Source organism: Polaromonas sp. P5_D5 (assembly GCF_054049435.1).
In genome coordinates this window covers 667,468-1,121,810 of the sequence record NZ_JBFUMJ010000001.1, presented here as the reverse complement: position 1 = coordinate 1,121,810, position 454,343 = coordinate 667,468, and the positions used below count along the sequence as shown (strand labels likewise).

Sequence of the window (454,343 nt, the reverse complement as noted above, 5' to 3'; positions counted from 1 at the left end):
ATGGTGACCAGCGGGCCGCCCGAGTTGCCGGGGTTGGCGGCGGCGTCGAACTGGATCAGGTTGCTCATCATCTGCTTGCCTTCGGGCGAGCGGAAGTTGCGCTTGAGGCCGGAGATCACGCCCTGCGAGGCCGAGGGACCTATGCCGAAGGGGTAGCCCACGGCCATGACCTGGTCGCCCGGTGCCAGGTCGGCGGTGGAGCGCATGGTGGCGGCAATCAGGTCGTCGGGAATCTTGTGGGCCTGCAGCACGGCCAGGTCGTTCTCGGGCTGTACGCCGGTGATGCTGGCGGTGGATTCGAGGCCGTCCGCGAACGTGACCTTGATGGTGGTGGCGCCCTGCACCACGTGCAGGTTGGTCAGGATGATGCCCTTGTCGACGATGACCACGCCGGTGCCCACGCTGCGCTCGCCGTCTTCCTTGCCGTCCTTGTCTTTACCCAGCCCCACGATGCGCACGACAGAGGGGATGATGGTGTCGTAAGCCCGGGTGCCGGGGGAGGGCAGGACTGTGGTCTCCAGCGTTTTGAGGACGGCCGCGTTGATGTCTTCCTGCGTCAGCTTGCGGGCCGCGGGCCGCAGCGGGGAGGCAAAACTGATGGCCAGCAGCAGGGCCAGCAGGCCGACGACCGACCAGAGCAGGTAAAGCTGGTTTTGGGCAAGCCGTTTGGCCAGGCGGGAGGCGCGGGGGAAACGGGAAGGTGCGGGGGCTGGAATGGCGCCGTCTGGGCCGGCAGCCTGCTCGGGCGGCTGCACCTGGGCATCACCCGCGCCCTGCGCCGGACGGTTTGAACTGCTGTAAAGGGCTGGCCTGCGCATCCGTTCACCTGTGAGGTCAATGTCAAAACCGGGCTGATACCACCGGGCGTGAAAACCTGCTTCAGGCCCCGTATTTACAGTTGCACCGTATCACGATTTGTGCATCCGTGCACGTGATTTGGGTATAGGCGTAGGGGGCTTTGTAAAGCGCCTATTACTGCGCAGTCTGGGCTCGATTCGAGCCCGATTTTGGGGCGGCCTGGACTGCTTCAGGCGCCGGGGCTGTCGGCGGGCTTGCGCAGCAGGGTCAGCGCCAGGGCCGCCGAGGCCAGCATCAGGAACAGGCTGACGGCATTGAGCACCGGCGTGGCGCCCTCGCGCATGCGTCCGTACATCATGACGGTCAGCGGTGCGTCCGAGCCGACCAGCATCAGCGTGGTGTTGAAGTTCTCGAAGGACATCAAAAACGAGATCGCTGCAGCGCCGATGAGCGCGGGTTTCAGGTAAGGCAGGGTGATGGTGGCGAAGACCGCGGCGCGGGAGGCGCCCAGGTTGTATGCCGCCTCTTCGAGGGTGATGTCAAAACGTTTCAGGCGGGCCGAAATGATGAGCGTGGCGATGGACACGATGTAGGAAAACTGGCCCAGCACCACCAGCGGCAGCCCCGGCCGCAGGAAATCCAGCTCCAGCCCCCACCAGTCGTCGGCAAACTGGGCCAGGCGGCTGGCAAACGCCAGGATAGAAATACCCAGGATGACGCCGGGAATGACCAGCGGCGCCAGCATCAGCATCGACAGCACCTGTTTGCCCGGAAAGCGGCTGCGTTCAATCAAAAAGGCGTTGGTCGTGCCCACCAGCACCGCCAGCAGCGTGACCCAGCCGGCCACCACCACGCTGGTCCAGAGGCTGGCGAGCATGGGGCGATCAGCAAAAAGCCCCATACGCCCCGTCTTGCTGCCAAAAAACCAGTCGAGCGTGAAGCCGCGCCAGGGCGGTGCCGGGTAGGGAGCGTCGTTGAAGGCAAACACCGCGACCACGACCAGCGGCAGGAACAGGAAGGCGAAGAAGGCCAGCCCATACACCACCGTGCCTGTGCGCAGCCAGGCGGGCCGGGGCAGGGAGGCGATCATCTAACACTCTCCCCAAGTCCTCGCCAGTGACGGCGCGGAACCGGCTTTGCCGGGCCGCAGCGGTCGCCCCCTGCTAGGGGGGAGGGAGCTACACGCAGTGAGGTCCAACGGGGGGGCGTCATGTCTTCCTCATTACTTCACCAAATTTTTGGCCGGTCAACTTGAGCCCTAGCCAGACGATGGCAGTGGACAAACCCAGCAGCAAAAATCCAAACGCCGCGCCTTGCTCCCAATTAAAGCGCGTGATGAACTGGGTGTAGATCTGCTCGGTAAACCAGAGCGAGTTCTTGCCTCCCAACAGCGTGGGTGTGAGGTAGTTGCCTAAGGTCAGCATGAAGACCACGATGCAGCCGGCGAGGATGCCGGGCGCGGCATGCGGAATGACGATTTGTCGCAGGATGGAAGGGCCGTTGCCGCCCAGGTCATAGGCGGCTTCTATCAGCGTGTCATCCAGACTTTCAAGCGCACTGATCAGCGGCACCACCATGAAGAGCATGGAGGTATAGACCAGGCCGACCAGGATGGTGGCGTCGCGGTAGAGCAGCTCTACAGGTGCATCAGTGAGGCCCAGCTGCACCAGCACGGCGGGCAGCACGCCCGATTCGCGCAGCAGAATCATCCAACCCAGGGTGCGCACGGTTTCGCTGACCCAGAAGGGGATCAGGCACATCACCAGCAGCAGCGACTTGGCGCGGCCGCGCACCAGTTTGGCAATCGTCCAGGCGATGGGAAACGCCAGCAGCAAGGTGATCAGCGTGGCCAGGATGGACATGACGGCGGTGCGCACAAAGGTGTGCCAATACAGCGGTTCGTCGATAAAGGTGCGGTACTGCGCGATGCTGGGCGCGTATTGCCGCGGTGCGATGCGTTCGCGCAGCGACAGGATGGCCAGGTCGATGTGCGGCAGAACGATCAGGCCCACCAGCCAGATCAGCGCCGGCGCCAGCAACAACAGCAGGATAAGTTTGGCCTGCGCCGATGCGGGTCCGGCATTTGCTGCGGGCATGGCGGCTGCGGCTTGCATGATCTGCAGGCGCTAGGCGCCGGTTGTCCCAAAACAGGTGGCTTGCGCGGGGTCGAAGCTGAAGGCCACCGTTTCACCGACACGCAAGTCGGCAAAGCGCCCGGTCTGCGGTAGCGCGATACGAAATTCCGTACGGCTGGTGGTTTCGCGCAGCAATACGGCCGAATTGGCGCCGTCGAAGAGCAGGCTCTCAACCTGGCCCGCGTAGGCTGTGTGGTCAGCGGGCAGCTCCGCGGCGTCGCGGGCCAGACTGATCGCCTCGGGCCGTACAAACGCCTGCACGGACTGGTCGGTCAGGATTTTGCCGACAGCGCGGGCCCGCATGGCAAGGCCCTGGCCGGTCGTCAGCGCCACCACGTTGCCGGCTTCCGTGCCGGCGGCGGCACTGCCCTGCAGCTTGTTGTTGGCGCCCACAAAGCCCGCGACGAAAGGCGTTTGCGGCTGGTAGTACAGCTCTTGCGGTGTACCCACCTGCTCAAAACTGCCGGCATTCATGACTGCGACATGGTCGGACAGCACCAATGCCTCGGACTGGTCGTGCGTGATGTAAACAAAGGTGGTGCCGAAGGCCGCCTGCAGCTGCTTGAGCTCGACTTTCATGTGCTCGCGCAGCTTTAAATCCAGCGCGCCCAGCGGTTCGTCGAGCAGCAGCAGTGTGGGTTCGAGCACCAGGCTGCGCGCAATCGCCACGCGCTGCCGCTGCCCGCCTGACAGTTGATCGACGCGCTTGTCCTGCATGCCGGGCAGGCTCACGCGTTCAAGCATGGCGCCGACCTTGCTGGCAATGTCGGCGCGCGACAAGCCGCGCCGCGCCAGGCCGTAGCCGACGTTTTCGCCGACCGACATCATGGGGAACAGCGCCAGGTGCTGGAACACCATGTTGACGGGCCGCTGGTTGGGTGGCACGCCGTTCATGGGTTTGCCGCCGATGTGGATCTGGCCCGCATCGGGCGACAGAAAGCCGGCGATCATGCGCAGCAGCGTCGTCTTTCCGCAGCCCGACGGGCCGAGAATGGAAAAGAAGCTGCCGCGCTCCACGGTAAAGGACAAGTCCTTGACCGCGGGCTGGCCGGCGTAGGTTTTACCGACGTGTTCGGCTTGAAGGTCTGCGTGCACCGGTGATAGGCCGGTTGCCGGTTATTGGGCTGCTTTCACGCGGTCTAATACGCGGCCTTCGATGTCCTCGATGCCGGCAGGCACTGCGGGATACCACTTCACGTTTTTCAACGCGGCTTCAGGGAAGCTGGCGGCGAACTGGGCTTTCAGCTTGGGATCGGCCAGCTGGTCGGCTCCCTTGGAGGCGGTGAAGTTGCCGGCAGAGCCTGCCACTTTTGCGGCAATCTCGGGGCGCATGTTGAAGTTGATCCAGGCGTAGGCGGCGGCATCGTTGCGGCCTTTGGCCGGGATGGCGAAGGTGTCGATCCAGCCGAGTGCGCCCGACTTCGGTGCGATGTATTGGATTTCAGGTTTTTCGGCATTGAGCTTCCAGCCGCCGGTGTCCCACATCATGGCGCCCACCACTTCACCGGCGCGCATGCCGTTGAGCAGCTGATCCTTGTTGTCCCAGTAGAACTTGATGTTGCTCTTGCAGGCAATCATGGTCTTGCCGACTTCGTCCATCAGCGCGCCGTAGGCTTTCGGGTCCTTGTAGAGCGCAAACGGGTCTTTGCCGGAAGCAAAGGCGAAGGCCAGCAGCGTGGGGCGCTTCAGGCGCACGGCGGTTTTGCCCTTGACATCTGCCTTGCACAGGTCGGGGTAGTCGGTCATCTTGGCCAGCTTGGTATTGACGACGAGGCCGTCGGTGCCCCAGATGTGCGGCAGGCCATAAACCTTGCCGTCCAGCGTGGTGTTTTTCTTGGTGGCTTCCAGCATGGACGGGATGAACAGATCGGATTTGATCTTGCTGAGGTCCATGGGCTTGTAAATGCCGAACTCCTGCTGCGGGCCGGTGATGCGGTCCTGCGAGGGCTGGGCCAGGTCAAAGCCGGCGCCGCCGGTGGCGCGCAGCTTGGAAATCATTTCTTCGTTATTGGACAGCGTGAGCTCAACGTCGATCCCGGTCTCCTTTTTGAACTGCGCCACGACATCGGCCGGCACATAGTCGGCCCAGGTAATCAGCCGCAACTTCTGGTCTTGTGCCCAGGCGGGGCTGGCCATACTTGAAACAACGAGGCCGGCTCCGAGAATGTGGCTCATCAGACGGGATAATTTCATGTTGGCTTTTCCTTGGGTTATCAGTCGACGGTGGTTGACAGAGGTTGACGAAAAGAGATCGGGGGGCAAAAAAAACGGTAACGAATTGCGCGTGCATTTCCTCAAAAAAAGCATAGCGTGTCCCGATTTCATTTCTGTGTCAACATCTTCCGCAAGCAAGGCCTGCGCCAGGCCGTTCCTTTTTTTGTACCTTTTCTTTTCATATCCCGGGTGCCCTGCCGCATTGACTGAATGACTTTCTGGGTAGACACACACTGCCATCTTGACGCCGGTGAACTGTCCGTCGATGTCGCTGAAGTTCGTGCGCGGGCAGCCGCTGCAGGCGTTGCACACTGCGTGCTGCCGGCGGTGGGCGTGTTCAATTTCGAGGCAGTCCGTGTGCTGGCACACCGTTTTTCCGACAGCTATGCGCTGGGCATCCATCCGCTGTGTGTGCCCCAGGCGCAAGACGCCGACCTGCAGGCGCTGGATAACGAGCTTGCGTTGAGGCGGTCTGATCCGCGATTGGTCGCGGTGGGTGAAATCGGCCTTGATTATTTTGTGCCTGCCCTGACGCAAAGCCCGATGCGTGAACGCCAGGAGCACTTCTACCGCGAGCAACTCAAGCTGGCGCGCAAGCACGGCCTGCCGGTCATCCTGCACGTGCGGCGATCGGCTGACAAGTTGCTCAAGCACCTGCGCGACCTGGCGCCCGAGAGCGGGTGGCACGGCATCGGCCATGCGTTCAACGGCAGCGAGCAACAGGCGGCGGAATTCATCAAGCTGGGCCTGAAGCTGGGCTTTGGCGGCGCCGTCACGTTTGAGCCTGCCTTGCAACTCAGGCGCCTGGCGGCAGAACTGCCCCTGGAGGCGCTGGTGATGGAAACGGATTCGCCTGACATTCCGCCCCACTGGATCTACAAAACCGCGGCGGAGCGCGAAGCGGGCCAGGCCCAGGGCCGCAATGAGCCGGGCGAGTTGCCGCGCATTGCGAAGCAGGTGGCGGATTTGCGGGGAATTCCGCTGGAGTCGCTGGCGGCCGCAACGACCGCCAACGCATTGCGGGCGCTGCCGAAACTGAGAGCCCTTCTGGCGTGAAAAAGGGCACCGAGGACACCGCTAAACCTGTGCTGGCAGGTCTGGCGCCGCTGGTTTCTCCCGGCACTCGGCTGCTGGTACTGGGGAGCTTTCCGGGCGCCGCCTCACTGGCTGCGCAGCAGTATTACGGCCACCCGCAAAACCATTTCTGGAAGATTTTGCAAGCCATTTGGCCCGATGGTCCAATGGGAACGGGCGCGAGCAGCTATCAAATTCGTAGCGAATGGCTTTTGTCAAAAGGGCTTGGCCTGTGGGACGTGTACGCTGCCTGTGAACGCGAGGGCAGCCTGGACAGCAATATCCGCAATGCGGTGGTGAACGACCTGGCGGGTCTCAAGGGCCTGTGTCCCAGGCTGGAAGCCATTGCGCATAACGGTGGTGAAAGCTTCAAGCATTCATTGGTTGTGAAGGCTGCCCTGAGCGCCGCCGGGCAGCCCCAAGGCGCGAGCACCCCCTCGGGGGGCAGCGAGGACACGTCAGTGCCGAGCGTGGGGGTCCAGTTCTACAAGCTGCCTTCCACCAGCCCGGCGAATGCTTCCTGGAGTTTTGAGCGCAAACTCGCTGCCTGGCGTGAAGTATTTGAAAAGCATGGACTGGTTTGATGTCAAAAAAAGAAACAGTGAAAACGACGGCCGAACTACCCGAAGTCAATTTCTCCGACTACGGTGAGGTGCGCTTTTTGCATCTGGGCACCGAATGGGTGCAGGGCTCCATGCTGCGCGATGCACCGTATGACATCGAACTGGAGTACGTGCAGCGCATGATGGCGGGGCTGCTGTTCACCGACGCGGCGGCTGTGTCTAAAAAGCACGCGATGCAGCTGGGCTTGGGTTCTGCCGCGCTGACCAAGTTTTGCTATAAAAAGCTGCGCATGAAAACCACGGCGATTGAAATCAATCCGCAGGTGATCACGGCCTGCCGGCTCTGGTTCAAGCTGCCGCGGGACGACCTGAGGCTGCATGTCATTGAAGCCGATGCGGCGCTGGAAATCAAAAACCCTGTGCACCAGGGAATGGTGGACTTCCTGCATGTCGACCTGTATGACCATGAAGCGGCGGCGCCGGTGCTGGACAGCGCGGATTTTTATGAAGACTGCCGCGGGCTTCTGGCGGAAGACGGCGTGATGACGGTGAATCTTTTTGGCCGTGATTCAAGTTACGTGCAGTCGCTGACAAAAATTGCGGAAGCGTTCGGGCCCGAGGCGGTCTGGGCGTTTCGGCCGACGCGCGAAGGCAACACTGTGGTGCTGGCCCAACGCGACCCGACGCGTCCCGAGCGGGCCGACCTGCTGCAGCAGGCCGGTGTCATCGAGTCGTGCTGGAAGCTGCCTGCCAAAAAATGGCTGCGGCTCTTTGCGCCGGCGGCGTGATGATGATGCCGCGCGGATGGTAAAGACCCAGGTGGATGGGGTACAGTGCGACCCATGAGCGCCGTGACGCACCCCAAACACCCCAAAGACCTGCACGTGAAAAAGCCTCCTGCCGGGCCGCTGGGCTGGCGCATGCTGGTTGAGTGGCTCAGCGAAGACGGCGTCATCAGCGCCGCCGAAGCCCAGCGCACGATTGCACGCTGCTCCCAGGTGCAAAGCGCGCAGCCGCCGTTAACCCGGCTTGCCAGTGTCGGCATGACACGCCTGGCCGACGGCAAACCCCTGGACATGGAAACGATCACGCAATGGCTGGCCGGACGGGCCGGCCTTGCCTACCTGCGGATTGACCCGCTCAAGGTGGACGTGGGCAAGGTGGCGGACACCATGTCGGCCATGTATGCCGAGCGGCACAAGGTACTGCCGGTGCAGGTGACCCCCAGCGAGGTGGTGATTGCCACTTCGGAGCCTTTCGTGACTGATTGGGTGCAGGAGGTCGAACGTCAGGCCAAGCGCAGCGTACGCCTTGTGGTTGCCAGCCCCCTCGAAATCACCAAGTTCACCGCCGAATTTTTTGCACTGGCCAAATCCGTCAAGGCGGCGATCAAGGCCGGCGGTGGGGCGACGTCGGCGAGCTTTGAACAACTGGTTGAGCTGAACAAAAGCAACAAGCAGCTGGACGCCAACGACCAGGGCGTGGTGCAGGTGGTGGATTGGCTCTGGCAGTACGCCTTTGACCAGCGCGCCAGCGACATCCACCTGGAGCCGCGGCGCGAGCAGGGCGTGATCCGCTTTCGCATCGACGGCGTGCTGCATCCGGTCTATCAACTGCCCATGGGCGTGCACAACGCCATGACCGCCCGCATCAAGCTGCTGGGCCGCATGGATGTGGTGGAAAAGCGCCGACCACAGGATGGCCGCATCAAGACCCGCAACCCGCGCGGCGACGAAGTTGAGATGCGCCTGTCCACTTTGCCCACAGCCTTCGGCGAAAAAATGGTGATGCGGATTTTTGACCCGGACACCACGGTCAAGGACCTGGATGCACTGGGTTTTTCGCAGCACGACGCCGAACGATGGGAGCAACTGGTCAAGCGGCCCTATGGCATTGTCCTGGTCACCGGGCCTACCGGCTCCGGCAAGACCACCACGCTTTATTCCACGCTCAAGCGGCTTGCGACTGAAGAAGTCAACGTCAGCACGATTGAGGACCCGATCGAAATGATCGAGGCCTCCTTTAACCAGACACAAGTCCAGCCGCATCTGGATTTCGACTTTCCCGAAGGGCTGCGCGCGCTGATGCGGCAGGATCCGGACATCATCATGGTGGGCGAAATCCGCGACCTGCAGACGGCCGAGATGGCCGTGCAAGCCGCGCTGACTGGCCACCTGGTTTTCAGCACACTGCATACCAATGACGCCCCGTCGGCGGTGTCCCGCCTGATGGAACTCGGGGTTCCTTCTTACCTGATCAACGCCACCTTGCTGGGTGTGCTGGCCCAGCGGCTGGTACGCACCTTGTGCAGCAATTGCCGCCAGCCTGACGAGGCCGCCTCACGCGAAACGCTCGCCGACCTGGTCAAACCCTGGCAAATCAGCGGCGGCTACCGGCCGTACAAGCCGGTGGGCTGTGTGGATTGCCGGATGACCGGGTTCCGTGGGCGCATGGGGCTTTATGAGCTGCTGACCGTCACGGAAGGCTTCAAGGAAAAGGTCTCGAAAGAACCCAATATCGATGCGCTGCGCCGCCAGGCGGTCAGCGAAGGTATGCGCCCGCTTCGGTTGGCCGGCGCGCTGAAAGTGGCAGAGGGGCTGACAACCATCGAGGAAATTTTGGCCTCCACCCCGTCTTTGGACTGAGTCCTTGCAGCCTTTTACAGCGGCCGGCCCGTTGTAAGCAAGAGGTAAGCCAAAAGATTACGAAAGGTAAGTGAAAGCCACATGGCGGGGGCCGGGTGATTGAATGCACAATCCACCGATTCTTTCTTTTATATGTATTGAGGAGACAGCCGTGAATATCAAGAGTCAGAAAGACTTTTTCTCCGGCCTCATGTTCATGGGGGTCGGTGTGGCGTTCGCATGGGGGGCAACCACCTACAACGTGGGTGAAGGTGCCCGTATGGGTCCGGGTTACTTCCCTCTCATGCTGGGTATTTTGATGGCTGTTCTGGGAGGTGCTATTACCTTCAAGGCGCTGGTGGTGGAAACCGTAGGCGGCGACAAGATCGGCAAGTGGGCCTGGAAGCCCCTCATTTTCATCATTCTGGCCAATCTGGTATTTGGCATTTTGCTGGCCGGTTTGCCGAGCATCAAGATTCCCGCCATGGGCATGATCGTGGCGATTTATGCGCTGACCTTCATTTCCAGCATGGCCGAAGAGGGCTGGAAGGTCAAAAACACCTTCATTCTTGCGACGGTGCTGGCCATCGGCAGTTACCTGGCTTTCGTCGTCCTGCTCAAGTTGCAGTTCCCGGTCTGGCCATTCTTTATCGGCTAAGGAGAATAAAAAATGGAATTGCTAAATCATTTGTCGATAGGTTTTGGCGTGGCATTCACGCCGATCAATTTGTTGTACTGCCTGATCGGCTGTATTTTGGGTACCTTGATTGGTGTTCTGCCGGGTATCGGCCCTGTGGCTACGATTGCCATGCTGCTGCCGGCCACCTACGCGCTGCCTCCCGTGTCGGCGTTGATCATGCTGGCCGGTATTTATTACGGCGCCCAGTACGGCGGCTCCACCACCGCCATTCTGGTGAATCTGCCAGGGGAGTCGTCTTCAGTGGTGACCTGTATTGACGGGTACCAGATGGCGAGAAAAGGCCGGGCCGGGCCCGCGCTTGCCGCGGCAGGCCTGGGATCTTTCTTTGCCGGTTGCGTAGGCACTTTGATCCTGGCCGCGTTTGCACCGCCGCTGACCGAACTGGCCTTCAAGTTCGGCCCCGCCGAATACTTCGCACTGATGGTGCTGGGTCTGATCGGCGCCGTGGTGCTGGCTTCCGGCTCGCTGCTCAAGGCGATTGCCATGATCGTGCTGGGCCTGCTGCTGGGTCTGGTCGGAACCGACGTGAATTCCGGTGTTGCCCGCTTCAGCTTTGACATTCCCGAACTGACTGACGGCATTGGTTTCGTGACCATCGCCATGGGTGTATTCGGCTACGGCGAGATCATCAGCAATCTGGCGCAGCCGGAGCATGAGCGTGAGGTTTTCACCGCCAAGGTCTCGGGACTCTTCCCCACCAAAGAAGACTTCAAGAACATGGCGCCTGCCGTGCTGCGGGGTACTTTCCTGGGTTCGGCACTGGGGATTCTCCCCGGCGGTGGCGCCTTGCTTGCCGCATTTGCGGGTTACGCCCTTGAGAAGAAAATCAAGATGCGGCCTGGTGAAGTGCCTTTCGGTCAGGGCAACATCCGCGGCGTCGCAGCACCTGAGTCGGCCAACAATGCCGGCGCGCAGACCTCCTTCATTCCGCTGCTGACGCTGGGCATTCCGCCCAACGCCGTAATGGCTTTGATGGTGGGCGCCATGACGATTCACAACATTCAGCCCGGCCCGCAGGTCATGACCAGCAACCCTGAACTGTTCTGGGGCCTGATCGCTTCGATGTGGATCGGCAACGCGATGCTCGTGATCCTGAATCTGCCGCTGATCGGGATGTGGATCAAGCTGCTGACTGTGCCTTACCGCTACCTGTTCCCGGCCATCGTGCTTTTCTGCGCGATTGGCGTGTATTCCACCAACAACAACACCTTCGACATCTGGATGGTGGGCATCTTCGGTGTGATCGGCTACATGTTCGTCAAGCTCGGCTGCGAACCCGCTCCCTTGCTGCTGGGCTTCATCCTGGGCCCCATGATGGAAGAGAACCTGCGCCGGGCCCTGCTGCTTTCACGTGGCGACTGGAGCGTGTTTGTGACGCGTCCACTGTCGGCCGGACTGCTGGGAGCCGCCGTGCTGCTGCTGGCCATCGTGCTGCTGCCAAGCATCAAAAACAAACGGGAAGAAGCTTTCGTTGAAGCTGACTGATCAACGGGAAGCACATACAAAAAAGGCACCTTCGGGTGCCTTTTGTTTTGCCTGTTTGCGACATAGTCGGCGCTCAAAATCGTTGCACAATGGCCAGATGAAACGTAGACATATTATTTCCCTGGCTGCGGCTTCCGCCGTGACTCTCGTGGGCCCCGCCATGGCCCAGAACTATCCGTCCAAACCCATTCGCATGATCGTGCCGTTTCCGGCAGGCGGCGCGACGGACATCCTGGCACGGGCCCTGTCGCAAAAGCTGGGCGAGAAAATCGGCCAGACGGTTGTGGTCGAAAACCGGCCGGGCGCCGGCGGCACGATAGGCGCCGATGCTGCGTCCAAATCGCCTGCTGACGGCTACACGCTGCTGCTGGCGACTTCAAGCACCCACAGCATCGGGCCGGCCGTCAACCCCCGGATTCCCTACAACGCGGAAACAGACTTCACGCCGATTGCCTATGTGGCAAGTTCCCCTAATGTGGTGCTGGTGCCTAACACGTCGCCGGCAAAGACCATGGGCGAATTTATCGATCATGCACGCAAGAACCCCGGGCGTTTGAACTACGCGTCCAGCGGCAACGGCACCATCATCCACTTGATGAGCGAATACTTCAAGGCGCAATCGGGGACCTTCATCCTGCACATCCCTTACCGCGGTACGGCACTGGCCATGCCGGACCTGATCAGCGGCAAGATCGACGTGCTGTTCGACTCCTTTGTCACCGGCATGCCGCATGTGAAAGATGGAAAGCTGCGGGCCCTTGCGGTCACCAGCCTCAAACGCACGGCGCTCGCTCCCGATCTGCCGGCGGTGGCGGAAACCCTGCCGGGCTTTGAGTCGGTCACCTGGTTCGGGGTTTACGGCCCCAAAGGCATGGCGCCAGACCTGGCAGGCAAGGTCAACCAGGCGGTGAACGCAGCCCTGGCCGATTCCGATGTGAAAGACCGCTTTGCCAGACTGGGCGCCGAACCCGCGGGTGGCACCCCGCAGGCCTTTGCGGCCATGGTGAAGACGGACACGGCCAGGTGGAAGAAAATCATTGTCGAGCGGAAAATCAGCGCCGATTGATGCCTTTCACCGCATCGCGCCGCCTGGTCGTGACGATGCCGGTCAGTTTGACTTCCCGCCTGCGGTTGCACACCATGACCGCCGGCATCCATTCTTCCTTGCCTTGCCTTCCACAGGTGACCCATGAATTTCAACTACAGCAACCCCTACACCTCCACCCGCCTGCCGCTGTTTGCCCGCAACGTTGTTTCGACTTCGCACCCGTTGGGCGCGCAGGCCGGTTTGCGCATGATGCTCAAGGGCGGCAATGCGGTAGATGCCGCGATCGCTGCTGCCGCCGCCATGACCATTGTCGAACCTGTCAGCAACGGCCTGGGCAGCGATGCTTTTTGCATCCTCTGGGACGGCAAGGAACTGCATGGACTGAATGCATCGGGCCGCGCGCCGCAAAGCTGGACGCCGGATTACTTCAAGCGCAAATACGGCAGCGATGCGCAGACGCCGCCCAAACGCGGTATGGATTCCGTGAGCGTACCGGGTGCGGTGGCCGGCTGGGTGGCCTTGAGCGAGCGTTTCGGCAAGCTTCCCTTCGCCGACCTGATGGAGCCTGCAATTGAAATCGCCGAGCGCGGCTATTTGTTGCCGCCCGTGGTGCAGCAGAAGTGGGCGGCCGCTACGGGGGAGTTGAAATCGCTGCCGGGCTTTGCCCAATCTTTCCTTCCCTGGGGCCGGGCGCCGAATGTCGGTGAACTGTTCCAGTTCAAGGCCGCAGCCAAAGCGTTGCGTGCTATTGCGCAAACCAAGGGCACGGCGTATTACGGCGGCGCCATTGCCCAGGCCATCGAAAAATTCTCCGCACAAAACGGCGGCAGCATCACCGCCAAAGATTTTGAAAGCTACCAGCCGGAATGGGTCAAGCCCATCGGCAAGGAGTACCGGGGCTATACCCTGCACGAAATTCCGCCCAACGGGCAGGGCATTGCGGCGCTGATTGCGCTGGGCATCCTTGATAAGTTCGATGTAGCCGGGCTCCCGGTGGATGGCGTGGATTCCCAGCATCTGCAGATCGAAGCCATGAAGCTGGCGTTTGCCGATATTTACCGGTACGTGGCCGAGCCTTCGTCAATGGAGGTGACGGCCGAGCAAATGCTCGATGACGCGTATCTGGCATCCCGTGCCAAACTCATTGACATGAAAAAGGCACAGGACTTTGGCGCGGGAAATCCCGTCAAGGGCGGAACGATCTACCTGACGGCAGCCGATGAAGACGGCATGATGGTGAGCTTCATCCAGAGCAACTACATGGGTTTTGGTTCAGGCTGCGTCGAGCCCGAGTTCGGCATCAGCCTGCAAAACCGCGGCCACGCCTTCAGCCTGCTGCCGGGCGCCAACCAGGTCGCACCGGGCAAGCGGCCTTTCCACACCATTATTCCGGCCTTCCTCAGCAAGGATGGCAAACCCGTGATGAGCTATGGCGTGATGGGCGCGAACATGCAGCCGCAGGGCCACATGCAGACACTGGTGCGCATGCTGGACTACGGCCAGAGCCCACAGGTGGCTTGCGATGCGCCGCGCTGGCGCTACAACGCCGGCCTTGAGATCAATGTGGAGGCCACGATGGACCCGAGTACCGTGCAGGGCCTTGCCGACCGCGGCCACCGCATGGAAGTCATCAACGACTCCTACCAGGACTTTGGCGCCGGCCAGTTCATCTGGCGTGCCGGCAACCCCAAGGTCGAAGGCTATGTGGCGGCCAGCGATCCACGCCGCGACGGCCAGGCTGTGGGCTTTTAAGAAACGACCTTGAGCGATAAATCTGATAAAAACAGGCCGACAGCCCAAGCAGGACGAGCGCAAGCAGCTACTAAAAGCATAGCGCCTGGTTTGCTGCTGGCCACTTTCGGTGCCATCGCGTTCAGCGGCAAGGCCATCATTGTCAAGTTGGCCTATCGCTACGGCGTCGACGCCGTCACGCTGATCATGTACCGCATGCTGTTTGCGCTGCCCATCTTTGCGGTGATGGCGTGGTGGGCCAGCCGGGGCAAGGCGCCGCTGACGCGCAAGGACTGGCTGGGCGTGCTGTGGCTGGGCTTCACGGGTTACTACCTCGCCAGTTTCCTGGACTTCGCCGGCCTGGCGTTCATCAGTGCGTCACTGGAACGACTCATCCTCTATCTCAATCCCACGCTGGTGTTGCTGCTGGGCCTGGTGTTGTACAAGCGCCGAGTTGGCGCGCTGCAAATCATCGGCATGGCCATCAGCTACTGCGGCGTGGTGCTGGTGTTCGGCCACGAGATCACGCTGCAGGGCGCGGACGCTGCCTGGGGTGCGCTGCTGGTGTTCCTGAGCGCGGTGAGCTACGCGCTTTATCTGGTTTACAGCGGTGAGATGGTCAGGCGGCTCGGCTCATTGCGCCTGGTGGGGCTGGCTACCACCGTGGCCTGCCTGTTGTGCTTGTTGCAGTTTGTGTTGCTGCGGCCCCTGAGCGCGGCAGTCGTGGCGCCCGAGGTGATCTGGCTGTCGTTGCTCAATGCCACGCTGTGTACGGCGGTACCGGTGCTGATGGTGATGATGGCCATCGAACGCATCGGCGCCGGCATGGCCGCGCAGACCGGCATGGTGGGCCCGATGTCCACCATCCTCATGGGTGTGCTGATTCTGGGTGAGCCGTTCACGGTCTGGGTGGCGGCGGGGACGGTGCTGGTGATTGCAGGGATCTTCGTTTTCACGAGAGGCAGATAGTGGCCCTCACGGTCGCTCACTTCGTGTGGCCTACGGCCTTTCTCCCTGCCCCTTTCATTACAGAAGGGGCCGCCCGCCTGCGGTCTGGCAAAGCCAGTCCCGCGGCTTATGCTGGGTTAAGGATTCCCGCGCGCACCGAAGCTGCTTAGGCATCAGATCGGCCTCTAGCCCAGGTACTACGTGCGCAAGCTGCTATTAATTTAATAGCGCGTGGTGTCAGGGGCGCTGCTACTTCTTTGCGGGTGTACGCGTCGACGCAGGCGCTTGCGCTGTAGGCCTGCGGTTCGCACCGCTGATGCGCTGCGCCACCGTGACGGATGGCTGTCCTGCATACGCGTCCAGCCGGGTACCCATGGCCTGCTCAAGCTGGTTCAGTCGCGTCTGGGCGGGCGGATGCGTGCTCAGGGACAGCGCAAACAATGCGTCATCCGGCGCAGCGCTGCGCAGTTGCTGCAGCACAGCCACCAGGCCGTAGGGATCGAACCCAGCGCGCGCGGCGAGAGCCACGCCGGTACGGTCGGCGTCAAACTCGTCCTGCTGGTCCAGGCCCTTGGTGTACATGTTCTTGCCCAGCGCCAGCAACTGCGACGACACCAGGCCGCCCAGGTCGTTCTTCAGCTGAGAGCTGATCACCTGCGTCAGAAGGCCGGCGCGTGCCGCCTTGTTCATGGCAATCAAGTGGTGCTTGGCTGTGACATGGGTGATTTCATGGGCCAGGATACCGGCCAATTCGCTTTCGTCCGCCACGCGGTCCATCAGGCCCTTGGTGACGAAGACATAACCGCCTGGCGTGGCAAATGCGTTGAACCCGGGGTCGTCGAGGATGGCGAAGGTCCAGGGCAGGTCGGGCCGCGATGACTGCAGGCTGATCCAGCGGCCCAGCTGGTTGATATAGCGCTGCGCAGCCACGTCAGGGTAGAGCGGTTTGCTGCCCAGTAGCACGGCGGCCAGTTGCTGGCCGATCTGGATTTCACGTGGTTCGTCAATCTGATCCAGCGACTGTGACAACAGCTGGAACAGGTCACCACCCTGGGCTGCCTGCTGTCCGCCCGGTGTAAGGCTGGCGCCCAGCAACGCGCCGGCCAGGCCGGCCGCAGAGTTGGGTTGCGCGGGGGCGGGCTGCGCCGGCTGGTTCGGGCGTATCAGTGACTGGAACAGGCCGCCTAGCGCCTTGCCCGCATCCTGGGCATGAGCGCCCAGAGGGAGCAAGCTGGCCAGCAGGGTCAATGCAAAAACCGCATGGCGTGCGGGAGTTGCCAGTGTTTGGAGGGTGTGAAGATTCATTGCGGTGCCTCTTGTCTTGTTTTTAGCCGCCGTATTGTTCGGTTCTGGTGCTGGGTGCGGCAGCCGGCGGTGTGGGTGTGGGCAGGGGATCGACCTGCCGGACGTTCAGCGAGGCACCGCCCGCGAACTGCCTGGCTTGCGCAGCGTTCGCACGGTTGGCGTCGGCTTGCGCCACGGCCGCCAGGTTGGGAACGGCATTGGCAAGGTCTTCCGCACCCAGGCCGCGAATGCCGACGGTGGATGTGGCCACTGCGCCGCCCGGCGCCTGTGCGCTGCCCTTGTTGAAAAAGCTCGACAGGCTGCGCAGTGCACCGGTGCCGGCACCGGCCTGCGAGCTGGGGGCCGTGATGTCAAACATGTGCACCCAGCCGCTGGTGCCGTCGGCCATGCGGACCTTGATCCACGCGCCGTTGCGCTCGCCCAGCCGGGTCACCGAGGTTTGAACCGGCAGCGGGGCCAGGCTGCGGGCCGATTCGCCCGGACCTTCGCGCAGTTGGGCTGCGCGCTTGATCAGTACGGCCTCGCCTTGCGGCTGGGCCTGTGTCGCCGCACTGAAAACCAGCAGCGATGTGAGCAGGGGAGCGATAACCATTCCCGCCTGCATTTTGTATTTACTCAGTATCATGAGCCGCTCTCCCCCGTGGTTGTAATGAGGAATTATTATGGATTTGGGTATTGCAGGCAAATGGGCGCTGGTCTGCGGCGCCAGCAAGGGTTTGGGTCTGGGTTGCGCCGAGGCGCTGGTGCGCGAAGGCGTGCATGTGCTGATCGTGGCGCGCGGCGAGGAAACGCTGAAGGTCGCGGCTGAAAAACTGAAGACGGATAAGGGCAAACCCGCAGGCGCCAGCGTCCAGTATGTCGCCGCCGACATCACCACACCCGAAGGCCGCGCCGCGGTGTTCGCGCTGCGCAAGGACTTCGACATCGTGGTGACCAATGCCGGCGGCCCGCCGCCCGGTGACTTCCGCGACTGGGACCGTGACGCCTGGCTCAAGGCGGTGGACGCCAATATGCTGACTCCCATCGAACTCATCAAGGCCACGGTCGACGGCATGGCGGCGCGCGGTTTCGGGCGCATCGTCAACATCACCTCCAGCTCAGTCAAGTCGCCTATCGACATCCTGGGTCTGTCCAACGGCGCGCGCAGCGGCCTGACCGGCTTTGTGGCCGGCGTGGCACGCACCAAACTCGCGGCGCAAGGCGTGACCATCAACAACCTGCTGCCGGGCGCTTTCGACACCGACCGCCTGCGCGGCACCATGAGCGGCGCTGCGCAAAAAACCGGCCAGCCCCTGGAAGCCATCATGGATGCGCGCCGCAAGAACATCCCGGCCCAGCGCTTCGGCACGCCCGAAGAATTCGGCGCCATCTGCGCCTTCCTGTGCAGCACGCATGCCGCCTACATGACGGGGCAAAACGTGCTGGCTGACGGCGGGGCTTATCCGGGCACTTATTGAGCACCAGGCGCTTCCCTTGAGCCTGGACTACCTCCAATTCGATTACGCCGAGAGCAGCGACGGCACGGGCACGCTGGAAGCCATGGCCTCCACATGGCCGGAGCAGGTGCTGGCCGTCCATGCTGAAGCCGTCCAGGTATTGGCATGGGCCCACGCGGAATTCCCCGGGCGGCGCGGCCCGCTCGAGGAGGGTTTTGACTGGGATTACGACCTGCACGGCATGCAGGAGCTGACGGCGCCCGAGGCCTTGCACTATGACGAGGTTTCGCGACGGTTGGAGGTGGAAGCCGGCCCGCCCGGCAAGCCGCGGCATACGCTCACCCTGTCCCTCAGTGGGACAGTGGAGTTTTGCGATGCCTTCAGGCGGAACTTCGGCCTGGACTTGGATTGAATGCCCCAGCGCTCAAGTTAGCGTTAACGTTCAGGCAATCATTCAAGCGCAGGTTCGACAGCCTCCACTGCAGTAGCGCTAACCCGCTGCATCAGCCCGTGTTGCAGGCTGAACAGCTGGAGCTGCTCGGCATAAGGCATGAGCATTCTCTCTTCCGTCGCGATGCCCACTCCCAGCAGGCCGGCCATCTTCTCCTTGCTCACCTGGCCGTGCGCCAGCAGTTCGTCCACGATGCTCAGTAGCAAGGCCGAATCGGTTTTGAGAATCTCCTGTGCGCGCGCGTACGCCTGCGCGAGCAGGGCCTCGATCTCGGCGTTGGTCGGCTCAACATCGGTGTTGAGGTTGTCGTCCATGTCGTGGGTCACGTCGGTGTGGCTCAGCCGGTTGCCGAAACCGAAGTGGCGCACAAAGCGCGCGGCCAGGGCGGTGGCGTTCTTGAAGTCGCTCTCGCTGCCCGTGGTGCAGGCGTCTTCGCCAAACACCAGCGCCTCGGCGGCGCGGCCGGCCAGGCCCACGCAGAGGCGGTCCAGGCAGCTTTGACGTGATTCGGCCTTCATGCGCACATAGCTGTTGTAGCCGCCCTCGAAAGACGCCACGTTGATCTTGACTTCCTGCGGCGCATGGCCGAACAGGCGGCCGTAGGCCAGGCCGTGGCCTGCTTCGTGCACGGCCAGCAAGGCCCGAAAGTCGGGGCTGGCGCGCTGCTTGAGCTGGTTGAGGTCCAGCGGCACTGGGTACGCGATGCTCCCGCCCCCGCACTCGCCATGACTGACGTGCAGGGATTGCGTGGCGGCGTCCAGCCTCACGTGCAGCGTGGTGTCCGCCGGCACATCATGCTCAAACGCCCACAGCACGGCGTTCACCAGCGGCGCACTCAGGATGGCGTGAATCGACGAGAACAGCGGGCGTGTGCCCTGGGCCGGGAAGACCGCATTGGCATAAATTCCTGGTACACCGATTCATGCAGATCAAAAAACAGCCCTGCACTCGCCTGCATTTCACCAACGTATCTGGCACAGGTGCTGCGGATCAGCCGCTCATACGTGGCCTGGCTCAGCGAGGGGTAGATCACATGGTTGTTCCCCAGCCGGGCGATCTGCTCGGGCTTGAAGCGCTCTCCCAGTGCCTTCTTGACGTCAATGACCGACAGTTTTTTCGTCAGTGCATGAAAGATGTCGGCATCGGTGTCGCAGTCTTCCACGCGTTTGGCGGTTCCCTCATACATTTCGTCGAGGTTGCCCGAAACGATGATGAGCAAGCGGCTGTAATCCGTTTCCCACGAGTCGGTCGATGCCCTGAACGCCAGCATGCGCTCCTGCAGTTGCTGGGGTGTCCAGGTCATCACCTCCTGTAGTGGTTCCTTGAGCTTGAGGCTTTGCTTGAATTCCTGAGCCTGGTAGGGCGAGAGGGCGAACTTCAGCTTTTTGGCCTGGACGCCGTCCTTGGCAGGCTTTTCATCAGCCTGTTCCTCGCGTTCGTGGTCATACAGCGAGAAAGCCAGAGACGATTCCAGCTCCTGCAGAAAAGACAGCGACGGCGGCAGGCGCCCGTCGGACAGCAGCTGCCACACGTCCTGGTAGCGTTTGACGGCGACCTCATCGCCCTTTTCGTTGATGGTGCGAAAGCGCTGGAATTCATCCAGCACCAGAATGCCTGGCTCGCTCTCGGCAACGGCGGACTCCGCCAGCATGCCGCTGATGGAGTCGGCGCTACGCCAGCTGCTGCCGTTGCTGAAGCCGTCCATCTGCACTTCGACAAAGCGGTCGTAGAAACCCAGCTTCTGCGCCAGGCGGCGCGTGAGCTGGGTTTTGCCGGTGCCGGTCAGGCCCCACAGGCACACGATCACCGGGCGGCGAATGATGTGCGGCAGCACATACCAGGCGCGGATCGACTCGATCACCCGGTCGATGATGTCGTCAATACCGAACAGCTCGGTCTTCAGCTCGGTGGCGACGAGGGCCAGGTGGGCACTGCGTTCGCGCATGAGCTCGGGCGGCACGCGGGCTGCGGCCACCGTCTCGGTTGTCATATCGTTCTTCATGTCAGTCAGTCAAATTTTTGAGGGCTTTTTGCAAAGCCACGGTTTCAGCCCGGCGATGGGCGCCGTTGCTGCGAATATGTTTGCCCGCACCCGACGTGATGGCACGCTGGACGAGGGCCCGCACCACGGGATTGCGCGGTGTGGGTGACGGCAAGGTCAAGGCCAGCGGCTGCTTCATGCGCCGCAAATGCTTGACCTTGCCTGCGGCAAAGTCACGGGAAAAAGTTTTGGCACTCATGTGCACGCTCCGAAAAAGCAAAACCCCGGCGAAAAATCAGCCTGGGGTTTGCGGAGCGCGCTTCACACGTGAAGGCACAGCACCGACTGCCCGCAGGGCTGGGTATGGTTGACACCACATCCAGCCGGGGGCAGTGGAGGGTGCGTCAGGTGTGAGTGAACAAAGTCATGGTCTTGAGGGCTTCAAGGTGTTTACTGCGCAAGGTTATTCGTTGCACAGTGGCTTAAAGCAAGGAACGGATTCTGAAGAGCCCACGCGGGCTTGGCAAGTTTTATGCAGCGATTTCTCACAATGTGTTGTGAAAATCAAACCGCTGCTGCGCTAATTGCTGCGCGCTTCAGCGCCGCGACGACACCACGATGCCGCCCACGATCAGCATAAAAGCCAGCGCGTGGTAGAGGTGCGGCAACTCACCGAGAAAGGCCGCCGACAGCAATGCAGCGAACAGCGGCGTGAGGTTGGAAAAGAAGCCCGCAATCGCCGGCCCGACACGCTGCACGCCCATGCCCCAGCAACGATAGGCAATCACCGCGGGTCCCACGGCCACGTACAGCAGGGCTGCGGCCAGCGGCCAGCCCCATTGGATGTGCGCGTCGGTCAACGCCCATTCGCCGGCGGCAAACGCACCCGACCAGGCCAGTCCGAACACGATTTGCGCGAGCAGGAAGGCCGCCCAGTCGCGGCGGATTTCCGCCGGCTCTTTGGGTTGCGACAGCAGCCAGCTGTAAAACGCCCAGGCCAGCGTGGCCAGCAGCACGTACAGGTCGCCGGGCACCAGCTGCACCTGCATGAGCAATTCCCGTTGGCCACGCGACAGCACCACCAGCACGCCGGCAATCGACAGCACGGCACCTGTGGTCTGTCGCTTCGACACAGTCTGGCCAAAAAACAGCGCCCCCACGACCAGCATCCAGATCGGCACGCTTGACGCCACCAGCGTCACGTTGAGCGGTGTGGAGGTTTTCAGTGCCAGATACTGCAAGGCGTTGTAGCAACCCACACCCAGCAGGCCCAGCACCGCGAAACGTTTCCAGTGAGGCCACAGGCTGCTGCCCGGTTTGAGCAGGCGCCAGGCCAGCGGCAACAGGATCACGAAGGCCAGGGCCCAGCGCAGGAAGTTGAGCGTCATGGGCGGCACAAGGCCGGTGACGAGGCGGCCGACGACGGCGTTACCGGCCCAGAGCAAGGGAGGGACCACCAGCAGCGTGGCGGTGGCGGGCGTGAGGCGTTGGGTCATGACGGGGACTTTATCAAGCACGACCGTTTTCCTCTCGCCGCGCGGGGTTCAACCCTCGGCGCCTGCGGCCCATTTCGATTCATGGCACCATGACGGCCACCCCTTTTCTTTCTCCATCTGCAACCTTTGCAAGGAAATCCATGGCCTCCATCACCTCCAAAGCCGTACGAATCAACCAGCACGGCGGACCTGAAGAACTCGCACTGGTAGACGTGACGGTAGGCGACCCCGGCCCGGGCGAAATACGCATCCGTCACAAGGCCGTTGGCTTGAACTACATCGACGTGTACCAACGCAGCGGTGTCTACCCGCTTGCCATGCCGCTTCAGCTGGGCATGGAAGCTTCCGGCATCGTCGAGGCTGTTGGTGAGGGCGTGGCTCACCTGAAAGCGGGTGACCGCGCGGCCTATGCCAGCCAGCCGCCCGGCAGCTACTGTGAAGTGCGCGTGATGCCGGCCAAGTGCGTGTGCAAGCTGCCCGATGCGATCTCGTTTGAAACCGGCGCGGCCATGATGCTTAAGGGGCTGACCACGCAGTACCTGCTGCGGCGCACGCAGCCACAGGGCGGCTTGCACGCCGGCGACCATGTGCTGTTTCACGCGGCCGCCGGCGGCGTGGGCCTGATCGCTTGCCAGTGGGCCAGGGCCATGGGCCTGCAACTCATAGGCACCGCCGGCTCTGATGAGAAATGCGCGCTGGCGTTGTCGCAGGGCGCGGCCTTTGCCATCAATTACACCCAGGAAGATTTCGTGGCCCGTGTCAAGGAAATCACCGGCGGCAGGGGCGTGAAGGCGGTGTACGACTCGGTTGGCAAGGACACCTTCCTCAAGTCACTGGACTGCCTGCGTCCCTTTGGCCTGCTGGCCAACTTTGGCAATGCCTCGGGCAAGACGCCGCCGCTGGACATCGGCCTGCTGGCAGCCAAGGGCTCGCTTTACGTTTCACGGCCGACGCTCTTTACCCACATTGCGACGCGTGAGACCACACAGGAAATGGCGGATGAATTGTTCGCCATGGTCATCAGCGGCAAAGTCCATATCCCCATAGACCAGCGTTTTGCCCTGGCCGACGTGGCCGAGGCGCACCGTGCGCTTGAAGCCCGCAAGACCACGGGCTGCACCATCCTGACGCTGTAACCACCGGCCCTGGGGCGGTAAACCTGTGTAAAGCCACGGGCGGCATTCAACGCAAGGCGTGGCGGATGCGTTACAAGGGGCGAGGGCCTGCTAACAGACCCCAGGAGAACACGATGCCCACAGCGATCACCCAGGCCGGCATGCTCGCGGCCTTCCTGGCTTGCCTCGCCGCCCCGGCGGCGCAGGCGCAGGCCGATGCCGTGCCGCCGCCGGCCAAGCTTGCCGCCACATGGCGCGCCGCTTCGCGCCTGGGGTATGCACCCACGCCGGCCTCGACGCAGGCCGCCGCGGCCTCGCCGCGCGCCTGGGCGCTGCAGCAACTGGATGCGGCCTATGCCGCAAGCCTGCGCCCTCCCACCCTTCCTGCCGAAATCGCCGGCATCAACGCACCGCTCAATGACATCGCGCGCAGCTTCCAGGCCGAGCGCGAGATGCGCCGGGCTGCGCGCGAAACGCCCAAGCCCGGCATGGCCGCCGCGGCCGATACAGGCGGGGAAAAATTCAGCCGCGAGATGGCCCAGGGCGCGGCCGCCTGGCGGCTGATGTCCTGCAGCGATCCGGCGCTGGAAAATCCGCTGCTGGCCCGCATGACCGAGTTCTGGTTCAACCACCTCAATGTGTTCGTCGGCAAGGGACCGGTGCGCCCCTTTGTCGGCCACTACGAGATCAATGTGATTCGCGCCAACGCCCTGGGCCGTTTTGAAGACTTGCTGCTGGCCAGCGCCAGGCATCCGGCCATGCTGTTCTACCTGGACCAGGTGCAGAGCAACAGCCGCGGCCTCAATGAAAACTACGCGCGTGAGTTGATGGAGTTGCACACCCTGGGCGTGAACAGCGGTTACACGCAAAAAGACGTGCACGAACTGGCCCGCATCCTCACCGGCTGGACGGTGAACCTCAAGGACGGCGAGGGTTTTCGTTTTGCCGAGCGCCTGCACGACAAGGAGGGCAAGGTGCTGCTGGGCCGTACGTTCGGCAGTGAGGGCGTTGCGGAAGGCGAGGAAGCCATTCGCTTCCTGGCACGCCGGCCCGAGACGGCACGGCGTGTGTCCATCCGGCTGGCCAGTTTTTTTGTGGCCGACAAACCCTCGCCCGCGCTGGTCAACCGGTTGGCGACTGCCTTCACGGCTACCCAGGGCGACATCCGCGCGGTGATGCGCACCCTGATCGAATCACCGGAATTCTGGGCGCAAGACAACCAGTTGTTTAAAACCCCGCTGGACTTTGCCTGTTCGGCGCTCACTGCGGCCGGGGGTGTCAAGGAGCGCCGCGATATCGTGCAAACCCTGGGCTTCCTGGCGCAGGCCGGCCAGCCCATGCATGGCTGGCAAACGCCCGACGGCTACAAAACCGATGCCGGTACCTGGCTTGCGCCCGAGGCTTTGACGCGCCGCGCCGATTACGCCATGGGCCTGGCCCAGCGCACAGCTGAGCCGTCTTACCTCAACGCCTTTTTCAGCATTGCGACGCGCGAGCGCATTGCGCAGGAACCCGCGCAGATGCGCACCGGCCTGATGCTCGCCAGCCCTGACTTCATGCGCAAATAATTCCATGTCCAAATCAAACGTGCACTTTGTCGGCCCGCCTTGCCGTGCTGTAGCACTGTCTGCGGCGGGCCTTCGCGTTCACGCTTGATCTGGACATGGAATATGCCGCAACAAGGACTCCTATGAACCCCAATTTTTCTTCATCGGCGAATCTGCTGCAACGCCGCCAGCTGGTGGGCCTGGGCGCGTTGTCCGCCTTGTCGCTGGCAGCGCCCGGCGTGTGGGCGCAAGCCTTGCCCGCAAGCCGATCAGGCCTGGACGGCGGGCGCCTGATCGTCGTCTTCCTGCGCGGCGCGTATGACGGTCTGTCGGCCTTTGTGCCCTACGCAGACAAGGACTACTACGCTTTGCGCCCCAACATCGCGATTGCGGCGCCCGACGGCACGACGCAAACCGCCTTGAAGCTCGACAGGACTTTTGCCCTGCATCCCGCGCTGGCTCCACTGCTGCCGCTGTGGCAGCAAGGCGTTCTGGGCTTTGTGCCCGCGGCCGGCCTGCCTGCGCCCAACCGTTCGCATTTCGATGCACAGTACCAGATGGAGATCGCGCAGGGCGGCAAGACCAGCAGCGCGCCCGGGTGGCTCAACACCACAGCGGGCCTGGGCAAAGCCGCTGCACCGGGCGCCACCGCTCTCGGCGTGGGCGAGGCCAATCCGGCCATTCTGGGCGGGCAGGCGGCCGTCAGGTTGATCCCTCGCGGCCAGTCGGCAGAGCGCACCGGCGTGCTGGCCAACGACAGAACCCGCCAGGCGCTGATGGACCTGTATGCCGGTGACGACAAGATCAGCGAAGCCTTCCGCCAGGGTGCGGGTAGCCGCATGCAGAGCGCGCAGGAGCTCACGGAACAGAAAAACGCCAGGGCCGAAAAAATGGCGGAAGACAGTAAACGCATGGCAGACAAGCGCCTGGACCGCGACGGCACGCCCGGCAATCCGCAGGCCCTGAATGCGCAAATGCAGGCGGCCAGCAACGGCGCGGCCGACCCGGTGGGCCTGCAACTCGATGCGCAGCACCTGGGCACGCTGATGCGCAACGACCGAAAGTTGCGCATCGGCTTTTTGTCGGCCGGCGGTTGGGACACCCATGCCAACCAGGGCGCTGCCACCGGCCAGCTGGCCAACAACCTCGGCAACCTGGCGCGCGGCATCGCGCAGCTGCGCCAGGATTTTTCCGAACCCGGCGATGTTGTCGTGGTGATGAGCGAATTCGGCCGCACCAGCGCCGAAAACGGCACACGCGGCACCGACCACGGCTTCGGCAATGCCATGTGGCTCATGGGCAACCGCGTCGCCGGAGGGCGCTGGCATGGCCAATGGACGGGCCTGGCCCAGCTCAACGAAGGACGCGACTTGCCGGCGCATCACGATTACCGCGCGGTGCTGGCTCAGGTGCTGCGGGGGACTTTTGCATTTGGCGATGCGCAGCTGGCTGATGTGTTGCCGGGAGCCAGGTGGGACAAGCGCCTGGACGGTTTGTTCGTCAAAGCCTAGCTTCGCAGGTTTGCGCCCGAATTCAAGGGTTTTAGCCGTTTTATCCAATAGGGGTAAGCGCGAGCAGCTATTAAATTAATAGCAAATAAATTTCCGGAGCTGATGCTTCCCGCCTGGCCGGCAGGTTTGCAATGTCCGGTTGGTGTGGGCGAAGTAAACTGCGCAGCAGAATCCGGGATGGCCCGCTGCCCCGGTCTTTTCGCATATCAATGGCCTGCCAGCACGGGCCCCAAGGACGCATGACGATGCCGCCTGCTTTTGATGCCCAATGGCTGCAAGCCCTGCGCGCCGGAGCGATCCAGCCGCCGCTGCGCCCACGCGTGCCGCTGTGGGCCGGTGAATCGGTGATCGGATCGGTAGAACCCGGCTTCTTCCACAAGCTGGCCCTGCACGCCACGACCGATGGCGGCCATCCGCTGCTCAAGGAAGAGCGCCCCTCAACCTTGGGCTGGCGCGTGATGGGTGACGTCACGACCAGTCTGAACAAAATCGCGGTGGCGCTGCATGAAGCGGGCCTCGCCGGTGCCTGGCGCGACGAGCAGCTCGCGGTGCCCGACCAGTTCGGCCACCGCAAGGGCACGGTGGAGCGCGCGGCTGTGCGGCCGCTGGGCATCACCACGCTGGCGGTGCACCTGGTGGGGCAGTCACCTGACGGGCGCTTCTGGGTGCAGCAGCGTGCTTTCAACAAATCGAATGATCCGGGCCTGTGGGACACGCTGATGGGCGGCATGGTGTCGGCGGCCGATACGGTGGAAACCGCGCTCGTGCGCGAGACCTGGGAAGAGGCCGGCCTGCACACGGCCGCGCTGCAGGCTATGCGCTACGGCGGGCGCCTGGCGGCGCGGCGGCCGGCCACCGACGGCAACGGCGCGGGTTATGTGGTGGAGGACATCGACTGGTATGTCTGCACCGTACCCGAGGGCATGGTGCCCGACAACCAGGACGGCGAGGTCGAGCAGTTTCGCTTGATGGAGGCCGGGGACTTGCTCGAGGCCATGCAGCGCGGCGAATTCACGGCCGAAGCGACGCTGATTCTTTCAGACGCCATGGGCCTTACTTAGGCCTGGTCGGTCAGTGCCGGCTGGCGCAAGCGATTGGGGGCCAGTGCGCCGGCCGAATCCAGGATCGGGTAGGCGATCGAGCAGATGTGCGAGTTGATGCGCTTGAGTTCGCTGATGAGGTCAATGTGCAGCGAGCTGGTTTCCAGGCTCTGCACCGTATTGGCCGACAGGCGGCCCAGGTGGGTCGTGGCATATGCCCGCTCCAGGTCGCGGAAACGGGCTTTTTCTTCCAGCAGCTTTTGCGCGTCGCGCACCGTGCCATTGAGGAACACGCTCATGCCCAGTCGCAGGTTGGCCACCAGGCGCTCGTGCAGTTCGACGATTTCAGCCATCCCGGCGTCCGAGAAGTTGCGGCCCGGCTTGATTTTTTTGTCTTCAATGTCGATCAGCACACGCTCGATGATGTCGCCGATCTGCTCCATGTTGATGGTGAAGCTGATGATGTCGGTCCAGCGGCGGCTTTCTTCCTCGGCCAGCGCTTCGCGTGAAATCTTGGTGAGGTAGTACTTGATCGACGAATACAGCTCGTCGACGGCATCGTCCATCTTGCGCAGGTCTTCGGCCAGCTTGAGGTCGTTCTTCTGGATGACCGCCAGCACGCCCAGCAGCATGGTTTCCACCACGTCGGCCTGGTGCAGCGCTTCACGGGCCGCGCAGGAGATGGCCAGCGACGGCGTGGCCAGTGCGGAAGGGTCGAGATGATGGGGGCGGCCGCCGGCCTTGTTTTTGTCGGGCTTGGGCAGCAGCTTTTCCACCCAGCGCGCGATCACCTGCGTCCAGCCAATGAATATGGCACCCACCACCATGTTGAAGGTGAGATGGAACAGCACCACCACGGTGGCGGCTTCGCCAAGGTAGGGGCGCACGTGGCGCAGCCACAGGCCGATGAAGGGCGCTGCGACGATGATGCCCAGCAGCTTGAAGAACAGGTTGCCCAGCGGAACCTGCCGCACTTCAACGGCCGAGCGCAGTGTGGTGAGCACCGCCAGCAGCCCGCTGCCGAGGTTGGCGCCCAAGACCAGGCCCAGCGCCACGTCAATGGGGATGACGGCCGAGGCGGCCAGCGTGGCCGTGAGCAGCACAATTGCCAGGCTGGAGTACGACACCACGGCCAGGAAGGCGCCCGCGGTAATTTCGAGCAGCAGGTCGCTGCTGAGGGAGCCCAGCAGGGCTTTCACGGCCGGTGCCTGGGTCAGAACTTCAGTGGAGGCCGTGACCAGCCGCAAGGCCAGCAGCATGAGGCCCAGGCCGATCAGCACCCGGCCAAAGCGGCCGACATTGGTGTCCTGCCGCGAGATGAACAGCACGACGCCGACAAAGATAAAGAGCGGCGACAGCCAGGACAGGTCAAAAGAGAACACCACGGCCATCAGGCTGGTGCCGATGTCCGCGCCCAGCATGACGGCCAGCGCCAGCGGCAGGGTGACCAGGCCTTGCCCGACAAATGACGAAACGATAAGGGAGGTGGCGGTGCTGGACTGCACCAGGGCCGTCACCCCGATGCCCGAGACGGCCGCAGCCAGCCGGTTGCTGATGCTGACTGCGAGCACGTGGCGCAGATTGGCACCGAACACCCGCAGGATGCCGGTACGAACGAGATGGGTGCCCCACACGAGCAGCGCAATGGCTGCCAAAAGATTCAACAAATGCTTCATAAGGTCGGAACCACTATACCCTTGAACCGGATGGCTGCAAGCGGTTCGACTCCGGTTTATCGGGTACGCCGAACCCGGAGCAGCTCATCCAGGAGGAGGCAAACCGCGCCAACGGTGATGGCGGCATCGGCGATATTGAACGAAGGAAAATACCAGCCGTGCCAGTGGAACTGCAGGAAATCCACCACATAGCCATGCAGGGTGCGGTCAACGACATTGCCGACAGCGCCGCCCAGGACGCAGGCCAGCGCGAAGGAAAACAGCTTTTGCCCGGCATGCGAGCGCAGCATCCACACAATAAAGAGCGCCGCGGCAACCCCGATGGCGGTGAAGAACCAGCGCTGCCAGCCAGAGGCTTCGGCCAGGAAAGAAAACGCCGCACCGGTGTTGTGCACGCGCACGACGTTGAAGAAGCTCGTCACATAGGTGGAGTCGCCCAGGCGGTAGTAGCCCAGGATCAATACCTTGGTGAACTGGTCCGCGATCAGGATCAGCAGTGCCAGGCCCAGCCAGGGGAGCATGCTGCCCTCTGATTTGATGAAGGTCATCTTGGCCATCAGGCGAACTTCCTGTCTTCACCGGCACCATACAGGTTGCTGGTGCAACGGCCGCAAATGGTCGGGTGGGCGGGGTCGTGTCCCACGTCACTCCGGTAGTGCCAGCAGCGCTCGCATTTGATGTCAGAACTGGCTGAAACCCGCGTTGATACTGCGCTAGCAGCTATTAAATCAATAGCGGATGTGATGAAGACAAATTTGAGATCTTCACCGAGCGAGGCCAGCAGTGCATGGTCTTCGGCGGCCACTCCCAGCGCGACATTGGCCTGCAGCGAAGAGCCTACCTTGCCGTCGGTGCGCAGGGCTTCGATGTCCTTGTTGACCGTGTCGCGGATTTCGCGGATGCGTGACCACTTGGCCAGCAGCGCTGCGTCGGGCGCGGGGAACTCGGCATAGGTTTCCATGAAGATGGACTCGGACTGCCCGAACACCTTCCACGCTTCTTCGGCTGTGAAGCTCAGGAAGGGCGCCATCCAGCGCAGCATGGCGTGCGTGATCTGCCAGAGCGCAGTTTGCGCACTGCGGCGGGCCAGCGATTTGGGGCCGGTCGTATACAGCCGGTCTTTCAGGATGTCGAGGTAGAAGGAGCCCAGGTCTTCGCTGCAATAGATCTGCAGCTTGGAGACCACCGGGTGGAATTCATACACCTCGTAATGCGCCAGGATGTCGGCCTGCAGTTGCGATGCACGGCTGAGCGCGTAGCGGTCGATTTCCAGCATCTGCTCAAATGGCACGGCGTCTTTGGCCGGGTCGAAGTCGCTCACGTTGGCCATCAAGAAGCGCAGCGTGTTGCGGATGCGGCGGTAGGCGTCCACCACGCGGGCCAGGATCTTGTCGTCGATGCCCAGGTCGCCCGAATAGTCGGTCGAGGCGCACCAGAGGCGGATGATCTCGGCGCCCAGCTTGTCGCTCACCTCTTGCGGTACCACGACATTGCCTTCGCTCTTGCTCATCTTGCGGCCCTTGCCGTCGACGGTGAAGCCGTGCGTGAGCAGGCCCTTGTAGGGCGCATGGTCGTACATCGCGCAGGCGGTGAGCAGTGACGAATGGAACCAGCCGCGGTGCTGGTCGTGGCCTTCCAGGTACAGGTCGGCCGGCCAGGTTGATTGCGCGGCGTGGCTGTGACGCAGCACGTGGTCGTGCGTGGTACCCGAGTCAAACCAGACGTCGAGGATGTCGGTGCTCTTGATGTAATCCGGCGCATCGGCGCCGATGATGGACTCGGCCGTGGCCTTGCTCCAGGCCTCGATGCCGCCGGCCTCCACCATGGCGGCTGCCTGGTCCATGACTTCCATGGTGCGCGGGTGCAGCTCGCCGGTGGCGGTGTGGATGAAAAAAGGCAGGGGCACGCCCCAGTTGCGCTGGCGGCTGATGCACCAGTCGGGCCGGCCAGCGATCATGTCGCGCAGGCGGACTTTGCCGTTTTCCGGGTAGAAGCTGGTTTCTTCGATGGCGGCCAGGGCCAGTTTGCGCAGCGTTTGCGGCGCTTTGTCTTTGGTGAAAACGCCTTCGCCCTCGTCCATGCGCACAAACCACTGGGCAGCCGCGCGGTAGATCACCGGCGTCTTGTGGCGCCAGCAGTGCGGGTAGCTGTGCAGGATGTCTTGCGTGGCAAAGAGTCGTTCGTGCTCACGCAGCTTGTCGATGACCAGCGGTGCCGCCTTCCAGATATTGAGCCCGCCGAACATCGGCAGTTCGTCGACATAGCGGCCGTTGCCCTGCACCGGGTTGAGGATGTCGTCGTAGGCGATACCGTTGGCCACGCAAGAGTTAAAGTCTTCCACCCCATAGGCGGGCGAGGAGTGCACGATACCGGTGCCGTCGTCGGCGGTGGCGTAGTCGGCCAGGAAGACCGGGCTGAAGCGCCGGTAGCCTGCATCGACGTCATAAAAGGGATGCTGGAATTTCAGCAGCGCCAGGTTTTTGCCCAGCGTGGTGGCCAGCACGGTGCCAGTGAGCTGGTAGCGCTCAAGGCATTTCTCGACCAGCACGGAGGCCAGCAGCAGGATGCCGCGCTCGGTGTCGACCAGTGCGTATTCGAGCTCGGGGTTCAGGTTGAGTGCCTGGTTCGCCGGGATGGTCCAGGCGGTGGTCGTCCAGATCACGGCGAAGGCGTCTTTGGCCAGGCTCTTGAGGCCGAATGCGGCTGCGAGCTTTTCGGGTTCGGCACACTTGAAGCCGACATCCAGCGTCTGCGATTTCTTGTCGGCGTACTCGATCTCAAATTCGGCCAGCGACGAGCCGCAATCAAAGCACCAGTACACCGGCTTCAGGCCGCGGTAGACAAAGCCGCGCTCCATGATGCGTTTGAGCGCGCGGATTTCATTGGCCTCGTTGGCGAAGTCCATCGTGCGGTAGGGGTTGTCCCATTCGCCGAGAACGCCCAGGCGCTTGAAGTCGGCCCTCTGGCCCTCGATCTGCTCGGTGGCGAAGGCTCGGCTCTTGGCCTGCACTTCGTCCCTTGGAAGATTGCGTCCGTGCAGTTTTTCGATGGCATTTTCGATGGGCAGGCCGTGGCAGTCCCAGCCCGGCACGTAGATCGCGTCCAGGCCCTTGAGCTGGCGCGCCTTGACGATCATGTCTTTCAGGACCTTGTTGACGGCGTGGCCGATATGGATCTTGCCGTTGGCATAGGGTGGGCCGTCGTGCAGCACGAACCTGGGCTTGCCGGCGCGCACGTCGCGCAGCTTCTTGTAGATGCCTTTTTCGTCCCATTCCTTGACCCAGCCTGCTTCGCGCTTGGGCAGGTCGCCGCGCATCGGGAAGGGTGTGTCGGGCAGGTTCAGGGTGCTGCGGTAATCGGTTTTGGTCTCGGACATGGGATGCTTTTGGAATGCTGTTGTTAGGGCGGCCTGAAAAGGCGGGCCGCCGGAAATACGGTGGGGAAGTAAGCCGCTCGCCAGTGGAAGGCAAAGCGAGGGCCAGAGGCGACGAGATCGTCTAAATTCGGTCGCGCGTGGTCTGGCGGCTGGTTTCCGTGTGCATCGAAGCCGAAAACGACTTGGGCGGCTGGGCAAAAAACGCCCGCGCTTCGTCACAGTCTTTGGCAATGCCTGTTTTCAGGCTGTCCAGGCTGTCGTATTTCAGTTCGTCGTGCAGTTTGTGCAGCAGTTCCACACGGATGATTTTACCGTATGCCCCCTCGGAGCCCAGGCTGGTCGGCCATTCGAGGCAGTGGGTCTCCAGGAGCACGCGCCCGCCGTTGATGTCTGCAGGGTCCAGCGAGGGCCGGATCCCCAGGTTGGCTACGCCGGGAATGGGCTGGTCGGCCAGGCCGTAGACCTGCACCGCAAAAATCCCGCTGGCCGCCGGTTTCCAGTGGGAAAACCGCAAATTGAGGGTGCGAAAACCGAGGTCACGGCCCAGCTTGCGGCCATGCACCACATGGCCGGAGATGCTGTAAGGTCGCCCCAGCAGGCTGGCCACACGGGTCATCTGGCCCCGCGCCAGCGCCTCGCGCACGGCCGAACTGGAGACCCGGGTGTTGCTGACCTCGTAGCTGTTCATGCGGGCTACGTCAAAGCCCAGGCGCTCGCCGGCGGCGTCCAGCATGGCGTAGTCGCCCACCCGTTTGGCGCCAAAGCGGAAGTCGTCGCCCACCAGTACGTACTTCACGCCCAGGCCTTTGAGCAACACATCTTCAATAAACGATTCGGCCGGCTGGGATGCGAGTGCTGCGTTGAAGGGCAGCACAACGCATTGGTCGATCCCGCAGCGGGCCAGTTCAGTGAGCTTGTCGCGCAGGGTGGCAATACGCGCGGGGGCGAGCTCGGGCTTACGGGCCACACCGGCAAAGTAGTCGCGTGGATGCGGCTCGAAGCTCATGACGCAGCTGGGGACCCCGCGGTGCTGTGCCTCATTTTTCAGCAGCGCCAGCATGGCCTGGTGGCCGCGGTGCACACCATCGAAATTGCCGATGGTCAGGGCGCATTGCGCCGCCAGCTGGGGATGGTGGTAGCCGCGGAAAATTTTCATGGGGCAATTATCGTTTTTATAGCGCTGGAGGCCGTCTCAACGGGGCTTCAAAGTGGTTTATGGGGGATTTGAACCTGTTTGTCATGATTTCACTGTATATTGATACACAGTCAGCCGAACGCCGTGTTTCCATGCGTCATCCACCATGATGGAGGTTCGTTTTGAAGGTCTTGAAGCTCTCAGCCCAGGGATTGCCGCAATCCTGGATCAGCCTTGAACAAGCCGTGTTGCATTACGCGGCCGACGAGGTGCGCTGGGAGATGGGCGCGCGGGTTGTCACCTTCCATGGCGGCCACAACGCCATCACGGGTGAGCAGTCCATCATCACCGTCAACAGCATCATCGGCACCAAGGGCGTTCCCAACATCAACCCGTTTGACCTGAAGCCGGGCCTGACCAACGGCAAGCTGTTTGCCCGCGACCGCAATGTGTGCGCCTACTGCGGCGGACATTTTCATGAAGAAGACCTGACGCGCGAGCACATCATTCCGTTTGCCCAAAAAGGCATTGATACCTGGATGAACGTGGTGACCGCCTGCCGCGCCTGCAACCACCGCAAAAGCAGCCGCACGCCTGAGCAGGCCCACATGCCGCTGCTTTACACGCCTTATGTGCCCAGCCTCTGGGAAGACTTCATCCTGCGCAACCGCCGCATCCTGGCGGACCAGATGGAGTTTTTGATGGCGCATATTCCCAAGACCTCACGCTTGCACGCCTGACGCGTCCTGACGCGGTCACGTGCGAGGTCCAGTGTCACCGCGGAACCGGCTTCGCCGGGCCGCCAGTGGCGCCCCCTTGAGGGGGAGGCGGCCGCAGGCCGCTTCGGGGGGGAGCGCTACTTTTAGGCAAATACGCCAGCCGTCTCCTGCATGCGGCTCGATACTTCGCCGAGTTGATGCAGCGTGTCGCCAAACGTCATTTCCAGCTGCGTCAGTTTCTTGAAGTAATGGCTCACGATGTATTCGTCCGTCACGCCGATGCCGCCATGCAACTGCACCGCCTGCTGGCCCACAAAGCGCATCGACACGCCCAATTGGTACTTTGCGCGCGCCAGCGCACGGGCGCGTTCATCGGCCGGCGCATTGAGCTTGAGTGAGGCGTAGTAACTCATCGAGCGCGCCAGCTCCAGCTGCATCTTCATGTCGGCCACGCGGTGGCGCAATGCCTGAAAGCTGCTGATGGCCACGCCGAACTGCTTGCGGGTGTTCATGTATTCGACGGTGATGGCCAGGGTCTTGTCCATCACGCCCACGGCTTCGGCGCAGGTTGCAGCGATGCCGATGTCGATGCCGTGGGCCAGGGCCGTGAGGCCGTCCAGGGTGATCAAAGTGGCGGGGGCGTTTTTCAGTGTCACTTCGGCAGCGCGGCCGCCGTCCTGCGTACCGTAGCCTGTGGCTGTCACGCCGGCTGCCGCACGCTCAACGAGGAACAGCGCCAGCTTGCCCCTGGCCATGGCGGGAACGATGAAGGCGTCGGCTTTATCACCGGCCGGCACTATGCTTTTGATAGCTGTTAGCGCCCATCCATCGCCGGCTGCAGCCGCATTTGCCTCGCATTTTTTGAAGTCGTAGCGCGCGGCGCGTTCCTGGTAGGCCAGTACCACCAGGCTTTCACCTGCGGCGATTTTCGGCAGCCATGCCGCCTTGACAGCTTCGGGGGCGTAGTTCGACAGTACACCGCCGGCAATCAATGTCTGCGCCAGAGGCTCCAGCACAATACCGCGCCCGAGCTCTTCCATCACCACCATGCCCTCGACGGGGCCCATGCCCAGGCCGCCGTCGTCTTCGGGTATGTAGAGACCGGTCAGGCCCAGCTCGGCGATCTGTCCATAGGCCTCGCGCGAGAAACCGCCCGCCTTGGCGATGCCGCGGCGGCGCTCAAAGTCGTAGCCCTTGTCGACCCATTTGCGCACGGCGTCGCGCAGCTGTTCCTGGTCGTCGGTGAAATCGAAATCCATGATGTGTTCCTTTGAATCAGATTTAGCCGAGAACGACTTGCGAGACGATATTGCGTTGCACTTCGTTGGAGCCGCCGTAAATCGTGGTTTTGCGCATGTTGAAGTAAGTGGACGCCAGCGGCGCGTCGCCCGGCAGGCCGCCGGGGAAGTCGCCCTGCCAGCCGGCTTCCATGGCTTCTTCGATGAAGGGCAGGCTGAAGGGGCCGGCGGCCAGCATCATCAGCTCGCTGTAGCGCTGCTGAATTTCGCTGCCGCGGATTTTCAGCAGGCCGGCGATGTCCAGCGAGTTCTTGCCCGACTTTTCGGCCGACAGAACACGCAGCACCAGCATTTCCAGCGCCACCACGTCGACCTCTAGTTTGGCGATCTCGTCGCGAAAGCGGAGGTCGTCGTAGACGCCTTCGGCCTTGGCGATGCGTTTGAGGCGTTCCAGCTCGCGTTTGGCGCGGTTGACGTCGGCGATGTTGGTGCGTTCGTGGCTGAGCAGGTGCTTGGCGTAAGTCCAGCCCTTGTTTTCTTCACCGATCAGGTTGTTGGCCGGCACCTCGACGTTGTCGAACCAGACTTCATTGACCTCGGCCTCGCCGTCCAGCAGCACGATGGGGCGCACTGTCACGCCGGGCGACTTCATGTCGATCAGCAAAAACGAAATGCCGGTTTGTGGCTTGCCTTCAGTGCTGGTGCGCACCAGGCAGAAGATCCATTCGCCGTACTGGCCCAATGTGGTCCAGGTCTTCTGGCCATTGACGATGTATTTGTCGCCCTGGCGCTCGGCCCGGCATTTGACGGATGCGAGATCCGAGCCGGAGCCCGGCTCGCTGTAGCCCTGGCTCCACCACACTTCGCCGCTGGCGATGCCGGGCAGGAAACGTTTTTGCTGCTCGGGGCTGCCAAATGCCATGATGACGGGCGCCACCATCACAGGGCCAAAAGGCACCACGCGCGGCGCGCCGGCCAGTGCGCACTCTTCTTCAAACAAGTGCTTTTGCACGGCGTTCCAGCCCGGGCCGCCGAATTCCTTGGGCCAGCCGTGGCCCAGCCAGCCTTTCTTGCCGAGGATTTTGGCCCAGCGCTGCATGTCGTCACGCGACAGGCGCAGGGCGTTGTGTACCTTGTGCGAGATGTCCTTGGGCAGGTTGGTGTGAACCCAGGCGCGTATCTCTTCGCGAAAGGCCTGTTCTTCAGGAGTGAAAGCTAAATCCATGGTGAATGTCTCCAGGCCGGTTGGCAGGTATGTCTACGGTCGATTTTCTATTTTTAGCACGGTCGTTCGCAATTTTATGTCTCAGTTGGGACATTCGTGCCGTTGCGGGCGGCGGGCTCCTGTGAACTGCTATCTGCCGCGTTCTAAACTAGAGGGCTATGGCAACTGCGCAGAAAAACATCGTTATCCTGATTTCGGGCGGCGGCTCCAACATGGCGGTTATCGCCCGCACCGCTGAAAAAGAAGCCTGGCGCAGCCGGTGGGGTGTGCAGGTGGCCGCAGTCATCAGCAACAAGGCAAGCGCCGGCGGCCTGGAGTTGGCCAGGGGCATGGGCATTGCCACGGCCGTGGTCCCGCATACCGCGTATGCGTCACGCGAGGCGTTTGATGCCGAGCTGATGGCGCAAATCGACAGGCATGCGCCGGCACTGGTCGTGCTGGCCGGCTTCATGCGCATCCTCACGCCGGGATTTGTTGCGCACTATGCCGGGCGGCTCATCAACATTCATCCTTCGCTGCTGCCGGCTTTTCCCGGTCTGCACACGCATCAGCGCGCCATCGATGCCGGCTGCACGGTGGCAGGCGCCACGGTGCACCAGGTGACCGCCGAGCTCGACCATGGCGAGACACTGGCGCAAGCCGTGGTGCCGGTCTTGCCGGGAGATACGGCCGAGGCGCTGGCCGCGCGCGTGCTCACGCAGGAGCACCTGATCTATCCGAAGGCGGTGCGTGCCTTCTTCGAACGCGCCGCCTGAACTGTGATCTGCGGCCGCTGCCAGCGGTCGCTGCTTACCCATTGTTGTCAGTGATGCGCCCTGCAAGGTGTTGATCCCTCATCTGTTTTGAATCCACCGGAGCACTCGCTCCGTATTCATCACAGCCGCTTGAATCCTCGTGATTCCGGCTGAGGTTCAATTTCGTGATTCAACACCTTCCAAAGGATTCCACATGCAGACAAAACACAAACTCGCTTCCATCGGCGTGGCCCTGGCACTGTCGTTCGCGGCGGTTCCCTCCTTCGCCCAGGTCATGGTGGGCGGTGCGCCCATGCTGGCCAGCAAGGACATCATCGACAACGCAGTCAATTCCAAAGACCACACCACGCTGGTCGCCGCCGTCAAGGCTGCGGGCCTGGTCGATACGCTCAAAGGCCCGGGTCCGTTCACCGTGTTTGCGCCCACCAACGCGGCTTTCGCCGCGTTGCCCGCCGGTACGGTCGACACCCTGCTCAAGCCCGAGAACAAGGGAATGCTCACCGGCATCCTGACCTACCACGTCGTGCCCGGCAAGTGGGATGCTGCAGCCATCAGCAAGATGATTGCCGACGGCAAGGGCATGGCCTCGATCAAGACGGTGGCCGGTGGCACGCTGGTGGCCAAGGCGGCCGGCGGCAAGGTCACGGTGACCGACGAGAAGGGCGGCGTTGCGACCGTCACCATTGCTGACGTGTATCAATCCAACGGCGTGATCCACGTGGTCGACAAGGTGCTGCTACCCAAGTAAGCCGGCGCTTCTTTCCCGAGCCCGCGCGCGGCTTGCTGCGCGCGGGTTTTCGCGCGTCGGCCTACTTCTGGTTCAGCATGTGCAGCGCTGCTTTGACGATGCTTTGCGCGTCGACGCTGAAAAATTCACGCAGCGCGGCGCGTGTGTCGCTGCGGCCAAAGCCGTCGGTGCCCAGGGTCAGGTAGCGCCTGCCTTCGGGCACAAAGGCGCGAATGCTTTCCGGTACAGCGCGCACATAGTCGGTGGCGGCCACGATGGGGCCGGTGCTGCCTTGTAACTGCTGTGCGATGAAGGGCGCAGTCACAGCGCCGTCATTGATCGCCTCTTGCTGGCAAGCTGCACCATCACGCGCCAGCTCACTCCAGCTGGTCACGCTGAAGACCGTGGCCTCAATACCCTGCGTGGCCAGCTGCTGCGCAGCCTTGATCACCTCGGTCAGGATCGCTCCCGAGCCCAATAAAACGACTTTTTGAGCCTTTTTTGAAGATGTTTCAGGGCTATGGGGCAATAAGGATGTGCGCGACCAGCTATTGAATTGATAGCATCCGCGAATGATGTCTGCCTCGGAACCGGCTTGCAGATCAGGCTGGGCATAGTTCTCGTTCATCAGCGTGACGTAGTAGAAGACGTCTTTTTGTTCGACCATCATCTCCTGCATGCCGTGGTCCAGGATCACGGCCAGCTCGCCCGCGAAAGCCGGGTCATAGGCCTTGCAGTTGGGAATGGTCGCGGCGATCAGGTGGCTGGTGCCGTCCTGGTGCTGCAGGCCTTCGCCGCCCAGCGTGGTGCGGCCCGAAGTTGCGCCCAGCAGGAAGCCGCGGGCGCGCTGGTCGGCGGCGGCCCAGATCTGGTCGCCCACGCGCTGAAAGCCGAACATCGAGTAATAGATATAAAAGGGCAGCATCGCCAGGCCGTGCACGCTGTAGCTGGTGGCAGCGGCGGTCCAGCTGGCCATGGCGCCGGCTTCGCTGATGCCTTCTTCCAGGATCTGGCCGTCGAGCGCCTCGCGGTAACTCAGCACCGAGCCGATGTCTTCCGGCGCATAACGCTGGCCCACGCTGGAGTAAATGCCCACCTGCTTGAACAGGTTGGCCATGCCGAAGGTGCGCGCCTCGTCGGCCACGATGGGCACGATCTTCGGGCCCAGCGCCGCGTCTTTCAGCAAGCCGCCCAGCATGCGCACAAAGGCCATGGTGGTGCTCATCTCCTTGCCGTCGGCGGCCAGCGCGAACTGCGCGTAAGTGGGCAGGGCTGGGATGTTCACGATGTCGGCCGCCGTTTCACGCCGCGGCAAATAGCCACCCAGTGCTGCGCGTTTGGCGTGCATGTATTGCATCTCGGCACTGTCTGCCGCGGGCTTGTAGAAGGCCAGGTTTTTGGCTTGCTCGTCAGACAGTGGCAAATTGAAGCGGTTGCGAAATTCGATCAGCTCTTCGCCGTCGAATTTTTTCTGCGAATGCGTGGTCATCTTGCCCTGGCCGGCGCTTCCCATGCCGTAGCCCTTTTTGGTGTGCGCCAGGATCACCGTGGGCTGCCCCTGGTGGCTGGCCGCCGCGGCGTAAGCGGCATGGATCTTCACCAGGTCGTGGCCGCCGCGTTTGAGGCGGTCGATCTGCTCGTCCGTCATGCCTTGGGCCAGGCGTGTGAGTTCGGCGTTCTGGCCGAAGAAGTTGTCGCGGTTAAAGCGCCCGTCTTTGGCGGCAAAGGTCTGCATCTGGCCGTCCACCGTCTGCGCAAAAGTTTTGGCCAATGCGTCCGTCAGGTCGCGCGCAAAGAGGCCGTCCCAGTCGCTGCCCCAGACCAGCTTGATGACGTTCCACCCGGCGCCGGCAAAGAGCTTTTCGAGCTCGTCGATGATGCGGCCGTTGCCGCGCACTGGGCCGTCGAGCCGTTGCAGGTTGCAGTTGACGACCCAGACCATGTTGTCCAGCCCTTCGCGCGCGGCCAGGGTCAGCGCGCTCATGGATTCGGGCTCGTCCATCTCGCCGTCGCCGAACACGCCCCAGACTTTGCGGCCCGTGCAATCGAGCAGACGGCGGTGCGTGAGGTAACGCATGAAGCGCGCGTGGTAGATCGAGCTGATGGGGCCTATGCCCATGGAGCCCGTGGGGAACTGCCAGAAGTCCGGCATCAAATAAGGGTGCGGGTAGCTGCACAGGCCTTGCGCGCCCTGGCTGGGGGCGGTCAACTCCTGGCGGTAAAAGCCCAGGTCTTTCTCATCCAGGCGGCCTTCAAGGTAAGCGCGCGCATAAACGCCCGGTGCGCTGTGCGGCTGGAAGAACACCAGGTCGCCGCGGTGCTGGTTAACACCGTCAATTTGGCCCACGCCTTCGCGCGCGCGAAAGAAATGGTTGAAGCCGGTTTCAAACAGGTCGGCTGCGCTGGCGTAACTCGCGATGTGGCCGCCGAGCTCGGCCGAGCCGCCGGTCTCGGCCTGGTTGGCGCGCACGACCATCGCCAGCGCATTCCAGCGCATCAGCGAGGCCAGGCGCTCTTCCATCGCCAGGTCGCCGGGGAACACGGGCTGCTCGTCTACGCCAATGGTGTTGACGTAAGGCGTGGCCAGTTCGGGCTGCCAGCCGATGCGCTGCTTGCGCGCGACGCGGCTCAGCTCGTGCAGCATTTCGCGTGCGCGGGCCGGGCCCTGCGTAAGGGCAAGGGCTTCAAACGCCTCGCGCCATTCGGCGGTTTCCTGCGGGTCAGGGTCAGCGGAAGGATCGGTGTAAGAAGCGGCCTGCATCAGTAAATGGTGGGGTATGGAATCGTTCATGGCAGCGATTACTTTACGCAGAATCACCCGGAAGGTGTTGCTTCAATATCGGGACGTGACACAATTTAAAAGCATAAAATGCTGTAAATAACGAAATTTGAAGACGATGCAGCTCGATAACCTTGATTTGAAGATTCTGGATGAGTTGCAGCGGGATGGCTCGTTGACCAACGTGGAACTGGCGCGCCGCGTGCATCTGAGCCCTTCACCGTGCCTGGCGCGCGTCAAGGCGCTGGAGGCCGGCGGCGTGATCGACCGCTATGTGGCCATTGCCAACGCGGCGGCGCTGGGTTTGGGTCTGAATGTGTTCATCTCCATCAGTCTGCGCACGCAAAGCAAGGAGTCGCTGGCCGACTTTGAACGGCGCATCGCCGAGCACGACGACGTGATGGAGTGCTATTTGATGTCGGGCGACAGCGACTACCTGATTCGTGTGGCTGTGGCCGATATCGGTGCGCTGGAGAAGTTCATCCTGGAGCAACTGTCGCCGATTCCGGGCATCGAGAAGATACGCTCGAGCTTTGCGCTCAAGCAGGTCAGGTACAAGACGGCGCTGCCCTTGCCTGTGGCCAGGGCGCCTGAATCTGCCACCAGGGTGTCAGCGGCCCGGGGCTGAAGCCTGTTCGCTGGCCAGGGCCGGGTGTGAAATTTCAATTTCGTTGATCTTGGCCAGCAGGTCTTCCCGACGGCTCACGTCTTCTCCTGCGGCACTCACGGTATCGCTCGGTGAATCGACAAACTGCACATAGCGCTTTGTTCCGGAGGCCATCTGGTGCAGGCGGGATTTGAGCCTTTCAACGACTTCCTGAGCGCTTGTCTGGGCGGTGGGCGTGTCATGCCAGAGGGCGACGTGCAGGTTAAAGGCATTGGCCTCGCCCAGCTTTTCCGATGCGCGTATGCAGTCGGCCAGGATCTTGGTTGAAACTTCGGACAGGGTGGTGCGATTGACCGGGCCTTCGATCAGCATCATGAAGTCGTTTTCGCCATGGCGAACCACGGTGTCCACGTCGCGTGCTGCCCCGCGCAGGATTTCGCCGATGCGGGAAAGTGCGGCGCCGCGCTTCTGGTCGCTTGCCGCGTCATGGCTCGGGGCCTGGTCGAGCCAGCGCAACATCAATACGCCGAAGGCGGACTTCTGCCGCCGGGCGCGCAGCAGCATGGGCGGCAGCCTGTCGTCGATGATCCGCGGCAACATCAGCCCGCTGGCCGGGTCGTATGTCGCCAGCGCGGCGCTGCGGTGGTTGGCAAACAGTGCGGCCCGGCTGCGCCATGCCAGCACGAGGAAAACCCAGAGCAGGCCGATCATTGCCGACAGGACACCGGCTGCCTGTGCCGCTTCAACATTCCAGACCCAGCCCGCGTTGTAGGAAAGCCGGGCCAGCGCGGCCAGCCCGATGGGCGCGGCGCCCAGCAGGATGAGGAGGTTCCAGGTCTGTCCCCGCAAAGACATCCACAAGAGGCTTCCCATGATGGCCAGGGTGGAAAACGCCAGCCACAGGTTGCGAAGATCTCGCGGCACGAGGTTCTGGCTGGCAGCCATCAGGCAGGCCATGAACAGGCTGCCCGCCGCCACGATAAGCAGCAGGCGGTGTATGCGCGGGTAGCCGCTCTTGGCATAACTGGCCTGGGTGCAAAACCATGCACCGGCGGCCATGCTCACCGAGGACAGCACCCAGCCCATGACCTGGTTCAGGTGTGCGCTGTGCGGCCAGATGCGCCAGCCGCCATAGCCGATCAGCACCAGCTGCGTGAACATGAGCGTGACCACGACGGCGCCGAACCACAAAAATACCTTGTTGTGCGCCATGACGAACGCGGCCAGGCACAGAAAGGCCAGCAGGCTGAACATTCCCCACATCAATCCGATCACCACGCCAACCCGGGACGCGCCGTCGATGTACTCAATGGGCGACAGCAGCATGGGCCGCGCCGTGATGGCCCTGCGGTGCTCAAAGCGCAGGTAGTAGGTCTGCATGCCGTCGCCGCGCGTTTGCAGCTCAAAACTTGGCACACGGGTGCGCAGCGCCCACGCGGCCGGGGCAATCGCTTCGCCCGCGGACTGGACCAGCCAGCCGCCTTGCGGGTTGCGCGAAAAAAGGCTCGCCTTGAAGATCGCCTGGCCCGGCATCCGGATGTACCAGGTCTGCAGGGCTTCGGTGGCCGGCAGTGAAAAACTGGCCCAGACGTCTTGCGTGTTCGAGGTGGGAAGGATGGAGTCGTCTGTATAGGGCTGAAAGTTCCACGGCCCGGTTGCGGCATCGCCAGCCGTCAAGGCATCAGGTGACTCGATGGAATCCTTGGGCACCGCGACCCATTGCAGCGGCTGGGCCAGCGTGATTGTGGGACTGTCTTCGTACAGGCGGTCAAAGACCTGTGCATGGGCTGCGCCGCAAAATGCGCAGAGCAACATCAGGAAAAAACCACGCAGGCTTGCCGTTCGATACATCTGCATAGCTTATTGCAAAAAAAGGGCCTGCCCGCAAGGCCGTGGCCCTGCCGTGCAAACGCCCGATGCGGACCTGGAGGCGCTATGTGTAATCAGCGCGTCACATGCGTTGGCCACCATCCGCTTTTCATCAACAGTGGATTGCCCATGCCTTCTTCCCGTTTTGCCGCCAACCGGCGCCCCGCATTCAAATCTGTCTTCAAAGCCATCTTTCCTGCGCTGGCAGCCGTTGCGCTGGCTGCGCCGCTGCAAGCCCAGACCGCCTTTCCGGCCACGCTGGCCGGCCATGTGGTGGTACCTGCCCAATCATTTATTGCCGCGCCCAAAGATGCACCGCAGGACCTGCAGGTCAGCGGCAAGTTCACCAATGGCAAGCGCACGGAAGCGCTGGGCACGGTAGAAGGCCTGTCTGCCGGCAGGCCTACGGGTGTGGGTGTGCCTTTCAAGGGCCAGCCCTTGCAGGGCCATTCAGGTATCAAAAAAATGCCCGATGGCAGCTTCTGGATCCTGACCGACAACGGCTTTGGCTCCAAAGCCAATTCGCCGGATGCCATGCTGTACCTGAACCGCTACAAGGTTGATTTCAAGGCTGGTGCCATGAAGCGGCTGGAAACGATTTTCCTGCACGATCCCGACAAAAAAGTGCCGTTTCGCATCGTCCATGAAGGCACGAAGCAGCGCTACCTCACGGGCAGCGACTTTGACACCGAAAGCTTCCAGTTCGCCGGTGGCGCCTTGTGGATTGGCGACGAGTTCGGCCCTTTCCTGATCAAGGCCGACATGAAGGGCAAAGTGCTGGCGGTGTTTGACACGCTGGTTGACGGCAAGGCCGTGCGTTCGCCCGACCATCCGGCCGTGACAACTCCCGGCGTGCCGGGCGGCGCGGTGGATTTCCAGGTTCGCCGCTCCAAGGGTTTTGAAGGCATGGCAGCTTCGAAAGACGGCAGCAAGCTGTATGCGCTGCTCGAGGGCGCGCTGTATGACGCCGCCATCAAAGGCAATGAAAACGTGGGCGGCAAGGACTACCTGCGCGTGCTGGAGTTTGACGTGAAGAGCGAATCCTGGACGGGCCGCCACTGGAAATACATGCTGGAGAGCAACAGCCACGCGATCGGCGACTTCAACATGATCGACGGCACGACCGGGTTGATCATTGAGCGCGACAACGGCGAAGGCACGGCCGACAAGGCTTGCCCGGAAGGCCAGAAGCGCGCCGACTGCTTCCACGACATTGCGAAGTTCAAGCGTGTCTACAAGGTGGAGCTGAGCGACGCCAATGCCGGCGGTGCGTTGCGCAAGATCGGCTACATCGATTTGATGGCCATTGCCGACCCGGCGAAGCTGGCGCGCAAGCCCCTGAACAACGGCGTGCTGACCTTCCCGTTCTTCACGATTGAAAACGTGGACGTGGTGGATGCCACACACATCGTGGTGGGCAACGACAACAACCTGCCGTTCTCCAGCAGCCGCGAACCCAACAAGGCGGACGACAACGAACTGATCTTGCTGGAAGTGGGCGATTTCCTCAAGGCCCAATAGGCCGGGGCTTCAGGATACGCGCGCAAGGTGCTATAGATTTTATAGCTGCTTGCGCAAGTCCTGATTGGCCTGCAGGCCAAAAGTTCTTACATTTTTGACTGGAAAACCAGCCCGGCGTGCTCGCGCAGTGCATGGAACTTGATCTTGGGCCACTGCTGCTCCACGGCACGCAGGGTGGCGCTGTGATCCACCAGCAAGGTGGGCGCATCGACCGCATCCAGCGCCACGCGGTGGGCGTTGGCGTCCATGAATTTCTTGAGCTCGTTCGGGTCCTCGGACGTCACCCAGCGGGCCAGGTTGAAGTTGCTGCCCATGATGCGGGCCTTGACGCCGTATTCGTGCTCGAGGCGGTGAGCCACCACTTCAAACTGCAGCTGGCCGACAGCGCCCAGCAGCAGCAATGAGCCGGCAATCGGGCGGAACACCTGGATCGCGCCTTCTTCACCCAGCTGCGTGAGGCCGGCACGCAGCTGCTTGCTGCGCAGCGGGTCGGCTACCTCGACGGCGCGGAACATTTCAGGCGCAAAGAAGGGCAGGCCGGTGAACTGCAGCGCTTCGCCTTCGGTCAGCGTGTCGCCCAGCTGCAGCACGCCATGGTTGGGAATACCGATGATGTCGCCGGCGAAGGCGGTGTCGAGCAGCTCGCGGCGCTGGCTCATGAAGCTCACCACGGTGTTGGGCCGCAGCTCTTTGCCGCTGCGCACCACCTTCAGGCGCATGCCTCGGGTGAATTCGCCGCTGGCCACGCGCAAAAACGCGATGCGGTCGCGGTGGGCCGGGTCCATGTTGGCCTGGATCTTGAAGACCACGCCGGAGAATTTTTTCTCTTCGGGGTGCACCACGCGCTGGATGGCTTCGCGCTCCGCGGGTGCGGGTGCCAGGTCGACCAGCGCGTCCAGCACTTCCTGCACCCCGAAGTTGTTGATGGCCGAGCCGAAGAACATGGGCGTCTGTTTGCCGGCAAGGAATTCGGCGCGGTTGAATTCAGGCGTGGCACCGGCCACCAGCTCGATTTCACCTTGTGCCTGTGCGTATTCGGCGCCAAAACGCTTGGCGGCTTCGGCGTTGTCCAGGCCGGCCAGGATTTCATCGTCGCCGCCGGCTTTTTCTTCGCCGGGGCTGAAGACGCGCATGCGGTCTTCGCGCCTGTCGTAGACACCATGGAAAAGTTTGCCCATGCCGACCGGCCAGGTGAAGGGAATGACCGTCATGCCGAGTTCGCGCTCGATCTCGTCCATCACGCTCATCGGATCCTGCACCTCCCGGTCCATCTTGTTGACGAAGGTCAGGATGGGCGTGTTGCGCGCGCGGCAGACCTGCAGCAGGCGGCGGGTTTGCGGCTCAACGCCGTTGGCCGCGTCGATCACCATCAGCGCGGCGTCCACGGCGGTCAACACACGGTAGGTGTCTTCGGAGAAGTCCTGGTGGCCCGGTGTGTCGAGCAGGTTGATGACGCAGTCGCGGTATTCCATCTGCATGACCGAGCTCGCGACCGAGATGCCGCGCTGCTTTTCGATCTCCATCCAGTCGGAGGTGGCGTGGCGCGCAGCCTTGCGGGCTTTGACGCTGCCGGCGATCTGGATTGCACCCGAGAACAGCAACAGCTTTTCGGTCAGCGTGGTTTTACCCGCGTCGGGGTGGGAGATGATGGCAAACGTGCGGCGGCGCTTGACCTGTTTTTCGATTTCAGTGGAAGCTTGGGTTTCGGACATAACCCATGATTATCGGTGAGATGGCCCCCACGCTCCGCCGCTACGTGCCTTCGGCGTTCGCTGCCCCTTTCCTATGAGACAGGGGCTGGCCTTGCTTGGGGCGGCCCGGCGCGGCGGCCGCCGTTTCTTTTATTGGGGATGCGGTGCTTAACCAGGTTGCCGGGCAAATCGCGGTTGTTTCACCCCGTCGATCACGACCTCTTCATTGAACATGCCAGCAGGCCGCACCCATAGCCCTTTTTCGCCGTAGAGCGCGCGGTACAGAGTCATGGGCTCCAGGCTTTCGCTGTGGCGCACGGTGCCGACTACCTCATACAGCATGCCTTTGTAGTGGCGGTACAGACCGGGCGGGGTTTCTATCAGGGGAGGCAATGCGTGTGCGGTGGCTTCTGGCATGAGGGATCAGGGTTTAAAAATATTGCGCGGTGGCTCGGTGGGACAATGGAGGCTATGCATCCTAAAGCCTTACTCGACAGTTGTTCCGAGCTTCTCAAGCAGGTCCTCAAATTTGATCATCCCGCCGACATGGTGGTGTCGCGCTATTTCCGCGACTATCGCCTCGGCCCGCGTGAACGCGCCACCGTGGCGGAAACGATTTACGGTGTTCTGCGCAAGAAAAATCTTTATACCTATCTGGCCCAGCATGGCAGCGGCGCGCCGGAGCGGCGTCTTGCGATTCTTGGTTTCGCAGCGGACCGCGACTTTCTTATGGGTGCGCTGACCGACCAGGAAAAAGACTGGCTGGCGCGTTGCGACCAGGTCAAACCATCGGACCTGATGGAGCTGCATCGCCACAACCTCCCGCAGTGGCTGGTTGATCCGTTGAAAGAGCAGCTGGGCGACGATTTCTGGCCGCTGGTCGAGAGCCTGAACGCACCGGCCGGACTTGATTTGCGCGTCAACACGCTCAAGGAAAAACGGGCTGAAGTCCAGAAGGAGCTTGCGAAAGCAGCTATCAAAACCGTAGCAACACCGTATTCGCCCTGGGGCCTGCGCATTGCCGACGGCAAGCCCCAGCTGGGCAAACTGGATGCCTTTACGCGTGGCGCCATTGAAGTGCAGGATGAAGGCTCGCAGCTGCTGGCCCTGCTGGTCGATGCCAAGCGCGGTGAGATGGTGGTCGACTTCTGTGCCGGGGCAGGTGGCAAGACCTTGGCCCTGGGGGCTTCCATGCGCAATACCGGGCGCCTTTATGCGTTTGATACGTCGGGGCACCGGCTGGATGCGCTCAAGCCGCGGCTGGCGCGCAGCGGCCTTTCCAATGTTCATCCGGTGGCCATTGCCCATGAGCGTGACGACCGGATCAAGCGTCTGGCTGGCAAGATAGACCGGGTCCTGGTGGACTCCCCGTGCTCGGGCTTGGGCACCCTGCGGCGCAATCCTGACCTCAAATGGCGGCAGACGCCCAAGGCGATTGAAGAGCTCAGGGCCAAGCAAACTGCCATTTTGCAGAGCGCTGCGCGGCTTCTAAAGCCCGGCGGACGCCTGGTTTACGCGACCTGCAGCGTTTTGCGTGAAGAAAACGAAGCCATCGCTGAAGCCTTCAGTGAGGCGAATAAAGAGTTCAACGTCCTTGAAACAGGGCCCTTGTTGACTCATCTGGGGGTGGAACACGCGGAAAAGCTCTGCCGCGGACCCTACCTTCGGCTCTGGCCTTACCTGCATCAGACGGACGGGTTTTTCGCAGCTGTATGGCAAAAGTCGTGATATTTTTGGCGACAAAAGACGACAGATAGGCCGAAGTTACATATTCATTCGTGATTTTTCGCACTGTTTTGACCTTGGATCCTGTGCTGAAAGTGACTTGGTATTTGTGGGGGATCGCCTTACAATAAGTGGTTATTTTTTGCAGCGCCTGGAGACACATCTGGATGGGCGACTGCTTCAGATTGTTTAAAGGATTTTTATGATCTTGTTTGATGCGGCCCTCGACTGGCTTGCCAATGGGTTGCTTGCCGCCAGCTGGTGGCAAATCGTGTTGTACACGCTGGTGACCACCCATATCACCATTGCCAGCGTCACCATCTACTTGCACCGTCACCAGGCGCACCGCGCCATGGACCTGCACGCGATTCCTTCGCATTTTTTCCGCCTCTGGCTCTGGCTGGGTACGGGCCAGGTCACCAAGGAGTGGGTGTCCATTCACCGCAAGCACCACGCCAAGTGCGAAACATCTGAAGATCCGCACAGCCCGCAGGCTTACGGCATCAAGAAGGTTTTCTGGGAAGGCGCCGAGTTGTACCGCGCCGAAAGCAAAAACAAGGAAACCATGGCCAAGTTCGGCCACGGCACGCCCAATGACTGGATTGAGCGCAACGTCTACACCCGCTATAGCTGGCAGGGCGTGGGCCTGATGATGATCATCGACCTGGCGCTCTTCGGTGCTGCAGGCCTGGCTGTCTGGGCCGTGCAAATGGCCTGGATCCCCGTGACCGCAGCCGGCATCATCAACGGCATTGGCCACTATTGGGGCTATCGCAATTTTGAGGCGCCTGATGCCAGCACCAACATTTCGCCCTGGGGCATCATGATTGGCGGCGAAGAGCTGCACAACAACCATCACACCTACCCGACATCGGCCAAGTTCTCGGTCAAGCCCTACGAATTCGACATCGGCTGGGTGTATATCCGTGCCATGGAAAAAGTAGGCCTGGCCTCCGTCAAGAAGGTCCCGCCCAAGCTCCAGCTGGGTTCCATCCAGCCTGTGGCAGATGAAAAAACCCTGGAAGCCCTGATCGCCCATCGCTACGAAGTCATGGCGGGTTTCGCGCGCGAACTGCGCCGCGCCGGCAGGGCCGAACTCGAAGTGCTGAAGGCCAAGAAAGCCGACGTGTCCGTGTTGCGCGCAGCCAATCGCTGGCTGCACCGCGATGACGACAAGGTGCCGGCCGCCGCCAAACCCCAGCTGGCGCAGGCCCGCGCCGAACACCCCGTGCTTGACAAGATGGTCACCATGCGGGAAGAACTGCGCCAGATGTGGCTGACCACTTCCGCTTCCCGTGAGCAGCTGGCTGCGGACCTGCAGGCCTGGTGCCACCGTGCTGAGGAAAGCGGTATCGCCGCCTTGCGCGAATTCTCGATGAAGCTGCGGGCTGCCCGCACCTGACCTGACGCTACATATCCGACCTGGTCACCCGGTCGAAACTTCAAGGCCGCTTCCGGAGAAATCCAGGAGCGGTTTTTTATTGTTCGGCGCAAGGTACGAGTTCCATGATCGAGCGCCCCAAGATTTGGTAATGGTAGGGTCGCTACCAGCGCACTGATCAGGGCGTTCGAGATTCGTCATCTTCTGCACACAGAAGAGCCTTCTCACGTGAATTGCGCTGAACCTGACACACTCTCGAGGTGAAAGCGCTGTCCCCACATTCGACAGCTGGTGGTCGCGCCCACTGACGAGCCAAACGCTGCCAACGGCAGGTCGTAGTGCTTGAGGTTCTTCCTCCAGGAAACCGGCTGTTTGCCAATACTCGAGGCAAGAATCGCGGAAACAGCGGCGCACCCTTGATGCAGATTCACACACCCGCAACTCAAAACGGGCTATTGGGTCGATGCAGCGTAATTGATCGTCTGGCGGTCGACTTCACACCTACTTCATACAGTTCATCAAGACCTCACAGGCGCGTATCAGACTGCACCTATCGAAAGCCGAGTGCATCAACCTGGTGTTTTCATTTCGAAGAAAGGTCGGTCTGTGAGTTCAATCCGTAGCGTCGCTGCTCTTCCGCCATACACACGAATTTTCGGTCCGGTAACGACAAGAAAGACTGTCCGACTTTTAAAACTGTATCTGCTGCTCGTTGCGGGCGGCTCGACTTTGCTGCTTTTCGGGCATCAGGATGGCTTGCAGATTTTCGGCTTGGGGTTGATGGTGCCGGGCGGCGGATTTCTGGCGCACGCCGATATCTGCACAGGCCGTGGCATAGGTCATATAGCCGCCTGGCTGTGCTCGGTTGGTGCCTTGGCGTTTGCGCTGTTGGTCTGGTTTGGCACGGGCAATGTGTTGCTGCCTCCGCTTGTTTGGCTCGGTTCGGCGTTTTGGGCCGCGAGCATGAGCCATGGTGCAATTCAGCCAGGTGTGGTTCTTAATGTGTACTGCGTGCTCGCGCTGTCTGCTGCGGCGGGCTGCCTGTCGATGCTGGCCTGGTTTATGTTTTCAGGCCGGCAAAGGCGCATCGATAACGACTACTTGATCCGACAAACGGCTCGATTGGACACGATCTTCACAGCCCAATCATCAAGGCAAAAACCGGAAATGTCTTTGGCGCATCTGCATCGTGTGAGGTTCGCACTCGATCGGGCTCTGCAACCTTTCGATGAATTTTCGGGATTCGAGCAACGCGATCAATTTCAGACGGCGGCGCTTCGGTATCAAGTCAACTTTCTGGCTTATGGCATTGCCTTGACGCAGGCACGCTTCACGCCTGCGTTAGGCGGGTACATGAGCGACGCGCAAAGCAGGCTGCTGAACAAGCAGACGCAGCATCGCGCATGGGCCTACTGGTCGCTGGAAAATCTATGGGGAAACTTCCGATGGAACCCCGACCCTGCTGCCCGTGAAAACATCATGTACACGGGCTTCGTGGCGCTGCAGATGGCCTTGTTCCAGGCCAGCACAGGAAGTCAGGAATTTTCGAAAAAAGGTGCCTTTACGCTGGCGCACCCGAACGGAAAACGCTACGAACACAGTTTTGAGTCATTGCTGTCCAGGTTGGAGAAAGAATACGAACGTTCACCCTTCTATTTGATGGCCTGCGAGCCCAACTGGGTCTATCCCCTGTGCAACACAATGGGAGCCGCGGCATTGCGTGCCCACGATGCGCAGTACGGTCAGATGAAATGGGCCGGTCACGCGCCAGAGTTTCGCCGGCATCTGGACGCGGAGTTTCTGGATGGCATGGGTCGCTACGTGCCATGCCGTTCTACGTACACGGGATTGGCCTTGCCCGCCATTGGTGGCGCAATGCCCCTGGCGATGCCCTGCTACTTTTTGAATGCGCTGGAACCTGACCTGGCGCGTCGCCAATGGCTGTTGTTGAGACGTCAGATGTTCGATAGTCATGAGCGACTTCGACGCAGTGAATTCTGGCCCATCGATACGGGAAACTATGGTTTCTCAAGAGGGAGTGCTTACGCAGCGACGGCCTTGGCGGCGGCAGAGTTGGGCGATGAGTGTGTGTATCAAAACTGCATGGATGCCCTGGAGTACGAGTGTCCAACTACTCTCAGTCACGGGGTCGCCCACAGGAATAAGGCCTCGGTATGGGCGCATGGTGTCGAGCTGATGGCGCACTCGGGAGGGCGCGACAGCTTTCGAAACCTGATCAGTAACCCGCTTCCATCAAAAGGTCCCAGATTGGAACCCCTGTCCTATCCCGATGTGCTGGTTGCAGCTGCGCACTCCGATGCTGTAAGCAGCTCTTTGCAAGCGGTGCTGTACGGCGGAGCCGGTGATGGCATTAAGAGCTTGGGCGTGTCGGGCTTGCGTCCGTTGGCACCTTATCGGGTCACAGGCGCATGCCTGACGCAGGTTCTGGCTGATGGCATGGGAAATGTGTGCTTGCAGATTCCGCTTGCTGGGCGCACCTGTGTGACGCTAGAGCCGGCCGGCGCGCTGTGATGGGTTGCTGTATTTTGATGGCCACGGTATGGGGCTGCTTGTATGGGTTGCAGGTTATGCAGGTGTGCACCGTTCGACGTTCATGTGTTGCCCAGGCTTGGCGCTTGGTAAACAGGAAGGATGGGAAATGAAAGAAGTCCCTCATGCCCGCGCGGCGCAACGATTCACTCTGGTCGCACGCCTCAAGAGCTTTGGTTATGCCTTCGAGGGGATTGCCTTGATGCTTAAAACACAGCACAACGCGTGGCTGCATCTCATCGCCACAATACTAGTGACGGGGCTGGCCGGTTGGTGCCGAGTGGACGCCGGCGATTGGCGCTGGCTGATTGGTGCGATGACCATGGTTTGGATGGCAGAGGCCATGAACACTGCGGTGGAGTCGCTCTGCGATGTTGTGTCGCCACAATATTCATTGGCAGTCAAATGCGCAAAGGATCTTGCCGCCGGCGGCGTGTTAATTGCGGCTTGCGCAGCAGCGGCAACCGGCGTCATAACCTTCTGGCCCTATTTGGAAAATAGTCTATAAAGTTCCGTCGATGACTCTGCTCTTGGAGTTAGCCTGAGTTGGTTGCGGATTTGGCTTGCCAGATGATTGCGTTGTGGCGCTGTGCGTGATGCGCCGCCTTGGTGGTAAGACTTAAACCACAGCTAGGCTTATGTGGACCAGATTTCGACAGGATTCAAACAAGCCGCGTAGCAACCTGCTTATTTGGTGGGAGTTTTGTTTTCTAAATCCCAAAAAATAAAGGACACCGAGGTGTCCTTTATCTGGATGTGCCGACCGAGCGGGTAGTTTTTAACTAGGCACGGACTCGTAACTATTTATTTCAGCTTGATTTCTTTGTATTCCACGTGCTTGCGTGCCTTGGGATCAAATTTCATGATCAGCATCTTGTCGGGCGTGGTTTTCTTGTTTTTGGTGGTCGTGTAGAAATGACCCGTGCCGGCAGTCGATTCCAGCTTGATTTTTTCGCGTGCGCCTTTAGCCATGATGCTTCTCCTTAGACTTCACCGCGGGCACGAAGGTCCACCAGGACTGCATCGATGCCTTTTTTGTCGATCAAGCGCAGACCGGCGCTGGTGATGCGCAGGCGCACCCAGCGGTTTTCGCTTTCGACCCAGAAGCGGCGGTACTGCAGATTAGGCATGAACCGGCGCTTGGTTTTGTTGTTTGCGTGAGAAACATTGTTTCCCACCATCGGGCCTTTGCCCGTTACCTGACAGACGCGTGCCATGAGCACTCTCCGTAAAAAATTAGAAATCGGATGCTGGCAAAGGGTAAATCTGCACGAGACAGACCTGCAAATGCTCAGCTAAGCCATAGATTATAGCCTGAAAACTGATTTGGTCCAATTCTGCCGATTGAGAGCCTCGGCAGGGTGGCAAAAGAGCTGGAAAAAAGAGACAAAAAGAGGAAGTCAGCGCTTCCTCTGGTTTTCAGGAGCCTTGTTCCAGGAAGCGCTGGGCATCCAGCGCCGCCATGCAGCCTGTTCCGGCGCTGGTAATTGCCTGGCGGTAAATATGGTCCTGCACATCGCCGGCAGCGAAGACGCCCGGAACGCTGGTCATGGTGGCAAAGCCCTGCAGGCCGGTTTTGGTGATGATGTAGCCGTCTTTCATTTCCAGCTGCCCTGCAAAGATGTCTGTGTTCGGCTGGTGGCCGATCGCGATAAAACAGCCTTTGAGGGTGATGTCCTGCGAGGCATCGCTGTTTGTGCTCTTCAGACGGACGCCGGTCACCCCTGAAGCGTCACCGAGCACCTGCTCCAGCGTGTGGTGCAGTTTGAGCTCGATCTTGCCCGCGGCCACTTTTTCGTGCAGTTTGTCGATCAGGATGGCTTCGGCCTTGAATTTGTCGCGGCGGTGTACCAGCGTGACTTTGCTGGCGATGTTGGATAAATACAGTGCCTCTTCGACGGCGGTGTTGCCGCCACCCACCACGCAGACCTCTTCCCCGCGGTAGAAGAAGCCGTCACAGGTGGCGCAGCCGGAAACGCCGCGGCCCATGAATGCCGTCTCCGACTCCAGGCCCAGGTATTTGGCGGAGGCACCGGTGGCGATGATCAGCGAGTCGCAGGTGTAAGTCCCACTGTCGCCCGTCAGGGTAAAGGGGCGTTTGCTGAAGTCGACCTTGTTGATGTGGTCAAAAATAATCTCGGTCTTGAAGCGCTCGGCGTGCTCCAGGAAGCGCTGCATCAGGTCGGGCCCCTGCACGCCATGCACGTCGGCGGGCCAGTTGTCGACCTCGGTGGTGGTCATGAGCTGGCCGCCTTGCGCAATGCCGGTGATCAATACCGGGTTGAGATTGGCGCGCGCTGCGTAGACGGCTGCGGTGTAACCCGCAGGCCCTGAACCGAGGATGAGGACTCTGGAATGTTTCATGATGAAAAACTGATTGGGAAAGTGTAAGAACTCATGTAGAGTCATGCCGCATAAGTGCAGCGTCAAGTAAAAACAGCTGCTGGTACTTTTCAGGCATTTGATTTCTTATGAGATTGCGTGCCATTGTAAGAACTCACGCGACTAGCCGTCGGATGTGAGGTTGGGAGATATCTGCTATGACGACGATGGTGTCTAACCTGGAATTGATTCGCCGGGTCCCTCTTTTTTCCGTGTTGACTGCCAGCCAGGCTGCATCGGTCGCCGATACCGTGGTCAAGCGCCGGTTCAAGCGCGGCGAGCCTATCGTGGAACAGGGTAAAAAATCCAACGCCCTTTCCATCATCCTGACCGGCCGCGCACGCGTCATCACCACGGATTCCCGTGGCCGCGAGGTCATTCTGGCCACCATGCACCCCGGCGACTATGTGGGTGAAATGAGCCTGATCGACAACGAACCTCACTCCGCCACGGTGCGCGCCGAGATCCAGACCGATGCCCTGATCCTGGGCCGCCTGGAGTTTGCGCGTTGCCTTCCGGAAAACAGCTCCATGGCCTATGCCGTGCTGAAGGGGCTGGTCCAGCGACTGCGCCATGCAGACCGCCAGATCGAATCGCTGGCCCTGATGGATGTGTATGGCCGTGTGGCCAGGGCGTTGCTCGAATTCGCCAATGAAGACGGCAGCGGAAATGCCGTGATCCGCGACAAGGTTTCAAGGCAGGATCTGGCCAAGATGGTCGGCGCTTCGCGCGAAATGGTCAGCCGGGTGATGAAGGATCTTGAAGAGCGCGGATTCATCGAAACCCGCGACGATGGCTCGCTTTTGGTGAAAGAGCGTCTTCATACGCTGGGATAGGGCCCTGGCAGACCCCTGCCGTACGGTTTGGCGTCTCTGGCGCCCCTCAAAGCCCTTAGCCAACTGCGGTAAGCTTGGTACTGCAACCCGGGAATATCGAAACATGAAAGCGCGTCTTCGTACCCATGGCGGCGTTGCAAGCCTTGCGAAGGCATATAGCCTTCGCTGCGGCTCGCGCCTTGCTCTGGGCACGAATCCATCCCTTTCATTTTGTCTCGCTACTTCCGGCTTGCAGTACTAGCCGGGCCATGACTTACTCACTCGATACCCTGAACTCCAGAAATTCCCCAGCCGCGGGCGCGCCCAGCGGCATCAAACGCTTTGCCCATGAAGTCAGCCTGATTCTGGGTCTGCTCGGCCTGATTTTCTGGCTCGCGGCATTGCTCAGCTATTCATCGCAAGACGCTGCCTGGTCAACATCCGGTACCGCGGACGTCCTGGGCGGCGCCCAAGCTGCGGCCCGCAATTGGGGTGGCCGCCTGGGCGCATGGCTGGCAGATGCGAGCTATTTCCTGCTGGGCTTTTCCGTCTGGTGGGCATTGGCGGCAGGCGCACAGGTCTGGCTGTCTTCATTGGCGCGCTGGCTTCGCGGCGAACCCCTTGCTGCCGATTCATCCCACTCCGCCGGCCGGATCCGGTTCTGGCTGAGCCTGCTCCTGCTTTTACTGGCCAGCGCGGCGCTGGAATGGTCCCGGCTGTATCGTTTTGAGTTCAGGTTGCCCGGCCACGCTGGCGGCGTGCTGGGTTACCTGGCTGGAACGCAGGGTGAGAAATGGCTGGGCTTTGCTGGTTCGGGCCTGGTTTTCATTGCGCTCGGCGTGATTGCCGTGTCCGCCGTGTTCGGCTTTTCCTGGGCGCATGTGGCCCTGCGTGTCGGCGCCTGGATTGACAACCTGATTGATTCCCGGCGCGAAAAGCGCGAAATCGCCGAAGACCTCGCCTTCGGCAAGCTGGCTGCGCGCGAGCGCGAAGAGACCTTGATAGACGAGCGCATCGAGATTGAAGAGCACCACCCGGTGCCGGTCCTGATCGAGCCCGTGCTTGTGGACATTCCCAAAAGCGAGCGCGTGGCAAAAGAACGGCAAAAGCCGCTCTTCAGTGAAATGCCCGACTCCAAGCTCCCGCAGGTTGATCTGCTGGACGGTGCGCTGACGCGCCAGGAAACCGTGGCGCCCGAGACGCTGGAAATGACCTCGCGCCTGATCGAGAAAAAGCTGAAAGATTTCGGCGTCGAGGTGCGTGTCGTGGCCGCCGCTCCCGGCCCCGTCATCACACGTTATGAGATCGAACCCGCCACGGGCGTGAAGGGTTCGCAGGTTGTCAACCTGGCCAAGGATCTGGCGCGCGCCCTCAGCCTCGTTTCCATTCGCGTGATCGAAACCATTCCCGGCAAAAACTACATGGCGCTGGAGCTGCCCAACGCCAAGCGCCAGTCCATCAAGCTCAGTGAAATTCTGGGATCGCAGGTCTACAACGAAGCCAAGTCCATGCTCACGATCGGTCTGGGCAAGGACATCAGCGGCGCTGCGGTGGTGGCTGATCTTGCCAAGATGCCGCATTGCCTGGTGGCCGGTACCACCGGCTCGGGCAAGTCGGTCGGCATCAACGCCATGATCCTGAGCTTGCTCTACAAGGCCGATGCACGTGACGTGCGGCTGCTGCTGATCGACCCCAAGATGCTGGAGATGAGTGTCTATGAAGGCATTCCGCATTTACTGGCGCCGGTGGTCACCGACATGCGCCAGGCCGCCCACGGCCTGAACTGGTGTGTGGCCGAAATGGAAAAGCGCTACAAGCTCATGAGCAAGCTGGGCGTGCGCAACCTGGCCGGTTACAACGCCAAGCTCGACGAGGCCAAGGCCAAGGGCGAATTCATCTACAACCCCTTCAGCCTCACGCCCGAGCAACCCGAGCCGCTGGAGCGCCTGCCCTACATCGTGGTGGTGATCGACGAGCTGGCCGACCTGATGATGGTGGTCGGCAAGAAGATTGAGGAACTGATTGCCCGCCTGGCGCAAAAAGCCCGGGCCGCTGGCATCCACCTGGTGCTGGCTACCCAGAGGCCAAGCGTGGATGTGATTACCGGCCTGATCAAGGCCAATATCCCGACCCGCCTGTCTTTCCAGGTCAGCAGCAAGATCGACAGCCGGACCATCCTTGACCAGATGGGCGCTGAGGCATTGTTAGGAATGGGTGACATGCTTTACATGCCGAGTGGTACAGGCTTTCCAATTCGGGTGCATGGTGCGTTTGTGAGCGATGATGAAGTACACCGCGTGGTGGCCTACCTCAAGCTGCAGGGCGAACCCAATTACATCGATGGCGTTCTGGAAGGCGGCACGGTCGATGGCGAGGACGGCGACCTGCTGGGTGATGGCGGCAGTGGCGGCAACGGCGGCGGTGAAAAAGACCCGATGTACGACCAGGCCGTGGAAGTCGTGCTGAAAAACCGCAAAGCCAGCATTTCACTGGTGCAGCGTCATCTCAAGATCGGCTACAACCGCGCGGCGCGGCTGGTCGAAGACATGGAAAAAGCCGGGCTGGTCAGCGCCATGAGCGGCAGCGGCCAGCGCGAAATCCTGGTGCCCTCACGGGCGGAGTGACGATCATGAAGAAATATTTTGCTACTATTTTGATAGCTGCTTGCGCCCATTCCGTATGGGCCGACGGCCTGGAAAGCCTCGAAACTTTCGTGAAGACCGTCAGCAGCGGCCGCGCCGAGTTCACCCAAGTGGTGACTGCGCCCGGCAAGGACGGCCAGGCTGCACGCAGCAAGACGTCGAACGGTACGTTTGAGTTTTCACGGCCCAACCGTTTCCGCTTTGTCTATAAAAAACCTTTTGAGCAAACCATCGTGGCCGACGGCCAGACCCTGTGGCTCTATGACGCAGACCTGAACCAGGTCACCTCGCGCAAGCTCGCCCAGGTACTCAACGGAACCCCGGCCGCCGTGATCGCCGCTGCTGCTGACCTCAAGGGCCTGCAAGCCGATTTCAACCTGGCTTCCTTGCCTGACAGAGATGGTTTGCAGTGGATACAGGCCAAACCCAAAACCAAAGACGGCCAGTTGCAGAGCATTAGCGTCGGTTTTAAACCGACCGGGAAGGGCAGCGAACTCGCCATGCTGGAAATCCTTGACAGCTTCGGCCAGAAGTCAGTGATGACCTTCAGTCAGTTCGAGATTAACCCTGCACTTGGCCCTGCGAGCTTCCAGTTCAAGACGCCGGCTGGGGCGGACCTGATTCGCCAGTAACCGCCTGCGGTGGTTTTCCCATGCCGGTTTCAATTCCCGGATTCATGGCGGTCATCAAACCCGGTTTTCTGGCTTTCTCACTGACAGTTTGATTCTGTATTCCGAGAGGATGTTGTTTTTTTCGCGCGCCATGATTTCCAGCTCTTCGCCTGAAAGCTTCCCGTCCGAAAACATCTGGCTATAAGGATCGGCGATCACTACTTCCACATCAGTGGTCACAAAATCTACCCCCAGATAATGGGCAAAGGGTGAGTTGGGGAAGCCCTTCAATTTCCACTCGTCATTGTTTTTTTTATCGAACAGTGCAAACAGGGCGGGGGTGATGATTCGCACGTGCGTAGGATCGCTAATGAAATTGTCGTGCCTGGGATGGGGTACGTTAACTTCAATGACAGCACTGTTTTTGCATACGCGATAGAGTTCTTTCATGATGCCCAGAAAAACACTGGATTGCTGGCCCATGTGCTCAAGAGAATGATTAAAAATGACGGCATCGACTGAACTGTCGTCCCACATCCACGGAGTGACTTCTACGTTAAAAACTACATCCGGGTTGCATTCCTGAAATGCGTCCACGTTGACATATCCGGCAAACTTGTTGTGACCGCAACCAATATTGAGTTTCATAAGGATTTACCGCAGTTTTTGATGAATTGATGAGCCAGTAGTGATTATCGGTGTGCGCAACCGCAAGCTGTTTGCGGCCCCCAGGCAGCGCTGACCAGACACTAAAGAACCCCTTGCGCTAACTAGATGCCGCACATGTATCCCTTATGCCAACGAAGAGCCAACCTCTAGCAGAACGCTTGCGCCCCCAGTCGCTGGGCGAGGTCATCGGCCAGCAGCACCTGCTGGGCGAAAGCATGCCGCTGCGCATCGCATTTGAATCAGGCCAGCCGCACAGCTGCATCCTCTGGGGACCGCCCGGCGTCGGCAAGACCACCATCGCGCGGCTCATGGCGAGCAGTTTTGATGCTCACTTCATCACCATCTCCGCCGTGCTGGGCGGCGTCAAGGACATCCGGGAGGCAGTCGAGCAGGCGTCTGTCTGGCAGGGGCAGGGTGGCAAGCGCACGATTGTGTTCGTCGATGAGGTGCACCGCTTCAACAAAAGCCAGCAGGACGCTTTTTTGCCGCATGTGGAAAGCGGCCTTTTCACCTTCATCGGTGCCACCACCGAAAACCCTTCGTTCGAGGTGAATTCGGCCTTGCTTTCACGCGCCGTGGTGTATGTGTTGCAGCCGCTGGAGGAGGCAGATCTCAAGCAAATAGTGGCCAAGGTGCTTGCTGAGCATGCGCTACCAGCTATCGAAACAATAGCAAATGAAGCCGTTGACAGGCTGGTTGCCTATGCCGACGGCGACGCCCGCCGCCTCTTGAACACGCTCGAGTCCCTCAGCGTGGCGGCCAAGGCCGAAAAAGTGACCGACGTCGGCGACGTCTGGCTGCTCAAGGTACTGGGCGAGCGGATGCGGCGCTACGACAAGGGCGGCGAACAGTTCTACGACACCATCTCGGCGCTGCACAAGTCGGTGCGCGGTTCCGACCCCGATGCCGCGCTCTACTGGTTCATGCGCATGCTCGACGGCGGCGCCGAACCGCGCTACATGGCGCGCCGGCTGGTGCGCATGGCCAGCGAAGACATCGGGCTGGCCGACCCGCGTGCCTTGCGCATGGCGCTGGATGCTGCGGAAGTCTACGAACGCCTCGGCTCCCCTGAGGGCGAGCTGGCGCTGGCCCAGTGCGTCATCTATCTGGCGGTCGCGCCCAAGTCCAATGCGGTCTACAAGGCCTTCAACGAAGCCAAGGCTTTCATCAGCAAGGACGGCACCCGCCCGGTGCCCCTGCATTTGCGCAATGCACCAACAAAGCTCATGAAACAGCTCGATTACGGCAAAAACTACCGTTACGCCCATGACGAGGAAGACGGCTTTGCCGCGGGTGAGAATTATTTTCCGGAAGGCATGTCACCTCCAGGTTTCTATCGCCCCGTCAACAGAGGACTGGAGATACGCATAGCGGATAAGTTAAATGAGTTGAAAATTAAGAACAATAAGAAAAACTGATAAAAAACAAAAGCCGCTGATAAAGGTGAATTCGACCCGAAAATTTCACTTTCTCAAGGGTAAACCCCGCGAAAACCGCACCGCTGGCTCGATTCTCGCTAGAGACGCTTGGCTACAATTTGCGGATTAGCTCGCCAACTTCACCAGCCATCCGGCTTTGATAGGCGGGCTTTTTGTTAACTCAAGCCAGTCACCGGCGATCCCGGTGGATGGTGGCCGCCAGGCGGAGTTGGCGATTTCATCAAACGGACGGAGAGTGAGTTATGGAAATATTGCTACAGCAGATCATCAATGGTCTGGTGCTGGGCAGCATGTATGCCTTGATCGCCTTGGGCTACACCATGGTGTACGGCATCATTAACCTGATTAACTTCGCACACGGCGAAGTGCTGATGGTGGGGGCTTTGACCAGCTGGACCATCATTGGTCTGATGCAGGATTCCATGCCGGGCACGCCGGGCTGGATTATTTTGCTGATTTCGCTGTTGATCGCCTTTGTGGTGTGCGGCGCCCTCAATTTCGCGATTGAGAAAATCGCCTACCGGCCCTTGCGAAACTCCCCCAAACTGGCCCCGCTGATCACCGCCATCGGCATGTCGCTATTGCTGCAGACCCTGGCCATGATCATCTGGAAGCCCAACTACAAGCCCTATCCCACGCTGTTGCCTTCCGAGCCCTTCCAGGTCGGCGGTGCTGTCATCACCGTGACCCAGCTCTTCATCCTGGGCGCAACCGTTGTCTCCCTTTCCGTACTGATGTGGCTGGTGCATTACACCAAGCTGGGCCGCGCCATGCGTGCCACCGCTGAAAATCCCCGCGTCGCGGCGCTCATGGGCGTGCGCCCCGACACCGTCATCTCGGCCACCTTCATCATCGGCGCCATCCTCGCCGCGCTGGCCGGCGTCATGTACGCCTCCAACTACGGCACGGTGCAGCACACCATGGGCTTCCTGCCCGGCCTGAAGGCCTTCACGGCGGCTGTGTTCGGCGGCATCGGCAACCTGGGCGGCGCGGTGCTTGGCGGCATTTTGCTGGGCCTGATCGAATCCATCGGCGCCGGCTACATCGGCCCGCTAACGGGCGGCGTGCTGGGCAGCCAGTACTCCGACATCTTTGCTTTCATCGTGCTGATTTTTGTGCTCACGCTGCGGCCTTCGGGCTTGCTGGGTGAGCGTGTAGCGGACCGGGCGTGACGCCGCGTCCATCCGGTACACAAGGAGAACAATCATGAATTCTGTCAAATCGAAAAAACTCATTACCTTCCTGATCGTCGCGGCGGCACTGCTGGTGCTGCCCCTGATCCTGCAGCAGGGCGGCAACGCCTGGGTGCGCATTGTCGACATGGCGCTGCTGTATGTGCTGCTGGCCCTGGGCCTGAACATCGTGGTCGGCTACGCCGGCCTGCTGGACCTGGGGTATGTCGCGTTCTTCGCGGTCGGCGCCTACCTGTTCGCGCTGCTCGGCTCGCCGCACCTGGCCGACGCCTTTCCCTGGATTGCGGCGCAGTTTCCGAACGGGCTGCATTTGCCGATCTGGGCGATCATCCCGGCCGCAGCGGCCCTCGCCGGATTCTTCGGCGTGGTGCTGGGCGCCCCGACCCTCAAGCTGCGCGGCGATTACCTCGCCATCGTCACGCTGGGTTTCGGTGAAATCATCCGCGTGTTCCTGAACAACCTGGACCGCCCCATCAACCTCACCAACGGTCCCAAGGGCATCAACCAGATCGACTCGATGAAGTTCTTCGGGTTCGATCTGGGCAAGCCGCATGAGTTTTTCGGCTTTGAGGTCAACTCGGTGTCGATGTATTACTACCTCTTCCTGGTGCTGGTGATCGTCTCGGTTGTGGTTTGCCACCGCCTGGAAAATTCCCGCATCGGCCGCGCCTGGATGGCGATCCGTGAAGACGAAATCGCCGCCAAGGCCATGGGCATCAACACTCGCAACCTGAAGCTGCTGGCCTTCGGCATGGGCGCCACTTTCGGCGGCGTGTCGGGTTCCATGTTTGCCGCCTTCCAGGGTTTTGTGTCTCCCGAATCCTTCAGCCTGATGGAGTCGGTCATGATCGTCGCCATGGTGGTGCTGGGCGGCATCGGCCATTTGCCCGGCGTCATTCTGGGTGCCTTGCTGCTGGCCGCGCTGCCAGAAGTGCTGCGCCATGTGGCCGGCCCGCTGCAAGCCATGACCGACGGCCGGCTTGACTCCGCCATCCTGCGCCAGCTGCTGATCGCGCTGGCCATGATCAGCGTCATGCTGATGCGTCCGCGCGGCCTGTGGCCCGCTTCCGAGCACGGCAAGTCGCTGAACAAGCCCGTCGGCCCGGACCCTATCCAGTCAATCAACCCCTAAGGAGAATGGACATGAGCGAAACCATTCTTAAAGTCTCGGGTGTCTCCAAGCGCTTCGGCGGTTTGCAGGCTCTTTCCGATGTCGGCATCCATATCGAGCGTGGCCAGGTGTATGGCCTGATCGGCCCCAACGGCGCCGGTAAAACCACCTTCTTCAATGTGTTGACGGGCCTTTACACACCCGACAGCGGCACCTTCGAGCTCGCCGGCAAGCCCTACAAGCCGACGGCGGTGCACGAAGTGGCCAAGGCCGGCATTGCCCGGACCTTCCAGAACATCCGCCTGTTTGCCGACATGACCGCCCTCGAAAACGTCATGGTCGGCCGTCATATCCGTACCAATTCGGGCCTGATCGGCGCCGTGCTGCGCACTCCTGGTTTCAAGCACGAAGAAGCCGCCATTGCCAAGCGCTCGCAGGAGTTGCTCGACTATGTCGGCATCGGCAAATACGCCGACTTCAAGGCCCGCACCCTGAGCTACGGTGACCAGCGCCGCCTGGAAATTGCCCGGGCCCTGGCCACCGACCCGCAGCTGATCGCGCTCGACGAGCCGGCCGCCGGCATGAACGCGACCGAAAAAGTGCAGCTGCGCGAGCTGATCGACCGCATCCGCAAGGACAACCGCACCATCCTGCTGATCGAACACGACGTGAAGCTGGTCATGGGCCTGTGCGACCGCGTCACCGTGCTCGATTACGGCAAGCAGATTGCCGAAGGCGCGCCCGCGGACGTACAAAAAGACGAAAAAGTGATCACCGCCTATCTGGGCACAGGTCATTGAAGGAAAGCAAGAACATGGCAAACACACTCCTTAAAGTGACCGGCCTGAAGGTCGCTTACGGCGGCATCCAGGCGGTCAAGGGCGTTGACTTCGAAGTCAACGACGGCGAACTGGTCACCCTGATTGGCTCCAACGGGGCCGGCAAGACCACCACCATGAAAGCCATCACCGGCACGCTGCCGATGCTGGGCGGCGACATTGAATATCTGGGCAAGAGTATCAAGGGCCGCGGCGCCTGGGACCTGGTGAAAGAGGGCCTGGCCATGGTGCCGGAAGGCCGCGGCGTCTTCACCCGCATGACCATCACCGAAAACCTGCAGATGGGCGCCTACATCCGTAGCGACAAGGCGGGCATCGCCGAAGACATGGAAAAGATGTTTGTGCTGTTTCCCCGTCTGCGTGAACGCAAGGACCAGCTGGCCGGCACCATGTCGGGCGGTGAACAGCAGATGCTGGCCATGGGCCGCGCATTGATGAGCCGCCCCAAGGTGCTGCTGCTGGACGAGCCCTCCATGGGCCTTTCGCCCATCATGGTCGACAAGATCTTCGAAGTGGTCAAGGACGTTTCAGCCCGCGGCGTGACGGTGCTGCTGGTCGAGCAGAACGCCAGCCGCGCACTTGGCATTGCCAACCGTGGCTACGTCATGGAGTCGGGCAACGTCACCATGAACGGCGACGCGAAAGCGCTGCTGAACGATCCGCGCGTCAGGGCCGCTTACCTCGGCGAATAAGTGAGCGCCCGCGCGCCGGCAGGCGCCGCGGGACGCACGTTATCCCGTAAATCTGACCAACCGGCGCAGGGCATAAATGCCTTGCGGCGCCAAATATTTGCGCATAAAGTTCGAAGAGTGCGCACCACGCGCACTCTTGTTGAACCTTGGGGAAGCCAAAATGAACCAGTATGTTGTCCGCACTGCTGTCGTGATGTTCGCCTTCCTGGCCTCATCCTTTTTCACCGGCGCTTCGGCCCAGTCACTGCGCTGCAAGGGCGACCTGGCGCAGATCGGCAATTCCAAAGGCACGATCCTGCAAAAATGCGGCGAACCTGTCATGAAGGACACTTTTTGCAAAGCCACGCCTGACACCGTGTCCAGCGCGACCGTTGTGACACCAAATACCGCAGGTTCCACCACCAGCACCACCACCAACGTAACGGTCAACACCTGCCAGCAGGTCGAAGAGTGGACTTACAACCCAGGTTACGGGCAGTTCATGACCATGCTGCTGTTTGAGGGCGGTTCCCTGAAGAGCATTCGCTATGGGGATCGCGTGACCAGGTGAGCCCCCACGGTGGTGATGGAGCCCCCACGGTCGCTCACTGCGTGTAGCTCCCTGCCCCCCGAGGGGGCCGCCCGCCCTACGGCCCGGCAAAGCCGGTTCCGGGGCTCGTGCTGGGTTTAAGAATTCTTTGGGCACTATCGGCGGAGGTATTCACCAGTGGGTGCCGCGGAACCGGCTTTGCCGGGCCGCAGGCACCGTCCCCTGCAAGGGGAAAAGGGCTACACGCAGTGAGCCCGATAGGGGTGTGCCAATTTTTCGGCTTCGCCGGCCCCAGGCGCCGCCCCCTGAGGGGGGAACAGGCTACACGCAGTGAGCCTGGAAGGGGGTGGACCTATTTCAATCCACTTTGGCGCCTGAGGCCTTCACCACTTTTTCATACTTCGCCATTTCGCTTTTCATGAAGGCGCCGAACTGCTCGGGTGTGTTGCCCACAGGTTCGGCCATCAGTGTGGCAAAGCGGGTTTTGGCTTCGGGTGAATTCAGCGCGGCGACGAATGCCTGGTTGAGTTTGGTGATCACGTCTTTCGGTGTGCCTGCGGGCGCCACCAGTCCCCACCAGGTGTCGATCTCAAAACCCTTGAGCGTCTCGGCCACGGCAGGCACATCGGGCAGCATGGCGCTGCGTTTGGCTGTAGTGACCGCCAGCGCCTTGAGCTTGCCGGCCTTGATGTTGGCGGATGCCGTGGCCAGGTTGTCAAAGTTGTAGTCCACCTGGCCGCTCAGCAGCGCCAGTTGCGCCGGGTTGCCGCCGTTGTAGGGGATGTGCAGCGCGAAGATGCCGGCCTGTGCCTTGAACATTTCGCCGGCAAGGTGCCCGGCGCTGCCGTTGCCGCCGCTGGCGTAATTGAGCTTGGCCGGGTTGGCCTTGGCGTATTTGATCAGGTCGCCCAGCGAGTTGATGTTCAGGCGCCGAGCAGAATCGGCGTTGATCACCAGCACATTGGGCACGCGCACCAGCTGTGTGATGGGCGCGAAGTCGGTCGCCGCGTTGTACGGCATCCTGCTGTAAAGCCAGGGGTTGATGGCGTGGGTGGCAACGGCGGAAATGCCGATCGTCATGCCGTCGGGTTGCGCCTTGGCGATGGCGTCGACACCGATGTTGCCGCCGCCGCCGGGTTTGTTCTCAATGATGACCGGGCCCAGCGTGTCCTTGACGCGTTCGGCCATCAGGCGGGCCGTCACGTCGATCGGGCCACCGGGTGCATACGGCACGATGATGCGCATGACCTTGGGCTGGGCGTGCGCCAGAGGGGCTGACAGTGCCATGCCGGCAATGAAAAGGGCACCCAGGCATTTGCCGGGCAGGGAAGTGAGGAGGGAAACGGGTCGAATGTTCATGCTTCGTATTGTTGCAAATAATCGGGTCTCGCCGGCTTGCAGCGAATCCGGCTTTTCATGAGCCGGGGTGCATCCCCACAAAAAAGCCCCGGCTGACGAATCAGCCGGGGCGTTTCTTTTTCTTCTTCTTGTTTGTCGGGTGCGTGCGCCGTTCAGGTTTCGGCGGGTACGGTAGCCTGGGCTTTTTCTTTTTCGGTCACAAAGGAGTCGGCATAAAACTCGTCGTCCGGCAGGCCCGCAGCCGTGTAGGCGGCCTGGGCCGAATCCACGACGATGGGCGCGCCGCAGGCATACACCTGATGACCGGAAAGGTCGGAAAAATCATCCAGCACGGCCTGGTGGACAAAGCCGGTCCGGCCGGTCCAGTTGTCCTCGGGCAGGGCATTGGAAATCACCGGCACGTAGCGCAAATTCGGCATTTCCGCGGTCCTGGCCTTGACCCAGTCGTCCATGTACAAATCGGCCGGGCGGCGGCCGCCCCAGTACAGCACGGCCGGGCGCGTGATGCCCTTGTGTTGCAGATGCTCGATCAGCGCCTTGATGGGCGCAAAGCCCGTGCCCGATGCCAGCAGCACCATGGGTTTGTCGCTGTCTTCGCGCAGGTAAAAGCTGCCGAAAGGACCCTCGATGCGCAGGATTTCCTTTTCTTTCATGGGGCCGAACACGTGCTCGGTGAACTTGCCGCCCGGCATGTGGCGGATGTGCAGCTCCACACCCGGGTTGTCGGCCTGGGTGTGCGGCGCATTGCCCATCGAATACGCGCGGCGGTCGCCGTCGCGCAGCAGGAACTCCACATACTGGCCGGCGTGGTACTTGAACACATCGCTGGCCGGCAATTGCAGGCGCACCACCATCACGTCGTGCGAGGCCTTGGTCAGGCTGTTGATGCGCACCGGCATTTTCTTGACCGGGAAAGCGCTTTCATCCGTGACGTGGCGTGATTCGAGCACGACGTCGCTCGTCGCCCTGGCGCTGCAGGTCAGGATGAAGCCGTTCGCCTCTTCCTCGGGTGACATGGCCTTGACCTGGTGCGCGCCGTGAAGGACGCTGCCTTCCAGTTTTTTGGACTTGCAGGAGCCGCAGGCGCCGTCCTTGCAGCCGTAGGGCAGGCCGATGCCCTGGCGAATGGCGGCCGCCAGCAGCGGTTCATCCGCCTCGGCGATGAATGTCCGGCCACTGGGTTGCACAGTCACGTTAAAGCTCATATTCGGTATCCTTGCGGTATCTGTTCTCGACCTGGCTGGCTTTTTCCAGCAACCCCCAATTTTGCCCTCAAACCTGAACCCCCTAGGCGCGCTGCCTTTTCGTTTCCGCCGCGAGCGGGTTTTGATCGTCGGTTGCGGCGATGTGGGCCAACGCGTGGCCCGCCTGCTGCCACGCAATGTCCGGCTCATGGCCCTGACCTCATCGCCGGAGCGCTTGCCGGCTTTGCGCGCACAGCGCATCACGCCGCTACAGGGCAACCTGGACGACGCTGCCTCCCTGCGGCGACTGGCGGGGGTGGCTACGCGGGTGGTGCACCTGGCGCCGCCGCCCGGCGACCAGCCCGATTGGCGTACCGACCCACGGACGCTGGCGCTACTGCGCGCGCTGCGCCTGCGCAGCCTGCCGCAGTCGCTGGTGTATGGCTCCACCAGCGGGGTGTATGGCGACTGCGGCGGCGAATGGGTGCGCGAAACGCGGCCATTGAAGCCCCACACACCGCGTGCCCAGCGGCGTGTACATGCTGAGGCGCATCTGCGGCTTTTCGGCCGGGCCACCGGCACCCGTGTGCACCTGCTGCGCATCCCGGGTATCTATGCGCCCGACCGCGAAGGCGGTACGCCGCGTGGCAGGTTGCTCAAGGGCACACCTGTACTGCGTGCCGAAGACGACGTCTACACCAACCATATCCACGCCGACGACCTGGCCCGTGCCTGCCTGGCGGCGCTGTGGCGCGGCAAGCCCCAGCGCGCCAGCAACGCCAGTGACGACACGCAGTTGAAGATGGGCGACTATTTCGACCTGGCGGCGGACCTCTACGGCCTGCCGCGGCCGCCGCGCCTGGCACGGGGCACGGCACAGGAAGAGTTGCCGCTGATGCTGCTGAGCTTCATGAGCGAGTCGCGCCGGCTGGACAACACCCGCCTGAAGCAGGAGCTGCGGCTTCGTTTGCACTACCCGACAGTAGCAATTGGCCTGTGCGATCGGTGAGCACGCCAGCCGCGCGGCGCAACGCAATAAATGCCATTGACCGCCTGAAATGAACGGGTTGCCACCATGGCAGCCCGTTTTCTCATTTTGGGTGTCTTTTTTTGGCAACGGCATTGCGGTCGAATGTTACAACCAAAGCGGTAACAAATTGAAACTAACGTGGTCGACCTGGAGCACGTTTCTATTAACCGCAAAAAGAACTTTTTTTAACCCGATGTGCCGGGTTTCCTTTGTGAATACCATCACTTCGAGTGCCTCTGTCTTGCAACCGGCTGACGCAAGGGGACTCGCGGGATGTGAAAAATGCACAAAAAAAGTTCGAAAAATGCGCGTACGGCAGCGCAATTTGTAACAAATATCGGTCAACACGCACCCACCGCGGCGCCGCCGTTTTTTGATGCACTGGGACGGATGGCCGATAGCGCCGCGGGCAGATGGACCCTGCGCAAGCCCGTAACGGCCGTTTTGCTGCTGGGAGCAGCAACAGCGCAGGCCGGCCCGGTAGACGGTCAAGTCACTTCGGGCGCAGCCAGCATCTCGCAGAGCGGCTCCGCCACCACCATCAATCAATCCAGCCAGAACGCTTCGCTGACCTGGAAGAGCTTTAACGTAGGCGCGCAGGAAAGCGTCAACTTCGTGCAGCCTTCGGCCAGCGCGATCGCGGTCAACCGCATCCTGGACACCCACGGCAGCCAGATCCTGGGCCAGCTCAATGCCAACGGGCAGGTTTTCCTGATCAATCCCAACGGCATCCTGTTTGGCGCCGGTGCTCAGGTCAATGTGGGCGGGCTGGTGGCGTCCACGCTGGATGTCAAGGATGCGGACCTGAGCAACGGAAAGCGCAGCTTCAGCGGCGCAGGCGCAGGCAGTGTGGTCAACCAGGGCCGCATCAATGCTGCCACGGGCGGCTACGTTGCCCTGGTCGGCAATACCGTGCGCAACCAGGGCACCATCAACGCCCCGCAGGGCAGCGTGGCGCTGGCGGCAGGCAGCGCGGCTACTTTGACCTTCCAGGGCAACCAGCTGCTCAAGATCGAGGTGGACCAGAGCGTTCTCAACAGCCTGGCCGAGAACGGCGGATTGATTCTGGCTGACGGCGGGCAGGCGCTGATGAGCGCCGGTGCCAAGGATTCCCTGCTGGCCAGCGCAGTCAACAACACCGGGGTGATCCAGGCGCGCACCGTGGAAAACCGCAGCGGCACCATCATCCTGCTGGGCGGCATGGCCGCCGGCACCGCCAACATTGCGGGCACGCTGGACGCTTCGGCGCCCAACGGCGGCAACGGCGGCTTTGTGGAAACCTCGGGCGCGCAGGTGAACATTGCCGACGGCGCCCGGATCACCACGGCGGCCCCCGCGGGCCAAAGCGGCACCTGGCTGATCGACCCGGTGGATTTCACCATCGCCGCTGCGGGCGGGAACATCACGGGTGCGGCCCTGAGTGCCAACCTGGGTTCAGGCAACGTCGTCATCCAGAGCAGCAGCGGGAACACGGGCACAGCGGGCGACGTCAACGTCAACGACGTGGTGAGCTGGAGCATCAACCAGCTGACGCTCAACGCGCAGAACAACATCAACATCAACGCCAACCTCAATGCCTCCGGTACGGGCAAGCTGGCGCTGGAATACGGCCAGGGCAATACCAATGGCATCACCAACTCCTACAACGTCAACAACGGCGCGAAGATCAATTTGCCGGCAGGCAACAATTTCAGCACCAAGCAAGGCAGCAACGGTACCCCCGTCGCCTATACGGTGATCACTGACCTGGGTACCGCAACCAGCACCAGCGGCACAGATTTACAGGGCATGAGCGGCAATCTCAACGGTCGCTACGCACTGGGCGCTGACATCGACGCCTCGCCAACCAGCGCTTGGAACGGCGGCAGTGGATTCGAACCGCTGGGCAACAACCTGGCGCAATTCAGTGGCATCCTGGACGGTTTGGGCCACACCATTTCCGGCCTCACTATCAACCGGCCCACCGCCACCTACGTCGGTCTGCTCGGCTATGTAGGCGCTTCGGGGCGAATCAACAATTTGGGCTTGGCCGGCGGTAGCGTCACGGGCCAAACCAAAGTCGGCGCGTTGGCCGGGTGGAGCAATGGCAATATCACTAACAGCTACGCCAGCACCTCAGTGACCGGCTCCGGATCCGAGGCTGGTGGGCTGGTGGGGACCAGCCAGGGCGTAATCCGCAACAGCCACGCCAGCGGCGCGGTGATCGGCTCGTTCATTGTTGGCGGGCTGGTTGGCTGGAACCAGGGCCTTATCAGCGACAGCTATGCCACCGGCTCTGTCGGCGCATCGAGTTCGCGGGTTGGCGGGCTGGTGGGCGACATGCTCAACGGCGGAAGCGTCAGCAATAGCTACGCCAGCGGCAACGTCACCAGCACCGGCCAGGATGTCGGCGGGCTCGTGGGGTATTGGGACAGCAATGGCACCGCCAATGTTGTGATCAGCAATAGTTATGCGAGTGGCACGGTGTCCGGCACCACGAATGTCGGCGGCCTGGTGGGCTATAAATTTGATGCTGGCGGCACGATCAATAGCAGCTACGCGACGGGGGCCGTGAGCGGCACCAGCAATCTGGGTGGGCTGGTCGGCTTGTGGGACGCCGGAACGGCGATCAACAACAGTTTCTGGGACACCGTCACAACCGGGCGGGCCACAAGCTCGGGCGGCGGCATGGGCATGACCACGGCCCAGATGCAGCAGCAGGCCAATTTCAGCTCGGCCACGGCTGCCAACGGCAACGTCAACCCGAACTGGGATTTCACCAGCGTCTGGCGTATTTATGAGGGAAATAGCCGTCCCCTGCTCAAGGCACTCATGAAGGCCACCACGGTCACCGTCGCCAACACCAGCAAGACCTATGACAGGCTGTCCTGGAATGGTGGAACCAGCGTCAGTTGCTCCAACGTGGCCTGCGGCAGCTTGTCGGGCAGCATCGGTTTCGGCGGGACCGCCCAGGGCGCGGTCAATGCCGGAAGCTATACGGTGACAGCGTCCGGCCTGTATTCCAACCAGCAGGGCTACGACATCAGTTACGCCAATGGCACGCTGACAGTCAATCCCGCCAGTTTGGCTGTCACCGGCGTGAGCGCAAACAACAAGGTGTATGACGCCGGCACCACCGCCACCCTCAACGGCACGGCCAGCGTAACAGCCATCGCCGGCGACACGGTGAGCATCGCCGGCGCCGGCAGCGGTGCTTTCGCCGACAAGAACGTGGGCAACGGCAAAGCCGTGACGGTCACCGGCTACACGCTGGGCGGCGCAGATGCCGGCAACTATGTCATCGTGCAGCCCACGGGCCTGACCGCGAACATCACGCCGGCCAGCCTTGCCGTTGGCGGTGTGACGATCCAGAACAAGGTGTACAACGCCAGCGACGCCGCCACCATCAACGGCACGGCCAGCGTTGCAGCTTTCGCCGGTGATACGGTGAACGTGGCCGGCACAGGCATCGGCCGGTTTGCCGACAAGAACGTGGGCAACGGCAAGGTGGTTACCGTGACCGGCTACACGCTGGGCGGCGCCGACGCCGGCAACTACACCGTGGTGCAACCCACAGGTTTCACGGCCAACATCACGCCGGCCAACCTGGCGGTTACGGGCGTGGGAGCCAACAACAAGGTTTATGACACAACGACCACCGCGACGCTCAACGGAACAGCGGCTGTCACAGCCTTGGGCGGCGATACCGTGACGTTGGGCGGCACCGGCAGCGGCAATTTCGCAAACAAGAACGTTGGCAACGGCAAGGTGGTTACCGTGACCGGCTACACGCTGGGCGGCGCCGATGCCGGCAATTACACCGTGGTGCAGCCCACAAGTGTCACGGCTAACATCACGCCGGCAAGCCTGGCTGTCACGGGTGTGGGGGCCAACAACAAGGTCTACGACACAACGACCACCGCGACGCTGAGCGGAACAGCGGCGGTGACAGCTCTGGGTGGCGATACCGTGACGGTGGGCGGCACCGGCAGCGGCAATTTCAACAACAAGAACGTGGGCAACGGCAAGGTCGTGACCGTGACCGGCTACACGCTGGGCGGCGCCGATGCGAGCAACTACACCGTGGTTCAACCCACGGCGGTGACCGCCAACATCACGCCCGCCAGCCTGGCCGTCACAGGTGTAGGCGCAAACAACAAGGTTTACGACACAACGACCACAGCGACGCTGAGCGGGACGGCAGCGGTGACGGCTTTGGGTGGCGATACCGTGACCGTGGGCGGTACCGGCAATGGCGCCTTCGCCAACAAGAATGTGGGCAATGGCAAGGCGGTGACTGTGACCGGCTACACGCTGGGCGGTGCCGACGCCGGCAACTACACCGTGGTGCAACCCACGAGCTTGACCGCCAATATCACACCGGCCAGCTTGACTGTCACGGGTGTAGGCGCAAACAACAAGGTCTACGACACAACGACCACAGCGACGCTGAGCGGGACAGCAGCGGTGACGGCTTTGGGTGGCGATACCGTGACGGTGGGCGGTACCGGCAGCGGCACCTTCGCCAACAAGAATGTGGGCAATGGCAAGGTGGTGACTGTGACCGGCTACACACTGGGCGGAGCAGACGCTGGTAACTACACCGTGGTGCAGCCCACGGCGGTGACCGCCAACATCACACCGGCCAGCCTGGCGGTGACGGGTGTGAGTGCAAACAACAAGGTCTATGACACCACCACTACGGCCACGCTGAGCGGAACAGCCGCCATTACGGCCCTGGGTGGCGATACTGTGACGGTGGGTGGCACCGGCAGCGGCAATTTCGTCAACAAGAATGTTGGCAATGGCAAGACCGTCACCGTGACCGGCTACACACTGGGCGGCGCTGATGCCGGCAACTACACCGTGGTTCAACCCACCGGCGTCACAGCCAACATCACGCCGGCCAGCCTGGCTGTCACGGGTGTAGGCGCAAACAACAAGGTCTACGACACCACCACCACCGCCACACTCAATGGCACGGCGGCCGTCGCGGCCCTGAGCGGTGACGTGGTGACGGTTGGCGGTGGCAGCGGCACCTTTGCCAACAAGAATGTGGGCAATGGCAAGGCGGTGACTGTGGCCGGCTACACACTGGGCGGTGCTGACGCCGGCAACTACACCGTGGTGCAACCCACGGGATTGACCGCGAACATCACGCCGGCTGGCCTGGCTGTTACCGGCGTAGGCGCGAACAACAAGGTCTACGACACGACCACCACGGCGACACTCAACGGAATGGCAGCCGTTACGGCCTTGGGCGGTGACGTCGTGGCCGTGGCCGGCACGGGCAGCGGCAGCTTCGCCAACAAGAATGTTGGCAACGGCAAGGCCGTGACTGTCACCGGCTATACGCTGAGCGGTGCGGACGCCGGCAACTACACCGTGGTGCAACCCACGGCGGTGACCGCGAGCATCACGCCAGCCAGCCTGGCTGTTACCGGCTTAGGCGCCAACAACAAGGTCTACGACGCAACGACCACCGCGACTCTCAACGGAACGGCGGCTGTTACGGCCCTGGGGGGTGATGTCGTGACGGTTGGCGGTGGAAGTGGTGCTTTTGCCGACAAGAATGTGGGCAATGGCAAGGCGGTGACTGTGACCGGCTACACGCTGGGCGGTGCGGACGCCGGTAATTACACCGTGGTGCAACCCACCAGCTTGACCGCCAACATCACCCCCGCCAGCCTCACGGTCACAGGTGTGAATGCCAACAACAAGGTGTACGACACCACAACTGCAGCCACGCTCAGCGGAACAGCTGCGGTGACGGCCTTGGGTGGTGACGCGGTGACGGTAGGCGGCGCCGGCAGCGCCAGCTTCGCCAACAAAAACGTAGGCAATGGCAAGGCCGTAACCGTCACCGGCTACACGCTGGGCGGTGCCGACGCCGGCAATTACACCGTGGTGCAACCCACCAGCTTGACCGCCAACATCACACCGGCCAGCTTGACTGTCAGCGGTGTGAGCGCAAACAACAAGGTCTACGACACCACCACTACGGCCACGCTGAGCGGAACAGCAGCGGTGACGGCTTTGGGTGGCGATACCGTGACCGTGGGCGGTACCGGCAGCGGAAATTTCGCCAACAAGAACGTAGGTAACGGCAAGGCCGTCACCGTCACCGGCTACACACTGGGCGGAGCCGATGCCGGCAACTACACCGTGGTGCAGCCAACAGGTGTCACGGCCAACATCACGCCGGCCAGCCTGGCCATTACGGGTGTAGGCGCGAACAACAAGGTCTACGACACCACCACCACCGCCACGCTCAATGGCACCGCAAACGTCGCCGCCCTGGGCGGCGATGTGGTGACGGTTGGCGGTGGCAGCGGCACCTTCGCCGACAAGAATGTGGGCAACGGCAAGGCTGTGACGGTCAGCGGCTACACACTGGGTGGAGCCGATGCCGGCAACTACACCGTGGTGCAGCCCACCGGTGTCACGGCCAATATCACACCGGCCAACCTGGCGGTCACAGGCGTGGGGGCCAACAACAAGGTGTATGACACCACCACGACGGCGACGCTGAGCGGAACGGCAGCGGTGACGGCTTTGGGTGGCGATACCGTGACCGTGGGCGGTACCGGCAATGGCGCCTTCGCCAACAAGAATGTGGGCAATGGCAAGGCGGTGACTGTGACCGGCTACACGCTGGGCGGTGCCGACGCCGGCAACTACACCGTGGTGCAACCCACCAGTGTCACGGCAAACATCACACCAGCCAGCTTGGCGGTGACGGGTGTGAGCGCAAACAACAAGGTCTACGACACCACCACTACGGCCACGCTGAGCGGAACAGCAGCGGTGACGGCTTTGGGCGGCGATACCGTGACGGTGGGCGGCACCGGCAGCGGCACCTTTGCCAACAAAAACGTGGGTAACGGAAAGGTCGTCACTGTCACCGGCTATGCGCTGGGCGGTGCCGATGCCGGCAACTACACCGTGGTGCAGCCCACAGCTGTCACGGCCAACATCACGCCAGCCAGCCTGGCAGTCACAGGTGTGGGCGCCAACAACAAGGTGTATGACACGACGACCACAGCGACGCTCAACGGAACGGCGGCTGTCACAGCTCTGGGCGGCGATACCGTGACGGTGGGCGGCACCGGCAGCGGCAATTTCAATAACAAAAACGTTGGCAATGGTAAAGCTGTGACGGTTACCGGCTACACACTGGGCGGTGCCGACGCAAGCAACTACATCGTGGTGCAGCCTACGGCAGTGACTGCCAACATCACGCCGGCCAGCGTGGCCGTCACGGGCGTGGGGGCAAACAGCAAGGTGTATGACGCGGGTACTGCCGCCACCCTCAATGGCACAGCCGCTGTGGCTGCTTTGGGTGGTGACGTGGTGAGTGTGAGTGGCGGCAGCGGCACTTTTACTGACAAGAATGTGGGCAACAGCAAGGTCGTGACCGTGACCGGCTACACCCTGGGCGGAGCCGACGCCGGCAACTACACCGTGGTGCAACCCACCGGCCTCGCAGCCAACATCACACCAGCCAGCCTGGCTGTCACAGGCGTCGGGGCAAACAACAAGGTCTACGACACCACCACCAACGTCACGCTTAACGGAACGGCGGGGGTCACGGCCCTGGGCGGTGATGTGGTGACTGTGGGTGGTACCGGCAGTGGCGCCTTCGCAAACAAAAATGTGGGCAACGGCAAGGTCGTGACGGTGACCGGCTATACGCTGGGCGGAGCCGACGCCGGGAACTACACCGTGGTGCAACCTACAGGTGTCACGGCAAACATCACACCGGCCAGCCTGGCTGTCACCGGTGTGAATGCGCAGAACAAGGTTTTTGACGGTACGACTGCGGCCACCTTGGGTGGTACCGCCGCCGTGGCGGCCCTGGTCGGTGACGTGGTTAGCGTCAGTGGCGGCAGCGGGGCTTTTGCCAACGCGAATGTGGGTAACGCAAAGCCCGTGACCGTGACCGGCTATACCCTGGGCGGGGTTGACGCGGCCAACTACACGGTGGTGCAACCGACCGGGCTGACGGCATCCATCACTCCCTTGCCTGTCACAGCTGTGCCCGCACGGGCGGGAACGCTTGGGCGGGGGGGCGCCGATGATGGTGCCGACGCCGCCATGCAACAGGCCGTGGATGGGACACGCTCCAAATCCGGCCTGATCGAGGTATCTCCCATCCTTCGGGTAACTCGCAGCGCAAGCGCGGATGCCTCCGGTGGAGACGAACTGGTGGTTTCCGGTGGGGCCGTCGAGGTGCTGCAGGATGTGGTTGCCACAGTAAGAAAAGATCCGCGCCTGCATATCGTTGACGGCGGCGTGCAGCTGCAAAACGGTGTGCTGGCCGCTCAAAAATAAATACGGCCACCCCACAAAAGTTTCCCCATGAAATGCAACGTATCCGGTAAGCACGCTGTGCTGCTGTTGGCAGCCGCGCCCCTGTTCGCGGTCCAGGCGGCTGATCCGCTGCCGGTTGATATCGGCACCATCCTCCAGCAGGTCCAGCCGTCCCAGCAAGCCGTCCCATCGCCCCGCGGAGAAAGGCCGCCTCTCAGCAATGAGGGGAATGTCCCGCCGCCACCTGCACGTCCCGCCGTGACGGTGGATGTCAAATCGATCAACATCATCGGCAACACCCTGTTTGAGACAGCCACGCTGCATGCACTGGTGGCCGATGCTGAAGGCAAAAGCCTGACGCTTGACCAGCTCGACGAAATGGCGGGGCGCATAGGCCAGTATTACCACAGCAGGGGCCAGACCTTTGCCCGGGCCGTGGTGCCTGCGCAGGTGATCCAGTCGGGCGTTGTTCGCTTTCTGGTGATCGAGGCGCGCTACGGCAAGGTCGGCGTCAACAACCAGACGCGCGTGAACGACCTGCTGCTGCAGGCGACGGTAGCGCCGCTGCAAAACGGGCAGCCAGTCGACCAGGCCCTGCTGGACAAGTCCCTGCTGTTGCTGTCGGACATACCCGGCGTGGTGGTGCAGGCAACCTTAAGACCCGGCGACGGGATGGGCACCTCCGATCTGAGTATCGATACCACGCCCGGCCCGGCGGTTTCAGGAAGCCTGGTTGTGGATGGCTACGGCAACAGCTATACAGGAAGAGCCCGCTTGGGCGGTACGGTGTACGTCAACAACCCCTTGAAGCATGGCGATGTCCTGAGCCTGAGCGGCCTGAGTTCCGGGAAGGGGCTGAGCTACGGACGGGTGGGCTACGAATCATTGTTGAACGGCCAGGGTACCCGCGCAGGAGCCGCCTATTCCTTGCTGGACTACAAAATTGGCGGGTCTCTTGAGATACTTGGCGCACACGGTTCCGCCGAGACCGGCAGCCTCTGGGGCAAGCATCCGCTGGTGCGAAGCCAGACGGTCAACCTCTATGGACAGATTCAGTACGACACGGTGCAGTTGCGCGAGCGTGTAGACGTGGCAGGAATAAAAACAGACCGGCATCTCGACTCCTGGACGTCGAGCCTGACCGGGGACTGGCGGGACACCTTGCTGTCCGGCGGCATCAATACCTGGAGCCTGGGATGGACCCGGGGCAGGGTGGTTTTTGACGCTGCCGAGGCGCAGCTGGACGATGCGGCCAGCGCTAGGACGCAGGGCTGGTTTTCAAAGGCCAATCTGGGCTTCTCCCGCTTGCAGCGCCTGGGGCAAAACAGCACGCTGCATTTTTCATGGGCGGGCCAGTGGGCCAACACCAACCTCGATTCGTCGCAAAAAATGTCCGTGGGCGGGCCCTATTCGGTGCGTGCCTACGATGTGGGTGCGCTGTCGGGTGATACGGGTTACCGCACAAGCGTCGAGCTGCGCTACGACCTGGGGCAGGTTGTCGGCGGCAAGCTCCAGGCGGTGGCGTTCTGGGACGGTGCCTACCTGAAAGTCAATCAACGACCCTGGGTGGCAGGTGCGAACAGTGCAACGCTCAGCGGAGCGGGGGTCGGCCTTGACTGGACGGGGCTCAACCAGTGGCGGGCTCGCGCCTATCTGGCCTCGCCCCTGGGGCAGACACCCGAGCTGGTCAGGACGACAGATTCAACGCGGATGTGGACCGAGGTCGCCTACCGTTTTTGAAGGCTCCGCTGCTTGTGCCCATTCCTGGCTTGTGGTGCCGGGCTGTCAATTCGCGTAGCCCTGTAGTGCTATTAAATAAATAGCTGCTTGCGCTTTCCCTGTCTGGGCTACAGCCTATTTTGTTGTAAAAATCAGATACCGGCGGGCTTCTTGAGCGTCAGCATCCTGTCCTGGGCCTTGAGCACAATGGTTTTGACTTCTGCACCCTGCAGCACCGTCAGCCTGACTTCCGCGTCGGGTGCGGGCCGGTCCCACAGCTTTTTATAAAAAGCTTCGAGCGTGGCCACCTTGGCGTCGTCCACTGCCAGCACCACATTGCCCGCCTCCAGCCCGGCCAGGTCCGCAGGACTCTCCTTGCTGACCCGCAGGATCTGTATGCGCCCGCCCTGGTCATTGGAGGTGATGCCAAGCCACGGCCTGCGGCTTTTCGTGCTGGCGCCTGAACGCTGCAGCTCCGCGAGGATGGGACGCAGCAAATCCACCGGCACAAACATATTGCCCGGCAGGCGGCGGTTTTCACCTGTGGCATCGGACACGAGCAGCGAGCCTATGCCCATCAACTCACCTTTCTGGTTGAAGAGCGGGGCGCCACTGTGGTTGCCACCACTGGCCATGATGGGTGGGCTGGTGAACAGCGCCGATTCGATGTGGTATTCCCAGTTGCCGGAGAACGCGCGCCGGCTGACCAGCCGGGTCATGCTCACGTCGCCGTCCTCATCGGCCTGCGGGCCGGTGACGGCCATCAGAGGTTCGCCCGGCTGCAGGTCTTTGCTATTGCCCAGGGCCGCTACGCCCACGCCACGCAGCGGCAGCAAAGGGCGCAACAGCCCAAACCCGGTTGCCAGGTCGTAGGCGACGGCGCGCGCCGGCAACGTGCGGTTGTCCTGCGTCACGATCTCAATGTATTCGGCCTCCAGCATCAGGTAGCCGATGGTGAGGATGAGCCCGTCCTGGTTGATTTGCACACCCGAGCCGGCACGGCGCAAGCCCAGCGTTTCGGCCGAGCGCGCATCTTCCATCGCCGTGACCTTGACACCGACCACTGCTGTCGTAGCGCGAGTTAGCGCATCCATCATGGCCTGTGCCGCCGGGGGCTGCACAGTGGCTGCGTGCGCGGTCGCCAACCACGGCATGCCGGGCACTAACGCAGACATGAATGCGCTTGAAAGGAGGATGCAGAGCCACTGACGCAAGGTGTACATGACGGACTCCTGAACGGCAGAAATTTCTGCACGGAGTTCAAGAATGCACGTTAATAAATGGCGTGACAAGCGGCAGGGTCAAAAGAATCAGGAAGGGAAAGTAACAAGCATTCAGCCCAGTAATTACTCAATACTCAACCAATCCGGCGCTAATGCACCAGTTCAGAGCGTTCGCAATTCTTTGGGAATCAACGGCCCTGAAAAGAGATGAAAAAGGAGATGAAAAAGGAGATGAAAAAATTTAGCCCAATAAGTTTTGCAACGCAAAGTTCAAAAGTATCTCTATTTCCAGTGGTTTGGAAATGACTAAGCAATTAGTACCCAAACCGGCGTTGAAAATAACGTAACTGCCGCTGCAAGTTCTGCGTATTGCGATACAGTTTGGAACAAATAACAGGGAGGGGGCCCGTGCGGGCGCCTTGAGACATGTCACATAACATAGCCGACTGGGGAAGACTCGCCCCAAGCACATACGTGATCGCACCTGTGCCGCCGCAGCAATTCTTTTGCTGTGGCAGGAGTCCCAAGTGACAACCGCAACCACAGCAGCCTCGCCCACACTGTCAGCGGCGCCGGGGGCTGAAGAGCCAGCACCACCCATCAACGCGCTCGCTGCACTGTGCCTGGTGGCGCGCTTTCACCAGGTTGCCGCAGACCCCCATACCCTTGCCCATCAACTCGGCGTTTCCCCGAGTGACGATATTGATGCCAGCATATTGCTGCGTGCGGCCAAACACCTTGGGCTTAAAGCCAAGCTCTCTAAATCCAAACCCGACCGCTTGAAGCTGGTCCCGCTGCCGGCCCTCGCTTTCCTGAAGCCCGCAGACGACGCAGCAAGCAGCACCAGTGCCGGTAGCAAGCAAGTCCGCACTGTCATCCTGGCGCAGTGCGACGGCCAGCGTGTGCTGTTTCAGGACCCGGCCACACCGTCGAACAGGCCCACGATTGAATCAGTGGAAGTCTTCGCAAGCCAGTGGACGGGTGAGCTGATCCTCATCACCAGCCATGCCGCGCTGGCGGGTGAACTCGCCAAGTTCGACTTCTCCTGGTTTGTGCCCAGCCTCGTCAAATATCGCAAGCTGCTGGGCGAAGTGCTGCTTATTTCCTTCATGCTGCAGCTGTTCGCGCTCGTCAGCCCGCTTTTCTTTCAGGTCGTGATGGACAAGGTGCTGGTGCACCGGGGCCTCACCACGCTGGATGTGTTGGTCATCGGCCTCGTGGTGGTGGTGCTGTTTGAAAGCATCCTCAACGGTTTGCGTGCCTACGTGTTCAGCCACACTACCAGCCGCATTGACGTGGAGCTGGGCGCGCGACTTTTCCGCCACCTGGTGCAATTGCCGCTGGCGTACTTCCAGGCCCGGCGTGTCGGTGACTCGGTGGCGCGTGTGCGCGAGTTGGAGAACATCCGCAGCTTCCTCACCGGCAACGCGCTCACCGTGGTGCTCGACGTTCTCTTCTCGGTCATCTTCATCGCCGTGATGCTGTTCTACAGCGTGCCGCTGACCTTGATCGTCATGGTCAGCCTGCCGCTGTACTTTGGCCTGAGCCTGGCCGTGGTACCCATCCTGCGCCAGCGGCTGGACGTGAAATTTGCGCGCGGCGCAGAGAACCAGTCCATGCTGGTCGAAACCATCACCGGCATCCAGACCGTCAAGGCCAGCGCACTCGAGCCCAGCTTCGGCAAGCGCTGGGACAATCAGCTCGCCGCGTATGTCAGCGCCAGCTTCAAGACACAAAACCTCGCCACCTGGGCGCATGAAGGCATCAACCTGATCGGCAAGCTCGTGAACGCGGCCACGCTGTGGTACGGCGCGCACCTGGTGATGAACAACGAACTCACCGTTGGCCAGTTTGTGGCCTTCAACATGTTTGCCCAGCGCGTGGCCCAGCCCATCATGCGCATGGCCCAGCTATGGACGGACTTTCAGCAAACCGGCATCTCCGTCGCGCGCCTGGGCGACATCCTGAACACCCGCACCGAAGTGCCGCCCACCAGCGCCGCGCAGCTGCCGCCCATCAAGGGCCGCATCACGCTCGACGGCGTGGTGTTCCGCTACCGGCCCGAAGCGCCACCGGTGCTGCACGGCATCAGCCTCGATGTGAAACCCGGCGAGATCATCGGCATCGTCGGCCGTTCGGGCTCCGGCAAAAGCACGCTGACCAAGCTGGTGCAGCGCCTCTATTCCCCCGAAGGAGGCCGCCTGCTGGTCGATGGCATAGACATCAGCCTGATCGACGCCGCGCAGTTGCGCCGGCAGGTCGGTGTGGTGCTGCAAGAGAATTTGCTGTTCAACCGCAGCGTGCGCGAGAACATCGCCATCACCGACCCGGCTGCGCCGATTGAAGCCGTGGTGCGTGTGGCGCAACTGGCCGGCGCGCATGAGTTCATCAGCGAGCTGCCCGAAGGCTACGACACGCATGTGGGCGAGCAGGGCAGCTCCCTCAGCGGCGGGCAGCGCCAGCGCATCGCGATTGCGCGAGCGCTGTTTACCAACCCGCGCATCCTGATTTTTGACGAAGCCACCAGCGCGCTCGACTACGAAAGCGAAGCCATCATCCAGCGCAACATGGCCCACATCTGTAAAGGCCGCACCGTGCTCATCATTGCCCACCGCCTGAGCGCCGTGCGCCACGCGCACCGCATTATCGTGATGGACAAGGGCAAGATTGTTGAAGCAGGTCCGCACGACGCACTGATCCAGAAACCGCAAGGCCTGTATGCGCACCTGTGGCGCATGCAGGACGGCAAACAACCGATGGAAGGGGCGTCGGCATGAGCACCGGTCCTGAAGATCAAAAACCGGTAGCCGTGGGTTCCGCACCGGCCGAAGCAGCTGCCCCGGCTGACAGCCGAGAGAAGCATCAGATGAAGCAACCTGCGCCTGACGTGGAAGACATAACCGCCAAAGGTGAAGCACCGGCCGAAGTTCCCCAGGAAGCCGCCGTACCCGCCAAGCCTCGCCACCCCGCTATCGAACTGCTGACACGTTATCGCGCCATCTTTGGTGCTGCCTGGGCGCATCGCGACGAGCTCGCCGGCCCGCGCCGCTTGAGCGACGAGGCAGCTTTCTTGCCCGCCGCACTCAGCCTGCAAGACACGCCGGTGCACCCAGCGCCGCGCCGCCTGGCTTACCTCATCATGGGGCTGTTTGTCATAGCGCTGGTCTGGTCCATCTTCGGCAAGATCGACATCGTGGCCGTGGCGCCTGGGCGCGTGGTGGTGAGCGAGCGTACCAAGCTGATCCAGCCTCTGGAGCGCAGCGTGGTCAAGGCGGTGCTGGTCAAAGACGGCGACCACGTGGTGGCCGGTCAGCCGCTGGTGGAGCTGGACCCAACCGCCGCCAGCGCCGACAAGACCACGGCGCATGATCAGCAAAAATCAGCATTGTCGGAAGTGCTGCGCGCCCGCGCCATCCAGCAGGCGCTACAAAATCTGCAGCAGCTTTCGCCCGCCAGTATTGGGTTGCCGGCCAAATACATGCCCGAATTTCCCAAAGAATGGTCTGCAGCCGAGACTGCCGCCGCGCAGGCACAGCTGCAAGGCGAGTGGGGCGACGTGACGGCCAAGCTGGCCAAACTGTCAGCAGAAATCGGCCGCCGCCAAGCCGAGATCGTCACCGCGCGGGCCGTCGTTTCCAAACTCGAAACCACCGTGCCCATGGCCCAGGCGCGCGAGACAGACTTTAAAAAGCTGGTAGACCAGGGCTATATCTCCGGCCACGCCACACAAGACAAAACCCGCGAACGCGTAGAGCTGGAGCGAGACCTCGCCACCCAACGCGCCAACCTGCTGCAAACCCAGGCCACCTTGCGCGAAAGCGAAAACAGCCGCGCCGCCTACCTGGCCGAAGTGCGCCGCACGCTGTATGAGCGCGAAGCCCAGGCCGACCTCAAACGCCAGCAAGCCACGCAAGAACAAGCCAAGGCCACCCAACGCGAAAACCTCACTACGCTGAAAGCGCCCGTCGCCGGCGTAGTGCAGCAACTCGCCATCCACACCACAGGCGGCGTTGTCACCGAAGCACAGGCGCTGATGATCATCGTGCCAGAGGGCGCGCAGGTCACGGCAGAAGTCACCCTGGAAAACAAGGACATCGGCTTCGTCAACGTAGGCAACGGCGCCGAGATCAAGCTCGAAACCTTTCCCTACACCCGCTACGGCACCGTGCAAGCAAGCGTAGACCGCGTCACAGCCGACGCCGTCAACGACGAAAAGCGCGGCGCAATTTTCCCCGTCACGCTGGCCCTAAAAACCAAGCAGATCGACATAGACGGAAAGATGATTCAGCTCGTCCCCGGCATGAACCTGACCGCAGAGATCAAGACCGGTCAGCGGCGGGTGATTGAGTATTTGCTGAGCCCGATTCAGAGGGCGGGTAGTGAGAGTTTGAGGGAGCGATGACGAAGCTCTTACTGCGAAAGTCGAAATCTTTTTATGAAAATTTAAAAGAGGCTACCTTGCGTAAACTGAAATTTGAGGTGTTGAATTCCGTCGAAATCTGACCCATTTAGCGCAGTAATTTCCATCCAAAACTGACCCACGTAGGCACTACCCTGCTTGTTTTAAAAGCAGGGGGAAATTAGGAGTGATGGACGTGGCGACATTGAATGTCATCAGGCGTTGGGCATTGCGGGATCAGATGTCCATTCGCGAGATCTCAAGGCGTACAGGCCTGGCTCGCAACACAATAAAGAAGCGCCTGCGATCGGAAGAGAGCGAGCCCAAGTATCCAAGGCGGGCCAGCGCCAGCAAGCGCTATCACTACGCCGAGAAGCTGGCCACCTGGCTAGTCATCGAGGCAACAAAATCGCGGAAACAGCGGCGCACTTTGAGGCAGATCCACACAGACTCAGCCCAAAAAGGAGAAAACCAAGAACTTATCCACATCGTGAGCACCTTCTGCTCACAAAGAGTGTGGGTCAATATTCGATGGAAAACTCGGGTCAGACTTCACTGCAATTCAACAACGTCGGAAGGTCTGAATCGCGAATTTGCCCCAACGACCGGCGCGTGCTGGTCTTCAAATTCTGGCGGCTGGCGGCTGGCGGCTGGCGGCTGGCGGCTGGCGTCGGCTTAGTCGTCGTATTCACCAGTGCCGGGTGCCGGGTGCATTTGTGTTCGCAGCGGCGACAAAAGAAAAAGCCGGATCGGTTTGAAACCGTCCGGCTTTTCGGGATGTGGTGCCCGGGGCCGGAATCGAACCGGCACGCCTTGCGGCGGGGGATTTTGAGTCCCCTGCGTCTACCAATTTCACCACCCGGGCCGCGAGGAGCGAAGCCTCAAATTATGGCACAGTGTGGCCATGAACTATCCAACCATTGAAGACGCGATTGGCAAAACGCCTCTGGTCGCGCTGCAACGCATTTACGCCGCCGAAAACGCCGCCCGCGGCAATGTCATCCTGGGAAAGCTCGAAGGCAACAACCCGGCCGGTTCCGTGAAAGACCGCCCGGCGCTGTCGATGATCAAGCGCGCGGAAGAGCGCGGCGACATCAAACCCGGCGATACATTGATTGAAGCCACTTCCGGGAACACGGGCATTGCACTGGCCATGGCCGCGGCGATCAAGGGCTACAAGATGGTACTGATCATGCCGGAGGACCTGAGCATCGAACGCGCCCAGACCATGAAGGCTTTTGGCGCCGAATTGATCCTGACGCCCAAAAGCGCCGGTATCGAATATTCCCGCGACCTGGCCGACCAGATGCAAAAAGAGGGCAAAGGCCGGGTGCTGGACCAGTTCGCCAACCCGGACAATCCGCGCATCCATTACGAGACCACCGGCCCTGAAATATGGACAGATACGTCAGGCAAGGTGACACATTTTGTCAGTGCGATGGGCACAACCGGCACGATTACCGGCGTTTCCCGCTATCTGAAAGAGAAAAACCCGGCGATCAAGGTCATCGGCGCCCAGCCCAGCGAAGGGTCCCGCATTCCCGGCATCCGCAAATGGCCACAAGAGTATTTGCCCAAGATTTACGACCCCCGCCAGGTCGATGAACTGGTGCTGGTGAGCCAGGCTGACGCTGAAGACATGTGCCGCCGCCTGGCGCGCGAGGAAGGCATTTTTGCCGGCATCTCGGCGGCAGGGGCGCTCTGGGTCGCGCAGGAAATCGCCAAAACCGTGAAAGACGCTGTGATCGTCTTTGTCGTGTGTGACCGCGGCGACCGTTACCTGTCTACCGGCGTATTTCCGGCTTGAGCCATTTTTTGAGGCCAAAAATTGGCTTTGGCCCATATGTGACTTGCGCAAGCAGCTATTAAAACGATAGCGAATTGCGCTCCTCAACCCCTCTTATCCTTTCCTTCTCCTCCTTTCTTGACCATGATCCACGAATTCAGGTTTTGCCCCAACTGCGCGACGCCGCTGGCCATGGTGTCGCAGATGGAAGACGGCGGCGAGAAGGCGCGCCTGCGTTGCCCAGCCTGTGGCTATACCCACTGGAACAACCCCACGCCCGTGCTGGCCGCAGTGATCGAATACAACGGCCAGGTTTTGCTGGCCCGCAATGCCGCCTGGCCCGGCAAAATGTACGCGCTGATCACCGGCTTTATGGAGGCCGGGGAAACGCCCCAAGGCGGCATAGCACGCGAAATCAAGGAAGAAACCAGCCTGGACACCACCTCGCTTGATTTGATTGGCGTCTATGACTTCCAGCGCATGAACCAGATCATCATTGCCTACCACGCCGTCTGCACGGGGGATGTCAGCCTGTCGCCAGAACTGGTGGACTACCGGCTCTACGACCTGGACAAGCTCAAATGCTGGCCTGCGGGCACGGGCTACGCGCTGGCTGACTGGCTGCGTACGCGCGGCCATGAACCTGAGTTTGTGGATTGGGCTACCGTGCTGAGCAAAGTGGAACCGGACGGCGACGGCAAGGCCGGGTAAAACCGGGCGAAGAGGCTTTGCGCTTTGCTTAAAATCGCGGCAACCCAAGGATTTTCATGAACATCGACAAAGAACTCGACACCCGCGGCCTCAATTGCCCGCTGCCCATCCTGAAGGCCAAAAAAGCGCTGACGGAAATGCTCAGCGGCCAGCTGCTTCGAGTTGTATCAACCGACGCCGGCTCTACGCGTGATTTCCAGGCATTTGCCAAACAAACCGGCAACGAACTGGTCGAGCAGCAGGTTGCCGGTAGTGACTTTATTCACGTTTTAAAGCGTCGCTGATTCTGTAACAGGTGGTTATCAGGCCACTTGTTTGCGGCGTTCCCGGCCCGACCAGCCAATTTGCAGGTTGTCCAGGTAATTCCGGAAATACACACCCACTTCTGGGTGCTCCAGAGCCAACTCTACGGTCGCTTCCAGGAAGCCTTCCTTGCTTCCGCAGTCATAACGTTTGCCCTCGTACTGGAAGGCATACACGCTCTCCTGGCCCAGCAGGCTCGAAATCCCGTCGGTGAGCTGCAACTCGCCGCCCACGCCGGATGTCTGCTTGCGGATGTGCCCAAAAATCGCGGGCGTCAGGATGTAGCGGCCGGCCACGCCCATGCGTGAAGGTGCCACCTCAGGCGCCGGCTTTTCGACAATCCTTTTGACTTTCATCAGGCCGGTGCTGGCGCCTTCCGTGGCGACGATGCCGTAACGGCGGGTTTGATCGAGAGGGACCTCCTGCACCGCCAGGATGGATTGCTGGACCTCTGCGAATTGCGCCGCCATCTGGGCCAGCACGGGCTGGCCGCCTTTCGGGCCGACCATCAGGTCGTCGGCCAGCAACACGGCAAAAGCCTCCTGGCCCACCAGGTGCTCGGCACACAGCACGGCATGGCCGAGGCCCAGCGAACGGGGCTGGCGCACATAGGAAAAATTCATGTCGTCCGGCTGGACAGAGCGCACCAGTGATAGCAGTGCGTGCTTTTGGGCTACTTCAAGTTCGTTCTCTAGTTCATAAGCAGTATCGAAGTGATCTTCGATGGCCCGTTTATTGCGTCCAGTAACAAAAATCATGTGTCGGATGCCTGCGGCGTAGGCTTCTTCCACTGCGTATTGGATCAACGGCTTGTCGACCACAGGGAGCATTTCCTTGGGTTGGGCCTTGGTGGCTGGCAGAAAACGGGTACCGAGACCAGCAACCGGGAAGACAGCTTTATTTAATGTAAATTTTTGCATCGACTTTGACCGAATAAAAGCCTAAAGTGTTGCGTTGTTGGTACAGCGCGTGGGTCGGACAAATGCCCGAATCTGCGTGGGCACAGCACGCGATCGAGAGTTTGCAGGAAAAAGGATTGACTGAGTGGACATCTTACTTCTTGATGCGTTAGTGCCCGAAGCAATGGCCTGGCTTGAAACCCGGCATGGCGTCGCCTACCATCCAGAGCTTGCCGACGATCTGACATCGCTGCGCAAGATCGCGTACAAAACCAAAGGCATTGTTTTTCCGCGCCAGACTGTGGTCACGCGCGAGTTCCTCGATTTCCTGCCCAGGCTCAAGGCCATCGGGCGCCTGCACGTGGGAACCGACAACACCGATCTGGAGGCCTGCAAGGAGCGCGACATCAAGGTCGTGCATGCCAGCAGCGCCAACGTCCGCTCCAACGCAGAATACCTTTTGAGCAGCCTGTTGTTGCTGTACCGTCGCGGCCTTGTCTCGGCTTTGATGGGACGCCGCCATCCCACGACGCAAATGGGGCGCGAGCTTCATGGCAGCACCGTGGGCATTCTGGGCCTGGCCCCAACGGCGCACACGCTGGCCGGCATGCTGAGCGGGCTGGGCGTCCGGCTTGTCGGCTACGACCCTGCGGTTCATCACACTGCGCCCATTTGGGAGCGCCTTCGCATACAGCCTGTTTCCTTGCCAGAGCTGGTCAGCCAGTCTGATGCCGTGTCTGTGCAGATGCTGTATGCCACCCGGTTCCGGGGTTTCGTGAACGACAAACTCCTGGCGGGCTGCAAGCGCAACCAGTTGTGGGTCGGCATCAGCCGCAGCGAATTGTTTGATGAGGGCGCATTGGCCGCTGCGCTGTGCGACGGCCGCATTGAAGCCTGCATCCTGGACGGCGCCGAAGCAAGTTTCCTGGGTGACACCTCACCGCTCAAAGGGCTGAAGAACCTGTTTGTCACGCCGCGCCTGGGCTCCCACACACGCGAGGCACGCCTGCGCTCGAGCTGGTATGTAGCCCACCGTATGCATGAAGCTCTGGGCACGCAGCACAGCGGCATGGACCAGTTGACCAGCACCCCCATGGGTCTGGAGTCGCCGGGCAGTGTCCCGCCGTCGCAGTGGTCTGAACCCGAATTCATGACCAGATAGATCTTGGCCCCCACGTTCGCTCGCTTCGCGTAGCTCTCTGCCCCCCGAGGGGGTGCTGCGCCTGCGGTCTGGCAAAGCCAGTCCCGCGGCCCCTGCTGGTGAAGAGGCATCTATCTTTGACCGTTGCAGTTGACTGGTCTTGGCGTATACGCAGCCCGCGGGTCTTACCAGGGCTCGCTTCGCATCCCGATCAATAAAGAAAGCCCCGCATTGCGGGGCTTTTTTCTGGCGGTGGGCTGTCGCTTATTTCAGGCGTGCCAGTTGCTCGCGAATCTTGGCCAGGGCCGCCTGGTTATCGGCCAGGCGTTTGCGTTCCTGCTCCAGCACGGCCGGGGGCACCTTGTTGACAAAGGCTTCATTGGCGAGCTTGGTTTCGGACTTGGTGATTTCTCCTGCCAGGCGGGTTTCTTCCTTTTGCAGGCGAACCTTTTCCGCCGCCAGATCGACTTCCATATAAAGGCACAGGCGCGCTTCGCCGACGATGGCCACAGGTGCAGACTGCGCCGCAGCGGCCCAACTGGCTTCGTCGTCGAACACTTTCACTTCGCTCAGCTTGGCCAGTGCCTTGAGTACCGGGGCGACGCCCTGCATGAAGGCGGTGTCGCCCAGCACATAAAGCGGCATGCGGGTAGCCGGAGACACCTTCATTTCGCCGCGCAGGTTGCGGCAGGCATCCACGAGCGTCTTGAGTTTGGTGACATGCGCTTCCGCTACCACGTCAATTTTCTCGGGCTGGCTTTGCGGATAAGGCGCGACGCCGATGAACTTGCCCGTTTTGCCGGCGACGGGAGCCACTGTCTGCCACAGCTCTTCCGTGATGAACGGAATCACCGGATGCGCCAGGCGCAGGATGGCTTCGAGTGTGCGGATCAGTGTGCGGCGTGTGGCGCGCTTTTGCGCATCGGTGCCGGTCTGTATCTGCACCTTGGCGATCTCGAGGTACCAGTCGCAGAACTCGTCCCAGACAAACTGGTAGATGCTGCCGGCAACGTTGTCGAGGCGGTAGTCGGCAAAGCCTTTGGCCACGTCGGCTTCCACGCGCTGCATGGTCGATGAAATCCAGCGGTCGGCCTGCGAGAAGCTCAGGTAGTTGTGGAACTCTCCGCCGGGCGCGCATTGCTCTTTGGTGTGCTCCTCGAGCCCGCAGTCCTGGCCTTCGCAGTTCATCAGCGTGAAGCGCGTTGCGTTCCAGAGCTTGTTGCAGAAGTTGCGATAACCCTCGCAGCGTTTGCTGTCGAAGTTGATGCTGCGTCCCAGGCTGGCAAGCGAGGCGAAGGTAAAACGCAGCGCATCGGCGCCGTAGCCCGGAATGCCGGCGGGGAATTCCTTTTCGGTGTTCTTGCGCACCTGCGGCGCCGTCTCGGGCTTGCGCAGGCCTTGCGAGCGTTTTTCGAGCAGGGGCGCGAGCTCGATGCCGTCGATCAAATCGACCGGGTCCAGCACATTGCCTTCGGACTTGCTCATCTTCTTGCCCTGCGCGTCTTTCACCAGGCCGTGGATGTACACGTGTTTGAACGGCACCTGACCGGTGAAGTGCGTGGTCATCATGATCATCCGGGCGACCCAGAAGAAGATGATGTCGTAGCCGGTGACCAGCACGCTTGATGGCAGAAAGAGATCGAGCTCTTTCGTCTTCTCAGGCCAGCCCAATGAAGAAAAAGGAACGAGCGCCGATGAGTACCAGGTGTCGAGTACATCTTCATCGCGCGTGAGTTTTTTACCGGGCGCCTGGGCCTGTGCTGCTGCCTCGTTTTCAGCGACGTAAACCTTGCCGTCTTCGTCGTACCAGGCCGGGATCTGGTGGCCCCACCAGAGCTGGCGCGAGATGCACCAGTCCTGGATGTTGTTCATCCACTGGTTGTAGGTGTTGACCCATTGCTCAGGCACGAACTTCACGTCGCCGCTGGCCACCGCATCGCGCGCCTTTTGCGAAATGGATTTTCCGGTCGGGTCCTGTTCACTCACCTTGCTGAGCGCCACAAACCACTGGTCGGTCAGCATGGGTTCGACCACTGCGCCGGTGCGCGCGCACACCGGCACCATGTTTTTGTGCGGCACGGCTTTTTCGAGGAAGCCTTGGGCTTCCAGGTCTTTCAGCACGGCCTTGCGGCAGTCATAGCGGTCCAGGCCCTGGTATTGCGCCGGGCCGTTCTCGTTGATCTTCGCGTCCAGCGTGAAGATGGTGATCAGCGGCAGGTTGTGGCGCAGGGCGACCTGGTAGTCGTTGAAGTCGTGCGCGCCGGTGATCTTCACCACGCCGCTGCCAAATTCGGGGTCGACATAGTCATCGGTGATCACCGGAATCTTACGGTCGCACAGCGGCAGGTCGACCATCTTGCCGACCAGGTGTTTGTAGCGTTCGTCATCCGGGTGCACAGCCAGCGCGCCGTCGGCCAGCATGGTTTCGGGCCGTGTGGTGGCTATGTGCATGCCGCGCAGCGGCGAGCCGTCAGCGGCTTTCTGCGGGCCGTCGCTGAAGGGGTACTCGATGTGCCACATGAAACTGTCGCGCTCTTCGTTTTCGACTTCCAGGTCGGACACGGCGGACTTGAGGATCGGGTCCCAGTTCACCAGGCGCTTGCCGCGGTAGATCAGGCCTTGCTTGTAAAGCTGCACAAAGGTCGAGGTCACCACCGTCGACATCTTCGGATCCATGGTGAAGTACTCGTGCTTCCAGGCCACCGAGTCGCCCATGCGGCGCATCTGGCGCGTAATGGTGGTGCCGGACTCTTCCTTCCACTCCCACACTTTCGCGACGAAATTTTTGCGGCCCAGGTCGTGGCGGCTTTGGCCTTCAGCCTGCAGCTTGCGTTCCACCACGATCTGCGTGGCGATGCCGGCGTGGTCGGTGCCGGGCACCCACAGCGTGTTGTGGCCGCGCATGCGGTGGTAACGCGTGAGCGAATCCATGATGGTCTGGTTGAAGGCATGGCCCATGTGCAGCGTGCCCGTCACGTTGGGCGGTGGCAGCTGGATGGAAAAAGAAGGCTTGGCAGCGTCCAGCGTGGGCTCGTACTGGCCGCTTTGCTCCCATTCGGGGCCCCAGCGGCTTTCAATGGCGGCCGGCTCGAAGGACTTGGCCAGGCCGTCCAGCCCCGGTGTGGCGACTTTCACGGCCTCAGGGGCTGTGTTGGCGGTATCGGCAAGGGTGGGGGCGGCAGCGTTGGTCATGGGGCAATGAAAAACGGCATCGAAGGGATGCCGCCTTGGGTTGGGTGAAACTCCGCTGATTTTATTCGACTGGGGCTGGCCGTTGCGCTTGCCGGCCGTTGGCCTTGTAGCGCTCAGGCCTGGCGGGCCGCGGCCACGCAAGCCCGCAGTACCGCGGTGTCGCCCAGCTGGTTGGCCATCAGCAGGATCAGCCGGGCGTTGAGCAGCTCGGATTCCTCCCGGGAGAGGCCCTGGTGGGCGTCCAGCAGGCATTCGTAAAACGCATCGGCGTCCTGAAAATGCAGGCGGGTGATCAGGGGGGTGTCTGGCTTCATGATGCATCCCTTGTTTCGTGGCCGGCGCCCGCACCCATGGCGCTTGCGATGGCGTGGACCACCGAGGCATCCGTACTTTCACCCGTTGCGGCGACGTGTCCGTCGGGCCGCAGCAGCGCCCAGGCATGGCCAAAAACATGGCAGGTCGCCTGCAGATGGCCTTCGCGGTCGATCACATGCTCCCTTGCGGCGGCTTTCTCGCCGGGCCCCAGCACTTGCACGCAGCGCACGTCCGCTTCCCTGGAAAGCGCCGCCAGCCGCGCCAGCCCGGCGCCGGATACATCGCCAAACACCAGCAGCAGCAGGCGCCCATGAGCCCACGTCAACAAGTCCAGCAGCTCGCCTGAGCTGCCATCGGCCCAGGAGAAGCCCGCGTTCTGCGTGGCCCGCCCGCCCGCAGGCCCGCAGACGCCGGACCGCGTGTAGTGATTGGGCGTCGACATGCGCCCGGTGTTCACCAGCTGCCGGGCAAACAGGTGTTCACGCGCCAGCCCCAATGCCGCCGTGCGAAACAGCCGCTCCGCGCCGTCGGCCGGCCGCAAAAAGCGCGCGGTGCGGTTGGTTACCAGCACGTTGTGCTTCGCCGCCTCATGCCTTTCATGGTGATAGCTGTCGAGCAATGCGGGTGCGGCGCGGCCTTGCAGCACAGCGGCCAGCTTCCACGCCAGGTTGTCGGCGTCCTGCACGCCCGAGTTGCCGCCGCGTGCGCCGAAGGGGCTCATCACATGGGCTGCGTCACCGGCAAAGAACACGCGGCCATGGCGCAGGTTGTCGAGGCATTCGCTGCGGTAGGCATAGGGGCCGACCCAGACGATCTCGTAGTCGGCATCGTCCAGCGCCTGACCGGCCTGGCTTTTGAACTGCGCCTTCAGGCGTGCGCGCACCACCTCTTCGCGGCTGACTTCTTCGGGGTTGGCGTGCGGCGGCATCTGGTAGTCGATGCGCCAGACGCCGTCGGCCATCAGGTGCTGCCATACGGCGCGCCCTTCGTTAAAAGGCGCTTCGATCCAGGTGTGGCGCTCCACCGGTGGCGGGTTTTTAAAGCGCACGTCGGCAATGCACCAGCGGTCGTCGCCTTTTTGCGCTGTGACTGCCGCGCCGCACCAGGCGCGAAACGGGCTGCGCGATCCGCTGCAGTCGATGACATGGTCGGCCTCCAGGGAATACGAACCGGCGGGCGTTTCAAGCTGCAGCGTCGCGAAGTCGTCGTTCTGTTCGAAGGCCGTGACGCGGTGGCTCCAGCGGAGATCAATGAGGCGGTCCTCAGGCTCGGGTCGGTAGAGCTGCTCCACCAGGAAGCCCTCGACATAAAACTGCTGGATATTGATAAAGGGCGGTTGCCGGCTCAGTGAATGCGTTTGCTGCTGGCGCAGGTCAAATGAATACACCTCGTCGGCGCCCGCAAAGGTGCGGCCCACGCTCCATTGCACGCCTTTGGCGGCGATGCGCTCGTAAGTGCCCAGTCGCTTGAAGATTTCCAGGGTTTTCTGGGCATAACAAATGCCGCGCGATGACGCGCCCTTCACGCCCACGGTGTTGTCTTCGTCCACCAATATGGCTTTGACGCCGTAGTGCGCCAGCGCGCAAGCCAGGGTCAGGCCGGTGATGCCGCCGCCCACGATGACGATGGGGTGCCGTTTGACCTCGCCTGTTTGCAGCTCGGGCGGTTCCACAAACGGGTATTCGGGCAGGGTGTAGCCCGTGCCTTGGGCAAATTCATAGCCGTTGGTGAACGCGGTCGCCAGTGTGGCCGCAGCGGCGCTGCCTTTTGTGCTTGTCTCCGGCATGGATTGTTCCTGCGGTTTTTACGTGTTTCAAGCGTTTTAGCCATACTGGACGAGCGCGAGCAGCTATCAAAAAAATAGCAACTGCGGGACGCCGGCATGCACTTTTCCGGGAGACCCGGTGCGGTGGGTGGCTCTGACCGTATTGTTTACCTATCCGTAATAAATTTACCATAACGTAATTCAAACGATGAATTTGCTGCCGTACGTCGCTGGCTATGGTTGTCCTTTCCTATAGTTGTCTCTTATTTAATTTGTTAAATTTATTGATGGTATTAATTTGATAGTTTTTATCAATGCCATGCATTGATTCCGGCAATTAGACGAATCCCTCCAACAGGTCTATGGTGTTTAGGGCCTGTTGAAGCTATTTATGCAAATGCGAGTGGGGTGAGAAAGCCGCCAATCAAGGCGCGTGACGACGCCCAGACTTTTGTCTGGGCTAGGAGCGCAACGCCGAGTGGCGGCTTTTCTCACCCCACTCCCTCCGGGTTGCGATCAAAAAGGCCTTGCGCGGCGTTGCAAAACCTTGACGGGGCGTACCCCGCCTGCGTTTTGCGCCTTGCTCAAAGCCTTTTTGACTCGCAACGCATCTTGCATAAATAGCTTTAACAGGCCTTAGTCTTCGGTCCTGCGCCAGAAGTCGGGCGTGGGTTTGAAGCATTGACGATTTGTTCGTTCATCAACCCACGAAGGAGATTTCCATGGCTGCTCTAAAAGGCTCCAGGACGGAAGAGAACCTGAAAGCCGCATTTGCCGGCGAATCACAGGCCAACCGCCGCTACCTGTATTTCGCGAACAAGGCCGACGTTGAAGGCCAGCCCGATGTCGCGGCACTGTTCCGCTCCACTGCGGAAGGTGAAACCGGCCACGCCCACGGCCACCTCGAATGGCTGGAGCAGTGCGGCGACCCCGCGACCGGACTGCCGTTTGGCGCCACGCGCGACAACCTCAAGTCCGCTGTGGCCGGCGAAACCCACGAGTACACCGACATGTACCCCGGCATGGCCAAAACTGCACGCGACGAAGGCCATGATGAAGTGGCCGACTGGTTTGAAACCCTGGCCAAGGCGGAACGCTCACACGCCAACCGCTACAGCAAAGCGCTGGCCGAACTGGTCGATTGACTGGACAAGCGTGTCCCTCGCTACGCCGCAAGGCGTGGCGGGTTTTGGAAAAGATTCCGCACGAGAGTCTTTTCTCAAACCCCACCTGAGATTCAAAAGAAGAGGCAAGCATGGCCACAGAAGGCAACCTCCAGGCGCCCACGCGCCACGCGATCGACTGGAAAAACCCGGACTTCTACAACGAGGACGCGGCCCTCCACGAGATGGAGCGCATCTTCGACATCTGCCATGGGTGCCGCCGCTGCGTCAGCCTCTGCGGCGCCTTCCCCACGCTGTTTGACCTGGTCGACGAAAGCAAGACCGGCGAGGTTGATGGTGTGGACAAGAAGGACTACATGAAAGTGGTCGACCAGTGCTACATGTGCGACCTCTGCTACATGACCAAGTGCCCCTATGTGCCGCCGCACGAGTTCAACCTCGACTTTCCCCACACCATGCTGCGCGCCAAAGCCATCAAGTTCAAGAAGGGCGAAGTGGGTGCCGGTGAAAAGTTTTTGTCCTCCACTGACGTGCACGGCCAGTTCGCCGGCATTCCCATCGTGGTCCAGGTGGCCAACGCGGTTAACAAAACCAAACCGGCCCGCGCCGTGATGGAAAAAGTGCTGGGCGTCGACAAAAACGCCTGGCTGCCCGACCTGGCCACGAAAAAATTCCGCTCAGGCGCACTCGAGTCGCCGCCCCACGCGGTGAAAGACGGCGCCAAGACGCCCGGCAAGGTCGTGATTTATTCCACCTGCTACATCAACTACAACGAGCCCGGTATAGGCCACGACCTGCTCAAAGTGCTGGACCACAACGAAGTGCCCTACGTGCTGGTCGAAAAAGAGAAATGCTGTGGCATGCCCAAGCTGGAGCTGGGCGATCTGGCCTCGGTGAACACCAGCAAGGAGGCCAACATCCCGGTGCTGGTGAAGTACGCCAAAGAGGGCTACGCCATCCTGAGCGCCGTACCCAGCTGCACGCTGATGTTCAAGCAGGAGCTGCCGCTGATGTACCCCGACGACGCCGATGTGCAGCTCGTCAAGGAGAATATGTGGGATCCGTTTGAATACCTGATGGCCCGCAAGCGCGACGGCCTGCTCAAGACGGAGTTCAGCACGCCGCTGGGCAAGATCAGCTACCAGATCCCCTGCCATGGCCGGGTGCAGAACATCGGCAAGAAAACCGAGGAAATGCTCAGGATGGTGCCGGGTACCAGTGTGCACACGCATGAGCGCTGCTCGGGCCATGCCGGCACCTTCGGCGTCAAAGTGCCGTACCACCAGCAGGCCATGAAGATCGGCAAACCGCTCTTCAAAGCCATGGCCAGCCACAAAGACGGCGGCCTGCCTGACGTCATCAGCAGCGACTGCCCGCTGGGTGGCCACCACATCGCCCAGGGCTTTGATGTGAACAGCCTGGGTGCGCCGCCGCAAAAGCACCCGCTCACGCTGATACGCACGGCCTACGGCCTGAAATGAGATCACACCATGAAGACCACCGGAAAGATCACCCGCGAATCCCTCATGACGCTGGAGGCCTACAGCAAATACCGCAAGGAGAACAAGCCGGCCATCATCGCCCACCGCAAGCTGCGCAGCGTGCGCCTGGGTGAGCACATCAACCTGCAGTTTGAAAGCGAAACCAGCATCCGCTACCAGATCCAGGAGATGCTGCGCGTCGAGAAAATCTTCGAGGACGAGGGGATTGAGCAGGAGATCGAAGCCTATGCCCCACTGATGCCCGACGGCAGTAACTGGAAGGGCACGCTGATGCTCGAGTACCCCGACGTCAACGAGCGCAAGCGCGAACTGGCCCGCCTCATCGGTGTGGAAGACCGCATGTTCGTCGAGGTCGAAGGCCATGCGCGCGTTTACGCGATTGCTGACGAGGACATGGACCGCGAAAATGACGAGAAGACCTCGGCTGTGCACTTTGTGCGCTTTGAGCTGAACCCGGCCATGTGCGCGGCCGTCAAGGCAGGCGCAAGCGTGAAACTGGGCTGCGACCACACGCATTACCCGGCGCATACAACGATTGCAGCGGAAACGCTCGCCTCTTTGGCCAGCGATCTGCAGTAGTTGAAGGCTCATGGCTGTGGCGCCACCCTCCTGTCGTAAAGTGGGGGTTTCGCCTTACTTGCCTTACCCCTACGACTCAAAGCATGCTGTTTCTCATCTCGCCGGCCAAATCCCTGGACTACGACACGCCGCCGCACGTCGCGACCCACACCCAACCCCTCTTCACCCGCCAGTCGGCCCAGTTGATTGACGTGCTCAGAACCCGAACCCCGCAGCAGATCAGCGAACTGATGAAGCTGTCAGATTCGCTCGCAGGCCTGAATGTCGCGCGCTACCAGGCCTGGTCGCCGAAATTCACCGCGAAGAATTCCAAACAGGCCGCGCTGGCGTTTGACGGCGATGTGTATGGCGGCCTCGATGCAAAAACGCTAGGTGACGCACAACTGGCCTGGGCGCAGGACCATGTCTGCATCCTGAGCGGCCTTTACGGCGTGCTGCGCCCGCTGGACCGCATGCAGCCCTACCGGCTTGAAATGGGCACGCCGCTGGCCACGCCCCAAGGCAAAAATCTCTACCAGTTCTGGGGTTCGCAAATCTCCGCCTATCTGAACGAGCGCGCGGCCGCCCACACCACACCGGTCATCGTCAACCTCGCCAGCGAGGAATACTTCAAGGCCGTGGACCGCAAGGCGCTCAAGGCGCGCGTGGTGAGCTGCGTGTTTGAGGAATACAAGGCCGGCAAGTACAAGGTCATCAGTTTTTTTGCCAAGCGCGCCCGTGGTCTCATGGTGCGCCATGCGATTGAAAAGAAGCTGTCTACCGTCAAGAAGCTCGAGAGCTTTGACGTCGAAGGCTACCGCTTTGATCCCAAAGTGTCCGAACCCGACCGGCTGGTGTTCCGCCGCAAACAGGCCGCCTGAGCAGCCCAGCCCCGCATGAGCACGCCCGCCCGCACCGACCAGCAGCTCACGCCGGAAGTGCTGGCGTGGATGACGGCGCAGGCAAACCTCGGCCATTCCAGGGACGAGATTTTTAACGCCATGCTGGCAGCTGGCTGGAACCGCGACGCTGCCACGCGGGCGGTGCGCCTGACGCCCGAAGATCTCGCCGCAGTGGTTGTGCCTGCGCTGGCTTTGCCGGTCACCAACAACATGGTCGATGCCGGCGACAAATGGGTGGAAATACTTTTTTTCGCCCAGGTGCCCAATGTCATCGTGCTGGGCAACCTGCTGGGCCCGAGTGAATGCGAGGCGCTGATGGAGGCCGCCCGCCCGCGTCTGGTGCGTTCGCTGACGGTGGATACCAAGACCGGCGGCGAAGAACTCAACCCTGACCGTACCAGCGAGGGCATGTTTTTCAGGCGCGCTGAAAACGCCGTGGTGCGCCAGGTGGAGGCACGTATTGCCAGAATCTTCGGCTGGCCGCAGGAAAACGGCGAAGGGCTGCAGGTGCTTCACTACGGGCCCGGCACCGAATACAAGCCGCACTACGACTACTTTGACCCGACCGAACCCGGCACGCCCGCCATACTGCAGCGTGGCGGCCAGCGCGTGGCGACGCTCATCATGTACCTGCATGAGCCCGAGGAAGGCGGCGCCACGGTGTTCCCGGATATCGAGGTGCGGGTGGCGCCGCGGCGCGGCAATGCGGTGTTTTTCAGTTACCCGCAGGCACTGCCTTCCAGCCTCACGCTGCATGGCGGCGAGCCGGTTACCGCCGGCGAGAAATGGATTGCCACCAAGTGGCTACGAGAAAGAGAATTCGTGTAACACCCCCGTCCAGGCTCACTGTGTGTAGCCCGTTCCCCCCTCAAGGGGGCGAAAATTTGCTCACCCCTGTTGAGGCTCACTTCGTGTAGCCTCCTCTCCCCTTGCAGGAGACGGCGCCTGCGGCCTGGCAAAGCCAGTTCCGCGGAGAAATAGTTTCACCCCCGTCCAGGCTCACTTCGTGTAGCCCGTTCCCCCTTAAGGGGCGGTGCCAGCGGCCTGGCAAAGCCAGTTCCGCGGCCCCTGCTTGCGGGTGAGCCTGCGTGACGCATGGGGGACGAGGTGATTGACGCGATTCGGGGAGTGCAGACCATAATCAGTTATGAAAATACGCGCCAACAACATCGATATCGAGATTGAAGACACCCACCCAGGTGACGCAACCGGCCGGCCGGTGGTGCTGCTCATCATGGGGCTGGGCATGCAGCTGATTGCCTGGCCGCCGGCCATGGTGCAGGCGATCGCTGATGCGGGCTTTCGTGTGGTGCGCTTTGACAACCGCGACATCGGCCTTTCGCAGCACTTCGACCACCTCGGCTCGCCCAGCCTTTTGTGGGAGGGGCTCAAGTTCCGCATGGGCTGGCGCATCCGGCCGCCCTACAGCATTGAAGACATGGCCGCCGACACCGTGGGCGTGCTGGATGCGCTGCAAATCGGCAAGGCACATGTGGTGGGTGTGAGCATGGGCGGCATGATCGCGCAGCGCGTTGCGGTGTTGGCTCCATCGCGCCTGCTCAGCCTGACCAGCATCATGAGCTCCAGCGGTGCGCGCGGCCTGCCGGAAGCCAGCCCGGCGGTGGCCCGTGTGCTGCTCAGCCGGCCTGCCGGCAGGGGTGTGCAGGCCGCCATCGACCATACGGTGAAGCTGCTCAAGGCCATCGGCAGCCCGGGCTTTCCCATGGACGATGCCGAGATACGCGAAAAAGTCGCTGCGGCGGCGCAGCGCAGCTTCCATCCGCAGGGCGTTCTGCGCCAGATGGTGGCCGTTGCCGCTGACGGTGCGCGCGCCTCGGTACTTGCCAGGGTGACGGCGCCGACGCTGGTGGTGCACGGCCAGGCAGACCGGCTGGTGCCCATGGCCTGCGGGCAGGACACGGCCAGGCGCATTCCCGGTGCCCGTTTTGAAAGCATTGAAGGCATGGGACACGATTTGCCGCCGGGTGTTGTTGACCGTTTGTTGGCGCTGCTGATCCCCCACTTCAAAGCGGCAAGCTGATACAGCCCCATAGCCAGGGGCTTTGTGCGGGGCGCTTTCAGCCTGGCAGCGGTTAGCGGCGAAAATGGGTGCATGAACACCCCTGAACAATCCCAGCTCGGCAAATCGTCGGCCTATATCGACCAGTACGACGCTTCGCTGCTGTTCCCGATTCCGCGCGAAGGCAAGCGTGCCGAGATCGGCGTCACCGGAACGCCGCCGTTTTTCGGCGCAGACATGTGGACGGCGTTTGAGCTGAGCTGGCTCAATATGCGCGGCAAGCCGCAGGTGGCGCTGGCGCACATCACCGTGCCTTGCGAGTCACCCAACATCGTCGAAAGCAAGTCCTTCAAGCTTTACCTCAACAGCTTCAACAACACGCGTTTTGCCGATGCGCGCGATGTGCGCGAACGCATTCGCGCCGACCTGAACGGTGCTGTCGGCATGGGGGTGGGCATCAAGACGCTGGGCCCCGAGCTGTTCGACCGCGAACCCGTGCATGAACTCGACGGCCTGAACCTGGACCGGCTCGACGTGGAGTGCATTCATTTCACGCCCACCCCCGAGCTGTTGTTTGCCGAGTTCGACGAACCGCCGGTGGAAGAGACGCTGACCAGCAACCTGCTCAAGAGCAATTGCCTGGTCACCGGCCAGCCCGACTGGGGCAGCGTACAGATTCGCTATGCCGGCCCGCAGATCAACCAGGAAGGCCTGCTGCAGTACCTGGTGAGCTTTCGCAACCACAACGAGTTCCACGAACAATGTGTGGAGCGCATCTTCATGGACATCTGGACGCGCTGCAAACCCATGAAGCTCTCGGTGTACGCGCGCTACACGCGCCGCGGCGGGCTGGACATCAATCCGTTTCGCACCAGCCATCCGCAGGCGCTGCCGCCTGCCATTCGCACAGCCCGCCAATAATTGCCAATGCAGCTTGCTATTGAATTAATAGCTGCTTGCGCTCGTCATGTATGGGCTAGAGCCCGAATTCATTGAAATTCTTGATCGGTGAAAGCCCGGGAAAGCTCGCCGCGCGCTTTTCCTTCATGGCGGTAACCGCCTCACGGACATGCGCGTTGCTCCAGATCGCGCCCTGCAGCCAGCCCATCTGCCTGAGCGCGTCGTCCACCGAATGGTCGCGCGTGTAGTGGATGGCCTGCTTGGTGCCCCAGATGGCCACCGGCGGCTTGGTGGCAATCTCGCCGGCGCACTGCATGGCAGCCGCCAGCATCGCCTCGGCTGAGTCAAAAACCTCGTTGACCAGCCCGTAGCCCAACGCTTTTGCGGCCGGCAGCCGGCGCCCGGTATAGGCCAGTTCCTTGACGACCGCCAGCGGCACCAGCTTGGGCAGGCGCTGCAGGGTGCCCACGTCGGCCACCATGCCAATGTTGATTTCCTGGATGCAGAAGAATGCGTCGGCCGTGGCGTAGCGCAGGCAGCAGGCCGTCACCATGTCGACCGCCCCTCCTATGCAGCCGCCCTGGATGGCCGCAATCACCGGAACGCGCAGCGTCTCCAGCTTGGTGAAGGTGGCCTGCATGTCGCCCAGCATGTCAAAGATGGCGGCGCGGCCCTCGGGGCTCTGGTCGTCCATGGCGATGTCGCTGCCAAAGGTTTCCAGTGCCATGCCGGCGCTGAAGTGCTTGCCGGTGCTGGAGATCACCAGCACGCGCGTCTCGCCAGCCTTGTGGATGTGCGTGAGCGCCGCATCCAGCTCGCGCCAGAAGGTCGGGTGCATGGTGTTCATCGCCTCGGGGCGGTTCAGCACCAGGTGGGCGACGTGGCCGGTGGTGTTGAGGGTGAAGCAGGTGAGGGCAGGTGGGGAGGAGGCGTTCATGCCCACACTCTAAGTCAGGCGACCAGGTCCAGCCAGTCACACCTGAGACGCCGCGCAATGTGCGCCCGTGCCCGTACATAGACATACAGCCGCGGCGCCAGTGTGCCCAGCACGCACAGCGGGTAGGCCCAGGCCGCCTCAAAGGTAAAGGCCGGCAGCCAGCCCATCCAGCCCATCACCCACGCCGTCAGCACTATCTCCCAGAGCTGGCATTCAAGCGGGTGCGCCGCTCGCTGCGCCTCGCGCCAGTCCTTGACGCGCTGCAACTGCGCCAGCGTGATGGGATGCCAGTACGGCGACCGGGCAGGTAGTGATGCCTTGGACGGGTCAGAGGGATCAGACATAAAGCCTCCGTGCGGAAGCTTCAATGTAAGTTTCGTGAAAGGTTCTGTCAATGACCCGAAAGGCCTGAAAGACGCCAAAAAAGCGTCGAAAGATTTCTGGATACGGCCGGCTAAATCCGGCGGCGGCGCGGCACCACGCTCAGCTGCAGCGTGAGCTTGCCGGGCGAGGCGGTCACGGTGTAGTTCTGAGGCGGGATATCGATCAGCTGGTCGGCATGCCAGACCTTGATCTGCGCAGCGCCTTCGGGCAACTGCTCGACCTGCGCTACGCCGTCGGCGCCTGTCAGCACGGCCCAGGGCGATTCGCTCACATAGACATGGCCGCGCATGGAGCCGTGAATGTGGCAGCCCAGCAGCACGGCGCCGGCCTTGTTGAAAGTGGCATCAGCGGTTTTGGCGGGTTTGCCTTCGGGCTTGCCGTCGAGCCGGAGCTCGAACCCCTCGCCCGGCGTTGCGTTGAACTGCGCCGCGCCGGCGGCCGAGCCGCGCACATGGTGTTCCCACGGATCATTGTTGACGAACTGGGCCTTGGCGCCCAGCGCCACCACGCTGACGGCCGGCACAAAACGCATCTTTTCCTGGTGGATCGTCACTTGGGCGGGCAAAGGGCTTTGGGGCGCCCCGGTTTTGGCGGAAGGCACCACGACGACTACGGCGTCCGGCGCCGGCTTGCCTTCCTTGTCGAGCACTTGAATGGAAATGTTTCCGGCTGCAGACCATATAGGTAGTGCGCAAGCAGCTATGAAAAACAGAGCAGTTGGCAGCATCCGGAAGGCAGGGCGTGTTAGCTTGGGCATGGGATTTCTTTCGGCTTAAGCTTCGCGGGGAGTCAGCAATGCCAGCACAGCCGCCACCGCGAACAGCGCCAGGACATCACCCCAGAGGTGCCCCATGTTGTGGTGGCCCTGAAACGACTGCACTGCCATCACCCCGCCGTGTGCAATGCTGGACCAGACGGTAAACCAGATGAGGCTGCGGTGCAAGAGAGGGTTACGGGCGGCAAGCATGAGGAAGATCCCCAGCGTTGCGTAAAGGGCGAGGATCATCTCCAGGTAGTACGAACGACCTTCCGCATGCCACGACCAGCCTGAAGGCCAGATGATGGTGAGCGGCCACAAGCCGAAAGTGAACGTCACCCCTATCAGCACCAGGGCAATGCGCAGGTATTTGATGCGATCAGCGTCAGTCATTGTTTTCTTTCGGATCATCAGAGGTCGCGCACTCAGAGACCCGCTCTTTGTGCGCCGGGAGGTGAGTGGCAACAGGAGACCATTGCAGCGCATACCGCGCCGCAATGGTGGCGGTTCAAGGGCGGCTTACTTGGCGGCCGGCTTGTACTCGGCCACGGCCTTGGCCAGGTCGCGGGTTTCCTCACAGGTGGCGCAAATTGCCTGCAGCTTGGCCAGCTGCGCGTCGGCCTGGGCTTTCTGGTTGGTCTTCAGGTAGGCAATGCCCGAGTATTCCAGCGCACCCTTGTGCTTGGGGTCCAGCGCCAGCGCCTTGCCATAGGCGGCAAAGGCATCGTCGTACTTGCCCATCCAGCGGTTGGAATAGCCGAGGTAGTTGTAGGCGTCGGCATTTTTCGGGTCCTTGGCCACCACCTTGTTAAAGCTGCTCACGGCCTCCGACCAGTTCTTGGCGCTGATGGCTTTTTTACCCGCCGCGAAGTCGTCGACCTGGGCGTTTTTGGCTGGTGTGGTTTCGATGTCGGCAGCCATGGCTGCACCGGCCAGGGCCAGGGCGATGACGGGCAATGCGACCAAGTTGCGGATGGAAAAAGTGTTCATGTCGGGCTCCTTGAGATATCAGTTGATTGAAACGCGCTGCAAACCAGCACCTTATACAAACGGTGTAACAGGGAAAACGGATGCAGGGCGAGTTGTAATTTATTTGTAAACACAACGGCGGCTGCGCTTGATCGATGGCAGGCTCGCTGATTTCTCATCTGATGGGGAAAGCTGGGCAGCCGCGGGATCACTGGCAGGGCGCTGAAGTCAGCATTTTTACCGCGGTCAAAAAGTCGCCCGGTTTGACCCAGCTCACGTTCCAGTCGCCGGATACAGGGACTTGACGCTTGTGAGCGATGACCATGCGGTGCTTTGGTACCACGAGGATGTATTGCCCATGGACGCCCCAGGCCATGTAAGCGCCACTTAGTGGCGAATCGGCCGGCTCTTCCAGCGTCCACCAAAGGTAGCTGTAGCCAAAGTGACGGCTGGCCGTGCGCGCCGGATGCATTTGCGCGGCCGCGGTGACGGGTGTGGTGATTCGAGTGGCCCATTCTGGAGGAATGAGTTGCTGGCCGCGCCAATTGCCGTGTTGGAGCATCAAGTAGCCCAGCCGCGCCATGTCTCTGGTTGACAAGAAAAAATGATAGGCGGCGTGCCGGGACTTTGTAAGGTCCCCGGTGCGCTGGTGACGAGCGAGGTCGAAGTCTTCAAGCTGCAGCGGCGTCGCAAGATCGTCCGCGAATGTGCGGTAGATGCTGCGATTTGTCAGCGCCTCGAAGACTGTGCCCGCAGCGTTGAAATCCCAGTTGTTGTACAGAAAATAAGTGCCGGGCACTTGTGAGCCGCGCGGTGGCGCCGATGCCAGGTCATCGCCTGTGTTGGCCGCCGGGTGATAGACGCCAGAGCGCGCTGTCAGAAGGTGGCGCAACTTTGCCTGGCGCTCCAGAGGCAATAGACCACCCAGGTCGTCAATGTCGAGGTCGGCCAGTGTTTTCTCTAGATCGATCGTGCCATCTGCGACATATTTCCCATACAGCATCGCCAGCACACTTTTGCGAGCCGAAAACACGATGCTGACGGTATCGACGGGGCCATAGCTGAACAACACCCGGCCGTCCTGCACTGCCAGAACTGCGGTGGAATCAAGGGTTCGCAAGTAGTCGCGTGCAGCATCCAGGCGCTCATGACACGCGGGGCTTAGTGAAGTGGGGGAAATGGGTTCCCACGCCTTCGCCGGAAAGACGGGCGCAGGGGCTGCCGGCGTTGTTGCCCATCCGGCTGCCGGCATCGAAACCAGCAAGGCCGTGACGGAGGCAAGAAAAAAATGCTTCATTCTTGGTCAAATCTTTGCGCAAGGTTGTATCAATCGCCAAACCAAAGAGCCTTCTGGTGCCAGGCGAGATGTTTCTCGCGGGCACGGCAAACTCAGTCGTGCATGACCCGCGCTGTCCCTGACACCTTGATCGAGGCACCGGGAGCGGGTGGAATTTCCGCGCGCAGGCACGAGCGCATGCCCATGTCTTCACCCTGCACGATATCGATGGCGCCGCCGTGCGGCCACTTCAGGTCGCGCAGGTAGCCTGCAAAAGCGGCTGTGGCTGCACCTGTGGCGGGGTCTTCATACACGCCGCCCGAAGCAAACGGATTCCGGGTGTGAAAAAGCCGAGGCGTTTGTGCATGGGCCAGAAGGATCGTCACCAGCCCCGCCTTGTTCATCAGCTCGCGGCCCGTGTCCAGGTCATATTGCATGGCCGCCAGTTTGTCGCGGCTCTTCAGAACCAGTACCAGATGGTCTGCGCCGCCGTGGGCGAGCGCGGGGGCAATGCGCGGGTCCAGGTCATCCGGTGTGTAGCCGAACAGCGCCAGGGTGGCCAGCACCAGCGGCTGTGGGGCAGCCTGGCTGCGCGTGGGCGGCGATTGCAGCGCGGCGGTGATCGTCTCCCCGTTGCGCCGGCCTTCAACCGTGATGCTGGCCTGGTTCAGGGTCAGCGCAAACACGCCATCGCCATGCTGAAGGGCCAGTGCTGCGCCCAGGGCTATCGTTGCATGGCCGCAGAAGGGTACTTCTGATTCCGGCGAGAAATAGCGCACCCGCCAGCCGGCGCCGCTTGCAACGGCAAAAACCGTTTCCGAGAAGCCAAGCTCCGCAGCGATCCGCTGCATCTCACGGTCATCCGGAAATTGGCCGGCGATCATCACGCCGGCGGGGTTGCCGCCGGTGTTTCCGTCAGAAAAGGCTGCAATCTTCAAGACACTCATCGTTTTCCTTGTGAAATGGAAGGCGGGCTGCTTGCCTGTCCGGCGCAATTCATATTGCGCGCTGCCACCGGAGGCCGAAAGGCAATACTCGCGGGCCGAACAAAAAATGCAGCACCCTGCGCATGTTGCCGCTGGTGGATCTGGACGAAGCATGCAACAGCAGCGGGCGCATGGCCATCGCGCTGCCTTGCCCGGCCGTGCAGGTGAACCCGGCTTGGGCCTGGCGGGCTGCTGCAGCGTCCTTCGCCTGCATGCGGCCGTACAGGTGTGACCCCGGAACCACCCGCAGTGGACCGTCCCCCGGGCCGCAGGCATCGATGTGCAAACGCACCGCCACCAACTGCTCCAGCAGCTCGGCGGGCGGCTGGACATAAAGAATGCCTTCCTTCCTGGACCAGCCACTCAGGCTTGCGTGCTCTACGTGATCTGCCACGGGAATGCTCAGGTCCTGGTGCACCGGAACCAGCCAGTTGCGCGACGCCGACTTCTCGAAGTAGGTGCATTGCACAGCCGCAAAACCGGCCGGAACCAGGGGGGCCATTGACACGTGCCGGCGCACTCTTGCTGCGAGCGCCTGGCACCAGGCCTCCGATAGCAGGCAACGTGTTCCCGCCGAGTTGGCGGAAATCCCGGCAAGGCGCGAAGCGGCCGATTCACATTGGGCGGCAGTCAGCACCTGCGGAACAAGTGCGAAGCCCTGAGTGGTGAATGCGGCGTGGTCCATCCCGGCTTGTTTTGCAAAGAGGTGTTGAATGCTCACAGCATCGACTGAAACAGTGAAAGGTACTGGGGATGCTGCGAGACCGTGTTGTGGGAGGTTCCGGGCAGCATCTTCAGTACTGCTGTGCCATTCTTGAAGTGCGCATGCAACTGGTCGGTGCTGGCTTTCGGAATGACTTCATCGTATTCGGCCGAAATCAGCAGCGTGGGCACGGTGACTTTGGCCGCGTACTTCCAGGACTCGAACTTGTCGACAAGAAGCCAGGGGATGGGAAACCAGGGAAAGCGCTGCGCTGCCAGTTCCTGGATGCTGTTGTAGGGCGTCACCAGAATCAGGCGCGAGGCCGGCCTCTGGCTGGCCACCCGGATCGCAACGCCTGAGCCCAGACTCCTGCCAACCACGGTGACGTCCGAATGTGTCCGGCTGACATGGTCGAACAAGGTCAGGGCGTCGCTTTGAAGCGCCGCCTCGGTGGGGCTTCCGGTGCTTCCGCCGTAACCGCGGTAGTGAAGCAGGTAGAGGGCATGGCCTGGAAATGCTTCCGAGAAAGACGGCAAATTCGGCGAAACGTCTTCGGCATTGCCGCCGAAGTAAATGATGGCCTTGGGTCCTGCCGTTTGCCGGGCGGTGACCACGAGCGCGGCGTCGGGTGTCTGGAGGTGGAGCGTCGTGGCCGGACTGCCCCATGACCTCGGCTGCGGGAAATAGATCAGCGAGCGTTGAAACGCAAACAGCGCCGCGCAGATGCCCAGGTAAGCGAGCACCATGACCACCAGAAAAATAGTCACTGTGCGGCGCACCACGAAACTCGGCGTCTTCCCCCGCAGCGCGCCCCGCCAATCAGGATGATCCGGTCCAAAAGGCCACGAACAAGGTTCATCGGATGCGTCGCATTAAGTGAGTGCCTGAATAACTCAGTTCAACCGCATGTCTGCACTGAGTTGTTTGACCAGCTCTGCACTCGTTTCCACATACTTCAAAAATGGCACTTCATCCTTGTTGATGGTCTTGCGCGCCATCATGTCGGTCAGGCGCGCGTCCAGGCTTTGCCAGTGAATTTGGCGATTGCCCACGAGATACACCGGAACCCTGGTCAGCTGCCTGCTTTTGATGATCTCGATGATCTGGAATATTTCCCATTCGGTGCCGGTCCCTCCTGGTGCAATCACGATGGCGGCCGAGTGCTTGATCATCGCCAGCTCGCGGATGGAGACGCTGGAAAAAATCAGGCCATGGGTCACATAGGCATTCAAGGCCTGCTTGGGGTCACCACCATAGGGTTTCAGCGTGTCGTTGGCCGTCGAGCGGTCGTAGTAGGTGGTGTACCCGACGCTGGGGCCTCCCGCCTCTTTTGCGCCGCGGTTGCCGGCTTCCATCAGGCCCGGGCCCGCACCCGTCATTATCGGATACTGCTTGCCATAACGCGTGGTCCATGCGTGAGCAAAATTCCGGATGTCTGCGTAGATGGCATCGTTTGCCGCCCTGATGGTGTCGTTGCAGTTCTCACCGCGCGCGTCGCAGGCGGCATTTTTCTCGCGGATACGGGAGCTGCCATAGATGGAGACAAAGCCCCGCGGAAAATGCATGGCCTTCAGGGCGTCAGAGCAGTAGGTGTCCTGAGCCATCAGTTTCACGGGGACGATGTTTTCAACGCCCGCATAGGGGCCGATGTAATCGGCGTTCGGGACATCTGCTTTCGCTACTGCGCACTCCAGCCGTAGCTCCGTGGGCTTGATCGCAGACGTTGCTGTGGTTGGCGGTGGTGTTGCACACCCGAGGAGGGTGGCGGTGACCACACCGAGGGATAGAAACAAATTGAGGCTGGCGTTCATGCTGGTTCTCCTTTTTACGGTACCTACCCGGATTGAGGCCCCGGATGCCGCCACGCTCACCACAGCTTGGCGCAATTGCCGCTGAACACCACGGTTCCGCTCGGGCTGGCGGGTGTGGCGCTGGTTTCCAGTGTCACCACCAGCTTGCTGACCTTGGACAGCAGCTTTTCCGACGTATCGGGCAGCATGGAAACCGCCGATCCGCTCGTGGGCACGGTGCCCAGCGAGAACGCCGGGCCATTGGCCGGCACGGCCCACAGCACCAGTGTTCCGGTGGCCGGCGGTGTGATCGGGCCTATGACCTTGACCGTCATGGTCTTGCCGTGGCGCAGCGAACTGGCCAGCAGCTTGCCGTTGCCCTGGGCGTCGGTGAGCAGGCCCACATAGCTTTGCGGCAGCCTTTCGCCCGAGCGCATCGCGATCTGGTCGCTGGACATGAACAGGGTGGGCATGGCGATAAAGAAAACGCTGGCCGCGATCACCCCGGCGGCCAGGCCGCCGAAGCCGAAACCGGCAGGTTTGAGCCAGCCCAGCCAGGACGGTTTTGTTTGCGGCGCCCGTTGCGGCCCTGCGGGTCGTGTGCGTGCTGCGATGGCAGCCCACACCCTGGGAGACGGTTTGTGCGCCGGTACCGACATGGCGAGTTGACCCAGCCGGGCTTCCCATTGTGTGACGCGCACGCGCACATCGGCACGGTCGCGCTGCAGGCGCTCAAAGCGGCGGCGCGCGCCATCTTGCAGCGTACCCAGCACATAGGCCGATGCGAGGTGTTCGAGCAATTCGGGGCTGGAATATCTCATGACGCCACCACCCCTTGCGCCGCCAGGCAGCCCTTGAGTTTTTCGAGCCCGCGCCGTATCCAGGCTTTCACCGAACCCAGCGGCGCGCCCATTTGCGCGGCCACTTCGGTATGCGACAGGCCCTGGTAATACGCCAGCGCCAGGCTTTGGCGGTGGCTGCCTTCCAGTGCATTCATGCAGCCTTCGATGTGCAGGGCCTCTGTGGCCTGCTCCAGCAGCTGCATGGCGCTGGGGGTGGGTGTGGCGGTGGTTTCGGTGTCTTCCTCATCCACATCACCGGAGTCGGGCAACTCGCTTTCCTTGCGGCGCGTGCGGGAGCGCAGGGCGTCCAGCGCCTTGTTGCGGACGATGGCGATCAGCCACGTCATGGGTTGAATGGTTTGCCCGTCTACCTCACTGCGGTAGCCGGCAGCGTTTTTCCAGATGCTCACGTAAGCCTCTTGCAGCACATCTTCGGCCGCGTGTCCTTGTCCCAATATACGTACGGCAACGCCAAACAGATGCGTGTGGGTGCGTTCATAGACCTGCGCAAAGCAGGCGTGGTCGCCTTGCCCTGCGCCGGCGATCAGCGCCTGCAGGCTACGGGTGTCCGTGTCGGGGGCCAGTTTCATGCGGCTGAGTATAGGGAGTTACGCCCAAGCGGCAAATCTTCCCCGGGCATGGCATTTTTTTCAGAAAAAGCTGCATCCAATCGACGCTTGCTGTCGTTTGTCCCTGGTAGGCCGGGCGCCGCGCCGGCCCACGCCCCCTTCCGCCATGTGGTTGTTGGGACTTTTTTACTTTCTTTTAACCCGGAGACCTGTCAATATTTGCAGGACTCCTCTCAGGAGATCGCCATGACACCGATAGCAACCGCCACCCAACCCAGGCTTCACGCAGGCCTTGCCGCTGCCGCGTTGTGTACTGGACTGCTGCTAAGCGCCTGCGCCGGTGGCCCGGCCGCACCAATGGATGTCAAGCCGGTGCCCGCCGCGCTCAAGCCGGCCGACGGCGAACGCATGGCCTTCACCTGGCATGCGGTGGGCTCGCAGATTTATGAGTGCCGCTCCGGCGACAAGGGCTGGGCCTGGGTGTTTGTTGCGCCAGAGGCAGACCTCTTCAACCAGAAAGACGAAAAAGTCGGCACGCATGGCGCCGGCCCGAACTGGACCGCGCTGGACGGCAGCAAAACCGTGGGCACGGTCAAAGCGCGCGCCGACGGCGAGCGTCCTGCCGACATCCCGCTGCTGCTGCTGACGGCCAAATCCGCCGGCATGCCCGGCAAGATGGCCACCGTTACCAGCGTGCAGCGCCTGAACACCGAGGGCGGCAATGCGCCGGCCAAAGGCTGCACCACACCGGCCGATGCGGGCAAACGCGTCAAGGAAGGCTATACCGCCGACTACGTGTTTTTCACCGCCCAAAAAGCCTGACCCACAAAGCCAGAGGAAGCGAGGCCTGACATGTCCGTGCTCAAGAACCTTTTCAGCGCCAGCAAGAGTCCCAAGCACGATGCCACGGGGCCTGAGACGGGTCCGGTCAAGATGAACCTTGACGAGCGCATGGCGTTTCGGCGCGAGATGCTGTTCGAGGCCATCAAGGTCACGATGCAGGCCCACGGAATTTTGTCGGCCAGCTACAAATTCCGCGTGGTGCGTAACGACAAGCGAGGCCACCAGTACATGGTGCTGGTGGACCTTTCCACCGACTTCCTGGACAACCGGGAAGGTGGGCCCGCCCGGCTGGTCGAGGTGGGTGCGGCTATCGCCAAAAATGCCGCTGCGCGTTACAACCTGCTGGTCAGCGGCGTGTACTGGCAGATCAATGAGCAGATTCAGGCCTTCGCGCCCAGCCGGCCCGTCTCCTTGCCCGCGAGCCCGGATGCGGCCAGCCCACCGCCACCGGTACAACGCCGGGAGCGAGCCACGGCGGAAGAACTCGCGGCCTTTGAAGCCGCCTGGGAGAAGGGGCGGGCGCTGCATATCGGCGACCGGGTCTATTCGTCCGACCTGTCGCCGCTGGAGCCTGATTCCCAGAAGGACGACAGCCGGCGCTAACAACCTCGGGGCCGGCCGTTCAAGACCTGCGCCGCCGCGGCACCACGGTAAGCTGCATAACGCTTTTGGCCGGGGAGGCGCTCACCGTGACCTGCTGCGGCGCAATGTCCACCAGCTGGTCGGGGTGCCAGACTTTCAGCTGCGCGGCGCCCTCAGGCAGGTCCTCAAAGCTCGCAATGCCTTCCGGACTGGTTTTGGTTGCCCAGGGGGATTCACTGGCGTAGATATAGCCGCGCATCGAGCCGTGGATAAAACAGCCCAGCAAGGTGGCCCCGACAACGCCGGCCCTGTCCAGCGTCACTTCACTGGACTTGCCCGGTTTTCCGTCGGGCTTGCCTTCCAGCCGCAGCTCGAAGCCGGCATTCGTCGCGTTGAACTGGCCCATGCCGGCAGGTGAGCTGCGCACGTGGTGGTCCCAGGGGTCGTTGTTCACAAATTGAATTTTTGCCCCCACGGGAACCACCGTCACTGCGGGAACGAACTGCATCTTTTCCTGGTGAATGGTGGCCTGCGCAGCCGGCGGCGTTCTGGGCTGGGCGCTTTTGTTGGCGGGTGCCACCACGACCACGGCATCCGGCACCGGTTTGCCGTCTTTGTCGAGCACCGACACCGTGAGGCTGGCCGCATGAGCCCCTGCGCCGAAAGCGAAGAGCGCGGCGATCGCTGTGAGCTGGATTATTTGTTTCATGGTTTGGCTGCCGTCTCGGTGGGCGTGATGATGTCGCGGTTCATGGGAGCCAGCAGCGCCAGCATTTCATTCTGTTTGCGAAAAGGGATGCCCCTGGCATCCATGCTTTGCTGCAGCACCTCCACCAGGGCGTGGAAGTCCGACTTCTTGATATCAAGGTTGGCATGCGCGCTTTTCATGTCTGCGCCCTTGTAGGCACAAGGGCCGCCGCTCAGGGCGCAGAGCTGGTCGACCAGCTGCTCTTTCACGCGCTGCTGGTTCGACGGCTTGAAATGCGGCCCGGTGCGCGGGTCGGCCAGCAGGCGAACCATGAAGTCGTCCATCAGCGCCACCAGGCCGGCTTTTTCACCGAAGGCCTTGTAGAGCTGGTCGTCTTTGGGCGCCGTCTGGGCAAATGCTGCGCCGGCCGTTAACAGGCTTGCCGCGAGGGCAAAAGAAACAAAAGGGTTTTTCATGGGGCGGTTCCTTGAAGGGGGTTGTTCGTCGGGCTTAAAAAGCGACCTGGGCCGAGAGGTAGTAGCCGGTCTGCTTTCGGCTGCCGGTGGTGGCGGGCACGATCACGCCCAGGTCCACATACGCCAGCGTGAGCGAAAGGTTTTTGGTGGGTGCCCAGGCAATAAAGATGTCTTTCCAGTCTTCAGAGCGCAGGCCATTGCCCAGGCCGGCCGCGCGACCGGCGCCCTCGAGTTTGTTGCGCATGAAGCGGTATTCGGCGCCGATGGCGATGTTTTTGCTGAGCAGGTAAGCCACCGAGAATTCCGGCTGCAGCGTGTACTTGTCTTCGTTGCCGCCCAACGTGGCGCCGTAGCCCAGCAGGCCGTTCTGGTTGGCCTTGGTTGCGCGCAGCGTGCCGTTGAGCAGCAGGCTCTGGCCCAGGAAGAGTTTTGTGGCGCTGACATACACATCGACGCCGTGGCGTTTGGCGCCCAGTGCATTGAGTGTGGGGTCCAGCCCCGTGGAGCCCAGCGTCTTGTACTGCACGCCCACCGCCACCTGCGGCATCAGCGTGTCGCTGTCCAGGACGGCGTCGCCCAGCACGCGCACCTTGGCGCCGACGATGGTTTGCTTCAGGTGCAGCCCCGGCAGGCCCAGCGCCACGCCGGTACCGCGGGTGTTGAAGTCCTGCTGTGCAATCGACAGCTCGTAGCGGTCATGGATGCCGACTGCCGCGCCGTACACATTCAGGCCGTAGTCGGTGGTGCCGGCGTGGGTGACATAGGCAGAACCGCCAATCTCGCCTGCCGTGGCGTTGCTGCCGATGACGGCCCAGGGCGTGAGGCCGCCGCCGGCCGCGCCTTCAATGGTGCTGACACCGCCGGTCAGGAGGAGTTTGCCGGTGTCGGCGTGGGCGCCGGCGCAAAGCAGGGTGAGCAGGCTGGCAATCAGGGGGGGTGATACGGAGTGGCGCATGGTGATCCTGTGGGTGGAAAGGAAAAAGCCGGTTGCCGGCGTCAATGGAAGTGAACCTGTGTGGAATACGGCAAACCGGATTCACTGGATTCAATGAAACGAAAAAAAGATGCGAAATGAAGCTGGGTCGCTCTTCGAAAGGCTGAATCCGCGGGCCGGCCGTCAACGTATTCAGAACAGCTTGCGGGATGGCCTGGCAGATTGCATGGCTTTCCCACCCATCAAAAACCAGTTTCAGGAGTGCTGAATGCCTGCTTGTTCCCTGTTCATGCGCAATGCGCGTCATCTTTTTAGTACCGTGGCGGCACTGACGCTCTTTGGCGTGAGCGGTGCCCCGCTATGGGCCCAAACGGCGCCCGAACGCGAATGGGTCACACCGCCACCCGGCAATGTGGCGCGCGGCATGGCCCTGTACCAGGCTCGCTGCACGGCCTGCCATGCGGTCGACAGCAACAAGATCGGGCCCGCGCACCGCGGTGTGATGGGCCGCCGCGTGGGCAGCCTGCCTGGGTACAAATATTCAGACGAATTGGCCCGGTCTCGGCTGCGCTGGACGCCGCAAACCCTCAACGCCTGGCTGGAAGACCCTGAGCAACTGGTGGCCGGCCAGCGCATGGGCTTTCAGGTGGAAAGCGCGGCGGAGCGCGCCGACCTGATTGCCTACCTGGCCACGCTCAAATAAAAAGATTGCTATCAATTCAGGAGCAGGTTGCGCTCGTCCTGATTGCCCGAAAGGCCTTTTTCTTCATAAATTCTGCCTTTCATGGCCGATGGAGGAAAACGCCAGCCCGCCTGATGCCGCAGCAATGAGGCCCTGTGGGGACTGCTACCATCGCAGCCATGAAACGACGCGACTTTCTGGCCACCACCACGCTGGCTTTCACCGGAGGATTTGCCATGGCTGATTTGCCCAAAGTCCAGTCACTGGATGAAGCGTTGCGCTGGCTGGACAAGGTTGACCAGGCCGCCAGCGTCAAAACCACCGGCCAATGGCCCCTGGTGTCGGTGCTGGAGCACATGGCGCAAAGCGTGGAAATGAGCCTGGACGGCTTTCCGCTGCCGAAAAGTGCGGTGTTCCAGAACACGGCGGGCGCCGCGGCTTTTGCCTTCTTCAAATGGCGCGGGCAAATGAGCCACAGCCTGAGCGAGCCCATCCCGGGCGCTGCGGCGCTCAGCCGTGAAGGCGACTGGCGGCCCGCCTCGGCGCGGCTGCGCGCGGCCATTGCCCGCTTCGCCGGGCACCAGGGCGCGCTCAAGCCGCACTTTGCCTACGGCGCACTCAGCAAGGCTGATTTTTCACTTGCCCACACCTTCCATATCGCCAACCACCAGGATGAGATCGTGCTGGTGGCGCGCTAGAAGAACTGGTTAAAAAGCTGGTTAGAAAAGCTGGTCGGTTGCTATCGATTCAGGAGCTGCTTGCGCATGAACTGATTGGGCTGCAGGCACTTTTTGTTCATAAATTCCTTCTTCGCCGGGCTTGGCCAGCGTGGAAGCGCGAACACCCAGCAGGCGCAGTTTTTTGTCCAGCGGCACCCGCTTGAGGCACAGGCCCGCCAACTGGCGGATGGTTTTGCCATCTGCGGTGTAAGTGTCTGAAGTCTGGTCGCGTGTCGCGATCTTGAAGTCGTCATAGCGCAGCTTGATGCCTATGGTTTTGGCGACGTAACCCTTGCGCTGCAGGTCGTCACCCAGCCGTTCGCACAGGTCGGTGAAGATGGCGCCCAGCGCGGCCTTGTCGCGCACCGCATGCAGGTCGCGGTCAAAGGTGGTTTCGCGGCTCATGCTCACCGGCTCGCTCTCGGTCACCACCGGTCGGTCGTCGCGGCCCCAGGCAGCCTCGTGCATCCAGGCGCCGGTGGCCTTGCCGAAGTTGTCGATCAGCCATTGCGGGTCTTGTGTGGCCAGCTCGCCGATGGTGTGGATGTGCAGCCTCGCCAGTTTTTCACCGGACTTCGGGCCGATGCCGTTGATCTTGCGTACGTGCAATGGCCAGATTTTTTCCTGCAGGTCCGCTTCGTAAATGATGGAAATGCCGTTGGGCTTGTTGAACTCGCTCGCCATCTTGGCCAGCAGCTTGTTGGGCGCCACGCCGACAGAGCAGGTCAGGCCGGTCTTTTCAAAAATCGCTTTCTGGATGAGCCGGGCCAGCACGCGCCCGCCTTCACGCTGGCCGCCGGGCACGTCGGTGAAGTCGATGTAGACCTCGTCCACGCCGCGGTCCTGCATGAGCGGCGCGATGTCGGTGATGGTGCTTTTGAAGAGCTGCGAGTATTTGCGGATTTCCGAAAAATCCACCGGCAGCACGATGGCCTGCGGGCATAGCTTGGCGGCCTTCATCATGCCCATGGCCGAGCCCACGCCGAACTGCCGTGCCGCATAGGTGGCGGTGGTGATAACGCCGCGGCCCACATAGTCCTTCAGCAGCGGAAAACTTTCCACCGGAATGAAGCGCAAGGCCCGCTCGCCCTGCGCCGCCCGCAGCTCCTCGTCAACCTTGCGCCAGCCACCGCCTATGACCACCGGCAGGCCCTTCAACTGCGGGTAGCGCAGCAACTCGACGGAGGCAAAAAATGCGTCCATGTCGAGGTGGGCAATGCGGCGGATTTTGGCTGGGGATGTAACGGGTGAATGGGCCACCTCGCAAGCATAGCGCGCAGGCAAGGGTTGTGGCGGAGGGCCTGCGCCCGGCAGGGTAGGCCAGAGCTTACGGCGCTTCTTCCCCGTTCCTTACGCGGACACAAATTGCCCTGATAAATACTCGGATCCACGCCAGACGGGTGGCCACGCGGGGTGGCATGCCCATTTGCTTATTTTTGCCATCCGCCCGTTGGCTGTTTTTTCCAAGGAGGCCGTTGCCATGACCGAGGACCAGAAAAATAGCCGTGCAACCATCATTCCCACGCTGCGTTACCGGGACGGTGCCGCAGCGGTCAAATGGCTGTGCCGCGCTTTCGGCTTTCAGGAGCACCTGGTGGTGCCCGACAAGGACGGCGCCATTGCACATGCCCAACTGGTTTACGGCAATGGAATGATCATGCTGGGCTCCGCCACCAACAACGATTTCCACGAGCTCGTCAAGTCACCGTCAGAGTCCGGCTGTGTCGGGTCGCAAAGCGCTTACATCCAGGTCCAGGACGTGGATGCGCACTACAGGCAAGCCGTTGCTGCGAGGGCCGTCATCGTGATCGACATCAAGGATGAAGACTATGGAGGACGAGGCTACTCCTGCCGGGACCCGGAGGGCCATATCTGGAATTTCGGAAGCTACGATCCCTGGGCAGTCTGACTAGGCGGCGCCCGGCATCATGCCCAGAGAAGGCAAGTGATCGCGCTCTGGCATCATGGCCGCACTGCACATCCCTTGAAAGTGAATGCCATGCCCTCCCACGCCACCGGAACCTTTGAAGTCAAGCTCCTGCCCCAGTCACTTGCGAACGCGGAGGCCGGGCCCTTGATGGGCCGTCTGTCCATCAACAAGACCTTCAGCGGCGACCTGCAGGGCACTAGCGTAGGCGAGATGCTAAGCGCTGGCACCGCCGTCAAAGGCTCAGCAGGCTACGTCGCAATGGAGCACGTGACGGGCACGCTGCACGGGAAAAGCGGCAGCTTTGTATTGCAGCACAGCGGCACCATGAACCGCGGTGCACCGCAGTTGACTGTCAGCGTGGTGCCGGATTCAGGCACCGATGAGCTGACGGGCCTGAGCGGCGCGCTCACCATTCAGATTGCCGACGGCAAGCATTCGTATGCGATGGACTATGAGATTTCGCCTCAGGCTTGAGATCGCGGAATAGTCATGGCCGACGAGTGACCCTGCACTGGCTGGTGGCCCGTCCACGGATTTCCGGCCCTCACCTCAGGTCATGGGCACTGGCTGCATAGGCCAGCTGATAGCGGCCTGCCAGTGCGCCGGACAGAGCACCGTGGCGCTCGATCTCTTTCCCGCGCGACTCCTGCTGCAGCGCTTCCAGTGCCGACGCTTCGTAGGCTATGGCGACCACGATCCAGTCGGCCACCGCATCTTTGCCCCCGCGAATCTGCTGCTCTTTCGTGCTTGCGGCCTGCGGCGTCTCCGTGCGCAGCACGTGAAATGCGACGCCGCCTGGCTGGCTGACGAATGACGCCCCAAGCTCCGAGAGGTGGTCCAGCAGTTCTGCATGCCGGCCTTCGGCGGGCGAGAGGCGCAAGGTCAATGCATGACGGGCGATGCCGCCCCCGGCGCTGTGAAGCAGCCGGCACTGGCTTCGGACCATGCCCTGGTGGTGCGGCATCATCTTCGTGGACCAGGGTGTTGGGTTGTTCAGGCGTTCCAGGTAGTCGGTCGACGTGAGGGTCTCGTAGTCCTCCAGTTCATACAGGACGAAGAAGCCTTCTGCGTTGTCAATGCTGGACCAGCGTGAACCCCGCAGAAAACCCTTGATGCCCATGCGCTCGGGAAAGTGCTCATGGGAATGCCAGTGTTCGAACTCCTCGCGGTGTTCTGCTGCCATGTTCCACCACATCGCGACGGCGGCTTGTCCCAGGAAGGCCATGGTGTTTACCGCCTCAGGCTCAATAAGTGCCTGGCACAAAGATGCTGGTGTCCACCGACTTGATGTCGGTGCGCCCACAGAAGGCCATGGTCAGGTCCAGCTCCTTGTGGATGATCTGCAGCGCCTTGGTTACGCCTTCTTCGCCCATGGCGCCCAGGCCGTAGAGGAAGGCGCGGCCGATGTAGGTGCCCTTGGCACCCAGGGCGGTGGCTTTCAGCACATCCTGGCCGGAGCGGATGCCGCCGTCCATGTGGACCTCGATCTGGTTGCCCACTGCCGCGACGATCTCGGGCAGGCAGGAAATGGAAGACATGGCGCCATCGAGCTGGCGGCCGCCGTGGTTGGAGACCACCAGCGCATCGGCGCCCGAATTGACGGCGAGCTTGGCGTCTTCAACGTCCTGGATGCCTTTGAGGATCAATTTGCCGCCCCAGCGCTTTTTGATCCACTCCACGTCGCCCCAGTTGAGGGCCGGGTCGAACTGTTTGGCCGTCCACTCAGAGAGCGAGCCCATGTTCTCGACACCCTTGACGTGGCCCACGATATTGCCGAAGCCGTGGCGCTTGGTACCCAGCATACCCAGCCCCCAGCGCGGCTTGGTCATCAGGTTGAGGATGGTGGAGAGCGTCGGCTTGGGCGGAGCGCTCAGGCCGTTCTTCAAGTCTTTGTGGCGCTGGCCGAGGATCTGCAAATCGAGCGTGAGCACCAGTGCCGAGCAGTTGGCTGCCTTGGCGCGGTCGATCAGGCTTTCAATGAAGGCGCGGTCCTTCATCACGTAGAGCTGGAACCAGAAGGGGTGGCGGTCTGTGCCGGCGGCCACGTCTTCGATGGAGCAGATGCTCATGGTCGACAGTGTGAACGGGATGCCGAATTTTTTGGCCGCGCGGGCGCCCAGGATTTCGCCATCGGCGTGCTGCATGCCCGTGAGGCCCGTGGGCGCGATAGCGACCGGCATGGCTACCGGCTGGCCGATCATGGTGGTGGCTGTGCTGCGGTTTTCCATGTTGACGGCCACGCGCTGGCGCAGCTTGATCTTCTGGAAATCGCTTTCGTTGGCGCGGTAGGTGCTTTCCGTCCAAGAGCCCGAGTCGGCGTAGTCGTAAAACATGCGGGGTACCCGCTTTTTGGCCAGGACGCGCAGGTCTTCGATGTTGGTGATCACGGGCATGGGGTCTCCAGACGACAGTTTTTTTGGGGAAGCTGCCGCCATGGTAGCGCCCGTGTTTGCGTTCTTGCGTGAATTCTGGTCCCGAGGCTTTGAAATTATTGATAAGCCACTGTCCCGCATAATCTGCGCCGGTGCGCCCCTGGGGCGCTACCTCAACAAAAAGCGGCGACCAGGGCCTGTTCGCCAATACCAGGGAATTACCTATGCAACGCACTCTCTTCACACTGATTCCAGTCCTGACGCTCGCACTGCTGGCCGGATGTACCCGCATTGAAACCGGCGAGGTGGGCTTGCGCATCAACTTTGACAAAACCACAGACCCGACCGAGCGCCTGCCGGGCTCCTTTAACCAGACGCTGATCGGCGATATCCTGACCTTCAAGATTCAGGACGTGGCGGTGGCCGTGGACAACATGACCCCGCTGGCGTCTGACAACTCAACCGTCAAGGACTTTGACATGACCGTTGTCTACAACGTCAACCCGACGGCGGTGTCCGAGTTATGGACCACCAAAAACAGGACGTTTCACGGTTTGTCTGAAAAAGGCAACGACATCTTGCTGATGCAGAACTATGTGGCGATGAGCGCGCGCAACGCGGCTTACAAGGTGGCGCGCGAATATGAGTCGCTCAAGATGGCCGACAACCGGCCGGCGATTGAGCAGAAAATCCGCGAAAACGTCATCAAGACGCTGACCGAGGAAAAGCTGGCGGACAAGATCACGGTTTCCCAGATCCAGGTGCGTGCCATTACCCCTGCCGATGTGATTGTTCAGAGTGCCAACGAATTGGTGCGGGCGCAAAACGAGCTGAAAACCAAGGAGGTCGAAGTGCAGACCGCCAAAAAGGAGGCTGAGCGCATTGCCGCGCTGAACGCCAATGCGGGGGCGATTGGCTACATGAACGCCATGGCCAACCTCAAGATCGCCGAGGGCGTGGCCGCGGGCAAGGTGCATACCATTGTGGTGCCCTATGACTTCAAGGGCATCGTGAACGCGAAGTGAGCCTGGGCCGGACGCGCATCCGGCGTTGGCAGGGCTGAAATTATTTCCACATCCCAGCCGCTGCCGGTGCCTCTTACCAGCTGCCGGACGACCCGCCACCGCTGCTGGAGCCGCCCGACGAACTCCGGCTGCTGGAACTGGAGCTCGAACTGCTGCCCGACGAGCTGCTGCCATCCCGGTCATCGCGCCCACTGCTGCTGCCGGTACCCCCCGTGAAGAAGCCGAACAGCATCGCCAGCCCGAATGCCATGCCTGTCGGCATCCAGGATTCCCAGTCAGTTAGAAGCAGGTCTGGCGGGTTTTGAAACGCCACATACCCCACAACGCAGGCCACCAGGGCGCTGCGCACGCCAAACTCCACCAGGCTGCGTTTGTAGGCCGCGCGCATACCCATGGCGATCAGGCCGAGCAGCAAGCAGCCTATACCGCCCCCCAGGGCGTAGAGCAGGCCCACGCCGAACCGCTCGGAGCCCACCACGAAGGCAATACCGACCATGACGCCGATCGCCAGCCCGATACCGGCGGCAATCCTGCGCACCGTGCGGGAGCGGCCGCAGCCGAAGCCCAGCGCAAACGCCAAAGGCATCGGGAAGGTGAGCAGGATGGCTCCGATGGCGACATTCTTCAGGACAACTACCGCCACCGCCGGGGCGGCCGCGATGATACCGATCGTCACAGGCCACTTCCAGGTGCGATGCGCCCGGACTACGCCCACGGCGAAACCCCACAGCAGTGCGGCAAGAAAGGCCCAGCCAAAGCGCGTGATGCCACCGCGGCTCGCCTCCGGGGGCTCAATCTCGCCTCGCAGCAGCGCGCCGATGTGGCCGACGGCCGCTTCCAGTCCGCCGCCGTAGTCGTTGCGCTTAAAGCGCGGCTTCATGTCCTGGTCGATGATGCGACCCGCCAGCACGTCGGGCACGGTGCCCTCAAGGCCCTGGCCCACCTCGATGCGCATGCGCCTGTCCTCCAGTGCCACCAGAATCAGGATGCCGTCGTCGCGCTGGGTATCGCCGAGTTTCCACTTCTCGAACACGCGCGTGGCGTATTCCTCGATGGAGTCTTCGCCCGTGGTTGGCAGCATGAACACGACCACCGCCGCCCGCGTGTCTGCTTCGATTGCCAGGATCTGTTCGTTCAGGGCCGCGACCTGGGCTGTGTTCAGCGTGCCGGTGGTGTCGAGCACGCGCGCGCTGTAAGGCGGAACCTGCACCCGTACGGCATCGGCGGGCGTGGCTATCTGCGCAGCATCGCTCGGTGTGGGTGCCTGTGCGGCATCGGACGGCACGTCTGTCTGTCCGGCACGCGCCGGTGCTGCCATGGCATCACCCGCCGCCAGCATGCACAGCGCCACCCACAGAACAACCAGCGTTCTATAGAGAAAACGCCGGGTTTCAGCCGCTGAAGGAAATAGCGGGGCGCGTTGAAGGTGAAGCATGGAAGGTTTGGGGTAGAGCATGGCCGGTACAGCGTTGTCGAATGCCGGCGACGGAAAGATCAACGTGCCGCAGCCGCGCCGCCACGCACGCTGGCTTCGCGCACACCGGCACCGCGAACTTCGAGCCTGATCTCGTCGGCCACTTTGCCGCCGGCATCGACCAGCTGCACCACATGCCGGCCCGGCCAGGGCATCCACTGCGCCTGGGCCCCGCGCGCAAACTCCTTGCCGTCCATCAGCCAGCGCGTGCCGCGGCCTTCGGCGCTGAAGCTGACGCGCTGGTGTTTGGGCGGAATGTCCGGGTCTAGCGCAATGATGGTGCCGGAGGCAGGGGCGGTGATGCGGGGCGGGGCATCGGGCTCAGCAACCGCTTTTTTGATGCCATTTCTGGCTGTGGCCCTTTCAGGTCGGGCGCCACCAGCTCCTGAATTCATAGCAAAAACGGTTTGCTCCGTGCCTTTCAGGAACCATTCGCTGCGGGATGCTTCCAGCGGCGTGCCGCCCTGGTTGCCAAACCGGGTCTGGCTTTGCACGAGGCCGGCGGGCGGCAGCGGCGCGCGGCTGGGTTCTGTTTTGTGCAGGTAATTCATCACCGCGGCCCAGATGGGGGCGGCGCCTGTGGTGCCGCTCACGTCCCACATGGGCGCGCCGCTGGCATTGCCCACCCACACGCCCACGGTGTAGCGCTGCGAAAAGCCCATGGCCCAGTTGTCGCGCATGTCCTTGCTGGTGCCGGTTTTCACGGCGCTCCAGAAACGGGTGGCGAGGATGCTGTCGGTGCCGAAAGTGCGGGCGCGCGCCATTGGGTCGGCCATGATGTCGGTGGCGATGAAGGCTGCGCGGGCGTCCAGCGCAGGCTTGAACTGGGGCTTGGGGTTCCGCTGCAGCGCAGTGGGGCTGTAGCGCCCGCCATTGGCCAGCGTGCGGTAGGCGTTGGTGAGGGACAGCAAAGAGACCTCGCTGCTGCCCAGCGCCAGGCTGTAGCCGTAGTAGTCGCCGGATTCCTTGAGCGGCAGGCCGACGGCCTTCAGTTGTTTGTGAAAAGCGTCGGGCGACACCATCACCAGTGTGCGCACGGCCGGCACGTTCAGCGAAGCACCGAGTGCGGTGCGCGCCGACACCAGGCCCTTGAACTGCCGGTCGTAGTTTTGCGGAATGTAAAGCCCTCCCGCGGTCTGGATCTGCGAAGAGGAATCTTCGAGCAACGAAGCCGCGGTGATGCGGCGCTCGGCAATGGCCTCAGCATACAAAAATGGTTTGAGCGTGGAGCCCGGCTGGCGCAGCGCCATCACGCCGTCGACTTCGGCCGCGCCGCTCAGTTCGCCCGACGAACCTACCCAGGCCAGCACCTCGCCGGTGGCGTTGTCCAGCACGACAATGGCGCCGTCTTCGACATGGCGGCCGCGCAGCTCGCGCAGCTGCTGGGTCAGGGTCTGCACGGCAAAGCGCTGCAGCGGAGCGCGCGCGGTGGAAACCAGCGTGCGGGGCACGCCCGTACGCCCAGGGGTATCGGCCTGGGCCGCGAGCAGCCGGCGCGCCAGGTGCGGCGCCACGCCTTCGCTGGGGTCAAACGCCTTGCGCTGCAGCGCGGCAGTGGCAAGCAGGTCCAGACCCTCGCAGTCGGCCTTGGCCGGCGCTTGCATGGTTTTCAGCACGCCGCAAGCTCGCTGCGAGACCTGCGCGGCCTTGGCGTTGGGCGCACGCACCAGCGCGGCGGCGATCGCGGCCTCGCGCTCATCCAGCCCATGCGCAGCCTTGCCAAACAGTGTGCGGCTCAGCGCGTCGATGCCGACAAGTTCGCCGCGAAAAGGCACAAGATTCAGGTACGCCTCCAGGATCTGGTCCTTGCGCCAGCGTGCCTCCAGCACCTGGGCCGACACGGTCTGCCCCACCTTTTGCGCCATGCTGCGGCCACCCGCACCGGCGCGCCAGTCCTCGTCGAGCAGTCCTGCCAGCTGCATGCTGAGGGTGGAAGCACCGCGGGTTTTGGTGTTCCACAGATTGCCCCAGGCCGCCGCAGAGACCGCCCGCCAGTCCACACCGCTGTGCTCGTAAAAACGCTTGTCCTCACTCAGAATCAGTGCCGTGCGCAAGGCAGGCGAGACATCGGGCAGCGCCACCCACTGGCCGCGCCGCACGGCGCTGTCGATGCGCAGCCGCTGGATGAGCTCGCCGCCGCGGTCCAGAACCAGCATGTCGGAGGGCCTGTAGTCGCGTTTGACTTCGTCGAAGGTGGCGACGGCCCAGGCGGCGTCCATCATGGCCGCAGCCAGTAGCAATGCTGTCGCAAGCTTGCGTGTCATGTGCTTCATGCCGGCAGCCCGATCTTGGTCGCCGCATTGAAGAGCTGGAAAAATGGCGCCTGCCAGGGTCCTTCGGACTCCACCGCCGTTTGCACCAGCACGGTTTGTGTCACGCGGTCCACCAGCACGCGCTGGCCGTGGTGGCCGTTCATCATCATCCAGCTGCCGTCGGGCTTGGGGTGCCAGAAGAAATACTTGTAGCCGGAAAGGCGCATGGCGGTGCCGTGCCGGCCCTGCGCATCAGCTGCCGACCATGAGGAGCATTCGTCAATCCACTTCTTGCTGACGACCTGGCGGCCTTCCATGACGCCGTCCTGTGCGATCAGTTGCGCAAGCCGTGCCCAGTCGCGCAGACGCGCGCCAAAGCCTATGCAGTTGAACTCCTTGCCCTTGCCGTCGCACAGCCAGCTGGCGCCGCCCTCGGCGCCCAGCGGTTGCCACAGGGCTTCTTCGCAAAAGGCCGCCAGCGGTTTTCCGGTGACCTGACGGATAACCATGCCGATGGTCAGCGGGCACAGTTCGTTGTAGTTGTAGCGTGTGCCGGGCGGCTCCTGCACGGCGTTCCAGCCGCGCACCACGGCTTCCAGGTCAGTATTTCCGCCGGTGAATGCACGCGGGTAGATGGTGGGGTTGTCGCGGTCATGCAGGATGGCCGCGCCGCTGGACATATTGGCCAGGTGGCGCAGGGCAATGCCGCCGTGCAGCGTTCCCTTCAGTTCGTCAACGTACATCTGCGGCGTGTCGTCCATGGAGCGGACCAGACCGCGGTCCAGGCAGATGCCCAGCAGCAGCGACGTCACACTTTTGGCCATGGACCAGCTCGTCATGCGCATGTCGGGCTTGCGGTCGAACTGGTAGGACTCCAGCAGCACCGTGCCCTTGCGCGCGATGAGCAGGCCCGTCACGGGCCAGGCCTTGAGGTAGTCTGCCGCCGATTCCGCAATGGGTACGAATGCCTTGAGGCTTTCGGCCGATGCCGCCTTCAGCGTGGAAGCCTGCGCGGGCGCGGCGATGGGTCGCGCCCGGAACATGGTTTCGTAGCCGCCGGAATAGTTGCCAATGCGGTAGTCCTTGTCGGTCCAACTGCGGTTGCCGCCCCAGCCGGTCGGGTAGCCGAAGCGCTGCCAGTCGGCGGCGGCCGCGGCCGCAACGCGCGGCAGGGCAATGCCCGCAGCCAGTGCGACGGCCAGGGAACGCCGCTGGATCATTTTGCGGCTTCCACCTTCACCCGTGCATTCGGCGACTCGCCAAACATCTCGGGCGCATACATGGCCTCGACCCGGCTAGGCGGTAGCGCGAAGTCGCCGACGTTGTTCAGGCGCACGGTGTATTCCATCTTCACCACGCCCTTGGGCAGGTATTCGTAGTAACTGCGGAAGGCCTCAAAACTGCGCTCTTCAAACGCCGGCCAGCCTGCGCCGGTTTTCTTTTCGCCGCTGGTGGCGATTTCGGAGTCACGGCCCAGACCGCCGCCGAGGATCGTTGCGCCGCCCGGCACCGGGTCGCTGATGACGACCCAGGTCATGTCGGCGCTGGCGTTGACTTCCAGCGTGATGCGGATCACGTCGCCGCGCGTGTAGATGCCTTTGACGGCCTGCTCTACCGGGGTGATCGTTTTCTTGATCTGGTAGCCGGCGTTGAAAGGCGCCTTCAGCTGGATGGCCGCGATGGACTGCAACGTGAGCCACGGTTTGCCTGGGCCTTGATGCGTTACGGTCAACGTGTCCTTCGCTGCGCTGCCCCAAGGCAGGAACATGCTGTTGTTGCGCAGGTTGCCGGGCGAAGCCGGTGCGCCGAAGAAGGTGGTCTGGTTGGGTGCGCCGGCTGCGTCGGTGGTCTTGACGCGGTCAACCTTGGCCCAGTCAACGCTCGCCACGCTGGCGGCGGCCGCTGCCAGTGTGGCCTTGGTCACACCGGCCACGGGTGTGGCTTCAAACTTGGCCGAGAACTTGTCGAGCGCCAGGCCGCCCCACAGGTTGGCCGTGGTGGTGTGCCAGGCGCCCTTTTGCTGACGGGCGATAAAGCCGTTGGCCAGGCGGCCCATGTCATCTTTCCAGGCCGGGTCGTCCATCACGGCCAGCATCAGGCGCGCGGTGTTGACTTCACCGTTGGTCATCAGCCACCACCAGTAGTCGTCCTTTTCGGTGCTGAAGATCAGCTTGGTGCCCTGGAACGACAGGCGCGAACGCAGCACCTGATTGGCTTCGGCGATGCGCTGCTCACGCTGCGGCACATCGGCCACGCGTTTCAGGATGTTGAGCCAGTCGATCACAGCGTGCGTAGGCCACTGGTTGGGCGCAATCGTGATGCTGCCCAGCATGCGGCCCTGCGCCTTGCCGTAGCGCGAGAGCGCTTCCAGCGCGGCCAGCTTGCGCACGTCGAGGTCTTTGCGCGGGCTCCAGAACTCGCGCTGGATACGGCCTTCCACAAACGCGATCAGGCCGCGCTCCATGGGGGCGCGCGCATCGTCGGGCAGGGCAAACGCCGGGTTGATGCCGGAGGCTTCGTGCGTGGCGGCCAGCAGGTAGGCCGTCAGTGCATCGCTGCCGCGATTCGCTTCACCGTCGCGCGGCGGGAAGTAGTTGGCCAGGCCATCGCTGTCCAGGTAGCTGGGCAGTTGTGCCAGCACGGTCTGCCACAGCTTGCTGTCGCGCAGCCCCACCGATTTGCTGGTTTTTTGCTCGAGGCAGATGAAAGGGTACATCGCGAAATAGTCGCGCACACCGTCCATGCCTTCTGCGAGTTTCGGCTGCAGCGACATCTTCAGGCCGCCGCGGCCGGGCAGGGCGTCGGCCGGTGGGTTCACGTCCAGCGTGAAGTTGCCGTCGACCTGCACCAGTGTGGCTTGCTGCACCGTCAGCGGCACGGCCGGGATGATGCGCTGGCGTGCCTTGAGGCCGTCGCGTGCGCCGGAAATCGTGTCTTTGGCTTCGATCTCCCACAGGATGGCTTCAGCACGGGTGAATGCGAGCTGCGCCGGTGCGGTGACCATCCAGGCCACTTCGCGCGCTTCGCCGGCGGGGATGTCCACCGTCTGCGGTTTCAGGTCAAGCAGCGTGGCGCGCGGGCTCACTTCCACCTTCATGGCTACTTTGGTGGTGTTGCGCAGCGTCAGTTGCGCGCGGAACTGGTCGTCCTCGCGCACCAGCGGCGGCAGGCCGCTGATGATTTGCAGGTCCTGTGTGGCCTTGATGTTGGTCTGGCCCGTGCCGAAGAGGCCGGTGCCTGCGTCAGCCACCGCCACAATCTTGAAGGTGGTCAGCGCGTCGTTGAGCGGCACCATCACCACGGCCTGGCCGTTGGCGTCCAGTTGCACCTTCGGGTTCCACAGCAGCAGGGTGTCGAGCAGTTCGCGCGTGTTGCTTCGCCCGCCGCCGCCGCCGGCTGCCACAGCCTTGCGCCCGAAATGCCTGCGCCCGATGATTTCCATCTGCGCGGTCGAGGTTTCCACGCCCCAGGCGCGGCGCTGCAACATTGCGTCCAGCAAGTTCCAGCTGCTATTGGGCATCAGCTCCAGCAGGGCCTGGTCCACCGCGGCCAGCGCCACTTCGGCATTGGCGGCCGGCTGGCCGTTGGGCAGCCTGGCGGTAATGGTTACCTTGGCCTGGCTGCGCACGGCGTAGCTTTCCTTGTCGGTTTTCACGCTGACGTCAAGCTGGTGCGCCTTGGTGCCTACACGTATTTCAGCCACGCCCAGGCGGAAGGCTGGCTTGCTCAAATCGACCAGCGCGGTAGGCGCGACGTATTCGCGGCCTTCGTACCAGAAGGATGTCCACCACTCACGCGGCGCCTTGTAGCCCCAGGTGAAAAAGCTGTACCAGGGCACTTCGCGCAGCCGGCCGCGCAGGGCCAGCACGCTCACGTACACATTGGGGCCCCAGCCTTCCTTGATCTGAAGGTTCACCGTCGGGTCCTGGCCGTTGAGCTGTACCACCTGGGTTTCGACGATGCCTTCACGCTCAACGGCGACCAGTGCCGTGGCAAACCGGAAGGGCATGCGCACCTGGAACTTGGCGGTCTCGCCGGGCTGGTAGCTTTTCTTCTCGGGCAGCACGTCCATGCGGTCGTGGTCTTCGCCGCCAAACCAGAGTTCGCCCTGGCGGGTGACATACACGTTGCTGGCGGCCTGGATGGTGTTGCCGTCCTTGTCCTTGGCCGTCACGATGAGTTCGACCTCGCCGGGTTCGCCGAGCTTGGTCTCGCACAGCAGCAATCCGCGCGAGTCGCTCTTGCCGCTGCAGACACTGCCGAGGTCCTTGACTTCGGTCTTGTTGTCGTAGGTGTAGAAGCCGCCCACCATGCGCTTGCGGCTGGTGGTGGTGATCCGCGCCACGGCCTTCACCTCGAGCGATACGCCAGGGGCGATCTTGCCGGTCAGGTCAAGCGCCAGCGCCTGGAACTTGATCTTCTGGCTGGAAGAAACCCAGCCTTCTGTCTTGATGCCCGCCACCACGGCCGCAGGCCAGACGGTGGAAGTGCTGCGAATGGTCTGCACTTCGCCGTTCGGGTCGGCATAGGTGGCTTCCATCAGCAGCTCCTGCGGCTGCCTGCGCTCGGGGATGTCGTTGATGGTGAGCTTGCCGGCGCCATTGCGGTCCAGCGTCAGCGGCAGTTTGTCGGCAATCACACGCTGGTCCTGCGACGAGGTGCTTTCCTCTTCGCCCTGGTTGCCGGCGGTGCCGCGGCCGGTGCTTGGCGGCGAGAAATTGAACTCGTCGAAATCGCTGTAGCTCAGGGACTTGCCGCGCACCAGCGCCGACACCCGTACGGGCAGGGCCACGGCGCCACCGCCCGCCACGTAATTGATCTGCACGTCGGTTGGCACGGACTTCACATTGACGAGTGGCTTTTTATCGGAAGGATTGATGCGGCCTTCAAGCACCGGCAAACGGAACTCTTCCACACGGAACTGCCCGCTGGAAAAACTGCGCTCGCGGCTGCCACGTTCGCCCCGGAGTTGCACCTCATACACGCCCAGCTTGGCAGCAGGCGGGATGGCAAAAGTGTTTTCGGCGCTTTGCCCGCCCGTGGCGGTCTTGCGCCAGGTGATGGGCTGGGTGTATTGCTGGCCGCTGCCGACATGGGTCACGACCAGCGTGGCCGGCGCGCCCTCGGGCAGGCCAAAACCCTTGCTGGTTTCAGTGCGCAGCAGGTGTTTCATCGACACCGTTTCGCCGGCGCGGAACAGCGTGCGGTCAAAGACCGTGTGTGCCCGTTCGTTGGGCAGGGGGTCGCGGCTGGTCGGCACGTTGAAGCGCCAGGGTTCAATGCCCTTGTGCCAGTCGCTCCAGGTGAAGGCCAGGTCTTCAACACCGCTGACCGTGCTGCGCGCGCTGACAAAGTAGGCATTGGCAGAGTTGTCACCCGAGCAGCGTGGCGGCTCGGAAGACAGGCCGCTGAAATTGGCGATGCCCTGTGCGTTGGTGACAGCCTTGGCGATCTCGGCGCCGTTGCAGCCCGAGACGCGCACGGTGGCGCCTGCCACCGGCGCGCCCTTGTCGAGCGTGGTGACCCAGGCCAGCGAGTTTTCGCGGCCCAGCTTGAAGTGCACGCCCAGGTTGGTCACCAGGGCGGAAGTGCGCACATACATGGTCCGGCTGTTACCGTAGCGTTCGTCGAGCAGCGAGCTGCCCAATTTTTGCGAAGCGATCTCTACCACGTGAAAACCGGGTGCCAGCGGTATGCCGACCACCTCAAACGGGCGTGGGTCGGTGCCTGCGGCGGGCTTGGGCAGGTCCAGTGTCTTCACGCCGGCCTGGCCGGCCAGCAGCGACACCATGCGCGATTGCACGTAGTCCCGGTCGCGTGACTCCAGCGGTTTGGGAAGGGGCCCCTTGATGTCGGCAGCAGCCGTCTTGCGCGAAACCTGGTAGTCGTCGTAACGCTGCACCTTACGGAACCACGCGATGATCTCGGCGTCGGTGCGGGGCTGGAGGTCACTGACCTTTCCGGCCGGTGCCGTGCCGGGCGTGAGCCCTTTCACGGGCAGCAGGGCTTCGACATTGCGCAACGTGACGGGCAGCAGGGCCGGGTCGCCCGGTTTGGTGTTGGGTTCGGCAAAGCGTTCGACGATGCCGAAGGGAGAGGCGGCGAACTTGGCCAGTGGCGGCATGGAGCCGGTAGCCACCTTGAGAGGGAAGCTGTCGGCATTGCGCAGCGTACGGCCGGAAGCGTCCTTGAAACCCTTGGGCAGCTCCAGCATGAACTGCGCCTGTTCGGGAAACAGCGGCTTGAAGGTGATGTTGCTGACCAGGCTGTCGCCGTCGCTGTTGCCTTCCTCGAAGGCGGGCTTGAACGTGTCCTTGTCGCCCTTCAGGCGAATGGCCTCGGCCAGCTTGCGCGGCACGGGGGTATTGAAGTTCAGGGTCATGGGCCGCATCGGCAGGCAGGCCGACTGGGCGTTTTCGCGTTCGCAGGTGAAGCTGGCCGCAAACGGCTCGCGTACCTGGAAGTTGTAGCGTTTCTCGACTGAATTGGGAATGCCGCTGGGTGTGCTGACGCCTTTGCCGTACACCAGTTGCACCTTGGCGGCCGACGTCAGGCGCCGGTTGCAGGTCAGGGTGGCGTAGCGCAGCGGCTCCTGGGCAGCGGCCTTTTCCAGGCCCAGCGACTTGAGCAGTTCGTTGCGCTCGTTACCGTCGATGAGCTTGACAGGAACACGTTCACCCAGGCCTTCCACGTTGCACCAGACGTTTTCGCGAATGCTGGCCAGTGTGGCGGCGCCGTTGAACTGCAGCACGAAGTACTGTTCTTCGTCGATGCGCTCATAGGTGCCGGGGCGAAGGTTCTGGATGAAGGGGCCGCCGGTGTTGAATTTATAGGAAGTGTTGCCGCCCACGGGCTGGCTCTTGGGAGACTTGAAGGTGCTGACCACCTGTACCGAACAGCTCACGCCGGGTGGCAGGTCGTTTTCAAATTCGAAAGCCCATTCGCGTTCATTGATCCAGCGGCCGGAGCCCTTGGTGGCCTGCGCGTCGCTGCAACTCAGCGACAGCGGGGCAGGTGCCTTGGGGTCGCCGAAATTGACGGCGCCTTCGTCAAATTTGGCGACGATTTGCCTGACACGCGCGACTTCGCCCTGCGGCGAAAGACTGGTGATTTGCAGGGCATGGGCATGCAGCGAAACAGCCGCGATCAGTGCCAAAGCGGCTTTTTTCATTATTGGGCTCACGTTTTCCTCTCCTTCGGGAGGCCAAGCGTAGCCGATTTGGATGTAACAAAATGTCCCGTGAAATGGGCAAAAACCGCCTAAAAAAAGCGGGCCTGAAGCCCGCTGGGGTGATTTTTCAGAGGGCCTTTCAGCGAAAAGCGGAAGGCCCCTGCGTCAGGACGCTCAGCTGAAGTTCACCGGCACAAAAATTTTGCTGTCGCCCCGCTGTATCAGAAGCGCCACGGATTTCTCCGCTTTGGCCACGGTGGCACCTATTTGGTCGATTTTTTGCACTATTGCCTGTGGATTCATCTACTCATCCGCGCGAACCCCGCTTGAAAAGACGGTTAGGACTTCTGGTCAGGTGATGAAAGATTTTGTGGCGGCCAAACGAGCAACGCCATTTGCTTCTGCGTTCAATTCTTTCGAAAAACCCGCTGTCTAGTCTGAGCGGTCGCGGTTGGCTGCTCATGTTCAGTTGTTGTGACGCAGGTGAATTTTCACCATCGCGTGTGGTTACCTCTGCCCGGTCCGCGCTAAAGCTGTTTGATTAAAACGTTTGCTGGACTTCCTCTGCGTTAACTAATGAAAACGACTTGTGGTGGTCAGACGACGAGTGCGATTTGATTTGGTTTGCCGGATCCGTTCAACATAAACTGGCAGCGGCTATCAATAAATAACGAACAGTGCAGGGAGCGTATGACTCAGGGAAAAGCAGTTGCGGTGGAAGAGACGCCAGGGAACGCACAAAAAATCAATAGAGCAAGTTGTATTGCCGCTGTCTCTGCCGCCAGTGTGTCTTCTCGCGCTGCAGCCATTGGGTTACTTCCCCGACGCTCACTCGCCCGTTTTCATAGAGGGCCCCGCTACTTCACCAGTCCGGCTTTTCGGCTTGGGTGATGGCTTTCACTTCCGTAGCCAAACTCGAAACCACAGCGCCCATGACTCAGGCGCGTGAGACAAACTTTAAAAAGCTGGTGGACCAGGGCTACATCTCCGGCCACACCATACAAGACAAAGCCCGAGAACGCGTCGAACTGGAGCGCGATCTGGTCACCCAGCGCGAAAATCTCACCACCCTGAAAGCGCCCGTCGCCGCCGTAGTGCAGCAGCTCGCCATTCACACCACAGGCGGCGTCACCGAAGCGCAGGCGCTGATGATCATCGTGCCCGAGGGCGTGCAAGTCACAGCCGAAGTCACGCTGGAGAACAGGGACATCGGCTTCGTCAGCGCAGGCAACGGCGCCGAGATCAAGCTCGAAACCTTTCCCTATACACGTTACGACACGGTGCAAGCCGGCGTAGACCGTGTCACGGCCGACGCCATAACGATGAAAAGCGCGGCGCAATTTTTCCGTGACGCTGGCCCTAAAGACCAAGCAAATCGACGTACACGGAAAGATGATCCAGCTGACGCCTGGGATGAACCAGATCGCAGAAATCGAAACCGGGCAGCGGCACGTAATTGAGTATTTGCTAGGTCCGATTCAGCGGGCGGGAAAGGTCTTGAGGGAAAGATGAGCGCTTGACGCGTTCATATGTGTGTGCAGATAGCTGGGTATATAGCTTTTGGTGACTAAATAACTGCGTTTAAAAAGGGATGATTATGGGAATCAAAATTGACAATGCTGGAACCGTAAGTGCTAATTTCGGTGGGATTTCGGTCTCGGGGAATCAATCTACCGGGCAAACGAACATTAGCGCAGGAGGCCAGTCTTATTCATATAACTTTAATACGCACACGGCCTCTGGAAGCGCCTTGGGCATTACGTTCACGGAAGACGGTGATGGTGCGATCGACATATCGTATACAAGAGGGCCGTTCACGATTGGCCAGCATATTGATGCTCAGGGGAACAGTTCTTTCTATGTGCAAGCCAAGGCGAACAACGGCATAGTCGATGCGTCGCAAAGAATCACGGTAACGGCCGATCCCGCAGGGGGCTTAAATTACGATTGGACCCAGTCCGTTAAGGTGGGCGGACAGGAAACTGATGGATCATCCGGTAGCGGTCATGTGTCTGTTGATGATATTGCTGGCAGATTTGGGGGCGGCATCGGGCAAGCGGCTGAGGCTATACGAGACAGGCAACGTCAAATTGACGGAATTCTGGACGACATTGACCCACCCACAAACAAGAAGTTCGTGGAGGCCCGTAAATTTGTCGTTAGCCGTGACCCTCTAGTCCTGGACCTGGACGGCGACGGTCTGGAGCTGGCAGGCGCCAGTGGAGCTACCCTCTTTGACCACAATGCCGACGGCATCAAGACAGGCACTGGTTGGGCCAGGCCCGATGACGGCTTCCTGGTGCGGGACCTCAACGGCAACGGCACCATAGATACCGGCCGGGAACTCTTTGGTGTAGACACCATTAAGAGCAACAGCACACTGGCTACTGACGGCTTCGATGCCTTGGGTGATCTGGACGCCAACGGCGACGGTTTCATCACCAATGCAGATGCCGCATATGGTGATCTCAAGATATGGCAAGACGCTAATCAGGACGGCATTACCCAGAGCGGCGAGCTCAAGACGCTGACCGAGCTCAACATCACCAGCATTGGCGTCAACGGAAGCGGCACGGGCCCACAAGCGGGGCAGGTCATCAACAACAACACCGTAGCTTTGAGCGCCACGTTTACTCAGAACGGCCAGACGCATACCGTCGGCGCGATCGACCTCGAAACCAACAACTTCTTCACTGAGTTCCCGCCTGAAGTGGTGGATGAGGCGGGCAACCCTGTCCCCATTAGCGAGCAGGCCCGGGCGTTGCCGCAGATGGATGGCTCAGGCATGGTACGCAACATGCGAGCCGCAGCAAGTATTGACAGTGATTTTGCAGATGCATTACAAACCTTCGCTGCCGCCACCACGCGAAGTGATCAACGTAACCAGCTGGATGGACTGGTCCTCAAGTGGGCGAAAACCTCCGATTATTTTGGTCAAACGCCTGCTGGTTTTAACGTCAACATTACTTACAACCTTCCTGCCGGGATGACGGAAATTGAATATATGAAGATGATTCATATACTCGAAGCCTTTAACGGCAGCCGGTTCTATGGCGATGAAAACGGTGGCCCGCGCCCTGCGGGTTTTACCGTGCGTCTGGAGACAGACCCATACGACGGGCGGGCGGTTTATCACTACATCATCAGTCCGCCTGCACAGCAGATTGCGTTGTTACAGGAAGCCTATGAAGCGCTCAAGAACAGTGTTTATGACACGCTTGTGCTGCAAACTCGCCTCAAACCCTATACGGATGCCATCGAATTGGTGATTAGTGAGGCGGGTATCACATTCGACTTCACTGCGGTTTCTACGGCGTTTGAGTCTAGGTTCAATGCCGATGCGCCGAATGCGGTATTCGACTTGCTGGACATGCAAAAGTATGCGGGTGACCAGATGCGAGGCATGGGATGGTCTGTCTATAGCACCCTTGACAGCCTTATCCGGTCTGGAAGTCCGTCATCGGCTTTGCAGGCAGCTTTGGATGCAGAGCATATTGAATTGGTCGCCGCCGGTGTTCAAGCTGGGGCGGTAAGCAATGCCACCGGCGCGATTTTGCTGGGTAACTCGCTCGACAACTCGTTGACCGGGAGCGCAGGTGATGATTACCTGTATGGGGGCGCGGGCAACGACACACTCACAGCCGCAGGCGGCACCAACGTGCTGGACGGTGGCGACGGCGACGACATACTCACCGGCGGCTATGGCGGGCACGACACGCTGCTGGGCGGCGCCGGTAACGACATCATGACAGTGCTGGGCAGTTACAGCAGCGACAACGTGTTCGAAGGCGGTACCGGCAACGACACCATGACCGGCAGCTACTGGACAGATACCTATCGATTCAACCTGGGCGATGGGCAAGACACGATCATCGAGACGCAGACGAACAACAACATTACCGACAAGCTGGTCTTCGGAGGTGGCATTGCGGTCAGTGACATCAGTGCACTGCGCTCGGGCAACGACCTCGTGTTCAGCCACGTAAATGGGGTCGACAAGGTCACGGCCAAAGACTGGTTTGTCAGCGCAGGCAACCAGCTCGAGTCGATCGAGTTTGCCGATGGCACCGTGTGGACGGGCGCAGCCGTGACGGCAGCGGCGCTGATCGTCACCGGCACGGCCGGTGACGACGTCATGACCGGCACGGTCATGAACGACACCCTGCGCGGTATGGGTGGCAACGACAACATCACGGGCGGGGCTGGCAACAACGTGCTGGACGGCGGTGATGGCGACGACGTGCTCAGCGGCGGCTACGGCGCCAGCGACATGCTGCTGGGCGGCGCCGGCAACGACACCATGACAGTGTTCGGCGGCTACAGCAGCGACAACGTGTTCGAGGGCGGCACCGGCAACGACACGATGACCGGCAGTTACTGGAACGACACCTACAAGTTCAATCTGGGTGACGGACAGGACACCATCATCGAGACGCAGACGAACAACAATGTCACCGACAAGCTGGTCTTCGGCAGCGGTATCGCCGCCAGCGATATCAGTGCATTGCGATCAGGCAACGACCTGGTGTTCAGCCATGTGAATGGGGTCGATAAAGTCACCGCAAAAGACTGGTTTGCCAGTGTAGCGAGCCAGCTCGAGCGCATCGAGTTTGCCGACGGTACGGTGTGGACAGGCGCGGCCGTGACCGCATCGGCGCTGATCGTCACCGGCACCGCCGGGGACGACGTCATGACCGGCACGGTCATGGATGACACCCTGCGCGGCATGGGTGGCAACGACAACATCACTGCAGGAGGCGGCACCAACGTTCTTGATGGTGGCGACGGTAACGACGTACTCACGGGTGGCTACGGCGGGCACGACACCTTGCTGGGCGGAGCCGGCAACGACATCATGACGGTGTTGGGCAGCTACAGCAGCGACAACGTGTTCGAGGGTGGTACCGGCAACGACACAATGACCGGCAGTTACTGGAATGACACCTACAAGTTCAACCTGGGTGACGGACAGGACACCATCATCGAGCTGGCCAGCAACAACAACGTGACCGACAAGCTGGTGTTCGGCCCAGACATAGCCGTTGTCGATATCACTGCAGTGCGATCTGGTAATGATCTGGTGCTCGGTCATTCCAATGGCCTGGACAAAATTACAGTCAAGGATTGGTATGTCGCAGACGGCAGCCAGCTCGAACGAATCGAGTTTGCAGACGGCACGGTGTGGACGGGAGCCGCTGTAACGGCTGCGACCATGGAAATATTTGGCACCAGCGGTAACGATGTTCTCAGCGGCAATAGCGCTTACACAGAATTTCTGTATGGCGTGGGTGGCAACGATACCTTATATGGTGGCAGCAATGACACGCTTTATGGCGGTGATGGCAACGATGCTTTGTATGGTGGAGGCAATAACGAAACGTTTGACGGCGGGGATGGCAATGACACCTTGACCGGCTACTGGGGGGGCAGCAACGCGACCTTCATCGGTGGCGCCGGCAACGACGTGATCACCGGGTCTTACTACAACAACAAGTACATCTTCAACCTGGGCGATGGCCAGGACACTGTCAGCAATTACGACGGTGTCCACAGTGGCTATACCGACACATTGATCTTTGGTGCGGGCATTGATCCGGCCAACGTGACGGCCACGCGTTCCGGTATTGACATGGTGTTCAAGGTTACAGGCAGTACCGATCAGATCACAGTGCAGAACTGGTTCTATGACACAGCAGGCGGATTCCAGATCGAGCAGATCAAGTTTGCCGATGGCACGATCTGGAGCGCTCCAGCCTTGACCACTGCCGCGCTGGAGGTGTTTGGCACCAGCGGTAACGACGTTATCAGCGGCTCCGGGGTGTATGTGGATATTCTGCACGGCGCTGGCGGCAACGACACTCTGTATGGTGATACCAACGACACGCTCGATGGCGGGGATGGCAATGACAGCCTCAATGGCTTCTGGGCAGGAAGTGACGTGACCTTCATCGGCGGCGCCGGCAACGACGTGATCACCGGGTCTTACTACAACAACAAGTACATCTTCAACCTGGGCGATGGCCAGGACACTGTCAGTAATGACGATGGTGTTCACAGTGGCTATACCGACACACTGACCTTTGGTGCGGGCGTTGGCGCTGACCAGATCTGGCTGCGCCAGGTGGCCAACAACCTTGAAGTGGGCGTCATCGGCACCACTGATACCGTCACGCTGAATAACTGGTACCTCGGTAGCCAATACCATGTGGAGCAGTTCAAGACTGGCGACGGAAAGGTGTTGTTGGACAGCCAGGTGCAAAACCTGGTGGACGCCATGGCGGCCTTTGCACCACCGGCTGCGGGGGAAACCTCTTTGCCTGCCTCTTATCAGGCCAGCTTGCAGCCTGTCATTGCGGCGAATTGGCAATAGTGTTCATCGGCTAAACCTGCCTGCAGCCCCTGGATGCCCGACCCAGGGGCCGCGTGCTTCAACTACCCGAAATTCACCGGCACAAAAATTTTGCTGTCGCCCCGCTGTATCAGAAGCGCCACGGATTTCTCTGCTTTGGCCACGGTGGCGCGCACCTGGTCGATATTTTTCACCGGAACGCCGTTGATGGACAGCAATACATCACCGGCCTGCACTCCGGCCAGTGCCGCCGGGCCGCTGGCCTGCTGCACCACCAGGCCGTTGTCCACGCCGGCTTCCTGCTTTTCATCGGGCTGCAGCGGACGCAGCGCCAGGCCCAGCTTGCCCTGGTTGGGCGTGTCTTTTTTGGCGGCGGCCTGGGCCGTCTTTTCGTCGGCATTGGCCAGCCTGGCAGTGACCACCTTGGCGGCTCCCTGCCGCCAGATGTCCAGCTGGATGCTGTCGCCGGGCGCTGCCAGGCCGATCAGCGCGGGCAGGTCGCCCGAGGAGACGATGGGCTGGCCGTTCACGCCGCGGATCACGTCACCCGACTGCAGCCCGGCCTTGTCTGCCGGGCCGCCCTTTTCCACACTCGAAACCAGCGCGCCTTCGGGCTTGTCCAGCTTGAAGGAATCGGCAAAGGACTGGTTGACCTCTTGCACCGCTACCCCCAGGCGAGCATGTTCAACCTTGCCGGTCGCCACGATCTGGTTCTTGATCCGGACAGCCACGTCGACCGGGATGGCGAACGACACGCCCTGGTAGCCGCCGCTGCGGGTATAGATCTGCGAGTTAATGCCCACGACTTCGCCGCGTGCGTTGAACAGCGGGCCACCCGAGTTGCCCGGGTTGACCGCCACGTCGGTCTGGATGAAAGGCACGGCGCTGTCGTCAGGCAGCGAACGGCCCTTGGCGCTGACCACGCCGGCGGTCACGGTGTTTTCAAACCCGAAGGGCGAGCCGATGGCCAGCACCCATTCGCCGACCTTGAGCTCGCTGATCTTGCCGAGCGTCACCACGGGCAGGTTTTTGGCGTCAATGCGCAGCACCGCCACGTCGGTCTTGGGGTCGGCGCCCAGTACCTTGGCGCGGTACTCGCGCCGGTCGGTCAGCTTGACGGTGACCTCTTTTGCATCGCGCACCACGTGGGCGTTGGTCAGGATGATGCCGTCAGGGCTGACGATGAAGCCCGAACCCTGGCCGCGTGTGGGCATTTCCTGCTGCTGGCCGCCGCGGCCGCCACGGGCGCCCGGGCCCTGCTGGAAGCGTTTGAAGAATTCGAAGAACGGATCACCGGAGGGCGTGTCGTCGTCATCGCCGTCGTCCTGTGCCATCGGGGAGTCGTTTCGTACTTTGGTGGTGCCGGTCACGCTGATGTTGACGACCGCCGGGCCGTAGCGTTCGGTGATCTGCGAGAAGTCGGGCAGGGCCATGGGCACCGAGGTTGGGGTGCCGGCGGTAATGGCCGGAGGGACGGCCGCCGTGGCGGCAGGGTGCACGGCGTTGAGTGCACTAACGCCGGCGCCGCCTATGGCACCTGCAGCCAGAAGTGCAGCGACAAGCCGGGTATTTTTCAATGCTTCAGATTTCATGGATGGGCTTCCTTGCGTTGAGGGCACACACCGGTGCCGATGCGTACAACTATGGGGTGGCAGCCTTAGGCGGGGCTTAAATTTGCGCGACGCAGGAAGGGCAGCGCTGCGGGCGTGAATTTTGACAAAAAGTGGCTGTAGCCCGCAATAGAACTGCGCGAGCAGCTATAAAAATGGTAGCAAATGATGGCTGCTAGCCGGTGGTTTCATCCGCCGAAAAGCGGACTTCAACCCGCAGCCCGCCCAGGGACTCCGATGTGCCGAGCTGTAGCGTCGCGCCGTGCCGCTCGGCAATCACCTTGACGATGGCCAATCCGAGGCCGCTGCCGGTTTCGGGAGATATCGCTGATCCAGACGACCCACCCGCCGTGTCCGTGACGCTGGCGGCGCGAAAGAAGCGGTCAAACACGCGGTGACGGTCTTCCGCGGCGATGCCCGGGCCGCTGTCTTCCACGGTCAGCGTCGGCTGGCCGTCCTGCAGGTCCAGCGACACATCGACCCGGCCCGCCACCGGCGTGTACTTGACGGCGTTGTCCAGCAGGTTGCGCAGCAGGATGCGCAGGGCCTCGCCTTGGCCTTTCACCTGCACAGGCTGCAGCGGCTCGCTGCCGGCCAGGCCCAGGTCAATTTGCCTGTGGCCCGCATGGGGCAACACATCGGCCACGGCCAGCTTCACCACATCGCGCAGGTCCACCAGGGCGGCAGAGGCAGGTGCCTGGCCTGAATCGGCTTCGGCTTGTGCCGTGCCAGCGGTTTCCTCGCGGGCCAGCACCAGCAGCTGCTCGGCCAGCCGTATCGCCCGGTCGATGCCCTGGTTCAACCGGCCGATGGCGGCCTCCCGCACGGCAGGCTCTTCGTCGTTTCGGCGAAGGGCCTGCGCCTGCAGCTTGAGCGCCGTCAGCGGCGAGCGCAGCTCGTGTGCTGCATCAGCCACAAAATGCCGCTGCGCCTCGAAAGCGCCGCGCACCCGGCCAAACAGCAGGTTCAGCTCTTCAACCAGCGGCCGCACTTCGTCAGGCAAACCGTCGTCGGCCAGCGGCGACAAATCGTCGGCCGGGCGCCCGGCCACCTGCCGCCGTGCATGCTCGATGGGCGCCAGCGATCGGCTGATGACCCACCACACGGCCAGCATCAGCAGCGGTGTGAGATAGGCAAAGGGCAGCACGGCGCGCACGGCCAGCGTGCGGGCGCGCGCCGAGCGGGCGTCCAGGTCCTGCGCAATCTGCACGGTTTGCAGCGCTGTCTGCAAGGTGTAGACGCGGTACCGGTTGCCGTGCGCTTCGACGTCTGAAAAGCCGAGCACTGCGCGCGGCGGAAGCGCCGAGCGGGTGGAACGGAAAATCTGTGTGCCGTCCTGGCCCCAGATCTGCACATACACCTCGAAGCGGTCGTCCTCATCGGCTTCGTCCAGAGGAATGTTGAGTGGAATGCCGCTGCGCAGGGAGCGCGCCATTTGCTGCAAATGGTCGTCGAACATCGCGTCGGCCTGCTGCAAGGCGCCGCGGTAGGCCGTGGCCGCCTGCAGCAGGGCCGCCAGAAAAATTGCCGCCAATATGAACCAGAGTAGGCGCCTCCTCAAAGAATGCGTTGCCGATTTTTTCACAGCTTCGATCATTGCTTGGGCACCAGATAGCCCAGGCCGCGCACGGTCTGGATCACGTCGTTCCCAAGTTTTTTACGGACGCCGTGGATGTAGACCTCGACGGCGTTGCTGCTGATGTCGTCTTTCCAGCTGAAGAGCTTTTCCTCAAGCTGCGCGCGTGACAGCACCACGCCCGGGCGTGCCAGCAAGGGTTCGAGCACCGCCCATTCGCGTGCCGAGAGCGACACCGGCTGGCCATTGAGGCTGGCTTCGCGCGTGGCGGGGTTCAGGCTCACGCCCTTGTGTTCAAACGCCGGTTCGGCCCGGCCCGCACTGCGCCGTATCAGCGCGCGAATGCGTGCCAGCAGTTCGTCGGTGTCATAGGGTTTGACGACGTAGTCGTCGGCGCCGGCATCCAGCCCGGCGATGCGGTCGCCGACCGCATCGCGCGCCGTGGCCACCATCACCGGGGTGGTGTTGCGGCGAGCCCGCAAAGCGCGCAGCACTTCCAGGCCGTCACGCTTGGGCAGGCCGAGGTCCAGCAGCACCAGGTCGTACTGTTCGCTGTTCAGGGCCTCGTCGGCCATGCGGCCGTCACGCACCCAGTCGACGGCATAGTGCTCACCGCGCAGCACCTGCAGCACGGTCTCGCCGATCATGGCGTCGTCTTCAACGAGCAGTAATCGCATTGGAAGATGTACGGTTTTGGAGAAATTGCCGGGGAGCCCGCAAGCTGGTGGGCCATTGGGGGCCATTGGCCGGATTATCCGGCCAATGCCTGGCCAAGGCTTATGTCAGCCTTAAACGAAAAGGCAAAGCCGCCATACCGCGGCGAGGAGCGCAAGTGCCCCCCGGGGTCATGCCATACTCCGGCAGCCGTGACTGCCCTGGCAGGCGCCTTGTTCAACATGACGTTTACACCATGCCCTTTGTCAGCCTGATGTGTCCCCAATGCGCCGCGCCGCTGCCGCGTGCGGCTTATTGGCGCACGGTCACCTGCAGCTACTGCGGGGCCACCGTCAGCCGCGGCGCAGAAACCATCCGTGCCGCCTCGTTTCACGAAGCCTGGCTGCGGGTGCACCAGGCGGTCGATCTCCCGGCGCGCATGGTGTCCGTCGGCGAACGGCAATATGGGCTGCTGGCCGGCCTGGGCGGCGGCGAGTCGTCGCAGGTCTTTCTCGCGCAGCGCGTGCATCCTTTCGGCGAGCGCGTGACGCTCAAGCTGGCGCGCACCGACGGCGCAACCGCCGTGCTGCAGCAAGAGGCGGAGACCGTCAGGCAATTGCAGGGGCTTAAAACAGCAGGCTCGGCTTACTTCAGCCAGCGCCTGCCGCAGCTCGTTGCTTCAGGCACCGCGCGGGACGGCACGTCGCCCGAGCGGCATGCGCTGGCGCTCAGGCATCCCACGGGATTCTGGGGCAGCCTTGCCGACGTCATGCGTGGGCATCCAACGGGCGTGGACGCCCGCCATGCCGTCTGGATGTGGCGGCGTGTGCTGGAGGTACTGGCCTATCTTCATGACAACAGCTGGCAGCATGGCGACCTGTGCCCGGAGCATTTGCTCGTGCACCCGCGCAACCATGGCGTCCAGATGATTGGCTGGGCGCGGGCGCGGCATGGCGGGCATGGGGCGGTGCAGGACCTGATGCAGCTGGCGTGGAGCATACGCATGCTGTTGAGCGGCCAGGCCGGCAGCGGCGAGCATCCGCCGTCTCTGCCCGCAACCACCCCTGCGCCGCTGGCCGCGCTATTGCTGGCTGGCAGCGAAGATGCCCGTTGGTGCGCACAGCATGGCGCGCGCGGGTTGCTGGCGCAACTGGGCCAGGCGGCCGAGCAGTCTTTTGGCGTGTCGCGTTTTGTCGTTTTTCACCCGACTGCAGCGTCCGCCCTGCACTGAATCAGAATTACTGAATTACCAAAAGAGGAGCCGACTTCATGGGACACGGAAATTATTCATACGCTGCACATGCGGCCATGGTGGCCAACCGATCTGCCAGCCCACACACCGAGGTCTTTACCCAACGGGCCTGCCACGCGCTGATGGACCCGCGCGGGCTCAAGGTCCGGGAGTCGCGCGACAGTGCCGACCACCCGGCGTCGCTGGCCGTCGTGTTCGCACTGGACGTTACCGGCTCGATGGGAGACATCCCCCGCATCCTGGCGCAGCAGGAGCTGCCGACGTTCATGAAGCTGCTGGGCGATTGCAACATCCCCGATCCGCAGCTGATGTTCATGGCCATCGGTGACGCCACATCTGACCGGGCGCCGCTGCAGGTGGGTCAGTTTGAATCCACCGCCGAGTTGATGGACCAATGGCTGACCTGGAGCTATCTGGAGGGAGGCGGTGGCGGCTCGGGCAGTGAAAGCTACGAGCTGGCTTTCTACACCGTTGCCCAGCACACCGACCTGGACTGCTGGGCCAAGCGAAAAAAGCGCGGCTACCTGTTCATGACCGGTGACGAGCTTCCCTATCCGGCCGTGTCACGGCACCAGGTGGAGGCCCTTTTCTCTGAAAAACTGGATGAAGACATCCCGATCGAGGAAGTCATTGCGGCAGCCGCCGAAAACTACCACCTTTTTTTCCTGATCCCCGACCTGGAGCGCCGGCGCAACTGCGAAAAGCGCTGGCGCGAGTTGCTCGGAGAAAACGTCATCTGTATGGAGTCTCCCGAAGACGCATGCGCAGTCGCGGCGGCCATCGTCGGGCTGACGGAGCGTGCCTTGCCGGATTTGGGCGCCGTGGCGCGCGTCCTCAAGGCCAGCGGCGCCACGCCCGAGCGCACGGGCTCGGTCTTGCGTTGCCTGGATGCCTATGCTGCTCACCTGGATCCGTCCTGCATTCGTCACCTGCATGCGCAGGCGACCGGCGCGGCGCCGGTCAGGTCGGGCTGGTGGCGGCGCCTTTTCGGTTGAGCGGGCGGGTGTGCTGAACGGCCGTGGCGCGGCCCCGTCCCGGCTGGTGTCGCTGCTTGGCCTTGGCTTTGGCGACTGCGGCAAGGGGCTGTTCACCGATTTCCTGTGCCGCCAATGGCAGGCCGGGGCGGTAGTGCGTTTTAACGGCGGCGCGCAGGCGGGCCACAACGTGGTCCTGCCCGACGGCCGGCACCATACCTTTTCCCAGTTTTGCGCGGGCACCCTGGTGCCGGGCGTGTTGAGCGTCCTGGCCAGCCCGGTCGTGGTGCACCCGACGGCCTTGCTGGTCGAGCATGCCGCGTTGCAGGCACTCGGAATTCCGGACGCGCTCGCGCGTTTGCGCATCGACGCGCGCTGTCGCATCAACACACCGTTTCACCAGGCGGCCGGCCGGCTGCGCGAATTACGGCGCGGCGCGGCCAGCCACGGAACCTGCGGGGTGGGCGTGGGGGAAACCGTGCGCCACGCGCTGGCGCATCCGGGCGAAGTGCTGTGCTATGGCGACTTGCTGGCGCCAGCCCGCGCGCACGACAAGCTCGAAGCCATCCGGCGGCGCCTGCTGGCCGGGTTTGACGCGTCGGCCGGCTCGGCTACGCAGCCAGCCGCGTGGCAGCAAGAGCAAGGTCTGCTGAGAGATGCCAGTGTGTCCGCCCGATGGCTCGCCTCCGTGGCAGAACTGGCCCGGCAATGCAAACCCACGCAGAGCCCGGAGATCGCCCGGGAACTCCAGGGATGCGGCACCGTGCTCTTTGAAGGCGCACAAGGTGTTCTGCTGGATGAATGGCATGGCTTTCATCCGCATACGACCTGGAGCAGCATCCATCCCGCCTCGGTAGAGTCGGTGGTCGCCGATTTGGGGCTGACCGGCCCCATCATGCACCTGGGCATCTTGCGAAGCTATCTCACAAGGCACGGCAACGGACCCCTGCCCACGTTTGATGCTGCGCTCGATGTGCTGGTGGAGCCCCACAACACGGGTGACGGCTGGCAAGGGCGTTTTCGCAGGGGGCACGCCGATGCGGTGCTGCTGCGTTATGCGCTGGAGATCACTGGAAAGCTCGATGGCCTGCTATTGAGTCACCTGGACGTATTTGACGCCGGCTTGCCTGGCGGGGGCGTGAACCTGTGCACCGCGTACGAAGCGGCGCCCGAGGCTGGCGACGCCCTGTTATGCCAAAGAATCGCTCATGGGGAAGGCCGTGAACGTGGCAGCGGGCTGGTTGAGCGTCTGCTGCCCGGCAACGGGCATGACCTGCAGCACCAGTCGAGGCTGACAGCTTTGCTGGCGAGAGCGCAGCCGGTGTATGAAGGCCAGCCGCTGCGCTCGGCGTCGGCATTGGTGGCGCGTTTTCAGGCGCTCGCTGCCTGCCCGGTTCTGTACGGCGGCTTTGGGCCGAGCTTCAGCGCGGTTCGCGCCATGACCGGCACCTAGCGCGTCCAGGGGTCAGGAGAGCGAGGCCAGCCGCGCCCGGTGCCGCGTGATCTGGGCCTTGACTTGTGCCGGCGCAGTGCCACCCAGGATGTTGCGGGCGTTCAACGAGCCGCGCAGGCTCAAGCAGTCGTAGACGTCTTTTTCGATGTTGGGGTTGAATTCCTGCAGCACAGCCAGCGGCAACTCGGACAGGTCCACCGCATGGGTGGTGGCGGCTTTGACGGCGTGGGCCACGGTTTCGTGGGCATCGCGGAAGGGCAGGCCTTTTTTCACCAGATAGTCGGCCAGGTCGGTGGCGGTGGCGTAGCCGCGCAGCGCGGCCTTTTCCATGGCTTCGGGCTTGACGGTGATGCCGGCCACCATCTCGGCAAAGATGCGCAGCGTGTCCTTGAGCGTGTCGACGGTGTCGAACAGCGGCTCCTTGTCTTCCTGGTTGTCCTTGTTGTAGGCCAGGGGCTGGCCCTTCATCAGGGTGATCAGGCCCATCAGGTGGCCGACCACGCGGCCGGTCTTGCCGCGCGCCAGTTCGGGCACGTCGGGGTTTTTCTTCTGCGGCATGATGGACGAGCCGGTGGTGAAGCGGTCGGGAATGTGGATGAAGCCGAAGTTCTGGCTCATCCACAAGATCAGCTCTTCGCTCATGCGGCTGATGTGCACCATGGCGAGCGACGCGGCCGCCGTGAACTCAATTGCGAAGTCACGGTCGCTCACGGCGTCCAGGCTGTTCTGGCATACCTGCGGTTGGCCGCTTTCGTCGACCATGCCCAGCGTTTTGGCCACGCGTTCGCGGTCCAGCGGGTAACTGGTGCCGGCCAGCGCTGCAGCACCCAGCGGCAGGCGGTTCACGCGCTTCCTGATCTCCAGCATGCGCTCGGCGTCGCGGCTGAACATTTCCACATAGGCCAGCATATGGTGGCCAAAACTCACCGGCTGGGCCACCTGCAGGTGGGTGAAGCCGGGCAGGATGACTTCGACATTTTTCTCGGCGATGTCAACCAGCGCTTTTTGCAGGTCGGTCAGCAGCCCGCCGATCAGGTCGATCTCACTGCGCAGCCAGAGGCGCACATCGGTGGCGACCTGGTCGTTGCGGCTGCGGCCGGTGTGCAGGCGCTTGCCGGCGTCGCCCACAAGCTGGGTCAGGCGCGCTTCGATGTTGAAGTGCACGTCTTCGAGATCCAGCTTCCACTCAAAAGCGCCGGAGTCGATTTCGGACGTGATTTGCGTCATGCCTTTCTGGATGTCGGCGTAGTCGGCGGCGGGAATGATCTTTTGCGCTGCCAGCATTTCGGCGTGAGCGAGTGAACCGGCAATGTCGGCTTGCCACAGGCGCTTGTCAAAAAACACGCTGGACGTGTAACGCTTCACCAGGTCGCTCATGGGTTCGGAAAAAAGGGCGGACCAGGCTTGGGACTTTTTGTCGAATTGATTCACGTCGGGCTTTCTTTGAGGCAGTCACTGGCCGGTCTGTGGGGTAAAGCACGCCATTTCGGGCAGTTGCGCAGCCGGCCGGGCCTAAATAGTGTTTAACCCATGGCCGAATCGCCTTGGGCAGTGCAATACTCTTCCCAATGATTTTATCTGGGTGCCGGGCCCCGTGGGAAACCCCTGCCGTGCGCTGCCCCAGCCGATCCGTTTTTCCACGATACCGAAGTGCCGCCGACGTCCATGAAGCCTGTGCCCGATCAGAAGAATTTCAGCGAATCCACGTTGCTGGGCAGCTTTATTCCGGGCGATGAGGAAGCGGCGCCGCGCACTTCCAACCGCACCAGCATGTTTGATGCTTGCCACGTGGGTGTGGTTTTGCGTGCCGTGCTCTTTGTAGAGGCGGTGACCGGCGTGTGTGTGATGTTCGCTGCGCGCGAACCCCTGGACTGGCTGCTGAGCTTTTCGCTGCTCACCGGCGGTGTGCTGCCCGCCACCCTGGCCTGGCTGATTGCGGTGTGTGCGCTGAAGGGGCAGTTGAACCGGCTGGAGCCTTCGCACCAGTGGGCGGCGGGTATTGCACTGGGTGTTGTGTCGGGGCTGTACGGCTGTGGCTTGCTGGCCCTGCTGGGCCTGCTCCAGCCGGTGCCCTGGTGGGCCAGTGCGGCGGCGGGTGCCTTGCTGTCCGCCATGATGCTGGCGGGGCTGTTCTGGCGGGCCAAGGCGCGTACGCCGGCAGCCACGGCGGCACGCCTTGCCGAACTGCAATCGCGCATTCGCCCCCATTTCCTTTTCAATACCCTGAACAGCGCCATTGCGCTGGTGCGTGCCGAGCCCGCCAAGGCCGAGGCGGTGCTGGAAGACCTGAGTGAGCTTTTTCGCCATGCACTGGCCGATCCGGCCGAATCCGTGACGCTCGGCCAGGAGATCGCGCTGGCGCAGCGTTACCTCGCCATTGAGCAGATCCGCTTTGGTGAGCGGCTGCAGGTGCAGTGGAGCCTGGACACCGAAGCGGACCAGGCCAAGCTGCCGCCGCTGCTGTTGCAGCCGCTGGTAGAAAACGCCGTCAGGCATGGCGTGGAACCCAGCGCCAGCGGCGCGCAGCTGAAAATATCCACCCTCCGGCGAGGCAGCACGGTGGTGATCAAGGTGACCAATTCAACCCCCGCAGGCGCCGGTGAGCGCGGCCACGGGTTGGCGCTGGCCAATGTGCGCGAACGCCTTGCGCTGCTGCATGATGTCGAGGCGAAATTCAAGACCGTGTTCAAGGACGGCATATTTCAGGTTCGACTGGAGATTCCCGCATGACGCTCAAGGTATTGGTAGTTGACGATGAAGCCCTGGCGCGTTCGCGCCTGCGCACCCTGCTGGGCGATTGCACCGCCCCGGCCGCAGTGGCAGCAGCTGAAGCCGCCGATGCTGTTCAGGCCATGAAGGCCTTGCAGCGTGAGTCATTCGATGCGGTGCTGCTTGACATCCGCATGCCCGGCGTTGACGGTATCGCGCTGGCACGCAGCATTGCTTCACTTGCACAGCCACCCGCCCTGGTGTTTGTCACGGCCCATTCCGAACATGCCGTACAGGCCTTTGAACTGGAGGCCGTCGACTACCTCACGAAGCCGGTGCGCCTGGAACGCCTGCAGCAAGCGTTGCAGAAGGTAGAGCGTTTGGGCCAGGCTGCCCGAACGTCCACGGCGGATGTGGCGGAAGAAACGCTCATCATCCAGGACCGCGGCCGCACCGAGCGTGTGCCACTGGCCGAGGTGCTGTATTTCAAAGCCGAACTCAAATACATCACTGTGCGTACCGCGACCCGCAGCTACATACTCGATGGTTCCCTGAGCGAGCTGGAAGAGCGCCACGCGACCCGTTTCATGCGCATTCACCGCAACGCACTGATTGCGCGCCGGGCCGTGCGCGCGCTGGAAAAACATTTTGATCCAGAAGAGGGCGAGGGCTGGGCGGTACGGCTCAATGGTATTGATGAACTGCTGGCGGTGTCCAGGCGCCAGCTCAGCGCCGTTCGGGAAGCAATCGCGGCCTGATTACATTTCTCTTGCTGCTTCTTCCAATCCAACATCCTGTCTATGCATACACGTGCCGATTTCATCCAGCGGCACGTCAGCCGCTTCAGCAATGAGCCTGCCGTAGAGCGCCAGCTCGTACGCGACTTCTTCGGTGGCATGACTGGCTTTTATGTTGATATAGGGGCTAACGATCCGGTGCTGGATTCGCAATCGCAGCATCTGGAACAGATGGGTTGGACGGGCCTCCTCGTGGAACCTGACCCGGACTGTTGTGAGCTGCTGCGCAGGAGTCGAACCGGCGTGGTCATTGAAATGGCTTGTTCCAGCGCTGAAAACGCAGGAAGGTACCTGGATTTGAATCGGGCCGGACCCCATTCAACGCTCGAAGCGAGGCCTATTGCCATGGGCGCCGTGGTCCGTTCAACGGTACAGGTACGGTGCGAGACGCTGGATGCCATCCTGGAAGGAAATGCTGTGCCAGAGGGGTTTGATTTCCTGTCGATCGACATCGAGGGGCACGAACTGGTTGCGTTGTCCGGTTTCAACTTTGCACGCTGGCAGCCCCGCCTGGTGCTGATTGAGGATCACGTGACCCATCATAAAAAACACGACCTGATGCGCGGTAACGGCTACCAGCTGATCCTTCGAACCGGCTTGAACAGCTGGTACGTTCCGGCGAAAGCGTCCTACACATTTTCCTGGCCGGCTCGGTTTGAATACCTGCGTAAGTACTACCTGGGGCTTCCATTGCGCAAATTTCGTTACGCACGCCCCGGCACAAAAACGGATACGGGAGACATATGACCGAAGAACCCGCAGAGCGTGTCGTACGCGCGGCGCCTCCAGTGGTGCCGGGCGATCCTGAACAGCTGCATGTTCGGGTTCCGGTCGATATCCGCAGCATGTCGCTCGTGGTACTGGCGGGTCTCGCCTGCCTGTTTGTACTGCACTGGGCCAAGGCCGTCTTTATTCCGGTGATGCTGGGTGTGCTGTTCAGCTATGCTTTTTCACCGGTGGTCAACTGGTTTGAAACGAAACGCGTTCCACGCTGGCTGAGCGCTGCCGTGGTGTTGCTGACGATTGTGGGCAGCATCGGCACCACGGCGTATTCGCTCAGCGACGAAGCGGCGCAGCTGCTGGAAGCGCTGCCGGCTGCGGCACAGAAATTCCGCCAGGCCGTGAAGGTGCGCACCAACCAGTCTGACAGCGCCCTGGAAACCGTACAGAAAGCCGCCGCACAGCTTGAACAGGCCGCGCAGGAAAGCGCCGCGACCAGCAGTACGCGTGGGGCGATGCGTGTCGTGGTTGAGCCTGCCCGTTTCAACATCAAGAATTATCTCTGGTCAGGCACCATCGGGCTGATTGCACTGATCGGCCAGGCGACCGTGGTGGTTTTTTTCACCTACTTCCTGATGCTTTCGGGCGACAGCTTCCGGCGCAAGCTGATCAAGCTTGCGGGCTCCAGCATCAGCAGCAAAAAAATCACGCTGCAGGCTCTCAATGAGATCACCGACCAGATCCAGCGCTACCTGCAGGTGCAGCTCCTGACCAGTGCGCTGGTCGGGGTGCTGACCTGGCTGGCGCTCTGGGCGCTGCGGCTGGAAAACCCCGCTGTGTGGGGCGTTGCCGCTGCCGTGCTGAACCTGATTCCTTACGTAGGCTCTCTGGTCACGGCGGCGACGTCGGCCCTGGTGGCCTTTATGCAGTTTGGCTCGCTCAACATGGCGCTGGCCGTGGGGGGGGCCTCGTTGGCCATTCATACCGTGGTGGGCAACCTGTTGACGCCGTGGCTTACCAGTCGCGCCAGCCGCATGAGTCCAGTGGCGGTGTTCGTCGGCTTGCTGGCCTGGGGCTGGCTCTGGGGGGTGTGGGGCCTGTTGCTCGGCATTCCCATTCTGATGATTGTCAAGTCGATTTGCGACCGCATCGATGACCTGAAGCCGATTGGTGAGTTTCTCGGCAGTTGATGTGGCCCCCACGGTCGCTCACTTCGTGTAGCTCCCTGCCCCCCGAGGGGGCCGCCCGCCTGTGGCCCGGCAAAGCCGGTTCCACGGCTCATGCTGGTATGAGAGACTGGCCGTACGATCCTGATTTAGTTAATGAAATGAAAGAGGTAACGCGATGATGGAACTGTTGACGGATCCGCAAATGTGGATTGCTTTTGCCACGCTCACTGCGCTGGAGCTGGTGCTGGGCATTGACAACATTATTTTCATCTCCATCCTGGTCGACAAGCTGCCCAAGGACAAACAGGAGCTGGCAAGGCGCCTGGGCCTTTTTATGGCGATGTTCATGCGCATTGGCTTGCTGTTTGTGCTGTCGTGGATCATCGGGCTGGTGGACCCGCTCTTCACCATCCTGAAAGAGGAAATTTCGGGGCGCGACCTGATCCTGATTGCCGGGGGCCTGTTCCTGATCTGGAAGAGCACCGGTGAAATCCACCAGTCGATGGAGGGCGAAGAAGGTCATGCCTCCAGCGGGGTCAAGGCCACGTTTGCGGCTGTGATCGTGCAGATCATGATTGTGGACATGGTGTTCTCGCTGGATTCCATCATCACCGCCGTCGGCATGGTGGACAGTCTGCCGGTCATGATTGCCGCGGTCATCGCATCGGTGGGCTTGATGATGCTGTTCGCTCCGGCCATCGGCCGCTTTGTGTCCGACCATCCCACCATCAAGATGCTGGCGCTGTCTTTCCTTGTCGTCGTGGGTGTGGTGCTGATCGCTGAGGGCCTCGACCACCATGTGCCCAAGGGCTATGTGTACTTTGCCATGGCGTTTTCTGTGGCGGTGGAAATGCTCAACATCCGCATGCGCAAGAAAAAGAGCAAGCCGGTACACCTGAGAAATGCCTATGCCAATGGGGATAAGGGCGACAAGGCTGATGGCGCTGACGGCCGTAAGACCTGACGCTGAGCTGTGCCCGTGACGCGCCTGCGCTGCGCCGCGTGCCTTCGCCCGCAGGGTGGCTGCATCTGCAGGTGGGTTACCCCCACAGCGCATGAAACCGGGGTGCTGATCCTTCAGCATCCGCTGGAGGTTGACCACGCCAAAAACAGCGCTCGCCTGCTGCACCTGAGTCTGCCGTGCAGCCGGATGCTGACGGGCGAGTGTTTTGATGAAGCTGGTTTGCGTGATGCGCTGCAAGGACCGGAGTATGTGGTGCTGCTGTATCCGCAGACGCCGGATGATGCAGCGCCCGTCCTGGATCCCATACAACTCAACGACGCGGCACGTGTGCTGCTTGTCGTACTGGACGGCACCTGGCGCAAGAGCCGAAGGATGCTGCACCGGAGCCCGTTGCTGCAGCAATTGCCGCGCCTGTCGCTGGAAGATGTACCGGCTTCCGGCTACCGGATCCGCAAGGCCCACAAGCCGGGGCAACTCTCAACGCTGGAGGCTACCTGCGCAGCGCTGGCGCAACTGGAAGGCCATGCTGAAAAATACCACCCGCTGCTCAAGGCGTTTGACGGTTTTGTGGCGCAGCAGTTGGCGTTTGTTCCGAAGTAGTTCGACTTGATCCCGGTATTTTGGTCAGTCGCCCAGGTCAATCAGACCGGCCAGCGGCACTCCGCTGGGGGCCTCATAGTCCGCAATCACGGCCGCGCGCCCTGTATGCGCTGAAATGTCTTGAAGCCGTCCTTTGACGAAGGCAATCGAGGGTGCATCCAGCGCGGCAAAGGGCTCATCCAGCAACAACACCGCCGCACCCGACACAAACGCCGCTGTCAGCCAGACCTTGCGCTTCGACCCGGTGGACAGCATGAAAAGCTGCTTGCCCATGTGCGGCTCAAGCCCGAGGCCGTCGACCAGCGGCGCTACCAGAGCCGCATCAAAACCCGGGTACCGGCTGCGAACATCTTCGAAATACTGCGCCGGCGTGAGTTGATCAAACGTGTCGGCGCGCGGCTCCATCCAGAAGAGCTGCCGGCGGTAAGCGTCGGGCTTGTCTTTGAGCGAGATGCCATTGAGCGTCAACTTTCCCTCATCGGCAGGCAAGGCCCCCGCCAGTAATCGAAGCAGGGTGCTCTTGCCGCGCCCGTCGCCGCCTTGCACCAGCGTGACGCCTGGCGGGATTTCGCCGGACCAGTTGGCAAGGATTTCAACCTGTGGGTTGGGGTAGCGAAACCACAGGTTTTCGATGGTGAGCATGGCTGGCGGGGTCAAGGTTTTACATCCAGGGGATAAGGCAACGCAGAGACGGGAAGTTCTGCACTACAAGGGCGTACAGGCCAACGCTGGCCAGGCATACCAGACCCGTCATGGACCAGATGCGGGCCTTGCGCCCCAACGTTTGCGCGCGAGGGTCTTCAATTTTTTTGTATTCACCGTGAAGAATGAGAAACCATTGCACGCCCGCCTGGCTGTGTTCCCCGTTTTCCGGCATGAGCCATTTGCTTCGCAGGGCCAGCTCTTTCCATCGTGTGGGGTGGTGTTCCTCGATGTAGTCCTCAAATCGGCATTGATCGCCATAGCCGAAGACGCCACACGCGAACATGCCGACAAAGAGCCATATGACAATGGTTTCAACGGGAGAGCACATGGGGTAAGGATCTGATTCTGAGGCTATCGAGGCACATTTAAATGATCAGGCTAGTGGCAATGTTAATCTGCGTTTTTTTGAGACATCTCTTAGCCCAATTTGCAGGACATCACCATGTCAGATCGCACAGTTCCAAGCTTGTACGAATGGGTAGGCGGCCTCGACGCCTTGACCCGATTGACCACGCGTTTCTATGAGCATGTGAAGAAGGACGTCTTGCTGGGGCCTGTGTTCGCGCACATGGACGACAGCCACCCGGCCCATGTCGCCGCATTTCTGGGCGAAGTCCTGGGTGGACCCGCGACCTATTCGGAGCAGCATGGCGGCCATCCGCACATGATCCGGCAGCACCTGAACCGGCATCTGCTGCAGGAGCAGCGGCGCCGCTGGGTGGCCTTGCTGCTTGAAACGGCGGATGAACTGGGCATGCCCGACGACCCGGAATTCAGGTCGGCGCTGGTGGGATACCTTGAGTGGGGTTCGCGACTGGCCGTGATCAATTCGCAGCCGGGTGCCACGGTGGACGCTGATGCGCCCATGCCGCGATGGGGCTGGGGTGAGGTCAAGGGGCCTTACATTGGCTAGCTGCTTTATTTGACGAGGAGATTGCAGAGATGAGCTTCGGAAAAACCACCCCCATCCTTCGCATCTTCGATGAAGCCAAGGCCCGGGAGTTTTACATCGATTTCCTCGGTTTCAAGGTCGATTGGGAGCATCGCTTTGAGCCCGGCATGCCGCTCTATCTGCAAATATCCAAAGGCGGCTGCGTGCTGCATTTGTCGGAGCACCACGGCGACTGCAGCCCGGGCGCCGCGATGCGGATTGAAACGGACGAGCTTGACGCGTTTCACCAGCAGCTTTTGGCGAAGAACTACAAACACGCCCGTCCCGGAATTGAAGACACAGCGTGGGAGAGCCGGGACATGTCGATCAGGGACCCTTTTGGCAACCGGCTGACATTTACCAATGCCATCAGCACCTGACCGCACTTTACAAACCGGATGAATCTCACGCCGGCGCGCTCTAAAACCCCAAATCTTGACTGCCGTCAAGAACGCCGTGTCAGGTGGAGCCCCGCTCTTGATTTTCGTCAAGAATACTTCGTTGCTACAGGTTCACCATGAGTGCTGCTGAAGGAGACACCCATGACCTCGACCCACTCGCCCCCTCTTCCAGGCCTCGCCTCACGCTGCTACCGGCTGACGCCGGGAGGCCGCGCCTGCGTGAACACGGTCAATACCAAAGCGCAGGCCACAGGCTCGTTGTCACGCTACCTGCACGATGTACTGGAGATGTGCGGCGCGGGCGTGTGGTTTGAGCAGTTGCAGCAGTTCATGCCGCCCCGATCGCTTGACGAATCCTTGCGCTCATTGCTGGCGCTGGGCCTGATTGAAACCGTGGATGCGGGCGAAGTGCCCGTGTACCTGCTCCCTGCGAGGCATCGCACGCCGTCGATGTTCGGCGACCTGACGAACGCCTGAGGCGCCTGGAGTCAAAGAAGGGGCGTTTATAAGCAAAAAAGGCTTCCAGCCCTTACCTGAAAAGCGCAGGTAGCTATTAAATCAATAGCGACCCGAAATTCAGCTTGCTTCAGCCTGCACCAGCAACGCCGCTTGCGCCGGCAGCTCGGCCAGCATCACCACTTGTCCCGGCGTGATTACCAGGTCGGGCTTGAAGCGGTCTTCTGCGGCAAGCCCTGCGCGTTGCCACCGAAGCTTCACCACGCGCTCCTGCAGGCGCAGCGTGATCTCAAACGAGGGCCAGTGCCCCGGTACACGGGGCGACAGCGACAGCGCACCTTGCTGCACCTTGAGGCCCAGAATGTTTTCCAGCGCCGCGCGGTGCAGCCACGCAGCCGAGCCGGTGTACCAGCTCCAGCCGCCGCGGCCTACATAGGGCGCCGCGCCATAGATGTCACCCGCCATCACGTAGGGCTCCAGCTCATAGGCGGGGCCGCGAACGGGGTGCTCGCTGCGGTGGGCCGGGCTCAGTGCCTTGAAGCTTTCCCAGGCGGCTTCGGTATCGCCGGTGATGGCTTGCGCCATCATGGCCCAGACGGCAGCATGCGAGTACTGGCCACCGTTTTCACGCACCCCCGGCGGGTAGGCCTGGATGTAGCCCGGGTTGTTGTCCGACTTTTCCAGCGGTGGCGCCAGCAGGCGCAGCAGGCCCGCTTCGTTGTCCACCAGCTGTTCATTCATGGCCTGCATGGCCGGGCCGATGAAGGCCTCGGTGGAAGCGCCGGAAAGCACCGACCAGGCTTGGGCAATCAGGTCGATGCGGCATTCGTCATTGGTGGAGGAGCCGAGCGGTGCGCCGTTGTCGAAGAACGCCCGGCGGAACCAGGCACCGTCCCAGCCCGCGTCGTGCAGGGCGGCAACCCAGCCGGAACGGGCCTGGCGCCAGCGCTGCGCACGGCCGTCGTCGCCGCGCGATGCGGCCAGGGGCAGAAAGTCATTGACCACGCGGCATAAAAACCAGCCCAGCCAGACAGACTCGCCGTGGCCTTCGTGGCCCACGCGGTTCATGCCGTCGTTCCAGTCACCCGTACCCATGAGCGGAAGGCCGTGTGCCCCGATGGCCAGGCTGCGGTCCAGGGTACGGGCGCAGTGTTCGAACACCGTGGCGGTTTGCCCGCTGGTTTGCGGCGCGTAATACGCGTCTTCCGCACCTTCGGGAATCGACGGCCCGTCGATGAAGGCAACCTCTTCATCCAGGATGCTGGTGTCGCCTGTGACCTGGACATACCAGGCGCAGGCATAGGGCAGCCACAGCAAATCGTCCGAAAAATGGGTGCGCACGCCCTCACCGCCGGGCGCGTGCCACCAGTGCTGGACATCCCCCTCGGGGAATTGGCGCGAGGCGTTCAGCATGATTTGCGTACGCAGGCGGCCCGGTTCAATGACGGCGAAGGCCATGGCGTCCTGCAACTGGTCCCGAAAGCCGAATGCGCCGCCGGCCTGGTAGAAACCGGCCTTGGACCACAGGCGCGATGCCAGGGTCTGGTAGAGCAGCCAGCGGTTGACCAGGGCGTCAAACAGCGGATCGGGCGTGTGCACCTGCACTTTGCCCAGTAACCCGGACCAATAAGCCTTGACCTGTTCAAGCGCCTGCGCCGCATCTTTGCCTTGCCAGCTGCGGGCCAGTTGCAGGGCTTGCGTGGCGTCGGCGGCATGGCCGAGCAGGAAGGTGAATGCAAGAGTCTGGCCGGGAAGCAGGGAGAACTCGCCTGCCAGCGCGGCGCAGGGGTCCGCGCCGCCGGCGGCATTCTGGCCCAGGGCGGAAGGAAGCACCAGCCGGCCCGTTGCGTCGAAAAATTCGCTTCGGTCGCAGGTCCACTCGGGTGTGCCGGGCAAACCGGTCAGCGACAGGAACGCCGTGCTGCCGCCGAAGCCCGCCCGGCTTTCACGCTGCTGCGCAAACACGGCTGTCAGCAGGCTGTCTTTGTCTTTCCACGCATGTATGGTGCGGCGTTCGTGGCGTGCAGCACCCATCTGCCATTCGACCATGGCCAGGGCGCGCAGCTTGCGCGTGGCGCTGCCCTGGTTATGAAGCGTGACCTGCACCAGTTTGACCGGATCAGTTTGAGCAACAAAAAAAGTGGTTTCCGCATGAAGCGCACCGTGCTGGCATTCGAATACGGTGTAGCCCTGGCCGTGACGCACACGGCAGGCAGGCGCCGGGCCGTGTTGTGCCGACGGGCTTAATGCCAGCACTTGCTGCGTGTCCACGTCCTGCAGCAGATAGTGCTCGAAGGTGGGATCCGCCACCGGATCGTTGGACCAGGGCGTGACCTGGTGCAGCCGGCTGTTTACCGCCCATGTGTAGCCGGCACCGGTCTCAGACACCTGAAAGCCGAAAGAGGGATTCGCGATCACGTTGATCCATGGTCGGGGCGGGCGGTGCAGGCTGTCAACGTCAAACCGGAACTCGCCGGTGTCGGCATCGAACTGTCCCTGGGGCATCTGCAGTGCACCAGCTTGTCCGGTGGCACCGGCAGAACCGGAGGAGGGCGCCGGCAGCGGACGCGTGGCGGAGCCCGCACGGCGCTGGGCGTTGGCCGTGCTGCGTAGCGCTGCGGCCTGTTGTTCAAGCGGCCTGCCGTCTGCCACCAGAATGACGCGTGCCAACCCCGTCAGCGCGGCTTTTTCCGAGGGCACGATTTCCTGGTCGCGCAGCAGGTAAAAGCCACCGGCGTCGCTGCGCGGAAAGCTGTTTTCCGTTTGTTGCAGTGTGCGGTCGCGCAGCGCCAGGATGTCGCGTTGCAAGGGCATCAGGTAGGAGTTGACTTCGCTGTTGAGGATGACCACGTCGGTACCCAGCCCGCAGAAACTCCACCAGGGTTGGGCCCGCAGCAATGAATGCACCAGTGCCATCCCGTTGCTGGAGTGGATGAGCACCAGTACGATGGGTTTGTCTCCCGAGATGCCGAAACGCCAGAGCTGGCGCTGGTCCAGCAGGCCGCGTTCCGCCATTGGCCGCGCGCAGCTGTACATCAGCGCCGTGTTCAGGTCCTGCAGCGCTGCATTTTCCTCAGGGTCGACCCCCAGGTCGCGCAGCCGCACCTGGGCCAGCGTGGCGGCCATGCGGGTAGCGCGCTCCACGTGCATGGGCTGCAGGTATTTGTCGATGCGTGCTGCGAGTTCGTCGCTGCTGGACGCGGCGGCTGTGGCAAAGCTGAGCCGGGCCACGCCGCCTGCCGGAATCCGGATGCGAAGGCGCAGGCCCGCAACCGGGTCCAGTCCGTTGATGGGTGAGCCGTCCTGGCCGTGCGCCTCGGTCCGCAATGCCGGCTGGCCCGGCTCCCGGTTACGGCCCAGAAAGGCGCGCCTGTCCGAGATGAAATCGATGGCGCGGACGTTGGCCTCTGAATTGGCGAGGAAATGTGCGACCGCCATGACAGGATCGCCCTGCAGCCGGGGTTTGCGCGACAGCAGCAGGGCGCGCCATTCGGGATGCCAGCGTGTCTGGACAAACAGGTTCGAAAATGCCGGATGGGCCTCGTCGGCGCGCGGGTCGGTCAACACCGCTTCAAAACATGAAATCACGTCGAGCGTCATCTCCGTGGCCGACAGGTTGCGCAGCGTCACGTTGCGCATTTCAGTGTCGTCCTCGGGACTGACCAGCACGCTGGTGCTTGCCTCCAGCTGATCGGAGCTCACGTCAAATTGCACGCGGTCCGGCAGGTAGGTGGCCTTGTATTGCCAGCCGGGATGCGGCGCCGGATGTTGCGTCAGGGACCAGGCCTGCTCCTGGCCGGACGGACGCAGGTAGATGAAGGTACCGCAGGCATCGCGCAGCAGGTCGTCGCGCCAGCGGGTGATGTTGTAGGTCTTGCCTGCGGTGCGCCAGCGGCTGACACCGGCCCCATTGGCGCGCAGGGCGACGCTGTAGCGCCCGTTGGACAGCAGCTGTGTAGGTTGCCAGCCGGGCATGGCCGGGTCGATCTCACGTGAATGGTACAGCCGGGCTTCGGCCAGCTCCGCGGGTTCGGGCAATGCGCGCGGGTCTGCGCTTTCGATGATCTGGCGCGGTGTCTTTTCATGCAGCAGCGATTCGAACGCCTGCACCAGCGGGGTCGAAGCGAACCAGCGGCGCGGTGCTTCGTTGCACAGCACATTGCACAGTGCCACCAGCGACATGCCCTGGTGGTGCGCCATGTAGGTGTTGACCAGGCTCATCGCCTGGGCGCCTGGTTGCCTGGCGACGGTGAAATCCAGCGCATCGGCAAAGCCGTATTCGCCGCGCGCACCCCATTGCTCAAGCTGGCGCAGGTTCGCCACCGCTTCTTGCGGCGTGAACTGGGACGCCATGATGCTGGCATAGGGCGCCACAACGCGGTCGGCAGGCGGGGTCCGCCGAAGGGCCAGTCGCGGCACGCCAAACGGCGAATACTGGTAGGCCAGCGTATGGTCTTGCCCAAAGTAGGCCGACTCCGAAACGCCCCATGGCAGGCCCTGTGCCTGGCCCCAGGCCTGCTGCTCCTTGACGGCCGCAAGGCCGGACACATGCAACAGGCCTTCGTCGGGCTCGCTCATGACCAGCGAAGGCATCAGGTATTCAAACATCGAGCCCGACCAGGACTTCAGGCCGGGCGTTACGCCCACCGTCAGGAAGGCGCGGCCCAACGCCAGCCAGTGGCGCCGCGGCACATCACCTTTGGCAATCGCCAGGAAGCTGGTCAGGCGCGCCTCCGAGGCGATCAGGTCGTAATAGCTGGCGTCAAGTGCCTGCTCGTGCACACGCAGCCCGATATGAAACAGGTGGCGCTTGGGGCTGTAAAGGCCGCCGAAATCCATCGCCATACAAAGCTTTTCACAGCGGGCTCCCAATTCCAGGAGTTCGGCGGATTCGCCTGGCGATGTTTCCTGGTGCGCCGCCAGCTGGCGAACACACTGCGCGACGGCCAGCAGGTGGCCCGCCAGGTTACCGCTGTCTACGGTGGAAACATAGGCCGGAGGCAGCACTTGCAGCGACCGGGTTTCATACCAGTTGAGCAGGTGGCCCTGGTGCTTGGGCAGTGCTTCGACCGTCCCCAGCGTGGCGCCCAGCCGCGCGATCAGCTCGGTGGTGGATATCCAGTTGAACTCGCGCGCACAGGCTGCAGCCATCAGGTACAGGCCGATGTTGGTCGGCGAGGTGCGGTGTGCGATCGTCGGTTCCGGTTCCATCTGCAGGTTGTCCGGCGGCAGGTGGTGGTCTTCGGGGCCGACGCAGCGTTCAAAGAAGCGCCAGGTCTGGGCCGCCAGCTTCATGAGGTAGGCGCGGTCTGCGGCGCTGAGTGACAGATATGGCGCGCGAACAGCCGGCTTGCTGCCCCACCAGGCCACTGCGGGCGCCAGCGCCCACAGCAGGAAAAGCACCGGGCCGATCAGGGGATGCGGCCCCCAGCATGCGGCCGTGCCCAGCGCGAGGCATAACGCGGACACCGGGGCATGATTGCGGACAAAAGCGCCCAGCGTGTACTGGGCGGAAGCCTGCGACTGGGCGGCGGTGGTCCACTGCAGCAGATGGCGGCGGCTGATGGCCATGCGCCAGAGGGCCCGTGTGATGGCGTCGAACGACAGGGCAGCCAGGGCGGGCAGCTGGCTCAATTGCCAAAGCGCCTGCGCCATGCTGCGCGCCACATCGCGCATGCCGACGTCAAAGAAGTGCCCCCAGGCGATGCCTCGCCGTGTGGGAACCAGCCCTGCCAGCGCACCCATCAAGGGGCCGGCCAGGAATGCCAGAACAGTGAAAACCAGTGCCGTCGTCACAGGCAGCGCCCCCGTGAATATTGTCCAGGCCACAAGCGCGAAGCAGGCCGGGGCGATCATCGAGCGGCGCAGGTTGTCCGCCATGCGCCACAGGCCCAGGGCATCAATGCCGTAGCGCTTCGCATGCAGCATCAGCGGCAGCAATTGCCAGTCGCCGCGCGTCCAGCGGTGCACGCGTGATGCGGCCACGCCCGCGTGATGTGGGTGGTCTTCCATCAGCACGACGTCGCCTGCGTAGCCGCAGCGGGCGATGCTGCCTTCCAGCAGGTCGTGGCTCAGGATGGCGCCCTCGGGCATGCGGCTGTCCAGCACGGCATGCACGGCCTCGACATGCAGCAGGCCCTTGCCGATGAAGTTGCCCATGCCGAACACGTCCTGGTACAGGTCGGAGGTACCGTTGCTGTAAGGGTCCAGGCCGCGCTGGCCTGCAAACATCGCATGGAAGGGGGAACGCTCGTGGTGGGCCGACAGGGGCATGGCCACGCGGGGCTGCAGGATGCCGTAGCCGGCGGTCACGCGCCGCGTCTCGCGGTCGACGTGCGGCGTGTTCAGCGGGTGCGCAGCGATGGCCACCAGTTCGCGCAGGGAGCCCGCCGGCAGGCTGGTGTCGCTGTCGAGCGTCAGCACGTAGCGTATGCCCGGCGCCAGCCGCATGTTGACGTCCACAGGGACAAACGGCGATGACGAGTGTCCGGCCAGTTGCCGCAACAGCATTTCAAGCTTGCCACGCTTGCGTTCCGCCCCGATCCAGCGGCGCTCTGTCGCGGACCAGCTGCGCGGGCGGTGCAGCAGTAAAAATCTTGCCGGTGAGTCGGAGCTCGCCGGCGGGCAGGCTGCGTTGAGTGCGCGCAGTTTGACGAGGACGTCCTCAAGCAGCTCTGCGTCGCCGGCCAGGCTCTCGGCGTCGGCGTCGGCCCAGTCTGTCAGCAGGGCAAACTGCGCATGGGTTTCGCGGCTGGCCAGCCAGTGCAGCTGCAGGCGGTGCACCAGTTCGCTGTTGGCGCAAGCTGAAGAAAGCATCGAAGGTATCACCACCAGCACGCGGTGTTCAGCCGGGATGCCCGTGCTGAAATCGAGACGGGCCAGGGGCTGTATGCGTGTGGATTCGGCGATCAGCCGGTGGATCAGCGCAGCGACCACTTCCGACGCGGGCCAGGCCATCAGCACCAAGGCTACCCACGCCGTCCAGGGTAGCGTGGCGAGCGGGTGTGCGGCCCAACTGAGCAATGCAGCGGTTCCGGCAATCCATGCGGCCGCGTAGAGCGGCAGGCGCCAGGCGCGTGGTGTTTCGGGGGCCGGCAATGGTTTGTGCGGCGCTGCGGCGGGCTGCAATGCTGCTTCCAGCAGGGGGCGGCCCGGCCCTATCAGGTAGTAGCCGGCGGTGTGTGCCGCCAGGGAGTTGTTGGGCTGGTGCGCTGCGGCCAGCACCGCTTCGGCGACGGCGCGCTCGGATTTACCGGTTTGCTGCGCCAGTCGCTCCATGGCGCGCGTGATCTGTTGGCGCGTCATCTCGCTTTCGCGGGAAAAGCTCGGCAGCCGGCGCAAGACCTGCAGGGAATGGCTGACCGGCTCGATCAGCTCCACCCACTCCACCTGGCCTATGAGCCGCAGGGTGGTGATGATGTTGCTGACGGTCAGGTTGGCGGCGACCTGGGTGGTTTGCCCTTCGCCGATCATGCCCAGGGCATCGCCGCAATGCTTTTCGGTCCAGCGGACGAGGGGTGGCGCCGTAGGCGAGTCCGGCTCTTCACGTTCGGCGGGCATGCGCTGCCAGAGCTGCGTGAGATAGCTGCGTTCAAGGCCATGGGCCTGCATGAGGGCGTACAGCTCGTCGAGCTCCTGCAGGCTCAGTACGCCGGCCTTGTCCCAGGTGGCATGCGCCACTTCGCGGGCCACCTTGTTCCAGGCGATGCGGTCGGCCATGCGGCGCAGGTTTTCCAGCAGGACCACACGCAGCGTGGTCGGCAAGGCCCAGAGTTCGCCGAGATTGAGTTCACTGACCTCCTGGTAGGCATGCAGGAAGGCCGTGAAAAGCTCCGGGTCCAGCACGCTGTCGGTGTGCGCTACATAGGCCCATGCAATACCGTACACCCGGGGAAGGCCCTCCAGCGGCTTGCTCGCCAGTTTGGGCAAATCCGCGTAGTAGCGGTGGGGGACGCCATCCTGGATCTGTTGCAATTGGGCTTCGACAAGGTGGAAGTTGTCGAGCAGCCATTCGGCGGCCGGCGTTACGTAGTGGCCTGTCAGCGAAGTCAGGGCGATGTAGTCGTAAGCAAGGCGGATCGCGGCGATGTTTTCCTGCACGCGCGGGAAAAAAGGCGGACCGTGATCAGGGCTGCCGGCAGGCCTGATGGGTTGGGCTGCGGCCAGGCTGCGGCCGTGTTCTTCAAAGCGCTGCGCACCGAAAAGTTCAGCGCGGATGGGCTGCTCTGCGCCGCCCTGGCGGGAGGCGAGCAGTTGCCGGGCGTAGGCGCTTAGGGTGTCCAGCCGCTCGATGACAGCGGGGGTCACGCGCTCAGGCTACGGCTAACAGGCCAAGAAAAATAGCCAGTATGGCCGCGACTGTGATGATGCGCGGTGAGGCCAGGGAGTGCGCGGACTGAAGCCCGGACTGGAGCGTAAAAAACCGGCTGCGCGAATGCGCGCACTGATCCATGTGTGACGCCAGATCGGCGGCGTCGGTGGAAACAAAATCGTTTTGAATGGCGGACGGTGAGTCGGCCATGATCTCCAGGGTAGTCATGATTTTGCGCTCCGGGGGTAGCTGGTTTGGGCAACGCGTGGCGAAATACCCGCATTGCTCCGTGTCTGACACCATGCTACGCACCGGCCCCTCGCGGGGCCATCAGAAGACGCTGGAGTTTGTCTAGGACAAGGCCTACAGTATGCGCCCCTGGTAATACCCCCACAGCGGGGAATCTCTCACGCGCAGCATGGCTGCCCGTTGTTCACGGCCATTCAACCTGTGTTGCGCAGGCCCGCGGCAATCCCGTTGATGGAAATGTGAATGCCGGTTTGCACCCGCTGGTCGGCCTGGCCGGCGCGGTAGCGCCGCACCAGCTCCACCTGGAGGTGGTGCAGGGGGTCGATGTACGGAAAACGGTGGCGGATGGAGCGCTGCAGGGCGGCGTTGCCCGCCAGCCGCTGCTTTTCCCCGGTGATCAGCGTCAGCGCCTCGGCCGTGCGGTGCCATTCGGACTCAATCGCACTGAAGATTTTTTTGCGCAGGCGCGCATCGCCCACCAGCTCCGAATAACGTGAGGCCAACGCCAGGTCGCTCTTGGCCAGCACCATGTCCATGTTGCTGAGCAGGGTGCGGAAAAACGGCCACTGCTTGTACATTTTTTGCAGCAATGCCAACGCTTCCCTGCGGCTGGCGGGCGTACCGCCCTGCTGGAGGAATTGCTCGATGGCCGAGCCGAAGCCATACCAGCCGGGCAGGGTCAGGCGGCACTGGCCCCAGCTGAAACCCCAGGGAATCGCACGCAGGTCTTCAATTTTCTGCGAAGCTTTGCGTGACGCCGGGCGGGAGCCGATGTTGAGTTCCGCAATCTCGCGGATCGGCGTGGAGCCAAAAAAGTATTCGGTGAACCCCGGGGTTTCATAAACCAGGTTGCGGTAGGCGGCCATGCTGGCCTGTGACAACTCGGCGGCGGCTTGCAAAAAGGCCTTGGTAGCGGGCTTGGTCGGCTGCAGCAGTGTGGCCTCCAGCGTGGCTGCCACCAGTGTTTCCAGGTTGCGCCGGCCGATTTCCGGATTGGCGTATTTGGAGCCGATCACTTCTCCTTGCTCGGTCAAACGGATCTGGCCGCGCACCGTGCCGGGCGGCTGCGCCAGGATGGCCTGGTAGCTCGGACCGCCGCCGCGGCCGACCGTGCCGCCGCGGCCATGGAACATGCGCAACTGGATGTTGTGCGAATTGGCCAGCTCGTCGAACAGCTCGACCAGCGCGATCTCGGCGCGGTACAACTCCCAGTTGCTGGTGAAGATGCCGCCATCCTTGTTGCTGTCCGAGTAGCCGAGCATGATGTCCTGCTCGGCACCGCTGCGCTTGACCAGCTGGGCGATGCCGGGCAGGGCGTAGAACTCGCGCATGATGGGCGCGGCATTGCGCAGGTCTTCGATGGTTTCAAACAGCGGCACGACGATGAGGTCGTTGGTGGCATGGCTGTCGAGCGTGGCGTGCATGAGGCCGACTTCTTTTTGCAGCAGCAGAACCTCGAGCAGATCGCTCACGGTCTCGGTATGGCTGATGATGTAGTGGCGGATCGCTTCCTTGCCGAAGCGGGCGCGCGCGGTGCGGGCCGCCTCAAAAATCGCCAGTTCACCGCGGGCGTGGGCTGAATAAGCGGTGCCGACCACGCGCAGCGGCCGTGCATCGTTGAGCAGGCCCATCAGCAGTGCGCGTTTGGCCGCTTCGTCCAGCTTGCCGTAATTCGCCTCGATGCGTGCAACGGCCAGCAGCTCGGCCACCACTTCTTCGTGCTTGTCGGAACTCTGGCGCAGGTCGACCGTGGCCAGGTGAAAACCAAACACTTCGACCGCGCGGATCAGCGGGTGCAGGCGCTGGGCGATCAGCGCTTCACCGTGATGGGCCTTGAGGGATCCTTCGATGGTGCGCAGGTCGGCCAGGAAGTCTTCCGACTTGAGGTAGGCGTTTTGCGGTGCCACGGCATGGCGCGCGGCATCGCCGCCGGTCAGGTCCTTGAGTGTGGCGGCCAGGCGTGCGTAGACGCCGGTGAGGGCGCGGCGATAGGGCTCGTCCTTGCGGTGTTCGCTGGTATCGGGCGAGCTTTCGGCGAGCAGCCGCATCGCGGGGCTGAATTCGACCAGCATGGCTGACAGCGAGAGCTCGCCGCCCAGGAAATGCACCTCGGTCAGGTAGTGGCGCAGCGCCACTTCTGCCTGCCGGCCCAACGCGTAATTGAGGGTGTCGGCGCTGACGTTGGGATTGCCGTCGCGGTCGCCGCCTATCCATTGGCCCATGCGCAGAAAGCTGTGTACCGGCTGGTTGCCCAGCTCGCGCTCCAGGTTGGCGTAAAGCTTGGGAATCTCCCGCAGGAAAGTGGCTTCGTAGTAACTCAGCGCATTTTCGATCTCATCGGCGACGGTGAGTTTGGAAAACCGCAGCAAACGGGTTTGCCACAGCTGCATGACGCGGGCGCGAAGCTGCGCTTCATTGGCGGCCAGCTCGCGCGGTGTCAGCGCGTCCTTGGCGGCATTGACAGCTTGCGCCAGCGCCTTGATGTCGTCCCGCGCTGTCAGCAGCAGGGCGATGTCGCGCTCGGCGTCCAGGATGCTTTTGCGCTGCACCTCGGTCGGGTGGGCGGTAAGCACCGGCGAGACAAAGCTGTGCGCCAGGGTGGTGGAAATGGTTTTGGTCGAGATGCCGGCCCAGCGCAGTCGGGCCAGCGCCACGTCGATACTGCCTTCCTGCGTGTCGCCTGCGCGCTCGTGGACCGCGCGGCGGCGGATGTGGTGGCGGTCTTCGGCCAGGTTGGCCAGGTGGCTGAAATAGGTGAAGGCGCGGATCACGCTGACCGTCTGGTCGCCGGACAGGCCCTTGAGCAATTTCTTGAGCGACTTGTCGGCTTCGGGATCGGCGTCGCGCCGGAAGCTGACGGAGAGCTTGCGCACCTGCTCGATCAGTTCGTAGGCGGCAACGCCTTCCTGCTCGCGGATCACGTCGCCCAGAATGCGGCCCAAGAGGCGGATGTCTTCGACCAGCGGGCGTTCGTTGTCCCTGGAACGAGTGGACGACTTACCGCCCCCACGTTCACCCACTGCGTGTGGTTCTCTGCCCCCCGAGGGGGCTGGCCTTGCTTGGGGCGGCCCTGCGCTGCGGCCGCCGCTCTTGTCGCTGACAGCGGAGTTATTCCTTTTTACGCGCGCGGAAGTGACCATCTCTGCCCTCTAGTTCTTTAGCCTTGCATGCTAGCATTCACTTCCCCCCAAGTATTACAAGCAGGTTACGAGTGTCCGCAGCGTTTGAATCCAGACCGAATGATATGAAAAAAGTGGTCATCGCCACCCGCGAAAGCCGTCTGGCGATGTGGCAGGCCGAGCATGTGAAGGCGCTGCTGGAGTCGCGCCTGGGCTGGCAGGTCGAGCTGCTGGGTATGACCACACAGGGCGACCAGATACTGGACCGCTCACTGAGCAAGGTCGGCGGCAAGGGCCTGTTCGTCAAGGAACTCGAAGTGGCGCTCAGCGAAGGGCGGGCCGACCTGGCAGTGCATTCGCTCAAGGATGTGCCCATGGACCTGCCCGAAGGTTTTGCGCTGGCCTGTGTGCTGGAGCGCGAGGACCCGCGCGATGCTTTTGTCTCTAATCAATTTGCCACACTCGCGGATCTGCCGCAGGGCGCCGTGGTGGGCACTTCCAGCCTGCGCCGGCTGGTGCTGCTCAAGGCCATGCGCCCCGACCTGGTCATACAGCCGCTACGCGGCAACCTCGACACGCGCCTGCGCAAGCTCGACGAAGGCCAGTACCAGGCCATCGTGCTGGCGGCTGCGGGCCTGAAGCGCCTCGGTCTGGAATCACGCATCCGCAGCGCATTTGAGCCCGAAGACATGTTGCCGGCCGCAGGCCAGGGCGCCCTGGGCATTGAAGTGTGCGCCGATCGCGCCGACCTGATGGCCGCGTTGGCCACGCTGGCGCACCAGCCGACCTGGCTGGCCGTGACGGCCGAGCGTACGGTGTCGCGCGCCATGGGCGGCAGTTGTTCCCTGCCGCTGGCGGCCTTTACGCAGGGTGCCGCCAATGGGGACGCCATGCAGCTCAATGCCGCCTGGGGCGACCCGGCCACCGCCGAGGCGCCATCCGCCGCCGCAGGCCCGCTGGCGCCGCTGGTGCAGGTCAACCAGACCGCCGTGGTGCGCAGCTTTGCCGAGGCCGAGGCCCTGGGCGAGGCCGTGGCGGCGCAATTGCGCGCCGGCGGCGCCGTGTGGGCCGGCAAAGCCCCGGGCGCCTGATGCCGCAGGCGCCGGTGCCTTCGGCTGGCGCTATGACCCGCGTCATCGTGACGCGGCCCGTGCAGGATGCGCAGCACTGGGTGCAGCAACTGCAGCAGGGGGGCTTTGCCGCTGAGGCGCTACCGCTGATTGACATCGCCCCCGCTCTGGATACGGCCGCGCTGGAGCGCGTCTGGCAAACACTGGGCCAATACGCCGCCTGCATGTTTGTCAGCGGCAATGCGGTGGAGTACTTTTTCAAGAAAAAAATGGCTGTAACCCATAAGGGACGTGCGCAAGCAGCTATCAATAACATAGCGAATGCCGATGCAATGCTGCCGGCTGCGCTGCGTTTCCTTGCGCCCGGGCCGGGCACTGTGGCGGCTTTGGTAGCCGCCGGGGTACCTGCCGGGCAGATCGATGCGCCGCCGGCCGATGCGGCCCAGTTTGATTCGGAAGCCCTATGGGCGGTGACAGGCCTGCGCGACTGGCACGGCAAACGCGTGCTGGTGGTGCGGGGGGAAGGCGCTGTCTCGTCTGGGGCCACGGCATCTTCCGGCCGCGACTGGATCGCCCGCCAGTGGGAGGCCGCTGGTGCGCAGGTGGATTTTGTGGGGGTTTACCGGCGCCTTGCGCCTGTGCTCAGCGAAACACAACTTCAGCGCGCGCGCGCGGCCAGCGTGGATGGGTCTGTATGGCTCTTCAGCAGCTCTGAAGCGGTGGCCAACCTGACGGCCTTGCCTGCGCTGGCCGGGGTGGACTGGCGCCGCGCCCGCGCGGTGGCCACGCATCCGCGGATTGAGGAAGCCGTGCGTGCTGCCGGTTGGGGTGTTGTTGTGGCGTCACGTCCTGCCCTGAAGGACATCAGGGACACACTTGCCTCGATAGAATCTCTTTATCCATGAGTGACAGCCCTAACGCCCAGCCTCCATCCTCCACGCCAGACAACGAGCCGGTGCTGGAACGCGCGCTGGTGCCGCTTCCCCCGCAACCCGTTTCGCCCGACGTCTGGGTGGTGCCGCGCAAATGGGCGCTGCTGGTTGCCGCGCTGGCGGCTGCGGGCTTGCTCGTAAGCGGCTTGCTGTGGCAAAAGCTCGGCAATATCCAGGAAGAGCTGGCCCGCCGCAGCATTGATTCCGGCGCGCAGGCCATTGAAGCGCGCACACTGGCGCGCCAGGCCCAGGAAGGTACGCGCGAACTCTCCGCACGGCTGGCCATCCAGGAAACCCGCATCAGCGAAGTCAGCCTGCAGCGCACCCAGCTGGAGGAGCTCATGCAGAGCCTGTCGCGCTCGCGCGATGAGAATCTGGTGGTCGATGTGGAGTCGGCCCTGCGCCTGGCCCAGCAGCAGGCCCAGCTCACCGGCAGCGCCGAACCGCTGCTGGCCGCGCTCAAGTCGGCCGACCAGCGCCTGTCGCGCGCCGCGCAGCCGCGCCTGAACCCGCTGCAACGCGCCATTGCCAAAGACATGGACCGCATCAAGGCCGCAACGCTGACCGACGTGCCGGTTCTCATGCTCAAGCTCGACGAACTGGTCCGCATGGCAGACGACCTGCCGGTGGCCAACGCCATGGTGGCAGCCGGCCAGCGTGCATTGCCCGCTGCGGCCGCGCCGGCCTCCGCGCCGCGCGCTGCTGCGTCGGCCGCGTCTTCCGCCGGAAAGTCTTCCATGCTGGGATTCGACAAGCTGGCTCTCGATGCCTGGTCGCAGCGCACGCTGGACAACCTGCGCGAAGAAGCACGCAAGCTGCTGCGCGTGAGCCGCATTGACCAGCCCGAGGCCGCCCTTGTGTCGCCGGAGCAGTCGTTTTTCCTGCGGGAGAACCTCAAGCTGCGCCTGCTCAATGCGCGCCTGGGCCTGCTGTCGCGCCAGACGGATTCGGTGCGCGCCGACCTTGGCAGTGCCAATGCCTGGCTGGGCAAATATTTTGATGCCTCGTCCCGCAAAACGCAGGCCGCAGCGCAGTTGCTGGCCCAGGTCCAGGGCCAGCTGAAAACCAGCGAGCTTCCGCGCCTGGACGAAACCATGGCCGCGCTGGCCACAGCGGCCGCAGGCCGCTGAGCGGGAAAAGGCAGGAACCAGCATGCGCGCCGCCCTCTGGCTTTTGGCCCTGTTTGGCGTGGCCGTTGCCGTGGCCCTGTTTACGGGCAACAACCAGGCCGTGGTCACCATCTTCTGGCCGCCGCACCGTGTCGATATTTCCTTCAACCTGATGGTGATGCTGCTGGCAGCGCTTTTCCTGGTGTTGTACCTGGCCTTGCGCGCGCTGTCGGCGGTGTTTTCGCTGCCGGCGGAAGCCAGGCGCTGGCGTGCCCAGCAAAAAGAGCGTGCCATGTACGGCGCTCTCATGGATTCTCTGGCGCATCTGCTGGCGGGGCGCTACATCCGTTCGACCAAGTCGGCACAAAATGCGCTTGCGCAGGCAAAGAGCCTGAACCTGCTGACCGACGAATCCGGCCATGTGACAGGCCACAGCACCAGCCGCGGCAGACAGTTGCGTTCGCTGGCCCATCTTCTGGTGGCCGAAGCCGCGCAGGCGCTCCAAAACAAGAGCTTGCGCGACCAGCACCTGCAATTGGCGTTGAAGAGCTCCCGTCATGCGCAGGAAGTGCGTGAGGGCGTGCAGTTCCGTGCGGCTCGCTGGGCGCTGGACGACCGTGACGCGGGTGCGGCACTGGATTGGCTGGGCCAGCTTCCGCAGGGGGCATCGCGCCGCACGCTGGCCCTGCGCATGAAGCTGCGCGCCTCGCGGCATGCGCGGCACACGGCGCAAGCGCTGGAAACCGCGCGCCTGCTGGCCAAGCACCGCGCTTTTTCGCAGGCGGCGGCGCAAAGCATTGTGCGCGGTCTGGCCCTGGAGCTGCTGAACGATGCGCACGACCCCGCGCAGCTGCAGCAGGCCTGGTTCTCGCTGGATGACACCGAACGCGCCATGCCCGAGCTGGTGGTGCATGCGGCGTCGCGCCTGATGGCGCTGCACGGTGACCCGGAACTGGCCCGCAGCTGGCTCCTGCAGGTCTGGGACCGCATGATGCAGCCGCGCTCGGAGATCGGCGACAACCTGCGCATCAAGCTGATCGGTGTCCTCGAAGGCGGCCTGGATTCGCTGGACGCAGCCTGGCTGGCCCGCATTGAAAACGCACAACTCAGCCGTCCGCGCGATGCCAACCTGCAATACCTGGCGGGCATGGCTTGCCTGAGCCGCCAGCTCTGGGGCAAGTCCCGCCAGTTGCTGACGCAGGCGGCGCCGGCGCTTCAGGATGTAACGCTTCACCGCAATGCCTGGCGCGCCCTGGCGCTGCTGGCTGAGCAGCGTGAGGACGAGGCGGGCGCTGCGCAAGCCTACAAGCGCGCCGCGCAGATATAGACAGGCTCTGAGCGCGCGCCTCGCTCCTGGCAGGCATGCCGCCCGCCGTGGCAGGTTTAGGGCTTGACCACCTGGGCCGCTTTGGCCCGCTGCACATAACCCTGGTAAGCCGGCAAAGCGATGGCGGCGATGATGCCGATGACCATGATGATGGGAAACATCAGGGCGCCGATTTTGACCAGCGTGGTGTTGGGAGGCGGAGGGGCGCCAAAGCGGTTGCTGCCCTGGGTTCCCGAATTGAAAATCCAGACCAATCCCACCAGGGGGATGAAGGCCAGGATCGCCGTCCAGCCGCTCCATCCCATGTCGTGGCTGCGCTGGATAGTCAGCAGGATGAGAAAAAGAAAATAGGGAATCATGACCACGAAACCAACGATGCCCGCTGCGGCGCCGGCGCCGGCAGCGCCTGCCAGCATGCTGAGTCCGAAGACGCCCACCAGCAAAAGCAGGTAGCCCACAAAGGTGCGGGCCAGGTACCGCATGCGTCCGACGCGACCCCTGGCAGAGAACCACTTGACGGGTTGTGTATCTCCCTCACGGTCATAGACATCAGCGACTGCCGCGCGCGGTGCGGCATAAGGATTCATGGCTTCAGACATTTCTCTTTCCCTCCTGTTGTTGAAAAACGAAGAATAACCGCTGCCGGGCTGAATGCAATCCCCGCTTACAGCAGGCCGGCGCGTTTGACCGCGTGGTAGCGGTTCACCAGCGAGACGGCCAGTTGCGTCGGCTCCACATCCATCGACAGCGGGTCATTGCCGACCACCCGCGCAAAGGCATCGCGCCGCGACTGCCCGAACAGGTGGGCCGCCGCGACATCCACGGCATCCGCCGGGCTGGACAGCACCTGGCCGGCGATGCGGCCAAGCACCCGCTCGCGCAGGCTCGCCACCAGGACGAGGTGCTTGCGGCGTAACAGTTTGAGCGCGGGACGCAGCTCAGCCGAATCCTCGTCGCGGAAGTTGGTTAGCACTATCACCAGTGCACGGCGACGCTGTACACGCAGCAGTTCCTGCGCCGCCATGAGATAGTCCGAATGCATGGCGCCGGGCTGGATGTCGTGCAGGCGATTCATGAGGGCATTCAGTGTGGCGGCGCCTTTGCGGGGCGCAAAGTCACGACGATGCCCAGGTAAACCGCCGAAAGTCATTGCGCCGACCTCGTCGCCTTCTTTCAGTGCGACATAGCTCAGCAGCATCAGCGCGTTGAGGGCCTCGTCGAAATGGCTGCTGCCGCGCAGTTCTTGCTCCGGGCTGCTTTCATCAGCGCGCATGCGGCGGCCGCAGTCGAGCAGGAAAAACACACACTGGTCGCGGTCGTCCTGGAATTCACGCACGATGGGCCGCTGGTGGCGCAGTGTGGCCTTCCAGTCGATGTGCCGCAGGGAGTCCCCGGTTTTGTAATCAGCAAGCTGGCGGAAATCAGTGCCCAGCCCGCGCTGGACATAGGTCTTAATGCCGATCTGGGCGAGCCGCCGGTCACCGGAAAGCCACGCATAGCGGGCCAGTGCGGCAAAGTTGGGATAAACGCGCAGCTTCCCGGGCTGGCCCAGCGCCTGCTGCACCTCGAAACAGCCGCCGCGAGTGTGCCAGCGCAGCTGGGTCGTGCCGAAAAGGGCGACGCCACGCTCTCTCGCGGTCACCGTGTATCGCAACTCGGCGCGCGAAGCCGGTGGCACGGTAACGGCCTGTGGCAGGCCTTCAAAGGTAAACCGCGGATCGACCTCATCGAACACCGTCACTGCCCAGGCCAGGGGACCGTCATTGACCAGCGCCAGTGTCAGCACCGTTGGCACGCCCAGTGAAAAAGCGCCGGGCAGCGTGCGCTCAATGCGCAGCGGCGCGGTCCTCCACAGGCGCAGGCTGCGCCAGAGATCAAAAATGGCGCCTGCCAGCGCCGCCAGCAAGACGGCGCCGGCCAGTATCGCGACCCGGTCAACCGGCAAACCCCCGAGCAAGGCCAGCGCGGCGGCTGCCGTGATGCAAGCCAGCACCCTGACAGTCGTTTTTGCGGGGATCACCAACCGGCGCATGAGTTGCGGCCTAGAGACGGGGGGCCTGGACGCTGCCCAAGGCACTGCGCAGCAAGTCGTCAACACCGAGGCCTTCCAGCTGCGCATCGGGCGAAATCATCACCCGGTGGCGCAAGGCCGGCAGGGCCTGCCGTGCCACATCGTCGGGTGTGATGAAGTCCCGTCCGTGCATGAGCGCGCCGGCCCGCGCAGCCCGCACCAGGGCCATGGTGCCGCGCGGCCCTGCCCCCGACGAAAGTCCTGGCCAGTCGCGCGTGGCGCGGGCGATGCGGACCGCATAGTCAATGACCTGTTCGTGCGCCTGCACCAGGCTGGCCAACCGCTGCAGTTCAAGCACCTGCGCGTCGTCCAGGCACGGCCTGACCGCATCAAGCGGCAACTGGTTGCCGGCACGCTGGCCGGTGGTCAGCTGCACGATCGCCTTTTCTTCAGCATGGCTGGGGAAGTCGATGTTGATCTTGAGCAGGAACCGGTCCAGTTGCGCCTCCGGCAGAGGGTAGGTGCCCTCGGTATCGATCGGGTTTTGTGTCGCCATCACCATGAAGGGACGGGGCAGCGGCATGGCCTTTCCTTCGAGCGTGACCTGGTATTCCTGCATCACTTCAAGCAAGGCACTCTGGGTTTTGGCTGGTGCGCGGTTGATTTCATCCGCCAGCAGCAGGTGCGTGAAGACCGGCCCCTGGTGTACCCGCAGCGTGCCGATGCCGGCTTCGCTCCGGGTCGATGGGTCCAGCACGGAATGACCCGTGATGTCCGAGGGCATCAGGTCGGGCGTGAATTGCACGCGGGCGTAGCGCAGGCTCATGGCTTGCGCCAATGCGCGCGCCAGCAATGTCTTGCCCAGTCCCGGTACACCCTCAATCAGGACGTGGCCGGATGCGACCAGCGCCACCAGGGTCTGGTCGACGGCTTCCGACTGGCCGACAACGGCTTTGCCGACCTCCTGGCGCAGGGTTTGCAGCGACTCGGCTGCGCGGCTCAGTTCTTCGTTGGGAATGAATGACATGGTGTTTCTCGGTTCAGGATGAAGGAGGAGATGAAGCGGCAGAGGAGGCGCTGGGTGAGGCACCGGGTGAAACGGGAGACGTGAAAGCTGTTGGCGGCCGCGTGTCGGGCCCTGTGGCGTCGAGGCGCCGGCGGGCGGTTTCGATCAATTCCAGGTCGGCGGCCAGCACGCCGGGGTTGCGCGACCTGACTGCCTGGGCGCGTTCCAGCAACAGGGCGTCCAGGCCGGTGGCGCGTGCGATCTCGACTGTGCGTTGCTTCGGATCAAGCTGTGAAAACCGGCGCAATTGCCGGGTGGCCGATTCGTGCAGCGCGCGAAGCTGCGCTGTATGCAAGGCCTTCGGCCCGTGCATATGCAGAAAACGCGCCGTACCGCGCACTTGCTCGGCCATCGAGCGCCGGTGAGCGCTTGCGGACGCTGCCAACGGCCCGAAGCGCACGCTGGCGCGCCACAGGGCCAGCGCCAGTGCCAGCAAGCCGAGCAACAGGGCGGCCCAGGCCTGGTGCCACAGCCAGGGCATGAAGGGCTCCCGGGCCTCTTCGGCGACAAACCAGAATTCAGTGCCGGCGCGCGCCTGCAATGCCGCGGCCGCCAGCTGCGCATTGTCGGCGCGCAGCAGGTTGCTATTGTCCAGCAGGTTCCATCCACCGAGCACGGTGACCGTGCCCTGGCCGACCTGCACGCGCACGGCCTCGGTGCCGGCCGTGCCGCGCAGGGACCACAGCGGTGCGGCCAGCCGATTCACCGGCAGGTACTGGGGGCTGAAATATGCGCCGCAGGCGCGATAGACACGGCTGTCGCTGTAGCTCGCGATGACCTCGGCGGGCTCTTCCAGCGCGCGGCAGTCCATGTCCTTGACGGGTTTGGCCAATGGGCGCGGCGGCACCGTGGGCGGCTCCCACTTCAAGGGGCTTTGCTCCGTGACGGGTAGCCAGTCCTTTAGCGATTTATGGCCGGCCAGGAAGCCCGGGATGACCAGATGCCCACCCTGTGCCACCCAGGCACGCAGGCGCTGCGCGCGTTCAGGGAACAGGTCCCAGTTGCGTGACACCAGCACCAGCCGGGCATGCGGCGGCGGCATGGCATCCAGGCTTTTGTGCCGCACGACCCGCGCATCCAGGGCGACCAGCAGTTTTTCGGTGGCGTAAAGCGGGTTGGTGAGGGCCTCACCCTTGGCTGGTGTGGGGGTGTCGACGTCCACCCATTCAGTGGCCGACATCAGCCAGGCGCTGCCCGCCAGCAACAGCACGCCGAGCAGGATGAGGATCAGTCGGTCCCTCATGCGATGGCTTTCGCCGGGGCGGTGGGTGCGCCCAGCCGCGCGTCAAATTCGGCGCACAGCGCCAGCACGCCGGCCGTGGGCGGCAGGCGTCCGCCATAGGCCGCCAGCTGCCAGGCGGTCACCAGTCGCGCGAAAAACTCCAGCGACATGGGCGCCAGCCGGCCCTCGCTGAGAGCCACGCATTCGCCTTCGGTGCTGGCGTTGCGGATGGGCACCGCATGCAGGTGGACCAGGCGGGAAAGCGCGCCGCGGTAGAGCAGCGACAGCGCAGGCCGCCGCTGGCCGCGCTGCCAGAGCGAGGCGACTTCGGCGCCCACGTCGTCGGGGAGGCTTTCAGGCCGTATGTCCAGGCTGCCGATATGGCTGGGCAGGGGCGCCATCCGGTGCCGGCCGCCGTCGGCCCGCACCTTCACCCAGCGCCGTATGCCGACCACCAGCCAGGCCAGGGCCAGCGCGCCCAGCGCCCACACCAGCAGGCGCGCGCCCTCGGACACCTTGGCCACCAAATCCTTGAGCCAGTTGAGGCTGTCGCGATCCTTCTTTTTGTCTTCCGGCTTTTTGTCCTGGCTCTTGAAGCGCAGGGATTTTTCGGTCTTGCTGCCGGGCAAGTTGGGATCGGCGCGAACCCGGTCGGCGGCCGATTGCACCTGCTGGCGCGAGGGCGGCTCGGCTGGCGCCGCAGCCGGGTTGGCCCACGATGGCATACCCGCCATCACGGCGCAGGCCGCGGCCCATCGCCATGAAAAGCGCCTTGCGGCGTGGCGAGAAGCCATCATGGCCGGCCTTTCGCCGCTGCGGGGCTGAAGGTGCGGCGAAATTCCTGCTCGATGTCCCAGGCCTCGAGCTCGACGCGCCGGTTCAGGTACATCGCAAATCCGGCGGCCACAAAAAAGGGCTCGATCAAACCGACGACGAAAGCGTACACCGCGGCAAAAAGCAGGCTTTGCGCCGAAGCCTCCGAGTCGAGCAGCCAACGCCAGACGTCTCCGAAGCTTCCCTCAGGAGCGAACCACAGCAGCGCCGACAGGATCGCGAGTTCGAGCGCGATCTCGACATTGGCAAAAATCATCTGCATGCCGGCGCCCGCACCACGGCGCCCGCGCAGCAATTGGTCGCGCCGCTTGCGCCTGGCGCCGCCGCGTTGGCCTTCGAGCTGATCGACGGCCTGCGTGAACGAACGCCAGGGAGACAGGCGCCGCCACAGCAGTGTCCGGAGCAACTGGCCGCCCCAGACCATCCCACGGTGCTGCCAGAGGTCGTTCCACCGCGTGGGCTGGCCGAACACCGCGCGTGACAGGATGAACAACAAGGTACGGTCAAACCAGGGCTTGAGGCAGAAAATCAACAGCCCGGGGAGCCAGCCGGCAAACTCCGCCGTGCACAGCACCAGTACGATGACGACCACATACATGGGCAGGAAAGTGCGCCAGATGGAATCGGCATGGCGGCGCACCAGTGCGACACCCAGGTCCGCGGCTTCGGCCATGGGCCGTGGCCGCAGTGCGACGGCGAGTGCATCAACCTGCATGGTGTTTTCCGGGGTCCGCGGGGACGGCGCGCGGCCTTCCCTGCCACCCGAGGTAAGCCAGCACCAGTGCCCAGCAGGCTGCGCCCGCACCATATTTCACAGCGGGCGTGACCCATCGCGCCGAAGACCAGAAAGCCTCGACGGCGGCAGCGATCAGCAGAAGGCCGATGACGCCGTAAATCACCACGATGGCATGGCGGGCCGCCAGCCGGAGCGCCTCTAGCCGGGTATGCCGGCCCGGCGCGATCAGTGCATAGCCCAGCCTGAGTCCCGCGGCGCCCGCCAGCACGATGGCGGTCAGTTCAAAGGCGCCGTGGGTGATGACGAAGGAGCAGAAGTTCTGCCCGTGGCCGGCGGCAATCAGGTAGCCGCCGACGGCGCCTATCTGCACCCCATTGAACAGCAGCACGCCGGCGCTGCCGACCCCGCCGAAGATGCCGGCCGCGAAGCAGCGAAAGCCGATGCCGATGTTGTGCATGACGTAATAGCCGAACATTTGCCAGTCACCACCGGCGTCGCGGTTGCGCCCGAAGGACCTTGCGCTGTCGCCGTACATGCCGTCGAACTGCTGCACTTGCGTCGCGTCCATCAAGTGCAGGATGAAACCGGGGTCGCGGTAAGTCGCCAGGCCGGCAGCCAGCAGCGGCAGCACGAACAGCAGGAACGCCACCAGCAGGTAGGCCCGGTGCGCGCGTACGGCTTGCGGGAAGTCAACCAGCGCCAGCCGTCCAAGGCGCGCCAGGCCGTAGTCGTGCTGCCGGTAGATCAGCCGATGCGCGCCTTGCGTCAACGTTTCGAGCCTTTGCGTCAGATGAACGGGATAGGCGCGAGCCTGCGCCAGCGCCAGGTGCTCGCAAACACGGCGGTAGAGGGTGGCCAGCCGCGCACCGTCGAACTTGCGCTGGGTTTCGGCGATACCGATCACCGTCTCGAGTTCGGTCCAGAGGGGCGCATACAGGGCTTCAAATTGCAGAGGCGTCATCGGCGCGAGTCTCCTTCACGCCGGCCCATCAGCCATTGCGCCAGCCCGAGCAGGCGTTGTGTGGCGCTGCTGCCTGGCACACCCGTGCCAAGCACGGGCTCTGCCAGCGCTGCGAGTTCGCCGAAACGTTCAGGGGTTAATCGCGTTGCACGGCCGGCCCAGGAGAGCACCGAGGCCTGTTCGGTGGCGGATAGGGGCCGTGCGGGGGCCAGCGGATCAGCCAAGGGAACATCGCCATGAAGCTTGACGGATTCGCTAAACACCACAAGGGTGCCGGCGGCCAGATCACCCAGCCGTTTGCTGTCGCTGCGCCAGAGGACGCAGAGCAGTCCGGCACCAAACAGCGCCGGCATGAAGTCGGCGGCTCGCAGGAGGTTGCGGGTCAGCGAGGCGGCAGGCGTTACCGGCAGGCCGGAATCCATCACCACACGCAAGCCCATCGCGCGCTTGCCAGGAGTGGCCGCGGCGCGGGTCAACTCGAACACCACGGGATAAAACCACTCGAGGCCGAAGTAGGTCACCAGCAGGATTGCCGCGCCCGCCTTGCCCATTACTCCGACCACTACGGCCACAGCGATAAACAGGCATGACCGTATGGCCAGGTCGATCAGGTAGGCTTGCCCGCGTGCCACGATGCCGGCGGGCCGTAAGGACAATGTGATGCCCTCCGGTGTTTCGGCCGTGTACAGCGTATCGAGGCGCGCGGTTGTCACAGGGCTGGGCTGCCTGTCAGATCTTGAAGACCACGGTGTCCGCAATCTCGTCATGCAGGCAGCGACGGGATTTCCGGAAAATCATCAGGCAGTCCAGCAGGGAATAGACCCACAGGACGACCATCATGATGCTGGCCGCGAACCCCGCGCCATATCGGAGGGCCAGGCGCTTGACGGAAACGGACTCCCCCGAAGGTCGGGCAATCCGTATCTTGAGCAAGACCTTGCCAATCGTCTGGCCCCGTGTCGCGAGCAGGTAGCCGTTGAGCACAAGAAAAATCAGGGCGCCGACACCCATGCTCACCAGATCGACGGACCACATGTCGCGTCCTTCCGTGTTCCAGGGATTGAAGGGCGTCAGTACCGACACCAGCCAAAGGAAGAGGGACTGAAAAACAGCGTCGAGCATCACGGCGCAAAATCGCCGCATGCGACTGGCCAGCTCAGGCCCGTCTGACGCCGCGACCACGTCGTCTACGCTGGCCTGCGGCGGCGCGTAGCGCGCATCGTGCTGCGGATTGTCCATCGTCCTCTCCCCATGCCTATTTTGTTGGGTTGATTCTAGGGCCTCTTAACGACATTGCTGCAAGATAGGAAGGACGTAAAAAAGGCCCGCATTTGCGGGCCTTTTGGTGAGGTGCCGCTTATGCGGCAGAGGTCGGCGCGTTTACTGGCCGGCCGATTGCTCGAAAGGCAGCTTCACAGCGCCGAGATCGCGCTTGGTCTCGACCAGCACCAGCGGGCCTTCGTCGGCGACCACCAGCGGTGGGCGCTCACGCGGTACGTGGACCGGCTTGGCTTCGGCGGCGATGGCGGCTTTGGCTTCGGCGATCTTGGCGGCATCTGAGTTGACCCACTGCAAGCCTGAGGACTGGGCGACCTGAACCAGGTCCTGCAGGGGCAAGTCGTAAGACTGAACCTTGGGCAGGCTGGCGGCAACCGGCGCAGCGGCTGGCGCCGGTGCGGGGGCAGGAGCTGCTACGGGTGCGGCAACGGCTACCGGGGCCACGTAAGCTGGAGCCGGTACAGCAGCCGGAGCGGCGGCAGCTACCGGCGCTACAAATTCAGGAGCTGCTTGCGCACGCTGCTCTTGGGCTTGTGGCTGATTTGGCTCTAAAGATTCGCCTTGACCGCTTGCCTGTCCGGCGTCTGCGGGTTGCTCGCTGCGTTCACCGTTTTCGCCGCGTTCGCGGCGGTCACGGCCATAGCGGTCGCGGCTACGGCGTTCGCGTGGCTGGCGTTGCTCTTCGCCCTGGCCGTTTTGTGCAGGAGCGATCACATTGCCGGCATCGTCCAGTACGGGGGCTGCCGCTGCGGCTTCAGGGTTGAAGCCGGCGCTGCCTTCAGCGGCAGCATTCTGGCCTTCGGCGCCTTCAGGGCGGTCTGTGCGGCGGTCGTTGCGACGGCCGTTGCGGTCGCCGCGGTCACGGCGGCCTTCACCACGCTCTCCACGCGGCTCACGGTTGCCTTGTGGGCGTTCGCCGTCTTGCGGTGCGCGTTCCTGGCGCGGCTCGCCGGCTTCACCGCCCATGGCTGCTGCCATGGCGGCCTGGTTGGCCAGTGCGAGGTCCTGCTCGACGGAGTCGCGCTGAATGCGCTCACCACCGCGCTCGCCACGTTCACCGCGCTCGCGGCGGCCGCGGCCTTCGCGGCCGGGGTTTTCGCTGCGGGGCTGGTCGCCGGCATTTTCAGGACGGCTTTCGCCGCGGGCTTCACCGGCTGGGCGTTCCTGGCGGCCGGCTTCGTTGCGGCCTTCCGGGTTGCGTTCGCGGCGCTCGCCGCCACGGCCTTCATTGCGGCCTTCGCCGCGGCCCTGGCCCTCTGGGCGTGGTTCGCGTCCTTCGCGGTTTTCGCCTCGGCCTTCACCGCCGCGTCCTTCGCTGCGGCCGCGGCCACCGCGGCGGCCGTCGCGGCCTCCGCGTTCGCCGCCACGGTCCGAACGCTCACCGCGTCCATCACCACGGCCATCGCGGCCTTCACGCCGGCCTTCGCCGCGCTCGTCTTTTTTCACTTCTTTGGCGGCAGGTGCCGGAGCTGGTGTTTCCGCGCCGCCGAACAGGCTCTTGATCCAGCCGAAGAAGCCTTTTTCTGCAGGCGCAGCTGCTGCCGGGGCAGGGCGGCGCGACTGGGGCTTGGGAGCCGCTTGTGGCGCCACTTCCGGCTTGGGCGGGGCCACAGGTGCGGGTGCATCGGGCAAGACGCCCTTGATGATGGGCTCCTGCTTGTTGTGCTTTTCCTGGCTGCGGCGCGTGACGGTGGTCGGATCCTCGATTTCGTCGGCCATCTTGTAGCTGGCGGCGATGTTGTCCAGGCGCGGGTCGTCGTGTTTCAGGCGTTCAAGGCGGTAGTTGGGGGTCTCCAGCGTCTTGTTGGGCACCAGCAGCACGTTGATGCGCTGCTTGACTTCGATCTTGGCGATCTCGGAGCGCTTTTCATTCAGCAGGAAAGACGCCACGTCAACCGGGACCTGGCACAACACCGAGGCCGTGCTGTCCTTGAGGGACTCTTCCTGGATGATGCGCAGGATCTGCAGCGCCGAGCTTTCGGTGTCGCGGATATGGCCAGAGCCGCCGCAACGCGGGCAGGGGATGGACGCGCCTTCCGACAGGGCGGGGCGCAGGCGCTGGCGGCTCATTTCCATGAGGCCGAATTTGCTGATGGTGCCGAACTGCACGCGGGCGCGGTCTTGCCGCAGCGCGTCGCGCAGGCGGTTTTCCACGTCGCGGCGGTTGCGCGACTCTTCCATGTCGATAAAGTCGATGACGATCAGGCCGCCCAGATCGCGCAAACGCATCTGGCGCGCCACTTCGTCGGCGGCTTCGAGGTTGGTGCGGGTGGCGGTTTCTTCGATGTCGCCGCCCTTGATGGCGCGAGCGGAGTTGACGTCGACCGACACCAGTGCTTCGGTGTGGTCGATCACGATGGCGCCGCCTGAGGGCAACTGCACGGTACGGGCATAAGCCGACTCGATCTGGTGCTCGATCTGGAAGCGGCTGAACAGCGGCGCGTCGTCGCGGTAGCGCTTGACGCGGTGCTCGTGCTCGGGCATCACGTGGGCCATGAACTGGCGGGCCTGTTCATAGACGTCGTCGGTGTCAAAGAGGATGTCGCCGATGTCGCTGTTGAAGTAGTCGCGGATGGCGCGGATCACGAGGCTGGATTCCTGGTAAATCAGGTAGGCGCCTTTGCCGCCCTTGCCAGCGCCGTCAATGGCGGTCCAGAGCTTGAGCAGGTAGTTCAAGTCCCACTGGAGCTCTGGCGCGCTGCGGCCGATACCGGCGGTGCGCGCAATGATGGACATCCCGTTGGGATATTCCAGCTGGTCCATATTCTCCTTGAGCTCGGCCCGGTCTTCGCCTTCGATACGGCGGCTTACGCCACCGCCGCGAGGATTGTTCGGCATCAGGACCACATAGCGGCCTGCCAGGGAGACGAAGGTGGTGAGGGCTGCGCCCTTGTTGCCGCGCTCTTCTTTTTCGACCTGGACCAGCAGTTCCTGGCCTTCACGGATCACATCGTTGATGCGCGCTTGGTTGACGGGCACACCCTGGGCGAAGTATTGCTTGGAGATTTCCTTGAACGGCAGGAAGCCGTGGCGGTCTTCGCCGTAGTCGACGAAGCAGGCTTCCAGCGAGGGCTCGACGCGGGTGACGACGGCCTTGTAGATGTTGCCCTTGCGCTGTTCGCGCCCTTCAATTTCAATTTCGTAGTCGAGGAGTTTTTGTCCATCGACGATCGCCAGACGGCGTTCTTCAGCCTGTGTGGCGTTTACCAGCATCCGTTTCATGGGTAGCCTTCCTTATCGTTCTTCGTTTTGATGTCATGTCTTGAACATCAATCACATGCCCAAAATGGGCCAACGACGCCGGAGGGACGCAGTGCGAACTGGAGGAATTGCCGGAGAGCTTTTGACAGCGCGCGGCCGACCGAAGTGAATCGGTCAGCGACGTGGTCTGGGCGTAGGCGCGTGGATGGAGCGAGCAGGGGTCAAACGGGTGGTTGCTACAAAAAGAGTAGCTGCTTGCGCCCACTGTACAAGGGCTGGCGGCTGATTTATGCCAAAAGCAGGGCCCACGAATGTCGTGAGGCGCCGCAGGCACATATAAATCAGACTGACCAGTGTTGTCATCAGAGGGCTACCCGTTAAAGGACTTGATCTCGACTGGATCCGCATGCAGCCTGTTGTTCATGACTTGGGCTGCACACATGGTATTCCGTAGTGTTGTTCGCAAAACGTCGACTCTTCTACCGTGCAAAGACGCTCGCCGCGAGGTGCCTGGCACTCGTCGCTTGCGGGCAATTGCCGGCGTGGGCATCGACCTTCCAGCAAGGCTGCTTGTTTGCCTTTTCAGGGCCGGGGACTTGCGTGGACTAAACTCCAGACAAATCAACCACTTACAGCGCATCGCTAGTGAAACACATTATAGGGTCAGCAAAGGGCTTGGCAAGGAAACCCGGGAAAACACCGGTATGGCCGCCCGCAGCCGTGTCCGCGTCCACCCCGGCACCATCCAATCCCCAGGCGGCGGCCCCGGCTGCGCCGCAGGCCACGCTGGTGACGGTAGATGAAGACTATGCGGGCCAGCGCCTCGACAATTTCCTGATCCGCCAACTCAAGGGCGTGCCCAAAACCCATGTCTACCGCATCATCCGAAGCGGTGAAGTGAGGGTTAACAAGGGCCGGGCGCAGGCCGATACGCGGGTGGAGACCGGCGACATCGTGCGCCTGCCGCCGGTTCGCACCTCTGAGCGGGCCGGGCAAAAGGCCGAGGCCATGGCCCAGGAAATCGCCCGCCACGGCGCGAGTTCGACCACGGGCGGCTATGCGCCGTCCCGCGAATTCCCGATTCTTTTTGAGGACGACTTTGTGCTGGCCATCGACAAACCGGCCGGTGTGGCGGTGCACGGTGGCAGCGGCGTGAGCTTCGGCGTGATCGAACAGCTGCGCATGGCCAGGCCCGAAGCCGACTTTCTGGAGCTGGTGCACCGGCTGGACCGCGAAACCAGCGGCATCTTGCTGATCGCCAAGCGGCGCATGGCGCTCAAGCTGCTGCAGGAGCAGTTCCGGGAGCGCGAAACCGACAAGGTCTATCTGGCCCTCGTCGGAGGCGACTGGCCGGCCAATCACCGCGTGATCGACAAAGCGTTGCACAAGTATTTGTTGCCCGATGGCGAGCGGCGTGTGAAAGTGGTGCCCAACGACCACCCCGATGGCATGCGTTCGGTGACGCTGGTCAAGGTCAAGTCGGCTTTTCCCGCCAGTCTGCTGACGCCCGCAACGCCCTTTACCTTGCTCGAAGTCACGATCAAGACCGGCCGCACCCACCAGATCCGCGTGCACCTGTCCAATGAAGGTCATCCGATTGCCGGCGACGACAAGTATGGCGACTTTGAACTGAACCGGGCGCTGCAGAGGTCCGCCCCGGGCACGGTATCGCTCAAACGCATGTTTCTGCACGCCTGGAGCCTGAAATTTAACCACCCCAAACTGCGCAAGGTCGTGCACCTGCAGGCGCCTTTGCCGCCTGAACTGCAACAGTTTTTACCGGCGCAGGTTTCTACATGATTCGCGGGGGCCCTGAAGCGCTTGGCTCAAACAGCGCAGCCAAGCCGATACGGGGAAAGTTCAGCGGCCTGGCCGCAACAGTGCTGATGTTTGTTTTTGCCGGTCCTGCCCTGTACGGTGTGGCGTATTACCTGGTGGCAGGTGAGCTGGGGCGCGGCGAATTCCGGTGGAGCGAAGTGCCCTCGGTCATCTTTTGGCCGCTTTTGACGGAGTTCATGTTCTGGGTGTCGTGGGGGAGTGTTGAAACGATGCTTCTGGTTCCGCTCCCCACCCTTTTGGCGGCCGCGGTTTTTTGGCTGTTGAACGGGCGGGTGATTCCTTCCTTGAACGCCGTGTCTGCATTTCGTTTTGTTGTTTCCAGATCGGCAATCTGCCTGGTGGTTTGTGTGTGCGCTTTTGTGGCCCTGAATCCGGGGACAGTGACACAAGGATGGGATGCGCTGTATTTTTACAACCCCCACAACCGGCATCCGTTCGACGACTCAGGGTGGGGGTTTCTTGAAAACTATGGACCGCTGTTCCATTTGACGGTGCTCGGCCTGGCAAGCGTCTTGTTGGGCGCAATTCACGGGTTCTCGTCGTGGTGGCTCCGTAAAAACCGGAACAATTGACGCCTGCATTTCAACGTTTGTCCATGTGCGCGCATAGGCCGGCCTTCCCTAAGACAATATATCCCCATGCAAACCCGAAATTTCGACCTGATCGCTTTCGATTGGGATGGCACGCTGTTTGATTCGACCAAAATCATCGTGCGCTGTATCCAGGCCGCAGTGCGTGATGTCGGCGGCACGGTCCCCACCGACAAGGAAGCCGGCTACGTCATCGGCCTGGGCCTCATGCAGGCACTGGCTCATGCGGCGCCTGATGTACCCCCTGAAAAGTATCCCCAACTGGGCGAGCGATACCGCCATCACTATGCCGCGCATTACGACGACTTGAGCCTGTTTGAGGGCGTGCTTCCCTTGCTCGACGCTTTGAAAGCGCGCGGTCACCTGCTCGCGGTGGCCACCGGCAAGTCGCGCCGCGGCCTTGACGAAGTACTGCGCACCGTAGAGCTCAAAGGCGTGTTCGACGGATCCCGCACGGCTGACGAGACGGCAGGCAAGCCCGATCCGCGCATGCTGCATGAGCTCATGGCGGAGTTCGGTATTCCCGCGGGGCGCGTGCTGATGGTGGGCGACACCACCCATGACCTCCAGATGGCGGTCAATGCTGCTTGTGCCAGTGTGGGGGTGAGTTATGGCGCGCATGAGCCGGACACATTTACCGCGCTGTCGCCGCGCCATGTCGCGCATTCGGTGCAGGAACTGCACGACTGGCTGCTGGCCAACGGGTAGCCTTTCGATGACGTCCACGGACCCCCGGCAAGCTTTGTGCAATAGCCGCGACCTGCTTGAAGGCGGGTTGGCGGTGCCGTTCGATGTCATTTATGCCGGGCAGACCTGCCGCGCCTTTGCGGTCCGTTACGAAGGAATGGTCCACGCGTATCTCAATCGCTGCACCCATGTCGCGATGGAGCTGGACTGGCAGCCCAACCGGGTGTTTGATTCCGGGGGGCAGTGGCTGTTATGCGCCAGCCATGGCGCCGTTTACCGTCCGGATACCGGCCTGTGCGCCGGCGGGCCTTGCCAGGGAGGGCTGGTCAAAATCGAGCTTTCAGAAATCGAAGGGGTTGTTTATTGGCATTCTGCTTACAACCTTAAACCGCTACAGTTCTAATACCTCTCTAAACTATCGCCCATGAACGACCCCCATCGCCCCGACCCTCCCATGGACTCTGATTCGTTGCGCGAATCTGATTTCCGGCCCAACCAGCCGGAGTCCCTTCCGCCTTATTCCCAGGCCAAAAAATCCGCCGCTGATCCTTCCGCCAGCCCCGGCTGGGAGCGCGCGACGCTTGAGAAACTGGCTTTTGCTGCGCTGAACGAGCAAAAGGCGACGCGACGCTGGAAAACCTTTGTGCGCCTGTCCTGGCTGGCGTTTTTCATCGCTCTGGTATGGATGGCACTACATCGCGGCACGCCTGCCAGCGATGCGACTGTTCCGCACACGGCCGTGGTGGAAATCAAGGGTGAAATCGCCGCGGGCGCCGACGCCAGCGCCGAGTTCGTCAACGCGGCGCTGCGTGCCGCCTTTGAAGACGAAGGCGCCAAGGCGGTCGTGCTGCTGATCAATTCGCCCGGCGGCAGCCCGGTGCAGGCCGGCATGATGAACGACGAAATCCTGCGCCTGAAGGCCAAGCACAAGAAGCCGGTTTACGCTGTGGTCGAAGAAACCTGTGCCTCGGCCGCTTATTACATCGCCGTCTCGGCCGACAAGATTTACGTCGACAAGGCCAGTATTGTGGGCAGCATCGGTGTGCTGATGGATGGTTTTGGCTTCACAGGCTTGATGGACAAACTGGGCGTGGAGCGCCGCTTGCTGACGGCCGGCGAAAACAAGGGATTTCTTGATCCGTTCAGCCCGCAAAGCGAAAAACAAAAGGTCTTTGCACAGGCCATGCTGGACCAGATCCACCAGCAGTTCATCGCGGTGGTCAAAGCCGGCCGCGGTAAACGCCTGAAGGAAACGCCCGAGATGTTCAGCGGCCTGTTCTGGAGCGGCCAGCAGGCGGTGGAACTGGGCCTGGCCGATCAGCTAGGCAACCTGGAGTATGTGGCCCGAGAAGTGGTCAAGACCGACGAGATCATTGACTACACCCGTCGCGACAATGTGGCCGAACGGCTGGCCAAGAAGTTTGGCGCGGCGATGGGCGAGGGTGCCATGAAGGCCTTCAAGGCGATCCCGGCGCTTCGCTAGGGCGACTTGAGAAGGCGATGGCCTTTGTCAAAAAGCCCGCTTCGCGCGGGCTCTTTTGTTCGTGTCTGGCGCTTTAGCGGCCGATACAGAAGACGGTTGGCAATTCCAGTGGCGCCTGGAGCTTGTCGCGTTTCCAGCCGCTGACCTGCGCGCTGCGGGACCAGCCTTTGGTCATTGTCAGGCCGCAGCTCAGCGCCAGCCGGGTGTTGCCCTGCAGCGTTTGCAGCAGTGACTGGAACAAGGCCGCGTTGCGATAGGGTGTTTCGATGAAGAGCTGGGTCTGGCCGGATTTGAGCGCCAGGGATTCCAGTTCCCGGATGCGCTGGACGCGCTCGGCCGGTGCCTGCGGCAAATACCCGGCAAACGCAAAATGCTGGCCGTTCAGGCCGCTCGCTGCCAGCGCCAGCATCAGCGACATCGGGCCCGTCAGCGGCACAACCTCCAGCCCCAGGTCATGGGCGGCGCGTACCACGGAGGATCCGGGATCGGCAATGGCAGGCATGCCGGCTTCGCTGACCAGGCCCATGTCGCGGCCTTCCACGGCCGCCATCAACAGGGGGCGCGCGTCGAAGTTGCCGGTATGGTCGCCTTTTTTGTGAACCTCCCGTGGCAGCTCCTGGATTTGCTGCGACTGCAGCGGCGCGCTGAGCGGCTGCAGCGCGTCGATACGCTTGAGGTAGGCGCGCGTGCTTTTGGCGTTTTCGCAGATCCAGCAGGAGAGCCTGGCGGCGATTTGCACGGTGCCCAGCGGCATGACATCCTGCAGAGGGGCAAGGTCGTCGCAGCCGAAGTCGAGCGGCGCGGGCACCAGGTAAAGTTTCCCTTTCGCTGCGCCGCTCATGGCTGGCTCCCGTAGGCTGAAAGCAGCCTCACGCCTGCGGCTTCGATGAGCCTGCAGGTGCGGATCAGCGGCAAGCCGATCAGCGCAGTCGGGTCGTCGTTGTCGATCGATTCAAGCAGTGCAATGCCGAGGCCTTCGCTTTTGGCGCTGCCCGCGCAATCGTACGGTTGCTCGGTGCGCAGGTAGTTTTCAATTTCGTCATCCGTCAGCGCGCGGAATTTCACCCTCACTGCGGCCAGGCTTTGCGCTTCATAGCCGCTGTCCAGGCACACGACGGCCACAGCCGTCTGAAAAATGACGGTTTGCCCTCGCATCCTGCGGAGCTGGGCGACGGCTTTTTCGTGGGTGCCCGGCTTGCCGAGCGGCTGGCCGTCGAGGTCGGCGACCTGGTCGGAACCGATGACAACCGCGCCGGGAAATGCCGCAGCAACAGCCCGGGCCTTGGCCAGGGCCAGCCGCTCGGCCAGGGGGCCAGGGAGCTCGCCGGCATGGGGCGTTTCGTCCACGTCGGGCGCGACCACCTCAAACGGGATATGCAGCCGCTGCAGCAATTCCCGGCGATAGCGGGAGGTCGAACCCAAAATCAGGGGGCGGTCTTGTCCGGTGTGTCCGGAGATTGCGGCGAGGTCGGGGGCGGGGTTCATGCCTTGATTCTCTTACACTGCACTCATGTCCAGATCCCTGCAGCCCAACCGACTCAACATGACCGCTTTCGCCCAGGATGGCGTAGCGCTTTCCGAGACTACTTTGCTACGAAATATGGAGCGCCTTGCGCACGAAGCGCAAGGGCTACAGGCCGATTCGGCGGTGAAATGGCAGGCGGTCGGCGAGCTACGCCCGCGCCCGGGCGCTGAAGACGACGTATGGTTGCATCTGACGGCCGAGGCCGTGGTGCCTTTGACCTGCCAGCGCTGCATGGGTGTGGTTGCCACACCTGTAGAGGTCGACCAGTGGTACCGCTTTGTGGCCAATGAAGACATCGCCATGGCCGAGGACGACCAGTCTGAAGAAGACTTGCTGGTGATGGCGCCCCAGTTCGATTTGCTCGCTGTGCTGGAAGATGAATTGCTGATGGCCCTGCCGCTGGTGCCCATGCATGAGGTGTGCCCTGTCGCGCCCAAACTGCAGGCGGGCGACCTTGGTGACAATGCAGATTCGGTGGGCGAGGTTGGTGAAAAACCCAATCCCTTTGCGGTTCTGGCGCAGCTTAAAGCAAAAAAGTAGTAATTTAGAATTACTTATTTCTCAGGTAAAACTCCTAGATTTGTCGGCATTTCACCAGTCGCGGGTTGAGGTGATGAAATTTGTCTCGCATCGAGCTATAATCAAAGGCTTCGCGTACCAATGCGGTGAATACGGTTACATGGCGTTTAGACCGCCTTGGGCCGATATTCAGGTCCAGCTGTCTGAACTCGGATTTTGGTGCGTAATTTACCAACCTTACACCCCATCAGGAGCGGATCATGGCCGTCCAGCAGAACAAAAAGTCACCTTCGAAGCGCGGCATGCACCGCTCGCACAACGCACTCACCGTGCCAGGCATTGCCGTGGAATCCACCACCGGCGAAACCCACCTGCGCCACCACATCAGCCCTACCGGTTTTTACCGTGGCCGCAAGGTGCTGAAAACCAAATCCGAAGCGTAATTCCACGCTTTGAGCATGGGCCCGCACTCATCCTGCGGGCCTTTCTTTTGCCTGAATTCCACTCTCTCTTGACTGCACCGGTCGCCCCATGATCAGGATCGCTGTCGATGCCATGGGCGGCGATATCGGCCCAGCCGTTACGCTCCCGGCCAGCCTGGCATTTCTGGATGGCCATCCGGATGCTGCTGTGGTGCTGGTCGGCCAGCCTGAAGTCCTCGCGGGGCACCCGTTGTACCCCCGCCTTCAGGTCCATCCGCGCTGCCAGATCGTTCCGGCCAGCGAGATCGTCACCATGGACGATCCCATCGAGATCGCCTTGCGGCGCAAGAAGAACTCCTCGATGCGGGTCGCGATGAACCAGGTCAAGGATGGTGTGGCCCAAGCGGCCGTATCGGCCGGCAATACCGGCGCCTTGATGGCCATTGCCCGCTACGTCCTCAAAACCCTGGAGGGCATAGACCGTCCGGCCATTGCTACCCAGCTGCCCAATGCCTTGGGTGGCGCCACCACGGTGCTGGACCTGGGTGCCAATGTCGATTGCACCGAAGATCACCTGCTGCAGTTTGCCGTGATGGGATCCGCCCTGGTGGCAGCCATCACCAGCAACCCCACGCCCAGTGTCGGCCTGCTCAATATTGGCGAAGAAGCGATAAAAGGCAGTGAAATTATCAAAAAAGCCGGTGAGTTGTTGCGTTCTGCGTCTAATTCCGGTGATTTGAATTTTTACGGGAATGTCGAAGGTAACGATATTTTCAAGGGAACGACCGATATCGTCGTCTGTGACGGTTTTGTGGGCAACGTCGCGCTCAAGGCTAGTGAAGGTCTTGCAAGCATGATCGGGGGCTTCATAAAGGCTGAGTTTTCCCGCAATATCTTGACAAAAATTGCGGCCATCATTGCCTATCCGGTGCTAACTGCGTTTAAAAATCGAGTTGACCACAGGCGGTACAACGGCGCCGCCTTGCTCGGTCTGCAAGGCCTGGTTTTCAAAAGCCACGGCTCAGCGGACGCCTTTGCTTTTGAGACGGCGCTGAATCGGGCTTATGATGCGGCTCGGAACAATTTGCTTGAGAGAGTGCGCGAACGCATAGCCCATGCGGCCCCTTTGCTGGTGGCAGCGCAGGCGGCGCCCCCTGCTGATGCGCCCGTCGACACCCCTTCAATGTCAGTTGACTCAGCAGTCTCAACACCGGCCACTTATTAATGACCCGTTACTCACGCATCACCGGCACCGGTAGTTATTTGCCGCCGCGCCGACTGACCAATGCCGAACTGGCCGCCGACCTGGCGACCCGGGGTGTGGAAACCTCCGATGAATGGATTGTGGAGCGCACCGGCATCCGGGCCCGCCACTTTGCCGCGTCCGACGTGACCAGCAGCGATCTGGGTGTAGAAGCCGCCAAAAATGCACTGCAGGCTGCGGGTCTGCAGGCTGCGGACATCGACCTCATCATCGTGGCGACCTCGACCCCGGACATGGTGTTTCCCTCGGCGGCCTGCATTTTGCAGAACAAACTGGGCATCGCCGGTTGCCCGGCCTTTGACGTGCAAGCTGTGTGCAGCGGATTCGTCTATGCATTGACCGTGGCTGACGCCATGATCCGCACCGGTTCGGCCAGCAAGGCGCTGGTGATCGGTGCGGAAGTGTTCTCGCGCATCCTGGACTTTTCAGACCGGACCACCTGTGTGCTTTTTGGCGACGGCGCCGGCGCCGTGGTGCTCGAGGCCTCGGACACGCCCGGCATTCTTGCCAGCGACCTGCATGCCGACGGCAAGCATGTCGGCATCCTGTGTGTGCCGGGCAATGTCTCGGGTGGTCAGATCCTGGGCGACCCCTTGCTCAAGATGGATGGCCAAGCCGTGTTCAAGCTGGCTGTGGGCGTGCTCGAAAGCGCCGCGCGCGCTACGCTGGCAAAAGCCAACATGACCGATGCCGACATCGACTGGCTGATCCCGCACCAGGCCAACATCCGCATCATGCAGAGCACGGCCAAAAAACTGAAGATGCCGCTCGAGAAGCTGATTGTCACCGTCGATCAGCACGGAAACACCTCCGCAGCCTCTATCCCGCTCGCGCTGGATGTGGCCGTACGCAGCGGCAAGATCCAAAAAGGCGACACCCTCATGCTCGAAGGCGTGGGCGGCGGCTTTACCTGGGGTGCGGTGCTTCTCAACTATTGAGTGGCTCCCACCCATCTGCCAGGCTTTCACAGACAGGTGGGCATTTGAATTTCAGACCGTCCGGTGCATGGGATCGCCTTGCAGCAGCCTTGCTGGTGCTGGCTTTTGCCTTGGCTGGATGGAAAATCCTGCAGCGCCCACCGGCCACCCCTTTTGCGGCATTGGCGGCCAGCCCTTCGGCTGGTGCCGTCAAATCCGTGCCACGCACCGGCTTGCCGGCGCAGCAGATTTCGCCGGACGGCCGCTTTCGTTTTGATGCGCAATTTGTCTCATCTTCTCCCGGCCAGGCCGTGCATGCGGCCTCCCTCGTGGAGTTGCGTGATGGCCGCTTGCGCGCGGTCTGGTTTTCGGGCTCGCGCGAAGGCGCGGGGGATGTCACCATCCAGACCGCAGTGATGGACCCCGCCAGCCTGCGCTGGAGCGCAGAAAGCACGTTGTTCAACCGTCAAACACTTCAGCAGGGCCTGTGGCGCTATGTCAAGAAACTGGGCAATCCGGTGATTGCTCGCGCGCCCGATGGCTCACTCTGCCTGTGGATGGTCAACGTTTCATTGGGCGGATGGGCGGGCAGCTCCATCAGCTGGGCGCGTTCCACGGATGAAGGCGCGACCTGGAGCATGCCACGCCGCCTGGTGACGTCGCCCTTCCTGAACATCAGTACGCTGGTCAAAGGAGCACCCGTCAGCTTTGAAAGCGGCGAGACCGGCTTGCCGGTGTACCACGAGTTCGTCACCAAATTCGGCGAAGTCCTGCGCATCAACGCTCTGGGCCAGGTCATCGACAAAGTTCGCGTTCCCGGTAGCCGCACCGGTTTGCAGCCGGTGGTGCTGGTTTCGGGGCCAGAGAAGGCGCAGGTCTATATGCGCTCAGGCAATGCCACGGCGCTGATGGTTTCAGATACCACGGATGCCGGCAAGACCTGGTCGCGCGCGTCTGCAAGCATCTGGCCCAATCCGGACTCCGCTGTGGCCGGCGTCGTGACGAACATCGGCACGCAATGGCTGGCCCTGAACCCGGCGCCCCGAAATCGCGAAATGCTGGCCTTGCTGAAAACAGAGGCGGGCGGCTCGTTTGATGGGGTGGCGCCATGGATCGTGGAGTCGTCCGCCAATCCGCAGGTCCGCACGTCCCTCGGCGACTACGAGCGCCTGTTGACGCAGGAACTCAAGGCCCGCGGCGCCCGCGACGACGAAGCTCAGGCCTATGTGGCCAGCGCGCGGCGCCAACTGTGCGGTGGCCAGAGCTGCTCCCAGGAGTTTTCTTATCCTTACTTGCTGCAGACCCGCGACGGCTACCTGCATCTCGTCTATACCTGGCATCGCACGCGCATCAAGCACGTGCGGCTGGACCCCCTGCAAACCCTCCAGGCCGCGCAAGCGGCGACCGGCCATGCTTCCTCCGGCAAATGATCTGATCGCCTTGCTCGGCATTGATCTGGCGCTCAGCGCCGGTTGTCTGCGGCTGCTGGGCTGGCGGCGTGGCGTCGCGCCGTGGGGCAAGTTTGCTACTGCTGCGGTGTTTGTACTTCTGTGGTGCCCGGTGGGCCCGGCCCGCTTACCGCTCGTGGCCTATGTGCGCGGCATCAGCTCGGATCTGAGCATTTCTTTAGTGTCACTCGCCTGCCTGGGCATGTACCAGCGCCTGTCGGGCGTCCGCTTGATGGATAACCGCGAGTGCATGCTGGTGAGTGTTGTCCTGGCTGTGGGCGCTTTGTTTTTGTACCCGTTGGCCCTGGGCTGGGGAGACTGGGATGCCTACCGGCTCGGCTGGGGTTCGCCAGTTCTCTGGGCGGCGCTTCTGGCGCTGTCGCTGGCATGCTGGGCCAGGGGATTTCGTTTGCTGCCCGTGCTGATCGCTCTGGCTTTACTGGCCTGGGCTGCGGGGTCGCTGGAGTCCACCAATTTGTGGGACTACCTGATAGACCCCTGGCTGGCCGTTGCGGCTATCTATCAGTGCATCAAATCGGCTGTCGGATGGGGTTTTGCACGGCTGCGTGGTGCGCACAATGGCGCTATACCGTCGTCAGTCTGACAGACTGTGCTTCAAAAAATGACTGTTCATCTTCTTAAAATGCATGCGGATGCTTTTCGGCGACCCAAGAATTCGACCCATGGAGTAATCATTTGAAATCGTTTGCTATTGTTTTTCCCGGCCAGGGCTCGCAGTCGGTCGGCATGCTGGACGCCTGGGGCGACCATCCGGTGGTTGCGCAGACGTTGGCCGAAGCCTCCGAGGCGCTGGGCGAGGATGTCGGCCGGCTGATCAAGGACGGCCCCAAGGACGCGCTGGCGCTGACCACGAACACGCAGCCTGTCATGCTGGTCGCCGGTGTGGCGGCTTACCGTGCCTGGATGGCCGAAACCGGTACCGCGCCGGCCGCCGTCGCGGGTCACTCGCTGGGCGAATACTCTGCTCTGGTGGCCTCGGGTGTGCTGACACTCGCGCAAGCCGCGCCGTTGGTGCGCTTTCGTGCGCAGGCCATGCAGGACGCCGTACCGGTCGGCATAGGCGCGATGGCGGCCATTCTGGGCATGGAAGCCTCCAAAGTGATTGAAGGCTGTGCCGAGGCCGCGCGCAGCTTCGGGGCCAACACCACCGAAGTGGTCGAAGCCGTCAATTTCAACGATCCGATGCAGACCGTCATCGCGGGCAGCAAGGCTGCGGTTGAGAAAGCCTGCGAAGTGCTCAAGGCCAACGGTGCCAAGCGCGCCTTGCCCCTGCCGGTGTCGGCTCCCTTCCACTCCAGCCTGATGAAGCCCGCGGCCGAGAAGCTGCGCGAAAAGCTGGCCGTCGTCGAGTTCGCAGCGCCGAAAATCCCGGTCATCAACAACATCGAGGTAGCCGTCGAGACTGACGCTGACCGCATTCGCGCGGCGCTGTACGGGCAGGCTTTCGGCCCCGTGCGTTGGGTGGAATGCGTGCAGGCCATCAAGGCACGCGGCCTCACGACGCTGGTCGAGTGCGGGCCTGGCAAGGTGCTGGCCGGCATGGCCAAAAGAATCGATCCCGAATTGACGGGTGTCCCCCTGTTTGATCCCGCCTCCCTGGCGGAAGTGAAGGAGTTACTGGCATGAGCGAAGTCAAGTTTGAAGGCCAGGTCGCACTGGTCACCGGCGCATCGCGCGGTATTGGCGCGGCCATTGCGCTGGAGCTGGCCCAAAAAGGCCTCAAAGTGATAGGCACGGCGACCAGCGATGAAGGCGCGGCCAAAATCGGCCAGGCCCTTGCGGCTTTTCCGGGTTGCGCCGGCAAAAACCTGAATGTGAACGACGTTACCGCCGCCGAAGCGCTGATCGACGCCATCGTCAAGGAGCACGGTGGCCTGCAGGTGCTGGTCAACAACGCGGGCATCACACGCGACATGCTGGCAATGCGGCTCAAGGATGACGATTGGGATGCGGTGCTGGACACCAACCTCAAGGCCGTGTTCCGCATGAGCCGCGCCGTGATGCGCACCATGATGAAGCAGCGCTACGGCCGCATCATCAGCATCACATCCGTCGTTGGTGCCTCGGGCAACGCGGGCCAATCCAATTACGCGGCGGCCAAGGCCGGCGTGGCCGGCATGACGCGCGCACTGGCTCGCGAGCTCGGCTCGCGTAACATCACTGTCAATTGCGTGGCGCCAGGCTTTATCGAGACCGACATGACCGCCGGATTGCCGGAAGAGCAGCAAAAAGCACTTTTGGGGCAGATCCCGCTGGGCCATCTTGGCAAACCGCAAGACATTGCGCACGCTGTGGCCTTTGTGGCAAGTCCACAGGCGGCCTACATCACAGGCCAGGAGATTCACGTCAACGGCGGCATGTATATGTAGCTCTTGAAGCGTCAGCCCTGCAGTTTCATGAAAACAGCGGGCTGAGAGTGGTAAAACACGGGAAATCGAAGCCGGTTTTTATCCGTCCGGCGCGGTGCTTAGGGAAACGACTCTAACGCGGTAAAATCACGGATTAATTTACAACCCTCAGAGGGAACTATGAGCGATATCGAAGCACGTGTTAAGAAAATCATTGCCGAACAACTCGGCGTGGAAGAAGGCCAGGTCACCAGCGAAAAAGCCTTTGTGGCCGATCTGGGCGCTGACTCCCTTGACACCGTAGAACTGGTTATGGCTCTGGAAGACGAGTTCGGCATTGAGATTCCCGACGAAGACGCCGAGAAGATCACCACCGTGCAGAACGCGATTGACTACGCAAACACCCATCAAAAGGCTTGAGGCAAGGCTTTCGCCTGCCTCCGCCGTCATCAAGCCTGAAAAGTCATTCCAGGGCTTTTCGGGTTCTTCTCAGGATTTTTGAATGAGCCGTCGTCGTGTCGTCGTGACAGGTCTGGGTTGTGTCAGCCCGGTAGGTAATACCGTGGCTGAATCCTGGGCCAATCTGATTGCCGGTGTACCCGGAATTGATCTGATCACGCAGTTTGATGCAAGCAACTTTGCCTGCAAATTTGCCGGTGAGGTCAAAGGCTTCAATATCGCGGATTACATTCCCGAAAAAGAAGCGCGGCACATGGATCGCTTCATTCATCTGGGTCTGGCTGCAGCTTTCCAGGCGGTGGCCGACAGCGGCTTGCCGACGGGCGAGGCGCTAGACGGCGAACTGGCGACCCGCATTGGCTGCAATATCGGTTCGGGCATCGGCGGTTTGCCGATGATCGAGCAAATGCATTCCGAGCTGGTCAATCGCGGCCCGCGCCGGGTGTCTCCGTTTTTTGTACCTGCCTCGATCATCAACATGATTTCCGGGCATGTATCCATCAAATTCGGCTTTAAAGGCCCCAACGTTGCGGTCGTAACGGCCTGCACGACCGGACTTCATGCCATCGGCCTGTCGGCGCGCATGATTGAATATGGCGATTGCGACGTGATGGTGGCCGGTGGCGCTGAGTCCTGCGTCTCTCCGCTGGGCGTAGGCGGCTTTGCCGCAGCGCGTGCCCTGTCCACCCGCAACGAAGACCCGAAAACAGCATCTCGCCCTTGGGACAAGGACCGTGATGGTTTTGTGCTGGGTGAGGGCGGCGGTGTGCTGGTTCTCGAAGAGTACGAGCATGCCAAAGCGCGCGGCGCCAGAATTTATGCTGAACTGACCGGGTTCGGCATGAGCGCAGACGCATATCACATGACAGCGCCCGATGTCGACGGACCGCGCCGCTCCATGGTCATGGCGTTGAAGAACGCAGGTGTCAATGCCGACGAAGTCCAGTACCTCAACGCGCATGGCACGTCCACACCGCTGGGCGACCTGAACGAGACAAACGCCGTCAAGGCTGCGTTCGGCAGCCACGCTAAAAACATGGTGGTCAGCTCGACCAAATCCATGACGGGTCACCTTTTGGGCGGCGCCGGCGGCATTGAGTCGGTGTTTACGGTGCTTTCGCTGTATCACCAGAAAATTCCGCCGACCATCAATATCTTCAACCAGGATCCCGAGTGCGACCTGGACTACTGTGCCAATACCGCGCGTGACGCAAAAATCGAGGTTGCCGTCAAAAACAATTTCGGGTTCGGCGGCACCAACGGTACGCTGGTCTTCAAGCGCGCCTGATTTCCCGGCTCACGCACGTCCAACAGCCTGCCTTGAGCCTGCACAACGCCCCGCCGGTTGTTTATCCGCTGGGGCGTTCGCGTTTTCTGGGTACTCTTTTGTTGGGTTTATGGCTGTCCGGGCTGCTTTTAGCCATGCTCTGGTATTTCAATGGAAACCGTCAGCTGGATTGGCGCATCGGCCTGGCACTTACTGCCGCGTTAGGCGCTGGTGTGGCAGCACATATTGGTTGGCGAAATTCTCCGGCGGGCCACTTGGCATGGGATGGCGAAGTGTGGCGCTGGGAGGGCCCGGGTTACCAGGCGGGCGTTGCCGAATATGAGCTTTCAGTCCTTGCCGATTTTCAGCACTATTTACTGCTTCGGCTTGAAAATTCTGTTCACGCACGGCTGTGGCTTTGGGTGGAGCGCGGTGTCATGCCGGAGCGATGGCTGGATCTGCGCCGGGCGGTCTACTCGCCGCACAAGTCATCTTCCACCTTATCGCCGCACGATTTTCTGCCGGCAGAACCCGTGCCGGCTGTGGCAGTATCGGGGTCTATGCGCCCAGTTGAAGTCACGTCACAAAACCCATGAGCGCTGACCTGCCTCCGCCGCAACTGGAAAAAGCAACCGACAGCGATGCCATGCTGGTGGAGCGCACCGTTGCAGGCGACCAGAAGGCATATGAGCTGCTGGTCATCAAATACCAGCGGCGCATCCAGCGCCTGATAGGCCGTATGGTGCGCGATGTGGACCTGGTGGAAGATATCGCCCAGGAAACGTTCATCCGCGCCTACAGGGCCCTGGCGCAGTTCAGGGGCGAGGCCCAGTTCTACACATGGCTTTACCGGATTGCGGTGAATACCGCCAAAAAGGCCCTGATGGACCTTAAACGGGATCCAACCGTCTCTGAAAACTCCTTTAAATCGGGCCAAAGCGATGAAAGCGATGAAACTTCCCCGCTTGAAAACGAACTAACAAGCTCGGAAACGCCGGAAGCCGTGCTGGCCACCAAGGAAATTGCGGAAATCATCAATGCCGCCATGGAAGCCTTGCCTGAGGAGCTTCGCCAGGCCATTACCCTGCGTGAAATAGAAGGGCTGAGCTACGAAGAGATTTCAGAGGCGATGGATTGCCCCATCGGTACAGTGCGGTCACGTATTTTCAGGGCGCGCGAGGCAATTTCGCAGAAGGTGAAACCGTTGCTGGAAAACCAGAGCGGCAAGCGCTGGTGAAGTCGCAGCACCCAGGAGCCATCCATGAACCCACGAATCAGACCCCGTATTTTGAGCCTTTCAAAACGGCAGTTCCGCTGCCCACGAACATGATGAAACCGTCAATGCAAACCAGCGAACTCATGTCTGCCTTGGCCGATGGCCAATTGGACGGGGACGAACTTGTGGCTGCACTCGATGCCAGCCGGCGCGATGATTCAGCGGTCGCCGCCTGGGACGCCTATCACCTGATTGGCGATGCCTTGCGGTCGCCTGCGCTTCGGACCAAAGGGGCGGACATGGCCTTTTTGGCGCGCCTGAACCAGCGCCTTGCCCAGGAAACCCCGGCCGGTTCGAGTTTTCATCCTGCTGCTCCGGCTCTGGATGTTGTTCAGGTACCCGTGCAAGCAATGTCTCAACCGCATGGCGAAGCCGCCAATGACAGCGATTTCCGCTGGAAGCTGGTAGCAGGATTTGCCTCACTCGCCGCGGTGGCTGCCATTGCGTGGAATGCCTCTGGCTTGCTGGCACCCGGCTCGGCGCCGCAGCTTGCCCAGGCGCCACTGTCACAACAGGTGTTGGTTGCTTCGCCCCAAGGCCCAATGGTGCGGGATGCCCGGCTGGAGGAACTGCTGGCTGCGCACAAGCAGCTGGGGGGCACATCGGCCCTGCAGGAACCCTCGGGCTTCTTGCGCAATGCCACCTTTGAAACGCCGCAAAATGCAGGACGCTGAGCGGGCGCCTGCTTGTCGCCGGGCTTTGGAAACTTCATGAAATTCAAGCTATTTCGCCTTCTAGCCCTTGCGGGATGTGCGCTGCCAGCTATGAATTTTGTAGCGGCACAGGTGCCGCCGCCGGCCCCTGCTGCGACGCCCATGGAATCCCGCAACATCAACGATTGGCTGATGCGCATGCACGAGGCTTCCAAAAAGCGCTCGTACATCGGCACCTTTGTCGTCTCTTCCGGTGGCGCCATGTCCAGTGCGAAGATTTGGCATGTTTGCGAGGGCGACCAGCAAATGGAGCGGGTAGAAACGCTGACGGGGGCACCGCGCTCGATTTTTCGCCATAACGACCAGGTGGTCACCTTCATGCCGGACCACAAGGTGGTTCGCAGTGAAAAGCGCGAGTCGCTGGGTATGTTCCCCCAGTTGCTGCAGTCAACCGATAACCGGATTGCCGACTATTACAAGGTCCGTCAGGAGGGTACCGAGCGTGTGGCGGGCGTCGAGGCCGATATCGTGCTGCTGGCGCCCAAAGACAATATGCGGTTTGGCTACCGGGTCTGGACAGAACAGAAGAAAGGCCTGGTCGTGAAGCTGCAGACGCTCGATACCGACGGCAAGGTCCTGGAACAGGCGGCATTTTCAGAATTGCAGCTTGATGCTCCGGTCAAAATGGACAAGCTCCTCCAGATGATGGGCAAGGTCGACGGTTACCGTGTGGAAAAGCCTGTTCTCATGAAGACCACGGCAAGCGCGGAAGGCTGGCTCCTGAAGGCGCCTGTGGCGGGCTTTAAACCCATGAGTTGCTACAAGCGGCCGGCGACGGCACTGGCGCCTGCCGGCACTGCGGCCGGTGAAGAGCCCCTGCAGTGGATTTTCTCGGATGGTTTGGCATCGGTGTCGATTTTTGTAGAACCGTTCGACCGCCAGCGCCACGGTCAGGAATCGAGCCTGTCGATGGGCGCCACCCAGACGATTACCCGGCAGCTCGACGCCTATTGGGTCACCGTGATGGGTGAAGTCCCCATGGGCACTTTGAAGCTTTTTGCGGGCGGGCTGGAGCGCAAGAAATAATATGCACTGGTGCTCCTGGTACTTTTCTCGGGGGCCACGTGCTGCAACAATTTTCTCCGGCGCCAGCCTTGGGTTGCCGCCGGGTGTGATTGCCGGATGACAACATTTATGACGAGGCTGATGATGCTTGAATTGAAATGGAAACCCCTGCGCTCCTGCCTGACGGCGGCCATCGTGGGAAGCACTGCGGTCCTGGCGGTGCTGCCGGTCGCGCCGGTCTGGGCGCAGAACCGCACATTGCCGGATTTCACGGACCTCGTGGAGCAGGTGGGTCCTTCGGTGGTCAATATCCGCACCCTGGAGAAAGCCAAGGCAGCGGCTTCCGGAAGTGCCGACGAACAGATGCTGGAATTCTTCAAGCGCTTTGGCATACCGATCCCCCCTAATATGCCCCGCGCACCCCGGCCGGACCGCAGCCCTCAGCCTGACGAAGATCAGCCACGCGGCGTCGGGTCGGGTTTCATCCTGACGGCCGACGGCTTTGTGATGACCAACGCGCATGTAGTCGAAGGCGCCGATGAAGTCATCGTCACGTTGACCGACAAGCGCGAATTCAAAGCCAAAATCATCGGTGCGGACAAGCGCAGTGACGTTGCCGTCGTCAAGATTGAGGCGACGGGGCTGCCCGCAGTGAAGATCGGCGACATCAACCGCCTCAAGGTCGGGGAATGGGTGATGGCCATCGGCTCGCCATTTGGCCTGGAAAACACCGTGACCGCAGGTATCGTGAGTGCCAAGCAGCGGGATACCGGCGACTACCTGCCGTTTATCCAGACCGACGTGGCCATCAACCCCGGCAACTCCGGCGGGCCCCTGATCAATATGCGCGGTGAGGTGGTTGGCATCAACAGCCAAATTTATTCGCGCTCCGGCGGCTTCCAGGGCATTTCCTTTTCCATTCCCATAGATGAGGCAGCGCGCGTGTCCGATCAGCTGCGCACGAGCGGCAAGGTCACGCGGGGCCGCATCGGTGTGCAGATCGACCAGGTCACCAAAGAGGTGGCGGAATCGATTGGCCTGGGCAAGGCCCAGGGCGCGCTGGTTAGGGGTGTCGAAAGCGGCGCACCCGCAGAAAAAGCGGGCATTGAGGCCGGCGACATCATCATCAAGTTCGACGGCAAGCCGATTGAAAAATCCAGCGACCTGCCGCGCATGGTCGGCAACGTGAAGCCGGGTACCAAGGCCGTGGTGACCGTCTTCAGGCGCGGCGCGAGCAAGGACCTTTCGGTCACGATTGGTGAGGTCGAGGCAGAAAAACCCGCGCGCAAGGCTTCGGCTGGCCCCGAACCCAAGCCCCCGGTAGCGGGTGCCGCACAGGCTTTGGGTCTGGCCGTGAGTGAAGTGCCCGACGCACAGAAGAAGGAGCTGAAGGTCAAGGGTGGCGTCAAGGTGGACACCGCCGAAGGGGTTGCTGCGCGGGCCGGCCTGAAAGAAGGCGACGTGATTGTGGCGATTGCCAACTCCGAAGTCACCAGCGTCAAGGAATTTGAAGCGGCCCTTGCCAAAATCGACAAGTCCAAAGCCATCAACGTGCTGTTCCGGCGGGGCGAGTGGGCGCAATACGCGCTGATCAGGCCATCTCGCTGAAGCGCTACCTTAGATCTCTTTCTCGCAGCGTCACAGCAAGAGCCGGGAGGCTGCCATTAACCCCCATACCCTGCCGGGCTATGGGGGTTTTTGATGTCTGGCGCGGAAATTTGGTGTTTCGCAAAAATATATTTTGCGAGGAGCCGGATCTCATTTTTTGTTAGTGATTGCTCACAATGAGGTGGTCCATGGACCGTTTTCGGTAGAATATGAGCTCCCGCCTGCGCTATTTCGATATATCGGAATGGCTAAAGACCCGGTTTCTCTCTTTATTTTGAGTAATACCGAACGCTCCACAGATCACCCACAAGTTGTCCAGAGACAAGCAGTATAAAATTGTGAATAAGTTGTGCATAAGATCCATGTTGCTAGCCTGCAACGACAAAAATATGGCCATTTCGGGACTGTTCGGCTCCGGCTTTTTGCCTACAATGAAGTTCCAACTATCGCAGTTGCCATAGATTGTTGGTTCAGGGCGCGTCGCTACTCGACGCGCCCTTTTTTATGGCCCTCGCGAATTCCATTCAATCTCTTCGCAATACTTTCAAGTACTTAGGCGTTCTCGTTGATGAATCACATCAGAAATTTTTCGATCATTGCCCACATTGATCACGGCAAATCCACGCTGGCTGACCGTCTCATCCAGCGCTGCGGCGGTTTGCAGGACAGAGAGATGAGTGCGCAGGTTCTGGATTCGATGGATATTGAAAAAGAGCGTGGGATAACCATCAAGGCGCAGACCGCTGCGCTCAAATACAAGGCACTCAACGGCGAGGTCTACAACCTCAATCTGATCGACACGCCGGGCCACGTCGACTTCTCTTATGAAGTGAGCCGCTCGCTGTCCGCATGCGAGGGTGCGCTGCTGGTGGTGGACGCCAGCCAGGGTGTGGAAGCGCAGACCGTCGCCAACTGCTACACCGCGCTGGACCTCGGTGTGGAAGTCGTGCCGGTGCTCAACAAGATGGACTTGCCGCAAGCCGACCCTGATAACGCCAAGCAGGAAATCGAAGAAGTGATCGGCATCGACGCGACCGATGCGATTCCCTGCAGTGCCAAGACGGGCATGGGCATCGATGAAATCCTGGAGGCCGTCGTTGCCAGGATTCCGCCGCCCAAAGGTAATCCAGGCGGCCCGTTGCGCGCCATGATCATTGACAGTTGGTACGACGCTTATGTGGGCGTCGTCATGCTGGTGCGTGTTGTGGACGGCCGGCTTGCCAAGGGTGACCGTATCAAGCTGATGGCCAGCGAGGCGATGTACAACGCCGAGCAATTAGGCGTCTTTACTCCGCATACCGAGCCTCGCCAGGCACTCGAATCCGGCGAGGTGGGTTTTGTCATCGCTGGCATCAAGGAGCTTCAGGCGGCGCGGGTCGGCGACACCGTGACCCTGATCAAGCCCGGGACAGGCGGCGCTGCCTTTACCGCCACCGAGGCCTTACCCGGCTTCAAGGAAATCCAGCCTGCGGTGTTTGCCGGCCTGTATCCCTCAGAGGCCAGTGAATACGAATCCCTGCGCGATGCACTGGAAAAACTCAAGCTCAATGATGCGTCGCTGCACTATGAGCCGGAGGTCAGCGAGGCGCTGGGTTTCGGGTTTCGCTGCGGTTTCCTGGGGCTGCTGCACATGGAAATTGTCCAGGAGCGGCTCGAGCGGGAATTCGACCAGGACCTGATCACGACGGCTCCCAGTGTGGTCTATGAAGTTCTCCAATCCGACGGAACCCTCCTCAAGGTTGAAAATCCCTCCAAAATTCCCGACGGCGGAAAGGTTAACGAGATCCGCGAGCCCATTGTGACCGTGCACTTGTATATGCCGCAGGACTACGTGGGCGCCGTGATGACGCTGGCCAACCAGAAGCGCGGCATCCAGCTGAACATGGCCTACCACGGCAAACAGGTCATGCTGACCTATGAAATGCCGCTGGGCGAGATCGTGCTGGACTTCTTCGACAAGCTCAAGTCCGTCTCCCGCGGCTATGCGTCGATGGACTACGAATTCAAGGAGTTCCGGGCATCCGATGTGGTGAAGGTGGACATCCTGCTGAATGGCGAGAAGGTCGACGCGCTGTCCATCATCGTCCACCGCAGCCAGTCGGCCTACCGCGGCCGGGCGGTGGTGGCCAAAATGCGCGAGATCATTTCCCGGCAGCAATTCGATGTGGCCATCCAGGCGGCGATCGGGGCCAATATTATTGCGCGTGAGACAATCAAGGCGCTGCGCAAAAACGTGATCGCCAAGTGCTACGGCGGCGATATTTCACGCAAACGCAAGCTCCTTGAAAAACAAAAAGCGGGTAAAAAACGCATGAAACAAATCGGTTCCGTTGAAGTCCCCCAGGAAGCCTTCCTGGCCATTTTGCAGGTGGAAGATTGATGCGCGGCGCAATGAGCACGATCACGGCCGTGGTGCTGGCCGCATTTGTGGGTTATGGCGCTGCCTGGTACTTCGGCGTCGTGGACGGAAACTTCTCCCTGCTGCTGTTCCTGGCATCGGTGGTCACCGGGATTTACTGGCTGGCCGAGCGGTTTTACTTTTTGCCGCAGCGCTACCGCGCGGCGGCGGCATTCGAGGAAAGTGCTGCCAGGCGGCAGGCTGAGCTCGCCGGAAAAGGCATCAGCCAGGTCGACAACCATGTTGACGAAGCCAGAACCCGGCTCATCATGCAGCCCTGGTGGCTGGATTGGACCGCCGGCCTGTTCCCGGTGATCGTGGTGGTTTTCCTGTTGCGCTCCTTCCTGTTTGAGCCCTTCAAGATTCCTTCTGGCTCCATGATCCCGACCTTGCTCGTCAACGATCTGATCCTGGTCAATAAATTCCATTACGGCGTTCGCTTGCCGGTGCTCAATATCAAGGTACTGGACAACAACACCCCGCAGCGCGGTGATGTGATGGTGTTTCGCTACCCGCCAAAACCGAGCCTGGATTACATCAAACGGGTGGTGGGTGTGCCCGGGGATGAGGTGGCCTACCTGAACAAGAAGCTGACCATTAACGGCAAGCCTCTGGTCAAGACGCCTTTGCCCGACTTTTTTGACGAAGATATTTTGCGTTACGCCAAACAGTTCGAAGAGGTCAATGGGACAAAGAAATACCGCCTGCTGAATGACGACTCCCGGCGGGCCGGCCTCGATGAGCGGGAGGTCATGGACTTTCCTTTCAAGGAAAATTGCCGTTACAGTAGCGAAGGCGTTGTCTGCAAGGTGCCTGAGGGGCAGTATTTCATGATGGGCGATAACCGCGATAATTCGCTGGATTCCCGTTATTGGGGGTTTGTTCCCGATAAAAACATTGTCGGCAAGGCCTTTTTTGTCTGGATGAATTTCGGCAACCTCAAGCGTATCGGTTCTTTCGAGTAGCCGCTTTTTTTGGCACACTTTGGTGTACCAGGGGCAATACGACAGGACTTCCTAGTCAGAGCAGGAGAAAAAATGAAACATCGTCAACGTGGCATTTCCTTTATTGGCCTTCTGTTTGTGGGCATCGTTCTTGTATGTGGTGGCATTTTGGCTGCCCAGGTTGCCCCGACGCTGATTGAATATCAGGCCATCCTCAAGGCCGCCGGAAAGGCGAGGGAAGGCAATACCGTGGCTGAGGCCAGAACTATCTTTGACAAGGCCGCCCAGATTGACGACATCAAGTCAATTACTGCCAAAGATATCGAAGTGACCAAAGAGGGTGACAAAACTGTGGTGTCTTTCGCCTATAACAAGGAAATCCACATGGCCGGCCCAGCTTATCTGCTGCTCAAGTACAACGGCCGTGCCAAGTAAGTGCGAGCGAGTGCTACCTCAAGTCCTGGTCTGCTGGCACTGCAAAAGCGCCTGCAGCATGATTTTTCCGACCCAAGGCTGCTCCAGCAAGCGCTGACGCACCGCAGCTTTTCAACCGACCATAACGAGCGTATCGAGTTTCTGGGCGATTCCGTCCTGAACCTGGCTGTCGCGGGGTTGCTCTACGAGCAACTGAGCACCCTGCCTGAGGGCGATCTTTCACGTGTGCGGGCTAACCTGGTCAAGCAGGACACCCTGCACAAACTTGCCGTCGTGCTTGGCTTGCCGGATCTGGTACGGCTGGGCGAAGGCGAGGCAAAATCAGGCGGACAGAAGCGGCCCTCCATCCTCGCCGATGCGCTGGAAGCTGTCATAGGCGCCGTTTACCTGGACGCCGGCTTTGAGGCGGCCAACCTGCTGGTGCGCCGGCTGTTCAAGGACGTGGAAATCAACCCCCAGATGCAGGCCATCGGCAAAGATCCGAAAACCGAATTGCAGGAGTGGTTGCAGGGGCGCAAAATGAACCTGCCGATTTATCGCGTGGTGGGTACCATGGGTGCGGCCCACAAGCAGACCTTCGATGTGGAATGCGAGATCACTGAATATGGCCGGGCCGAGCGCGGGATCGGCGGCTCCCGCCGGGCCGGCGAACAAGCCGCCGCCGCAGCCATGCTGATGTTTGTCAAGACACTGGATTCCTGACTCCGAGCCGGCAGCCGCCCGAAGGCCGCAGGCCAACACACCAAGATTATGAGTACAGGTAAAAAAGAACCGAAAAAACCGGTAGTTGCTGCGGCGACTCCCCCTGCAGTCGCGCCGAAAAAGCGTCAAGCCAAAGCCCCGGAAGCCGTGCAGCCGCCCGATGCGCTGGAAGCCATGCTGGCGCAGGCGCTGTCCTCGCGCGGCGCGGCCGTGCCCGCCGCTGCTGACACATCGTCCGCCGGCGAGCAGCGCTGTGGCCTGATCGCCATCGTCGGCAAGCCCAACGTGGGCAAGTCCACTCTGCTCAATGCCCTGGTGGGACAAAAGATCAGCATCACCTCGCGCAAGGCCCAGACCACGCGCCACCGCATCACCGGCATGCGCACGGTCAAGGCAACGCAGTATGTCTTCGTGGACACGCCGGGCTTCCAGACCCGGCACGGCAACGCGCTGAACCGCTCGCTGAACCGCACTGTGGTCGGCGCCGTCAATGATGTGGACCTGATTGTCTTTGTGGTGGAAGCCGGTCAATTCAACCAGGCCGACGCCAAGGTTCTGGCTCTGCTGCCCGAAAAGACACCCGCGATTTTGCTGGCTAACAAGTTTGATTTGATTCACCGCCGCGCCGAGATCGCGCCCTGGCTCAAGGAAATGCAGGAGCGGCACAATTTCGCCGAGTTCGTGCCGATGTCGGCCAACAACGCCAAGGACATCGAGCGCCTGTTCGGCATTTGCGAAAAATACCTGCCGGTCCAGCCCTGGATGTACGGTGCCGACGAATTGACCGACCGCAGCGATCGCTTCATGGCGGCGGAAATCATTCGCGAGAAGCTCTTTCGCCTCACGGGGGACGAACTTCCCTACACCTCAACGGTCATCATTGACCGGTATGAAGAAGAGGGCACCCTGCGCAAAATTGCCGCCACCATCGTGGTGGAGCGTGACGGCCACAAAGGCATGATCATTGGCGAGAAGGGTGAAAAGCTCAAACGCATCGGCACTGAAGCCCGGCATGAGCTTGAAACCCTCACGGGCGGCAAGGTGTTCCTGGAGATCTGGGTCAAGGTCCGTTCGGGTTGGGCCGACGATGAGGCCCGGGTCAAGACATTCGGGTATGAATGAGGCCCCCACGGTCGCTCACTGCGTGTAGCTCCCTGCCCCCCGAGGGGGCCGCTGCGCCTGCGGCCCGGCAAAGCCGGTTCCGCGGCCCCGGCTTGAAGGGGGAGTTCCCTCAGTTCTCGCTGCTGGTTTCCTGCCTGGCCTCCTGAACCACATGGCCACCAAGCGCATCGGCGATGAACCCGCCTACGTCCTGCACCGCTACGACTGGAGTGAGTCCAGCCTGATCCTGGAGGTGTTCACCCGTAAATATGGCCGGGTGGCTCTGGTGGCGCGGGGGGCGAAGAAGCCCAGCTCCAGCTTCCGGCCGATCTTGTTGCCTTTGCAGCCGCTGCATATCGCCTTTGGCGGCGATGCTGAAATCCGCACCCTGAAAAGCGCTGAGTGGCAGGGCGGCCACGTCATGCCCACGGGGGATGCATTGCTGTCGGGCTATTACCTCAACGAGCTCTTGATGCGCCTGATGGCGCGTGACGACCCGCATCCGGTGCTGTTTGACGCCTACGCCGCCACGGTGCAATTGATCGCCGCACAAAGTGCCGAAACCCTGCAGCTGGCGTTGCGCGCGTTTGAGCTGCGGCTGCTGCGCGACATCGGCCTTTTACCCCTGCTGGACGCCGAAACCGCCACGCTGGCGCCGCTCGATCCGGACACCCGCTATGTGCTGGTGCCAGAGGCGGGGCTCCGGCAAGCGCACGACGACGATCGCGTCAGCCTGCCCGGCGGGCAATGGCAGGCGCTGCAGCAGGCGCTGGGTGACGAGGCGCTGTTCTCTGACACGGTACGGGCCTGTATCCCCGGCTTCAATGAGCTTAAAACCCAGTTGCGCGGGCTGCTGCACTACCATTGCGGCGTCAAGGTCCTGAAAACCCGGCAGATGATGATGGACCTGCAAGCTTTCTAACGAGCAACCGCCATGAAACTCCTTTCGCCCGCTCCCCTCGTGTCCCATGTGTATGACAAGACCGCACTGTCGGTCAACGTCAACAAGGTCGCCCTGTTGCGAAATTCCCGCCACCTGGATATTCCTAGCGTGCGCCGTGCCGCCGAGCTGTGCCTGGAAGCTGGTGCACAGGGCATCACGGTGCACCCGCGGCCCGACGAGCGGCATATCCGCCGTGACGACGTCTTTGAACTCGCCGCGCTGATGAAGGACTGGCCAGACCGCGAATTCAACATCGAAGGCAACCCGTTCCAGAATCTGATGGGCTTTGTGCACGATCTGGCCGCCCGGGGCCTGCCGCTGCACCAATGCACCTTTGTGCCCGACAGCGAAGACCAGTTCACCAGCGACCACGGCTGGAATTTCCCCGAAGACGCTGAGCGCCTGCAGCCCCTGATAGAACAGGTGCATGACCGCCGTGTGCGGGTCAGTCTTTTCATGGACCCGATTCCCGAAGCCATGGCAGCGGCCAAGGCCGTGGGCGCCGACCGGGTGGAGTTTTATACCGAGACCTACGCGCGCGCCTGGGCAACTCCTGAAAAGGCCGAAGTTCTGGCGCGCTTTACCCGTGCGGGCCAGGCCGCTGCGGCAGCCGGCCTGGGCATCAACGCGGGCCACGACCTGAACCGCGACAACCTCACGGAGTTTGTGCGAGAAGTACCCAATGTGCTGGAGGTGTCGATAGGCCACGCTTTTGTTGCCGACGCCCTCGAGTTGGGTTACGCCGCGACCACCCGGCGTTACCTGCTTAGCATCACCCAGGCATTCGCCCCCGCATGATTGGAGCCCCCACGCTCCCCCACTGCGTGTGGGTCGCTGCCCCCCGAGGGGGCCGCCCGCCTGTGGCCCGGCAAAGCCGGTTCCACGGCTCGAGCTGGCCTGTTTTGTGTCACCTTACGGCAGCGACTGTGCGGGCAGAATGATCTACGGAATCGGTACTGACATCTGCGACGTGCGCCGCATCCGCGCCAGCCTTGAGAGGCATGGTGAACGGTTTGCCCGCAGGATTCTGAGCGACGGTGAACTTGCCACCTGGAAACACCGCAGCGCCCGCTGGCCCGACCGCGGCGTCAGCTACCTTGCCACCCGGTTTTCAGCCAAAGAAGCTTTCAGCAAGGCGATCGGCACCGGCATGCGGATGCCCATGACGTGGCGCAGCTGTGAAATCGCCAAGGCGCCCAGCGGCAAACCCGAGATCGTGCTGCACGGCACGCTCAAGGCCTGGTTTGAAGCCCGCCAGCTCACTGCCCATGTGTCCGTCACCGACGAAACCGATTACGCCGCCAGTTTTGTGGTTGTAGAGAAAAATAGCCCCTAGCGCCCGTCAATATTGCGCTAGCAGCTATCAATTTAATAGTATTTAATTCCTGATTTCAATCCCATGACCCAGCACGCTCCCCTCATCATCGACATCGCCGGCCTCACGCTGACCAAGGCCGACCGCCGGCGCCTCAAGCACCCATTGACCGGCGGGATCATCCTGTTTGGCCGCAACTGGCAAGACCGCCGGCAACTGAGCGCGCTCTGTGCTGAGATCAAGAGCATCCGGCCGGACTTGCTGATTTGCGTGGACCACGAAGGCGGGCGCGTGCAGCGCTTCAGGACGGATGGTTTTACCCACCTGCCGCCCATGCGCGCGCTGGGCTCGCTGTGGATGAAGGACCAGCTTGCGGCCACCAACGCCGCCACCGCCTGTGGCTACGTGCTGGGTGCCGAGTTGCGCGCTTGCGGCGTTGATTTCAGTTTCACGCCGGTGCTGGACCTCGATTGGGGTGAAAGCGGGGTCATCGGCGACCGCGCCTTTGGCCGCGACCCGCGCGTGGTCACGCTGCTGGCCAAAAGCCTGATGCACGGCCTGCTGCAGGCCGGTGTGGCCAATTGTGGCAAGCACTTCCCCGGCCATGGTTTCGTCAAGGCCGACTCCCATACCGACATCCCGGTCGACAAACGCAGCCTGAAGGCCATTCTGGCCGACGACGCCGCGCCTTATGAGTGGCTGAACACCACGCTCACCAGCGTGATGCCGGCGCATGTGATCTACCCCAAGGTGGACGCCAGGCCGGCAGGTTTTTCGGAAAAGTGGCTGACCTACATCCTGCGCGGCCAGCTGGGTTTTGGCGGCGCGATTTTCAGCGACGACCTGAGCATGGCCGGCGCACGCCTCATTGACGGCAAGGAAGTCAGCTACACCGAGGCTGCTGTCACGGCGCTTAACGCCGGCTGCGACATGGTCCTGCTGTGCAACCAGTCGGTGGGGGAGGGCAAACCGGTGGACGAACTGCTGGACGGCATGGCCGAGGCGCTGCTCAAGGGCCAGTGGGAAGCGCTGGAGTCCAGCGAGCTGCGCCGGCTGGACCTGCTGCCCGCCATCCCAGCCCACGAATGGGACGAACTGATGCTGCACCCTGCCTACATGCACGCGATGGGACTGATTCCCTGAGATGCGTTTGCCGGAGATGCTATTAAATAAATAGCTGTTGGCGCAAGACTGTATTGGGTCTCAGGCATTTTTCTTGTAAATTTGACCGATTCGGGACCCGCGCGGGCGGCTGTGACCACACCGCAGTGGGGTCAGGCTGAAGGCCACTCCAGCCGGCCCACCGCATCCATATGCGTCAGGTACACCCGCAGGTCAAATTCATACTGGTGGTAGCGCGGCTCCATATGGGTGCAGAGCTGGTAAAAAGCCTTGTCGTGCGCTTTTTCCTTGATGTGGGCCAGCTCGTGCACCGCAATCATCCGCAAAAACTCTTCCGGCACTTCCCTGAACAGCGTGGCCACCCGGATTTCACGCTTGGCTTTGAGTTTGCTGCCCTGGACCCTGGAAACGGTGGTGTGTGTGCCCAGCGCATGGGCAATCACGTGCAGCTTGCTGTCAAACGCGACTTTGGAGAGTGGCTCCGAGCTGCGTAAAAACTCGCTTTTGAGCCCCATCACGTAGTCGTACAGGGCCTTGTCCGTCCGCACGCCATGGGCAAGGGGGTATTTGGCGAGCAGCACCTCACCCAGCCGGCCTTGCGCCAGCAACTGCTGCACCTGGGTCTGCAGACTGTCGGGGTAGCCGAGAAGGTATTTGAGTGGCATATGGTTCACCCCCGTCCAGGCTCACTGCGTGTAGCCTGTTCCCCCTCAAGGGGGCGGCGCCAGCGGTCTGGCAAAGCCAGTCCCGCGGCCCCTGCTGGTGTGGAATCGCGTATGGCGAAGTGCGCGATCGTGGGCTAAACCTCACGTCGCAGCGCGGGGAACAGAATCACATCGCGGATGCTGGGGCTGTCGGTCAGCAGCATCATCAGCCGGTCTATGCCGACGCCGCAGCCGCCGGTCGGCGGCATGCCGTATTCCAGCGCGCGGATGAAGTCGTGGTCATAAAACATGGCTTCGTCGTCACCGCTGTCCTTGGCGGCTACCTGGGCGTTAAAGCGCGCGGCCTGCTCTTCAGCGTCGTTCAGCTCACTGAAACCATTGCCGAATTCGCGGCCGGTGATGTAGAGCTCAAAGCGCTCTGTCACCTCAGGGCGGCTGTCATTGGCGCGGGCCAGGGGGGAGATTTCGGTCGGGTGCTCCATGATGAAGGTCGGTTGCCAGAGCTTTTCTTCGACCAGCTCTTCGAAATACAGCACCTGCAGGCCGGCCAGGGAGCGTGTAGACAGACGGTCTTTTTCCTCGTTCATGCCCAGCTTGCGCAGCGCATTCGTCAGCCACACGGTGTCATCGACGTTGTTGCCGGCTTCGGTGTGCTTGAGGATGGCTTCGCGAATGGTCAGGCGGGCAAAGGGTTTGGCGAGGTCGACTTTTTCTTCCTTGCCGCCGTAGCTCAGCTGTAGCGTGCCCACGGCTTTCTGGGCTGCGTCGCGAATCAATGCTTCGGTGAAGTCCATCAGGTCGTTGTAGTCCCAGTAGGCCGCGTAGAACTCCATCATGGTGAATTCAGGGTTGTGCCGTACCGAGATGCCCTCGTTGCGGTAGCTGCGGTTGATCTCGAAGACGCGGTCAAAACCGCCGACGATCAGGCGCTTGAGGTAAAGCTCCGGCGCGATGCGCAGGAACATTTCCTGGTCCAGCGCGTTGTGGTGCGTCTTGAACGGCTTGGCATTGGCACCGCCCGGGATGGGGTGCAGCATCGGCGTCTCGACTTCCAGGAAGTCGTGGCCGACCATGAATTCACGGATAGAGCTGACGGCCTTGCTGCGGGCGGTGAAACGCTTGCGTGCCTGCTCGTCGGTGATCAGGTCCACATAACGCTGGCGGTATTTCTGCTCCTGGTCGGCCATGCCATAAAAATCTCCAGGAAGGGGGCGTAGGCTCTTGGTCAGCAGGCGCACGCTGGTGGCGTGGATGGATAACTCGCCGGTCTTGGTCTTGAAGACCTTGCCTTCTGCCGCGACGATGTCACCCAGGTCCCAATGCTTGAAAGCGGCATAGAGCTCTTCGCCTATTTCGTCGCGCGTGAGGAAAATCTGGATACGCCCGGTGCTGTCCTGCAGGGTGGCAAAACTCGCCTTCCCCATGACACGCTTGAGCATCATGCGGCCGGAGATTTTCGCGGGAACCGCCTCGGCGGCCAGCGCCTCGCCATCCTTGCCGCCGTGCATGGCGTGCAGCTTGCCCGCGTGGTCGGACGGCTTGAAGTCGTTCGGGAACGCAATCCCCTGGCTCCGGATGGCCTTGAGCTTTTCGCGGCGTTCCGCGATCAGCTTGTTTTCGTCTTGGGCGGGGGGCAAGGTGTTGTTATCGGACATGGTCAGAAGTGTGAAAACGATCGGGGCGCCGCTATCAGGCCGGTTTTGTGGCTGTGCGGATAAAGCGCCAAACCGTTGATTTTAGTTTTTTAAGTGGCTGGTTTCCCCATTCAGGGCCGGCTGCCCCTATTTAAGCCTTGATAATCCCGCCTATGTACCTGCGCGCCGGCGTTTTTTCCCTGGGTTTGCTCATGGCCAGCCGCCTGCTCGGCCTCCTGCGGGAATCGGCCCAGGCCGCTGCTTTTGGCGCCACCGGACTTGGCGACGCGGTGATTGTGATGTTCACCCTGCCGGACTTGCTGGTCGGCATATTGTTCAGCGGCGCCCTGGGTTACGTGTTGTTGCCGGAATGGGCGCGCCAAACGCCTGCGCAACAGGATGCCAGCCAGAAAAAAGTCGCACGGGCGCTGCTCGGCACTGGTCTTGTGCTGGCTTTGCTGATCTGGTTACTTCGGGGGGCGCTGTCCCATGCGCTTGCACCTGGCCTGCGGGGCGACATGGCCATCCTTGGCCGCGACTCGCTGGCCTGGAGCGCCGCCGTGCTGCCGCTGGCCATGCTGGCCGCGCTCTGGGTAACGCGGTTGCAGCATGAACGGGATTTCGTAGGCATGTACAGCGGTAATCTCGTGGTCAACCTGCTGCTGGTTTTTGCGCTGTTCCTGGCGCCGCAAAACAGCGGAGATCGAACTGTCTTTATCCTGGGCTGCTTCCTTGTGCTGGCGATGGTCGCGCGCCTCGGCTGGCTGGGCTGGCGGCTTCCGCAGGCTGCGCCGACTGATCCGGCGGCGATGGCTATGCCGGCCCCGCCTGCTGCGGGCATATGGATATGGGCCGGCCTGTCTTCGGGCCTGCTGCTGCTGTTGCCCCTGATGGGGCGCAGCCTGGCGTCCCAGGCCGGGGAGGGGGCCCTCGCAGACTTTAATTACGCCTGGAAGCTGGTGGAGTTGCCGCTGGTGCTCGCGGTGCAGCTCGTGGCCAGCCTGGCTTTTCCGGCAATCACCCGCACCCAAGCGGGCTCTGCGGAACGCGACAGGGCTTTGCAAATTGCCTTTCTCCTGGCCTGGGCCCTGGCTTGCGCAGCGATTGCCGTGGTGGGCAGCTTTTCGCTGCCGCTTGCTCAACTGCTGTTTGGCTGGGGCCGCATGGATGCCGGGCATCTGGAAGTTATTGCGCGCTGGGGGGCCATCGGTATCTGGTCACTGCTGCCACAGGCTTTGATCGCCGTATTGCTGACAGTCATGGCTGCATCGGGGCATATGCACCGCGCGGTCTGGGCTTATGTCGCCGGCCTGGCTGCGCTCGCCGTTGCAGCTTGGTCCGGGCTTGCCGGAGGCGCGCTTGTGATGGGTGCGCTCAATGCTGTATTGGCTGGCATCACCCTCGCCATGTTGTTTGCCGAGCGCGAGCAGCTTCACCGGGCGCTGCCGTGGCGTGCCATGCTTGCCCCATTGGCCGCTTGCCTGCTTCTGGTAGCGGCCAGTCGCTGGTTTGGCCGCTGGAATTTTCTGCCCAGCGCGCTGGCAGCCAGTTTTTTTGCGGTAGTGGTGTTGGCCAGCGCGCTGCTGGCCAGCCCTTTGCTGCGCAGTTTTCTGGGCCGCCAGCCGTTGGCCGTGCCGCAGGCCGGCGGGCAATAATGGCTTATTCCTCTTTCGTCCCATGATTGACTTACTGACCATTACCAACCAGCCAGAGCTGGCGAAACGCTGTGACCGGATGCCGGCCATGCGGCTGTTTGTCGATCTTGAGCGCAATGGCAAGGCCGAGCGCCAGGCCGGGCGCAACACTTTCATCAGTACGCACCAGATTGACGATGTGGGCCGTGTCAAGGCAGTTTTACGGCACTCGCGTCTCATGGTCCGCGTCAATCCATACCGGCTCGATCAGCCAGCTGCAGCCCGTGCGGAGGTCGATGCTGTGCTTGCGCAAGGGGCCGACCTGCTGATGCTTCCGATGTTTTCGACCGCGCAGGAATTGCGGAGCTTCTGCGAAATCGTCGATGGCCGTGTGCCGGTAGTGCCCCTGCTCGAAACCGTGGGTGCGCTCGAATCACTCGAGCAATGGCTGGACACGCCGGGGCTTGGAGAGGTCTTCGTCGGCCTGAATGACCTGCACTTGGCGATGGGCTGCCGCTTCATGTTCGAGCCGTTGGCCCAGGGCCATGTTGACCGCGTAGCGGCAGCGGCAAGGCGGCGAGGTTTACCGATGGGCTTTGGCGGGATCGCCCGCGCAGACGAGGGCTCACTTCCCGGCCGCGATGTTATGGGTGAGCATTTGCGCCTGGGTTCGCAGGCGGTGATTCTTTCGCGGACTTTCAACCGGCCCGATGGTGAACAGTCGTTCGAGGCGGCGGTGGAAGCGCTTCGCGAGGCCGAGTCCGGACTCGCGAAGCGTAGCGCGGCACAAATTGATGCCGACCGCATACGCGTGGCCGCGTTGATCGGCCAGCTCGCGCAGACGGCAAGGCCCGCATGAAACGCCTGATGGACATGGCACTGTCGTTTATGGCGCTACTGCTGCTGTCGCCATTGCTGCTGCTGGCAGCCCTTGTGATCGGATTCGATAGCGGTTTCCCGGTTTTCTTTCGTCAGACGCGGATCGGAAAAAATGGCAGGGAATTTGACATGTACAAATTTCGCAGCATGGTCAGAAATGCCCCGGGGCTCGGACCACATTTCACCGCGAACAACGATCCGCGTATTACACGGGCGGGCCGCTGGATCCGGCGAACCAGCATTGACGAGCTGCCTCAATTGATCAATGTGCTGCGAGGTGACATGAGCCTGGTCGGCCCGAGGCCGCATGTGCCGGCCGAGCGGTCCCTGTATACAGCCGCCGAATGGGAAAGCCGCTGCAGCGTGTTGCCCGGAATCACCGGCCTGGCGCAGATCAGCGGGCGTTCGGACATCTCGTTTGAGCAACAGTGCGCCCTTGACCAGCAATATGTCCAGGAGAATTCATGCTGGCTCGATATCCGGATTCTCTGGGGAACGGTACGCCAACTCGGCGGTAAACATGCCAATTGAGGGGACATGGTTGTCCGCTTCAGCAGGGGCCGGACCCTATAATCCCGCTATTGCAGCCGACTCCCCAAAGCAGCGCTCTGGCCGCTGAAACAACGTGAATCAAAGACAAGCTGAATCTCCCATGGAGCAAAAGCCGATCGGCTACAACGTTCACACGGGCTCCGACCGGCAGGCAATGCTTGAGGCAATAGGGCTTTTTTCGGTGGAACAGCTGTTTGCCGATGTGCCGCAGCAGGTTCGCCTTCGGCGCGAGCTTGACATTCCTCCTGCCCTTAGCGAATGGGAGCTAATGCGTGATGTCACGGCGATGGCCGGGCTGAACCAGACAGTACTCACGCATTCAAATTTTCTCGGCAGCGGCGCCTACGAGCATTACATTCCGGCCGTTGTCGACGCCATCGTTTCCCGCGGCGAATTCCTTACGGCCTACACGCCTTATCAACCCGAAATGAGCCAGGGCCTGCTACAGGCCCTGTTTGAGTTTCAGGTGCTTGTGGGCCGCTTGCTGGGCCAGCAGTCCGTCAACTGCTCGGTGTATGACGGTGCGACGGCGCTTGCCGAATCGTGCTGGATGATGTGTTCAGCCACCGGTAAGCGCCGTATTGTGGTGGCTCAGGCGCTCTGGACCGAATATCGCGAAGTGTTGACTACCTATCTGGAGCCGCGTGGTGTTCGGCTCGATAGCGCAGGGCATGATGCTGGCACTGGCCAGATCGACGTCGCGGCCATAGCCGCATTGTTAGCGTCCGGCGATATCGCCGGTGTCGTGCTGCAAAGCCCCAATGCCCTTGGCGTCGTCGAGGATGTCGCAGCACTTTCGCCGATTTGCAAACAAGGGCAGGCACTGCTTGGGGTGTGTGTCAACCCGTTGCTTTGCGGCTGGATCGAAGCGCCTGGCAGGCTCGGGGCAGACATTGTTGTCTGCGAAGGCCAAACGCTTGGTTTACCGCTCAGTGCAGGCGGGCCTTATGTCGGCATCATTGCTTGCAGCAAACCACTTGAACGGTACCTGCCGGGCCGGCTGGTCGGCCGGGTGCACGACCTCAACGGAAAACTTGGTTACGCGCTGGTCAAGGAAGATCGCGAGCAGCACGTGGCACGCGACAAGGCTACCAGCCACATTTGTTCCAACCAGGCGCTCAATGCGATTCGCGTTGCAATCTACCTGGCGTGCCTGGGTGACGCAAATTTCATGCGAATCGCTGAGGCTAATGCGGCGAATGCAGCCCTGCTGCACGAGCTGCTGGTTGCGCTGCCCGGCGTCAGGTCGCTGCGCAGCGGCGCTTTTTTCAACGAATTTTCGATTGAATTGCCTGTTGCCGCCACGGCCTTTTGTGCGCGCATGCGCAAGCTCGGATTTTTCGCGGGTGTGCCCATCGCGGCTGCGTTGGCGGGCCACAAGAACGGCCTGCTGGTCGCGGTCACTGAAACCAAATCACGCGCTGATATCGAGGCTTATGCCACGCATGCGCGGGCTTGCCTGCAGGAGTGCTGAGATGGCTGCTACGTCCGCCTCCCAGACCATCACCGAATTGCACCGCTCTGGCGCGGCCAGCGATGTCTTTGCCGGACGCCTGTCCGGGAAGACGCCTGCGCTGCCGATTTTTGCACGAGCCCGTACCGCCATTGGACTGCCCGAAGTCAGCGAGGTTGACGTCGTCAGGCATTTCACTCGCCTGAGCCAGGAGTCTCATGGTGTCGACAACGGGCCCTATCCGCTGGGCTCGTGCACGATGAAATACAACCCGAAGCGCAATGACGAGCTCGCACGTCTTTCTGGTTTTGCCAATGCCCACCCGATGCAGGATACCGACACGCTCGGCGGCGTCTGGGAAATGTACGAGAGGCTGCAGGCCATGATTTGCGAGGTTACGGGGATGGACGCCTGCTGCCTGGCACCTGCTGCCGGTGCCCATGGCGAACTCGCAGGCCTGCTGGTGATCCGTGCACATTTTGCGCGGCTGAATACCCGTCGCCCGGTGGTGCTGGTACCCGACTCGGCACATGGCACCAACCCGGCGTCGGCGGCCATGGCGGGCTTTGACTGCCGTATCGTGCCGTCCGACCTCAAGGGCCGGGTCGATCTTGCCGCGCTGCGCGGGATGTTGACCTCCGATGTCGCGGCTTTCATGTTGACCAATCCCTCAACTCTGGGCCTGTTTGAGGACCAGATCGTCGAGATTGCCGATGCGGTTCATGCCAACGGTTCATTGCTCTATTACGATGGTGCCAATCTCAATGCACTGATGGGTATCGTGCGTCCCGGCGACATGGGTTTTGACGTAGTTCACGTCAATGTGCACAAGACTTTTTCGACGCCGCATGGCGGCGGTGGACCGGGCGCCGGCCCGGTCGCGGTCAAGGCCGCGCTGGCTGCCTATCTGCCGAGCCCGGTCGCAGTTCGAAAGAACGGCGTGGCTCAACGAGACGACGACAGGCCGCTTTCCATCGGTCGCATGAAAAGCTTCCACGGCCATGTTGGTGTGTTGCTGCGTGCTTACGGCTACTTGCGCACTATGGGTGGGGCCGGCTTGCGCCAGGCGTCCGAAAATGCGGTGCTGAACGCCAATTACCTGCAGCACCGGCTGGCGCCAATGCTGCCGCCGGTTTACGACCAGTTCTGCAAGCATGAAACCCTGTTGTCGGGCGAGAAGCTCAATACATCGGCACGCCAGTTCGCCAAGCGGCTCATCGATTACGGCATCCATCCGCCAACGCTGGTAGGTGCGGGCTGCGTTTATTTCCCGGGTGACCTCAAGTCGGCGATGTTGATCGAGCCAACCGAAACAGAGACCAAGGCCAGCCTGGACTACCAGGTGGAAATTTTCCAGCGGGTCTTTGATGAGGATGCTACCGATGAAGCGCTTGTCGAAAGTGCACCGCTGAGCCGAAAAATTGCACGAATTGATTTGAAGACTTAAGGATTTGCCATGTGTGGAATAGCTGGCGTGGTCAACGCTGCGGGTACGACCAAAGATGATGTCTGGAAGATGATCGACTGCATCAAGTACCGTGGGGTCGATGAGCAGGGGGTGGAGGACCTTGGGCAGGCGGTGCTGGGTCACGCACGACTTGCAGTGGTGGATCCCGAAAACGGCATGCAGCCCATGTCGAGTACCGACGGCAAGGTCTGGGTTGTTTTCAACGGCGAAATCTTCAATTTCATTGAGTTGCGCGAACAGCTCAAGGCCAAGGGCTACAAGTTCAAGTCGCGCTGCGACACCGAGGTGCTGGTGCACCTTTGGTGCGAAAAAGGCGAAAAAATGCTCGACGACCTGGTCGGCATGTTCGCTTTTTTTATCTGGGACCAACGAACAGAAACCGGCATGCTTGCGCGTGACCGCCAGGGCATCAAGCCGTGCTTTTATGCCCCTTATCAAGGCGGCCTGGCTTTCGCCAGTGAAATAAAGGCCATCCTTGCGCTGCCGAAATTTAAACGCAAAGTCAATGAATCCGCGCTTGGCAATGTCTTTACCTTCAACTATTGCCCTCCGCCGGAGACTTGCTTTGAGGGCATTCGCCATCTGCCGCCCGGCACTTTTATGCGCTATGGAGCGGGAAAATTCTCCGAACCGGTGCGCTACTGGAGCTGGCCCCTCGATGGTCCGCGTGTTGAAGCGTCTCAGGAACAGCTTGAGCAGGCACTTAACGAGGCAATCAAGCTGCAAATGAGGTTTGACGTCGACGGTGGCCTGTTTCTTTCTGGCGGTGTCGACTCGTCGGTGATCGCCAATCGGCTGGTGCCGCAATGGAACCGGCCGCAACTCGATGCAATCGGCTTGCGCATCGAGGACAAGGGGTTTTCGGAGTATTCCTATGCTGAGCGTGTGGCATCGGAGCTCGATATCAATCTGAAGCCGCTTGATATCAAGCCAGCCGACATTCCTGAGATTGCACAAACTGTGGTGCGGCACGCGGAACAGCCACACGGTGATTTTTCATTTTTTTTATTCTTCCTGCTCTCGCGTGAGGCACACAAGCAGGGAAAAATCGTGATGTTCACGGGTGATGGACCTGACGAGGTGATGCTCGGCTTCCGTCACAACGAACAGTTTTTCTCGGAAATGACACGCACCAATTTTCCGATGCGCAGCTACTTCGACCTGATCAGCTACAGCACCGAAAAAGACCGTCAGCGGATGATGAGCCCGGCTTTTTTCCCGCACACCCAGGGCGCCCTGGACAGGTTTATGGAAATCATCGAGCCATTCGGCGACCTTGAGCCGGCAGAGCAGGTTGCAGCCTATGAACTCAACTCACTCATGCCGGGCAATAATTCGGTCAAGGGTGACCGTATGGGAGCCTGCTGGTCAATCGAGGGCCGTGCACCTTTTCTCGACCACCGGGTCAGCGAAATGTTTGCACGCCTACCAGTGACTTCAAAGTTCCGCGATGGCATCGGCAAGCATTTTCTCAAGCAGGCCGCGGCGAGCTATTTCGACCACGATTTCGTCTTCCGTCCCAAGACCATGCCGACCCTGCCGATTGGCGAGTGGATCAAAGGGCCGCTTTATACCTGGGCACGCGAAGTGCTGAACCTGCCTGATGGCGGCCGCTTCGACCGCAATGAGCTGCTGGTGATGCTGGAGGAGCACCGCAGTGGTTTGCATAACCATACGAAACAGCTACGTACTCTGTTGATGACGAAGCTCTGGTTGCAGGAATTTTTTCCCGAAAACGCATAATTAAAGACGGAAGGCCGGACATGGCAGATTTTGATTACTACCTCGCGCAGTTTGTCGATATTCATGGCCGGCCCAAGGCAAAGTTGGTGCCTGGCAAGCACAAGGAAATGATTTTTGGGGCGGGGGCGGGCTTCGCGGGCTTTGCGATTGCCGGTATGGGAATGGGTCCACATGGCCAGGAGTTCATGGCCGTCGGTGACCGCGACAGCGTGCGTCCCGTGCCCTGGATGCCGTCGACGGCCAGCGTGAGCTGCGATGGACATGTCGATGGCAAACCACATGCGCTTGATTCACGCGTCATCGCCAAGAAGGCGATTGCCGCCTTTCGCGAGGCCACGGGCCTTGAATTTTTCTCCGGCCTCGAACCCGAGTTTTTTCTGCTCAAAGCAACTGCTGCTGGTGGATACGAGGTTGCCACCGGCTCGGAGTCGCTCGACAAGCCTTGTTACGACTTCCGGCACCTGTCGTCGGTGTCTGAATTTCTCATGGAGTTGCGCGCCGCACTCGAGGGGGCGAATATCGACGTGTATCAGATTGACCATGAAGACGCAAACGGTCAATTTGAGATGAACTTCACCTATGCAGATGGTCTGCGCACAGCAGACAACCTGACCTACTTCAAAATGGCAGCGACGGCGATCGCGAAAAAACACGGCATGCTGTGTTCGTTCATGCCGAAACCGTTTGCCGAACGCTCGGGCAGCGGTCTGCATATGCACATGTCGGCGGGCAAAAAATTTGGTGACAACGCTTTTGAAGATAAGGCTGATCCGGGCGGCATGAATTTGAGTCCCTTGGCCTATCATTTCCTTGGCGGGCTGATGGCTCATGCCCCGGGGTTGACCGCGATCGCCGCTCCATGCGTCAACTCCTACAAGCGACTGGTCTCGCGCGGCTCGCGCTCTGGTGCTACCTGGGCGCCGGTCAATATTGCCTGGGGTAATAACAACCGGACCGCGTTTGTCCGTATTCCGGGGGGGCGGCTTGAGTTGCGCGTTCCTGACGCCTCATCAAATCCTTATCTCCTGACCGCTGCCATCATTTATGCGGGTCTGGACGGCATCAAGCGTAAGCTTGATCCTGGGATGCCGTGCAACGAAAATCTTTACCAACTGAGATCGGATGAGCTGGATGCACGCGGGATTCAGCGGTTGCCGGCTTCGCTGCCAAATGCACTTGATGCGTTGGAATCTGATGAAGCATTGTGTGCCGGGCTTGGTCAAGCCTTTGTCGACGAGTTCACACGGCTTAAGCACCTTGAGTGCGACGAATTGTTGCTCCATATCGCGCCGGCTGAGTTCCGGCGATACGTTGATTTTTATTGACGGACTGCATTGCGTCATGCCGTGTGTTCGGTCAAGCCAAAGGTTTCCAAGCTGGCCAAATTCGCACGCTAGAAAAACCGTTCGTCCCATGCGTGTTCATCGATGAGAGTGCTCTTTGTCAGTTATGGTGGCGGGCATATCGAAATGTGCCTGCCCGTAATGCGAGCGTTACGCCAGCTTTCGCCAGCTATTGAACTTCGGCTTATGGCGCTGACCACTGCTTTCGCAGTTGCCCACGATGCTGGCGAGATGGCGCTTGGTTACCGTGATTTTTGCGATCCTGCAGAGTGGGAGCGGATCAAGGCCTATGGTCATCAAATGATGCGAGGCCAATCTCACCCATCGATAGATACATCTGAGTCTCTGGCTTACCTTGGTCTCAATTTTGCTGAACTCGTTGATGAGTTGGGCGAGGAGGGTGCTTGGGCGCGCTGGCACAGTCAAGGACGCCAGGGATTTATGCCATTGCGATTTTTCGAGCGAGTACTCGGTAGGGTTCGTCCAGACGTAGTCGTTACGACTAATTCACCGCGCAGTGAGCAGGCTGCTGTTGCTGTTGCTGTTGAGCTTGGCATTCCCACTTTGTCAATGCTTGATCTGTTCGCACTGGCGAGCGATCCGTTTTTGCGACGGAAGATTTACGCCGACCGGCTGACTGTGCTGAACGAAGGGGTTAAGGCCAATTTGGTGAACGCGGGGTTTAATGCGGACCGGGTATTCGTGACCGGGAATCCGGCATTCGATGTCTTAGGCACGTCGGCGGCGCGGCAAGCTGGCGAGACATTTCGCCGGTCGATGGGCTGGGAGAAAAAAAATATCGTGTTGTGGGCAGGCCACCTGGAGGCTCCAGACGCTTTGCCGCACGAGTTCGCCGGTACCGGTCTGGGGCGGCTGGTGCAGGATTGTCTGGTGTCTTGGCTTGAATCTCGTCCTGATGTCGCGCTTGTTATTCGTTATCATCCCAACGAATGGCACCGCTTTCCGGTGCCGCAGGGAGTTCCGCGGCTACATTGGAGTCAACCCCAAATCGAACCGCTACTGCCTGTGTTGTTGGCGGCGGACCAGGTCATCGTTCAGGGAAGCACCGTCGGGGCGCAGGCTTATTTTGCCGGGAAACGTTTGATCAATATCACCTTTTCGCCTTTTGTCAAAAGCACAGGCCTTGATTACCAGGCCCTCGGCCTGGCTGACGGTGCGTCCGACATTGCCATGCTCCAACAACGACTTGACGAGGGTTTGGACCACCGCTGTCGTGAGTTGTCGGCTGCACGCGAAGTACCGGAAGCGGCGACCGCCGTGGCGATGCATATTTTGCAGCTTGTGAAAGGACACGGTCATGGGCATGCCGAATAAGTTGTCTCTGCTCGGTATTATCCTGGCGCGGGGTGGGAGCAAGCGGTTGCCCGGGAAAAACATTCGGATGCTGCAGGGCAAACCTGTATTGGCGTGGAGCATCGACGCCGCGCGTGCGGCGCATTCGCTCGACAAGGTTATGGTGTCTACGGACTCGTCATCCATCGCTGATGTCGCGTCTCGTTTTGGTGCCGAGGTGCCCTTCCTGCGACCTGCCGAGCTTGCGGGTGACGATTGCAGTTCGGTGGATGCGGTGTTGCACGCGCTCGATTATTGGCATGGCCATGGGCATGAATTTGATGCCGTAATCCTGCTTGAACCGACTTCGCCATTGCGCGCGAGTGGTGACATCGACGCAGTGGCTGCACTGTTAGCGCGTCACTGGGATGTGGCCGACGCTGTGGTTTCGGTCGGCGAGGTTCAACTCGAGAAACCCGATGTCATGAAAGTCGTCGGTGCTGACGGCTATCTCTCGAAGTGGGGCGACGCTGTGCCGCCTGCCGCCGACGTTGCTGGGTCTGTCGCCTATTTTCCATATGGCGTGGCTTATGCGATTAAGACTGCGGTGCTTCGCCGCGATATGACTTTTTATCCGCGCAACGTGATGGGCTACAAAATTCAGCGATGGCAAAACTATGAGATCGATGATGAATTCGACTTTGCATGTGTCGAAGCCATCATCCAACATTTCAAGGGAGAGTTGCCATGAAGGCATTGGTGATTGGCCTCGGATCGATGGGTAAACGACGTATTCGTTGTCTGCAACATCATGCGGTGACATCGATCTGCGGCTTCGATAGGGCCCCGGAGCGTCGTGCAGCGGCTGCCGCACAGTACGGAATCAAGACTGTCGAGACCTTGCAGTCGACCGATCTGCAGGCATTCGACGTGATATTGATCTGCACACCACCGGATCAGCATCATACGGCGATGGCATGGGCCATCGACGCTTATCGCCCTTGTTTCGTGGAAGCCAGTGTAATTCGCGATCCATTGCCGGAGCTGCTTGAACGAGCTTACCGTCATAAGGTATTGATCGCGCCGTCCTGCACGCTTCGATTTCATCCGGCGATTCGCGACATAGCCGCCATCGTGAAATCCCAGCGTTATGGCAAGGTTTGCAATTTCTCCTATCACTGCGGGCAGTATCTGCCAGATTGGCATCCTTGGGAAAAAGTCAGCGATTATTATGTTTCTCAGCCGCTGACCGGCGGTGCGCGGGAAATTGTGCCGTTCGAGTTGACCTGGGTGGTCGAGGTGTTTGGTTGGCCGCTAGCGGTACAGGGCCTTCGGATGAGGACCACCGACGTAGGTGCGCCTATCGACGACACTTACGCCTCGTTGCTGAGCTTCGGCGGATTTGTCGGAACCATGGTAGTTGACGTTGTGGCTCGCCAAGCGGTGCGCAGGCTTACCTTGAATTTCGAACGTGCGTCACTTTACTGGGACTGGGACGAAGCTCGGGTGCGCGTGTATGAAGCAGACGCCGGGCGCGTGCTCGAGCTGCATCAGCCAAAGATGGCCGCTCAAGTCGGGTACAACCGGAACATCGGCGAAGCAATGTATCTTGATGAAGTGGGCAGTTTTCTTGCTGCGGTGCGAGGCGAATCAGTGTTTTCGCACAACCTCGCGGCGGATATTCGTGTGTTGGAATTGCTTGAAACCATCGAAAACGGTGTCATAACCTGACCGTTGAATAGAAAGGCTTTCGAACCATGAGCATGTCATTCCGCGAGCGCTTGCATCGAGTCATCCCTGGCGGCGCTCATACCTATTCGCGTGGGGACGACCAGTATCCAGCGAACGCACCGGAGATATTGATCAGCGGCAAGGGGGCTTACGTCAAGGCCGCCGATGGACGGACATTTCTGGACTATGGGATGGGCTTGCGCGCGGTTACGCTCGGCTATGCCGACGATAGGGTGAATCGCGCGGCCATGGGAGGTATGTCGCTTGGTGTCAACCTGACCCGCGCTTCTGTGCTGGAACTGGAAGCGGCTGAGCGCCTGGTTGCGTTAATTGATGGCGCGGACATGGTGAAGTTCGCCAAAAACGGCTCGAATGTCACGACGGCTGCCGCAAAGGTGGCTCGGGCCTACACGGGCAGGCAGTACATCTGTGTACCGCGCCAGCATCCATTTTTTTCGTTTGACGACTGGTTTATCGGAGCGACCCAGCTCAAGCGCGGCATTCCGCCGATTCATCATCAGACCACGCTGCTCTTCGACTACAACAATATCGCAAGTCTGCAGGCGTTGTTTGATGCGCATCCGGGAAACATCGCCGGAGTGATGCTTGAACCAGCCACTACGGTCGGTCCTTGTCCGGAATGTGCTTCGGCCAATCGCATGGCGCCTCCTGACTGCCAACGTTGCCCGGGCCACGCAGACAATTTTCTGCTACAGGTACAGGCGTTGTGCCGACGCGACGGCGCATTGTTCATTCTCGACGAAATGATCACTGGATTTCGCTGGCATCTCAAGGGCGCGCAGTATTTGTTCGGCGTTAGCCCGGACCTGACAACCTTCGGTAAAGGCATGGCCAACGGTTTTGCCATGGCCGCGCTGGTCGGCCGGCGTGAGGTCATGGAGGTTGGTGGCATCAACCGTCCCGGCCAGGAACGCACTTTCCTGATCTCGACGACTCATGGCGGCGAAATGTCGAGTCTCGCCGCGTTTATGGAAACTGTCAGCATCTATGAGGAGTTGCCGGTTGTTGAGCATTTATGGAGTTTCGGTCGCGAGCTTATCGAAGGGCTTGAAGCGCTCGCGCGCGAGGCTGGTGTCGACCATTCATTCCAGATTCAAGGCAATGCAATTTCCATGAACTACCTGACGCTTGACGCACAAGGTCAGGCAGATCTCAGGCTGCGCACGCTTTTTTCACAGGAGATGATACGCGGCGGGGTGTTGATGCCATGGATCGCGCCGAGCTACGCACATAACCAGGCGGACCTTGACCGGACGATGCAGGCGGCACAGAAGGCCTTCGGAATCTACGCGCAGGCGCTCGAGAACGGCACACAGGGCCTGTTGATCGGTGATCCTATCAAGCCAGTGTTCCGGCAATATAACTAGGGCGGAGGGCGGCGTATGAGCGATCCATTCGGGCTTGATGGGAAAGTCGTCGTCGTTACGGGCGCGGCGGGCATTATCGGGCGTCAAATTAGCGCGGCCTTTATCGAAGCTGGCGCTCGGGTGTTCGCACTCGACCGTGATGCCGACCTTCTTGAGAAAAGCCTCGGTCCGGCGCATGAGGGTCTGCTGACCTGCGCAACAGACATTGCCCGACAGGATGACGTAAAACATGCGTTCGAGTTGTTGTTCGCAAAATGGGGCACCCCGGATGTACTGCTAAACAATGCAGCGACCAAAAGCGAAAACTTTTTCGAGCCTTTCGAAACCTTTCCGATTGACGAATGGAATGAGGTGATGTCGGTCAATCTGACCGGCGCAATGCTTTGTGCGCAGGTGTTCGGCGGTGCGATGGCGCATCGTGGCGGCGGCAGCATTGTAAACACCCTGTCAATCTATGGCATTGTCGCGCCTGACCAGCGCATTTATGAAGGCTCGGAATATCTTGGTCGGGCGATTAACACTCCCGCCATCTACGCCGCCAGCAAGGCCGGTCTATGGGGACTAACAAAATACCTGGCGGCGTACTGGGGCCATCGTGGTGTGCGCGTGAATGCCGTGACGCCAGGCGGTGTATTTAGCGGACAAAATAATACATTTGTGGAAAACTATTCGCGCCGCACTCCCCTGGGGCGCATGGGCGGAGCCGATGACATGGTCAATGCAATGCGCTACCTCAGCAGCGATGCCGCAAAATATGTGACGGGTCATAATTTGGTCGTTGATGGCGGGTGGACCGCATGGTAGGGAACGAAGCGGCGAAGCCGGTTTTTCTGATTGCCGAGGCGGGAGTCAACCATAACGGCGAGCTTACGATGGCGTTACGTCTGTGCGATGCGGCGAAAGCGTCAGGTGCGGATGCGGTCAAATTTCAGACTTTCCGGGCCGAAGACTTGGTCATTCGTGGTGCTCCGACAGCGGAGTACCAGGAGCGTCAAACAGGTGCTCAAGACCAGTTCGCGATGCTTGCGAAGCTGGAGTTGTCTGAGGCACAGCACGGGGAGATCAAAAAGTATTGCGATGCCATCGGCATCGAATTTTTCTCTACGCCGTTTTCTGTCGATGCCGTTGACATGTTGGTCCGTCTCGGTGTCGGGCGGCTTAAGCTGTCTTCGGGCGAACTTACACATCGCACACTGGTTGAACATGCGGCGGCGACCGGGTTGCCGCTCATCATTTCCACAGGCATGGGGACGATGGCAGAAATTCGCGAGGCGCTCGGCTGGATCGGTGCCGCACGCGGTGGCCTGCACGATGTCGTGGTATTGCATTGCACTTCTGCCTACCCGGCGCCTGATAGCAGTTTGAACCTTCTGGCGCTGGCAAGCATGGCGCAAGATCTCGGGCTTGCCACCGGCTACTCAGACCATAGTATGGGCGTCGAAGCATCCCTCGCTGCGGTGGCGATAGGCGCCAGCGTGATCGAAAAGCATATTACTTTGGACCGCACGCTTCCCGGGCCAGATCACAGCGCTTCTCTTGAGCCTGGTGAATTTTTGCGCATGGCGCAAGGTATAAGACGGGTTAGTGCGATGCTGGGTGACGGCCTTAAACAACCGCTTCCCGAGGAGATTGACACTGCTCGTGTCGCCCGACGCAGTGTCGTTGCTGCGGTTGACATAGCGCCCGGGGAAGTTGTGCTTGCAACCATGCTGGCCTGCCGGCGGCCGGCGACCGGTATCGCGCCACGGGATTTTCAGCGTGTCGTTGGCCGACGCTCGCTCGTCGCAATTCCTGCGGATTCGGTTATTCAATGGAATCAGCTCTCCGATTCGGAAGGCGATTGAGTGCCATGGGCGAATATCGGCGAAAAATCATCTACCTGAGCGGAACGCGGGCCGACTTTGGCTTGATGCGGAGTACGCTGATCGAAACCGCACGGCTTGCCGGTCTCAGTGTGGCAGTCACCGGCATGCATCTCGACGCCCGTTACGGCAACACCATTGAAGATATTCGCGATGCCGGTCTGCGCATTTGTGGGGAGATTCCTGTCGATGTTTCAACGCGCAGCCCGCAGAGCATGTCTGCCGGTATCGCCGAGTGCCTCAAGGGACTGACCGTCCTGCTTGATCGTGAACGTCCGGACCTGTTGGTCGTATTGGGTGATCGTGGCGAGATGTTGGCAGGAGCGATTGCCGCCTTGCATCTGGGAATTGTTTGTGTGCATGTTCATGGCGGCGAGCGATCTGGTACGGTTGATGAACCAGTCAGGCACGCAATCAGCAAACTGGCTACCTACCATCTTGTAGCCACCGAGCAGTCACGGGAGCGGTTGATTCGTATGGGCGAGCCGCAGCAGCGGATTTATGTGACGGGCGCCCCCGGCCTTGATGATTTGGCGCAGGACGCGGACATTTCTCCCGAAGCGTGTCGGGAGGGCCTTGGTCTGTCGGCAGGGGCCTTCGTGCTGGCTGTGTTTCACCCAGTGGTGCAGCAGGCGGGGGATGCTTGTGGGCAGACTACCGCGCTGTTGCAGGCGCTGGGTAAGACAGGTCTGCCGGTAGTCTGGTTGGAGCCTAATGCCGATGCCGGCTCCGGTGACATTTTGAAAGCGCTCGACGAAGTGGCACTTCCCGCCGGGTCTCGCCGGTTCCGTCATTTAAAGCGCAATCTATTTTGTGCGGCCATGAGACATTGTGCTGTGATGGTCGGAAACTCGTCTGCTGGGATTATCGAATCCGCCTCCTTCGGTACACCGGTGGTCAACGTCGGTGATCGCCAGAGACTTAGGGAAAGAAATGCCAATGTACAGGATGTCCCCGTAGAAGCCGGCGCGATCACTGTCGCGATTGCCGAAGCGTTGAGGCACGGAAAATGGCCGTGTGACAATAGGTATGGTGATGGGCTGTCGGGTCCGCGTATTGCGAGCCATCTTGTCGACCTTTCTCTGGACCGTTCAGTGCTTGAGAAGATCAATTCCTATTGAGTAAATATAGCCGCCACACCATGAATTCCCGTGCGATAGCCATAAAACCCGAGTCGCTGATTGTTTTCGGCGCGGGTGGTCATGGCCGGGTGGTGGCCGATGCTGCGCTGCGCGGGAAACGCTGGACGCACATTGTGGCCTCGGATCGCGACCCGCAGCGCTGTCATGGCGAACTTTTGCCTGGCGTAGATCTACTCGGTGTGCAGGGCTTGGCGGTGTTCCCATATCTGATCCACATCGCGATTGGCAACAACCTATCGCGCGAACGCGAGGCCGTGTTGTGGGGATATTCGCGCCTTGCTTCGCTGATTCATCCTGCGGCTCAGGTTTCTCCCTTCTGTACTATTGGCGAGGGATGCTTTGCGGCGGCATGCGCAGTGATAGCACCGAGCGCAAGAGTCGGGGTTTGTGTCATTGTCAATCATGGCGCCGTGGTCGATCACGATGCCCTTGTTGGATCCTTTTCCCACATTGCACCCAATGCGGTTCTTGGGGGTGAGGTGAAAGTCGGGCAACGTGTGTTGATCGGTTCTGGTGCAGTCGTACTGCCAGGTATCGTCATTGCGGATGATGTTACTGTCGGCGCTGGCGCTGTTGTGCGTGCCAACCTTGTGGACGCGGGTGTTTATGCAGGTGTCCCGGCAAGGAGAATCAAGTGAACCCAGCCATGCTGACGGCTTTAACCGTACCGCCAGGTCTTACGTTACGAGAAGCGTTGTTGCGTATGGACCAAACTGGGCGCGGAATCCTGCTCGTGCTGGACAACAAAGGTGCGCTTGCGCGTACGCTGACGGATGGCGATTTACGAAGGGCCATTCTTGGCAACGCTGGGGATTCAATGCCGGTGAGTACGTTGCCGGAAACCCCGCCGATTACAGTTGGCGAGGAAGCAAGCGCGGCAGCAGTACTGCAGTTAATGGATCAGTACCAGATAGATCACGTGCCAGTGCTGGACGCTGCGGGAAAGTTGCTGGATGTGATATTTCGTCGTGAGTTATCGCAGCGTGTCTGGCTTTCGTCGCCCCATCTCGGCGAGGAAGAAACCCTGTTTGTGGATGATGCCTTCAAGAGCAACTGGATAGCTCCGCTGGGTCCTCACGTAGACGGTTTTGAGGCAGAGCTGGCAAGCCATGTCGGTGTTGGACACGCCGCCGCTGTCAGTTCCGGAACTGCCGCCATTCATCTTGGGTTGATTTTGCTTGGCGTGAAACCCGATGACACTGTCTTCTGCTCTTCCCTGACATTCGTTGGAAGTTGCAATCCAATTGTTTATTGCGGGGCAAAACCGGTCTTTATCGACTCCGAACCTGAGAGTTGGAATATGTCGCCAGCTGCTCTTGAACGCGCTTTTGACTGGGCCAAGCGTGAGCGGCAAATGCCGTCTTGCGTCATTCTTGTCAATTTGTATGGCCAAAGCGCCGATATGGACGCATTGCTTCCGATTTGCGAGCGTTATGGTGTACCTGTACTTGAGGACGCGGCTGAGTCACTGGGCGCGCACTACAGGGGAAAGAGTAGCGGGGCTTTTGGAAAAGTTGCAGTTTATTCGTTCAACGGCAACAAGATCATCACGACATCGGGAGGGGGCATGCTGGTGGCTGACGATCCCGACCTGATCGCAAGGGCACGAAAGCTCTCGACACAGGCACGTGAGCCCGCTGCTCATTACGAGCACACCGAAATCGGATTTAACTATCGCATGAGCAATGTTCTGGCCGGAATTGGGCGAGGACAGCTTCGGGTGCTGGAACAACGTGTTTCGCAGCGTCGGCGCGTGTTTGAGCGTTATGTAGAGGCGATGGCGGATTTTCAGCAACTTCAGTGGATGCCAGAGCCGGAAGGCTGTCACTCGACCCGATGGCTGACATGTTTCACCTTGCAGGGATCAGATGCCGAAGCGAGGAGCCGCCAGGTGATGAAGGCGCTTGAGCGGCATTTGATTGAGGCCAGGCCGGTCTGGAAGCCCATGCACTTGCAGCCACTCTTTGAGGATGCTCCGTATTTTTCGCATGAACCTGATGTCGATATTTCTGCCGGTCTTTTCCGGACCGGTATCTGTTTGCCTTCGGGCTCCAATCTTGATGCGGCTCAGCAGGATCGTGTGATTGATCACTTGCGGCATGTCCTGCTCATGATGGAGGGCCGTCGTGCGCTTGCGTAAAGAGACTGTTCCGCTGTGGACTGCAGATCTCTTGCTGGTTTGCTTAGGGTGGTGGGCCGCATTTTGGTTGCGGTTTAATTTTGACATTCCTGAAGAGTTTGAAGCACTCGCCCTGCAGAGCATGCCATGGGCGTTGGCTGGGTCTTCGGCCGGACTGGTCATCGCACGCGTTGACCGGCAAATCTGGAAGTACATTGGCCTGCCCGAGCTACGGCAACTGGTTTGGGGGGTATTTCTCGGTGGACTGTTGGCTGCCGCCGCTGTGCTGATGATCCGGTATCCGGATTTTCCGCGATCTGTCCTCCTGCTGCATCCACTCGTTGCATTGATATTGCTTGGCGGAGCTCGCGCTGCCTGGCGGACATTTGTCGAGCACGGTAGCCCGTCGGACGAATCCCGGGCCTTGTTGATTGTCGGATCGCTTCATGATGCTGCCGATGCCCTGCGTGCGATCAAGGGATCCAGGCAGTGGCATTGTGTGGGTATTGCTTCATCCGTTGAGTCCGAACAAGGGCGTTATCTTCATCAGATACCGGTATTGGGATTTCCGGCTGCAATTGCCGACATGGCTGCGTCTACGGGGGCATCAACTGCGCTCATTGCCAGTCCGCCGGGCTCTCGGGAGCGTCGCGAGGTCCTCATGCAGTCCAGTCCGCCCGGACTGACGTTGCTAACCATGCCGAGGCCGGATGAATGGTTGCAGTCCGAGAGCGCAAGTCCGAGGAAAATTGAACTGGAAGATTTGCTGGGCAGGCAGGCGGTGGAACTGGACACGCAGGGACTGGCGGAGCTTTTTTCGGGGCAAACCGTGTTTGTATCGGGTGCTGGCGGGTCTATAGGGTCGGAACTTTGCCGGCAGATTGCGCGATTGGGTGTCGCCCGGCTGGTTTGTGTGGACGCCTCGGAGATTGCCATTTACAAGCTGGAGCAGGAGCTGCGGGAAGCGCATCCGCAGATGCAGGGGCTCTATTACACGGCCAATGTCAGGGAGCATGCCCGCTTGCAGGCCATCGCAATGCAGTACAAGCCCTCGGTGTTTTTTCATGCGGCAGCGTACAAACATGTCCCATTGATGGAGTTGAATAACGAAATCGAAGCGGTCCGAACCAATATTCTCGGAACCATTCACGCCGCTAAAGTGGCCGGTGCGTGCGGTGCCCAGAAGTTTGTCTTGATCTCCACTGACAAGGCAGTGAATCCCACCAATATCATGGGAGCCACCAAACGCATGACGGAACTCGTGGTGCAGAGCATTGCGCGCGAGTACACCGACACCCAGTTTGTGTCGGTTCGGTTCGGAAATGTTCTGGGCTCAAGCGGCTCTGTGGTTCCCTTGTTCACTGAGCAAATTGCGCGTGGTGGCCCGATCACTGTGACGCACCCCGACATCGTGCGCTATTTCATGACGATTCCGGAGGCCGCCAAATTAGTACTGCAGGCCGGGCTTATGGGGCGCAGTGGCCAGATTTACGTGCTCGATATGGGTGAGCCTGTAAAAATTGTGGATCTGGCCCGGATGATGATTCGTCTTTCGGGTAAATCCGAACACGACATTCCGATCACTTTCACCGGTTTGCGTCCCGGCGAAAAACTATTTGAAGAATTGATGGCTGATGACGAAACCACGGAGCCCACTCCCCATCCCAAGCTCCGTGTGGCCAAATCGTCGGGCGATCAGGCCGTTGCCATCGACGATGTAACAGCCTGGATATCCGCTGTTGGTGCCGCACCGTCCGGCGAAACCGTGAAGGCTTGGTTAACCAGTCATGTTCCGGAGTACAAATCCCGGATCTGATTTGGCCGGTTCCTTGTTTACAGCGAAATTCCTGTACGTTCCAGAATGTCGCCGACCAGTTCCAGCCGCATCAATGGGTTGTCCAGTTGCATCAGGCGCTGCTTCAATTCCAGCGGCATCGGTAACAGTTCGCACCAGCGGTTGGCGACCCATCCGCAGTCGTTCAGCCTGTAGGGTGCCAATAGCGGCATTTGTGCCTGCGGCACCTCGCGTTCCTGCAGGCTTTTGATCAGCTTGCCTAGCGCATTGGCCGTGGCCTGCAGGTCAACCGGAATTTCCACAGGTTGGTCGTCTTCCAGTCGGGTGACGTCGGCAATCCACAGGCCATGCCTGAGTTTTTCACGGCGGGTGATTTCAAAGCGCTGTGCACCGGTGCAGCGTACGACCATCAGGCCCGGCTGGGGGATTGAAAACTCAGTGATGGTGGCCAGGGTGCCCACGGTGCTGAAGGCCTCGTTTGCAAAGCCGTCGCTCGTGGGTGTGCCGGCATCGGCGGGCCGGCGCACCTCGGAGCCTTCGGTGAGCGAGACAACGCCGAAAGGCGCGCCGGCCTTGTGGCATTTTCCGATCATGTCGAGGTAGCGGACCTCAAAAATGCGCAGCGGCAGCACGCCGCCCGGGTATAGCACCGCGCCCAGCGGGAAGAGGGGGAGGGAGCTCAGCGTCAAGGCTTCTGGCATGGTCTCATCGTGCTTTGGAGTGCCGTGAACCACATCATCCCATGTGACCCGTGCGGTGAGCTTCTCGTACGTCTAATACGCTTTGCTTCAGGGGCTTTTCGAGGGGAGCTTGCCGGGTTCTCAACTGACGGCATCAGCCGGTTGGCGCAGCAGCATGGCCAGGGAATTGGCCACGGTCTTGCGCAGTTCCCTGCGGTCGCAGATCAGGTCAACTGCGCCTTTGGTCTGCAAAAACTCGGCGCGCTGAAAGCCTTCAGGCAGCGTGACGCGTACGGTGGACTCAATGACACGCGGGCCGGCAAAACCGATCAGGGCCTTGGGCTCGGCGATCACGATGTCACCCACGAAAGCAAAGCCGGCGCTCACACCGCCCATGGTCGGGTCGGTCAGCACGCTGATGTAGGGCAGTCCTTTTTTGGCCAGGCGGGTCAGCGATGCATTGGTTTTGGCCATTTGCATCAGGCTTAGCAGGCCTTCCTGCATGCGTGCGCCGCCGGTGGCGGTAAAGCAGATGAAGGGCACTTTTTGCTCGATGGCCGCATGCACGCCGCGCACAAAGCGCTCGCCCACCACGCTGCCCATGCTGCCGCCCATGAAGTCGAATTCAAAGCAGGCCACCACCACGCCGATGCTGTGTACGGCTCCGCCCATCACGACCAGGGCGTCGGTTTCCTGGGTGTTTTCCAGGGCTTCCTTCAGGCGTTCGGGGTACTTGCGGCTGTCCTTGAATTTGAGGGCGTCGACGGGCAGCACTTCCTGGCCAAGCTCATAACGGCCTTCGGGGTCCAGAAAGGCGTCCAGGCGGGCGCGTGCGCCTATGCGGTGGTGGTGGCTGCACTGCGGGCAGACATTCTGGTTTTTTTCCAGGTCGGTCTTGTAGAGCACAGCTTCGCAGCTCGGGCACTTGATCCACAGGCCTTCGGGCACGCTGCGGCGCTCGGTCGGGTCGGTGGGGCTGATTTTGGGAGGGAGGAGTTTTTCTAACCAAGACATCGAGTTAGTCCTTAGAGTGTCGGGCGGCATCCGGAGGCATTTGCCGGGCGAAAAGCGCAATTATGCGCCGGTTTTTCCGATGTTTTGCCCGGCAAAAGCAGCATGAAAAGTCAGCCTAAAGCAGTACGGATTTCTTTCAAAAAGTCATGCGCCACCGCTGCCACCTTGTCGCGCGGCTGGTTTTCAATCAGCTGGATGATCTTGCTGCCGATCACCACTGCGTCGGCCACCTTGCCGATGGCCTTGGCAGTGGCGGCGTCGCGAATACCGAAGCCCACGCCGACGGGCACGTTCACATGCTTGCGGATGCGCGGCAGCATGGCCTCCACCGCGTCCACGTCCAGGGTGCCGGCGCCCGTCACGCCCTTGAGCGAGACGTAGTAGACATAGCCGCTGGCGACTTGCGCCACCTGGGCCATGCGTGCGTCGGTGCTGGTGGGGGCCAGCAGAAAGATCAGGTCCATGCCGTGGGCGCGCAGCCGGGCGGCAAACTCCACGCACTCTTCAGGCGGGTAGTCCACGATCAGCACGCCATCCACGCCAGCTTGTGCGGCGTCGCGGATGAACGCACTTTCGGTTTTGCTGCCGCCGTGCTTGATGTCGTAGCGCTCGACAGGGTTGGCGTAGCCCATCAAAACGACGGGGGTGGCGCTGTCTTTGGTGCGGAATTGGCGCACCATCTCCAGCACCTGTGCCAGGCCGATGCCCAGGGACAAGGCCTTTTCACCGGCTTTCTGAATCACGGGGCCATCGGCGCTGGGGTCGGAAAAGGGCACGCCCAGCTCGATCACGTCGGCGCCGCCGGCCACCATGCTGTGCATCAGCTCGGGGGTGACGTCGGCAAACGGAAAACCCGCCGTGACGTACGGAATCAAGGCCTTGCGGCCCTGGTTTTTCAGCGTGGAGAAGGTGGTTGCAATGCGGCTCATGACTGCACCCCGCTTCCCTTGGCGCCGCTGGCGTCGAACGACGCTGCCGAGGCCGCGCCGCCCTTGACGGAGAGGCCGCGCATCGAAGGCCGGTCGTAAAACTCCGCGCCGGAAAGGTCGGCTACGGTGCCGATGTCCTTGTCGCCGCGGCCAGACAGGTTGACGAGCAGGCTTTGGTCAGAGCGCATGGTGCGCGCCATCTTCATGGCGCAGGCCACGGCATGGCTGGATTCAAGCGCCGGGATGATGCCTTCAGTGCGGCACAGATAGTGAAAGGCTTGCAGCGCTTCGGTGTCGGTGATGCCGACGTATTCAGCACGGCCGATGTCCTTGAGGAAGGCGTGCTCGGGGCCGACGCCGGGGTAGTCGAGGCCCGCGCTGATGCTGTGCGTTTCGGTGACCTGGCCGTCGTCGTTTTGCAGCACATAGGTGCGGTTGCCGTGCAGCACGCCGGGCAGGCCGCGCTGCAGCGACGCCGAGTGCTTGCCGCTGTCCAGGCCTTCACCGGCGGCCTCGACGCCGATCAAGCGGGTTTCGGCATGCTGGATATAGGGGTGGAAGATGCCCATGGCGTTGCTGCCGCCGCCCACACAGGCAATCACCGCGTCGGGTTGCTTCGTGCCAATGAACTCCGGCATCTGCTGCAGGCATTCGGTGCCGATCACGCTCTGGAAGTCGCGGACCATCATGGGGTAGGGGTGGGGCCCCGCCACCGTACCGATGATGTAGAAGGTGTTGTCGACGTTGGCAACCCAGTCACGCATGGCTTCGTTGAGCGCGTCTTTGAGCGTCTTGCTGCCGCTTTCGACCGGCACCACGGTGGCGCCCAGGAGGTTCATGCGGTAGACATTGGGGCTTTGGCGCTTGACATCTTCGCTGCCCATGTAGACCACGCATTCCAGGCCGTAGCGGGCGCAGATGGTGGCCGTGGCCACACCGTGCTGGCCGGCGCCGGTTTCGGCGATGACGCGCGGCTTGCCCATGCGGCGCGCCAGCATGGCCTGGCCTATGGTGTTGTTGATCTTGTGCGCGCCGGTGTGGTTGAGGTCTTCGCGCTTGAGGTAAATCTGCGCGCCGCCCTGCTCACGGCTCATGCGTGCGGCATGGTAGATCGGGGAAGGGCGACCTACAAAATGCGCCAGCTCGGAGTGGAATTCGGCGAGGAACTCCGGGTCGTGCTGGTATTTGGCGTAAGCGTCTTTCAGCTCATTGATGGCGTGGGTCAGTGTTTCAGAAACAAAACTGCCGCCGTAAATTCCGAAATGGCCTGAAACGTCAGGCTGGTGGTACTCGTACATGGTTAAGACTCTTTGCAAGTAGCTCGTCGGCGGCACGAACGGCCGCGACAAACTGGTTGATCTTGTCGGCGCTTTTGATTCCCTTGGAAATCTCGACGCCCGAACTGACATCAACGGCCAGCGTTGTGCAACGCGGCCTGACTTGCAAAATGCCATCGATCACGTTTGCAGGCGTCAATCCACCAGACAAAACGAGGTGAGCGCTGACGTTTGGAGGAAGAAGTGACCAATTGAATGTTTTCCCGCCGCCACCATAACCTTCGACATGAGCGTCGAGCAGGATGGCTTGTGCGGCCTTGAAGTCTTGTGCGTATTTTACGAGATCAAAGCCGCCGGAGGTTCCAGGCGTGCTTTCAGTGGTTTTTTCACCAAGTGGAATGCGTGCGGCACGCATGAACGGGCGCCCGGCTTCCAGGCAGGTTTCCGGTGTTTCGTCACCGTGAAATTGCAGTAAAGCCGTTGGTAGGCCTGCGCAAGCAGCTATGATTTTTATAGCGGGAGCATTGACGAAAAGCAGCACCGGCGTCACGAAAGGAGGCAGGCGGCGAGCCAGTTCGGCGGCGCGTTCGGCTGTCACATAGCGCGGGCTGGCCTCGTACATTACAAACCCGATTGCATCGGCTCCGGCAGCCACGGCCGCGTCCACGTCTTCCTCGCGGGTGAGGCCGCAGATCTTGATTCGGGTGCGGGTGGCGGGCGTCATGGAAGCCAATCATAGGCCGCTGTGCGACTTGGGAGGCCATAGTGGTCTTCATAAACCGGTCCCAAGAAGTACAACCCATCGGGTGAAAAAGTGGGCGCGGCGGCGTCGCGGCTGCGCGCATCCCTTACCTCGGCCAGCCAGCCTGGCGGGTAGTTGCCTTGGCCGACAGCCACCAGGCAGCCCATGATGTTGCGAATCATGTGGTGCAAAAAGGCGTTGGCCTCGAACTCGAAGCGCCAGTATTTGGAGCCCGTACCGGCACGCTCGGAGATGTCGATCCGGCTGATCGTTTTGACGGGGGACTTGGCCTGGCACTGCGCGGCCCGGAAAGAGCTGAAATCGTGCTCGCCAATGAGGTGCGTGACGGCCTGTCGCATCGCAGCGCCGTCCAGAGGCCGGTAAACCCAGCCGACACGCCCAGCCTCCACGCTGGGCCGTACCGGCGATTCCAGCACCACGTAGGCGTACCTGCGTGCGATGGCGCTGCCGCGGCAATGGAATTCATCGGGGACCTCACGCGCCCATTGCACCGCGATGTCACCGGGCAAAAAGGTGTTGGTGCCGCGCACCCATGAGGCGATATCGCGCTGCAGGGGCGTGTCAAAGTGCACGACCTGCATCAGCGCATGCACGCCAGCGTCGGTGCGCCCGCAGCAGAGGGTACGAATCGGCTGGGCGGCAAACTTGGCCAAGGCCAGCTCCAGCTTGTCCTGCACGGTATTGCCCGAGAGCTGGCTTTGCCAGCCCTCGTAGGCACTTCCGCTGTAGCTGACGCCGAGGGCAATCCTCACGGTTGAACCCCGGCCGGTGCGCAGTGAACGCGGTGCGTTCAGGCTGCGCTCACGCCAAGGCGTTCAGGAACGCCTGCGCCTTGACTTTCAACGGGCCGCTGGCTTCTGCCAGCACTTCTTCGGCCAGCGAGCGGGCACCGTCGGTGTCACCCAGTGAGCGGAACTCTTCGGCCAGCATGAACTTGGTTTCAAGCGGGTCATCCGACGAAGAAGATACTTCAAACTCAGGAGCGGGACTCTCCGTTGTTGGGCCATTCAGGTCAAGTGAAAGCGCGCCCAGGTCGAATTCCAGCATGCCGCTGTCGGCTACTGCCGGGGCCGGAGCCGGAGCGGCCTTGACCGGCGGAACCGGTTTGGCTGGCGGGACGAACGGCTCGGGTTCAAAATTCAGGCCTTCGGACAGAAAGGAAATCTCGGGTGCCGCTTCGGCGGGTTTGGCCGCAGCAGGTGCCGGTGGCTTGGCCGCAGGCATGGCAACCGTTGCGCTGCTGAAATCCATGTTCAGGGCGGCGGGTTCCGGTTTCTTGGTAACGGGCGGGGCAACTGGTTTTGGTGCAACGGGTGCCGATATTGCCGCAGGGGTTGTGGCTGTATCAGGCTCATCACCGAGTGAGAAATCCAGGTCAAGATCAACGTCCACGGCCGGGGTTGGCGCAGGGACATTGACCGGTTGAGCCACCATGGCCACGGTACCGCCCGGGCTGAACGCCGATGTCCCGGCGGCAGAGGCTGTGCCGGCGGGCTGTCCGCCAGGCTGGTACATCGGGTTCGAAGGGTCGAGCTCTCGGCCCATCTCGGTGATGTACGCCCATTCCGGGCCATTGCCGTGGGTCAGGTTGAAGGCTTCGATGGCGACGGTCTCAAATGCCTTGCTGTCGCGGCGTTTGGCATAGATTTCCATCAGCTTGGCGTGAATTGCCACGCGCATGGGGCTGGTGCGCATCGCCTCCTTGAGGATTTCCTCAGCTTGCAGGTCGCGTCCATATGCCAGGTACACGTCGGCTTCGGCTACGGGGTCTACGTCGCCAGCGGCGTCCAATTGACTGGGCGAATACACCAGGGACGAGCCCGTGGCGTTGCCTTCATTCGTGTCAATTCTTTGGCCGCCGCTGGCGCCGAAAAAAGAATCGGGCTGCAACCTGCTTTCAAGGAAAGAGCTGTCAACCTGGGCCCCGCCTGCGCGCTGGCGGTACCGGTAAAAGCCGAATCCGGCGAGCAACGCGACCAGAAGGCCTACGCCCGGCAATACCAGGGGGTTCTCCATCAGTTCGTCGAGCAGGCTGGGTTCAGGCGGCGGCGGCGGTGGCGCAACGACCGGCTTTTTGGGCACTACTGGAGCGGCTGCGACCGGAGCAGCGGGCTCACTGGCCGCGGGGGCTGGTTGTGAAGCCGCTACAAGCGGCTCGGCGCTTGCGGCCGTCGCTGAGGCCGCAGAGGCGGGTGCCATGGCAACCGCAGGCGTCGTGCCGGCAACTGCTGCTGCGCTGGCCGCCTGTGTGGTTGTAGCGGCTGCTTTGGCGGAGGTTGCCGATGATGCGGCGATGGAAGGCGCCGAAGCTGTCGGAGCCGCCGCGGGCACCGTGACGCTGGACGGGGCTGGAACAGCCACACCTGGCGTTTTGGCCGCGCTGGCTGCGGGTGCCGCTGCCGGACCGCTTCCGAGTTTGTTGAGCTCGTTGATATTTTTGGACAGCTCCGCAACCCGTGTCGAGGCTTCTTTGGCTTGCCGTTCCTTGGCAATCTTTTCTTCGGCGGCTGTCGCTGCCTTGCCCTTGACGGCTCCCTTGGACAGGGTGAGCTTGTCGGGGGTGGTGCTGGCAGGCGCCCGGTCTTCCACCTTGGCCTCCACCTTGCCGCCGGCCTGGCGGTCGGCACCGGCTACCTGTGCCGCCGGCACGCCTTCTGCGAGTTTTCGGCGGAAAGTGTTGAAGTCCTTGCTTTGCGCGACGATGGTCTGGGTAGCTTCGCCGGGGGAGACGGCACCGGCCGATTCCGCGGTCGGAATGTCCAGCACGGCGCCGGACTTGATGCGGTTGACGTTGCCGCCGATGAAGGCATCCGGGTTGCTTCGGAGCAAGGCGACCAGCATCTGGTCCAGTGAAATGCTGGACGGCTTGTTCTGGGCAGCGATTTTGCCTGCGGTGTCACCGGATTTGACGGTGACCTGCGTGTCGCCAGCAGGGGCTTTTTCCGCCTTTGCCGCAGGTGCCTTGGCTACGGGGGCGGGCCTGGTGGCACTGGAGCCGGGGCCTGACGGGGAATAGGGGATGGACGCGATGCCTTTGGCGGGCGGCGCGGCATTGGGCGAACCGGGGCGTGACAGCACAGGTGCAGTTGGCGCAACTGCTGTGCCGCTACTGCCGGACCGCAGGGCCGGCGGGTCAAACAGCATGGTGTAGTCGCGTGTAATTCGCCCGTTCGACCAATTGGCCTCCAGGATGAGGTCCACGAAAGGCTCGGTAACGGGGCGGTTGCTGCTCAATCGAAGGAAAGCCCGTCCGTCCGTCCGACGTTGCAGGCTGACTTCGACGCCGGTGACCACCGTGCCGTATTCCATGCCTGCTGCCCTGAAGGCTTCTGCCGGTGCAACACCGGCCCGAAGGCTGGCTGCTTCATCGGGCTTGAGGTCCGTGATCTCGATTTCGGCGCGAAGGGGTTCACCCAGTGCCGATTGAACGGTGATCCGGCCCAGCGCGAGCGCATGGGCTTCAAGACTTGCCAGGCTGCCCAGCAATGCAATGGCACTCGCCAGGGCGCCAATACGCCAACGACCGCGTTTATTCATGGGGTTGGGAGCCTCCAGTGCTCGGTCTGCATGTAACTTTATTCTGCTTAAGCGCACAAAAACCTCGATGCGAATTTTCGAAAAACAACCTTAACATCAAGGCATTAGGCTGACAAGCTAAGACACCACTTAAGTTTTGACACATCGAGTTAGCATCAACTTACATGTTCAGGATGTTGTCAGACGACAACGCACGGAAACAAGTGGTTACGGATGAGCGGCCGCATGTTGGCAACCGCTTACCCCGAATTATTCACCCCTGAAGCAGTATACGGAGCATGCGGCGCAGCGGTTCGGCCGCACCCCAGAGCAACTGATCGCCCACGGTGAAGGCACCGAGGTAGTCGGGGCCCATGGCCAGTTTGCGCAGGCGGCCCACCGGAATCTGCATGGTGCCCGTCACGGCGACTGGTGTGAGGTCCTTGATCGAGGCCTCACGCGTGTTGGGCACAACTTTGACCCATTCGTTGTCGGCAGCGATCATGGCCTCGATATCGGCCAGCGGAACGTCCTTCTTCAGCTTGAAGGTCAGGGCCTGACTGTGGCAGCGCATCGCGCCTATGCGCACGCAGAAGCCGTCGACCGGCGTTTCAGCCGTGCCGAAGCCAGCGCCCTGGCCCAGGATCTTGTTGGTTTCCGCGCCGCCCTTCCATTCTTCCTTGCTCATGCCGTTACCCAGGTCCTTGTCGATCCAGGGGATCAGCGAGCCACCCAGCGGCACGCCGAAATTGGCCGTCTCATCGCTATTCAGTGATTGCTGTTTGGCCAGCACGCGGCGGTCGATTTCCAGGATGGCTGATTTGGGATCGTCCAGCAAGGCGCGGACTTCGCTATTGAGCGTGCCATATTGCGTCAGCAGCTCGCGCATGTGCTGGGCGCCGCCGCCGGACGCCGCCTGGTAGGTCATGCTGGTCATCCATTCGACGAGGCCGGCCTTGTACAGCGCACCCACGCCCATCAGCATGCAGCTCACCGTGCAGTTGCCGCCAATCCAGTTCTTGCCGCCCTTGGCCATGGCGTTCTGGATGACCGGGAGGTTAACCGGATCCAGGATGATGATGGCATCGTCGTTCATGCGCAGCGTGGAGGCCGCGTCAATCCAGTGGCCCGTCCAGCCGGCGGCGCGCAGCTTGGGGAAGACTTCAGTGGTGTAGTCGCCGCCCTGTGCCGTGATGATGATGTCGCACTTCTTCAACGCTTCAATGTCAAAGGCGTTCTTCAGGGTAGTTTCGTTTTTGGCCTGGGCCGGGGCTTTGCCGCCGGCGTTCGAGGTCGAGAAGAAAACCGGCTCGATCAGGTCGAAGTCGCCTTCAGCCTGCATGCGGTCGATCAGGACGGAGCCGACCATGCCGCGCCAGCCGACGAGTCCCGTGAGATTGCCTTTGAGTTTCATTGCGTTGCCCTTCAAAAAGTCAAAAATAAGGCTTTTTGGCCCGGCTCATCGAGCCGGCAGGGCACGACGAACCAGGCTTGCTAGCCTTTAATGGTGGTCGTTTTGGTGATCTGGGCAAAAACCGGCGCAGCGCCGATCGCGCGCGTAGCGGCGATAAAGCGGGTGAGTGCGGGGTTTTTGCGCATGGTGTTAATTGTAGCCAGGCTTGGCTTTATCGGGGCTGACAGCCGCCTCAAACCCGTTTTTTACCCTTGGTTTGAGGCGATTTGCGGTAAAAAAACGTCAGGTCAGCGCTTTTACGACTGCGTTGCCCATCTCCACCGTGCCGACCTTCGTCGTGCCTTCGCTATAGATGTCAGGCGTGCGCAGGCCTTGGCTCAACACGGCGTCTACGGCTTTTTCGATGCGGGCGGCGGCTTCGGGCTGGTTCAGGCTGAAGCGCAGCATCATCGCTGCGCTCAGGATGGTTGCCAGCGGATTGGCCACCCCCTTGCCCGCAATGTCGGGTGCGCTGCCGTGGCTGGGCTCGTACAGGCCCTGGTTTTTGTCGTTCAGGCTGGCCGAAGGCAACATGCCGATGGAGCCGGTGAGCATGGCGGCGGCGTCGCTCAGGATGTCGCCGAACATGTTGCCGGTGACGACCACGTCGAACTTTTTCGGTGCCTTCACCAACTGCATGGCGGCGTTGTCCACATACATATGGTCCAGCGCGACGTCGGGATACTGCTTGCCGACTTCGGTGACCACGTCTTTCCAGAGCTGGAAGGTTTCCAGCACGTTGGCCTTGTCGACGCTGGTGACGCGCTTGTCACGCTTGCGGGCCGCCTGGAAGGCCACGTGGGCGATGCGTTCGATCTCGGGGCGCGAATAGCGCATCGTGTCAAAGGCCTCTTCCGAGCCGGGGAAGTGGCCATCAGGCGAAACGCGGCGGCCGCGCGGCTGGCCGAAGTAGATGTCGCCGGTCAGCTCGCGGATGATGAGGATGTCCAGGCCGGACACCAGTTCGCGCTTGAGGCTAGAGGCGTCCACCAGCTGCGCATAGCAAATTGCCGGGCGGAAGTTGGCGAACAGGCCCAGGTTTTTACGCAGGCCCAGGATGGCCTGCTCGGGGCGCAACGGCCTGTCGAGCTTGTCGTATTTCCAGTCGCCGACGGCACCGAACAGTACGGCATCGGCTTCCTTGGCGAGCTTCAGCGTGCTTTCGGGCAGCGGATGGCCATGGGCCTCGTATGCTGCGCCGCCGACCAGTGCGCTTTCGGTTTCAAACTTCAGGTCGAGCGCCTTCAATACCTTGACGGCTTCCGCGACGATTTCGGTGCCGATGCCGTCACCAGGGAGGATTGCGATTTTCATGGGATTAATCCAGGATTTCAGAAAAACTGGCCGGGCAAGAGTAATTGCTGCCCGGCACGGGGATGGGGGTTGAACTGGTGGTGTCGTTGACCACGATGGTGCAACGCTTGTCTTTCCAGATCAGGTCGGCAGTGTATTTTTTCTGCGGATCGGCGACGAAGCGGACAGCTACCGGTCCACACTTTGACTTGTAGGTTATGTTGTTCGCAAAATGCTGCTCCTGCGCATAGGCGCGAATCTGCACCGGGCCAGCTTGCGGAAGTACTTCAACAATGTCTTTGCGTTCGCGGCCGGCGTAGGTCCGGCTGGGTTCTATGGTGTTCAGAGCAACACCTACATCCTTGAAGCCTTCGCATGACGCGCTTTGTGGGCTCACACCAAATCGCGCTGTGCCATTCGAGAAGGAGCGCAGCCGAAGCGTCGCGGCATTCGCAGGGGCGTTCTTTTCGATGGCTGCCAGCTGGGTTTGGTCGCGATTGACCGCTTCCATCGTCGAGCAGCCCGTCAGGCCGGTCAGCAGGGCAACAACCAGCCCTGCCATGCGCGAGTGCGCCATCATCCTGCCACCGTGTGGTTCAGCCAGGGTTTGGTTGCCAGGCGCTCGGCTTCAAAGGCCTTGATCTTGTCGCTCTGGCGCAAGGTCAGGCCAATGTCGTCCAGGCCGTTGAGCAGGCAGTACTTGCGGAAAGCCTGCACGTCGAACGGGAGCTCCTCGCCCTGCGGCTTGACGATCACCTGCCGTTCCAGGTCAACGGTGAGCTGGTAGCCGGGGAAGGCCAGCGCTTCGTCGAACAGCTGGGCCACCTGTGCCTCGGGCAGCACGATGGGCAGCAAGCCGTTCTTGAAGCTGTTGTTGAAGAAGATGTCGGCATAGCTGGGCGCGATGATCGTGCGAAAGCCGTATTGGTCCAGCGCCCAGGGCGCATGTTCACGCGAGGAGCCGCAACCGAAGTTCTTGCGAGCCAGCAGGATGGAGGCGCCGGCGTAGCGTGGCTGGTTCAGCACGAAGTCCGGGTTGGGCTTGCGGCTGGCCGGGTCCTGGCCGGGAAAGCCCGCATCCAGGTAGCGCCATTCGTCAAACAGGTTGGGGCCGAAGCCGGTCTTGCGGATGGACTTGAGGAACTGCTTGGGGATGATGGCGTCGGTGTCGACGTTCTCGCGGTCCATCGGGGCGACCAGGCCCTTGTGTACGGTGAATTTCTGCATGGTGCGGCTCTTTAAGAGAATTTTCTGATGTCAACGAAGTGACCGTGCACTGCCGCCGCCGCGGCCATGGCCGGGCTGACCAAATGCGTACGCCCGCCAGCGCCTTGCCGGCCTTCGAAGTTGCGGTTGGATGTCGATGCGCAACGCTCGCCTGGCTCCAGCCGGTCGGCGTTCATGGCCAGGCACATCGAGCAGCCTGGTTCGCGCCATTCAAAGCCGGCGGCCACAAAAATCTTGTCCAGGCCTTCGCGCTCGGCCTGTTCCTTGACCAGGCCGGAGCCCGGTACCACCAGCGCGAGCTTGACGTTCTTGGCAACCTTCTGGCCGATCTTTTTGATGACGGCGGCTGCCTCGCGCATGTCCTCGATGCGGCTGTTGGTGCAGGAACCGATGAACACCTTGTCGATGTACAGGTCGTTCAGCGCCTTGCCGGGCTCCAGGCCCATGTACTTCAACGCGCGTTCGATGGCATCGCGCTTGTTGGCGTCTTTTTCCTTGTCGGGGTCGGGCACGCGGTCGTCGATGGACAGCACCATTTCGGGCGAAGTGCCCCAGGTGACTTGCGGCAGGATCTGGCTGGCGTCGAGCTCGACGACGGCGTCGAACTTCGCGTCAGCATCCGAGTGCAGCGTGTTCCAGTATTTGGCGGCCATATCCCATTCGACGCCGGTGGGCGAGAGCAAGCGGCCTTTGACGTAATCAATGGTTTTCTGGTCGACCGCCACCAGGCCGGCGCGGGCGCCGGCTTCAATTGCCATGTTGCAGACCGTCATGCGGCCTTCCATGCTGAGCGCACGAATCGCCGATCCGGCGAATTCAATGGTGTAACCCGTGCCGCCTGCCGTGCCGATCTTGCCGATGATGGCCAGCACGATGTCCTTGCCCGTCAGGCCGGGGGCGAGCTTGCCTTCAACCTTCACGAGCATGTTTTTGGCTTTTTTGGCCAGCAGGGTTTGCGTCGCCATCACGTGCTCGACCTCGCTGGTGCCGATGCCGTGCGCCAGCGCGCCGAAAGCGCCGTGCGTGGAGGTGTGCGAGTCGCCGCAGACCACCGTCATGCCGGGCAGCGTGGCGCCGCTTTCGGGGCCGATGACATGCACGATGCCCTGGCGCTTGGAGAGGAAGGGGAAGAAGGCGGCCGCGCCGAATTCCTTGATGTTGCTGTCCAGCGTGGTGATCTGTTCCTTGCTCACCAGGTCGGTGATGCCGTCGTAGCCCAGTTCCCAGCCGGTGGTCGGCGTGTTGTGGTCGGCGGTGGCGACGATGGAGCTGATGCGCCAGACCTTGCGGCCGGCCTCGCGCAGGCCTTCAAAGGCCTGCGGGCTGGTGACTTCGTGCACCAGGTGGCGGTCGATGTAGAGGATGGCTGTGCCGTCGTCTTCGGTATGAACGACGTGCTCGTCCCAGATTTTGTCGTAGAGGGTGCGTCCCATGGTTTCCTTCGTGGTCTCTCGTTGTCGTCTGTCGTGAGGGTGATTTTAGGCCGCTGAACTCGCAGCCATGGCTGCGGTTTGGGCGGGTCGGGCTGCATTGGCGTGCGGTTCGGCGGGCTGTGTGAGGTGCTCCACCAGCAGCCGCGCCGTCAGGGGCAGGGTGGAAAAGTCTCGCGCCACCAGCTGGATCTGGCGCTCGGCCCAGGCGTCCAGCAGGGGTATGGACTCCAGCTCGCCGACGCCGTGCATGAGCTCAAAAGCGCGCTGCGGCATCACGCCGACGCCCAGGCCGTTGTGGATCATGCGGCACATGGCGTCCAGGCCGGTGACATGGATGCGCAGCTTGATGGTGCGGCCCAGCCGGGCGGCCGCCTCGCGCATGGCCAGGTAAATCGAGCTGTTGGAGTGCAGGCCGACCTGGTCGTAGTCCAGTGCTGCTTCAAATTTGATAGCGCCTTGCGCAAACAGGGCGTGGCCTCTGGGCACAATCAACACTAATTTATCGGTGCGGTAGGGCAGTACCTGCAGGTCACCCGCGCCGTCGGCGGTGTTGCAGATGCCCAGATCGGCCGCGCCTTCCTGCACCGCCCGGACCACCTCGGTGCTCAGGTGCTCTTCCAGATCGATCTTGATGCCCGAATGCTCGCGGGTGAACGCGCCCAGGTCTTCCGGCAAAAACTGCACGATGGCCGATATGCTGGCGTGCACGCGCACATGGCCGCGCACGCCGTCGGCGTATTCGCTGAGCTCGCTCTGCATCTTCTCCAGGCTGAACAGCACCGAGCGCGCATGGTGCAGCAGGCTTTCGCCGGCGGGCGTCAAATCGACCCCGCGGGTGTGGCGGTACAGCAGCGGTGTGTCCAGCGTGATTTCGAGGTCGGAGAGGCGTTTGCTCACGGCCGAGGCGGCAATGAATTCGCGCTCAGCCGCCTTGCCGATGCTGCCGAGCTCGCACACGGCCACAAAGAGCTGAAGCGAGGTCAGGTCAATGCGGCGGGCAAAGTTGCGTTCGGAGCTTTTCATGGCATGGGCGTGGCGTCATCGTGTTAGACGATGGTGAAACGCTATTTTGCTACCACGATTGATGTTTTGTCATCGCATTACGCGATGCCCTGCTTGCCAATAGGCGTTTTCGGCCTCGGACCACCAGAATTTTAGATGTTTTGAGGCTCTAGACTAATAGGGACGAGCGAAAGCAGCTATCAAAAACGTAGCAGGCAGCTGCAGGGCCTTGGGGCATAAAAAAGCCCGCCGGTGTTGCCACGGGCGGGCTTTGTGTCAACGCGAGGTGGCTTAGCGCTTGGCCAGCGGCAACACCTGACGGGTCGTGGAGCCGGTGAACAACTGGCGTGGACGGCCGATCTTGTACTCGGGGTCGCCGATCATTTCGTTGAGCTGGGCGATCCAGCCGACGGTGCGGGCCAGCGCGAAGATCGCCGTGAACAGCGGCACCGGGATGCCGATGGCGCGCTGCACGATGCCGGAGTAGAAGTCGACGTTGGGGTAGAGCTTGCGCGACACGAAGTATTCGTCTTCCAGGGCAATCTTTTCCAGCGCCATGGCGAGCTTGAACAGCGGGTCGTTTTCCAGGCCCATTTCCTTGAGCACTTCCTTGCAGGTTTCCTGCATCAGCTTGGCGCGCGGGTCGTAGTTCTTGTAGACGCGGTGGCCAAAACCCATCAGCTTGACGCCGGAGTTCTTGTCCTTGACCTGCTTGATGAAGTCACCGATTTTCTCGATGCCGCCAGCTTTCTGAATGTCGCCCAGCATGTTGAGTGCCGCTTCGTTGGCGCCGCCGTGTGCCGGGCCCCAGAGGCAAGCCACGCCGGCAGCAATCGCTGCAAATGGGTTGGTGCCGGACGAACCGCACAGGCGCACCGTGGAGGTCGAGGCGTTTTGCTCATGGTCTGCGTGCAGGATGAAGATGCGGTCCAGCGCGCGTTCTAGCACCGGGTTGACCTTGTACTCTTCGCACGGCGTGGCGAACATCATGTGCAGGAAGTTGCCGGCATAGCTCAGGTTGTTCTTGGGGTACATGTAGGGCTGGCCCACGGTGTACTTGTAAGCCATGGCGACCAGCGTCGGCATCTTGGCGATCAGGCGGATGGCGGAGATATCGCGGTGCTCGGGATTGGTGATGTCGGTGCTGTCATGGTAGAAGGCCGACAGGGCGCCGACCAGGCCGGTCATGATGGCCATCGGGTGCGCGTCACGGCGGAAACCGCGCAGGAAAAACTGCATCTGTTCGTTGACCATGGTGTGGTTGGTCACGCGGCTGACGAAGTCTATTTTCTGCTCGGTATTGGGCAGCTCTCCGTACAGCAGCAGGTTGCAGGTTTCCATGTAATCGCAGTTGGTGGCCAACTGCTCGATGGGGTAGCCGCGGTACAGCAGCTCGCCCTTGTCGCCGTCGATGTAAGTGATGGCCGACTGGCAGGCAGCGGTCGACAGGAAACCGGGGTCATAGGTGAACATGCCGGTCTGGGCATACAGCTTGCGGATATCAACGACGTCCGGACCAACGCTGCCCTGGTACACCGGCAACTCGATGCTGGGGCTGCCGTTACTGAAGGACAGGGTGGCTTTGTTGTCAGCTAGCTTCATTTCGTGCTTCTTTCTTTCGTATCAGTGTCAATGGAGGACGGACGCGTAATCGGGGGCCGGCGCTGCAGGCTGCAGCAACTTTAAAACTTCATGGGCTTCAGAAGTAGAGGCACTTGCCTTGGCCGCTTCATCGGGCAGCTGGCTGGCAACTTTTCGTTTTAACAGCAGGTCCAGCAAATCGTTGTCGGACAAATCCATTAAATCATTTAACCCTTTAGCCTGCCTGACGGTTAGCGTCGCTTCGTGCGCCAAAAAGAAGCGCTCAATCAGCAAATCGTTTTCCAGCAGGCCGCGCCGGCAACGCCACTTGAGCTTGCTCAGGGCTCGCTCGTCCAGCAGGGCGTCGGCGGTTTCCATATCGTTCAGACCGTGGAGGTTTCGCCGCCGGGCCGCCCCAAGGCGAAACGCGCCCCCTCGGGGGGCAGCGAAGTACACGAAGTGACGAGCGTGGGGGCCATGGTCACGCCGCCGGGCCGCCCCAAGGCGAAACGCGCCCCCTCGGGGGGCAGCGAAGTACACGAAGTGACGAGCGTGGGGGCCATATTTTCAAACTGTCCTGAGGACCATCATTTCCTTGATCTTGCCAATCGCCTTGGTCGGGTTCAGGCCCTTGGGGCAGACGTCGACGCAGTTCATGATGGTGTGGCAGCGGAACAGGCGGTACGGGTCTTCCAGGTTGTCCAGGCGCTCGGCGGTGGCTTCGTCGCGGCTGTCGGCGATGAAGCGGTAGGCCTGCAGCAGGCCGGCCGGGCCGACGAACTTGTCGGGGTTCCACCAGAAGCTGGGGCAGGAGGTGGAGCAGCTGGCGCACAAAATGCACTCATAGAGGCCGTTCAGCTCGTCCCGCTCTTCGGGACTCTGCAGGCGCTCTTTTTCGGGCGGCACGTTGTCGTTGATCAGGTAGGGCTTGATCGAGTTGTACTGCTTGAAGAACTGCGTCATGTCGACGATCAGGTCGCGCACCACGGGCAGGCCCGGCAGGGGCTTGAGGATGATGACCTCGGGCAGCGTGCGCATGTTGGTCAGGCACGCCAGGCCGTTCTTGCCGTTGATGTTCATCGCATCGGAGCCGCAAACGCCTTCGCGGCACGAGCGGCGAAAGCTGATGGTCGGGTCCTGCGCCTTCAGCTTCATCAGCGCGTCCAGCAGCATGCGCTCGTGGCCGTCGAGCTCTACCTCGATGGTCTGCATGTAGGGCTTGGCATCGGTGTCCGGGTCGTAGCGGTAGATCTTGAAGGTACGTTTGGTCATGGGGTTCTCGCTTCTTGTGGGGTCGCAGGGCCGTCTGTCTGTTTGTCGTCTTGTTTTAGAACGTGCGCGTCTTTAGTGGCACGGACTCGACGGTCAGGGGCTTCATCTGCACCGGCTTGTAGGCCAGGCGGCTGCCTTCGCTGTACCAGAGCGTGTGCTTGTGCCAGTCGGTGTCGTTGCGGCCGTTCGGGTGCGCGGGGGTGTCGCCGTAGTCGTCGACAGAGTGCGCGCCGCGGCTTTCCTGGCGGGCGGCAGCGGACACGATGGTGGCCTGCGCTGCTTCGATCAGGTTTTCCACTTCCAGCGCTTCGATGCGCGCGGTGTTGAAAATCTTCGACTTGTCCTTGAGGCCGATGCTGTTGACGCGGGCACGCAGCGCGGCGATTTTCGTCACGCCTTCGTTCATGATGGCCTGTGTGCGGAACACGCCGGCATGCTGCTGCATGGCGGCGCGCAGGTCGTTGGCCACGTCTTGCGCGTATTCGCCGTCGGTCGCGTTGTCCAGGCGCGCGATGCGGGCCAGGGTCTTGTCGGCGGCATCCGCCGGCAGCGGCTTGTGCGTGGTGCTTTTGGCGAACTCGACGATGTGATTGCCGGCGGCCTTGCCGAACACCAGCAGGTCGAGCAGCGAGTTGGTGCCCAGGCGGTTGGCGCCGTGAACGCTGACACAGGAGCATTCGCCCACCGCGTACAGGCCGTTGACCACCTGGCTCTGGTTGCTGGCGTCCTGCGTGACAACCTGGCCATGGATGTTGGTCGGGATGCCGCCCATCTGGTAGTGGATGGTGGGCACCACGGGAATCGGTTCCTTGGTGATATCGACGTTGGCGAAGTTGTGGCCGATCTCGAACACCGAAGGCAGGCGCTTCATGATGGCGTCCACGCCCAGGTGGGTCATGTCCAGCAGGATGTAGTCCTTGTTGGGGCCGCAGCCGCGGCCTTCCTTGATTTCCTGGTCCATGGAGCGCGAGACGAAGTCGCGCGGCGCCAGGTCTTTCAGCGTGGGCGCATAACGCTCCATGAAGCGCTCGCCGTTGCTGTTGCGCAGGATCGCGCCTTCACCGCGGCAGCCTTCGGTCAGCAGCACGCCGGCGCCGGCCACGCCGGTGGGGTGAAATTGCCAGAACTCCATGTCCTCGAGCGGGATGCCGGCGCGCGCCGCCATGCCCAGGCCGTCGCCGGTGTTGATGAAGGCGTTCGTTGACGCGGCAAAAATGCGCCCAGCGCCGCCGGTGGCCAGCAGCGTGGTCTTGGCTTCAAAGATATGAACATCGCCGGTTTCCATTTCGAGGGCGGTCACGCCCACGACATCACCAGCCGAATCGCGAATCAGGTCCAGCGCCATCCACTCGACGAAAAAGCTGGTTTTTTCCTTGACGTTTTGCTGGTACAGCGTGTGCAGCATGGCATGGCCGGTGCGGTCGGCTGCGGCGCAGGCGCGCTGCACGGGCTTTTCGCCGTAGTTGGCGGTGTGGCCGCCGAAGGGGCGCTGGTAAATCGTGCCGTCGGGGTTGCGGTCGAAAGGCATGCCCATGTGCTCGAGGTCGTACACGACCTTGGGAGCTTCGCGGCACATGTATTCAATGGCATCCTGGTCGCCGAGCCAGTCGGAGCCCTTGACGGTGTCATAGAAGTGGTAGTGCCAGTTGTCTTCGCTCATGTTGCCGAGCGATGCGCCGATGCCGCCCTGGGCTGCAACGGTGTGCGAGCGGGTGGGGAACACTTTGGAAAGCACGGCCACGTTGAGGCCGGCGCGTGCCAGCTGCAGCGATGCGCGCATGCCGGAGCCGCCGGCACCGACGATGACGACGTCAAATTTGCGCTTGGGGAGTTTGGATGTTGCTGTCATGATTTTTGTGGGGGTGTCGGTCTTCTTGTCGGGTCTGTGGGGTCAGCGAGGGCTTAAAGGCGCCACAGGACCTGGATGCCCCAGCCGGCGCAGGCCACCAGCCAGACAATCGTGAAAACATTCAGAACCAGCTTGATGGAGGCTGGTTTGACGTAGTCCATCCAGATGTCGCGCATGCCGACCCACACGTGCAACAGCAGGGCAACGATGACCACAAACGTCAGCGTCTTCATCCATTGGGACGAGAAAATGCCGGCCCATTTGTCGTAGCCGATGGGGCCTTTGCTGAAGATGACCTGGGCCAGGACCAGCACGGTGAAGAGGGCCATCAGCGCGGCCGTGATGCGCTGCGCGAGCCAGTCGCGCAAACCATAGTGGGCACCGACAACGATGCGCTTGGAGCCGTAGTTAACTGCCATTTTTGTGCTCCTTGATTAGTACGCGCCGAAGAGCTTGAGTGCCAGCACGATTGAGATGCCTATGCTCACAGCCAGTGTGAAGAGGGCGGATGATTTGCCGAATTCCTTGCTGACGGCGGCGTGGCTCACGTCCATCCACAAGTGGCGCAGGCCGGCGATGAAATGGTGCAGGTAAGCCCAGATCAGGGCCAGCGCCACCAGTTTCCAGATGATGCCGGGAAGGCCCAGCATGCCAACATTGAAGGCCCCCTTGAATTTCTCGAACGAGATTTCAGAGGAGATCGAAGTGTCGAACATCCAGATGATGAAGGGCATCAGCAAAAACATGATGAACCCGCTGATACGGTGAAGGATGGAGACAATGCCTGCGAGGGGGAGGCGATAGGAGGGGAGGTCGGTCAGAGCGTTGATGTTGCGGAACTCGGGCCGCTTCTTCGCTACGGTTGTCGCTGATTCGGACATACTTGGCTTTCTGTGTTTTTGAGTAACGGCTTTGTAACTGCCAAAGCGGCTCAACCCGAAATTCTATTGCAATGCAGCAACAATCCCGGCTGCTTCGGGTGATGGCCGGAAATTTTTGTCGGGAAAAGTGCGTTTGGCTGCGCAACAGTTCGCAATTGCTGCGCGAAGGTCGTCGTAACTGACATGACGATTACAAATCACCCCATCCGGACGGCAATTCAGCGGCGCGCATATATCGCTGCTGACGCCTCGTTGGTGTCATGGCTTGAAGGGTTTTCATCGTCAGTCATGTCGTTATGGGTTGCACCGGCGGGCTCTCGCGGCCATGCTGCGGCAGGTTAGCCTGGCAGGGTTTTCTGTTGCCCTTGAGCCTGCTGCCGCTGTTCAGTTCAGTGTGTTGTGATAGTGATGTGTGTCGGTGCGGTAGTAGCCGCGGCGCAGCTCCATGGGGGCATCGTTGTAGGTGTAGGCGATGCGCTCCACGCTCAAAAGCGGTGCTCCGTGCTCTACTTTTAATAGCAGCTCGCGCCCGTCAGTGGCTGCCTCGGCGCGTATTTTTTCTTCGGCGCGAACCATCCGCACGTTGAATTCGGTCTCAAACAACGCATACATGGGGCCGTGGTAGTCGGCCAGCCGCTCGGCTGTCAGGCCCTTGAAGGGTGCGGCAGGAAGCCAGATGTCTTCAAGAATGGTGGGTGTGCCGGCAAAGCTCAGCACGCGTCGGGCCTGCAGCACGGCGTCCCCGGTGCGCAAGGCCAGCGTGCGTGCAATCTCGGCGCTGGCGCGCACGCGCCGGCAGTCGATGATGTCGCGTTGGGCCGGGCCTTCGCTGCCCGGCGTGCCGCTGTCGGGGACCAGCTTGAGAAAGCGGAACTGGACATGTTGCTCGGCGTGGGTGGCGACAAAGGTGCCCTTGCCCTGGCGGCGGACCACCAGGTTGTCGGTGGCCAGCTCGTCGATGGCCTTACGCACCGTGCCCTGGCTGACGCGGTAGCGCGCTGCCAGGTCCATCTCGGAAGGGATGGCTTCGCCCGGTTTCCATTCGCCTGATTGCAGGCTTTGCAGGATCAGGGCCTTGATCTGCTGGTACAGCGGACTGAACGCCGGCGTGGCACCTGGAAAGTCATCGGCGGGTAGGGCGGGAATGGCGGTCATGGGTTGGATTCTGGCTGGCCGTATCATATCTTATATAAGACATAAGACAAATTGACGCCCGCTGCTTTTCAAGCGTAAAATCTTTGGCTGAGCCAGCGCGCGGCCTGCCGTTTTGCGGTGATTTTGACGGGTAAAAGCATAAGACCCGTCAGTAATCACTTCCAGATATTCCAGGGTCGCGCCAGACATCTCACACCACATCCCTCATCTCAACCGATTTTCAACTTCCTGGAGTCCTCCCATCATGAGCAAAAAACCCGTCCGCGTTGCAGTCACCGGTGCAGCAGGCCAAATCGGTTACGCATTGTTGTTCCGCATTGCTTCCGGCGAAATGCTCGGCAAGGACCAGCCCGTCATTCTTCAATTGCTCGAAGTGCCCGTTGAAGGCCCGCAAAAAGCGCTCAAGGGCGTGATGATGGAACTCGACGACTGCGCGTTCCCGCTGCTGGTCGGCATGGAAGCCCACAGCGACCCGATGACCGCCTTCAAGGATGCCGACTACGCGCTGCTGGTCGGTTCGCGCCCACGCGGCCCCGGCATGGAACGTGCCGAGCTGTTGGCCGTTAACGGCGCCATCTTCACGGCGCAGGGCAAGGCGCTCAACGCCGTCGCCAGCCGCAACGTCAAGGTGCTGGTGGTTGGCAACCCCGCCAACACCAATGCCTACATTGCCATGAAGAGCGCCCCTGACCTGCCGCGCAAGAACTTCACCGCCATGCTGCGCCTGGACCACAACCGCGCCGCCAGCCAGATCGCAGCCAAGACCGGCAAGGCCGTGGCCGACATTGAAAAACTCACCGTCTGGGGCAACCACTCGCCCACGATGTACGCCGATTACCGTTTTGCCACCATCAAGGGCGAAAGCGTCGCCAAGATGATCAACGACCAGGAATGGAACGCCAACGTGTTCCTGCCTACCGTCGGCAAGCGCGGCGCCGCCATCATTGAAGCGCGCGGCCTGTCCTCGGCCGCATCGGCCGCCAATGCCGCCATCGACCACATGCGCGACTGGGCCCTGGGCACCAACGGCAAGTGGGTCACCATGGGTATCCCTTCGGACGGCCAGTACGGCATTCCGAAAGACGTCATGTTCGGTTTCCCCGTGACCTGCGAAAACGGCGAATACAAACTGGTCGAAGGCCTGGAAATCGACGCTTTCAGCCAGGAACGCATTACCAAGACCCTGGACGAGCTTAAGGGTGAGCAAGACGGCGTCAAGCACCTGCTCTGAGCAATTAATGAGCGATGTGCGCCGCGCAGGGCCGCCCCAAGCAAGCACGGCCCCCTCGGGGGGCAGCGTAGTACACGAAGTGACAAGCGTGGGGGCTCGCCAACATCCGCGCGACGTTCTGTTGGGTGCCCAGGCACAAGCCGGGTTTCTTCCGGTTTGTGATCACTACAGCGGTGTTGAAGCCCGCATGCGCAAAAGCCTGCAATTGCAGGCCGAGATGATCGAGGAGTTCGGCGCCTGCGTGTTTGACGTGACGCTGGATTGCGAAGACGGCGCACCCGTGGGCGGCGAAGCCGACCATGCCGCGATGGTCGTGGCGCTGGCGGCCCTGGCCAGCGACAAGGCCCGCGTCGCGGTGCGCATTCATTCGGTGGACCACCCCGCCTTTGATGCCGACATGGCTGTCATTGCCGGGAAGCTGTCCCGCCATCTCTCACACATCATGGTTCCCAAGGTGGAATCGGTTGCCGATGTGGTCAGGGCCGAGCAGGCTCTGCTCGCAGCATCGGCCGGTGGCCTGCCGCTGCACGTGCTGATCGAGTCTCCACTCGCGGTGCGAAACGCTTTCGACATTGCTGCTCATCCGCGCGTGCAGTCGTTGAGTTTTGGCCTGATGGATTTTGTCTCGGCGCATGGCGGTGCGATTCCCGCCGACGGCATGAGCAGCCGCGGCCAGTTCACGCATCCGCTGGTGATGCGCGCCAAGCTCGAAATCGCGTCGGCTTGCCATGCCCACGGCAAAGTGCCGTCGCATTGTGTTGTCACAGAGTTCAATGACACTGAGGCCATGACTTCCGCCGCACGCCATGCCGCCCGTGAACTGGGCTACACCCGCATGTGGAGCATCCACCCCAACCAGATCCGGCCTATCCTGGCGGCTTTTGCGCCCACCGAGGGCGAGATTGAAAGTGCTACAAAAATAATAGCTGCTGCCGCAAGCTCAGACTGGGCCCCCATCAGTTTTGAAGGCAAGCTGCACGACCGCGCGAGCTACCGCTACTTCTGGCAGGTTCTGGAGCGCGCGCACCAGACCGGCCGTGTCTTACCGCACGAGGCGCAGGCATATTTTTCTGCGCCGCTTCACTGATTTTTCCGATTGACTGTTGACCGTTCCAAAGGACCCCCCATGAAACATTTCGCTCTCTCTGCCTTGATGCTGGCCGCCCCGGCCCTGTTGCTGGCCCAGACGGCGGCCCCTAAAGCCGCCGCACCCAAGGCTGCAGCCGCAGCTGACCAGCCTGCCCAGGCCGCCAAGCGTGCACCGATCAGGCGCTCTGCCGCCAAGGTGGTGGAAGAAAGGACGCCCATTGACGATGACCCGTCTGTCACCTTGACCCCTGAAGACCTGGAGCTCGCCAAGCGGGTTTACATTGGCACGATTCCCTGCGAACTGGGTGCCTCCGTCACCATCACGCCGAATGAAAAACGCCCGGGCTTCTTCCTGGTGCAGACGGGCAAGATGCGTTTTCGCATGCACCCGGTCGGAAGCCGCACCGGTGCCATCCGCCTGGAAGACGGCCGTGCAGGCGCCATGTGGCTCCAGTTGGGCAACAAGTCGATGCTGATGAGCCAGAAAATGGGCCAGCGCCTGGCTGACGAGTGCATGAGCCCGGCGCAGGTGACTTTTGCCGATGACATGAAGAAGAACCCCCCGACCAGCATTCTGGAGGCCTTGCCTGCCGCCAAAGCTGCGCCAGCTCAGGCTGGCACGGGTTCTGCTCAGCCAGAAACTGCCCCGGCCAAAGCCCCATAAAGCCCAATACAGACACAGACCGCGACCGCACGCGCATCGACCGTGCAAATTTTGAGTACAGGAGAAGAAAACCATGATGCCCGAGTTCATACAAACCTACCGCAACCATGTGGCCGAGCGCGCCGCGCTGGGTATTCCCCCGCTGCCGCTGTCGGCCCAGCAGACCGGTGAGGTCATTGAGCTGCTGAAGAACCCACCCAAGGGCGAAGAGGCCTTTCTGGTGGAGCTGATCACGCACCGCGTGCCGGCCGGGGTTGATGCGGCCGCCAAGGTCAAGGCCAGCTATCTTGCTGCCGTGGCGCACGGCACCGAAAAGTGCTCGCTGATCTCCCGTGAGAAAGCAACGCAGTTGCTGGGCACCATGCTGGGCGGCTACAACATCAGCCCCATGGTCGAGCTGCTCGACGACGCTGAAGACAGCGTCGCCACGCAAGCGGCCAACGGCCTGAAGCACACGTTGCTGATGTTCGACCAGTTCCACGATGTGCAGGAAAAGGCCGGCAAGGGCAACAAATACGCCAAGGCCGTGCTGCAAAGCTGGGCCGATGCCGAGTGGTTCACCAGCCGCCCGGAAGTGCCAGAGTCGATCAAGCTCACCATTTTCAAGGTGGCTGGTGAAATCAACACCGACGATCTCTCCCCCGCACCCGACGCCTGGAGCCGCCCTGACATCCCGCTGCACGCGCTGGCCATGCACAAGAATGCCCGCCCCGGCGTGACGCCCGAAGAAGACGGCAAGCGCGGCCCGGTCAAGTTCATTGAAGAGCTGAAAGCCAAGGGCAACCTTGTGGCCTATGTGGGCGACGTGGTCGGTACCGGCTCCTCGCGCAAGTCCGCAACTAACTCGGTGTTGTGGTTCACCGGTGAAGACATTCCCTTTGTGCCGAACAAGCGTTTCGGCGGTGTCTGCCTCGGCTCCAAGATCGCGCCGATTTTTTACAACACCATGGAAGACTCGGGCGCGTTGCCGATCGAACTCGACGTGAGCCAGATGGCCATGGGCGATGTGATCGAACTGCGCCCCTATGAGGGCAAGGCGCTGAAAGACGGCAAGGTCATCGCCGAGTTCAAACTCAAGAGCGACGTGCTGTTTGACGAAGTGCGCGCCGGCGGCCGCATTCCGCTGATCGTCGGCCGCGGCCTCACGGCCAAGGCGCGTTTTGCGCTGGGCCTTCCCGTGTCTACCCAGTTCCGCTTGCCGCAGAACCCGGCCGACAACGGCCGCGGCTTTACGCTGGCACAAAAAATGGTTGGCCGTGCGGTCGGCTTGCCTGAAGGCCAGGGCGTACGCCCCGGCACGTACTGCGAGCCCAAGATGACTTCTGTCGGCTCGCAGGACACCACCGGTCCGATGACGCGCGACGAATTGAAAGACCTGGCTTGCCTGGGTTTCAGCGCCGACCTGGTGATGCAGTCCTTCTGCCACACGGCGGCTTATCCCAAGCCGGTCGATGTGAAGATGCACCACGAGCTGCCCGAGTTCATGAGCGACCGCGGTGGCATCCCGCTGCGTCCGGGCGACGGCATCATCCACAGCTGGCTCAACCGCATGCTGCTGCCCGACACCGTCGGCACCGGCGGCGACAGCCACACGCGTTTTCCCATCGGCATCAGCTTCCCCGCGGGCTCAGGCCTGGTGGCTTTCGGTGCTGCCACCGGCGTCATGCCGCTGGACATGCCTGAGTCGGTGCTGGTGCGCTTCAAGGGCGAAATGCAGCCCGGTATCACGCTGCGCGACCTGGTCAACGCAATCCCGTTGTACGCCATCAAGGCCGGTCTGCTGACGGTCGCCAAGCAAGGCAAGAAGAACATCTTCTCGGGCCGCATCCTGGAAATCGAAGGCTTGCCCGACCTCAAGGTGGAGCAGGCTTTTGAATTGAGCGATGCCTCGGCCGAGCGTTCTGCCGGCGGTTGCACGGTGCACCTGAACAAGGAGCCCATCATCGAATACATCAACAGCAACATCACGATGCTGAAGTGGATGATCGCCACGGGTTACTCGGATGTGCGCACCATCAAGCGCCGCATCGCCGCCATGGAAGCCTGGCTGGCCGACCCGCAATTGCTCAAGGGCGATGCGGACGCCGAATACGCTGCCGTCATCGAGATCGACCTGGCCGACATTCATGAGCCTATCGTGGCTTGCCCGAACGACCCTGACGACGTGAAGACGCTGAGCGAAGTGGCCGGCAGCAAGATCGACGAAGTCTTTATCGGCAGCTGCATGACCAACATCGGCCATTTCCGCGCCGCTTCCAAGCTGCTCGAAAACAAGCGCGACATCCCCGTCAAACTGTGGATGGCGCCGCCGACCAAGATGGATGCCAAGCAGCTGACCGAAGAAGGCCACTACGGCGTGCTGGGATCTGCCGGCGCACGCATGGAAATGCCGGGTTGCAGCCTGTGCATGGGAAACCAGGCGCAGGTGAAAGAGGGCGCGACGGTGTTTTCCACCTCCACCCGCAACTTCCCGAACCGCCTCGGGAAAAACTCCAACGTCTATCTCGGTTCCGCCGAGCTGGCGGCGATCTGCTCCAAGCTGGGCCGCATCCCCACCAAGGCCGAATACATGGCCGACATGGGTGTGCTGACAGCTGCCAGCGACAAGATCTATCAGTACCTCAACTTCGACCAGGTCAAGGACTACACCGACATGGCTGACACGGTGAAGGACGGCGTGGCCGCTTAAGTGGGCACCCTGCCGTCGGCTTGACAGCCGCAAGCTGAAATGGAAGGATGAAGTGATGAAGAAACCGTCACTTCTTTCCTTCCTTTTTTTTGTTCTTTTTTTGGCCACCGGTGCAGCCGCTCGAGCTCAGGAAGCGCGCACCAACGCCTTCAACGACCCCTTCCTGCAGGTCACTTCGGCGATCAATCCGTGCCCTGTGCCGGAGGGGCCGCTCTATACCGAGCAGGAAGTGCGCGACGTAGCCCATGTGCGGGCGCAGCACGGCGGCAGTTGCTACCGCGTGGGGCGTTGCCGCCTGGCCAACTCGTATTGGTACGATGCCGAAATCATTCCGCGCGTGTCGCAATACATCAAGCTCGACGGCCGGTTCGACGACACCAGTGTGTGGGTGCAGGGCGAGCGGCGTTTGGTCTTTCTCAAAGGTTGCGTCAAGACACGCGAGCAGTCCGAGGCGCTTGAAAAAGCGGTCTGGCTGGTCGACGACGTCATGGGGGTGGTGAACTACCTGCGTGTGGGTGATGAGCCTGTGCGTTACGTGCCGGCGCAGGTTGAAAAGAAATAACGTCCTCCTTTCGACATGAAACACAAAAAGTCCCGCAAGAAATTGCGGGACTTTTTGCTTTTCAATGATCGGAAGTTACAGCCCCGAAGGCAGCGGGTCCACCACCCGCAGTTCCGAGCCATCGACAAACTTCAGGTACCAGAACTCCGGCGCGAGCGGCAGATTGGGGCGCATGTGGCTGATGTTGGCGGGCAGCACATAGACCGTGCTGGCACCATCGTCTGGTGGCGGCGCGAGGTAGTGGCGCTTGACTGCCACCAATCCGCCTATGGTGGAAACCACGGTGCCTATCGATTCGGTGACGGCATTGACGGTGGTGCCCTGGCCCAGCATGTGGATGGTGGTCTGGCCCATCAGGTCGGGGCGTGAGGCTTCTATGTACAGCACTGCCGCGGTGTTGATGCGCAAATCGTCGGGCGCGCTGGGCTCAGTGGCTTTGTTGAACGAGATAAAGGGCATGGATAGGGCCGGTTGGAGACAGGTTTTCGGGCGAATTCTCAGGAAATATGCAGCTCTTTGTGCTCACCCAGCTTGCGCGGCAACTCGCCCAGGATGGCCGCCTTGGCCATCCTGGCCAGCTGCACCATCTTGCTTTCCTTCACATCCCAGTATTCGGCGTGATGAATGCGCACTTCCAGCAGCGCCAGGTCCGGGTCGTTGACGCCCGCAGGAAACCAGGCGCGGGCAAGCGGTGACCAGAGTTCTTCTTTTTTGGCCTGGTCTTCCGCGATCACGGCCTGGCCCGACACCGATACGTAGCTGTCGGCGCCCGGGTCGGCGTAGGACACGTTGACGTTGCCGTCATGCTGCAGCCGCTGGGCCATCTCGCTTTTGCGTGAGATGAAGAAATACAAATGAGATTCCGCATCGAGCGACTGGTTCTGCGTGGTCAGGGGATGGGCGTGCAACATGCCGCTGGCCTGTCGGTGCGTCAGCATGCCGAACTTGATGCCCTGGATCAGCTCCCAAAGGGTGTCGTGGTCTGATTTTGTTGCGCTCATGAAAACTCCCGTGGGTGGTGGCCAATGCGTCGATGCTAGGCATCAAGCCGCGGGCCGCTCATCAGCGGGCGGCGCGGGCAGCTGTCAGCAAGTACCGACAGCCCCGGTTTCCAGGCGCAGCCTGTGTAAACCATCGCCCTGCGGGGGAACTAATGGCGCGAGCGGTTACCATATAGATGCAAGTAATTCGCATTTGTATTACGGTTTGCTTACAGGCGCCCCGTAGGCTTCAATGCCTGCGCCGCGCCCGGCCCGGTTCGGGCGAACCGGGCCGCTTTGATCTCTAAAAGGTGTTTCATGAAACTGTCGTTCCCATTCTTTGCCGGCGCTGTGCTGGCCGCTGGCCTGTTGGCCGCGCCAATGGCCTCCACCGCCCAAACCGTCACGCCCACCGCCGAAGGCATCGTGGTTTACAACGCCCAGCACGCCAGCCTGACCAAAGCCTGGGCTGAAGCCTTCAGCAAGGAAACCGGCATCAAGGTCACTTTGCGCAACGGCAGTGACACCGAGCTGGGCAACCAGATCGTGCAGGAAGGCAAGGCCTCGCCCGCCGACGTGTTCCTGACGGAGAATTCGCCGGCCATGGCGCTGGTCGACACGGCAGGGCTGTTCGCTCCGCTGGACGCGGCCACGCTGTCTGAAGTGCCTGCCAACTTCCGCCCCGCGCATGGCCGCTGGACGGGCATCGCCGCGCGCAGCACGGTGTTTGTCTACAACAAGGCCAAGCTCACGCCGGCGCAGTTGCCCAAGTCCATGCTGGACCTGGCCACGCCCGCCTGGAAGGGCCGCTGGGCCGCGTCGCCCTCCGGCGCTGATTTCCAGGCCATCGTGAGCGCGTTGCTCGAACTCAAGGGCGAAGCCGCCACGGCCGCCTGGCTCAAGGCCATGAAGGAAAACGCCACGCCTTACAAAGGCAACGGCACCGTGCTCAAGGCCGTCAATGCCGGCCAGATCGAAGGTGGCGTGATTTACCACTATTACTACTACGGCGACCAGGCGAAGACCGGCGAGAACAGCAACAACGCCCAGCTGCATTACTTCCGCAACCAGGACCCTGGCGCTTTTGTGAGCATTTCCGGTGGCGGCGTGCTGGCCTCGAGCAAGCACCAGCCCGAAGCCCAGGCCTTCGTGAAGTGGGTTGCCGGCAAAGGCGGACAGGACATCCTGAGAACCGGCGACGCGTATGAGTACGCCGTCGGCACCGGCGTAGCCTCCAACCCCAAACTGGTACCTTTGGCTGAGCTGCAGGCGCCTAAGGTGGAGCCTTCCAAACTCAACAGCAAAAAAGTCACCGACCTGATGACCCAGGCCGGCCTGCTGTAAACCACTTCCAATCGCTCCTAACCACTTCAGGTCCGCGGATCTGACACCTGCCTTGAGTGCCTTGCCCTTTGATGTCGGCGCCGACTCCCTTAACCCGGCGAGTGCGGCCCTGCGGCCTTCGCCTGTAGCCGGGCGCGGCGGCTGGCGCCTGTCGGGGGTGGGCAGCGCGGCCCTGCTGGTCTCGTTGCTCGCTTTGTTGCCGCTGGGTTTTGTCATCTGGGTCGGCATCCAGGCGGGTTGGGACACGGCCTCTGCGTTGATCTTCCGGCCCCGTGTGGGTGAACTGCTCGTCAACACTGCTTTGCTGGTAGCGCTGACGGTGCCCTTGTGCGCCGTGCTGGCCGTGGCCCTGGCCTGGCTCACCGAGCGCAGCGACCTGCCCGGTGCGCGCACCTGGGCCTGGCTGGCCGTCGCGCCGCTGGCCGTGCCGGCTTTTGTGCACAGCTATGCCTGGATGACGGTCGCCCCCGGCCTGCACGGCTTGCCCGCCGGCGTGATGGTTTCGGTCATCGCCTACTTTCCATTTTTGTATTTGCCGGTGGCCGCAGCCTTGCGGCGGCTGGATCCGGGCATGGAAGACAGCGCCGCCTCGCTGGGCTTGAGCCCTTTGGCGGTGTTCTTCCGCGTGGTGCTGCCGCAGCTGCGGCTGGCGGTATGCGGCGGCTCACTGCTGGTGGGCCTCCACTTGCTGGCCGAGTACGGCCTTTACGTGATGATCCGCTTCGACACCTTCACCACGGCCATCGTCGACCAGTTCCAGTCGACCTACAACGGGCCTGCGGCCAACATGCTTTCCGGCGTGCTGGTGGTGTGCTGCTTCGCGTTGCTGGGACTGGAATCGGCCGCGCGCGGCAAGGAGCGTTATGCGCGCGTAGGTTCCGGCGCGGCGCGCATGCCTTTCAACCGCAAGCTGGGCCGTTTCACCGGCCTGTGCCTGCTGTTGCCCGCGCTGGTCACCGCTCTGGCGCTGGGCGTGCCGCTGGTTACCCTGGGCCGCTGGCTGGTGGCAGGCGGGGCTGCCGTATGGCGCGTGGATGAAATCGGCCCGGCGATTTTTCAGACCCTGGGGCTGGCGCTGGCCGGTGCGCTGTTGACCACATTGGCCGCTGTGCCCATGGCCTGGCTGTCGATACGCTCGCCCGGCCGGCTGCAGCGCGTGCTGGAGGCCTGCAACTACATGGTCGGTTCGCTGCCCGGTGTGGTGGTGGCGCTGGCGCTCGTCACGGTGACGGTGCGCATGCCGATTTACCAGACAGCGCTCACGGTGCTGCTGGCCTATTTGCTGATGTTTTTGCCACGCGCCCTCATCAGCCTGCGCGCCGGCATCGCGCAGGCGCCGGTGGAGCTGGAGCAGGCCGCGCGCAGCCTGGGCCGCACGCCCGCGCAGGCGCTGTGGGCCATCACCCTGCGGCTGGCCGCGCCCAGCGCGGCGGCCGGCGCGGCGCTGGTGGGCCTGGGCATTACCAATGAACTCACCGCCACGCTGATGCTCGCGCCCAACGGCACGCGCACCCTGGCGACTTCCTTCTGGGCCTACAGCAGCGAGATCGACTACGCAGCCGCTGCGCCCTACGCGCTCATCATGGTGCTGTTGTCGCTGCCCATGACCTGGCTGCTCTATACCCAATCCAAACGCACGGCGGGACGATGACAACTTCTCTTGAACTGAAGGGCCTGCGCAAACACTATGGCCCTGTGGAAGCACTGGGCGGCGTTCACTTGCACGTGCCGGCCGGCAGCCGCACCGCCATCGTGGGTCCGTCGGGTTCCGGTAAAACCACCTTGCTGCGCATCATTGCCGGCTTCGAATTGCCCGACGCCGGCCGCGTCGTGCTGGGCGGGCGGCAACTGGCAGACGGGCCGGAGGCCGTGCCGGCGCACCAGCGCGGCATCGGTTTTGTGCCGCAGGACGGCGCGCTGTTTCCGCACCTGACGATTGAGGGCAACGTCGGCTTTGGCCTGCCGCGCAATACGCCCCGGCGCGCTGAACGCATTGCCGAATTGATGGACATGGTCGCGCTCGACATCGCCATGCTCAGCCGTCGCCCGCATGAGTTGTCTGGCGGCCAGCAGCAACGCGTGGCGCTGGCCCGCGCGCTGGCCCAGCGCCCGCAGCTGATGTTGCTCGATGAGCCTTTTTCCGCCCTGGACACGGGCCTGCGCGCCAGCACCCGCAAAGCTGTCGCGCAATTGCTCAGTGGCGCCGGTATCACCACCATCCTGGTCACGCACGACCAGGCGGAGGCCCTGTCATTTGCCGACCAGGTGGCCGTGATGCGTGAAGGGCAACTGGTGCAGGCTGGCCGCCCGGTGGATCTTTATCTGCGGCCCCGTGATGCCGCGGTGGCCGGCTTCCTGGGCGAAGCCATCGTGCTGCCGGCGCAGCTGGCGGGCGGCTGGGCTGACTGCGCGCTGGGGCGAGTCGCGGTCAACAACGGCCAGCGCAGCGGTGCGGCGCAGATCATGCTGCGGCCAGAGCAACTGCAGGTGGCTGAAGTCCCGGCGCAGGCGGCCGCGCACAGTGCGGATGCCGCTGCGTGCTACGGCGCGGTTATCGACACCGATTTTGGCGGTCCGGTCTGCGTGCTGTCGGTGCGCCTGGTGCGCGGCGCTGGACTGGGCACGGCAGAAGAAACACCCGCGGCGACGGAGCTTGCTGCGTGGGACGTACCGCTGCTGGTGCGCAGCTCCGGCCTGCATGCCCCGGCGCCGGGCGCCATGGTCCGCATCACGGTGGCTGGCCAGGCCCACGTGTTCGAATAAACCGGCCTGGGTGCCGGTTTCCGGAATTTAAGAAAATAGTGGCCGTAGCCCAATAAGAACGGGCGCAAGCAGCTATTAAATTAATAGCATTTTTCCTACTTCTACGGGTGCGATGAACCCAGCTGGAGGCGGACGTTTACCCGGCACGCCCCGCGCAAAGCGGCATGGCTCGACCAGTACATGCCTTGTTACGAATCTTTAAGGCGTCTTACACAGGTCTTTGGGTATATTGTGTACGGTGTACACAAATTAATGGTTGTGCACTTGCACGCCGGCAACTTGATCGGTTGTTGCAGCGTTTCAGGTGACAGCTGCTTACCCAAGGAGATTTCCCATGGCCCGTTACGTAGATGGATTCATCGTTGCCGTTCCCGCCAAGAAAGTGGAGGACTACCGCAAGCTGTCCCGCAAGGCCGGCAAGATCTGGAAGGAGTACGGCGCGATCGAATACACCGAGTGCATCGCCGACGACGTGAAACCGGGCAAGGTCACGTCCTTTCCGCAAAGCGTGAAGCTCAAGGCCGGCGAGGTGGTGGTGTTCTCGTGGATCACCTACAAGTCACGCAAGCAGCGCGACAGCGTCAACAAAAAGGTCATGTCCGACCCGCGCCTGGAGGCCATGATGGATCCGAAGAATCTGCCCTTCGATGGGAAGCGGATGATTTTTGGCGGCTTTAAAACGATTGTTGAGCTTTAAGCATCTAGCCCTGCGCCGCCAGCGCGTGCAGCGCCTGGCGCGTGAAATCGTCCGCCGGGAAAAACGTTTCCATCGCCAGCTCCTGCAGCGTCACATCCACCGGCGAGCCGAAGATAGTGGTGGTGCTGATAAAGCTCAGCACCCCTGAAGGCGTGTTGAATTTGAATGGCATCACCACGCCCGGGTGCTCGCCCTCCAGATTGGGGCCCTTGGCCTCTTCCGGCACGGGGTAGGCCTTCAGCTCTTCCAGCAACGCCACCAGCGCCGGGTCGGCCGTCGCCGTGATCTGCTGGCGCAGGCGTTCAAACAAATGGTCGCGCCACTGCAGCAGGTTGGCGATGCGCGGCGCCAGGCCCTTGGGGTGCAGGCTCAGGCGCAGCACGTTGATGGGCGCCTCCAGCAGCGACGCATCGGCGCCCGCCATCAAATGCGGCACCATGCGGTTGGTGGCCACGATGTTCCAGTGGCGGTCCAGCGCCAGGGCCGGGTAGGGCTCATGGCTTTTGAGCAGCAGCTCCACCGCCTGGCGGGCCGAAGCCAGCGCCGGGTCGTTTAGCGGCCGCTCGCGGTACATGGGCGCATAGCCGGCCGCCACCAGCAGCGCATTGCGCTCGCGCAACGGGATGGCCAGCCGCTCCGCGAGGCGTAGCACCATTTCCCGGCTGGGCATCGAGCGGCCGGTTTCCACAAAACTCAGATGCCGGGTGGATATCTCTGCTTCCTGGGCCAGGTCCAGCTGGCTCAGGCGCCGGTGCTGGCGCCAGTGGCGCAGGTGGTCGCCAAAGGGTTGTGGCGCACTGCGCTGCGCGGGGCGGCTGGGGTGGTGGGTGCTGGCGGTCATGGTCCTCATCGTAAAGCTATGTGAGCAGGTTTCCATTACCTGCCAGGTTATCGACGGGCTGCTGCAGCGCAGGAATGATGACCTCCATGCGCACCGACCGGCGGCCCGGAGCGCTGATCAATATCACCGGCTGCTACTTTCAGGAGTTTTGCCATGTCTTCGAGTTCCATCCTTTCCTCTCCCAACTTCCTGCGCAATGTGCTGCGTGTGGATGCGCTGTCGTGCATCGCTTGCGGTGTATTGCAAGTCACCTTTCCAGCCGCGATGGCCCGCCTGCTGAACCTGCCCGAGGGCCTGATTGCCTACACCGGAGAGTTCTTGCTGGTCTATGCGGCAGTCGTTGCGTTTGTTTCAACGCGTAATCCTTTGCCGCGCGGCGTTATCTGGGCGCTGGTGGCGGGCAATATCGGCTGGGCGCTGGCCTGCGTGCTGATGCTGGCCAGCGGCCGTGTGTCACCCTCCATGCTGGGTGTGGGCTATGTGGTCATACAGGCGCTGACGGTGGCGGTGCTGGCCGAGCTGCAGTACTTCGGCCTGCGCCGCGCGGCACCGCAACCGGCCTGGTAAGAAAGTACAAGACTGGGTAAGCGGGCAGGGTATGCAGGCGCGGCCTCCCGCTGGGCCGCAGTGCCTGCCAGAATGGGGGCTGCTGTCCATAAAAAGGAGTCCGCCATGGCCAAACCGCCTCCCCACGCTTTTTCCTCCACGCTCAAAAGCTTCAAGACCGCCTCTGGCAAGACCGGCAAGTTCTACTCCCTGCCGGCGCTCGCCAAACAATTTCCCAAAATCGCCCGCCTGCCGGTGTCCATGCGCATCGTGCTCGAATCGGTGCTGCGCAACTGCGACGGCAAAAAGGTCACGGCCGAGCACGTGGCGCAGCTGGCCAACTGGCTGCCCCAGGCCGAGCGCACCGAAGAAATCCCGTTTGTTGTCTCGCGTGTGGTGCTGCAGGACTTTACCGGCGTGCCGCTGCTGGCCGACCTTGCCGCCATGCGCAGCGTCGCGCTGAAGCTGGGCAAAAACCCCAAAGCCATTGAGCCATTGGTGCCGGTCGATCTGGTGGTCGACCACTCCATCATGGTCGACTACTACGGCAAGAAAAATTCACTCGACCTCAACATGAAGCTTGAGTTCCAGCGCAACCGTGAGCGCTACGAATTCATGAAGTGGGGCATGCAGGCTTTTGACACCTTTGGCGTGGTACCGCCGGGCTTCGGCATCGTGCACCAGGTCAACCTCGAATACCTCTCGCGCGGCGTGCATAAAAGCAGGGACGGCGTGTATTACCCCGATTCTTTGGTGGGCACCGACAGCCACACCACCATGATCAACGGCATCGGCGTGGTGGCCTGGGGCTGCGGCGGCATCGAGGCCGAGGCTGCCATGCTGGGCCAGCCGGTCTACTTCCTCACGCCCGACGTGGTGGGCTTTGAGCTGACCGGCCGCCTGCGTGAAGGCGTCACAGCCACCGACCTGGTGCTGCGGGTGACCGAGCAGTTGCGCAAAGAAAAAGTCGTCGGCAAGTTTGTCGAATTTTTCGGCGAAGGCACGCGCACGCTGGCCCTGCCGGACCGCGCCACCATCGGCAACATGGCGCCAGAATACGGCGCCACCATGGGCTTCTTCCCGGTCGACGAAAAAACCATTGACTACTTCAAGGGCACGGGCCGCACCAAAGAAGAGATCGAAGCCTTCGAGGCCTACTTCAAGGCGCAGGGCCTCTTCGGCGTGGCCAAGGCCGGCGAGATTGATTATTCGCACGTGGTCAAACTCGACCTGGGCGACGTCACGCCCAGCCTGGCCGGCCCCAAGCGCCCGCAAGATCGCATCGAGCTCGGCAACGTCGCAAGCCAGTTCAAGTCGCTCTTCAGCAAATCGATTGCCGAGAATGGTTTTAACCAGCCCGCCGGCATGCTCAACACCCGCCACCTGGTGCGTCGCACCGATGAAGGCCGGCAAGACACCTTGCCGGCCGCACCGCCCACACCGGCCGGTGCCGCACGCCCCGTGATGGAGATGGAAGGCAACCGCCCCACACTGGCGCACGCACGCGCCAGCAACACCACGGACGCGCCCGCCAAGGCGCAGACCGAGGTGGTTCATTCAGCCCCCGGCATTACGGTGGGGAATGGAGATGTGCTGATCGCCGCCATCACCAGCTGCACCAATACCTCCAATCCCAGTGTGCTGCTGGCCGCGGGCCTGCTGGCCAAGAAGGCGGTGGAGGCGGGCCTGAAGGTCCAGCCGCATATCAAGACCTCGCTCGCGCCAGGCTCACGCATCGTGACCGAGTACCTCACCGAGACCGGCCTGCTGCCTTACCTGGAGAAGCTCGGCTTCGCACTGGCCGGCTACGGTTGCACCACCTGCATCGGCAATGCCGGCGACCTGACGCCCGAACTCAATGAGGCCATCAGCAAGAGCGACCTGGTCTGCGCGGCCGTGCTGTCGGGCAACCGCAACTTCGAGGCTCGCATCCACCCCAACCTCAAGGCCAACTTTCTGGCCAGCCCGCCGCTGGTGGTGGCCTACGCCATTGCCGGCACGGTGATGCGCGACCTGATGACCGAACCCGTCGGCAAAGGCAAGGGCGGCAAGGACGTCTACCTGGGCGACATCTGGCCGACCAGCGACGAAATCTACAAGCTCATGAAGTACGCGATGAACGGCAAAGCTTTTCGCGCCAATTACGCCAAGGTCAAGACCGAGCCGGGCAAGCTCTGGGAAAACATCAAGGGAGTCAAAGGCACGTCATACACCTGGCCCGCCAGCACCTACATCGCCGAGCCGCCTTTCTTCAAAGACTTCACCATGAAAGCGGGCGAGGCGGGCAGCGTGTCCGTCAAGGGTGCGCGCATCATGGCGCTGTTTGCCGACTCCATCACCACCGACCACATCTCGCCGGCCGGCTCGATCAAGGCCAGCTCCCCCGCGGGCCTGTGGCTGCAGGAAAACGGCGTGCAAAAAGCCGACTTCAACAGCTACGGTGCGCGCCGCGGCAACCACGACGTGATGATGCGCGGCACGTTTGCCAATGTGCGCATCAAGAATTTGATGATCCCGCCCGATGCGGAAGGCTCGCGCGAAGAAGGCGGCGTCACGTTGTTCCAGCCCGGCAACGAAAAGATGTTCATCTACGACGCCGCCATGAAGTACATGGACCAAGGCACGCCCACCGTGATCTTTGCCGGCGAGGAATACGGCACAGGTTCGTCGCGCGACTGGGCCGCCAAAGGCACGCAACTGCTGGGCATCAAGGCCGTGGTGGCGCGCAGCTTTGAGCGCATCCACCGCAGCAACCTGGTCGGCATGGGTGTGCTGCCTCTGCAGTTCAAGCCGGGCGAATCGTGGCAGACCTTGAAGCTCACCGGCAATGAAGTCATTGACGTGATTCCGCACCCCGAACTCAAGCCGCAAAGCGAAGCCAGGCTCGTCATCACGCGCGCCGATGGCTCGCGCGAAGAAGTCACCGTCATCCTGCGTGTGGATACGCCGATTGAGGTGGATTACTACCGCAATGGCGGCATCTTGCCTTTTGTGCTGCGCCAATTGCTGGCTTGAGGGCCTTGCGGCCCGCGCTGCAATGATCGGGTGTCAGGGCACAGGCCGAAACTGGCCAAAGTTGCCGTGGGCTTCACAGCGTTCCCAGTGATGCTGCAGGCCGCAGAGTTGCTGATGGTTGTGATTGGCGTGCTGGCGGATGTTCCAGGTGTCGTAATTGCCCGAGCCGGTCCAGGCAGTGGCTCCCGCCAGCCACGCATACTGGGCCAGCGCGTGGTTTTCACGCACGAGTTGGCAGGTCAGGCCTGAACCGTACACACCGATGACAAAGGGTGACAGGCCGCCCGCCTCCTGGTCCATACCCTCTTTGACACCCTCGAAATAAGGAAGGATCTCGTCATTGATTTGCTCCGGGTTAACGTCCATGTCCACCGCAAAATAGATGGCGCTGCCTGGGGGTTGCCTTAGCCGCGTCGCATAGTCGTGTGCAGACTGCCCGTCAAGCTTTCCACGGGCCTGGCCAAAATCGGTGAGTGCTGTGGCCCGATCCTGGTAGACCGTCACGATATCCAGCCCGCTTTGCGCCAGAGCGTTCGCCTCCGCGGGCGTGATCCGCTTTTGAGGATCGCTCGTGGTGCGGGAGTAGTAGCGGATCACAAATGTCTTGCCTTCTGTGGCCAGACAGGGCGCAAAGGGATGGCAAGGCCGGTTGGTGGAAAGACCTTCTTTGTTCATGGCTGAGCTTTCTCTTGGCGCGGGGCCTCAGGTTTGGAAGTAGCGTCGCAAATCCCTCCGTGAGGGCGAACCGCCATCACTCCGCCAGGCAATCGTCTGTGGACTTCAGGCGCAAACTCCAGTCCCGTTCGGACGGCTTGCTGGTGATTCCCGCTGCAAAGAGCAGCGCCTGTGACAGGACGGCCTGCGAATATTTGCCAGCATTGCCTGAGGGGCATGTCACCGTCACCTCCAGTGTTTTGGTGTCAATCCGGCTGGGCGGCGTAGAAGGGGGAAACACAAACTTCCTGCCGCCAGAATAAAACTCCTTCAACCGGCTGATGGCTGCCAGCGCCGCGTCGGCGGTACTCGTATCTCGCGACCTTTGGGCTTGTGTGCCTGGCAGTGAGGACCCGCGGAACTGCACCGGTGTCGTATTTGCGGCGGTGATGGTCACCGGCACATTGACGACACGTGCTGTGGGCGAACTGTCGGTGATCCGTATCGACAACGCATAGGTTTTGGTGACCTTGCTCCCGGTAATGCTCAGTTCCGCCCGCGTATCAAAACGGATAGGCGGCTTGAGTGTGATGCCGTCAATCGGAACGCCCTCCAGTTCTGCGAAGTAGGGTTTGACACCACCGGAAATTTCGATGCTGCGCCGGTCATCTGTGCCTGCTACCAGGTTGCTTAGCGAGGCGGGCGAGGTGGCCAGTGCAGTGATCACCTGTGCCACGCCGCAGTCCTTGAAGGCGTCCTCTGGCCAGGTGACCACCCTTCCAGTCAACCGGTCATTCACATCTTGCGTCAGAAGGAGGGTTTCAGATGCTGCAAGAATTAGTTCCTCAATAGTTTCGGGAGGGACGTTGGATCGCTTGCGCTGAACCGTCGGGTTTGTGCTCATGGTTTTTGACTTTTGCAGCGCGTCACTCAGGCCGGCGTCGACGCCGGCCCCTGGTGCAAATTGCCCGGCCATACCGGCAAGACCGGAAATCGCCGAGGGAACATTGTTGAGGGCGGGTGTGGACTCGACCAGTGATCGAACTACCGCCGCGTCAATCAGGTTGACGGTGGCGATCAACTCGCCGGCGGCCCGGTTGGCTGACTCCGTGTATTTCCTGCCGGATTTCAGGGCACTGTCGGCAGAGGCTTGTACCTGCGTCGCCGCCGCGAGGGCAACGGTGAGCGCCGGCATTTGCGGGTCGCTGGGGGACGATACGGCAGTCACGGACTGTGCTTTGGCCACCGCCATGCCCAGCCTGCGTCTTGAGCTTTCCAGTTGGGACAACTGCCTGCCGAGGTCCCGAAGCTCTTCCGAACTGATATTGAAATGGAGCACCGCACGTCTTGCGCAGTTCAGCGCATCTACACCGGCGAGATAGATCATGACCGTAGGGCGCCGCAGGTTCATGTTGCCCAGGGTATAGGCCGTGCCGCCTGCCAGGGACACTCCCAGTATGGCGTTGCGGTGTGCGCCGCCGGCTGCCAGCGCCGCCACCAGCGCGCCTGTCACGACCAGGCCGCTGGCCAGCGAAGTTTCGCGGTCCATCTGATCCGCGACGGCGGAGCGATACGCGTCGCGCGCCTTGTCCGCATATTCCAGCGCACCAGGCATGCCTGGCGTGGTGGGTGATGACTGGTTCCAGCGCACCATTGGGCTGGCGCAGCCCGTGAGTATCAGGGCGCAAAAAATGGCGATCCATTTCTGGCATGCATGTGTGTTCATTGGCTCCCCCTTTTTTTCTTAAAAATGATGCGCAATGCTCTTCGAGCCATTGCAGAATAAGTCTGTAAGGATTTGTCTGCATCCTTTAAACGGAGTAGGCGGGGCGTCATTTGTCGTATTTGCCTTATCCCACGGCACAATCCGGGGTATGGGAAGTGTTCAGATTCTTGTGGCGGGTGGAGGTATTGGCGGACTGGCGGCTGCGTTGGCTGCAACGCGAGCCGGCTGTGATGTTCGTCTGTTTGAACGCGCCAGCGTCTTCAGCGAAGTCGGCGCGGGCATTCAGCTTGGTCCGAATGTGGTCAAGGTACTGCACAGCTGGGGATTGGTTGATGCACTGCAGGCCGTGGCCGCCTTTCCGGAACGCTTGCAGATACGCAGTGCGATGTCCGGAAAGCAACTGGGTGAATTGGGCCTGGGTGCGGCAATGGTCCAGCGGTATGGCGCGCCTTATCTCTCCATTCATCGCGCAGACCTTCACGGCATGCTGCTGCAGGCCGTGCAGCAGCATGCCGACGTAAGGCTGCACCTGAGCCGGCCTCTGCAGTCCTTCAGCCAGACCGCGCAAGCCGTCACGGTGCAGGCCGACGACGGCCCTGGCATTGAAGGCGACGCCCTCATAGGTGCTGACGGCATCTGGAGCACAGTGCGCCAGGAACTGCTGGGTGACGGTCTGCCACGCCGCACCGGCCACCTGGCTTACCGCGCCTTGGTGCGGCAATCCGATCTACCTGAATTGCTCAGGAGCCGGCAGATCACGGTCTGGCTGGGGCCGCGCATGCACGTGGTGCAGTACCCGGTGCGCGGCGGTGAATGGCTCAATGTGGTGGCCATCGTGCAGGGTGAAGCCGCTGCCGAAGCCGACCTCTGGGACCACAGTGCCAACACCTCCGATCTGGGCGCGGCGACGGCCGGCTGCTGTGCCGCGCTGCGCGAGGTACTGGATGCCATCGGGGGCTGGCGCTTGTGGGTGCTGCATGACCGCGCGCCGATGCGGGGTGCCCACCAGCACGCTGTAGGCCGCGTGGCCTTGTTGGGCGATGCCGCCCACCCGATGCGGCCGTATCTGGCACAAGGAGCGGGCATGGCGATTGAAGACGCTGCCGAACTGGGCCATGCCTTGGCTCAGGCGCTGGACCCGGCGTTCGACGTGCCCACCATGCTGCAACGTTATGCGCTCAACCGTTGGCAGCGCAATGCGCGCGTGCAGGCGAGGGCCTTGCGCAATGGGCAGATATTCCACGCCAATGGGGTGTCGCGGTGGGGCAGGGATACCGCAATGCGTCTGTTGGGTGAGAAGCTGCTGGATATGCCCTGGCTATACGGGGCAAGCCCAACCTACCTTGATGGGCATTGAGCCCATAGAACGACGGCTGTTTGCGCAGGCCTTGCACGGTTGATACGCGCTTTCATCGCGGGCAGTGCGTCAATTTGTGGTCCGGGCTTCATGACGGCAAGGAATTCCGCCCGGACTGGGAAAAACCTCGTGGGACCGCGGTCACGCCCGGGTGAAGTTTTGGGGACGCTTGTGGATGCGGTCGCTATTTATTCACGGGATTTTGTTTTTCTCGGACTTTGGAACTTGTATGTACTTCCTCATCCTGTCGAATTTTTCATCGTAAACCAGCACAGTGTCCCTCTGTTCGGGCCGGAGAATTCTCAAGCTGTTGTACCTGGTTTCCACTTTCTCTTCGGTGTTCATAAAAATCTTGTGATCCCACCGCTCTTCCGGGTCTTTATAAACAGTTTCGATGATGACCTTGCCTGGGAAAACTTCGTTAAATGCGATGTAGTACTCCGGATGAAGGGAGGGGTCGTTCTTTCTGAGGAGCACCAGGAGGAGGTAGGCATCGTTCAGTCCTTCCCGCGTGTCCTTGAGCAGAATGGCGATTTCTTTCTTGTCCTGGCCGCTGAAATCGCCTTCCCTTAACAGGCTTGAGTATTTGAGATTTCCGGAATTCACGAACCGATAGGCCGCTCCTTCATCGGATGAATAGAAATCGAGAAGCTTTTCCTTGACGCCATACGGCAATTCCTTGAGATAAAACGCATCGAAGTCGCTGCCGTATTTTCTGCTGAAGCCTTCTGCTGAAATCAGGTAGTTGTCGTTAAGCAGGGCGGGCAGCAGGGTGGGGTATTCGACGGCACCTTTCATCGCGAGCTTTAAATAAGCTTTCCAGTTTTCCTGGCCGACCTTCGGTTGATACTTTTCCAGATCCTGCGGCGTATTTGCTTCAATCACGGAGTACCCGCGTTGCTTTTCGCCTTTGCCGTCTTTGCAGGTAGCGCAATAAATGGTTTCACCAAAACTGAGTGCGTAGAGTTTTTCAGGAAGTTGGTCGTACTCTTTTTTGTAGCTTGCATCCAGGAGTTTTCCCTTGGTGATATGACCGGTATCACCGGTAAAGATGGCGAGTGTCTTTGACTCGGCGACAGCCTTTGCCGCCGTGTCTCCCGTTGTATTACCTGTTGTATCCGCTAACGCGGCATACCTATCGCTTTCGTGCGTAAAGTCGTAGACGTAGTATTTGAAATATTCAAAATCATTTTTTGCAAAGAAAATCCCGAGCGCAAACACAATCACTGCAAGCGCTGATAAGGTCTTTTTGGTCTTGGACAGGGTCGAAAAATTCATATCAGATGAGTGGTTGGTGAACAGCAGGCGAGCAATATATGCTGATTGAAGGGGTGGCCCGTGAAGCGGAGTCAAGAATGGAGCCGGACAATCGAAGTATCGCTGACGATTTTGGCTGATACAACAACGCAGGATTCTGCTCAAGCTTGGCTCGCATCCAGGTTGGGTAGGGGGCCTACCTTTGCATTTGTCCTTTTTTCGCCAAGATATCGTCAGCCCCGATAACGTGTGGCATGGTGGCCCGCTATGGCAAATTGAGGAATTGGGGAGGGATAGCAACTTAGTCCAATTGCTATAGAAGTGATAGCGGTTTGCGCTGTATTTGTAAGGGTTTCGGCTATTTTTTTATAAATTCTTGCAGATCTGTTCGTAGCTTCCATATCTCCGGAAACACCACCACATCCAGCATCTTGCGCAGGTAGCTGACGCTGCCGGTGGTGGTCTACGCCATTGCCGGCACGGTGATGCGCGACCTGATAGGCCGCCCACTGGCATGCCGTGGGCCGCGTGACCCTGCTGCGCGATGCCGCCCCCCGATGAGGCCCTACCTGGCGCAAGGCACGGGCATGGCGATCGAAGACGCCGCAGAACTCGGCCACACCCTGGCCCAGTCGCTGAACCCGGCGCTCGATGTATCCACCGTGCTGCAGCGTTATGCGCTCAACCGCTGGCAGCGCAATGCGCGTGTGCAGGCGAGGGCGCTGCGCAACGGGCAGGTGTTCCACGCCGATGGGGTGCGGTGGGGGCGGGATGTGGCGATGAATGTGTTGGATTTGCCTCGGTTGTATGGAACGACAAGCAGGCGCTCCCTGATGATCGGAAAAACAATCGGGATTTATGGATTACGTTTCCGGCCAGCCCTAGTCCGCGTAGGCCCCCGCAGCCTTGATCACCGGCGTCCAGCGTGCAATTTCGCTGCGCAAATATTCGCGATGGCCCGCGGGTGTGTTGCGCGCGTCTCGAACCACCTCGATCCCGGAAGCGAGTTGTGCCCGTTTGAATGCGTCCGTCTGGATTGCGCCCAGCAATGCAGCGTTGATCCTGGTTTGTACCGCCTGAGGCGTGTTCTTCGGTGCATACAAGCCGTACCAGACGCCAAGCCGGATGGAGGGAATCCCGAATTTCTCGAGCGTCGGGATCGCCGAGGCGCCAGGAACGTTGAGCGGCCTGGCTGATGTCACGCCGACGGGCCTGGTTTTTCCGCTAAATACATGAGGGAGCACGTTGGCTGTCAAATCGCACATCAGGTCTACATGGCCTCCCAGTAAATCCGCCAACGCCGGAGCGGTCCCGCGATAGGGAACGGTGGTCATGCCGATGCCCAGCGAAGACTGGAGGAGAAGGCCGCACAGATGCGACGCCGACCCAATGCCGCCGTTGGCAAGCTTGACCTGTGGTTGCGTGGCTATCCACCGCACCAGCTCAACCGCTGAGCCCGTAGCTATCTGTGGGCGCGTCACCAGCATCAGTGGCGATTCAGCCATGATGCCCAAAGGTTCGAAATCTGTTTCCGGGTTGAAACCGAGGCGGCGGTATAGCGCAGGGGCTGTCGCCATCCCGATATGGTTCAACAGCAGGGTATAGCCGTCGGCAGTCGCACGCAAGGCGATGGTACTGCCCAGGTTTCCACCGGCGCCTGACAGGTTCTGGATGATGATGGATTGCCCTAACTGCTTTTCCAGCGGTAAGGCAAGCTCCCGCGCGAGCTTGTCCATAGGACCTCCTGCGGGGTAGGGAACAATCAATGTCACCGGTTTCGAGGGGTAAACACCTTGCGCCTGCGCGCCCATGCCGCATGCCAGCAAGGCCCAAAAAACCAGTGAAAACAGTTTCTTGCTCATAAGTTTCTCCAGGGTTACCGGTACTTTTCAGACTGGCATGCGAAGGGCCGCATAGCCGACGGCCGAGGCCCGCAGGGCTCGCCGCGCCTGCGTCGCTGCCAGGCATTTCTCGACGATGGCCGGCTCCGATGTAAAGGGCGTACCACCTGGAAAGGGCGGCTTGGGGTCGTATTCGATCTGGAGCTGGATTTGCTTGGCTGTTTCGTCTCCCTTCAGCATTGCGACGACCTTCAAGGCCATGTCGATGCCGGATGTCACGCCGCCCGCAGTGAAGATATTTCCGTCCACGCACATGCGCTCTCTGGTGACGACGGCACCGAACGCCGGCAGAAAATCGATGGCCTGCCAGTGGCAGGTGCTTCGCCTGCCCTTGAGAAGGCCCGCGGCGCCGAGCAGCAGCGAACCCGTACAGATGCCGAAGATGTACTTTGCTGACTTTGCTTGCCTGCGGGTGAAATTGACCCACTCGGCATCCAGTATGGCGTCGTCGGTTCCAGGTCCCCCCGGCACCACCAGCAGGTCGCAGGGCGGTGCGTTTGCGATGGTCGTGGTGGGTGTCAGCGTGAGGCCGCGGTCCGAGCGGACTGGCTCCAGTGACTTCCCTACGAGCTCGACATGCACCCCCGGCACACGTGCCAGTACTTCAAAAGGCCCTGTCAAATCAAGTTGTGTCAGTGCATTGAAGAGAATAATATTAACTTTCATGAACACCCTCCTTAATACGCTGACGGTAAGGCCAGGTGCCGCAGGGACAGTGCCAAAAGCGGGCGAATGTGCGCCAAAATGGGTGGCATTTCTCTTGTTCGACGGCTTCCAGCCCATTGACCTCGCCGGGCCGTGGCAGGCATTTGCCACGGCAAATGAAGAGGTGGGCGTTCCGGCGTATTGCCTGATCACCATGGCACAGAAGGACGTTGTAACGAGCGCCGATGGTGCACTGAAAATCCATGTGAACCACGATCTGGGGGCTGCCGCGGCATTGCCGATCGATGCGCTGGTGGTACCGGGCGGTGGCGGTATCCATGCGGCATGTGCCGATCTTCAATTGGTCAACTGGCTGCGGGAAAGAGACCAGGCCACACGTAGAACCTGCAGCGTTTGCACGGGGGCCTTCCTGCTCGCCGCCACCGGGCTGTTGAGTGGCCGGGAGGTCACCACCCACTGGCGATCCGCCGAGAGATTGCAGCGGGACTTTCCGGACCTCAGGGTTAACGACGATAAGATCTACTGCGAAAGCGGCAAGTACTGGACCACGGCGGGTGTTACCGCCGGTATCGACCTCGCGCTGGCCCTTATCGAGCGCGACCATGGCGCCGACATCTCGCAGCGCGTTGCGCGGCGGCTGCTTGTCTATTTACGCAGGGACGGCGATCAGCGCCAGTACAGCCAGGCCCTGAGGATTCAGGATCGGGCCGTTGCACCATTTCGCCAGTTGATCGAGTTGTTGCAGGCCCGGCTTGATCACGAATGGTCCGTCGACGAGATGGCGGATATGTGCAATATGTCCCGGCGCACTTTTCAGCGCAAGTTTGCGGAAAACTTCGGCATGGGCCCCATGGCCGCACTCAACAGCTTGCGGTGTGAACAGGCGGAAATCCTCGCCAGCTCGGGGCGTTTGTCGGGGAAGGAAGTCCAGAGGCATACCAGATCGACCCGGGGTATTTCCAGGACAGCGGCGCTTGCTGATCGCCAAAGCCCCCGGGATTCACCGTCTGCACCCCGGGGGCGCCTATAAGTCAGTGCGTAGTTTCCAGATCTCAGGAAATAAAACCACATCCAGCATCTTGCGCAGGTAGCTGACGCCGCCGGTCCCACCCGTGCCGCGCTTGAACCCGATCACGCGTTCCACCGTGGTCACATGCCGGAAGCGCCAGAGCCGGAAAGCGTCTTCCAGGTCGGTGAGTTCTTCGCCGAGCTGGTAGAGGTCCCAGTATTTCTTCGGATCGCGATACACCACGAGCCAGGCCTGCTCAACCTCATCGCTTTCGACATAGCCTTGCGTCCAGTCGCGCTGCGTGTGGCTGGCCGGTACGGCCAGGCCGCGGCGGGCCAGCAGGCGCAGGGCTTCGTCGTAGAGTGACGGGGCCTCATACGCGGCTTGTACCTGCGCGAGCAGGTCGGGCCGGTGCGCATGCGGCTTGAGCATGGCGGCGTTCTTGTTGCCGAGTGCGAATTCGATGCAGCGGTATTGCGCGCTTTGAAAGCCGCTGGAGTTGGCCAGGTAAGGGCGTATCGCGCTGTACTCGGGCGGCGTCATGGTGGCCAGCACGTCCCAGGCGTGTACCAGCTGCTCCATGATCTTGCTCACGCGGGCCAGCATCTTGAAAGCGGCGCCCAGTTCGTCTTTCGCGACGTTGGCAATTGCCGCGCGCAGCTCGTGCAGCATCAGCTTCATCCAGAGTTCACTGGTCTGGTGCTGGATGATGAACAGCATTTCGTTGTGGTCGGGCGAGAGCGGTTTTTGTGCGCTGAGGATCGCGTCGAGCTGCAGGTAGTCGCCATAGCTCATCGACTGACTGAAGTCGAGCTGCGCTTTTTCGTCCCGTACGATGTCTGCGGGCGCTTGGGGTTTGTTGTCGTTGTTGTGGTTGTTCATCAGGTGACCGCGTGCTTCTGGTTGAATTCGGCTTTTTGCCACTCGGCGGTTGCCAGCACCTGCTTCAGATGCTCGACGGCATTCCACACGTCTTCAAAACCGATGTAGAGCGGCGTGAAGCCGAAGCGGAGGATGTCGAGGTGCTTGCCGGCGCCGCCGTCTCCGGCGCGGAAGTCGCCGATGACGCCGCGCGCGATCAGCGCCTGCACGATGGCGTAGGCGCCTTGGGTTTTGGTCAGACAGACCTGCGAGCCACGCTGGGCATGTTCGCGCGGTGTGGCCAGGCCTAGGCCGTGGCCGGCGCAGCGTTCTTCCACGAGTTGAATAAACAGGTCGGTCAGTGCCAGCGATTTTTTGCGCAGGGCCTGCATGCCACCGAACGTCTCGGCGGCCAGCACAGTGTCCAGTCCGCACTCCAGCGCGGTCATGCTCAGGATGGGCTGGGTGCCGCAGAGGTAACGTGAGATGCCTGCGGCAGGCCGGTAGTCCGGAGTGAATTCAAAAGGTGCTGCATGGCCCCACCAGCCGGCCAGCGGCTGCCAGAAGCGGTCTGCATGTTTGGGGTTGACCCAGACAAAGGCCGGCGCGCCGGGGCCACCGTTGAGGTACTTGTAGCCGCAGCCAATCGAGAAATCGGCTTTCGCCGCATTCAGGTCTACCGGCACGGCGCCCGCGCTGTGCGCCAGGTCCCAGACGGTGAGTACGCCTGCTGCATGCGCTGCGGCGGTTACGGCGGCCATGTCGTGCATGGCGCCGGTGCGGTAGTTCACGTGGGTCAGCATCAGCACGGCCACTTCGCTGGTGAGCGCGGCGGCAAGCTCTTCGGGCTCGACCAGTCGCAGCCGAAAGCCGCGTTCACGGCACAGGGCTTCTGCGATGTACAGGTCGGTCGGGAAGTTGCTGCGCTCGCTGACGATGACCTTGCGCGTGGGCGCGTCCTGGGCCGCGATGTGCAGTGCAGCGCTCAGCACCTTGTAGAGGTTGATGGACGTGCTGTCGGTGGCCACTACTTCGCCGGGGGCAGCACCTATCAGCCGGGCAATCTTGTTGCCCAGGCGTTGCGGCAGCTCAAACCAGCCGGCATTGTTCCAGGAGCGGATCAGGCCCTGGCCCCATTCGGCCGTCACGGCTTCAGCGACGCGAGCGGCGGCTGTTTTGGGCAGCACGCCCAGCGAATTGCCGTCGAAGTAGATCACATCTTCGGGCAAGGTGAATTGCTGGCGCAGCGTGCGCAGCGGGTCTTGCGCATCGAGGGCGCGGCAGTCTTGCAGAGTGGTCATGGAGTGGTCTTCATGGAAGTTCACGCAGGACTGCGCGAACGGGTGAGGCGTCGGCCCGGGTGAGTTTGAGCGGCAGGGCAATGAGTTCGTAGTCGCCTTCGGCCACGTCGTCGAGTACCAGGTTTTCGAGCACGCGCAGGCCGTGCGCCAGCAACTGGTGGTGGCTGGGCAGATCCTGGCTGGTGGCGGGGTCCACGCTGGGCGTGTCAATGCCGATAAGTGCTATGTTTTTGGTAGCTAGCAGCGCAAGCGTGGCGGGGGCTATGGCCGTAAATGACCCCCATGACTGACTGGCTGCCGCTGAGGTACGCAGCAACACGCGGGGCGGCAGGTTTTCCAGCGCATGGGCGATGTGTTCCGGCTGCACCAGCGGGCCGCAGTCCATGCAGTGGATCACGCGGCACGGCCCGAGGTAGGGCGCGAGGTCGAGTTCGCCGACGCTTGATTCACCGTTGGCATAGTGCAGCGGCGCATCGGCATGCGCGCCGGTGTGGGGCGATAGTGTGATGCTGTTGACGTTGACCGGGCAGTCCGGCGCCAGTGAAAAATGCAACTGCTGCGAATAGGCCGTGTCGCCGGGGAACACCGGGGCGTTTTCATCCACCGACGGTGAGATGTCCCAGAGTTTTCGCGGTGGTGATCTGGTGGAAGCGGGGGTGCGGGCTGTCATGGGTGCAAAGGTAGCACCGGCAAAAAAGCCGTGGTGTCGGTTATTTCCAACAATCTCAAAAATAGTTGAAACCTAAAGTACCTGACAAAAGCGGGCCGCGCAGTCGTCGGGCGCGGCCTGTGGAATCCGTCAGCCTCGGGCACAATTAAAGGCTGTAGCGCTCGTTGCGGCATCGATTTACCAGAACACCTTTACAACCCCCTTCAAAGAGACAAAAGGCACACCATGAATTCCGAGAACAAGTCCAGCGGCAAAGTCGCACTCGTCACCGGCGCGGGCACCGGAATTGGCAAGGCTGTGGCCCTGGCCCTGCTGCGTGAAGGCTACAGCGTGGCGCTGGTGGGCCGTCGCGCCGAACCGCTCAACGAGGTTGCCAAAGAGTCGGGCACAGACCGCGCACTGGCTTTGCCGACCGACGTGAGCCAGCCTGACTCCGTGGCGGCGGCATTCGCCAGGGTCAAGGAAAATTTCGGCCGGCTGGACTTGCTGTTCAACAACGCCGGTGTGGGCGCGCCGCCCGTCAACCTCGAAGACATCACGTTTGAGCAGTGGACCAATGTGGTCAACATCAACCTGACCGGCTCCTTTCTCTGTGCGCAGGCCGCCATCAAGTTGATGAAAGACCAGTTGCCCCAGGGCGGCCGCATCATCAACAACGGCTCGATTTCCGCCCATGCGCCTCGGCCCAACTCAGCGCCTTACACCTCGACCAAACACGCCATCACGGGCCTGACCAAGTCGATCTCGCTGGACGGGCGCAAGTACAACATCGCCTGCGGCCAGATCGACATCGGCAATGCCATGACGGAGCTTGCGGCCCGCATGGCCAAGGGCGTGCCCCAGGCCAACGGCGAGATCGCCATTGAGCCGATGATGGATGCGAAGGAAGTCGCCGATGCGGTGGTGCACATGGCGTCGCTGCCGCTGTCGACCAATGTGCAGTTCATGACCATCATGGCCACGAAGATGCCGTTTGTGGGCCGCGGTTGAGGGATGTTGTGTTGAGCCCGGCGCATATTGCTCAAGGTATGCATGGTGCATAGCCAGGGCAATTGAGGGTTGCATGAAATGTGTTGTATTGTATGTATATGAGCAATACAGCATCTGATCTGGAACAGTACCTCGAAGAGTTGGCACGTACTGCCCAGCCCGGGGATCGCCTTCCGACCATTCGGGATTTGATGCGCCGGTTTGCCGTCTCCCAGATGGTGATTCAGCGCGCCTTCCAGGGCTTGAAAGCCAGGGGACTGATTGCATCGCAGGTAGGCCGTGGCACCTATTTTCGCGTGGAGGGTGAAGCCACCGGTGCCAGTCCGGGCGCCCAGCCATCGGCCGGCAGATCCGTGTTGCTGCTGCGCCGTTCCATCAGCATTGCCCGCGGCCGTGTGTTGATAGAAGGACTGCAGCGCCGCTTTACCGCCGACGGCCACCGCGTACTGGAAGTTTCCTACACCGATCCCGCCCATGCGCGGACCATCTTGAAGGGTTCGCCCCGCTTTGACGCCTGCGTGGTTCAGTCGAGCTACAAAACCATCACGATTGATTTGCTCGCAGCGCTGAAAGAGAAATGTGATGCGTTGGCCGTGGATGGCGCGGCCCTCGCTGGAGCTGACGTCGAGGTGGTCGGCATGGAATGGGGAGAGCCACTGGCTGCGGCGATCACGCTTTTGCAGCAGCAAGGCCATACGCGCATTGCGTATGCAACGACGTCGCACCCATTTCTGGCAACCCAGATGGGACGGCGGCGGTTCGACTACCTGCAGACCACCCTGACAGGAATTGAGCTTCAGGCGATCACTGTGCCGCACCTGCCTGATGAGAACTACGAAGCGGTGCTTGTGGGGATGATCAAGGCCAGTCTGGATGCCTCGGGGCAGCTACCTTTCAGCGCGTTGGTGGCGTGGGGCATCGAAGATGGCGCCAGATTCCGGGAACTGCTGCAAGAAGCCGGTGTTGGCATACCCGCACTGCTGAGCGTGGTGTTGCTGGGACGTACGGATCTGGCGAACGAGCACGCCAACTTCTTTGACACGGTCGGATGCAGCGTGGCCGATCAGATCGAATATTTGTATCAGGCCATCAATGCACGATGGGCCGACCCCTCAATCCCCTATGGCGTACGCCTGATTCCTGTCACCCGAAAAGCGGGTCAATCCATTGCAGTGCTGCCGCCTGCTGGCCAGCCGGCGGCGCAGGCTTCCCGCAAACCCGTCAAAACCCCCGGCGAAGCGCTTGCCGGGTCTTGATCATTTAGCCGAACGCGTGCTGTTACGCCTGGAATTCGATGGCAGAAACGGGCAGTGTGCGACCCTCTCGCGCACTCCGCAGTCCTAGCTCAATCAAACCGATGACCTGCATCGCCTCATTGGCCGTGACGGGGTTGACTCCCTTGCCATGGATGGCATCGCGTACTGCGCTGTAGTAGGCAGGGTAGTCACCCGCAACGCAGTTTATTTCGCGCCTTAAGCAAGCGCCATCAAGCCAAACTGAAACCTCGGCAGGCAAGGGATCAACTCCCCAGTCCAGGGCGGGCGCCCGCTTTCCGGCTTTTAGCGCATCCTCTTGTGGATCAAGACCCATCTTGACGAAACTGCCCAGGCTTCCATGCACTGTGAAGCGCGGCCCCGGGGCAAGCGTTAGAGCACTGCCATGCAGAATGATCCGGCTTTGGCCATAGCGCAGCACGGCGTGAAACCAGTCGGGAGTCTTGGCACCATCGCGTTGCTGCGCGAGGTCGAGCGCAATCGATTCGGGAAGCCCGAATAGCTGCAACACCTGATCCAGTAAATGTGCTCCAAGGTCGTACCAGAGTCCGCCGCCTGTATCGGCTTGTTCACGCCAGCGGGCAAGAACTTCCGGCCGGTAGCGATCAAAGTGCGATTCAAAATGAACGATTTTCCCCAGCTCACCGGAGGCAATGACCTGGCGCACCGTCAGGAAGTCCGCATCCCAGCGCCGATTGTGGAAGACGGAGATCAAGCGCCCGGCGGCCTGCGCTTTTGCCTGCAATTGCCGTGCTTCGTCCAACGTTACCGTAAAGGGTTTGTCGACCACCACATGCTTGCCTGCGGCCAGCCCCGCGCAAGCGAGCGAAAAATGTGTGTCGTTGGGTGTTGGTATCACCACAAGGTCAATGTCCGGACGCGCAAAAAGCCGCTCTGCAGTTGCCTCGACCTGCACATCGGGCCAGTCGGCATACACTTTGGAAGGATCGCTGCTTGAAATCGCAGCAAGCCTGAGCCCCGGGACTCCTGCTATCAAAGGCGCATGAAACGTTTTGGTGGCGTAACCGTAACCGACGATGCCAACGGAGAGAGTTTTAAGCACAAGGTGTCCCTTTTAGGTTGACCGCTTATCGAGGTTGCGTCACGCGCTCGACCGTCTCAATCGTGATTGCCGCCGATTCGCCCACATAGTTGCTCGCAACAAGTGCCAGGGCCAGGCCCTCAGGAAGCCCATGCTTTGCAAACATCGGGTGCTCACTGATGCTTGTTATAAACGGAACGCCTTCGGATTGGGACCGTTGCGCTGCTTCGTAGAGTACCTTGTGTGCTTCGTGGCGTCCCATCAGCCTGGTCAGCCGCATCATGACGGCTTCTGAAGCGATCAGGCCGTTCGATAATTCAAGATTGTGCCGCATCGCCTCAGTGTTCACGGTGAGACCCTTTGCCAGTGTGGCAAGGGTTTCGGCAATAGACGCCGAGATGATGGCGATTTCTGGAAGCAAGGTGTCGGTCACGTTGGTTGCCGACGAGTCGCCTTCGTCCATGCGCACCATGGCTTCAAGGGCCGCAGGCACCCGCATCCGCATCATGCGCGCAAGACTGACCAGCAGCAGCGCGGTGGAAGGATTGCGTTTCTGCGCCATGGTCGAGCTGCCTACCTTGCCCATATGAAACGCCTCCGCAACCTCCCCGATTTCTGTGCGCTGCATGAATACGATGTCTTGCGCGATTTTCTGCGCCGTCCCCGCAAGCAGTCCCAGTGCTGAAATGTAGTCGCACACGCGGTCATAAGACGAACGGCTTGGCAGCCCGGCTGGCGGTAACCCGAGTTGCTCAGCCATGCGGGCTTCCACGGCCCGGCCTTTGATGCCCATCGCCGCGAAAGTGCCTATCGCACCGCCCATACAAGCGACGAACGATGAGGCCAGGCGCAGCATCAGGCGGTCGCGGTCCCTGTCCAGTTCGTCGATCCAGCCGGCAAGCTTGAAGCCGAACGTCATTGGCAACGCATGCTGGCCGTGTGTGCGGCCCGCCATCACCGTGGCCCGGTGTTCCAGTGCCAGTCCGCCGAGTGCGGCGATGGCTGCATCCAGGTGACCCGTCAACAAGTGGTGTGTCTCGAGCATCTGCAGTGAACTTGCGGTATCGAAGATGTTCTGGGTCGTCGCCCCCCAATGGATATAGCCCGCTGCCGGGTCGCCACACAGTTCTTCGAACTGGGAGAGGACGGGAACGAGCGGATGTTGAGCAAACGCGATGTCCCGGGACAGGCGTTCCAGATCGAAGAGCCGGGCATCGGCCTTCTTCCCGATGATTTGCGCGGCCTCGGCGGGAATGACACCAAGCTCGGCCTGGGCACGAGCCAGTGCTGCTTCGACATCGAGCCATACCTGCAAAGTGGCCCTGTCGCTCCAGATGCGCTTGGCTTCGCCGCTGAACCAGTGGCCGGTGATAAATGACTCAAACATACTTGTATTCATGGGCTGCTTTGCTTGAAGCGGTATGCCTGTATTGGCCATGCTCGCTTAAAAATTTGTGATGGATACATATTGTATTTAAGTAATATCATGTTTTATATTGAATAAATTAGAAATTAATACAATTTACAATAAATATAAATACAATATACTCGCCATGCATTCAGCTGGTACATAAAACATGGAGACACGTCATGGAAGATCTTTTCGCTCGCCAGCGAGCCGGGCGTCGCAGGCTGTTGAACCAGCTTGCCTTGCTGGGCGCCGGCGCGTTATTCCCGGGCATTGGCCGCGCACAATCGGACAAGCCTGTATCGCTGATAGTCGGGTACTCTGCCGGCGGCAGTGCCGATCTGGTCGCCCGCGTTGTGGGTACCGAGCTGTCGAAGCGCCTGGGGCGTCAGGTCATCGTCGAGAACGTTGCGGGCGCCAGCGGCATGATTGCCGCGCAAAAAGTGCTCAATGCGCCAGCCGACGGTAACCTCATCTACATGGGAGGTACGGATACCGTGCTGGTGCCCATGGTCAATCCGAAAGCCAGGCTTGATTGGGAGAAGGACCTTCTGCCGGTTGGAAGAATGACCACGGTGCCCCTGGTATTCGCCGTCCCCGCGGGTTCGCCCCACGCGACGCTTTCCGACCTGGCGGGCGCGCTGCGAAAAAGCGGTAAAGAGAACTTCAATTACGCAACGCCCGGAATTGCGACGATGCAACATCTCTACGGGTCACTCATCAATAAGCAGGCGAAGGTGGAAATGTTGCATGTCCCGTACCGTGGCGGTGCCCAGATCGTGAATGATCTTGTTGGTGGCCAGGTGGACAGCGCGGTGCTGGTCTTGTCGACGGCAATGCCCTTTCTCAAGGAGGGCAAGATCAAGGCCCTGTCGGTGTCGGATAGTGCACGCGTTCCGCAGCTGCCGAATGTCAGGCGCATTGGCGAGGAAGAGGGCTTCAACGGAATTTCACTGCCGCTCTGGCAAGGCCTGTTTGTGAAAGCGGGAACCTCCCCCTCTATCGTGGCCGCTTATGAAAAGGCATTGCTGGACGCTCTCGCGCAGCCCGACGTGCGCACAAAGCTGGCGGAAGCCGGCATCACGGTCGCTCCGATGACCGGCCGTGAGCTTCGTGCGTTCGTCGGTCCACAGGCCGCGCTGTACCGCGAGATTGTGAAGACCGCAAAAATCACCATGGAATGACAAGCGGCTCATCCTGGCCCGGTTGCGATGAAAAAAAGATGACGGCATTGCCCGTCAGTCCTGGCGGCGATGGGCGGCTTTTGGCCGACATAGGCGGGACCAATGCGCGCTTCGCATGGCAGACCAGTGCCGGGGAATCCATCAATGACCTGGTGATATTGCCTTGTGCAGGATACGCCAGCCTTGCGGATGCAATCCGGCATTACCTGGGCGTCATGGGGCGAAGCGCCCCTCCTGACTGCGCAATCGCGATTGCCAATCCAGTGCATGGGGATCAGGTGCGAATGACCAATCATCGTTGGACTTTCTCGATCAAAGCACTGAAAGAGCAATTTGGATTCGCGAAGCTGCGGGTGCTGAATGACTTTACGGCGCTGGCCCTGGCGCTGCCCACGCTGAAGCCAGAGGAGTTGCGTCAGGTTCAGGGGGCAAAGGCCGCCCCTTTCGCTGCGATGGGTTTGATCGGGCCCGGTACCGGTTTGGGCGTTTCGGGGCTGTTGCCTGACGGGCAGGGTGGTTGGATCCCGATCGAGGGGGAAGGCGGACATGCCACTTTGGCGGCTTGCACTCCGCGTGAGCAAGCGGTACTTCATTGGTTAAGCCGCCGCTACGGTCACGTTTCGGCCGAGAGAGCCGTGTGCGGCCAGGGCCTGGTGGATATTTACCATGCCGTCAAAGAAGCCGACGGCTACGCACCTGATGTCAGACTTGATGCGGCGGGCGTAGCGTCAGCGGCTCTGGATGGGCGTGATCCCTGGTCCCGTGAGGCGCTCGATCTTTTCTGCGCATTCCTCGGAACGGTCGCGGGTAATCTGGCACTGACGCTCGGGGCTCGCGGCGGGATATTTATCGGCGGCGGCATCGTTCCGCGCATGGGAAAAGTTTTCGAGCGTACGGCGTTTGGGCAACGCTTCAAGGCAAAGGGCCGCTTTGCAGGGTTCCTGACAGACGTGCCGGTGTATGTCATTCAGTCCGGGCAATCACCTGCGCTTCGCGGTGCCGCAATTGCGTTGGACAGCCCGTCCGCTTCAGCGCCTGGTGTTCCGCGAGAAGGGTGACACGGCTCGCAGTGCCGATGGAGCCCACGCTCTATCGTTGATCCCTCAGCGTTTACGCGAGCTGCCCGAGCAAAAGGAACTCCATGAGTGCCTTTTGTGCGTGCATCCTGTTTTGGCTTCGGCACGCAGCCTGCGGTTGCTTCACGTGCGCTTTGCGCACATGAGCCTGCACCGAAACAGGCTACCGGCGCTTTGCGCCTGCACTCGCGTGTTACGCGAGCTGCCCGAGCAAAAGGAACTCCATGAGTGCCTTTTGTGCGTGCATCCTGTTTTCAGCCTCATCCCAGACCACGGACTGCGGGCCGTCGATCACGTCGGCTTCGACTTCTTCGCCGCGGTGGGCAGGCAGGCAGTGCATGAAAAGCGCATCGGGCTTGGCCGCGGCCATCATCTCGGCGTCCACGCACCAGTCGGCGAAAGCTTTCTTGCGTGCTTCGTTTTCGGCCTCATAGCCCATGCTGGTCCATACGTCGGTGGTGACCAGGTCGGCGCCGGCGCAGGCTTGCATCGGGTCCTTGAAGACTTTGTAGCTTTCGGCCGAACGGATGCCCGCGATGGACTGGTCAACCTCGTAGCCGCCCGGGGTGCTCACGTGCACCTTGAAGCCGAGGATTTCGCTGGCCTGCAGCCAGGTATTGGCCATGTTGTTGCCGTCGCCCACCCAGGCCACTGTCTTGCCTTTGATGGAGCCGCGGTGCTCGATGTAGGTGAAGATGTCGGCCAGGATCTGGCAGGGATGGAATTCGTTGGTCAGGCCGTTGATGACCGGCACGCGCGAGTGCTCGGCGAAGCGGTCGATCTTGGTCTGCTCGAAGGTGCGGATCATCACCAGGTCGACCATGCGGCTGATGACCTTGGCGCTGTCTTCAATCGGCTCGGCGCGGCCCAGCTGGCTGTCGCCGGTGGTCAGGTGCACCACGCTGCCGCCCAGTTGGTACATGCCGGCTTCAAAGCTCACGCGCGTACGCGTCGAGGCCTTTTCGAAAATCATCGCCAGCGTGCGGTCGACCAGTGGCTGGTGTTTTTCGTAGGTCTTGAATTTCTTCTTGATGATGGCGGCACGCTCAAACAAGTAGGCGTATTCGGCCGCGTTCAGGTCACTGAACTGCAGGTAATGCCGCACTAAAGGAGCCCCCACGCTTGCCACTGCGTGTGCTGCGCTGCCCCCCGAGGGGGCTAATTTTCCTTGGGGCGGCCCGGCGGAAAATTCTTTCGTTGCGGTCATGCTGATTTTTCTTTCAAAAGCTGCTTGATCAGCGGAACCAGGATGGCCACCGCTTCGTCGGCCTCGGCCGTGGTCATGATCAGTGAAGGCACCATGCGGATCACGGTGTCGGCGGTCACGCTCAGCAGCAAGCCGTTTTCGGCGGCGCGGGCGAGAAGTTCGCCGCAGGGCACCGTGAGCTCAATGCCCAGCATCAGGCCGCGGCCGCGGATTTCTTTCAGGCCCTTTTCACCGGCGAGTTCGCGAGCCAGCGCCGCGCGCAGGTGTTCGCCCACCTTTACCGCATTGGCCAGCAGGCCTTCTTCTTCCATGATACGCAGGGTTTCCACACCGGCGCGCATGGCGAGCGGGTTGCCGCCGAACGTGGTGCCGTGGTTGCCGGGGCCAAAGATGTGGGCGGCTTTGGGGCCGGCCACCACCGCGCCAATCGGCACACCGGAACCCAGGCCTTTGGCCAGCGGCATCACGTCAGGCTTGATGCCCGACCATTGGTGGGCAAACCATTTGCCGGTGCGGCCCATGCCGCACTGCACCTCGTCGATCATCAGCAGCCAGTCGCGCTCGTCGCAGAGGGCCCGCACTTCGCGCAGGTAGTCGTCCTTCATGCTGTTGATGCCGCCTTCGCCCTGGATGGCTTCAAAAAACACCGCGACCACGTTGGGGTTGTTGGCGGTGGCGGCTTTCAGCGCGTCGATGTTGTTCAGCGGTACCCGGATAAAGCCTTCGACCAGCGGGCCGAAGCCGGCCTGCACCTTGGGGTTGCCGGTGGCGCTCAGGGTGGCGATGCTGCGGCCGTGGAAGGCTTTTTCATAGACGACGATTTCCGGGCGCTCAATGCCTTTGTCGTGGCCGAACTTGCGCGCCAGCTTGAGCGCGGCTTCGTTGGCTTCCAGGCCGGTAGAGCAGAAAAACACGTTTTCCAGGCCCGACAGTTCGACCAGTTTGGCGGCCAGGGTTTCCTGCAGCGGCACATGGTAGTAATTGGAGCTGTGAATGATCTTGGCAATCTGCTCTTGCAGGGCCGGCACCAGCTTGGGGTGGTTGTGGCCCAGAGTGTTGACGGCGATGCCGCCCAGCGCGTCGAGGTAAGCCTTGCCGTTGACGTCCCAGACGCGGCAGCCCTGGCCGTGGTCCAGCGCGATGGGCAGGCGGCCATAGGTGTTCATCACGTGAGGGGAGGCGGCTTCGATGTGCTTGGGCAGGGCTGCGGTCATGGAGAACTCCGGAACAAGGGCTGTGACAGTGTGGAAAATCGGAGGCCCGCGACAAGTGAAGCGGGCCTGGGCTGATTTTAGGCGCAGAGTTTGCGGGCTTTTGTGACGATCCTGCATCACTGCAATGCAGGCGCCTGGCGCCTCCTGATGTTGAAAATCAGGCATCAAGTCTTATATAAGAGTCGCAAATAAGATAGAATTGTTGTGCGGTGCAGCATGGGGTGAATACGATCCCCTTCCCACGTCAGGCGCCGCAAAAACCCTCCATCCGATGGTCTCCAACACCGCCAAAGAAGTCTTCATTCAGGGTATTACCCGCGACGGCAAAACCTTCCGGCCCAGCGACTGGGCCGACAGGTTGTGCGGCGTGATGAGTCATTTCCGCCCGGGCGGCCCGCAGCCCGGCAGCCACCTGACCTACTCCCCCTGGTGCGTGCCCACCGTCATCAACGGCGTCAAGTGTGTGGTCGTTAACTCAGAGCTGCGCGAGGCCGAGCCCATGGCCTGGGACTTCGCCATCAACTTCGCCAAAGACAACGATTTACAGGTGGCCGAAGCCTGTTTAATTCCGGATCCCCCGCGCAAAGACTGAGGTTTTCGAAGCGCCCAACAAAAAAGCCGTCTTTCGACGGCTTTTTTGCTTTGCTGCAGCGCACCCTACAAAACGGCGGACGGTATTTTCGTTAGAAAGATGCCGTCCGGGCGATTTGCCTGATTACTCAGGCGGCCTTTGCGGGGGCCAGTGCCAGGGCTTTCACCTTGGCGGACAGGCGGCTCTTGTCGCGCGCTGCCTTGTTCTTGTGGAAGATGCCCTTGTCGGCAACCGTGTCCACAATACTTTGGGCCTTGGCGAACAGGTCCTTGGCTTTGTCTTTGTCACCGGCTGCAACGGCTTTTTCGACGTTTTTCACAGCGGTGCGGTATTTGGAGCGCAGCGAGGTGTTCGCAGCGTTGAGTTTGACGTCCTGGCGGACGCGCTTACGGCCCGACGCGAGGCGGGGGTTCTTTTTCTTGGGTTTGGCGGTAGCCATATATAAATTCCTTTAATCCTGGGGAGGAGTCTGTGGATGTTGCAGCAAAGCCCACGATTATAGCCCCCACAGTCGTTCACTGCGTGTAACTCCTTGCCCCCCGAGGGGGCCGCCCGCCTGTGGCCCGGCAAAGCCGGTTCCACGGCTCATGCTGGTGAAGAGGGGTTTGACAGTCATTTGCTATCAAATTGGTAGCGATTTTCGCTTGTTTTATAAGGGCTTGAAGCCGATTTGATGCCTGGATTCAGCGCTTTGAGCCGATTTTTCGGCACCGTATCAAGCCAGCTTGACATTGGTTGGGCGGTGCAAGGCCGAGGCTAAACTCCACGGGTGTCCCTATTCAAATCCGCCTCTACCGTATCCCTTCTGACCCTGGTCTCCCGAATCACCGGTTTGGTGCGGGAACTGCTGATTGCCTCGACTTTTGGCGCCAGCGCCATGACGGATGCCTTCAATGTGGCATTTCGCATTCCCAACCTGTTCCGGCGGCTGTTTGCCGAAGGGGCTTTCAGCCAGGCTTTTGTGCCGGTGCTGGCGGCCACTAAGGCCCAAAACGGCGAAGCCGAGACCAAACTGCTGATAGACCGGGTCGCCACTTTACTGGCCTGGGCGCTGCTTTTGACTTGCGTGGCCGGCGTGGCGGCAGCCCCGGTGCTGGTCTGGGCCATGGCCAGCGGCCTGAAGCAGGAAGCGCGCGGCTTTGAGGCTGCCGTGTTCATGACGCGCTGGATGTTTCCTTACATCGGCTTCATGTCGCTGGTAGCGCTGTCCTCGGGCGTGCTCAACACCTGGCGCCGGTTTGCCGTGCCGGCTGCCACGCCGGTATTGCTCAACCTTTCCATGATTCTGGCGGCCTGGTTGGGCGCTCCCTGGTTCAAGGCACACGGGATCGAGCCGGTTTACGCCCTGGGCGGCGGCGTGATGGTGGGTGGCATCCTTCAACTGGCGGTGCAGGTGCCGGCGCTGTTCCGGCTGGGGCTGCTGCCGCGCATTGGCTGGAACCCTTCTGCGATCAAGGCGGCCTGGGCCGATCCGGCCACCCAAAACATCACCCGGCTCATGGTGCCGGCCCTGCTGGGTGTCAGCGTGGCGCAAATTTCGCTTCTTATCAATACGCAGATCGCTTCGCACCTCACTCCCGGCAGCGTCAGCTGGCTCACTTATGCCGACCGCCTGATGGAGTTCCCGACCGCCATGCTGGGTGTGGCCATCGGTGTCGTGCTGATGCCGCAGCTGTCGGCTGCCAAAGCCGCCGGCGATGCGGCGCGCTATTCGGCCATGCTTGACTGGGGCCTGCGCATTGTGGTGCTGCTGGCCGTTCCCTGTGCCGTGGCCCTGATGACGTTTGCCCAGCCCCTGGTGGCCACGCTTTATCACTATGGTGCTTTTACCGACCGCGACGTGCAGCAGACCACCACGGCCTTGATGGGCTACGGCGCGGGCCTGTTGGGACTGGTGGCCATCAAGGTGCTGGCGCCCGGTTTTTATGCCAGCCAGGACATCAAGACGCCGGTGCGCATTGCGGTGGTCGTCCTGGTGGTGACACAGCTGCTCAATCTGGCGCTGGTGCCGTTTTTGCAACATGCCGGGCTGGCGCTGGCCATCGGTATTGGCGCGCTCATCAATGCGCTCTGGCTGCTGTGGGGGCTCAAGCGGCGCGGCAGCTACACGCCGGCGCCCGGTTGGGGCATGTTTTCGGCACAGGTGGTGGGTGCCAGTGCGTTGCTGGCGGTTTTCCTGCTGTGGGCGGCCGGGGCCGTGAACTGGGTCGGTCTGAAAGGCCAGTATCTGGAGAGAATAGGGCTGCTGGCGCTTGTCCTGATTGCGTCAGGCGCTATTTATTTCATAGCGCTATGGGCATCGGGCCTGAAGGTGCGAAAACTCCTGAAACACTGAGCTGTCGCCTTTTTCAGACTCTTCAAGGGCATTCCTTGATTCCCTTTTTGCGCCGGTTTATGAGACAGTAGGGTATGCAATTAAATCTGACCGTACCGTCTCCATTGCAGTATTTCTCCAGCCTTGTGGAAAGCGACGAGCATTTCCCCCTGCTGGAGGCCGCCGTCAGCCTGGCGCAGGACGAATACCCCGACCTTGACGTGCAGCAGGTGCTGGGCGACGTAGACCAGTTGCTGGCCCGCCTCAAGCGCCGCCTGCCTGCCGACGCTCCCGCGCTGCAGCGCCTGCGGGCACTGAACCAGTTCTTTTTTCACGACCTGAACTTTGGCGGCAACGTCAATGATTACTACGATCCCGACAACAGCTACCTGAATGCCGTGCTGCGCACACGCCGCGGCATTCCCATCACGCTGGCGGTGCTATGGCTTGAGCTGGCCCTGGGCTTGGGCCTGAACGCGCGCGGCGTGGCCTTTCCCGGGCATTTCATGGTGAAGGTCAACCTGCCCAAAGGCCAGGTTGTGATTGATCCGTTCAGCGGCCAGTCGCTCAGCCGGGAAGAGTTGTCCGAGCGGCTGGAGCCTTTCCGGCAACGCAGCAGTGCCGACGAAGAATTTGAGGTGCCGATGGGCCTGTACCTGCAGTCGGCGCCGCCGCGCGAAATCATCAGCCGCATGCTGCGCAATCTCAAGGAAATCCACAAGACACAGGAAGACTGGCAGCGCCTGATTCCCGTGCAGGACCGCCTGATCGTTCTGCAGCCCGAAGCATGGACCGAATACCGCGACCGCGGTCTGGCCTGGGCCGCGCATGGCGAGCCCGAGCGTGCCATTGCCGACCTGGAAATCTATCTTGCCAACGCCGAAGACGCGCTTGACATCGACACCATGGCCGAACGGCTGACCCAGCTGCGCCAGAGCCGTCACTGAGTCGCTCTGCCATCTCCCTGGTTTTTCTGCGGCTATTTGCTATTGATTTGATAGCTGCTTGCGCTTGTCAGAAGCGCGCTACGGCCACTTTCTCTCAAAGAAGTTCGATCTCGCTGAGCGTGAGAAAGCAGCTTTCTCGTGTGATCGCCACAAAGTCTTCCAGCCAGGGCCGGCCTGACATGGCTTGCGTGCACGCAACATAGAGGCGTCCCGTCAGGCCCTTTTTGCCCACCGGCCTTGCGGTCACGTAACCCCGGTCCAGATAACTTTGCACGGCCCATTTGGGCAGGGCGGCGATGCCGCGGCCACTGGCCACCAGTTGCAGCATGGCAATCGTCAGCTCGGTGGTACGGCGCGCAGGCCTGACGCCGGCCGGCTCCAGCACCTGGCGCACCACGTCGAGCATTTCGTCGGGTACCGGGTAGGTGATCAGGGTTTCGTTGGCGAAGTCCCTGGCCGTGAGATGCGTTTTCGCCGTCAGCGCATGCTCATTCGCCAGCAGCGCCATGATTTCAAAGCGGAACAGCGGGTGGAAATCCACGGCTTCGCTGGCGTCTTCTTCCGAGACGATGGCGATGTCGGCGCGGTCCTGCAGCACGAGTGCAATCGGGTCGGGGTGAAAGCCCGAAACAATGTCCAGTTCCACCTCGGGCCAGCGTGAGCGAAACGAATCCATGGCCGGCATCAGCCAGTCAAAACAGGTGTGGCATTCCACAGCGATGCGCAACTGGCCTGAACGCCCTGTGGCCAGCCGCGCCACATCCCGCTCGGCTTCCTCGACTTGCGACAGCACCGCGTCGGCCAGCGCCAGCAGCCTGAGGCCCGTGGTGCTGAACTGCGGGGGTACGGACTTGCGCTCGAACAGCGGCGTGGCGTAGCGCTCTTCGAGCAGCTTGACCTGATGCGAGAGTGCCGACTGCGTGAGGTTGAGCAATTGCGCCGCGCGCACCAGGCTGCCGCTGTCGCGCAGGGCGGTCAGTGTGCGCAGGTGGCGCAGTTCAAGGATGGACGGGCTCATCAGTTATTCCCTGCAGATCGATCAGTAGATTAATCGGTGAATCAATTATTTTCATATTGAAAGGCAATATCTTTCGTTTGAATAATAGTTGAATCTGGCCGACCATGCGTTCTTCTGTGATTGATTTGCATTGGGAGATAACTGGATGGTCCACACACATACCCTGGGTTTTCCGCGCATGGGCGCGAACCGGGAACTGAAATTCGCGCTCGAAAAACACTGGCGCGGCGAGATTGACCTGGCTGCACTGGAAGCCACCGGAGCCGGCCTGCGCGAGCAGCACTGGGCCGTGCAGAAAGAAGCCGGGCTGGACTTTGTCACGGTAGGCGACTTCGCTTTTTACGACCACGTGGCCAATCACATCCAGATGCTGGGTTGCGAACCGGCGCGCTTTGGCTTCACCGGCCGGGAGTCTGCCCTCAGCCGCTACTTCTCCATGGCGCGCGGCGTGAATGCGCACAGCGACCATACACACAGTGCCGACTGTGCGTGCGCGGATGGCAAGGCGGGCGGCGGCAGCTTCGCGCTGGAAATGACCAAATGGTTTGACACCAATTACCACTACCTGGTGCCCGAATTCAATGCAGGGACGCAATTCAGCCTTGCTTCGGAGCGCCTCTTCGATGAAGTGGCGCAGGCCCAGGGCGCCGGCCACCGGGTCAAGGCGGTGCTGCTCGGGCCACTGAGCTTTCTGTGGCTTGGCAAGGAAAAGACAGGCGGCGAAGAGCCCGGCTTTGACCGCTTCAGCCTGCTCGACAAACTATTGCCGGTGTATGCGCAGATTCTCGGGCGGCTGAAGGCGCAAGGTGTGGAGTGGGTGCAGATGGACGAGCCCATCCTGGGCCTGGATTTGCCCGAGCAGTGGCGCTACGCCTTTGAGCGCAGCTATTCGCAGCTTGCCCGCAACGCACCCCAGCTGCTGCTGGCCACCTACTTTTCGCCGCTGGCCGACAACCTGAGGCTGGCTTGCCAGCTGCCGGTGGCGGGCTTGCATGTCGATGCGGTGCGTGCGCCCGAGGAACTGGTGGGGGTGGCCGACTGGCTGCCTGCGCACAAGGTGCTGTCGGTGGGCATTGTGGACGGCCGCAACATCTGGCGCACAGACCCGGACGCGGCGCTGGCAAAGCTGCGCGCGGTGACTGCCAGGCACCAGGGCGAACTCTGGATCGCGCCATCCTGCTCGCTGCTGCACGTGCCTTTCAGCCTTGCAGCCGAGAACGCGCTGGATGCGGAACTGCGCGCCTGGCTCGCCTTTGCTGTGGAGAAACTGGGCGAGCTGCGCATGTTGCGCGCGGCGTTCACGGGAGAAGAGTCTCTGGTTGCCAGGGAGCTCGCTTCAGCCCGCGCGGCCGTTGCGGCGCGCCGGCGCAGCCCCCGTGTGCACCGGGCCGACGTGGCATTGCGTCTTGCACGCAGCGTTGCAGGCGACGATTGCCGCAGCTCACCTTTTCCGGTGCGCCAGGTCCTGCAGCGCGCCCGCCTTGCGCTGCCGCCGCTGCCCACCACCACCATCGGCTCGTTCCCGCAGACGCCGGAGATCCGCGCTGCGCGCGCAGCGTTCAAACGCGGCGAACTCGGCGCGGCGGGCTACCGTGAAAAGATGGAGGCCGAGATTGCGCTGGCCGTACGCAAGCAGGAGGCACTGGGCCTTGACGTCCTGGTGCATGGGGAAGCCGAGCGCAACGACATGGTGGAGTACTTCGGCGAGCAGCTTGACGGCTTTGCCTTCACCGCCAACGGCTGGGTGCAGTCCTACGGCTCGCGCTGCGTCAAGCCGCCGGTGATCTTCGGCGACGTGGCCAGGCCTGCGCCCATGACGGTCGAATGGACGGCCCATGCGCAGAGCCTGACGAAGCTGCCGATGAAAGGCATGCTGACCGGCCCCGTCACCATCCTGCAATGGTCCTTTGTGCGCGACGACCAGCCGCGCAGCCTGACCTGCGAGCAGATCGCCTGGGCCATACGCGACGAGGTGGTGGACCTTGAGAGGGCCGGCATCGGCATCGTCCAGATCGACGAGCCGGCCATTCGCGAAGGATTGCCGCTGCGCCGTGCGAGCTGGGCCGCGTACCTGCGCACCGCCACGCGGGCTTTTCGCATCAGTGCCTCGGGTGTGCGCGACGAGACGCAAATCCACACCCACATGTGCTACGCCGAATTCAACGACATCCTGCCGGAAATCGCCGCAATGGACGCCGACGTGATCACCATCGAGACCAGCCGTTCCGACATGGAACTGCTGCGCGGCTTTGGCGCCTTCAGGTATCCCAATGAAATCGGGCCGGGCGTGTATGACATCCATTCACCGCGCGTTCCCAGCGTGGACGCCATGGTGCGCTTGCTGCGAAAGGCCGCCAGCGTGATCCCGGCGGAAAACCTCTGGATCAATCCCGACTGCGGGCTGAAAACGCGGGGCTGGCCGGAAACCGAAGCGGCGCTCGGCAACATGGTGCGGGCCGCGCAAGAAGTGCGCAAGGAACTGGCGGCTTCCTGACGCGGTGCGCCCGGAGGGAGGGCGAATCAGGTGCCGCGCTTGAGGAAATGCGGAATCTGCATGCCGTCAGGAGAGTCCACATTGCGCGACATGGCCGGCGCCGTGCTGACCTGCACAGGCCGGCCGACTGCGCGTGCGGTGCTTTGTGCGGACATGCGCGCGCCATGCACCAGGGATTCCTGCGCGGGCATGAGGCTGTTGGGGAGCGAGCTGCCCAGGCGCGCGGACGCGGCTTTGGCTGCGGGCGGTGGGTTGAGCAGCCGGGCACCCAGCGTTGCGGCGGTCGAAGGCAGGGGCGCGATCATCCGGACCGGGGCTTTGGCCGGCACCGTCGCGTGCCCCCTTTCGGGCGCGTCGTTGGCGGCTTGCGGCGGATACAACGTGGGGCGCAGCCACTCCAGAATCGGTTGCCACTGCTGCAGGTCTTGCGTTGCGGCGCTGGCCGGCAGGTCAAATATCGTCATGCCGCGCTCCAGGCTGCGTACATACAACTGGGTTTCGCGCAGGGCACCCAGGAAAGGCATGCCCAGGCTTTCAGACCACGCCTGCAGCGTTTTTGCGGCACTGGTGCGTCCGTCGATGCGCATGCCCACCGTGGCGAGCCGGCAGCGGCCGCTGGCCACGCGCGGCATGGCCATCAGCTCGGCGTGGCACTGCGCGGCCGATTCACGGTCAAACATCGAATTGCACACCGGCATGACGATGACATCGGCAAACATCACCACGCGCGCCAGCTCAAAGCCGTGCATGCCGCCCGGCGTGTCAAGCACCACGTGCGTGATGCCGGTGGGCACACGCAGCATGTTTTTCTGGTCGACGGCCCAGGGCGCGATGGCGGGCAGCGCGGGGTCCCGGCGCTTGAGCCAGCTTCGCGCCGACTGCTGGCGGTCTACATCGCCCAGCATGACCGAGCTGCCATTGCGCGCGCACCAGGCGGCGATGTGCGCGGCCAGCGTGCTCTTGCCACTGCCTCCCTTGCGGTTGACGACTGCGATAACCGGCATGACTGCTCCAAAGACGGATCGATGGAACAGTTTGATACATAACTAACGAAAAGTCCAGTGACCCCAAGCGCCATGGGCGCACGCAGCTAGTGTTTTTGTAGCAAAACGGCCCGGCCGAAGGAGAGGGCAGCCCCAGGTCGTGGGGCGCGAGAGGGCGGTTGCGGCGGGCTTAGCCGACGGTGACGGCGGCGCCGTCGCCCTTGGGCGCGATCACACCGATCTCGTACACCTGCTCGCCGGCGTCACGCAGGGTTTTGGCGGTGGCTTGCGCATTGGCGGCGTCCACCACCACGACCATGCCGATGCCGTTGTTGAAGGTGCGGTTCATCTCGAAGTCGTCGATACCGGCGGTTTTCTGCAGCCAGGCAAACAGCTCGGTTTGTGGCCAGCTGCCCTTTTTGAGATGGGCGGCCGTGCCTTCGGGCAGCACGCGCGGAATGTTTTCGAGCAAGCCGCCGCCAGTGATGTGGGCCAAGGCCTTGATGGGATGCGCAGCAAGCGCGGCCAGCACGTTCTTGACGTACAGGCGGGTGGGCTCCATCAGGGCCTGCTTGAAGGGCTTGCCGTCAAGCTTTGCCGGAGCCGCAGCGCCGGCGCGTTCAATGCACTTGCGCACCAGGCTGAAACCGTTGGAATGCACACCGCTACTGGCCAGGCCCAGCACCACGTCGCCGGGCTTCACATCCTTGCCGGTCAGGATTTTGGATTTCTCAACCGCGCCGACAGCAAAGCCGGCCAGGTCATATTCGCCAGACGGGTACATGCCGGGCATTTCGGCGGTCTCGCCGCCAATGAGGGCGCAGCCGCTCAGCTCACAGCCCTTGGCGATGCCGCCGACCACGGCAGCAGCCGTGTCCACGTCGAGCTTGCCGCAGGCGAAATAATCGAGGAAAAACAGCGGTTCGGCGCCTTGCACCAGCACGTCGTTGACGCTCATGGCCACCAGGTCGATGCCCACGGTGTCGTGCATCTGCCATTCAAAGGCCAGCTTGAGCTTGGTGCCCACGCCGTCGGTGCCGCTGACCAGCACGGGCTCCTTGTAGCGCTTGGGCACCTCAAACAGGGCGCCAAAACCGCCAATACCCGCCAAAACGCCTTCCCGCATGGTCTTTTTGGCCAGCGGCTTGATGCGTTCGACCAGCGCGTCACCTGCGTCGATGTCGACGCCTGCGTCTTTGTAGCTCAGGGGGGAAGTGGAGGAGGTGGTCATGTGTCGGCTTTGATGCAGTGGGAGGGCAGGCGGTCAGAAGGCGGATTTGCAGCCCGGAGGCGGCCTGCAAGCCCGATAGAATTCAGCCTGAGATTCTAAAGGCTGCCCATCAGGCGCCTTTCGGGCCTTTCCAGGGACTTTTTCCGACGTTCCTTCCGGCAAGCTCAACCCAAGGCTGTATGCAATTCACCACCACCCAAAAACGCGCCACCGCCTGGTGCGCCATCGCCGCGCTGGTCATCCTGGCGCTGTGGCTGCTGGGGCCGGTGCTGGCGCCCTTTGTCATTGCAGCCGTGCTGGCCTATGCGTTGACGCCGCTCGTGAACCGGCTGGATGACATGGGCAAGGGCCGCCTGCCGCGCGTGGTGGCGGTGGTGCTGGTGGAGTTCCTCTTCATCGTGGCGCTGTTCGGCCTCTTTTTGCTGATTGTGCCCATCATGGCCAAGGAGCTGCCTGTGCTGCGCGAGCAGGTGCCGCTGCTGGCCGACAGGCTCAACACCAGCCTGGCGCCATGGCTGGCGCAGTTCGGCATCCATGTCGCGCTGGACGTCGGCAGCATCAAGGCCTTTGTGCTCAAGTACCTCAATGCCAATTTTGAAGACCTGTTCGGCTCGCTGATGTCGTCACTCAAGCTGGGCGGCAGCGTGGCGCTGGCCATCATCGGCAATGCCGTGCTGATTCCGGTGGCGCTGTTTTACCTGCTGATGGACTGGGATAAATTTGTTGCCCGTGTGCTTGAACTGGTGCCGCCGCACCTGCGCGCGGGTTTTGACAGCTTCACTGACGAAGCCGACTCGGTGCTGGGTCAATACCTGCGCGGCCAGCTGCTGGTCATGCTGATCATGGCGGTGTTTTATGCGGTGGGGCTGGCGCTGTTCGGTCTGGATCTGGCCCTGCCCATCGGCGTTTTCACGGGCCTGGCGATGTTCATCCCTTACCTGGGCTTTGGCCTGGGCCTGATGCTGGCGGTGCTGGCCGGCCTGCTGGAATTCGCTTCGCTCAAGGCGCTCGTCATGGTCGCCGTGGTCTACGGCATCGGGCAACTGGTGGAAAGCCTGTACCTCACGCCGCGGCTGGTGGGCGAGCGCATCGGCCTGCATCCGCTGGCGGTGATCTTTGCCTTGCTGGCTTTCGGCCAGATGTTCGGCTTTGTCGGTGTGCTGGTGGCGCTGCCGGCCAGCGCGGTGCTGCTGGTGGGCATACGCCGCATTAAAGCCAGCTATATGGCCAGCCGGCTTTACAACAAGGCCGGCTAAGGCTGAACAGGGTCAGGATGAACGCATGGCGGGCATGAAACAGATTGCGCTGGACATCGGGCTGGCTTCAGCCCCGTCGTTCGCCAATTTTTTTGGCGGGCCGAACGAAGCCGCGCTCCGGCACCTGGAACTGTGGGCCGGCAACACGCTGCGATCGCCGGTGCCAACCTACCTCTGGGGTGAGGCCGCCAGCGGCAAAACGCATTTGCTGAAAGCCGTGCGCGAAGCGCTGCGCGAGCAGGGTGCTGCCAGCGGCTGGATGGACGCCTCCATGCTGGAGCCGCCCGAGTTCAACGAATCCTGGGCGGCCGTCATCCTGGACGACTGCCATCTCTACACCGCGGTGCAGCAGCAGGCGGCCTTCAACTGGTTTGTCAACGCGCTCAGCGCGCCCGACGGACGTCCGCGCTGGGTGCTGGCCGCCGGCCAGATGCCGCCGGCCGACCTGGCGCTGCGCGAAGACCTGCGCACCCGGCTGGGCTGGGGCCATGTGTTTGCCCTGCAGGCCCTGACCGAACCCGAGCGGCGCGCCGTGCTGCGGCGCGAGGCCGATGCGCGGGGCGTGTTTTTGAGCGACGAGGCCATGGATTTCATGCTGACCCGCTTTTCGCGCGACCTGGGCAGCCTGATGCAGCTGCTTGACCAACTGGATGCATACGCCCTGCAAACCAAACGGGCTATCACGATTCCCTTGATCAAATCGATGCTGGAGAGCGAATAAGTGACTGTGACTGCGAAATGACTGCTTCCCGCAAGATTGCTTTATTTGACCTGGATCACACGCTGATCCCCATCGATTCCGACTACGAATGGGGCGAATTCACCATTGCGCTGGGCTGGTGCGACAGCACCGAGTTCAAGCGCCGCAACAATGAATTTTTTGAGCACTACCGCGCCGGCACGCTCGACATCCACGAATACGTGCGCTTTGCCACTGAAGCCATCCGCAAGCAGGGTGCTATCAATTCAGGAGCGGGTCACGCAAGTTTCATGCGGGACGTGGTGCAAAAAGCCATCACAAAACAGGCGCTGGCGCTGGTCGATGGCCACAGGGCCGCGGGCGATGAACTGGTCATCGTCACTGCCACCAACGAGTTCGTCACGCGGCCCATCGCCGACGCTTTCGGGGTGAAAGAGCTGATCGCGGTCGAGCTGGAGCGCGACGCCGACGGCTGGGTGACCGGCGAGATCAGCGGCACGCCCTCGGCGCGCGAAGGCAAGGTCACCCGCGTGGAACAATGGCTGGCGGCCCGAAACCTCGGCTGGAACGACGTGGAAACCACGTTTTACACCGACTCCATGAACGATATTGCCCTGCTGGAGAAGGCAACCCACCCCGTCGCCACCAACCCGGACGCCCGCCTGCGGGCCCTGGCGGCAGAGCGTGGATGGCGCATACTTGACCTGTTTATCTAGTTATCCATGATCAAAAAATTTATCGACAAGCTGTTTGGCAAATCAGACAGCACAGATCCCGGCGCCAAGCGGGTCAAAAAATCACCTTTCGGTCAGCGCCAGGATGTCACCGTCAAGGAACACGGCATTGATGTCTCGCTGGTGGACGACCGCGCCATGGACGTTGTGCGCACCCTCAAGGACGCCGGCTACGAGGCCTATATCGTCGGCGGTGCGGTGCGTGACCTGCTGGTCGGCCTGCGCCCCAAGGATTTTGACGTTGCCACAGACGCCACGCCCGAGCAGGTCAAGTCGCTGTTTCGCCGCGCCTTCATCATCGGGCGGCGCTTTCGCATCGTGCATGTCATCTACGGCCGCGGGCGTGAGCATGAAGTGATCGAGGTCTCGACCTTCCGCGCGCACCTTGACAGCAGCCTGGCCGAGCAGGTCGGCGGCAACGAGCGCACCAGCAAAAGCGAACTCGCCGGCATGAAGCATGCGGTCGATGCGTCGGGCCGAGTGCTGCGCGACAACGTCTGGGGCCCTATCGAGCAAGACGCCGCGCGCCGCGACTTCACCATCAACGCGATGTACTACGACCCCGAGACGCAGGTGGTGGTCGACTATCACAACGGCATCAAGGACGCGAAGAAGAAGATCATCCGCATGATCGGCAACCCGGCCGTGCGCTACCGCGAAGACCCGGTGCGCATCATCCGCGCCGTGCGTTTTGCCGCCAAGCTCAGCGCCTTGGGCTTCAAGTTTGAAGACAAAACCGTTGCCCCGCTACGCGAGATGAAAGGCTTACTGGCCGACGTGCCGCAGTCGCGCCTCTTCGACGAAATGCTCAAGCTGCTGCAGACTGGCCATGCGCTGGCCAGCATCGCGCAGCTCAAGTTCCTGGGCCTCGGCACCGGCATTTATCCGCTGCTTGATGTGGTGGTGGAAAACGCTGACGAACCTTTTCTGAAGCTCGCCTTGCAAGACACCGACCGACGCGTCGGCGAAGGCAAACCGGTGGCGCCCAGCTTTTTGCTGTCGTGCGTGCTGTGGTTTGATGTGCGTGAGGGCTGGGAACGGCGCAAAAAGCGCGGCGAGCACCTCATGCCCGCGCTGCAGGATGCGATTGACGATGCCTTCAACGCCAAGATCGGCGATGTCTCGGGCCGCGGCAAGCTGGGCACCGACATGCGCGAGATCTGGACCATGCAGCCGCGCTTTGAAAAACGCACGGGCAGCGCACCGTATTCGTTGCTCGACCAACCGCGCTTTCGCGCCGGCTTTGACTTTTTGCGCCTCCGCGCGCAGACCGGCGAGATCGAAATGGAGCTCGCCGAGTGGTGGGAGAAATTCAGCACCGCCTACGACGACGAGCGCCACGCCATGATTGAAGAGGCGCGCCAGGCGCAGCAGAACAAACCGCAGGCGCCTCGGGTTCGCGTCAAACGGCCTGAAGGCGAGGCCCAGGCTCCGCGCAGTGCCACCCCCCGCGATGCGGATGGCGACGCACCCGAAACCTTCGCAGAACAGGGTGATGCCGCAGCCCCGAAAAAACGCCGCCGCCGCCGCAAGCCGGCCAACCGCGGTGGGGCAGGCGGAGCTGAAGGCGCGGGTGGCGAGGCTTCTTCGTCGCCTTCATCGGACAGCACGCCCAACGCTTGAGGGCCGCATGGTTTGCGCCTACATTGCCCTTGGCGCCAACCTCGGCGATGCTGCGGCGGCACTGCGGTTGGCCGTTCAGGCGATAGGCCAGCTGCCGCTCACGCAGGTCCGCCAATCTTCCAGCCTCTATAAAACAGCGCCGCTGGATACCGACTCAGGAGCAGAAGCTTCAGCGCCCGGTGGTGATTACCTCAATGCCGTCGTCGAACTCGAAACCGGTTTGACCGCTCCCGACTTGCTGAGCCACTTGCAGCAGATCGAGCAAGAGGCCGGCCGCGAAAGGCCGTACCGCAACGCGCCCCGCACACTCGACTTGGACTTGTTGCTCTACGGCAGCGCACGCATCGAATCAGAACATCTCACGGTGCCACATCCGCGCATGATGCAGCGGGCTTTTGTGCTGGTGCCACTGGCGGAGATTGCGCCTGAATTGGTCAGTGCAGAGCAGTTGGCGACAGTGGCGCATCAGTCCATAACGCGGCTGGACCACCTAACTGACAGCACCTAGCCAGGTAGATGCTTTGACATTTACAGATACTGGAGATATTTGGCCCAAATCATTCCCATGTATCCAAGAATGGCGCCGAGCAGAGCGGTCAGCATTAACGCATCGCCAGACCAGTTCCAAAGGAGGGTTAGAGCTGCGCCTGAGGCAGCACCGATAAGAGTGCGCGCGAATGAATTCTCTTTGACCTTGCATGGGGACTCTGGGTCGAATGCAAGAATGCCGCCCACGAGAAACCCAAAACACCCGGAAGTTGCAACCCATAGGAGCAGGCCGCTGAAGGGGCCGCCGTGAAGAAAAGTCTGCAGGAGGGTATACAGAGCAAACACTCCAGCTCCGACGGCCGCGACAAGAAACCCCTTTGCGATCCACTTCATTTCAGCCTTAGGGCGCCAGCCGTTCGCGCAGCCAGGTCGCGTCATCCTGGAGCGTGTACCGCAGCCGGTCATGCAAGCGGCTCTTGCGGCCTTGCCAGAACTGCCAGTTGTCCGGCTTCAGCCGATAGCCGCCCCAGTGCGGCGGGCGCGGGGGCTGCAGCAAAAATTTGGCCCCGTATTTGGCGGCATTCGTCACCAGCACGCTGCGCCCTGAAATCACTTCGCTTTGTGGGCTGGCCCAGGCGCCTATGCGGGAGTCGAGGGGGCGGCTGCTGAAGTAGGCGTCGCTTTCTTCGGCGGAGACTTTTTCCACGACGCCTTCAATGCGAACCACGCGTTCAAGCTCTGTCCAGTGAAATTGCAATGCCGCATACGGGTTGCCGGCCAGTTCCTGGCCCTTGCGGCTGTCGTAGTTTGTAAACCAGGTGATGCCGTGCTCGTCGTAGCCCTTGATCAGCACGATGCGGGTAGAGGGGCGCAGGTTGCTGGCCACGGTGGCCAGTGTCATCGCGTTGGGCTCGGGCACTTCGGCGGCGATGGCTTCTTTCAGCCACTGGTCGAATTGCTGGAGCGGGTCTGCGGCTGATGCGTCTTCGTTGAGTTCGGCGCGTTCGTAGCTTTTGCGTAGGTCGGCAATGGAGAGGGTAGGCTGGCTCATGGCTCTGATTGTGCCCGCAGAGGCCATGTCCTTGCCTGCGGTAGACCTCGGTAGACCTCGGTAGAGGGCGGGCTTGATACCGAATTAATATTCGTTTATATTCACACCCTTCCATGAAACCCAAAGACGACGAAAAGCAGCGAGCGATCGCCGAGGCCACCTTCAACCTGGTGGCCCAGACCGGCCTGAGCGGCCTGACCATGGCCGACATTGCCCGCACGGCCGGCATCGCCACCAGCACGCTGTACGTCTATTACCCGTCCAAGGACGAGCTGATCAGCCAGCTCTATGAAGAAGCCAAAACCGCCACCATGCAGCGCCTGATGGATGGTGTCATACCCGGGACTCCATTGCGCAGCCGTGTGCGCCGACTCTGGGGCAACCTGCTGCGGCACCGGCTGGAGCGTTATGCCGAGGTCGTGTTCCAGGAGCAGTATTACAACTCTCCCTGGTTCACGCAGGGCAACCGCGAGTTGTCGACCCGACTGGCGGCGAGCTTCTTTGCATTGATCGAGGAGGGCCAGAAGCAGGAGATTTTCAAGCCTGTGCCCTTGCCGTTGTTAACGGCCACCCTGGTGGGCTCGGTGCGGGAAACTGCCAACCTGATACGCACCCAGGTGCTGCCCGACGACGAGGCGGTGCACCAGGCGGCTTTTACCCTGTGTTGGGACGCCATCAAGGCCTGAATCTTTGAAACGCCTCTGAAAGGCAATACCCCTCATTTCTGCATGCCCAAGTTTTTACGGATAAAACCCTGATTTAAGCGAATATAAATTCGACAAGTAGCCTCCCTTTTTTTCTCCCTTTTGATTTCCCACTAACAAAAACCGCAAGGAGTTCCACGATGCCCACCCTCAACATCAACGGCAAGGACGTATCCGTCAACGCCGACCAATCCACCCCTATTCTCTGGGCCCTGCGTGACACGCTGGGCATGACAGGTACGAAGTTCGGCTGCGGTGCGGCGCTGTGCGGCGCGTGTACCGTGCATCTCAACGGCGCGGCCATACGCTCGTGCATCACGCCGATTTCTGCCGCTGCCGGCCAGAAGATCACCACCATCGAAGCGGTTGCCACCGACCGCGTCGGCAAAGCCGTGCAGGACGCCTGGGTCAAACATGACGTGGCGCAGTGCGGCTATTGCCAGAGCGGCCAGGTGATGAGCGCCACCGCCTTGCTCAAGTCCAACGCCAAACCGAGCGATGCCGACATCGACGGCGCCATGGCCGGCAATATCTGCCGCTGCGGCACCTATGTGCGCATTCGCGCTGCCATCAAAGACGCCGCCCAGGCACTGGCTTAACTGGTTTAAAGAAGGAGAACACCATGTATTCCAACGCCACAGACACCTTCGACATCGCCGCTCAACTGCCAAAAGGCCTTCAAGCCCTTATGCATAAAGCGCAAGCAGCTACCAAAACCATAGCAGATGCTGAACTGCCTCGCCGCAGTTTCCTCAAGGTTGCAACCGCCGGTGGCTTTGCACTCGGCGCTTTTCCGATGCTGACGCAAGCGCAAACCATGGCCACAGCGGGTGCACCGGCGGCATCCAGCCTCAAGCCGACCCAGCAGCCCTCGGCCTTTGTGCGTATCGACAAGGACGGTACGGTGACCGTCACCATCAACCGGCTCGACTTCGGGCAGGGCGTTCAGACCGGCTTGCCGATGATCCTGGCGGAAGAGCTGGATGCTGACTGGGCTTTGGTCAAAAGCCAGCACGGCAATGCCGACCCGGCTTATGTGGATCCGGCTTTCGGCATGCACCTCACGGGCGGCTCGGGCTCGATCAAAAACTCCTACACGCAGTACCGCGAGCTGGGCGCGCGCACCCGCGCCATGCTGGTCTCGGCCGCCGCGCAGCAATGGGGGGTTGATGCAAGCAGCCTGCGCACGCAGCAAGGCGTGGTGATTGGCCCCGGCGGCAAGCGCCTGACGTACGGTGAGCTGGCCGAAGCGGCCATGAAGCTGCCGGTGCCGGAGGCCGTCACGCTCAAGGATCCGAAACAGTTCCGCATCATCGGCAAGCCCACGGGCCGGCTCGATGCCCGTGCCAAATCCACCGGCGGCCAAAGCTACGGCATCGACGTGCGCCTGCCCGGCATGCTGACAGCCGTGGTGGCGCATCCGCCGGTGTTTGCCGGCAAGCTCAAGTCGCTGGACGATACCGCGGCCAAAGCCGTTCCCGGCGTGAAGGCCGTGCTGCGCGTGCCGCTGGACCGCGGCGGCGAGGGCGTGGCGGTGGTGGCCGAGGGCTACTGGGCCGCCAAGCAGGGCCGCGACGCGCTCAAGGTCGAGTGGGACACCAGCGGCGTCGAGAAGGTCGACAGCGTGCAGCAACTGGCCAGCTACCGCGCGCTGGCGCAGAAAACCGGCGCACTCAAATACAAGGACGACATCAGCAAGCTGGCGTCAGCACCCAGGAAGATCAGCGCCGAGTTTGTCTTTCCTTACCTGGCTCACGCACCCATGGAGCCGCTCAATTGCACGGTGCAGCTGAGCGGGCAGGGCGCGGACGCGAAAGCCGAACTCTGGCTGGGCACGCAGATGCCGGGGCTGGACGCGCTGGCCGCCTCCAAGGCGCTGGGCGTGGCGCCGCAAAACGTCAAGATGAACGTGCAGATGGCCGGCGGCGGCTTTGGCCGGCGCGCGATTGCCACCAGTGATTACGTGGTGGAAGCCTGCAATGTCGCCAGGGCCGCACGTGGCGCCGGGCTGACGGCCGCGGTGCGCACACTGTGGAGCCGCGAGGACGACATCAAGGGTGGCTACTACCGTCCCATGCATGTGCACCGCGCCGAGATCGGCTTTAACGACAAGGGCGAGATCCTGGGTTGGGACCACGTCATCGTCGGCCAGTCCATCGTCGGCGGGACGCCGTTTGAAGGTTTTATGGTCAAGGATGGTGTGGACGGCACCATGGTTGAAGGCATGAAGGAGCCTTACGATATCCCGATGCGGCTGTCCGTACATCACCCCAAACTCAATGTGCCGGTGCTCTGGTGGCGCAGCGTGGGTTCTACCCACACGGCGTACGTCATGGAAACGTTGATTGACGAAGTCGCGCGCAGCAGCGGGCAAGACCCTGTGGCCTGGCGCATGAAGCAGTTTGGCAGCAAGCACCCGCGCCACGCGGCCGCGCTGCAGCTGGCGGTCGACAAATCCGGTTACGGCAAACGCACTTTGCCCGCCGGGCGCGCCTGGGGCGTGGCGGTGCATGAGTCGTTCAACACCGTGGTGGCTTATGTGGTCGAGGCATCCGTCAAGGACAACACGCCGGTGCTGCACGGCATCACTGCAGGCGTGCATTGCAACCTCGCCATCAACCCGACCAGCATTGAAGCGCAGGTACAGGGCGCGGCGCTGATGGGTTTGTCGATGTGCCTGCCGGGTGCGGCCATCACGCTCAAGGACGGTGTGGTCGAGCAAAGCAACTTCGGCGACTTTCCCGTGCCGCGTATCACCGACATGCCGACGGTTGCCGTCTTCATCGTGCCTAGCGCCGATGCGCCCACGGGTCTGGGCGAGCCCGGCCTGCCGCCGTTGGCCCCCGCCTTTGCCAATGCGATCGCCAAGCTCACAGGCAAGCCGGCGCCGCGCGAGCTGCCCTTCAAGCTGGCGTGATGGCAGGCGGCAAGCCCACGGTGCTGGTGCTGGCCTCAGGCCGGGGTGAGCGCTTTGCCGCGTCGGGTGGCGGCACGCACAAGCTGCAGGCGCTGCTGGCCGGCAAGCCGGTGCTGCAGCACACGCTGGACGCCGTGGCTGCCAGCGGCTTGCCCTGGCACCTGGAAGATGCCGGCCACCCTGGCATGGGCGACTGCATCGCGGCCGCCGTGCGGGCCACGCCCGAAGCTGCGGGCTGGTTGATTTTGCCGGGTGATTTGCCGATGGTGCAGGCCGCCACGCTGCAGGCAGTGGCCGACGCGCTGGCGCAGCACGCGGTGGTGGTGCCGGTGTTCAGGGGCACGCGCGGCCACCCGGTCGGGTTTTCGGCCGCGTGCCGCGATGCCTTGCTGGATTTAAAGGGAAATCAGGGTGCAGCGCCCGTAGTACGTGCGCAAGCAGCTATCAATTCTGTAGCATTCATGGGCGTGGCCGATGAAGGCACAGTCACCGACATCGACACGCTGGACGATTTGCGCCGGGCTGAGGAACGACTCTCCACGCGCTGATTGCGAAGTAAACGCCAGCCCGAGAGACGGCGAACCACCGTGGCGGGCTCATCCAAGCCGGGGCCGCGGAACCGGCTTTGCCGGGCCGCAGGCGCAGCGCCCCCTCGGGGGGCAGAGAGCTACGCGAAGCGAGCGAACGTGGGGGCTAGCTTCTAATCACCGCGCAAGCCAGCCTTGGCCCGGAATTGCCGGTGGGCTGGGTCTTGTAATCGTCGGGGTCGCGGTGAACGATCAAGCCCTTGCCCACAATATCGGTTGTGCCGCTGCCGACCGAAAGGGTCTTTGATTCAAAGCTGAATTTCGCGACGCCGCTGGCATCGGCTTTCAGGCTGGGCAGGTCGCCGGTGTGGTGGGCCATGTCGGCATGGCTACCATGCTGCTGGCCGGTGGGGTTGAAGTGCCCGCCTGCGCTCATGCCGTCACCGCTGGAGCAGTCACCTTTTTCATGCACATGAAAGCCGTGCTCGGCATTGGGCTTGAGGCCGCGTATCTCGCCTGAGACCAGCACCTTGTCGCCGCTCTGCACGAAGCTGACGGTGCCGGAGGCGGTATTGCCGGTGGTGCTTTGCAGCTGGGCCACGGCGCGCGGGCCGCTCATGGATGAGGCGCAGGCGGCCAGTACAAAGGCGGCGACAAGGGCGGTGGCGAGTGGTGCCAGGTGGTATTTCATGATGCAGGTCTCCTGATGGTTGATTCAGTGGCTGACTGTAGGGCGCCTTGTCCCTGCTGACAAGGCCGGGGCCTCCGCTGTCTGGGCCTATTTGGCCAGCTCCAGCAGCTTCCCCAGCGCGTGGTCGTGAATTCCCAGGGTTTTAAGTTTGTCGTAGGTGAGTTGCGCATATTCGCGCGTGGTGCCGTAGCGCCCGCACGAGTCCGAAAAGATCTGCCGGTAAACGTCTTCGCTGAGCACGCCCGTATGGTTGGGGCTGCGCTTGGACAAGGTGAAGGCCAGCGCCCGCACATTGCCCTCTGCAGTCTGGCAGCGCAGCCACTTGGGGTCGTACACGCCATTGGGCATTTCGCGTTCCCACAGCGCGGGCAGGGCGCCGGCAACCTGCGCCTGCGGTATCCGAAACACCATCCCCTTGCAGCTGCCGCCATGCAGCAGGCCGAACACCAGGCCCGGGCATTCCGGCGTGCCGCGGTTCAGGCGGCTCCACATCTTCAGGGCGCGGTGGTAGCCGTGGATGGTCGCAAAACGCTCCTCGGCATGTTCAAACTCCGGGCGCCAGATGAGCGAGGCATAGGCGAAGATCCAGAGATCGCTTTGGCCGCCCCATTCGCGGATGACGGTCTCAAGCATGTGGTCCGGGTTGCGGGAAACGCTGATGCCGGGGCTGGCGGCTTGTTGGGCTGAATTTTCCACAGCCGCACTTTACAATGCGCTGAGTTTTTGTGACGGATTTAGTGACGGGAGTGGGCAATGTTTTCTCAGGACGATGAGGGCCAGCAAGGCTTGGTGTTGGCGGTCGTTCTCGGCCTCGTGGCTTTCGTGATCGCGCTGGTGGTGGGGCTTTGCATGCATCGGCTCGGCCGGGCGCCTTCCGCCGCTGTTGCCCCTGCCCAAATATCCCTGCCCGTGCCAGAGGTGGCGCCGACGCCTGCCGAGCCAGCCAGCACCGTGGACCATGCCGCGAACATTGCCGGCCGGGCTTCGCAGGCTGCAGCCGACGCCGCCAGCGTGAAGGTGGAGCAAGGCGCGGTGCGGTTTTATTTTGCCTCGGGCGATGCAGACCTTGCGGACGGTGCGGGTGCTGCCCTGGGTGAAGTGGTCAAGGCCGCCAAGGCTGGCCGCACGCTGGTGATCACCGGTTTTCACGATGCCACAGGGGACGCCCAGAAAAATGCAGCGCTTGCCCGGCAGCGGGCCCTTGCCGTGCGCGAGGCACTGAAGCAGGCCGGTGTTTCCGATCGCCAGATTGTGCTGAAAAAACCCGAGCAGCTTGTAGGCGGCGGCAGCGACGCCGAAGCGCGGCGTGTGGAAATTACCCTCCAGTAAAGCCGCACTCACGGGTTGTTTCAGAACTTTGCAGAGCAGCTTTTGGGCTGCGTTTCGTAACCACGTAGTAACCATGTGGCGGTAAACAGGCCGGTAACCCGTTACCATAGAGTCAGTAATAAAGTTACATACCCAGTGACTTGACCATGACCGGAGTTACAACATGGCCCTTCACCCCGCAGTTTTAAAAATCACCGCCCGCATCGCAGAGCGCAGCCTTCCCACGCGCAGCGCCTACCTTGCACACCTGCGCGCTGCCGCCACCCGCGAACCCGGCCTGGACCGTATGGGTTGCGCCAATGTGGCGCATGCCTTTGCCGGCATGCCGCTGGACGACCGCTTCAAGGTGGTGGCCGAGCGCAAGCCCAACATTGGCATCGTCACTGCCTACAACGACATGTTGTCGGCGCATACCCCGCTGCAGGCCTACCCGGCCTTCATCAAGGACGAAGCCCGCAAGCTGGGCGCTACGGCGCAGGTGGCCGGTGGCGTGCCCGCGATGTGCGACGGCGTGACGCAAGGCACCAGCGGCATGGAGCTCAGCCTTTTCAGCCGCGACGTGATTGCCATGAGTACGGCCGTTGCGCTGTCGCACGACATGTTCGACGCGGCGCTGATGCTGGGTGTATGCGACAAGATCGTGCCGGGCCTCTTGATAGGCGCGCTGCAGTTCGGGCATCTGCCTACGGTGTTTGTGCCGGCCGGGCCCATGACATCGGGCATTCCCAACAAGGAAAAAGCCCACGTGCGTGAGCAGGCCGCGCAAGGCCTGGTCGGCCGTGACGCCCTGCTTGATTCCGAGTTCAAGTCCTATCACAGCCCCGGCACCTGCACCTTCTACGGCACCGCCAACAGCAACCAGCTGCTGCTTGAAGCCATGGGCCTGCACGTGCCGGGCACTGCGTTTGTGAACCCCGGCAACGCACTGCGTGAGGAGCTCACGCGCGAGGCGGCACGCACCGTGCTGGGCATCGTCAAGGCGAAGCGCTTTGCGCCCATCGGCCAGATCGTCGATGAAAAAGCCATCGTCAATGCCATGGTCGCGCTGCTCGCCACTGGCGGCTCCACCAATCACCTGATCCATTGGGTAGCCGTCGCGCATTCGGCCGGCATTGTGATCGACTGGAATGATTTTTCCGACCTCTCCGATGTGGTGCCGACGCTGGCCCACGTCTACCCCAACGGCAGCGCCGACGTGAACCAGTTCCAGGCCGCAGGCGGCCCCGGCTTCATCATTCGCGAATTGCTGGACGCGGGCTTCATGCATGAAGACGTGCTCACGGTGCGTGAAGGCGGCATCCGCGAATACACACGCGAACCGGCGCTGGCCGGCGCGGCGCTTGCCTGGCACGACGTGGGCGCTTCCAAAGACGAAACCATCGTGCGCACACCTGCCAAACCATTCAGCGCCACGGGCGGCCTCAAGCTGTTGCAAGGCAACCTGGGCCGCAGCGTGATCAAGGTGTCGGCTGTGCCTGACGACCGGCATGTGATTGAAGCGCCTGCGCGGGTGTTTGATTCGCAGGAAGCCTTGCACATCGCGTTCAGCGCCGGAGAACTCAACCGCGACGTGGTGTGTGTGGTGCGCTGGCAAGGCCCACAAGCCAACGGCATGCCCGAGCTGCACAAACTGACGCCGCCGCTGGCCGTGCTGCAGGGCAAGGGATTCAAGGTCGCGCTGATCACCGACGGCCGCATGAGCGGCGCTTCGGGCAAGGTGCCGGCCGCCATCCATGTGTCGCCCGAGGCCGCTGCCGGCGGCCCGCTGGCCAAGGTGCGCGACGGTGATGTAATTCGTGTGGACGCCATCACCGGCGAATTGAAGGTACTGGTGAACGATGCAGAATGGACCGCCAGGCCGGTCGACACCATGCCTGCCGATTTGCGCGCGGCCAACGGCATCGGCATGGGACGAGAGTTGTTTGCCGGTATGCGCCGTCACGCGCTGACGGCTGAAGAAGGAGCTTTATCGTGGATATAAACCTGAACGTCAGCGGAAAACTGACCCCCCTGCAGATCATGCAGGATGCCCCAGTGATACCCGTGATTGTGCTGACCGACGTGAGCCAGGCGGTGCCGCTGGCACGTGCGCTGGTGGCGGGCGGCATCCGCATGCTCGAAGTCACCCTGCGCACGCCGCAAGCGCTGGCCTGCATTGAGGCCATTGCGCGCGATGTGCCCGAAGCCGTGGTGGGGGCGGGCACTGTGCGTAGTGCCGCCGACGCCCAGGCCTGCGCCATGGCCGGTGCACGCTTTGCGGTAAGCCCCGGTTACACCCATGCGATGGGGCAGGCCTGCAGGGATGCGGGCCTGCCGCTGCTGCCAGGGGTGGCCACCGGCAGCGAGATCATGATGGCGCAGGAAGACGGCCTGACAGAACTCAAATTTTTCCCGGCCATGCAGGCGGGCGGCCCGGCCATGCTGAAGGCCTGGAACGGCCCCTTTGGCGATGTGCGGTTTTGCCCGACGGGCGGCGTCACGGTGGCCAATGCGCCTGAGTTTCTGGCGCTGCCCAATGTGGTGTGTGTAGGCGGGTCCTGGTTGACCCCTGCGGACACGCTGGCTCGCGGCAACTGGTCACACGTCACTGCACTGGCTTTTCAGGCCTGCCAGCTGGCACGCAATGCTGCCTGAGCCTGGCAGCCTGCCCGCTATTTATGAGGAAAATAGCGCTCCCAGCCTTTCTGGATGAGCGCAAGCAGCTATTAAAAGAATAGCAGTGAAGCGCAATGAACTAACGCAGGCCAGCGCCCGCAGCACTTTCATCACGCTGGATCAGCTCAATCTTGTAGCCGTCCGGGTCCGTCACAAAGGCAATCACCGTGGTGCCGCCCTTGACCGGGCCGGCCTCGCGCGTGACGTTGCCGCCCGCCGTCTTGATCTTCTCGCAGGCCGCATAGGCGTCTGGCACGCCCAGCGCGATATGGCCAAAAGCCGTGCCCATGTCGTAGCTTTCGGTGCCCCAGTTGTAGGTCAGCTCGATTTCGGCCTGCGCCGGGTTGCCTTCATAGCCGACAAAGGCCAGGCTGTATTTGTACTCGGGATTTTCCGAGGTGCGCAGCAGCTTCATGCCAAGAACCTGCGTGTAGAAGTCGATGGAGCGTTGGAGACTGCCAACGCGCAGCATGGTGTGTAGGAGTCGCATGGTGATGAAGGTGGGAAGTGGCCGGACTGCCCATTGTCGCCAATCTTCGCTTCCTGTGCAGGCCGCTTGCGTAGGGATGCAAAGGCGATGGCGATGCATGCCGCGCAATGACCGATGAGGGACTTCGCGGGGTTGAATTTTCCCCGGGCTACTCTGTTGCCGCCAAAGCCTCCAGCATTTTTCCTTGCAGCAACTTCATGTCGCCATTTTTCAGGATGTAGCCATTCATGCCGGCGTTCAAGGCTGTCCTGACATCAAGCTCATCGGAGTTCCCGGAAAGTGCGAGGATAAAAATACCCTGATGCTCCCAATCACGCGAGCGAATCGCCTGGGTCGTCTGCACGCCGTTCAACCCGGGCATGTTCATGTCCATCAAGATCAAATCGACGCTTGGGGTGCTGTCCAGGTGGGCCAGTACCTGGCGTCCCCCTTCGGCCTCCAGCACTGTCAAGCCCCAGCTTTTCAAGCGCTCCCCCACCATGATGCGGTTAAGTTCGTCGTCTTCGGCCAATATGACGGTTCTGCCCTCCAGCACATTGCCGGGGATGATGGGGCGGGCTGCCTGTCGAGGCGTTTCCGCAGCAGCGAGGGCCTTGCCCGTCCCGGTTTGCGGTATTGGGGGGAAGGTCAGCGTGAACTGCGTAAATTCACCGACCACGGAATCACAATGAATATCACCGCCAAAACTTTGCATGGTGCGTTTGCAATACGACAGCCCAAGGCCCGTCCCCTCGGCCTTTCCTGAGGTCATGAAGGACTCGAACAGGTGCGCCAACACCTCCTTGTCGATGCCCGGGCCCGTGTCTCTGACGGTCACCTTGTGATCGTCTACCGTCAGTACGATCGTTGCGCCGGACTTTTGGTCGAGGTAATAGAGCGCGTTCTTGATCAGGTTGAAGAGCACAAAAACATAGGGGGTTTCGTCTCCGTAAAAGGTGAAGTCCTTCACGACACGCACTGTGACACTGTCACGTAAGTTGCCACCATCACCGCGCAGGTGTCGATCGGAAAAACTGTATTCGTCCACCGCCTTCTGAGTTATTTTTGCGGCGGATAAATACTCAAATTTGCTTCGGTCCACCGCGCTGGACTTGAAGGATCCCAGGATCAGGTCAATCACCTGGTTACCCCTGTGTACAGCGATCTCCCCCATGTTGACAAACTGGCGCATGCGGGATGTGTGTTCGGCGGGGACCGCGATGCCGTTCGCGGGCAGCATTTCCCCGATACTCTCCAGGCTCATCTTGGCCTGTGCGAGCGGGTTGCGCATTTCATGGGCGATCGAGCCGGCAAGGGAGTTTGCGATGCGCAATTTTTCGGCATCTATCTGCTTTTCCGAAAGCTTGAATGCGGCGCCGCCGATAAGAATCAGCAGGTAGGCCGGAAGCTGGGCCACCATGTCCATGGGTATTGAGGGGTTGGGCGTGATGGCGACGTACAGCAACGCCGCGCTGCCGCAACCGATCACCAACATGGCAATCGTGTTGCGCCAGTCGGCGATCATGACAAGAAAACTGAGCGCGATAAAACAGTTGGAGATCGCGGGGATACCTCCGTGCCGCTTCAGCGAAAGAAATACATTGAAAAACGGCAGGCAATAGATCAATGCCCAATAGGAGTAGGAAAAGTAGTATTTTTTAAGTTTCTGTGGCCAGTGATTTTTCATGGCCAGCACGGTAAAGAGAATTACGACCAGCACCCGCATTCCCAGGTCATCGTAGGGGCGAGGATTGGGTTTCGTGAACCGTATCAGGTAAAACACCACATAGGTCAGGGCGCCTACGATGCCAATGTATTTGAGCAAGGGCCTGCCATGTGCGTGGTAAGCCTCATAGTGGCCAAAGAGTCTTTTTAACCAGCCCATATATATTTCAATTCTGTTGGCGCGGGAAAACCATCAACAGCAGCCTCTTCCGGTCTCTGGTGGAGGATGCTGCTGCAATATGAAATATTCCCGTGCATGACTTACTGACAGTCAGACGATTTGAGAATGTCCGGTACCTGTCCATGTATCAGGGTAAACGATTCGTCCGCCCCATCCACCCGTATATTGTTTGCGATGGGGGAAAACCCGAAACGCCTGTACAAGCGGCTCAGCACCGGCGTGCAGGAGGCAAAGAGGTCTTGCCCATCGGTATGCCGCGCAAGATACGAAACACCCAAAAATATGCATCGCTTCACAAGATCGGGGCCGCTTCTGTAATCGGGATTGAGCACAAGGCGCCCGATTTCCCAGCTGTTTCGGCAGGTCTCTGGCTCAATCAATTGTTTTTCCGCCAACAGCTTTTCAAGTGAGGTCAGCCCCCTGTGCATGGGAACCAGCCTCAAGGTGCCAATCACCACGCGTTGGAACTCAAATGCAAACACAAAGCCCAATTCGTCTCTTTTTTTTCTTGTTCAAAAAACCGCGCGTCACGGCATCCGGACGGCAGGTTGATGTGGCCGCGCAGGCTCTGGACTTTTTCCATCTTTAACGGAGTATCCAGATGGCAGAGCGTGATTTCCTCGACGAAGTTTCCCCGGGGAGGGGCCGAAATGAAGGGTGTTCCGCCGGTGAGGAAAATGGCGTCTGGAGCATCCATCGGCTGGCGCAGAACCTGGAAGGGGGTTGGCGCATGGTCGTTCAGGGAGGTAATCATTGCGTTGTATTTCCAGGTTGAGTGCTTGTCTTTGCCAAATGCTCTCATTCTTCTTTTGATGTTCGCGCAGTCTATGCGCCGTGCAAGGCTGAATCAAGCCTTACCCTGTCAGATATAACAGGGGCTTCCCCGCATATTCCGCTTGAATAGCGGGTCGAATCGAAAAAAGAACATAAATTGTCCGCATGCGGACAGTCGGCCGGGATCTTTGGTCCTGGTGCGAGCCCTTCTTTAAGGATATCTTTCGGTCAGGTCATCGAACCGGCTTTTTGGAGGGCCATGCCGGCCAAGTGGCGTAGTTGCGTGGGGGCTAGGGCCGCCGTCTTTCGAGCCACTCGAAGATCGCCATGCCGGCCAGCATGGCAAGCACAAACACGGTGGCCTTGGGTTCGCCCATGCCAAGGGCCACCAGGCCCGGGCCGGGGCAAAAACCGGCAAGCCCCCATCCCATCCCGAAGAGGGCGCTACCGGCCAGCAGCCTGCGATCCACAGGGCCCGCGGCCGGCAGTTTCATATCCGCGCCCAACAGGGAGCGGCTCCTTTTTTTAGCCAGCAGGAAAGCGAAGAGGCCCACGGCAATGGCGCCGGCCATGACAAAGGCCAGCGACGGGTCCCAGGGGCCGGCCAGATCCAGGAAGCCGAGGACCTTGGCGGGATTGGCCATGCCCGAGACGATCAGGCCCAGGCCGAACACCAGGCCCGCCAGCAGGGAGGACAGCAGCAGCATGGTCATTCTCCTAAAGTTTGAACAGATGGCGCACCAGAAACACCACGGTAAAACCGGTAGCCATGAAAGTCACCGTGGCCACCAGCGAACGCGGCGACAGCCTTGAAAGCCCGCACACGCCATGGCCGCTGGTGCAGCCCGCGCCATAGCGCGTGCCGACGCCCACCAGCAAGCCGGCGATGACCAGCAGGCCATAGCCGGCATCCACCTGTACGGGAGGCAAGGCCGAGAATGCGGCATAGGCCCATGGGGCGCCGACGAGCCCGGCGATAAAGGCCACGCGCCAGCCCATGTCGCTGCGCGCCGGCTTGAGCAGCCCGCCCAGAATTCCGCTGATGCCGGCGATGCGCCCGTTGAGCAGTACGAACATCGCGGCGGCCAGGCCTATGAGCAGGCCGCCCGCCAGTGCGGACCAGGGTGTGAAGGCGTTCCAGTCCAGGGTCATTGCTTGTTTCCTTCAGGGCAATACAGGCGGTAGAGCAACGCCAGGATTTCCAGCGTCCCGGGTTCGGCCACGCGGTAATAAATGTTCTTGCCGTCCCGGCGCGGGATGATCACGCCTTCATTGCGCAGCACACCGAGCTGCTGCGAGAGCGTGGGTTGGCGTATGCCCAGGTCCTGCTCGAGCTCGCTCACGCAGCGCTCGCCCTGCGAGAGCTGGCAGAGTAGCAGCAACCGGTCTTCATTGGCCAGCGCCTTGAGTGCACCCACGGCTTGTGCGGCCGCGTCGCGAAGCAGCCCGGGGTCCAAAACGGGAGGGGATGATTTCATGGCTGTGTGTTGGGGCTTCTTGATATTATATGAAAATATATAATGTAAAGGCGACCTCTTCGATGAAAGAAACCATCCATGCCAAGCCCGCTGAATCCCCAGGCATTTTTTGATCCCCTGACCGGGACCGTCACCTATGTCGTGGCGGACAGCGGCACAGGGCAGGCGGCCATCATCGACCCGGTGCTGGGGTATGACTTCAAATCGGGGCGCACCAGCACGGAGCTGGCCGACCAGGTGCTGGCCCATGTGGCGCGGCAGGGCCTTCAGGTCGAGTGGATCCTGGAAACCCACGCGCACGCTGACCACCTCTCGGGCGCGCACTACCTGAAGGCGCAGGCCGGCGGCAGGACCGCCATTGGCGAACATATATGCACCGTGCAGGCCACCTTCAAATCGATTTTTAACCTGGAGCATTCATTTGCGCCGGATGGCAACCAGTTCGACCACCTGCTCAGGGACGGCGAGATATTCAGGCTGGGCAATCTGGAGATGAGCGCCCTGCATGTACCCGGCCATACGCCCGCGGACATGGCCTACCTTGCGGGTGATGCCGTGTTTGTGGGCGACACGCTCTTCATGCCCGACGTAGGCACCGCCCGCGCGGATTTCCCGGGCGGCGACGCCCGCCAGTTGTACCGCTCTATCCGCAAGCTGCTATTACTGCCGGCAGAAACCCGGATCTTCGTCTGCCACGACTACCCGCCTGGAGAACGTGCGCCTCAGTGGGAAACCACTGTGGGTGAGCAGCGCCGCGCCAATATCCATGTGCATGACGGCATCTCCGAAGAGGCTTTTGTCGCCATGCGCGCGGCCCGGGATGCGACGCTGGGCATGCCCTCGTTGATTCTTCCTTCAATCCAGGTCAATATCCGCGCGGGTGGTTTGCCGCCGCCTGAATGCAACGGTGTCAGTTACCTCAAGATCCCCGTCAACGCCTTCGGCGCTTAGCTGGTCTTCTGCGCCGGTACCTCAAACACCAGGCAAGTTGTGGTCGCATGCGCATACAGCTTGCCGTCCGGCCCCACGATGCGGCCTTCTGCGGTGGCCAGCTGCCGGCCGCAGTGGATCACGGTGCCTATGGCGCGCAGCGGTCCGGTCTTGTGCGAGGCGGCGCGCACGATGTTGATGCTGAGCTCGGCCGTGGTGTAGGCCCGGCCCACCGGCATCATGGTGTGCACAGCGCAGCCCACGGCGGAGTCGAGCAGCGTGGCGTACCAGCCACCATGCACCGTGCCCAGCGGGTTGTAGTGCTTGAGCTGCGGTGTGCCCTGAAAGGTCGCTTTGCCGGGTTCGATTTCAATCAGCGCAAAGTCCAGTGTTTCGGCAATGTGGGGGTAGGGCAGCTCACCGGCCAACATGGCCTGCATCACTTCCATGCCGGTCTTGCCCATCACGTCTTCGGGCCGGGCCAGGCCCGGCTTGCCGCCGCCGCCGACCATGCGGGCGCGCACCGCGGCGCTTTGTTCCATCCACTGAGTCAATGTGTCTTGTGGGGTCATGGTATTTATAAATGTTGCATATACAATGATTGTAGCTACAATTAAATTATGAGCGAGAAAACCCGCCTGTCAACCCAGGCCGAACTCAAAGTGCAGGGCTGCACCAATGTCAAGCTGCGCCAGCTGATGCGCCGCGTCGCGCACCACTACGACCTTGAAATGACCAAGGCGGGCCTGAAGACAACGCAGTATTCCCTGCTGACTTATGTGCTGAAGCTGGGCCCCATGCGACCGGGCGAGCTGGCGCGTGGCATGAAGATGAGTGCCTCCACCCTCACGCGCAACCTCAAGCCGCTGATCGACGCCGGCTGGATTGAGCTCGCCGCAGGCACCGATGCGCGCAGCCGTACCGTGATGCTGACTGACGCGGGCCGTGCCAAGCGTGAGGAGGCCCGATCGCGGTGGAGGGCTGCGCAGGAGCAGCTTAACGCGCTGCTGGGCGCCGGGCGTGTGCTGGCCCTGCATAACCTGATCAACGAATCTTTAGAGCTTTTGTCCCCCATCGAATCTGGAGCTGATGATGAGTAATACCGAGCCTTCCAATTCCTCTGCGCCTTCCGCTTCTTCCACTGCACTGCCAGCGCGCCGCATCGCGATGTGGCTGGTGCTGCTGGCCGCCGGCGGCACTTTTGCCCTCACCATGGGTGTGCGCCAGACCATGGGCCTCTTCCTGTCGGCGCTGAATACGTCCACCGCGCTGGGCGTAGGCAGCATCAGCCTGGCCTTCGCTTTCGGTCAGCTTTGGTGGGGGCTCACACAGCCCTTTGCTGGCGCGGTGGCTGATCGTATCGGCACAGGCCGCGTGATCTTTTTGGGTGTCGTGCTGGTCGCAGTGGGCACCGTCATCACTCCGCTCATGACCAGCACGGTCGGCCTGATATTTGCCATCGGCATGCTCGCAGCAGGCGGCGCCGGCATGGCGGGCCCGTCGGTGCTCATGGCCGCCAGCACGCGCCTGGTGCCACCGGAAAAGCGGGGTCTCGCCACCGGCATCGTCAATGCGGGCGGCTCCTTTGGCCAGTTCGCGATGGCGCCTATTGCCATTGGCCTGACCGCCGCTGTCGGCTGGGCCAGTGCGATGCAGTGGCTGGGCGCGCTGGTGCTGCTGGCGGTGCCTGCGGTGCTGGTGCTGAAAGGCAATTCGAATGCGCTGGCAGCCCAGGCTGCGGCGGCCTCGGGCACGAAAGCGCTGAGCGCACGTCAAGCCATTAGCCAGGCCATCGCAACGCCTAGCTACCGTTACCTCGCGGCGGGTTTTCTGGTGTGCGGTTTTCACGTGGCGTTTCTGGCGACTCACCTCCCCGGCGTGATAGCGGCCTGCGGCTTGCCGCCCGAAATTGGCGGTTGGTCGCTTGCGATGATTGGCCTCTTCAACATCGTCGGCAGTCTGGCCATGGGTTGGGCCGTCGGCCGCTGGCGCATGAAGTCCTTGCTGGCGCTGCTCTATGCAACGCGTGGCCTCGCCGTACTCATCTTCCTGCTGGCGCCCAAGACCCCGGCCGTGATGCTGATCTTTGCCGCCGTCATGGGCGTGACCTTCCTTTCGACCGTTCCGCCCACCGTGGGCCTGGTCGCCAAGATGTTCGGTACGGCCAACATGGCCATGCTGTTCGGCGTGGTGATGTTGTCGCACCAAGTGGGTGGTTTCCTGGGTGCTTATCTGGGCGGCTATATATTCCAGGCAACCGGCAGCTACGACTGGGTCTGGTACATCGACATCGTGCTGGCCACAGGCGCCGCGTTGGTGAACCTGCCGATCCGCGAAGCGCTGCTGCCTCGGCAAATGGCCGCCAGGGCCGCAACCTGAGTGTCTGCCTAAGCGAAAGAAATGCATGAGCAATATTCCTGAAGCCGACATTCCGGAACCCCGTTATCTCGATGACCTCAAGGTGGGTGACCGCTTCGTCAGCAGCGAGCATGCACTCGACGAGGCTCAAATCACCTCTTTCGCCGCGCAGTTTGATCCGCAGCCATTTCACCTGGACCACGAAGCGGCCAAAGCCACACTCTTTGGCGGCTTGGCCGCGAGCGGCTGGCACACGGCGGCCGTCACCATGCGCCTGCTGGTGGGCGGTGGCCTGCCACTGGCCGGTGGCATCGTAGGCGCGGGCGGCGAAATCAGCTGGCCAAGGCCTACGCGTCCCGGCAATGTGCTGCATGTAAAAACGGAAGTGGTGAGCGTGACGCCCTCAGCCTCGCGGCCCGACCGGGGCCGGGTGGTAGTGCGCAGCCAGACGTTCAACCAGCACGGCGAGGTGCTGCAGCAATCCGTCTACAACCTGGTGGTTCCGCGCCGCCCAACCTGATCTCAGCGTGACGGCATATCAGCGCTGTGCCAGAATTCACGCAGGCAGACAACTTGCGGGAAACAACAGATGCTTATCAATTGCGTGGTCTACCAGAACGGCACCAAGCTTGCCGACATTCCCGTCACCGAGATCAGCGACTACATCTGCCGCCCTGATGCATTCGTCTGGGTGGCGTTGCAAGACGCCACGCCGGAAGAGCTTGAAGAAATGCAGCATGAGTTCGGCCTGCATGAACTGGCGGTCGAAGATGCCCGGCACGGCCACCAACGCCCGAAAATCGAGGAATACGGCGCTTCGCTGTTTTCGGTACTGCACCTGATTGAGCAGTCCAACGACAAGCCGGGCGAACTCCACGTCGGCGAGGTGGATGTGTTCACCGGGAAAAACTATGTACTCTCGGTGCGCAACCGCAGCCAGAAGGGGTTTCTGGGCGTGCGTGAACGCTGCGAGCGCGAACCGGAGTTGCTGCGCAACGGTTCGGGTTTTGTGCTGTACGCCCTGATGGACGCGGTGGTTGACCGCTACTTTCCCATCCTCGACGCACTCGAGACCGAGCTGGAGCTCATCGAGAAGGAAATCTTCACGCCCGGTGCTGCGCGAAAGAACATCGAACGGCTCTACGAACTCAAGGGCAGCGTGATGGTGCTCAAGCACGCAGTGGCGCCGCTGCTCGAAGGGGCCAGCAAACTCTATGGCGGCCGGGTTCCGCAAATTTGCAGCGGTGTGCAGGATTACTTTCGTGACGTGGTCGACCATTTGTCGCGCATCAACGCACTGATCGAAAACATGCGCGACACCATAGGCACTGCTATCCAGGTGAACCTGGCGATGGTGACCATCGAGGAAAGCGAGGTGACCAAGAAGCTCGCGGCCTGGGCCAGTATCTTTGCGGTCTGCACGGCGTTTGCCGGCATATGGGGCATGAACTTCGAAGCCATGCCCGAACTCAAATGGCGTTACGGCTATCTCATGGCCATCAGCATGATTGTGGTGGCGTGCTCGCTGCTGTACTGGCGTTTCAAGCGAGCGCGCTGGTTATAACTTACGGCACCTTGGGCGGGGTGAAAGCCTTGCGGGCGGCCAGCGCCGCCTTGCGGCTGGTGCATCCCTCGATGTGGTCGTTGACCAGACCCATAGCCTGCATGAAGGCATACATCGTGGTGGGGCCCACAAAACTCCAGCCGCGCTTTTTGAGATCCTTGGACAGGGCGACGGAGGCGGGGGAAGTCGGCATGGCTTTGACGGCCTCATGTGTGATGCGCGCGGGCCGGCTCTTGGCCTCGGGCTCCAGCCGCCAGACAAAAGCGCCCAGTGAGCCAAATTCTTTGCGCAGTTCGATGACGCGCTTTGCATTGTTAATGGTCGAAGCAATCTTCCCCGCATGCCGCACGATGCCCGCGTCGTTGACCAGGCGTTTGATGTCACGCTCGCCAAAGCGGGCCACCTGCTCGGCATCGAAGTTGGCGAACGCGTTGCGAAAGGATTCGCGTTTGTTCAGGATGGTCAGCCAGCTCAGGCCGGCCTGGAAGCCTTCGAGGCAAATCTTTTCGAACAACCTGCGTTCGTCGTCGACCGGGAAGCCCCATTCGCTGTCGTGGTAGTTACGGTAGAGCGGCGTCGCTTGGCACCAGGCGCAGCGCGTGGTGCCGCTGTCGTCAGTAAAAAGGCCAGCAGCTGGCGATGCGGCAACTGCGAGGGGCTTAGGTAGGGTGGCGGAAGGCATGGGCGATTTTAGGCAGATGCGGCCGGCCGGCGTTATCATGAAATCCACTCTCCCTCATCACCTGCAGCCCCGCAACTTCGGAACACGCACCATGTCCCTCCAGCTCTGGTTTGCTTTCGTCGCCGCAACCGCCGTGTTGCTCATTATTCCCGGTCCCACCATCCTCACCGTCATCAGCTACTCGATGGCGCACGGCAAGCGTGCCAACATTCCGTTGGTGGCCGCCGTGGCGTTGGGTGACTCGACGGCGCTGGTGGTCTCGTTGTTCGGCCTGGGCGCCTTGCTCGCGGCCTCGGCCTTCTGGTTCACGGTAGTCAAGTGGGCGGGCGGCCTGTATTTGCTTTACCTGGGCATCAAGCTCCTGCGCGCCGGAATTTCGCCCATGCAGACCGCAGCGCCCGAGGCGCCGGGCTCCTTGTGGAGGCTGTTCGGCAATACCTACCTGGTCACCGCACTCAACCCCAAGGGCATTGTGTTTTTTGTGGCTTTCTTGCCCCAGTTCATTAACCCCGGCGCCGACATGACGCGACAGCTCTGGGTGCTGGCGGTGACCTTTGTGTTGATGGCCAGCCTGAACGCCACGCTGTACGCGGTGTTTGCCACTTCGGCCCGCACACTGCTGGCCTCGCCGCGCGCGCAGCGGCGTTTTAATTTCGCGGGCGGCTCGCTGCTGTCCACGGCGGGTGTCTGGGCCTTGCTGGCCAAGCGCCCGGCCTGAATTCAAATGGCCGGCCTGCCGAGTGCCTGCTGCATCACCGCCGCGCCCTGGGTCATCATCACGTCGATGTATTCCCCCGGCGCATCGGGCAGCACGTCGGTGATCCAGACAAAGCGGGTGCGGTTTTCGCCCTCGGTAAACAGCTGCGCCGAAGCCATGTGATGGGTGGCCTTGCCGCCCACCACGGTGTAGCTGAGGCGGTGCATCCCTTCATGGATGCCCACCAGCACTTCGTGCGCAACCATGCCGTTGGCAAAGGTTACGGTGCGGCCGCCTTCGCCGGGCTTGCAGTCGACCACGAAGCCCGGCGCAAGGCGCCGGTGCACAGCGTTGAAATCGCGCAGCGCGTCCCAGACGCTGTCTATGCCGGCGTCGACGGTGAATTCCTTGTAGATCGTGGCCATGGTGACCCCAGTCTGGCTGGCGTCGGAGTGACGCCTTGTCATCGCAGCTTAGCAATCAAACCGGGCGAAGTCAGCCCTGATTAAGCACCGGTTAAAAACGCTTTTCGCGCAGCCTCAGCGCATTGCTGATCACCGACACCGAACTCAGGCTCATCGCCAGGGCCGCGATCATGGGCGACAGCAGCCAGCCGGTGAAGGGAAAGAGCAGCCCCGCGGCCAGCGGTACACCGAGGGAGTTGTAGACGAAGGCAAAACCGAGGTTCTGCTTCATGTTGGCGATCGTCGCTTCCGAGATTTTCCGGGCCTGTGCGATGCCGCGCAAATCACCCTTGACCAGCGTGATCTGGGCGCTGTTCATGGCCACGTCGGTGCCTGTGCCCATGGCAATGCCCACGTTGGCCTGCGCCAGGGCCGGGGCGTCATTGATGCCGTCGCCGGCCATGGCAACGATATGGCCTTCATCCTGCAGGCGCTTGACCAGTGCCAGTTTGTCGGCCGGCAGCACGCCGCCGTGCACTTCGTCAATGCCCAGGCGCCCGGCGATGGCTTTGGCTGTGGTCATGCCGTCGCCCGTGGCCATGATCACGCGCAGGCCGGCGGCCTTAAGCGCCGCCAGCGCCTCGGGCGTGCTGGCTTTCACCGGATCGGCCACAGCGAGCAGGCCCGCAAGCCGGCCGTCGACCGCCAGGTGCATCACGCTGGCGCCCTCGGCCCGCAGGGCTTCCGCCTGGGCCAGCAGCGAATCCACCGAAACACCAACTTGCGCCATCAACGCCGTATTGCCTAGCGCGAGCAGCCGACCAGCCACATGCCCGCTGACGCCGATGCCGCTGGCGGACTCGAAGTTCTCTGGCGTGTCCAGCGTCAGGCCGCGAGCGCGCGCTGCGGCTACTATGGCCTCGGCCAATGGGTGTTCGCTGCCCTGATCCAGGCTGGCGGCCAGCCCCAGCACTTCGTCGGCACTGAAGCCGGTGGCGGGAATCGCGCGGTCGAACGCCGGCTTGCCGGCCGTCAGCGTGCCGGTCTTGTCGACGATCAGTACGTCGACGGTGCGCAGGTGTTCAATCGCCGCCGCATCGCGGAAAAGAATGCCCTGGCCGGCCGCCTTGCCGGTGGCGACCATGATGGACATCGGCGTGGCCAGGCCCAGTGCACAGGGGCAGGCGATGATCAGCACTGCTACCGCGTTGATCAGGCCGTAAACCCAGCTCGGCTGCGGGCCGAAAAGTCCCCATCCCAGAAAGGTCAGTACGGCCACGGCCACCACGGCCATGACAAACCATCCGGCCACCTGGTCGGCCATGCGCTGCAGGGGTGCCTTCGAGCGTTGGGCCAGCGCGACCATCTGAACGATTTGCGACAGCATGGTTTGTGCGCCGACGCGCTCGGAGCGCATCACCAGGGCGCCGCTGGTGTTGAGCGTGGCGCCTATCAGCTTGTCGCCCGGACGCTTGCTCACGGGCAGGGGTTCTCCTGTCAGCATGGATTCATCGACGGCGCTGCCGCCCTCGGTAACGATGCCGTCGACGGGCACTTTTTCGCCGGGGCGCACGCGCAGGTTGTCTCCCACGTGCACGTGGGTTAGCGGCACGTCTTCCTCGGTGCCGTCGGCCTTGATGCGCCGCGCGGTTTTGGGCGCCAGTCCCAACAATGACTTGATCGCGGCGGAAGTTTGCGAGCGCGCCTTCAGTTCCATCACCTGGCCGAGCAGCGTCAGTGAAATGATCACGGCCGCCGCCTCAAAGTAAACCGCTACACGGCCCATGGAAATAAACGACTCCGGAAACACACCGGGCGCGAGGGTGGCGACCACGCTGTAGGCAAAGGCCGCGCCTGTTCCCAGGCTGATGAGGGTCCACATGTTCGGGCTGCGGTGGACGACTGATTGCGCGCCACGCACAAAGAAGGGCCAGCCTGCCCACAATACGACCGGCAGGCTCAGCACCAGTTCTATCCAGCTCTGGACAGTCATGTCGAACCAGCCGAGCTGGTGGCCGAACATGGCCAGCACCGTCACCACCATGCTCAACGGCAGCGTCCACCAGAAGCGGCGGGTGAAGGAGACGAGTTCCGGGTTTTCGTCCTCGTCAAGGCTGGGCATGACGGGCTCCAGTGTCATGCCGCAGATTGGGCAGTTGCCCGGATGGTCTTGCCGGATTTCCGGGTGCATGGGGCAGGTGTAAAGAGTTCCGCCGGCCTGGCCCGCATCAGGCCCGCGCGCCGCTTCGGGCGCAGGCTCTGCTTTGAGCGCACCGACGTAGGCCGCCGGATCTGCGGAGAATTTGGCCTGGCAGCCGGTGCTGCAGAAGTAATAAGGCCTTCCCTCGTGCTCAAGATGGTGCGCGGATGCCGTGGTGACGTCCATCCCGCAGACCGGGTCTTTCAGTCCGTCCGGGGCGGTGGGCGGCAGGTGAGCGTTTGCCTGTGCGGTTCCCGGTGTGGCGTGGGAGGTGTGGTTCATGGAGGGCTTCCTTTGGTGTTCTGCAGACCTGGACCAGGCCCATGAACAAGGGTAGACCTTCCCCCTGTGGGAAGGTCAAGCCCCTCTGGATTGGAGGAGAGTTTCCCCTGGAAGGCTCTGGTGATCTTCAGCGCCTTCCGCGGTGGATTGCATGATCCACATCAACTGAAAGGGGAAAACCGGCACGCTTTCGCGTGCATGCCAGGCTACACCGGCACGGTGTAGTTCAGCGTCATGCGCCCACCATCGACCACGACGATTTCGCCTGTGATATAGCTGGCGGCGTCGCTGGCGAGGTAGGCTACCGTGTCGGCGATCTCCGAGGGCTCGCCCAGGCGCTTCATGGGGGTGCGGCTCATGATCTTGGCCTTGGCTTCGTCGCTGGTGAGCACGGCCCTGGCGGCCAGTTCGGTGGCGATGGTGCCGGGGGCAACCGCGTTGACGCGCACGCCCTGGCTGGCCAGCGACAGCGCCATCACGCGCGTGAGCTGGTTAATGCCGCCTTTACTGACGTTGTAGCTGGCAATGGTGGGAATGGCGAGCACGCCGTTGACTGAGCTCATGTTGATGATGCTGCCCTTGCCGGCGGCCGCCATCACGCGCGCCACGGCCTGCCCGACCAGGAAGGATCCCTTGAGGTTGATGCGCAGTACGGCGTCGAAGTCGGCTTCCGTCACGTCCAGAAACTCTGCGGCCTTGAAGATGCCGGCATTGTTGACCAGCACGTCGATGCGGCCGTGCGCGGCCACGGTTTGTTCAACCAGCGCATCGACTTGCACTTTGTCGCCCACGTCGCAATGAACATACAGGCCGCCGAGTTCTGTGGCCAGCGCCGTGCCGCGCGCGTCGTCTATATCGGCGATGACGACCTGCGCTTGCTCACGCGAAAAACGCCGCACGCAGGCCTCGCCGATGCCTTGGGCACCGCCGGTGACGATGCAGACGCGGCCCGCCAGCCCGAACGATACCAGGGACGTTTCTGTAGGTGAAATCATGCTCATGCCCTTATGGTATCAGCGCAAGCAGCTATAAATTCCATAGCAGATTCGGAGACCTGGGCGGCGGAAGAACCTGGTTTGTAGAGTGCCGATCCGATGCCGAAACCGTTGGCACCCGCGGCCAGGTAGGGCGCCATATTGGCAGGCGTGATGCCGCCGACCGGCAGTACTGCGGCTTGCGCGGGCAGCACCGCACGAAGGGCTTTCACGACTGCCGGGGTAATCATTTCGGCCGGGAAAATCTTCAGCCCTGTCGCGCCCGCTTCGAGCGCAGCAAATGCCTCGCTGGCAGTCATGATGCCGGGCAGGCACACCAGGCCGAGGCGGACAGCTTCGCGCACCACCGCCGGGTTGAAATTGGGCGAAACGATGAGCTGGCCACCCGCGGCGTGGACGTCACGTACGGCTTCAGGAGTCAGCACCGTGCCCGCACCGACCAAAGCCTGCGGAAAGGTGCTGGCCATGGCGGCAATGCTGTCCAGCGGCTGGGGCGAATTGAGCGGAATTTCGATCAACGTCCAGCCCGTGGCAACGAGTGCCTGGCCGACAGGCAGGGCCTCCGCCGGCGTCAGTCCGCGCAGGATGGCCACCAGGGGGAGGGCGCCGAGGGCCTGGGAAAATTTTTGGTGAGCGTTGTTCATGGTGTTCTGCAGGTTGAGGCGCAATACTGCGCCGGTCAGGCCAGGGTATCGGCGATGGCGCGCAGGCCGCGCCAGGTGGCGCCCGCGCCCACGCGCTTCACGGGCACATTGATCTGGACCAGTGCCTGTTCGTAGCGCGCCGTGAGCGCCTCGGCGCCCATCACCACTACAGGCTCGCCGCGTGGCAGTGCCTGGGATTTGAGTTCTTCGCCGATGACCAGGCCCGACAGGTAGCTGGGCAGGGCCTCGGTTGTCATTCGCTGGAACAGTGACAGGGTGCGTGTGCTGAAGGCGGTGTTCAGCAGGCCGGGGCCGGCCAGCGCATGGGCCACGCCCTGATCGAAGGCGGCGGCGTCCAGCGCGGGTTCGTCGTCGGGCAGCATGCGTGCGAGGATGGATTGGCGGCGCAGCAGCGCATAGAACTCGCCGGTCATCCAGGTCGAAAAATCAGTGACTTGCCGGTTTTCGACGGTGACCCATTTGCTGTGTGTGCCGGGTAGCACCAGCCGGGCGTTCGTCAGACCCAGCAGCTGCAAGGCGCCAAAGATCTGCGTTTCCTCGCCGCGCATGACGTCGGGCACACCGCCCTTGTCTATGCTCAGACCGGGCACGATGGCGATGCGGCCGGGCTCCACCCATTCCAGTGCGGCGGCGATCGCGTCAAAGCCGGCGGGGCAGGCGCAGTAGGGCGCTTCGCGCCAGCCCTGTTTGCTGCCGGCCATGCCGGAGATCAGGCACAGCGTGCCTGACGTCATCCAGTCGGCAAAGCAGCTTGCAAAAACCTCCGGAAAGGTACCGGGAGCGACGGTCAGGATGCCACGTGCGAAGGAACGCTCGTCCAGGGCTGTGCCGGCGCCGTCGATCAACGCGCCGCGCAATGAAGAGCTGCCCCAGTCGACTGCCAGAAGGCGGCTCACAGCAGGGCCCTGACCTGTTCGGGACGCGGCAGCGGAGCGACCGCGCCGTAGCCCTGCACCGTGAGGGCGGCCGCTGCATTGGCATAACGGGCCGCATCAAAGACGTTATCGCCCGCCGCAATGCGCGCCAGCAGGTTGCCGCAAAAGCAGTCGCCTGCGCCGGTGGCATCCACCAGCTTCACGTTGTGCACGGGCACGCGCTCGCGCCGCGTGCCGTCGCTGACCAGCGCGCCGTCGCCGCCGAGCTTGAGCACCACGGTTTTGGCGCCCAGGGCATGGCCCCAGTCCGTCACCGCGTCGGGGTCTGTCATGCCGTTGAGGGTGGTGATGTCTTCCAGGCTTGGCAGGAAAATGTCGCACAGTGAAACGGCGTGGCGGGTGCAGGCAAGCGCCCGGTCCAGCGGCCAGAGCTTGAGCCGCAGGTTGGAGTCAAACGACACGAGGGTACCGGCCTCTTTGGCCAGTTTCATCGCGGCAAACGCTGTGTCGCAGGCACTGGCGGAAATCGCCAGCGAGATGCCTGACACATGCAGGACCTTGGCTTCACGCACGGCGTGTGCGGCGCCGCCTTGGTGCAGCCAGGCAGGGGTCATGCGGCTGGCCGCGGAGCCCGCACGCAGGTAGCTGAACTCATGTCCATTTTTGCCGTGTGTGACGAAGTAAAGGCCGGTGCTGGCTTCCGGATCTTGCTGGACTGCGGTCGTCGAAACGTTTTCTGTGGCCCACAAGGTCATCAGTGATTGGCCGAAAGTGTCACCGCCCAAACGGGTTAAATAAGCTGCGATGGCGCCCGCGCGCGCGGCGGCAATCACGGCATTGCTGGTGTCCCCGCCAAAGCCTTGCAGGTAGTTGGGTTGGCCAGCCTGGGTCTGGTTGAACTCCACCATGGCTTCGCCGAGCGCGACGACATCGAATTTTCTGGCTTGCATAGAACTTTCTGGCATCCTTTGCTGTCCCGAAAAGGTAGCAGCATGCGCGCCTCAAGGCCTTGATTGGCGCGCGGGCGCGGTGGGTCGTAACGCGGAAATTTCCAGAAGAAAATACCCGCGTTTTAAGCCCCCATGTTACCCGCGGCCCGGTCGCGGCGCCGTACCCGCGCTGTACCCCGAAAGGGATGGCCGTACAAGCAGCGTCTGCTGATTCTCAGTGATTGTCGCGCGGCACGAAAGAGCCACGCTTGCCCACCAGAAAATCCAGGTCCACACCTTCGTCGGCCTGTAGCACGTGGTCGATGTACAGCTTCCAGTACCCCGAAGACAGCGGTGGCTCGGGTGCTTTCCAAGTGGTCATGCGCCTGGCAAGCTCTTCGTCGCTGACATGCAGGTGCAGCCTGCGGTTGGGCACATCGAGTTCGATGATGTCGCCGTTTTGCACCAGGGCCAGCGGTCCGCCTGCTGCGGCTTCAGGGGCTGTGTGCAATATCACGGTGCCATACGCTGTTCCGCTCATGCGGGCGTCGCTGATGCGGACCATGTCGGTGATGCCTTTGCGCAGCACCTTGGGCGGCAGCGGCATGTTGCCGACTTCAGCCATGCCGGGGTAGCCCTTGGGCCCGCAGTTTTTCAGCACCATCACGCAGTTCTCGTCGATGTCCAGGTTTTCATCGTCGATGCGTGCGTGGAAATCTTCAATGGTTTCGAACACCACGGCACGGCCCTTGTGCACCATGAGTGCAGGCGTGGCCGCGCTGGGCTTGATGACCGCGCCGCGCGGCGACAGGTTGCCGCGCAGCACGGCGATGCCGGCCTTGTCCTTGAAGGGCGTGGAGAGCGGCATGATGACATCGGTGTTGTAGTTTTCCGCATCAGCAATGTTCTCGCCGATGGTTTTGCCGTTGGCCGTGATGGCGCTGGTGTGCAGGTGCTGCGCGATTTCCTTCATCACGACAGGCAGGCCGCCGGCGTAACAGAAGTCTTCCATCAGGTATTTGCCGGAGGGCTGCAGGTTGACCAGGCAGGGCAGTTCGCTGGCCAGGCGGTCAAAGTCATCGACCGTCAGCTTCACGCCGATTCGCCCGGCGATGGCGATCAGGTGAATGACGGCGTTGGTCGATCCACCGATCGCGGCCAGTGTCTTGATGGCGTTTTCAAACGCTTCGCGCGTGAGGATTTTCGACAGCGTGAGGTCTTCGTGCACCATTTCGACGGCACGGCGCCCGGCCATGCGGGCCAGTACATTGCGCCTGCCATCCACCGCCGGGTATGCGGCGTTGCCGGGCAGGCCTATGCCCAGCGCCTCGACCATGCTGGCCATCGTTGATGCCGTGCCCATGGTCATGCAGTGGCCGTGGCTGCGGTGCATGCAGCTTTCGGCCTCAAAAAACTCGGCAAGTTTGAGCGTACCGGCCCTTACCTGCTCGCTCATGCTCCAGACGCCGGTGCCGGAGCCCAACTCCTGACCACGCCATTTGCCACTGAGCATGGGCCCACCGCTGACACCCACCGTAGGCAGGTCGACGCTGGATGCTCCCATGACCAGTGAGGGAGTGGTCTTGTCGCAACCCATCAGCAGCACGACGCCGTCGATCGGATTGCCGCGAATGCTTTCTTCCACGTCCATGCTGGCCAGGTTGCGGTAGAGCATGGCGGTGGGGCGCAACAGCGTCTCGCCCAGCGACATCACCGGAAACTCGAGCGGAAAGCCGCCTGCCTCATAGACACCGATCTTGACCTGCTCTGCAATGGTGCGGAAATGCGAGTTGCAGGGAGTCAGTTCGCTGAAGGTGTTGCAGATGCCGATGACCGGACGGCCGTCAAACTGGTCATGTGGCACGCCCTTGCCCTTGACCCAGCTGCGGTAAGCAAAACCGTCGCGGTCTTGCCTGCCGAACCATTGCTGGCTGCGGAGTTCGTGGGGCAATTTTTTCTTGGCTGAATCGCTCATTCGGGAAAGTCCTTAATTTTCAAACATATTATCGTCATACCATTGATTCTAAATCTTAGTGAAAACCATGACCGCAGGAGTTCGCCCCTTGTCTGCCCCGCCATCCGGCCCTTCCGTCCGTCCGCATATCCTTGCTGTTGCCAAGCTCCCGCCCTTTCTGATGGAGCCGCTTCAGGCGTCCTTTGAGGTGCACGACAGGCTGCATGAAAGCGACCCGGCGGCCTTTGCCAAAGTTGCATCCCTCATACGCGGCGTTGCCGGTGGCGGCGAATCCAGGGTGCCGCGCGCATTGATGGACCAGTTGCCCGCACTCGAGATCATTTCCATCATGGGTGTGGGTTATGACGGCGTCGACGTCACCAGCGCACTGGAACGCCGTATCCCGGTGACGCACACCCCTGGGGTACTGAATGACGAGGTCGCCGACCTGGCCCTGGGTCTCATGCTGTCCGTGGCACGGCGCATACCGCTGGCCGACCGTTATGTGCGGGCCGGGCGCTGGGCGAAAGAAGGACCCATGCCGCTTGCACGCAAAGTCTCGGGTGCTCGCCTGGGAATTGTCGGGTTGGGGCGGATAGGTCAGGCTATCGCCAGCCGGGCTGAAGCCTTTGGCATGTCGATTGCCTACACCGGCCGCAGCGCCAAGCCTGAACTTGCTTACAGCTTTTACCCGACGGCACAGGCACTGGCTGCCGCGGTGGACTTCCTGGTGGTCATTACGCCGGGCGGAGTCGGCACCCGCCATCTGATCAATGCAGATGTACTGAAAGCGCTGGGCCCTGCGGGTTATTTGATCAATGTGGCGCGTGGGTCTGTTGTGGATGAGGCCGCTCTCGTGGGTGCATTAAAGAATGGCGTCATCGCCGGCGCGGGCCTCGATGTATTCGAGCAGGAGCCGCATCCCCTGGAGGCGTTGTGGTCCATGGACAATGTTGTGCTGACCCCGCACATGGCCAGTGCCACTGTGCAGACGCGCCACGCGATGGCCAATCTGGCGGTCAGCAATCTGCAGGCGCACTTTGAAGGGCAACCCCTCCTCACCCCTGTACCGGAATGGCATTGAAAGGGGTGCCAACGAGCCTTGGTGCTTCGGGTTTTCCATAGAAAACACTTCGGTTAAACATCATATGATAACAATGCGTCAAGGAACGCAGGCGCCGTTTTGCCAGCTAAACAATTAACCCGCAGAGGAGACAAGCCAAATGAGACTCAAGACAATCCTTGCCACCGCGATGGTCGCGGCAGGCCTGGTGACAGCCGGGCAGGCTGTGGCCCAGGAAAAGCTCACCGTCTGGTGGGTCAAGGGCTTTTACAAGGCCGAAGATGACGCACTTTTCGCTGCCATCAAGAAGTACGAAGACAAGCACAAAGGCGTCAAGATCGAGCTGTCGCAGTACCCGGTGCAGGACATGATCCCGAAAACCGTCGCGGCCCTTGACTCCGGCAGTCCGCCCGATGTGGCTTATGCCGACGTCTATGACTTCCAGGTTGCAGGCAAGTGGGCCTTTGACGGCAAGCTCGAAGACATCAGCAGCGTGATCAACCCCATGCGTGCGCGTTTTGCGCCCAACACGGTTGAAACCGCCTTTCTCTATAACGACGTCGCCAAGAACCGGGCCTATTACGCCTTTCCGATGAAGCAGCAGACCATGCACATCGAGTACTGGGTGGACATGCTCAATGAAGCCGGCTTCAAGGAGTCCGACATTCCTACCGGCTGGAAGGACTACTGGTCATTCTGGTGCGACAAGGTGCAGCCGGCTTATCGCCAGAAGAGCGGCAATCGCACCTTTGGTATCGGCCAACCGCTGGGCGTGGATTCGAGCGATTCCTTTTATTCGTTCCTGACTTTCATGGACGCCTACAACGTGAGTCTGGTCAGCGACAGCGGCAAGTTGCTGGTTGATGACCCGAAAGTCCGTGCCGGCCTGATCAGTGCGTTGACTGACTACACGCAGCCGTACGCCAAGGGCTGCACGCCACCGTCGTCCACCAGCTGGAAAGACCCGGACAACAATGTCGCTTTCCACAATAAGACCACCATCCTGACCCACAACGCCACGATCTCGATCGCCGCGAAATGGCTGGACGACATGAACAACGCGTCGCTCAAGCCCGAAGAGCGCGAGACCGCGAAGAAGAACTACACCGAGCGCATCCGCACGGCTGGCTTCCCAAACAAGCCCGACGGCAGCAAGATGGTTTACCGCGCCGCCGTCAAGGTGGGTGTGGTGTTCAACCAGGCCAAGAACAAGGCCCGCGCCAAGGAGTTCGTGTCCTTCCTGATGCAAGAGGAAAACCTGACGCCTTACGTGGAGGGCTCGCTGGGCCGCTGGTTCCCTGTGACCAAGACTGCGCAGCAGCGTCCGTTCTGGAAGGCTGACGCGCACCGCCAGTCGGTCTACAACCAGTTCATGAACGGCACGGTCAATTTTGAATTCACCAAGAACTACAAGTTCACCATCCTGAACAATGAGAACGTCTGGGCCAAGGCGGCCAACCGCGTCATCAATGAAAAAGTGCCGGTGGACAAGGCTGTTGATGAAATGATTGCCCGCATCAAAACCGTGGCCAACTGACCTTTCGTTGACTGAAGAAAGCCGCGCTGCCCGGACTGGATCGCCCAGACGGGTGGCGCGCGTACCAAAAGCATGAGCACTGCAATCATCGACCAGGCCGGCCCCTCTTTGCGCGCAGAGCGCGGAGCCATGACTTCATGGGAGAAGTGGGGGCTGGTTCTTGTTATTCCCTATCTGCTGATATTTCTGGTTTTCGTTATTTACCCGGTAGGGTATGGCTTGTGGCTCGCACGCCATCCCGAGAGTTATGTCCGGCTTTTTGCCGACCCGATATTCTTCCGCTCGCTGGTCAATACCGTGGTGTTTATCGTCGTGGCGGTCAACGTCAAGATGGTGGTCGCGTTATTCCTGTCGGGTTTTTTCCTGAACACGCGCTGGTGGGTCAAGGGCTTGTCGGTCGTATTTATCCTGCCTTGGGCGGTGCCGTCGATTCCGACCATTCTGTCCATGCGCTTCATGCTCAACCCTGAGTGGGGTGTCATCAATACGCTCATTTACAAGATGACCGGCGTTGACGGGCCCAACTGGCTTAATGATCCGACGCTGGCGCTGTGTTTTTCGATGCTGGCCCACATCTGGAAGTCGTTGCCGTTCTGGACACTGATTCTGCTTGCCGGCCGTATGGCCATCCCGGCCGAGCAGTATGAAGCAGCGTCGGTAGACGGTGCCACCATCTGGCAGAAGTTCCGGTTCATCACCTGGCCGTCGATGCGCTCGCTCTACCTGACGTCGACCATCCTGTCGATGATCTGGACGCTGGGCGACTTCAACAGCGTTTACCTGCTCACGGGCGGCGGGCCCGCCGATCTGACCCATGTGCTGGCTACGCTCGGCATCCGCTATTTGCGCCTGGACCAGGTGGATCTGTCGCTGGCGTCCATTGTCGTGGCCCTTCCCCTCGTCTTGCCGCTGGTGTATTTCATGATGAAAAGGTTGTCCAAATGAGCCGCATCACACTTCGCAAGGTGAGTCGCGAGGCCAGACTGCTGTTGATCGGTATCCCGGTGCTGCTGTGGACGCTGATTCCGATCTACCACATGGTGCTGTTTGCAATTTCGCCAAGAAACGAAGCCACGACGGGGCGGCTCTGGCCTAAAAATCCCACATTGAGCAATTTCGAGACGGTGTTCTGGCAAAAGCATTTCTACCTCGACCACTTCTGGGTGCAACTGGGCAACTCGCTGGTGATCGCGCTGTCTGTGGGCGTGTTGACGCTGGTGGTTTCCACCACCGCAGCCTTTGCCATCAGCCGCCTCAAAGTGCGCGGAGGCCGCACGGTGATGAACATGGCGCTCTTCACCTACTTCATTCCCGCCGCTTTCCTGGCCGTTCCCATGTACAAGACCATGGGTAACTACGGCATGCTCAACCACCAGTGGTCGCTGATTCTGGCCATGGTGACCATCGCCTCGCCGTATTGCATCTGGGTGCTCAAGCAGGCCTCCGACAAACTGCCTTACGAACTTGACGAAGCGGCCAAGATGGACGGCGCTACGGCGATGCAGTTGTTTCGGCTGGTTTACCTGCCACTCATGGTGCCGTCGCTGGTGGCGGTTGGCACCTATGCGCTGCTGCTGGCCTGGAACGAGTATCTCTACGCCTTCCTGCTGCTGTCCAGGGACACCAGCGTGACGCTGGCGGTGGCGTTGGGCAATTTCCTGGCGGCCGACGATTCGCCCTGGGAACTGCTGATGGCCACCGGCCTGATTTACGCGCTGCCTCCGGCGGCTATCTATTACACATTCAAGCGCTACATGGTGTCCGGCCTGACGGCCGGCGCCGTGAAAAGCTAAACATGACCCCCACGCTTGTCACTTTGTGTACTGCGCGAGGCCTTGCAGGCCGCGGCTCGCGGGACGCTTCGCCTCTGTCGCCCGTCCAAGCCTGCGCAGGCAGGCTTGGAGCCGCGGGCTCCAGCCCCTCGGGGGTCGTAGCCGGCTTGGGGCGGCCCGGCGCTGGCTGGGACTCGGTCTTTATCAGGAAATAACGGGAATCTCATGGCATCTGTATCGTTTCGCAATATCGAGAAGGCCTTCGGCAAGGTCAAGATCATTCACGGCATCAGCTTCGACATCTCCGACGGCGAATTCGTCGTACTGGTGGGTCCGTCGGGCTGCGGCAAGTCCACGCTGCTGCGCATGCTGGCCGGGCTCGAGGAAATCAGCGGCGGTGAAATGTCGATTGACGGCAAGGTCATCAACGAGCTGGATTCCAAGGATCGCGATATCGCCATGGTGTTCCAGAGCTACGCCCTGTACCCGCACATGACGGTGCGCGACAACATGGCTTTCAGTCTGAAGCTGCGCAAGGCTGATGCCGAACTCACCAACAAGCGCGTCGGTGACGCCGCCCGTATCCTGAACCTGGACCCGCTGCTGGATCGCTTCCCGCGCGAACTGTCGGGCGGGCAGCGCCAGCGCGTGGCCATGGGCCGGGCCATCGTGCGCGACCCCAAGGTCTTCCTGTTCGATGAGCCGCTTTCTAACCTGGATGCCAAGCTGCGTGTGGCCATGCGTGCCGAGATCAAGGCCCTGCACCAGCGTCTGAAGACCACTACGGTTTACGTCACGCACGACCAGATCGAGGCCATGACCATGGCCGACCGCATCGTGGTGATGCATGACGGCATCATCGAGCAAATCGGCACGCCGCTCGAGCTGTTCGACCGCCCCGGTAATTTGTTCGTTGCGCAATTTATTGGTTCCCCGTCCATGAATGTGTTCAAGGGCGTTTTGCGCCAATCGGGCGGACAAGCCTGGGTGGAGGCGCAGGGACACCAGTGGCCCATTGGCACGATTTCGCAGGCGCGCGACGGCCAGCCGGTGCACTATGGTGTACGGCCCGGTGACATCTCGTTGTCGACAAGCGGGCAGGGCATTCCTGCAAAGGTGATTGTGGTGGAGCCTACCGGTGCTGAAACTGAACTTTTGCTCAATGTCGGTGGCGCCAACGTCATATTGGTGATGCATGGCCGAACAGCGGTGCGGCCAGACGATATCGTTCATCTCGAAATCGCGAACGGCAAGAGCCATGTCTTTGACGACGCTAGCGGTGCCCGTCTGGATTGAGGCGCAATGGCTGCAGGCATGTTCAGTCTTGATGGTCGACTGGCGCTGGTGACGGGGTCTTCCGGCGGCATTGGTTTTGCGCTGGCACGTGGTTTGGGTCAGGCCGGCGCCGCCGTGGTGCTTAACGGCCGCGACGGCCTCAAGCTGGAGCGAGCTGCAAACACGCTGCGAAGCGAAGGATTGATTATCCACACGCGCGTATTTGACGTGACCCAGGCATCGGCCGCGCAGGCCGCAGTAGATGACATTGAATCGTCAATAGGCCCTGTCCATATTCTGGTGAACAACGCCGGCATGCAGCGACGCATGGCCCTGCAGGATTTTCCGGCTGAAGATTGGCATGAGTTGATGCGCACCAACGTCGACAGTGTTTTTTTTGTCGGGCAGGCTGTAGCCCGAAAAATGATTGAGCGCCGCAGCGGCAAGATCATCAATATCTGTTCGGTGCAGAGCGAGCTCGGGCGGCCCAACATCGCGCCCTATATGGCCAGCAAGGGTGCGGTCAAGATGCTGACCAAAGGCATGGCGATTGACTGGGGGCCCTATGGCATCCAGGTCAATGGCTTGGGCCCCGGCTACTTCAAGACCGAATTGACGGAAAAGCTGGTGGCCGACGAGCAGTTCAGCGCCTGGCTTACCGCGCGAACGCCCAGCAGGCGTTGGGGAGAAGTGGCGGAACTGGCCGGCGCGGCCGTGTTCCTGGCCAGCGATGCCTCCAGCTTTGTCAATGGCCATGTTTTGTATGTCGACGGCGGGGTGACGGCGACGCTGTGAAGCCGCCGCCTGCCCGCCCAACCAGGGAGAAACATCATGCGTGGACTTGTCTGTCATGCACCCCTAGACCTGCGTCTTGACGCGCTGGATACCGAACACCTGGGTCCGAAGCAGTTGCGGGTACGGGTGGCGTTCGGCGGCATCTGCGGCTCCGACCTGCACTACTTCCAGCACGGCGGCTTCGGCACGGTGCGTATCAAGGAGCCCATGGTGCTGGGCCATGAGGTATCGGGCGTGGTCGAGGCCGTGGGCAGCGAGGTCAACGGCCTGCGCGCCGGCCAGCGCATCGCAATTTCACCGTCCCGGCCTTGCGGTGTTTGCCGCTTCTGCCAGCAAGGCCTGCACAACCATTGCATGGACATGCGCTTTTACGGCAGCGCAATGCGCTTTCCGCACATCCAGGGCGCTTTCCGCGAAACCCTGGTCATAGAGGCCGCCCAGGCGCATCCGGTGGCTGATGACCTTCCCTTGTCCGAGGCCGCGCTGGCCGAGCCCCTGTCGGTGGGCTTGCACGCCATTTCGAGGGCCGGCTCGGTGTTCGGCAAGCAGGTGCTGGTCACCGGCTGCGGACCCATAGGCGCCTTGCTGATCGCCGGCCTGCGCCGCGCGGGCGCGGCCCGCATCGTCGCAGCCGACATTGCCGAGCTTCCCCTTGCCTGTGCCAAAAAAATGGGCGCTGACCAGACCATCAACCTGGCCCAGGAACCCGACGCCCTGGCGGCCTTCGCCGCCGGCAAGGGGCAGTTCGATGTGATGTTCGAGGCCTCGGGCAATGAGAAAGCCCTGGTCGCCGGCCTGGATGTGGTGGCGCCGCGCGGCGTCATCGTGACGGTGGGTCTGGGTGGCAATATCTCCCTGCCGCTCAACACCCTTGTCGCCAAGGAGCTGGAGTTGCGCGGCACCTTCCGCTTCCATCCTGAATTCGCCGTGGCGGTGGCCTTCCTGAATCAGCGGCTCATCGACGGGCGGCCCGTCATCACTGACATCGTCGCCTTCGACCAGGCCACGCATGCCTTTACACTCGCCGGCGACAAGCGCCAATCCATGAAAGTGCAAATCGCCTTCGGCGGCGAAACTTCATGAGGCGCCTGCTTTTCACATCCATTCACCGGAGTCCCTTGTGACCGTTTTCCCCAAAGTCATTCTTTACACCGATACCGACGGTCGGGCCAAATTCCGGGATGAGACGATCCCGCTTGGCGAAGGCTCGCCGCAGGCCATGCTGTCCACGTTGTTTGCTTCGGGCGGTTACCAGTTGCGCCACAGCCCGCCGGGGTTTCGCAGCCAGTTCCATTGCACGCCGAACCCGCAGTGGGTGTTCATCCTGGGTGGCGAGATGGAAATCGGCCTGCAGGGCGGCGTTTCCCGCATCTTCAAGCCGGGCCAGCATTTCTACTCGGCCGACGTGTTGCCGACCGGCGCCACCTTTGACCCGGCCCTGCACGGCCACTGGAGTCGCCAGGTCGGGCCGGACCCGCTGGTCACGCTGTTTGTGCGGGGTTAAGGCAACACCATGGCCACCATGAAAAACGTCCACGGCAACACGGTTGACCACATCGGGGAAGCCATTGTCGCGGGGCGTTATGCCGCAGGCATGTCTATGCCACCGGAGCCTATTCTTTGTGAAGAGCTTGGCGTGAGCCGCACGGTGGTGCGCGAAGCGGTCAAGTCGCTGATCGCCAAGGGCCTTGTCACCACCGGGCCCAAAGTGGGTACCCGCGTGCTGACCGAGGAGCACTGGAATTGGTTCGATCCCGACGTCATCGCCTGGAAGGCCAAGGCCGGCATCACACCCGAATTTTTGCGTGACCTGCTTGAGTTGCGGCGCCTGGTGGAGCCTGCTGCCGTACGCATGGCAGCCGAGCGGGCAACAGCCGCAGAAGTCGCTGAAATCGAGGATGCCTATGCAGGCATGAAGCGTGCCATTGAAGGCGGCGGCGACTATGTCACCTATGATCTGCGCTTTCATCAGGGACTACTGCGGGCCGCCCATAACCGCATGCTCGTCCAGATGAGCAAAGCCTTGAGTGCGCTGCTGCGTACCAGCTTTGAGATTTCCACGAGCCGCAAGGACGGGCCCAAGCTTTCACTCCCGCTGCATCGTGCCGTGCTGGACGCCGTGATTGCACGCAACCCGGCAAAAGCTGAAAAAGCGATTCTGGTGTTGATTGACGGTGCGCGCGAGGATATCGAACTGGTGCTCGGCTCGCGGCGCCGTTTGCCCAAGCTGAGCGACCCGGCCAAGCAACTGAAAGCTGCCTGAACAGACCCTAGCGTTGCTGCATCTCGCCCGACAGCACCACGTGTTGGCCCCGGCGAACGGCCACTTCTTCAACCAGCGTACGTGCGACGCTTTCCGCTGAAACGGACTGGTAGTTGGCAGGGATCACCCTGCTTAGGAGCCGGCTCAGGCCGAGTGCGATTTTTTCACCGGCGCGCGGCGCCTGGCCCAAAGACTCGCGCTCACCCGCCAGGAATGAGGGCCGCACCACCACCAGAGTGGAAAAGCCCAGTAGTGCGAGTGCTTCTTCCGCTTCGCCTTTAACGCGCGTGTAGAAGAGGGCGGAGTGCGAATCAGCGCCCATGGCACTGACCACACCCAGCCGTGTAGCGCCGGCAATTCGGCCAGCGCGGGCTACGGCCAGCACGGCGTCGAAATCCACGGCCCTGAAAGCTGCCTGGCTGCCGGCCGTTTTGATCGTGGTGCCCAGTGCAATGAAGACATCATCGACTGGCGGCGCCGTGAAGTCCGCGAATGAATCGGTCAGGTGCACGGCCAGCCGTGCGTCGTGCTGCGCAGGCGCACGGCGGCCTACACAGTGAACCGCCGAATAGCGCTTATCGGCCAGTAAACGAGCCAGGACCGCCTGGCCGACGAGGCCCGTTGCCCCGGCCACCAGCGCCACCCGAACCGCCGCCACCGCCGGAGCGGTTGCCGCCCCGGTAGTTGCCGCGGTTGCCGCCTGTGGGCTGGCCGGAGGATGGGAAGCCGGAGGAGGCGTGGCTGGCAGGTTGCTGGTTGTCGAAGTCATTGCGTGGCTCCCTTGACTCGTTGCGGGGCGCGCGCGGCTGCTGGTCGTCGCGATGGCGCGGCGCCTGGGCCTGCCGTGGCGGCTGACCGTTCTGCGAATAACCGGAAGCCTGGCGCGGCTGGCCGGGGTTGGGGGTGCGCGGGCCGCGGCCGCCGCCATTTCCTCCGCCATTGCCACCGCCGGCGGGGCCGCGTCCACGGGCGCCGCCGTTGCCGCCCCCGTTGCCACCGCCTGCGCCGCGCGCGGGCTGTGCCCCCTTGGTATCGCGGATGCGCTGCATCATTTCAGTACGGGCTGCTTTGGCGGCAGCCTGCATCACGTCGCGGCTAGGCGGCTTGCCCAAGCCGCCCCAAATGGTCTGGCGACCCATGGCCAGCGGCTCGGCGCGTTCACCGGGTTCCGCTTCAAAGCCGGGGACGATGACTTTTTCGATGTTCTGCTTGGTGAAGCGCTCGATGTCCTGCATGAAGCCTTCTTCATCCAGGCAGACCAGGCTGACGGCTTCGCCGCTGTTGCCGGCGCGGCCAGTACGGCCGATGCGGTGCACGTAGTCTTCGCTGACATTCGGGATTTCGTAGTTCACGACGTGCGGCAGCTCGTCGATGTCAATGCCGCGGGCGGCGATGTCAGTGGCCACCAAGGCGCGAATCGTTCCGCTCTTGAAATCGGCCAGGGCCTGGGTGCGGGCGGTCTGGCTCTTGTTGCCGTGCAGCGCCATCGCGGGGATGCCGTTTTTGGTCAAGTGCTCGGCCACGTTGTTGGCGCCAAACTTGGTGCGGGTGAACACCAGCACCTGGCTCCAGTTGTGCTCGTTGATGATGTGGGTAAGCAGCGCTTTTTTCTTGGCTCGCCCGACGGGATGGATGGTCTGCGTGATGCGCTGCACCGTGGTGTTGCGCGGCGTGACCTGGATGGATTCGGGGTTCTTCAGCAGGCCGTTGGCCAGTTCACGGATTTCGTCGCTGAAGGTCGCGCTGAACAACAGCGATTGTTTCTGCTTGGGCACCAGGGCCAACACTTTTTTGATGTCGTGGATAAAGCCCATGTCCAGCATGCGGTCGGCTTCGTCGAGCACCAGGATCTGTACCTGGCTCAGGTCCAGCGTGCCCTGGCTCGCATGGTCCAGCAGGCGGCCGGGAGTGGCGACCAGGATATCGACGCCGCGGCGCAGTTTTTCAATCTGGGCGCCCATGCCGACGCCGCCGAACATCACCATGGAGGTGAGGTCGGTGTATTTTCCGTAGGTGCGGACGCTTTCTTCGACCTGGGCCGCGAGTTCGCGGGTGGGGGTCATGATCAGGGCGCGTACGGCGTTGACGCCGCGGCGGTTGGTCAGGCGCGCTTCGGTGGACAAGCGCTGCAGCAAGGGCAGCGTAAAGGCAGCGGTCTTGCCGGTGCCGGTCTGGGCGCCGCCCAGCAGGTCGACGCCCTTGAGCACGGCGGGGATCGCCTGGGCCTGGATGGGGGTGGGGGTGTCGTAGCCCTGCTCGAGCACGGCCTTCAGAATGGCCGGAGCCAGATTCAATTCTTCAAATGTCATGATGTTGCGCCTGTGTGGCGCTTTAGATCGGCCTGTTGGGCGCCTTGTTGAAAGGCAAACCCGCCAGTCAAAGGCAGATGGGGTCAGAAAGTGGGCCCTAAACATTACGTTTTACATCGTAAGCAGCCACTTGAAGCGGTACCCGGATGTGCCCAAATGTTGAAGGCAACTGGAGCCAGCAACGCCTGTATTGTCGCACAGCAACGATAATGGAGGCATTCACGCATAAAACACGCTTTGCCAAAAGGCGTTTGCGCCCAGGCGCGGCGTGTCGTTCCAGCCCGCAAGAAAGCCTGCTGACAGCCTGTAGAAATAGCATGTACAGGCGGCAAGCAGCCCGTTTTCCTGCATTGTTTTTCATTTTTACCAAAGTTAATCCTGATGGCTCAGTACGTATTTACTATGAACAAGGTCGGCAAAATCGTGCCGCCCAAGCGCCATATCCTTAAAGAGGTGTCGCTCAGTTTCTTCCCGGGCGCCAAGATCGGCGTGCTGGGCACCAACGGTTCCGGCAAGTCCACGCTGCTCAAGATCATGGCCGGCCTGGACACGGAAATCGAGGGCGAAGCCACTCCCATGCCGGGGCTGAACATCGGCTACCTGCCGCAGGAACCCAAGCTGGACCCCGAGCACACGGTGCGCGAAAGCGTGGAAGCCGGTATGGGCGCGGTATTCGCCGCCAAGGCCCAGCTCGAAGCTGTGTACACCGCCTACGGGGAGCCTGATGCCGACTTCGATGCGCTGGCCGCCGAGCAGGCCCGCCTGGAAGCCATCATCGCCACTGCCGGCACCGATTCCGAGCACCAGCTTGAAATCGCCGCCGACGCGCTGCGCCTGCCGCCCTGGGACGCCAAGATCGGCGTGCTCTCGGGCGGCGAAAAACGCCGCGTGGCCCTGTGCAGCCTGCTGCTGTCCCGGCCCGACATGCTGCTGCTTGACGAACCCACCAATCACCTGGACGCCGAATCGGTGGACTGGCTGGAGCAGTTCCTGCAGCGCTTTTCAGGCACTGTGGTGGCCATTACCCACGACCGCTACTTCCTGGACAACGCCGCCGAGTGGATCCTGGAGCTGGACCGCGGCCACGGAATCCCCTGGAAGGGCAACTACAGCAGCTGGCTGGACCAGAAGGGCGAGCGCCTGGCACAGGAGCAAAAGGGTGAGGAAGCCCGGGCCAAGGCCCTGAAGAAGGAACTCGAATGGTCACGCCAGAACCCCAAGGCGCGCCAGGCCAAGAGCAAGTCGCGCCTGGCCCGTTTTGAGGAACTCTCCGACTTCGAATACCAGCAGCGCAACGAAACCCAGGAAATCTTCATCCCTGTGGCCGAGCGCCTGGGCAATGAAGTCATCGAATTCAAGAATGTCAGCAAATCCTTCGGCGACCGCCTGCTGATCGACAACCTCAGCTTCCAGGTGCCCGCAGGCGCCATCGTCGGCATCATCGGCCCCAACGGCGCAGGCAAGTCCACGTTGTTCAAGCTGATCGCCGGCAAGGAAACGCCCGACAGCGGTGAAGTCGCCATCGGCAAGACCGCGCGCATGGCTTTCGTCGACCAGCACCGCGATGATTTGGCCAATGAAAAAACTGTCTGGGAAGACATTTCGGGCGGCCTGGACATGCTGACCGTCGGCAAGTTCACCATGCCCAGTCGCGCCTATGCAGGCCGCTTCAACTTCAACGGTGCCGACCAGCAAAAACGCGTCGGCATGCTGTCGGGCGGAGAGCGCGGGCGCCTGCACCTGGCCAAGACCCTGATCGCGGGCGGCAACGTGCTGATGCTTGATGAACCCTCGAACGATTTGGACGTGGAAACCCTGCGCGCGCTCGAAGACGCGTTGCTGGAATTCGCCGGCTCCGTGCTGGTGATCAGCCATGACCGCTGGTTCCTGGACCGCATCGCCACCCACATCCTGGCCGCCGAAGGCGACAGCCAGTGGACCTTCTTCAACGGCAACTACCAGGAGTACGAAGCCGACAAGAAGAAGCGCTTGGGTGAAGAGGGCGCCAAACCGAAGCGTGTGCGGTTCAAGGCACTGCATTGAGCCCCCACGCTTTTCACTTCGTGTAATGCGCTGCCCCCCGAGGGGGCCGCTGCGCCTGCGGTCTGGCAAAGCCAGTCCTGCGGCCCTGGCTTGATTGAATCGGAGCCCCCACGGCCTTTGCGTGAGGCCCCTTGGAGATAGCGATGACCGACGATGAAGTCCTGACCCAAACCCGTCACTGGCTTGAAAAAGCCGTGATCGGGCTCAACCTGTGCCCGTTCGCCAAGGCGGTCTACGTCAAGAACCAGGTTCGCCTGGTGGTAAGCCATGCGAAACATGCGGACGGCCTGCTCGAGGAACTGGATCGCGAACTGGATCTGCTGGCGGCGACGCCGGCCGAAGAGGTCGACACCACATTGCTGATCCACCCCACGCTGTTTGACGACTTCCTGGACTTCAACGATTTCCTGGAAATCGCCGAAGGCGTGGTGGATGAGCATGGCCTCGAAGGCGTGATCCAGCTGGCCAGCTTTCACCCGCAGTTCCAGTTCGATGGCACCGAGCCCGGCGACATTGGCAACTACACGAACCGCGCGCCCTTTGCCATCCTGCATTTGCTGCGCGAGGAAAGCGTGGCACGGGCCGTGGAGGCGTTTCCCGAGGCTGAGGCCATCTTTGAGCAGAACATCGCGACACTCGAAGAGCTGGGCCACACGGGCTGGAAGGCACTGGGCCTTTAGCGCCACGGGCGCCAGCTCTACCTGGGCAGATGCTGCTTGAGCACCGCGTGCAGTTGCGCGAAGTTAAAGGGCTTGGTCACGTAGCCGCTGGCACCCAGGCGCAAGGCTTCCTCCAGCCGCTCTGACTCCGCACTGGCCGACAAGAACACAAAGGGCACCTGCTTGAGGGCGGGTTCCGATTGCAGCGCGGCCAGAACTTCCATGCCGTTCATCAGCGGCATCATCACGTCGCAAAAAATCAGGTCCGGCTGCTGCTCCCTGGCCACTTGCAGGCCGGCATGGCCGTCTGCCGCTGCCAGGCCTTCGTGGCCCTCCAGCCGGACAAAGCGCAGCAGGTTGTCCCGGATATGGGATTCATCTTCAATCACCAGAATGCGCGCCATTTTTCTTTCGCATTGAAGGCCCCGCATTTCATCGTGGGCGGAGCTGATTTCCCTGAACCACCCGGCAGGCTCTGTCGCAGTGCCGGGCTGGTATCCATCTTATAGCCTTACCCCGGTTTCCCCAATCTGCCCGGTGCGCGGGCTGGTTTGGCCCGGTTCCGCGCCTCAAATCGTGACGGTAAAGCGCGTACCCTGGCCCACGACGCTGGTTACGCTTATGTGGCCGCCGTGCAGGTCGACCGAATTTTTGACGATGGCCAGCCCCAGGCCCGTGCCCTGGATTTCGCCGACGTTGCTGGCCCGGTGGAACCACTCGAAGAGGTGGGGAAGCTCTTCGGCCGGAATGCCTATGCCTTGGTCCGCCACCTCAAAGGCCACACGTCCCTCCGACGGAAACACGCGAAAAGAGACTTTTCCGCCTTGCGGCGAATACTTGATGGCGTTGGACAGAAGGTTGCCGAAGATATGGCGCAGCAGCTTTTCATCAAAAAGCCCGATGTCCGGCCGGGCCCCGAATTCCAGGGCCAGTTCACAGCCCGCCTCTGAATACTGGATGCGCGCATCTTCCACCAGGTTCTGGCAAAGCAGTTGCAGATTGATCTCTGCCGGCTGGAACGCCAGCATTTGGGCCTCCACCTTGCCCAGCAGCAGCACGCGGTCCAGCATCTGGGTCATGCGTTGTACGCCGGTTTCTATGGTGGCGATGACGTCGGCTTTTTCGAGTTCGGGCAGGCGGTCGCCGTAGTGCTTGAGGAGTTCGGCGGACGACAGGATAAAGGCCAGCGGCGTGCGGAATTCATGCGACGCCACCGAGATGAAGCGCGACTTCATGTCATTGAGCTCGGTTTGCCGCTGCAGGGTCTGGCGCTGCGTCAGTTCGGCCTGCAAGCGGGCCGTCGCATCTACCACGAAGATCAGGGTCGCCTCGCGTTTGCCCCATTCGATCTGCACGGCGGAGAGCTCCAGCGAACGAACTTCGCCGGCCTGGGTGATCACGCGAAAACCGTACATCGAGTCGACTTCGTCGCCCCGCAGGCGACGCTCGTGGCGCTCGCGCATCACCGGCAGGTCGTCGGGGTGGACGGTCGCGGTGTAGGGCTGGGACAGCAGGTACTCCCGCGGGTGGCCCACGATGCGCTCCAGGCTGGGGTTGGCAAATACCATGCGGCCGTCCTGCACCACCACCACGCCGACACCGACGTTTTCAATCACCGTGCGGTAGCGCTCTTCCGATTTACGCAATTCATCCAGCGCCTGATAGCGTTCAATCGCACTGCTGACGTGGTTGGCGACAAAGGACAGGATGTCGGCATCGGTGTCGCTGTAGGCCACGCCCGGCTCATATCCCTGCACCGCGAGCACGCCGCCTATGGTGCCGCGTATGTGCATGGGCACGCCCAGCCAGGAACTGAAAGTCATGTCGCCACTGCCTTCCGTCACATCACCGGCGGCTTCCAGTACCTTGAGGCGCATGGCGTCAATAATTTGCGGCTTGCCGGTACTCAGGACGAATTCGGTCAGACCCCTGCGATACGGCACATTGCTCAGTTGCAGCGCATCGCCATCGCGCTCGTCCACGTAGTAGGGAAAATCCTTTCGGTGTTTCTGCGCGTCGTACAGGCACACATAGCAATTTTTGGCATACAGCAGCTCTCCCAGCAAGCCGTGAACCGACTGCAGGAAATCGTAGAAAGAGAGATCTGCTGCTGCACGCTCGGCAATGCGGTAAAAAACCCGTTGCAGGGCTTCGGCTTTTTTTTGCTCCAGTGCTTCGGCCTGAAGTTCGCGGGTTCGCTGTTCCAGCCACAGGTTGGCGGATGTCTCCTGCTTCTGCTTTTCAAGCTGCAGATTCCGGTATTCGGCCTCTAACGCCTGGTATTGCTGTTGCAGCTGCTTGAGCTGGAGTTGCAGGTCGGCGTCGGACGGCATGGCGCGGCTTTCGTGCTCGGGTTGAAAAGAGGGCTGCTGCAATGGCTGCACCCGAGTCATTATGCTGCCCTGGTTCAGGGGGTGTTCAGTCCGCCCACGGTCTGGAACATGGCCTGGCGCGCCTGAGCCACGATTTGTGAGCGCCATTCGTCCGTGTCGACATAAAACGCGTTCATCATCTGCCGCTTGATCGTCGCCTGTTGCTCCGCGGGCATCTCAGGATGCTTGTGCAGCCAGTGGTCGGCGCGCAGGGCGGCAATGACGTCCAGAATGGGCACCGTACCGTATTCCATGGCCATGCCGGTGTATTCGGCCTGCGGGCATTCGTCGGGAACCGACGCCCACATCAAACCCGTCAGGTGCGCCGAGCTGGAGGAGCCGTCGTAGAACGAGGTGACGGGGGTGGCGCCGCCGCCGTCCCACCAGGCGCGCGCACGTGCCAGGGCTATGGGATCGTTGTCGCAGGCAAAAATGCGCTCACCAATCCCGCTGGGGCCCAGCCCCGTGTGCAGGTCCATCCAGGCGATGCGTTTAGCCCGTTGCCCGAAGGTTTGCAGCACTTCGCGCAAGGTGCGATTGCTCCACGTGGGCTCCGTCCCGCCGAAAAACATGCCATCGGCGTATTCATGCTGGCCTTGCGACACGGCCGCCTGGTAGCGTGCCACGCCACGGGTGTCAATATAGGCCGCAATGGCGGCCTGGTTTTCGCTTGTAGGGGGCCACTGCGCGGGTAGCAGCAAATCGTGGAGCTCGCGGTAAGCCTCATTCACAGGCAAGGGCTGGCCGAAGTCATGGAAGTTGCGGTTCAAGTCCACGTTTTCGTGCGTGGTGCGCCGTGCATGGGAAAAGCCGTGGGGATTGATCGCGTGAATGTAGAGCACCGCCACACCGCCCGCGCGGGCCTTGGCGCGCCATTCGGCGTCCTGTGCGGCGCACACCTGCACACCCGAGCCGCAGTAGCCTTCCACGCCGTGGCAAGCGCTGCTGACGATAAAGAGCTTGTTTGCGTCAGGCGAGCCGTCCAGGGCCACGTCCATCGCGAGGGTTTCGCCGTCGCGGCCCTTCAGCGGGTGTTCATAGGCGCGAAGCGCCATGCCGGCGGCGCGAGCCGCCTCGAGGAATTTGGCGCGCGCAGCCGCATAACTGGCTGAAAAAGCCGCGTGTGTGTTCATGGTGTTGTTGGCGTTGTCAGGGGCGCGCCTCAGGAACCGTACCCAGCCAGCGCGTAGCCAGCTGGACCCAGTAGGTGCCGCCCAGGGGGATCAGGTCGTCGTTGAAGTCGTAGCTCGGGTTGTGCAGCGTGCAGGGCCCTTCGCCGTGGCCCATGTCGCGGTGCGCGCCGTCACCGTTGGAAATGAAACAGTAGGCGCCTGGCTTGGCTTGCAGCATGTAGGCGAAGTCTTCGGCGCCCATGGTGGGCTCCTGCGGCAGCACGTTGGCCGGCCCCACGATGTCGCTCATCACCCGGCGTGCGAAGTCGGCCTCGGCGGCGCTGTTGACCGTGGGCGGGTAGTTGCGCGTGAACTCGAATTCGCAGCGTGCTTCAAACGCGGCACAGGTGTGTTCGGCCACTTCCTTCATGCGCTTTTCAATCATGTCCAGCACCTCAATGCTGAACGTGCGCACTGTGCCCTGCAACTCGCAGAAGTCCGGCACCACGTTGGTCGCTTCTCCGGCGTGAATCATGGTCACCGAGATGACGCCCGCATCAACCGGTTTTTTGTTGCGGCTGATGATGGTCTGGAAGCCCTGCACCATCTGGCAGGCGACAGGCACAGGGTCGATGCCGAAGTGCGGCATCGCGGCGTGGCAGCCCTTGCCGCGTATAGTGATCTTGAACTCGTTGCTTGATGCCATCACTGGACCCGCGCTGACCGCGAAAGTGCCGACAGGCGCGCCCGGCCAGTTGTGCATGCCAAAGACCGCTTCGACGGGGAATTTTTCAAAGAGGCCGTCCTTGATCATCTCGCGTGCGCCGCCGCCGCCTTCCTCGGCCGGCTGGAAGATCAGGTAGACCGTGCCGTCAAAGTCTCGGTTCTGCGAGAGGTGGCGTGCCGCGGCCAGCAGCATCGCGGTGTGGCCATCATGGCCACAGGCGTGCATCTTGCCCTGCCGCGTGCTGGCATGGGGGAATTTGTTGAACTCCTGCATGGGCAGCGCGTCCATGTCGGCGCGCAGCCCCACGGCCCGGCCACAAGCGCCGCCGTCGTGGCCGTGCACGATACCCACCACGCCGGTGGTGCCCATGCCGCGGTGAATCGGGATGCCCCAAGATTCGAGCTTTTGCGCGACCACGTCGGCGGTGCGTACTTCCTGGAAGCACAGTTCGGGATGGGCGTGGATGTCGCGGCGCACGGCAGCGATGTCGGCCGCCCCGGCCAGGATGGATTCAATGATTTTCATGGCAGTGTCCCCTGAGAGTACATATTAACCAAGCCGGTTCCGCTTTGCATGGCCGTGCCTGGGTTCCTGGTATTTGTTCCCTAAATTCGGCCCTCTTCAACCGCATGGCAGGCCACACGAACGCCTTCGAGCTGCAGAAACTCCGGCCGTTCGCTGCGGCAACGCTCGTTGGCATGCGGGCAGCGCGGGTGGAAGGTGCAGCCGGCGGGCGGGTTCAGCGGATTGGGCACTTCGCCCGATACCGGCGTGCGGGCCCGGCCGGTGTCATGCATCTTGGGGATGGCATCCAGCAGCATGCGTGTGTAGGGATGGCGCGGCCTGTCGAACAGGCTGTGCTTGTCGGCCATCTCGACCAGGCGGCCCAGGTACATCACACCGACCTGGTCGCTCACGTGGCGCACCACTGCGAGGTTGTGCGAGATGAAGAGGTAAGTCAGGCCGCGCTTTCGCTGCAGGTCTTTCATGATGTTAAGCACCTGTGCCTGCACGCTCACGTCCAGCGCAGAGGTCGGCTCGTCGCAGACCAGGAACTCGGGCTCCGTGGCCAGCGCGCGCGCGATCGAGATGCGCTGGCGCTGCCCGCCCGAGAATTGATGCGGATACTTGGGCATGTCCAGCGCAGACAGACCCACCGACCTCAGCAGCTCGTCCACCCGTTCCTTGAGTGCTGCACTGTCACTCAGGATGCCGTGCTCGTGCAATGGTTCGGCGATGATGTCTTCCACAGTCCAGCGCGGGTTCAGGCTGGCATAGGGGTCCTGAAAAATCATCTGGATGCGCCTGCGCAATTGCCGGCCCTGGGGTGTCTTGAAAGCGGAATGCGCATCCTGGCCGTCAAAGGTCAATCCACCGCGCGTCGGCTCATAGAGACCCACCAGCAGGCGGGCTACGGTGCTTTTGCCGCAGCCCGATTCGCCGACCAGTGCCAGCGTCTTGCCTCTCTCGATGTCGAAGCTCACGCCGTCGACGGCCTTTAGCAGCAGCCTGGGCTTGCGTTCGAGCACCCGGTTCAGCCAGGGTGGCGACACATCGAAGGTTTTCGCAAGGTCGTGGGCTTGGACTAACGCCCCCACGCTTGTCGCTTCGCGTACTTCGCTGCCCCCCGAGGGGGCCGATTTTCCTTGGGGCGGCCCGGCGGAAAATTCTCCCGCGCTGACTTGGGACGTGCTCAAAATGTCGCTCATGCCGCCACCCCTTCGTGCGTGTCATGCAGCCAGCAGGCCGCCCACGTAGCACCGGCTGGCATCAGGTCGGGCCGTTCCTGACGGCAGCGGTCGAACGCTTTGGGGCAGCGCGGGTTGAAGGCACAGCCCTGGGGAATGGCGTTCAGGCGAGGCATGGCGCCGTCGATCTGGTAGAGGCGTTCGCGTTCCACTGTGATGTCGGGAATGGCTGCCATCAGGCCCGCGGTATAGGGGTGTGATGGATGGTTGATCACCTGATGCACCGGTCCGAGCTCGGCGATCCGCCCGGCGTACATCACGGCCACACGGTCGCAGGTTTCGGCGATCACGCCCATGTCGTGGGTGATCAGCATGACGGCGGCACCGCGCTGCCGGCAGATGTTTTTGAGCAGGGTGATGATTTGTGCCTGGATCGATACGTCAAGCGCGGTGGTCGGTTCGTCGGCCACGATGAGCTTGGGCTCGGCCGCCAGCGCCAGGGCGATTACCACGCGCTGGCGCATACCGCCCGAGAACTGATGCGGGTAGTGGTCTATGCGCTGTGCGGCGGCGGGAATGCCGGTGTCGTCCAGCAGTTCGATGGCGCGCGCCCGGGCTTCCTGCGTGCTGACAGGCAAATGAGCCTGGATGGTTTCCACCAATTGCCGGCCTATGGTGTAGAGCGGATTCAGCGAGGTCAGCGGATCCTGGAAGATCGCGCCTATCTTTCTCCCCCGGATGTGGCGCATGCGCTCATGGGGCAGGTTGTCGATGCGTTCGCCCTCGAGCAGGATCTGGCCGCCCGCCACGCGCCCGGGCGGCTCCAGCAGGCCGATGATGGCTGCGCCGGTCAGCGACTTGCCCGCGCCCGATTCACCGACCACGCCAAGGATTTCTCCGGGTGCGATGTCAAATGTGATGTCGTCCAGCGCACGCAGCGTGCCACGCCGGCCGGGAAACTCGACCACAAGATTCTTGATTTGCAGAAGGCTCATTGACGGTTCAGCTCACGAAGTGAGCGATGAGTAAGGTTTTTCCGCCGGGCCGCCCCAAGGAAAAATGCGCTCCCTCGGGGGGCAGCGTAGTACACGTAGTGACAAGCGTGGGGGCATTCATTTTTTGGCCTACCTCAGACGGGGATTGAGGGCATCACGCAACCAGTCACCCAGCAGGTTCACGCTCAGCGCAATCAACACCAGCATCAGGCCCGGGAACACGGTGATCCACCACTCGCCCGAGAACAGGTAGTCGTTTCCGACGCGGATCAGCGTACCCAGCGAGGGTGAGGTGGGCGGCGCGCCCACGCCCAGGAAGGACAGCGTGGCTTCGGTGATGATGGCGGTCGCCACCTGGATGGTGGCAAGCACCAGTACAGGCCCCATCACATTGGGCAGCACATGGCGCCGCATGATGCGCAAGGGCGAGACACCGGTGACGCGTGCAGCCTGTACATATTCCTTGCTGCGTTCCACCATGGTGGAGCCACGCACGGTGCGCGCGTATTGCACCCAACCCGACTGCCCCATCGAAATAGACAGAATCAGCACACCCATGGCGAGCAGCTGACTCGCGTCAGGAAACACCGCGCGGCCCACACCGGCGATCAGTAGCGCGACCAGGATGGGCGGAAAAGACGACATCACATCGCATACGCGCATCAGGGCTGCGTCGATCCAGCCGCCGCGAAAGCCCGCGAGCAAGCCCAGCGACACGCCGGCCAGCATGGACAGGATGACAGAGGCCACACCCACTACCAATGAAATGCGCGCGCCATACATCAGCGCCGACAAAATGTCGCGACCCTGGTCATCGGTGCCCAGCAGGTATTTGGCGCTGCCCTGGGCGCTCCAGGCCGGCGGCAGGCGCGCATCGCTGAGCTCCAGCGTGCTCAGGTTAAACGGGTCGTGCGGGGCCACCCAGCCGGCAAACACCGAACAGAAAACGCAGACCAGCGCAATGGCCGCCGCAAGCATCGCAACCGGCGAGGTGCGAAAACTGTGGCCCACATCGCTGTCAAACCAGCGCGCAAGAGTTTTTGTCATCAAAAGAAAGAGCAATCCATATAACCAAAGACGAGCAAAGCGAGACCTGTGCCAGCAACAGCGCGGAACCGGCTTTGCCGGGCCGCAGCTGTTGTCCCCTGTAGGGGAGAAGCCGTTACGCGAAGCGAAAAGGCAATAGGGGGCTTACTTCTTCACAGTTATCCACTTGAAGAACATGAAGTTGTCGGCCATCTGGACCAGTTCCACCTTCTTGTTCATGCCCCAGGCCAGCGACTGCTGGTGCAGCGGTATGTGGCCGATGTCGGCCCCGTGGATGTCGAACGCTTCCTTGATCATCGCATTGCGTTTGGTCTTGTCGGTTTCGGATTGAACCTTCCTGGTCAGCTCGTCAAACTTCGGATTGCAATATGCGCCCAGATTGAACTGGCCGGCGCCCTTGTCGTCGACACAGGCGACCAGGGCATTCATGGCGTTGTGGGCGTCATAGGTGCCGGGTGTCCAGCCCAGCATGTAAAAGCTGGTGTCGCGACGCAAAATCTTGGGGAAATAGGTGCCTTTGGTTTCAGCCTGGAGGTTGATCTTGACGTTGATGCGTGAAAGATTGGCTGCCACAGCCTGGCAAATCCGGCTGTCGTTCACATAACGGTCGTTCGGGCAGTTCATGGACACTTCAAAGCCGCTCGCATAGCCGGCATCTGCCATCAGCTTTTTGGCGGCTTCAGGGTCGTAGGGCAAGCGCTTGTTCTGGTCGGCCTGGAAGCCGTTGATACCGGGGCCGATCAGCAGCGCTGTCGGGTTGGAGCCGCCGCGCATCACGGTTTTCTTGATGCCTTCGATGTCGATGGCCTGATAGAAGGCCTGGCGCACGCGCTTGTCCTTGAACGGGTTTTTGCCCTTCACGCTGGAATACAGGAGTTCGTCGCGCTTTTGGTCCATGCCCAGGAAAATGGTGCGCAGCTCTGGTCCGGCCAGAACACGGGTTGCGGCGTTGCTGTTGACACGGTCAATATCCTGCACCGGCACGGGCTCCATCACGTCGACTTCACCGGACAGCAAGGCTGCCACGCGCGTGGCGTCGTTGCCGATGGGGGTGAAGACCACCTCCTGAACGTTGCCTTCAATCTTGCCCCAGTAGGTGCCGTTGCGGACAAAGGTGGTGCGCACATTGGGTTGACGCTCCCGTACCCGGTAAGGGCCGGTGCCGTTGGCACGGAAGGACGCGGCGTTTTCAATGCCTTTACGGCGGTCCACCGGCTTGGTCGCCTGGTTGGTTTCGCACCATTTCTTGCTCATGATGTAAACCAGCGTGATCACGTCGGGCAAGATGGGAAAGGGTGTTTTGGTTTCGATCTCGACCACATGGTCGTTGATCTTGCGCACTTCCTTGAAGTCGTTGGTGTAGCTCTTCATGTCCGAGCCGTCGGCCTGGGTCCGGTTAAAGCTGAACACCACGTCATCGGCGGTGAACGGCGTGCCGTCGTGAAACTGCACGCCCTTGCGCAGTTCGAAGCGCCATACGGAAGGTGACGTCTGTTTCCACGAGGTCGCCAGGCCAGGCGCCAGGCTCAGGTCCTTGTTGCGGATGACCAGGCCTTCATACGCGTTGCCCGTCACGCTGAGCTGCAGTGACTCGTTCAGCGAATGCGGATCCATCGACAATGAATCGCCCTGGTTGGCGACTCGCAGGGTTTGCGCCGAAGCGATAAAACTTGTGGCCGTGAGGCCGCACAGCACAGCGGCTGAAAGCAGATTGGACTTGAATTTCATCAGGAACTCCTTGTGAAAGGGATGAGGACTTGCGGGTGTAAAAAATGAAAGAAAGGGGCGCGGCCTGCGCCATCAGTGGCCTGTGGCATTGCCGACGCGAAGCCGCGGGTCCACTGCGAAATACAGCAGGTCGACGACCAGGTTGATGGCCACAAAAATCAGCGCAATCAGGCACAGGTAAGCGGCCATGACGGGGATGTCGGCAAAGGTCACTGCCTGAATGAACAGCAGGCCCATGCCCGGCCACTGAAACACGGTTTCGGTGATGATGGCAAAGGCGATCAGTCCGCCCAGTTGCAGCCCGGTAATGGTCATTACCGGCACCAGCGTGTTGCGCAAGGCATGGCCGAAATGGATGGCCCGGTCGGGCAGGCCGCGGGCCCGTGCGAACTTGATGTAGTCGGTGCGCAATACCTCCAGCATTTCGGCGCGCACCAACCGCATGATCAACGTGAGCTGAAAGACGGCCAGCGTCACGGCCGGCAGGACGATGTGGTGCCAGCCGTCGGCCTTGAAGAGGCCTGTGCTCCACCAGCCGATCTGCACCGTCTCGCCACGGCCAAAGCTCGGGAACCACCCCAGGCCCACGGCGAACACCAGGATCAGCAGGATGCCGATCAGGAAAGTGGGCAGTGAAACACCCAGCAGCGACACCGTCATGAACACCTGGCTCAGGAACGAGCCGCGGCGCAGCGCCGAATACACGCCCATCGGGATACCGATGAGCAAGGCCAAAACGGCCGCCACCAGCGCCAGCTCCAGCGTGGCGGGGAAGCGTTCGGAAATCAGGCGCGACACCTTGGCGCCCTGTCGCAGGCTCAAGCCGAATTCGCCCTGCGCGGCGTTGACCAGGAAATGCCAGAACTGGACGATAAAAGGCCGGTCCAGCCCGAGGTCGGTACGCAGTTGCCTGATCTGCGCCGGTGTGGCGTCCTGTCCCAGAAGGAACACCACCGGGTCACCGACATACTGAAAGAGCATGAAGGCAATCAAGGCGACCACGACCATCACGATCACGGCCTGGATCAGGCGGCGCAGAATAAAAGCAAGCATTGGCCAAAGAAAAGTGTCGGACGATACTAGCAGAGCAATTGCTATGCCGACACAGGGGTTTACTTTAGGGTTAAAGAACCACGTGGCCCCGGCAATTGCCCTGAATCGGGCCTTTCATTGCCCTTTTAAGGTGCCGCGCGCCTCTTTGCGGCGCGACCGGCTTTAAAGCCTTTGCAGCTTTTTTCGGACCAGGTGAATATTCCCGCGCAGCGCATACAACTCGTCGGTATAGGACAGCGGCACCGTGATTTTTTCGGCGCGGCTTTCCAGGTTGTTGAGTTCTTCCAGCAAGGCCGCGTTGCCACTGTTTTCCCCGGAGATTTCAACGCGGTTTTCGATGTCGCGCAGTTGGCCGTACCAGCGGAAGATGCGTGAACGCACACGAAAGGCGTACAGCGGCGGGATGATGCGCGACAGCGGCAGCATGATGGCGATGATGATGCCCATCGCCAGCCACATCCGCTCGACCAGGTTGGCTACCCAGAAGGGCAGGTAGCGCTGCAGCACGGGGGTGCCGTTCTTGATGGCGCGCTCGGCCTCCTTGGCAATGGGCAATTCGCTGTTGTCGCGGTTCGGGTATTCGCGGGCGCTTTTGAACCAGCCGGCCCCGCCGTGGATGTCGTTACCGGCCTGGGCCAGCAGTTGCTGCAGTGCGGGGTGGATGCCGGAGCGCGTGATCAGTGAGGTGGTCGACGCGACCAGCCGTACGTCATCGGGCGGAATATTGCCCGCCAGATCCACCACACCGCGTGGCAGGCGGGTCGGCGTCAAAAATGCAAAGCGCCGCGAATAGGCTTCGCTCTGGGCGAAATTCATGAGCTTGACGCCGGGGGTTTGCAGCAGCATCTGCACCATCAGCGACTCCGGGGCGGACGCGAACACAATCGCGTCCAGTTCGCCGCCCAGAAAGGCCACGGTCGCGGGTGTCTGCTCCAGCCTGGAGACTTTCATCGTAGCGGGGTCGATGCGGTTGCTGTCGAACAGTTTTGCCATCAGGCTGGGGACTCCGCTGCCTGGCGTTCCCAGGTTGACGCGCAGGCCCTGCAATTGCGTGAGCGATGTGAGGCTGGCGTCTTCGCCCGTATCCGCGGAGTCTGCCTTTGCGGCGAGTCGGCTGCCTGGTGCCTTCGCGGCCCGTGCCGCGGCAGCCACCTTGCGCGCCGCATCTTCCCGGTAGAACAACCAGAGCGGCTCGACAAACAGGCTGCCCAGCGACGACAGGTCTTCTTCATCCTGGGCGGTGTAGTCGCTGGTGCCGCCCTGGACAAAACCGACGTCCACCTTGCCTTCGCGCAGCAGCTGCAGGTTGGCGGCTGAGCCTTCCGAGGGTACAAGGACCACCTGGATGCCCTCCTGAGCCAGCGCCTTGGCGTAACGTTTGCCGAATTCTTCATAGGCGCTTTGCGCCGGGCCGGTCGCCAGGGTCACCCGCTTGGGCGGGTTCGGGTCCAGCCACCAATAGGCCAATACCAGCAGCGCCGCCGCCAGCAGGATGAACGGGCCGGCGGAGACCCACAGATCGCGCAGGGACAACAGGGTGTAGCGAATGGTTTTAGGCATGCGCCGAACCATAGCATGGGGCCGCTGCCGGCCTGCAGGCAAAGTTTGTCTATTGGTAAAAATGGCCTGCAGGCCAATCAGGACAAGCGCAATTAGCTATCAAAATGAGAGCGGATTGGCGATCGTGCCGGTGGGCGCTTACTTGCGGGGTTCGATGGAAAGCACGGTATAGGCACCGTTGATCTTGTCTACGGTGAAACTGACCTGGTCCCCGGCCTTGACCGCTTCCAGCATCGCGGGGTCCGTGACCTGGAACACCATGGTCATGCCGGGCATGTCCAGGTTCTTGATCTCACCGTGCTTGAGGGTGATCTTGCTGGTCTCTTTATCGACTTTGCGGACTTCGCCTTCGGTCGGCGGCAAGGCCGCCTGCGCCAGGGCAAGCGACGTGGCCAGTACGGCAAACAGGGCAGCCCCTATGCGGTTAAAACGTTTCATGGGGAATCCTTTCAGGTGCGGTGATAGCTTTGGTAAATGCGGGTACTGCCATCGCGGTGAACCAGCAGCACGTCATACGGGTCTTTGCGTCCGCCATAAAGCGGCGCATCCATGCCGGGCGAGCCCACCGGCATGCCGGGAACGGCCAGGCCTACGGCCTGCGGGCTCTCTTTGAGCAGGCGGTAGATCTCGCGGGCCGGCACATGGCCTTCCAGTGCGTAGCGCTTGCCGGCCAGGCTGACTTCCGCCGTGTGGCAGGAGCCGAGCTTTTCCGGGATGCCGAGCCGGGTCCGCGCCGCCGTGTTGCCGCTGTCGTGAATGCGAACCTGGAACCCGTTGGCCTGCAGATGCGTCACCCAGTCCTTGCAGCAGCCGCAGTCAGGGTCTTTCCAGACTTCGACGGGTACTTGGGTCGTCTGGGCCCACAGTGCCGGGGTGAGGGCTGAAGCGCTTGCAATCGCGGCCGTCACCTGGATGAGTTGTCGTCTTTGCATCATGTGTACTCCTTGTGTGAACGGATCAGCGGGCCGCAACAGTGATCTTGCCCACCATGCCTGCCTGGTAGTGGCCGGCGATCAGGCAGGCGAAGTCGAATTCGCCGGCGCGGTTGAAGGTCCAGACCAACCCGCCCGACTTGCCCGCCGGCACGTGCGCCATGTAGGGTTCGTCGTGCTCCATGCCCGGAAACTTCACCATCATCGCCGCGTGTTCGTCGAGATTCTTTTGGGTCCCGATCACCAGTTCATGCAAAAGTTTGCCGCGATTGCGGATTTCAAAACGCACGGTTTCGCCTTGCTTGAACGAGAGCTTGTCGGGTGTGAACCGCATGTTGTCGTCCATGGACAGCGTGACGGTGCGTGTGGCTGCACTGGCATCTCCCGCGATGCCCCAGGGCTTTTGCTCCTTCGGGGCTGGGGCCGCACTGGGGCTGTGGGCAGCATCGCCGTGGGCGAAAGCTGGCGCGGCCGAGGCTGCAAAAACGGCGGTAGCAAGAATGGCGATAAGTGGGTTCATGGTGTGGTCCTTGTGGATGAAGTTAAAGAGTCAAAAGTTCAAAGTCAAATCAATGTTGGTGCCCGGGATGCCCGGCCGCTGTGCCCGGCGCATCGCTGTAGCCGCGCAAATCCGCGTAAAGGTTTATCTGCTGCGGTGTCAATAAACCGGCCTGTTGCAAGTGCGTATGCAAGTGCGAGGCACGCAACTGGGCTTGAAGCAGGCCAATCTGCCGGGTCAGGGCATCAACCTGTGCCGCGTTCACCTGCCTGCCGGCAAAGGCGCTGTCCAGGTCACGCTCGGCCTCTACCAGCCTGGCGCCCAGCGCGCGGGCCTCGGCCTTGTGCTGGTTCATCAGTGCTTCGCTGGCCTGCTTTTGCGCGGCGCTCAGCGCCAGCGGGCCGGCCAGTTCCAGCACGTGCATGGGCCCCGGGTAGCCGTTCAATTCGGCCGCTTTGGCTTGTTCCATGCCTTTGCCGGCCAGAAGGTCAGCGGTTTGTGCCGCCGACAGGGCTTTGATGCCGCGCGCTTGCTGGCCCGCGTAGGGACTTGCTGCGGGGTTTTCACCCCTCGTCTGGCCATGTTGGGCAAACAGGGCTGTAGCGCCTGACAGTAAAGCGCAAGCAGCTATCAATTTAAGAGCGTTTTGGGTTTTCATGGTGTTCCTCAAGGTTCTGGGTCAGTGGCCGGTATGGCCCTGGGGTTTGCGGATATTGATTTCAGTGCCACCCGCAGGTGCGGCCGCATTGCCAGCCAGGGGGCGGGCCGGGTCGGGCAGGGCGCCCTTCCACTCATAAGCCTGCGTGCCGGCCGGCTGCCGGTACCAGCCCGGGTCCTTGTAGTCGCCGGGCTTCTGGTCCCCGCGCACCTTGAGCACGCTGAACATGCCGCCCATTTCCACGCCGCCGTAGGGGCCCTTGCCCGTCATCATGGGCGCGGTGTTGTCGGGGATCGGCATCTCCATCTCCCCCATATCGGCCATGCCGCGTTCGCCCATCACCATGTAGTCGGGCACAGCCTTCTGGATTTTCCTGATGAGACCGCGGTGGTCCACGCCAATCATGGTGGGCACGTCGTGACCCATGGCGTTCATGGTGTGGTGGCTTTTGTGGCAATGAAAAGCCCAGTCGCCTTCCTCGTCCGCCAGAAATTCAAACTGGCGCATCTGGCCCACGGCAACATCCGTCGTCACTTCCGGCCAGCGGGCCGGCCGCGGCGTGGGGCCGCCGTCGGTGCCGGTCACCGTGAACTCGTGCCCGTGCAGGTGCATCGGGTGGTTGGTCATGGTGAGGTTGCCCACGCGTATGCGCACCTTGTCGTTCCTGCGCACCACCAGTGGGTCAATGCCGGGGAAGATGCGGCTGTTCCAGCTCCACAGGTTGAAGTCCAGCATGGTCATGATCTTCGGCGTCATGCTGCCGGGCTCGATGTCGTAGGCGTTGAGCAGGAACACGAAGTCGCGGTCGACGACGTCGATGAGCGGATGTTTTTCCCTGGGGTGTGTAACCCAGAAACCCATCATGCCCATGGCCATCTGTGTCATTTCGTCGGCATGCGGGTGATACATGAATGTGCCGGGGCGCCGCGCCGCGAACTCATACACAAACGTCTTGCCCACCGGGATCGCCGGCTGGTTCAGCCCGGCCACACCGTCCATGCCGTTGGGCAGGCGCTGGCCGTGCCAGTGGATGCTTGTGTGTTCGGGCAACTTGTTGGTGACGAATATGCGAACGCGGTCGCCTTCGACGACCTCAATCGTGGGGCCCGGGCTCTGGCCGTTGTAGCCCCACATGTGGGCCTTGAAGCCCGGGGCCATTTCGCGCACCACCGGCTCTGCCACCAGGTGGAATTCTTTCACGCCGTTGTTCATGCGCCAGGGCAGCGTCCATCCATTCAGGGTGACGACCGGGTTGTAGGGCCGGCCGTTCGGCGGCGCAAGCGGCGGCGCGGTGTCGGCCTTGTTCATCGTCATGGGTTCCGGCAGCGCGGCCATCGCTACCTTGCTGACGGACGCGGCGGCAACCGCCGTCAGCGCCGTGCGGTTAAAGAAATTTCGTCGGTTCATGGGATTCCTTGTGTTGGGGTGTGTGCTCAGCGCGCTGCGGCCGTGGTGGCGCCGGTTTTGCCGGAAGACCTGGACGAGGCCGTGCCGGGCGATGCGCCGGCAAGCACCGTCTGAAGGTCGGCTTCGGCAAGCCAGAAGTCGCGTTGCGCCTCGATGGCGCCGGCAGCGGCCAGGGTCTGCGCGCGGGCGCCGGCCAGCAGGTCAAAGACGCTGGTGAGCATGCCGTTGTAGCGCAGCACCGTTTCATCCTGGATGAAGCGGTAAAGCGGCATCACTTCCGTCTGATAGTGGCGTGCCAGGTCGTAGGCCGTGCGGTAGCTGTGGTAAGCCTCGCGTGCTTCGCTGCGCGCCCTGACCGCCAGTTCGCGCACACGTGCCGAATCACCCAGGGTGTCCCACAGGCCGTCGGCACCGGGTTGGGGCCGGATGGCGCGTTGTCCTGCCCATTGCGCCGTCGCCAGGCGCAGGTCCAGCCGCCGCTGCAGCACGCGGCTTTCGATATCCGGCATGTCTTGCGCTTTTGGCGGCAGGTCGGGCAGCCGTTCGGGCAAGGTGAAGCCGGCTTGCGCGCCCCACAGGCCCATCACCACCACGAGTTTTTCGCGCTCGCTGAACGCGGCCTGCCGGGCGCGCGCCAATTGCGCCGTGGCCTCGGCCAGCAGCAGTTGTTCGCGGGCCTGCTGCAGCTTGCTCCAGTTGCCTGCGCGTGCCATGCGGCGCGCCAGCTCGCCGCCGGTTTCCGCGTTCTTCCTGGCTTCGTCCATAAAGCGCGCTGTCTGCGCGGCAGCCACTGCGTTGATCCAGGCTTTGCGGGTATCGCTTGACAGCAGGGTGATGTCTTGCGCGGCCTTGAGTTTGGCCGGGCTGGCAGATACGGCATCCGTGATGTTGACGCCTTCGCCGGCCAGGGACAGTTGCAGGCCAGGGTTATTGAGCAGTGCAATGCGCACCGCGCTTTCTGCGCTGAGCGGGCCTTTCAGCAGGTCGGCAACGGCGGCGCTGGTGTCTTTGCCCGGCCGCGCAATGAGCACGGGGGGCGCAGTGCCCGAGCCGCCCGGTTGCGGGGCGGCCAGCGCCTGCAGGCCACTCACGCCGCCGTCGGGCACTGCCGTTGTGCAGCCCGCGAGGGCCAGCATAAGCAGCGCCAATGAAGCCAGACGTGGAGCGATGTGGCGTTGGCCGGCAGCGGAGGTCATGCCGGGCCTCATGGTTTCGAAGCGGCGGGCGCCGCAGGTTCGGTGCGTGGCGCCTGGGCCTCTTCCCATTTCAGCAGGTCGGCATGCCCTTTTTTGAACTGGCCCGCAGTGGCGTTGGATTTTTTCCAGTCATCGCTGGCCGGCTCCACGCCCTGCGGACGGTTCACAAATACGGACTGGTACACGGTGGACGGTACCGGCATGTCCGGATTGGCAGCCTGTTCGGTGGGGCGGGGGTTCACCCGGGGGTAGGGATCTGCCTGTGCATGGGCCCTGGCAGAACCGATGAAAAAGAGTGCGAGGGCCAGCGCTGCGCGCGGGCCGGGAATGAAACGAATAGTCACAAGAATCTCCTGAATACAAGCGGGGCGATTTGCGGAAAATCGCGGGTATCCGGCGTCAAGAGCCTGAAAGGCCCTGCCGGACGGCAAGTACAGGCCCACTACGGGCCTGGAGATCAGGAAATGGGTGGTTTTTGGCCCAGCGCGGCGTCGGCACTGGCAAACTGGTCTGGCGCCGGGCGCAGCAGGCTGCGTCCTTTGAAAACGGGGCTCTGGTCTGACGTTGCCAGCGACAGCGCCACCGTATGACAGGCCTGGCAGGCCGCGCAGGACTCACAGCCGGCGTCATTCGTCGGGGTGCTGCTGTCGGAGGTGTTCCCGGCACAGTCGTGCATGGCCATGGTTGCTTCGGGCGACGTCTCTTCGTGGCCTGAATGGCCTTCAGCCCCCATGTGGTGAGCGGAAGCTGCTATCGTTTTGGTAGCGGACTGTTCTGCGGAAGCAAGCTGCCTGTGTTGCACATGGGCCGCCGCCATTTGCGTCGCCATCGCATCGCCCACCCAGCCGCGCAAGGGCAGCAGGGCGATCATCAGGGCGAAGAGCAGGTGGCGCATGGGTGAATGATAGGCGATGCGTTTAAAAAGTTCCCGCGCAAACCCATCAAGCTTGCCATCGCAAGGCCGGCAGCGGAAACTGTCAAGATCACTCATGACAAGTAGATTCGTCCTTTGAAACTTCATTCCATGCTTTTGAAGCCTGGCGTTGCAGCCGCCCTGGCCTCGGCTTTCCTGTTCGGCGCGGGCACGCCGCTGGCCAAGTCGCTACTCGGCCAGGTCAACCCCTGGATACTCGCCGGGCTTTTGTACCTGGGCTCCGGTCTGGGGCTGGCGATTTATCGGCGCCTGCGCGGTGCTGCCCAGCCACGCCTGAACCGCGGCGAGGGTCGCTGGCTGGCCGCGGCCGTGCTGTGTGGCGGCGGGCTGGCGCCGGTGCTGCTGATGTACGGCCTGTCGGCGATGCCTTCCAGCCATGCGGCCCTGCTGCTCAATGCTGAGGCGGTATTGACCGCCGTGCTCGCATGGATGGTGTTCAGGGAAAACTTTGACCGCCGTATTGCGACGGGCATGGCCGCTATCGTGGCGGGTGCCGTGCTGTTGAGCTGGCCGCAGCAGGCTGCGGCCACGGCGGGGTCAACATTCAGCGCGCTGTGGCCCGCGCTCGCCGTGACCCTGGCGTGTTTTTTCTGGGCCCTGGACAACAACTTCACGCGCAAGGTGTCGTTGGTGGATGCGTCATGGATTGCCTGCGTGAAAGGGCTGGCAGCTGGCGTGACCAATCTGCTGCTGGCTTTTTTGGCAGGCGCGGCGTTGCCGGGTGCGGTACAAATCTCCGCCGCGATGGCGGTCGGCCTGCTGGCCTACGGCGTGAGTCTGGCGCTTTTTGTGGTGGCCTTGCAGCACCTTGGGGCATCAAGGGCCGGCGCGTACTTTTCGACAGCGCCTTTTGTGGGCGCATTGTTTTCCGTGGTGTTTCTTGCCGAGCCCGTCACCTGGCAACTGGTGGGCGCCGCCTTGCTGATGGCGGTCGGCATCTGGCTGCACCTGACCGAGCATCATGCGCACATGCATCGGCACGAAGCGCTGGAACACGAACACCTGCATGCGCATGACGCACATCACCCGCATGAGCATGCACAGGCGGTTCCAGGGATGCATTCACATCGCCACCGCCATGAGCCCCTGGCCCACAGCCATGCGCATTACCCTGACGCCCATCACCGCCATGGGCATTCCGGCGGTTGAAGAAGGCGGCCCCGCAGCCTGCCTTGCACCATCAGGTTTTCTGAAGTTGCAGCTGCGCCTTGTCGATCCATAGCTGCAGGCTGTCCAGCAATTCCTTCTGGCTGAATGAACAGCTTTCTTCGGTGAAGAGTGCGGCGGACTCCAGCCGGTTGAGCAACTGCGACAGCACATCATTGAAGCGGGCCGGCAGGGCAGCCGCAAGGCTTTGCTGCTGCGCGGCCAGTTGTGCAAAGGTGCCCACGCGAATGTCGTCACTGCGCAGTTGCTGCAGCGCAGCTTGCAGTGCTTCGAGTTGCTGTTGGGGTGTCATGGTCTGGGTGTGGAGTTTGAAGAGACGTTCAGGCGGCGGCGGACACCTGCACACGGGCCGGCATGCGGTCGAACACCAGCGTCAGCATGGCCAGCAAACCAAAAGGCACGCCGACCCAGCCCAGCTGCGCAAAACCCACCTGATCGAGCACCGCACCGCTGACCACAGCGCCCAGCGCCGTGCCCACGTATAGCATGGAGCCATTGAGGCTGAGCAGCAGCGGTGCCTGTGCGGGCGACAAGGTGGCCAGCCGGCTTTGCTGCGGTGCCATCAGCCCGAAACCTGCAATGCCCCACAGAACCAGCACGGCCATGGTGGCCGGCACATGGCCGCGCGTCAGCGGCAGCAGGCACATCATCGCCACCAGCACAGCCAGCTGCACGCGCATGCTGCGCAGTGCGCCAAAGCGGTCGGTGGCCCAGCCGCCCATCAGCGTGCCGGCCACGCCCGCCAGGCCGAAGACGGCCAGCGTGGCGGAAAGCTGCGCTGAACTCATGGGGTTGAGTGCCTGCAGCACCGGGCCGACATAGGCAAAAACACTGAAGATGGCGATGAAGTACAGCAGCGTTCGGCCCCATACGCGCAGCACGGCGGGCTGGCGCGCTGCGGCGCGGAAACCCGCAAAGCTGGTGCCTGCGCTGGCCATGTCGGCCGGGATCAGCCAGCTCGCCGCGACCAGCGCCGCCAGGCTGGCCCCGGCCGACAGCCAGACCGGCACGCGCCAGCCAAACTCAAAGCCCAGCCAGGCGCCGACCGGCAGGCCCACGGCGTAGCTGATGCTCATGCCCAGGAAGGTGATGGACAGCGCCCGGCCGCGCAGGGCCGGCACCACCATGCTGACCGCCAGCGCCGATGCCGCTGCGGTGAACATGGCACCAGCTCCCATCAGCACACGGCCCAGCAGCAGCAGGGGAAAGTTGGGCGCGACGGCGCAAACCAGGCAACCGGCGGTAAACAGGCTGAGTGCCAGCTGGACGGCGCGCTTGCGTGGCCACCTGGCGGTAAGGATGATGAGCAGGGGCGCCAGCACCGCGGTGGCAATGGCGTATGCCGTCATGGCCTGGCCGGCGGCGGCCACACTGATGCCCAGCGAGGCACTCATGGGCTGCAGGATGCCGCCGAGCACAAAAGCCCCGCTGCCGATCACGAGGTTGCACAGGGCGAAGAAATAGAGAATGGGCGGCATGGCAGTCATGGGCAGCAGGAATCCGGTGGGCAGATCAGGGTGAAGGCATGGTTGGGGGCGGGCGAGCGGTTAGGCAACAAATCGGCCTTCGGACCAACCGGAATCAGCGCAAGCAGCTATCAAATTGAGAGCAACAAAAAGACGTCACCGCTATTGTGCGGGAACTCACCCAACCCTGCAGGAGCGGGGGAAAGGCGGTTTGGCGCGGCCCCGTCAGGTTTGCGGGATCCAGGGGTCGCTGGCGGGCAGGGTTGATGTGCTTTGCAGCACTTCCAGGTCTACCGGCTGCGGGGTGTTGTCGCCCGCACCCTGGATTTTCACGATGTCCTGCGGGCAGGCGGAAAACGCGACAAAGCAGTCCATCTCGGCGCGCAGCGTGATTGAGTCGCCGGCCTTCGTCACGGTGGGCAGGGTTTTGAGTGTGATGCCGTCGGGCTGCACCCGGATGTTCATGAAGATGTTGAACGAAGCGAGAATGGCGCGCGGCGGCGTCAGGCCCAGCTCGAACATGCCTTCAAACATGTTGTCGCAACAGTTGCGGTGATAGCCCTTCACGCCCAGCAACTCATAACGGCGGCGGTCGCAGGCAGCCATGAAGGTGTCGTGCACGCCGGGCGTGCTGTCTTCCACCACGGTGAGGATGGGGTGACGCTGGTTCGTGACGAAGGAGTCGCCGACGACGGGATTCAGGCGCTGGTTCCACACGCGGGTGGTTTCCATGCACATGAATTCGTTCAGGTCGTAGGCATTGAACGCCCAGCAATCGACCACCTGCGTGCCGTGGGTGTTGATGACCTTCACGGCTTGCCCGGCCTGCAGGCGCAGCGCCTTGCCGTGGCCGGCGGGGACGTGCAGCGTGCCGGGCGTCGCGGAAGGTGTCATGGATTTCCCGGATTACTGGATCATCCCGAGGAACTGCTTCAGCTCGGCGGTTTGTGGATTCGAAAACACTTCGTCGGGCGGCCCAATCTCGTGCACGCGGCCCTGGTGCATGAAGACCACGCGGTCGCACACCTTGCGCGCGAAGTTCATTTCGTGGGTCACCATCAGCAGCGTCATGCCTTCGGCGGCCAGGCTCTCCACGACCTGCAGCACTTCGCCCACCAATTCCGGATCCAGTGCCGAGGTGATCTCGTCGCACAGCAGCACCGAAGGCTGCATGGCCAGTGCGCGCGCGATCGCCACGCGCTGCTGTTGCCCGCCCGAAAGCTGGTCGGGCCAGGCCTCGAATTTTTCGGCCAGGCCCACACGTTGCAGCAGCGCACGCGCATGTTCTTCGGCGGGAGCGCCAGCCGTCTTCTTGACCAGCGTGGGCGCCAGCATGATGTTTTTGCCGACCGTCAGGTGCGGGAAGAGGTTAAAGCTCTGGAAGATCATGCCGACATGCTGGCGCAGCTCGCGCATGACCTGCGGACTGTCGTGCAACAGGTGCTTGCCGTCCACGCGCAGCGTACCGCTCTGAAAGACTTCCAGCCCGTTGATGCAGCGCAGCAGCGTGCTTTTTCCCGAGCCGCTTTTGCCGATGATGGCAATCACCTCGCCGGCCTTGACCTCCAGATCAATGCCTTTTAAAACTTCGTTGGCGCCGAAGCTTTTGCGAAGTTGATTGATCTCGACAAGAGTCCTGTCGGACGAAGTTGTTGCGGCGGCTGCAGGGGGTGGTGCGACGTTAGCGTCCATTTCGGGCTTTCCTCTCAAGCTTGCGGGCATACAGGGACACGGGAAAACACAGCGCGAAGTACATCAGCGCGACGCAGCTGTACACCACAAAGGGTTTGAAGGTGGCGTTGGTGATCATGGTGCCGGCCTTGGTCAGTTCGATAAAACCAATCACCGAGGCCAGCGCCGTGCCCTTGATGACCTGCACCAGGAAACCCACGGTGGGCGGCACGGCAATGCGCACGGCTTGCGGCAGCACGATGTACTTGAGCTGCTCGCCGAAGTTGAGCGCCAGGCTTTGCGCGGCTTCCCACTGGCCTTTGGGGATGGCGTCGACGCAGCCGCGCCAGATTTCGGCCAGGTAGGCGCTGGTGTAAAGCGTCAGCGCCACCGCGGCGGCCACCCAGGCGGGCACATTGATGCCGAAGAGCGCCAGGCCGAAGTAAGCCAGGAAGAGTTGCATCAGCAGCGGCGTGCCCTGGAACAGCAGCACATAGCCGTCCAGCGCGCGCCGCGTAATGAGCGCGGCCTTTTGTGCGCCCGGCACCGCGCGGGTGGCGGACAGCCGGCCGACCAGCAACAGCATGCCGACGATGCCGCCGCCTATGAAGGCGACGAGTGAGAGTACAACGGTCCAGCGCGCTGCAAGCAGCAGGTTGCGGAAGATGTCCCAGACTGAGAATTCAATCACGGCGATTCCTTTTGAGCGCTGGATTCTTGACGCCAGCAGGGGCCGCGGAACCGGCTTTGCCGGGCCGCAGGCGCAGCGCCCCCTCGGGGGGCAGAGAGCTACACGAAGTGAGCGAACGTGGGGGCATAGTCAGCGACCAAAAAGGAACTTCGGACCCATCCAGTTGAGGAGCTTGCGCACCGCAACGGAGAGCACCAAATAGATCAGTGTGGCGATGATGAAGGCCTCAAACGCCCGGAAGTTGCGGCCCTGGATCAGGTTGGCGGCGTAAGAGAGTTCCTGCGTCGAGATTTGCCCGCACACTGCGGAGCCCAGCATCACGATGATGATCTGGCTCACCATGGCGGGCCAGACCTTCTTGAGTGCCGGCGGCAGCACCACACGGGTATAAATCTGCACCCGGTTGAGCGCCAGGCTTTCGGCCGCTTCAATCTGCCCGCGCGGTGTGGCTTCAACGCCCGCGCGAATGATCTCGGTGGCGTAGGCAGACAGGTTGATCACCATCGCCAGCACCGAGGCCGTCTCAGGCGACAGCCTGAAGCCCGCAGCCGGCAGGCCGAAGAAGATGAAGAACAGCTGAACGATGAAGGGCGTGTTGCGGATCAATTCCACATACGTACCCACCACCCAGCGCAGCCACGTGGGCCCGCTGGCACGCGCCCAGGCAAACGCCATGCCCATGAACATGCCGAGCACCGACGAAATCGCCGTCAGGCCCAGCGTCCACGCAACCCCAATGGCCAGCAGCGGCCATTGCGACAACACGGCCATGAAATCGAGTTCGACACGCATCTGAATCACTTTCTGTTGAAAGAATCGCTGCTTGCTTCTGTCATGCCAGCAGCCGCAGTGGAACCGGCTTTGCCGGGCCACCAGCGGCGCCCCCTGAAAGGGGGGAGGAGGCTACACGAAGTGAGCCTCAACGGGGGTCAGGGTAAATTGCCGGCAGGGCGACCCAGCCACTTCATCGCGATCTTGTCCAGGTCGCCATTTTTCTTGGCTTCGGCAATCACTTCATTGACCTTCAGGCGCAGCTTGTCTTCACCCTTGGCGACGCCGATGAAGTTGGGGCTGTCGGCGAGCAGCAATTTGTACTCGGTGTTCAGTTGCGGGTTCTTGGCCATCATGTTGCCGGCTACTGACGCGCCGGTGGCGATCAGTTGCACCTGGCCTGCGGTGTAGGCCGACACGGTGGTGTTGTTGTCTTCAAAGCGCTTGATGTCCGCGCCGGCGGGTGCAACCTTGCTCAGCTCCTGGTCTTCCAGGGCGGCGCGCGTGACACTGATGCTCTTGCCGGAAAGATCGGCAAACGACTTGACGCTGACGCTCTTGGGGCCGAACACCGCCTGGAAGAAGGGCGAGTAGGCCACCGTGAAGTCGATGACTTTTTCGCGGTCGGGGTTTTTGCCCAGTGTGGAGATGACCAGGTCGGCCTTTTTGGTTTGCAGATAAGCGATGCGGTTGGCGCTGGTGACGGGCACGAGCTCGATTTTCACACCGAGTTTTTGCGCGATGTAGCCGGCCATTTCCACGTCCAGGCCCTGGGGTTTCAGGTCAGTGCCAACCATGCCGTAGGGTGGGAAGTCGGTCGGGATGGCGATCTTGATCTCTTTGGCTTTCATGATGTCGTCCAGCGCAGTCTGTGCATGGACGCCGGTGGCGCCCAGCACGGCGGCTGCGGCAAGGGCAAGAGAAAAAACGCGTTTGCTGGGATTCATAGCAGGGCTCCAAGGTAAGTTGAGGAATCGTCAGTGGGTTTGGCCGAAGCACGGCCGGGCTTGCGAACACGGGAGGGCGGCGAGGACGCCGCCTTGTTGCTGGGGCTCTGCGCATCCAGTGGACTTAATGCACTGCGCAGATGCGACAGCGGGTCGCCGGCGCCGACCTGCAGCTTGAGCGCGGCCTGCACGCTGCCGATATGGGCTTGCATGAGCTTTTCAGCCTTGGCCAGGTCGCCCTTTTCAAGGGCCTGCACGATCTGCACATGCTCTTCGCAGGATTGCGCCGCGTCGTGCGACGACTGGTAGAGCATGGCAATGAGTGTGGTGCGCGCGGTGAAGTCGCGCAGGGTATCGGCCAACAGGCTGTTGCCCAGGCATTCGGCCAGGCACACATGAAAGTCGCCCAGCAAAAAACTGCGCAGGCCCACGTCGTCGCCCTTGACGGCGGCTTTCTCGCGGGTGAGGTGGCTTTTGAGCTGCTTGATGGCAGCCTTGCTGACGTCACCGGTACAGCGGATCAGGCCCATCTCGATCACGCGGCGCGCCTCGAAGGCTTCGCGCGCCTCTTCCTGCGAAGGCTCGATGACGTACCAGCCACGCCGGCTGCTGACGGTAACGATGCCGCGCACCGCCAGCCGGGTCAGGGCCTCACGCACGATGGTGCGGCTGCAGTCAAACAACATGGCCAGCTGCTGCTCGCCCAGGCGCGCGCCGGGCGCAAGCTTTTGCGCCATCACGGCTTCAATGATGCGGTTGGAAATGTCGGAGGCGGTGGCCATGCACCAGACAGTGCATATCCCGTGCCAGCCGACAAACTGGTTCAATCAACTGGTATACAAGCTATGTGCACCTATCTGGCGTGCCAAAAGGCCCGGTTTGCGGGTTTTTGGGGCTGCCCGCACCAGAACGGGGAGTGGCGCGGCCCGCGCAGATGCCCGCGGTTTGCCGCGCGGGGAGCTGGTTAGTCCAGCTTTGCACCGGAAGCCTTGACCGCCTGGGCCCAGCGCGGCATTTCAGTGGCCAGGAACTGGGCGAATTCGTCACTGCCCATGAAGGCAGGGTCGGCCCCTTGCGTGACCATGCGGTTGCGGATGTCCGGGCTGGCCATGACTTGCCTGAAGGCATCGCTGAGTTTGGCGGTCACGTCCTTGGGCAGGCCGGCGGGTGCGAGGAAGCCGTAAAAGCCCACCACCTCAAACCCCGTGATGCCCGATTCAATGACGGTCGGGATGTCGGGCAGGGCGGGGTTGCGCTCCTTGCTGGTCACGGCCAGCGCACGAACCTTGCCCTGCTTGTGATAGTTGGCTGCCTGCGGAATCGATTCGCCCATGAACTGCACCTGGCCTGCCATCAGGTCGGTAAAAGCGGGGGCGCTGCCGCGGTAGGGGATGTGCACCATGAAGAGTCCGGTGGCATTCTTGAACATCTCGGGCACCAGATGGCTGATGCCGCCGTTGCCGGCCGATCCGTAGTTGACCTGGCCGGGCCTGGCCTTGGTGTAGGCGATGAATTCCTTGAGGTTGTTGACCGGCAGCTTGGGGTTGACCAGCAGCGCCAGCGGTTGCATGGCGGTGCGCGCGATCGGGGTGAAGTCTTTCAGCGTGTTGTAGGGCAACTTGCTATAGAGCGCGGGGTTGATCACCATCACGCCGGTGTTGGCCAGCATCAGGGTGTAGCCGTCGGGCGCGGCCTTCATGACGTCTTGTGCGCCCACGGTGCCGCCGGCGCCGGATTTGTAGTCGATCACGATGGGTTGCCCCAGCACGGCCTGCAGGCGCTCGGTCAAGAGGCGCGCATGCTGGTCCAGCGGCCCGCCGGCCGGAAAACCGATCACCACGCGGATGGGCTTTTCGGGAAAAGCCGCGAACGCTGCGCCAGAGGCCAGCGCTGTGAAGGCCAGCGCGCAAGCCGACATCAGGGTTTTGCGTCGAAGGGCGAGAAATCGGGTCATGGTGTCTCCTGGATGTTTCTGCTTTTATTTCCGCGTGTAAACGGTGAGGCCGGAAGGACTTCCTTCGTGAAAGGGGGAAGCATGTGCTCTCGCACGGGGTGCAATCCATCATAGTGAGCGCGGGTCGCTCAAGTGACAGTGTTTTATCAGGAGCTTCCCGGATGTGGGCAGTGTGGACTCGGGGTAGGCTTGGGTCCCAAGTCAGTACTTGTCTGGAGCCTTTTTCTTGACCCTTGATTCCAACACCGGCCAGGCCGTCCCCGCAGCAACTCCGCACAACCTGCACCACCAGGTCTGGCCCAAGCGCCTGCCGCACAGCATCACGCCGCCGGCGACTTCGCTCTGGCACAACCTGGCGGTCAGCGCGCTGCGCTTTCCGGACAAGCCCGCGCTGGTTTTCTTCAACCGCGCGCTTAGTTATGCCGAAGTGATGCGTCAGGCGGAGCGCCTGGCAGCCACGCTTTACCGCATGGGCGTGCGCAAGGGCGACCGCGTGGTGCTCAACATGCAGAACTGCCCGCAGTGGGTGATCGCGCACTTTGCGATCCTGCGGGCCAACGCCGTGGTGGTGCCGGTCAACCCGATGAACCGGGCCGAAGAACTCAAGCACTACATCATCGATCCCGACGCCAGGATTGCCATCACCACAGCCGACCTGGCGCCCGAGCTGGCCAGGGCCAATGCACAGTTGGCACCCACCGACCGGCTCATGCACCTGGTGGTCACGCATTACAGCGATGCTTTTGACATGGAGCAATCCGGCGGCGACGATGCAGCGATGCCCGACGCCTGGCGCGACTGGCTGGGCACGCGCCACTCGCTGCCCGCACTGGATGGCGGCACGGTGATGAGCTGGGCTGATGCGATGACGGCCGGAGAAACCACCGAGCTGCCCCCACACACCGCCACACCGCAGGACCTGGCCGTGCTGCCCTACACCAGCGGCACCACCGGCCTGCCCAAGGGTTGCATGCACACGCACGCCAGCATCATGCACAACGCGGTGGCCAGCTGTTTGTGGGGCGGCAGCACGTTTGAAAACGTCACGCTGTCTGTGGTGCCGATGTTTCACATCACAGGCATGGTGTCGGTCATGCACGCTTCCATTTACGGCAGTGCGACGCTGGTTATCATGCCGCGATGGGACCGCGAGCTGGCCGGGCGCCTGATCTCGCGATGGGGGGTGACGCACTGGACGAATATCCCCACCATGGTGATCGACCTGCTGGGCAGCCCTAACTTCGCCAGCTTCGACCTTCGCAGCCTGGTCTACATCGGCGGCGGCGGGGCGGCCATGCCGCAGGCGGTGGCCCAGCGCCTGTGGGAACAATACGGCCTGCGCTTTGCCGAAGGCTACGGCCTGACGGAAACCGCGGCGCCCTCGCACAGCAACCCCTATGACGCCACCAAACAGCAATGCCTGGGTGTTCCCTTCGTGAGCTGCGACTCGCGCATCATCGATCCGGTCACGCTCAAGGAAGTGCCACAGGGCGAGCAGGGCGAAATCATCATGAGCGGGCCGCAGATATTCCAGGGCTACTGGAAGCGTCCGGACGCGACGGCCGAAGCTTTTATCGAGCTCGACGGCAAACGTTTCTTTCGCTCGGGCGATCTGGGGCGCATGGACGAGCAGGGATATTTCTTCATCACCGACCGGCTCAAGCGCATGATCAATGCCTCGGGCTTCAAGGTGTGGCCGGCCGAGGTCGAGGCGCTGATGTTCAAGCACCCGGCCATCCAGGAGGCCTGCATCATCAGTACCAAAGACGCCTATCGCGGCGAAACCGTCAAGGCGGTGGTGGTGCTGCGCGCCGCGGCCAAAGGCCAGACGACGGAAGACGACATCATCAACTGGTGCAAGGAGAACATGGCGGCGTACAAATATCCGCGCGTGGTGCAGTTTGTCGATGCACTGCCCAAGAGCGGCTCGGGCAAAGTGATGTGGCGCGCGTTGCAGGAAGCGGAGCAGGGCGCACGGTGAAGACTCTGGCACGATGAGGGTTCTGAGCCTTCTGAGTGCCACCCGGAGACAAAATTGAAAATCGCATCGGTCAAGCCGTTTATCCTGCATGTGCCCGTTACGGGCTCGCAGATTGCCGACAGCACCCATACCATTTCGCACTGGGGCGTGGTCGGGGTGCAGATAGACACAGACAACGGGCTCACCGGGTACGGCTTCACCGGCACCCATGCCCATTTGCCGAGCGACCAGCTGATCACGCGCTGCATCGAGACCTGCCATGCGCCGCTTCTGATCGGTGAAGATGCGGCAGACATCCAGCGCTTGTGGCTCAAGCTGGCGCGAAACCCCGCGCTGCAATGGGTAGGGCGCGCCGGCATCACCACGCTGTCGCAGGCGGCCATCGACATCGCCCTCTGGGACCTGAAGGCCAAGGCTGCAGGTGTACCTCTGTGGAAGCTGCTGGGCGGCCAGGTGCGCGAGAAAGTACGCGCTTACAACACCGACATCGGCTGGCTCAGCATTCCCGACGAACAACTGGTGGCAGGGGCGAAGCGCGCAGTCGACGAAGGCTTCACTGGCATCAAGGTCAAGATTGGCTCCAGCGTCGACCGTGACCTGAAACGGTTGGAGGCGGTACGCCGCGCCATCGGTCCCGCCATCACGATGGCGACCGACGGCAACGGCAAATGGGACTTGCCCACCTGCCAGCGCTTTTGCCGCGCGGCAGAGGCGTTTGATTTGTACTGGATTGAAGAGCCGCTTTGGTACGACGACGTGAAAGGCCATGCGCAACTGGCGCGCAGCACCAGCATTCCCGTCGCGCTGGGCGAGCAGCTCTACACGCACGATGCGTTTGCCGAATTCTTCCACCAGGAAGCCATTCACTGGGTGCAGCCTGATGTGACGCGCATGGGCGGCGTCACTGAAGTGCTGCGGGTGTGCGACACGGCGCATTCCTTCCGGTTGCCGGTAGCGCCGCACGCGGGCGACATGAGCCAGGTGCATGTGCACCTGAACCACGCGCACCCGGCGTGCACAGTGCTTGAATACATTCCCTGGATCAAGGACTGCTTCCTGGAGCCCGCGCAGGTGGTAGACGGCCACTTCAGCCTGCCGCAGCAGCCGGGCGCCAGCACCACGCCCACGGAAGCAGCCTGGGCCAGATACCGCCAGCCGGCATCCTGATGTCGTTCGGATGATTTTTAGTAAAAGTGGCTGAAAGCCATAATGGACAGGCGCAAGCAGCTATAAAAATAGTAGCAAATTCCTGCGCGGCCGTGAAGGCTTTTCCGGTCAGGTATCGTGCTGCTCTGTCAACCCAATGAACACGCGGCGCTTGCTGCACCTTTCCTGCATGGCCAAACCCGCTCCGCCTCTTCCTCCTTCCGACCTGGATGACAAGCCCCTCGATGGCTGGCGGCTACGCCTGTACACCATCATCTTTGAGGCTGACACCCGTGCCGGACGGTTTTTTGACAAGACCCTGATCGCCCTTATCCTGGTCAGCATCGCTGTGGTGATGGCCGACAGCGTGCAGGCGATCCATGCCTCGCACGGCCGGGCGTTCGCGATGATCGAATGGATTTTCACGCTACTGTTCACCGCCGAATACATCGCGCGCCTGGTGTGTGTGCGCAAGCCGTTGCAGTACGCGACAAGCTTTTTCGGCATCATCGATCTGGTCGCCGTGTTGCCAACCTACCTGGCGCTGTTTTTTCCGGAACTCCATGCGCTCATCGATGTGCGCGTGCTGCGGCTGCTGCGTGTGTTCCGCATCTTCAAGCTGGCTGCCTATGTGGCCGAATACCAGTCGCTGGGCCGTGCGCTGGCAGCAAGTGGCCGCAAAATTCTGGTGTTCCTGTCGGCCGTGGTGATGATGGTGCTGGTGATGGGCACCGTGATGTACGTGGTCGAAGGGCCTTCCAACGGCTTTACCAGCATCCCGACTTCTGTGTATTGGGCCATCAGCACCGTCACCACCGTGGGCTTTGGCGACATCACGCCCAAGACCGACCTGGGCCGGCTGATCTCGTCATTCATGATGTTGCTGGGCTGGGGCATTCTGGCTGTGCCCACCGGCATTGTCACGGCCGAAATGGCGGCGGAGCGGCGCCTGCAGCATCTGGCCCTGCCAACCACGCGCACCTGCCATGAATGCCTGACCGAAGGCCACTTGCCCGAGGCAGACTTTTGCTTTCATTGCGGTGCGAAGTTGCCGCTTTATCAGCATCAAGGCCAGCACCAGGATTCCAGGGACGCGAAGGATGCGTCCTCTCGGCGTCCTGGTGTTTAAGACTCGCCGGCCGTCAACCGGCGCGGTGTGATCTCTACCGACCCGAGCGCTGTACTCATCCACACCGTGCCGTCCTGCACCGTCACCTGCAGCTGCATGCTGCGCTCGGCCAGCTTGGCCAGCGCCTGGCTTTCAGCCGCGTCGATCTGCCAGACCACCAGGTTGGCCGCGCGGGTGAGCTTGGTTTCAATGTTCTTCCACCAGACCGGTGTGCTGCTGGCAAAGCTGTAGACACTCACGCGTTCGGCCCGGCCTGCGGCCTTCATCAGGCGTTTGTCGTCGGGCTGGCCTACGTCGATCCAGTGCAGGATCTGCTCGGTGTAGTCCTTGTGCCAGAGCGCCGCTTCGTCCACGTCCCACAGGTCCTTGGCAAATTCCAGGTTGCCCTTTTTGTCGTCGGCCGGCACGTTGAGCGCGAAGGCCAGCAGGCGGATCATCATGCGTTCGTCGGCCTCCGACGGGTGGCGCGCAATGGTCACACTGTGGTCGGCGTAGATGCTGCGGTCCATGTCGGACAGGGCTAACTGGGCTTTGTAAATGGTGGCTTTCAGTGCCATAAGGTGTACTTCTTTATCTCGGGTCTGGACGGGAACGAACCCTCTATTGGAACAGAGCGGGAACAAAGTCGTCCCGGGGTAACCCCGCCCGAGCGGGATTTAAGGGGTCTGGCTATAGTTTGCCGATGCCGGGCGCGATGTTGCATGCCATCTGGAACATAAAAACGCGTCTTTTGCGCCAGGCCTGCGTTGCAAATCCGCGCGATACCTTCGTATCGCTGTGGTTTGCGCCTTGTCCTGACCCAAAATCCATCGTTTTTATTTGTCCCAGCTAGCATGCAACATCGCACCAGCCTCTCCGTTCTCGACCAGTCCGTCGCCGTCACCGGCCGTACGGAAGACGCCTCCATCCGTGAAACCCTGCAGCTGGCCCGCCATTGCGAAGCGCTGGGCTACAAGCGCTTTTGGGTCAGCGAACACCACAGTCACCCCAGCATCGTCGGCTCGGCCCCCGAAGTCTTGATGGCGGCCATCGCGGCCACCACCAGCCGCATCCGTGTGGGCAGTGCCGGTGTCATGCTGCCGCACTATGCGGCACTCAAGGTGGCCGAGCAGTTTCGGGTGCTGGAAGCCATCGCACCGGGCCGCATCGACCTGGGCGTGGGCCGCGCGCCGGGCTCGGACATGCGCACGGCGCGCCTGCTCAGCAGCGACCCGCGCCAGTCGGCCGAGAACTTTCCCATTCAGGTGCGCGAGCTGCAGGCCTGGCTGGCGGGCGTTGACCTGCCCGAAGGCCACCCGGGCCGTGGTGTGACGGCCAACCCCATGGGCCCGACCACGCCGGAGATGTGGATGCTGGGCAGCTCCGACTACGGCGCGCAGCTGGCCGCACACTACGGCTTGCCGTATGCGTTTGCTTACTTCATCACTGACGGGCAGGGTGTGGAGCAGGCGCTGGAGATTTACCGCTCGACCTACCGGCCCAGTCCGCGCCACCCCACGCCGCAGGCGGTGCTCTGCGTGTGGGCGCTGGCGGCTGACACCGAGGCCGAGGCCTGGCACCACTTCTCGGGCCGCGAGCGCTGGAAGATAGACCGTAACCGAGGTGCACTGGCGGCTCTGCCCTCGCCCGAAGAGGTGGCGCAGCGGCCATATACGCCGGTCGAGCAGATGGAGGCCGACAGGCTCAGGGCCAATGCGCTGGTCGGCAGCGGCCCGCAAGTAGCCGCTAAATTAAGGGCGCTGGCCCATACACTGGGGGTTGACGAGCTGGTCGTGATCACCTGGACGCATGACCCCGCCGCCCGCAGGCGCTCCTATGAACTGCTGGCGCGGGAGTTTTTCTGAGTTTGAAACCGGCCACCAAAAAAAAGCATTGAACAAATATTGAGACAAGGACCACCCCATGCAAACGCCTCCTGCCACTCCGCTCTTTAGCGCCGCCATCGCCGGCAGCCTGCCCAAACCCGGCTGGCTGTCGGAAACCCAAAAACTCTGGCCTCAGTGGAAAAGTGAAGGCGAAGAACTCAAGCAGGCCAAGGCCGACGCCACGCTGCTGTGGATCAAGGTGCAGGAAGACGCGGGCCTGGACGTGATTGGTGACGGCGAGCAGTCGCGCCAGCACTTTGTGCACGGTTTTCTGGAGCAGGTTGAAGGCATCGACTTCGAGCACAAGGTCAAGATGGGCATACGCGACAACCGCTATGACGCGATGGTGCCGCAGGTGGTGTCCCAGCTCAAACTCAAGGGCCGGGTGCATGCCGCTGAAGCACGGCTGCTGCGCGCGCACACCACCAAAAAAATCAAATTCACCTTGCCGGGCCCGATGACGATTGTCGACACCGTGGCCGACCAGTTCTACGGCGACAAGGTCAAGATGGCGATGGCGTTTGCCGAACTGCTGAACCAGGAAGCGTTGGCGCTGCAGGCCGACGGTGTCGACATCATTCAGTTCGATGAGCCCGCGTTCAATGTCTACATGAAGGAAGCCGCCGACTGGGGCGTGAGGGCGCTGGAGCGCGCGGCGCAGGACCTGACCTGCACGACCGCCGTGCACATTTGCTACGGCTACGGCATCAAGGCCAACACCGACTGGAAGGAAACCCTGGGCGAGGAATGGCGGCAGTACGAAACCGTGTTTCCGGCGCTGGCCAAAAGTACCATCCGCCAGGTCAGCCTGGAGTGCTACCACTCCCACGTGCCGCCGCACCTGATGGCGCTGCTTGAGGGCAAGGACGTGATGGTCGGCGTGATCGATGTGGCCAGCGAGGAGATTGAAACGCCCGAGCAGGTGGCCGACACCATCGGCCAGGCGCTCAAATATGTGCCCAGGAACCGATTGATTCCCTGCACCAATTGCGGCCTGGCGCCCATGGACCGCGAAGTGGCGCTGAAGAAGTTGCAGGCGCTGGGCGCAGGTGCGGCGCTGGCGCGGGAACGCTACAAGTAAGGTTGCTCAGCGGACGCGGCATCGCTGCGCAGTGCGGGAGGCCGTTGTGCTGGACTGAATGCACGGCGCTGGTGTACGCTGGCAGCATGAGCAATGACCCCACGCTTCCGCATCATCCTCACGACCACGATCATTCCCACGGTCCCGGACACAAGCATCCCCATGCGCACGGAGAAGCCGACCCGCCGTGGAAGCACGACGGCGTGCGCGTGATCGCCGGCAATCAGCTGGACAGCAACACGGCACAGACACCGGGCATGGACAGGCGGGCCGCCATCAACTTTGCCCGCGTCGGGGCGCAAAAGCTGTGGGCCGGCACGGTGACCATCCACGCTGACGCCAAGACCGGCGCGCATCACCACGGCCACCTGGAGAGCGTGATCTATGTCATTCGGGGTAGAGCCCGCATGCGCTGGGGCGACCACCTGGAGTTCACCGCCGAGGCCGGTCCGGGCGACTTCATCTATGTGCCGCCTTACGTGCCGCACCAGGAAATCAACGCCAGCCCGACCGAGGTGCTGGAGTGCGTGCTGTGCCGCAGTGATGGCGAAGCGGTTGCTATCAACCTCGATATCGATCCGGTGGAAAAGCCGGACACAGTGCTGTGGGTGGACCCGACCCATCCCCATGGGGGCGTCTAAAAAGACGTGTAAAGCTTGGGTGAAGGCTGTATGAGGGCAGTGTGAACGCGTGCTGAAGTGCGGAAAAGCGCACACTTTCACCTGAACGCGGAAAGCTTTCCTTACGAATGTCACTTCGTCCTACAGGATGTATCCGTCGGTGTTGTTACAACCGGGGCTCACACACAGGAGTTCCATCATGGACACCAACAACCAAGTTAACCAACCCGCCGTTCAACCTCAGCCTGCCCACCAGCCGGGCTTCTCGCAGCGCCTGCAGCACAGCAAGGCGCTTGTCGCCATCGTTGCCGTGCTCGGCGTGACCGTGATGGCGCTGGCCGCCGCGCTGGTCGTCAACCGGTCCGACGCGCAGCCGGGTGGATCGGCCGCGGTCAATGAACCCGCGCAGACTTCCAAGCTGGCGGCGGATACGTCCAAACACACGCAGCCCGCCAAGCCGCACACCAGCCCGGTCGTGGTCGCGCAAGCCTCGCCGCGCGCCAATGTCTGCGCAACCTGCGGCACCGTCGAAGCTGTGACCCCCGTCCAACGCCAGGGCAAGGTGAATGGCGTGGATGTGGGCAACACCACCATCGGACTTGGCACAGTGGCCGGCGGCGTTGTCGGCGGCCTTGTCGGTAACCAGATGGGTGGCGGCAATGGCAAAACCGCCATGACCGTGCTGGGTGTTGCAGGCGGCGCATTTGCCGGCAACCAGATCGAAAAGAACATGAAGAAGGTCACCGTGTACGAAGTGCGCGTGCGCATGGACGATGGCACCGTGCGCAACATGGAGCTTTCCAGCGCCGTGGCAGTGGGTTCGAAGGTGATTGTTGAAGGCAAGAATTTGCGGCTTGCTTGATGGGCCCCCACGCTTTTCACTTCGTTTAATGCGCTGCCCCCCGAGGGGGCCGCCCGCTGGCAGTCCGGCAAAGCCGGCCCTGTGGCTCATGCTGGCCTTAAGAAGGGGTCTCAACAAAAAGCGCTGGTGTTTGTCACCGGCGCTTTTTTTTGGCCGTCATTCTTGTCGGGCGGCTTCATAAATCCCCGGGTCGGCCAAGACCTGTGCGGAGGGTTAGCATGGAGCCCTGCATCTTCCGAATTCCCGATCAATCGATCGATTTCCACATCCCGCCTCAACATCAGCTTGAGCAGAAAGAAAGACCCATGAAAGCCATCTGGAACGGCGCAGTGATTGCGCAAAGCGACGACACCGTGGTGGTGGAAGGCAACCACTATTTCCCCGAAAGCGCGCTCAACCGCGACTACGTGACCTTCAGCAACCACCACACCATGTGCTCATGGAAAGGGCAGGCCAGTTACTACTCGTTGCTGGTCAACGGTGAAATGAATACCGATGCCGCCTGGTATTACCCCGATCCCAAGCCCGAAGCCGACAACATCAAGGGCCATATTGCGTTCTGGAAAGGCGTGAAGATCGAGCCCTGACGCACCAGCCTGAGGTGGCGGCTGCCGGAGGGGCCGATGAATGCCCGAAGAGGGCGGGTTTACCCTGAATCTTCAGCGTTTGCCTGGAAAATTTGCCATGTAATATGCATGCTTATTAAAAATGACCCTTCCGGGCCGTTGCCAATAAGGAGACTTCATGACGCTTTCCGCGCCCGATCCAGCGCTGGTCGAAAAACTCGTGATGGCCAACCGCATCCTGTACGACCAGGGGGTGGTAGATGGCTTTGGCCATGTGAGCGTGCGCCACGACAAGTCACCTGAACATTTTCTGCTGTCCTGCAACCGTGCGCCCGGGCTGGTCAAAAAAGCTGACATCCTGACTTACGACCTCAATGGCGACCTGGTGGGTGAGTCCACGCTGCGGTCCTACCTTGAACGTTTCATTCACGGCGAAATCTTTCGCGCGCGGCCTGACGTGATGGCGGTGGTGCACAGCCATTCCCCCAGCGTGATTCCTTTCGGCGTGACCGGCCAGCGCCTGCGCCCCATATTCCACATGAGCGGTTTTTTGGGCAGCGGCTCGTCGCTGTATGAAATCCGCGAGTCCAACGGCAACACCGACCTGCTGATCCGCGACATGGGGCTGGGCAAAGACCTCGCCAGGGCACTGGGCCAGCACACCTGCGTGCTGATGCGTGGCCACGGTTCGACCGTAGTGGCGCCTTCGCTGGAGCGCGCGGTTTACCGGGCGGTCTATGCCGAAGAAAATGCCAAGCTGCAGCTAACCGCATCGGCCCTGGGCCCGATCGAATTCCTGACGTCCGAAGAAGCGGACCTGGCCATGGCGACGAATGAGGGCCAAGTCATGCGGCCGTGGGAATTGTGGAGCCGCCGTATCGGCGCTATTGAATAAACAGCCCGGACAAACGAAAGAGGCGAATCATGAAATTTCCAAAGCTCCTGGCCCTGGTCACCTTGATGTCACTGACCTCCATGACAGCAACGCAGGCGCTGGCGCAAGCCTATCCATCACGCCCCGTGCGCATCATTGTTCCTTATGGCACCGGCGGCGGCTCCGACATCCTGGCGCGCCAGATCGGCGCACGCCTGCAGACCCTGTGGGGGCAGGGCATTGCGGTAGACAACCGTGCGGGTGCCTCCGGCAATATCGGCACGGAAGCCGTGGTCAAGGCGCCGGCAGACGGCTACACGCTGCTGCTGCAAAACAGCACCATGGTGGTCAACCCGGCCGTGAACGGCAAGCTCAACTACGACCCCGAGAAGGACCTGACGCCCATCATGCTGCTGGGCCTCACACCGATCGCGCTGGTGTCGCACCAGAGCACCAACATCAAGACGATTCAGGAACTGGTCGCCTATTCCAAAGCCAATCCGGCGGCGCTGAGCTACGGCTCTTGCGGCGTCGGCACACCGCAGCATTTCGTGATGGAACTGGTCAAGCAAAAGTCTGGTGTCAGTGCTACCAATGTTGGCTACAAGGGCTGTGCCCCTGCGCTGACCGACGTGGTGGGCGGGCAGGTGCAACTGGCCATCCTCAGCGCCAACCTTGCTGCGCCGCACATCAAGACCGGCAAGCTCAACGGCATTGGCGTGTCAACCGCCACGCGCTATGACCTGATGCCCCAGGTGCCGACCTTTGAAGAGCAGGGCCTGAAGCCTCTGGACTTTTCCATCTGGTATGCGCTGATGGGCCCGGCCAAAATGCCGCCCGAGGTGGTTGCCAAAATTTATGCGGACGTTCAAAAGGTGCTGGCTGAAGCTGCCGTGAGGGAAAACCTTTCAGGGGCAGGCGTGGAGCCCCTGAGCGGCGACGGCGCCGCGCTTGCCAGGCTGATCAAGGTGGACCTGGCGCGTTATGCGCAACTGGCCAAATCGGCCAATATCAAACCTGAATGAATGCCGCGAGGCAGTGACGTCCGTGCAGCGCAGTGCTGCGGTTTCGGCGCCTTGTCTGACGGCGGCCTGTCGCCCAATACCCTATAACTGATGCATGGCGGGCCGTAGCGGCCCTGCGCTGGCCGGCATTGACCCGCGAAGGGCGCCGGCCGCAGAATCCATTCCTGGCTCAAGGAGATTCCATCATGTACAAGCACATTCTGGTTCCTGTAGACGGCTCTTCCACCGCGCGCAAGGCGATCGGCAATGCACTGGCAGTGGCCCAGGCTTTCAAGAGCGAGGTGACCGTCGTTTACGTCATAGACCCTTATGCTTTTACCGGGGTGGGCGCCGACTTTGCCTATGGGCAGGCCGAATACCTGAGCGCTGCCACGGCCGAAGCCAATGAGGCCATCACTGCAGCCAAACAGGCCTTCCAGGAGGCGGGTATCACCGCTACCGGCTCGGTGGTGGAAGGCCATGCCATCTATCGCGGCATCCTCGACACCGCCGAAGCAGTCGATGCCGACCTGATCGTCATGGGTTCCCACGGCCGCCGCGGGCTTGAAAAACTGGTGCTGGGCAGTGTCACCGCCCAGGTGCTTTCCCACGCGCACCTGCCTGTGCTGGTGGTGCGCGACTGAACAGCTGTTCGTTTCCCGACGGCGTGACGCTACACAAAAGGAGTTTTTATGGACCTTCTGAATCACGACATTGCACATGAATTTCCGGAATACCTGCAGAAGATGCGCAGCCTCAAGGTGTCTGACCCACACTTTGCCGAGCTCTTTGCGCGCTACGACGAGGATAACCACGCGATTGCAAAGTATGAGCAGGGCGTGGGTGTCATCACGGACGAGGCGCTGGAAGACCTGAAAAAGCGGCGGCTCAAGGTCAAGGACGAGATTTACCAGATCCTCAAGAAAAGCTGATCACGTCATGGGAATTCCTGATTTTGAGGAAAACTGCCTTGAAACCCAATAGGGACGTGCGCAAGCAGCTATCAAAAGGGAAGCAAAGACAGGGTTGATATCGTTCCTGCCCTGCAGGGCGGCTTGAAAGTCCGGTGATTTAGATAACGTTTTTAGGCTGTTTCATCAAACTGCCATGTGCCGCGGGTACGCTGGGGTGTTGACCGATTTCCGGTTGTGCAGGAGAGAACCTTGAGTTCAAGCGACGAAGAATTGATGCGGCGGATCCGCAATGACCTGATCGACAGCTACGACGAAGAGCTGGAGATGGAGATTGAAGACCGCACCGTGGCCGAGCTTATCGGGGAAGAGCAACCTGCCCGCAGCCCCAGGGACGCGGCACAGGAAAAAGAAGACCGCCGCCAGTACTTCCGTGAGCTGTTCCGCCTGCAGGCCGAACTCGTGAAGCTGCAGGACTGGGTGGTCAGCACCGGCCACAAGGTGGTGATTTTGTTTGAAGGACGCGATGCCGCCGGCAAGGGCGGCGTGATCAAACGCATCACCCAGCGGCTTAATCCGCGCGTCTGCCGTGTGGCGGCATTGCCGGCCCCGAACGACCGCGAGCGTACGCAGTGGTACTTCCAGCGTTATGTGTCCCATTTGCCGGCAGCCGGAGAGATCGTGCTGTTTGACCGCAGCTGGTACAACCGCGCCGGCGTGGAACGCGTCATGGGCTTTTGCACTGACGACCAGTACGAGGAATTTTTCCGTACTGTGCCGGAGTTTGAAAAGATGCTGGTGCGTTCGGGCATACAGCTCATCAAGTACTGGTTCTCCATCTCCGACGAAGAGCAGCACCTGCGTTTTCTCGGTCGCATCCACGACCCGCTCAAGCAATGGAAGCTCAGCCCCATGGACCTGGAGTCACGCCGCCGCTGGGAGGAGTACACCAAGGCCAAGGAAATCATGCTGGACCGCACCCACATCCCCGAGGCCCCATGGTGGGTGGTGCAGGCGGACGACAAGAAAAAAGCCCGCCTGAACTGCATCCACCACCTGCTGCAGCAGATGCCCTACCAGGAAACCCCGCACCCGCCCATCGTGCTGCCCGAACGGGTGCGCCATGAGGACTATGTGCGTACTCCGGTCCCACAAAACATTGTGGTACCGGAAATCTACTAACACCCCGCCCAGGCTCACTGCGTGTAGCCTGTCCCCCCTCAAGGGGCGGCGCCTGGGGCCGGCGAAGTCGAAAGACTGGCACACCCCTATCGAGCTCACTCCGTGTAGCCCTTTTCCCCTTGCAGGGGACGGCGCCTGCGGCCCGGCGAAGCCGGTTCCGCGGCACCCACTGATGAAGTATCTCAACGGTTACGCCCATGGAACTCTTCAACCCAGCATGAGCCGCGGGACTGGCTTTGCCAGACCGCAGGCGGGCGGCCCCCTCGGGGGGCAGGGAGCTACACGAAGTGAGCGACCGTGGGGGCCTAGTTAATTAGTCCCTCACGTCAGCTACTGTATTGGCGCCGAAGTCCGGTCGGGCAAGAAACGCCAGGATGCGCGCTGCCGCATCTTCGGGTGATGTCAACACACCACCCGTTTTTAATCCCACAAACGACTCACGATCCGGAAAGGCCTTGGGGTCGGCTGTGCGCAGCTGCTCCTGCATGCCGGTGTCGATCACGCCCGGCGCGAGTGAGCAGACTTTGGCGCCATGGGGCTTCAGGGCTTCTTCCAGTGCCAGGCAGCGGGTGAAATGGTCCATGCCGGCTTTGGCGGCGCAGTAGGCCGCTTGCGAAGCCATGGCGCGGCGCCCCAGGCCTGACGAAATATTGAGCACCTTGCGCGGCGCCTGCCAGCTGTCGGTGGCGCGCAGGAACGCGGCGGTGATTTGCATCGGCGCTTCCAGCCCCACACGCAGCGCCCTTGCCAGGTCGGCTTCACCAATCTGGTCCAGCGAGCCGATCTGCGGGATCACGCCCGCGTTGTTGATCAGCGTGACGCTGGTCCAGGGTTTCTTGGCATGTGAATCCTTGAGCCAGCTTTCCAGCTTCTCATTCAGTGAGCCGCTGTCCGCCAGGTCATGCGTCCATTGCAGCACCGTAGCGCCGACGTGCTGCGCATGTTCTTCCAGCTCGGGCACCGCCGTGCGCGAAATGCCAAGCACCGTGTGGCCGGCGGTGAGCAGCTGGCGTGCCATGGAAAAGCCCATGCCGCGCGAGGCGCCTGTGATGAGGGTGAGGTGAGTGGTTTGTGTCATGGCTGCATGGTAGCGCCGGTACCATGGAACTGCTCGCGGTCTAAAAGTCGGGCTTGCTTTCAAATGCCATCGCCTGCCCACTGGCCGGGTGCATGAACTGCAGCGCTGCGGCGTGCAGCAACAGCCGGGGCGCGGCCGCCTGTACCGTTTCAGAGGCGTACAGCGCGTCGCCCAAAATCGGATGGCCCAGCGCTTTTAGATGCACGCGCAATTGATGCGACCGGCCGGTGACAGGTTCGAGTTCTACGCGCGTGGTGTTAGCCGCCGTGTCATGCGCCAGCACGCGCCAGCGGGTCTGGCTGGGTTTGCCGCGTTCACCGTCGATGATGCGCAGCGGCCGGCGTGGCCAGTCCACGATGATGGGCAGGTCGATCAGGCCCCAGCTGTCTGGGGCATTCGGCTCACTCGGTGCGGGCAAGCGGCCGCTAACCACCGCCACGTAACGCTTGCCAACCTCACGCGTTTCAAACGATCGGCTCAGCGCCCGCTGCATGGCCGCGCCGCGCGCCATCAGCATCAGGCCGGAGGTGGCCTGGTCCAGCCGGTGCACGATCAGGGCGTCTGGAAAGGCGGTCTGCACGCGGGCGCTCAGGCAGTCCTGCTTGTCTTCGCCGCGTCCCGGCACTGAGAGCAGTCCTGAAGGCTTGTCCAGCACCAGCAGGAACTCATCGGCGTGTAGCAGCCTCACACCTGGAATGTCGATGACATTACCTGCGGGGTAATTGTTCTGCGGCGACTCGGCCTTCATGATTCAGTCAACGAAAAGTTTTTAACCAAGGAGAAGACATCATGACTGACGCAGGTGCCATTGCCATTGCATGTGGATTGATCATCGGCCTGGGCGCCATTGGCGCCTGCCTGGGCATAGGGGCGATGGGCGGGCGATTTCTGGAAGGTGCCGTGCGCCAGCCCGAAATGATGGAGCCGCTGCAGGTCAAGATGTTTCTGCTGGCCGGCCTGATCGATGCCAACTTCCTGATCGGTGTGGGCATCGCCATGATGCTCCTGTTCGCCAATCCCCTCTAGGGCTGGTGCTTGGCTTTAGGCGGCGGGAAGTTGTGAACCGGCGGGCTGCTGCGCTTGACTTCCCGCAGCATGAATAGGTAAAGGCTTTCAACCTTCTCGCGCGCCCAGGGCGTCTTGCGCAAAAATTTCAGGCTGGACGCCACGCTGGGATCGCTGGTGAAGCAGCGGATGTTGATGCGCTGGCCGAGCTCTTCCCAGCCGTAGTGATCAGACAGCGCAGTGACGATCGTTTCCAGTTTGACGCCGTGCAGCGGATTGCCCGGCTGTGCGGTAGCAGCAGCCGGGACTTCTTCCCGCAAATTTTCAGGCGAATCGCCAGAGCCGGCCATCAAGGCTTTATTTGTTCTTCAGCTTGCCGCGCAGTGGTACCTGCGTCACGATGGTCGGGCGCACCGCGTCGGGAGACACCGTCTTGGGTGGTGAGGTGTCCTTCTTCGGCTTCTTGACCATCTTGTTGTTGTTTTGCTGTCCTTTTGCCATGGTTTTCTCCGTTGGGTTGAGTGAAGTTGATAAAAATTGCGAGGGTGATGCCCCGATTATCAATGCAACTTGATGCGCGGGCGATAGGTCCGGTCCAGCATTTCAGACAGGGTGATCAGCGCGGTTTTCTTGAAGCCGCCCAGCGCCAGCTGGTGCTGCTTGTGCAGGCCCCAGTACATGAACTTGGCCAGCTGGCCTTCAATAAAGAAGCTGCCCTTGGTGAGGCTGCCCATCAGGCTGCCGACGGAGGAGTATTCCGACAGTGACACCAGCGAACCCTGGTCTTTGAAGACGAAGGGCGCCACCGGCTTGCCGGCGATCAGGTCGGAGAGCGAGCGCGTCAGGTACATGGCCTGCTGGTAGGCGGCCTGGGCTCGCGGTGGTACCCAGGTGCCGTCGGGTTGCTGGCATGCCGCGCAGTCGCCAAAGGCATAGATGTTTGTGTCGCCCGCGCTTTGCAGGTTTCCGTTCACCACCAGCTGGTTGAGCCTGTTGGTTTCCAGCGGGTTGCCATCGCCCAGGGTCCGTAGAAAGTCGGAGGCTTTTACGCCGGCGGCCCACACCGTGATGCTCGATGAAATGACCTTGCCGCTGGCCATCTTCAGGCTGTCGGCCGTGACTTCCACCACCTTTTCATTGGTGTGCACTTCGATGGCCAGCTTGCGCAGCTCGCGCATGGCCGATTCGCTCAGTCGCTCGGGCAACTGGGCCAGCAGGCGCGGCGCGGCTTCGACGAGCACGATCTGCAGGTCTTTTTCGGGGTGGATGTGATCAAAGCCGTAGTTGGCCAGCACCCGTGCTGCGGCATGCAGCTCGGCGGCCAGCTCCACCCCGGTGGCGCCGCCGCCCACGATCGCCACCGTCAGACGGCCGCTACCCGCCACGCGCGGCACGGTTTGCGCGCGAATGCAGGCGTTGATCAGGCGGTCGTTAAAGCGCTTGGCAGCTTGCGGGCTGTCCAGCTTGATGGTGTGTTCGGCCGCACCGGGTGTGCCGAAGTCGTTGGTCTGGCTGCCCACGGCAATCACCAGTGTGTCGTAGGCCAGTTGCTGGGCCGGTGTGATCTCGCGGCCGGCTTCGTCATGGCTGGCGGCCAGCTGCAGGGTTTTGTTCTGGCGGTCCACGCCGGTCAGGCTCCCCAGGCGGAACTTGAAATGGTTCCAGCGGGCCTGTGCGAGGTATTCAATTTCTTCGGCGTGGGTGTCAAAACTGCCTGCGGCCAGCTGGTGCAGCAGCGGTTTCCAGACATGGGTGCGGGCGGCGTCGACCAGGGTGACCTCGGCCAGGCCCTTTTTGCCCAGGCGTTTGCCCAGTTGCGTGGCCAGCGCCAGCCCTCCGGCGCCTCCGCCCACTATGACGATTCGGTGCATAACTTCTTCCTCCTGGTGCCAGGGTGGCCCTGTTATGTCGCCATGTTAACTGCCTGTTTCGCCTAAAACGGCCACCCACTTAAAGCCAATGGCCTAATTTTCAGGCCAGCAGGCGGGCTTATCGGGCTTCTCCCCCGGTTCGGGCGAAATCGGTTCAGTTCCGGGCACGGCCGTCGTGCCTGCGAATGAGACGATGCGGGAATACTGGTTTAGCCAGGCAGGACGTGCGCAAGCAGCTATTAAATCAATAGCATTACAGCCACTGAAGGCGTTCCCTCAAGAGTAGCCCCGTGCCACACCTTGCGGGTACGGCACTGTTAAGCTTCGGGCCGCATGCCGACACACTCATTCAAGGAACTCACCCACCAGCGTGCCTACATGCGCATGTGGTTCGCCCGGATTTTTGCCACCACAGGCAACCAGATGCTGATGGTCGCCGTGGGCTGGCAGATGTACGAATTGACCGGCAGCGCCTGGGACCTTGGCCTGGTGGGGCTGTACCAGTTTGTGCCGGCCTTGTTGCTGACGCTGGTGGCCGGGCATGTCGCCGACCGGGCTCACCGCGGGCGCATCATCGCGGCCTGCCTGGTGACGCAGGCCACGGTGGCGATGATCCTGGTGGCGGCCACGCAAGGCTGGCAAGTTGGGGGAATGCACCACAGCTGGGTTTCGCGCGAGCTGTTGCTGGCGGTATCGGTCATGCTGGGCGTGGCCCGCGCCTTCCAGATGCCCGCGCAGCAATCGCTCACCCCGGTGCTGGTGCCGCCTGCCATGCTGCCGCGCGCCATGGCTTTCAGCTCGGCCGGCATGCAGGCGGCGGTCATAGGCGGGCCGGCGCTAGGTGGCGTGATTTTTGTGGCCGGCGCCACGGCGGTGTATGCCACCTGCGCCTTCCTCTTTGCCACCGGCTGCGTGCTGATCGCGGTGCTGCGCTATGACCACGCGCCGCCGCCGCGCGAGCCGGTGACGCTGCGCACGCTGCTGGCCGGCGTGGAGTTTGTATGGCAGCGCAAGGCCCTGCTGGGCGCTGCGTCGCTGGATCTTTTTGCCGTGCTGCTGGGCGGCGCCACGGCCTTGCTGCCCATGTTCGCCAAAGACATCCTGCACGTCGGGCCCTGGGGCCTGGGCCTGCTGCGCGGCGCCCCTGCGGTCGGCGCCCTGTTGACGTCCGCGGTGCTGACACGCTGGCCGCTGGAGCGACGCGTCGGGCCGACCATGCTGTCAGCAGTCGCCCTGTACGGCGTGTGCATGGTGGTGTTTGGCCTGTCGACCAGTTTTGTGCTGTCGCTGCTGGTGCTGGCCGTCTCGGGCGGTGCCGACATGGTCAGCGTGGTGGTGCGCCAGACACTGGTGCAGATCGAAACCCCCAACGAAATGCGCGGCCGCGTCAGCGCCGTCAACTCGGTATTCATCGGTGCGTCCAACCAGCTTGGTGAGTTTGAATCAGGCGCCACTGCTGCGCTGCTGGGGCCGGTGGGCTCGGTGGTGGCGGGTGGGGTGGGTACGCTGCTGGTGGCTGCGGCGTGGTTCAGGCTGTTTCCGTCGTTGTCGCGGCGGGACAAGATGGTCAATCACTAGCTTTCACGCTGGCTCGAACCGCCCGCCGGCTCTTTCGACTGCCCAGCACTTCACCCAATGGGTCGTCCGCAGATTTGCGCCAGTGGCGTGGCTTGGTAGAGCGCACCTGGTTCTCAAGCGCGTCGAGTTGTTCTGGGTCAACAGTCCGCACTACTTGCGCCAGTTTGTGGTCTTGCGCGTGTCGCTCAGACCGGATGCCTCTCGCCTTGGAAAGCGGTATTCCTTTGCGCGAAGCCTTGCTATTTTCGCCGTAGGTATTTCGACGGTCTTTCAGGTAGCTGAGACGTTTTTTCTGTTGAGGAGTCATATTGAGGCCAACGTAATTCGGGTGTGGTGTGGATCCATGGCGTAAGAACTAAGCAGATGTGCCAAGCGGAAAATCTTCATATGATTTTGGGTAATAGCCCCAGATTCTGGCCACACCGTCTCTGTATTCAAAATCGAAGCCGATCTCTTTCAACCTTCCGAGAAACACAGGCGAATAGTCAATGATCTTTGGCGCAAGAAGGCGGCCCGTGCGGAGTTCGCCATGCAAGCCGATGTCAAACCACTCCACGCCCACAAACGGGTAGGGCAGGTGATAAAACCATTCGACATCCCAGCCCGAAATGTGGCCGTTGACCCACTTCGAGCGATACGAAGGTCTCCATTCAAGGCCGCGCACGTATGTGATCAGCTCGTTCCATTGAGTGTCGTTCGCCAGCGAGCCTGAGAACTTCTGGCGCGCCTGCTGCGCAATTTTCTCCTTGTCTTCGTTCTCAGGGACGGCATTGGCAAGTGGTAGTGAATGCATGATCAAGGCCTGATTTAAAAATGAACGGACGCATTGACTGTGATGCTGCACGATGCCTGCTGTTGTTGCGACGCATGAACAATTTATTGGGAATGCGCAAGGTCGGTTTCCAGAATGTAGAGGCTGTTGGGTGTGGGGTTGTGGCATGTCAGGCCCACTTCACTCACCGGGATATCGAACGTGACCAGCACGCGGCCGTTTGCGTTTACCGGACCTGCGATGGTTCCCCGGGTCCCTATCAGGAGCCAATAGTTCTCGGCAGGGTGACAATCTTCAGGCGCGCACCGGGCACCGTTGAAGGATATGAGTACGACTTTCGATCCGGCTGGATGCATCTAGCCACCTACGCTTTCACATGAGAGGCTCAGACGACAGGTTCCCGCTATAGGAGAGCACTGTACCGAGCAATGGGAGGCCGACTTCCACGTTGAACTGATACTGACCGTTGTCGATGCACTTCGATGCGGCCGTGCGAGGCAGGAGCCAAAGAGGGAATGGAACGCCCGCTAGCCGGCCTCCGATGGGACGCCAGACCCAGCCGCCATTGACAATGGAAACACCCAGGTTGAGGCGAAGCAGGCCCGATGACTCGACCCAGTAACCCGATGGATAACGACCTGTCGGCGTGAAGGTTGAGGCAAACGTGGAGGTTCCATTGAAGGTACGGTTCCAATGAAGCTCGGTGTCAGTGCTGAAGATGGAAACGCTCATCGATGCAGTTCCGTCGCAAGGCGGGACACCAAGTTTTTGCGCAAGCCGCCGGCCCGCCCAACCGGCAAGGCCGGTGCCCAGGCGAACCTCGACTGTGCCTGAGAGCGTGCCTCCAGACCGATGGAGTTCCTGCAGCAACGGGTGCAGTTGTGCGAAGGCCTCACCAAACCAGGTTTCAACGACTGCCGACATGCGCTCTTTCGGTTGCGGTGCAGTTCCGCCATGAACCAGATCAACAGAAGCGGGGGCTGCACACTGCAGGTGATTTTAGGTGTGTAGCTGGCAGGCCGCTGTCCTGCAGATGAAAGGCGCTGGCGGCCCGGGTCCTGTTGTATTCAAAGGACGACCATTGCGCCCCGCTTCGCAACGAAGCGCAGTGATTCGTCTACCGCCCCGTATTCGCCCGTATCCGGTTCACTTCCACCGGCGTGATTTCACTCGCCCTATTGCCCCATGACTGGCGGACATGCGTCAGCACCAGCGCCATATCGGCGTCGTTCAGCACCAATACGAAGGGCGGCATGCCAAAGGGGCGCGGGTTGCCCGTGGTGGCTGGTGCGTAGCCGCCATTGAGCACGATCTGCACCAGGTTCACGGCCTGGCTCATGGTGACGGCGCGATTGCCTGCCAGCGCCGGGTAGGCATTGGCGATTCCTTCGCCCCTGGCACCGTGGCACTGGGCGCAGTGCTGTTCGTACAGCTTGGCGGCGCGTTCCACAGACTCGCCCTGAGTCTTGATGGTGGCCGGCTCCGGGGACGTGGTGTGTGTGGGCGGCAGCTCTTTCAGGAACTGCGCCATCGCGCCGAGATCGGCATCGCTCAAATACTGCGTGCTGCGCTGAACGACTTCCGCCATGGGGCCGGTGACCGAGGCGCGTGGTGAGACGCCGTTTTTCAGAAGGCTCACGATGTGCTGCCTGTCCCAGTCGCTCACGCCCGCTTCATACGGCGAGGTCAATGAGGGCGCATACCAGTTCTGCATGGGGATCAGCCCGCCGGCCAGGTCCAGCCCCGCGTCGCTGGCGCCCAGCGCATTGCGTGCGGTGTGGCAGGCCGCACAATGACCCAGGCCCTTGACCAGGTAGGCCCCGCGGTTCCAGTCGGCACTGCGTGCGGCGTCCGGTTGGTATGCACCGGGGCTGAAATACAGGGCGCGCCACACTGCAAGCGCTGCCTGCGACTGGTAAGGAAAGCGCAGCGCATGGGACTGGTTGGGCTGCACCGCAGCGGGCAGGCTGCGCAGGTAGGCAAACAGCGCATCGGAGTCTTCGCGCGTGACCTGTGTGTAGCTGGTGTAGGGGAAGGCCGGGTAGAGCAGGCGGCCGTTTTTGGAGCGGCCGTTGTGCATGGCGCGCCAGAAATGGGCGGATGACCAGCTGCCGATGCCGGTTTTGTCGTCAGGCGTGAGGTTGGAGGTGAACACTGTGCCAAACGGCGTGGCGATGCCGCGCCCGCCCGCATAGGCCTGGCCGCCCTGCACGGTGTGGCAGGTCTGGCAGTTGCCGGCGCGCGCCAGGTAGGCGCCCCGGGCAATCAGGCTGTCGCTGGGGGCCGCGGTAGCCACAGGCGCCTTCACGTCGACTTCGTCGCGCACATTCAGCGCCCATACCAGTAAAACCGCGGCGGCTGCCAGGGTGGAAAGGCCCACCGCCCATTTGAGGAGGGTCTTCATTTTTGCAATTTCCTGGTGGGCGAAGCCGGCACAGTGGGCATGTCTGCTGCGCTACCGCAGGTAATGACCACGGCGCCGGGTGCGAGCGCGGGCAGCGTGGTGGCTGGTTTGGTGCTCGCCGGCAGGGGCTGCGCCGCCACCCAGCTGGCGACGGCATTGATGTCTTCCAGGGTGAGTTTTTCCACCACATTTTTCATGCAGTCCGGCGCGTGCGCGTGGCGCTGGCCGGCCTTCCAGGCACCCAGCTGTGCATTGAGGTAGTCACGTGGCAGCCCCAGCAGGCCCGGAATGGCAGGCGCCACGCCGGTCATGGCCTGGCCGTGGCATTGCACGCAGGCCGGTAGCCGGCGCGCAGCGTCGCCCTGCATGACCAACTGCTGTCCATGGCGCATGGCCTCGGGTGATGCGGCAGCGGGCAGGGGTGCGGGATAGGGGACTTCGAGCTGGGAGAAGTACTGCGCGATCTCCATCAGGTAGGTGTCGCTGAGCGGTTCGATCAGCTGCGTCATGAGACCGTAGTGGCGGCGCCCGTCGCGAAAGTTCAGCAGCTGGTTGTACAGGTAGCCCGCCGGTTTTCCCGCCAGGCGCGGGTAGTAGCCGTCGGGAGCTGCCCGGCCCTGGGGCCCGTGGCAAGCCGTGCAGGCCATGGTGCGCTGCGCGATGGTGTCTTCAAACGGCGGCGGAGCTGCCTGGGCGGCAACGGCCATGGCAAATGCCGGGCCGGCCCACAACAGCCGCGCGGCCAGCACACGCTTGCAAAAGCGTGGGAAAAATCTTGGGTTCATGGGGCCATCATGCCGCACATGGGCGGCCGGTGTCAGCATCAGTTGCGCTCCCAAAAAACACATCAGATGAAAAACAGGTGAAATTGACGGGACGCTGGGCGCGGTGGACCCGCTGCAAAAGTCCCTGGAGTGAGTCGCACGGCTGACGGCAGCCGGGCTTGCGGCCCTACTTGCGGGGGTCTTGCAGCGCGCGGACACAGGCCAAAAAATGGTCCCAGCTGGTCTGCACTTCCTTCACACGCACGCCTTTGTCCAGCACTGCACCGCAGGCTGCTTCCGCGCGCCGCACAACCTTGGTCAATGCGCTGCCCGGCAAGGGGGGAATCTGCGCGCGCAGCGCGTCCGCTTTCGCCCGCATCTGCATGATGGCGTCCCTGGCCAGCGTCTTGTTGCCGGCACAGGCAATCATGCCGATCATTTCCGCCATTTCAGTCAGGGCGGGATCCAGTTGCCAGATGGCGGCGGTGGTGCCCAGCGCCAATGCCCAGATGCGCCGGTTGCGGCGGGTGGTGGCACCTGCAAGTGGCTCGGCCGCCGCAGTGTCGTGTAGCGCTGTGCTGGCAGCAGGTGGGTTGGGCTTGTTCATGGTGTCGACGGGAGACAGCCGATTTTGCACCAGGGCCGTCACGAAGGCATCCGGTGGCGCCTAAAAGCCCCAGTCTTGTCAAACCTCAGTTGCTGGTTACCTTGGCGCTACAAGAAGTGCAGGACCCGGAGGACGTGGTGCCGCCCTAGTGCCTGTCAATCGGTGTCAGCGCGGCCGTCCGGGTCCCGGTCGCCACGCGCTGGGTATTGACGTTGTCGGTGGTCACAATTTTGGTGAAAGGCCGCATATTTGCATGCATTGCAGGTGCGACACCAAGGGACGCTATCGGGGGCATCGGCAAGTTTGCTTTCAGCCTGGTCGCCACCGCCACTTCACGCAGGGGTTGCTTGATGGGTTCAAGTGCTTCATGCAAGGGCCCGAGCTTGGCTGTCTGCCGTTCCATGGCATCGACAAAGTGGTGCAGGTTGTTGGGGTTTTCGGGTTTTTCCTTGATCTTCGTGACGAAACCATCGTCGGCGCCCTGCCGGCTGGGCAATGTGGAGTTGCTGTCGCCCTGGAACCCGCTGACGCGTACACGCGGATCGGCGTGCTGGGCATCCAGCGTGGCAGAAACCTGCCCGGCAAAGGTCTGGGCCAAATTGCGCGGGCCGATGGCCACGTGGTCGCGCGACACCGTACCGGCGCTGCCACAGGATGTCAGCCGGACGTCCAGGCCCGGGCTGTTCACGGAATTGGCAATATTGTGCACCGCAGTCCCAATGTCCTGCGCCGTGTGCGTCATCTTGTAGCCGCGCTTGATGTTGACCTTTGTTGCCTGCTCGAACAGGCCCGGCGGGTGGTGTTCGTCTTCGTCCACGGGCGTTGCCACGGTGGTGATGGAGTTGGGATTGCGCGGGCTGCCATGGCCCTTGACGAACAGAACATCGGCGGGGCCGTTTTCCCGGTTGTTGTACGGCGCCATGCCGGGCTGCACGACCCTGACGTTGCGGATCGCTGAGCTCAAACCGCGGTATTCGCGCTGCAGTTGCTGCTTTTGCGGAATCGTCAGGTTGCCGGCGAGCAGCTTGTCCATCACGCTGGCATGGCGTTCCTCGTAGTGCGCACGCACCGCACGCTGGGCTTCGATGTTGTCGACAAAAACCGTGCCTGGTTTGAACTCGTTGTTGGCACCGGTGTGTCCCATTTCCATCACCGCTGCCTTGCGGTGGCCGGTGTCGAAGGCCGCCAGGCCGGGAAGATAAACGTGCCGTTTGATCCTTTGGTCTGCCATGGTGTGGGCTGCGCTCCTTTTGCCGCAAAGGTTCGCAAACCCTGTGCCAGGTGAGCAGCGCGTGCAAGTGCATGAATCCAAAAGGTATTTGGCGCAGAAAACAGGAGCTGCGGGACCAATTTGTCCCTTGGGTTCGAAGAGGAATATCACCCCAACCCAGTCGCTGCGTTGCCTGATGGGGTGGGATGTTTTTGTCCCGTGCCGGGTCTTATTTGTCCCGCCCCGCTGGCACCCAGCCCGCAGGGCTGGAACCATTCATGCGCAGGCGTTGTCCCATGGCGCCACGTGCTGGCACACCCAGCGCGGGTCGTCGTGCGGCAGGTCATGCCCTGCCCAGGGGTGCTCCCGGTGCGATGTTTGCCAGGCATGGGCAAGCTGCGCGGAACAGGCCGGGTTGACAAGGGCATCGCCGGCTGAAGACAGGACCAGCACCGGGCAACGCGGTGCAAGAGGTGCGCAGGTGAACCGGGTGGCTGCCCATAATTGCCGCGCTGCGTTGGCTGCGCTCACAGGTGCGCTTTGGCGGATGAAGCGCCACTGCGTGAGATCCTGCTGCCTTTGCTCCTGGCGCTTGCAGGTGAGTTCATGGACTTTTTGTTCCACGGCATCAATGTTCCGCCAGTGCGAAGCCATCGCCAGCAGTGTCAGCCAACTGCGGGGCCGCAGGCGCTGCGCAAAATGTGCGTGGGGCCGCATGCTGGTGTTGACAAGCACCAGCCGCGAAATTTCGTCCGGGTAGCGTTGTGCCCAACTGGCCGCCGCCATGCCGCCCAGGGACATCGCCAGCACTGCGTAGGGCGGCCGTACGCCCTGCGCCGCCAGTTGCCGGCGCACCGCCTCGACCATTTCCTCCACGGAAAGTGGGGAGCGCTGCCCGCACCATTTGCCATTGCCGGGCAGGTCCAGCGTGATGATCTGGCCGGGGCTGCGGCCTGTGGCTTCCTGCAACTGCAGCGGGAAATCTCCCCAGTGCCGCGCTTCGCGGGTCAGGCCCCTGAGCAACACCCAGGTCATGTCACACCACCCTGCGCGGGCGCCAGTGCGCCGCGGCAAGCCGTGCGAGCTGCACACGCTGTTCGCCCGAAGGCAGCCAGCGCGGTGCGGAGAATGCAGCGCGTGTCAGGAAATCCAGCAGGTCCGCATGGCGGCGCAGTACGCGCCGCGTGCGGTGCGCCTTGATAGGGTTGAAAATGCCGTGGCGCGAAAACAGCTGGCGCGGGTTCTTGCGTATCCATAACCACGAGCCCAGCTCCAGCGTCATCGGCAAAAAGATGTTCTCCGCCGGTGCGCGATCATAGGCATGGTCCCAAAGGTCGCCGTGCAGCAGGTACTGGTTGCTTTGCGGCTCGAAGCTGTAGGCGTGGTGCGGGTGCGATTGCTCCAGCATTGTCCGCAGTGCAAACATCTCCGGCAGATGCGGCATCAGCCGGCGCGTCCTGGCGTACGGAAACCACAGGCTGTCCTCAAAGCCGTAGCCCGAATGGCAGTCCAGTGCCAGGCTGAAGGGCCGGCTGGCCAGTTGTTCCCGCACCACTTGCAGTACGGCCGCGCTTTCCACTTCCATCGGCATGCCGGGCCTTCCGCAGTACCAGGGAAGCCGGGGGCTCACGGTTTGCCCGCCGGCCAGGAAGGGCACACGGGCGTCGGCCTTGTGGGGGGCATTGCGCATCAGGTCCACGCCCTGGGGGTTGGCGCGCTTGTGCGCCCACATGCCGCCGGGGTTCACGATGGGCATGAACACCAGCCGGATCTTTTCGAGTTGCCGGTGCAGCAACTCGTCCCACTCCAGGCGAAACAGCAACGCCCGCATGTAATGCAAAACCAGCTGCGTGCCGATGCGTTCCAGTCCATGGATGCCGCCGAAGAAACCGACCGCGGGCGCCGCAGGGTCGCGGGAGCCGATGCCCGCCACATACAGCGGAAAAGACGGGCCGGCAGTATGCGCTTCGGCCACAACGGCCACGTCAAAGTGCGCGCTGCCTGCCAGCAAAATTGTCTTGAGCTCTTCCATCTCCGAAAAGCTGGCCGCCGCATCCCGCGCCGGCGTGAGGCTGTAGGGGCTGTGAAAGCTGCGTGGGCTGTCGGCTGCGCTATTCAGTGGCGGAGGCAGTGGCGGAGGGAGCATCCGCCCATCCTTGCACAGTTGTTTGACAGGCGTGCTACAGCTTGTTGTTTTGCGGGGAAGGCCGGGAGCCCGGCTGGCGCGGCTCGGCGCCCGCCCGCTGTGAAATGGCGGCAATCACCTGGTGCAGGGCCTTGTTCACCGGTTTGTCGTTGCGCATGATCAAGGCCAGCGTCCTTTGCAGCCGTGGGTACAACGGGTGGACCACGAGTTCGGCATGCTGTCCCGGGCCGGTGACCGCCATTGCGGGCAGGATGCTGCAGCCCAGGCCGGCCGCCACCATTTCCTTGATGGCTTCGACGCTGCCCAGTTCCATGATGGGTTTGGGGGCGTGGCCCGCATCCTGAAACCACTGGTCGATGATCACGCGGGTATTGGCCGCCGGCTCGAACAGCACCAGCTCGCGCTTTGCCAGTACGGCCGGCGTGATCCTGGCGGGCATGGCGGCATCACGCTTGGGTGCGATGGCCACAAACTCGTCGTTGAACAACGGTGTCACCACCAGCGCGCGCCGTTTGACGGGCAGCGTGACCAGCGCCAGGTCCAGCATGTTGCCTTCCACCGCCTTGACGAAGTCGGCCGTGTTGCCCGTGCTGACCACCACGCTCAGATTGGGAAACCGCAGCCTCAATGAGCGCAGGATTTGCGGCAGGAAATAAAGGCAGGCCGTGGCGCCAATGCCCAGCGTGATGCGGCCGGCCACATTCGAGGAGTGGGAAGCCATGGCGGCCATGACGCCGTCTACGGCGGTGTTGACATGCTGGATTTCTTCCATCAGGTCAAGCCCTGCGGGTGTGGGCGTTGCGCGGCGCGCCACGCGTTCGATCAGGCGCACGCCCAGCTTCTGCTCCAGCTGCCTGATTTGCAGGCTGACGGCGGGCTGTGAAAGGCCCAGCCTTTCGGCCGCACCGGAAAAGCTCCCGGTTTCAACGATGAGGGCGTAGGTGCGCAGGTGGTCCAGGTTGAGCATGCAAAGAAATTCTAATCAATCTGATAAGTTTTGACATATTTACTTATGCATGCCGTTGCGCAACCATAGCGGCATGCACCTCACACCTATACCCCAGGCCACCCGCCCCGATCCTTCCTCTGAAACTCGGGGTTCCCTGGTGATCGGTCCCTGTGCCGAAAGCCATATGGAGGCAATCCAGGCGATATACGCGCACTACGTGGCCACTAACCTGGCGACGTTTGAGCTGGAGCCGCCCAGCGTCGCGCAGATGCTCTCGCGCCGCGCTGACATCCTGCAGGGCGGCTACCCCTACCTGGTGGCGCATCGCAACGCAGAGGTGGTGGGGTATGCCTATGGCAGTGCCTACCGTTCGCGGCCGGCCTATCGCCATACGGTGGAAGACTCGATTTACGTCGCGCCCGGCATGCGCCAGTCCGGCATTGGCAGCGCCCTGCTGCGTGAGCTGATCCGCCAGTGCGAGCAGCGCGGTTTCCGGCAAATGGTGGGCGTGGTCGGCAACAGCGCCAACACGGGCTCGCTCAGGGTGCACGAGGCTTTGGGCTTTGCCCGTGTCGGCACGCTGGGCAGTGTCGGCTACAAGTTCGGCCAGTGGGTGGACACGGTGCTGATGCAGCGTGCGCTGGGCGACGGCGCCGCGTCGCCCGGGGCTTTTCCCGTGGGTCTACGGCAGATCCCGCCAGTTCAATCCCCTGGCCCGATCACCACATCCGACAGTGGGTACGCGACACAGGGCAGGATGTAGCCCGTCTGCTTTTCCTCGGCGCTCAGGCCCGGCCATTCGATGCGGTAAGCCACCTGCCCGTTGGCCAGCCGGCGGATGCAGGTGCGGCAGGTGCCGTTTCTGCACGAACTGTCCATCGCCACGCCGGCCTGGAGCGCCGATTGCAGGATCGGCAGGGACGGCGAGGCGCTGAAATGCACCCCTTCCGGGTTCAGCTGGACGCTGAACAGAACCGCATTCGCCGGATCGCCAGGGTGGGCCGGGTCGTCCATCGCTGCTTCGGGTACGGGTAGCTGCCTGCGCCGGCGTCTGCGTTAACCGCGCAGGCGTTCCAGCAGCAGCACGGTCATCAGGGACAGCAACAACTGCTGCTCTTCGCGTTCATTGACGGGGGCCATCCGCTCGGCGGTGAACCGGCCCTCAAACAGGGCGGGCTGCTTGGTGAGCTCGGCCACCAGGGTGCCGTCGGGTCTCGTCACCTGGTAGGCGGGATGGAACAGGTAGCCCGAAAACATACCGATCACCGGAATCTGGCTGAATAGGCCGTCAAGAAAACGCGTCATCACGCTTTTCTCGTTGATGCTGAAGTGGGTGACGCCGTTGTCCTGCACGTCAAAACCGGCTCTCCACATGGAGCGCATGCCGCGACGCTTGATGCCGCCCAGCGCCGCGCCCTGGGTATCGGTGAAGTGATAAAGCGCTGAAAAATCGATAATCCGGTCCGCCTTGATCTGGTAGAGCTGCCGGTCCTGTTTTTCATCGGTGAAAACCGTGATGGCTTCCTTGAGCTTGAAGAGTTTTTGTTTGACATACGCCACCGGCTGGCTATGCGCGTCCTTGACCAGAAATTGCGGTGCAAAGGCGATGAGTTTGAAGGACATTTGCAGGGGAAACTGAATACCTTGGGCCATGATGTGCAAGCGCTTGTAAGTGTTAGGGTGCGACGAATGTACCCGACGCCCAAGTCACTTGCCGGGCATTCATCCTGCCGCCAGACCGCCGTGAAGCGAATGTATTGCCGGGTGGGAGGCGATTTGGGCGACAATTCTGCTCCCCCGATCATTTCCCGCACCGATTCACAAGCGATTTTTTTCATGTCCAGCTATTCCGTCCGTCCCGCTACGCCCCGTGATGCCAAAACCATTGCCGAAATTCATGTCGCCACCTGGCAGGCCGCTTATAAAGACCTCATGCCCGAGGACTACCTCGGCAAGATCACGGTAGAAAAACGCCTGCCTTACTGGCGCGAAGCCATCGAATTCAGCGAGCCGCAACTGCTGGTGGCCACGGACGGAGATGAGATCGTGGGCTTCGTCGGCTTTGACCGTTCCCGCGATGCCGGCACCAAATCAACAGTGGGTGAGATCTGGGCGCTGTATGTGCTGCCCGAACATTGGGGCAAGGGCGCAGGCCTGGCCCTGTGGGACGGCGCGCGCGAGGGCCTGAAAGAAGAGGGTTGCACGCAGGTAACGTTGTGGGTGCTGTTGCGCAATGAGCGTGCGCTGCGATTTTATGAACACGCGGCGGGGTTCAAGCGCGAGATGCCATCGCTCAAGACTGTGGCTTTTGGCAGTGCCAAGCTGGAAGAGATCCGGCTCAAGCGATTGGTTGATTGAGCGTCTGACATTCGTCTGAGCTAGGCCGGCTCTTGCTCCGGCGGTGCGCTCTTTGCTGAGGGTTGCTGGCCGGGGGTAGCCCGGCAGCTACTCACTTTTCTTTTGCTTCGCCAAAAGAAAAGTAAGCAAAAGAAAAGGCGACCCTGCTGTCTGCGTCCCTACGCTTCGCTGCGGGCAACCTGCGGTGCTCGGTCCAGGCGGGGTCTCGCTCGAACTCGCTACGTTGCACTTCGCTCAGACAATCGCGATCCCTGATCCGCCTGAACCTGCGCTCCTCGGCGCATACAGAAGGGCTAATCGGGAGGGGGGACTGAAGACAAATACCAACTCCAATACCAACAAGGACACGCCATGGCGTGTCCTTGTTTCTTCAGGCGTTCGGGTGTTCGGTATCCTTCTCCTACCCCCTTGTGGATGCGCCGAGGAGCGGAGGTCCAGACGGATCAGGGCAAAAACTTGTTTGAGCGAAGCGAGTTGTTTTTGACCCCGGCTGGACCGAGCACCGCAGGTTGCCCGCAGCGAAGCGGAGGGACGCAGGAACCAGGGTCGCCTTTTCTTTGCTTACTTTCTTTTGGCGAAGCAAAAGAAAGTGAGTTGCATGCCGGGCAACCCCCGGCCAGCCGCACTCAGCAAAAAGCGCAACGACAGAACAAACCAGGCCTCAAGAGAAGAGCGCCATCTCACGACGGCACATTCACCACCCGCTCATCGTCATCAGGAATCAGCGGCATCCCTTCATCGGGCTCCACCGGCAGCTCCAGTGCGTCGTCTTCATCCAGACCTTCCTCGGGTGGGCCGTTACGCGGCTGGCCGTTGTCGGTTGCGCCGGTTCTGAGGGCGGGTCGTCCAATTCTGGGCATTGTGCTTCTCCTTGGAGTTTCAAAAACGTTGGAAGGGCGTTTATCAACGGTGCCTGGCCTGGATGCCTTTGGCTTGTGAGTTCAGGACGATGATGCGGGCAACTGCGACAGGGGCTGCCAAGCCAAGCGGCCTTTTTCCTGTCAGTGTGGGCCGACAACCGCGCGGCGCGCACAACACTCTCTTGTCCTACATGCAGCGTATCCGGCTGCGCACAGTCCGCATGCCTGCCGCCGCTTAATGTCGGCAGACACCTCTGGACGACCATGAGCCCGTCATCACCGAGGCTCAGATAGATCCCAGAGGTATTTTGCGGAATTTTTTTGAAAGAAGCATCATGGACAAAACCACAGCCTCCACCGGTACGGCTTCCGGTACTGACAACCCTCTGCAGCGAGGCGTCGAGTCTGCCGGAGCAGCGCTCCACAGCGGCATTGACAAGGTGGCTGAGCCGGCCCGCAGTGCGGTAGACCGCGCGTCTTCCGCCGCGCACGAAGGCGTCGACAAGCTGGCCAGCGGTGCCAGCACTGTGGCTGACCGCTTTGCCGACCAGACCCGCCGGGTGACTGAAGCGCCAGGCCGGGCCATTGACGCCTCGAAATCGTGGGTTCAGGAAAGGCCCCTGGAGGCTGTCGGTGCCGCCCTGGCGCTGGGTTTTATCCTGGGACGGCTCACGGCGCGCTGAGCATCTAGCGCTCTGACGCCCATCCAAAGCCGCCTGCGGGGCGGCTTTTTGTTGCGCTGGATTTGGGTACAGTAGGCCTTCGCCTTCGGTGCCACCACAACGCATAACAGCAGCACCGGACTCCTGCCGGCCGGGCTCATCACGGCCGGGCCTTGCAAGTTTTGCTCACCCCTTCGGCCTTGCGCCGGCACACGGAACCTACATATGGCCAGCAGCCTTCTCGCATTGATCGACGACATCGCCACCATCCTTGATGACGTAGCGCTGCTTTCCAAGGTGGCCGCCAAGAAAACCGCCGGCGTGCTGGGTGATGACCTGGCGCTCAACGCCCAGCAGGTCTCAGGGGTCAAGGCAGACCGGGAGTTGCCGGTGGTCTGGGCTGTGGCCAAAGGTTCCTTCGTCAACAAGGCCATCCTGGTACCGGCCGCGCTGGCTATCAGCGCGTTCATACCGTGGGCCGTCACGCCGCTGCTGATGGTGGGCGGTGCATTTCTCTGTTACGAGGGGTTTGAAAAACTCGCGCATAAATTCATGCACAGCGCAGACGAACAGGCGGCCGAGCATGAGGCGCTGACTGCCGCACTGACCAACCCGGACGTAGACGTGCTGGCGCTTGAAAAAGACAAGATCAAGGGCGCGGTCCGCACCGACTTCATCCTGTCCGCTGAAATCATCGCGATCACGCTGGGCACCGTGCAGGCCAGTCCCTTCGTGACGCAGGTGGCTGTTCTGGGCGGTATCGCCCTCCTGATGACGGTGGGGGTTTATGGCCTGGTGGCAGGCATCGTGAAGCTGGACGATGGCGGGCTTTACCTCAGCCAGCGTGAAGGAGGCGGCGCCCTGGGCCGCTTGCAGCGCGGCGCAGGCCGCGCCATCCTGCTGACCGCTCCCTGGCTCATGAAAGGCCTTTCTGTGGCAGGCACCATCGCGATGTTCCTGGTGGGCGGCGGCATTCTGACGCACGGCTTTGCGCCGCTGCATCACGCGATCGAGCTGCTCGCACAAAAAGCGTCGGCCATAGGCGGAGCAGGTGCTTTGCTGGCCGCGCTCACGCCGCTGTTGATGGACGCACTCACAGGCTTGATCGCCGGTGCGCTGGTGCTGTTTGTTGCCGTGCTGGTCAAGCGCGTCCTGGCGCGCCGCTGACACAGAAGAGAAGAGAGCGAATGGAGAATCCGGCAGTTAGTCGCCGCACTTTCCTGGCTTGGCCGCCTTTTCCGGTTCCTCGTGGCGGCCTTCAGTTTTGCCGGCGGGCTGGTCGTCCGGCACCGGAAATGGCCAGCGGCCTTTTTCACGGGGTGGTGCGGGCATGGCTGCTTCCCGCGCGCGCTGCTCCAGTGCCTTTCGGCTCTCGGTATCGGGCGCGGCAACTTTGGGTCTTGGCATGGGTGGTCTTTCGCAGGGAAGGAAGGCGGTGTATGAACGCAGGCGTGCAAACGCGGGACAGCCACTGACCTTACTCCCGCGGGTTGTCCTGCGGTGTAGTCTGCGGATGACGCCAGCTGTAGGAAGCTGGGGACGCCGGAAAATGCCGATGCATTCGGTGTAGCGGCTGTCGCGTCGTCTGCCGCGTTTATTGCGGCAAGCTGCTCTTGCGCTGTATCAGGTCGTGTTTGGCGAACAGGTCGGCGATCCAGTCGACAAAAACACGCACCTTGTTGCTCAGGTGGCGGTTGGGTGGGTACACCACATGAATGGGCTTGGCCTCGGAGCACCAGCCGTTGAACAGGGGTTCCAGCGCACCGCTGCTGATATGGTGCTGAACCAGGAAGGTGAGCGTCTGCAGGATACCCAGGCCCGCCAGCGCCGCCGCCACACCTGCGTTCGAGTCATTGACCGACAGCTGGTGGTGCCCGCCGATCTCCACCACCTCGCCGTCTTTTTGCAGGTTGACGGTGTAAAGCTTGCCGTCGCGCGGCGAAAAATAGCGGATCAGCTTGTGCGCCTGCAGCTCGCGCGGGTGCTGCGGCACGCCGTGGCGTTTGAGGTAGGCGGGTGAAGCGCAGGACATCAAATAAAACTCGCCGATGCGGCGCGCCACCAGTGATTGGTCTGTGATCTGCCCGCCGCGGATCACGCAGTCGACATTTTCTGCAAGGATGTCGATCGGCCGGTCGCTTACGCCAAGCTCCAGCTGGATGTCCGGGTAACGCGCATAAAAGTCGGGCAGGGCCGGAATCACCACCGCAAGGCCCAGTGAAGAGGGAATGTCCACCTTGAGCCGGCCACGCGGGCTGGCCTTGGCGCGCGACATGCTCGACTCAAGCTCTTCCATTTCGCCCAGAAGGCGGCCCGCGCGCTCGTAGTAAGCCGCACCGTCGGCCGTCACCGTGACTTTGCGCGTGGTGCGGTTGAGCAGCTTGGTGTCCAGTGACTGCTCCAGTGTCTGGATCAGGCGCGTCACCGTGGGCTTGGGCATACCCATGGAATCTGCCGCTTTGGTAAACGTGCCGGCCTCCACAACCCGTACAAAGGCCTGCATTGCGGAAAATTTATCCATGAAAGAGTCCTGTTCTGGTGAGGGCCGTCAGCGCGTGCCTTGCCTGGCGGGCGCCGCAAGAGGGATACGGGGCGGTAATTAAAAATGGCTGCCGGGGAAGAGGTGCATCTGCCAACAGGGGCTCATCGGCAAAACGGCGAGGGGCGATTGTGACCAGCCCAGCCGGTTCAGGTGCGGGGCGCGAAATAGCCCTGAGAACTTTCCGGGATTGCCCACTCCCAATTGACCTTGCCCCACAGGGAAGGATGAAACTCCGCGCTCGGATGTTCATGGGAGCTTTCATGGGGGGCCGTGATTTTCAGAGGAGAAGCCTGCTTGCTACCCCTCATTGTTGCACTGGTGAAATAAAGTATAAACAAAACGGCTATTTATTAAGCGACCTGCCGCGCGTATCTTCTGCTGCATTGCAACAAAGAGGAGCCGCGTGCGGCTCGCCAAGATGAACAGCCCACAGCCCGTCCCCGCAGGCGCCGACAAAAGCCCCCCTCCCTGGGTGGAAAAACAGATCCAGCTGGCACTGAAAAAGCCGCTGGACGTGCGTTTTTACGGCCGCCGCAGCGGCACGGGCGTTTCACCCCTGGTGGTGCATTTCCATGCCGGCGCGTTTGTGGGCGGATCCCTGGAAGGCGGTTCCTGCGTAGCCGGGCTGCTGGCCCAAGCCGGCGCAGTGGTGATGTCGCTGGACTATCCGCTGGCGCCAGAGCACCCTTTCCCCAATGCAGTCGAAATAGGTTATGCCGCGCTGGTTTGGGCCGCCAAGGCCCGCCACAAGCTGGTCGGCGTCGGTGCGCCGGTTTTTGTGGCCGGCGAAGAGGCCGGTGGCAATATCGCTGCAGCCGTGGCGCTGATGGCGCGTGACCAGCATGAGCCGGCTCTGGCGGGGCAGATCCTGATGTCGCCGATGCTGGACCCATGCCTTGCGACCGCTTCGCTGCGCGACGCCGAAGCCGGGCCAGTGGGCTGCACCTGGGCCGACGGCTGGCACAAATACCTGCCCCGGGCCGAAGACGCAAGCCACCCTTACGCTGCACCCGGCGCCGCATTCCGCCTGGCCGGCCTGGCACCGACGCTGCTCATCACGGCGCAGGACGACCCGCTGCGCGACGAAACGCTGGCCTACGCCGCACGGCTGCGCGCCGCAGGCCTGGTTGCGCACGAGACCGTGTTGCCGGTGCCGACCGGCTGGCCCTGCAGCTATCTGCAGCCTTGCGACCACAAGGCTGCTTGGGGCCCTGTCCTGCATGAGCAGTACACCCGTTTTTTCGCTGATGCGCTGGCCGCGCATGCGACCCATTCCTGAGTTTCACAGTTCCTTTTTTTACTTTTCTTTTGAGGGGTTTCACCATGACATCGATTCATCTGCACAACAACAAGCGCCGTTTGCTGGCAACCGTCGTGGCCGTACTGGCATTGACGGGCGTGACGGCCGTCATCTTCGGCGTTTCGGGCACGCGTGCCCAGTCGGGTGCGCCTGCCGAGCCGCAGGCCACGCCGGTATCGGTGGCCACCGTCGTGCAAAGCGACGTCTCCGCCTGGGATGAGTTTTCGGGCCGGCTGGAAGCGGTCGAGCGCGTGGACATCCGCTCGCGCGTGGCCGGCACCATCCAGGCCGTGCACTTCCGCGAAGGCGCGTTGGTCAAAAAGGGCGACCTGCTGTTGACGATTGACCCGGCACCCTACGCCGCCGAAGTGGCGCGCGCCGAAGCCCAGGTGGCCGCGGCGCAGGCCCGTGTGGCCCAGGCCAAGGGCGAACACGAGCGCTCACAGCGCCTGTGGGGCGAGCAGGCCATTTCAAAACGCGAGTTTGACGAGCGCACCAACGGCAAGGGTGAAGCCGACGCCAACCTGCGCGCCGCGCAGGCAGCCCTTCAAACGGCGCAGCTGAGCCTGGGCTATTCGCAGGTCCGCGCCCCGGTGGCCGGCCGCGTCGGCAAGCTCGAAGTGACGGTGGGCAACCTGGTCGCAGCAGGACCGGGCGCACCCGTGCTGACCACACTGGTGTCCGTGAGCCCGATTTATGCGAGCTTCGACGCCGACGAGCAGGTCGTGGTCAAGGCGCTCAAGGATGTGCAGGGCACCAACGCCGGTATCGCGGGCGGCCGCAACCTGGACCGCATTCCGGTGCAAATGGGCACCGCCGCGAGCACCGACACGCCGTTTGAAGGCAAGCTGCAACTGGTTGACAACCAGGTGGACGCCCGAAGCGGCACTGTGCGCGCACGCGCCGTGTTCGACAACAAGGATGGCCAGTTGATTCCCGGCCAGTTCGCGCGCATCCGCATGGGCCAGGCCACCAAAGGCAAGGCATTGCTGATCAACGAGCGCGCCGTCGGCACCGACCAGAACAAGAAGTTTGTGCTCGTGGTCGGCGCCGACAACAAGGCGATGTACCGCGAAGTCACGCTGGGCGCTTCCGTCGATGGCCTGCGTGTCGTCAAAAGCGGCCTGGCCGCCAACGACCGCATTGTGGTCAACGGCCTGCAGCGCATCCGCCCAGGAGCGCTGATCACGCCGCAGCCGGTCGAGATGACCGCCAAGTCGGAACTCACCGAAAAAGCCGTGAAGGTCGCGGCCAAGTCCTGAGCCGCTCCTTCACCTGAACCAGAAGAATTGCCATGAATCTTTCCAAATTTTTTATTGACCGGCCGATCTTTGCCGGCGTGCTGTCGCTGCTGATGTTCATTGCCGGACTGATCGCGCTGCGCTCGCTGCCGATCGCCGAATACCCGGACGTTGTGCCGCCCACGGTAGTGGTGCGCGCCAACTACCCCGGCGCCAACCCCAAGGTGATCGCCGAGACCGTCGCCACGCCGCTGGAAGAAGCCATCAACGGCGTCGACGGCATGCTCTACATGAGCAGCCAGGCCACGACCGACGGCCTGATGACGCTGAACGTCACCTTCAAGCTCGGCACTGACCCCGACAAGGCGCAGCAGCTCGTGCAAAACCGTGTCTCGCAAGCCGAGCCGCGCCTGCCCGAAGAAGTGCGCCGCCTGGGCATTACCACGATCAAGAGCTCACCCGACCTCACGATGGTGGTGCACTTGCTGTCACCCAACGACCGCTACGACATGACCTACCTGCGCAACTACGCGGTGCTCAATGTCAAGGACCGCCTGGCGCGCATCAACGGCGTGGGCCAGGTGCAGCTGTTCGGTTCGGGCGACTATTCGATGCGCGTCTGGCTTGACCCGCAAAAAGTGGCTGAGCGTGGTTTGTCCGCTGGCGACGTGGTGCGCGCCATCCGCGAGCAGAACATCCAGGCCGCCGCCGGCGTCGTGGGCGCATCCCCCGGCCTGCCCGGCGTGGATATGCAACTGTCCATCAATGCCCAGGGCCGCTTGCAAAGCGAAGAAGAGTTCGGCGACATCATCGTCAAGACCGACAAGGGCGGCGCCGTGACGCGCCTGCGTGACATCTCCCGCCTGGAGCTTGGTGCTTCGGATTACGCCCTGCGTTCGCTGCTGGACAACAAGCAGGCTGTGGCCGTGCCGGTGTTCGCCGCGCCGGGCTCCAACGCCATCCAGATCTCCGACGATGTGCAGGCCGTGATGAAGGACCTGAAAAAGAGCATGCCTGAAGGCGTGGACTACGAAATCGTCTACGACACCACGCAGTTTGTGCGCTCGTCCATCGAGGCCGTGGTGCATACGCTGCTCGAAGCCGTGGCCCTGGTGGTGCTGGTCGTGATCATCTTCCTGCAGACATGGCGCGCTTCCATCATTCCGCTGCTGGCCGTGCCTATTTCCGTCATCGGCACGTTTGCGGTGATGCACCTGTTCGGTTTTTCGATCAACGCGCTCAGCCTCTTCGGGTTGGTACTGGCCATCGGCATTGTGGTGGACGACGCCATCGTGGTGGTGGAGAACGTCGAACGCAACATCGAGGCGGGCTTGAGTCCGCGCGACGCCACCTACCGCGCCATGCGGGAGGTGTCCGGGCCCATCATCGCGATTGCCCTGGTGCTGATCGCCGTGTTTGTGCCACTGGCTTTCATCACCGGCCTCTCGGGCCAGTTCTACAAGCAGTTCGCACTGACCATCGCGATCTCGACCGTGATCTCGGCCGTCAATTCGCTGACCCTTTCGCCTGCGCTGGCGGCCATGCTGCTCAAGAGCCACGACGCACCGAAAGACGCGCTGACCCGCGGCATGGACAAGGTGTTCGGCCGCTTCTTCGCAGGCTTTAACCGCCTGTTCAGCCGCGGTTCCGAAAACTACAGCCGCGGTGTCAAGGGTGCGATTTCGCGCAAGGCCATCATGCTGGGTGTCTACCTGGTGCTGGTGCTCGCCACGGCAGGCCTCTTCAAGGCAGTGCCCAGCGGTTTTGTGCCCGGGCAGGACAAGCAGTACCTGATCGGTTTTGCCCAGTTGCCCGACGGCGCCACGCTGGACCGCACCGAAGACGTGATCCGCAAGATCAGCGACATCGCCATGAAACAACCCGGCGTGGAACACGCGATTGCTTTCCCTGGCCTGTCGATCAACGGCTTCACCAACAGCTCCAACTCGGGCATCGTGTTTCTCTCGCTCAAGCCGTTTGACCAGCGCACCACCGCCGACCTGAGTGCAGGCGCCATCGCCGGCCAGCTCAATGGAAAATTCGGCGGTATCCAGGAGGCGTTCATTGCGATGTTCCCGCCGCCGCCCGTGCAGGGCCTGGGCACCACCGGCGGCTTCAAGCTGCAGCTGGAAGACCGCGGCTCGCTCGGTTATGCCGCGCTGGACGCCGCCACCAAGGCCTTCATGGCCAAGGCGTACCAGACACCTGAGCTGGCGGGCATGTTCTCAAGCTTCCAGGTCAATGTGCCGCAGCTGTATGCCGACATCGACCGCACCAAGGCGCGCCAGCTCGGCGTGCCGGTGACTGACGTGTTCGACACCATGCAGATTTACCTGGGCAGCCTGTACGCCAATGACTTCAACAAGTTCGGCCGCACATATTCCGTGCGGGTGCAGGCTGATGCACCTTACCGCGCCCGCGCTGAAGACATCGGCCTCTTGAAGGTGCGATCGGCCACCGGCGAAATGGTGCCGCTGTCGGCACTGATGAAAGTCACGCCCAGCTTCGGCCCCGAACGCGCCATGCGCTACAACGGCTTCCTGTCGGCCGACATCAACGGCGGCGCCGCGCCCGGTTATTCGTCGGGCCAGGCGCAGGATGCGGTCGCCCGCATCGCGGCTGAAACCCTGCCACCCGGCATCAGCTACGAGTGGACGGACCTCACGTACCAGGAAATCATCGCCGGCAATTCGGCCATGTGGGTGTTCCCGCTGGCGCTGCTGCTGGTCTTCCTGGTGCTCGCTGCGCAGTACGAAAGCCTGACGTTGCCGATCGCCATCGTGCTGATCGTTCCCATGGGCCTGCTGGCCGCCATGCTGGGCGTGAAGCTGACCGGCGGCGACAACAACATCTTCACGCAGATCGGCTTGATCGTGCTGGTGGGGTTGTCGGCGAAGAACGCGATTTTGATCGTGGAGTTTGCGCGCGAGCTGGAGTTTGCCGGGCGCACGCCGCTGCAGGCCGCGATTGAAGCGAGCCGCCTGCGTTTGCGCCCCATCCTGATGACCTCGCTGGCGTTCATCATGGGCGTGCTGCCCCTGGTGTTGTCCTCCGGTGCCGGTGCCGAAATGCGCCACGCCATGGGTGTGGCGGTGTTCTCGGGAATGATTGGTGTGACGGCTTTCGGTCTCTTCCTCACGCCGGTTTTCTACGTCACGCTGCGCCGCCTCACGGGCAACCGTCCGCTCAAGCTGCATGGCGAAGTGCCGCACGTCGAGGCCTTCGCGGGCAGTGGTGGTGCAGGTGCGCACGCGCAGCCGGCAGCGCCCCTCAAGCTTCACGAATAACAACAAGCATCAAAGGTACAGGAGTTCATCATGAACCACACAACGTCCAAACTGCGCACCGCGCTGCTGCCTTTGCTGGCCGCCCTGGTGCTGGCCGGCTGCGCCACCAGCGCGTCGGTTGACCCGGCGAGCATTCCGGCTGCGCCTTCCGCCTACAAGGAAAACGCTGCCGCCGTCGCGGCGGCGCCTGCAGCAACCGCTCCGCAATCACAAGGCACCTGGTGGAAGGCGTTCGCCGACCCGGTGCTCGACCTGCTGGTCGAGCAGGCCGGCGCCAACAACAACAGCGTCAAGGTGGCCGCGGGCCGGCTGGCCCAGGCGCGCGCCATCCTGCGCAACACCGATGCCGACCGCCTGCCGCAAGTGGGCTTGAGCGGGGGCGCCGTGCGCCAGAGCAACATCACCACCAACCGCGTCGCGCAGACCACGGTCACAGCCGCCGCCAACTTTTCGTATGAAGTCGATTTGATCGGCAAGCTGTCGCTCAACTCGGACGCCGCATCGCTGGACGCGAAATCGCGCGAGGCCTTGCTGCGCAGCACCCAGCTGCTGGTGCAGGCCGATGTGGCGCAGACCTACCTCAACCTGCGCGCGCTCGACACCGAGCGCACGCTGGTGCGCGACACGCTGCAGGCTTACCGCAACACGCTGCGCCTGACGGAAGTGCGCTTCAAGGAGGGCGATGTGGCCGAGCTGGACGTAGCCCGCGTGCGCACCGAGGTCGCCTCAACCGAGTCTGATGCACTGGCACTCGACCAGCGCCGCGCCGTGCTGGAGCATGCCCTGGCTGTGCTGGTCGGTGAGGTAGCGTCGAACTTTGCCGTCGCGCCTGCTGAATGGTCGACGGCCTTGCCGGTGATACCGGCCGGCGTGCCCAGCACCGTGCTGGAGCGCAGGCCCGATGTGTCTGCCGCGCAAAGCACCATGCAGGCCGCGCAGGCTCGCGTTGGTGTCGCCCAGGCTGCGTGGTTCCCGACCTTTTCGCTGACAGGCAACGCCGGTTATGCCGCGCCCGAGATCAAGGACCTGTTCAAGGTCTCGACCCAGGCATGGGGCGTGGGCGCGTTGCTCTCGCTGCCGATCTTTGACGGCGGACGCCGCAAGGCCGGCGTGCAGAACGCGAATGCCGAACTTGACATCGCCCTGGCCAATTACCGTGAACAGATCCTCGTCGCCTTCAAGGACGTGGAAGACCAGCTCTCGGCCCTGCGCCTTTTGGCCGAGCAGTCGGAAGCGCAATCGCGTTCCGTCGCTTCGGCCACACGCGCCACGGTGCTGTCGGATTCACGCTACCGCAATGGTTTTGTCAGCCAGCTCGAACTGCTGGACGCGCAGCGCAGCGAACTGCGCAACCGCCGCCAGGCGCTGCAGGTCAAGACCGCGCAGTACCTGGCAACGGTGGGGCTGATTCGGGCGCTGGGTGGCGGTTGGACAGTTTGAACACCCCTGCTGAGGCTCACTTCGTGTAGCCTCCTCTCCCCTTGCAGGGGACAGGCGCCTTGGGGCCGGCAAAGCCGGACCCCGGCCCCTGCTGGTGAAGATTGGTACACCCCCTTTTGAGGCTCTTCCCTTGCAGGGGACGGCGCCTGCGGCCTGGCGAAGCCAGTTCCGCGGCTCCTGCTGGTGAGGAGGGGAGCGCCCTCTGTCTGTCGTTGCTATCTAATTCATAGCTGCTGGCGCCCGTCCCTATTTGGCTTGAGGCCTAAATCGTTCTTGAAAATGGCCTGAAAAGTGCTCTGGAAGCCTTTTTTGGAGCCTGTTGAGCGCCCAAAACAGCCTGGAGACCCTCAAAAAGCCGTTTTTTCAGGATCGAAAGTGCCTGAGAGGCAATCAGGATGTGCGCGAGCAGCTATTAAATTGATAGTGATTAGGTAGCGCTTGCAGCCGCTGGGGGCGGCCATCTGTTAAAACACTTGGCTTTCCTCTTTGTTCTTCTTTGTGTCTGCCCCTGATGCCCCTGATGCCCCTGATACCCGTTTCACCTGCCGCTCCCGTTGCTTCTTCTGCTGAGCCCGCCACCATCCACTGGACGGAGGGCGGCGAAGCGCGTTCTGCGCGCTGGCGTTCCGAGCGCGGTGCGCCGCCGCCCAAGCGCGTGGTGATCGCTGACGACACCCTCGCGGCTGACGCGGCTTACCGCCTGGCGTGTGAAGGCACGGGCCTGCTCTGGCGCGGCGACTTCCAGAATGCCCGGCTGCTGTTGCAGGCGCTGGCGCGCCGCGTCGACAAACCGGCCAAACCCAAGCGAGAGAAACGCGTGAAAGACCAGAAGGCCGGGGAAGCCAGCACCCAGGCTTCAGCAGCCGCACCGGTTTTTCCGGAAGCCTTTCACCTGCACCGTCAGTCCCAGGCGCAGCGCGCCCGTGTGCTGGGCATGGTGCTGATTCCGTTTGACGCGGACTACAGCATCCCCTTGCGCCGCGCACCGGATGCAAAAAAAGCCTGCGCCGAAGCCTGGGGACCATCCAGGGATGGCGCAGTGCCCTCCGTCGCATCGCTGCGCGAGCTGATGGGTTTCATCAGCTCGCACGAATGGCGCCGCAAGGGCGTGCCCATTCCCGCGCTGGGTGAAGACGGGCCGCACAACCGCATCCATCCGCACTACGGCGTTTTCTCGCCGGTGCGCGGTGAATACATCGACCTGGTGGCCCAGGCACCCGTGCCTGAAGGTACCGATGACCTGACCGGTTTTGACATCGGCACCGGCACCGGCGTGCTGGCCGCCGTGCTGGCGCTGCGCAGCGGCATCCAGCGCGTGGTGGCCACCGACCAGGACCCGCGTGCGCTGGCTTGTGCGCGCGACAACCTCAAGCGCCTGGGCTTTCCGCAAGTCGAGGTACGCGAGGCCAACCTGTTCCCCGAAGGCAAGGCGCACATCATCGTCTGCAACCCGCCGTGGTTGCCGGCGCGCCCCGGCTCGCCGCTGGAGCATGCGGTGTATGACGAAGACAGCCGCATGCTGCTGGGTTTCCTCAACGGCCTGGCGGCGCACCTGGAGCCCAAAGGCGAGGGCTGGCTGATCCTGTCGGATATTGCCGAGCACCTGGGCCTGCGCACGCGCGCCTGGCTGCTGGCGGCGATCGATGCAGCGGGCCTCAAGGTGGTGGACCGCCTGGACGCGCAGCCGCATCACCCCAAGGCCTCCGACGCCAGCGATGCGCTGCATGCAGCGCGCGCGGCAGAAGTCACGTCCTTGTGGCGATTGGCCGCCAAATAGAAACCAGAAGCTGGCTGGGATGAGTACTGAACCACGCGCTACCGTCCTGCTGGCCCCGATGGAAGGGCTGCTGGATTTTGTACTGCGCGACATCCTCACGCGGGTCGGCGGCATCGACCGCTGCGTCTCTGAATTCATCCGCATCACCGACCAGCTGTTGCCCGAGCGTGTGTTCTATCGCATCGTGCCCGAGCTGCACCACGGCGGCCGCACGCTGGCCGGTGTGCCGGTGCGTGCGCAGCTGCTGGGCTCCGACCCGGGCTGCATGGCCGAGAATGCCGCGCGGCTCGCAAGCCTTGGTCCGGCAGGCATTGACCTGAACTTTGGCTGCCCGGCCGCGGTGGTCAATCGCCACGGCGGAGGTGCATCGCTGCTGCGTGAGCCCGAAACCCTGACGGCCGTTGTCGGCGCGGTTCGCCGGGCGGTGCCGGCCGGCATGCCCGTCTCGGCCAAGATGCGGCTGGGCTACGAAGACGATGCGCGTGCCGTGGAATGCGCGCTCGCCATCGAAGCCGGTGGCGCCGGCGAACTGGTGGTGCACGCCCGCACCAAAGCCCAGGCCTACAAGCCGCCCGCCTACTGGGAGCGCATCGCCGACATCCGCGCAGCAGTCAGGATTCCGGTGGTGGCCAACGGCGAGATATGGACAGTGGAAGATGCGCGGCGCTGCCGTGAAGCTTCGGGTTGCGATGTGCTGATGATCGGCCGCGGCGCGGTGCGCGACCCGGGTCTGGGGCTGGCGATCAAGGCCGACATGGCCGGTGAGCACCATGCCGCCGTGAGCTGGCCCACGCTGCTGCCGCTGATCGCCGAGTTCTGGCACATCGTCTGCTCACGGCTTGAGACACGCGCGAGGGCAGGGCGCCTCAAGCAGTGGCTGAATTTTTTGCGGCGGCGTTTTCCTGAAGCGGAAGTGGCTTACCAGGCGATCAAGACGGTGAATGATCCGATGCTGGTTGATGAATGGCTGGCTCAGCTGCTGCAACTTGGCGAGAGTGACAAGCCTTCCGCGCGCTTGCCTTTGCCCGTACTGGCTTGAAAGGCCAAGACCTGAGTTCGGCACAGATTGCAACCGGGCTTTACACAAACACTCCCGCGGCTTTGCTGCGCCGACACTTCGCCGGAACACCATGAGGGCTCTTCCATCCAAAGGAGTCGATCATGAAATCAAAAGCCATTGTGTGTGCCATCGCCGCAGCGTCGCTGGGCTTTGCCTCGCTCTCGTTTGCGCAAGGCTACGAAGGGCGCGGCCAGCGCGGTGAGTCGCCTCGTGTTGAGCAGCGCGGGTCTGTCGGTCCCGGTTACAGTCGCGACGATGGTCCCGGCTATGGTCCCGGTCATGGTCGTGCAGACGCCCGTGCAGACGATCGTGGCGGGCGCGGTTTTGACCATCGTGACGATCGCCGTTACGCCCGCAATGACCGCCACTTCGATGGTCACAGCCCGCAGTTCTACCGTGGTGGCCGCATCCCGAATGAGTACCGCGGCCGTCAGTATGTGGTGAATGACTGGCGCGGGCATCGCCTCCATGCGCCGCCGCGTGGCCAGCAGTGGGTGCAGGTGGGTGCGGACTATGCACTCATCGCCATCGCCACCGGTGTCATCGCGCAACTGGTGCTGAACTGAACTTTCGGTACGGCGCCGGGAAATACATACCCGGCGCCGTCCTGGAGTTCGCGGCGAAAAGAAACCCCCTTGTGTGGTGCTGCCGTCAGGCTGCCATCGCAGCGGGGGCTTTGTGCATCAGGCGGCTGCGAATGTCAGTGAGCGCCAGAACCTGCGCACCCTGCGCATCAAAATTACCCGGCGAAAGCCAGCTGTCGAAGGCTTTCTTCAAGAGCGGCCATTCACCGTCAATGATGGAAAACCAGGCGGTGTCGCGCGTCCTGTTCTTGTAGACGAGGAGCTGCCGGAAAACGCCTTCGAAGCTGAAACCGAGCCTGGCGGCCGCGCTGCGCGACGGCGCGTTGAGGCTGTCGCATTTCCACTCGTAGCGGCGGTAACCGAGCGTTTCGAAGACCAGCTTCATCAGCAGGTACTGGGCTTCGGTGGAGGCGCGGCTGCGCTGCAGCAGCGGCGAGAAGATCACGTGCCCGACCTCAATGACGCCGTTGGCGGTGTCCATGCGCATCAGCGACAGCGTCCCGACCGCGCGCTGGGTGCCGGCGTCCACGACCGTGTAATGCAAAGGGTCGGCGCTGGCTGCGTTGCGTTCGAGGTAGGCATCGAAATCGCTGCGCGCGGTAAATGGCTCGGGGGCCAAGTAGGTCCAGGCCCGGCCGTCGGGTGCGGCGGCGTAGGCGGTGAACAGGTCGTCGCCATGGCGCCTGGCGTCCAGCGGCTCGAGGCGGCAATACCGGCCTTCGAGTGTGATGCGTGGCGGCCTTTGCCTTGCTGTCCAGCCCTGCATGGCTTCGCCAATGGGTTGCCCGTAGGCGTTTGTGCGTGTGGTCATCGATGCTCCTGTGAGTTTGATCGCCTAGGTTAAGATCTTTGTGGCTCTTCATAAAGTGCCATAAAGTGGTTATTTCGTGGTGCCACGATCTGCGACCAAATTCTTTGCCGTTCAACAACCCTTGCGCGATGCCCTCCACCCAGTCCGCTAACAAGTCCGCTCCAAAGCACTCCGCCCCGCAGGGTTTCCTGGAAGCCCCGCTGGACAGGTCCGACGCCGAGCCTTTGCAGCGCCAGCTTTACCGCAGGCTCAAGGAGGCCATCCTCAAGGGCCAGCTGGCTGCGGGCAGCCGCCTGCCCGGTTCGCGCGCATTGGCGCAAACCCTGTCGGTCTCGCGCAATACCGTGGCGATTGCCTACGAACACCTGGTTTCCGAAGGCTATGTCCGCGCCGACCGGCAGGGAAGCACCGTGGCGGCTGTGTTGCGCCCGGCCACGCAGCAGGCGCAGCCCGAGGCCACCGCGCCATCCCGTGTGGCACTGCGCCTGTCCCGCATTCGCTCGGGCCCCGCACGGCTCGACACCAGCACCGCCCTGCGACCCGGCGTGCCGGCCCTTTCCCACTTTCCGCTGGCCGTCTGGCGCAGCACGCTGGACCGCGCGGTGCGTGAGGCCTTGCCGGCGGCGCTGCATTACGGCGACCCTTTCGGTCAGGCTGAACTGCGCACCGCCATTGCGCGCCACCTGGCAATCACGCGCGGCGTGCATTGCGAGCCGGCGCAGGTCATCGTGACGGAAGGCGCGCAGGAGGCGCTTATGCTGTGCGTGCGCCTGCTGACCAACCCGGGCGACACGGCCTGGGTGGAAGACCCGGGCTACCGCGGCGCCAAGGCAGCGATGCATGCGGGTGACCTGCGCATCGTGCCCAAGCGCATGGATGGCGAAGGCCTGCACATCGGCGCGGCGGATTGGCGCTCACGCACGCCACGGCTGATTTACACGACGCCTTCGCACCAGTACCCGATTGGCGTGGTGATGTCGGTGGCACGCCGCCTGGCCTTGATGTCTGCCGCGCGCACGCACGGCGCCTGGATCATTGAAGACGACTACGACAGCGAATTCCGGCATACCGGCGAACCCATAGGCGCCATGCAGGGCCTGGTGGCCGATGCGCCTGTGCTCTACGTCGGCACGTTTTCCAAAACCATGTTCCCCTCGTTGCGCCTGGGTTTCGTGGTCATGCCAAAGCCACTGCTGGCTTCAGCGCAGGACGCCTTGCGCGAGATGCTTCGCGGCGGCCACAGCCATGAGCAGCTTGCCATGGCCGGCTTCATCGAATCCGGGCAGTTTGTGCGGCACCTGGGCCGGATGCGAAGGCTGTACCGTGAGCGCCAGCATGCCCTGCGGGAAGCACTGACACGGCACCTGCGCGTTCCGCACGTCATTGAAGGCGGGCAGGGCGGCCTGCACCTGGCTGTCCGCCTGCCGCGGGATTTTGCGGACGCTCGCATTGCGGAAGCTGCCCGGCGGTACGGGATGGCGCCCATGCCGCTTTCCTCGTTTGCCATGGCGCCGGCGCCTGAAGACAACGGCCTTGTGCTGGGCTACGGGAACACCGCGACGGAGCTGCTGGACCCTCTCGTCAAACGCCTGTCGCAGCTGGTGCTGGCGGCAGGAGGATGAGCCCGGCGCACAATGGCACCATGAAAACACCCAAGAGGCTGCAGTCGCTGCTCGAAGAAGGCCTGATCGATACCGTGGTACGGCAACTGATGAGCGGCAAGGAGGCCATGGTGTACGTGGTGCGCTGCGGCGACGAAACACGCTGCGCCAAGGTCTACAAGGACGCCACCGAGCGCAGCTTTCGCCAGGCGGTGGACTACACCGAAAACCGCAAGGTCAAGAACACCCGGCAGGCGCGCGCCATGGCCAAGGGCACGCGTTTCGGCCGGCAGGCCACCGAGGCGGCCTGGCAAAGCGCCGAGGTCGATGCGTTGTACCGGCTGGCTGCTGCCGGTGTGCGTGTACCCAAGCCGCACAACTTTTGCGATGGCGTGCTGCTGATGGAGCTGGTGACCGACGAGCACGGTGATGCCGCACCGCGCCTGAACGACGTGGAGTTCACGCCCGAAGATGCCCGCCAGCACCACGCCACGCTGCTCACGGAAGTGGTGCGCATGCTGTGCGCCGGTGTTGTGCACGGCGATTTGTCGGAATTCAACATCTTGCTCGGTGTGACGGACGGCCAGCCCGGCCCGGTCATCATCGACCTGCCGCAGGCGGTGGACGCTGCCGGCAACAACCACGCGGGCCGCATGCTGCTGCGCGACGTGGCCAACCTGCGCGGCTTCTTCGGCCGCTTTGCGCCGGAGCTGCTGCAAACCGACTACGGCAGCGAGATCTGGGACCTGTACCAGCGCGGCGTGCTGCAGCCCGAGACGGTGCTGACGGGCCGCTTTGCCCACAAGACCGGGCCGGTCAACCTCGGCGCCGTGATGGGTGAGATCGACGATGCGCGTGCTGAAGAGTCAGCGCGGCGGCTGCGCATGCAACAAGCCCGTTAGGTGCGTCTTTTCGCGAGGCGCTAGTGCGCCGGCGCAGTGGCAGCGCGCTTGCCGCCCAGCGTCACGCGTGCCGTGACATACGCCAGCAAGGCGCATCCGGCGATGCCGGCCACCATGGGGCGGGCGCTGCCGTCTACAAACACGCCCACCACCGCCATCACCACCGCGCCGGTGACAAACTGCAAGGTGCCCATGAGGGCCGAGGCCGTGCCGGCTATGGCGCCGTGTTCTTCCAGTGCCAGTACGGCGGTGGTTGGAACCACCAAGCCCAGAAATCCATAGCCCACCAGCATCAGCGCGATCATCACGTCCAGCCTTTCGATGCCCACCAGGTTCAGCACCAGCAGCAGGGCCATCACGGCGGCATAACCCGTCACGGCCACTTTCACGATGGGCACAAGCCCGAAACGCGCAGCCAGCTTGCCGGTGAACTGCGAAACCCCGATGAAGGAGGCTGCGTTGACTGCAAAGGCGATGCTGTACTGGCGCGGTGTCAGGCCGTAGTGGTTGATCAGCACAAAGGACGAGTTGGCAAGGTAGGCAAAAAAGCTCGAGATGCCGAAAGCGCCGATGAACACCAGGCCCATGAAATGGCGGTCGCGCAGCAGCACGCCGTAGGCGGTCAATGCGCTGCCAAAGCTGCTGTGCACGCGTTGTTCGGGCGGTCGCGTTTCCGGCAGAGTGAAGGCCACCAGCACCAACCCTGCAGCGGCGGCCACGGTGACGGCCCAGAACACGCTGCGCCAGCCGAAGGCCTCAATGAGGAAGCTGCCGGCCAGCGGCGCCAGGATGGGCGAGACGCTGAAGACCAACATCAGCAGGGACATGAGGCGCGCGGCGTCGTGGCCGGTATGCAGGTCCCGCACCACCGCGCGCGGCACCACCATGCCGGCGCAGGCGCCCAGGCCCTGGATGAAGCGCAGCACCACCAGCGTCTGGATGTCAGGCGCCAGCGCGCAGCCGATGCTGCCGGCGGCAAACAGCAGCAGGCCGAAGTACAGCGGCGGCTTGCGGCCCACCATGTCGGAGACCGGGCCGTAGATGATTTGCCCAATGCCGAGGGAGATGAAAAACGCCATCAGGCTGGCTTGCACCGCGCCCATGGAGGCGCCCAGGCTGTGCCCGATGGAGGGCAGCGCGGGAAGGTACATGTCGATGGCGAAAGGGCCGATGGCGGACAGCAAACCCAGCACCAGGGCTGCCCGGAAGAAACTTTTTGTCATGAATGAAATGAAGTCAAGCCGCTTTGTGTATCAGTAACAAGGTGGAAGGCCTTGCACCCAAACGGCACTGTTAAAACCGCCATTGGAAACGCACCAGGGCGGGGCGCAATGACGGTCAAGAATTTATCTGCGGCTATTGTCGCTGACCTCGCTGTCTCTTGCTTGCACTGCGCCGGTAACCTGTCAGGCCTGACAGGGGCCCAAATGTAAGCGGGACGCTGTGTTGATTCAAACTGTAATGAAGCCGCAATACGGGGTTTAACCTGAGGTCTTTGGACGAACAGGAGCGCACCCCGATGCATAGACGTGAATTTTCGCAGGCCGCCGTGGCGGCTGGCGCGGTGGCCGCCTTTGGGCCTTTCATGATGGCCCGGCTTGCCCAGGCCGCAGCGCCTCTTGCTGCGGCCGGCTCGCCAGCGATGGGGACCAATCTCTCCGGCATGGAATGGGCAAAAACCGGCTTGCGGCGCAACACGAGTTCTGCAACCAACATCCATTTCACCGTGCCGCGCAAGGCCGACGTGGATTATCTCGCCGCCTGCGGCTTCACCAAAAACAGGCTGCCCATTCAATGGGAGCTGCTGCAGCCCATGCTGCATGACACAGTGGCCAACGCTGCGGCCAAAGCGGCGATCGGCAATCCGGGTGTTTTCCACGCTGCGTATGAAGCCTATATCACCGGTGTGCTGGATGCCCATGCGGCGGCGGGTATGAAGTGCATCATCGACAACCATAACTACGGGCGCTACCAGGATTTCAAATTTCAGGCCGACGGATCCGTACTTGGCCTGACGGTGCCGTCCGACCCGCTGCTGCGGCCCTACACCACCGATGCAAGCCAGGTGCAGGTAAGGATTTTTTCGTTGACCGCAGGCGCCACACTCAAGCAGTCCCAGTTTGCGGATTTCTGGGCGCGTGCCGCCACGAAGTGGAAGAACCACCCGGGCTTCGGCGGCTATGGCCTCATGAACGAACCGCACGATTTGCCCAAGCCGGGTGGCCTTATCGCCTCGGATGAAGAAACCGTGAAGGGCGGTGAAGACCTGGCGATCATGGCGGCGTATTCACAAGCCGCCATCAATGCGATCCGGGCCATAGATCCCGTCAACCCCATTTATGTGGGCGGCAACCAGTACAGCGCGGCCATATCGCTGGGCACCAAGAACCCGGGCTTCCCGGTCACAGGCGCCAACCTCGTGTATGAAGTCCACGTCTACCTTGATGCCTTCGGCAACGGTGCCTCTTTCGATTACGACACGGAAGTCGCCAAGAACTACAGCGCGGGTTTTGGTGTCGGCCCTATCAAGGCTTCCACGGGCATGGACCGCTTGAAGATTGCGGCCGACTGGGTACAGGCCCGGGGCGCGAAGCTGGCGCTCACCGAGATCGGCATGCCGATTGACGACACGCGGTGGCAAACCATGTTTGCCCAGGCCGTCAACTATGCGCGCCAGGTCAACTGCGAGGTCTATAGCTGGATGGGGGGCAACCACTGGCCCATCCACAACTACGCCATCAATCATGTGCCGGGCTGGCACCAGAACCGCACGCTCGAGCCGCTGGTCTCGGGGCCGATGAAGGCTGCGGTGGGTATTGTGCAGGCCACCGTGTACGACGACGGTCCTGGCTATTCACCTGCCGGTGCACCGCTGACGTTTACGGTGTATGCCCGCGGCAATCTGGCGCAACCCGTGACGCTGATGGTGGCCTCCAACAACGGAGGCACGTTGAGCAAGTCCAGCCTTGTCATTCCTGCGGGCGCCAACGGCCAGGACACCTTTACCTTCACGCCGGCAGCCAATCGGGTGGCTACGCTGACCTATACCAGCGGCGGCCAGCTGTCGGGCCAGGTGCCGCCGCCGCGCAAGGTGTTCTCGCTGACCGATCCGGTGGCCTACGCTGCCACCAGCCTGGCCGATGCCGCGCTGGCCATCATCGCGAAATACAACGCCTGCAAATGGGACATGACCCACGGCTACACCGACTACCTGCTGGGTGCGCCCGCCGCGGCCGGGCAGGCGGTGCGCGCGGTGTCGGATTCGGGTTACGGCTCCAGCCCCGGCAATGCCATGGAGATGATCAACTGGATCAACAGGGACGGCCCCAACATGGGCACGATGGCGCCGCCGGTGATGCGCGTCAACGCCGGCGGAAAAAAGTATTCGGACCACAGTGTTTACGACACGGCGGGCTTCTGGTGCAAAAAATCAGTGCCGATGGCCGGCATCCAGCCCAATCCGAAAAACCGCGTGCCCTACAACATTGAAGATCCCCATTTCGCCATTGCCGCGGTAAGTGTTCCGGGGCCCACCAATACCGGCGTTGTTTTCCAGGCCTCAAAGACCGAGACGCTTTACACCTCGGACCTGGGTTTTACCAACAGCCAGCCGTATGCCAAATGGGTGGACTCAGCGGGGCAGACCGTGCAGCTGACCAGCGCCACGAAACTCACTGCGGGTGTGCCTGCCGTGATGGCGCTCACCTCTGCACCCGGTGCGCAGAGGCTGCGTATCAATTCGGTGCAGGCGGGCACCGCCAGTGCCACGCTGGCGCCGGGTGTGTGCAGCCAGATGCTGATCGGCTGGGGTTATCTCAGCTACTACCCGCGCGGCAGTTTCAGGGGACACATTTACGCCGTCATCGCGGGCAAGGGCGCCCCCACCGTGGCCGAGCTGGCCGTGCTGGAAAAATACCTGGCCTCCGTGGCCGGCGTCACGCTGGCATAGGCCAGCGGTGAAGTATTGCCGGCGCTATTCGACCTTGGCGCCCGATGCCTTCACGACCTCGGCCATGCGCTTGTAGTCCACTGCCAGCAGTTTGGCAAAGTCGGCGTTGCTCAACGCCAGGGGTTCGATGCCCTGCTTGTCCAGGCGCTCAAGGATGACGGGGTCCTTGAGCAGTTTGGCGATGGCCGCGTTGACACGGTTGACGTCGGCTGCAGGTGTACCGGCAGGGCCCAGCAGGCCAAACCACGAGTCAAACTGGTAGCCCGGCAAGCCGCTTTCGGCAATGGTAGGGACTTCAGGCAGGTATCTGGAACGCTTGGGTGATGTCACACCGATCAGCCGGATGCGGCTGTCTTTGGCGAAAGCCAGCGCGCCTATGCTGGCGGCAATCACGGCCTGTGCGCGGCCCGAGATCACTTCATTGATGGCTTCGCCCGTGGCTTTGAGCGGCACATGCACCACGTCGATGCCAGCCAGGCCGTTGAAATACGCCATGGAAAGATGCGTGGCGCTGCCAACGCCTGCCGTCGCGTAGTTCATCTTGCCCGGGTTGGCCTTGGCGTAGCGGATGTATTCGGCCGCGGTTTTGGCGGGCACCTCGGGGTGGATCATCAGCACGTAGTCGGCCGTGCCGATATGCGCCATGGGCGTAAAGTCTTTTTGCGGGTCGTAGGCGAGTTTGGTGTAGAGCGTACCGGCGATGTTGTGGCTGGCGGCCGCCAGCACCATCGCACCGCTGTCGGGCGGGGACTTGGCGACATAACCTGTGCCCACGGTGCCGCCCGCGCCTGGACGGTTTTCCACAATCACGGTTTGGCCCAGTGCAAGGCCGAGCTCGGTGGAGATGGACCGGGCCAGGATGTCCTGCACGCCGCCCGGTGCAAAAGGCACCACGATGCGCGCGATTTTGGGGTTGGCCTGCGCCAGTGCGCTGCCTGCGGTCAGTGCCAGGCTGGTGCCCAGGAAATCTCTGCGTTGCATCATGTGTTCTTTCGGGTGAGGTAGGGGGTGCAGTGGTCAGTTCAGGACGGGCTCACGACGGATTTATGCAGAGCTCGTCGGCCAGGCGGCGCATGAAGCGCTCGCACCAGGCCAGTTGCTCCAGCGTGACCCATTCGTTCGGCTGGTGTGCCTGCGCGATATGGCCGGGGCCGCACACGATGGTCGGCACACCGGCCTGGTGGAACAACGCAGCTTCCGTGCCAAAGGAAACCTTGCCGGCGCCCGAGTTGGCATCCACATCCGCGCACCTGAAGCACAACTGGGCGATTTCGCTGTCGGCTTCCGTCGCAAAACCGGGCAGCACCGAATTGAGTTTGTGGGTGATGCCGGTGTCAGCCGCCACCGCCTGCATGGCCGGCACCAGGCTGTCGGCAAAAGCTCTGGCTTCGTTGAACAGTGCATCGGGCGAATTCATGTGATGGTGGCGGATCTCCCAGGTCACATCGCAGTCGCGCGGGATGATGTTGAGCGCGGTGCCGCCGGCAATCACCCCGGTGTGGATGGTGGTGTGGGGCACGTCGTAAACCGGATCGAAGGGGCCTTCCTTGACCAGTCGCCTGTGCATGGTCTTGAGGTGGGCCACAAATTCGCAGGCGATCTCTACCGCGTTCACGCCTAGCGGTGTGAGCGATGAATGCGCCTCAAAGCCGCGCACCGAGGTTTTGTAGGCATGCTTGCCCTTGTGCGCAATCACCACCTGCATGCCGGTGGGTTCGCCCACGATGCAGCCCGCAGGCTTGTAACCCTGCTCCACCATGTCTGCAATCAGGCGGCGCACGCCGATGCAGCCGACTTCCTCGTCATAGCTGAAGGCCAGGTGAACCGGGCGCTTGAGTTTGCGCTTGAGCAGTTCGGGCACCATCATGAGCGCGGTGGCGCCATAGCTTTTCATGTCGGTCACGCCGCGGCCGTAGAGCTTGCCGCCAATAATTTGCGCTGCGAACGGGTCGGTGTCCCAGGGCTGGCCGTCCACCGGCACCACGTCGGTATGGCCCGACAGCACGATACCGCCCACTTTGGTTTCGCCGTTTTCGGCGGGCAGGGTGGCCCACAGGTTGGCCTTCTTGCCGCTGTCGTCATAAGTGCGCCGGCATTCAATGCCCAGTGCCTCAAGCCGTGCCTGCGTCCAGTCAAGAAGGGGCAGGTTGCTGTCGCGCGAGACGGACGCGAAGGACACCCATTTTTCAATGATTGGCAGGGCGGCGAGGTCGGTGGCCTGCACGGCCTGGCGGGCGGCGGCGGGGAGAGGGGCGTTCATGGTGGGGCCTTTTGGGGAGGGCGGAAATTGGTATGACAGCATACTATTTTGCGAAGGGCTTCGCCGTCCCCGCAGGCCATTGCCGGGCTGCAAAGCGTTCCCGCCGCAATCCGGCGAGAATGCAGGGCGCCGCGCGCAGGGCGCGGCAGGCTATCTCCATTCCTTTACCGAAAGCTTTTCATGACCAGCAGCATCTACACCACGTCCATCCCCGTTTTCAAGCAGATGCTGGGTGGCCTCAAGGGCGTCCTGGCCAAGGCCGAAGCCCACGTTTCCGCCAAAAACATCGACCCGAATGCGCTGCTGCAGGCCCGCCTCTTCCCCGACATGTTCCCCTTGCTGCGCCAGGTGCAAGTGGCCAGCGATTTCGCCAAGAGCGTGTCGGCCCGGCTGGCCGGTGTGGAAGTGCCGAAGATCGAAGACAAGGAAACGACGTTTGCCGAACTGCAGGCGCGTATTGACACCATCCTCGCCTTCGTCGAAGGCCTGGACGTGGCGAAATTTGATGGGGCCGCCACGCGGGAGATCGTCACGCAAGCCGGCACGCCCAAGGAAAAGCGCTTTACCGGCCAGTCCTATTTGCTGAATTACGGCCTGCCGCATTTCTTTTTTCACACCACCACGGCATACGCCATCCTGCGCCACAACGGCGTGGAAGTCGGCAAAAAAGATTACATCGGCTCGTATTGAGCCCATCGCCCGCACCCGGGATGGGTGCCTGCTGCCGGGCCCCGGTGGCGCCCGGTGGTGCGCCTAGTGCGCCGGGCTTTGTGCCAGCGCGGGCGCTCCGGGCGCAGCCGGTTCCACGGGCGCACGTGGCGCGTAGCCGCTGCGCGGCCGGGTGGGGCTTTGCATCCAGATGGTCGGGTCGGGCATTTCCTGATGGGGGCAGCTGTCGCCGCCGTCCAGCTGCCATGAAATGCCGTGGAGCCAGTCACTGGCGCGCGGCTCAAAACGCATGATGTCCGCCATCAACACTTTCTGGAAAGCTGCCGCGTAGGTCAGCAGGCGCAGGTCCCACTGCTTCATGATGATGCGCAGGTACATGCCTTCGCCGCGTGTGGGGTTGGCGGTCAGCAACATCTGGCAGTCCAGCCAGTTCGACGGAATGCCCGCCCGCCGGGCGGTGTCCCGCAACAGCACCTGAATGAGCTGCTGCCGCACGCCGATGGTGGAGTGTTCGTCGCCGGGGACAGAGACTTCCGATTCAGGGTGGGTGGCGCTTGAGGCCGTTTTTGGCTGGCTTTTCAGTCCAAAGAGCTGTTGAAGTTTCATGAGGTGCCCGCATCGCGTTGCGGCGCCAGCTGTCTGACAAGAGGTATTTTTCGCTCTGTCTTTGGCTAACACCGCGTGTTACAAAGTGTTAACAATGTCGACGACTGGCGTCCGCAAGTCAAGCCGAGGGCTCTTTAAAAGCGGAATTTTTTCATGAAAACGCGGCCAAAATGATGTGCTTCGTGAGTATTCAACCTGGACGCTACAGGTGAGAACTGGCCGCGGTTGGGATTTTCAATCGAAGACGCTGGCAGCGCCGGGAAGCCTGCGCTGGATTTGCACTTGGCAAACGTCAATTTTCATTAAATGTTTCTTTGTGTAACGAATTGATGATTTTTGCCGGCGAAGAAGGGTGTTGGCATGACGCGAATCCAGCCTGGCGCGATGCCCGCGCAACTGGACTTCAGTGACACGAAAGCGGGCCTGCATCGGGCCCATCTGGGCATGTGTCCCGGCCTGCGCGAACATTTGAGCAAGCGTTGAGGGGGCGGCTGCTGTTCTTACGGGAAAAGAACCTGCAGGCCAGACAGGACGAGCGCAAGCAGCTATTAAATCGATAGCGATACGGCAGCCTTGCGCAGGTGCTTGTGGTTTAGCGGCGCGCGGTTGAACAGATGCGCGTGTTACTTCCCACCATTTCCGCCACCGTTGCCTCCGCCATTACCACCACCATGGCCGCCTCCATTGCCGCCACCCTGGCCGCCATTGCCGTTGTTGCCGCTTTTACCGGACTCTTTTCCGGCGCCCAGGCCTTTGCTGGAGGCATGGGCCGTGGCGACATTGCTGGCATGAACGGCATGGATGTTGTCGTTGGCTTTCTTGCCACTTTTGGAGGTATGCGAAGCGCTCACGACGGCGCCCAGTTTCACGCCCATGCTGTTGGCAATCTGGCCCCAGCCAATGCCGTCGGCCTTCTGGGACAGCACCCCGCCCAGTGTGGCTGAGAGTTGTGAAGGCGTAGGGTTGGTGATGCCTTGTTTGGCCAGTGAAGTCTTGGCCAGCGCAAGCGCGATGTTGATGTTGCCGTAGCCCATTTTCCCGGTGGCCGGCGAAAGGCTTGCGGCCGGCGCGGTGGCGTTGGGTCCGGTCGGGCTGGGGCTCAGCGAGATCGGTGTGCCCGTGCGCAGCCCCTCTACCAGCGACTCGGCGTTTTGGGGTGAGCCGGCAAACGCGCTGTAGCGGCTCGCCAGCCTTGCGCCTTCCGGATTCCCGGCCGTGGTGCTCACACCGGCGTCTGTTGTTTGTGCAGCGATGACAACACCGCCGGCCAGAAACATGGCAGTGGCCGTTGCGGCGATGGTGATGGTTTTTTTGATCAGCATGGGGTGCCTCGCTTTCTGAATCAACCCTGAAGCAGGCCGGACCGCGACATACGGTGCGACCTTTTTTTATCTTAAAGGCCGTGTGGCACCGCTCGACCGTCTTCCGGCGCCGTCCTACGGCCAAGCCCGCCAAAAATGAAGCCGCGGCGCTAGGCGCGCACAAAATAGATGAAGGTAGTGCCCGGAAAAATATGCCGGTAGACAGGCCGGGCAATGACCCGCGCCAGGTTTTTGGGCTGAAGCAGGCCCGAGGCGCTGTTGTACAGCCGATAGAGTTTGGGGCGCAGCGGTTTCAGGCCAAACTCTTTTCCGAAGGCGACGAGCGATTCATGGCTGAAAGCGTTGATGTGTTCGAGCGGGGCGATGGGCATCTGGTCGTCGGGCGACAGCGCGCCGAAATCTTTCCCCTGGCTGATCTTTTTCAGCGCGGCAGCCGCGTTGGGAACGCTGATCTTGATGACGCCGTCTCCTGACAGGGCATCGCGCAGTTTTTCGAGCACCAGCCTGGGCTCCGTCAGGTGTTCAAAGACCTGCTCCGTATTGATGAACCGGAACCTCCTGGCCGGCAGGTCGGCCAGGCCGACGACCCGCAGCCCCACGGATTTGCCGTGGCGGGCGCGTTCCTCGGAAAGCTCCACACCCCACACATTGCAGCCAAATCCCATGGCCATTTTTGACCAGTGCGCCCAGCCGAAGCCGAAGTCAAGCGCATCCAGCTCACCCGGCGGAAGCCCGAAGTATTGAATGATGAACTGGACCTGCTCGGCCAGGTAGCGGTATTCGTCCAGGCTGTAATTGCGGTGCTCGCGGTCCAGCTCGGTGCCGGGAACCCAGTCGTTGTAGATCTCGCCGAGCAAGGGGTCGTCGGGCACCTGTTGCTGAAAGACCAGGCTGCAGCTGTTGCAGCGCGCCAGCGCATAGACGCCTGCGTCGGCAGTCCTTGACGCATGGCCTTCATAGTGCCTTGCAAGATAGGCCTGAACGCCCGCGCCGGCGTACGGTTCCTCGTAAACCATCGAGAGGGAAGCCGACAGGCAACCGGGACACCGCGTCCTGATTTTGAGGGCCGATTCACGCGGCTGCGTGGCACGCTGACGCTGTTGTGCATGGCGTGGTGCCTGCAGGTTTTCCCTGAGCGACGGCGAAGCCGGATCCCCCGGCAGACGCGGGAATTCAAGTGAGGTGGCGGGCATGTTCATGGGTTGAGTCCGGAATGCCGCAAACGCAGCAGCACCAAACACCTTAGCCTCCAGTAGGCAGGAGCGGGTAACCCTCTGTAAACCACGTATCGGTGCTCTCTGCCGCAGACGCGTCCGGTTGGCGTGGCGTTTCAATGCGGGCCACGGCAATGGTGCCTGTCCCCGGGACGGCTCCCGCCTCTGGGAAAACCGTTATCAGCAGGCGCCGCGGACTGGCGTACTACGCCATACGGCCCTTGTTTTCGACCACCACGCACCCGGTGATGCGCCACGCTTTGTTGCTTTGCCGTTCGAGGCTGTAAACCGCCAGCCACGAAACACCGTTGGCATCGGCCATTTGCACCCGCTGGATCACCTGGTCGTTCTTGCCGTCGGGTTTCAGAAAGGCGACCGATGCCGGGCGGTATACCACCGGGTAATCGCGGCGCACCATCGCCATGAACCCCTGGGGCGTTCCGACGGCCTTCTGCACATTGGGGGCCGCAAAAGAAAACGCCCTGGCTGCGTCATCCTTTGCGAAGGCCGCCAGCTGGGCCTGCACCACGGTGCGCACCGTCTTCTCGTCAGCCGCGGTAAAGGGCGCTGCACTTGCCGGCACTGCCGTGCATACCAGCAACAGCGCCGCGCTGCCGGCAGCGAGCAGCCGGGCCATGCGGTTCAGCACACAGTTCAAATGGATCAGGCGAGCAGTCATAGGGCTAATCTTTCCTGGATTCGATGGCCGCAGTGGCTAAAGGTGTTGAAGGTGCTGAAGGTACGCAAGTGGCGCGCCAACGGATGCCATCCCTCAAATCAGCCGGCCGTGCGCCAGCACCACGACGCCGCCGCTGACCAGCATCTCACCGGCAGCGTTGGCCTCCACCGTGATGCGGCTGGGGCGCCCGGCAAAACGCCCCTGCTTGAGCGTGATGACTTCGTTCACCTTCGCCGCGCCGTGGCGCAGCAGGTAGGCGCCCGCCGGCCCGGCGGCGCTTCCGGTGGCAATGTCTTCAACCTGCCCGGCGTTGTCCCAGGTGCGGCCTTCGCGCGCCGACACGTCCAGCACATAGGCAAATTTGGCGCCCACGGTGGCCAGCAGCGCCTCAAAGTCAGGGTGCACAATTTTTGCGCGCTCCAGGCCGCCGACCACGGGCACCAGCAGATAGGGCAGGCCGGTAGACACCACCTGCAGCGGAAAACGCACATCCAGCTGCGCCGGGCCCAGCCCGAATGCCGCGAGAAACGGCAGGCTGTCCGCGTGGCCGAGGGCTGCCTCGAAGCGGGCCACGCCCTGGTTCATGCTGGCGTCGTAAGTGCCCGGTGTGCCTTCTTTGCGTGTGGTGCTGATGGCAACTGCCCGTGTGCCCAGCATCAGCGTCCAGGCAGCAGAAGGCTGATGCCCCGCATGCAGGTGATGCAACAAACCTGCTGCGCCCAGCAGGGGGTGGCCGGCGAAGTCGAGCTCTTCCTCCATCGTGAATATTCGCGCCTCGAAGCGGTTCCCGGGGCCGTCAGGCGTGAGGAAAATGCTCTCGAACTGCCGCATTTCGATGGTCAGGCGTTGCATCTGGCGCGCCGGCAAGGGGCTTTCGGGCAGAAACACCGACAGGCCGTTGCCGGCCAGCGCCTCGTGGGTAAACACGTCCACCTGGTAGTACTGCAGCCCCGACAAGGGCGGCATGGTTGTCATCACTGTCATGTGGCAATTCTCCTGCGGGGAATTATCGCGGTGCAGGTCATTGCGGCGGCATCCCGGCTTGCGGGCTGCCGTTTCTGTTTGGGATCCAGCGGCTTGCACCGCGGGATCGCCTGTGCGGTTTAAATCCCGAGCAGCTTCTTCGCGCCGCCCAGCGCTTTCATGGAGTCGTCGTGCTTGCCTTCCTTGTGAAACTTTTCGCCATCGGCGCGAAGCTCTTTCACTTTGGTCATGTCGGCGGGCGAGAGCTTGGGGTTGGTGGAGAGCTTGGCGTCAATCGCCTTCATCTCGTTGGGGCAGTTATGGGCAAACGCCAGGGACGAAGTGGCCAGGGCGACGGCGGCAATGATGAGCTTCATGTGAATCTCCAACCTGCGTCAGAAAATGCTGACGCCAGATGCTAGCAAAGCCTCTGCTGTGGCACAAGCCGCAGTGACACTAGCTTGTCTGGCCGATTTGCAGCTTGGTGGCGTCGATGAACTGGTATTCCGGGATGTCCAGGTTGGTCGGCGCCGGTACGTTCTTCACTACGCGGCCGGCAAGATCAAACCGGGAGCCGTGGCAGGGGCAAAAAAATCCGCCGGGCGCGTGAAGCTCGGCATTCAGCGCGCTGTCGTCCAGGCGCAGGGTCGGTGAGCAGCCCAGGTGCGTGCACACCCCCACCGCCACCAGGATTTCGGGGCGCTCGGAGCGGGTCGCGTTGGCGCACGATTTCGGTTGCTCGGATCGCCTGGACTGCGGGTCTGCCAATACCGGATTGGGCTGCTGCAGCGCGCGCACCATCTCCTCGCTGCGGCGCATCAACCAGACCGGTTTTCCGCGCCAGGCGACGGTGCGCAGCTCGCCTGTCGCCAATGTGGAAATATCGACAAGCACCGGACCGCCCTGGGCGCGTGCCACTTCAGAGGGCGCAAGGCTGGCGGCGAAGGGGTAGGCCGCGGCCAGCACCCCGGCGCCGGCGGCGATGCCGGTTGCGGCCGCCAGCAGGCGTCGCCGCTCGGCGTCCGGCAGGGTGCCGTCGTCTATCGCCCGGATCAGTTCGGTGACGCTGCGCATGATCTGACTTGAAACGTTAAATTGAGGCAGGCCCGGTGTGCTTACGGCGCGGTTTTATCGGCGCCCGCTCCCCAGAGGAAGACCTCTCTGGAGGGTTTGCCTGCCCTCACGTCCACCTTCCTGCGCTGGGTCTGGCCGGCCAGCGTCGCCTCCACGGCATAACTGCCCGGTGCCAGCCGGGCCAGCAGGAAGGGGCCTTCCGACGTGGCCTGAAGCACTTCATTTCCCCGGGCATCGAGCACCCGCACCTTCACGTCGGCCGCGAAGTCGGCACGCTGCTTGTCCTTGATGGCAAATTCGAGTGTCAGCGGCCATTGCCCGCTGGCATTGCGGATCGCTGCGGATTCGTCGGCGCCGATGCCGCCGCTCAGGTATTCAACCGGGCCGCCGGTGCGCACCGGCGGCAAGGGGGCGCTTGCCTGGGCCAGTGCGCCGCCCGCCATAAGCGCACCGAGGACGGCCGAGGCGGCCTTGTGGGTCAGGGTTTTCATTTCAGCGTGCTCCTTCTGCAACGATGGGCAGCAAGTCGGCGCAGTGTGCTGCCTGGCACTGTGTTCATGCGGCCTGTCGATAGGTGCGAAGGCCTGGCCAGCTACCTTGTCATCACACCGTAGCAGGCTTTGTGCGCCAGGTGTTCAGCGCTGCCGGAAACCATTGTTCGCGGGTCAGCTTAGGCCGGTCTTAAAATCCCCGCTGGCATGCTTTGCAGCTTCAAGCCCGCAGCATTCAATCGTCATCTGTTCCTTCAACCACCTGGACCCGTCACCCCATGCCCCTCGAAGTCATTGAAGCCCAGACCGGCGACAAGCCCGTCGCCACTGTCCTCATCATGCACGGCCTCGGGGCCGACGGCCGGGACTTCCTGCCAATTGCAGAGCAGATGGATTTGTCCAGCGTGGGCGATGTGCGTTTCCTGTTTCCGAGTGCACCCAGCATTCCGGTCACCATCAACGGCGGCTACGTCATGCCGGCCTGGTACGACCTGCTGGGCGCCGACCTGGTCAGCCGGCAGGACGAGGCCGGGCTGCGCAAGTCGCAAGGCGACATCGAGGCCTTGATCGCCCGGGAAAAGTCCCGCGGCATTCCCGCCAGCCGCATTGTGGTGGCGGGCTTTTCGCAGGGCTGCGCCATGGCGCTCATGACGGGCCTGCGCCACGGCGAACGGCTGGCCGGTATTGCGGGCCTGTCGGGTTACCTGCCGCTGGCCGACAAGACGGCCGCCGAGCGCAGCGCCGCCAACCAGGACGTACCCATTTTTCTGGCGCATGGCACGCGCGACGGCGTGGTGGTGCTGCCGCGCGCCACCGCCACGCGCGATGCACTCAACGCCATGGGCTACACGGTCGAGTGGCACGAGTACATGATGGAGCACTCGGTGTGCCCACAGGAAATCACCGACCTGGAACAATGGTTGTGTCGGGTTCTGGCCTGACGAGATTTTAAGGAAAAACGGCTGTGGCCCTTACAAAACGGGCGCAAGCAGCTATTAAAAGCATAGCGATCCGGACAAGGCCAGGACGTTGTTCAGGCCGCCGCGGTTTTCGTCGTGGCCGCCCGCGCCATCCGCCACACGCGCCACAGCAGGAAAAACGCGATGCTGAAGTTCAGCAGGTTCCACGCAATGCCGTTGAGGAAGGCGGCATGGTAGGAACCGGTGAGGTCAAACACCTTGCCTGACATCCAGCCGCCGAGCGCCATGCCCAGCAAGGATGCCATGATCACCGTGCCCACGCGCGCGCCGGCCTCGGCTGGCTCGAAGTATTCGCGCACGATGATGGCGTAAGCCGGTACGAGGCCGCCCTGGAACAGGCCGAACAGCGCGGCGATGACGTAAAGCGATACCAGCCCGTCAAAGGGCAAAAACAGCAGCAGCGCGATGCCTTGCAGCACCGAGCCCAGCATCAGTGTGCGCAGCCCGCCGATGCGGTCGCAGATCGCGCCCGACACCAGCCGGCTGACCACACCGCAGGCCAGCATCAGCGACAGCATTTCAGCGCCGCGCGCCGCGCCGTAGCCCAGGTCGGTGCAGTACGACACGATGTGCACCTGCGGCATGGCCATGGCCACGCAGCAGGCCACGCTGGCCACGCACAGCAGCATTTGCGCCGAGCCCGGCGTCAGGCCGAAAGGCATGCTGCTGGTGGTGGCGGCGATGCCGCTGTTGCCCACCGCCGACGCCACGGCCACCGGCGGGCGCTTGCGCATCAAAAGGGCCAGCGCTGTCATGGTGACGAAGCTGAAGAGGCCGAGCCACAGATAGGTCTGGCGCCAGCCCACGGCCTCGACAAAATGCTGCACGATGGGCGGCCAGATCGCGCCGCCCAGGTAGTTGCCGCTGGCGCACACCGCCACGGCAAAACCGCGGCGCCGTACAAACCAGAGCGAGGTGTCGGCCAGCAGCGGCGCAAAGGTGGCGGCAGAGCCGAGAAAGCCGATCAGCAGGCCGTGGGCCAGCGAGAACATCCAGATGTTGCCGGCCATGGCGGCCAGGGAAAAACCCAGACCCAGGCCCACCGCGCCAATCAGCAACGGAACCATGACGCCGAAGCGGTCGGCCAGCCGCCCCATCAGCACGCCGCCAACGCCGAAGCCGATCATGAGCGCGGTGTAGGGCAGGGAGGCATCGGCCCGCGTCACACTGAATTCAGCCTGCACTGCGGGCAGCACCACGGCCACCACATACATGCCGCAGGCGCCGACGGTCATCAGGGCCAGCGTGACCATGAGCCGCATCACCGCGTAACGCGAGTCGATGAGGAAGGAGGAATCTTGCGTGGCGGTTGCGGGGCCTGGGGGCGTGACGGGAGGGCTCATCAGGCAAGCGTACACCAGCAGCTGCCCCGCTGCGCTGTTGATGGCCCGGCCGGACCTGGTGCGTTACAGCGGCGAAGGGCGTGTGGCTTCGTAACCGACGGCGGAGTTGCTGTCGCTTGGCTGGCCCAGTTCCTGGTCGCGGATGCGAAAGAGCCGCTCCAGGTCTTTCATGGCGTCTGCGTCAGCTGCAGAGACCGGGGCCGGCCGTGCCACCGGTGCTGCGGGCTGGGCCGGCAGGCTGGCGGCCACAACGGGGGCGGCTGGCACGGGCGCCGCAGAGGCTGTTGCCGCCGCGGGAAGAGGGGCCAGGGAGGCCAGCGGCGCGCTGCGTGGCGGGCGAACCGATGCGCCAGCAGGTGGCCGGACGGGATCGGCCCAATACGACTTGTCGGGCATGGTCGGGTTGGGGCAGGTCTCAGCCACTTCCAGTTGCCAGGAAATGCCGTGCAGCCATTGGGCCGCCCCGGGTTCAAAGCGCGTGATTTCTTCCATCAGGGCGTTCTGGAAGGCGAAGGCGTACTTCAGCAGGCGGTCGTCCCAATGCCGCACAACGAGGCGTACATACATGCCAGGGCCGCGGCTGCGGCTGGACACGAGCAGCATCTGGCAATCGATCCAGGGCAAGGGAATACCGTATTTGCGCATGGCATCGCGCAGCAGCACCTGCACCAGGTGGCGGCGCGTGGCGTTGTCCGAGCCGTCTTCAATGGTGAGCGGGTTGTCCCGGCTGGACGCGCCTGTGCGTTTGGGCGACGCTGCGGGGGTTGAACCGCCGAAAAGGCTGGCTAGCAGTTTTTTCATTTTTTGATCAAGCTCTACGCTGCCTCAGGCTAAAAGACCGCAAAACCATGAGTTTGGCGGAAATTGAAGGGTAAAACAGCCGTGTTACGGAATGTTTTTTATCGTCGTCCAGCTTGTCTGACAAGTCAAGGGAGTTCTGCACCTTGGAGCACCGGCGTCGCTCACTTTCCACATCCCGGCCACCAAACTGCGGATTTCTGCCCGGAAAGTGCGGTGTATGGCCCAAATCCTGCCGGCCTGCACAGACCCCGCGCCAGACCCCACCCGGGCTGTGCTGGCAAGCCCGGATGCGCCAGCGCAAAGCGCCGTGCTGTGATAACTTCCACGCCAATTCAAGATTCTGGGGGAATGACGATATGACCAAGTTGCAGGCGCCTGCGGGCGCGCTACAGGACCGCCTGAAAGCGCTCACCCCGGCCCGGCTCAAGGGCATGCGCCGCGGTATCGAGAAGGAAAGCCTGCGCGCCAAACCCGGCGGCGGCCTGGCCCTCACACCGCATCCCGCGGCCCTGGGCTCGGCCCTCACGCATCCGGGCATCACCACGGACTTCAGCGAATCGCAGGTTGAGCTGGTCACCGGCGCCCACTCCAGCCCTGAAGCCACGCTGCAGGAACTGACGGAGCTGCACCAGTTCACCTACCGCACCATGAAAGAGCTGGGCGACGAAATGCTCTGGGTGTCCAGCATGCCCTGCGGCCTGCCGACCGACGAAACCATTCCCATCGCCCGTTTCGGTTCGTCCAATGTCGGGCGCGCCAAGAGCGTTTACCGCATGGGCCTGTCGCACCGTTACGGCCGGCGCATGCAAACCATTTCGGGCATTCACTACAACTGGTCCCTGCCCGGGGTGAGCAGCAAGGAATATTTCGCGCTGATCCGCAACTTCCGCCGCCAGGCGTTTTTGCTGCTGTACCTGTTTGGCGCCTCGCCCGCGGTGTGTTCCACGTTTGTGGAAGGGCGCCAGCACGAGCTGCAAACCCTGAGCGACAGCACCATGTACATGCCTTACGGCACTTCGCTGCGCATGGGCCGCCTGGGCTACCAGAGCGACGCGCAGGCATCGCTTGCCGTGAGCTACAACAGCCTGGACGGCTACGGCGCTTCGCTGCAGGACGCGCTGACCCGGCCCTACCCGGCCTATGAGGCAGTGGGCATCCGCAACCCCGGCGGCGACTACAACCAGCTGGCCACCACGCTGCTGCAAATTGAAAACGAGTTCTACGGCACCATTCGCCCCAAGCGCGTGATCTTCCCCGGCGAACGGCCGCTGCATGCGCTGCGCGAGCGCGGCGTCGAATACATCGAAGTGCGGCTGATGGACCTGGATCCTTTCGAGCCCGTCGGCATCAATGCGCAGACCATGCGTTTCCTCGATGTGTTCCTGCTGCACTGCCTGCTCAGCGACAGCCCGAACGACACGCCCCAGGAAATCGCCGAGCTCAAGCACAACCAGCACCAGACGGCGGCGCGCGGGCGCGAGCCCGGCCTGAAACTCAAGCGCGGTGGCCATGAGATCACGCTGACGGCCTGGGGTGCGGAGGTGGTGGGCCAATGCGCGCCCATCGCGGCGGCGCTTGACGCCGCGCATGGCGGCACGCAATACAGCGACGCCCTGACGTTGGCCAGCGCCGCTTTGCTGGACCCGTCCACCTTGCCTTCGGCCCGTGTGCTGGCCGCCATGGCCGACAGCCACGACAACTCCTTCATCCGGTTCAGCCGGGCGCAGTCTGAAAAGACGCAAGGCATCCTGCAGGTGCAGCCGTTGTCGGCCGGCCAGCTGGCACACTTCGCCGCATTGACCGATGCTTCCGTTCAGGAACAAAAGAAGATTGAAGCCGCGGACACCATGCCGTTTGAGGTGTACCGGCAGCAATACGTGTCGGCTGAGCGCCTGGGCATGCCAGGCCGCGAAGTTGAGCACACCCCTGTTGGGGCTCACTGATAGGCACACCCCTATCGGCATTCACTTCGTGTAATGCCTTTTCCCCTTGCAGGGGACGGGCGCCTTGGGGCCGGCGAAGCCGGACCCCGGCCCCCACTGGCAGTATTGCTCACCCCTGCTGGCGTCGCTGATCCGGTGTCGAGGTTGTAGCGGTTGCTATCAATTCAGTAGCTGCCGGCGCAGGATCTTATTGGGCTAGAGACCGATTTGGCATTTGAAAATCGCTTCTTCGGCGTCTTCACGCCAGTGCGCCACGGCTGCGTACCAGCCTTCCCATACGCAGCCGTTGCAGCCGCGACCGCAGCAGGTGGTGGGCTCGGGGGGAGGTGGCCGCAAGCGGATGTCCGCAGCAGCGGCGCGCTCCTGCAGGGCGCTGAAGATCGCCAGGGCGGCGTTGTGGTCAGTGAGGCTTTCGGGCATGGGCCTGGTGTGGGCGCCTGTCAGGGTTTGGCGGAGGCTGCCATGCGCCGGCGAAGGTACAGGCCGATGAATGCACAGCCCAGCACCAGTGCAAACCAGCCCACCAGGGCTGATTTGGCGACGATGCCCTGCATGCCCGGTGAGGTGATGAAGTAGGGCGACACCACCACACCGAGGCCGATCAGCACACACAGGATGCCTTTGATCATCAGCTCGTTGTTGGCCTTGAGGGTGGAAGCGGCCAGGCGGCGGGCCGGGATCACGGGTTTTTGGTCGGGGGCTGCGGGCAGGGGCATGGGGGGTTTGATAGATGGGGTTGCAAGGCGCTCGGGGTGGCCCTGGTAGCTGTAGTGACGGTCCGGCGCCGTGGTACCTATTGTCCTTCATCGCGCTTGCGTGGATGTAACAGGCCCGCGGGCTTGCCTGGCACAAATGGCCAGCCTTAACGATTTCTTAATACCGCTAAGAACTCCTTAAATTCGCGTCGGCATGATCCGCTCCAGCTTAACCACTGGAGAACCTGAAGATGACCTCTCGCCAATCGCGCCGTCCTGCCAAACCTGTGCCGTCCAGCGCCCCATCCACCGCCGGGCAAACGGCAAACCGCCCCGCCGGAACAGCGGAAAAAGCTTTGCTTCCGCTGTTCTCGCTGTTCCTGCTGGCGGCTTTCGCCCAGCCAGCCGCCGCCCAGCCGCAGCCTGCGCAGGGCCAGAGCCAAGGTGAGGTGGCATCCTCGTGGGGCCTCGGTGTGGGTGTCGGCGTGGAGCGCAAGCCCTACCGCGACTTTGACAACAAGACAAGGCTCTTGCCGTTGCTCACCTATGAAAACAAATGGGTCAGCGTCTTCGGCCCGGGCATAGACTTCAAGCTGCCTTCGGCGGGCCCGGTGTCCTTCCGCTTGCGTGCGCGCTATTCGATGGAAGGCTACGAGGCTTCCGATTCCCCTTTCCTGGCCGGCATGGACGAACGCAAGGACGGCATCTGGCTGGGTGGCGCGGCCATCTGGCGCAACGACATCGCCAACCTCTCGGCCGAGCTGCTGAGCGACGCCTCTGGCAACAGCAAGGGCACGAAGTTCAGGCTGACCCTGGACCGCCGCTTCCAGGCGGGCAGCTTCGACATCACGCCGCGTCTGGCAGCGACCCGGCTCGACGACAAATACGTGTCCTACTACTACGGCGTGAACGCCGCCGAGGTGCGCGCCGGCCGGGCTTTCTACCAGGGCGGTTCGGCCGTCAACCTGGAAGCCGGGCTGCGCGTGGGTTATGCGCTCGCGCCGCGGCAAAGCATCTTCCTGGACCTGAGCACCACCAACCTGGGCTCCAGCATCAAGGACAGCCCACTGGTCGACCGCTCCAGCCAGAGCAGTGTGCGTGTGGGTTACCTCTACCGTTTCTGAGTCCTTCGACTACCCCGTTGCAGGGCCTGCCGGGCCGCGGCCCTGCACTTCAAGTTCCGGCGGTCCTTACACGAAGGAGTTACCAAACATGCGAACCGACACAATCTATCTCGTGAAGAAAGCAGCCTGGCGCGGGTGGATACATTCCTTAAGCTGGTTGCGCAGGCACCGCGCCTACCCCGGCTGAGCCGGCTCCCTCGGCCGGCAGCGGAAACAGCACGCGCACGCAAAAGCCCTTGCCGTCCAGCCCGGTCCCGGTTTCGATGGCGGCCTCGTGCAGCTGCGCGATGCCGGCCACCAGCGACAGGCCTATGCCGCTGCCGCGCCCGCCGTTGCCCGCTACGCGGTGAAAGCGGCGAAAGATCGCTTCGTGCTCAGCCTCGGGCACGCCCGGGCCGTCATCGGCCACTTCCAGGCAGATCCGTTCCCGGCCGGCTTCGCCGCGGTAACCGCAGCTAAGCTTCACGCGGCCGCCCTCGGTGGTGTAGCGCAGCGCGTTGTCCAGCAGGTTGCGCAGCAGGATGCCGATCTCGTCGACGTCGCATTCGATGGGGCAGGGCGTGAGCGCGAGGATGATGCTGCGGCGCTGCTGCTGTGCCTGCATGTCGAACTCCTGGCTCACATGCATGATGAGCTCGCTCAAATCGGCCAGGCTTTTTTGCGGCGCATGAACGCCCGCGTCCATGCGCGCCAGATCCAGCAGCTGGTCAGAAAGGCGCGTGCTGCGTTCGGCAACCGCCAGCAGCTTGACGAGGGCGGCGTCCTTGTCGGCCACCGTGGCCGCGCGCAAGGCGACCTGGGCCTGCGCCTGGAGCGCAGATAAAGGCGTACGCAGCTCATGGGCCGCATCGCCGATAAAACGCCGCTCGCCCTGCATCGCCTGGTCCAGCTGGTCCAGCAGGTGATTAAAGGACTCAACCAGCGGCCGGATCTCGTTGGGCAGTTGCGCTACCGGCAGCGGCGTGAGGTCAAACTTGCGGCGGCTGCGCACGGCGGTTTCCAGCGCCGTCAGGGGGCGCAGCGACTTGTTCACCGCAAACCACATGAGCAGGCCGGCCACGGTCAGCAGCATCGTCGTCAGGCCCAGCAACGCAAAGATCTTGTTGCGTATTTCTTCGTCGATCACGCTGTGCCGCACGGCCACCTGCACGCTGACCTCACCGGTGCTGTCGGACACCGAGAAGATGCGCCAGCGCTCGCCGTTGACGGTGGAACTGGTAAAGCCATCGTTGAAGGACGGCAGCAACGGGACGCGCGGAGAATCCGGTGCCCGAACGATCAGCTCCTTGCGGTTCGTCCAGACCTGGAAGGTCAGGTTGACGTCGCGCGGCATGTTCTCGTTACGCAATTGCAGGCCGTGGCTGAAGGAGGGTTTGAGCTTCGCGCCGCTGGGGATGGCCGTCAGGATCTTGGTGCCTATGGCCTGCAGCTTGCTGTCCCAGCGGTCGCTCTGGCCGCGCAGGGTGTACACCAGCAGCACGGTGAGCGCGCAGGCCCAGCACAAGGTAATGGTCGCGCCCAGAACCGCCAGCACACGGCCCTTGAGTGACCTGACGAACACGCACTTCAAGGCTGGGCCTCGCCGATCATGTAACCCTGGCCGTGCACGGTGGTGATCAGGTGCTCGCCAAGCTTTCGGCGCAGCTGGTGGATGAACACCGCAATCGTGTTGCTCTCAATCGCCGAGGTGTTGCCGTAGACCACGTCTTCCAGGTGGTCACGCGTGACCACGTGGCCGGGCCGCTCCAGCAGGGCCAGCAACGTGCGGTATTCGTGTGCGCTCAGCGCAACCCGCACGCCGCTGCGCGTCACAGCGCGTTTGCTGCGGTCCAGGCTGACGTCGCCATAGGTGTGCACCGGCACCACCTTGCCCTGGCTGCGGCGTATCACGGCACGCACGCGGGCCCACAGTTCATCGAGCTGGAAGGGTTTGACAAGGTAGTCGTCCGCGCCGGCGTCCAGCCCTGTGATGCGCTCGCTCAACTGCCCGCGCGCCGTGAGAATCAGCACCGGCGTGACGTCGTAGCGCCCGCGCAGGGCGCGCAGCACGGCCAGGCCTGAATCGCCGGGCAGGCCGAGGTCCAGCAGCACGGCTTCGTAGACATGGTCTACCAGCGCCAGCTTGGCGGCCAGCGCATCGCCGACGTGGTCGACCGTCCAGGCAATCTGGCGCGCCGCATCGCACACCGCTTCGGCCAGCATGGTGTCGTCTTCTACCAGGAGCAGGTGCACGGATTTGTCTCTTTCGGGTCGCTGTGTGGGGTGACAGGATGGGGCTGCCAGGCGCAGTGCACGCCATGCATTGATCGTGCCGATGGCCGATTAACCACTTATTAACAAGTACACCCCCGTCCAGGCTCACTGCGTGTAGCCTGTTCCCCCCTTGCAGGGGGCGGCGCCTGCGGCCCGGCAGAGCCGGTTCCGCGGCCCCTGCTGGTGGTGCCTTCTTCGCCAGGAGGGTATTTTGCGGTATGCGGCGACAATTGGGGTATCGCAGGGGTCTTCGCCCCATGCCCCCAAACCCGAACCCCAGAAAGAAAAGATCCCGATGGCCATCCAGTGGTTTCCCGGTCACATGCACCTGACCAAAAAAGCCATCAGTGAGCGCATCAAGGAAATTGATGTCGTCATTGAGTTGCTTGATGCGCGCCTGCCCGGCTCCAGCGCCAACCCCATGCTGGCCGAGCTCACCAGCGCCAAGCCCGCGCTCAAGGTGCTCAACAAGCGCGACCTGGCCGACGCCACCCGCACGCCGCTCTGGCTGGATCACTACAACAGCCTGCCTGCCACCCGCGCCATCGAACTCGACGCCAGCGAAACCACGCCCGCCCGCCGCCTCATCGACGCCTGCCACGCGCTGGCACCAACACGCGGCACCATGGTCAAGCCTATGCGGGTGCTGATCTGCGGCATTCCCAACGTCGGCAAGTCCACCCTGATTAACACCCTCACCGGCAAGCGCGCCACCAAAACCGGCGACGAAGCCGGCATCACCAAGGTCGAGCAGCGCCTGGTGCTGGCCGATGGGTTTTATTTATGGGACACGCCCGGCATGCTGTGGCCGCGCATCATCGTGGCCAAAAGCGGCTACAACCTGGCCGCCAGCGGTGCCATTGGCCGCAACGCCTTTAATGAGGAAGAGGTGGCGCTCGAGCTGCTGGATTACCTGATCAAGCACTACCCGGCCTTGCTGGAGGCGCGCTACAAGGTCGAAGTCACGCCCGGCATCACCGACGAGCAACTGCTCGAAGAAATCGGCCGAAAGCGCGGCGCGGTGCTCTCCAAGGGCCGGGTCAACCTGCAAAAGGCCGCCGAGATCGTGATCTACGAATTCCGGGCGGGAACGCTGGGCCGTGTGACCCTGGAAACGCCTGACGAATTTGCCGAATGGGCGACCGCCGGCCGGCTACTCGACGCCGAGCGCCAGGTGAAAAAAGACAAGATCGAAACCAACCGGTTGATCAAGTTCAAGAAGATTCCCCGGCCGGATAAATCCGGCAGGTCCGGGTCCGACGAACCCTGAGGCCAGCCACCGCGCACGGGGTCACGTGGGGCCTGTTTTGCAGGTCCGTATGCCAAACAGCGTGTAAGCCGGGCACCAGCCCAGCAACCCTGTCAGCAGGGGCACGACTCCCAGCAGCGCCCACCAGCGCCAGGCGGGCTCCACCACAAAATACAGGCTGAGGATGACGAGTCCCGCCACGATGCGTGCCGCGCGGTCGGCAGTGCCGGCGTTTTTTTTCATGATGAGCTCCTTTGGCATAGTGGTTTCTAGTGCAGTACCAGCACCGGTTTTTTGCTGTGAGACAGCACCTTCTGGGTTTCACTGCCCAGTAGGAACCCGGTGATGCCCTTGCGGCCGTGCGAAGCCATCACGATGAGGTCGCAAGCTTTGCCGTCCGCCATCCGGACGATGGTTTCGTAGGGGTGGTCGCCTGCGACACAAACGGTTTCGCAAGGCACGCCCGCCTTGTCGGCGGCGTCTTTCAGCGCAGACAGGAATGCCTCTGCCTGCGCCTGGCATTCCCTCATGAATTGGTCCCGCGTGTCTTCCAGCATCTGGACCCGGTAGGTCAGCAGGTGGAACTCCTGCATCACATGCAAGCCCGTGATCCTGGCCCGGGCTTCCCTGGCGAAGGTTACGGCCCGTGCAATCGCCCGTTCCGAAGCGGGTGATCCGTCGGTGGGTAGAAGGATATGTTTGAACATGGCAAATCTCCTTGTCATCCTGGGCGGCTCATCGCCGGCGCGGCAAACCTTGAGCAGGAGGCGGTTCCACTTTAGGTTGCTGCCGCCAAACGGCTTTGATGCAGGTCAAGCCATCGCCTCAATGGGAAGGGGGTGGGGCGATATTCGTTCCCGGGGCGATACCGGCTGGAAAAATCCGCGTGGTTTGATCTTCATCAAGTCCGGGGGAGAACCTGGTGGCATTCTTGGTGGCACTTACCCGCCGGAGACCGCCATTCACAAACATGCCAGCGTGCAGATCATCCTCGATGAGCACGCCTCCCTTTCCGCCATGCTGCGTTCCATGCTGCTCATGGTGGCGCGCGGCCCGGGCGACCGTGCGCAGCAGTTCTTCGACGTCTTTCGGGCCATGCTGTTTTATATCGACGAGTTCCCCGAGCGCCTGCATCACCCGAAAGAGTCGGACCTGCTGTTTCCCCGCGTGGTGCGCTCCGCGCCATCGGTTATGGCCACGGTGCAGCAGCTGGAGCGCGACCACATGAGCGGCGAGAAGGCCGTGCGTGAACTGCAGCACCTGCTGCTTGCCTGGGAACTGCTGGGCGAGCAACGAAAGCCCGAGTTCGAGGCGCAGTGCAAACGCTACGTCGAGTTTTACCTCGAGCACATGCGGCTCGAAGAAACAGTCATCCTGCCGCAGGCTGAAAAAGTGCTCACCGAGGCCGACTGGAAAGAGCTGGACACCGCCTTCCAGCAAAACCGTGACCCGCTTGCCGGCAAGCACGCGGCCGACCCGGTGTATGACCGCCTCTTCACACGCATCGTGATGGAGGCGCCGGCGCCCATCGGGCTGGGTGACGCCTGACGTTGGCCTGGGGTTCTAGGTCACAAACTTCATGTCGCGCAGCCAGCTGGCCAGGCGCTCGGCAAACACTTTGTAGCCTTCCGCATTCGCGTGGATCTGGTCAGAACGCAATTCGCTGCGTGACAGCACATAAGACCAGGCATCTGAAAAAAGCGGGGTGGCGGTGTTCGCGGCCACCTCGGCATACACCTCATGGTCTTTCAGTGAACCCATGGCGGCAGAAAGCAGCACGGGCCTGGGCTGTGCGATCAGCACCACCTGCGTGCTGGCAGCGGCGGTTTTTACAATCGACCTGATGGCGGCGCGGGTGCTGTCCAGCGGCATGTTGCGTAAAAAGTCGTTGCCGCCAATGCACACGAGCACCAGGCCCGGCTTGTTTTCCTGCAGCAGCGCCGGCAACCGTGCCAGTGCACCGGCCGCTGTGTCGCCGTTGATGCCCGCGTTCTGCGTGACGTAGCCGGTCAACAGTTCCAGCTGCTGCGGGTAGCTGGCGCCCGCAGGGGCGCCATAGCCAAAGGTCAGCGAATCGCCCAGGCACAGCAGGGTGGCCTCCTTGGGCAGGGTCTTGCCTTTGGGGCCGGCCTTTCTGGAGCAAGCCGTAGCCAGCAGCAGCGCAGAGCCGGCAGCACCCAGCAGGAGTTGGCGGCGAAGGGGGTGGTGATGCGAGTCCATGCGTCGTGCGGGTCTATTTCAGGTTATCGGGTGGAGCCGGGTGTGCGGCCGGCGTCTTGTCTTCCGGATGCAGCTGCTTGCGGCTCAGCGAAGGGATGATCAGCATGCGCACAGTCTAACCATGCTAAAGCGCATCTGGACACCACTGCAAGCGCGAGGTAATGCGAGGGTAATCACTGCGTAATGACGGGGTAAAGCTCCGTTTGCCTTACACGGCATTCACAAGAGCGGGCCAACAATGGTTTCACTGAAGCGCAAAGGCCTTTGAAAGCAGCGATTCAGGAGCAGCCCCGACAGCCGCTTGCCGAACCGGAGATTTATCGCCGCCACCGCAAGTTGCCCACCGGGTTGCTGGCAATCAAACGCATAAGCATTCCAAGGAGAACCTCATGAAATCGAAATTCCTCACTGTCTCGTTGCTGGCCTCAGCCCTGTTCGCCGGCCTGGGGTTTGCACCCGCCATGGCGCAGGGTGTTAATACACCCGGCATTGACCAGGCGCAGCAAGCCATCAGCGCGCGCATTCAGCAGGGTCTGGCCTCCGGCCACATCACGCCGTCTGAAGCGCAGGTGCTGTACCGCCGCGACCAGGAGATCGCGGCCCGCGAGGCGCGCTTTAAATCCAACGGCGTTGCCACGCCGCAAGAGCGCCAGCAGCTGCGCGCCGACCTGGACGGCCTCAACGCCGAAGTGGAACGCATGATGAACAACCGCGATGTGGCGGGCAGGCCTGGCAATGCCGGCAACACCCCCGGCATCGACAACCGTGAATTCCAGATCAGCCAGCGTATTGACGAAGGCGTCCGCACGGGCCGCATCACGCAGCGCGAAGCCGCCAAGCTGCACCAGCGTGAACGCCGCATTGAGCGCCATGAGACCCAATTCAAGTCCGACGGCGTGGTGACCGCGCAGGAGCGCCGTCAGCTGCGCAATGAGCTGACATCGCTGCGCGACGACGTGGAACGCATGATGAACAACCGCCGCCGCGGTTAAGCGGTTAAGTAGAGCGCTGTTCCGGGCGCCGCCACGCGGTGCCTGGACAGCTGCCATGCGCAAGCAAGGCGCGCCGGTGCTCATTGAAGCGCCGGCGCGCTTTTTTTTGCCTGCGGCATTGCTCGTGTTGCGCCGGTGTGGGTGGCGGCGCGCGCTTCAGGCGTGTCATTGATCTGCATCAATACGCGAGCAGCAGGCCGCTTATAAAGTTGCTTTTTTTTCTGCGTCGCCGCACGCATTCAGCCATGCCCATAGAGCTTTACCGTGACGACAGGCATGCCTGCCTGATGTTCACCGACCTGATCGAAGAAGACGGGCAAGCCGTCCAGTCCAACCAGTTCCTGATTGTCGACAACGGCACCGGCGCCGTGATCGACCCGGGCGGCAACCTGGCGTTCAACGAACTGTTCCTGGGCATGTCGCGCCACTTCAGCCCGCAAAAACTGTCTTACATCATCGCCTCCCACGCCGACCCCGACATCATTGCCTCGCTGGACCGCTGGCTCACGTCCACTCCGGCGCAACTGGTGATCTCGCGTGTGTGGGAGCGTTTTGTGCCGCACTTCACCAAGGTCGGAAAGACCGAGCAGCGCCTGGTCGGCGTGCCCGACAGCGGCGGGCGGTTGCCGCTGGGGCAGAGCGAGCTGTGGCTGCTGCCCGCGCACTTCCTGCACTCGGAAGGCAACTTCCATTTTTACGATCCCATCAGCCGCATCCTGTTCACCGGTGACTTGGGTGTGTCGATGATGTCCGGCCGAACGGCGCAGGTGCCTGTCACCGACCTGAAGCCCCATCTGCCGTTGATGGAGGGTTTTCACAAACGCTACATGGTGTCGAACAAGGTCCTGCGCCTGTGGGTGGCCATGGCGCGCCGGCTGGATATTTCCATGCTGGTGCCCCAGCACGGCGCGCCGCTAAAAGGCCCGGCCATCGGCCAGTTTTTTGACTGGGCGGAATCGCTGAAATGCGGCATCGACTTGTTTGACGAACGCAACTACCAGGTACCCACCGGGCAGATCAATGGCCGGGCGGTGGCTTGAGCCGCCGGGACAAGGCAGGCGTTTGCTACAGCCGGCTGATGGAACACACGTAGACCACCTCGCACGAGCTGGCTCCGGTGTCTTCCCGCACGGTGGAGCTTCGCCAGCGCCAGCCGTCGGGTTTCTGCGCTTCCACCAGCCAGCCGTCGATGCGCACGCGGTCGTTGCGCTTCACGCGGGTCAGTGCTTTGGCAACCGCGTCCGTGGCCGGGATCAGGTGCATGTTGGCGCTGCTACGTGCAATTTCCGGCGGCGGCAGTGGTGGTTCGTTGTCCCACCGGTAGTAGTACCAGCGTGACGACTGGCTGATCATCAGCTGCGACAACACCTTGTCGTCGGCCATGCGCTGCCAGCCTAAAGCCAGGTCGGTGGGCGACAGCGTGGCCTCGTTGCCCATCCGGTAGTCTTCGCGCGACAGCACCCGCGCGTCCACGCTAAAGCCCGCCAGCGGCGTCAGGGTCGCGGCTTTCAGCACGAAAGGCGCCATGTCGCCCGGCACACCGGTTTGCAGCGGCTCGTCGCCGGTGCTGACCTGCGGCGGCAGCGGACAGGCAAGGTCGTTGCCCACACCGGCCGCGCGGAAGGTGTTGGGTGAAAACCACCAGTGCAACCCCGCCAGCAGCGCACAGGCCACCAGTACAAAGCGCAGGCTGACAAAGCCGGAATTCGGGCGGCGGTGCGGGCTTTGGGTCATGGATGTGATGCGGGTGTCTTCAAATCGGATTCTGCTTCAGAGCGGCGGGCCAATTATGAGCCTGTGAGCCCGGTTGCCGTGTCGTTTGTGCCACGGGCGCCGGCCGCGATGCCGGATATGCTTCGGGGCTGGAGCAGAGGTGCAACAAGGGTTAAATCATGAATGCGGTGACCGGAAAGTGGATCAAGTGGGGCGTGCTGGCGGTATTGGCGGTGTTGGTGTGTCTGGTCGCCGTCGTAGGGGTTTTGAACCGTGACCGCCTGGAGGTCTATTACGGCTACCTGCGCGTCGAATCACCCGCGGTGACGATGCGCTACGCCCAGCTCTCCGGCCAGATGGACGAAGCCGCTGTGCGCAAGCATTTTGGAGAAGTGTTCCTGAGCTGCTCCAACCAGCAGGGCGGGCCTGCCGGGACCGACCGGCTTTGCCATGCGGCTGTGGACAAAGCCGATGGGGAACCCGCAATGATGCTCGTGGCTTTTTTCAGCAAGGGCCGCCTGACTTCCACGGTGGTGCATGTTCCCTGGTGGGTGCACGGCAGGTGGCTTGATCGCCTGGTAGGGCAGTACGGAAAAGCGGAACGCGCAGGCATTGTTTCGCGGATGGGCGGTCCGGTTCTGCGCTGGACCTTGCCCAACGGCACGCTCGAATACAACCGCGACCGGAGCTTTAACCCGCTGGAATGGAGCGCCGTCTTCTGGTCCGCAGGCGCGGACCAGAAATAGCGGGCCGACGTAGCGAACCGAACTAGCGAGCCGGTTTTTCGGCCGGCCAGCTGGCCTCGCGAACGATTTGCTACAACTGCGACGCACCCGATGCGTGAGCTGGCGCCTCTAACGGAGGTATTGGAGGTATGGTGACACCTTGTGCATGAGACACCTCTTATCCTTGTGGAAACTTCCCTTTTGATGCAACTCTGGAAATCCTGCCGACTCCCCGCCGTGCTGCTGGCAGCATGCGGCCTGTCGCCCCTGCTGACAGGCTGCGTCACCGGCGCCAAAGCATTTCCGCTGCAGGAAAAGTTTGCCTCCACCCAGACCTATTCGCGCCTCTTTGACGCCACCCCGGCACGGACCTGCGAGGCCTCGCGGCGTGCGTTGCTGAGCCAGGGCTACATCATCAACATGGCCAGCGCCGAACTGGTGGAAGGGCAAAAAGCCTTCCAGCCCGAGCCCGAGGCGCACCTGCAAATGGTGGTTCGCGTGGTGTGCGCCCCCGACACGCCCGATGGAAAAGTGAGCCTGGGTTTTGTCACGGCCCTGCAGGACAGCTACGCCATGAAAAAGACCAACAACTCCGCCAGCCTGGGTGTGGGCGCCATCGGTTCCGTCTCGTTGCCCTTCACGTCGAGCAATGAGTCCATGGTCAAGGTGGGCAGTGAAACCATCACCGCCGATGACTTTTACGACCGCTTTTTTGACCTGGTGAGGCGCTACCTGGTGGCGGACGCCGCGCTCGACTGATTGAGCGCAGTGAACGCGCCCCGGCGCGGGCGCACAAAAATGATTGAAAAAAGTGCCAGCAGGCTAATACAGTCGGGCGCAAGCAGCTATGAAAAGCATAGCGCCGACTGATAGTCTCAGCGTAAATTACCCTGCACCCAGCGCACGATGTCGGCCGCGCCCATGGCGCCGGCCTGGCGCGCCACTTCACGGCCGCCCTTGAACAATGCCAGCGTGGGAATGCTGCGGATATTGAAGCGTGCGCCCAGGTTGGGCACCGCTTCGGTGTCGACCTTGGCTACGCGCACCTGCGGCTCCAGCTGTGCTGCCGCCTGCTCATAGGCTGGCGCCATTTGCCGGCACGGCCCGCACCACGGCGCCCAGAAGTCCACCAGCACCGGGATCTGGTTGCGGGTGATGTGTTTGTCAAACGCGGCTTCGTCCAGCGCGGTGGAATGCGCGGTAAACAGCGCCTTCT

The 454,343-nt window shown here is 62.0% G+C and carries 420 protein-coding genes, 1 tRNA gene and 3 pseudogenes (2 of these 424 only partly in view); 213 read left to right on the top strand and 211 right to left on the bottom strand.

Going from position 1 to position 454,343, the window contains the following annotated elements:
• The 5 genes from ACXJKE_RS05465 to ACXJKE_RS05445 all read right to left on the bottom strand — a co-directional run.
• Positions 1-818, bottom strand: the 5' portion of a protein-coding gene (locus ACXJKE_RS05465; RefSeq protein ID WP_457279535.1) for a S1C family serine protease. The gene continues 127 nt to the left of window position 1, outside the view; only the first 818 of its 945 coding nucleotides appear in the window; it begins with the start codon at positions 816-818; the stop codon falls past the left edge of the window.
• Positions 819-1,027: 209 nt separating this feature from the next.
• Positions 1,028-1,888: an ABC transporter permease gene (locus ACXJKE_RS05460; RefSeq protein WP_457279534.1), complete on the bottom strand. Its 861-nt coding sequence runs from the start codon at positions 1,886-1,888 to the stop codon at positions 1,028-1,030.
• A 118-nt stretch (positions 1,889-2,006) separates the two neighbouring features.
• The gene (locus ACXJKE_RS05455) at positions 2,007-2,912 is read right to left on the bottom strand and encodes an ABC transporter permease (protein WP_457279533.1); all 906 of its coding nucleotides are present in this window, start codon (positions 2,910-2,912) and stop codon (positions 2,007-2,009) included.
• A 12-nt stretch (positions 2,913-2,924) separates the two neighbouring features.
• The gene (locus tag ACXJKE_RS05450) at positions 2,925-4,028 is read right to left on the bottom strand and encodes an ABC transporter ATP-binding protein (protein ID WP_457279532.1); all 1,104 of its coding nucleotides are present in this window, start codon (positions 4,026-4,028) and stop codon (positions 2,925-2,927) included.
• A gap of 21 nt (positions 4,029-4,049) precedes the next feature.
• Positions 4,050-5,126, bottom strand: a complete 1,077-nt coding sequence (locus tag ACXJKE_RS05445; RefSeq protein WP_457279531.1) for an extracellular solute-binding protein — start codon at positions 5,124-5,126, stop codon at positions 4,050-4,052.
• Positions 5,127-5,357: 231 nt separating this feature from the next.
• Between ACXJKE_RS05445 and ACXJKE_RS05440 the strand changes: the two genes are divergently transcribed.
• The 9 genes from ACXJKE_RS05440 (at position 5,358) to ACXJKE_RS05400 (ending at position 15,341) form a co-directional block, all read left to right on the top strand.
• On the top strand, positions 5,358-6,203 hold the full coding sequence (locus tag ACXJKE_RS05440; protein WP_457279530.1) for a TatD family hydrolase: 846 nt from the start codon (positions 5,358-5,360) through the stop codon (positions 6,201-6,203).
• Complete coding sequence (locus ACXJKE_RS05435) at positions 6,200-6,805, top strand: DNA-deoxyinosine glycosylase (RefSeq protein ID WP_457279529.1); 606 nt, start codon at positions 6,200-6,202, stop codon at positions 6,803-6,805. Before ACXJKE_RS05440 ends, ACXJKE_RS05435 begins: the two co-directional genes overlap by 4 nt.
• Positions 6,805-7,572: a spermidine synthase gene (locus tag ACXJKE_RS05430; RefSeq protein WP_457279528.1), complete on the top strand. Its 768-nt coding sequence runs from the start codon at positions 6,805-6,807 to the stop codon at positions 7,570-7,572. The genes ACXJKE_RS05435 and ACXJKE_RS05430 overlap by 1 nt, the downstream gene beginning before the upstream one ends.
• 54 nt (positions 7,573-7,626) lie before the next feature.
• The gene (locus ACXJKE_RS05425) at positions 7,627-9,429 is read left to right on the top strand and encodes a GspE/PulE family protein (RefSeq protein ID WP_457279527.1); all 1,803 of its coding nucleotides are present in this window, start codon (positions 7,627-7,629) and stop codon (positions 9,427-9,429) included.
• Between the two features lie 151 nt (positions 9,430-9,580).
• The gene (locus tag ACXJKE_RS05420; protein WP_457279526.1) at positions 9,581-10,066 is read left to right on the top strand and encodes a tripartite tricarboxylate transporter TctB family protein; all 486 of its coding nucleotides are present in this window, start codon (positions 9,581-9,583) and stop codon (positions 10,064-10,066) included.
• 12 nt (positions 10,067-10,078) lie between these two features.
• A complete protein-coding gene (locus ACXJKE_RS05415; protein WP_457279525.1) occupies positions 10,079-11,593 on the top strand; it encodes a tripartite tricarboxylate transporter permease in 1,515 nt (504 codons plus the stop codon).
• Between the two features lie 97 nt (positions 11,594-11,690).
• The gene (locus ACXJKE_RS05410; RefSeq protein WP_457279524.1) at positions 11,691-12,659 is read left to right on the top strand and encodes a Bug family tripartite tricarboxylate transporter substrate binding protein; all 969 of its coding nucleotides are present in this window, start codon (positions 11,691-11,693) and stop codon (positions 12,657-12,659) included.
• A 123-nt stretch (positions 12,660-12,782) separates the two neighbouring features.
• Positions 12,783-14,393 carry a gamma-glutamyltransferase family protein gene (locus ACXJKE_RS05405; protein ID WP_457279523.1) on the top strand — a complete coding sequence of 537 codons (1,611 nt, stop codon included), beginning with the start codon at positions 12,783-12,785 and terminating at the stop codon, positions 14,391-14,393.
• Positions 14,394-14,471: 78 nt separating this feature from the next.
• Positions 14,472-15,341 (top strand): DMT family transporter, encoded by an 870-nt coding sequence (locus ACXJKE_RS05400; RefSeq protein ID WP_457279802.1) that lies wholly within the window; start codon positions 14,472-14,474, stop codon positions 15,339-15,341.
• A gap of 228 nt (positions 15,342-15,569) precedes the next feature.
• Here the strand turns inward: ACXJKE_RS05400 and ACXJKE_RS05395 are convergent, their stop codons facing one another.
• On the bottom strand, positions 15,570-16,625 hold the full coding sequence (locus ACXJKE_RS05395) for a M48 family metalloprotease (protein WP_457279522.1): 1,056 nt from the start codon (positions 16,623-16,625) through the stop codon (positions 15,570-15,572).
• 22 nt (positions 16,626-16,647) lie between these two features.
• Positions 16,648-17,217, bottom strand: coding sequence for an SH3 domain-containing protein (locus ACXJKE_RS05390; protein WP_457279521.1), 570 nt, complete (start codon positions 17,215-17,217; stop codon positions 16,648-16,650).
• Between the two features lie 70 nt (positions 17,218-17,287).
• Between ACXJKE_RS05390 and ACXJKE_RS05385 the strand changes: the two genes are divergently transcribed.
• Both ACXJKE_RS05385 and ACXJKE_RS05380 read left to right on the top strand, forming a co-directional pair.
• Positions 17,288-18,082: an SDR family oxidoreductase gene (locus tag ACXJKE_RS05385; protein ID WP_457279520.1), complete on the top strand. Its 795-nt coding sequence runs from the start codon at positions 17,288-17,290 to the stop codon at positions 18,080-18,082.
• A 16-nt stretch (positions 18,083-18,098) separates the two neighbouring features.
• Positions 18,099-18,473, top strand: a complete 375-nt coding sequence (locus ACXJKE_RS05380) for a hypothetical protein (RefSeq protein ID WP_457279519.1) — start codon at positions 18,099-18,101, stop codon at positions 18,471-18,473.
• 38 nt (positions 18,474-18,511) lie between these two features.
• Here ACXJKE_RS05380 and ACXJKE_RS05375 read toward each other — a convergent pair whose 3' ends face one another.
• From ACXJKE_RS05375 to ACXJKE_RS05360, 4 genes are all read right to left on the bottom strand, one after another.
• Complete coding sequence (locus ACXJKE_RS05375; RefSeq protein WP_457279518.1) at positions 18,512-19,336, bottom strand: hypothetical protein; 825 nt, start codon at positions 19,334-19,336, stop codon at positions 18,512-18,514.
• Positions 19,337-19,347: 11 nt separating this feature from the next.
• Positions 19,348-20,502: an ATP-binding protein gene (locus ACXJKE_RS05370; protein WP_457279517.1), complete on the bottom strand. Its 1,155-nt coding sequence runs from the start codon at positions 20,500-20,502 to the stop codon at positions 19,348-19,350.
• A 13-nt stretch (positions 20,503-20,515) separates the two neighbouring features.
• A complete protein-coding gene (locus ACXJKE_RS05365; RefSeq protein ID WP_457279516.1) occupies positions 20,516-20,752 on the bottom strand; it encodes a hypothetical protein in 237 nt (78 codons plus the stop codon).
• Positions 20,753-21,089: 337 nt separating this feature from the next.
• Positions 21,090-21,989, bottom strand: a complete 900-nt coding sequence (locus ACXJKE_RS05360; RefSeq protein WP_457279515.1) for a DMT family transporter — start codon at positions 21,987-21,989, stop codon at positions 21,090-21,092.
• A 140-nt stretch (positions 21,990-22,129) separates the two neighbouring features.
• On the opposite strand from ACXJKE_RS05360, the gene ACXJKE_RS05355 reads away from it, so the two are divergent.
• From ACXJKE_RS05355 to ACXJKE_RS05340, 4 genes are all read left to right on the top strand, one after another.
• Complete coding sequence (locus ACXJKE_RS05355) at positions 22,130-23,125, top strand: quinone oxidoreductase family protein (protein ID WP_457279514.1); 996 nt, start codon at positions 22,130-22,132, stop codon at positions 23,123-23,125.
• Between the two features lie 113 nt (positions 23,126-23,238).
• Positions 23,239-24,672, top strand: coding sequence for a DUF1800 domain-containing protein (locus ACXJKE_RS05350; protein ID WP_457279513.1), 1,434 nt, complete (start codon positions 23,239-23,241; stop codon positions 24,670-24,672).
• Positions 24,673-24,794: 122 nt separating this feature from the next.
• Positions 24,795-26,162, top strand: a complete 1,368-nt coding sequence (locus ACXJKE_RS05345) for a DUF1501 domain-containing protein (RefSeq protein WP_457279512.1) — start codon at positions 24,795-24,797, stop codon at positions 26,160-26,162.
• Between the two features lie 239 nt (positions 26,163-26,401).
• Positions 26,402-27,223, top strand: a complete 822-nt coding sequence (locus ACXJKE_RS05340; protein ID WP_457279511.1) for an NUDIX hydrolase — start codon at positions 26,402-26,404, stop codon at positions 27,221-27,223.
• On the opposite strand, the gene ACXJKE_RS05335 is transcribed toward ACXJKE_RS05340, so the two are convergent.
• The 4 genes from ACXJKE_RS05335 to ACXJKE_RS05320 form a co-directional block, all read right to left on the bottom strand.
• Positions 27,220-28,878, bottom strand: coding sequence for a Na/Pi cotransporter family protein (locus ACXJKE_RS05335; RefSeq protein ID WP_457279510.1), 1,659 nt, complete (start codon positions 28,876-28,878; stop codon positions 27,220-27,222). The genes ACXJKE_RS05340 and ACXJKE_RS05335 overlap by 4 nt on opposite strands.
• A gap of 56 nt (positions 28,879-28,934) precedes the next feature.
• Positions 28,935-29,435, bottom strand: a complete 501-nt coding sequence (lspA, locus tag ACXJKE_RS05330) for a signal peptidase II (protein ID WP_457279509.1) — start codon at positions 29,433-29,435, stop codon at positions 28,935-28,937.
• On the bottom strand, positions 29,435-32,254 hold the full coding sequence (gene ileS, locus ACXJKE_RS05325) for an isoleucine--tRNA ligase (RefSeq protein ID WP_457279508.1): 2,820 nt from the start codon (positions 32,252-32,254) through the stop codon (positions 29,435-29,437). The genes lspA and ileS overlap by 1 nt, the downstream gene beginning before the upstream one ends.
• A 121-nt stretch (positions 32,255-32,375) precedes the next feature.
• Positions 32,376-33,410 carry a bifunctional riboflavin kinase/FAD synthetase gene (locus ACXJKE_RS05320; RefSeq protein ID WP_457279507.1) on the bottom strand — a complete coding sequence of 345 codons (1,035 nt, stop codon included), beginning with the start codon at positions 33,408-33,410 and terminating at the stop codon, positions 32,376-32,378.
• Positions 33,411-33,571: 161 nt separating this feature from the next.
• Between ACXJKE_RS05320 and ACXJKE_RS05315 the strand changes: the two genes are divergently transcribed.
• Positions 33,572-34,129, top strand: coding sequence for an HNH endonuclease (locus ACXJKE_RS05315; RefSeq protein ID WP_092128654.1), 558 nt, complete (start codon positions 33,572-33,574; stop codon positions 34,127-34,129).
• A gap of 122 nt (positions 34,130-34,251) precedes the next feature.
• Here the strand turns inward: ACXJKE_RS05315 and ACXJKE_RS05310 are convergent, their stop codons facing one another.
• Both ACXJKE_RS05310 and ACXJKE_RS05305 read right to left on the bottom strand, forming a co-directional pair.
• A complete protein-coding gene (locus ACXJKE_RS05310) occupies positions 34,252-35,367 on the bottom strand; it encodes an acyl-CoA dehydrogenase family protein (protein ID WP_457279506.1) in 1,116 nt (371 codons plus the stop codon).
• A gap of 22 nt (positions 35,368-35,389) precedes the next feature.
• Entirely contained in the window at positions 35,390-36,571 is a 1,182-nt protein-coding gene (locus tag ACXJKE_RS05305; RefSeq protein WP_457279505.1) for an acyl-CoA dehydrogenase family protein, read from the bottom strand.
• Between the two features lie 158 nt (positions 36,572-36,729).
• Between ACXJKE_RS05305 and purN the strand changes: the two genes are divergently transcribed.
• A complete protein-coding gene (purN, locus tag ACXJKE_RS05300) occupies positions 36,730-37,326 on the top strand; it encodes a phosphoribosylglycinamide formyltransferase (RefSeq protein ID WP_457279504.1) in 597 nt (198 codons plus the stop codon).
• Between the two features lie 193 nt (positions 37,327-37,519).
• Positions 37,520-38,074, top strand: a complete 555-nt coding sequence (locus ACXJKE_RS05295) for a fasciclin domain-containing protein (RefSeq protein ID WP_457279503.1) — start codon at positions 37,520-37,522, stop codon at positions 38,072-38,074.
• A 61-nt stretch (positions 38,075-38,135) separates the two neighbouring features.
• Here ACXJKE_RS05295 and mdeB read toward each other — a convergent pair whose 3' ends face one another.
• Entirely contained in the window at positions 38,136-40,844 is a 2,709-nt protein-coding gene (mdeB, locus tag ACXJKE_RS05290; RefSeq protein ID WP_457279502.1) for an alpha-ketoglutarate dehydrogenase, read from the bottom strand.
• A gap of 106 nt (positions 40,845-40,950) precedes the next feature.
• On the opposite strand from mdeB, the gene ACXJKE_RS05285 reads away from it, so the two are divergent.
• Positions 40,951-41,460 carry an Lrp/AsnC family transcriptional regulator gene (locus ACXJKE_RS05285; RefSeq protein ID WP_457279501.1) on the top strand — a complete coding sequence of 170 codons (510 nt, stop codon included), beginning with the start codon at positions 40,951-40,953 and terminating at the stop codon, positions 41,458-41,460.
• Here the strand turns inward: ACXJKE_RS05285 and ACXJKE_RS05280 are convergent.
• Positions 41,443-43,296, bottom strand: coding sequence for a 7TM diverse intracellular signaling domain-containing protein (locus tag ACXJKE_RS05280; protein ID WP_457279500.1), 1,854 nt, complete (start codon positions 43,294-43,296; stop codon positions 41,443-41,445). The two genes, ACXJKE_RS05285 and ACXJKE_RS05280, sit on opposite strands and share 18 nt — an antisense overlap.
• A 141-nt stretch (positions 43,297-43,437) precedes the next feature.
• Here ACXJKE_RS05280 and ACXJKE_RS05275 point away from each other — a divergent pair, with 141 nt between their 5' ends.
• Positions 43,438-44,829 carry an esterase-like activity of phytase family protein gene (locus ACXJKE_RS05275; RefSeq protein ID WP_457279499.1) on the top strand — a complete coding sequence of 464 codons (1,392 nt, stop codon included), beginning with the start codon at positions 43,438-43,440 and terminating at the stop codon, positions 44,827-44,829.
• Positions 44,830-44,915: 86 nt separating this feature from the next.
• On the opposite strand, the gene ACXJKE_RS05270 is transcribed toward ACXJKE_RS05275, so the two are convergent.
• Together ACXJKE_RS05270 and ACXJKE_RS05265 are read right to left on the bottom strand one after the other, a co-directional pair.
• Positions 44,916-46,541 (bottom strand): peptide chain release factor 3, encoded by a 1,626-nt coding sequence (locus tag ACXJKE_RS05270; protein ID WP_457279498.1) that lies wholly within the window; start codon positions 46,539-46,541, stop codon positions 44,916-44,918.
• Positions 46,542-46,688: 147 nt separating this feature from the next.
• On the bottom strand, positions 46,689-46,937 hold the full coding sequence (locus tag ACXJKE_RS05265) for a DUF1653 domain-containing protein (RefSeq protein WP_457279497.1): 249 nt from the start codon (positions 46,935-46,937) through the stop codon (positions 46,689-46,691).
• Between the two features lie 54 nt (positions 46,938-46,991).
• On the opposite strand from ACXJKE_RS05265, the gene ACXJKE_RS05260 reads away from it, so the two are divergent.
• From ACXJKE_RS05260 to ACXJKE_RS05245, 4 genes are all read left to right on the top strand, one after another.
• Positions 46,992-48,248 (top strand): RsmB/NOP family class I SAM-dependent RNA methyltransferase, encoded by a 1,257-nt coding sequence (locus tag ACXJKE_RS05260; protein WP_457279496.1) that lies wholly within the window; start codon positions 46,992-46,994, stop codon positions 48,246-48,248.
• A gap of 199 nt (positions 48,249-48,447) precedes the next feature.
• Positions 48,448-49,647 carry a DesA family fatty acid desaturase gene (locus ACXJKE_RS05255; protein ID WP_457279495.1) on the top strand — a complete coding sequence of 400 codons (1,200 nt, stop codon included), beginning with the start codon at positions 48,448-48,450 and terminating at the stop codon, positions 49,645-49,647.
• Positions 49,648-50,232: 585 nt separating this feature from the next.
• Positions 50,233-52,158 carry a linalool dehydratase/isomerase domain-containing protein gene (locus tag ACXJKE_RS05250; protein ID WP_457279494.1) on the top strand — a complete coding sequence of 642 codons (1,926 nt, stop codon included), beginning with the start codon at positions 50,233-50,235 and terminating at the stop codon, positions 52,156-52,158.
• A gap of 127 nt (positions 52,159-52,285) precedes the next feature.
• On the top strand, positions 52,286-52,684 hold the full coding sequence (locus tag ACXJKE_RS05245) for a diacylglycerol kinase family protein (RefSeq protein ID WP_457279493.1): 399 nt from the start codon (positions 52,286-52,288) through the stop codon (positions 52,682-52,684).
• 296 nt (positions 52,685-52,980) lie between these two features.
• On the opposite strand, the gene rpmG is transcribed toward ACXJKE_RS05245, so the two are convergent.
• The 3 genes from rpmG to trxB form a co-directional block, all read right to left on the bottom strand.
• Positions 52,981-53,148 (bottom strand): 50S ribosomal protein L33, encoded by a 168-nt coding sequence (rpmG, locus tag ACXJKE_RS05240; protein WP_007863188.1) that lies wholly within the window; start codon positions 53,146-53,148, stop codon positions 52,981-52,983.
• Positions 53,149-53,159: 11 nt separating this feature from the next.
• The gene (gene rpmB, locus ACXJKE_RS05235) at positions 53,160-53,393 is read right to left on the bottom strand and encodes a 50S ribosomal protein L28 (RefSeq protein WP_293403299.1); all 234 of its coding nucleotides are present in this window, start codon (positions 53,391-53,393) and stop codon (positions 53,160-53,162) included.
• Positions 53,394-53,595: 202 nt separating this feature from the next.
• Positions 53,596-54,540 (bottom strand): thioredoxin-disulfide reductase, encoded by a 945-nt coding sequence (trxB, locus tag ACXJKE_RS05230; RefSeq protein ID WP_457279492.1) that lies wholly within the window; start codon positions 54,538-54,540, stop codon positions 53,596-53,598.
• A 176-nt stretch (positions 54,541-54,716) separates the two neighbouring features.
• Between trxB and ACXJKE_RS05225 the strand changes: the two genes are divergently transcribed.
• The 3 genes from ACXJKE_RS05225 (at position 54,717) to lolA (ending at position 58,647) form a co-directional block, all read left to right on the top strand.
• A complete protein-coding gene (locus tag ACXJKE_RS05225; protein ID WP_431097946.1) occupies positions 54,717-55,394 on the top strand; it encodes a Crp/Fnr family transcriptional regulator in 678 nt (225 codons plus the stop codon).
• A gap of 248 nt (positions 55,395-55,642) precedes the next feature.
• On the top strand, positions 55,643-57,997 hold the full coding sequence (locus ACXJKE_RS05220) for a DNA translocase FtsK (RefSeq protein ID WP_457279491.1): 2,355 nt from the start codon (positions 55,643-55,645) through the stop codon (positions 57,995-57,997).
• A gap of 5 nt (positions 57,998-58,002) precedes the next feature.
• The gene (gene lolA / locus ACXJKE_RS05215) at positions 58,003-58,647 is read left to right on the top strand and encodes an outer membrane lipoprotein chaperone LolA (RefSeq protein ID WP_457279490.1); all 645 of its coding nucleotides are present in this window, start codon (positions 58,003-58,005) and stop codon (positions 58,645-58,647) included.
• Between the two features lie 54 nt (positions 58,648-58,701).
• Here the strand turns inward: lolA and ACXJKE_RS05210 are convergent, their stop codons facing one another.
• Entirely contained in the window at positions 58,702-59,274 is a 573-nt protein-coding gene (locus tag ACXJKE_RS05210; protein ID WP_457279489.1) for a class I SAM-dependent methyltransferase, read from the bottom strand.
• A gap of 146 nt (positions 59,275-59,420) precedes the next feature.
• Between ACXJKE_RS05210 and ACXJKE_RS05205 the strand changes: the two genes are divergently transcribed.
• The 6 genes from ACXJKE_RS05205 to ACXJKE_RS05180 all read left to right on the top strand — a co-directional run bounded on the left by ACXJKE_RS05205 (position 59,421) and on the right by ACXJKE_RS05180 (position 65,119).
• Positions 59,421-60,713, top strand: a complete 1,293-nt coding sequence (locus ACXJKE_RS05205) for a replication-associated recombination protein A (protein ID WP_457279488.1) — start codon at positions 59,421-59,423, stop codon at positions 60,711-60,713.
• Positions 60,714-60,976: 263 nt separating this feature from the next.
• Entirely contained in the window at positions 60,977-61,906 is a 930-nt protein-coding gene (locus ACXJKE_RS05200; RefSeq protein WP_457279487.1) for a branched-chain amino acid ABC transporter permease, read from the top strand.
• Positions 61,907-61,940: 34 nt separating this feature from the next.
• On the top strand, positions 61,941-63,059 hold the full coding sequence (locus ACXJKE_RS05195) for an ABC transporter permease subunit (RefSeq protein ID WP_457279486.1): 1,119 nt from the start codon (positions 61,941-61,943) through the stop codon (positions 63,057-63,059).
• An 11-nt stretch (positions 63,060-63,070) separates the two neighbouring features.
• Positions 63,071-63,838 carry an ABC transporter ATP-binding protein gene (locus ACXJKE_RS05190; protein ID WP_457279485.1) on the top strand — a complete coding sequence of 256 codons (768 nt, stop codon included), beginning with the start codon at positions 63,071-63,073 and terminating at the stop codon, positions 63,836-63,838.
• A 14-nt stretch (positions 63,839-63,852) separates the two neighbouring features.
• Entirely contained in the window at positions 63,853-64,569 is a 717-nt protein-coding gene (locus ACXJKE_RS05185) for an ABC transporter ATP-binding protein (protein WP_457279484.1), read from the top strand.
• 160 nt (positions 64,570-64,729) lie between these two features.
• Positions 64,730-65,119: a DUF2845 domain-containing protein gene (locus tag ACXJKE_RS05180; protein ID WP_457279483.1), complete on the top strand. Its 390-nt coding sequence runs from the start codon at positions 64,730-64,732 to the stop codon at positions 65,117-65,119.
• Positions 65,120-65,455: 336 nt separating this feature from the next.
• Here the strand turns inward: ACXJKE_RS05180 and ACXJKE_RS05175 are convergent, their stop codons facing one another.
• Positions 65,456-66,457: a Bug family tripartite tricarboxylate transporter substrate binding protein gene (locus ACXJKE_RS05175; RefSeq protein ID WP_457279482.1), complete on the bottom strand. Its 1,002-nt coding sequence runs from the start codon at positions 66,455-66,457 to the stop codon at positions 65,456-65,458.
• A gap of 152 nt (positions 66,458-66,609) precedes the next feature.
• On the bottom strand, positions 66,610-67,662 hold the full coding sequence (locus ACXJKE_RS05170) for a CDP-6-deoxy-delta-3,4-glucoseen reductase (RefSeq protein ID WP_457279481.1): 1,053 nt from the start codon (positions 67,660-67,662) through the stop codon (positions 66,610-66,612).
• Between the two features lie 61 nt (positions 67,663-67,723).
• Here ACXJKE_RS05170 and ACXJKE_RS05165 point away from each other — a divergent pair, with 61 nt between their 5' ends.
• From ACXJKE_RS05165 to ACXJKE_RS05155, 3 genes are all read left to right on the top strand, one after another.
• The gene (locus tag ACXJKE_RS05165) at positions 67,724-68,650 is read left to right on the top strand and encodes an SDR family oxidoreductase (RefSeq protein ID WP_457279480.1); all 927 of its coding nucleotides are present in this window, start codon (positions 67,724-67,726) and stop codon (positions 68,648-68,650) included.
• Positions 68,651-69,061: 411 nt separating this feature from the next.
• Complete coding sequence (locus ACXJKE_RS05160) at positions 69,062-76,984, top strand: beta strand repeat-containing protein (RefSeq protein ID WP_457279479.1); 7,923 nt, start codon at positions 69,062-69,064, stop codon at positions 76,982-76,984.
• Positions 76,985-77,011: 27 nt separating this feature from the next.
• Positions 77,012-78,703: a ShlB/FhaC/HecB family hemolysin secretion/activation protein gene (locus ACXJKE_RS05155; protein ID WP_457279478.1), complete on the top strand. Its 1,692-nt coding sequence runs from the start codon at positions 77,012-77,014 to the stop codon at positions 78,701-78,703.
• A 131-nt stretch (positions 78,704-78,834) separates the two neighbouring features.
• Here the strand turns inward: ACXJKE_RS05155 and ACXJKE_RS05150 are convergent, their stop codons facing one another.
• Positions 78,835-79,857, bottom strand: a complete 1,023-nt coding sequence (locus tag ACXJKE_RS05150) for a S1C family serine protease (RefSeq protein ID WP_457279477.1) — start codon at positions 79,855-79,857, stop codon at positions 78,835-78,837.
• Positions 79,858-80,465: 608 nt separating this feature from the next.
• Here ACXJKE_RS05150 and ACXJKE_RS05145 point away from each other — a divergent pair.
• The 3 genes and pseudogenes from ACXJKE_RS05145 to ACXJKE_RS05135 form a co-directional block, all read left to right on the top strand.
• The gene (locus ACXJKE_RS05145; protein WP_457279801.1) at positions 80,466-82,682 is read left to right on the top strand and encodes a type I secretion system permease/ATPase; all 2,217 of its coding nucleotides are present in this window, start codon (positions 80,466-80,468) and stop codon (positions 82,680-82,682) included.
• Positions 82,683-82,771: 89 nt separating this feature from the next.
• Positions 82,772-84,307 (top strand): HlyD family type I secretion periplasmic adaptor subunit, encoded by a 1,536-nt coding sequence (locus ACXJKE_RS05140; RefSeq protein WP_457279476.1) that lies wholly within the window; start codon positions 82,772-82,774, stop codon positions 84,305-84,307.
• A 184-nt stretch (positions 84,308-84,491) separates the two neighbouring features.
• Positions 84,492-84,770 (top strand): annotated as a pseudogene (locus ACXJKE_RS05135) (IS21 family transposase); the annotation flags it as partial.
• A 314-nt stretch (positions 84,771-85,084) separates the two neighbouring features.
• On the opposite strand, the gene ACXJKE_RS05130 reads toward ACXJKE_RS05135, so the two are convergent.
• Positions 85,085-85,169 (bottom strand) — tRNA-Leu (locus ACXJKE_RS05130).
• A gap of 39 nt (positions 85,170-85,208) precedes the next feature.
• On the opposite strand from ACXJKE_RS05130, the gene cysM reads away from it, so the two are divergent.
• The 3 genes from cysM (at position 85,209) to ACXJKE_RS05115 (ending at position 87,085) form a co-directional block, all read left to right on the top strand.
• On the top strand, positions 85,209-86,111 hold the full coding sequence (gene cysM / locus ACXJKE_RS05125) for a cysteine synthase CysM (RefSeq protein WP_457279475.1): 903 nt from the start codon (positions 85,209-85,211) through the stop codon (positions 86,109-86,111).
• A 123-nt stretch (positions 86,112-86,234) separates the two neighbouring features.
• The gene (locus tag ACXJKE_RS05120) at positions 86,235-86,801 is read left to right on the top strand and encodes an NUDIX hydrolase (RefSeq protein ID WP_457279800.1); all 567 of its coding nucleotides are present in this window, start codon (positions 86,235-86,237) and stop codon (positions 86,799-86,801) included.
• Between the two features lie 56 nt (positions 86,802-86,857).
• Positions 86,858-87,085, top strand: a complete 228-nt coding sequence (locus tag ACXJKE_RS05115; RefSeq protein WP_007867181.1) for a sulfurtransferase TusA family protein — start codon at positions 86,858-86,860, stop codon at positions 87,083-87,085.
• A gap of 18 nt (positions 87,086-87,103) precedes the next feature.
• Here the strand turns inward: ACXJKE_RS05115 and galU are convergent, their stop codons facing one another.
• Entirely contained in the window at positions 87,104-88,024 is a 921-nt protein-coding gene (gene galU, locus ACXJKE_RS05110; protein ID WP_457279474.1) for a UTP--glucose-1-phosphate uridylyltransferase GalU, read from the bottom strand.
• Between the two features lie 124 nt (positions 88,025-88,148).
• On the opposite strand from galU, the gene ACXJKE_RS05105 reads away from it, so the two are divergent.
• On the top strand, positions 88,149-89,165 hold the full coding sequence (locus ACXJKE_RS05105) for an NAD(P)-dependent oxidoreductase (protein WP_457279473.1): 1,017 nt from the start codon (positions 88,149-88,151) through the stop codon (positions 89,163-89,165).
• A 243-nt stretch (positions 89,166-89,408) separates the two neighbouring features.
• Here the strand turns inward: ACXJKE_RS05105 and ACXJKE_RS05100 are convergent, their stop codons facing one another.
• From ACXJKE_RS05100 to ACXJKE_RS05090, 3 genes are all read right to left on the bottom strand, one after another.
• Entirely contained in the window at positions 89,409-92,336 is a 2,928-nt protein-coding gene (locus ACXJKE_RS05100; protein WP_457279472.1) for a valine--tRNA ligase, read from the bottom strand.
• 113 nt (positions 92,337-92,449) lie between these two features.
• Positions 92,450-92,650, bottom strand: a complete 201-nt coding sequence (locus tag ACXJKE_RS05095) for a DUF2783 domain-containing protein (protein WP_457279471.1) — start codon at positions 92,648-92,650, stop codon at positions 92,450-92,452.
• Positions 92,647-94,437, bottom strand: a complete 1,791-nt coding sequence (locus ACXJKE_RS05090; RefSeq protein WP_457279470.1) for an FAD-dependent oxidoreductase — start codon at positions 94,435-94,437, stop codon at positions 92,647-92,649. The genes ACXJKE_RS05095 and ACXJKE_RS05090 overlap by 4 nt, the downstream gene beginning before the upstream one ends.
• A gap of 701 nt (positions 94,438-95,138) precedes the next feature.
• Between ACXJKE_RS05090 and ACXJKE_RS05085 the strand changes: the two genes are divergently transcribed.
• From ACXJKE_RS05085 to queF, 7 genes are all read left to right on the top strand, one after another.
• The gene (locus ACXJKE_RS05085) at positions 95,139-95,561 is read left to right on the top strand and encodes a rubrerythrin family protein (protein ID WP_007867167.1); all 423 of its coding nucleotides are present in this window, start codon (positions 95,139-95,141) and stop codon (positions 95,559-95,561) included.
• Between the two features lie 110 nt (positions 95,562-95,671).
• Complete coding sequence (locus ACXJKE_RS05080) at positions 95,672-97,021, top strand: (Fe-S)-binding protein (RefSeq protein WP_457279469.1); 1,350 nt, start codon at positions 95,672-95,674, stop codon at positions 97,019-97,021.
• A 9-nt stretch (positions 97,022-97,030) separates the two neighbouring features.
• Complete coding sequence (locus ACXJKE_RS05075) at positions 97,031-97,621, top strand: DUF3501 family protein (RefSeq protein WP_457279468.1); 591 nt, start codon at positions 97,031-97,033, stop codon at positions 97,619-97,621.
• 83 nt (positions 97,622-97,704) lie between these two features.
• On the top strand, positions 97,705-98,481 hold the full coding sequence (gene yaaA / locus ACXJKE_RS05070) for a peroxide stress protein YaaA (RefSeq protein ID WP_457279467.1): 777 nt from the start codon (positions 97,705-97,707) through the stop codon (positions 98,479-98,481).
• A 15-nt stretch (positions 98,482-98,496) separates the two neighbouring features.
• Positions 98,497-99,330 carry a 2OG-Fe(II) oxygenase gene (locus tag ACXJKE_RS05065; protein ID WP_457279466.1) on the top strand — a complete coding sequence of 278 codons (834 nt, stop codon included), beginning with the start codon at positions 98,497-98,499 and terminating at the stop codon, positions 99,328-99,330.
• Between the two features lie 319 nt (positions 99,331-99,649).
• Positions 99,650-100,543, top strand: a complete 894-nt coding sequence (locus ACXJKE_RS05060; RefSeq protein ID WP_457279465.1) for an alpha/beta fold hydrolase — start codon at positions 99,650-99,652, stop codon at positions 100,541-100,543.
• A 72-nt stretch (positions 100,544-100,615) separates the two neighbouring features.
• Positions 100,616-101,443 carry an NADPH-dependent 7-cyano-7-deazaguanine reductase QueF gene (queF, locus tag ACXJKE_RS05055; protein WP_457279464.1) on the top strand — a complete coding sequence of 276 codons (828 nt, stop codon included), beginning with the start codon at positions 100,616-100,618 and terminating at the stop codon, positions 101,441-101,443.
• A gap of 55 nt (positions 101,444-101,498) precedes the next feature.
• Here queF and ACXJKE_RS05050 read toward each other — a convergent pair whose 3' ends face one another.
• From ACXJKE_RS05050 to ACXJKE_RS04995, 12 genes are all read right to left on the bottom strand, one after another.
• Positions 101,499-102,359, bottom strand: coding sequence for an enoyl-CoA hydratase-related protein (locus tag ACXJKE_RS05050; protein ID WP_457279463.1), 861 nt, complete (start codon positions 102,357-102,359; stop codon positions 101,499-101,501).
• Between the two features lie 14 nt (positions 102,360-102,373).
• Positions 102,374-102,703 (bottom strand): hypothetical protein, encoded by a 330-nt coding sequence (locus ACXJKE_RS05045; RefSeq protein WP_457279462.1) that lies wholly within the window; start codon positions 102,701-102,703, stop codon positions 102,374-102,376.
• Between the two features lie 110 nt (positions 102,704-102,813).
• Positions 102,814-103,392, bottom strand: a complete 579-nt coding sequence (locus ACXJKE_RS05040; protein ID WP_457279461.1) for a cupredoxin domain-containing protein — start codon at positions 103,390-103,392, stop codon at positions 102,814-102,816.
• Between the two features lie 123 nt (positions 103,393-103,515).
• A complete protein-coding gene (locus ACXJKE_RS05035; protein WP_457279460.1) occupies positions 103,516-103,893 on the bottom strand; it encodes a DUF6632 domain-containing protein in 378 nt (125 codons plus the stop codon).
• 126 nt (positions 103,894-104,019) lie between these two features.
• On the bottom strand, positions 104,020-104,490 hold the full coding sequence (locus ACXJKE_RS05030) for a tetratricopeptide repeat protein (RefSeq protein WP_457279459.1): 471 nt from the start codon (positions 104,488-104,490) through the stop codon (positions 104,020-104,022).
• Between the two features lie 187 nt (positions 104,491-104,677).
• Complete coding sequence (locus ACXJKE_RS05025) at positions 104,678-105,766, bottom strand: serine hydrolase domain-containing protein (RefSeq protein ID WP_457279458.1); 1,089 nt, start codon at positions 105,764-105,766, stop codon at positions 104,678-104,680.
• Between the two features lie 92 nt (positions 105,767-105,858).
• Positions 105,859-106,692, bottom strand: a complete 834-nt coding sequence (locus tag ACXJKE_RS05020) for a PhzF family phenazine biosynthesis protein (RefSeq protein ID WP_457279457.1) — start codon at positions 106,690-106,692, stop codon at positions 105,859-105,861.
• 49 nt (positions 106,693-106,741) lie between these two features.
• Positions 106,742-107,416 carry a phytanoyl-CoA dioxygenase family protein gene (locus ACXJKE_RS05015; RefSeq protein WP_457279456.1) on the bottom strand — a complete coding sequence of 225 codons (675 nt, stop codon included), beginning with the start codon at positions 107,414-107,416 and terminating at the stop codon, positions 106,742-106,744.
• 32 nt (positions 107,417-107,448) lie between these two features.
• On the bottom strand, positions 107,449-108,213 hold the full coding sequence (locus tag ACXJKE_RS05010; RefSeq protein ID WP_457279455.1) for an alpha/beta hydrolase: 765 nt from the start codon (positions 108,211-108,213) through the stop codon (positions 107,449-107,451).
• Positions 108,214-108,327: 114 nt separating this feature from the next.
• Complete coding sequence (locus tag ACXJKE_RS05005; RefSeq protein WP_457279454.1) at positions 108,328-109,245, bottom strand: LOG family protein; 918 nt, start codon at positions 109,243-109,245, stop codon at positions 108,328-108,330.
• A 56-nt stretch (positions 109,246-109,301) separates the two neighbouring features.
• Complete coding sequence (locus ACXJKE_RS05000) at positions 109,302-110,045, bottom strand: anti-sigma factor (protein WP_457279453.1); 744 nt, start codon at positions 110,043-110,045, stop codon at positions 109,302-109,304.
• On the bottom strand, positions 110,042-110,656 hold the full coding sequence (locus ACXJKE_RS04995; protein WP_457279452.1) for an RNA polymerase sigma factor: 615 nt from the start codon (positions 110,654-110,656) through the stop codon (positions 110,042-110,044). Before ACXJKE_RS04995 ends, ACXJKE_RS05000 begins: the two co-directional genes overlap by 4 nt.
• Positions 110,657-110,881: 225 nt before the next feature.
• Here ACXJKE_RS04995 and ACXJKE_RS04990 point away from each other — a divergent pair, with 225 nt between their 5' ends.
• The gene (locus tag ACXJKE_RS04990; RefSeq protein WP_457279451.1) at positions 110,882-111,457 is read left to right on the top strand and encodes a DUF3455 domain-containing protein; all 576 of its coding nucleotides are present in this window, start codon (positions 110,882-110,884) and stop codon (positions 111,455-111,457) included.
• 30 nt (positions 111,458-111,487) lie between these two features.
• Positions 111,488-112,081, top strand: a complete 594-nt coding sequence (locus ACXJKE_RS04985) for a hypothetical protein (RefSeq protein WP_457279450.1) — start codon at positions 111,488-111,490, stop codon at positions 112,079-112,081.
• Positions 112,082-112,100: 19 nt separating this feature from the next.
• On the opposite strand, the gene ACXJKE_RS04980 is transcribed toward ACXJKE_RS04985, so the two are convergent.
• The 3 genes from ACXJKE_RS04980 to ACXJKE_RS04970 are packed head-to-tail and all read right to left on the bottom strand — an operon-like array spanning position 112,101 to position 114,179.
• Entirely contained in the window at positions 112,101-112,769 is a 669-nt protein-coding gene (locus ACXJKE_RS04980) for a cupredoxin domain-containing protein (RefSeq protein WP_457279449.1), read from the bottom strand.
• Positions 112,766-113,224: a group I truncated hemoglobin gene (locus ACXJKE_RS04975; RefSeq protein WP_457279448.1), complete on the bottom strand. Its 459-nt coding sequence runs from the start codon at positions 113,222-113,224 to the stop codon at positions 112,766-112,768. The genes ACXJKE_RS04980 and ACXJKE_RS04975 overlap by 4 nt, the downstream gene beginning before the upstream one ends.
• A gap of 34 nt (positions 113,225-113,258) precedes the next feature.
• A complete protein-coding gene (locus tag ACXJKE_RS04970; RefSeq protein ID WP_457279447.1) occupies positions 113,259-114,179 on the bottom strand; it encodes a DUF3034 family protein in 921 nt (306 codons plus the stop codon).
• A 247-nt stretch (positions 114,180-114,426) separates the two neighbouring features.
• Here ACXJKE_RS04970 and ACXJKE_RS04965 point away from each other — a divergent pair, with 247 nt between their 5' ends.
• Both ACXJKE_RS04965 and ACXJKE_RS04960 read left to right on the top strand, forming a co-directional pair.
• Positions 114,427-114,861 carry a c-type cytochrome gene (locus tag ACXJKE_RS04965; RefSeq protein WP_457279446.1) on the top strand — a complete coding sequence of 145 codons (435 nt, stop codon included), beginning with the start codon at positions 114,427-114,429 and terminating at the stop codon, positions 114,859-114,861.
• Positions 114,862-115,019: 158 nt separating this feature from the next.
• Positions 115,020-115,538 carry a DUF1569 domain-containing protein gene (locus tag ACXJKE_RS04960; protein ID WP_457279445.1) on the top strand — a complete coding sequence of 173 codons (519 nt, stop codon included), beginning with the start codon at positions 115,020-115,022 and terminating at the stop codon, positions 115,536-115,538.
• Positions 115,539-115,559: 21 nt separating this feature from the next.
• Here ACXJKE_RS04960 and ACXJKE_RS04955 read toward each other — a convergent pair whose 3' ends face one another.
• Complete coding sequence (locus ACXJKE_RS04955) at positions 115,560-116,762, bottom strand: Y-family DNA polymerase (protein WP_457279444.1); 1,203 nt, start codon at positions 116,760-116,762, stop codon at positions 115,560-115,562.
• 277 nt (positions 116,763-117,039) lie between these two features.
• On the opposite strand from ACXJKE_RS04955, the gene ACXJKE_RS04950 reads away from it, so the two are divergent.
• Together ACXJKE_RS04950 and ACXJKE_RS04945 are read left to right on the top strand one after the other, a co-directional pair.
• Complete coding sequence (locus tag ACXJKE_RS04950) at positions 117,040-117,468, top strand: VOC family protein (protein ID WP_457279443.1); 429 nt, start codon at positions 117,040-117,042, stop codon at positions 117,466-117,468.
• Between the two features lie 90 nt (positions 117,469-117,558).
• Entirely contained in the window at positions 117,559-117,963 is a 405-nt protein-coding gene (locus ACXJKE_RS04945) for a DUF3224 domain-containing protein (RefSeq protein WP_457279442.1), read from the top strand.
• A 70-nt stretch (positions 117,964-118,033) separates the two neighbouring features.
• Here the strand turns inward: ACXJKE_RS04945 and ACXJKE_RS04940 are convergent, their stop codons facing one another.
• Positions 118,034-118,714, bottom strand: coding sequence for a hypothetical protein (locus tag ACXJKE_RS04940; RefSeq protein WP_457279441.1), 681 nt, complete (start codon positions 118,712-118,714; stop codon positions 118,034-118,036).
• A 19-nt stretch (positions 118,715-118,733) separates the two neighbouring features.
• Positions 118,734-119,882, bottom strand: a complete 1,149-nt coding sequence (locus ACXJKE_RS04935; protein ID WP_457279440.1) for an alpha-hydroxy acid oxidase — start codon at positions 119,880-119,882, stop codon at positions 118,734-118,736.
• Positions 119,883-120,085: 203 nt separating this feature from the next.
• On the opposite strand from ACXJKE_RS04935, the gene ACXJKE_RS04930 reads away from it, so the two are divergent.
• Complete coding sequence (locus ACXJKE_RS04930) at positions 120,086-120,886, top strand: SPFH domain-containing protein (protein WP_457279439.1); 801 nt, start codon at positions 120,086-120,088, stop codon at positions 120,884-120,886.
• Between the two features lie 73 nt (positions 120,887-120,959).
• Here ACXJKE_RS04930 and ACXJKE_RS04925 read toward each other — a convergent pair whose 3' ends face one another.
• The 5 genes from ACXJKE_RS04925 to ACXJKE_RS04905 all read right to left on the bottom strand — a co-directional run bounded on the left by ACXJKE_RS04925 (position 120,960) and on the right by ACXJKE_RS04905 (position 132,086).
• The gene (locus ACXJKE_RS04925) at positions 120,960-122,321 is read right to left on the bottom strand and encodes a TPM domain-containing protein (protein ID WP_457279438.1); all 1,362 of its coding nucleotides are present in this window, start codon (positions 122,319-122,321) and stop codon (positions 120,960-120,962) included.
• Between the two features lie 59 nt (positions 122,322-122,380).
• Positions 122,381-124,624, bottom strand: coding sequence for a penicillin-binding protein 1C (gene pbpC, locus ACXJKE_RS04920; protein WP_457279437.1), 2,244 nt, complete (start codon positions 124,622-124,624; stop codon positions 122,381-122,383).
• A gap of 5 nt (positions 124,625-124,629) precedes the next feature.
• On the bottom strand, positions 124,630-125,832 hold the full coding sequence (locus ACXJKE_RS04915) for a serine hydrolase domain-containing protein (RefSeq protein ID WP_457279436.1): 1,203 nt from the start codon (positions 125,830-125,832) through the stop codon (positions 124,630-124,632).
• A complete protein-coding gene (locus ACXJKE_RS04910; RefSeq protein WP_457279799.1) occupies positions 125,829-131,783 on the bottom strand; it encodes an alpha-2-macroglobulin family protein in 5,955 nt (1,984 codons plus the stop codon). The genes ACXJKE_RS04915 and ACXJKE_RS04910 overlap by 4 nt, the downstream gene beginning before the upstream one ends.
• A gap of 174 nt (positions 131,784-131,957) precedes the next feature.
• Positions 131,958-132,086, bottom strand: a complete 129-nt coding sequence (locus ACXJKE_RS04905; RefSeq protein ID WP_457279813.1) for a hypothetical protein — start codon at positions 132,084-132,086, stop codon at positions 131,958-131,960.
• 587 nt (positions 132,087-132,673) lie between these two features.
• Between ACXJKE_RS04905 and ACXJKE_RS04900 the strand changes: the two genes are divergently transcribed.
• Together ACXJKE_RS04900 and ACXJKE_RS04895 are read left to right on the top strand one after the other, a co-directional pair.
• Entirely contained in the window at positions 132,674-133,243 is a 570-nt protein-coding gene (locus ACXJKE_RS04900) for an HlyD family efflux transporter periplasmic adaptor subunit (RefSeq protein ID WP_457279435.1), read from the top strand.
• Positions 133,244-133,533: 290 nt separating this feature from the next.
• Entirely contained in the window at positions 133,534-138,153 is a 4,620-nt protein-coding gene (locus ACXJKE_RS04895) for a calcium-binding protein (RefSeq protein ID WP_457279434.1), read from the top strand.
• Between the two features lie 62 nt (positions 138,154-138,215).
• On the opposite strand, the gene ACXJKE_RS04890 is transcribed toward ACXJKE_RS04895, so the two are convergent.
• The 3 genes from ACXJKE_RS04890 to ACXJKE_RS04880 all read right to left on the bottom strand — a co-directional run bounded on the left by ACXJKE_RS04890 (position 138,216) and on the right by ACXJKE_RS04880 (position 141,995).
• A complete protein-coding gene (locus ACXJKE_RS04890; protein ID WP_457279433.1) occupies positions 138,216-139,724 on the bottom strand; it encodes a DegQ family serine endoprotease in 1,509 nt (502 codons plus the stop codon).
• A 193-nt stretch (positions 139,725-139,917) separates the two neighbouring features.
• Positions 139,918-141,339: an ATP-binding protein gene (locus ACXJKE_RS04885; RefSeq protein WP_457279432.1), complete on the bottom strand. Its 1,422-nt coding sequence runs from the start codon at positions 141,337-141,339 to the stop codon at positions 139,918-139,920.
• Positions 141,336-141,995, bottom strand: a complete 660-nt coding sequence (locus tag ACXJKE_RS04880; protein ID WP_457279431.1) for a response regulator — start codon at positions 141,993-141,995, stop codon at positions 141,336-141,338. Before ACXJKE_RS04880 ends, ACXJKE_RS04885 begins: the two co-directional genes overlap by 4 nt.
• Positions 141,996-142,228: 233 nt before the next feature.
• On the opposite strand from ACXJKE_RS04880, the gene ACXJKE_RS04875 reads away from it, so the two are divergent.
• Genes ACXJKE_RS04875 through ACXJKE_RS04865 form a run of 3 tightly spaced genes read left to right on the top strand, consistent with a single transcriptional unit; the run spans position 142,229 to position 145,651 of the window.
• Positions 142,229-143,203 carry a lipopolysaccharide kinase InaA family protein gene (locus ACXJKE_RS04875; protein WP_457279430.1) on the top strand — a complete coding sequence of 325 codons (975 nt, stop codon included), beginning with the start codon at positions 142,229-142,231 and terminating at the stop codon, positions 143,201-143,203.
• Positions 143,204-143,241: 38 nt separating this feature from the next.
• On the top strand, positions 143,242-144,219 hold the full coding sequence (locus ACXJKE_RS04870; protein ID WP_457279429.1) for a VWA domain-containing protein: 978 nt from the start codon (positions 143,242-143,244) through the stop codon (positions 144,217-144,219).
• 10 nt (positions 144,220-144,229) lie between these two features.
• Positions 144,230-145,651, top strand: coding sequence for an adenylosuccinate synthetase (locus ACXJKE_RS04865; RefSeq protein ID WP_457279428.1), 1,422 nt, complete (start codon positions 144,230-144,232; stop codon positions 145,649-145,651).
• Between the two features lie 12 nt (positions 145,652-145,663).
• On the opposite strand, the gene argH is transcribed toward ACXJKE_RS04865, so the two are convergent.
• On the bottom strand, positions 145,664-147,082 hold the full coding sequence (argH, locus tag ACXJKE_RS04860; protein WP_457279427.1) for an argininosuccinate lyase: 1,419 nt from the start codon (positions 147,080-147,082) through the stop codon (positions 145,664-145,666).
• Positions 147,083-147,316: 234 nt separating this feature from the next.
• Between argH and ACXJKE_RS04855 the strand changes: the two genes are divergently transcribed.
• The 6 genes from ACXJKE_RS04855 (at position 147,317) to ACXJKE_RS04830 (ending at position 152,610) form a co-directional block, all read left to right on the top strand.
• The gene (locus ACXJKE_RS04855; RefSeq protein WP_457279426.1) at positions 147,317-148,381 is read left to right on the top strand and encodes a sensor histidine kinase; all 1,065 of its coding nucleotides are present in this window, start codon (positions 147,317-147,319) and stop codon (positions 148,379-148,381) included.
• The gene (locus ACXJKE_RS04850) at positions 148,378-149,118 is read left to right on the top strand and encodes a LytR/AlgR family response regulator transcription factor (protein ID WP_457279425.1); all 741 of its coding nucleotides are present in this window, start codon (positions 148,378-148,380) and stop codon (positions 149,116-149,118) included. The genes ACXJKE_RS04855 and ACXJKE_RS04850 overlap by 4 nt, the downstream gene beginning before the upstream one ends.
• 42 nt (positions 149,119-149,160) lie before the next feature.
• On the top strand, positions 149,161-149,904 hold the full coding sequence (locus tag ACXJKE_RS04845; protein ID WP_457279424.1) for an FkbM family methyltransferase: 744 nt from the start codon (positions 149,161-149,163) through the stop codon (positions 149,902-149,904).
• The gene (locus ACXJKE_RS04840) at positions 149,901-151,067 is read left to right on the top strand and encodes an AI-2E family transporter (protein WP_457279423.1); all 1,167 of its coding nucleotides are present in this window, start codon (positions 149,901-149,903) and stop codon (positions 151,065-151,067) included. The genes ACXJKE_RS04845 and ACXJKE_RS04840 overlap by 4 nt, the downstream gene beginning before the upstream one ends.
• 154 nt (positions 151,068-151,221) lie before the next feature.
• A complete protein-coding gene (locus tag ACXJKE_RS04835) occupies positions 151,222-152,010 on the top strand; it encodes a TerC family protein (RefSeq protein WP_457279422.1) in 789 nt (262 codons plus the stop codon).
• Between the two features lie 9 nt (positions 152,011-152,019).
• Positions 152,020-152,610 carry a tRNA-uridine aminocarboxypropyltransferase gene (locus tag ACXJKE_RS04830; protein WP_457279421.1) on the top strand — a complete coding sequence of 197 codons (591 nt, stop codon included), beginning with the start codon at positions 152,020-152,022 and terminating at the stop codon, positions 152,608-152,610.
• Positions 152,611-152,634: 24 nt separating this feature from the next.
• Here the strand turns inward: ACXJKE_RS04830 and ACXJKE_RS04825 are convergent, their stop codons facing one another.
• Both ACXJKE_RS04825 and ACXJKE_RS04820 read right to left on the bottom strand, forming a co-directional pair.
• On the bottom strand, positions 152,635-153,252 hold the full coding sequence (locus ACXJKE_RS04825) for an ABC transporter ATP-binding protein (RefSeq protein ID WP_457279420.1): 618 nt from the start codon (positions 153,250-153,252) through the stop codon (positions 152,635-152,637).
• A gap of 19 nt (positions 153,253-153,271) precedes the next feature.
• On the bottom strand, positions 153,272-153,643 hold the full coding sequence (locus ACXJKE_RS04820) for a hypothetical protein (protein WP_457279419.1): 372 nt from the start codon (positions 153,641-153,643) through the stop codon (positions 153,272-153,274).
• A 114-nt stretch (positions 153,644-153,757) separates the two neighbouring features.
• Between ACXJKE_RS04820 and ACXJKE_RS04815 the strand changes: the two genes are divergently transcribed.
• From ACXJKE_RS04815 to ACXJKE_RS04805, 3 genes are all read left to right on the top strand, one after another.
• Positions 153,758-154,228 (top strand): group II truncated hemoglobin, encoded by a 471-nt coding sequence (locus ACXJKE_RS04815; RefSeq protein ID WP_457279418.1) that lies wholly within the window; start codon positions 153,758-153,760, stop codon positions 154,226-154,228.
• A 29-nt stretch (positions 154,229-154,257) separates the two neighbouring features.
• Positions 154,258-154,626, top strand: a complete 369-nt coding sequence (locus ACXJKE_RS04810) for a glyoxalase superfamily protein (protein WP_457279417.1) — start codon at positions 154,258-154,260, stop codon at positions 154,624-154,626.
• A 162-nt stretch (positions 154,627-154,788) separates the two neighbouring features.
• Entirely contained in the window at positions 154,789-155,124 is a 336-nt protein-coding gene (locus tag ACXJKE_RS04805) for a hypothetical protein (RefSeq protein WP_457279416.1), read from the top strand.
• Between the two features lie 99 nt (positions 155,125-155,223).
• On the opposite strand, the gene ACXJKE_RS04800 is transcribed toward ACXJKE_RS04805, so the two are convergent.
• The 3 genes from ACXJKE_RS04800 to ppc form a co-directional block, all read right to left on the bottom strand.
• On the bottom strand, positions 155,224-163,410 hold the full coding sequence (locus ACXJKE_RS04800) for a GH36-type glycosyl hydrolase domain-containing protein (RefSeq protein ID WP_457279415.1): 8,187 nt from the start codon (positions 163,408-163,410) through the stop codon (positions 155,224-155,226).
• Between the two features lie 4 nt (positions 163,411-163,414).
• Positions 163,415-163,642: a hypothetical protein gene (locus ACXJKE_RS04795; RefSeq protein ID WP_457279414.1), complete on the bottom strand. Its 228-nt coding sequence runs from the start codon at positions 163,640-163,642 to the stop codon at positions 163,415-163,417.
• A gap of 215 nt (positions 163,643-163,857) precedes the next feature.
• On the bottom strand, positions 163,858-166,803 hold the full coding sequence (gene ppc / locus ACXJKE_RS04790) for a phosphoenolpyruvate carboxylase (protein ID WP_457279413.1): 2,946 nt from the start codon (positions 166,801-166,803) through the stop codon (positions 163,858-163,860).
• A gap of 104 nt (positions 166,804-166,907) precedes the next feature.
• On the opposite strand from ppc, the gene hemC reads away from it, so the two are divergent.
• From hemC to ACXJKE_RS04770, 4 genes are read left to right on the top strand one after another with little or no spacing between them, the layout of a single operon-like run.
• Positions 166,908-167,873, top strand: a complete 966-nt coding sequence (gene hemC / locus ACXJKE_RS04785; protein ID WP_457279412.1) for a hydroxymethylbilane synthase — start codon at positions 166,908-166,910, stop codon at positions 167,871-167,873.
• Between the two features lie 32 nt (positions 167,874-167,905).
• Positions 167,906-168,757, top strand: a complete 852-nt coding sequence (locus ACXJKE_RS04780; protein ID WP_457279411.1) for a uroporphyrinogen-III synthase — start codon at positions 167,906-167,908, stop codon at positions 168,755-168,757.
• Positions 168,754-169,914 carry a uroporphyrinogen-III C-methyltransferase gene (locus ACXJKE_RS04775; protein WP_457279410.1) on the top strand — a complete coding sequence of 387 codons (1,161 nt, stop codon included), beginning with the start codon at positions 168,754-168,756 and terminating at the stop codon, positions 169,912-169,914. The genes ACXJKE_RS04780 and ACXJKE_RS04775 overlap by 4 nt, the downstream gene beginning before the upstream one ends.
• A 22-nt stretch (positions 169,915-169,936) precedes the next feature.
• Positions 169,937-171,220 carry a heme biosynthesis HemY N-terminal domain-containing protein gene (locus ACXJKE_RS04770; RefSeq protein WP_457279409.1) on the top strand — a complete coding sequence of 428 codons (1,284 nt, stop codon included), beginning with the start codon at positions 169,937-169,939 and terminating at the stop codon, positions 171,218-171,220.
• A 56-nt stretch (positions 171,221-171,276) separates the two neighbouring features.
• Here ACXJKE_RS04770 and ACXJKE_RS04765 read toward each other — a convergent pair whose 3' ends face one another.
• From ACXJKE_RS04765 to ACXJKE_RS04720, 10 genes are all read right to left on the bottom strand, one after another.
• Complete coding sequence (locus ACXJKE_RS04765; protein ID WP_457279408.1) at positions 171,277-171,819, bottom strand: DUF805 domain-containing protein; 543 nt, start codon at positions 171,817-171,819, stop codon at positions 171,277-171,279.
• A 65-nt stretch (positions 171,820-171,884) separates the two neighbouring features.
• Positions 171,885-173,240: a DUF58 domain-containing protein gene (locus ACXJKE_RS04760; protein WP_457279407.1), complete on the bottom strand. Its 1,356-nt coding sequence runs from the start codon at positions 173,238-173,240 to the stop codon at positions 171,885-171,887.
• A 22-nt stretch (positions 173,241-173,262) separates the two neighbouring features.
• A complete protein-coding gene (locus ACXJKE_RS04755; protein ID WP_457279406.1) occupies positions 173,263-174,258 on the bottom strand; it encodes an AAA family ATPase in 996 nt (331 codons plus the stop codon).
• A gap of 13 nt (positions 174,259-174,271) precedes the next feature.
• The gene (locus tag ACXJKE_RS04750; protein ID WP_457279405.1) at positions 174,272-175,540 is read right to left on the bottom strand and encodes a DUF4350 domain-containing protein; all 1,269 of its coding nucleotides are present in this window, start codon (positions 175,538-175,540) and stop codon (positions 174,272-174,274) included.
• Positions 175,537-176,316 carry a DUF4129 domain-containing protein gene (locus ACXJKE_RS04745; protein WP_457279404.1) on the bottom strand — a complete coding sequence of 260 codons (780 nt, stop codon included), beginning with the start codon at positions 176,314-176,316 and terminating at the stop codon, positions 175,537-175,539. The genes ACXJKE_RS04750 and ACXJKE_RS04745 overlap by 4 nt, the downstream gene beginning before the upstream one ends.
• The gene (locus ACXJKE_RS04740) at positions 176,313-177,068 is read right to left on the bottom strand and encodes a hypothetical protein (protein ID WP_457279403.1); all 756 of its coding nucleotides are present in this window, start codon (positions 177,066-177,068) and stop codon (positions 176,313-176,315) included. Before ACXJKE_RS04740 ends, ACXJKE_RS04745 begins: the two co-directional genes overlap by 4 nt.
• Positions 177,058-178,050, bottom strand: a complete 993-nt coding sequence (locus ACXJKE_RS04735; RefSeq protein WP_457279402.1) for a stage II sporulation protein M — start codon at positions 178,048-178,050, stop codon at positions 177,058-177,060. Before ACXJKE_RS04735 ends, ACXJKE_RS04740 begins: the two co-directional genes overlap by 11 nt.
• Positions 178,047-178,763, bottom strand: coding sequence for an RDD family protein (locus ACXJKE_RS04730; protein ID WP_457279401.1), 717 nt, complete (start codon positions 178,761-178,763; stop codon positions 178,047-178,049). Before ACXJKE_RS04730 ends, ACXJKE_RS04735 begins: the two co-directional genes overlap by 4 nt.
• A 16-nt stretch (positions 178,764-178,779) precedes the next feature.
• The gene (locus ACXJKE_RS04725) at positions 178,780-179,289 is read right to left on the bottom strand and encodes an RDD family protein (RefSeq protein ID WP_457279400.1); all 510 of its coding nucleotides are present in this window, start codon (positions 179,287-179,289) and stop codon (positions 178,780-178,782) included.
• A gap of 141 nt (positions 179,290-179,430) precedes the next feature.
• Positions 179,431-182,550 carry an Rne/Rng family ribonuclease gene (locus ACXJKE_RS04720; protein WP_457279399.1) on the bottom strand — a complete coding sequence of 1,040 codons (3,120 nt, stop codon included), beginning with the start codon at positions 182,548-182,550 and terminating at the stop codon, positions 179,431-179,433.
• Positions 182,551-183,174: 624 nt separating this feature from the next.
• Here ACXJKE_RS04720 and ACXJKE_RS04715 point away from each other — a divergent pair.
• The 5 genes from ACXJKE_RS04715 to ACXJKE_RS04695 all read left to right on the top strand — a co-directional run bounded on the left by ACXJKE_RS04715 (position 183,175) and on the right by ACXJKE_RS04695 (position 187,128).
• Entirely contained in the window at positions 183,175-184,329 is a 1,155-nt protein-coding gene (locus ACXJKE_RS04715; RefSeq protein WP_457279398.1) for an RluA family pseudouridine synthase, read from the top strand.
• The gene (locus tag ACXJKE_RS04710) at positions 184,326-184,940 is read left to right on the top strand and encodes a hypothetical protein (RefSeq protein ID WP_457279397.1); all 615 of its coding nucleotides are present in this window, start codon (positions 184,326-184,328) and stop codon (positions 184,938-184,940) included. Before ACXJKE_RS04715 ends, ACXJKE_RS04710 begins: the two co-directional genes overlap by 4 nt.
• A 66-nt stretch (positions 184,941-185,006) precedes the next feature.
• A complete protein-coding gene (locus tag ACXJKE_RS04705; RefSeq protein ID WP_457279396.1) occupies positions 185,007-185,666 on the top strand; it encodes an HAD family hydrolase in 660 nt (219 codons plus the stop codon).
• Between the two features lie 7 nt (positions 185,667-185,673).
• On the top strand, positions 185,674-186,048 hold the full coding sequence (locus tag ACXJKE_RS04700) for a Rieske (2Fe-2S) protein (protein ID WP_457279395.1): 375 nt from the start codon (positions 185,674-185,676) through the stop codon (positions 186,046-186,048).
• A 21-nt stretch (positions 186,049-186,069) separates the two neighbouring features.
• Positions 186,070-187,128: a S49 family peptidase gene (locus ACXJKE_RS04695; protein WP_457279394.1), complete on the top strand. Its 1,059-nt coding sequence runs from the start codon at positions 186,070-186,072 to the stop codon at positions 187,126-187,128.
• Positions 187,129-187,201: 73 nt separating this feature from the next.
• On the opposite strand, the gene ACXJKE_RS04690 is transcribed toward ACXJKE_RS04695, so the two are convergent.
• Together ACXJKE_RS04690 and ACXJKE_RS04685 are read right to left on the bottom strand one after the other, a co-directional pair.
• A complete protein-coding gene (locus ACXJKE_RS04690; protein WP_457279393.1) occupies positions 187,202-187,969 on the bottom strand; it encodes an SAM-dependent methyltransferase in 768 nt (255 codons plus the stop codon).
• Positions 187,966-188,613: a Maf family nucleotide pyrophosphatase gene (locus ACXJKE_RS04685; RefSeq protein ID WP_457279392.1), complete on the bottom strand. Its 648-nt coding sequence runs from the start codon at positions 188,611-188,613 to the stop codon at positions 187,966-187,968. The genes ACXJKE_RS04690 and ACXJKE_RS04685 overlap by 4 nt, the downstream gene beginning before the upstream one ends.
• Before the next feature lie 25 nt (positions 188,614-188,638).
• Here ACXJKE_RS04685 and ACXJKE_RS04680 point away from each other — a divergent pair, with 25 nt between their 5' ends.
• The 24 genes from ACXJKE_RS04680 to nagZ all read left to right on the top strand — a co-directional run bounded on the left by ACXJKE_RS04680 (position 188,639) and on the right by nagZ (position 210,901).
• A complete protein-coding gene (locus tag ACXJKE_RS04680; protein WP_457279391.1) occupies positions 188,639-189,193 on the top strand; it encodes a YceD family protein in 555 nt (184 codons plus the stop codon).
• A 239-nt stretch (positions 189,194-189,432) separates the two neighbouring features.
• The gene (rpmF, locus tag ACXJKE_RS04675) at positions 189,433-189,615 is read left to right on the top strand and encodes a 50S ribosomal protein L32 (RefSeq protein WP_007873878.1); all 183 of its coding nucleotides are present in this window, start codon (positions 189,433-189,435) and stop codon (positions 189,613-189,615) included.
• Between the two features lie 88 nt (positions 189,616-189,703).
• Positions 189,704-190,819, top strand: a complete 1,116-nt coding sequence (plsX, locus tag ACXJKE_RS04670; RefSeq protein ID WP_457279390.1) for a phosphate acyltransferase PlsX — start codon at positions 189,704-189,706, stop codon at positions 190,817-190,819.
• On the top strand, positions 190,819-191,796 hold the full coding sequence (locus ACXJKE_RS04665; protein ID WP_457279389.1) for a beta-ketoacyl-ACP synthase III: 978 nt from the start codon (positions 190,819-190,821) through the stop codon (positions 191,794-191,796). The genes plsX and ACXJKE_RS04665 overlap by 1 nt, the downstream gene beginning before the upstream one ends.
• Before the next feature lie 44 nt (positions 191,797-191,840).
• Complete coding sequence (locus ACXJKE_RS04660; protein WP_457279388.1) at positions 191,841-193,205, top strand: sialidase family protein; 1,365 nt, start codon at positions 191,841-191,843, stop codon at positions 193,203-193,205.
• The gene (locus ACXJKE_RS04655; RefSeq protein WP_457279387.1) at positions 193,186-193,827 is read left to right on the top strand and encodes a hypothetical protein; all 642 of its coding nucleotides are present in this window, start codon (positions 193,186-193,188) and stop codon (positions 193,825-193,827) included. Before ACXJKE_RS04660 ends, ACXJKE_RS04655 begins: the two co-directional genes overlap by 20 nt.
• Before the next feature lie 92 nt (positions 193,828-193,919).
• On the top strand, positions 193,920-194,870 hold the full coding sequence (gene fabD / locus ACXJKE_RS04650; RefSeq protein WP_457279386.1) for an ACP S-malonyltransferase: 951 nt from the start codon (positions 193,920-193,922) through the stop codon (positions 194,868-194,870).
• Positions 194,867-195,613 carry a 3-oxoacyl-ACP reductase FabG gene (gene fabG, locus ACXJKE_RS04645; protein WP_457279385.1) on the top strand — a complete coding sequence of 249 codons (747 nt, stop codon included), beginning with the start codon at positions 194,867-194,869 and terminating at the stop codon, positions 195,611-195,613. Before fabD ends, fabG begins: the two co-directional genes overlap by 4 nt.
• 159 nt (positions 195,614-195,772) lie before the next feature.
• On the top strand, positions 195,773-196,012 hold the full coding sequence (gene acpP / locus ACXJKE_RS04640) for an acyl carrier protein (protein ID WP_011484542.1): 240 nt from the start codon (positions 195,773-195,775) through the stop codon (positions 196,010-196,012).
• An 82-nt stretch (positions 196,013-196,094) separates the two neighbouring features.
• Positions 196,095-197,339: a beta-ketoacyl-ACP synthase II gene (fabF, locus tag ACXJKE_RS04635; protein ID WP_457279384.1), complete on the top strand. Its 1,245-nt coding sequence runs from the start codon at positions 196,095-196,097 to the stop codon at positions 197,337-197,339.
• A gap of 32 nt (positions 197,340-197,371) precedes the next feature.
• Positions 197,372-197,914 (top strand): hypothetical protein, encoded by a 543-nt coding sequence (locus ACXJKE_RS04630; RefSeq protein WP_457279383.1) that lies wholly within the window; start codon positions 197,372-197,374, stop codon positions 197,912-197,914.
• Entirely contained in the window at positions 197,911-198,555 is a 645-nt protein-coding gene (gene rpoE, locus ACXJKE_RS04625; protein WP_457279382.1) for an RNA polymerase sigma factor RpoE, read from the top strand. Before ACXJKE_RS04630 ends, rpoE begins: the two co-directional genes overlap by 4 nt.
• Before the next feature lie 104 nt (positions 198,556-198,659).
• Positions 198,660-199,268, top strand: a complete 609-nt coding sequence (locus ACXJKE_RS04620; protein WP_457279381.1) for a sigma-E factor negative regulatory protein — start codon at positions 198,660-198,662, stop codon at positions 199,266-199,268.
• Positions 199,269-199,304: 36 nt separating this feature from the next.
• A complete protein-coding gene (locus tag ACXJKE_RS04615) occupies positions 199,305-200,333 on the top strand; it encodes a MucB/RseB C-terminal domain-containing protein (protein WP_457279380.1) in 1,029 nt (342 codons plus the stop codon).
• Between the two features lie 123 nt (positions 200,334-200,456).
• Positions 200,457-201,920, top strand: coding sequence for a DegQ family serine endoprotease (locus tag ACXJKE_RS04610; RefSeq protein WP_457279379.1), 1,464 nt, complete (start codon positions 200,457-200,459; stop codon positions 201,918-201,920).
• A 568-nt stretch (positions 201,921-202,488) separates the two neighbouring features.
• Positions 202,489-204,300 carry a translation elongation factor 4 gene (gene lepA / locus ACXJKE_RS04605; protein ID WP_457279378.1) on the top strand — a complete coding sequence of 604 codons (1,812 nt, stop codon included), beginning with the start codon at positions 202,489-202,491 and terminating at the stop codon, positions 204,298-204,300.
• Positions 204,301-204,311: 11 nt separating this feature from the next.
• The gene (gene lepB, locus ACXJKE_RS04600) at positions 204,312-205,283 is read left to right on the top strand and encodes a signal peptidase I (RefSeq protein ID WP_457279377.1); all 972 of its coding nucleotides are present in this window, start codon (positions 204,312-204,314) and stop codon (positions 205,281-205,283) included.
• Between the two features lie 72 nt (positions 205,284-205,355).
• Entirely contained in the window at positions 205,356-205,697 is a 342-nt protein-coding gene (locus ACXJKE_RS04595) for a DUF4845 domain-containing protein (RefSeq protein ID WP_457279376.1), read from the top strand.
• Positions 205,698-206,399 (top strand): ribonuclease III, encoded by a 702-nt coding sequence (rnc, locus tag ACXJKE_RS04590; RefSeq protein WP_457279375.1) that lies wholly within the window; start codon positions 205,698-205,700, stop codon positions 206,397-206,399.
• Between the two features lie 174 nt (positions 206,400-206,573).
• On the top strand, positions 206,574-207,521 hold the full coding sequence (gene era, locus ACXJKE_RS04585) for a GTPase Era (RefSeq protein ID WP_457279798.1): 948 nt from the start codon (positions 206,574-206,576) through the stop codon (positions 207,519-207,521).
• Between the two features lie 151 nt (positions 207,522-207,672).
• Positions 207,673-208,422, top strand: a complete 750-nt coding sequence (gene recO / locus ACXJKE_RS04580) for a DNA repair protein RecO (RefSeq protein WP_457279374.1) — start codon at positions 207,673-207,675, stop codon at positions 208,420-208,422.
• 12 nt (positions 208,423-208,434) lie between these two features.
• Complete coding sequence (locus tag ACXJKE_RS04575) at positions 208,435-209,241, top strand: pyridoxine 5'-phosphate synthase (protein ID WP_457279373.1); 807 nt, start codon at positions 208,435-208,437, stop codon at positions 209,239-209,241.
• Positions 209,242-209,380: 139 nt separating this feature from the next.
• A complete protein-coding gene (gene acpS, locus ACXJKE_RS04570; protein WP_457279372.1) occupies positions 209,381-209,779 on the top strand; it encodes a holo-ACP synthase in 399 nt (132 codons plus the stop codon).
• Between the two features lie 63 nt (positions 209,780-209,842).
• The gene (gene nagZ, locus ACXJKE_RS04565) at positions 209,843-210,901 is read left to right on the top strand and encodes a beta-N-acetylhexosaminidase (RefSeq protein WP_457279371.1); all 1,059 of its coding nucleotides are present in this window, start codon (positions 209,843-209,845) and stop codon (positions 210,899-210,901) included.
• Positions 210,902-211,032: 131 nt separating this feature from the next.
• Here the strand turns inward: nagZ and ACXJKE_RS04560 are convergent, their stop codons facing one another.
• Positions 211,033-211,545 (bottom strand): YgjP-like metallopeptidase domain-containing protein, encoded by a 513-nt coding sequence (locus ACXJKE_RS04560; protein ID WP_457279370.1) that lies wholly within the window; start codon positions 211,543-211,545, stop codon positions 211,033-211,035.
• Positions 211,546-211,679: 134 nt separating this feature from the next.
• On the bottom strand, positions 211,680-213,200 hold the full coding sequence (gene lysS / locus ACXJKE_RS04555) for a lysine--tRNA ligase (RefSeq protein WP_457279369.1): 1,521 nt from the start codon (positions 213,198-213,200) through the stop codon (positions 211,680-211,682).
• Between the two features lie 152 nt (positions 213,201-213,352).
• On the opposite strand from lysS, the gene ACXJKE_RS04550 reads away from it, so the two are divergent.
• From ACXJKE_RS04550 to ACXJKE_RS04470, 17 genes are all read left to right on the top strand, one after another.
• The gene (locus ACXJKE_RS04550; RefSeq protein WP_457279368.1) at positions 213,353-214,834 is read left to right on the top strand and encodes a lipid II flippase MurJ; all 1,482 of its coding nucleotides are present in this window, start codon (positions 213,353-213,355) and stop codon (positions 214,832-214,834) included.
• A gap of 22 nt (positions 214,835-214,856) precedes the next feature.
• Positions 214,857-215,672, top strand: coding sequence for an aldolase/citrate lyase family protein (locus ACXJKE_RS04545; protein WP_457279367.1), 816 nt, complete (start codon positions 214,857-214,859; stop codon positions 215,670-215,672).
• Entirely contained in the window at positions 215,669-216,223 is a 555-nt protein-coding gene (locus tag ACXJKE_RS04540; protein ID WP_457279366.1) for a sugar transferase, read from the top strand. Before ACXJKE_RS04545 ends, ACXJKE_RS04540 begins: the two co-directional genes overlap by 4 nt.
• A 121-nt stretch (positions 216,224-216,344) precedes the next feature.
• Positions 216,345-217,718 carry an aminomethyl-transferring glycine dehydrogenase subunit GcvPA gene (gcvPA, locus tag ACXJKE_RS04535; RefSeq protein WP_457279365.1) on the top strand — a complete coding sequence of 458 codons (1,374 nt, stop codon included), beginning with the start codon at positions 216,345-216,347 and terminating at the stop codon, positions 217,716-217,718.
• A gap of 1 nt (position 217,719) precedes the next feature.
• Positions 217,720-219,144 carry an aminomethyl-transferring glycine dehydrogenase subunit GcvPB gene (gene gcvPB, locus ACXJKE_RS04530; protein WP_457279364.1) on the top strand — a complete coding sequence of 475 codons (1,425 nt, stop codon included), beginning with the start codon at positions 217,720-217,722 and terminating at the stop codon, positions 219,142-219,144.
• 9 nt (positions 219,145-219,153) lie between these two features.
• Entirely contained in the window at positions 219,154-220,908 is a 1,755-nt protein-coding gene (gene asnB, locus ACXJKE_RS04525) for an asparagine synthase (glutamine-hydrolyzing) (protein WP_457279363.1), read from the top strand.
• 20 nt (positions 220,909-220,928) lie between these two features.
• A complete protein-coding gene (gene glnT, locus ACXJKE_RS04520) occupies positions 220,929-222,233 on the top strand; it encodes a type III glutamate--ammonia ligase (protein ID WP_457279362.1) in 1,305 nt (434 codons plus the stop codon).
• Between the two features lie 204 nt (positions 222,234-222,437).
• Positions 222,438-223,586 carry a UDP-N-acetylglucosamine 2-epimerase gene (locus ACXJKE_RS04515; RefSeq protein WP_457279361.1) on the top strand — a complete coding sequence of 383 codons (1,149 nt, stop codon included), beginning with the start codon at positions 222,438-222,440 and terminating at the stop codon, positions 223,584-223,586.
• Positions 223,570-224,295 (top strand): acylneuraminate cytidylyltransferase family protein, encoded by a 726-nt coding sequence (locus tag ACXJKE_RS04510; protein ID WP_457279360.1) that lies wholly within the window; start codon positions 223,570-223,572, stop codon positions 224,293-224,295. Before ACXJKE_RS04515 ends, ACXJKE_RS04510 begins: the two co-directional genes overlap by 17 nt.
• Positions 224,292-225,275, top strand: a complete 984-nt coding sequence (locus ACXJKE_RS04505; RefSeq protein WP_457279359.1) for a Gfo/Idh/MocA family protein — start codon at positions 224,292-224,294, stop codon at positions 225,273-225,275. The genes ACXJKE_RS04510 and ACXJKE_RS04505 overlap by 4 nt, the downstream gene beginning before the upstream one ends.
• Before the next feature lie 26 nt (positions 225,276-225,301).
• The gene (locus ACXJKE_RS04500) at positions 225,302-226,663 is read left to right on the top strand and encodes a glutamate-1-semialdehyde 2,1-aminomutase (RefSeq protein WP_457279358.1); all 1,362 of its coding nucleotides are present in this window, start codon (positions 225,302-225,304) and stop codon (positions 226,661-226,663) included.
• A gap of 15 nt (positions 226,664-226,678) precedes the next feature.
• Positions 226,679-227,467 carry an SDR family oxidoreductase gene (locus tag ACXJKE_RS04495; protein ID WP_457279357.1) on the top strand — a complete coding sequence of 263 codons (789 nt, stop codon included), beginning with the start codon at positions 226,679-226,681 and terminating at the stop codon, positions 227,465-227,467.
• On the top strand, positions 227,461-228,507 hold the full coding sequence (neuB, locus tag ACXJKE_RS04490; RefSeq protein WP_457279356.1) for an N-acetylneuraminate synthase: 1,047 nt from the start codon (positions 227,461-227,463) through the stop codon (positions 228,505-228,507). Before ACXJKE_RS04495 ends, neuB begins: the two co-directional genes overlap by 7 nt.
• Positions 228,508-228,512: 5 nt before the next feature.
• Entirely contained in the window at positions 228,513-229,646 is a 1,134-nt protein-coding gene (gene neuC / locus ACXJKE_RS04485; RefSeq protein WP_457279355.1) for a UDP-N-acetylglucosamine 2-epimerase, read from the top strand.
• A 20-nt stretch (positions 229,647-229,666) separates the two neighbouring features.
• Complete coding sequence (locus ACXJKE_RS04480) at positions 229,667-230,305, top strand: acetyltransferase (protein ID WP_457279354.1); 639 nt, start codon at positions 229,667-229,669, stop codon at positions 230,303-230,305.
• Positions 230,302-231,807, top strand: a complete 1,506-nt coding sequence (locus tag ACXJKE_RS04475) for a DegT/DnrJ/EryC1/StrS family aminotransferase (protein WP_457279353.1) — start codon at positions 230,302-230,304, stop codon at positions 231,805-231,807. The genes ACXJKE_RS04480 and ACXJKE_RS04475 overlap by 4 nt, the downstream gene beginning before the upstream one ends.
• The gene (locus ACXJKE_RS04470) at positions 231,794-233,602 is read left to right on the top strand and encodes a polysaccharide biosynthesis protein (RefSeq protein ID WP_457279352.1); all 1,809 of its coding nucleotides are present in this window, start codon (positions 231,794-231,796) and stop codon (positions 233,600-233,602) included. The genes ACXJKE_RS04475 and ACXJKE_RS04470 overlap by 14 nt, the downstream gene beginning before the upstream one ends.
• A gap of 17 nt (positions 233,603-233,619) precedes the next feature.
• On the opposite strand, the gene ACXJKE_RS04465 is transcribed toward ACXJKE_RS04470, so the two are convergent.
• The 20 genes from ACXJKE_RS04465 to ACXJKE_RS04370 form a co-directional block, all read right to left on the bottom strand.
• On the bottom strand, positions 233,620-234,282 hold the full coding sequence (locus ACXJKE_RS04465) for an LON peptidase substrate-binding domain-containing protein (protein ID WP_457279351.1): 663 nt from the start codon (positions 234,280-234,282) through the stop codon (positions 233,620-233,622).
• A 120-nt stretch (positions 234,283-234,402) separates the two neighbouring features.
• The gene (gene accD / locus ACXJKE_RS04460; RefSeq protein ID WP_457279350.1) at positions 234,403-235,275 is read right to left on the bottom strand and encodes an acetyl-CoA carboxylase, carboxyltransferase subunit beta; all 873 of its coding nucleotides are present in this window, start codon (positions 235,273-235,275) and stop codon (positions 234,403-234,405) included.
• 110 nt (positions 235,276-235,385) lie between these two features.
• Entirely contained in the window at positions 235,386-236,204 is an 819-nt protein-coding gene (trpA, locus tag ACXJKE_RS04455) for a tryptophan synthase subunit alpha (RefSeq protein ID WP_457279349.1), read from the bottom strand.
• Positions 236,201-237,502: a tryptophan synthase subunit beta gene (gene trpB, locus ACXJKE_RS04450; protein ID WP_457279348.1), complete on the bottom strand. Its 1,302-nt coding sequence runs from the start codon at positions 237,500-237,502 to the stop codon at positions 236,201-236,203. The genes trpA and trpB overlap by 4 nt, the downstream gene beginning before the upstream one ends.
• Entirely contained in the window at positions 237,480-238,205 is a 726-nt protein-coding gene (locus tag ACXJKE_RS04445; RefSeq protein WP_457279347.1) for a phosphoribosylanthranilate isomerase, read from the bottom strand. The genes trpB and ACXJKE_RS04445 overlap by 23 nt, the downstream gene beginning before the upstream one ends.
• A complete protein-coding gene (gene truA, locus ACXJKE_RS04440) occupies positions 238,202-238,996 on the bottom strand; it encodes a tRNA pseudouridine(38-40) synthase TruA (protein WP_457279346.1) in 795 nt (264 codons plus the stop codon). The genes ACXJKE_RS04445 and truA overlap by 4 nt, the downstream gene beginning before the upstream one ends.
• 49 nt (positions 238,997-239,045) lie before the next feature.
• Positions 239,046-241,781, bottom strand: coding sequence for a FimV/HubP family polar landmark protein (locus tag ACXJKE_RS04435; RefSeq protein WP_457279345.1), 2,736 nt, complete (start codon positions 241,779-241,781; stop codon positions 239,046-239,048).
• A gap of 253 nt (positions 241,782-242,034) precedes the next feature.
• Positions 242,035-243,174: an aspartate-semialdehyde dehydrogenase gene (asd, locus tag ACXJKE_RS04430; RefSeq protein WP_457279344.1), complete on the bottom strand. Its 1,140-nt coding sequence runs from the start codon at positions 243,172-243,174 to the stop codon at positions 242,035-242,037.
• A gap of 282 nt (positions 243,175-243,456) precedes the next feature.
• Positions 243,457-244,527, bottom strand: a complete 1,071-nt coding sequence (leuB, locus tag ACXJKE_RS04425; RefSeq protein WP_457279343.1) for a 3-isopropylmalate dehydrogenase — start codon at positions 244,525-244,527, stop codon at positions 243,457-243,459.
• 4 nt (positions 244,528-244,531) lie between these two features.
• Positions 244,532-245,068: a hypothetical protein gene (locus tag ACXJKE_RS04420; RefSeq protein WP_457279342.1), complete on the bottom strand. Its 537-nt coding sequence runs from the start codon at positions 245,066-245,068 to the stop codon at positions 244,532-244,534.
• A gap of 14 nt (positions 245,069-245,082) precedes the next feature.
• Positions 245,083-245,733: a 3-isopropylmalate dehydratase small subunit gene (gene leuD / locus ACXJKE_RS04415; RefSeq protein ID WP_457279341.1), complete on the bottom strand. Its 651-nt coding sequence runs from the start codon at positions 245,731-245,733 to the stop codon at positions 245,083-245,085.
• An 11-nt stretch (positions 245,734-245,744) separates the two neighbouring features.
• Positions 245,745-247,166: a 3-isopropylmalate dehydratase large subunit gene (gene leuC, locus ACXJKE_RS04410; protein WP_457279340.1), complete on the bottom strand. Its 1,422-nt coding sequence runs from the start codon at positions 247,164-247,166 to the stop codon at positions 245,745-245,747.
• 45 nt (positions 247,167-247,211) lie between these two features.
• Positions 247,212-248,189 (bottom strand): LysR family transcriptional regulator, encoded by a 978-nt coding sequence (locus ACXJKE_RS04405; RefSeq protein ID WP_457279339.1) that lies wholly within the window; start codon positions 248,187-248,189, stop codon positions 247,212-247,214.
• Positions 248,190-248,459: 270 nt separating this feature from the next.
• Complete coding sequence (gene gltA / locus ACXJKE_RS04400) at positions 248,460-249,770, bottom strand: citrate synthase (protein WP_457279338.1); 1,311 nt, start codon at positions 249,768-249,770, stop codon at positions 248,460-248,462.
• Positions 249,771-249,797: 27 nt separating this feature from the next.
• Positions 249,798-250,127, bottom strand: coding sequence for an FAD assembly factor SdhE (locus tag ACXJKE_RS04395; RefSeq protein WP_457279337.1), 330 nt, complete (start codon positions 250,125-250,127; stop codon positions 249,798-249,800).
• Between the two features lie 189 nt (positions 250,128-250,316).
• Positions 250,317-251,021 (bottom strand): succinate dehydrogenase iron-sulfur subunit, encoded by a 705-nt coding sequence (locus tag ACXJKE_RS04390; RefSeq protein ID WP_122955671.1) that lies wholly within the window; start codon positions 251,019-251,021, stop codon positions 250,317-250,319.
• Positions 251,022-251,076: 55 nt separating this feature from the next.
• Positions 251,077-252,870 carry a succinate dehydrogenase flavoprotein subunit gene (gene sdhA / locus ACXJKE_RS04385; protein ID WP_457279336.1) on the bottom strand — a complete coding sequence of 598 codons (1,794 nt, stop codon included), beginning with the start codon at positions 252,868-252,870 and terminating at the stop codon, positions 251,077-251,079.
• 53 nt (positions 252,871-252,923) lie between these two features.
• Complete coding sequence (sdhD, locus tag ACXJKE_RS04380; protein WP_457279335.1) at positions 252,924-253,289, bottom strand: succinate dehydrogenase, hydrophobic membrane anchor protein; 366 nt, start codon at positions 253,287-253,289, stop codon at positions 252,924-252,926.
• A gap of 15 nt (positions 253,290-253,304) precedes the next feature.
• Complete coding sequence (sdhC, locus tag ACXJKE_RS04375) at positions 253,305-253,751, bottom strand: succinate dehydrogenase, cytochrome b556 subunit (RefSeq protein ID WP_457279334.1); 447 nt, start codon at positions 253,749-253,751, stop codon at positions 253,305-253,307.
• Positions 253,752-254,135: 384 nt separating this feature from the next.
• The gene (locus tag ACXJKE_RS04370) at positions 254,136-254,906 is read right to left on the bottom strand and encodes a GntR family transcriptional regulator (protein ID WP_457279333.1); all 771 of its coding nucleotides are present in this window, start codon (positions 254,904-254,906) and stop codon (positions 254,136-254,138) included.
• Positions 254,907-255,150: 244 nt separating this feature from the next.
• Here ACXJKE_RS04370 and ACXJKE_RS04365 point away from each other — a divergent pair, with 244 nt between their 5' ends.
• From ACXJKE_RS04365 to ACXJKE_RS04345, 5 genes are all read left to right on the top strand, one after another.
• Positions 255,151-256,137, top strand: a complete 987-nt coding sequence (locus ACXJKE_RS04365; RefSeq protein WP_457279332.1) for a malate dehydrogenase — start codon at positions 255,151-255,153, stop codon at positions 256,135-256,137.
• A gap of 88 nt (positions 256,138-256,225) precedes the next feature.
• Positions 256,226-257,224, top strand: a complete 999-nt coding sequence (locus ACXJKE_RS04360) for an HpcH/HpaI aldolase/citrate lyase family protein (RefSeq protein WP_457279331.1) — start codon at positions 256,226-256,228, stop codon at positions 257,222-257,224.
• 39 nt (positions 257,225-257,263) lie between these two features.
• Positions 257,264-257,890: a hypothetical protein gene (locus tag ACXJKE_RS04355; protein WP_457279330.1), complete on the top strand. Its 627-nt coding sequence runs from the start codon at positions 257,264-257,266 to the stop codon at positions 257,888-257,890.
• A 73-nt stretch (positions 257,891-257,963) separates the two neighbouring features.
• Positions 257,964-260,579, top strand: a complete 2,616-nt coding sequence (locus tag ACXJKE_RS04350; RefSeq protein WP_457279329.1) for a bifunctional aconitate hydratase 2/2-methylisocitrate dehydratase — start codon at positions 257,964-257,966, stop codon at positions 260,577-260,579.
• 55 nt (positions 260,580-260,634) lie between these two features.
• Entirely contained in the window at positions 260,635-261,141 is a 507-nt protein-coding gene (locus ACXJKE_RS04345; protein WP_457279328.1) for a BON domain-containing protein, read from the top strand.
• A gap of 75 nt (positions 261,142-261,216) precedes the next feature.
• Here the strand turns inward: ACXJKE_RS04345 and ACXJKE_RS04340 are convergent, their stop codons facing one another.
• Together ACXJKE_RS04340 and ACXJKE_RS04335 are read right to left on the bottom strand one after the other, a co-directional pair.
• Positions 261,217-261,600, bottom strand: a complete 384-nt coding sequence (locus tag ACXJKE_RS04340; RefSeq protein ID WP_457279327.1) for a hypothetical protein — start codon at positions 261,598-261,600, stop codon at positions 261,217-261,219.
• Between the two features lie 38 nt (positions 261,601-261,638).
• Positions 261,639-262,142: a pyridoxamine 5'-phosphate oxidase family protein gene (locus ACXJKE_RS04335; protein WP_457279326.1), complete on the bottom strand. Its 504-nt coding sequence runs from the start codon at positions 262,140-262,142 to the stop codon at positions 261,639-261,641.
• A gap of 297 nt (positions 262,143-262,439) precedes the next feature.
• Between ACXJKE_RS04335 and ACXJKE_RS04330 the strand changes: the two genes are divergently transcribed.
• The 4 genes from ACXJKE_RS04330 (at position 262,440) to ACXJKE_RS04315 (ending at position 266,925) form a co-directional block, all read left to right on the top strand.
• Positions 262,440-263,465, top strand: coding sequence for an iron ABC transporter substrate-binding protein (locus tag ACXJKE_RS04330; protein ID WP_457279325.1), 1,026 nt, complete (start codon positions 262,440-262,442; stop codon positions 263,463-263,465).
• A gap of 52 nt (positions 263,466-263,517) precedes the next feature.
• Positions 263,518-265,116 (top strand): ABC transporter permease, encoded by a 1,599-nt coding sequence (locus tag ACXJKE_RS04325; RefSeq protein ID WP_457279324.1) that lies wholly within the window; start codon positions 263,518-263,520, stop codon positions 265,114-265,116.
• A complete protein-coding gene (locus ACXJKE_RS04320; protein WP_457279323.1) occupies positions 265,113-266,228 on the top strand; it encodes an ABC transporter ATP-binding protein in 1,116 nt (371 codons plus the stop codon). Before ACXJKE_RS04325 ends, ACXJKE_RS04320 begins: the two co-directional genes overlap by 4 nt.
• 334 nt (positions 266,229-266,562) lie before the next feature.
• Positions 266,563-266,925 (top strand): DUF1428 domain-containing protein, encoded by a 363-nt coding sequence (locus tag ACXJKE_RS04315; protein ID WP_457279322.1) that lies wholly within the window; start codon positions 266,563-266,565, stop codon positions 266,923-266,925.
• Positions 266,926-266,929: 4 nt separating this feature from the next.
• Here ACXJKE_RS04315 and ACXJKE_RS04310 read toward each other — a convergent pair whose 3' ends face one another.
• Positions 266,930-267,766, bottom strand: a complete 837-nt coding sequence (locus tag ACXJKE_RS04310) for a helix-turn-helix domain-containing protein (protein ID WP_457279321.1) — start codon at positions 267,764-267,766, stop codon at positions 266,930-266,932.
• A 153-nt stretch (positions 267,767-267,919) separates the two neighbouring features.
• Here ACXJKE_RS04310 and ACXJKE_RS04305 point away from each other — a divergent pair, with 153 nt between their 5' ends.
• Both ACXJKE_RS04305 and ACXJKE_RS04300 read left to right on the top strand, forming a co-directional pair.
• On the top strand, positions 267,920-268,333 hold the full coding sequence (locus ACXJKE_RS04305; protein ID WP_457279320.1) for a hypothetical protein: 414 nt from the start codon (positions 267,920-267,922) through the stop codon (positions 268,331-268,333).
• A 105-nt stretch (positions 268,334-268,438) separates the two neighbouring features.
• Positions 268,439-271,327 (top strand): aconitate hydratase, encoded by a 2,889-nt coding sequence (locus ACXJKE_RS04300; protein WP_457279319.1) that lies wholly within the window; start codon positions 268,439-268,441, stop codon positions 271,325-271,327.
• Positions 271,328-271,360: 33 nt separating this feature from the next.
• Here ACXJKE_RS04300 and ACXJKE_RS04295 read toward each other — a convergent pair whose 3' ends face one another.
• Both ACXJKE_RS04295 and ACXJKE_RS04290 read right to left on the bottom strand, forming a co-directional pair.
• A complete protein-coding gene (locus ACXJKE_RS04295) occupies positions 271,361-272,002 on the bottom strand; it encodes a DUF1906 domain-containing protein (protein WP_457279318.1) in 642 nt (213 codons plus the stop codon).
• Positions 272,003-272,078: 76 nt separating this feature from the next.
• On the bottom strand, positions 272,079-273,707 hold the full coding sequence (locus ACXJKE_RS04290) for a hypothetical protein (RefSeq protein ID WP_457279317.1): 1,629 nt from the start codon (positions 273,705-273,707) through the stop codon (positions 272,079-272,081).
• Between the two features lie 148 nt (positions 273,708-273,855).
• On the opposite strand from ACXJKE_RS04290, the gene ACXJKE_RS04285 reads away from it, so the two are divergent.
• Positions 273,856-275,064, top strand: a complete 1,209-nt coding sequence (locus ACXJKE_RS04285) for an FAD-dependent monooxygenase (RefSeq protein WP_457279316.1) — start codon at positions 273,856-273,858, stop codon at positions 275,062-275,064.
• 192 nt (positions 275,065-275,256) lie between these two features.
• Here the strand turns inward: ACXJKE_RS04285 and ACXJKE_RS04280 are convergent, their stop codons facing one another.
• Positions 275,257-276,342, bottom strand: coding sequence for a hypothetical protein (locus ACXJKE_RS04280; RefSeq protein ID WP_457279315.1), 1,086 nt, complete (start codon positions 276,340-276,342; stop codon positions 275,257-275,259).
• A gap of 483 nt (positions 276,343-276,825) precedes the next feature.
• Here ACXJKE_RS04280 and ACXJKE_RS04275 point away from each other — a divergent pair.
• Positions 276,826-277,130, top strand: a pseudogene (locus tag ACXJKE_RS04275) (FAD-dependent monooxygenase); the annotation flags it as partial.
• Positions 277,131-277,202: 72 nt separating this feature from the next.
• On the opposite strand, the gene ACXJKE_RS04270 reads toward ACXJKE_RS04275, so the two are convergent.
• Entirely contained in the window at positions 277,203-278,183 is a 981-nt protein-coding gene (locus tag ACXJKE_RS04270; protein WP_457279314.1) for a tripartite tricarboxylate transporter substrate-binding protein, read from the bottom strand.
• 27 nt (positions 278,184-278,210) lie between these two features.
• Positions 278,211-278,888 carry a DJ-1/PfpI family protein gene (locus ACXJKE_RS04265; protein WP_457279313.1) on the bottom strand — a complete coding sequence of 226 codons (678 nt, stop codon included), beginning with the start codon at positions 278,886-278,888 and terminating at the stop codon, positions 278,211-278,213.
• Between the two features lie 82 nt (positions 278,889-278,970).
• Here ACXJKE_RS04265 and ACXJKE_RS04260 point away from each other — a divergent pair, with 82 nt between their 5' ends.
• Complete coding sequence (locus ACXJKE_RS04260; protein ID WP_457279797.1) at positions 278,971-279,918, top strand: GlxA family transcriptional regulator; 948 nt, start codon at positions 278,971-278,973, stop codon at positions 279,916-279,918.
• Here the strand turns inward: ACXJKE_RS04260 and kynA are convergent.
• From kynA to kynB, 3 genes are read right to left on the bottom strand one after another with little or no spacing between them, the layout of a single operon-like run.
• Entirely contained in the window at positions 279,913-280,779 is an 867-nt protein-coding gene (gene kynA, locus ACXJKE_RS04255; protein WP_457279312.1) for a tryptophan 2,3-dioxygenase, read from the bottom strand. The genes ACXJKE_RS04260 and kynA overlap by 6 nt on opposite strands.
• Entirely contained in the window at positions 280,779-282,059 is a 1,281-nt protein-coding gene (gene kynU, locus ACXJKE_RS04250) for a kynureninase (protein ID WP_457279311.1), read from the bottom strand. Before kynU ends, kynA begins: the two co-directional genes overlap by 1 nt.
• Positions 282,060-282,069: 10 nt before the next feature.
• A complete protein-coding gene (gene kynB / locus ACXJKE_RS04245) occupies positions 282,070-282,729 on the bottom strand; it encodes an arylformamidase (protein ID WP_457279310.1) in 660 nt (219 codons plus the stop codon).
• A 225-nt stretch (positions 282,730-282,954) separates the two neighbouring features.
• Between kynB and ACXJKE_RS04240 the strand changes: the two genes are divergently transcribed.
• Both ACXJKE_RS04240 and ACXJKE_RS04235 read left to right on the top strand, forming a co-directional pair.
• Entirely contained in the window at positions 282,955-283,719 is a 765-nt protein-coding gene (locus tag ACXJKE_RS04240) for an SDR family oxidoreductase (RefSeq protein ID WP_457279309.1), read from the top strand.
• A 98-nt stretch (positions 283,720-283,817) separates the two neighbouring features.
• The gene (locus tag ACXJKE_RS04235) at positions 283,818-284,975 is read left to right on the top strand and encodes a GntR family transcriptional regulator (RefSeq protein WP_457279308.1); all 1,158 of its coding nucleotides are present in this window, start codon (positions 283,818-283,820) and stop codon (positions 284,973-284,975) included.
• Between the two features lie 22 nt (positions 284,976-284,997).
• Here the strand turns inward: ACXJKE_RS04235 and ACXJKE_RS04230 are convergent, their stop codons facing one another.
• Positions 284,998-286,056 carry an oxidoreductase gene (locus tag ACXJKE_RS04230; protein WP_457279307.1) on the bottom strand — a complete coding sequence of 353 codons (1,059 nt, stop codon included), beginning with the start codon at positions 286,054-286,056 and terminating at the stop codon, positions 284,998-285,000.
• A gap of 25 nt (positions 286,057-286,081) precedes the next feature.
• Positions 286,082-287,434, bottom strand: coding sequence for a class-II fumarase/aspartase family protein (locus ACXJKE_RS04225; protein ID WP_457279306.1), 1,353 nt, complete (start codon positions 287,432-287,434; stop codon positions 286,082-286,084).
• A gap of 191 nt (positions 287,435-287,625) precedes the next feature.
• On the opposite strand from ACXJKE_RS04225, the gene ACXJKE_RS04220 reads away from it, so the two are divergent.
• Together ACXJKE_RS04220 and glk are read left to right on the top strand one after the other, a co-directional pair.
• Positions 287,626-288,627, top strand: coding sequence for a Bug family tripartite tricarboxylate transporter substrate binding protein (locus ACXJKE_RS04220; RefSeq protein WP_457279305.1), 1,002 nt, complete (start codon positions 287,626-287,628; stop codon positions 288,625-288,627).
• Between the two features lie 38 nt (positions 288,628-288,665).
• Positions 288,666-289,685 carry a glucokinase gene (glk, locus tag ACXJKE_RS04215; protein WP_457279304.1) on the top strand — a complete coding sequence of 340 codons (1,020 nt, stop codon included), beginning with the start codon at positions 288,666-288,668 and terminating at the stop codon, positions 289,683-289,685.
• Between the two features lie 211 nt (positions 289,686-289,896).
• Here glk and argF read toward each other — a convergent pair whose 3' ends face one another.
• Together argF and ACXJKE_RS04205 are read right to left on the bottom strand one after the other, a co-directional pair.
• A complete protein-coding gene (gene argF, locus ACXJKE_RS04210) occupies positions 289,897-290,808 on the bottom strand; it encodes an ornithine carbamoyltransferase (RefSeq protein ID WP_457279796.1) in 912 nt (303 codons plus the stop codon).
• Positions 290,809-290,906: 98 nt separating this feature from the next.
• Positions 290,907-292,124 (bottom strand): acetylornithine/succinylornithine family transaminase, encoded by a 1,218-nt coding sequence (locus ACXJKE_RS04205; protein WP_457279303.1) that lies wholly within the window; start codon positions 292,122-292,124, stop codon positions 290,907-290,909.
• Between the two features lie 271 nt (positions 292,125-292,395).
• Here ACXJKE_RS04205 and ACXJKE_RS04200 point away from each other — a divergent pair, with 271 nt between their 5' ends.
• Entirely contained in the window at positions 292,396-292,716 is a 321-nt protein-coding gene (locus tag ACXJKE_RS04200) for a DUF3579 domain-containing protein (protein WP_411885285.1), read from the top strand.
• A gap of 127 nt (positions 292,717-292,843) precedes the next feature.
• Here the strand turns inward: ACXJKE_RS04200 and rpsT are convergent, their stop codons facing one another.
• Positions 292,844-293,155, bottom strand: coding sequence for a 30S ribosomal protein S20 (gene rpsT, locus ACXJKE_RS04195; RefSeq protein ID WP_007864125.1), 312 nt, complete (start codon positions 293,153-293,155; stop codon positions 292,844-292,846).
• Between the two features lie 330 nt (positions 293,156-293,485).
• Here rpsT and murJ point away from each other — a divergent pair, with 330 nt between their 5' ends.
• Together murJ and ACXJKE_RS04185 are read left to right on the top strand one after the other, a co-directional pair.
• Positions 293,486-295,051: a murein biosynthesis integral membrane protein MurJ gene (gene murJ, locus ACXJKE_RS04190; protein ID WP_457279302.1), complete on the top strand. Its 1,566-nt coding sequence runs from the start codon at positions 293,486-293,488 to the stop codon at positions 295,049-295,051.
• Positions 295,052-295,125: 74 nt separating this feature from the next.
• Entirely contained in the window at positions 295,126-295,977 is an 852-nt protein-coding gene (locus ACXJKE_RS04185) for a SirB1 family protein (protein ID WP_457279301.1), read from the top strand.
• A gap of 94 nt (positions 295,978-296,071) precedes the next feature.
• Here ACXJKE_RS04185 and ACXJKE_RS04180 read toward each other — a convergent pair whose 3' ends face one another.
• Positions 296,072-296,995: a LysR substrate-binding domain-containing protein gene (locus tag ACXJKE_RS04180; protein WP_457279300.1), complete on the bottom strand. Its 924-nt coding sequence runs from the start codon at positions 296,993-296,995 to the stop codon at positions 296,072-296,074.
• Positions 296,996-297,140: 145 nt separating this feature from the next.
• Here ACXJKE_RS04180 and metE point away from each other — a divergent pair, with 145 nt between their 5' ends.
• Positions 297,141-299,489, top strand: a complete 2,349-nt coding sequence (gene metE / locus ACXJKE_RS04175; protein WP_457279299.1) for a 5-methyltetrahydropteroyltriglutamate--homocysteine S-methyltransferase — start codon at positions 297,141-297,143, stop codon at positions 299,487-299,489.
• A gap of 26 nt (positions 299,490-299,515) precedes the next feature.
• On the opposite strand, the gene ACXJKE_RS04170 is transcribed toward metE, so the two are convergent.
• Together ACXJKE_RS04170 and purM are read right to left on the bottom strand one after the other, a co-directional pair.
• Positions 299,516-300,493: a division plane positioning ATPase MipZ gene (locus ACXJKE_RS04170; RefSeq protein WP_457279298.1), complete on the bottom strand. Its 978-nt coding sequence runs from the start codon at positions 300,491-300,493 to the stop codon at positions 299,516-299,518.
• A gap of 169 nt (positions 300,494-300,662) precedes the next feature.
• The gene (gene purM, locus ACXJKE_RS04165) at positions 300,663-301,703 is read right to left on the bottom strand and encodes a phosphoribosylformylglycinamidine cyclo-ligase (protein WP_457279297.1); all 1,041 of its coding nucleotides are present in this window, start codon (positions 301,701-301,703) and stop codon (positions 300,663-300,665) included.
• A gap of 179 nt (positions 301,704-301,882) precedes the next feature.
• On the opposite strand from purM, the gene ACXJKE_RS04160 reads away from it, so the two are divergent.
• The 5 genes from ACXJKE_RS04160 to folK are packed head-to-tail and all read left to right on the top strand — an operon-like array spanning position 301,883 to position 306,524.
• Positions 301,883-302,959, top strand: a complete 1,077-nt coding sequence (locus tag ACXJKE_RS04160) for an AI-2E family transporter (protein ID WP_457279296.1) — start codon at positions 301,883-301,885, stop codon at positions 302,957-302,959.
• 34 nt (positions 302,960-302,993) lie between these two features.
• Positions 302,994-303,680 (top strand): DnaA regulatory inactivator Hda, encoded by a 687-nt coding sequence (gene hda / locus ACXJKE_RS04155; RefSeq protein ID WP_457279795.1) that lies wholly within the window; start codon positions 302,994-302,996, stop codon positions 303,678-303,680.
• 17 nt (positions 303,681-303,697) lie between these two features.
• A complete protein-coding gene (locus tag ACXJKE_RS04150; RefSeq protein WP_457279295.1) occupies positions 303,698-304,375 on the top strand; it encodes an HAD family hydrolase in 678 nt (225 codons plus the stop codon).
• Positions 304,376-304,381: 6 nt separating this feature from the next.
• A complete protein-coding gene (gene pcnB, locus ACXJKE_RS04145) occupies positions 304,382-306,016 on the top strand; it encodes a polynucleotide adenylyltransferase PcnB (RefSeq protein WP_457279294.1) in 1,635 nt (544 codons plus the stop codon).
• A 7-nt stretch (positions 306,017-306,023) separates the two neighbouring features.
• Positions 306,024-306,524 (top strand): 2-amino-4-hydroxy-6-hydroxymethyldihydropteridine diphosphokinase, encoded by a 501-nt coding sequence (gene folK / locus ACXJKE_RS04140; protein ID WP_457279293.1) that lies wholly within the window; start codon positions 306,024-306,026, stop codon positions 306,522-306,524.
• A gap of 20 nt (positions 306,525-306,544) precedes the next feature.
• Here folK and ACXJKE_RS04135 read toward each other — a convergent pair whose 3' ends face one another.
• Positions 306,545-306,898, bottom strand: a complete 354-nt coding sequence (locus ACXJKE_RS04135) for a hypothetical protein (RefSeq protein ID WP_457279292.1) — start codon at positions 306,896-306,898, stop codon at positions 306,545-306,547.
• 7 nt (positions 306,899-306,905) lie between these two features.
• Positions 306,906-307,556: a pyridoxamine 5'-phosphate oxidase gene (pdxH, locus tag ACXJKE_RS04130; RefSeq protein WP_457279291.1), complete on the bottom strand. Its 651-nt coding sequence runs from the start codon at positions 307,554-307,556 to the stop codon at positions 306,906-306,908.
• A gap of 113 nt (positions 307,557-307,669) precedes the next feature.
• On the opposite strand from pdxH, the gene ACXJKE_RS04125 reads away from it, so the two are divergent.
• The 4 genes from ACXJKE_RS04125 (at position 307,670) to ACXJKE_RS04110 (ending at position 311,725) form a co-directional block, all read left to right on the top strand.
• Positions 307,670-308,242, top strand: coding sequence for a TetR/AcrR family transcriptional regulator (locus tag ACXJKE_RS04125; protein ID WP_457279290.1), 573 nt, complete (start codon positions 307,670-307,672; stop codon positions 308,240-308,242).
• 158 nt (positions 308,243-308,400) lie between these two features.
• Positions 308,401-308,859 (top strand): (2Fe-2S)-binding protein, encoded by a 459-nt coding sequence (locus tag ACXJKE_RS04120; RefSeq protein ID WP_457279289.1) that lies wholly within the window; start codon positions 308,401-308,403, stop codon positions 308,857-308,859.
• 23 nt (positions 308,860-308,882) lie between these two features.
• Complete coding sequence (locus ACXJKE_RS04115) at positions 308,883-311,177, top strand: molybdopterin cofactor-binding domain-containing protein (RefSeq protein WP_457279288.1); 2,295 nt, start codon at positions 308,883-308,885, stop codon at positions 311,175-311,177.
• Complete coding sequence (locus ACXJKE_RS04110; protein WP_457279287.1) at positions 311,177-311,725, top strand: nucleotidyltransferase family protein; 549 nt, start codon at positions 311,177-311,179, stop codon at positions 311,723-311,725. The genes ACXJKE_RS04115 and ACXJKE_RS04110 overlap by 1 nt, the downstream gene beginning before the upstream one ends.
• Before the next feature lie 145 nt (positions 311,726-311,870).
• Here the strand turns inward: ACXJKE_RS04110 and ACXJKE_RS04105 are convergent, their stop codons facing one another.
• Both ACXJKE_RS04105 and ACXJKE_RS04100 read right to left on the bottom strand, forming a co-directional pair.
• Positions 311,871-312,395, bottom strand: a complete 525-nt coding sequence (locus ACXJKE_RS04105; protein WP_457279286.1) for a superoxide dismutase family protein — start codon at positions 312,393-312,395, stop codon at positions 311,871-311,873.
• Positions 312,396-312,482: 87 nt separating this feature from the next.
• Entirely contained in the window at positions 312,483-313,028 is a 546-nt protein-coding gene (locus ACXJKE_RS04100) for a gamma-glutamylcyclotransferase (RefSeq protein ID WP_457279794.1), read from the bottom strand.
• Positions 313,029-313,148: 120 nt separating this feature from the next.
• On the opposite strand from ACXJKE_RS04100, the gene ACXJKE_RS04095 reads away from it, so the two are divergent.
• The 3 genes from ACXJKE_RS04095 (at position 313,149) to eda (ending at position 316,358) form a co-directional block, all read left to right on the top strand.
• A complete protein-coding gene (locus tag ACXJKE_RS04095) occupies positions 313,149-313,724 on the top strand; it encodes an OmpA family protein (protein ID WP_457279285.1) in 576 nt (191 codons plus the stop codon).
• 163 nt (positions 313,725-313,887) lie between these two features.
• On the top strand, positions 313,888-315,705 hold the full coding sequence (gene edd, locus ACXJKE_RS04090; RefSeq protein ID WP_457279284.1) for a phosphogluconate dehydratase: 1,818 nt from the start codon (positions 313,888-313,890) through the stop codon (positions 315,703-315,705).
• A gap of 38 nt (positions 315,706-315,743) precedes the next feature.
• On the top strand, positions 315,744-316,358 hold the full coding sequence (gene eda / locus ACXJKE_RS04085; RefSeq protein ID WP_457279793.1) for a bifunctional 4-hydroxy-2-oxoglutarate aldolase/2-dehydro-3-deoxy-phosphogluconate aldolase: 615 nt from the start codon (positions 315,744-315,746) through the stop codon (positions 316,356-316,358).
• Between the two features lie 100 nt (positions 316,359-316,458).
• Here the strand turns inward: eda and gloA are convergent, their stop codons facing one another.
• The 7 genes from gloA to ACXJKE_RS04050 form a co-directional block, all read right to left on the bottom strand.
• Positions 316,459-316,869, bottom strand: coding sequence for a lactoylglutathione lyase (gene gloA, locus ACXJKE_RS04080; RefSeq protein WP_457279283.1), 411 nt, complete (start codon positions 316,867-316,869; stop codon positions 316,459-316,461).
• A 148-nt stretch (positions 316,870-317,017) separates the two neighbouring features.
• Positions 317,018-318,673, bottom strand: coding sequence for an ATP-binding response regulator (locus ACXJKE_RS04075; RefSeq protein ID WP_457279282.1), 1,656 nt, complete (start codon positions 318,671-318,673; stop codon positions 317,018-317,020).
• 161 nt (positions 318,674-318,834) lie between these two features.
• Positions 318,835-319,182 carry an N-acyl amino acid synthase FeeM domain-containing protein gene (locus ACXJKE_RS04070; protein WP_457279792.1) on the bottom strand — a complete coding sequence of 116 codons (348 nt, stop codon included), beginning with the start codon at positions 319,180-319,182 and terminating at the stop codon, positions 318,835-318,837.
• A gap of 23 nt (positions 319,183-319,205) precedes the next feature.
• On the bottom strand, positions 319,206-319,508 hold the full coding sequence (locus ACXJKE_RS04065) for a hypothetical protein (protein ID WP_457279281.1): 303 nt from the start codon (positions 319,506-319,508) through the stop codon (positions 319,206-319,208).
• 310 nt (positions 319,509-319,818) lie between these two features.
• Positions 319,819-320,235, bottom strand: coding sequence for a DUF6691 family protein (locus tag ACXJKE_RS04060; protein WP_457279280.1), 417 nt, complete (start codon positions 320,233-320,235; stop codon positions 319,819-319,821).
• A 10-nt stretch (positions 320,236-320,245) separates the two neighbouring features.
• Complete coding sequence (locus tag ACXJKE_RS04055; protein ID WP_457279279.1) at positions 320,246-320,680, bottom strand: YeeE/YedE family protein; 435 nt, start codon at positions 320,678-320,680, stop codon at positions 320,246-320,248.
• Positions 320,677-321,006 carry an ArsR/SmtB family transcription factor gene (locus ACXJKE_RS04050; protein WP_457279278.1) on the bottom strand — a complete coding sequence of 110 codons (330 nt, stop codon included), beginning with the start codon at positions 321,004-321,006 and terminating at the stop codon, positions 320,677-320,679. Before ACXJKE_RS04050 ends, ACXJKE_RS04055 begins: the two co-directional genes overlap by 4 nt.
• Positions 321,007-321,084: 78 nt before the next feature.
• On the opposite strand from ACXJKE_RS04050, the gene ACXJKE_RS04045 reads away from it, so the two are divergent.
• Positions 321,085-321,957 carry an MBL fold metallo-hydrolase gene (locus ACXJKE_RS04045; RefSeq protein WP_457279277.1) on the top strand — a complete coding sequence of 291 codons (873 nt, stop codon included), beginning with the start codon at positions 321,085-321,087 and terminating at the stop codon, positions 321,955-321,957.
• On the opposite strand, the gene ACXJKE_RS04040 is transcribed toward ACXJKE_RS04045, so the two are convergent.
• Positions 321,954-322,508 carry a PaaI family thioesterase gene (locus ACXJKE_RS04040; RefSeq protein ID WP_457279276.1) on the bottom strand — a complete coding sequence of 185 codons (555 nt, stop codon included), beginning with the start codon at positions 322,506-322,508 and terminating at the stop codon, positions 321,954-321,956. The two genes, ACXJKE_RS04045 and ACXJKE_RS04040, sit on opposite strands and share 4 nt — an antisense overlap.
• Positions 322,509-322,556: 48 nt before the next feature.
• Here ACXJKE_RS04040 and ACXJKE_RS04035 point away from each other — a divergent pair, with 48 nt between their 5' ends.
• The 4 genes from ACXJKE_RS04035 to ACXJKE_RS04020 all read left to right on the top strand — a co-directional run bounded on the left by ACXJKE_RS04035 (position 322,557) and on the right by ACXJKE_RS04020 (position 325,858).
• Positions 322,557-323,036: a MarR family winged helix-turn-helix transcriptional regulator gene (locus ACXJKE_RS04035; RefSeq protein WP_457279275.1), complete on the top strand. Its 480-nt coding sequence runs from the start codon at positions 322,557-322,559 to the stop codon at positions 323,034-323,036.
• 67 nt (positions 323,037-323,103) lie between these two features.
• Positions 323,104-324,315, top strand: a complete 1,212-nt coding sequence (locus ACXJKE_RS04030; protein ID WP_457279791.1) for an MFS transporter — start codon at positions 323,104-323,106, stop codon at positions 324,313-324,315.
• A gap of 25 nt (positions 324,316-324,340) precedes the next feature.
• Positions 324,341-324,814 (top strand): MaoC family dehydratase, encoded by a 474-nt coding sequence (locus ACXJKE_RS04025; protein WP_457279274.1) that lies wholly within the window; start codon positions 324,341-324,343, stop codon positions 324,812-324,814.
• Positions 324,815-324,883: 69 nt separating this feature from the next.
• Positions 324,884-325,858 carry a magnesium and cobalt transport protein CorA gene (locus ACXJKE_RS04020; RefSeq protein ID WP_457279273.1) on the top strand — a complete coding sequence of 325 codons (975 nt, stop codon included), beginning with the start codon at positions 324,884-324,886 and terminating at the stop codon, positions 325,856-325,858.
• Between the two features lies 1 nt (position 325,859).
• Here ACXJKE_RS04020 and ACXJKE_RS04015 read toward each other — a convergent pair whose 3' ends face one another.
• Positions 325,860-326,540 (bottom strand): DNA-3-methyladenine glycosylase I, encoded by a 681-nt coding sequence (locus tag ACXJKE_RS04015; protein ID WP_457279272.1) that lies wholly within the window; start codon positions 326,538-326,540, stop codon positions 325,860-325,862.
• Between the two features lie 91 nt (positions 326,541-326,631).
• Here ACXJKE_RS04015 and ACXJKE_RS04010 point away from each other — a divergent pair, with 91 nt between their 5' ends.
• Positions 326,632-327,258: a LysE family translocator gene (locus tag ACXJKE_RS04010; protein ID WP_457279790.1), complete on the top strand. Its 627-nt coding sequence runs from the start codon at positions 326,632-326,634 to the stop codon at positions 327,256-327,258.
• Positions 327,259-327,260: 2 nt separating this feature from the next.
• On the opposite strand, the gene ACXJKE_RS04005 is transcribed toward ACXJKE_RS04010, so the two are convergent.
• The 7 genes from ACXJKE_RS04005 to ACXJKE_RS03975 form a co-directional block, all read right to left on the bottom strand.
• On the bottom strand, positions 327,261-327,662 hold the full coding sequence (locus ACXJKE_RS04005) for an SRPBCC family protein (RefSeq protein ID WP_457279271.1): 402 nt from the start codon (positions 327,660-327,662) through the stop codon (positions 327,261-327,263).
• A 91-nt stretch (positions 327,663-327,753) separates the two neighbouring features.
• Positions 327,754-330,123 (bottom strand): heavy metal translocating P-type ATPase, encoded by a 2,370-nt coding sequence (locus tag ACXJKE_RS04000; RefSeq protein ID WP_457279270.1) that lies wholly within the window; start codon positions 330,121-330,123, stop codon positions 327,754-327,756.
• 206 nt (positions 330,124-330,329) lie between these two features.
• Complete coding sequence (locus ACXJKE_RS03995; RefSeq protein WP_457279269.1) at positions 330,330-331,118, bottom strand: SDR family NAD(P)-dependent oxidoreductase; 789 nt, start codon at positions 331,116-331,118, stop codon at positions 330,330-330,332.
• Positions 331,119-331,120: 2 nt separating this feature from the next.
• The gene (locus tag ACXJKE_RS03990; protein WP_457279268.1) at positions 331,121-331,762 is read right to left on the bottom strand and encodes a 2-dehydro-3-deoxy-6-phosphogalactonate aldolase; all 642 of its coding nucleotides are present in this window, start codon (positions 331,760-331,762) and stop codon (positions 331,121-331,123) included.
• Positions 331,763-331,797: 35 nt separating this feature from the next.
• The gene (locus ACXJKE_RS03985; RefSeq protein WP_457279267.1) at positions 331,798-332,679 is read right to left on the bottom strand and encodes a 2-dehydro-3-deoxygalactonokinase; all 882 of its coding nucleotides are present in this window, start codon (positions 332,677-332,679) and stop codon (positions 331,798-331,800) included.
• Complete coding sequence (locus ACXJKE_RS03980) at positions 332,676-333,608, bottom strand: sugar kinase (protein WP_457279266.1); 933 nt, start codon at positions 333,606-333,608, stop codon at positions 332,676-332,678. Before ACXJKE_RS03980 ends, ACXJKE_RS03985 begins: the two co-directional genes overlap by 4 nt.
• Before the next feature lie 214 nt (positions 333,609-333,822).
• The gene (locus ACXJKE_RS03975; RefSeq protein WP_457279265.1) at positions 333,823-335,562 is read right to left on the bottom strand and encodes an IlvD/Edd family dehydratase; all 1,740 of its coding nucleotides are present in this window, start codon (positions 335,560-335,562) and stop codon (positions 333,823-333,825) included.
• Positions 335,563-335,629: 67 nt separating this feature from the next.
• On the opposite strand from ACXJKE_RS03975, the gene ACXJKE_RS03970 reads away from it, so the two are divergent.
• The 9 genes from ACXJKE_RS03970 (at position 335,630) to ACXJKE_RS03930 (ending at position 344,246) form a co-directional block, all read left to right on the top strand.
• On the top strand, positions 335,630-336,625 hold the full coding sequence (locus tag ACXJKE_RS03970; RefSeq protein ID WP_457279264.1) for a 2-hydroxyacid dehydrogenase: 996 nt from the start codon (positions 335,630-335,632) through the stop codon (positions 336,623-336,625).
• 139 nt (positions 336,626-336,764) lie between these two features.
• Positions 336,765-338,141, top strand: a complete 1,377-nt coding sequence (locus ACXJKE_RS03965; RefSeq protein ID WP_457279263.1) for an ABC transporter substrate-binding protein — start codon at positions 336,765-336,767, stop codon at positions 338,139-338,141.
• Positions 338,142-338,213: 72 nt separating this feature from the next.
• Positions 338,214-339,086: a carbohydrate ABC transporter permease gene (locus ACXJKE_RS03960; protein ID WP_457279262.1), complete on the top strand. Its 873-nt coding sequence runs from the start codon at positions 338,214-338,216 to the stop codon at positions 339,084-339,086.
• Positions 339,083-339,934, top strand: coding sequence for a carbohydrate ABC transporter permease (locus ACXJKE_RS03955; RefSeq protein ID WP_457279261.1), 852 nt, complete (start codon positions 339,083-339,085; stop codon positions 339,932-339,934). Before ACXJKE_RS03960 ends, ACXJKE_RS03955 begins: the two co-directional genes overlap by 4 nt.
• Before the next feature lie 204 nt (positions 339,935-340,138).
• Entirely contained in the window at positions 340,139-341,209 is a 1,071-nt protein-coding gene (locus ACXJKE_RS03950; RefSeq protein ID WP_457279260.1) for an ABC transporter ATP-binding protein, read from the top strand.
• Positions 341,210-341,227: 18 nt separating this feature from the next.
• A complete protein-coding gene (locus ACXJKE_RS03945) occupies positions 341,228-341,983 on the top strand; it encodes an SDR family oxidoreductase (RefSeq protein WP_457279259.1) in 756 nt (251 codons plus the stop codon).
• 36 nt (positions 341,984-342,019) lie between these two features.
• Positions 342,020-343,066, top strand: a complete 1,047-nt coding sequence (locus ACXJKE_RS03940; RefSeq protein ID WP_457279258.1) for an L-idonate 5-dehydrogenase — start codon at positions 342,020-342,022, stop codon at positions 343,064-343,066.
• Positions 343,067-343,103: 37 nt separating this feature from the next.
• Positions 343,104-343,487, top strand: a complete 384-nt coding sequence (locus ACXJKE_RS03935; RefSeq protein ID WP_457279257.1) for a hypothetical protein — start codon at positions 343,104-343,106, stop codon at positions 343,485-343,487.
• Between the two features lie 9 nt (positions 343,488-343,496).
• On the top strand, positions 343,497-344,246 hold the full coding sequence (locus ACXJKE_RS03930; RefSeq protein WP_457279256.1) for a FadR/GntR family transcriptional regulator: 750 nt from the start codon (positions 343,497-343,499) through the stop codon (positions 344,244-344,246).
• Between the two features lie 7 nt (positions 344,247-344,253).
• On the opposite strand, the gene ACXJKE_RS03925 is transcribed toward ACXJKE_RS03930, so the two are convergent.
• Positions 344,254-344,880 (bottom strand): epimerase, encoded by a 627-nt coding sequence (locus ACXJKE_RS03925; RefSeq protein WP_457279255.1) that lies wholly within the window; start codon positions 344,878-344,880, stop codon positions 344,254-344,256.
• Positions 344,822-346,555, bottom strand: coding sequence for a DEAD/DEAH box helicase (locus ACXJKE_RS03920; protein ID WP_457279254.1), 1,734 nt, complete (start codon positions 346,553-346,555; stop codon positions 344,822-344,824). The genes ACXJKE_RS03925 and ACXJKE_RS03920 overlap by 59 nt, the downstream gene beginning before the upstream one ends.
• 381 nt (positions 346,556-346,936) lie before the next feature.
• Between ACXJKE_RS03920 and ettA the strand changes: the two genes are divergently transcribed.
• Both ettA and ACXJKE_RS03910 read left to right on the top strand, forming a co-directional pair.
• On the top strand, positions 346,937-348,598 hold the full coding sequence (ettA, locus tag ACXJKE_RS03915; RefSeq protein WP_457279253.1) for an energy-dependent translational throttle protein EttA: 1,662 nt from the start codon (positions 346,937-346,939) through the stop codon (positions 348,596-348,598).
• Between the two features lie 143 nt (positions 348,599-348,741).
• Positions 348,742-349,278, top strand: a complete 537-nt coding sequence (locus ACXJKE_RS03910; RefSeq protein WP_457279252.1) for a DUF1415 domain-containing protein — start codon at positions 348,742-348,744, stop codon at positions 349,276-349,278.
• Positions 349,279-349,295: 17 nt separating this feature from the next.
• Here the strand turns inward: ACXJKE_RS03910 and ACXJKE_RS03905 are convergent, their stop codons facing one another.
• The 18 genes from ACXJKE_RS03905 to ACXJKE_RS03820 all read right to left on the bottom strand — a co-directional run bounded on the left by ACXJKE_RS03905 (position 349,296) and on the right by ACXJKE_RS03820 (position 367,222).
• Positions 349,296-349,661 (bottom strand): response regulator transcription factor, encoded by a 366-nt coding sequence (locus tag ACXJKE_RS03905; protein WP_457279251.1) that lies wholly within the window; start codon positions 349,659-349,661, stop codon positions 349,296-349,298.
• A 165-nt stretch (positions 349,662-349,826) separates the two neighbouring features.
• Positions 349,827-351,590: an ATP-binding protein gene (locus ACXJKE_RS03900; RefSeq protein ID WP_457279250.1), complete on the bottom strand. Its 1,764-nt coding sequence runs from the start codon at positions 351,588-351,590 to the stop codon at positions 349,827-349,829.
• Positions 351,591-351,664: 74 nt separating this feature from the next.
• Positions 351,665-352,762 carry a M14 family metallopeptidase gene (locus ACXJKE_RS03895; protein ID WP_457279249.1) on the bottom strand — a complete coding sequence of 366 codons (1,098 nt, stop codon included), beginning with the start codon at positions 352,760-352,762 and terminating at the stop codon, positions 351,665-351,667.
• A gap of 16 nt (positions 352,763-352,778) precedes the next feature.
• On the bottom strand, positions 352,779-353,993 hold the full coding sequence (locus tag ACXJKE_RS03890) for a M20 aminoacylase family protein (protein WP_457279248.1): 1,215 nt from the start codon (positions 353,991-353,993) through the stop codon (positions 352,779-352,781).
• Between the two features lie 80 nt (positions 353,994-354,073).
• On the bottom strand, positions 354,074-355,177 hold the full coding sequence (locus tag ACXJKE_RS03885) for an ABC transporter ATP-binding protein (protein WP_457279247.1): 1,104 nt from the start codon (positions 355,175-355,177) through the stop codon (positions 354,074-354,076).
• Positions 355,174-356,151, bottom strand: a complete 978-nt coding sequence (locus ACXJKE_RS03880; RefSeq protein WP_457279246.1) for an ABC transporter ATP-binding protein — start codon at positions 356,149-356,151, stop codon at positions 355,174-355,176. Before ACXJKE_RS03880 ends, ACXJKE_RS03885 begins: the two co-directional genes overlap by 4 nt.
• Before the next feature lie 129 nt (positions 356,152-356,280).
• The gene (locus ACXJKE_RS03875) at positions 356,281-357,198 is read right to left on the bottom strand and encodes an ABC transporter permease (RefSeq protein ID WP_457279245.1); all 918 of its coding nucleotides are present in this window, start codon (positions 357,196-357,198) and stop codon (positions 356,281-356,283) included.
• Positions 357,199-357,342: 144 nt separating this feature from the next.
• Positions 357,343-358,926 (bottom strand): ABC transporter substrate-binding protein, encoded by a 1,584-nt coding sequence (locus ACXJKE_RS03870; protein WP_457279244.1) that lies wholly within the window; start codon positions 358,924-358,926, stop codon positions 357,343-357,345.
• A 72-nt stretch (positions 358,927-358,998) separates the two neighbouring features.
• Positions 358,999-359,979 (bottom strand): ABC transporter permease, encoded by a 981-nt coding sequence (locus ACXJKE_RS03865; RefSeq protein WP_457279243.1) that lies wholly within the window; start codon positions 359,977-359,979, stop codon positions 358,999-359,001.
• 162 nt (positions 359,980-360,141) lie between these two features.
• Positions 360,142-361,539, bottom strand: coding sequence for a TAXI family TRAP transporter solute-binding subunit (locus ACXJKE_RS03860; protein ID WP_457279242.1), 1,398 nt, complete (start codon positions 361,537-361,539; stop codon positions 360,142-360,144).
• Positions 361,540-361,677: 138 nt separating this feature from the next.
• Positions 361,678-361,977, bottom strand: a complete 300-nt coding sequence (locus ACXJKE_RS03855; RefSeq protein WP_457279241.1) for a copper-binding protein — start codon at positions 361,975-361,977, stop codon at positions 361,678-361,680.
• Between the two features lie 11 nt (positions 361,978-361,988).
• Complete coding sequence (locus ACXJKE_RS03850; protein WP_457279240.1) at positions 361,989-362,474, bottom strand: DUF411 domain-containing protein; 486 nt, start codon at positions 362,472-362,474, stop codon at positions 361,989-361,991.
• 22 nt (positions 362,475-362,496) lie between these two features.
• Positions 362,497-362,991: a cupredoxin domain-containing protein gene (locus ACXJKE_RS03845; RefSeq protein WP_457279239.1), complete on the bottom strand. Its 495-nt coding sequence runs from the start codon at positions 362,989-362,991 to the stop codon at positions 362,497-362,499.
• Positions 362,992-363,040: 49 nt separating this feature from the next.
• Positions 363,041-363,628 carry a Spy/CpxP family protein refolding chaperone gene (locus ACXJKE_RS03840; protein ID WP_457279238.1) on the bottom strand — a complete coding sequence of 196 codons (588 nt, stop codon included), beginning with the start codon at positions 363,626-363,628 and terminating at the stop codon, positions 363,041-363,043.
• 21 nt (positions 363,629-363,649) lie between these two features.
• Positions 363,650-365,035: a multicopper oxidase family protein gene (locus tag ACXJKE_RS03835; RefSeq protein WP_457279237.1), complete on the bottom strand. Its 1,386-nt coding sequence runs from the start codon at positions 365,033-365,035 to the stop codon at positions 363,650-363,652.
• Between the two features lie 26 nt (positions 365,036-365,061).
• Positions 365,062-366,231: a TolC family protein gene (locus tag ACXJKE_RS03830; protein WP_457279236.1), complete on the bottom strand. Its 1,170-nt coding sequence runs from the start codon at positions 366,229-366,231 to the stop codon at positions 365,062-365,064.
• Between the two features lie 8 nt (positions 366,232-366,239).
• Positions 366,240-366,575: a hypothetical protein gene (locus tag ACXJKE_RS03825; RefSeq protein ID WP_457279235.1), complete on the bottom strand. Its 336-nt coding sequence runs from the start codon at positions 366,573-366,575 to the stop codon at positions 366,240-366,242.
• Between the two features lie 113 nt (positions 366,576-366,688).
• Positions 366,689-367,222: a hypothetical protein gene (locus ACXJKE_RS03820; RefSeq protein ID WP_457279234.1), complete on the bottom strand. Its 534-nt coding sequence runs from the start codon at positions 367,220-367,222 to the stop codon at positions 366,689-366,691.
• A gap of 33 nt (positions 367,223-367,255) precedes the next feature.
• Between ACXJKE_RS03820 and ACXJKE_RS03815 the strand changes: the two genes are divergently transcribed.
• On the top strand, positions 367,256-368,314 hold the full coding sequence (locus tag ACXJKE_RS03815; protein WP_457279233.1) for an EamA family transporter: 1,059 nt from the start codon (positions 367,256-367,258) through the stop codon (positions 368,312-368,314).
• A 31-nt stretch (positions 368,315-368,345) separates the two neighbouring features.
• On the opposite strand, the gene ACXJKE_RS03810 is transcribed toward ACXJKE_RS03815, so the two are convergent.
• The 9 genes from ACXJKE_RS03810 to ACXJKE_RS03770 form a co-directional block, all read right to left on the bottom strand.
• Entirely contained in the window at positions 368,346-368,624 is a 279-nt protein-coding gene (locus tag ACXJKE_RS03810; protein WP_457279232.1) for a hypothetical protein, read from the bottom strand.
• Between the two features lie 28 nt (positions 368,625-368,652).
• Positions 368,653-369,810, bottom strand: a complete 1,158-nt coding sequence (locus ACXJKE_RS03805) for an MFS transporter (protein WP_457279789.1) — start codon at positions 369,808-369,810, stop codon at positions 368,653-368,655.
• 213 nt (positions 369,811-370,023) lie between these two features.
• Entirely contained in the window at positions 370,024-370,692 is a 669-nt protein-coding gene (locus tag ACXJKE_RS03800) for a DUF1989 domain-containing protein (RefSeq protein ID WP_457279231.1), read from the bottom strand.
• Between the two features lie 12 nt (positions 370,693-370,704).
• Entirely contained in the window at positions 370,705-371,490 is a 786-nt protein-coding gene (locus ACXJKE_RS03795; protein WP_457279230.1) for an amino acid ABC transporter ATP-binding protein, read from the bottom strand.
• Positions 371,480-372,160 (bottom strand): amino acid ABC transporter permease, encoded by a 681-nt coding sequence (locus ACXJKE_RS03790; protein ID WP_457279229.1) that lies wholly within the window; start codon positions 372,158-372,160, stop codon positions 371,480-371,482. Before ACXJKE_RS03790 ends, ACXJKE_RS03795 begins: the two co-directional genes overlap by 11 nt.
• A gap of 129 nt (positions 372,161-372,289) precedes the next feature.
• Positions 372,290-372,952, bottom strand: a complete 663-nt coding sequence (locus tag ACXJKE_RS03785) for an amino acid ABC transporter permease (RefSeq protein ID WP_457279228.1) — start codon at positions 372,950-372,952, stop codon at positions 372,290-372,292.
• 137 nt (positions 372,953-373,089) lie between these two features.
• Positions 373,090-373,878: a transporter substrate-binding domain-containing protein gene (locus ACXJKE_RS03780; RefSeq protein ID WP_457279227.1), complete on the bottom strand. Its 789-nt coding sequence runs from the start codon at positions 373,876-373,878 to the stop codon at positions 373,090-373,092.
• Positions 373,875-374,660 carry a GntR family transcriptional regulator gene (locus ACXJKE_RS03775; RefSeq protein ID WP_457279226.1) on the bottom strand — a complete coding sequence of 262 codons (786 nt, stop codon included), beginning with the start codon at positions 374,658-374,660 and terminating at the stop codon, positions 373,875-373,877. Before ACXJKE_RS03775 ends, ACXJKE_RS03780 begins: the two co-directional genes overlap by 4 nt.
• A gap of 182 nt (positions 374,661-374,842) precedes the next feature.
• On the bottom strand, positions 374,843-375,796 hold the full coding sequence (locus ACXJKE_RS03770) for a Bug family tripartite tricarboxylate transporter substrate binding protein (protein WP_457279788.1): 954 nt from the start codon (positions 375,794-375,796) through the stop codon (positions 374,843-374,845).
• 262 nt (positions 375,797-376,058) lie between these two features.
• On the opposite strand from ACXJKE_RS03770, the gene ACXJKE_RS03765 reads away from it, so the two are divergent.
• The 3 genes from ACXJKE_RS03765 to ACXJKE_RS03755 all read left to right on the top strand — a co-directional run bounded on the left by ACXJKE_RS03765 (position 376,059) and on the right by ACXJKE_RS03755 (position 380,088).
• Positions 376,059-377,813 (top strand): long-chain fatty acid--CoA ligase, encoded by a 1,755-nt coding sequence (locus ACXJKE_RS03765; protein ID WP_457279225.1) that lies wholly within the window; start codon positions 376,059-376,061, stop codon positions 377,811-377,813.
• Between the two features lie 54 nt (positions 377,814-377,867).
• Positions 377,868-378,980 (top strand): mandelate racemase/muconate lactonizing enzyme family protein, encoded by a 1,113-nt coding sequence (locus ACXJKE_RS03760; protein ID WP_457279224.1) that lies wholly within the window; start codon positions 377,868-377,870, stop codon positions 378,978-378,980.
• A 169-nt stretch (positions 378,981-379,149) separates the two neighbouring features.
• A complete protein-coding gene (locus ACXJKE_RS03755; protein WP_457279223.1) occupies positions 379,150-380,088 on the top strand; it encodes an ion transporter in 939 nt (312 codons plus the stop codon).
• Here the strand turns inward: ACXJKE_RS03755 and ACXJKE_RS03750 are convergent.
• A complete protein-coding gene (locus ACXJKE_RS03750) occupies positions 380,085-380,645 on the bottom strand; it encodes a YaeQ family protein (RefSeq protein ID WP_457279222.1) in 561 nt (186 codons plus the stop codon). The genes ACXJKE_RS03755 and ACXJKE_RS03750 overlap by 4 nt on opposite strands.
• Before the next feature lie 276 nt (positions 380,646-380,921).
• On the opposite strand from ACXJKE_RS03750, the gene ACXJKE_RS03745 reads away from it, so the two are divergent.
• The 10 genes from ACXJKE_RS03745 to ppk2 all read left to right on the top strand — a co-directional run bounded on the left by ACXJKE_RS03745 (position 380,922) and on the right by ppk2 (position 389,053).
• Positions 380,922-381,932: an LLM class flavin-dependent oxidoreductase gene (locus ACXJKE_RS03745; protein WP_457279221.1), complete on the top strand. Its 1,011-nt coding sequence runs from the start codon at positions 380,922-380,924 to the stop codon at positions 381,930-381,932.
• Between the two features lie 58 nt (positions 381,933-381,990).
• Positions 381,991-383,034 (top strand): methionine synthase, encoded by a 1,044-nt coding sequence (locus tag ACXJKE_RS03740; RefSeq protein WP_457279220.1) that lies wholly within the window; start codon positions 381,991-381,993, stop codon positions 383,032-383,034.
• A gap of 86 nt (positions 383,035-383,120) precedes the next feature.
• On the top strand, positions 383,121-383,675 hold the full coding sequence (locus ACXJKE_RS03735; RefSeq protein WP_457279219.1) for a cupin domain-containing protein: 555 nt from the start codon (positions 383,121-383,123) through the stop codon (positions 383,673-383,675).
• Positions 383,676-383,853: 178 nt separating this feature from the next.
• Positions 383,854-384,516: a glycine zipper 2TM domain-containing protein gene (locus ACXJKE_RS03730; RefSeq protein ID WP_457279218.1), complete on the top strand. Its 663-nt coding sequence runs from the start codon at positions 383,854-383,856 to the stop codon at positions 384,514-384,516.
• 305 nt (positions 384,517-384,821) lie between these two features.
• Positions 384,822-385,103 (top strand): DUF427 domain-containing protein, encoded by a 282-nt coding sequence (locus tag ACXJKE_RS03725; protein ID WP_348047097.1) that lies wholly within the window; start codon positions 384,822-384,824, stop codon positions 385,101-385,103.
• A gap of 157 nt (positions 385,104-385,260) precedes the next feature.
• Positions 385,261-385,977, top strand: coding sequence for a class II aldolase/adducin family protein (locus ACXJKE_RS03720; protein WP_457279217.1), 717 nt, complete (start codon positions 385,261-385,263; stop codon positions 385,975-385,977).
• 29 nt (positions 385,978-386,006) lie between these two features.
• Positions 386,007-386,981 (top strand): Bug family tripartite tricarboxylate transporter substrate binding protein, encoded by a 975-nt coding sequence (locus ACXJKE_RS03715; protein WP_457279216.1) that lies wholly within the window; start codon positions 386,007-386,009, stop codon positions 386,979-386,981.
• A 185-nt stretch (positions 386,982-387,166) separates the two neighbouring features.
• Positions 387,167-387,604 carry a universal stress protein gene (locus ACXJKE_RS03710; RefSeq protein ID WP_457279215.1) on the top strand — a complete coding sequence of 146 codons (438 nt, stop codon included), beginning with the start codon at positions 387,167-387,169 and terminating at the stop codon, positions 387,602-387,604.
• 48 nt (positions 387,605-387,652) lie between these two features.
• Positions 387,653-387,892 carry a YdcH family protein gene (locus tag ACXJKE_RS03705; RefSeq protein ID WP_457279214.1) on the top strand — a complete coding sequence of 80 codons (240 nt, stop codon included), beginning with the start codon at positions 387,653-387,655 and terminating at the stop codon, positions 387,890-387,892.
• A 255-nt stretch (positions 387,893-388,147) separates the two neighbouring features.
• Positions 388,148-389,053, top strand: coding sequence for a polyphosphate kinase 2 (gene ppk2 / locus ACXJKE_RS03700; RefSeq protein WP_457279787.1), 906 nt, complete (start codon positions 388,148-388,150; stop codon positions 389,051-389,053).
• Between the two features lie 313 nt (positions 389,054-389,366).
• On the opposite strand, the gene ACXJKE_RS03695 is transcribed toward ppk2, so the two are convergent.
• The gene (locus tag ACXJKE_RS03695; RefSeq protein WP_457279213.1) at positions 389,367-390,131 is read right to left on the bottom strand and encodes an SDR family NAD(P)-dependent oxidoreductase; all 765 of its coding nucleotides are present in this window, start codon (positions 390,129-390,131) and stop codon (positions 389,367-389,369) included.
• A gap of 40 nt (positions 390,132-390,171) precedes the next feature.
• The gene (locus ACXJKE_RS03690; RefSeq protein WP_457279212.1) at positions 390,172-390,879 is read right to left on the bottom strand and encodes a pseudouridine synthase; all 708 of its coding nucleotides are present in this window, start codon (positions 390,877-390,879) and stop codon (positions 390,172-390,174) included.
• A gap of 41 nt (positions 390,880-390,920) precedes the next feature.
• Between ACXJKE_RS03690 and atpE the strand changes: the two genes are divergently transcribed.
• Complete coding sequence (gene atpE / locus ACXJKE_RS03685; RefSeq protein WP_007868318.1) at positions 390,921-391,157, top strand: F0F1 ATP synthase subunit C; 237 nt, start codon at positions 390,921-390,923, stop codon at positions 391,155-391,157.
• Here the strand turns inward: atpE and ACXJKE_RS03680 are convergent.
• Genes ACXJKE_RS03680 through ACXJKE_RS03670 form a run of 3 tightly spaced genes read right to left on the bottom strand, consistent with a single transcriptional unit; the run spans position 391,154 to position 393,007 of the window.
• Positions 391,154-391,486, bottom strand: coding sequence for a VF530 family protein (locus tag ACXJKE_RS03680; protein WP_457279211.1), 333 nt, complete (start codon positions 391,484-391,486; stop codon positions 391,154-391,156). The two genes, atpE and ACXJKE_RS03680, sit on opposite strands and share 4 nt — an antisense overlap.
• A gap of 7 nt (positions 391,487-391,493) precedes the next feature.
• Positions 391,494-391,637: a hypothetical protein gene (locus ACXJKE_RS03675; RefSeq protein ID WP_164483755.1), complete on the bottom strand. Its 144-nt coding sequence runs from the start codon at positions 391,635-391,637 to the stop codon at positions 391,494-391,496.
• A 59-nt stretch (positions 391,638-391,696) separates the two neighbouring features.
• Positions 391,697-393,007, bottom strand: coding sequence for an NAD(P)/FAD-dependent oxidoreductase (locus ACXJKE_RS03670; protein ID WP_457279210.1), 1,311 nt, complete (start codon positions 393,005-393,007; stop codon positions 391,697-391,699).
• A 333-nt stretch (positions 393,008-393,340) separates the two neighbouring features.
• Between ACXJKE_RS03670 and ACXJKE_RS03665 the strand changes: the two genes are divergently transcribed.
• Positions 393,341-394,585: an MFS transporter gene (locus ACXJKE_RS03665; protein ID WP_457279209.1), complete on the top strand. Its 1,245-nt coding sequence runs from the start codon at positions 393,341-393,343 to the stop codon at positions 394,583-394,585.
• A gap of 355 nt (positions 394,586-394,940) precedes the next feature.
• Here the strand turns inward: ACXJKE_RS03665 and ACXJKE_RS03660 are convergent, their stop codons facing one another.
• The 9 genes from ACXJKE_RS03660 to ACXJKE_RS03620 all read right to left on the bottom strand — a co-directional run bounded on the left by ACXJKE_RS03660 (position 394,941) and on the right by ACXJKE_RS03620 (position 403,455).
• On the bottom strand, positions 394,941-395,378 hold the full coding sequence (locus tag ACXJKE_RS03660) for a DUF6678 family protein (protein WP_457279208.1): 438 nt from the start codon (positions 395,376-395,378) through the stop codon (positions 394,941-394,943).
• Between the two features lie 351 nt (positions 395,379-395,729).
• Positions 395,730-396,281 (bottom strand): DUF4166 domain-containing protein, encoded by a 552-nt coding sequence (locus ACXJKE_RS03655; protein ID WP_457279207.1) that lies wholly within the window; start codon positions 396,279-396,281, stop codon positions 395,730-395,732.
• A 193-nt stretch (positions 396,282-396,474) separates the two neighbouring features.
• Positions 396,475-397,761 carry a c-type cytochrome gene (locus tag ACXJKE_RS03650; RefSeq protein WP_457279206.1) on the bottom strand — a complete coding sequence of 429 codons (1,287 nt, stop codon included), beginning with the start codon at positions 397,759-397,761 and terminating at the stop codon, positions 396,475-396,477.
• Entirely contained in the window at positions 397,758-398,546 is a 789-nt protein-coding gene (locus tag ACXJKE_RS03645) for a c-type cytochrome (RefSeq protein ID WP_457279205.1), read from the bottom strand. Before ACXJKE_RS03645 ends, ACXJKE_RS03650 begins: the two co-directional genes overlap by 4 nt.
• Before the next feature lie 166 nt (positions 398,547-398,712).
• Positions 398,713-399,132, bottom strand: coding sequence for a hypothetical protein (locus tag ACXJKE_RS03640; RefSeq protein ID WP_457279204.1), 420 nt, complete (start codon positions 399,130-399,132; stop codon positions 398,713-398,715).
• Between the two features lie 145 nt (positions 399,133-399,277).
• Positions 399,278-400,363 carry a hypothetical protein gene (locus ACXJKE_RS03635; protein WP_457279203.1) on the bottom strand — a complete coding sequence of 362 codons (1,086 nt, stop codon included), beginning with the start codon at positions 400,361-400,363 and terminating at the stop codon, positions 399,278-399,280.
• 255 nt (positions 400,364-400,618) lie between these two features.
• The gene (locus ACXJKE_RS03630) at positions 400,619-401,377 is read right to left on the bottom strand and encodes an alpha/beta fold hydrolase (RefSeq protein ID WP_457279202.1); all 759 of its coding nucleotides are present in this window, start codon (positions 401,375-401,377) and stop codon (positions 400,619-400,621) included.
• 1 nt (position 401,378) lies between these two features.
• Positions 401,379-402,374, bottom strand: a complete 996-nt coding sequence (locus tag ACXJKE_RS03625) for a M14 family zinc carboxypeptidase (RefSeq protein ID WP_457279786.1) — start codon at positions 402,372-402,374, stop codon at positions 401,379-401,381.
• 148 nt (positions 402,375-402,522) lie between these two features.
• Positions 402,523-403,455: a LysR family transcriptional regulator gene (locus tag ACXJKE_RS03620; protein WP_457279201.1), complete on the bottom strand. Its 933-nt coding sequence runs from the start codon at positions 403,453-403,455 to the stop codon at positions 402,523-402,525.
• Positions 403,456-403,504: 49 nt separating this feature from the next.
• Here ACXJKE_RS03620 and ACXJKE_RS03615 point away from each other — a divergent pair, with 49 nt between their 5' ends.
• The gene (locus tag ACXJKE_RS03615) at positions 403,505-404,200 is read left to right on the top strand and encodes an N-acetyltransferase family protein (RefSeq protein ID WP_457279200.1); all 696 of its coding nucleotides are present in this window, start codon (positions 403,505-403,507) and stop codon (positions 404,198-404,200) included.
• On the opposite strand, the gene ACXJKE_RS03610 is transcribed toward ACXJKE_RS03615, so the two are convergent.
• Both ACXJKE_RS03610 and ACXJKE_RS03605 read right to left on the bottom strand, forming a co-directional pair.
• Positions 404,140-404,451 (bottom strand): 2Fe-2S iron-sulfur cluster-binding protein, encoded by a 312-nt coding sequence (locus tag ACXJKE_RS03610; RefSeq protein ID WP_457279199.1) that lies wholly within the window; start codon positions 404,449-404,451, stop codon positions 404,140-404,142. The genes ACXJKE_RS03615 and ACXJKE_RS03610 overlap by 61 nt on opposite strands.
• A 42-nt stretch (positions 404,452-404,493) precedes the next feature.
• On the bottom strand, positions 404,494-405,090 hold the full coding sequence (locus ACXJKE_RS03605; protein WP_457279198.1) for a hypothetical protein: 597 nt from the start codon (positions 405,088-405,090) through the stop codon (positions 404,494-404,496).
• 183 nt (positions 405,091-405,273) lie between these two features.
• Here ACXJKE_RS03605 and ACXJKE_RS03600 point away from each other — a divergent pair, with 183 nt between their 5' ends.
• Positions 405,274-405,795: an N-acetyltransferase family protein gene (locus tag ACXJKE_RS03600; RefSeq protein WP_457279197.1), complete on the top strand. Its 522-nt coding sequence runs from the start codon at positions 405,274-405,276 to the stop codon at positions 405,793-405,795.
• Between the two features lie 680 nt (positions 405,796-406,475).
• Here ACXJKE_RS03600 and ACXJKE_RS03595 read toward each other — a convergent pair.
• Positions 406,476-406,655, bottom strand: coding sequence for a hypothetical protein (locus ACXJKE_RS03595; protein WP_457279196.1), 180 nt, complete (start codon positions 406,653-406,655; stop codon positions 406,476-406,478).
• A gap of 335 nt (positions 406,656-406,990) precedes the next feature.
• Between ACXJKE_RS03595 and ACXJKE_RS03590 the strand changes: the two genes are divergently transcribed.
• Positions 406,991-407,338: a DUF883 family protein gene (locus ACXJKE_RS03590; protein ID WP_457279195.1), complete on the top strand. Its 348-nt coding sequence runs from the start codon at positions 406,991-406,993 to the stop codon at positions 407,336-407,338.
• Positions 407,339-407,542: 204 nt separating this feature from the next.
• Positions 407,543-408,484, top strand: a complete 942-nt coding sequence (locus ACXJKE_RS03585) for a DUF808 domain-containing protein (RefSeq protein ID WP_457279194.1) — start codon at positions 407,543-407,545, stop codon at positions 408,482-408,484.
• A gap of 36 nt (positions 408,485-408,520) precedes the next feature.
• On the opposite strand, the gene ACXJKE_RS03580 is transcribed toward ACXJKE_RS03585, so the two are convergent.
• Both ACXJKE_RS03580 and ACXJKE_RS03575 read right to left on the bottom strand, forming a co-directional pair.
• A complete protein-coding gene (locus ACXJKE_RS03580; protein ID WP_457279193.1) occupies positions 408,521-408,724 on the bottom strand; it encodes a hypothetical protein in 204 nt (67 codons plus the stop codon).
• A 187-nt stretch (positions 408,725-408,911) separates the two neighbouring features.
• On the bottom strand, positions 408,912-409,838 hold the full coding sequence (locus ACXJKE_RS03575; protein ID WP_457279192.1) for a LysR substrate-binding domain-containing protein: 927 nt from the start codon (positions 409,836-409,838) through the stop codon (positions 408,912-408,914).
• 424 nt (positions 409,839-410,262) lie between these two features.
• Between ACXJKE_RS03575 and ACXJKE_RS03570 the strand changes: the two genes are divergently transcribed.
• From ACXJKE_RS03570 to ACXJKE_RS03540, 7 genes are all read left to right on the top strand, one after another.
• The gene (locus tag ACXJKE_RS03570) at positions 410,263-411,138 is read left to right on the top strand and encodes an alpha/beta hydrolase (protein ID WP_457279191.1); all 876 of its coding nucleotides are present in this window, start codon (positions 410,263-410,265) and stop codon (positions 411,136-411,138) included.
• Positions 411,139-411,182: 44 nt separating this feature from the next.
• Positions 411,183-412,421, top strand: coding sequence for an efflux RND transporter periplasmic adaptor subunit (locus ACXJKE_RS03565; protein ID WP_457279190.1), 1,239 nt, complete (start codon positions 411,183-411,185; stop codon positions 412,419-412,421).
• 32 nt (positions 412,422-412,453) lie between these two features.
• Positions 412,454-415,687 (top strand): efflux RND transporter permease subunit, encoded by a 3,234-nt coding sequence (locus ACXJKE_RS03560; RefSeq protein WP_457279189.1) that lies wholly within the window; start codon positions 412,454-412,456, stop codon positions 415,685-415,687.
• Between the two features lie 30 nt (positions 415,688-415,717).
• Positions 415,718-417,127, top strand: a complete 1,410-nt coding sequence (locus tag ACXJKE_RS03555) for an efflux transporter outer membrane subunit (RefSeq protein WP_457279188.1) — start codon at positions 415,718-415,720, stop codon at positions 417,125-417,127.
• Positions 417,128-417,647: 520 nt separating this feature from the next.
• Positions 417,648-418,904 carry a methyltransferase gene (locus ACXJKE_RS03550; RefSeq protein WP_457279187.1) on the top strand — a complete coding sequence of 419 codons (1,257 nt, stop codon included), beginning with the start codon at positions 417,648-417,650 and terminating at the stop codon, positions 418,902-418,904.
• Positions 418,905-418,923: 19 nt separating this feature from the next.
• Positions 418,924-419,943: a tRNA dihydrouridine synthase gene (locus ACXJKE_RS03545; RefSeq protein WP_457279186.1), complete on the top strand. Its 1,020-nt coding sequence runs from the start codon at positions 418,924-418,926 to the stop codon at positions 419,941-419,943.
• Positions 419,944-420,065: 122 nt separating this feature from the next.
• Positions 420,066-420,530, top strand: a complete 465-nt coding sequence (locus tag ACXJKE_RS03540) for an RcnB family protein (RefSeq protein WP_457279185.1) — start codon at positions 420,066-420,068, stop codon at positions 420,528-420,530.
• A gap of 97 nt (positions 420,531-420,627) precedes the next feature.
• Here the strand turns inward: ACXJKE_RS03540 and ACXJKE_RS03535 are convergent.
• Positions 420,628-421,359 (bottom strand): annotated as a pseudogene (locus ACXJKE_RS03535) (GNAT family N-acetyltransferase); the annotation flags it as partial.
• A 128-nt stretch (positions 421,360-421,487) separates the two neighbouring features.
• On the opposite strand from ACXJKE_RS03535, the gene pdxR reads away from it, so the two are divergent.
• Complete coding sequence (pdxR, locus tag ACXJKE_RS03530) at positions 421,488-422,981, top strand: MocR-like pyridoxine biosynthesis transcription factor PdxR (RefSeq protein ID WP_457279184.1); 1,494 nt, start codon at positions 421,488-421,490, stop codon at positions 422,979-422,981.
• A 20-nt stretch (positions 422,982-423,001) separates the two neighbouring features.
• Positions 423,002-423,862: a PA4780 family RIO1-like protein kinase gene (locus tag ACXJKE_RS03525; protein ID WP_457279183.1), complete on the top strand. Its 861-nt coding sequence runs from the start codon at positions 423,002-423,004 to the stop codon at positions 423,860-423,862.
• 20 nt (positions 423,863-423,882) lie between these two features.
• Here ACXJKE_RS03525 and ACXJKE_RS03520 read toward each other — a convergent pair whose 3' ends face one another.
• Positions 423,883-425,085 (bottom strand): multidrug effflux MFS transporter, encoded by a 1,203-nt coding sequence (locus ACXJKE_RS03520; protein ID WP_457279182.1) that lies wholly within the window; start codon positions 425,083-425,085, stop codon positions 423,883-423,885.
• 296 nt (positions 425,086-425,381) lie between these two features.
• Between ACXJKE_RS03520 and ACXJKE_RS03515 the strand changes: the two genes are divergently transcribed.
• Positions 425,382-427,811, top strand: a complete 2,430-nt coding sequence (locus ACXJKE_RS03515) for a cellulase family glycosylhydrolase (RefSeq protein WP_457279181.1) — start codon at positions 425,382-425,384, stop codon at positions 427,809-427,811.
• 24 nt (positions 427,812-427,835) lie between these two features.
• Here the strand turns inward: ACXJKE_RS03515 and ACXJKE_RS03510 are convergent, their stop codons facing one another.
• Both ACXJKE_RS03510 and argE read right to left on the bottom strand, forming a co-directional pair.
• Positions 427,836-428,795, bottom strand: a complete 960-nt coding sequence (locus ACXJKE_RS03510; RefSeq protein ID WP_457279180.1) for a tripartite tricarboxylate transporter substrate binding protein — start codon at positions 428,793-428,795, stop codon at positions 427,836-427,838.
• A gap of 49 nt (positions 428,796-428,844) precedes the next feature.
• Positions 428,845-430,071 (bottom strand): acetylornithine deacetylase, encoded by a 1,227-nt coding sequence (gene argE / locus ACXJKE_RS03505; protein ID WP_457279179.1) that lies wholly within the window; start codon positions 430,069-430,071, stop codon positions 428,845-428,847.
• A gap of 180 nt (positions 430,072-430,251) precedes the next feature.
• On the opposite strand from argE, the gene ACXJKE_RS03500 reads away from it, so the two are divergent.
• Positions 430,252-430,761 carry a DUF1993 domain-containing protein gene (locus ACXJKE_RS03500; RefSeq protein ID WP_457279178.1) on the top strand — a complete coding sequence of 170 codons (510 nt, stop codon included), beginning with the start codon at positions 430,252-430,254 and terminating at the stop codon, positions 430,759-430,761.
• Between the two features lie 63 nt (positions 430,762-430,824).
• On the opposite strand, the gene ACXJKE_RS03495 is transcribed toward ACXJKE_RS03500, so the two are convergent.
• Complete coding sequence (locus tag ACXJKE_RS03495) at positions 430,825-431,346, bottom strand: hypothetical protein (protein WP_457279177.1); 522 nt, start codon at positions 431,344-431,346, stop codon at positions 430,825-430,827.
• Between the two features lie 360 nt (positions 431,347-431,706).
• Here ACXJKE_RS03495 and ACXJKE_RS03490 point away from each other — a divergent pair, with 360 nt between their 5' ends.
• On the top strand, positions 431,707-431,829 hold the full coding sequence (locus tag ACXJKE_RS03490; RefSeq protein ID WP_457279176.1) for a hypothetical protein: 123 nt from the start codon (positions 431,707-431,709) through the stop codon (positions 431,827-431,829).
• A 140-nt stretch (positions 431,830-431,969) separates the two neighbouring features.
• Here the strand turns inward: ACXJKE_RS03490 and ACXJKE_RS03485 are convergent, their stop codons facing one another.
• The 7 genes from ACXJKE_RS03485 to ACXJKE_RS03455 form a co-directional block, all read right to left on the bottom strand.
• On the bottom strand, positions 431,970-432,668 hold the full coding sequence (locus tag ACXJKE_RS03485) for a hypothetical protein (RefSeq protein ID WP_457279175.1): 699 nt from the start codon (positions 432,666-432,668) through the stop codon (positions 431,970-431,972).
• A 149-nt stretch (positions 432,669-432,817) separates the two neighbouring features.
• On the bottom strand, positions 432,818-433,867 hold the full coding sequence (locus tag ACXJKE_RS03480) for a class I SAM-dependent methyltransferase (RefSeq protein WP_457279174.1): 1,050 nt from the start codon (positions 433,865-433,867) through the stop codon (positions 432,818-432,820).
• A gap of 220 nt (positions 433,868-434,087) precedes the next feature.
• Positions 434,088-434,561, bottom strand: coding sequence for a DUF4864 domain-containing protein (locus tag ACXJKE_RS03475; protein ID WP_457279173.1), 474 nt, complete (start codon positions 434,559-434,561; stop codon positions 434,088-434,090).
• Between the two features lie 93 nt (positions 434,562-434,654).
• Entirely contained in the window at positions 434,655-435,545 is an 891-nt protein-coding gene (locus tag ACXJKE_RS03470; RefSeq protein WP_457279172.1) for a PhzF family phenazine biosynthesis protein, read from the bottom strand.
• Between the two features lie 119 nt (positions 435,546-435,664).
• Complete coding sequence (locus ACXJKE_RS03465) at positions 435,665-435,901, bottom strand: hypothetical protein (RefSeq protein ID WP_457279171.1); 237 nt, start codon at positions 435,899-435,901, stop codon at positions 435,665-435,667.
• Positions 435,902-435,980: 79 nt separating this feature from the next.
• Positions 435,981-436,598, bottom strand: a complete 618-nt coding sequence (gene petA / locus ACXJKE_RS03460; protein WP_457279170.1) for a ubiquinol-cytochrome c reductase iron-sulfur subunit — start codon at positions 436,596-436,598, stop codon at positions 435,981-435,983.
• Positions 436,599-436,639: 41 nt separating this feature from the next.
• Positions 436,640-437,089, bottom strand: a complete 450-nt coding sequence (locus ACXJKE_RS03455; protein WP_457279169.1) for a carboxypeptidase-like regulatory domain-containing protein — start codon at positions 437,087-437,089, stop codon at positions 436,640-436,642.
• A gap of 278 nt (positions 437,090-437,367) precedes the next feature.
• Between ACXJKE_RS03455 and ACXJKE_RS03450 the strand changes: the two genes are divergently transcribed.
• Complete coding sequence (locus tag ACXJKE_RS03450; protein ID WP_457279168.1) at positions 437,368-438,030, top strand: alpha/beta hydrolase; 663 nt, start codon at positions 437,368-437,370, stop codon at positions 438,028-438,030.
• A 92-nt stretch (positions 438,031-438,122) separates the two neighbouring features.
• Here ACXJKE_RS03450 and ACXJKE_RS03445 read toward each other — a convergent pair whose 3' ends face one another.
• Positions 438,123-439,412, bottom strand: coding sequence for an MFS transporter (locus ACXJKE_RS03445; protein ID WP_457279167.1), 1,290 nt, complete (start codon positions 439,410-439,412; stop codon positions 438,123-438,125).
• A 63-nt stretch (positions 439,413-439,475) separates the two neighbouring features.
• The gene (locus ACXJKE_RS03440) at positions 439,476-440,213 is read right to left on the bottom strand and encodes a hypothetical protein (RefSeq protein WP_457279166.1); all 738 of its coding nucleotides are present in this window, start codon (positions 440,211-440,213) and stop codon (positions 439,476-439,478) included.
• 356 nt (positions 440,214-440,569) lie between these two features.
• On the opposite strand from ACXJKE_RS03440, the gene gshA reads away from it, so the two are divergent.
• Positions 440,570-442,156, top strand: coding sequence for a glutamate--cysteine ligase (gshA, locus tag ACXJKE_RS03435; RefSeq protein ID WP_457279165.1), 1,587 nt, complete (start codon positions 440,570-440,572; stop codon positions 442,154-442,156).
• Between the two features lie 195 nt (positions 442,157-442,351).
• Here gshA and ACXJKE_RS03430 read toward each other — a convergent pair whose 3' ends face one another.
• Together ACXJKE_RS03430 and ACXJKE_RS03425 are read right to left on the bottom strand one after the other, a co-directional pair.
• Positions 442,352-442,576: an oxidoreductase-like domain-containing protein gene (locus tag ACXJKE_RS03430; protein WP_457279164.1), complete on the bottom strand. Its 225-nt coding sequence runs from the start codon at positions 442,574-442,576 to the stop codon at positions 442,352-442,354.
• A 20-nt stretch (positions 442,577-442,596) separates the two neighbouring features.
• Positions 442,597-442,872 carry a hypothetical protein gene (locus ACXJKE_RS03425; protein WP_457279163.1) on the bottom strand — a complete coding sequence of 92 codons (276 nt, stop codon included), beginning with the start codon at positions 442,870-442,872 and terminating at the stop codon, positions 442,597-442,599.
• Positions 442,873-443,102: 230 nt separating this feature from the next.
• On the opposite strand from ACXJKE_RS03425, the gene ACXJKE_RS03420 reads away from it, so the two are divergent.
• Positions 443,103-443,975 carry a MipA/OmpV family protein gene (locus ACXJKE_RS03420; RefSeq protein WP_457279162.1) on the top strand — a complete coding sequence of 291 codons (873 nt, stop codon included), beginning with the start codon at positions 443,103-443,105 and terminating at the stop codon, positions 443,973-443,975.
• A gap of 148 nt (positions 443,976-444,123) precedes the next feature.
• Here ACXJKE_RS03420 and ACXJKE_RS03415 read toward each other — a convergent pair whose 3' ends face one another.
• Together ACXJKE_RS03415 and ACXJKE_RS03410 are read right to left on the bottom strand one after the other, a co-directional pair.
• A complete protein-coding gene (locus ACXJKE_RS03415; protein WP_457279785.1) occupies positions 444,124-445,536 on the bottom strand; it encodes an ATP-binding protein in 1,413 nt (470 codons plus the stop codon).
• Between the two features lie 5 nt (positions 445,537-445,541).
• Positions 445,542-446,207, bottom strand: a complete 666-nt coding sequence (locus ACXJKE_RS03410; RefSeq protein ID WP_457279161.1) for a response regulator transcription factor — start codon at positions 446,205-446,207, stop codon at positions 445,542-445,544.
• Between the two features lie 316 nt (positions 446,208-446,523).
• Here ACXJKE_RS03410 and ylqF point away from each other — a divergent pair, with 316 nt between their 5' ends.
• On the top strand, positions 446,524-447,498 hold the full coding sequence (ylqF, locus tag ACXJKE_RS03405; protein WP_457279160.1) for a ribosome biogenesis GTPase YlqF: 975 nt from the start codon (positions 446,524-446,526) through the stop codon (positions 447,496-447,498).
• A 21-nt stretch (positions 447,499-447,519) separates the two neighbouring features.
• Here the strand turns inward: ylqF and ACXJKE_RS03400 are convergent, their stop codons facing one another.
• Both ACXJKE_RS03400 and ACXJKE_RS03395 read right to left on the bottom strand, forming a co-directional pair.
• Positions 447,520-447,720: a YgaP family membrane protein gene (locus ACXJKE_RS03400; protein WP_457279159.1), complete on the bottom strand. Its 201-nt coding sequence runs from the start codon at positions 447,718-447,720 to the stop codon at positions 447,520-447,522.
• A gap of 26 nt (positions 447,721-447,746) precedes the next feature.
• Positions 447,747-448,184 (bottom strand): universal stress protein, encoded by a 438-nt coding sequence (locus ACXJKE_RS03395; protein WP_457279158.1) that lies wholly within the window; start codon positions 448,182-448,184, stop codon positions 447,747-447,749.
• A 253-nt stretch (positions 448,185-448,437) separates the two neighbouring features.
• Between ACXJKE_RS03395 and ACXJKE_RS03390 the strand changes: the two genes are divergently transcribed.
• Entirely contained in the window at positions 448,438-449,025 is a 588-nt protein-coding gene (locus tag ACXJKE_RS03390; RefSeq protein ID WP_457279784.1) for a hemerythrin domain-containing protein, read from the top strand.
• A 15-nt stretch (positions 449,026-449,040) separates the two neighbouring features.
• Here the strand turns inward: ACXJKE_RS03390 and ACXJKE_RS03385 are convergent, their stop codons facing one another.
• Positions 449,041-449,697, bottom strand: coding sequence for a GDSL-type esterase/lipase family protein (locus tag ACXJKE_RS03385; protein ID WP_457279157.1), 657 nt, complete (start codon positions 449,695-449,697; stop codon positions 449,041-449,043).
• 389 nt (positions 449,698-450,086) lie between these two features.
• On the opposite strand from ACXJKE_RS03385, the gene ACXJKE_RS03380 reads away from it, so the two are divergent.
• Positions 450,087-450,689, top strand: coding sequence for a hypothetical protein (locus ACXJKE_RS03380; RefSeq protein ID WP_457279156.1), 603 nt, complete (start codon positions 450,087-450,089; stop codon positions 450,687-450,689).
• Between the two features lie 80 nt (positions 450,690-450,769).
• Here ACXJKE_RS03380 and ACXJKE_RS03375 read toward each other — a convergent pair whose 3' ends face one another.
• Positions 450,770-450,928 (bottom strand): hypothetical protein, encoded by a 159-nt coding sequence (locus ACXJKE_RS03375; protein ID WP_457279155.1) that lies wholly within the window; start codon positions 450,926-450,928, stop codon positions 450,770-450,772.
• 6 nt (positions 450,929-450,934) lie between these two features.
• Between ACXJKE_RS03375 and ACXJKE_RS03370 the strand changes: the two genes are divergently transcribed.
• Entirely contained in the window at positions 450,935-451,729 is a 795-nt protein-coding gene (locus ACXJKE_RS03370; protein ID WP_457279154.1) for an oxygen-binding di-iron domain-containing protein, read from the top strand.
• A gap of 25 nt (positions 451,730-451,754) precedes the next feature.
• Here ACXJKE_RS03370 and ACXJKE_RS03365 read toward each other — a convergent pair whose 3' ends face one another.
• Positions 451,755-452,423, bottom strand: coding sequence for a hypothetical protein (locus ACXJKE_RS03365; protein ID WP_457279153.1), 669 nt, complete (start codon positions 452,421-452,423; stop codon positions 451,755-451,757).
• Between the two features lie 158 nt (positions 452,424-452,581).
• Between ACXJKE_RS03365 and ACXJKE_RS03360 the strand changes: the two genes are divergently transcribed.
• The gene (locus tag ACXJKE_RS03360) at positions 452,582-453,148 is read left to right on the top strand and encodes a hypothetical protein (protein ID WP_457279152.1); all 567 of its coding nucleotides are present in this window, start codon (positions 452,582-452,584) and stop codon (positions 453,146-453,148) included.
• Positions 453,149-453,331: 183 nt separating this feature from the next.
• Complete coding sequence (locus tag ACXJKE_RS03355; protein ID WP_457279783.1) at positions 453,332-453,886, top strand: DUF2242 domain-containing protein; 555 nt, start codon at positions 453,332-453,334, stop codon at positions 453,884-453,886.
• Between the two features lie 116 nt (positions 453,887-454,002).
• Here ACXJKE_RS03355 and trxC read toward each other — a convergent pair whose 3' ends face one another.
• Positions 454,003-454,343, bottom strand: the 3' portion of a protein-coding gene (gene trxC, locus ACXJKE_RS03350; RefSeq protein WP_457279151.1) for a thioredoxin TrxC. The gene runs 97 nt beyond the window's last position; only the last 341 of its 438 coding nucleotides appear in the window; its start codon lies beyond the right edge, outside the window; it ends in the stop codon at positions 454,003-454,005.

Coding starts and splice junctions, on each gene's coding strand:
- ACXJKE_RS03865 (WP_457279243.1), bottom strand. CDS start 359,979: ATGCTTGCTTTTATTCTGCGCCGCCTGATCCAGGCCGTGATCGTGATG.
- ACXJKE_RS04395 (WP_457279337.1), bottom strand. CDS start 250,127: ATGGAAACCGCCGACGCCCTGCTGGACGAGCGAGCCCTGAGCAAGCTC.
- ACXJKE_RS04340 (WP_457279327.1), bottom strand. CDS start 261,600: ATGCCCTTTATCTCGTTCAACAAAGCCACTGAGCCCAGCGCGCCCGAC.
- ACXJKE_RS04480 (WP_457279354.1), top strand. CDS start 229,667: ATGAATTCCCGTGCGATAGCCATAAAACCCGAGTCGCTGATTGTTTTC.
- ACXJKE_RS03490 (WP_457279176.1), top strand. CDS start 431,707: ATGACGCGAATCCAGCCTGGCGCGATGCCCGCGCAACTGGACTTCAGT.
- ACXJKE_RS05335 (WP_457279510.1), bottom strand. CDS start 28,878: ATGAAGCATTTGTTGAATCTTTTGGCAGCCATTGCGCTGCTCGTGTGG.
- ACXJKE_RS05190 (WP_457279485.1), top strand. CDS start 63,071: ATGAGCGAAACCATTCTTAAAGTCTCGGGTGTCTCCAAGCGCTTCGGC.
- ACXJKE_RS03550 (WP_457279187.1), top strand. CDS start 417,648: ATGCCCCTGATACCCGTTTCACCTGCCGCTCCCGTTGCTTCTTCTGCT.
- ACXJKE_RS04370 (WP_457279333.1), bottom strand. CDS start 254,906: ATGACCGCCATTCCCGCCCTACCCGCCGATGACTTTCCAGGTGCCACG.
- ACXJKE_RS04835 (WP_457279422.1), top strand. CDS start 151,222: ATGATGGAACTGTTGACGGATCCGCAAATGTGGATTGCTTTTGCCACG.
- rpsT (WP_007864125.1), bottom strand. CDS start 293,155: ATGGCTACCGCCAAACCCAAGAAAAAGAACCCCCGCCTCGCGTCGGGC.
- ACXJKE_RS05365 (WP_457279516.1), bottom strand. CDS start 20,752: ATGAGTGCCAAAACTTTTTCCCGTGACTTTGCCGCAGGCAAGGTCAAG.
- ACXJKE_RS03960 (WP_457279262.1), top strand. CDS start 338,214: ATGAGCACTGCAATCATCGACCAGGCCGGCCCCTCTTTGCGCGCAGAG.
- ACXJKE_RS04875 (WP_457279430.1), top strand. CDS start 142,229: ATGCCCTTTGTCAGCCTGATGTGTCCCCAATGCGCCGCGCCGCTGCCG.
- asnB (WP_457279363.1), top strand. CDS start 219,154: ATGTGTGGAATAGCTGGCGTGGTCAACGCTGCGGGTACGACCAAAGAT.
- ACXJKE_RS03805 (WP_457279789.1), bottom strand. CDS start 369,810: ATGCCGCCCATTCTCTATTTCTTCGCCCTGTGCAACCTCGTGATCGGC.
- ACXJKE_RS03980 (WP_457279266.1), bottom strand. CDS start 333,608: ATGCAAGCCAGAAAATTCGATGTCGTCGCGCTCGGCGAAGCCATGGTG.
- fabF (WP_457279384.1), top strand. CDS start 196,095: ATGAGCCGTCGTCGTGTCGTCGTGACAGGTCTGGGTTGTGTCAGCCCG.
- ACXJKE_RS04735 (WP_457279402.1), bottom strand. CDS start 178,050: ATGACGCCTCTGCAATTTGAAGCCCTGTATGCGCCCCTCTGGACCGAA.
- ACXJKE_RS04705 (WP_457279396.1), top strand. CDS start 185,007: ATGCAAACCCGAAATTTCGACCTGATCGCTTTCGATTGGGATGGCACG.
- recO (WP_457279374.1), top strand. CDS start 207,673: ATGGCCACCAAGCGCATCGGCGATGAACCCGCCTACGTCCTGCACCGC.
- ACXJKE_RS03370 (WP_457279154.1), top strand. CDS start 450,935: ATGCCCATAGAGCTTTACCGTGACGACAGGCATGCCTGCCTGATGTTC.
- ACXJKE_RS04970 (WP_457279447.1), bottom strand. CDS start 114,179: ATGCGCCACTCCGTATCACCCCCCCTGATTGCCAGCCTGCTCACCCTG.
- ACXJKE_RS03595 (WP_457279196.1), bottom strand. CDS start 406,655: ATGCCCAGAATTGGACGACCCGCCCTCAGAACCGGCGCAACCGACAAC.
- ACXJKE_RS05150 (WP_457279477.1), bottom strand. CDS start 79,857: ATGTCTGCGTTAGTGCCCGGCATGCCGTGGTTGGCGACCGCGCACGCA.
- kynA (WP_457279312.1), bottom strand. CDS start 280,779: ATGAACAACCACAACAACGACAACAAACCCCAAGCGCCCGCAGACATC.
- ACXJKE_RS04820 (WP_457279419.1), bottom strand. CDS start 153,643: ATGTGCTCTCCCGTTGAAACCATTGTCATATGGCTCTTTGTCGGCATG.
- ACXJKE_RS03785 (WP_457279228.1), bottom strand. CDS start 372,952: ATGCGTGTCGAACTCGATTTCATGGCCGTGTTGTCGCAATGGCCGCTG.
- ylqF (WP_457279160.1), top strand. CDS start 446,524: ATGGCCATCCAGTGGTTTCCCGGTCACATGCACCTGACCAAAAAAGCC.
- sdhD (WP_457279335.1), bottom strand. CDS start 253,289: ATGGCAGTTAACTACGGCTCCAAGCGCATCGTTGTCGGTGCCCACTAT.
- ACXJKE_RS04160 (WP_457279296.1), top strand. CDS start 301,883: ATGCAATTCACCACCACCCAAAAACGCGCCACCGCCTGGTGCGCCATC.
- ACXJKE_RS04270 (WP_457279314.1), bottom strand. CDS start 278,183: ATGAGCAAGAAACTGTTTTCACTGGTTTTTTGGGCCTTGCTGGCATGC.
- ACXJKE_RS04765 (WP_457279408.1), bottom strand. CDS start 171,819: ATGTCTGAAGCCATGAATCCTTATGCCGCACCGCGCGCGGCAGTCGCT.
- ACXJKE_RS05075 (WP_457279468.1), top strand. CDS start 97,031: ATGAAGACCACCGGAAAGATCACCCGCGAATCCCTCATGACGCTGGAG.
- ACXJKE_RS04110 (WP_457279287.1), top strand. CDS start 311,177: ATGGCAGGCGGCAAGCCCACGGTGCTGGTGCTGGCCTCAGGCCGGGGT.
- rpmF (WP_007873878.1), top strand. CDS start 189,433: ATGGCCGTCCAGCAGAACAAAAAGTCACCTTCGAAGCGCGGCATGCAC.
- ACXJKE_RS03650 (WP_457279206.1), bottom strand. CDS start 397,761: ATGAAGACCCTCCTCAAATGGGCGGTGGGCCTTTCCACCCTGGCAGCC.
- ACXJKE_RS05065 (WP_457279466.1), top strand. CDS start 98,497: ATGAGCACGCCCGCCCGCACCGACCAGCAGCTCACGCCGGAAGTGCTG.
- ACXJKE_RS03840 (WP_457279238.1), bottom strand. CDS start 363,628: ATGAAAACCCAAAACGCTCTTAAATTGATAGCTGCTTGCGCTTTACTG.
- ACXJKE_RS05025 (WP_457279458.1), bottom strand. CDS start 105,766: ATGAAGCATTTTTTTCTTGCCTCCGTCACGGCCTTGCTGGTTTCGATG.
- ACXJKE_RS05370 (WP_457279517.1), bottom strand. CDS start 20,502: ATGACAACCGAGACGGTGGCCGCAGCCCGCGTGCCGCCCGAGCTCATG.
- leuC (WP_457279340.1), bottom strand. CDS start 247,166: ATGGGACGCACCCTCTACGACAAAATCTGGGACGAGCACGTCGTTCAT.
- ACXJKE_RS04620 (WP_457279381.1), top strand. CDS start 198,660: ATGCAAACCAGCGAACTCATGTCTGCCTTGGCCGATGGCCAATTGGAC.
- ACXJKE_RS05140 (WP_457279476.1), top strand. CDS start 82,772: ATGAAGCAACCTGCGCCTGACGTGGAAGACATAACCGCCAAAGGTGAA.
- ACXJKE_RS03380 (WP_457279156.1), top strand. CDS start 450,087: ATGAAATCGAAATTCCTCACTGTCTCGTTGCTGGCCTCAGCCCTGTTC.
- asd (WP_457279344.1), bottom strand. CDS start 243,174: ATGAAACTCAAAGGCAATCTCACGGGACTCGTCGGCTGGCGCGGCATG.
- ACXJKE_RS03475 (WP_457279173.1), bottom strand. CDS start 434,561: ATGACTGCTCGCCTGATCCATTTGAACTGTGTGCTGAACCGCATGGCC.
- ACXJKE_RS04975 (WP_457279448.1), bottom strand. CDS start 113,224: ATGAAAAACCCTTTTGTTTCTTTTGCCCTCGCGGCAAGCCTGTTAACG.
- ACXJKE_RS04550 (WP_457279368.1), top strand. CDS start 213,353: ATGTACCTGCGCGCCGGCGTTTTTTCCCTGGGTTTGCTCATGGCCAGC.
- ACXJKE_RS03665 (WP_457279209.1), top strand. CDS start 393,341: ATGCCGACACACTCATTCAAGGAACTCACCCACCAGCGTGCCTACATG.
- ACXJKE_RS04815 (WP_457279418.1), top strand. CDS start 153,758: ATGTCAGATCGCACAGTTCCAAGCTTGTACGAATGGGTAGGCGGCCTC.
- ACXJKE_RS03870 (WP_457279244.1), bottom strand. CDS start 358,926: ATGAAATTCAAGTCCAATCTGCTTTCAGCCGCTGTGCTGTGCGGCCTC.
- ACXJKE_RS04575 (WP_457279373.1), top strand. CDS start 208,435: ATGAAACTCCTTTCGCCCGCTCCCCTCGTGTCCCATGTGTATGACAAG.
- ACXJKE_RS05355 (WP_457279514.1), top strand. CDS start 22,130: ATGGCCTCCATCACCTCCAAAGCCGTACGAATCAACCAGCACGGCGGA.
- kynB (WP_457279310.1), bottom strand. CDS start 282,729: ATGACAGCCCGCACCCCCGCTTCCACCAGATCACCACCGCGAAAACTC.
- ACXJKE_RS05270 (WP_457279498.1), bottom strand. CDS start 46,541: ATGTCCGAAACCCAAGCTTCCACTGAAATCGAAAAACAGGTCAAGCGC.
- ACXJKE_RS04710 (WP_457279397.1), top strand. CDS start 184,326: ATGATTCGCGGGGGCCCTGAAGCGCTTGGCTCAAACAGCGCAGCCAAG.
- ACXJKE_RS03455 (WP_457279169.1), bottom strand. CDS start 437,089: ATGAAAACCCTGACCCACAAGGCCGCCTCGGCCGTCCTCGGTGCGCTT.
- lysS (WP_457279369.1), bottom strand. CDS start 213,200: ATGTCCGATAACAACACCTTGCCCCCCGCCCAAGACGAAAACAAGCTG.
- ACXJKE_RS03850 (WP_457279240.1), bottom strand. CDS start 362,474: ATGATGCAAAGACGACAACTCATCCAGGTGACGGCCGCGATTGCAAGC.
- ACXJKE_RS04795 (WP_457279414.1), bottom strand. CDS start 163,642: ATGACTACCCTGGAGATCATGGCCGACTCACCGTCCGCCATTCAAAAC.
- gcvPB (WP_457279364.1), top strand. CDS start 217,720: ATGGCTGCTACGTCCGCCTCCCAGACCATCACCGAATTGCACCGCTCT.
- ACXJKE_RS04700 (WP_457279395.1), top strand. CDS start 185,674: ATGACGTCCACGGACCCCCGGCAAGCTTTGTGCAATAGCCGCGACCTG.
- ACXJKE_RS04850 (WP_457279425.1), top strand. CDS start 148,378: ATGACGCTCAAGGTATTGGTAGTTGACGATGAAGCCCTGGCGCGTTCG.
- ACXJKE_RS03540 (WP_457279185.1), top strand. CDS start 420,066: ATGAAATCAAAAGCCATTGTGTGTGCCATCGCCGCAGCGTCGCTGGGC.
- edd (WP_457279284.1), top strand. CDS start 313,888: ATGGCCCTTCACCCCGCAGTTTTAAAAATCACCGCCCGCATCGCAGAG.
- ACXJKE_RS03445 (WP_457279167.1), bottom strand. CDS start 439,412: ATGAGCCCTCCCGTCACGCCCCCAGGCCCCGCAACCGCCACGCAAGAT.
- neuB (WP_457279356.1), top strand. CDS start 227,461: ATGGTAGGGAACGAAGCGGCGAAGCCGGTTTTTCTGATTGCCGAGGCG.
- ACXJKE_RS04055 (WP_457279279.1), bottom strand. CDS start 320,680: ATGACCCTGGACTGGAACGCCTTCACACCCTGGTCCGCACTGGCGGGC.
- ACXJKE_RS04540 (WP_457279366.1), top strand. CDS start 215,669: ATGAAACGCCTGATGGACATGGCACTGTCGTTTATGGCGCTACTGCTG.
- ACXJKE_RS05175 (WP_457279482.1), bottom strand. CDS start 66,457: ATGAACATTCGACCCGTTTCCCTCCTCACTTCCCTGCCCGGCAAATGC.
- ACXJKE_RS03930 (WP_457279256.1), top strand. CDS start 343,497: ATGGCCACCATGAAAAACGTCCACGGCAACACGGTTGACCACATCGGG.
- ACXJKE_RS04010 (WP_457279790.1), top strand. CDS start 326,632: ATGTCCCTCCAGCTCTGGTTTGCTTTCGTCGCCGCAACCGCCGTGTTG.
- glk (WP_457279304.1), top strand. CDS start 288,666: ATGACGGCATTGCCCGTCAGTCCTGGCGGCGATGGGCGGCTTTTGGCC.
- atpE (WP_007868318.1), top strand. CDS start 390,921: ATGACTGACGCAGGTGCCATTGCCATTGCATGTGGATTGATCATCGGC.
- ACXJKE_RS04870 (WP_457279429.1), top strand. CDS start 143,242: ATGGGACACGGAAATTATTCATACGCTGCACATGCGGCCATGGTGGCC.
- ACXJKE_RS04300 (WP_457279319.1), top strand. CDS start 268,439: ATGGCCAAACCGCCTCCCCACGCTTTTTCCTCCACGCTCAAAAGCTTC.
- ACXJKE_RS03520 (WP_457279182.1), bottom strand. CDS start 425,085: ATGACAAAAAGTTTCTTCCGGGCAGCCCTGGTGCTGGGTTTGCTGTCC.
- ACXJKE_RS05395 (WP_457279522.1), bottom strand. CDS start 16,625: ATGAATCTTCACACCCTCCAAACACTGGCAACTCCCGCACGCCATGCG.
- ACXJKE_RS05260 (WP_457279496.1), top strand. CDS start 46,992: ATGCATCCTAAAGCCTTACTCGACAGTTGTTCCGAGCTTCTCAAGCAG.
- ACXJKE_RS03660 (WP_457279208.1), bottom strand. CDS start 395,378: ATGCATTCACTACCACTTGCCAATGCCGTCCCTGAGAACGAAGACAAG.
- ACXJKE_RS03470 (WP_457279172.1), bottom strand. CDS start 435,545: ATGACAGTGATGACAACCATGCCGCCCTTGTCGGGGCTGCAGTACTAC.
- ACXJKE_RS04185 (WP_457279301.1), top strand. CDS start 295,126: ATGCAATTAAATCTGACCGTACCGTCTCCATTGCAGTATTTCTCCAGC.
- ACXJKE_RS04405 (WP_457279339.1), bottom strand. CDS start 248,189: ATGAAAAGCTCCGAACGCAACTTTGCCCGCCGCATTGACCTGACCTCG.
- gshA (WP_457279165.1), top strand. CDS start 440,570: ATGACCAAGTTGCAGGCGCCTGCGGGCGCGCTACAGGACCGCCTGAAA.
- ACXJKE_RS03645 (WP_457279205.1), bottom strand. CDS start 398,546: ATGAACCCAAGATTTTTCCCACGCTTTTGCAAGCGTGTGCTGGCCGCG.
- ACXJKE_RS04770 (WP_457279409.1), top strand. CDS start 169,937: ATGCGCGCCGCCCTCTGGCTTTTGGCCCTGTTTGGCGTGGCCGTTGCC.
- ACXJKE_RS03360 (WP_457279152.1), top strand. CDS start 452,582: ATGAATGCGGTGACCGGAAAGTGGATCAAGTGGGGCGTGCTGGCGGTA.
- ACXJKE_RS05305 (WP_457279505.1), bottom strand. CDS start 36,571: ATGGATTTAGCTTTCACTCCTGAAGAACAGGCCTTTCGCGAAGAGATA.
- ACXJKE_RS05360 (WP_457279515.1), bottom strand. CDS start 21,989: ATGACCCAACGCCTCACGCCCGCCACCGCCACGCTGCTGGTGGTCCCT.
- ACXJKE_RS03585 (WP_457279194.1), top strand. CDS start 407,543: ATGGCCAGCAGCCTTCTCGCATTGATCGACGACATCGCCACCATCCTT.
- ACXJKE_RS03730 (WP_457279218.1), top strand. CDS start 383,854: ATGGACACCAACAACCAAGTTAACCAACCCGCCGTTCAACCTCAGCCT.
- ACXJKE_RS04445 (WP_457279347.1), bottom strand. CDS start 238,205: ATGACGCCCGCCACCCGCACCCGAATCAAGATCTGCGGCCTCACCCGC.
- ACXJKE_RS05265 (WP_457279497.1), bottom strand. CDS start 46,937: ATGCCAGAAGCCACCGCACACGCATTGCCTCCCCTGATAGAAACCCCG.
- ACXJKE_RS03895 (WP_457279249.1), bottom strand. CDS start 352,762: ATGAACACACACGCGGCTTTTTCAGCCAGTTATGCGGCTGCGCGCGCC.
- pdxH (WP_457279291.1), bottom strand. CDS start 307,556: ATGAGCCAGCCTACCCTCTCCATTGCCGACCTACGCAAAAGCTACGAA.
- ACXJKE_RS05425 (WP_457279527.1), top strand. CDS start 7,627: ATGAGCGCCGTGACGCACCCCAAACACCCCAAAGACCTGCACGTGAAA.
- ACXJKE_RS03620 (WP_457279201.1), bottom strand. CDS start 403,455: ATGCTCAACCTGGACCACCTGCGCACCTACGCCCTCATCGTTGAAACC.
- ACXJKE_RS05120 (WP_457279800.1), top strand. CDS start 86,235: ATGATCCACGAATTCAGGTTTTGCCCCAACTGCGCGACGCCGCTGGCC.
- ACXJKE_RS05405 (WP_457279523.1), top strand. CDS start 12,783: ATGAATTTCAACTACAGCAACCCCTACACCTCCACCCGCCTGCCGCTG.
- ACXJKE_RS04955 (WP_457279444.1), bottom strand. CDS start 116,762: ATGGACGCATTTTTTGCCTCCGTCGAGTTGCTGCGCTACCCGCAGTTG.
- ACXJKE_RS03890 (WP_457279248.1), bottom strand. CDS start 353,993: ATGAAAATCATTGAATCCATCCTGGCCGGGGCGGCCGACATCGCTGCC.
- neuC (WP_457279355.1), top strand. CDS start 228,513: ATGGGCGAATATCGGCGAAAAATCATCTACCTGAGCGGAACGCGGGCC.
- ACXJKE_RS04205 (WP_457279303.1), bottom strand. CDS start 292,124: ATGACCGCAGCCCTGCCCAAGCACATCGAAGCCGCCTCCCCTCACGTG.
- ACXJKE_RS05035 (WP_457279460.1), bottom strand. CDS start 103,893: ATGACTGACGCTGATCGCATCAAATACCTGCGCATTGCCCTGGTGCTG.
- ACXJKE_RS05455 (WP_457279533.1), bottom strand. CDS start 2,912: ATGCAAGCCGCAGCCGCCATGCCCGCAGCAAATGCCGGACCCGCATCG.
- ACXJKE_RS05345 (WP_457279512.1), top strand. CDS start 24,795: ATGAACCCCAATTTTTCTTCATCGGCGAATCTGCTGCAACGCCGCCAG.
- ACXJKE_RS04170 (WP_457279298.1), bottom strand. CDS start 300,493: ATGCCGGTTATCGCAGTCGTCAACCGCAAGGGAGGCAGTGGCAAGAGC.
- ACXJKE_RS04095 (WP_457279285.1), top strand. CDS start 313,149: ATGTTTTCTCAGGACGATGAGGGCCAGCAAGGCTTGGTGTTGGCGGTC.
- kynU (WP_457279311.1), bottom strand. CDS start 282,059: ATGACCACTCTGCAAGACTGCCGCGCCCTCGATGCGCAAGACCCGCTG.
- ACXJKE_RS03400 (WP_457279159.1), bottom strand. CDS start 447,720: ATGAAAAAAAACGCCGGCACTGCCGACCGCGCGGCACGCATCGTGGCG.
- ACXJKE_RS05005 (WP_457279454.1), bottom strand. CDS start 109,245: ATGAACGCCAGCCTCAATTTGTTTCTATCCCTCGGTGTGGTCACCGCC.
- purN (WP_457279504.1), top strand. CDS start 36,730: ATGGCAACTGCGCAGAAAAACATCGTTATCCTGATTTCGGGCGGCGGC.
- queF (WP_457279464.1), top strand. CDS start 100,616: ATGAACACCCCTGAACAATCCCAGCTCGGCAAATCGTCGGCCTATATC.
- ACXJKE_RS04960 (WP_457279445.1), top strand. CDS start 115,020: ATGAAACGACGCGACTTTCTGGCCACCACCACGCTGGCTTTCACCGGA.
- lepB (WP_457279377.1), top strand. CDS start 204,312: ATGAGCACGATCACGGCCGTGGTGCTGGCCGCATTTGTGGGTTATGGC.
- ACXJKE_RS04980 (WP_457279449.1), bottom strand. CDS start 112,769: ATGAAACAAATAATCCAGCTCACAGCGATCGCCGCGCTCTTCGCTTTC.
- ACXJKE_RS03820 (WP_457279234.1), bottom strand. CDS start 367,222: ATGAGTGATCTTGACAGTTTCCGCTGCCGGCCTTGCGATGGCAAGCTT.
- trpA (WP_457279349.1), bottom strand. CDS start 236,204: ATGAGCCGCATTGCAACCACCTTCTCCACGCTGAAAAACCAGGGCCGC.
- ettA (WP_457279253.1), top strand. CDS start 346,937: ATGGCTCAGTACGTATTTACTATGAACAAGGTCGGCAAAATCGTGCCG.
- ACXJKE_RS04810 (WP_457279417.1), top strand. CDS start 154,258: ATGAGCTTCGGAAAAACCACCCCCATCCTTCGCATCTTCGATGAAGCC.
- ACXJKE_RS04720 (WP_457279399.1), bottom strand. CDS start 182,550: ATGAAACGGATGCTGGTAAACGCCACACAGGCTGAAGAACGCCGTCTG.
- trpB (WP_457279348.1), bottom strand. CDS start 237,502: ATGTACGAGTACCACCAGCCTGACGTTTCAGGCCATTTCGGAATTTAC.
- ACXJKE_RS05340 (WP_457279511.1), top strand. CDS start 26,402: ATGACGATGCCGCCTGCTTTTGATGCCCAATGGCTGCAAGCCCTGCGC.
- ACXJKE_RS05045 (WP_457279462.1), bottom strand. CDS start 102,703: ATGTCTGATCCCTCTGACCCGTCCAAGGCATCACTACCTGCCCGGTCG.
- ACXJKE_RS03655 (WP_457279207.1), bottom strand. CDS start 396,281: ATGTCGGCAGTCGTTGAAACCTGGTTTGGTGAGGCCTTCGCACAACTG.
- ACXJKE_RS05185 (WP_457279484.1), top strand. CDS start 63,853: ATGGCAAACACACTCCTTAAAGTGACCGGCCTGAAGGTCGCTTACGGC.
- ACXJKE_RS04105 (WP_457279286.1), bottom strand. CDS start 312,395: ATGAAATACCACCTGGCACCACTCGCCACCGCCCTTGTCGCCGCCTTT.
- ACXJKE_RS03990 (WP_457279268.1), bottom strand. CDS start 331,762: ATGAACAACGCTCACCAAAAATTTTCCCAGGCCCTCGGCGCCCTCCCC.
- ACXJKE_RS03695 (WP_457279213.1), bottom strand. CDS start 390,131: ATGACACAAACCACTCACCTCACCCTCATCACAGGCGCCTCGCGCGGC.
- ACXJKE_RS05385 (WP_457279520.1), top strand. CDS start 17,288: ATGGATTTGGGTATTGCAGGCAAATGGGCGCTGGTCTGCGGCGCCAGC.
- ACXJKE_RS04545 (WP_457279367.1), top strand. CDS start 214,857: ATGATTGACTTACTGACCATTACCAACCAGCCAGAGCTGGCGAAACGC.
- ACXJKE_RS03385 (WP_457279157.1), bottom strand. CDS start 449,697: ATGGACTCGCATCACCACCCCCTTCGCCGCCAACTCCTGCTGGGTGCT.
- ACXJKE_RS04100 (WP_457279794.1), bottom strand. CDS start 313,028: ATGCTTGAGACCGTCATCCGCGAATGGGGCGGCCAAAGCGATCTCTGG.
- ACXJKE_RS03355 (WP_457279783.1), top strand. CDS start 453,332: ATGCAACTCTGGAAATCCTGCCGACTCCCCGCCGTGCTGCTGGCAGCA.
- sdhA (WP_457279336.1), bottom strand. CDS start 252,870: ATGACAGCAACATCCAAACTCCCCAAGCGCAAATTTGACGTCGTCATC.
- ACXJKE_RS03815 (WP_457279233.1), top strand. CDS start 367,256: ATGCTTTTGAAGCCTGGCGTTGCAGCCGCCCTGGCCTCGGCTTTCCTG.
- ACXJKE_RS04120 (WP_457279289.1), top strand. CDS start 308,401: ATGCCCACCCTCAACATCAACGGCAAGGACGTATCCGTCAACGCCGAC.
- ACXJKE_RS04855 (WP_457279426.1), top strand. CDS start 147,317: ATGAAGCCTGTGCCCGATCAGAAGAATTTCAGCGAATCCACGTTGCTG.
- ACXJKE_RS03690 (WP_457279212.1), bottom strand. CDS start 390,879: ATGAAGGCCGAGTCGCCGCAGAACAATTACCCCGCAGGTAATGTCATC.
- fabG (WP_457279385.1), top strand. CDS start 194,867: ATGAGCGAAGTCAAGTTTGAAGGCCAGGTCGCACTGGTCACCGGCGCA.
- ACXJKE_RS03630 (WP_457279202.1), bottom strand. CDS start 401,377: ATGACCTGGGTGTTGCTCAGGGGCCTGACCCGCGAAGCGCGGCACTGG.
- ACXJKE_RS04755 (WP_457279406.1), bottom strand. CDS start 174,258: ATGTCATTCATTCCCAACGAAGAACTGAGCCGCGCAGCCGAGTCGCTG.
- ACXJKE_RS03995 (WP_457279269.1), bottom strand. CDS start 331,118: ATGATTTCACCTACAGAAACGTCCCTGGTATCGTTCGGGCTGGCGGGC.
- ACXJKE_RS05195 (WP_457279486.1), top strand. CDS start 61,941: ATGAATTCTGTCAAATCGAAAAAACTCATTACCTTCCTGATCGTCGCG.
- ACXJKE_RS03740 (WP_457279220.1), top strand. CDS start 381,991: ATGCAAACGCCTCCTGCCACTCCGCTCTTTAGCGCCGCCATCGCCGGC.
- ACXJKE_RS04500 (WP_457279358.1), top strand. CDS start 225,302: ATGAGCATGTCATTCCGCGAGCGCTTGCATCGAGTCATCCCTGGCGGC.
- rpmB (WP_293403299.1), bottom strand. CDS start 53,393: ATGGCACGCGTCTGTCAGGTAACGGGCAAAGGCCCGATGGTGGGAAAC.
- ACXJKE_RS03835 (WP_457279237.1), bottom strand. CDS start 365,035: ATGAACCGACGAAATTTCTTTAACCGCACGGCGCTGACGGCGGTTGCC.
- ACXJKE_RS04390 (WP_122955671.1), bottom strand. CDS start 251,021: ATGACCAAACGTACCTTCAAGATCTACCGCTACGACCCGGACACCGAT.
- ACXJKE_RS03970 (WP_457279264.1), top strand. CDS start 335,630: ATGACCGCAGGAGTTCGCCCCTTGTCTGCCCCGCCATCCGGCCCTTCC.
- ACXJKE_RS04355 (WP_457279330.1), top strand. CDS start 257,264: ATGAAACATTTCGCTCTCTCTGCCTTGATGCTGGCCGCCCCGGCCCTG.
- ACXJKE_RS04695 (WP_457279394.1), top strand. CDS start 186,070: ATGAACGACCCCCATCGCCCCGACCCTCCCATGGACTCTGATTCGTTG.
- ACXJKE_RS03750 (WP_457279222.1), bottom strand. CDS start 380,645: ATGGCACTGAAAGCCACCATTTACAAAGCCCAGTTAGCCCTGTCCGAC.
- ACXJKE_RS03450 (WP_457279168.1), top strand. CDS start 437,368: ATGCCCCTCGAAGTCATTGAAGCCCAGACCGGCGACAAGCCCGTCGCC.
- ACXJKE_RS05310 (WP_457279506.1), bottom strand. CDS start 35,367: ATGGATTTCGATTTCACCGACGACCAGGAACAGCTGCGCGACGCCGTG.
- yaaA (WP_457279467.1), top strand. CDS start 97,705: ATGCTGTTTCTCATCTCGCCGGCCAAATCCCTGGACTACGACACGCCG.
- ACXJKE_RS05050 (WP_457279463.1), bottom strand. CDS start 102,359: ATGAACGCCTCCTCCCCACCTGCCCTCACCTGCTTCACCCTCAACACC.
- ACXJKE_RS03615 (WP_457279200.1), top strand. CDS start 403,505: ATGCCGTTGCGCAACCATAGCGGCATGCACCTCACACCTATACCCCAG.
- ACXJKE_RS04900 (WP_457279435.1), top strand. CDS start 132,674: ATGGCTTTCACTTCCGTAGCCAAACTCGAAACCACAGCGCCCATGACT.
- ACXJKE_RS04305 (WP_457279320.1), top strand. CDS start 267,920: ATGTCTTCGAGTTCCATCCTTTCCTCTCCCAACTTCCTGCGCAATGTG.
- nagZ (WP_457279371.1), top strand. CDS start 209,843: ATGACCCAGCACGCTCCCCTCATCATCGACATCGCCGGCCTCACGCTG.
- ACXJKE_RS05225 (WP_431097946.1), top strand. CDS start 54,717: ATGACGACGATGGTGTCTAACCTGGAATTGATTCGCCGGGTCCCTCTT.
- ACXJKE_RS03860 (WP_457279242.1), bottom strand. CDS start 361,539: ATGCCTAAAACCATTCGCTACACCCTGTTGTCCCTGCGCGATCTGTGG.
- gloA (WP_457279283.1), bottom strand. CDS start 316,869: ATGCGACTCCTACACACCATGCTGCGCGTTGGCAGTCTCCAACGCTCC.
- ACXJKE_RS05020 (WP_457279457.1), bottom strand. CDS start 106,692: ATGAGTGTCTTGAAGATTGCAGCCTTTTCTGACGGAAACACCGGCGGC.
- ACXJKE_RS05155 (WP_457279478.1), top strand. CDS start 77,012: ATGAAATGCAACGTATCCGGTAAGCACGCTGTGCTGCTGTTGGCAGCC.
- ACXJKE_RS04505 (WP_457279359.1), top strand. CDS start 224,292: ATGAAGGCATTGGTGATTGGCCTCGGATCGATGGGTAAACGACGTATT.
- ACXJKE_RS03800 (WP_457279231.1), bottom strand. CDS start 370,692: ATGACACCTTCCGCGACGCCCGGCACGCTGCACGTCCCCGCCGGCCAC.
- ACXJKE_RS04225 (WP_457279306.1), bottom strand. CDS start 287,434: ATGAATACAAGTATGTTTGAGTCATTTATCACCGGCCACTGGTTCAGC.
- rpmG (WP_007863188.1), bottom strand. CDS start 53,148: ATGGCTAAAGGCGCACGCGAAAAAATCAAGCTGGAATCGACTGCCGGC.
- ACXJKE_RS03745 (WP_457279221.1), top strand. CDS start 380,922: ATGCAACATCGCACCAGCCTCTCCGTTCTCGACCAGTCCGTCGCCGTC.
- ACXJKE_RS03640 (WP_457279204.1), bottom strand. CDS start 399,132: ATGAACAAGCCCAACCCACCTGCTGCCAGCACAGCGCTACACGACACT.
- ACXJKE_RS03525 (WP_457279183.1), top strand. CDS start 423,002: ATGAAAACACCCAAGAGGCTGCAGTCGCTGCTCGAAGAAGGCCTGATC.
- ACXJKE_RS04510 (WP_457279360.1), top strand. CDS start 223,570: ATGGGCATGCCGAATAAGTTGTCTCTGCTCGGTATTATCCTGGCGCGG.
- ACXJKE_RS03975 (WP_457279265.1), bottom strand. CDS start 335,562: ATGAGCGATTCAGCCAAGAAAAAATTGCCCCACGAACTCCGCAGCCAG.
- leuB (WP_457279343.1), bottom strand. CDS start 244,527: ATGAAAATCGCAATCCTCCCTGGTGACGGCATCGGCACCGAAATCGTC.
- ACXJKE_RS04045 (WP_457279277.1), top strand. CDS start 321,085: ATGCCAAGCCCGCTGAATCCCCAGGCATTTTTTGATCCCCTGACCGGG.
- ACXJKE_RS03705 (WP_457279214.1), top strand. CDS start 387,653: ATGGACCTTCTGAATCACGACATTGCACATGAATTTCCGGAATACCTG.
- ACXJKE_RS05090 (WP_457279470.1), bottom strand. CDS start 94,437: ATGCCGGAGACAAGCACAAAAGGCAGCGCCGCTGCGGCCACACTGGCG.
- gltA (WP_457279338.1), bottom strand. CDS start 249,770: ATGAAGCTAGCTGACAACAAAGCCACCCTGTCCTTCAGTAACGGCAGC.
- purM (WP_457279297.1), bottom strand. CDS start 301,703: ATGACCACCTCCTCCACTTCCCCCCTGAGCTACAAAGACGCAGGCGTC.
- ACXJKE_RS04030 (WP_457279791.1), top strand. CDS start 323,104: ATGTGGCTGGTGCTGCTGGCCGCCGGCGGCACTTTTGCCCTCACCATG.
- ACXJKE_RS05115 (WP_007867181.1), top strand. CDS start 86,858: ATGAACATCGACAAAGAACTCGACACCCGCGGCCTCAATTGCCCGCTG.
- ACXJKE_RS03635 (WP_457279203.1), bottom strand. CDS start 400,363: ATGGCAGACCAAAGGATCAAACGGCACGTTTATCTTCCCGGCCTGGCG.
- ACXJKE_RS04320 (WP_457279323.1), top strand. CDS start 265,113: ATGACAACTTCTCTTGAACTGAAGGGCCTGCGCAAACACTATGGCCCT.
- pbpC (WP_457279437.1), bottom strand. CDS start 124,624: ATGACACGCAAGCTTGCGACAGCATTGCTACTGGCTGCGGCCATGATG.
- ACXJKE_RS05245 (WP_457279493.1), top strand. CDS start 52,286: ATGAAAGAAGTCCCTCATGCCCGCGCGGCGCAACGATTCACTCTGGTC.
- ppk2 (WP_457279787.1), top strand. CDS start 388,148: ATGCGGCGGATCCGCAATGACCTGATCGACAGCTACGACGAAGAGCTG.
- eda (WP_457279793.1), top strand. CDS start 315,744: ATGCAGGATGCCCCAGTGATACCCGTGATTGTGCTGACCGACGTGAGC.
- argE (WP_457279179.1), bottom strand. CDS start 430,071: ATGAACGCCCCTCTCCCCGCCGCCGCCCGCCAGGCCGTGCAGGCCACC.
- ACXJKE_RS04365 (WP_457279332.1), top strand. CDS start 255,151: ATGAGCAAAAAACCCGTCCGCGTTGCAGTCACCGGTGCAGCAGGCCAA.
- ACXJKE_RS03480 (WP_457279174.1), bottom strand. CDS start 433,867: ATGAACATGCCCGCCACCTCACTTGAATTCCCGCGTCTGCCGGGGGAT.
- ACXJKE_RS04745 (WP_457279404.1), bottom strand. CDS start 176,316: ATGATGGCTTCTCGCCACGCCGCAAGGCGCTTTTCATGGCGATGGGCC.
- ACXJKE_RS04905 (WP_457279813.1), bottom strand. CDS start 132,086: ATGAATCCACAGGCAATAGTGCAAAAAATCGACCAAATAGGTGCCACC.
- ACXJKE_RS03675 (WP_164483755.1), bottom strand. CDS start 391,637: ATGGCAAAAGGACAGCAAAACAACAACAAGATGGTCAAGAAGCCGAAG.
- glnT (WP_457279362.1), top strand. CDS start 220,929: ATGGCAGATTTTGATTACTACCTCGCGCAGTTTGTCGATATTCATGGC.
- ACXJKE_RS04690 (WP_457279393.1), bottom strand. CDS start 187,969: ATGAGCGGCGCAGCGAAAGGGAAACTTTACCTGGTGCCCGCGCCGCTC.
- accD (WP_457279350.1), bottom strand. CDS start 235,275: ATGTCTTGGTTAGAAAAACTCCTCCCTCCCAAAATCAGCCCCACCGAC.
- cysM (WP_457279475.1), top strand. CDS start 85,209: ATGAACTATCCAACCATTGAAGACGCGATTGGCAAAACGCCTCTGGTC.
- hda (WP_457279795.1), top strand. CDS start 302,994: ATGAAACAGATTGCGCTGGACATCGGGCTGGCTTCAGCCCCGTCGTTC.
- ACXJKE_RS04005 (WP_457279271.1), bottom strand. CDS start 327,662: ATGGCCACGATCTACAAGGAATTCACCGTCGACGCCGGCATAGACAGC.
- ACXJKE_RS03755 (WP_457279223.1), top strand. CDS start 379,150: ATGGCCAAACCCGCTCCGCCTCTTCCTCCTTCCGACCTGGATGACAAG.
- ACXJKE_RS05060 (WP_457279465.1), top strand. CDS start 99,650: ATGAAAATACGCGCCAACAACATCGATATCGAGATTGAAGACACCCAC.
- ACXJKE_RS03395 (WP_457279158.1), bottom strand. CDS start 448,184: ATGTTCAAACATATCCTTCTACCCACCGACGGATCACCCGCTTCGGAA.
- galU (WP_457279474.1), bottom strand. CDS start 88,024: ATGCAAAAATTTACATTAAATAAAGCTGTCTTCCCGGTTGCTGGTCTC.
- pcnB (WP_457279294.1), top strand. CDS start 304,382: ATGATCAAAAAATTTATCGACAAGCTGTTTGGCAAATCAGACAGCACA.
- ACXJKE_RS04420 (WP_457279342.1), bottom strand. CDS start 245,068: ATGGCAGGGCTGGTTGTTGCCCTGCTGACCGGCCTGACGGGCTGCTCG.
- leuD (WP_457279341.1), bottom strand. CDS start 245,733: ATGCAGAAATTCACCGTACACAAGGGCCTGGTCGCCCCGATGGACCGC.
- ACXJKE_RS04070 (WP_457279792.1), bottom strand. CDS start 319,182: ATGCACAGGGGGCTGACCTCACTTGAAAAGCTGTTGGCGGAAAAACAA.
- ACXJKE_RS04910 (WP_457279799.1), bottom strand. CDS start 131,783: ATGAAAAAAGCCGCTTTGGCACTGATCGCGGCTGTTTCGCTGCATGCC.
- ACXJKE_RS04345 (WP_457279328.1), top strand. CDS start 260,635: ATGAAGAAACCGTCACTTCTTTCCTTCCTTTTTTTTGTTCTTTTTTTG.
- ACXJKE_RS04495 (WP_457279357.1), top strand. CDS start 226,679: ATGAGCGATCCATTCGGGCTTGATGGGAAAGTCGTCGTCGTTACGGGC.
- ppc (WP_457279413.1), bottom strand. CDS start 166,803: ATGGTCACTTCCGCGCGCGTAAAAAGGAATAACTCCGCTGTCAGCGAC.
- ACXJKE_RS05095 (WP_457279471.1), bottom strand. CDS start 92,650: ATGAAGCCAGACACCCCCCTGATCACCCGCCTGCATTTTCAGGACGCC.
- ACXJKE_RS04890 (WP_457279433.1), bottom strand. CDS start 139,724: ATGAAATCTGAAGCATTGAAAAATACCCGGCTTGTCGCTGCACTTCTG.
- ACXJKE_RS03425 (WP_457279163.1), bottom strand. CDS start 442,872: ATGCCCCTGCCCGCAGCCCCCGACCAAAAACCCGTGATCCCGGCCCGC.
- ACXJKE_RS05030 (WP_457279459.1), bottom strand. CDS start 104,490: ATGAACACTTTTTCCATCCGCAACTTGGTCGCATTGCCCGTCATCGCC.
- lolA (WP_457279490.1), top strand. CDS start 58,003: ATGAAGAAATATTTTGCTACTATTTTGATAGCTGCTTGCGCCCATTCC.
- pdxR (WP_457279184.1), top strand. CDS start 421,488: ATGCCCTCCACCCAGTCCGCTAACAAGTCCGCTCCAAAGCACTCCGCC.
- ACXJKE_RS04000 (WP_457279270.1), bottom strand. CDS start 330,123: ATGAACCACACCTCCCACGCCACACCGGGAACCGCACAGGCAAACGCT.
- ACXJKE_RS04840 (WP_457279423.1), top strand. CDS start 149,901: ATGACCGAAGAACCCGCAGAGCGTGTCGTACGCGCGGCGCCTCCAGTG.
- ACXJKE_RS04465 (WP_457279351.1), bottom strand. CDS start 234,282: ATGCCAGAAGCCTTGACGCTGAGCTCCCTCCCCCTCTTCCCGCTGGGC.
- era (WP_457279798.1), top strand. CDS start 206,574: ATGCTGGCGCAGGCGCTGTCCTCGCGCGGCGCGGCCGTGCCCGCCGCT.
- ACXJKE_RS03430 (WP_457279164.1), bottom strand. CDS start 442,576: ATGCCCGAAAGCCTCACTGACCACAACGCCGCCCTGGCGATCTTCAGC.
- ACXJKE_RS04655 (WP_457279387.1), top strand. CDS start 193,186: ATGCTTCCTCCGGCAAATGATCTGATCGCCTTGCTCGGCATTGATCTG.
- lepA (WP_457279378.1), top strand. CDS start 202,489: ATGAATCACATCAGAAATTTTTCGATCATTGCCCACATTGATCACGGC.
- ACXJKE_RS04020 (WP_457279273.1), top strand. CDS start 324,884: ATGCTTATCAATTGCGTGGTCTACCAGAACGGCACCAAGCTTGCCGAC.
- ACXJKE_RS03440 (WP_457279166.1), bottom strand. CDS start 440,213: ATGAAAAAACTGCTAGCCAGCCTTTTCGGCGGTTCAACCCCCGCAGCG.
- ACXJKE_RS03625 (WP_457279786.1), bottom strand. CDS start 402,374: ATGGAAGAGCTCAAGACAATTTTGCTGGCAGGCAGCGCGCACTTTGAC.
- ACXJKE_RS04040 (WP_457279276.1), bottom strand. CDS start 322,508: ATGACCCCACAAGACACATTGACTCAGTGGATGGAACAAAGCGCCGCG.
- ACXJKE_RS03875 (WP_457279245.1), bottom strand. CDS start 357,198: ATGACAAAAACTCTTGCGCGCTGGTTTGACAGCGATGTGGGCCACAGT.
- ACXJKE_RS05410 (WP_457279524.1), top strand. CDS start 11,691: ATGAAACGTAGACATATTATTTCCCTGGCTGCGGCTTCCGCCGTGACT.
- ACXJKE_RS03780 (WP_457279227.1), bottom strand. CDS start 373,878: ATGAATCCCAGCAAACGCGTTTTTTCTCTTGCCCTTGCCGCAGCCGCC.
- ACXJKE_RS04135 (WP_457279292.1), bottom strand. CDS start 306,898: ATGAAGTGGATCGCAAAGGGGTTTCTTGTCGCGGCCGTCGGAGCTGGA.
- ACXJKE_RS03565 (WP_457279190.1), top strand. CDS start 411,183: ATGACATCGATTCATCTGCACAACAACAAGCGCCGTTTGCTGGCAACC.
- ACXJKE_RS03720 (WP_457279217.1), top strand. CDS start 385,261: ATGACGCTTTCCGCGCCCGATCCAGCGCTGGTCGAAAAACTCGTGATG.
- ACXJKE_RS05430 (WP_457279528.1), top strand. CDS start 6,805: ATGTCAAAAAAAGAAACAGTGAAAACGACGGCCGAACTACCCGAAGTC.
- ACXJKE_RS04295 (WP_457279318.1), bottom strand. CDS start 272,002: ATGAACAAAGAAGGTCTTTCCACCAACCGGCCTTGCCATCCCTTTGCG.
- ACXJKE_RS04935 (WP_457279440.1), bottom strand. CDS start 119,882: ATGCCCGTGATCACCAACATCGAAGACCTGCGCGTCCTGGCCAAAAAG.
- sdhC (WP_457279334.1), bottom strand. CDS start 253,751: ATGTCCGAATCAGCGACAACCGTAGCGAAGAAGCGGCCCGAGTTCCGC.
- mdeB (WP_457279502.1), bottom strand. CDS start 40,844: ATGAACGATTCCATACCCCACCATTTACTGATGCAGGCCGCTTCTTAC.
- ACXJKE_RS05445 (WP_457279531.1), bottom strand. CDS start 5,126: ATGAAATTATCCCGTCTGATGAGCCACATTCTCGGAGCCGGCCTCGTT.
- ACXJKE_RS05170 (WP_457279481.1), bottom strand. CDS start 67,662: ATGAGCTTTAACGTGACTGTGCAACCCAGTGGCCGGACATTCATCGCC.
- ACXJKE_RS03680 (WP_457279211.1), bottom strand. CDS start 391,486: ATGGCCGGCTCTGGCGATTCGCCTGAAAATTTGCGGGAAGAAGTCCCG.
- ACXJKE_RS04200 (WP_411885285.1), top strand. CDS start 292,396: ATGGTCTCCAACACCGCCAAAGAAGTCTTCATTCAGGGTATTACCCGC.
- acpS (WP_457279372.1), top strand. CDS start 209,381: ATGATCTACGGAATCGGTACTGACATCTGCGACGTGCGCCGCATCCGC.
- ACXJKE_RS03830 (WP_457279236.1), bottom strand. CDS start 366,231: ATGACCTCCGCTGCCGGCCAACGCCACATCGCTCCACGTCTGGCTTCA.
- ACXJKE_RS05100 (WP_457279472.1), bottom strand. CDS start 92,336: ATGACCAACGCTGCCGCCCCCACCCTTGCCGATACCGCCAACACAGCC.
- ACXJKE_RS03515 (WP_457279181.1), top strand. CDS start 425,382: ATGCATAGACGTGAATTTTCGCAGGCCGCCGTGGCGGCTGGCGCGGTG.
- ACXJKE_RS03965 (WP_457279263.1), top strand. CDS start 336,765: ATGAGACTCAAGACAATCCTTGCCACCGCGATGGTCGCGGCAGGCCTG.
- ACXJKE_RS04880 (WP_457279431.1), bottom strand. CDS start 141,995: ATGCGATTACTGCTCGTTGAAGACGACGCCATGATCGGCGAGACCGTG.
- ACXJKE_RS05285 (WP_457279501.1), top strand. CDS start 40,951: ATGCAGCTCGATAACCTTGATTTGAAGATTCTGGATGAGTTGCAGCGG.
- ACXJKE_RS04930 (WP_457279439.1), top strand. CDS start 120,086: ATGCAACGCACTCTCTTCACACTGATTCCAGTCCTGACGCTCGCACTG.
- ACXJKE_RS03560 (WP_457279189.1), top strand. CDS start 412,454: ATGAATCTTTCCAAATTTTTTATTGACCGGCCGATCTTTGCCGGCGTG.
- ACXJKE_RS04125 (WP_457279290.1), top strand. CDS start 307,670: ATGAAACCCAAAGACGACGAAAAGCAGCGAGCGATCGCCGAGGCCACC.
- acpP (WP_011484542.1), top strand. CDS start 195,773: ATGAGCGATATCGAAGCACGTGTTAAGAAAATCATTGCCGAACAACTC.
- ACXJKE_RS03950 (WP_457279260.1), top strand. CDS start 340,139: ATGGCATCTGTATCGTTTCGCAATATCGAGAAGGCCTTCGGCAAGGTC.
- ACXJKE_RS03510 (WP_457279180.1), bottom strand. CDS start 428,795: ATGATGCAACGCAGAGATTTCCTGGGCACCAGCCTGGCACTGACCGCA.
- ACXJKE_RS03880 (WP_457279246.1), bottom strand. CDS start 356,151: ATGAGCCTTCTGCAAATCAAGAATCTTGTGGTCGAGTTTCCCGGCCGG.
- ACXJKE_RS05350 (WP_457279513.1), top strand. CDS start 23,239: ATGCCCACAGCGATCACCCAGGCCGGCATGCTCGCGGCCTTCCTGGCT.
- ACXJKE_RS03920 (WP_457279254.1), bottom strand. CDS start 346,555: ATGACATTTGAAGAATTGAATCTGGCTCCGGCCATTCTGAAGGCCGTG.
- rpoE (WP_457279382.1), top strand. CDS start 197,911: ATGAGCGCTGACCTGCCTCCGCCGCAACTGGAAAAAGCAACCGACAGC.
- ACXJKE_RS05280 (WP_457279500.1), bottom strand. CDS start 43,296: ATGCAGATGTATCGAACGGCAAGCCTGCGTGGTTTTTTCCTGATGTTG.
- ACXJKE_RS04680 (WP_457279391.1), top strand. CDS start 188,639: ATGTCCAGATCCCTGCAGCCCAACCGACTCAACATGACCGCTTTCGCC.
- ACXJKE_RS05460 (WP_457279534.1), bottom strand. CDS start 1,888: ATGATCGCCTCCCTGCCCCGGCCCGCCTGGCTGCGCACAGGCACGGTG.
- ACXJKE_RS03905 (WP_457279251.1), bottom strand. CDS start 349,661: ATGGCGCGCATTCTGGTGATTGAAGATGAATCCCATATCCGGGACAAC.
- ACXJKE_RS04265 (WP_457279313.1), bottom strand. CDS start 278,888: ATGAAAGTTAATATTATTCTCTTCAATGCACTGACACAACTTGATTTG.
- ACXJKE_RS05415 (WP_457279525.1), top strand. CDS start 10,079: ATGGAATTGCTAAATCATTTGTCGATAGGTTTTGGCGTGGCATTCACG.
- plsX (WP_457279390.1), top strand. CDS start 189,704: ATGATCAGGATCGCTGTCGATGCCATGGGCGGCGATATCGGCCCAGCC.
- ACXJKE_RS04990 (WP_457279451.1), top strand. CDS start 110,882: ATGACACCGATAGCAACCGCCACCCAACCCAGGCTTCACGCAGGCCTT.
- ACXJKE_RS03715 (WP_457279216.1), top strand. CDS start 386,007: ATGAAATTTCCAAAGCTCCTGGCCCTGGTCACCTTGATGTCACTGACC.
- ACXJKE_RS04050 (WP_457279278.1), bottom strand. CDS start 321,006: ATGAAATCATCCCCTCCCGTTTTGGACCCCGGGCTGCTTCGCGACGCG.
- ACXJKE_RS03485 (WP_457279175.1), bottom strand. CDS start 432,668: ATGCTGATCAAAAAAACCATCACCATCGCCGCAACGGCCACTGCCATG.
- ACXJKE_RS03775 (WP_457279226.1), bottom strand. CDS start 374,660: ATGGCCACCGCCTCCGACATTTCCAACCGCATCATTGAAGCCGTGATG.
- ACXJKE_RS05210 (WP_457279489.1), bottom strand. CDS start 59,274: ATGAAACTCAATATTGGTTGCGGTCACAACAAGTTTGCCGGATATGTC.
- ACXJKE_RS04180 (WP_457279300.1), bottom strand. CDS start 296,995: ATGAGCCCGTCCATCCTTGAACTGCGCCACCTGCGCACACTGACCGCC.
- ACXJKE_RS05080 (WP_457279469.1), top strand. CDS start 95,672: ATGGCCACAGAAGGCAACCTCCAGGCGCCCACGCGCCACGCGATCGAC.
- ACXJKE_RS03555 (WP_457279188.1), top strand. CDS start 415,718: ATGAACCACACAACGTCCAAACTGCGCACCGCGCTGCTGCCTTTGCTG.
- ACXJKE_RS03770 (WP_457279788.1), bottom strand. CDS start 375,796: ATGTCGGCTTGCGCGCTGGCCTTCACAGCGCTGGCCTCTGGCGCAGCG.
- ACXJKE_RS03955 (WP_457279261.1), top strand. CDS start 339,083: ATGAGCCGCATCACACTTCGCAAGGTGAGTCGCGAGGCCAGACTGCTG.
- trxB (WP_457279492.1), bottom strand. CDS start 54,540: ATGAAACATTCCAGAGTCCTCATCCTCGGTTCAGGGCCTGCGGGTTAC.
- ACXJKE_RS03600 (WP_457279197.1), top strand. CDS start 405,274: ATGTCCAGCTATTCCGTCCGTCCCGCTACGCCCCGTGATGCCAAAACC.
- ACXJKE_RS03710 (WP_457279215.1), top strand. CDS start 387,167: ATGTACAAGCACATTCTGGTTCCTGTAGACGGCTCTTCCACCGCGCGC.
- ACXJKE_RS04965 (WP_457279446.1), top strand. CDS start 114,427: ATGCCTGCTTGTTCCCTGTTCATGCGCAATGCGCGTCATCTTTTTAGT.
- ACXJKE_RS04280 (WP_457279315.1), bottom strand. CDS start 276,342: ATGAATTTTTCGACCCTGTCCAAGACCAAAAAGACCTTATCAGCGCTT.
- ACXJKE_RS04885 (WP_457279432.1), bottom strand. CDS start 141,339: ATGATCGAAGCTGTGAAAAAATCGGCAACGCATTCTTTGAGGAGGCGC.
- ACXJKE_RS05255 (WP_457279495.1), top strand. CDS start 48,448: ATGATCTTGTTTGATGCGGCCCTCGACTGGCTTGCCAATGGGTTGCTT.
- ACXJKE_RS04950 (WP_457279443.1), top strand. CDS start 117,040: ATGACCGAGGACCAGAAAAATAGCCGTGCAACCATCATTCCCACGCTG.
- ACXJKE_RS04750 (WP_457279405.1), bottom strand. CDS start 175,540: ATGAGGGACCGACTGATCCTCATCCTGCTCGGCGTGCTGTTGCTGGCG.
- ACXJKE_RS04595 (WP_457279376.1), top strand. CDS start 205,356: ATGAAACATCGTCAACGTGGCATTTCCTTTATTGGCCTTCTGTTTGTG.
- ACXJKE_RS04940 (WP_457279441.1), bottom strand. CDS start 118,714: ATGGCCTTCCTGGGACAAGCCGCCGTCGCGATGTGGTGGAACATGGCA.
- ACXJKE_RS03590 (WP_457279195.1), top strand. CDS start 406,991: ATGGACAAAACCACAGCCTCCACCGGTACGGCTTCCGGTACTGACAAC.
- ACXJKE_RS03605 (WP_457279198.1), bottom strand. CDS start 405,090: ATGGCCCAAGGTATTCAGTTTCCCCTGCAAATGTCCTTCAAACTCATC.
- ACXJKE_RS03580 (WP_457279193.1), bottom strand. CDS start 408,724: ATGCCAAGACCCAAAGTTGCCGCGCCCGATACCGAGAGCCGAAAGGCA.
- hemC (WP_457279412.1), top strand. CDS start 166,908: ATGAAAAAAGTGGTCATCGCCACCCGCGAAAGCCGTCTGGCGATGTGG.
- ACXJKE_RS04015 (WP_457279272.1), bottom strand. CDS start 326,540: ATGCCTTCCGCCACCCTACCTAAGCCCCTCGCAGTTGCCGCATCGCCA.
- ACXJKE_RS03575 (WP_457279192.1), bottom strand. CDS start 409,838: ATGGATAAATTTTCCGCAATGCAGGCCTTTGTACGGGTTGTGGAGGCC.
- ACXJKE_RS03945 (WP_457279259.1), top strand. CDS start 341,228: ATGTTCAGTCTTGATGGTCGACTGGCGCTGGTGACGGGGTCTTCCGGC.
- ACXJKE_RS05275 (WP_457279499.1), top strand. CDS start 43,438: ATGCCTTCTTCCCGTTTTGCCGCCAACCGGCGCCCCGCATTCAAATCT.
- ACXJKE_RS04220 (WP_457279305.1), top strand. CDS start 287,626: ATGGAAGATCTTTTCGCTCGCCAGCGAGCCGGGCGTCGCAGGCTGTTG.
- ACXJKE_RS03500 (WP_457279178.1), top strand. CDS start 430,252: ATGACCAGCAGCATCTACACCACGTCCATCCCCGTTTTCAAGCAGATG.
- ACXJKE_RS05440 (WP_457279530.1), top strand. CDS start 5,358: ATGACTTTCTGGGTAGACACACACTGCCATCTTGACGCCGGTGAACTG.
- ACXJKE_RS04335 (WP_457279326.1), bottom strand. CDS start 262,142: ATGAGCGCAACAAAATCAGACCACGACACCCTTTGGGAGCTGATCCAG.
- ACXJKE_RS04060 (WP_457279280.1), bottom strand. CDS start 320,235: ATGCTGCTGCTGTCCTCCCTGCTGGCGGGCCTGGTGTTCGGCCTGGGC.
- ACXJKE_RS05200 (WP_457279487.1), top strand. CDS start 60,977: ATGGAAATATTGCTACAGCAGATCATCAATGGTCTGGTGCTGGGCAGC.
- ACXJKE_RS04825 (WP_457279420.1), bottom strand. CDS start 153,252: ATGCTCACCATCGAAAACCTGTGGTTTCGCTACCCCAACCCACAGGTT.
- ACXJKE_RS04740 (WP_457279403.1), bottom strand. CDS start 177,068: ATGCAGGTTGATGCACTCGCCGTCGCACTGCGGCCACGGCCCATGGCC.
- ileS (WP_457279508.1), bottom strand. CDS start 32,254: ATGTCCGAGACCAAAACCGATTACCGCAGCACCCTGAACCTGCCCGAC.
- ACXJKE_RS05220 (WP_457279491.1), top strand. CDS start 55,643: ATGACTTACTCACTCGATACCCTGAACTCCAGAAATTCCCCAGCCGCG.
- ACXJKE_RS05180 (WP_457279483.1), top strand. CDS start 64,730: ATGAACCAGTATGTTGTCCGCACTGCTGTCGTGATGTTCGCCTTCCTG.
- ACXJKE_RS04330 (WP_457279325.1), top strand. CDS start 262,440: ATGAAACTGTCGTTCCCATTCTTTGCCGGCGCTGTGCTGGCCGCTGGC.
- folK (WP_457279293.1), top strand. CDS start 306,024: ATGGTTTGCGCCTACATTGCCCTTGGCGCCAACCTCGGCGATGCTGCG.
- ACXJKE_RS04780 (WP_457279411.1), top strand. CDS start 167,906: ATGACCCGCGTCATCGTGACGCGGCCCGTGCAGGATGCGCAGCACTGG.
- ACXJKE_RS03900 (WP_457279250.1), bottom strand. CDS start 351,590: ATGCCGTCCGACGCCGACCTGCAACTCCAGCTCAAGCAGCTGCAACAG.
- ACXJKE_RS03795 (WP_457279230.1), bottom strand. CDS start 371,490: ATGGACGCTAACGTCGCACCACCCCCTGCAGCCGCCGCAACAACTTCG.
- ACXJKE_RS03940 (WP_457279258.1), top strand. CDS start 342,020: ATGCGTGGACTTGTCTGTCATGCACCCCTAGACCTGCGTCTTGACGCG.
- ACXJKE_RS04435 (WP_457279345.1), bottom strand. CDS start 241,781: ATGAATAAACGCGGTCGTTGGCGTATTGGCGCCCTGGCGAGTGCCATT.
- lspA (WP_457279509.1), bottom strand. CDS start 29,435: ATGGCCAAGATGACCTTCATCAAATCAGAGGGCAGCATGCTCCCCTGG.
- ACXJKE_RS03465 (WP_457279171.1), bottom strand. CDS start 435,901: ATGAAGCTCATCATTGCCGCCGTCGCCCTGGCCACTTCGTCCCTGGCG.
- petA (WP_457279170.1), bottom strand. CDS start 436,598: ATGCGCAGCGTCACCGAACTGATCCGGGCGATAGACGACGGCACCCTG.
- ACXJKE_RS05320 (WP_457279507.1), bottom strand. CDS start 33,410: ATGAAAATTTTCCGCGGCTACCACCATCCCCAGCTGGCGGCGCAATGC.
- ACXJKE_RS04240 (WP_457279309.1), top strand. CDS start 282,955: ATGAATTCCGAGAACAAGTCCAGCGGCAAAGTCGCACTCGTCACCGGC.
- ACXJKE_RS04285 (WP_457279316.1), top strand. CDS start 273,856: ATGGGAAGTGTTCAGATTCTTGTGGCGGGTGGAGGTATTGGCGGACTG.
- ACXJKE_RS04665 (WP_457279389.1), top strand. CDS start 190,819: ATGACCCGTTACTCACGCATCACCGGCACCGGTAGTTATTTGCCGCCG.
- ACXJKE_RS04025 (WP_457279274.1), top strand. CDS start 324,341: ATGAGCAATATTCCTGAAGCCGACATTCCGGAACCCCGTTATCTCGAT.
- ACXJKE_RS04985 (WP_457279450.1), top strand. CDS start 111,488: ATGTCCGTGCTCAAGAACCTTTTCAGCGCCAGCAAGAGTCCCAAGCAC.
- ACXJKE_RS03810 (WP_457279232.1), bottom strand. CDS start 368,624: ATGACACCCCAACAGCAACTCGAAGCACTGCAAGCTGCGCTGCAGCAA.
- ACXJKE_RS03365 (WP_457279153.1), bottom strand. CDS start 452,423: ATGACCCAAAGCCCGCACCGCCGCCCGAATTCCGGCTTTGTCAGCCTG.
- ACXJKE_RS03885 (WP_457279247.1), bottom strand. CDS start 355,177: ATGAGCGACATTTTGAGCACGTCCCAAGTCAGCGCGGGAGAATTTTCC.
- ACXJKE_RS04775 (WP_457279410.1), top strand. CDS start 168,754: ATGAGTGACAGCCCTAACGCCCAGCCTCCATCCTCCACGCCAGACAAC.
- ACXJKE_RS04560 (WP_457279370.1), bottom strand. CDS start 211,545: ATGCCACTCAAATACCTTCTCGGCTACCCCGACAGTCTGCAGACCCAG.
- ACXJKE_RS04945 (WP_457279442.1), top strand. CDS start 117,559: ATGCCCTCCCACGCCACCGGAACCTTTGAAGTCAAGCTCCTGCCCCAG.
- ACXJKE_RS03725 (WP_348047097.1), top strand. CDS start 384,822: ATGAAAGCCATCTGGAACGGCGCAGTGATTGCGCAAAGCGACGACACC.
- ACXJKE_RS04235 (WP_457279308.1), top strand. CDS start 283,818: ATGAGCAATACAGCATCTGATCTGGAACAGTACCTCGAAGAGTTGGCA.
- ACXJKE_RS03545 (WP_457279186.1), top strand. CDS start 418,924: ATGAGTACTGAACCACGCGCTACCGTCCTGCTGGCCCCGATGGAAGGG.
- ACXJKE_RS04845 (WP_457279424.1), top strand. CDS start 149,161: ATGCATACACGTGCCGATTTCATCCAGCGGCACGTCAGCCGCTTCAGC.
- ACXJKE_RS04915 (WP_457279436.1), bottom strand. CDS start 125,832: ATGATCCAGCGGCGTTCCCTGGCCGTCGCACTGGCTGCGGGCATTGCC.
- ACXJKE_RS05000 (WP_457279453.1), bottom strand. CDS start 110,045: ATGAGATATTCCAGCCCCGAATTGCTCGAACACCTCGCATCGGCCTAT.
- ACXJKE_RS04115 (WP_457279288.1), top strand. CDS start 308,883: ATGTATTCCAACGCCACAGACACCTTCGACATCGCCGCTCAACTGCCA.
- ACXJKE_RS03855 (WP_457279241.1), bottom strand. CDS start 361,977: ATGAAACGTTTTAACCGCATAGGGGCTGCCCTGTTTGCCGTACTGGCC.
- ACXJKE_RS05015 (WP_457279456.1), bottom strand. CDS start 107,416: ATGGACCACGCCGCATTCACCACTCAGGGCTTCGCACTTGTTCCGCAG.
- ACXJKE_RS03910 (WP_457279252.1), top strand. CDS start 348,742: ATGACCGACGATGAAGTCCTGACCCAAACCCGTCACTGGCTTGAAAAA.
- ACXJKE_RS04685 (WP_457279392.1), bottom strand. CDS start 188,613: ATGAACCCCGCCCCCGACCTCGCCGCAATCTCCGGACACACCGGACAA.
- ACXJKE_RS04290 (WP_457279317.1), bottom strand. CDS start 273,707: ATGAACACACATGCATGCCAGAAATGGATCGCCATTTTTTGCGCCCTG.
- ACXJKE_RS04035 (WP_457279275.1), top strand. CDS start 322,557: ATGAGCGAGAAAACCCGCCTGTCAACCCAGGCCGAACTCAAAGTGCAG.
- ACXJKE_RS05160 (WP_457279479.1), top strand. CDS start 69,062: ATGGCCGATAGCGCCGCGGGCAGATGGACCCTGCGCAAGCCCGTAACG.
- ACXJKE_RS04995 (WP_457279452.1), bottom strand. CDS start 110,656: ATGAAACTGGCCCCCGACACGGACACCCGTAGCCTGCAGGCGCTGATC.
- metE (WP_457279299.1), top strand. CDS start 297,141: ATGGTCCACACACATACCCTGGGTTTTCCGCGCATGGGCGCGAACCGG.
- ACXJKE_RS04805 (WP_457279416.1), top strand. CDS start 154,789: ATGACCTCGACCCACTCGCCCCCTCTTCCAGGCCTCGCCTCACGCTGC.
- ACXJKE_RS05295 (WP_457279503.1), top strand. CDS start 37,520: ATGCAGACAAAACACAAACTCGCTTCCATCGGCGTGGCCCTGGCACTG.
- ACXJKE_RS04315 (WP_457279322.1), top strand. CDS start 266,563: ATGGCCCGTTACGTAGATGGATTCATCGTTGCCGTTCCCGCCAAGAAA.
- ACXJKE_RS03495 (WP_457279177.1), bottom strand. CDS start 431,346: ATGAAACTTCAACAGCTCTTTGGACTGAAAAGCCAGCCAAAAACGGCC.
- ACXJKE_RS03420 (WP_457279162.1), top strand. CDS start 443,103: ATGACCTCTCGCCAATCGCGCCGTCCTGCCAAACCTGTGCCGTCCAGC.
- gcvPA (WP_457279365.1), top strand. CDS start 216,345: ATGGAGCAAAAGCCGATCGGCTACAACGTTCACACGGGCTCCGACCGG.
- ACXJKE_RS03845 (WP_457279239.1), bottom strand. CDS start 362,991: ATGAACCCACTTATCGCCATTCTTGCTACCGCCGTTTTTGCAGCCTCG.
- ACXJKE_RS03375 (WP_457279155.1), bottom strand. CDS start 450,928: ATGCGTGCGGCGACGCAGAAAAAAAAGCAACTTTATAAGCGGCCTGCT.
- ACXJKE_RS03735 (WP_457279219.1), top strand. CDS start 383,121: ATGAGCAATGACCCCACGCTTCCGCATCATCCTCACGACCACGATCAT.
- ACXJKE_RS05390 (WP_457279521.1), bottom strand. CDS start 17,217: ATGGTTATCGCTCCCCTGCTCACATCGCTGCTGGTTTTCAGTGCGGCG.
- ACXJKE_RS04065 (WP_457279281.1), bottom strand. CDS start 319,508: ATGATTACCTCCCTGAACGACCATGCGCCAACCCCCTTCCAGGTTCTG.
- ACXJKE_RS04610 (WP_457279379.1), top strand. CDS start 200,457: ATGCTTGAATTGAAATGGAAACCCCTGCGCTCCTGCCTGACGGCGGCC.
- ACXJKE_RS05205 (WP_457279488.1), top strand. CDS start 59,421: ATGCCAACGAAGAGCCAACCTCTAGCAGAACGCTTGCGCCCCCAGTCG.
- ACXJKE_RS03670 (WP_457279210.1), bottom strand. CDS start 393,007: ATGCACCGAATCGTCATAGTGGGCGGAGGCGCCGGAGGGCTGGCGCTG.
- ACXJKE_RS05085 (WP_007867167.1), top strand. CDS start 95,139: ATGGCTGCTCTAAAAGGCTCCAGGACGGAAGAGAACCTGAAAGCCGCA.
- ACXJKE_RS04925 (WP_457279438.1), bottom strand. CDS start 122,321: ATGCTTCACCTTCAACGCGCCCCGCTATTTCCTTCAGCGGCTGAAACC.
- ACXJKE_RS04725 (WP_457279400.1), bottom strand. CDS start 179,289: ATGGACAATCCGCAGCACGATGCGCGCTACGCGCCGCCGCAGGCCAGC.
- ACXJKE_RS04310 (WP_457279321.1), bottom strand. CDS start 267,766: ATGACCGCCAGCACCCACCACCCCAGCCGCCCCGCGCAGCGCAGTGCG.
- ACXJKE_RS04350 (WP_457279329.1), top strand. CDS start 257,964: ATGATGCCCGAGTTCATACAAACCTACCGCAACCATGTGGCCGAGCGC.
- ACXJKE_RS04150 (WP_457279295.1), top strand. CDS start 303,698: ATGACTGCTTCCCGCAAGATTGCTTTATTTGACCTGGATCACACGCTG.
- ACXJKE_RS04615 (WP_457279380.1), top strand. CDS start 199,305: ATGAAATTCAAGCTATTTCGCCTTCTAGCCCTTGCGGGATGTGCGCTG.
- ACXJKE_RS04515 (WP_457279361.1), top strand. CDS start 222,438: ATGGCGCTGACCACTGCTTTCGCAGTTGCCCACGATGCTGGCGAGATG.
- ACXJKE_RS03610 (WP_457279199.1), bottom strand. CDS start 404,451: ATGGACGACCCGGCCCACCCTGGCGATCCGGCGAATGCGGTTCTGTTC.